The sequence below is a fragment of the Streptomyces sp. NPDC002680 genome, from assembly GCF_042889145.1.
Lineage (GTDB): Bacteria > Actinomycetota > Actinomycetes > Streptomycetales > Streptomycetaceae > Streptomyces > Streptomyces adonidis.
The window spans coordinates 230686-685054 of the sequence record NZ_JBIAQP010000001.1 but is presented as its reverse complement, the minus strand read 5'-3'; the positions used below and the strand labels follow the sequence as shown (position 1 = coordinate 685054).

Genomic DNA, 454369 nt, shown 5'->3' with positions numbered 1-454369 from the left:
GTTCGCGGCGGCGACCGGCGGCAGCGGACCGTCGGCGACCGGTACCCGGCGGGTGGTCAGAGGCTTGCCCTTGGCCGCGGAGACGTCGGCGGATGTGGTTGCGCAGCACGGGTGTGTGCGGATGCATCACCGAGTGGTAGACGAAGCGCGGCACACCGGCGGCCACGGCCGCCAGCGGCGTTCCCGGCCAGCACGTCCTCAAAGGGGTGCAGCGACGGGGGGATCACATGCACGGCCTGCGCGCCGACGAACGGCTCGCGCAGCTGCGCCGGGTCGGCGCGGACCACGGTCGCTCCCGTGGCCCCGCAGCGGTTGCTCACCCGCGTCGCTGTGGCTGAGCGCGAGGACCTCGACGTCGCGCGACTGCAGGGCTGCGATCAGGTTCCGGCCGCCGCTCCGGCGGCCCCTGCGATCACGATGCTCATCGGAAGACCTTTCGCAGGGTGGACTGTTCGACAAGTCGTCAATCTCTGTCCGGCCATGCTGATCGCAGCTCGGCGATCCGGTCCCAGAACGTCGCCACTCCGGTCCGGGGATCGCGGTGCCGGCCCCAGAAGTAGGCGTAGAGGGCGTCGTAGATCTCCATCGAATGCTCCAGCTTCCGCTGGTCGTCGGGGTGCCGCAGCATGATCCCCTCGGCGAGCACGAGCAGGCCGAATCCGAGTGAGACGGACTCCTGCGACAGGTGTCCGAGATCGCCTCCCAGGATCTGGTGGACGCCGGCGCGGACCCCGTCGGCGATGTCGAGCAGTACCGGGTCCGTCAGTTCGTAGCGGGCGAGGAGCTTGTCGAAGGTGGTGCCGTCCTCGTCGTGCATCCCGATCTCCGCGCCCGGCATGGCGAAGGAGACGGCGTCGGTGGGCCAGGGCCCGTCGGGGTCGATGAACACGAACTCGGCCTCGGGATCGATGAAACGGAGGATGAGCCAGGGTGAGGCAACCCGGTCGAGATGGACGTCGGCTCTTGTGACCCAGCGCATGTGTCTCTTCTCAGGTCCGCGGAATTCGGTCAGCCCTTAAGCGCCACGCGGTTGCGCAGCGTCCCGGCACCCTCGATCAGGACCTCGACGAGGTCCCCGTCCTTCAGGTACGGGCCGTCGAGGCCCTGTTCCATCGCGGTGCCGCCCGGGGTTCCGGAGAGGATCATGTCGCCGCCGGCGAGGGGCGCGTACTCCGAGATATGGGCCGCGGTGGTCCCGAAGGAGTACTGCATGCCGGAGGTCGAACCGTCCTGGCGTACCTCGCCGTTGACCTTGCACATGATCCCGAGGCCGTCCTCGGGGATCGGCTCGTCCACCACCATGAACGGACCGCAGCTGTTGCCGGTGCGGAAGTTCTTGGTGAGCGACCACGTCAGCGGGCCGTGGTCGGTCTTCGACAGGCCGAGCGCGGCGTCCCTGATGCTGAAGTCGTTCCAGGCGGTGAAGCCCCAGACGTCGATCCGGTCGCTGCCGGGCTCGTGTTCACCGCCGCCGAGCACGACGCCCACCTCGGCCTCGTAGTCGAGCTTCCGGGTGCCGGGCGGCGGGGTGACCACCGCGTCCTGGCCGACGACGGTGCCGGGGATGACGTAGAACCCCCACGGCGGAACGCCACCCGCGGCCCCCTGCCGCACCGATTCCGGGAGCTCCATGGCTCCGCCGCCGTCCATCCCGGAGACGTGCAGGGGGAAGTTGCCGCCGAGGGCGAAGATACGGACGCCCGGGTCGGGCAGGGGCGGATCCAATCGCACCCCGGTCAACGGCTGGACGGCCGAGGGCGAGTGCTGTCCGCTCCCCACGACATCCACCAGAACACGCAGGTGGTCGCGGACTTCCTGCCACCGCTCGATCAGCGGAAGCCAGCTTCCGCCGCCCTGGGGGAAGTACGGCTCCAGGGTCTCCACCAGTGTTCGCTCGCGGCGGCGGAGCTCATCCAGGCCGCGCGCGATGTCCACGACGACCTCGCCGCCCGCGGGGCCGACCACCAGGCCGGTGCCCGCGCCATGGATGCGCACAAGCTTCATGACGTTCTCTTCCCTGTTGAGGAACAAGCCCGATTTGCCTTACCCGCTGCATCGACGAGTGTGATGGTTATTGGACGTGGATGTCAACGATCGAAGATCGACCACCTTGTCACCCTTGACGAGTGTCGACGCTAACGTAGGATAGTTGACATATGTGATGGTCAAATCTTGCTGTGCTGCCCGCAGCGTGCGCGCCAGGAGTCGCCAAATGATCATTGTTCATGACCGCAAAGCCGTCCGTCATGAGTTCGACGTCCCCGAGGGCAAGGCCCTCATGCTTCAGCTCCGGCCGAAGAAGATCGGGATCATCGGTCTGTGCAACGGCAATGCCGCCTGCGGGACGTGTCACGTCTACGTGGAGAAGGAGTGGCTGGACCGGTTGCCGGACCCGGACGAGTACGAGGCGGAGATGCTCGAAGAGGTCGCGGAGCGCCGGGAGAACTCCCGACTGGCCTGTCAGATCGAGTACCAGGCCGAACTCGACGGTCTCGAAATGACGGTCGCCCACCGCAGCTGATCGTCCGCCGGACACCCGGCGGAGCGTGTGCGGCCGGTCCCTCCTGCGTGTCCCGTGTTCATTGAAAACCGACCGCGGCGCTGTTCACACCTGTCGCCGGGGAGTCAGAGAGGCAAGTCATGGTCGTTGGTGTCGCTTCGGCGGGTCCGGAGATACGGGACGATTCCCGGCGGGAGCTGCTACGGGTTCTCGGCAGCGTCGAGCAGCGTGTGCTGTGGCTCGCCACCGCGATCGTCGATCACGCGAACCGGGTGCGGCCCAACCCCTCCGGGCTGAAGGTCGGCGGTCATCAGGCGTCGAGCGCGTCGATGACCTCCATCATGACGGCCCTGTGGTTCCACGAACTCACCCGGGACGACCGGGTGTCGGTCAAGCCGCACGCCTCTCCCGTGCTGCACGCCATCAACTACCTGCTCGGGGAGCTGGACCCGTCGTACCTCACCGAACTGCGGTCCTTCGGCGGTCTGCAGAGCTACCCCAGCCGCTCCAAGGACCCCGATCCGGTCGACTACTCGACGGGGTCGGTGGGCATCGGGGCGACCGCGCCGGTCTGGGGAGCCCTTGCCCGCCGCTACGTCGAGGGGCGGTTCGGCGGTGCCGGAGCCGGCCGGCAGTACTCGCTGCTGGGTGACGCGGAACTGGACGAGGGCGCGATCTGGGAGGCCGTGCAGGATCCGACCGTGACCGGTCTCGGCGAGATCGTCTGGGTCGTCGACCTCAACCGGCAGTCCCTGGACCGAGTGGTGCCCGGCCCGGCGGCGGAGCGGGTGCGCGGCATGTTCACCGCGGCCGGCTGGCAGGTGCTGACCCTCAAGTACGGCCAGCTCCTGGAGGAACTGTTCGCCCGTCCCGGCGGCGACGAACTGCGGCTGCGCCTGGACGTCATGGAGAACCCCGAGTACCAGCGGCTGCTGCGCTGCACCCCGCAGCAGCTGCGCGACCGGCTGCCCGGTACCGGGTCGGGTTCGGAGCCCATCGCCCGGCTGATCGCGGAGGTCGACGACGACACCCTGCACAGCGCGGTCCGCAACCTCGGCGGCCACGACCTCGGGGCCCTGCTGGACGCGTACGACGAGATCGACGACTCCCGGCCGACAGTGATCTTCGCCTACACCGTCAAGGGGCACGGTCTGCCGACCGAGGGGCATCCGCAGAACCACTCCTCCCTCCTGACGGGGGACCAGATGACGGAGCTGGCGACCCGCCTGGGCGAGGATCTCGACGCCCCCTGGCACGACTTCGCCGACGGTACGGCGGAGGCGGCGCTGTGCGCAGAGGCGGCGGAGCGGCTGCGCAGGCCGCGCCCCGAGGCGCTGGAACCGCCCGCGATCCCCGCCGACCTCGGCCGAGCCGCCCCCGGAGGCGTCGGCAACACCCAACAGGCCCTCGGGCGCGTGCTGTTGGACCTGACCCGCAAGGCCCCGGACGCGGCAGGCCGGATCGTGACGGTCAGCCCGGACGTCAGTTCGTCCACCAACCTGGGCGGCTGGCTCAACAAGGTCGGGGTCTGGTCGCCGGCCGAGCGCACCGACTGGTTCGCCGACGACGCCGAGACCATCCTGCACTGGCGGGAGAAGCCGACCGGCCAGCACGTGGAACTGGGAATCGCGGAGACGAACCTGGTCGGGGTGCTCGGCGAGCTGGGCGCCACCTGGAGCCGCTGGGGACAGCCCCTGCTGCCCATCGGGGTGGTCTACGACCCGTTCGTCAACCGGGCCCTGGAACCCTGGTCGTTCGGCATCTACGCCGGCGGCCAGTCCATCCTGGTCGGTACCCCCTCCGGCGTCACCCTCGCCTCGGAAGGCGGCGCCCACCAGTCGATCACCACTCCGTCGCTGGGCATCGAGCAGCCCGGATGTGTGTCGTACGAGCCCGCGTTCGGCATCGACACGGAGTGGTGTCTGCTGGCGTCGCTGTCCAACCTCGGCAAGCCCGACGGCAGTTCGGCGTATCTACGGCTGTCCACCCGGCCGGTGGACCAGAGTCTGGCCGCCGTGCCGGCCGACCCCGCGGCCAGGGAGCGTCGGCGGCGCCAGACGGTCGCCGGGGCCTATGTGATCCGCCGGGCCGAGACGCCCACCGTCACCATCGCCGTCATGGGCGCCATGGTCCCCGAGGCCCTGGCCGCCGCCGACCGCCTCGCCGGACTCGGCCACGCGGCCGACGTGATCTGCGTGACCAGCCCAGACCTCCTCTTCCGCGCCCTGCAGGCTCGCCGGGGGCAGGGCGACGCCCCCGGCTGGATCCTCGACCAGGTGTTCCCGGCGGAGCGGGCCGCGCCCCTGGTGACGCTGGTCGACGGCCACCCGCACACCCTGGCCTTCCTCGCCACGGTGAACAACGTGGCGTTGGCCACGCTCGGCGTGAGCCGGTTCGGCCAGTCCGGAGCGCTGGACGACGTGTACCGCTATCACGGCATCGACACGGACAGCGTCGTACGGGCCGCCCTCGACCTCGTCGACTGAGGCTGCCCGAGCAGCGCTGCTTTGGAACTACCGCCGGCCGAGCCCTGTCCTGCCCCGACAATCGGCCGGCGGTTTCCTGTCCAAGCGAATTTGACGTTGATGAAAAAAGATTGACTAAGAAGTAGAAGTCGGGGTATTTGTAGAGCATGACAGTTCGACGTGTTCACGTACTCGGGGGCGGACCCGCAGGGCTCTTCGTGGCCCGGCTACTGGCCCTTCGGCGCCCCGACTGGCTCGTGTCACTGCATGAGCGCAACCCTCCCGAGGAGACGTTCGGTTTCGGGGTCGGCCTCACCGGGGGTCTCCTCAAAGCGCTGCGACAGGCCGATCCGGACCTGTACCGGGAGATCACCGAAGCGGCGTACACGTTCTCGTCGAGCGGTTTCCGGCTGCCGCAGGGGGATGCGAGCCTCGGCCGGTTCCACAGCGGTGCGATCAGTCGCGCGCGGTTGCTGCGGATCCTGCTGGAGGGGGCGACCGGCGCGGGTGTACGGGTGGAGAGCCACTCGTGCGACGTCACCGACGTGCTCGACGACGCCGACCTGGTGATCGCAGCCGACGGGGCCGCCAGCGCCACCCGGAACCGCTACCAGGAGGAGTTCGGAGCCGAAGTCGGCCCGGGCCGGGGCCGGTTCATCTGGTGCGGAGCCGAAGCGACGCTCGACGGCGGGGTGTTCATCCCGGTGAAGACCCAGGACGGGCTGTTCGTCGCCCACGCCTACCCGTACGGCGAGAAACGGTCCACGTTCGTGATCGAGGCGTCCGCCGAGACCGTGAGCCGGGCCGGGTTCGGCGACCGGCGGTTCTCCAGCGAGGGCGAGTCGGACGACGCGGCGCTGGAGTACCTGTCCAGGGCGTTCTCCGAACAGCTGGGCGGTGGATCCTTCTCGGGCAACCGGTCGCGATGGGGCTGGTTCAACACCGTACGGTGCACCCGCTGGCGTCATGGCAAGGTCGTGCTGCTCGGTGACGCCGCAGCGACCGCACACCCATCGCTGGGCTCCGGGACGAAGATCGCGATGGAGAGCGCCATAGCGCTGGCCGACGCGTTGACGTCCCTGGAGGACGAACCGGTCGCCGCCGCCCTGGAGCGTTTCGAGCAGGTCCGGCATCCCCAGGTCGAACGGCTGCAGGAACGCGCCACGCGGAGCCAGTTGTGGTGGGAGTCGTTCGAAGCGCGCCAGTACCTCAGCCCCGCCCGGATGGCCATGGCCTACCTCAGCAGGGCGGGAGCCGTGTCGCTGGACGACGTACTGGTCTCCGACCGGGAACTCGCGGCCCAGGCCCTGGCGGAGTTCGCCGGTGTCGGGCCGGACGAGGTGCCCGAATCAGGGCTCACGGACTGGGTGCTGGAGCGGCCCGTCAGTACGCCGCATCACCAGTATCCGCGCCGGCTCCACGACAACCCCGGCCGGACCACCGTGACCGTCCAGGTGGACGGCGGCGACGCCTGGGGGCCTGACGGCACCGAACTGATCGAACAGGCGCAGGAGTTCCTGCGCCAGGGAGCCGCCGTCATCCGGCTGACCGGCGAGGACTCCCAGGGTGCCCTGCTCGACCGCCTGGCCGTCGGGGAACGGATCAGGGCCGAACTCCCCGTCCTCGTCGACGTCGCGGCCGGCCCCCGGTATCTGCGTCACGCCGTCGACGGGGTGGTCGCCGGGCGTACGGACCTCGTCCACGTCACGGAGGGATCATGAGCACGGATCCATGGGAGAGCGGCTCCGGGCCGCTCCTGCGCCGCAGATTCCGGGTCGCGATGGGGGATACGGACGCGGCCCAGGTGATCTACTTCGCCGCGCCCACCAGATGGGCCGAGAGCATGTCGAGCGAGTGGCTGGCGGATGTGGGGTTCGCGACGTCGTGGATGCTGGCCAACGGCTTCGGTCTGCCGGCCGTGCATGCCGAGCTCTCCTATCGCAGCCCTCTCCGGCTGGACGACGAGCTGGACGCCACCCTGTGGCTGGACAAGCTGTCGAAGCGCTCGCTGACGTTCCGAAGCGACTTCGCACTCGTGGGCGCCCCGGAGCCGGCGGTGCAGATGCGTCTCACCCAGGTGTACGCGCGGACCTCGGGGGAGACGCTGGAGTCCATTCCCCTGCCCGACGAACTGGTCGCACATCTGCGGGGGGTCGGCGAGGGGTCGTTGCCCACTCCACCTATTGACACTCGCGTAGAAAAATCGCCATGATGGAAAACATGGAATCGGTGAAGGGAACTGCTGTGCTTCTCCAGAAGGCCTCCACCGGCAAGGGTGAGGCCAACAAGGTCGGAACTCTTGGGGCGAACCACACCGCCTTCCCGTGCTGGGACCCGGTCGAGACGGTCCGGTTCTACGGGGAGCTCCTGGGATTCCCGCTCGTCCACGCCGTTCCGGCCGTCGGCTGGGGCAAGGACGACAACCCCGACATGGTCCACTTCTTCTTCGACATCGGTAACGGGGACACCCTCGCGTTCTTCTACTACTTCGGCTGGCCGCGACCGGAACCCGTCCACCAGGTGCTGCGGCAGTCCAACCACATCGCCGTCGAGGTGCCCGACGAGGCGAGCCTGATGGCGTACCGCGACAAGCTCAAGGCCGCCGGCTACAAGGTCATGACGGTGGAGCACGAGACCATCGAGTCGATCTACGTGGACGACCCGAACGGGATCTTCTTCGAGTTCACCCGGCCGCTCAGGGAACTGACCCGGCTCGACGCCGACGACGCGCGGCGGACGATGGCCGGGCTTGCCACGGCGATCGAGTCGGGCGGCACGTCCGTCCAGGACGTCTGGCGGGCGAAGGCAGAGGCCAACTCCCCGGTCGGCGGCCCCGCGATCCACGTGGTCGACCAGCCGGAGTGGAGCGGCGCGGTGGAGTACGCCCGCCGGTCCGGAATCCCGGTTGTCCAGCGCGACGGCTATGTCGTCATCCACGGCGACAGCCCGTTCGAGATCGACCGCAAGGAGTCCGGGCTGCACCTGGCCGTGTGGTTCACCCTGCCGGCCGGCGGCCTGGAAGGCCGGATCACCAGGTTCGACCGTGACGTACTGAGGGTGGAGGCATGACCGAGGCCACGACGACCGGCACAGCGCCCGCCCGGGTCCCCTCGGGCCGCGGCAGGGCGACCCTGGCGACCGACTGGCATCCGGCGCCCCTGCCCGACAAGACCGCCATCAGCCTGCACACCCTGATCTCGTACGACGGCGAGGTGTCCCGGGGCACCCTGTACGAGCCCGCCGCGGCGAGCCGGACGGTGTTCTGCCTCATGCACCCGCGCCAGGATCTGCAGCGACACCCGCTCATCCCCGGTCTGCTCGCGGCGGGACACTCCGTCTGGGCCCAGGCCGGCCGCGAAGTGGGCAACGACCTGCGGCTGATCCACGAGACCGCGCTGCTGGACGTCGCCGCCGGCATGGAGTTCCTGCGCGAGCGCGGCTTCGAGCACATCGTGCTGATCGGCCACTCCGGGGGCGCCGGCCTCTACTCCTTCTATGCCGAGCAGGCACTGACGGCGCCCTCGGACCGCATCACGAGGACTCCGGGCGGGGCGCCGGTCAAGCTGGGGGAGGCGCCGATGCCGGCGCCGGACGGGCTCGTTCTCGTCGCCCCGCACCCCGGCCAGGGACGGCTGCTCCTCTCCATGATCGACGCCTCGGTCACGCACGAGGACGACCCGTTCTCGGTGGACGCCGACCTCGACCCGTACAACCCGGCGAACGGCTTCGGCGAGGCGCCCGACGGATCGCACTACTCCGCCGAATTCCTCGACCGCTACGGAGCGGCCCAGTGGGCCCGCGTCGCGCGGATCGACGAGCGGGCGCGTGAACTCGTCGCCGACCAGCTCGCGGCCCGCAAGAGGTTCAAGGGCGGCTCGGGCGACGCGGCGGACCGGCGACGCAGTGTCCTCACGCCGATCATCACCACCTACCGGACGGACGCCGACCCCCGCTGCACCGACCTCCGCCTGGACCCGTCCGACCGGCCCTACGGTTCGGTGATCAGCGCACGGCCGTCGGTGTCGAACTACGGCGTCACCGGCTTCGGACGGCTGACCACCCCGGAGGCATGGCTGTCGACCTGGTCCGGCGTCTCGTCGAACGCGTCGCTGGTCAGATCCCTGGGCGGGGTGACGATCCCCACCCTGGTCATCGAGTACACCGGCGACTGCTCGGTGTTCCCCGGCGATGTCCAGGACGCGCTGGCGGCCCTGAAGGCGGACGATGCCACACATCTGCGCATCCGGGCCGACCACTTCGGCAGACCACTCGCCGAGGGCGACGAGTCCGGGACCGCGGCGGCAGTACGCGAGCTGGTTCCCTGGACAGAGGAGCGAATGAGCCGATGAACACCACCTCCGAGTCAGCGTCGACTTCGGAAACGAACAGCCCCGACGTCGTCGTCTTCCCCGAAGAGGCGGTACGCCGCTACCGCGCGGCCGGCGTGTGGTCCGACCGCACGCTGGCGCAGGAGTTCCGCGCGATGGCGGACACGCACCCCGACCGTCTCGCGGTGCTCACGCCCGACGCCCGCCTCACCTATGCCGAACTGGACCGGCGCACCGACCTGATCGCCCTCGGGTTGCGGGACCTCGGACTGCGGCCCGGCGACCGGGTGCTGTTGCAGGTGACCAACCATGTCTGGACCGTGCTGGCGTGGTACGGGCTGCTCAAGGCGGGGCTGGTGCCCATCGCCACCCTGGCCCAGCACCGCCGGCACGAGATCCTCGAGATCGCCCGCCAGTCCGAACCGGCGGCGCACCTCATCGAGCCCGGCTTCCACAGCCACGACCTGGCCGCCCTCGCGGCGGAAGTGGCCAAGGAGCAGCCGACGCTGCGCCGACTGCTCACCGTCGGAACGGCATCGCCGCCCGCGGGCGCCATCGCCCTGGAGACACTGGAGTCGTCGGGTCGCTCCGAGGATCCCGCAGTCGCCCGCGCCGCCGTGGAGGAGATCCAGGAGGCCATCCCCGGCGATTCGCTGGGCGTGCTCCAGCTCTCCGGCGGCACCACGAACATCCCCAAACTGATCCCCCGGCTGCACACCGAGTACTGGTACAACGCGCGCACCTACGCCGAGGCCATCGACCTCGACTCCACCGGCACGGTCGCCCATCTCCTTCCCATGGTGCACAACGCGGGCATCGTCTGCGGACTGCACGCCGCGCACTCCGTGGGCGGCTGCTTCGCACTCGCCGCCCCGGAAGCCACCCAGGTGAAGGCGATCGCCCCGCACCTCACGCACACGATGCTGTCTCCGGCGCTGGCGGCCATGGTGAGGCAGGACCCCGAGCTGTTCGACGCGCTGGACGGACTACGCGTGCTCGTGTGGGTGAACGGCCCCCTGTCGGCCGACATCGTGGCAGCGTTCGAGACACCGTCGCGCACGATCATCCAGATGTTCGGCATGGGCGAGGGACTGTGCATGGTCACGCCCACCGCGGCGCCCGCCGAGATCAGGCACCGCACAGTGGGAACTCCGGTCACCCCGTTCGACGAGGCCCGCGTGTACGCACCGGGGACCGAGGAGCTCGTACCGCTGGGAACCCCGGGCGAGCTGTGCGCCCGTGGCCCGTACACCATCCGGGGCTACTTCCGCGCGCCGGAGCGCAACGCCGAAGCCTTCACCGCCGACGGCTTCTACCGCACCGGCGACATCGTCGTCGAGGTCCCGCACGACGGCCGCAGTTTCTATCGGCTCGAGGACCGCATCAAGGACCTGATCAACCGGGGCGGCGAGAAGGTCAACGCCGCGGAGATCGAGCACCTGCTCGTCCGGCACCCCGCCGTGGAGCGCGCGGCCCTGGTCGCCATGCCCGACGAACGGCTCGGGGAACGCGCCTGTGCCTTCATCGTTCCCAAGCTCGGTGCCCAGGCCCCCGACCTCGGCGAGGTCCAGCAGTACCTCGACGGGATCGGTGTCGCCAAGTTCAAGTGGCCCGAGCGCATCGAACTGGTCGAGGAGTTTCCCTTGACCAACATCTCCAAGGTCGACAAGCGCGTCCTCAGAGGCAGGATCACGGACATCCTCGCTGCCGAACGCCCTCAGTGACTCCTCAACTCCCAGTCGTACTCGATGTCTTGGCCCACCTCGGGAAGGTATCAACATGTCCGAAATCGTGACCTCCGAACAGCTCGGCGAGCGGGGCGCACTGAAGATGCTGAAGTTCGCGGTCGAGAAGGCCCGCGAACTCGGCACCCCGGTCGGCGTCGGCATCGTGGACGCCGGTGGTCATCTGCGGGCCTGGGCCCTGATGGACGGCGCCCCGAAACTGGCGTACGACGTCGTGCTGAAGAAGGCGAGGACGGCGGCGTACATCGGTCGGCCGACCGGTGACGTTCCGCCCGAGCCGGCCGCAGCCCTGAGCCAGGCCGCCGCCGACTTCGTCAACCTGCCCGGCGGGCTGCCGGTGATCAAGGACGGCCAGGTGCTCGGTGCCATAGCCGTCGGCGGCGGTGATCCCAAGACCGAGGTCGTCGTGGCGGAGGCGGGCATCTCCGCGCTCGACCTGACCTGACGGCCCCAAGTCGCCCGCAGGGCAGCGGCCCTGACGACTTCTCAGCTGCCCTGCGGGTCATCTTCCCTCCGCCTCCCATGCCGGGGCGGAACACGATCGAAGGAGCGTCATGCCGGTGCGTGCGGAAGCCGAAGTCGCCGCCGAGGCTTCACAGAGCGAGATGACCGGCGGTGCGCTGACCGGCGTACGGGTGCTGGAGATCGGCTCCATCGTCGCGGGCCCCTTCGCCGGCAGACTGCTCGCGGACCACGGGGCCGACGTCATCAAGATCGAGGCACCCGGCCGTCCGGACCCCCTGCGGGACTGGGGCCAGCACGCCTACCGAGGGCACCGCCTGTGGTGGACGATCCATGCCCGCAACAAGAGGTGCGTCACCCTCGACCTGCGCTCGGAACGCGGACAGGACCTGTTCCTCGACCTCGTACGCCAGGCGGATGTCGTGATCGAGAACTTCCGTCCGGGCACGCTGGAGCGCTGGAACCTCGGGTACGACCGGCTGTGCGCGGCCAACCGCGGCGTCGTGCTTGCCCGGGTGTCGGGTTTCGGACAGACAGGCCCCTACCGCCACCGTCCGGGATACGCCTCGGTGGCGGAGGCCATGGGCGGGTTGCGGGCGATCAACGGGTTCCCCGGCCAGGCCCCGCCCCGGATGGCGGTGTCCCTCGGGGACTCGCTCGCCGGGATGTTCGCCGTGCAGGGCGTGCTCGCCGCCCTGCTCCACCGGCAGCGGACGGGCCAGGGGCAGGTGGTCGACGTGGCCCTGACCGAGTCGTCGCTCGCCCTGCTGGAGTCGGTGATCCCGGAGTACGACCGGCTCGGCAAGATCCGCCGGCCCTCGGGGACCCGGCTCGACGGCATCGCCCCCTCGAACCTCTTCCGTACCAAGGACGAGAAGTGGCTGATCGTGGCGGCCAACCAGGACACGGTCTTCGGGCGGCTGTGCGCGGTGATGGAACGCCCCGAACTGGCCGTCGACCCGCGCTTCGCCACCCATGTGGCCCGCGGGGAGCACCAGGAACTGATCGAGTCGATCGTCGCGGACTGGGTGTCCGAGCGAACGGCCGCCGAGACGCTGTCCCGGCTGGAGGAGGCGGACGTCGTCGCCGGCCCGGTGTACACGGCCGCGGACATCGTCGCCGACCCCCAGTTCCAGGCCCGGGACATGCTCGTACCCCATCACGACGAACGCCTCGGTGAGGACGTCCTCGGCCCCGGCGTCGTACCGCGGCTGTCCGGGACACCCGGCGCGGTGCGCTGGGCGGGCCCGCCGGAACCCGGGTGGCACAACGAAGAGGTCTACGGCCAACTCCTCGCCCTGGGACCGGACGAGATCGCCGAACTGCGGCGCGAGGGTGTCGTATGAACCGCCGGAACGAAGGAACCCCCGTGACGACCACGCTGCCGCTGCCGACCGCCGTCAACCTACGGGAAGTAGGCCCGCGCGACGGTCTGCAGATCGAGCGCCCGATCCCCACCGCCGAGAAACTCCGACTGCTGGAACTGCTCGTACGCAGCGGCCTCAAGCGCATCGAGGCCACCGCCTTCGTCTCCCCGCGTGCCGTTCCCGCGATGGCGGACGCCCGCGAGGTCGCGGCGGCGCTGCACCAGTGGCCGGACGTCCAGTGGTCCGCGCTGGTCGCGAGCGAGGGCGGAGCCCACCGGGCCCTGGAGGCGGGGATCCGCAACATCGAGTACGTCGTGTCCGCCGCGGACGGTCACAGCCACGCCAACGTCAAGCGCCCGACGGCCGAGTCGCTCGCCGGGGTCGGCCGGATCGCCGACCTGGTGCACGACGCGGGCGGCACCTGCGAAGTGATCGTCGCCACCGCCTGGGACTGCCCCTTCGACGGCCCGACAGCGGACGACCGCGTCCTGCACATCGCGCGGGAGGCGGTGTCCCAAGGAGCCGACGTCCTGTGTCTGGGCGACACCATCGGGACCGCCACACCCCTCCGGGTCGTCCAACTGATCGGCGCCGTACGGGAGATCGCCCCGGGTACCCCCGTGGGCCTGCACATGCACAACACGCGCGGCGCCGGACTCGCGTGCGTCCTGGCGGCCCTGCAGATCGGCGTTATCGACATCGACGCGTCCATCGGCGGACTGGGCGGCTGCCCGTTCGCGCCGGGGGCCAGCGGCAACGTGCCCACCGAGGAACTCGTCTATCTCTGCGAGGAGATGGGCGTGGCAACCGGGTGCGACCTGAACGCCCTCGTCAAGGCTGCGGGCTTTGCCCAGCGAGCCGTCGGCCGGGAGCTGCCGAGCGGTGTGCTCAAGGCGGGCGGCAGGCCGACCGGCAGATGAGGAGGGCGGCTCCTCACTCGGGAGCCGCCCTCCTCATCTCGCCGGATCCCCTCCGATCACCCTGAGCCGAGTGGCTCGATGTTCTTGTTGAAGCGCAGCAGGTTCTGCGGATCCCAGTCGGTCTTCGCCCGCACCAGCCGCGCGTACTTCTCGGGGCTGCCCCACACACCGCGGCGCCACTCGGCTCCCATGTCGGTGGAGAGGTTGATGTAGCAGTTGTCCCGGACGTGCGGCTTGAGTTCCGCGTGCACGCCGTCGACCCAGCTCTGGAACGCCTTGTCGTGCTCAGGCAGGTCCCACTGGGTGACGGTCTCCCAGAACCAGCCGGCGCCCTCCCGGGAGAAGGCCATGGCGTCCTCGTCGTGGTCCTCGCTGATGGCGCCGCCCATGGCCCAGATGTTCTGCACGGTGCTCGGCAGCGGAGGGGTGGTCTGCGGCTCGTGGTTCGCGGCGTGGCGCACCATGATGTCGATGACGTCGTCGCCGAGTTCGGACAGGTACACGCCCTTCATGTACATACGGCGGCCGAACGGGGCGATGGCGTCCAGCATCCGGTTCGCCACGGACCAGGGCATCGGCTGGATCACCTTGCCGATGGACGGCCCCAGGGCCGCGAGCGCGTCCGTCACCGCTTCGGCCTTGTCCGGCGGGCCCGTGTAGACCACGACCAGCATCAGCACCTCCGCGCCGTGCTTGTCTGCCGGCACCGGCGGCAGCGGCGGGCACTGGGTCAGTGCGGCGATGACGGAGAGTTCCCGCGGCGCCGTCGGCATGTGCTCGCGCAGCGCGGCAAGCACCTCGGGTGCGTGCTCCAGGTCGAACGGGACGAAGCCGGCGGCCACTTCGCGCTGCATGGAGCGGCCCTGGAACTCGAATCCGGTCACCACGCCGAAGTTGCCGCCACCGCCCCGCAGCGCCCAGAACAGATCCGCGTTCTCCGTCTCGCTCGCCCGGACCAGCCGACCGTCGAGTGTCACCACGTCACAGGCCAGCAGGCTGTCCACGGTGGCCCCGTACCGGCGCATGTTGTATCCCACGCCACCGCCCAGGGTGAGCCCGGCGACGCCGGTCGTGCTCACCGTGCCGGCCGGCACGACCAGCCCGTACTGCTCCAACGCGACGTCCATGTCGCCGAGCAGCACCCCGGCACCCAGCCGCACGACGCCGGTGGCCCTGTCGACGTCGATGGCGTCGAGTGCGGTGACGTCGACGACGAGTGCGCCGTCCGGCATGGCGGTTCCGTCGCTGCCGTGCCCTCCGGCGCGTACGGCCAGCGGAGTGCCTGTCTCCGTGGCGAAGCGTGCGACGGCCAGTACGTCCTGCTCGTCGGCGGCTCGTGCGATCAGGGCCGGCGTCGCCTCGCTGTCGCGCATGTTGTAGATCGCTCGCGCCGCCGTGTAGCCGACGTCCGTGGGGCGGAAGAGTTCGCCCCGGAAATCGGTGGGGAAGTGCTTGAACACGCCCTGCTCGGTCTCGGGCATGACTTTCCTTTCGGGGGAGTGCTACGGCTCAGATGAACGGCACACCGGGTTCCAGCCCGCACAGGACACGGCCGTGCAGTTCCGCGTTGGTGCTGTGCAGGATGAAGGAGTGCACCGACAGGGCCTGTATGTCGCTGACGATGCGGGAGAGCGGATCCTTGCGGTGAATGGCGGAGGCGCCGGACGCCTGCTGGACGATCTCCACGACCTCCCGGCACAGCGAGGTGGTCCACGCGGCGTCGGCGCGGCACCGGACCCGCAGTACGGTGTCCGACGGGTCCTCGGCCACCAACGCGACGGTGGCCGCGGCCCGTTCGGAGTGGAACCGGGCCTGGTCGAGCTTCATGACCGCCGAGTCCATCTGGAAGTGCGTGATGGTGGCGTCCGCCTGGCGCGTGTACTGCGTGTAGGTGATGCCCCGCTTCTGGACACGGTCCTTCATGAGGTCCAGGGCGGCACTGGCCATACCGAGGGGCGTCCCCGTGGCACCCGTCGCGAAGAAGGGGATGAAGGGCATCCTGAAGTAAGGGTCGTCCGCGAGGGCCTTGGAGAGCGACAGCACCGTGGTGGGGTCGGAGAAGGGCAGCACCCGGTGCTCGGGCACGAAGACACCGTCTGCGGACAGGGAGGACGATCCGGTTCCGGAGAGCCCGGAGACGTCCCAGTCGTCGGCGCTTCGGCACTCACTGCGCGGGACGAGGAACTGCGCCGGCATGGGCGGCCGGCCGTCCCTCATGATCAGGGACGAGAGCAACGCCCAGTTGGCGTGGTGCTGCCCCGTACAGAAACGCCAGGTTCCGGTCAGACGGTAGCCACCGCTCACCGGCACCGCTTCACCCGTGGGGTTGAACGCGGCCAGTACCTTCGGAGTGCCTGTGGAATAGACATCGTCCTGGGCCTCGTCGGAGAAGCCGGCGACCATGTACACGGTTCCGATGTAGATGCTGGCGACCCAGGCCGTCGAGGCGCAGCCGCGCGCCAGTTGCTCGCCCACATCGATGAACGTGCTCAGGGAGATCTGCCGGCCGCCCCGGATCCTGGGCGCCATGAGCATCAGGAGCCCGGAGTCCTCCAGCGCTTCGATCGCCTCGTCGGTGGGGCGTCCGAGAGTACGAGCCTCCTCGGCCTTCGAGCCGAGGAGCGGTACGAGACGGGCCGCCGTCTCCACCGCCTGGGCCGCGATCACGTCCTGCTCGTCGTCCACGGCTGACGCTGAGCCCGTCCCACTGGCCACGCGCGTCGATCCAATCGCCATTGATTGCCTCCTCGTGGAATCCACCGGGATCCGCCCGCAGTCGCTCGGCGACGGTGGTGATCTGGAACATAGATTAGTTTGACTCATGCGTCCATAGTTCGTCACTCAAGTCATTTACCGGGCGGGAGTCGTTGTGTGCTCAATTTTTCGCTGCTAGCATCAAATAATCGACGTGAAAGTAGAATTGCGTTGTCCGATCTTGCTGAAGGGTGCCTGACAGTGCCGTCACCATCCCCGCGGGGCCATGATCTGCAAGAGTCCGCTCTGACCGATTTCAGTACCTACGGAACAACGCCGGCCGAGGCCCATGAACGGCTCGCGGCGGCTCGGGGGAAGTGTCCGGTCGCCCACAGCGAGGAGCTCGGCGCTTTCGACGTCCTGCTTCGGCATGCCGACGTCAGGAGCGCCGCCAAGGACTGGAAGACGTTCTCGTCGAGGCCCTCGGCGGTACGTCCGATCGCGGCCAGGGCTCGTCTTGCGATCGACTGGGATCCGCCGGAGCACACCGCGTGGCGCGAGATGGTCGACCTCGGCGTGGACGATTCGACTCCTGAGCGCATCGAGGCCCTGGTGCGCGCCGACACCGTCGACCTGATCGATTCGTTCGCTGCCAAAGGGGAGTGCGACCTGGTCGCGGAGTACTGCGAGCAGGTGCCGCTTCTGGCGATCTGTCACATCCTGGGCTTCGACTCCGAACACAAGGAGGAAATCCGTCGCCTGTCCGGCGACGTGCTCGCGAGCCTGAAGGAGCCGGAGCGGCTCAGGAAGGCACTGGGCGACTTCTCGAAGATCGCTACGGCGCCGGTGCTGGCACGTCGGGGCAAGGCGGGAGACGACTTTCTGACCCTGCTCGCGAACGCCGAGATGAACGGTCGCCCGCTCGAACCGCAGGAGATCACGGACACCATGATCAGCCTGCTCCTCGCAGGGCACGAGACCACCGTCTCCGGCCTGAGCAGCCTCCTCTACGAGGTGCTGCGGAACCCGGAAGTACGCGACAGGCTCGTCGCGGATCCCGACCTCGTCCCGGCCGCGGTGGAGGAGGCGCTGCGTCTGCACCCGCCTGTCTTCGGGTTCTATCGTCGCATCACGTCGGACGTGAACATCCAGGGTGTGGATCTTGCCGAGAACTCGACGGCCTACCTGTGCTGGGCCGCGGCGAACCGCGACCCGGAGAAGTTCACCGACCCCGACGAGTTCCGGCTCGACCGTGGGATGTCACGTCACCTGACGTTCGGATTCGGCATACATGCCTGCCCCGGCCAGGCGGTCGCCCGGATGGAGATGACCATCGCCGCGACCGAACTCCTGAAGCGGCTCCCGGACATCCGGCTGAGCACGGATGACATTCGGCACGAGTTCCGCGGTTCGGAAACCGAGTCCATTTCGGCGCTGCCCGCGGTATTCACGCCGACCTCGTAGACCTCGTAGTCGGTCCGTTCAACAGCCCGTGCAAGAGGGAGATCCATGCAGTACCGCACGCTGGGACGGACCGGTATCAAGGTCAGCCCCTACTGCCTGGGCGCCATGATGTTCGGCGCCATAGGCAACCCCGACCACGACGACTCCGTACGCATCATCCACAAGGCGCTGGACGCGGGCATCAACTTCGTCGACACCGCCGACTTCTACTCGCGCGGCGAGTCGGAGGAGATCGTCGGAAAGGCTCTCAGGGGCCGTCGCGACAACGTCGTCCTGGCCACCAAGGCGCACCTCCCCATGGGGGACGACCCCAACCAGCAGGGCAACTCGCGGCGCTGGCTGGTCCGTGCGCTGGAGGACTCCCTGCGCCGGCTGGGGACCGACCACGTCGACCTGTTCCAGATCCACCGGCCCGCGCCGGACACCGACATCGAGGAGACCCTCTCGGCCCTCACCGACCTCGTCCGCGCCGGCAAGGTCCGTGCCATCGGCTCCTCGACCTTCCCGGCCTCGGACATCGTCGAGGCACTCTGGACCGCCGAACGGCACGGCCTGCAGCGGTTCCGGACCGAGCAGCCGTCGTACTCGATCCTCGACCGCAGCATCGAACGCGAAGTGCTGCCGGTCTGCGAGCGCTACGGGATGGGCACGCTGGTCTGGAGTCCGCTGGCCGGGGGGCTGCTCACCGGCCGCTACCGCAAGGGGCAGCAGGCCACCACCCATCGCGGCGGCTTCGGCTTCAAGCACATGAGCGACGATCGCCGGCTCGACGCCGTCGAGCAGCTCGTCCCCGTCGCCGCCAAGGCCGGGATGTCGCTGACGCACCTGGCCATGGCCTTCACGATCGCCCACCCCGGTGTCACCTCGGCGATCATCGGACCGCGGACCATGGATCACCTCGACGACCTGCTCGCGGGCGCAGAGACCACCCTGACCGACGAGACACTCGACCAGATCGACGCCATCGTGCCTCCCGGCACCGAGATCGGGACGCTCGACCTGGCCTACAACCCACCCGCCATCCAGCAGCCCGCGCTGCGCCGCCGCCGGCCCGACGAGCGCTCCGCCGCCTGACCCGTCCGGCCTTGCTGCCACCGACGTTCGCAAGCCGGGAGTTGATCGACCGCCCCTTTTGTCGCGGAAATCAATCCGGGACGACCGATTCCGTACCGCCCAGGATCAGCAGCGTCGTACGTCCTTCGTCAGGACGCCCTGTTCCGTGGCGAGCGTGTGGTCGTAGCACGCGCCCCTTCCTCGGAGCCGGTACCGCTCGCTCGTTGTCGCCACCGCGTGCCGGTCCTCACGGGCCACGCCCAGCGTGAACGTCGCGTCACCGGCGTACTTGTCGTCGCGCAGGACCCCGTCCGTGCGGGCGTGGTCGTCGATGGACATGATCACGCGGAGCCGGTTGTCCGTGTCGATCGTCGCGCGACCGTCGAGGGTGTACGTGCGGTCGGTACGGGAGGCGTGCCCGTTCACGATGACTTGCTGGGCGTCGGTCCAGCGGCCCGTTTGGTTGTCGGTGTTCTCGTCCGGGGTCCAGTGGTGGGTGATCGCCGTGGTCAGTGACCGGTCGACCGTCGTGGTGACCCTGCCGTGGGAGGTGTCGAGGTAGCCCGAGACCTTCAGGCTGTGCGCGCCCGCCGTCACCAGACTGCGCAGCGAACCGTCCTCGTACGTGTTCGTCACCTTCGGCGCCGACGTCCTGTACGAGGTCATCGCCCCCGTCACCACCGACTTGTGGGCGTCCTGCCAGACCAGGATGTTCGTCGGCGCGCTCCACCCGGTCTGTCCGCTCGGCACCCCGAGCACCGACACGTCGACCGTGTGCGCCTTGCCGTCGTTCAACTCGCCGGCGAAGGGCGTCAGGTCGAACTCCAGCGGCCGTACGTCGAAAGCGGTCGGCGACGGGAGCACCGACCACAGGTACGGGGACCAGCCGCCCGTCCACACGTTCGGGTAGGGCGAGGCGATCCCGGCCACCTTTCCGTCGATGCTGACCTCGACCTCGCGGTACGGGCCGTCGTCCGCACCCTGGCAGGAGTACGACGCCGACGGGGTCACCGCCGAGTACCAGAACTCCTCGCAGCCGCCGCCCGATCCGGTCGCGTACACCTCGGCGAGGATCCGCTCGGAGTTGCGGGGCGTGGTCAGCGAGGCGCCGCTGGTCACACTGTTCGCGTCGCTGAGCGGGATGACCTGGTCGGGGGCCGACACGGTGCCGTCCGGCCCGGGGGCGTAGAAGGTGAGCGTGACCTTGACGTCGAGGACACCGGTGTAGGTGTCGTTGACAACGTTGCCGATGAGCATGTCGACGGACTGCTCGGCGCCGAGCGTCTTCTCGTACCGCGTGACGTCCTTCTCGACGGACCAGTCGATGCCGTCCTGCGACGGTTCCGGCGTCGACGTACGGAAGACCTGGACCCCGCCGATGTCGAGGTACCCGAGTCGGTCGTACTGCCGCCCGGCCACACTGCCGTCCATCCGCAGCACGACCTTCGACCAGCGGCCCGGCGTGCCGCAGCCGGTCGGCGGGGTGTAGGTCCCTGTGTAAGGGGTGAAGTCCTTGAACTTCGCCTCGGCGACCGTGACCGAACAGGACCTGGTGTGCGGAGTGGCGATGGCCGGTGCGGCGGTGAGCGGGTCGTGATAGTCGGTACCGAACTCGGCCGGCACCGTCACGGCCCCGGCGGGCGAGGTGGCGCTCAACGCCAGGCCGAGCGAGGCGACCGCGCAGGCGAGCCCGAGAGCCGTCCGGCGAAGTCGTCCGAGGGTCGTCAGATGTTCCATGCAGCGCAGTGAACCCACCCGTCCGGGGTCGTCACCAGGCATGCCGGGGAGGATTGAAGAGGTCTTGACCAATCGGCGGGTGTGCACAGACCGGGCAGCAACATGCCCGGCTCGTTCATGGGGTTCTCGCCGCCGGTACGGTGCATTACAAGAGGACGTACGACGCGACCGACCGTGGTGCCGCGGTGATGGACATTTACGGTTCGACGTCCGCGAACAGCGACACCATGTTCTGGGCTTGTTGCCCGGTCGACAACGTCGGCATCACGTGATCCTGCTCATCCTGGGGCCCCCTCGGCACCGAGGTGATCACGCAGATGGGCGATGGTCCGGGTCCACGTAGCGCCGGCCGGGTCGGCGGAGTCGCCGAGGGCGGCCGACCCGAGGAAGCCGTGGCCTAGCCCGGGCAGGACCGTGTGCTCGAAGTGCGCGTTGGCGGCCGTGGCCCGCTCGGCGTAGCGTTCGACGCTCGCCAGGCCCACGGTGTCGTCCTGGTCGCCCCAGAACGCGAGCACCGGCCCGCGCAGTGAGTCGACGAGATCGATCGGCCGCGGTGGCGGTGACACCAGCCATGCCGGCGGCTCGGGGAAGCCGTAGTAGGCAACCGTCACGAGATCGTCCTGTGTCGACGCCAGGTCGAGTGCGAACGTGCCGCCCATGCAGAACCCGATCGTGCCCACCGCCGTGCCCGCGCAGCGTGCGCCGAGCCAGCCGACCGCGGCACGCAGGTCCTCGACGCTCTGCCGCTCGTCGAGCTCGGCGCGGCGCGCGATCGCGGCCTCGGTGCCCGCCTCCGGCAGCGGTCCCTGACGAAAGTAGACGTCGGGCAGCAGCGCCTGGAAGCCCGCGGCGGCGACCAGGGCGGCGAGGTGCTCGTAGAACGGACTGCGGCCGAGCATGTCGGCGATGATCAGTACGGCGGGCGCGCCCGGAACCGTGACAACGTGCTGCGCGGGCATCGCCTCGCCGGTGGGCAGACTGATCTCCACCTCGCGGCGTACGGCGTCAGGCGTCGACTCGCCCGGTGGGATGTCGGTGTGGCACATGGCGGTATGTCTCCCGTGGGTCGTGACGATGTGCTCTTGCCCGGCCTCCGGCGGCAGGCAGGAGGCGGTGTTCTCATGCCATCAGTGATGCCATGGTCGTCGTGAGTGTCAGCAGGCCGAGTACTGCCGGGACCGAGGTGTTCTGCGCGGAGTCGTCCGCTCGGACGTGGTAGGCGACCGCGCCCACCATGAGGAGGGTCAGTCCCACGGCCGCGGCGATCTGCAGGGGCCGCCACCACAGGCCGATCACCAGCCCGGCAACCGCGGCGATCTCGAGCAGCGCGACCGTCAGGTGCAGGCGGTGGGAGATGCGCAGCAGTCGCCCGCTCTCTTCGACGGCCGGCACGCCCACCAGCTTTGCCACTCCGCTTCCGAGGAAGGTCAGCGCGAGTATGACCGAGAGCACTCCGGCAAATGTGGACATCGAACTACTTCCTCACGAGTGCGCCACAGGGTGGGCGGGGGAGTCGAGCCACCATGTTACGTCTGTGTTGTAAATTCGACAATAACGTCTACGTCCCCGTCGGACAGTTCAAACCTCGTCGACATCCGATCGCAAGTTGACCAAAGTCGGTCCTACAATTCCCCCTTGCACCTGCACGCTGGAATCGGGGGGTTCGGTGGGGGAACGAGGCGTGCCCGTGGGCGTGTTGCGGTTCATCGCGCTGCGGGCGTGGGTGTACCGCGCGCTTGTCGGTGCCGCCCTGCTGACCGTGCTGCTGACCACGACCGTGCTGGCCGCGCTCACCGCCTACTCGGGCGCGGTAGGCGATGCGGCGCTGCGGCGGTCGCTCGCCGAGCAGCGCACCGCCGCCGAGGCCGCATTGGTGGTCAAGGGCGGCGTGTCGGCGGACGAGCGGCAGGCCGCCGACGACGCCGTGCGGGCGGGGGCCCGCACCACCTTCGCCGGGCTGCCCGTACGGGTGCGTACCCTGCTGCGTTCCGGCCCCTATGCCCTCCCGCCCGCGCTGCGGCCGGCCGACGAGCGCGACGGGAACCCCGACCTCACCCACTTCGCGGCCCTGGACCGCACCCAGGTGCGGACCGTCGCCGGGCGGCTCCCCCGGGAGGCGGTGACCGCCGGCTCCATCGAGGCCGCACTGCCGCAGAGCGCCGCCCAGCGGCTCGGCGTGGCACCCGGCGCCCGGCTGACCGTCACCGACCGGCTGGGCGGCCCGGCGGTGCGCGTCCTGATCACCGGCGTGTACCGGCCGGCGGACGTCCGGGCACCCTACTGGCAGTTGGACGACCTGGACGGCCGCGGAGTCGAGGCGTCGAGCTTCACGACGTACGGTCCCCTGCTCACCGCTGCGGGCGTGCCGACGTCGGGGCGGGTGAGCGTCGGTACGTCGGGCTGGCTGGCGTCGGCCGACTACTCCTCGCTGACGACGGGGCGGATCCACGCGCTGCGCGAGGCTGTCCGCTCGGGGAGCGCGAAGCTGCGCGCCCAGCCCGCGCTCGGCGGTGCGACCGTGGCGGCCACCGCGTTGCCGGAGGTACTGGACCGCATCGAACGCTCCCTGCTCGTGACCCGTACCGGCATGCTGATCGTCGCCGGCCAGCTCGGACTGCTCGCGGCCTGCGCCCTGTTGCTCGTCGCACGGTTGCTCAGCTCCGAGCGCGTGGCCGAGGCCCGGTTGCTCCGGGCGCGCGGTGCGACCCGGGCACGGCTCGCGGGCCTGGCCGCGCTGGAGGCCCTGCTGATCTCCGTGCCGGCGGTGGTGGTGGCGCCGCTGCTGTCGGGGCCGTTGACGCGGCTGCTGGTCGGGCAGGGTGCGCTGGGCCGGACCGGGGTACGCGTCGACGTGCCGTTCGGGGGCCGGCCCGAGGTGTGGTCGGTCGCCGCGGGCGTGGCCGCGCTGTGTGCGCTGGCGGTGGCTGTCCCCGCGTGGCGGGCGTCCTTCACGGGTGCCGTCACGGTGCGTGCCGGGGCGCTGGCCGCACCGCTGCGCGCCGGGGCGGACGTCGGGCTGCTGGCCGTGGCCGGTGTCGCCTTCTGGCTGCTCCGAAGCCAGGGCTCCGGAGCTGTCACCACCGACCGTGAGGGCGTCCTCGGCGTCGACCCGCTGCTGGTGGCGGCACCGGCTGTGGTGCTGCTCGCCGGAACGGTTCTGGTGCTGCGGCTGCTGCCCCTGCTGGCGCGGGTCGGCGAGCGGCTTCTGGCCCGTGGGCACGGGCTGACCGCGGCCATGGTCGGCTGGCAGTTCAGCCGCCGGCCGATGCGGGGGGCGGGTCCGGTGCTGCTCCTGGTCGTCTCCGTGGCGCTGGGCGTGATCGCGATCGGGCAGGGCGCGTCCTGGCACCGTTCCCAGGCAGACCAGGCCGACTTCCGCGCGGGTGCCGAGGTGCGCGTCCTGACCTCCGGGGGCGGCGGTGCGGGCCGAACGGACGTCTACGCGGGCCTTCCGCACGTCGACGCGGTCGCCCCCGCGGTCCGTGGCACCGTGTCGCTCTCCGGCAGCCGCACCGCGACCGTCGTGGCCCTGAACACGGCGGAGGCGGCCGGGGCGGTACTGGCGCGGCGCGACCTGACGGACGGTCCGCTGCTCGCCGGGCTCGCGCCGCGCGGAGCGCCCGCGGGCATCGGGATACCGGAGGGCACGGCCCGGCTCACGCTGACCGCCGCCCTGCACAGCACCACGCCGGGGCCGGGCGCGGACGTCACGCTCACGGTGCGGGACCGCCACGGAACCTCCTACGACATACGGTCCGGCCGCCTCGCCGCCGACGGCCGCCCGCACCCGCTGACCCCGGATCTGAACGGCGCCCAGGGCCCGTTGGCGCTGACCGGGCTCACCCTGAGCATGTCGCAGCCGGCCGGCCGTGCCCATCGGCACCGTCTGGTCCTCGGCACGCTCACGGCGACAGCGGGCGACGGTGACATCCGGCAGTTGACCCTGCCGACGAGGTGGGCGACCGCGGCCGAGTCCGACTCGGCCGCCTTCGCCCCCGACGACGACGCCCGTCCGACCCGCCCCCGGATCACGTCGACGGCACCCGTCACCATGACGTACAGCACCGGCTACCTGCCGCCGGACGTCCCGCCGGCCGCCACGCCGCTGGAGGTCCGGCTGAAGGTCCCCCAGCCCAGGGCGCCCGAGATCGCCGCCATCGCCACCCACCGGTTCCTCACCGCGTCCGGGGCGCGCGAAGGCCAGCGCGTGGACGTGACGTTCGACGGCCGTTCCGTGCCCGTACGCATCGTCCGCACCGCGAGCGCCCTGCCCACGACGGAAACCACCGCGCAGGACGGCGGGGCCCTGCTGGTCGATCTCCGGGCCGTCGACCGGGTGTTGCAGGCCCGCTACGGAACCGGCCTCACGCCCACCGAGTGGTGGTTGCGCACGGCCGCGCCCGGTGCCGCGGCAGCCGCCGTGCGGGCCCTGCCCGACGTGGATCCGGAGCAGGTGGTGGTGCGCGACGAGATAGCGGCCCAGCTGCGCGACGACCCGTTCGGGGCGGCCCCGGAAGCGGCGCTGGTCGCGGCGGCCGGGGTCACGGTGCTCTTCGCGTCGCTCGGCTTCGCGGTGAGCGCGGCGGGGGCGATGCGGGCGCGGGACGCCGAGTTCGCCGTACTGCGTGCCCTGGGCGTATCGCGCCGTCGGCTGGCCCGGCTGGTCGCCGTGGAGCACGGCGTACTGGTGGCCCTGGCGCTGCTGATCGGCACGGCCCTGGGCGCGGTGCTGACGTACGCCCTGGTTCCCCTGGTCGTCCTGACCGGGCAGGCCACCCGGCCGCTCCCACCGGTGCTGGTCGAACTCCCGCTCCCGCGCCTGGCCGCCCTGCTGGCGGCCCTGGCGGCGGGCCCCGCCCTCGTGACCGTGGCCCTGGCACTCCGGCGGGCGAAACCCGTGACGACTCTCAGGGACGAGGTGACGCAGTGACCACGCGGAGCGGCGGGACAAGGGCGGTGCCGCCGCACGTACGGGCCGGGGTGCGGACCCGGCTGAGGGCCTTCGCCGGTACGTCCGTGGCCCTCGCGCTGCTGGTGGCCGTGACCGCCGCGCTGGCTGCCGCGTACCCGCGTGCCGTCGACCGGTACGGGGACGCGGGGCTGCGCCGGGCGGTCGAGCAGGCCATGCCCGACCGGACGACCGTGCAGGTGGACGCCCCGCCACCCTGGACGGACACGGTCGAGGAGGCGGAGGCCGCCCTGCGCACCGGTCCGCTGGCCGCAGCGCGGAAGGAGGTTCTCGCCACCACGAGGGCGCCGCTGGTTCCCGACCCCACGCAGTCGTCGTACGGCGTACGCACGACCGTCGGCCTGGCAGCGTCCGACCCCTGGCTTCCCCAGCCCGCCGGGATACCCGCCCAACTGTTGCTCGCCGCTCAGCAGGACCTGGCCTCCCACGCCCGGCTCAGCGCGGGCCGGCTGCCACGCACCACGGGCGAACCGGTGACCGCGACGACCGAGGAGGTCGAGGCCGCCGTCACCGTGGACACCGCACGCACGCTCCACATCCGGGTGGGCTCGGTGATCCACCTGCCAAGCCCCGTCCGCGCCCCGCTCGCCGTCCGGGTCACCGGGATCGTCGTCCCGCGCGCTCCTGCGGGCGCCTACTGGTCGACGCTGCCGGTGCTGCGCACCCCCGCGCTGAGCCGCCTGCCCGGCAGCGCGCTGACGGAGGTCTACTGGACCGGCGGCCTGCTCCTCGCCCCCGATGCCGGCCCGGTCCTGCTGGGCACCCCCGGCGTCCCACACCGGTACTGGCAGGTGGCCCCGGACGTCGCCGGCCTGCGCGGCCACGATCTCGACCGGCTGGCGTCCGCCGTCGCCGCCTTCGAGTCGGGCCCGGGCGTGCAGCGACTGCGGGCGGTCGTCGACCCGCGCCTGGAGGCACAGACGAATCTCGACGAGGTCCTCACCGACCATGCCGGCCTGCGGTCGGGGATCGACCCGCTGCTTCTCCTCGCCGCCGCCGGGACCGGCAGCCTCGCCGTGATCGTCCTGGCCATGGCCGGCGGTGCGGCAGCCGATCGCCGACGCGCGGAGCTGGCCCTGCTGCGTGCTCGCGGCGCCTCACTGCCCGGCCTCGCCCTTCGGCTGCTGGCGGAGACGGCGGTGGTGGCCGTGCCGGCCGGCGCCCTCGGACTGACCGCCGCCCTGCTCCTCCTGCCCGGTGCCCGCAGCGCGTCCGCCGTCACCGCCGCCCTCGCCGTCACCCTGCTCGCCTCCGTCGCGCTCCCACTGCGCGCAGTGGGAGCGCACCGCACGGTACGGATGCACGACGGTCGGGAGGACCTCGCCTCCGCCCGGCCGTCGCGGCGCCGCACGGTGGCCGAACTGACCGTGCTGGTCATCGCGTCGGGGGCGGTCGCCGCACTGCGCCGACAGGGATCCGGCAGCACCGGTCTGGTGGCAGTCGCCCCGCTGCTGACAGGCGTGGTCGCGGCTCTGCTGCTGGCACGCCTCCACCCCCTGCCTCTGCGTGCGCTGAGCAGGGCGACCACTCGCATGCGCGGCCCGGTGATTCCGCTGTCGCTGGCCCATGTGGCCCGCGCCCCCGGCTTCGCCGTGCTGCCGCTGCTCGCCCTGCTCACCGCCCTGACCACGGCCGCGTTCGGTGGCTCGGTCCTTGCCGGGGTCGCAGCGGCCCGCGACCGGGCCGCACTCCTCGCCGTCGGCGCCGACGGCCGTATCGAGAACCCCACGGGCGAACTCCCTCAAGCCCTGCCGGACCGCGTCCGCCGGCTGCCCGGCGTACGGGAACTGACGGAAACGAGCGTCATCAACGAGGCGAAGCCGCAACAGAGCAGTCAGCCGGTGCCGCTGGCCGGAGTCGATCCCGACGCCTACGCGCGCCTGTCGCACCGCACGGGACTGGGGGCGTTCGACGCGGCGGACCTCCGGCAGAGGGCCGCCGGTACGACGGCCGACGCCGACCGGCCCCTGCCCGCGCTGGCCTCACCGCGCGTGGCCGAGGAGTACGGCACCGGCCCCTACCCCGTCCTGCTCCCGGACGGCACCTCCGTCACCGTCCGGATCGTCCTGGTCCGGGAGCGCACTTCTGCCGTGATCGGTGACGACTTCCTGATCGTGGACCGCGCCGGCCTACCCCGTGACGTGGCGCGTACGACGACCCTGCTGCTGACCGGTGACGCCCTGAACGGCCGGGCCCTGCGCTCGGCGGCGGACGGCACGGCGACATCCGTCCGGCTGCGCAGCGAAGAACGCGCGCGGCACGTCGACTCACCGCTGCAGTCCGGCGCGGAACGCCTCTACGGTGTCGCGGTCGCCGCGGGCGCCGGATACGCGGCCCTCGCCCTCCTGCTGACCGTGCTGCGCACCGCGCCCGAACACAGCGCCCTGCTCGCCCGGTTGCGCACCATGGGCATGAGCCGGTCCCAGGGCCGCCGACTGCTGATCCTCACGGCCCTCCCACAGGCGCTCCTGGCCGCGGCGGGTGGTCTGCTGACCGGCTGGGCCGGCATTCACCTGCTGTCGCCCGGCGTCGATCTGACGACCCTCGCCCTGGCCTCCCCGTCCGCCCTCGAAGGGGCCGCGCTGCGCACCGATCCGCTCTCGCTGGCGGTTCCGGCGCTCACCGTGCTGCTGCTGGCCGTCGGTGTGCCCGCAGGCCAGGCCTGGTGGACCAACCGCCGTGGCTCGGTACGCGAACTGAGGATGGGTGACGACTAGACAGTGAGCAGAACCTCGAGACCGAGCTCCCTCCCGTACCGGCCCGTGTCCCCCTGTCCGTCCAGGAGCAGCCGATGACCAGCAGCCCGACCTTCCACGAACTCACCGACCGCGCCCTCGCCGCGCGCGACGCCGCCGTCTACGGTCACGACGCCCTGATCACCTGCGACCGGCTGGTACGGATCTTCTCCGCCGACGGCGTGGAGGTCCAGGCACTGCAAGGCCTCGATCTCCTCGTGCGCAAGGGGGAACTCATGGCCCTGGTCGGTGCCTCCGGCAGCGGCAAGTCCACCCTCATGAACATCCTGGCCGGACTGGACAGACCCACCGCCGGAGCTGCCCGCGTCGCCGGCCACGACCTGGTCACGATGTCCGCCAAGGAACGCCTCGCCTACCGTCGCAGGACCGTCGGCTTCGTCTGGCAGCAGACCTCCCGCAATCTCCTGCCCTATCTCACCGCCGCGCAGAACGTCGCCCTGCCTCTGCAGTTGGCCCGCGCGCGAGGCCGGCGCCGAACCAGGGCCGATCGCGCCATGGAACTCCTCGGCCTGCTGGACGTCGCCGAATGCCGCGACCGTCGCCCGCACGAGATGTCCGGCGGTCAGCAGCAGCGCGTCGCCCTCGCGGTCGCCCTCGCCAACGATCCCGCGGTCCTGCTCGCCGACGAGCCCACCGGCGAACTCGACTCCCACACCGCCGAACAGGTCTTCGCCGCGTTCCGCACCGCCAACGAGGAGCTGGGGACCACCATCGTGATCGTCACCCACGACCAGTCCGTCGCCGGTGAGGTCCGCCGTACGGTCGCCATCCGGGACGGCCGCACATCGACGGAGGTCCTGCGCCACAGCGAAGTCGACTCCGCCACCGGCCAGGAGAACCTGGTCGCCCGTGAATACGCCATGCTCGACCGGGCCGGCCGCCTTCAGCTCCCCGCCGAGTACACCCGGGCCCTGGGGATGCGCGACCGTGTCGCCCTGGAACTGGAACCCGACCACATCGCCGTCCGCCCGGACGACACGACCGGCCCTAGGACTCGGTGATCTCTCCGTCCTTCAGCTCCAGCACACGATCCGCGAGGTCGAGAAGTGTTCTGTCATGGGTGGCCACGAGAGCCGTGATCTGTTCGCTGCGGACCACCGCGCGCAGCAGTTCCATCACGGAGTGCCCGGTTTCCGCGTCCAACTGGCCGGTCGGCTCGTCGGCGATGAGAATCGAGGGGTTGTTGGCCAGGGCGCGGGCGATGGCGACGCGCTGGCGCTGCCCGCCCGACAACTCGCTCGGGCGCTGCGCGGCATGGTCCGCGAGCCCCACGAGCGACAGCAGCAGTTCGACGCGCTCCCGCCGCTCACGCGGGTCGGCCCTTCGCAACCGCAGCGGCACGCCCACGTTCTCGGCGGCCGTGAGGATGGGAATGAGCCCGAACGACTGGAAGACGAAGCCGATGCGCTCTCGGCGCAGTGCGAGGAGGGCGTCCTCACCCTGGTTCCGCAGCTGCAGCCCGTCGACGGTGACGTGTCCGCTGTCCGGCTCGTCCAGACCGCCGACGATGTTGAGCAGGGTGGTCTTGCCCGAGCCCGAGCGTCCCTTGAGAGCGACGAGTTCTCCCCGGGGGACCTCGAAGGAAACGCCACGCAGAGCATGGACGGCGCCGACGCCTCGACCGTACGACTTGTGCACATCCGCTACCCGCAGCATGGCTGCGGTCACCGCCTGGCCCATCGCGCCCCCGTATGCTCCGCCGATTCCGCGGCGCGCCAGTCTCTCACCCGGCACCACAACCGGCCAAGCCCGCCGAACAGCTCACGGACGCGTTCTCAGGCGCCGCCGATCGTGGTGAGGAAGTCGTGGAAGGCCTGGTGCGTGCGCGGGGCGTCGCCGGTTGCGTCCAGGTCCATGAGGAGGCCACGGATGACGGCGAGCACGACGGTGGCGAGCTCGGGGCGCCCGAGGCTGCGCATGCCGGCCTCGAGGGGCGCGAGCCAGTCGGTGGTCGCGGTCCGCCGGAAGCCGGGCCACAGGGGCTCGCCGGCGGTGTCGTGCAGCCGGTTGAACATTCGGAGGTAGGGCGCGCCCTCCGGCCCGGAGATCGCGGACCAGGCGCGGGCAAGGGTTGTCGGGTAGGGCTCGTCGGGTCGCAGGCGTATCAGGTCGGTGAAGGCCTGGAGCTGGCGCTGCCGGGCCTGTCCGAGGATCTCGCGGAGCAGTCCGTCACGGGTTCCGAAGTGGTAGATCAGCATCCGGCTGGAGGTGCCCGCGGCGGTGGCCAATGGCTCCAGCCGGTCGGGGAGCCCGTGTTCGAGCGAGTAGTCGGTGCACGCGGCGAGCAGCCGCTCCCTGATCTGCGGTTGCCGGTGCCTGCCCATCGAGCCATTTTTTCACGTAATAACCAGTACGTCTAATGTCGATCGAGAGGCAAGTGACAGAAGACGAAACAGAAGACGAAGGGGTCGTGATGAGGGTCGTTTTCGTGCACGGGGCATGCGTCAGGGACGGATCGTGGTGGTGGCATCGAACCGCTGAGCTGCTGGCCGAGCGGGGTGTCCTCAGCGAGGCGCCCGCCCTGCCGAGTTGCGGCGAGACGGGTGAGCCGGCGGGCGCGGGCGGACCCGGGCTGGCCGAGGACGTCGCCGCGGTCCGGGATGTACTGACCGCGAGCCACGAGCCCACCGTCGTGGTCGCCCACAGCTACGGCGGGATCGTCACCGCGGAGGCGGCTGCGGGTGTCGACGCCGTGCACCGCCTGCTGCTCGTGTCGAGCTACCTGCCCGAGGTCGGGCAGAGCCTCTCCTCGTTCGGCGGCGAGGGGCCCGCCCCGTTTCTCGGCATCGATCCCGAGGCCGGCACCTTCACCGTCCGGACCGACGCTCTGGCCGAGACGTTTCTCCAGGACTGTGACCCGCAGATCCAGCGAGAGGCCGCGGACAGGACGGCCCCGCAGAGCCTGGCGGTCCTCGAACAGCCGGTGAAGGCAGCGGCATGGCGACACGTCCCCTCGACGTACCTCGTCTGCGCCCAGGACAGAGGCACCCCCGCCCCACGGCAGCGCGAGTTCGCCGGCCGGGCGGGCAGTGTCGTGGAACTCGACGCGGGCCATCACCCGTTCCTCTCCCAGCCGGCCGCTGTACGCGACGTGATCCTCGGGCTGTGACCGCGAACGGCAGGGTGGTTCGGAGGGGGAACGCCCTGGAACCCTTTGCGACCTGCGCTGTACGGCGATTCTGATTCCCGGAGTTCCCTTGGCTGGCCAATACACTGGCGGGTGACATGACGTCCCCGGCGTGACCGTCGGGGACGTGCCCATCCGTCGGGAGGATCGACAGCCATGCCACGGGAATCGGATGCGGTGCAGCCGGGAGAGGAGAGCGTGGTGCCGACCGTCGCCGACGCCCCGATGAGCGAGGCCATCTTCCGCGCGGCCCGGGTGCACCGGATCATGGCCGGCGCCCTGCTGCGCGACACCGGCCTGTATGCGGGGCAGGAACTGCTGATGATGCAGTTGTGGGAGCGCGGCGAGCAGCGACAGGCGGACCTGATCAAGACGCTCGGCCTGGATCCGTCGACCGTCACCAAGATGCTCCAGCGTCTGGAACAGGCCGGCTTCGTCACCCGTAAACCCTCAGCGAACGACCGCCGGGCCGTCGTCGTGGCCGCGACCCGGGCAGGTCAGGCACTGCGGGACCAGGTCAGGAAGGCGTGGCGCGACCTGGAGCAGGTCACGGCGGCCGGTTTCACCGAGGCGGAGTACGCCCAGGCCATGCGCGTGCTGACCCGGATCGAGGCGAACCTCACGACCCCGACGCCCGCTGCCGACATCGACGGTTCCGCTGACCGCACCCCGACCGTCTGACCTCTGTTCTTCGCCTTCCGGCGCGGTGGCCGAGCATGCCGCGCCTCATTTACTTGGTCGACCAATGTATAGTCGAAGGAGATTGATTGGCCGACCATTTTTTGGAGTTGTCGTGACCACCTCGTTCGAACCGCTCGACCTCGCCGACGTGACTCTGAGCAACCGCATCGTGATGTCGCCGATGACGCGCAGCCGCGCGTACGGCCCCGGTCAGGCGCCGACCGAGGCGACGGCTGTCTACTATGCCCAGCGGGCGTCGGCGGGTCTGATCGTCTCCGAGGGCATCCAGCCCAGCGTGGTCGGGCAGGGCTACCCCGACACCCCCGGCCTGCACAGCTCCGGGCAGGTGGAGGCCTGGCGCCGGGTGACCGACGCCGTGCACGAGCAGGGCGGTGTGATCTTCGCGCAGCTCATGCACACCGGCCGTATCGGACACCCCAGCCTGCTGCCCGACGGACTGCTCCCCGTGGCACCCTCGGCGGTGCCCGCGAAGACCCAGGTCTTCACCCAGGAGGGCCCGCAGGACTGCGTCACCCCGAAGGAACTCACGTCCGCCGAGATCGAGCAGACGATCGCCGACTTCGCCACCGCCGCCCGCAACGCGGTGGCCGCCGGCTTCGACGGGGTGGAGATCCACGGCGCCAACGGCTACCTGATCCAGCAGTTCCTCTCCGACAACGTCAACCTCCGTGACGACGAGTGGGGCGGCACGACCCAGGGCCGTATCCGCTTCGGCGTGGAGGTGGCCAAGGCGGTGGCCGACGCGATCGGGGCCCACCGCGTGGGCTTCCGTGTCTCGCCCGGCAACCCGTACAACGACATCACCGAGAGCGACCTGTCCGGCCGCTACGGCGAACTGCTGACGGCGCTCTCCCCGCTCGGCCTGGCCTACCTCCACCTCCTGGAGGGCCCGGACCGCGAGCTGACCCTCCGGCTGCGCAAGCAGTGGCAGGGCACGTTCATCCTCAACCCGTTCACCCACCCGGACCCCACCGGCCCGGAAGCGCTGAGCCTGGTCGAGGACGGCACCACCGACGCGCTGTCGTACGGCGCCCTCTTCCTCGCCAACCCCGACCTCCCGCGGCGGCTCCGGCAGGGCGGCCCGTTCAACACGCCCGACCCCGCGACGTTCTACGGCGGCGACGAGCGCGGCTACACCGACTACCCCGCCCTCGGCTAGCGGGGCCGGAACGCGGGCCGGCCGGGCGGCCCCTTGATGGCGTGACCCACGCGTGGTCGACTGGCCGTTGTGAACGGTGGTGAGACGGGCGATCCGGGGCTGTTCGGCCCCAGGTCCGTGACATGGCAGGCTCACAGCGACCCCATGATGTGGGTCGCCGGAGTTCGCGCGCTGTACCTCCAGGCGCTGCATCCGCGCGCGGTGCGCGGAGTCATGCAGAACTCCGCCTTCCGGGACGAAGCCTGGGGCCGGCTGCTGAGCATCGCGCACTTCGTCGCCACCACGACCTACGGCACCACGGAGGCGGCGGAGAAGGCGGGCGCCCGGGTGCGGAGGATCCACCGCATGCTGTCCGTCGTCGACCCGGACACGGGGGAGCGGTACGCCGTCGACGAACCCGGACTGCTGCTGTGGGTGCACTGCGCCGAGATCGACTCCTATCTGCACATCCTGCGCCGCTCCGGATACCCGATCACCGACGCCCACGCCGACCGTTACCTCCGCGAACACCTGGTCAGCGCCCGGCTGGTGGGCCTCGACCCCGCCGACGTGCCCGCGGACCGGGCCGGGCTGGCCGCCTACTTCGAGAAGGTCCGGCCCGAGCTGGCCGCCGGAGCCGAGGCACGGGAAGTGGACGACTTCCTGCTCCGTCCACCGACACATCCCCTGCTCGTCCCGGCGCGTGAGGTGCTGTGGCGGCGCGTGGCGCAGTTGGCGTACGCCTCTCTGCCGCCGTACGCCCACGAGTTGTACGGCCGAGCCGCACCCGAACCGCCCACCGTCACCCGGCAGTTGCGTGCCATGGGCACCCTGCTGCGCTGCGTTCCCGCACGTGTGCGCTGGCAACTCCCGCCCAAACACATCCTGCGGGCCGTGTCACGGCTCGGCCCCGGCTCGCGCCCCGCGCCGTACAAACTCGGACGATAGCTCGCCATACTGGACGGGCCAGGGGAGGGCGGACAGAACCGGGGGCGGCAGCAGGACATGGCGGACACCAGACTGATCCAGGGCCGGTACCGGCTGCTCGATCTGATCGGGCGCGGTGGCATGGGGGAAGTGTGGCGTGCTCGCGACGAGTCGCTCGGGCGGCAGGTCGCCGTGAAGTGCCTGAAGCCGCTCGGGCCGCACCACGACCACTCCTTCACCCGTGTCCTGCGGGAACGCTTTCGGCGCGAGGCCCGGGTGGCCGCCGCGCTGCAGCACCGCGGGGTGACCGTCGTGCACGACTTCGGCGAGTCCGACGGCGTGCTCTATCTCGTCATGGAACTGCTGGACGGGCGCAACCTGAGCCAGCTCCTGGAGGACAACAAGCATCATCCGCTGCCCGTCCCGGACGTCGTCGACATCGCCGACCAGGTCGCCGCCGCCCTCGCCTACACCCATCAACAGGGCATCGTCCACCGTGACTTGAAGCCCGCGAACATCATGCGGTTGACCGACGGCACGGTGAAGATCTGTGACTTCGGCATAGCGCGCCTCGGTCACGACATCGGCTTCACCTCCCGGCTCACCGGCACCGGAATCGCGATGGGCACTCCGCACTACATGTCGCCGGAGCAGATCAGCGGCGGCGAGGTCGACCAGCGCAGCGACCTGTACTCCTTCGGGTGTGTGCTCTACGAACTCGCCACCGGGGTACCGCCGTTCGACCTCGACGACGCCTGGGCGGTGCTCGTCGGACACCGCGACACCCCGCCCGAGCCACCGCGCAACCACCGCTCCGAGGTGCCCGAGTTCCTGGAGCGGGTCATCCTCGCCCTCCTCGCCAAGCTCCCGGACGAACGCCCGCGCGACGCACGGGAGTTGGCCCGCCGGATCAGCGCGGGCCGGGCCACCCCGCTGTATGTGCCGACCCTCGTCACCCCGCGGCCCCAGCTCCCGCCCCCCGAGCCCGCCGCCCGCGAAGCCCGGCTGCCGTCCTGGACCCGGGGCATGACCACCGGCCACAAGGCGACCGGCGCCGGGATCAGCACCACACCCCCCGACCCGGCGGCCGGTCTCACCGGCGACTGGATCGCCCGCCCGGCCACCGGCCGCCCCGAGGAACCCGTACCGCAGCTGCCGCCCGCCCCCTCGCCCCGGGCGCTCGACGCGCTGGCCGGACGGCACAACGCGGGCCTGAGTCTCGGTCGCCTCGGACGCTGGGCCGAGGCCGGAGAAGTTCACCGCGCGGTCGCCGCCGAACGCGAGCACGTCCTCGGCCCCGCCCACCCCGAGACCCTCGCCAGCCGCTACGAGGTCGGCTTCACCCTCAGCCGCACCGGCCGCGCCGCCGACGCCCTGCGCGAGTACACCCACGTGGCCCGGGAGCGGGAGCGCGTCCTAGGCGCCGAACACCCGGACACCCTGGCCGCCCGGCAGGAAATGGCGTACGTCCTGGGGCAGTTGGGCCGTCACTTCGAGGCGCACCAGACCTACACGACCGTCCTGGCCGCCCGGGAGCGCACGATGGGCACCGACCATCCGGACACCCTGCGCTGCCGCCACAACCTCGCCTTCAACCTGAGCCGTCTGGGACGCCTGGAGGACTCGTACCGCATGGCCTGCGAGGTGGCGACCGCGCGCGCCCGCGTGCTCGGCGCCGCCCATCCCGACACCCTGGTCACGCAGTACGAAGTCGCCTACGCGCTCGGCCAGTTGGGGCGCTGGCCGGAGGCCCTGGCGACCTACCAGGAGGTCGCCGAGGCACGCGCCCAGGCCCTCGGCCCCGATCACCCCGACACGCTCGCCGCCCGCTACGAGGTCGGCATCAGCCTCGGACGGCTCGGCCGCAGCGCGGAGGCCCTGAGGCTGTACCGCGACCTGATCGACGACCGCACCCGCGTCAACGGCCCCGCCCACCCCGAGACCCTGCGCGCCCGGCACGGCCTCGGCGTCAACCTCGGTCGGCTCGACCGCTGGGAGGAGGCGCTCGCCGAGTCGCGCGATGTGTGCGTGATCCGCGAACGGGTCCTGGGTGCCGATCACCCGGACACGCTGGTCAGCCGACGTGAGGTGGCCGTCGGCCTGGGGTGGCTCGGCCGCTGGGCCGACGCGCTGACCGAGTACCGGCGGGTCGCGACGTCTCGCGAACAGGTGCTGGGTGCTGACCATCCCGACACTCTCGCCAGCCGGAATGACGAGGCGCACTGTCTGGAGCAGCTGGGGCGGGGGGTCGAGGCGGTGGAGCTGTATCGGAGGGTGGCGGTGTTGCGGCAGCAGCGGGCCTCCGGCCACTGAGAAGGGGTGGCTAGGGGTTGTCGGTCGCTGCTGCGGCGTCGTGGCTGGTCGCGCAGTTCCCCGCGCCCCTACAGGGCGCGGCAGAGCCGCACATCGATACAGCCCGCGCCCCTTGGGCCTGCGCCCCTCGGCCGCACTGCTCTGGCCGGGGTGGATCATCACGTGTTAACAAGAACCATGCCCGCATCCGAGCGCCCCGAGCGACATGACGTACGCGACCGATACGACGCGGTGATTGTCGGCGGGGGCCACAACGGTCTTGTCGCCGCCGCCTACCTCGCCCGCGCCGGAAAGTCCGTGCTGGTTCTGGAGCGGCTGGCCGGTACCGGCGGTGCCGCCGTGTCGACGCGGCCGTTCGCCGGGGTCGACGCCCGGCTGTCGCGCTACTCCTACCTGGTCAGCCTGCTGCCGCGGAAGATCGTGCGCGATCTCGACCTGGACTTCCGGGTGCGCGGGCGCACCGTCTCCTCGTACACCCCCGTGGAACGGGACGGCCGGCCCACCGGACTCCTCGTCGGCGGCGGTGAGCGCCGTACCCGCGAGGCCTTCGCCCGCCTCACCGGAGGGGAACGCGAGTACGAGTCCTGGCAGCGCTTCTACGCCATGACCGGCCGCGTCGCCGAAAAGGTGTTCCCCACCCTCACCGAACCCCTGCCCACCCGCGACGAACTCCGCCGCCACGTCGACGACGAGGACGCCTGGCGCACCCTCTTCGAGGAGCCGATCGGCACCGCCGTCGAGGCGAACTTCACCGACGACCTCGTACGCGGTGTCGTCCTCACCGACGCCCTGATCGGCACCTTCGCCGACGCCCACGACCCCTCCCTCCGTCAGAACCGCTGCTTCCTCTACCACGTCATCGGCGGCGGCACCGGCGCCTGGGACGTGCCCGTGGGCGGCATGGGCGCCCTCACCGACGCGCTGGCCGGCGCCGCCCGGAACGCGGGCGCCGTCCTCGCCACCGGCCACGAGGTCGTACGGGTGGACACGGACGGCCGGTCCGCCGAGGTGACCTACCGGACGGCCGACGGGGAGGACACGGTCGGCGCCCGGCACGTCCTGGTGAACGCCTCACCGCAGGAACTCGCCGCGCTCACGGGCGACACGCCGCCGAGCCCCGCCGAGGGCGCCCAGCTCAAGGTGAACATGCTGCTCACCCGGCTCCCGAGGCTCAAGGACACGTCCGTCGACCCGCGCGAGGCCTTCGCCGGGACCTTCCACATCGCCGAGGGGTACGAGCAACTGGCCGCCGCCCACGCCCAGGCGACGGCCGGTGAACTGCCCGCCGCGCCGCCGTCCGAGATCTACTGCCACTCGCTCACCGACCCGACGATCCTCGGCCCGGACCTCGTCGAGCGCGGCTACCAGACACTGACCCTGTTCGGCCTCCACACGCCCGCACGCCTGTTCGCCCCCGACAACGACGCCGTCCGCGACGAGCTGCTGAAGTCGACCCTCGCCCAGCTCGACGCCCACCTCGCCGAACCCCTCGCGGACTGTCTCGCCACCGACGCCGACGGCCGCCCCTGCATCGAGGCGAAGACCCCTCTCGACCTCGAACGTGACCTGCGCCTGCCCGGCGGCAACATCTTCCACCGCGACCTGACCTGGCCGTACGCCCAGGAGGACACCGGGCGCTGGGGCGTGGAGACCCGGCACGCCAACGTCCTGCTGTGCGGGGCGGGCGCGGTGCGCGGTGGCGGGGTGAGCGGGGTGCCGGGGCACAACGCCGCCATGGCCGTGCTGGAGGCCGACGAGGGCTGAACGCCGGGCGGTGCGGGGTCAGTTCGTGCTCGCCGTCCAGCCCACTGCCTCGATGCGTGCCGCGTCCGCCGGGCGCTTCTCGTCGAAGGCCACGCCCTCGTCGCCGCGTACGGTCAGTCCGTCGACGTACGCTCCACGGCCGACGTACAGCCGGTCGGTCGTGTACCGCCAGCGGAGGGTCAGGGTCGGCGCGGTCGGCAGGTTCGCCGACAGGCGGTGCCAGACGCGTCCCGACCAGCCGGTGACCGAACCCGTCGGATGCTCCTGAGGGTCGTTGTCACCCCGCGCTGTCGTCGTGAACGGGACCGGCTGCCAGGTCGTGCCGCCGTCGGCCGAGGACTCCAGGAACAGGACGTCCGACTGCGGCTCGGTGTCCCACCAAAGGGCGCAGCACAGACGGGAGTTGGCTGTGGTGGCGAGGGGCGGGAGCGTGAGCGTCGCCGTCGTCGTGCTCGCCATGCCGGAGAACCAGGCCTTACGTCCGTGACGCGGGCGGACCGGTACCGCGCGGGCCAGGTTGTTCGCGGCGGCGACCCGGGGCGCGGAACCGGAGCGCCAACTGCGCACCGGATGCACGGAGTTGCCGAGCACCACGAGGAAGGAGTCGGTCGACGGGTCGAGGACCAGCGAGGTGCCGGTGAAGCCGGTGTGCCCTGCGGTGCGGGGCGTGGCCATCGCGCCCATGTACCAGTGCTGGTACAGCTCGAAGCCGAGCCCGTGCTCGTCACCGGGGAAGGCGGTGTTGAAGTCGGTGAACATCAGCTCGACCGAGGCCGCCGACAGGATGCGCGCCCTGCCGTACGCACCGCCGTTGAGCAGCGTACGGCCGAGAACCGCCAGGTCCCAGGCCGACGAGAAGACACCGGCATGGCCGGCCACCCCGCCGAGGCTGAACGCGTTCTCGTCGTGCACCTCGCCCCACACCAGACCCCGGTTCAGCCCCGACCAGGGCGCGCGGGCGTCCTCGGTGGCGGCGATCGTCGGTTTCCAGGAGGCGGGCGGGTTGTAGCGCGTGCGGTGCATTCCGAGCGGAGCGGTGATCTCGTCGTGGAGCAGTGTGTCCAGGGGCGTGGAGGTGATCTTCTCCAGGACCAGTTGGAGCGAGATCAGATTCAGGTCCGAGTAGAGGTACTTGGTGCCCGGCGGGTTCAGCGGCGCCTGGTTCCAGATGAGTTCGAGCTTCTGCTCGTACGTCGGCGCGTTGTAGAGCGGGATCCAGGCGCGGAAACCTGAAGTGTGCGTGAGGAGTTGACGGATCGTCATGTCCTGCTTGCCCGCTCGGGCGAACTCCGGCAGATACGCGGCGACCTTCCCCTCCAACTCCAGCGTGCCCCGCTCCAGTTGCTGCACGGCCAGGATCGACGTGAACAGCTTGGAGACCGAGGCGAGGTCGAACACCGTGTCCTCGGCCATCGGGATCTGCTCGGCGGCCGGGAACTCGACCCCGGTGTCCGTCTTCTCGTCGTACGCCGCATAGCGCACCGCCATGCCGATCGGCTGATGCAGCGCCACCGTGCCGCCCCGCCCGGCGAGCAGGACAGCGCCCGCGTACCAGGGATGGTTGGGGGAGGGGCCGAGGAACGCCTCGGCGTCCGTGACCAGTTGGCGCAGCTGCTGGGGGAGGAGGCCCGCTTGTTCGGGTGAGCCGGGGCGCAGGGTCGGGTGCCGGCCCGTTGGTCCGGGGGTGGCCGCGGCCGGGCTCATCGGGAAGGAGGCGAAGGTCAGGGCGCCGCCCAGTGCCAGTGTGCGTCTGGCGAGCTGACGACGCGTCAATCCGTGTCCGTCCGTTGCGTCTTCTGTCATTGGGGGAGCCTCCCACAGTCAAGAATCTGACGGTGTATCAGAAAAGGTCTTCCCTCGTCCGGAGGACTGCGGCATCCTGCGGCCATGCAGACGGAGCTGAGCAGGAAACTGGGAATCGAGCACGCCGTCTTCGGCTTCACGCCGTTCCCCGCCGTCGCCGCGGCCATCAGCCGGGCCGGCGGTTTCGGGGTGCTCGGCGCGGTCCGCTACACGGCGCCGGACGATCTCAAACGCGACCTGGACTGGATCGAGGCGAATGTCGACGGCCGGCCGTACGGGCTGGACGTCGTCATGCCGGCCCGGAAGGTCGAGGGGGTCACCGAGGCCGAGGTCGAGGCGATGATCCCCGAGGGGCACCGCCAGTTCGTCCGGGACACCCTGGCCAAGTACGGCGTGCCCGAGCTGGCCGAGGGCGAGGCGTCCGGGTGGCGGATCACGGGGTGGATGGAGCAGGTCGCGCGCACCCAGCTCGACGTGGCCTTCGACTATCCGATCAAGTTGCTCGCGAATGCCCTGGGGTCGCCGCCCGCGGATGTCGTGGCCCGTGCGCACGACCAGGATGTGCTGGTCGCGGCCCTCGCGGGCAGCGCCCGGCACGCGCGCAAGCACGCCGAGGGCGGTATCGACATCGTCGTCGCGCAGGGGTACGAGGCGGGCGGACACACCGGCGAGATCGCCTCCATGGTGCTGACTCCTGAAGTCGTGGACGCGGTCGATCCGCTGCCTGTGCTTGCCGCCGGCGGTATCGGCAGCGGACGGCAGGTGGCCGCGGCGCTGGCCCTCGGCGCCCAGGGGGTCTGGCTGGGGTCCATGTGGCTGACCGTCACCGAGGCCGACATGCACTCACGCGCGCTCACCGAGAAGCTGCTCGCGGCCGGTTCCGGAGACACCGTCCGCTCCCGCGCCCTGACCGGCAAGCCGGCGCGTCAGCTGCGCACGGACTGGACCGACGCCTGGGACTCCGCCGACGGGCCCGGCACCCTGCCGATGCCGTTGCAGGGTCTGCTCGTGGCCGAGGCTGTGTCCCGCATCCAGAAGTACGAGGTGGCGCCACTGCTCGGCACACCGGTCGGCCAGATCGTCGGCCGGATGAACAGTGAACGGAGCGTTCAGGCGGTCTTCGACGAGCTGACCAGCGGCTTCGAGGAGGCTGTGAACCGAGTCAACAGGATCGCGGGACGGAACGCCGACGGAAGGGGCGACCAGTCGTGAGCGAGGTTCACAACGGTTTCTGGGCGCAGGCCGCCGCCGACCCGGAACGCACGGTCCTCATCGCGCCCGACGGCGAGGAGTGGACCGCCGGACGGCTGCACGCAGCCACCAACCAGCTCGTCCACGGGCTGCGGGCCGCCGGGCTCGAACGCGGTGACGCCTTCGCCGTCGTCCTGCCCAACGGCGTCGAGTTCTTCGTGGCCTATCTGGCAGCCGCCCAGGCCGGGTTCTATCTCGTCCCCGTCAACCACCACCTCGTCGGGCCCGAGATCGCCTGGATCGTCGCCGACTCCGGCGCCAAGGTGCTCATCGCGCACGAGCGCTTCGCGGACGCGGCACGCGCCGCCGCCGACGAGGCCCGACTCCCGGCGGAGGGGCGGTACGCGGTAGGCGAGGTCGACGGTTTCCGGCCGTACGCCGAACTCCTGGACGGACAGCCCGAGTCGGCGCCCGGCGACCGCACCCTCGGCTGGGTCATGAACTACACCTCGGGCACCACCGGCCGCCCGCGCGGGATCAGGCGCCCCCTGCCCGGCAAGCCGCCGGAAGAGGCGTACCTCGGCGGATTCCTCGGCATCTTCGGCGTCAAGCCGTTCGACGGGAACGTCCACCTCGTCTGCTCGCCGCTCTACCACACGGCCGTACTCCAGTTCGCGGGCGCTAGCCTGCACATCGGGCACCGACTCGTCCTGATGGACAAGTGGACGCCGGAGGAGATGCTCCGCGTCATCGACGCCCACGGCTGCACGCACACCCACATGGTCCCCACCCAGTTCCACCGGCTGCTGGCACTGCCGGAGGGCGTGCGGCGGGCGTACGACGTGTCGTCCATGCGGCACGCCATCCATGGCGCCGCGCCCTGCCCCGACCATGTGAAACGGGCCATGATCGACTGGTGGGGCGACTGCGTGGAGGAGTACTACGCGGCCAGCGAGGGCGGTGGGGCGTTCGCGACCGCCGAGGACTGGCTGAAGAAGCCCGGCACGGTCGGCAAGGCCTGGCCGATCAGTGAACTCGCCATCTTCGACGACGACGGCAACCGGCTGCCGCCCGGCGAACTCGGCACCGTCTACATGAAGATGAGCACCGGCGGCTTCGCCTACCACAAGGACGAGAGCAAGACTCAGAAGAACCGCATCGGCGACTTCTTCACCGTCGGCGACCTGGGCCTCCTCGACGAGGACGGCTACCTCTTCCTCCGCGACCGCAAGATCGACATGATCATCTCGGGCGGCGTCAACATCTACCCCGCCGAGATCGAGGCCGCTCTGCTCGCCCACCCCGCCGTCGCCGACGCCGCCGCCTTCGGCATCCCGCACGACGACTGGGGTGAGGAGGTCAAGGCGGTCGTGGAGGCGGCGCCCGGACACCTGCCGGGACCTGATCTCGCCACCGAGATCCTCGCCCACTGCGCCCGCCAACTCGCCGGGTACAAGCGGCCGAAGAGCGTCGACTTCATCGAGCGGATGCCACGCGACCCCAACGGCAAGCTGTACAAGCGGCGGTTGCGCGACCCGTACTGGGAGGGGCGTACCCGGCCCGTGTGAGCGGCCGGGCGGTGTGGTCCCGCCCCGGAAACGGGACGGGACCACACCGGTTTGACCGTACGTGCGTCAGCCGTGCACCCGGATCACCCGCAGCGCGGGCGACGACAGGATGTCCTTCTCGCAGAACCGCGCGTCGACCCACTTCTCGGCCGAGAACAGCCGCGTCTGGTCCGCGAAGTGCGGCGAGTTCGGATTCGACGACTGGGAGTACGTCAGCAGCGTGCGGGCCACCGGGCAGCGGCTGCCGTCCCAGCCCACGGCCTGGATGTGGCTGGAGCCGAACGCGTTGTCCCGGTAACCGCCGTTCGCCGTGTCCCAGATGGGCTCGATCTTGTTCCACACGCCCAGGGGCTCGGCACCGCCGCCGACGGGGAGGCGCTGCCCCTTCCGTACGACGTACTGGTGCTCCCCGAGCCTGGAGTTCAGCGGGATGCCCGCCGCCCGCAGCTCCGTCACCGTGTCGGCGAGGGCCTTGGTGAAGCCCGGCGCTTCGGTGTTGAGCGTGTTCGGGGTGCCGACCGGGTCCGCCGCCGAGAACGGCACCTTCCAGAGCTGCGCGGCCGGCACGGCGCCGAGGAGCTTGCGCCAGAGCCGATCGAAGAGCAGCGCACCCCGGCTGTCGCTGTTCATGGTGCGGTCCCAGGAGGCCAGCACACCGCAGGCCTCGCTGACATCGACCGCCGTTCCGTCAGTGCCCGTCGCCGTACCGCCCGGCAGCGCCGCGCATGCCCGGGCCGCGTCGGGCGCCGCCAGCGCACCCGTCGTCGAGCGGTTCGCGAACTGCAGCCGCTGGAGATCCGCGACCGTGAGTCCACCCTTCGCAGCCAGCGCCGCGACGTCCGCGACGGCACCGCGAGCACGAGGCGAGGCGGCCGTACGGACCGGGCCGAAGATCCGCTCGTAGCCGGTGATCGGCTGGTCCAGGTTGGCCAGCCACGCGCTGTTGTTGGAGTTCTCGACGTACGGCGTGTCCCGCAGTGTGGGCATGCGCGCGGGCCCGAATATCCCGGGCGCCACGGCGTCCGGATCGTCGCCGATCGCGCAGTCGGTGCGTGAGCCGTCGAGGACCGCGACCCCCGCCGCCGGGTAGGTGACCCTGCCGAGCGGGGTCGAGCAGGCTGCCGCCAACTCGTTGGTGACCCGGGGCAGTACCTGCGACTGGGCGAACAGGGAGTGCCCCGAGGAGTCGGCGGCGACGGTGTTCACCCAGGGGATGCCCTGGTGCTCGTCGAGGGACTTGACGACGTCGCCGGTGCTGCGCGCCTTGCTGAAGTCGAGCGAGGTGTCGTAGAAGCGCAGGTTCGCGGCGTTCGGGTCGCTCAGCGCGTACGCCGTTGTCGTGGTCCACGGCAACGGAAGCTGGGTGCTGGGGGACAGGACGACGGGGCCGTAGCGGGTCCACCACTGGGTGCGGGTCACCGGCGCGCCGTCCTTCACCGGGACGGTCACCGACCGGCGTGTCATCCGCTCCGGCCTGCCGTCGACCAGATACGTCGTCGGGTCGGCGGGGTCCAGCTTCAACTGGTGCAGGCTGAACGGCACACCGGTGGACACGGTGTGGCTCCACGCCACGTTCGCGTTGTAGCCGATGGAGATCGTCGGCGAGCCGAGCAACGACCCGCCCGCGACGTTCAGTTCACCCGGGATCGTCAGCTGGGACTGCCAGAACCGGCGCCCGCCCTGCCACGGGTAGTGCGGGTTGCCGAGCAGCAGACCACGCCCGTTGGCCGTCGTACCGCCGTTGAACGCCACGGCGTTGGAACCCATGTCGGAGATGTCGAACAACTCGCGCGCGCCCTTGGCGGCGGCAGCGGAGTCCGGTAGGGAGGAGCCGGTGGTGGCAGCAGTAGTGGCCGCCGACGGCGGCTGCGCCGTGGTGATCTCGTTCACCATGCCGCCCTGGCCACCGAGCACCGCGAGAGCGTACGCACGGGTCGCCACGTCGAGACCGGTCACCGGCCGGACCCAGGCCGCTCCCGCGCACGCCGGGTCCTTGACCCGGTTCTGCTTCAGCCAGGCGTTGTAGCCGGCCGCCCAGCCGTTCATCAGGTCCTTGACGGCCTTGCTCGGTCCCTGCGGCGCGGGCAGGGCGAGCAGCCGCTCGACCGTGCCGCTGTCCCGCACGCCACGGAAGTACAGGTCGCTGGAGAGGTTGTCCGGGGCGTCGGAGAGCGAGAGGTCGGTCGTGGCGTCCGGTCCGAAATAGCGTGAGCGGTCGCCGCGCAGGGTCGTGAAACCGTCGGCGAGCACGCACACCTGGTCGGCGGCCTGCGCCCAGCCGTTGCCGAAGCCGAGGTTCGCGTAGTTCTTCGCGACGATGTGCGGGATGCCGTACTCGGTGTAGCGGATCACGGCCGACAGGCCGCCCTGGGACGGATGGTGCTGTGACGCCTGTGCGGCTTGCGCCGCCTGTTGTTGCCGGCTCTGCGCCGTGGCGGCCGGCAGTGCTGTCGTGGCGGTGAGTAACGCGACTGCCGTGACGACGAGCCGTCTTGTGCGGGTGCGCATCGTGCCTCCCAACGTCATTGGGGGAAAGGGCGGTTGAGCGTACCAACGGGTATGTGCACTATGTGTGCGCTGACCTGCTTCGGTGCTTGACCTCCTTCGGGGCCGGAACCAGGATCACGGGTTATGACGCAGCAATACGGCAGCACGGTTGACGGGGTCCTGCGACGCAGCGCCCAGCGCGTTCCGGCACGGGTCGCGGTCGAGTACCGCGAGCGCGCCTGGACCTACGAGGAACTCGACGAGGCCGTCTCCCGCGCGGCGGGCCTGCTGCGCGGCGAGGGCCTGGCCCCCGGCGACCGGGTCGCCGCCTACGGCCACAACTCGGACGCCTATCTGATCGCCTTCCTCGCCTGCGCCCGCGCCGGACTCGTGCACGTCCCCGTCAACCAGAACCTGACCGGCGACGACCTCGCGTACATCGTCGACCAGTCCGGCAGCACCCTGGTCCTGGCCGACCCGGACCTCGTCGACCGGCTCCCCGACGGCGTACGGACCCTGCCGCTCCGCGACGCCGACGACTCACTCCTCGCCCGCCTGCCCGGCACCGCCCCCTACGACGGTCCCGACTCGCGCACCGAGGACCTGGTGCAGTTGCTCTACACGTCCGGGACCACCGCGCTGCCCAAGGGCGCGATGATGACCCACCGCTCCCTGGTGCACGAGTACCTGAGCGCGATCGCCGCCCTCGACCTGAGCGCCGGTGACCGGCCCGTGCACTCGCTGCCCCTTTACCACTCGGCCCAGATGCATGTGTTCCTGCTGCCGTATCTCGCCGTCGGCGCGACGAACGTCGTCCTCGACGCACCGGACGGCGACACGATCCTCGACCTCGTCGAGGCGGGCCGGGCGGACAGCCTGTTCGCGCCGCCGACCGTGTGGATCGGCCTCGCCAACCGCCCCGACTTCGCGACCCGCGACCTGAGCGGACTGCGCAAGGCCTACTACGGGGCGTCGATCATGCCGGTCCCGGTCCTGGAACGGCTGCGCGAGCGCCTCCCGAAGCTCGCCTTCTACAACTGCTTCGGCCAGAGCGAGATCGGCCCCCTCTCCATGGTTCTCGGGCCCTATGAGCACAAGGGCCGACTGGACTCCTGTGGGCGTCCGGTGCTGTTCGTGGACGCTCGGGTGGTCGACGAGGACGGGGAGGACGTGCCCGACGGCACCCCCGGCGAAGTCGTCTACCGGTCCCCGCAGTTGTGCGAGGGCTACTGGGGCAAGCCCGAGGAGACGAGCGCCGCATTCCGCGACGGCTGGTTCCACTCCGGCGACCTGGTCGTCCGGGACGCCGACGGCTACTACACCGTCGTCGACCGGGTGAAGGACGTCATCAACTCCGGTGGCGTGCTGATCGCCTCACGCCAGGTCGAGGACGCCCTGTACACCCACGAGGCGGTCGCCGAGGCGGCCGTCGTCGGCCTTCCCGACGAGCGCTGGATCGAGGCGGTCACGGCGGTCGTCGTCCCGCGCGGCGAGGTGACGGAGGCCGAACTCATCGCCCACGCCCGCGAGAAGCTCGCCCACTTCAAGGCACCGAAGCGGGTCCTGTTCGTGGACGATCTGCCGCGCAACGCGAGTGGGAAGATCCTCAAGCGGGAACTCAGGGACCGATTCGCGGACTCCTGACCTCAGTCACTCCTTGTCGACGCCCGTGAAGGCCAGTTCCGCCGTACTGACCGTCCCGGCGGTACGCCCCGGCGCGGTCTGGTACTGCCAGTAGAGGTTGGTGTGCGAGATGACCTCGGCCGGGATCGGCGCGCCGTACTCCGTGAGGTCCTCCGTGGTGTGGGCGTCGCCGACCAGGGTCACGTCGTACCCGCGCACGAAGCCGCCGTGCAGGGTCGCGCGGACGCACGCGTCGGACTGGGCGCCCGTGACGACCAGCCGGCCGACGCCGTGCTCGGCGAGGACGGACTCCAGATCGGTGGCCTCGAAGGAGTCCCCGTACCTCTTGTGGACCAGGGGTTCGGCGTCCCGGCGGACCAGTTCCGGCACGATCTCCCAGGGTTCGCTGCCGGCCTTGAACTCGTCACTGGAATGCTGCACCCAGACCACGGTCACGTCCTCCGCGCGGGCCTTGTCGACGAGGGTGCCGATGTTCGCGATCACGGCCTCGCGGTTGTGGCCGCCGGCCACCACGCCGTTCTGGACGTCGATGACGAGCAGCGCGCTGTTCGGCCTGTCGGGCAGGGTCGTCATGGGGAACCTCTTTGTCTCCTCGGCGCGGATCCTCTTCTCGCCACCCACACTAGAGCCGACCACTGACAACGGCACCTGACCTGCGAATTTCTTGGTCAGCCGGGATCTCGGTCCGTCCTCAGATCCACCACCCGCCTGATCTTCCCCACCGACCGCTCCAGTGACTCCGGCGCGACGATCTCCACCGCCGCCGAGATCCCGATGCCCTCCTTCACCGACGCCGCGATGGCGTGGGCCGCCGCGTCCCGGATCTCGGGGGTGGCTCCCGGGCGGGCCTCGGCGCGGACGGTGAGCAGGTCGAGGCGGGACTCGCGGGTCAGGCGGAGCTGGAAGTGGGGGGCGACGCCCGGAGTGCGCAGCACGATCTCCTCGATCTGGGTGGGGAAGAGGTTCACCCCGCGCACGATCAGCATGTCGTCGCTGCGCCCGGTGACCTTCTCCATCCGCCGGAAGACCCGGGCCGTACCGGGCAGCAGACGCGTCAGATCCCGGGTCCGGTAGCGGATCACGGGCATCGCCTCCTTGGTGAGCGAGGTGAACACCAGTTCCCCCTTCGCCCCCTCCGGCAGCACCTCGCCCGTGATCGGGTCGACGACCTCAGGGAAGAAGTGGTCCTCCCAGACATGCAGCCCGTCCTTGGTCTCCACGCACTCTTGGGCGACACCCGGGCCGATCACCTCCGACAGCCCGTATATGTCGACGGCGTCGATCGCGAACCGCTCCTCGATCTCCTCGCGCATCCGCTCGGTCCACGGCTCGGCCCCGAAGATGCCGACCCGTAGGGAAGTACCCCGAGGATCGACGCCCTGCTTCTCGAACTCGTCGAGGATCGTCAGAAGATAGGAGGGCGTCACCATGATGATCCCGGGCTGCAGATCCCGGATCAGCTGGACCTGCCGGGCCGTCATACCGCCGGACGCGGGGATCACCGTACAGCCGAGCCGTTCGGCGCCGTAGTGCGCGCCGAGACCGCCCGTGAACAGGCCGTATCCGTACGCCACATGGACCGTGTCGCCCGGCCTGCCGCCCGCCGCGCGGATCGAACGGGCCACCAGATCGGCCCACAGGGACAGGTCGTTGTCCGTGTAGCCCACCACTGTCGGGCGCCCGGTGGTGCCGCTCGACGCGTGGATCCGGCGGACCCGGTCCCGGGGGACGGCGAACATCCCGTACGGGTAGGTGTCGCGCAGGTCCGCCTTGGTGGTGAAGGGGAACAGGGCCAGATCGGCGAGGGAACGGCAGTCGTCCGGGCGTACGCCCGCCTTGTCGAAGGAGGCGCGGTAGAAGGGCACGTTGTCGTAGGCGTACCGCAGCGAGGTCCGCAGCCGCTCCAGCTGGAGGGCGCGCAGCGCCTCCGCGTCGAGACGCTCGCCCGCGTCCAGCCACTCCGTCGCATCCGCCATCGGGCGTCTCCCTCACATCGCGGCCACCTGGTCCGGCACCGGCGACCGACCATTCGGTCGAGGTGCTCGGGATCAGTAATCCAGGAGGGCTCGGCGCTTGCAAGAGGTCGTACGCCAAGAGACACGGCCGGCGGAGGCACTGGCGCTGGTGATGCCGTTCCTCCGCCCGGACCGCGCTACTTCTTCGCCGGCCCGTACGCCGTCATGAAGCGGTCGCGGAACTGGTCCATGCCCCACTTGGGGGCGTCGGCCGCGGGCTTGAGGCCGTCCGTCCAGCCCCAGTCGGCCACGCGGTCCAGCACCTTCGGGTCGTGGGCGACGATCGTGATCGGCACGTCCTTGTTGGCGCTGCCCCCGGTGACCGTCGGGACGGGCTGGTGGTCGCCGAGGAAGACCAGGACTGTGTTGTCGTCGCCGTAGCGCTGGACCCACTGGGTCAGGCTGTCCAGGGAGTACTGGATGGCCTTGCGGTACTCGGTCCGTACGCGCTTGGCGCTCTTCCAGACCTCCGTGGGGTTCGTGCCCTCCGCCTTGATCTTGTTGAAGACCGTACCGTCCCCGAGGTCGTTCCAGTCGACCATGCGGGCGATGGGGGACCAGGGGTTGTGGCTGGAGGCCAGGATGATCTCCGCCATGATCGGGTCGCGGTCCTTCTTCCCGTGCTCCAGCTTCTGGAAGGCCTCCAGGGTGAACTGGTCCGGCACCGGTGTCCAGCTGAAGTACGGCCCCTGGTAGCCGAGGTGCGTGGAGTCGTAGATGTTGTCGAGGCCGAAGTACGTGCCCTCGGGCCAGGACTTGCGGACGCCGGGGACGATGCCGACCGTGCGCCAGGCGCCGGTCTTCTGGAAGTAGCTGGTGAGGGAGGCGCGGTCACTGGTGGTCACGGTCCGGTACCGCTGCTGGTTCTTGACCCACAGACCGGACAGGAACGTCGTGTGGGCGAGCCAGCTGCCCGCGCCCGTCACGGGTGACGTGAGCCAGCCGCTGCGCGCCGCGAACCCGGCGGACTTGAGCCTGGCGTCGCCCTCCTTGAGTGTCTTGTCGATCTCCGGGGCCATCGTCGGATCGTCGATCGCCACCCTGCCGTAGCTCTCGACGAAGGTGAACAGCACGTCCTTGCCGCGAAGTCCGGTCAGCAACTGGTCGGACGGGGTGCCGGCGAAGGCGTCGACGTCGAGCTGCTTCTGGAAGACCTCGGCGTCCCCGAGGCCTTCGCGGACGTACTGGACCTTGTTGGAGAGGTACTGGGAGTAGCCCTTGGTCGCGATCGTCACACCGCCCGGCTGCACGCCCATGGTGAAACAGACGATCCACGCGGTGCCGAGGACCAGCGTGCCGCGCACGGCCACGGGGCGGTTCCGGGCCATCAGGTCGGCCAGCCGCAGCATCGCGAGCGCGGTCAGCACGAGAACGGCGATCACCAGGACGATCACACCGATCACCGCGAGAACCTCGCCCGAGCGGCCCAGCGAGTCCTTGAGGAAGTCCGCCCCGTTGCTCAGCAGCACCCAGTCGAAGACCAGGTCGAACGGCCGGGCCAGGGTCTGGTAGAAGCCCATGTCGAGACACTTGAGGACGGTGGACAGCCCGAGGAACGCCCCCAGGACGACCGCCGTGATCCGCCGTGCCCGCGACGGCAGGACGAGCAGCACGGCCGCGAGGAAGATCGCCTCGACGGGCATGCGGAGGAACGACTGGGGGGTGATCCGGTCGAGACGGTTGGGTATGAGGAGCACGACGAGCACCAGCACACCGGCCAGGACACTCGTGCCCACCCGTACGCCACGTGCGGCGCGCGGGAAACGGCGGCGCCAGCCGAACCAGCCGGGGCGGGCGGAGGAGGAGGCGGCGCCGCTCGGGTCGGGTTCGTCGGTGGACGCGGAATCGGAGGCCGTCGTGCCGGCGGATTCGTCCGCCTCGCCGGTCGTCGGCGGCTGGGTCGCTTCGGCCGCTTCCTCGTGCGCGGGCTCCACGTCCGCCGGGGCGTCGGGCTCGGTGTCCTTCACCTCGGGAGCGGCCGAGGAATCCTCGGCCGTGGTCCCGTTCGGTGAGTCCGCGTCCGGCTCCGGGAGTTGACGAGGGGGCGTGAGGTGCGACACCGAAGTGTCCTTCCGTGCGATGACCGGTGGTGCGTGACGAAGCGGCCGAAACGGCCGACGCCGACACTACCGGTACGGCTCGCATTCACCTCCGGTTCAGTCCCGCGCGATCATTGACCCGGCGTTGAACAAACCCTTACTGATCTGCGGCTACGGCCACTTCACGCGCCCACCGGTAGTCCGCCTTGCCGCTCGGCGACCGCTGGATCGCCTCCGCGATGACCAGTTGCCGGGGGATCTTGTAGCCCGCCAGCTGGGTACGGCAGTGCAGTTGTACGTCCGTCAGGCTCGGTCGCGTCGCACCCTCGCGCAACTGCACCACCGCCGCCACATGGTTGCCCCACGTCGCGTCCGGGACGCCGGCCACGAGTGCGTCGTACACGTCCGGATGGGACTTGAGCGCCTGCTCGACCTCCTCCGGATACACCTTCTCCCCGCCGGTGTTGATGCACTGCGAGCCCCGGCCCAGGACGGTGACGACACCCTCCTCGTCGACCGTCGCCATGTCGCCGAGCAGCGACCACCGCTCTCCGTCCTTCTCGAAGAAGGTCTCCGCCGTCTTCCGCGGGTCGTTGTAGTAGCCGAGCGGTACGTGGCCGCGCTGGGCGATCCGGCCCACCTCGCCCGGGGGCACCGGTTCGTGGGTGGCCGGATCCACCACCTGGGTACGGGAGTTGACGCGGATACGGAAGCCGCGTCCCGGGCCCGAGTCCTCGGTGGCCGTCCCGTTGAAGCCCGACTCCGACGACCCGAAGTTGTTCAGCAGCATGCAGTTCGGCACCAGGGCCTGGAACTGGGCGCGCACCGTCTCCGACATGATCGCGCCGGACGACGAGACGCTGAACATGGACGAGCAGTCCGTGCCCTTCATGGGCCCGTTGAGCGCGTCGATCAGCGGACGGAGCATCGCGTCGCCCACCAGGGACACGCTCGTGACCTTCTCCCGCTCGATCGTGCGCAGCACCTCCTCCGGCACGAACTTGCGGTGGATCACCACCCGTTGGCCGAAGTTGAAGGCGATGAACGCGGTCAGGGTCGAGGTGCCGTGCATCAGCGGGGGAGTGGGGAAGAAGGTGATCCCGTCACCGCCCGCCGCGACCCGCTCGGCCAGCTCCTGCGGGGACTTGACCGGCTCGCCGGTCGGGGCGCCACCGCCCAACCCCGAGAAGAACAGGTCCTCCTGACGCCACATCACCCCCTTGGGCATGCCGGTGGTGCCGCCGGTGTAGATGATGAACTGGTCGTCGCCGGAACGGTCCGGGAAGCCGCGCTCGGGTGACCCGGCGGCCTCGGCAACGGCGAAGGCCACGGCGTCCAACTCGGGCGCGTCCGCAGCCGGTTCGCCCACGCGGATCAGATGCCGCAGCGCCGTGGCCCGGGGTCGTACCCCCACCACCCGCTCCGTGAACTCCGCGTCGAAGACGAGGGCGACGAGGTCGGCGTCCCGGTAGAGATACGCCAACTCCTCTTCCACGTAGCGGTAGTTGACGTTGACCGGCACGATCCGCGCCTTCAGGCACCCCAGCACGGTCTGGAGGTACTCGATCCCGTTGTAGAGATGCAGCCCCAGATGCTCGCCCGGACGGATCCCGCTGTCGATCAGATGGTGGGCGATCCGGTTGGCGGCGGCGTCCAACTCCGCGTAGGTCAGACGGCGTTCCGCGCCCGTGCCCGGATGGTCGATGTACATCAGTGCCGCACGGTCGGGCACCACGTCGACCACCGACTCGAACAGGTCGGCAAGGTTGTACTCCACCGCTCCTCCTGACCCCGGGCACTGCTTGCGGTTGTCGGCTCGCCGGTCATCAGAGCAAAGGGCGCGGCAACTGTGAAGGGGCCGCGTCGAAGAAATCTGACTACCTGTCAGAAAACCCTTGAAGTGCTTCCTCCGCTCCTGCAACCTGTTCTCGTTCTTTCACCTGTTCTCGTTCTTTCAGAGGGGAGACGGTCGATGGGTGGCACGGAACACCTGACCGTGCGGCGTGAGAACGCCACACTGGTGCTCACGCTCAACAGGCCGGAGGCCAAGAACGCGCTCTCGCTGCCGATGCTCGTCGGGCTGTACGACGGCTGGGTCGAGGCGGACGAGGACGACGCCGTCCGCTCCATCGTGCTCACCGGAGCCGGGGGCGCCTTCTGTGCGGGGATGGACCTGAAGGCCCTCGCCGGGAGCGGTATGGAGGGGGAGCAGTACCGCCACCGGCTCAAGGCGGACCCCGATCTGCACTGGAAGGCGATGCTCCGCCATCACCGCCCCCGCAAACCGGTGATCTCCGCGATCGAGGGGTACTGCGTCGCCGGCGGCACCGAGATCATCCAGGGCACCGACATCCGGGTCGCGGGCGAGTCGGCGACCTTCGGGCTCTTCGAGGTCAAACGCGGCCTCTTCCCGATCGGCGGCTCCACGGTCCGCCTCCAACGCCAGATCCCGCGCACCCACGCCCTGGAAATGCTGCTGACCGGCCGCCCGTACACCGCCCAGGAGGCCGCCGCGATCGGCCTGATCGGACACGTGGTCCCCGACGGAACCGCCCTCGACAAGGCGTTGGAGATCGCCGAGCGGATCAACGCCTGCGGCCCGCTGGCGGTGGAGGCGGTCAAAGCCTCCGTCTACGAGACCGCCGAACTGACCGAGACCGACGGCCTCGCCGCCGAACTCAAGCGCGGCTGGCCCATCTTCGACACCGCCGACGCCAAGGAAGGCACCCGTGCCTTCGCCGAGAAGCGCCCGCCCGTCTACAAGCGGGCCTGACCTGCGAAGGAGCACCCCGGGATGACCACCGAAGTCCTCAAGGCCCCACTGGTCGTCGAATTCCCCTTCACCCGCTCCCTGGGCCCCGTCCAGAGCGCCTTCCTCACCGGCCTGCGCGAACAGGTCGTCCTCGGTGTCCGCACCACCGACGGCCGCACCCTCGTCCCACCCGTCGAGTACGACCCGGTGACCGCCGACGAGATACGCGACCTGGTCGAGGTCGCCCCCACCGGCACGGTCACCACCTGGGCCTGGAACCACGCCCCGCGCCGGGGCCAGCCCCTCGACACGCCCTTCGCCTGGGTCCTGGTCCGCCTCGACGGCGCCGACACGGCCCTGCTGCACGCCCTCGACGCCCCCGGCCCCGACGCCGTCCACACCGGCATGCGCGTCCGCGTCCGCTGGGCGGCGGAACGCTCCGGCGCGATCACGGACATCGCCTGCTTCGAACCGTACGACAGCCCGAGCGCAGGTGAACCGCCCGACCACGACGGGCAGTTCGAGTCGATGGTGACCGGCATCGTCGCCGAGGCCCGCCTCGACTACACCTACTCGCCCGGCCGTGCCCAGACCGCCTACATCACGGCCCTCGCCGACCGGCGGATCGTCGGGGAGCGCTGCCCGTCCTGCCGGAAGGTGTACGTCCCGCCGAGGGGCGCCTGTCCCACCTGCGGTGTCGCCACCTCCGAGCAGGTCGAGGTGGGACCCGGCGGCACGGTCACCACGTTCTGCATCGTCAACATCAAGGCGCGCAACCTCGACATCGAAGTGCCGTACGTCTACGCCCACATCGCCCTCGACGGCGCCGACCTCGCCCTGCACGGCCGGATCGGCGGCATCCCCTACGACCAGGTGCGCATGGGGCTGCGCGTCGAACCGGTGTGGACGGAAGGGGGCCGCTACCCCGACCACTACCGGCCCACCGGCGAACCCGACGCGGACTACGAGACGTACAAGGAGTCGCTGTGACACGCGAGATCGCCGTCGTCGCCTTCGCGCAGACCGAACACCGGCGCACCAGCGACGAGTTGTCCGAAGTCGAGATGCTCATGCCGGTACTGCACGAGGTGCTCGACCAGACCGGCCTGAAGACCAGTGACATCGGCTTCACCTGCTCCGGCTCCTCCGACTACCTCGCCGGCCGTGCCTTCTCCTTCACCCTCGCCCTCGACGGCGTCGGCGCCTGGCCGCCGATCTCCGAGTCGCACGTGGAGATGGACGGGGCGTGGGCGCTGTACGAGGCGTGGACCAAGCTGCTGACGGGTGACGCCGACACCGCGCTGGTCTACTCGTACGGCAAGTCCTCGCCCGGCTCGGTGCGTGACGTCCTGACCCGGCAGCTCGACCCGTACTACGTGGCGCCCCTGTGGCCGGACTCCGTGGCCCTCGCCGCACTCCAGGCGCAGGCGCTGATCGACGAGGGCCACACCGACGAGCCCGCGCTCGCCGCGGTCGCCGCCCGGAGCCGGGCGGATGCGGAGGCCAACTCCCATGCCCAGCTGCGGGGTTCGGTGCCGCAAGGGGACTATGTCGTACGTCCGCTGCGCACCGGGGACTGCCCGCCGATCGGCGACGGAGCCGCCGCCGTGATCCTCGCGGCCGGTGACCGCGCCCGGGAGCTGTGCGAGCGGCCCGCCTGGATCCGGGGCATCGACCATCGCATCGAAGCGCACTCGCTGGGCGTCCGCGAGCTGACCGACTCGCCGTCGACGCGCCTCGCCGCCGAGAAGGCGGGCGCCTTCGAACGGCCCGTGGACACCGCCGAGTTGCACGCGCCGTTCACCTCGCAGGAGGTGGTCCTGAGGAAAGCCCTGCGGTTGGGCGACGAGGTCCGCGTGAACCCGTCCGGGGGCGCCCTCGCCGCCAACCCGATCATGGCCGCCGGGCTCATCCGCATCGGCGAGGCCGCCGCCCGAATCCACCGGGGCGAGTCCGACCGGGCCCTCGCCCACGCCACCTCCGGGCCCTGTCTCCAGCAGAACCTGGTCGCCGTACTCGAAGGGGAGCCCCGTCATGCCCAGTGAACCCGTGGCGGTCGTCGGGATCGGCCAGACCAGGCATGTCGCCGCCCGACGGGACGTGTCCATGGCCGGGTTGGTGCGGGAAGCCGCGCAACGGGCCCTCGCGGACGCCGAGTTGACGTGGGCCGACATCGACGCCGTCGTCATCGGCAAGGCGCCCGACTTCTTCGAGGGCGTCATGATGCCGGAGCTGTATCTCGCCGACGCGCTCGGCGCGGTCGGGAAACCGATGCTGCGCGTGCACACGGCGGGCTCTGTAGGCGGCTCGACCGCCCTCGTCGCCACCAACCTCGTCAGGTCCCGTGTCCACGCCACCGTCCTCACCCTGGCCTACGAGAAGCAGTCCGAGTCGAACGCCATGTGGGGGCTGTCCCTGCCGATCCCCTTCCAGCAGCCCCTGCTGGCCGGGGCCGGCGGCTTCTTCGCCCCGCATGTCCGTGCGTACATGCGGCGCAGCGGTGCGCCTGACACGGTCGGCTCGCTGGTCGCGTACAAGGACCGGCGCAACGCGCTCAAGAACCCGTACGCGCATCTGCACGAGCACGACATCACGCTGGAGAAGGTCCAGGCCTCGCCGATGCTGTGGGACCCGATCCGCTACTCCGAGACCTGCCCGTCCTCGGACGGTGCCGTCGCGATGGTCCTCACCGACCGTGCCGGAGCCGCCCGCTCCCCGCGCCCGCCCGCCTGGCTGCACGGCGGCGCGATGCGCAGCGAACCCACGCTCTTCGCGGGCAAGGACGCCGTGTCGCCGAAGGCGGGCCGGGACTGCGCGGCCGACGTGTACCGGCAGGCCGGGATCGCCGACCCGCGCCGGGACATCGACGCCGTCGAGATGTACGTGCCGTTCTCCTGGTACGAACCCATGTGGCTGGAGAACCTCGGGTTCGCGGCGGAGGGCGAGGGCTGGAAGCTGACGGAGTCCGGGGTCACGGAGCTGGACGGAGACCTCCCGGTCAACATGTCGGGCGGTGTTCTGTCCACCAATCCGATCGGCGCCTCGGGCATGATCCGCTTCGCGGAAGCGGCCCTTCAGGTGCGTGGGATGGCCGGAGAACACCAGGTGGACGGGGCTCGCCGGGTCCTCGGGCACGCCTACGGCGGTGGCTCCCAGTTCTTTTCCATGTGGCTCGTCGGCAGCGAACCGCCCACCTCCTGAAGCATCCCCCTCACGTGGCCTGTCGGCGGCAGGAAGCGATGGCTAGGCTGGCCGCGGACGACGAAACCGGGAGGAGCACGGACGTGGCCGAGAGCACGATCCAGGAGCACCCGCTCGCGGGCTGGGACAAGCCGGAGCTGGACCTCAGCAACGCCGACTGGCAGTCCAGCAGCAGTGGGCGGGGGGATGTCCAGATCGCCTTTGTCGAGGGATTCATCGCGATGCGCAACAGTGGCCGCCCGCACAGCCCTTCCCTGATTTTCACGCCCGCGGAATGGGGCGCGTTCGTGTCGGGGGCACGGGAAGGGGAGTTCGACCTGACCTGATGCTTTGTCGCCCCCGCCGCCCCTACCCGTCCCATCCTCGGGGGCTCCGCCCCCGAACCCCCGCATCGCGCTGAACGCGCTCGTCCTCAAACGCCGGACGGGCTGACTACCCAGCCCGTCCGGCGTTTGAGGACGAGGCCGTTCAGGCCGACAGCGGGGGTCTGGGGGCGGCAGCCCCCAGGGGATGGGAATGGGTAGGGGCGGCGGGGGCGAGGAAAAATCGCGCTAATGGGTGTGGTGGGGCTTAGCATTAGGGGCATGCGGGACCTGATCACCAGCGACGCGCGGCTCGCCCTCGACCTTGCCCTCACCGTCCGCCATGACGGTGAGGGTGGTGTCGCCGACGACCTCACCGACCCCACCGGCCTCACCACCTGGGTGCGCGCCCACCACGACACCCTGCCGGACACCGACCGCTTCGTCGCCGACGAGCCCGCGCTGACCGCCGTAAGAGAACTGCGTGCCGCCGTCCGCACCCTCTTCGCCCGCGCGGTGCGGCCCGGGGAACCGAGCCCGGCCGACGCGGCCCGGCTGCTGCCCCTGCCCGAGGCGCTGCGACGGCTCAACGCGGCCGCCGCCCGAACGCCCACCGTCCCCGTGCTCGACTGGGCCGACGACGCCGAACCCGTCGTTCGCCACCAGGGCGTACGCGGTGAGGAGGAGATCGTGGCCGTGCTCGCGCAGGCCGCTGTCGCCTTTCTCGCCGGCCCGGACCGGGCACGGCTGCGGGCCTGCCACGCACCGCGCTGCGTGCGCTACTTCCTCAAGGAGCACCCGCGCCAGGAGTGGTGCAGGCCGGCCTGTGGAAACCGGGCCCGCGTCGCCCGCCACCACGAGCGGCACAAGCAGGCGAGCTAGCGCGGTGTGCGTCGGCGGTGCCCGAGGGACATGGAGGTCCGGCGGGACACGTACCATTGCCGTATGTCGTTCCTCCGCCGCCGCAGTGCCACTCCCGCCGGCCCCGACTTCGATGTTCTGGCCATGGATCCGGGTGACTGGCCCGGCAATCTGGGTGCGGGCCTGCTGCCCGCCCCGGATGGCAGCTGCCAGGGCGTTTTCCTGCGCTACGACCTGTTCGGCGGCCGTGGTCCCGCGATGGTCATCGGCAATCTGCCGGAGGGCTCCCCGGCCCGTGACGTCGCCGAGGACGAGGTCCCGTTCGAGGTCGCCCAGCTGCTGCTGGCCCTGGAGAACGAGGAGGAGGTCACCGTCGTCGGCACCGAGGACGTCCCGGTGATGCAGGGCGACAACCTCCTGATCGTGCGCCGCCTCAAGCTCTCCGAGAGCCGGATCGCCTGCGTCCAGTTCGACCGCAGTGACAATGTTCTGGTGACCATCGCGGCGTGGGACCGTCCGATCACCGACGACCTGTACGCGCTGCTGAAGCCGCTGCCCGCGGAGCTTTTCCAGACCCAGTGACGTGATCGCGTACAGGGTGAGGGGCGAGCCCCTCACCCTGTTGCGCTTCGCTCAGCGGAGCGTGAGTCGTACGTCCGCCGCCCTCACGAACGCCACCCGGTGGCCGAACTGGATCTCGTAGTACTGGTCCTTGCCGACCACGACCCGGTGCGCGGATGTGTCGAAGGTGACCGCGTAGTAGTACTCACCCGGCACCTTGTCCCCAGCCACGTACTTCTGGCCCGCGGGCAGCTTGTACGGCAGCGGCGAGACCGCCTGGGCCGGGACGCCCGCCGGATAGGCCGAGGCCTCCGGGTACGCCCTTCCGTACACCGGGATCTCCGTCAGACCCTCCCTCGGTGTGACGACCGCCGCGGTCGCGTTCACCGCCGTCGGGTTGGCGGCCGGGTTCTGGAACCAGGCCTTCTGGCCGAGGTACCAGATCGCCGTCCAGTCGCCCCTGCGCTCCGCGACCGCGTACTGCTGGCCGGTGGAGGCCCGCGACCCGACGTCGTTGACGCCGGTCGACGAGGTGCCGTCGCCCGAAGGGTGCGTCCCGATGTCCTTGACGAGCGATGACGTGGTGTCCGGCTGGGAGTACAGGCGTACTTCGCTCGACCCGTGAGCCGCGCACGCCTGGCCCGCCGTGGCGCAGCCCGTGTACACCGGCCGGTTCGACGCGTAGTCCGGGCGGATCGTCACCACACCGCTGTCGGCCCGGCGGGCCGTCGGCTCGAAGGGGCGGCCCAGCAGGGTGAAGTAGTGCTGCCAGTCCCAGTACGGGCCCGGGTCGGTGTGCATCCCGGAGACCGTCGAGGTGGTCGGACCCGGCACGTTGTCATGGCCGAGGATGTGCTGGCGGTCCAGCGGAATGCCGTACTTGGCCGCCAGATACTGCACCAACCGCGCCGACGCCCGGTACATCGCCTCCGTGTACCAGGCGTCCGGGTTCGCGAGGAAGCCCTCGTGCTCAAGGCCGATCGACTTGGCGTTGACGTACCAGTTGCCCGCGTGCCAGGCCACGTCCTTCGCCTTCACATGCTGCGCGATGTGCCCGTCCGTCGAGCGCAGCGTGTAGTTCCAGGACACGTAGGTCGGGTCCTGGACCATCGTCAGTACGCCGTTCCAGGCGCCCTCCGTGTCATGGACGACGATGTACCGGATGCTCTGGCCGGCAGGCCGGTTGCCCAGGTCGTGGTTGCCGTAGTCGCCGTCGCCGAACTCCTCGTAGGGCGCCGGAATCCACTCGCAGGACACCGTCACCGGGCACTCGGTGCCCTCGGCGGACACCGTACGCAGCCCGGTCCGCCTCAACTGGGCGGTGTCGGGGGCCAGTTCGGGGCGCGCGGCGAGGGCGACCCGCTGTCCCTCGTCGGTCGTGCGCCGCTCGCCGGTGCGCAGCACGTCGTACACGTCATCGGCGTACGCCGCCGCCGTCGCGGTGTCGTCGGCGCCGGAGAAGCGGGCCACCGCGCCGTACCAGTCCGCCGGGTCGGCGCTGAGCGGCTCGGCGAGGTCCTGCTGGGCGGCGGCCAGCAGGGCGGCGCCGCCGGCGACGTTGGCCGACGGGTCGGTACGGAGTTGCTCGGGTGCCAGCCCGGTCAGCTCGGCCGCCTTCGTCAACGTGCGCAGGCGGGGCGGGAGTTCGGCCTGTGTCGGCACCTCCGTGGTGGGGTGCAGGGCCGGGCGGGCACTGTCGCCGCGCGCGTCCTCCGTGCCCTCGCTGTGGTGCGGGGCGTCGGCGAGGGCGGTCCGGGCGTCGGTGAGGTGCATCGGGCCGTAGCCGCCGGTGACGCTGGGCGCCCCGGCGTGCGTGTCCCAGCGGGACTGGAGGTAGGAGACGGCGAGCAGGACGCTCTGCGGTACGTGGTATTCGGCTGCCGCCGCGGCGAACGCGCGCTGCAGCCGGTCGGCCGGGGCGGCGCTGTCGGCCGGGGCCGCGCCGAGCAGCGGCAGGAGCAGCGCCGCCGAGGCGAGCGCACCGGCGGTTCTGCGCAGGCGTCTGTGTCCGGGATCGGTGGGGTGACTGGGGTCGGCGGATCCTCGCAAGGCGGCCTCCTGGGACGGGCGGTCGTGGGGGTGCGTACGGGGCCGAAACGTATGTCAGTGCTATCGGCTGCCCGACGATCCGTCAATGATGCCCAGAGGCCGGTGAGTTCCCATGTCAATGAGGGTGCGGGCGGCGTTTCGCGACGTCCCGCGCCCGGACATGACGAAGGCCCGCGCTGCGCCGCTGTCCAGGCGCATCGCGGGCCCACGTCCCCCGTCAGCGAGTGCCGACCGCCGCGCGTACGGCCCGTCGGGCCAGCTGGCAGTCGTCGTGCAGCCGCCTCAGCAGCAGCCGCTGTTCCTCGCCGGACGGCGCAGCACCCGGTTGGGCCGGTCCCGGTGCCGCCGGGGTCGTCTCGTGCATCGAACGCTGCACGGCCAGCTCGTAAGTACGGATCTCGCGCGTCAGTACCAGCATCAGGTTCACCAGGAAGGCGTCCCGTGCCGCCGGTCCCGCCGACTGCGCGAGCTGGCTGATCTGCCGCCTGGCCACCGGCGCGTCACCGAGGACCGCCCACAGCGTCGCCAGGTCGTACCCCGGCAGATACCAGCCCGCATGCTCCCAGTCCACCAGCACTGGACCGGCCGGTGAGAGGAGGATGTTGGACAGGAGTGCGTCGCCGTGGCAGAACTGGCCCATGCCCTGGCGGCCCGCCGAGTGCGCGATGCCGTGCACGAGTTTCTGCAGATCACCCATGTCCCGGTCGGTGAGCAGACCCAGCTCGTGGTACCGGGAGATACGGGCCGCGTAGTCCAGCGGGGCGTCGAACGTGCCCGCCGGGGGGCGCCAGGCGTTGAGCCGGCAGATCGCGCTCAGCGCCGCCCTGATGTCCGCACGTGGCGGTGCCTCGACCGGATGCCGCTGCAGGGCCGCGACCCGGCCCGGCATCCGTTCGATGACCAGCGTGCAGTTGTCCGGGTCCGCCGCGATCAGCCGGGGCACCCGCACCGGCGGGCGGTGCCGGACGAACGAGCGGTAAGCGGCTATTTCGTGCCGGATCCGCTCGGCCCAGGCTGGTGACTGGTCCAGTAAACACTTGGCGACGGCCGTGCTCCGCCCTGTCGTCCCGACCAGGAGCACCGAGCGTCCGCTGCGGCGCAGCACCTGCACCGGAGCGAACTCCGGGCAGATCCGGTGCACCGCCGCGATCGCCGTGCGCAGCTGGGCGCCCTGCGTGCCGGACAGGTCGAGTCTCCCGCTGAGCGGCTGCGTACCGATCCCCGGCAGCCGTCGTGCCCGGCCGGCACCGGCACCCAGTACAGGGGCCGCCGGACGCGCGGGGTCGAGGTAGGGGCCGCTGCCACCCGGGCGGGGGTGCAGCAGCCGGGGAGGGGCGGACACGGAGGACGATGCTGCGTACATGGGCGAAACAGATCCCTTCGTGTGCCTGCGTCGGTCGTGCGCTGCCCGGCCCGGCCGCTCCGGTGCACCCTGGGGAGTGTTCCTCGGCGACCGGGTCGGGGTGGCGCTTTCCTACCTGACACCCGGTGACCAGTGGCACACCATCTGGCGAACCCTGGCGAACCCTGGCGAATAGTCGCTCAGCAACTGACAGACGGTTACTGTCAACTCAGCCGAGAACCTGGGGGCTTGACGTGAGCGGACAACCCAACACTCGTCTGACGGACCTGTTCGGCCTGGCCGGCTGGTCCAAGGGCGAACTCGCGCGACTGGTCAACCGGCAGGCGGCGGCCATGGGCCACCCCCAGCTGGCGACGGACACCTCGCGGGTGCGGCGGTGGATCGACACGGGAGAGATCCCGCGCGATCCGGTGCCGCGTGTACTGGCTGCCCTGTTCACCGAGCGTCTCGGCCGTGTCGTGACCATCGAGGACTTAGGTCTGGTCCGGCACGGGCGTGTGGGGAAACGGCCGGGCGCCGGGAGTGCGGAAGCTCCCGACGGTGTGCCGTGGACGCCCGATCGGACTGCCGCGGTCCTCACCGAATTCACGGGAATGGACCTCATGCTCAACCGACGCGGCTTGGTGGGTGCGGGCGTCGCGCTCACCGCAGGCTCCGCACTCAGCAGTGCCATGCACGACTGGCTGCACACCGACCCGACTCTCTCCGCCGACGCTCCCGACCTCGACAACCCCCTGCACGCCGATCCCGCCGGTTTCGACCGGTACGAGGCCGCCCCCATCGGGTGGCAGGAGATCGAGGAACTGGAACGCGCGGTCGAGGTGTTCCGGGCCTGGGACGCCGCCCGCGGCGGCGGGCTCCAGCGCAAGGCAGTGGTGGGTCAGCTCAACGAGGTGGGCGGCATGCTCGCCTACCGGCACCCCGAACCCCTCCAGCGGCGCCTGTGGGGCGTCGCCGCCAACCTCGCCGTCCTGGCCGGCTGGATGTCGCACGACGTCGGCCTGGAACCCACGGCCCAGAAGTACTTCGTCATCGCCGCCCACGCGGCCCGAGAGGGCGGCGACCGGCCGCGCGCCGGGGAGGCGCTCTCCCGGGCGGCCCGCCAGATGGTGCACCTGGGCCGGCCCGACGACGCGCTCGACCTCATGAAGCTCGCCAACTCCGGTTCGGGCGAGGAGACCCTGCCCCGCACCAAGGCCATGCTGTACACCGTCGAGGCCTGGGCACAGGCGTCGATGGGGCACGGCCAGGCGATGCGCCGCACCCTCGGCCAGGCGGAGGACCTCTTCGTCTCCGACAAGGGTGATGTGCCGCCGCCGAGCTGGATGCAGATGTTCAAGGCGGAGGACCTGTACGGCATGCAGGCCCTGGCCTACCGCACCCTGGCCGAGCACGAGCCGGGCGCGGCCGTGCACGCCCAGTACTACGCGGAGAAGGCCCTGGAGCTGCGGGTCGACAACCGCCAGCGGTCGAAGATCTTCGACTATCTGTCCATGGCCTCCGCCTGCTTCATCGCGGACGACCCCGAACAGGCCGCCGGCTACGCGCGGTTGGCGCTGGTGTCGATGGGCTCGAATTCCTCCCACCGCACCTGGGACCGGCTGCGCGAGATGTACCGGCTCACCGCCGCGTACTCCAGCTACCCGAAGATCAACGAACTCCGCGAGGAGATCAAACTGTCGCTGCCGAAGCAGACGAAGGGGAGGGGCGGCAACAACACCGGGCGGGTCTAGCCCCCGCCCGGCAGTCCTGCCCCGACCGTCCTACGGGGCCACGGCAGTCCTACGGGGCCACCCTGGCGACGAGTACGCAGGCGTCGTCCTCCCGCTCGGCCTCGCCGAACTCCTCCACCACCGCCCGTACGCATTCCTGCGCGGTCCGCGCCTCGCCGAAGCGCGGGGCCAGTTCGAGCAGGCGGTGTGCGACGGCGGTACCTTCCCGGCGCCCGGGCACCAGTCCGTCGGTGTGCAGAAGGAGCACATCGCCCGGTTCCAGGGTCTCCTCGGCCTGTCCGTAGACAGCGCCCGAGGTCGCGCCGAGCAGAACGCCGCTCGGTGGGTTCAGCACGCGCCCCGTCCCGTCGCGGAACAGCAGCGGGGCGGGGTGTCCTGCCTGCGCCCAGGTGAGGGTGCGGGTCTCGGGCCGGTAGCGGCAGCAGATCGCGCTGCCCAGGGCCGGCTGGACGGACGCGTCGAGCAACTGGTTGAGCCAGGACATGAGTTGGCCCGGCTGTGTGCCCGCCACGGCCATCCCGCGCAGCGCGCCCAGCAGCATCGCCATGCCCGAAGTCACGGTCACCCCGTGCCCGGTGAGGTCTCCGACGCTCAACAGGGTGTCGCCGTCGGCCAGTTCGAGCGCGTCGTACCAGTCGCCGCCGATCAGCGCGCTCGTCGAGGAGGGGAGGTAGTGGGCGGCCAGGTCCAGGGCCTGGGGTCCCTGGCGCGGGAGCCGCAGGGAGCCGCGCCACGGCGGCAGCACAGCCTCCTGCAACTCGACCGCGAGCCGGCGCTCGGACTGCGCGTGGTGCCGGTGACGCTGGAGCGAGTCACGGGTCTCGCTCACCGTCCTTTGGCTGCGCCGCAGTTCGCTGACGTCCCGCAGTACGGCCCACATGGAGGCGGTGCTGCCGTCGGCGTCGAGCACGGGCTCGCCCATCATGTGCACGGTCCGCACGCCGCCGTCGGGCCGGACGACGCGGAACTCGCCGTCGATGGGCTTGGCGTCGATGAGACAGTCCGTGACCATCGCGGTGAGCCTTCGCCGGTCCTCGTCGAGGACCAGGGAGGGCAGTTCGTCGAGGGTGAGCGGGTCCGCGGTGGGGTCCCGGCCGAGGATCTGGTACAGCTCACCGGACCAACTGGCCTCGTCCGTAAGGAGGTTCCACTCCGCGCTGCCGACCCGGCTGAGGAGCGAGTCGCGCCGGGGAGCGGTCGGCACGGCTCGCAGTGCGGGCACCGCCTCGGCGGCCACGGGAGCCTCGGGCAGCGGCTGCGGTCCGTCCCGCAGTTGGGCCAAGTGCTCGTCGAGGTCGTTGAGTTGATGCAGTGCCAGATCGTACAGAGCGCGCTGCCAGCGTCCCTCCGGGTCCGAACCGTCGGCAGGAGTGTCCCGTCGTACGGCATCCACGTCGCCCTTGAGTCGGCGGGCCTGTGTGATGAGCGCGTCGACCGAGCCGCGCGCGGGCGGCTGGGCGGCTGGACGGTCCGCGGAGAGATGGGGCGGCATGACGCACTCCGATGAAGGGACGGTACGACCAAGGCTGAAGGAAGGACCGGTTACGACTCTTGCACAGCCTGCGACGCCCTGTAAGGGATTTGGCAACACCCGATACGGTGGTGCTTCTGGCATATGCCACAGTCTTCTCGGGCGGTTTTCCTGGTGTGAAAGCGGTACGCGTCCGGTGTGCCAAGTCGTAGTCGGGGTACGCGACTTGATGGATCGATGGAGATGAGTGGCAACTCATTCACTCGCGTGTTCGACGGCTTTTTGTGCGATGTGCGGCTGCGTGTTGCCGGGGCACAGGGTCAGGTTGCCCCCGAATCGCCCGTCGGTCCGCGATCCCTGCGGAAAACCACGCCAGTTAGTGATGCAGCTCACAATAAAAGCTGCGGATTCCGCGTAATCGGAGAGGCCATTTCGGGGTCGTAACACCACGTCGGCACAACGCGTCGGCATCAGCATCGTCGGCCCGAACCGGAGCGGAGACTGCCATGGACGTCACCCTCGAACAGCCCGCGCGCGCACGCCTGATCACCTCGGAGGAACAGGAGCTTCCCGTCCGTGCCACGCTCCGCTACGCCTCGACCGATCCACTGGCCGTGCACATCGACTTCCCGGCGGAGGCCGCCCTTGACGGCGAGGGGGTGAGCTGGACCTTCGCCCGGAGCCTCCTGGAGGAGGGTGTCCGACGGCCCGCCGGGGGCGGTGACGTGCACATCTGGCCGTGCGGGCCCGCACGGACGGTCCTGGAACTGCACTCGCCGCACGGCCTGGCCCTGCTCCAGTTCGACACCCCGGCCCTGCGCCGCTTCCTGCTCCGTACGTTCGCCGTCGTGGCGGCCGGGAGAGAGGACCTCGGCGACGCCGTCGACCGCGGCCTCTCCGACCTCCTGGGCGCCCCTTCGGCGGGCGGTGAGGGCAGGGAGCAGTGAGGGGGGCCTAGGGGGCCTCAGTCGGCCTCGTCCGCGCCGCAGGAGCTGCCGTCGGCCGGGAGGGAGCCGTACAGCAGGAAGGCGTCGACCTTGCGGTGCACGCACTTCGAGGACGCGTACCCGGTGTGGCCCTCGCCCTTGTTGTCGAGGACGACCGCCGACGAGCCCAGCCGCTCGGCCGTCTCGGTCGTCCAGCGGTACGGCGTGGCCGGGTCGCCGCGTGTGCCCACCAGGAGCATCTTCGGGGTGTCGACGTCCCGGACCTCGGTGCGGATGAAGTTCGTGCCCCTGGGCCGGCCGTAGCACGTCAGAACCTCGGTGAGGCGGTACCGGCCGAACACCGGGGATGCCTTCTCGTACGAGGCGCGCAGAGCGGCGAGATCCTTGGTGATCCGGGCCGCCGTGGGGCGGTCGGGATCGTCCGCGCAGTTGATCGCCATCAGCGCGGCGGGAAGGTTGTCGATGGGCACCTCGACCTCGTCGACGAGATGGCCGCCGGAGTCCGGGGAGGGGCTCTGTCGTACGAGGGGCTGCCGCACGGGGTTCTCGGGCGCGGGGGTCTGTCTCGGGGGGACGGCGACACCTCGGCCGGCGAAGGCCATCACCCCTCTCGCGTCACCGTCCTCGACCAGTCCGGCGAGGGCCCGCTCCAGGGGCGGCCACATCCGCCTGCTGTAGAGCCCCTGGCCGATGGCTCCCACCAGATCCTGACCGGAGAAGCGGTCGCCGTACCCGGTCGGCACCGGGTCCTCGTCGAGGGAGTCCACCAGGTCGACGACCCGCTGGCGGGCGACGCGCACGTCCTGCCCGAACGGACAGGCGATGTCGATCACGCACCAGGTGAGGAAGGCCTCCAGCGCGGTCTGCTGCCCGGCGGCGCCCGCGAGACCCTGCTCGGCGAGCGACTCGGTGAGGGTGTCCACGCCGTCCAGGACGAACCGGCCCACCTTCTTGGGGAACTGGGTCGCGTACACCGCGCCGAGCCGTGTCCCGTACGAGAAACCGAGGTAGTTGAGCTTCTTGTCGCCGAGGGCCTCGCGCATCACGTCAAGGTCGCGGGAGGCGTTCACGGTGCCGATGTGCCGCAGGACGGGCCCCGAGTGCCTGGCGCAGGCCTGGGCCGCCTTGCGCAACTGTTCGAGCACGGCACGCGGATTGTCCCCGGCCTCGCCACCGGTCACCTCGACGTCCGTGGCCGAGTCCGTGCCCTCGCCGCAGCTGACGGGGGAGGACCGGCCGACGCCGCGCGGGTCGAAGGTGACGACGTCGTAGCCGTTCGTCAGGCTCATGAAGTCCTTGCCCTCATAGGCGAGTTGGCTGACGCCCGGGCCGCCGGGACCGCCGAAGTTCAGCAGCACCGAACCCCGCGACTTGCCCGTGGCCCGGTACCGGGCCATCGCCAGTTCGAGGGTGTCGCCGCCGGGCTTCGCGTAGTCGAGCGGCACGGTGACCTTGCCGCACTGGAGGCCGTCCGTCGGCGGCTCGTAGAGGGCCCCGGCGGCGCAGGCCGACCAGTCGATCTCCTGGTCGTAGAAGCGGGACAGGCCGGGCTCGTCGTCCGCCGCGGCCACCGTCGGCGAGCCCGCCCCCAGCAGGGCGAGCGTCGCGGCCGAGGCGAGCGCCCGGCGTCGGTACGCGGACCGCATGAATGCCTCCAGGGGCGGGGTCCCGGCTGTGGGCCGGGACGGCGCCCTCGAACACGATATGCGGGTGACCAGGGGCTCGCCTCCCGGCGGCCGGGCGCGGGCGACGGTTACGCTGGGTGGTCGAGCCCCAGCCAAGAGCCATGACCAAGAGCCATGACCGAAAGCCGTGGCCGGGCGGGGCCGGTATCCCCCCATGGAACGGAACGGAGCACACCCATGACCACCTCCGCCGGCCCGATCTCCCCGGGCCCCGAAGACCTCGTCGTCACCCGGGCCACGCCCGAGGACTGGCCGGTGGTGACCGGATGGGCGGGCGACGAGGGCTGGAATCCGGGGCTGTCGGACACCGCCGGGTTCTTCGCCCAGGACCCCGAGGGCTTCTTCGTCGGCAGGCTCGACGGGGAGCCGGTCTCGGCGATCTCGGTCGTCAACTACGGTGACGCGTACGCCTTTTTGGGTTTTTATCTCGTCCGTCCCGATGTACGCGGCCGGGGCTACGGGATCACCACCTGGAAGACCGCGCTGGCCCACGCGGGCACCCGTACCGTCGGCCTCGACGGCGTGGTCGCCCAGCAGGACAACTACCGCCGCTCCGGCTTCGAACCCGCCCACCGCACCGTCCGGTACACCGGGACCGCCCCCGCCGCCGACACCCCGGCGCGCGTACGTCCCGTACGGCGGGAGGATCTGGCGGCGATCTCGGCGTACGACACCCTGTGCACCCCCGCCGACCGGCCCCGCTTCCTGGAGTACTGGCTGAGCGCCCCGGGGCATCGGGCCTTCGTACGCGTGGCCGACGGCAACCGCGCCGGAAACGGGGCCATCACCGGCTACGGAGTCGTCCGCCCCGGCCGTGACGCGTCCCGGATCGGCCCGCTGTTCGCCGACACCGCCGACGACGCCCGGGCGCTGTTCGCCGCGCTGACCGCCGGCGCGGCCGGGACGGAGGTCGCGATCGACGTCCCCGAGCCGAACACGGCGGCCGTCGCGATGGTGGAGGAGGCGGGCTTCGCGCCGTCCTTCGAGACGGCACGCATGTACACGGGCCCGGTACGGGAGTTCGCGGGGGAGAGGGTCTTCGGGGTGACCACGCTCGAACTCGGGTAGCGGATAACTCCCGTACGGATCAGCCTTGTTGAGGTGCGGCGGTGTGGAACCGGCGGTGCAGCTCGCGAACGTCCTCGGTCAGTTCCGGCACCGGGCCCTCGACCGTCACTCCGGGCGCGATCTCCTTGACCGGCAGGGGCCGAACCGGGGCGGCGGGAACGCCCAACTCACCGAGCCAGGTGGTCAGTTGCTCGGACGAGGCGACGTACACGATCCGTCCGAGGCCCACCCAGGCGTGCGCCGCGGCGCACATCGGGCAGTGCTCGCCGGAGGTGTAGACGGTGGCCGCCGCCCGCTGCTCCGGGGTCAGATGGGCCGCGGACCAGCGGGCCAGCTCGAACTCCGGGTGGCGGGTGCGGTCGCCGGACGCCACCCGGTTGTGGTCCTCCGCCAGGACGGCGCCCTCCTCGCCCACCAGGACGGAGCCGAACGGCTCGTCGCCGGCCGCCAGGGCCTCGGCGGCCAGCTCCACGCAGCGGCGCAGATAGGGCAGTTCGTCGCTCTTCACCATGGCTGACGGGGCCTCCTCGCGGTGCGGTTCCAGGGTGCAGAGTACGTCCGTGCGGCAGGGAAGGTCCGGTGCTTCGCATGTGCGAACTGATCCGGAGGGTGACGTATCCCAGGTGTCAATACCGTTGCGCTTGCCGCATCGGGGTGCTGGAGTTACGGCATGGATCATGTAGGTGTGCTCGCCCTTTACGACCGGGACATGCGCGAAGGGGCACAGCCCGACGGGCCGGGCGCCCGGATCGAACGTGTGGGCGGGGTGGTGCGCCAGGTCGCCGACGCCCAGGGCTGGAACGGGGTGGTCTGGTCCGATCTCGACGCGGACAGCGCTGATGAGGCGATCGCCGAGCAGATCCGCCACTACAGCGGCCTCGGACGCGGGTTCGAGTGGAAGCTTTACGGCCACGACCTCCCCATCGACCTGGGGCAGCGGCTGCGGACGGCGGGGTTCACGCCCGAGCCCGAGGAGACGCTGATGATCGGCGAGGTCTCCGCCCTGACCTTCGACACCGAGCCGCCCGAGGGCATCCGTCTCGTCCCGGTGACCGACCGGGCAGGCGTCGACCTCGTGGCCGACGTGCACGAGAAGGTCTTCGGCACCGACAGCTCCCGGCTGCGGCACCAGCTGCTCGCCCGGCTCACCGACGACCCGGACACGATCACGGCCGTCGTGGCGCTGGCCGGCGAGGAGCCGGTGAGCGCGGCCCGCATGGAACTCGTCCCCGGGACCCGGTTCGCCGGGCTGTGGGGCGGCGGCACCGTCGAGGCCTGGCGCGGCAAGGGCATCTACCGCGCCCTGGTCGCCCACCGTGCCCACGACGCCGTGGAGCGCGGCTACCGCTACCTCCAGGTGGACGCCTCCCACCAGAGCAGACCCATCCTCGAACGCCTCGGCTTCGAACCCCTCACCACGACGACGCCGTACGTGTACGAGCCCTGAGCGCCGCGGGGCCGCACCGCTGCGCGGCAACGCACCGAGCCCGACGACCGAGGGAGCGGGCCCCGTGTCGGCGGCGGACACAGGGTGGGCCGCCGACCGACACCGGGGCGGGATGCCGGGCGCGGCTTCGAGGGCCGAGGGGGGACTTTACGGCCCGGTGCGTGGCTGGGTCTGGGCCTGGGCCCGTGGCGGGGGTGGACATCGGGTGGGCCCTCGGCCGACACAGGGGGCGGGGCGTCGGCTGTGGCTTCGTGGGCCGAGCTGGGACTCCAAGGCCCGGGACGAGCCCTGGCCGGGTCGGACGCCGGGCGGGCCTCGCGCCGGTTCGGGGGCGGACACCGGGCGGGCCCCTGGCCGAGATGGCGCGGGGGCGAGCAGCCGACCGACACCGGGGTGGGCCGCTGGCGAACACCGGAGCAGGCTCCTGATCCAGAACGGGGCCGGGCGGGGGTCGCTGGCCGCAAACGGGGGCGGGTCGCCGGCCGGCACCGGGTCGTGCCCCTGGCCGAGACGCGCCGGGGGCGGGCTGCCGGCCCCGAACGGGGCGAGCAGGTGACCGCCGCCGGGCGGGCCGTCGGTCGCCGGTTCACAGGGCGAGCTGGAACTCCACCGCCCGGTGCGTGGGTACGTACCCCAGTTCATCGTTGATGCCGAGCATCGGTGCGTTGCTGTTCGCGGTGTCGGTGAGCAGGCCCGTGAGGCCGGGGTGGTGGGCGCCGGCCCGGCGGATCGACTCGGCCTTCATCCAGCGGCCCAGGCCGTGGCCGCGGTGCTCGGGGAGCACGGCCGTGCCGTAGTGCTGTCCGTTGCCGCGGCCGTCGCCCGGTACCACCAGTTCGGAGAAGCCGACGACCGAACCGTCAGTCGTGTCCAGCGCGGCCACGGTGTGCAGGAGGTCGCCGCGCTTGGCGATCGCCTCGGCCGCCGCCAGGATGCGGTCGACGTCCCACACGACCGTGCCGTAGTCGGTGTCCTCCATCGGCATGTCGTCCATGGCGCGGCGCGAGTCGGCGTAGCTCCGGGCCAGTTCGGGCGGCACGGTGCCCTCCCAGGACGTCAACCGGTAGCCGGGGTGCGGGAGTTCGACGAGCCGGGTGATCTCCGCGAGGTTCGCGTCCGCGAGGACCAGTCGGGCGTACGTCAGTGTCAGCACCCGGCGGAAGCCCCGGTCCGTCAGGAAACGGTCGCCGGGGGAGTCCTCCTCGGCCTGTGCGACGAGTGATCGTCGTCCGTCGGTTCGGGCTGCGGTGACGGCGGCGTCCAGGAGCGCGGTGCCGGCACCCTGCCGGCGCTCGGCGGGGTGGACGGTTATCTCCAACTCGGCGAGATGCTTCTGGCCCTCCTTGGTGAACAGGCGGAGGAACGCGGAGCCGAGTGGTGTGCCGTCGGAGTCGGCGGCCAGCCAGGCGAGTCGGCGGCTCGATGCGCTGGGGGTGGGATCGGTGAGTGCGGTGATGCGTGGGGGCAAGTCGTCTCCGTGACGGTCAGTGGCGGCAGGCAGTGTGAAACCGCGGGATTGGCGGGGGCTTGTGGCGCAGTTCCCCGCGCCCCTTTGGGGCGCGGGTGAACCGCACATGACTCTGCCGACCCTGTTTAGTCCCCTTGGCTCAGCGCCCGCAACGGAATTCCCTCCTGCTCAACGCCGCCTGCTGCCGTGACTGCGGCGAGGTGCCTTCGCCCGGTCCAGTGCCGCCACGCCGAACGCCGCTAGGCCGATCTGGATGAGCCACTCGACCCAGTCGATACCGTCCGTGTCGGACACGTCGAACCCGGCGGCTATCGCCGAGCCGATGAGCGCGGCCACGATGCCGACCGCGATCGTCCAGAGGATGCCGATGCGCTGGCGCCCCGGGACGACAAGTCGGCCCAGTATGCCGATGACGGTGCCGATGATGATGGCGCCGATGATGCTGGAGATCGTCATTTCCGCCCCTCTATGCCGATATTGCCGATGCATAGCTAGTGCCCGCTGCGGGCCGGGACAGTCTGTTCAGCCTCCTGGGCGTCATGTACATTTCAAAACTGCGTCGCGTAGGGGACGGCCAGTGGTCGTTCTACGCGCGAAGACTCCCCCCTCGTACAACCTCTTCAACCTCTTCCCACCCCAGACGGAGGTTCGCCGGATGCCCTCGTTCAGAAGCTCCCCGCATCGAAGACTCGGTTCCGGAGTCACCACGGCCGTGGCCGTGTTCGGTCTGCTCGCCACCAGCGCCGCCGTTCAGATGTCCACGGCCGCCCCGGCCGAGGCGGCCACCCCGCACCGCATCCTGTTCGACAACTCCAAGGCCGAGACGGCAGGCAACGCCGACTGGATCATCAGCACCAGTCAGCCGGACCCGCTGAGCCAGGACTCCAGCCCGTCCTCCGAGACCGACTGGACCGGGGCGATCTCCGCCTGGGGCGTCGCCCTGCAGCAGACCGGCGACTACTCGCTGAAGACGCTCGCCTCGGGCGGCACCATCACCTACGGCACCTCGGCCGCCACCGACCTGCAGAACTTCGACACCTTCGTGCTGCCCGAGCCGAACGTCCTGCTCTCCACGGCCGAGAAGACCGCCGTGATGACCTTCGTGCAGAACGGCGGCGGACTCTTCCTCGTCTCCGACCACACCGGCGCCGACCGCAACAACGACGGTGAGGACGCCGTCGAGATCATCAACGACCTGATGAGCAACAACAGCGTCGACAGCACGAATCCGTTCGGGTTCACCGTCGACACGCTCAACGTCAGCACCGACGACCCGAGCGCCATCTCCAGCAGCACGGACCCGGTCCTCAACGGGGCCTTCGGCACGGTCACCGGCAGCATCATCCGCAGCGGCACGACGGCCACGCTCAGCCCCTCCGTCAACTCCTCCGTCAAGGGCCTCGTCTACCGCACCGGTTACTCCGGCAACACCGGAGCCTTCTTCGCCACCAGCACCTTCGGCAGCGGCCGGGTCGCCTTCTGGGGCGACAGCTCCCCGATCGACGACGGCACCGGCCAGTCCGGCAACACCCTGTACGACGGCTGGAACGACACCGCCGGCACCAACGCGGAACTCGCCCTCAACGCCACGGCCTGGCTCGCCGGTGCCACCGACGACGACGGCGGTGACGACGGAGGCGGCGGCACCTGCACCGCCGCCCAGCTGCTTGCCAACCCCGGCTTCGAGTCCGGCAGTTCGTCCTGGACCGCGACCAGCGGTGTCATCACCAGCTCCAGCAGCCAGGCCGCCCGTACCGGCTCCTACAAGGCCTGGCTCGACGGCTACGGCTCCGCCCACACCGACACGCTCGCCCAGTCGGTGACGATCCCGTCCGGCTGCTCGGCCACCCTCAGCTTCTATCTCCACATCGACACGGCCGAGACGACCACCTCGACGGCGTACGACACCCTCAAGCCGCAGATCCTCAACAGCAGCGGCACGGTCCTGTCGACCCTGGCCACCTACTCCAACCTCAACGCGGCCAGCGGGTACACGCTGCGCAGCTTCGACCTCAGTGCCTACGCGGGCCAGACGGTCACCGTCAAGTTCACCGGCGTCGAAGGCTCCACCCTCCAGACGTCCTTCGTCATCGACGACACGGCGCTCAACGTGAGCTGAACCGTCAGTCGAACGGCGAGCGGCCCGGTTCCCTCCAAGGACCGGGCCGCTTCCGGGTATGTCCCGCTTCCGGTTATGTCATGCTGGAGCTTCTCGCCGTCGCACCCGCGCTCAGCAGCCCCAGGAACAGGGCCAGGACGCCGATGATGATGTTGTTGAGTACGACACCCGCGTCAGGGCTGTCGCCGACGATCCACGGCGAGACGATCATCCAGACGCCCATCGCGCACAGGGCCCCGCTGAGGCCGTACATGCGTTCGGGGGTGTTGGTGAATCCGAGGGCCAGCAGGCCGATCGCGATGCCCATGATCAGGTTGTGGGTCACGAGCGGGGGCTGGCTCGTCGTGTAGTGGAGGATCCAGGGGGATGCCGCGCAGTACAGACCGACGAGGAACACCGGTCCGTCCACGAGCGCCACATCGCGACCGCCGAGCATACGGGCGTACCGCGCCCGCATTTCGTGTACATCAGGGTGACTGGAGATGTCACCTCTGGTGGGCGAGACGTTGGCCATGACTCGTCTCCTTCGACTGTGCAGGCCTGACCGCGTCTGATGCGGTGTGCGGTAAATGCCGCCTACCTGCATTCTGCTCTTATTTTTCCTTTATGCGTAGTGTGGCGACGCTGGGTTCCCCGTCCGGCACGGTGAGTGTCCCGCCCAGCTCGCGGGCCCGGCGCACGAACACCTCGTGCAGGTCCCGCGCGGCCAGCGGCACGGACTCGGCCCGGCGGCGCTGGAGCGTCAGCAGCACCTCGGTGGTGTCGTCCTCCGCGATCGGCCGGTAGGTGAGGATCCCGGACCGCTCCAGCGGGTCCCCGATCACGCTGAAGTCGGGCAGCACGGTCGCCCCGAGCCCCTCCGCGACCATCAGCTTGCCCATCTCGGCGCCGTCCGTGGAGTACGCGAACGCCGCGCCGTCACCGCCCAGCAGCCGGTGCAGATAGCGGTGCATGACGTACCCGGCGCGCATCGCGATCAGCGGCCCGGCGAGCAGATCGGCCACCGACACCGCCGGCCGGGCCGCGAGGGGACTGTCCGGACGTACGCACACCACGGGCCGTCCGCGCAGCAGTTCGGTGCTCTCGAAGCTGGCGGGCACGTCGTCGCCCTCCAGCTGGTTCACCAGCCCGAGATCGAAGCCGCCCTCCGTGAGCCCCCGGTGGATCTCCGCCTGCTGTACGTCGACCACCTCGACCTGTGTCAGCTCGTGCGCCGCGCGGAACTCCCGGACGGCGGGGATGAGCAGCGGCACGGTCGCCGCGTTCACCGTGCCGACGCGCACCATACGGCTGATGCGGTGCTGCTCGCCCGCCGCCGCTCTGAGCCGGTCCACCGCGTCCAGCACATTGACGATGTGCGGCAGCAGCTCCCGCCCCTCCGTGCTCATCGTCGCCCCGGACCGTTTGCGCTCCAGCAGATCGACCCCGAGTTCCCGCTCCAGATTGCGTACGGTCTCGCTCAACGCGGGCTGGGAGAGGCGCAGTTCCTCAGCCGCCCGGCGCAGCGAACCGAGCCGGGTGACGGCCGCGATGTATTCCAGCTGTTCAATACGCACCGCAGCAGAATGCGGGCGCCGGAACGGCCGGTTCAAGGGTTTCCCTGTCACGCCTTCGTGAAATCAGGTGGTCCGCGATACGAGACCGGTCGGGTTTTCCTTGACTGCCCTCTTCGGCGGCTGTCACGATCGATGGCATGAAGATGCGACTGGACCTCACGCGGCGACGCCACGTCGACCTCGCGCGCGTCTCCAGCGCCTCCTGTTGTTCCGCGGCCTGATCCCCGTCCCGATCCGCCGCGCCCATTCCGCAACCGCCTGAAATCTTGCCGGATTTCGCTCCGGCCGGAATTGGCGTGCCCGGAAACGCATTCCGCAACAGGAGTTCCGCATGCCCGCAGAGGCCGTTCCCGCAGAGCCCGTTCCTGCAGAGCCCGTGAAATTCGCCTACTGGGTCCCCAACGTCAGTGGTGGACTCGTCACCAGCAAGATCGAGCAGCGCACCGACTGGGGTTACGACTACAACCGTGAACTCGCCGTCCTCGCCGAGAACAACGGTTTCGAGTACGCGCTCAGCCAGGTCCGCTACATGGCCAGCTACGGCGCCGAGTTCCAGCACGAGTCGACCAGCTTCAGCCTCGCCCTGCTCCTCGCCACCCAGCGACTGAAGGTCATCGCCGCCGTCCACCCCGGGCTCTGGCACCCGGGTGTCCTCGCCAAACTCGGCGCCACCGCCGACCACTTGTCGAACGGCCGCTTCGCCGTGAACGTCGTCTCCGGCTGGTTCAAGGGCGAGTTCACCGCCCTCGGCGAGCCCTGGCTGGAGCACGACGAGCGCTACCGCCGCTCCGAGGAGTTCATCCAGGCCCTGCGCCAGATCTGGACCGAGGACCACACCGAACTCGCCGGTGACTTCTACCGGTTGCGCGACTTCTCCCTCAAGCCCAAGCCCCTCAACACGCCCGAGCGCCCGCACCCCGAGATCTTCCAGGGCGGCAACTCCACCGCCGCCCGCGCCATGGCCGGCCGGGTCTCCGACTGGTACTTCTCCAACGGCAAGGACTTCGACGGGGTCGTCGAGCAGCTCGCCGACGTACGGGCATCGGCCGCCCAAGTAGGCCGTCGCGCACCGAAGTTCGGCCTCAACGGCTTCCTGATCGCCCGTGACACCGAGGCCGAGGCCCGCGACACGCTCCGCGAGATCGTCGCGGGCGCCGACCGGGAGGCCGTCGAGGGCTTCGGCGCCGCCGTCAAACAGGCCGGACAGTCCGCCGCCGACGGCAAGGGCATGTGGCAGGACTCCACCTTCGAGGACCTCGTCCAGTACAACGACGGCTTCCGTACGGGCCTCATCGGCACGCCCGAGCAGATCGCCGAGCGGATCGTCGCGTACAAGAGGCTCGGCGTCGACCTGCTCCTCCTCGGCTTCCTGCACTACCACGAGGAGGTCGAGTACTTCGGCAAGCGGGTACTGCCGCTCGTGCGCGAGCTGGAGGCCCAACTGCCCGACACAGAGCCCGAGTCCGCGCCCGAGTCCGCCCCCGCCCAGGTCTGAGGAGGTCATCGAGATGAGCATCGCCACGCCCGCCGACTGGCGGACCCGCCCCGCCCCGCACACCGCCCAGGACTGGATCGCCCGCGCCACCGAGGTGGCCGCCGTCCTCGCCACCGACGCCGCCGAACGCGACCGCGCCGGCGCGACCCCGTACGCCGAGGTCCGCCTCCTCAAGGACTCCGGCCTCGTCACCCTGCTCGGCCCCGCGGAACACGGCGGCGGAGGCCAGGACTGGACGACCGCCTACCAGGTCGTCCGCGAGGTCGCCAAAGCCGACGGCTCCATCGGGCAGCTCCTCGGCTACCACTACCTCTGGAACTGGGCCGCCCGGTTGGTCGGCACCCGTGAACAGTGGGAGCACGTGGAGGCCGAGGCCGCCCGCAACCAGTGGTTCTTCGGCGGGGCCGTCAACCCGCGGGACAAGGACGTCGTGGTCACCGAGGACGGCGACGACCTCCTCTTCACCGGCCGCAAGTCCTTCTCCACCGGCAGCAGGGTCTCCGACGTCACCGTCCTCGAAGGCGTCCTGGAAGGCACCGACCAGCATGTCTTCGCGATCGTGCCCTCCGACTCCGAGGGCCTGACCTTCCACGACGACTGGGACAACATCGGCCAGCGCCTCACCGAGAGCGGCGGCGTCACCCTCGACCGGGTCCGTACGCCGTGGTCCTCGGCCGCCGGTTACGTCGACAGGGAGTTCCGGCCGCGCACCTACAACACCCTCAACGTCCCCACCATCCAGCTGGTGTTCGCCAACTTCTACCTCGGGATCGCGGGCGGGGCCCTGGAGACGGCCGCCGGCTACACCCGCACCAAGGCCCGGTCCTGGCTGCACGGCGGACACGAGCGGGCGGTCGACGAGCCGTACGTCATAGACACCTACGGCGATCTGACCGCCAAGCTCTGGGCGGTCGAGGCGCTCGCCGACACCGTCGCCGCCGAAGGGCAGCGGCTGCACGACGACCCCGACGCCGTCACCCCGAAGACGCGCGGCGACTTCGAGGTCAGGGTCGCCGCCGTCAAGGCCCGTGCCACCGATGTCGCCCTGGAGATCGCGGGCCGCATCTTCGAGGTGACCGGCGCCCGCTCCACGGCGAGCACCGAGGGCCTCGACCGGTTCTGGCGCAACGTCCGCACGCACACCCTCCACGACCCCGTCGCCTACAAGCGCCGCGAGGTCGGCCGCTGGGTCCTCGAAGGCGAACTGCCCGAACCCACCTGGTATTCCTGACCACTTCCCCCGGGGTGCCCGCGTCGCCGCGCGGGCACCCCGACCTCCGGAACACCCCCGGAAAGCCTCCAGAAAGAGGACCCATGGCCACCGTCCTGTCCGTCTCCGGCAGCCCCTCCGTCTCCTCCCGCACCGGCAAGCTCCTGCGCCACCTGGACTCGCGGCTGACCGCCCAGGGACACGAGGTCATCCCGCTCGACGTCCGCACCATCCCGGCCGAGGCCCTGCTCGGCGCCGACTTCCGGCATCCGGCGATCGTCGAGGCCACCGAGCTGTTCGCGCGCGCCGACGGTGTCGTCGTGGGCACTCCCGTCTACAAGGCGTCCTACTCCGGTGTCCTCAAGGCGCTCCTCGACCTGCTCCCGCAGTACGCGCTCACCGGCAAGACCGTGCTGCCGCTGGCCACCGGCGGCTCCACCGCGCACGTCCTGGCCATCGACTACGCCCTGCGCCCGGTCCTCAACTCCATGGGCGCCGCCCACATCGTCCAGGGCTGGTTCACCCTCGACAAGGACATCACCGCCCACGAGGACGGCTCCATCTCCGTCGCGCCGGCCACCGCCGAGGCCCTCACCCAGGTCCTCGACCAGTTCTCGACCGCGCTCGGCCGCTACCCGGTCCTCGCCGCGGCGGTCTGATCCCATGACCGCGAAAGTCATCGCCGACGACGTGGAGGCCCTGACCGTGGCGGCGGCCCTGGCGGACGAGTTCCGCACCGGGGCCGCCGGACGGGACGCCGAACGGCGGCTCCCCCGCGCGGAGTTGGACCGCCTCTCCACCTCGGGACTGCTCGCGGTCACGGTGCCCGCCGAGTACGGGGGAGCGGACGTACGCCAGGAGACCCTGGCCGAGATCTTCCGGCTGCTCGCGTCGGCCGACGCGAGCCTCGCCCAGATCCCGCAGAGCCACTTCGCGTACGTCAATGTGATCCGCCGTCAGGGGACCGAAGAACAACGGGAGTTCTTCTTCGGCGAGATCCTCGCGGGGCGGCGGCTCGGCAACGCCCAGTCGGAGGCGGGCACCAAGCACGTCCAGGACATCCGCACCCGCCTGGAGCGCCGCCCCGACGGCTCGTACGTCCTGACCGGCGTCAAGCACTACTCCACGGGCGCCCTGTTCGCCGACTGGATCCCCGTCCTCGCCCGCACCGAGGACGACAACCTCCACGTGGCGTACGTCCCGCGCGACGCGTCCGGGCTCACGGTCCTGGACGACTGGGACGGCATGGGTCAGCGTACGACGGCCAGCGGCACCGTCCGGCTCGACGCGGTCCCCGTCCCGGCCGACCGGGTCCTCCCGCACCACCTCACCTTCCAGGGACCCCAACTCCACGGCGCCGTCGCCCAGTTGCTGCACACGGCGATCGATGTCGGCATCGCCGGGGGAGCGTTCGCCGAGGCCGCCGAGTTCGTGCGGACCAAGAGTCGGCCCTGGTTCGAGAGCGGTGCCGAGACCGCCGCCGAGGACCCGCTGCTGATCCAGCGGTTCGGTGAACTCGCCGTCCAGCTAAGGGCGTCCGAGGCGCTGCTGCGTGAAGCGGCCCGTGCGGTGGACGCGGCCCGCGCCGACCTCACCGACGACTCGGCGGCCGAGGCGTCCATCGCGGTGGCCGTCGCGAAGGCGCACGCGGCGACCACCGCCGTGGAGGTCACCGGTGCCCTCTTCGAGGTCGCCGGGACCCGCTCGGCGCTCAACTCCCTCAACCTGCACCGGCATTGGCGCGACGCCCGCACCCACACCCTGCACGACCCGGCACGCTGGAAGGTCCAGCACATCGGCCGCTACGTACTGAACGGCACGAAACCGCCCCGCCACGGCCTGCTCTAACGCGACGACGTTCCCCGCGACGTTCCCGATCGGAGATCTTCGGTGTCCCTCACCTTTCACTGGTTCCTCCCCACCAACGGCGACAGCCGTCATGTCGTCGGCGGCGGCCACGGCACCCCGGCCACCGCCTTCGGACAGAACCGGCCGCCGACGGTCGCCTATCTGAGCCAGATCGCCCGCGCCGCCGAGGACCTGGGCTTCGTCGGCGCGCTCACCCCCACCGGCGCCTGGTGCGAGGACGCCTGGCTGACCACCGCGATGGTCAGCCAGCACACCGAGCGCCTGAAGTTCCTGGTCGCCTTCCGCCCCGGCTTCGTCTCCCCGACCCTCGCCGCGCAGATGGCGTCCACCTTCCAGCGCCAGTCCGGCGGACGGCTCCTCCTGAACGTCGTCACCGGCGGCGAGAGCCATGAGCAGAAGGCTTACGGCGACTTCCTCGACAAGGACGCCCGGTACCGTCGTACCGGCGAATTCCTCGAAGTCGTACGGGAGTTGTGGGAGGGCAAGACGGTCAACCTGACCGGCGAACACCTCCGGGTCGAGGACGCCAAGCTGGCCCGTGTGCCCGATCCGGTGCCCGAGGTGTACTTCGGGGGTTCCTCGCCCATCGCCGGTGAGGTCGCCGCCCGGAACGTCGACGTCTACCTCACCTGGGGCGAGCCGCCGGCGCAGGTCGCCGAGAAGATCGCCTGGGTCAGGGGGCTGGCCGCCAAGCAGGGGCGCACCCTGCGGTTCGGGATCCGGCTGCATGTCATCACCCGCGACACCGCCGAGGCGGCGTGGGCGGAGGCGGACCGGATCCTCGCCGGGTTCGATCCGGCGACCGTGCGGGACATCCAGGCGGGGCTTGCGCGGAGTGAGTCGGAGGGGCAGCAGCGGATGCTTGCGCTGCACGGGGGTGGGAATCGGGACGGGCTGGAGATTTATCCCAATCTGTGGGCGGGGATCGGGCTGGTTCGGGGTGGGGCGGGTACCGCGCTGGTCGGTAGCCATGAGGAGGTTGCCGATCGGATCGCTGAATACCACGCTCTGGGTATCGACGAGTTCGTGCTTTCCGGGTATCCGCACTTGGAAGAGGCGTACTGGTTCGGGGAAGGGGTTTTGCCTCGGCTGGCTGCGCGTGGGTTGTGGCGGCATCCGGTTGCTGGGGCGGGTGTGGTGCCTGTGGCGCAGGTGCCGTTTGCTGGGTGAGCGGTCTTTGGCTGCGGGGCCGGTGGGGGCTTGTCGCGCAGTTCCCCGCGCCCCTGAAAAGGTGCGCTTCGCGCCCTTTTCAGGGGCGCGACAGCGCACCCAGTGACTAGTCGGCCAGTGACCTGAGGTGTGCGCCGCGCACATCGCTCGTCTGGCCCTGGATCAGGAGGAACATGCCCTCTCGGGCCAGGCGTTGGGCTGGGCTGGTCAGGTCCAGGGAGCGGCCTCCGCCTGCCACGATCGCCGCTGTTGTCGCCGTGCGCATCAGGTCGTAGGCGCTCGTTTTGAGGGCCAGGCGTTGGGCGATGTGTTCCTGGGGGCGGCGGTGGTCCGCGAGGGCGTACGCGTTGCGGCGTACGGCGTCCAGGCGGGTGCGGAGGGAGCGGGCCGTTGCCGTGGCGTCGGGGTGGGCGGCCAGGAGGTCGAGGGCCGCGTATGCCACGCCGAACACGGCCGGGTTCGTGTTGGTGGCCCGGGGGAGGTCGTCGAGGGCGAACTTCTCGCGCGGGGTGCGCAGGACGACCGCCTCGTCCGGGAGCCGGAGGCCCTTCAGCTCCAGGGAGACCGTACGGGCGGCCGTGAGTGCCGCCAGGCGCGTGATCGGCGAGGCGCGCAGCCCCGACTGTTCGCGCGCGTCGGCGAAGGCGAACACCACCTCGTCCGTGTCGGTCAGTCCCGCGAGCAGCATGACGTCGTTCAGGCCCCAGCCCGTGTACCAGGGGACCGTCCCGTCGAAGCGCCAGCCGCCGCGCTCGTACCCGGCCCGCACCGGGACGCGGGGGAAGGAGCGCAGATGGGCGTACGCGATGCCGGAGAGCAGTGCGCCCGTCGACAGCGGGCCCAACATGCGTTCCCGCACCGGGAACTGAGACTCCGTCAGCAGCTTCACCGGGGTGTGGTGCTGGGTCTGCACGAACCAGGTCGAGCAGCACGCCCCGGCCAGGATCTCGGCGACCTCGCGAGCCACCGAGGCGGGCGCGCCCGCGCCCCCGTACTCCTTCGGCGCGCTCACTCCGAGCAGCCCCGACCGCTTGATGGCCTTGATGCTGCTCGCGGGCACGCCCTCCTGGTCGACCCGGCCGGCCTGCGGGGCCAGGACCTCGGCGGCGAGTCGGCGGGCTTCGGTGACGAGCGGGTGCGGAGTGACGGTCATGGACGAGATTCTCCCGGTGTCGGGGTGCGTTGTGTCTCTACAGCGGTGCTCCCTTCGTGTAGGAGAGGGGGCAGAGTCGTGATGCACAGGAGGACGCGATGAAGTACTACCTGCTCAGCGCCATGAAGCCGGTCGGTGAACCGTCCGCTCCCGAGACCATGGTGGAGATCAATCGCAGACTGAACGTCTTCCACGAGGAGTTGCGCGAGGCCGGGGCCTGGGTCTTCGCGGGCGGGCTCCACCGCCCGGACGCCGCGACCGTGATGCGGCCCCTGGGCGACGAGGTCGAGGTGATCGAAGGGCCCTACGCCGAGCACAAGGAGTTCCTCGGCGGGATCTGCCTCGTCATGGCCCCCGACCTCGACGCCGCCCTGGAGTGGGGCCGCAAGGCCGCCCTGGCCACCACCCTGCCGGTCGAGGTCCGTCCCTTCCTCGGCGAGGTCGACGACTGATGGACCGGCACCAGGATTCCGGGGCGGCCCGGCGAACTCCCGTCCGGCTCATACGATTCCGTCTCATACGATGTACACACCCCCGGGACCGAGGAGCAGGATGACCACATCGTCGCAGCGCCGGCCCCAGGACCTTGTGCGGCTCCTGACCCGCGCCGAGCGGCTGGCCGCGCGCCGTCTCCAGCCCGTGCTGGACGAGCACGGCTGCTCACTGGACGCATGGCGCGTGCTCGCCCTGCTCTCCGACGGCGCCGGTCACCACATGGCCGCGATCGCCGAGGCCGCCTTTCTGCCACCGCCCACGCTGACCCGGCTGGTCGACCACCTCGTCGACCAGAACCTCGTCCACCGCCGGGTCGACCCGCACGACCGCCGTCGCATCCTCGTCCACCTCACCCCGCGCGGCACGGAGTACTGGCGCCGCATCGACCGCGAGGTCCGCGCGGACTGGCCGCTCCTCAGTGACGGCGACGACGAGCTGCTGCGCGCCCTCCTGGACCGGCTGGCCGAGACGCTCGACGAGACGACGGCCCAGGTCTGACGTCGACGTCGACACGTGTGGTAGGTATCGGTCACCTTCAGTTACTTTCATGTATAGGGAATATATTTTGCCGGGTGCGGGGTTGGCCTGGTCGTCGAGAACATCGAGAACGTTGAGTACGCGAACGTTGAGTACGCATCGAGCCTGAGCGAGGCACCGTGAACCACCCCCTGTCCACCGAGCGGCCCACCGAGCAGCCCGCCGACATCGTGGCGCGTCTGCGCACCACCTTCCGTACGGGCCGCACCAAGCCCGTCGAGTGGCGCAAGGGGCAGCTCGGCCGCCTGCGCGACCTCCTCACGGAGCACGGTGACGACGTGGCCGCCGCCCTGTACGCGGACCTCGGCAAGAGTTCGGCCGAGGCCTACCGCACGGAGATCGACTTCACGATCCGGGAGATCGACCACACCCTCGACCACCTCGACGGCTGGCTGCGCCCCGAGCCCGCGCCCGTCCCGGAGCGCCTCGGCGCCGACGCCACGGCCTGGACGCAGTACGACCCGCTGGGCGTCGTCCTGGTCATCGCCCCCTGGAACTACCCGGTGCAACTGCTGCTGGCCCCCGTCGTCGGCGCGCTGGCCGCCGGGAACGCCGTGGTGGTCAAGCCGAGCGAACTGGCCCCCGCCACCTCCGAGATCATCGCCCGGCTGCTGCCGCGGTACCTGGACACGGACGCGGTCGCCGTCGTCGAGGGCGGGGTCCCGGAGACCACGGCCCTGTTGGCCGAGCGCTTCGACCACATCTTCTACACCGGCAACGGCACCGTCGGCCGGATCGTGATGCGCGCCGCCGCCGAGCACCTCACCCCGGTCGCCCTCGAACTCGGCGGCAAGTCCCCGGCGTTCGTCGACACCGGCATCGACGTGGACGTCGTCGCCGACCGGCTGGTCCGGGGCAAGTTCCTCAACGCCGGCCAGACCTGCGTCGCCCCCGACTACGTCCTGACCGACCCCGGGACCGCCGCCGCGCTGGAGCCCGCGCTCGCCAAGGCCGTCGAGAAGCTGTTCGGCGCCGACCCGGCCACCTCCACCGAGTACGGCCGCATCGTCAACGAACGGCACTTCGACCGGCTCGACGGCCTGCTCGACTCGGGCCGGGTCGTCGTCGGCGGTGCCAAGGACCGTACGACGAAGTACATCGCGCCGACCGTCCTCGCCGATGTCGACCCCGCCTCGCCCGTGATGCGCGAGGAGATCTTCGGCCCGATCCTGCCCATCGTCACCGTGCCCGGCCTTGACGAGGCGATCGGCTTCATCAACGACCGCGACAAGCCGCTCGCGCTGTACGTCTTCACCGAGTCCGGCGCGACCCGCGAGCGCATCGCCGCCGAGACCTCCTCCGGCGCCGTCGGCTACGGTCTGCCGCTGGCTCATCTCACCGTCTCCGACCTGCCGTTCGGCGGGGTCGGGGAGAGCGGTATGGGCAGTTACCACGGCCGCTACTCGATCGAGACGTTCAGCCACCGCAAGGCGGTGCTGGCGAAGCCGCTGAGCTGACGCGGCCCATTCTTCGCGGAACTCCTGCTGTCCTTTGGTGCGTTGGCTGGTCTATACCCTTGACTGGTCCAGACCAAGGGAGTTGAGTGTGCCTCCACACCCCCCACCACGGCCGCCCCACGCCGTGGCCGGCTGAGGCCGGCACGTGCGCCATGGGTCAGCTCCGCGCTGCCCATGGATGGGAGCGGCCGTGCTCCGCGAAGGAGTTGATCCCGTGTCGAGGCGCCGTATCTCCGCACTCCTGACCGCACTTGTCCTCGGAACGGCCGCGCCGGTGCTCCTGCCGGCACCGAGCGCGTCCGCCGCCGCGTGTTCGAGTTACCCGAGCTGGGTGGCCGGCAAGGCCTACGTCACCGGCAACATCGTCCGCTACACGGACGGCAAGGCGTACATCGCCGAGCACGACAACCCGGGCTACGACCCGACCATCAGCACCTGGTACTGGGAGCCGTACGCGTGCGACGGCTCGACGGTACCCTCCGGATTCGTGGTCTCCGAGGCGCAGTTCAACCAGATGTTCCCGAGCCGGAACTCCTTCTACACGTACAGCGGGCTGACCGCCGCGCTGAGCGCCTATCCGGCGTTCGCGAAGACCGGCAGCGACACCGTGAAGAAGCAGGAGGCGGCGGCGTTCCTCGCCAACGTCAACCACGAGACCGGCGGGCTCGTCCACATCGTGGAGCAGAACACCGCCAACTACCCGCACTACTGCGACTGGAGCCAGCCCTACGGCTGCCCGGCGGGACAGTCGGCCTACTACGGGCGCGGTCCGATCCAGCTCAGCTGGAACTTCAACTACAAGGCCGCCGGTGACGCACTCGGCCTCGACCTGCTGGGCAACCCCTGGCTGGTGCAGAACGACGCGTCCGTCGCCTGGAAGACCGGCCTCTGGTACTGGAACACCCAGTCCGGGCCCGGCACGATGACCCCGCACAACGCCATGGTCAACCAGGCCGGCTTCGGACAGACCATCCGGTCCATCAACGGCTCGCTGGAGTGCGACGGGAAGAACCCCGCCCAGGTCCAGAGCCGCGTCGACGCCTACCAGCGCTTCGCCTCGATCCTCGGCGTCAGCCCCGGCGGCAACCTCTACTGCTGACGGCGGCCGACTCCTTGCTGCGGAGAGCGAGAACGTTGCTCTCCGCAGCGGTGGCGGTTCAGGCGCCCGAGATACCGCCGAGGCAGAACTGCCACACCTCGTCGGCCGTCACCGGGTGGGCGTGGCTGTCCGAGGGGACGCCGTTGGCCTGGGCCGCGAACATCACGGTCTGCATGACGAGCGCCGCCAGCCGACGGGGCTTGTCCGCGTGGATGCTGCCCGCCTCGGCCGCCTGCTCCAGAAGCTCTGTGAACAGGGTCAACAGGGGCAGGTGCGCGGTCCCCACCTGGGCCGGGTGCTTGACCAGCAGTTGGAGTGCGAAGTCGCTGAACAGGGGGCGCTGGACACCGGGGTTGGGCAGCGACTGCTCGAACAGCATCTCCACCGCGATGCGCAGGCGCGGCAGCGGCTCACCGGTGCCGGACGTGGCCTCGCGGATCTCGACCGCCGATGTGGAGAGGGCGTCTTCGAACAGAGCGAGCAGCAGCTCGTGCTTGCCGTCGAAGTGCTGGTAGAAGCTGCGCAGCGACTGCTTCGAGCGGTCGACGACCTCCTGGACGGTGAAGTCGGTCGTCCCCTTCTCCGCGATGAGCTCCTGTGCCGCGTCCAGGAAGCGCTGAACGCGTTGCTCGGCACGCTGTTTGGCGGCGCGGGTGGATCGCTCGACGGCGCGTTGGCGCCACGCTGGCTCTTCGGGGATGGCGGTCACGCGTAGAACGATACTGCACTTCAGCGGTAATCAGTCGAAGCCCCCTACCGAATCACGCACCGCAACTTCCGAGACCCTTACTTGCATGGAATGAGAATGTTATTCTCGCCTGCGTCGAGTCGTCGAGACGAGGGTCGGTTGACATGGCATGGGACTTTTCCACCGAGCCCGAGTTCGAGGAGAAGCTGGAGTGGATCAGGAGGTTCCGCGCCGAGCGCGTGGACCCACTGGACCTCCTCTACCCCGACCGCGCCTACCATCCCCTCGACGACGAGACCGGCCCGGTCGTCCGCGCCCTCAAACAACAGGTCCGCGACCAGGGCCTGTGGGCCCCGCATCTCGGCCCCGAACTGGGCGGACGCGGCTTCGGACAGCTGAAACTGGCCCTGATCAACGAGATCCTCGGTACGTCCAGCTGGGCACCCGTCATCTTCGGCACGGCCGCCCCCGACACCGGCAACGCCGAGATCATCGCCCGCTACGGCACCGAGGAACAGAAGGAGCGCTACCTCCAGCCGCTGCTCGAAGGCGAGTGCTTCTCCTGCTTCTCGATGACCGAGCCGCAGGCCGGCGCCGACCCGACGATGTTCACCACGCGGGCCGAACGCGACGGCGACGACTGGGTCATCACCGGCCGCAAGTACTTCTCCTCCAACGCCCGCACCTCGAAGTTCGTCATCGTGATGGCGGTGACCGACCCGGACGTCAGCCCGTACAAGGGCATGTCGATGTTCCTGGTGCCGAGCGACACCCCGGGTGTCCGCATGGAACGCAACGTCGGGCTGCTCGGCGAGGGCCCCGAGGACGGTATGCACGCGCTGATCGCGTACGACGGCGTCCGCGTCCCCGGCGACGCCCTGCTCGGCGGGGAGGGTCAGGCGTTCGCCATCGCCCAGACCCGGCTCGGCGGCGGACGCGTCCACCACGCGATGCGGGTCGTCGGGCAGTGCCAGCGGGCCCTCGACATGATGGCCGAACGCGCGCTGTCCCGCGAGACACAGGGCAGCCGGCTCGCGGACAAGCAGCTCGTGCAGGCCGATCTCGCCGACTCCTACGCGCAGTTGACGCAGTTCCGGCTGATGGTCCTCTACACGGCCTGGCAGATCGACCAGTACAACGACTACAAACGGGTCCGCAAGGACATCGCCGCGATCAAGTTCCTGACGCCGAAGGTGCTGCACGACGTCGTCTACCGCTCGATGCATCTGCACGGCGCCCTGGGCGTCTCCAACGAGATGCCCTTCGCCGACATGTGGACCGGCGCGGCCGTCATGGCCGTCGTCGACGGACCGACGGAGGTCCACAAGATCACCGTGGCCCGCGACCTGCTGCGCGGCTACGAGGCAACCCCCGGACTCTGGCCCACCCAGCATCTGCCCGCACGCCGGGAGTGGGCCCGCAAGCAGCTGGAGAACCTGTGAACACCGAGTCGCTCGCCCGCTGGCTTGACGGCCAGGACATCGCCCCCGGCGAACCCGTCGAGGTCTCCCTCATCTCAGGGGGCACCTCCAACGACATCTACGAAGTCCGGCGCGGCGACCGCCAGTTGGTGCTGCGCAAGCCGCCCGAGAAGGTCCCACCGGGCCGCAACGAGACCATGCTGCGTGAGTTCCGGGTGCTCAACGCCCTCAACGGGACGGACGTTCCGCATCCGGAGGCCGTCGCGGTCTGCGAGGACACCGACGTCATCGGCTCCTGCTTCTACCTCATGGGCCATGTCGACGGCTGGTCGCCGATGAACGTCGAGGGCGGCTGGCCGGAGCCCTTCAAGAGCGACCTCTCCCTCCGCCCCGGCCTGGCCTACGAGCTGGTGGAGGGCATCGCCCGGCTCGGCAACGTCGACTGGCGGGCGCAGGGACTTGAGGGCTTCGGCCGTCCCGACGGCTTCCACGACCGTCAAGTGGACCGCTGGCAGGCCCACTTGGCGAAGTTCAAGTTCCGCGAGATTCCGGGACTCGACACGGCTGCCGCCTGGCTGCGCGCGCACCGGCCCAGCCACTGGACCCCGGGCATCATCCACGGCGACTACCAGTTCGCCAACGTGATGTTCCAGCACGGCGCCCCCGCCCGCCTCGCCGCCCTCGTCGACTTCGAGATGGCCACCGTCGGCGACCCGCTGCTCGATCTCGCCTGGGTGATCATGGGCTGGCCGAACGCCGACGAGGACCGCACGCAGAAGGGGTACGTCAGCTACGAGGGCATGCCCGACCGCGCCGACCTCCTGGAGCACTACGCCAAGGTCAGCGGCCGGGACGTGAGCGAGATCGACTACTACGTGGTGCTGGCCCGCTTCAAGATGGCCATCGTCCTCGAAGGCGGCTACGCCCGGCACGTCAAGGGCGAGGGCGGCAACCCGAAGATGGCCTTCTACGGCGACACGGTCCTGACGATGGCCGCCCAGGCCGCCGAACTGGCCGCGACGACCCGGCTATGAGAGCCGCCCGCTGCCACACCCTCGGCGGCCCGGTGACCGTCGAGGAGATCCCGGAGCCGGTGGGTGAGGTGCTGGTCGCCGTGGAGTACGCGGCGGTCAACTTCGCCGACGTGCTGGTGATCGAGGGCGCCTACCAGGTGAAGGCCGAGGTGCCCTTCACCCCGGGCAGCGAGTTCGCGGGCGTGGTCGCCAGGGACGGGCACGGCTTCCGCGCCGGCGACCGGGTCTTCGGCTCCGCCTTCATCGGGGCCTTCGCCGAACGTGTCGCCGTTCCCGCCACCAGCCTCCACCGCGTTCCCGACGCCGTGCCCATGGAACGCGCGGCGGCCTTCGGGGTCTCCCACGCCACCGCCTTCAACGCCCTGCGCCTGGTCGCCGACGTACAGGAGGGCGAGCGGGTCGCCGTGCTCGGCGCCGCCGGCGGGGTTGGCCTGGCCGCCGTCGAACTCGCCCTGCTGCTGGGCGCGGAGGTGATCGCCGTGGCGTCGAGCGAGGAGAAGCGTGCAGCCTGCGCCAAGCTCGGCGCTCAGACCGTCCTGCCGTACGAGAACCTGAAGCGGGCTCTGCAGGAGGCGGGCGGCGTCGATGTCGTCGTCGACCCGGTCGGCGGGCCGCACTCCGAGCAGGCGCTGCGCGGGATGCGCTGGGGCGGCCGGTTCGTGAATGTCGGGTTCGCGAGTGGGGAGATCCCGAGCATCCCGCTGAACCTGGCGATGCTCAAGGGCGTCACGATCCACGGCTTCGACTTCGGCGGCTGGGCCCGGCACGACCGGGAGAAGCTGGTCGCCGCCCGCACCGAACTGCACCGACTGTTCGCCGAGGGGGCCATTCACCCCCGTATCCATGCCGTCCACCCGCTCGACGAGGTGGGAGCCGCGCTGCGGCTCGGCCGGGGTGCCATCGGCAAGGTTCTTCTGGAGGTCGCCCGTGGAGTTTGAATTCGACGAGGACCAGCGGATGCTGCAACGCGTGGTCCGCGAGACGGTGGCCAAGTCACGGGCCTTGCCCGAGGACCAACTCTGGTCAATCTACCTGGAGTTGGGCTGGCTGGAGGCCCCTCCGGTGGAACTGGCGATCATCCTGGAGGAGTTGGGGTACGCCGCCGACCCGACGCCCTTCCTGGCCACGGCCACCTGGTTCGCGCCGCTGGCCGGACGGCTGCCGAACGGCTCGGGGACGGCGGTCTTCGACGGCGTCGGGGAGTTCGTCCTCGACGCGGATCGGGCGGACGAGATCGCTCTCCTCACGACGGACGGTGTGGTCGTCCGGAGCGGGCCTGAGGTGCGTGCCGAGCGAGTCGCCGTCTTCGATCCGACCATCCATGTGGCCCGGGTCGAGCAGAGTGAACTCGTCGCCGGTGTGCCCGAGTTGGCCTTGATGGGACTCGCCGTCTCCACCGTCGGCAGCTGTCGGCGCATCCTCGATCTGGTCGTCGCGCATGTGAAGCAGCGGCAGCAGTTCGGGGTGGCCATCGGGTCCTTCCAGGCGGTCAAGCACAAGGCCGCCGACATGTACGTCGCGATCGAACGGGCCCGGGCGCTCGCCCTCTACTCCGCCCTCACCATCGCCGAGGACGACCCGGAACGGGCGCGGGCCGCCGCGATGGCCAAGGCGGCGGCGGGGGAGTGTCAACGACTGTGCTTCCAGAGCGGGTTCCAGCTCTTCGGCGCGATGGGCTACACCTGGGAGAACGAACTGCAGATCCACCTCAAACGGGCCAAGGCCGGTGACCTGCTGCTGGGTACGGCGTCCGTACACAGGAAGGCGCTGCTCGTATGAGACTCGCCGCCGACCCCGAGATCGAGGAGTTCCGGGCCGAGTTCGCCGCCTTCCTCGACGCCAACCTGCCCACCGCCGAGGAAGCCGTCCCTCGTGCCAAGTCGAGCGCGGACGTGCCTCCGTGGGCGCGGGCATGGCAGCGCAAGCTGTTCGACGCGGGCTGGCTGGTGCCCGGCAACCCGCCCGAGTACGGCGGACGCGACGCCACCCTGCCCCAACTGCTCGCCCACGCCGAGGAGATGTCCCGGCGTCGGATCTACCACAGCTTCAATCCGCAGGGCGTCGGCATCATCGCGGCCTCGATCCTGAGCTTCGGCACCGAGGAGCAGAAGCAGCGGTGGGCCGCGCCCATCCTGCGCGCCGAGATGACGGCCGCCCTCGGCATGAGCGAACCGGGCGCCGGCTCCGACCTTGCCGGGCTGCGTACCCGTGCGGCCCTGGAGGGCGACCACTTCGTCGTCAACGGACAGAAGGTGTGGACCTCCGGGGCACATGACGCCGACGTACTGCTGACGTTCGTACGCACCGATCCCGAGGCGCCCAAGCACAAGGGCATCAGTGTGCTGTTGATCCCCACCGACACCGAGGGCGTGGTCCGGCGGCCCTTCGGGTCCATCGCGGACCCCGACGACTTCGACTTCAACGAGGTGTTCTTCACCGACGTCCGGGTGCCCAGGGAGAACCTGATCGGCCCGCTGAACGAAGGCTGGAAGGTGGCCAACGGCTCGCTCGGGCACGAGCGGACCCTGCTGTGGCTGAGCTACGCCGAACGCCTTGAGGATCTGATCCGGGACGCGGCCTGCGACGAGGAGTGGTACGCCACGCTGCTCATGGACTTCCAGGCGCTGAAGCTCCTGGGCTACCGGCAACTTGGCGCCGACCGGAACCCGGCCGAGGTGTCCGTGCTCAAACTGTTCGGCTCGGAGGCCGTGCAGAACGCCACTCTGTGCGCCCTGGAGGCGCACGGCACGGGGGCTCTGCGCCATCCTGCCTCGACGGCCCCGCACTTCCACATGAACATGGAGGTGTTCTCGTCCAGCTGGTTCGAACGGTATGCGCGCAGCTTCGGCGGGACCATCGCCGGCGGTACCTCCGAGATCCAGCGCAACATCATCGCCGAGCGCATCCTCGGCCTGCCCAGATAGCTGTCTGCCCATATTGCCGCCGGGACCGATAGAGGGAGCACGCGGATGGACCAGATTCTGTACGAGGTCAAGGACCGGGTCGCGGTCATCACGCTCAACCGGCCCGAGGTCGCCAACGCCCAGACGATGTCGCTCCTCGACGATCTCGACGACGCGTGGAGCCGGGCGGCGGCCGACGAGGACGTACGCGTGATCGTGCTGCGCGGCAACGGGCGGCACTTCTCCGCCGGGCACGATCTGAAGGACCGCTGGCCGGGTCCGAAGGAGATCACCCTGGAGTGGATCTACAACGCGGAGACCCGCAGGTACCTCGAATACACCCTGCGCTGGCGGAACATACCCAAGCCGTCGATCGCCGCCGTGCAGGGCAAGTGCATCGCGGGCGGGCTCATGCTCTGCTGGCCCTGCGATCTGATCGTGGCCGCAGAGAACGCCGAATTCTCCGATCCCGTCGTGCACATGGGCATCGGGGGCGTCGAATACCACGGCCACACCTGGGAGTTGGGCGCTCGCAAGGCCAAGGAGATCCTCTTCACCGGGCGGGCCGTGACGGCGGCCGAGGCGGAGAAGGTCGGCATGGTCAACCAGGTCGTCCCGCTCGACGAACTCGACGCCGCCACCATGGACCTGGCCGACCGCATTGCCCAGATGCCGCCCTTCGGGCTCCGCCAGGCCAAGCGGGCCGTCAACCAGACCCTGGACGTCCAGGGCTTCTACGCGGCCGTCCAGTCGGTGTTCGACATCCACGAGACGGGGCACGGGAACGCGCTGAGCGTGAGCGGATATCCGGTGCTGACCCGGCTGGAGGGCATGAAGGAGCACATCAAGAGCCAGTGACCGGGCGGGAGTTGCGGCGGCGGACGCGAACGGGCCGCTCGGCGGGGGTGTGCGGTACCCCGCCGAGCGGCCCTGTTCATGCGGCTCGCGTCATGTCCGCTCGTCGCGGAAGACCTTGCCCCCCTTCATCACGAACCGCACGTCGGCCAGTACCGACATGTCCTCAAGTGGGTTGCCCGGTACGGCGATCAGGTCCGCGAGCAGGCCCTCCGCGATGCGCCCCCGGTCGTCCGCGTCGATCAGCTCGGCCGCGTTGACCGTCGCCGCCCGCAGCACCTCCAGCGGCTCCATGCCCCGTTCGACGAGGGCGACCATCTCCTGGGCGCCCTTCCCGTGCGGGATCGCCGGCGCGTCCGTGCCCACCGCCATCCGGACGCCCGCCTTCGCGGCCCGGGCGACGACCGACCGGGCGTGCGGGAAGACCTCGGCGGCCTTGGCGCGCAGTTCGGGCGCCGCCCGGGACACGTCCATGCCGTCGATCAGCGCGGTCGTCGGCACGAGGAAGGTGCCGCGCTCCGCCATCAGCGCGATGGTCTCGTCGTCCAGCAGGAAGCCGTGCTCGATGCAGTCGATGCCCGCCTCCACCGCCGACCGCACCGCGTCGGCCCCGTGCGTGTGCGCGGCCACCTTGAGCCCGCGCCGATGCGCCTCGTCGACGATGGCCCGCAGCTCCGCGTCGGAGTAGTGCTGCGCGCCGGGCGTGCCCGTATGGGACATGACACCCCCGGACGCACAGACCTTGATGAGCCGCGCCCCGTGCTTGATCTGGTACCGCACGGCCTTGCGCACCTCGTCGACCCCGTTGGCGACGCCCTCCTCCAGGGAGAGCGGCATGATGCCGGGGGCCAGCGCGCCGAACACGCTCGGGTCCAGATGACCGCCGGTCGGGGTGATGGCGTGCCCCGCTGGAATGATCCTGGGCCCCTCGATCCAGCCGGCGTCGACGGCCTTGGCGAGGGCGACGTCCAGCAGATAGCCGCCGGTCTTCACGAACAGCCCGAGGTTCCTGACCGTGGTGAAGCCCGACCGGAGTGTGCGCCGGGCGTTGCCCACGGCCCGCAGCATGCGCAGCGGCGGATCGTCCTGGACCATGGACAGCACCGGGGTCTCGCCCCGGCCGCCCATCAGGAGGTTGACCTCCATGTCCATCAGACCGGGCAGCAGGGTGACGTCCCCCAGATCCAGTACGTCACCGTCGACGTCGCCGGTCCGCGAGATGCGGTCCCCGTCGACCTGGACGAGGCCCGGTTCCTCGAACTCCCCGGTCTCGACATGCAGTACACGCGCCGCTTTGAGCGTGACCACGACCGGTCAGACCTTGGGTTCGACGACGAGGTCCATATAGGCGGCCCCGCTGTCCGGCACCCGGGCCTGCTTCCACACCTCGACCGGGAACGACACGTTCACCAGGGAGAACATCAGCAGGAGCAAGTTCCGCTCGGGCTCCGGCAGTTCGTCGAGCGGGAACTTGTCGAGATGGTCTGAGGCCTGCTCCAGGAGCGGGAACGCCACGTCGTAGAAGGCCTGCATCTCCTCCATGGAACTGGCCAGCCGCTTGCTGTAGCGCTCCCGTTCGGTCTCCAGGACCCAGGCACCGAACGGTTCGAGCACCGCGAACTCACTGGGCAGCATCGGTGTGCTCCTTGACGTAGTCGGCGACCGTCTTGTGCAGATGGCGGAGCAGCAACTCCTGGTCGCAGAGCGGGAAGTCGGTCACGACCCGGCTCTTGAGCATGGTCTGCGTGGCCTCCAGGGTGTTGCCGTCCTGGAGGGCGTACTCCTTGAACGTGACCGCCGCGAGCTCCTGCTTCAGCCGCTCGCGTGCCGTCTTGGCGGGCACGAAATACAGGTTCGCCTCGAAGATGTGCTTGTCCACCGCCGTCGGCCAGTAGTGGTACGTCAGATACCAGCCGGGCTTCCAGATCAGCAGCGTCATGTTCGGGAAGAACTCGAAGGAATCGTTCCCCCACGCCCGGTGCCCGCCCGGGTTGAGCCCCGGGGGCAGGGGGTCGAGCCCCTGGATGTCGGGGGCCTCCCAGGGGCCGAACAGGCCGCTGCGCAGGACGCGTTCGATCGGCTTGACGATGGTCAGGTCCTTGGGCGGGGACATGCCTCCCCAGGACGAGATCATCGAGTGCGGGCTGTGGATCTCGTAGTGCAGCGCCTCGTACCCGACGTTGAAGAGCTTGTCGGCCTCGTCCTTGACGGCCTGCTTCATGTGCAGGACGGGAGCGTGGTAGAACTCCGCGAACGCGTCGATGAACAGCTTCCAGTTGCTGCCGACCTCGGCCTTGTAGGTGAAGACCTCGGTCATCTCGTGGAAGGGATAGCCCTCCAGGCCCTTGGCGAACTCGCCGAGGTACTCCTTGAGCGGCTGGGCGTTCGGGTCCAGGTTGACGAAGACGAACCCCTCCCAGACCTCGCAGCGGACCGACTTCAGGCCGTAGTCCGCCTTGTCCAGGTCGAAGAACTCCTGCTCCTGCTGGACGAAGGTCAGATCGCCGTCGAGGCTGTAGCGCCAGGCGTGGTACTTGCAGGTGAACTGACGGCAGGTGCCCTTGACCTCCTCGCCCGGGAAGTCGTTCCACACCAGCTTGTTGCCGCGGTGCCGGCAGAGGTTGTGGAAGGCGCGGATCTCCTTGTCCCTGCCCCGCACGATGATCAGCGAGGTGTCCGCGACCGCCAGCTCCTTCGTGAAGTAACTGCCGGTCTTCGGCACCTGCTCCACGCGCCCGACGTTCAGCCAGGTCCGCTTGAAGACGGCCTCCCGCTCGGCCTCGTAGTACGCGGGGTCGATCGAGTCCTCGTAGTTCACCGGACTCGTGCCCAACTCGGGGTACTGCTCGGTCCAGCTTCCGGCCGCCGGCTTGGCGAAGTGTGGCATGATCACTCCCTTCTCCAAAATGAGAATAGCATTCTCATCCGGGGCTATTGAAGTTCTCGTCAGGGATTCCTGGATCCAGCTCCACCTCGAAGGTGTTGAGGGCCGTGGCCAGCAGGCCGTACGTGCCGACCGTGAACACCAGATCCATGAGCTGCCGGTCGTCCAGGTCCGCGGCGAGCGCCTCGTAGGTCGCGTCGGACAGCCGCGAGTCCGCCTCCAGCTCGTCCACCGCCCGGTTGAGGGGCGTGGGGGCGCCGGTCCGGACGAGGTCGATCTCCTCGTCGGTGACTCCGGCCTTCCGGGCGATCAGGACGTGCTGCGCCCACTCGTACCGGCACCGCCGCCGCCAGGCCACCCGCAAAACGGCCAGCTCCCGGGTGTGCTTCGGCAGCGTCGAGTCGACCAGCAGGTACTTGTTGAACGCGAGGAACGCCTTGGCGAGTTCGGGGTGGCGGGCGAGCAGTCCGAGCGCGTTCGAGGGCGGCTTGCGGGCGTCGGGTGCCGAGGCGCCCAGCGCCTCCATGTACTCGGCGTACGGGAGGGGGGTGACGCGGCGCGTGCGGTTCACGTGTTGCGCCCGCCGTTCACGCCCAGGATCTGCCCGGTGATGTATCCGGCCTCCTCCGAGACCAGGAACGCGCAGGCCGCGGCGATGTCCTCGGGGCGCCCGACCCGTCGTACGGGAGTGCGCTCGATGTGTTCCTCGACCGTCCCGCCGAGCAGCTCGCGCGACTCGGCCCTGCGCAGCATGGGCGTGTCGATGAAGCCGGGCGGTACCGCGTTGACGGTGATGCCGGCCGGGCCCAGTTCGAGCGCGAGTGACTTGGTCAGGCCGTTGACCGCCGACTTGGCCGCGACGTAGTGAGTCATGAACTGCTGCCCGGACTGCGCGCTGGAGGAGGAGATGTTGACGATCCGGCCCCAGCCGGCCTCCAGCATGTCGGGCAGCGCGGCCTGGACGCAGTGGAAGACGCCGTTGAGGTTGACGTCGATGATCCGCTGCCAGGCTTCGAACGTCAGATCCTGGAAGCGCTTGTAGCCGGCCACCCCGGCCGCGTTGACCAGGACGGTGACCGGCCCGAGCCGCTCCCGGACGGCGGCCAGTGCCGCGTCCACCTGGGCCCGGTCGGTGACGTCGGCGGTCTGTGCGAACGCCGGGGCCGAGTCGGAGGGGTTCAGGTCGAGGGTCGCGACCTGGTAGCCGTCGGTCTTCAGTCGCTCGGCGATCGCCAGCCCGATTCCGGAGCCACCTCCGGTGACGACCGCGGTCTTCATCGTGTCGATCATGGAAATCTCCCTTCCGTGATTGAGAAGCCTATTCTCGCTGCTGGTCCGCCGGGTAGTGGCGTGCGGATCTCGGCTCGATGCTGTGGGAGGTCGGGATGTGGGGTGATGTGTCTTGGGAGCCCTCCGCCCACCTCCCACTTCCTGTGACGCCGGACATTCTCGTGTTCGGATGGTTGATTTGCTGAAAGTGAGAATGTAGTTTCCGCCACATTGGAGCAAGCCGCCCATCCCGAGCAAGGAGACAGGATGCGGTTCCAGGACAAGGTGGCGATCGTCACCGGTGCGGGACAGGGAATCGGCGAGGACTACGCCCGGGCGCTGGCCGCCGAGGGGGCCCGCGTCGTCGTGGCCGAGATCAACGAGGAGCAGGGGCAGCGGGTCGCCAAGGACATCGACGGGGCGCTCTTCGTCCGGGTCGACGTGGGGGATCCCGAGTCGGCCGAGGCGATGGCCGCCGCCACGGTCGCCGAGTTCGGCCGGATCGACTACCTGGTCAACAACGCCGCGATCTACCACAGCATGAAGCGCGAGGGCCTCACCACCGTCGACCTGGGCTACCTCAACCACTTCATCCAGGTGAACCTGATGGGCGCGCTGTACTGCACCCGGGCGGTCGTCCCGCACATGACGGAGGGCGGCGCGATCGTCAACCAGTCGTCCACCGCCTCCTACATGGCCTCCGGCTACTACGGGCTCGCCAAGGCCGGCATCAACCACCTCACCGCCTCGCTCGCCGCCGAACTCGGCGGCCGGAGGATCCGCGTCAACGGCATCGCGCCGGGGCCGACGGACACCGAGGCCACCGGCACCGTCGTACCGAAGGAGCACCAGGACGCGATGGCGCAGCGGCTGGCGCTCGGGCGGATGGGGCAGCCGAGCGATCTGACCCCGACCGTGCTGTTCCTGCTCTCCGACGCGGCGGGCTGGCTCACCGGACAGGTCGTGGCCGTCGACGGCGGCCAGGGGGTCCGGCTGTGAGGCGGCAACTCGGCGACGTACGGGGGGTCCTGCGGTGAAGCGGCTGCTCATCGACGGAACGCTCGTCGGGACCGAGAACACCTTCCCCTCGCTCAACCCCGCCACCAGCGAAGTACTCGACCAGGCCCCCGACGCCACGGTCGCCCAGACCGAGGCCGCGGTGGCCGCCGCCCGCCGGGCGTTCGACACCACGAACTGGGCGACCGACGTCCAGTTCCGCATCCGCTGTCTCGACCAGCTCCACCAGGCGCTGACCGACCATCTGGAAGAGCTGCGCGAGCTGACGATCGCCGAGGTCGGCGCACCCCGCATGCTCACCTACGGCCCGCAGCTCGACGACCCGGTCAAGCTGGTCCGCTTCTACGCCGACCTGCTGCGCAAGTACCCCCTGACCGAGGACCTCGGCGAGGTCGAGATCCGGGGCCAGCGCCACCGACGCTGGGTGGAGAAGGAGGCCGTCGGGGTCGTCGCCGCGATCACCGCGTACAACTACCCGAACCAGCTGGCCCTGGCCAAGCTCGCGCCCTCGCTCGCCGCGGGCTGCACGGTCGTCCTCAAGGGCGCCCCGGACACCCCCCTGACCACCCTGTTCCTCGGTGAACTGATCGCCGAGCACACCGACATCCCGCCCGGCGTGGTCAACGTGCTGACCTCCACCTCCATCGAGGCCGCCGAGGTGCTCACCACCCACGCCGACGTCGACATGGTCTCCTTCACCGGGTCCACCGCCACCGGCCGACGGATCATGGAGGTCGCGAGCCGCACCGTGAAGAAGGTGTTCCTGGAACTCGGCGGCAAGTCCGCCATGATCATCCTCGACGACGCCGACTTCACCACCGCCGCCATGTTCGCGGCCGGCACCATCTGTTCCCACTCGGGACAGGGTTGCGCGCTCACCACCCGGCTCCTCGTACCGCGGGCCCACCACGACGAGATCGTCGAGAAGGTTGCCGCCGGACTCGCCCGGATGCGCATGGGCGACCCTGCCGACCCCAAGACCTTCGCCGGGCCGCTCATCAGCGCCAAACAGCGCGACAAGGTCGACGGCATGGTCCAGCGGGCCGTAGCCGCTGGCGCGAAGCTCGTCAGTGGCGGTACGAAGGTCGACCCCGGCTTCTACTTCACGCCCACCCTGCTCACCGACGTCGACCCGGACGGCGAGATCGCCCAGGACGAGGTCTTCGGACCGGTGCTCGTGGTCATCCCGTACGACGACGATGACGACGCCGTCCGTATCGCCAACAACTCGGTGTACGGACTGTCCGGCGGTATCCAGAGCGGCGACGACGAGCGGGCGATCTCCCTCGCGCGCCGCATCCGCACCGGCACCTTCAGCATCAACGGCGGCAACTACTTCGCTGCCGACGTGCCGTTCGGCGGCTACAAGCAGTCCGGCATCGGCCGCGAGAGCGGTGTTCCGGGGCTTGAGGAGTTCCTGGAGTACAAGTCCTTCGCGGCGGTCGTCCGGTGAGGCCCCTGGAGGGGATCCGCGTCCTCGAAGTCGCCATGTACGGCTTCGTCCCCTCGGCGGGCGCCGTGCTCGCCGACTGGGGCGCGGACGTCATCAAGGTCGAGCACGCCGTCAACGGAGATCCGCAGCGCGGCCTCAGGCAGACCGGCACGTTCGTCGTCGAGGGCGATCCGAATCCGAATGTCGAGCATGCCAACCGGGGCAAGCGCAGTCTGGGCCTCGACATCTCCGGGCCCGAGGGCCGCGAGGTGCTGTACGACCTGGTCAGGCGCGCCGACGTGTTCCTCACGAGCTTCCTGCCCGGGCACCGCGAGAGGTTCGGCATCGACGTGGACGACATACGCGCCGTCAACCCGGACATCGTCTACGCCCGGGGGAGTGCCCTGGGGCCGCGCGGCCCCGAGGCGGTCAAGGGCGGCTACGACATGACCGCCTTCTGGTGCCGGGCCGGCACCGCCGCCAGCATCACCCCGGCCGGCACCGAAGGCATGATCAACCCGCCCGCACCCGCCTACGGGGACACCATCTCCGGGACCAACCTCGCCGGCGGGATCGCGGCGGCCCTGCTGCGACGCGAACGCACCGGCGAGGCCTCGGTCGTCGACGTCTCCCTGCTCGGCAGCGGCGTCTGGGCCATGGGACACGCCACCGCGCTCTCCCTCCACCTCGGCCGGCCCTGGATCGCGCCCCCGGCGGGCGCCCACGGCTCACCGGCCAACCCCCTGTCCGGGCTGTACTCCACGTCCGACGGCCGCTATCTGGCCTTCGTGATGATGCAGCCCGGCAAGTTCTGGGCGGACGTGTGCCATCACATCGACCGCCCTGACCTTGCCGACGACCCCCGCTTCGCCACCGCCGAACTCATCGCCGCCAACACCGAGTCGGCCGTCAAGATCCTGCGCGAGGTGCTCGGGAAGCGCACCCTCGCCGACTGGACGAGGCGGTTCGCCACCCTCGCCGGACCCTGGGCCCCCGTCCAGGACACCCTCCAGGTCGGCGAGGACGCACAAGTGCGGGCCAACGAGTACCTCGTGAAGGCGGGCGAACTCCAACTCGCCGCCAGTCCCGTGCAGTTCGACGTCACCGCCCCCGTACCGCTCGGGCCCGCGCCCGAGTTCGCCGCCCAGACCGAGGAGATCCTTCTCGAACTGGGCCTGGACTGGACCCGCATCCTCGAACTGAAAGAGGCGGGCGCGGTCACCTGATCACCGAAGCCTGGTGATCACCGCAGTTCCAGAATCACTTCACCGGGAGGACCGATGAGACGACTGCTCATCGCGACCGCGCTCGTCCTGGCCCTGGCCGGGTGTTCCGATCGCTCCACCACCACCTCCAGTGCCGGCGAGCCGTCCACATCCGCGTCAGGGGCCGCCGACAACGCGGACTTCGGCACACTCAAGAACGTCTGCCACTCCGGCAGCCCCAAGTCCGTGACCGAACAGGGCATCACCGACAGCGAGATCAAGGTCGGTGTGTTCAGCGACATCGGCTTCACCAAGAACCCCGAATTCGTCAACGCGGCCAAGGTGTTCACCTCCTGGTGCAACGCCGCAGGCGGCATCAACGGACGCAAGATCGTCCCCGTCACCCGCGACTCCAAGCTCATGGAGGTCCAGCAGCGGATGATCGAGGCCTGCCGGGACGACTTCGCCCTGGTCGGCGGCGGCGCCGCCTTCGACGGCACCGGCGTCAAGGAACGGCTGAGCTGTCTGCTGCCCGACTTCCCCGCGCAGTCCAGCACCATCAACGCCCTCGGCGCGGACCTCCAGGTGCTCGCCCAGGGCGCCGGAGTCGGCTACGCCCCCTACACCGGCTTCTACACCTGGCTGATCAAGGAGGCCCACCCGGACTCCGCCGACAGCGTCGGCATCATCTCCGGCGACGTGCCGCTCACCAAGGTCCTCGCCGAGCAGGCCAAGGAACTGATTCCGGCCATCGGAGGCAAGGTCGCCTACACCGACGTCTACCCGGCGGCCGGGGTCTCCGACTGGACGCCGTACGCGCAGACCATCAAGAGCAAGAAGATCAAGGGCCTCATCTTCAACGGCCAGTTCAGCCAGCTCGCCAAGCTGGAACAGGCGCTCACCAACACCGGCTACCAGCTCGACTGGATCGACACCAACAACAACGCCTACGGACCCGCCTTCCTCCAGCTGGCCGGCACCTCGCTGGCGAAGCAGAACAACTACGCCGACCTCAGCGGAGTCGCCCCGCTGGAGCAGGCGTCCAGCAACCCGGCGACCAAGCAGGTCGAGGATCTCTTCGCCAAGTACGCGCCCGACGCGGAGGTCACCCTGCCCGCGCTGCGCTCCTTCGACGCCTGGCTGCTGTTCGCCACCGCGGCCGGTCAGTGCGACGAGCTGACCCGCAAGTGCGTGTACGAGAACGCGGTCAAGCAGACGGAGTGGACGGCGGGCGGACTCCAGGCCCCGATGGACCTGACGAAGGTCACCAACCCGCCCAAGTGCTTCAACGTCGTCAAGGCGACCGACAAGGGCTGGACCGTCGCCGACTTCAAGCCGGATCAGGGCTCCTACCGCTGCGACATCCCGGCGTACAAGTACAAGAAGTCCTACGGCAAGCCGATGACGCTCGCCGACGTCGGCAAGTCCATGGCGGACCTCAAGTAGCAGCAGTGAGTACCGAGTTGCGGCAGGAAGGATGCAGGTCGTGAAGGTACGCGTCGACCCGGAGCGCTGCCAGGGCCACACGCTCTGTGCCATGCGGGCGCCGAAGGTGTTCGAGCTGAGCGAGATCGACGGTCACTCGTCGGTGATCCACGAGGAGGTTCCGGACGACCAGCAGGACCAGGTCGTCGAGGCGGTCAGGTCCTGTCCGGAACGCGCGATCTTCGTTTCCTGAGGGGAGAACAACCACACGATGACCACGGACGACGACGCTGACCGAAAGAAGCACACGGTCCACTTCGACCGGCACACCCCCGAGTACCGGCACCGGTTCACCGACACCACCCACGAGTTGCAGTCCAAGTGCCCGATCGCCTGGACCGAGACCCACGGCGGCCACTGGGTCGCCAGCGGCAACCGCGAGGTCTTCGAACTGGCGCGGGCCGCCGAGTTCATCTCCAACGACCACGACGTCAGGGGCGAGCGGCGCGGATACCAGGGCATCACCATCCCGCCGCCGTCCAAGGAACGGGGCCAGGTCCAGGGCGGGTTCCTGGAGATGGACCCGCCGGAACAGCGCCACTACCGTCAGGCCCTCAACCCCTATCTCTCCCCGGCGGCCATCAGCCGCTGGATCCCGGTCGTCGACGAGGTGGTGCGGGCCGCCATCGACGAGAGGATCGAGGAGGGCCGGATCGACTTCGTCGACGACCTCGCCAACGTCGTCCCGGCCGTCCTCACCCTGGCGATGATGGGCATCCCGCTCAAGGACTGGACCGTCTACAACGAGCCGGCCCACGCCTCCGTCTACACCCCGCCCAACTCGCCCGACATGAAACGCGTCGCCGAGATGGCCCGGAACATGGGCATCGGCCTGGCCACGGCCATCGCCGAGATCCGCGCCAACCCCAGGCCGGGACTCGTGGACGCCCTCATCCACGCCGACATCAACGGAAAGACCCCGCCGGACAGCGAACTCCTGGGCGTACTGGCCCTGTTGATCGGCGGCGGCTTCGACACCACGACCGCGCTCACCGCACACGCACTGGAGTGGCTGGGCGAGAATCCCACTGAGCGGGACAGGCTCAGCCGTGAGCGCGACACCCTGCTGGACTCTGCCACGGAGGAGTTCCTGCGCTTCTACGCGCCCGCGCCGGGCGACGGACGCACGTTCTCCGCCGACTGCGAGATCGCCGGAACACGCTTCAAGGAGGGAGAACGGCTCTGGCTGTCCTGGGCGATGGCCAACCGCGACCCCTCCGTCTTCCCCGACCCCGACACCGTCCACCTGGAACGCCCGGCCAACCGCCACAGCAGCTTCGGCCTCGGCATCCACCGCTGTATCGGCTCCAATGTCGCGCGTACGGTCTTCAAGCGCATGGTCACCCAGGTGCTCGACCGGATGCCCGACTACCAGTGCGACCCGGAGGGCACCGTTCACTACGAGACCATCGGCGTCATCCAGGGCATGCGCCACCTCCCGGCGACCTTCACCCCGGGTCCCCGGCTCGGCGCGGGGCTCGACGAGACGCTGGAGAAGCTGCAACAGGTCTGTGACGAGCAGCGGATCGCCGAGCCGGTGACCGTCCGCAAGGCGAAGGCGAAGATCACCCCATGACCGACGAGACACCCGACACGTCGGGCCGCGCCGCGCCGGAGATCACCGAGGAGAACGCCTTCTTCTGGGCCTCCGGCGCGGACGGCCGGCTGCGCCTGACGGAATGCGGGTCCTGCGCGGCCCTCATCCATCCGCCGCAGCCGGTGTGCCGCTACTGCCACGGGCACGAGACCGGCGTGCGGGCCGTCTCCGGCTTCGCGACCCTGATCGGCTTCACCGTCAACCACCGTTTCCCCGCGCCCGGGTTGCCGACCCCGTTCGTCGTCGCCCAGGTCGCCATCGAGGAGGACCCCCGGGTCCGCCTCACCACCAACGTCGTCCAATGCGCCCCGGACGAACTGACGTTGGGCATGCGCATGGAGGTCGTCTTCGAGCGGGCCGGGGAAGCGTGGCTGCCCCTGTTCCGCCCGGCGGCCGACCAGGGAGAGCCGGCGCCCTTCCCCACTGACGCCATCGAACCGGGCCAATTCCGGTCCCACGTACGACCGATGGTGACCTCGGAGAAGTTCGAGGACAAGGTCGCGATCACCGGCGTCGGAGCCTCGGAGATCGGGCGCCGCCAGCTCGTCCCGCCCCTGTCGCTGACGGTGAAGGCCTGCCAACGGGCCATCGCCGACGCCGGGTTGACCATCGCCGACATCGACGGCCTCGCGGCCTATCCGGGCGCCGGGGCCTACGGAGGCTTCGCCGAGGGCGGGGTCACCGCGCTGGAGGCGGCGCTGGGCGTCCAGCCGACCTGGTACAACGGCGGCAGCGAGACGTTCGGCCCCGGCGGCTCCCTGGTCGCGGCGATGCTCGCCGTCGCGGGCGGCCTGGCCCGGCATGTGCTGTGCTTCCGTACGGTCTGGGAGTCGTCGTACGGCGAACTGGTCAAACGCGGCCGGATCGCCGCGCCCGGCGCGGGGGCACCTGCGGCGGGCTGGATGAAGCCCTTCGGGGCGTACTCGGCCGCGCACACCCTCGCCATGAACGCGCAGCGCCACTTCGACCGCTACGGCACCACCCGCGAGACCCTCGGCTGGATCGCCCTCAACCAGCGGGCGAACGCCGCGCTCAACCCCACCGCGATCTACCGCGACCCGATGACCATGGACGACTACCTCCAGGCCAGAATGGTCACCACTCCCTTCGGCCTGTACGACTGTGACGTGCCCTGCGACGGTTCGGTCGCCGTGATCGTGTCCGCCGTGGACGCGGCCCGGGATCTCGCAAAACCGCCCGTCCTCGTCGAGGCGGTCGGCACCCAGATCCTGGAACGCATCGAGTGGGACCAGAGCACCCTCACCCACGAACCCCAGGTCTTCGGCCAGTCCGCCCACCTCTGGACCCGCACCTCACTGCGGCCGGCGGACGTCGACATCGCCCAGCTGTACGACGGCTTCACCTTCAACTGCCTTTCCTGGATAGAGGCGTTGGGCTTCTGCGGGATCGGCGAGGCCAAGGACTTCCTCGATGGCGGCAAGAACATCGCCCGCGACGGGCTGCTGCCCCTGAACACCCACGGCGGACAGCTCTCGCACGGCCGCACCCACGGCCTGGGGCTGATCCACGAGGCGATCACCCAATTGCGCGGCGAGGCCGGACCACGTCAGGTGGCGGATCCCAGGGTCGCCGTGGTCAGCACCGGGGGACTCGCCCCGAGCGGTGCGATCCTCTTCCGGACCGATACATGACCGGTGCCTCACGCGTCGTCGTCGACGTGGACGGCATCGCCGTGTCCGCACTCCTGCGCGAGGCACGGCAGCCGCGCGCCGTCGTCCTCGCCCTGCACGGCGGGGCCGCGTTCTCCGGGTACTTCGACTACCCGGACCGGCCCCGCATGTCACTGCTGCGCACCGGCGAGGCCCTCGGCTTCACCGTCATGGCCATCGACCGTCCCGGATACGGGAGTTCGGCCCCGTACGCCGACGAGTTCACCTCCGCCGAACGGCGCGTCGACGTCGCCTACGGAGCCGTCGAGCGACTCCTCGCCGCCCGCCCGCGCGGAGCCGGTGTCTTCGTGCTGGCCCACTCCATCGGCTGCGAACTCGGAGTGCGGATGGCGGCCGACGAGCGGCGCGGCGGGGAGCTGCTCGGCCTGGAACTCGCGGGTACCGGACGCCGCCACCACGACGACGCGGCCGGCATTCTCGGCGACTGGCGGCACCGGCCGCCCAACGCCGGGGTGCGCGACCTGCTGTGGCAGCCGTCCCGGTTGTACGCGGACGACGTGGTCGGCGGCGCCCGCATCTCGTCGCGCTCACCCGCGTACGAGGGGATGGTGGCCCGCACCTGGATCGACACGTTTCCCCAGCTCGCCCCGCGGATACGGGTCCCCGTCCACTACACCCTCGGCGAACACGAACGGGTGTGGAGTTCCGGACCTTCGGCGCTCGCCGACATCGCCTCCCTGTTCACCACGTCGCCCCGGGTCGCCGTCGACGAACAGACCGGCGGCGGACACAACTTGAGCATTGGGTTGACCTCTATGGCCTATCACCTCAAGGTGCTGTCGTTCGTGGAGGAATGCGTGCTCGCACGCGAGGAACAGACTTCGGCGGCGGAGGTCGCCGAACGGCAGCAGGGGAGAGCAAGTTGACGAACGCGGAAGTGGTCGCGTTGCTGGTCGTACGGGTGGTTCTGGGCGTCATCATGATCGCGCACGGGCTCAACCACTGGCGGGGCGGCGGAAAGATCGAGGGCACGGCCCGCTGGTTCGGCGGACTCGGACTGCGGCAGGGCACGTTGCAGGCATGGATGAGCGTGGTCACCGAGATCGGCGCGGGCGCGCTGCTGGTCCTCGGTCTGTTCACCCCGCTGGCCTGCGCGGCGGTCGTCTCGGTGATGCTGGTCGCGGGGCTCCTCGCCCACCGGACCAACGGGTTCTTCGTGTTCAAGGACGGCTACGAGTACGTCCTGATGCTGGCCGTGATCTCCCTGGCGCTAGGGGTGTTCGGGCCGGGCAAGGTGTCCCTGGACCACGCGGCTGACATCGAGATCACCGGCTGGGCCGGCGGCGGCATCGCGCTCGGCGTGGCCGTCGCGGCTACGGCGGGACTGCTCGCGACGTTCTGGCGTCCCGAACGGCCCGCGAAGGCAGCGGAAACGCCGGCGGCCGAACCGGCCGCACAGGAGGCCGGCTGATGCGCGTCGGATTCATCGGGCTCGGCAACCAGGGCGGGCCCATGGCACGGCGGATCGTCGACGCCGGTTTCACGACGACCCTGTGGGCGAGGAGACCCGCCTCGCTCACCCCGTTCGCCGGTACACCCGCCCAACGTGCCGTCTCCGCCGCCGAGTTGGCCGCCGCCAGCGACCTCGTGTGCGTCTGTGTCGGCGACGACGCGGACGTCGAGGAGGTGATCGCCGGCGACGAGGGCGTCCTCGCCGGGCTCCGGCAGGGCGGGGTGATCGCCGTCCACAGCACCGTCCACCCCGACACCTGCCGGCGGCTCGCCGACCGGGCCCGGCTGCGCGGGGTCGCCCTGGTCGACGCGCCGGTCAGCGGAGGCGGCGGCGCGGCTGCCGAGGGGCGGCTGCTGGTCATGGTCGGGGGCGAGTCCGGGACCGTCGCCTTCTGTCGACGGGTGTTCGAGACGTACGGCGATCCGGTCGTCCACATGGGCCCACTGGGCTCGGGGCAGGTCGCCAAGCTGCTCAACAATGCCCTGTTCACGGCGAATCTGGCGACCTCCGCCGACGTACTCGCCCTCGGGCGCGGCCTCGGCGTGGATCCGTCCGGCCTCGCCGACGTCCTCGCGCACGGCAGCGGGGCGAGCTTCGCGCTCCGCCGGGTCGCCGCGGACGGCGGCACCCTGGAACGGCTCGCCGCGCACGCCGGTCCGCTGCTGCGCAAGGATGCGCGGCTGTTGGCCGACCTTGCCGAGGAGGCGGGCACCCCGGCGGGCACGACCGTGATGCGGACCGCCGACGACGCCCTCGCCCTCATGGCGCAGAGCGCCGTGATCCCGGCGCCGGGGGTTCGCCCGGTCCGGGGAAGGGTGCGTGGGCGCCGGGCCGGCTGAGTCGGTACGAGCCGAGTCGGTACAACACGTCAACTACCGCTCGCCGCAGGCGAATCCCAGCCGATTCCCACAATTGGAAACGCCCTTCTCATTATTGAAGAGCATTGATATCGTCCGGAGTCAGGGTGACGAAGGGAGCCGTACAGGCCGTGAACGACTTCGACGCGATCGACTTCTTCCGGGACGAGGGCCCCGTCGCGGACCCCTACCCCTACTTCGAGGCTCTACGCGGACAGTGCCCCGTACAGCGCGAGAGCCATCACGACGTGATGATGGTGACCGGGTACGACGAGGCGGTGCAGGTCTTCAGCGACTCCGAGACGTTCTCGTCGTGCGTGTCGGTGACCGGGCCCTTCCCGGGGTTCCCGGTCCCGCTGGAGGGCGACGACGTCAGCGAGCTGATCGAGCGCCATCGGGACGAACTCCCGATGAGCGACCAGCTGCCGACGTTCGACCCGCCCATGCACACGGCCCACCGCGGGCTGCTGATGCGGCTCATCACGCCGAGGCGCCTCAAGGAGAACGAGGCGTCCATGTGGCACCTCGCCGACGCCCAGCTGGACGAGTATCTGGCCGCGGGCGGGGGCGACTTCATCGGCGGCTTCGCCGGGCCCTTCACCCTGCGCGTCATCACCGACCTGCTCGGCATCCCCGACGCCGACCGGGACGAGTTCGTCGAGGCGCTCAACCGGCCGCACGGCGACCCGGGTGTCGGCAGCACCAGTGGCGAGATGTCGCACACCCCGCTGGAGTACCTGTACGACCGGTTCGCCGCCTACGTCGAGGACCGCCGCCGCGAGCCTCGCGACGACGTGATCACCGGCCTCGCCATCGCCACCTTCCCGGACGGCTCGACCCCCGAGGTCGCCGACGTCGCCCGTGTCGCGACCAACCTCTTCGCGGCCGGTCAGGAGACCACCGTCCGGCTGCTGAGCAACGCGCTCAAGGTGATCGCCGAACAGCCCGAGATCCAGGCGCTGTTGCGTGCCGAGCGGGACCGCGTCCCGAACTTCATCGAGGAGGCGCTCCGGATGGAGAGCCCCATCAAGGGCGACTTCCGGCTCTCCCGCACCCCGACCACCGTCGGCGGGGTCGACATCCCCGCCGGCACCACGCTCATGGTCCTCAACGGCGCCGCGAACCGCGACCCCCGCCACTTCGAGGACCCGCAGACCTTCGACGCCACCCGTGCCAACGCCCGCCATCACCTCGCGTTCGGCCGTGGCGTCCACACCTGCCCCGGCGCGCCCCTCGCCCGCGCCGAGGCCCGCGTGGCCATCGAACACATCCTCGACCGTACGTCCGACATCAGGATCTCCGAGAGCGTGCACGGCCCGGCCGACGCCCGCCGGTACCGGTACCTGCCGACGTACATCCTGCGCGGACTGACCCGCCTCGGCCTGGAGTTCACCCTCGCAGAGGAGCCCGCCCGATGAAGGCCGCCGTTGACGAGGACCGCTGCCGGGGGCACGGCGTGTGCTGGACGCTGTGCCCGGAGGTCTTCGACCTCACCGACGACGGGTACGCCGAGGTGCTGCTGCCAGAGGTTCCCGCCGAGCACGAGAGCGCGGTGCGCACGGCGGTAAGCAGTTGCCCCGAACGGGCCATCGTGTTGAGCTGAGGCCCAACTGCACAGTGAGCCGAGAGGAATTGGCGATGCCCAAGGGGTATGTGATCGTCACCGAAGCCATCAAGGACCCGGCGGGCATGGAGGCCTACGCCCGCGCCGCCGGGGCGACGCTGGCGGCGCACGGGGCGAAGATCCTGGCCGTCCACGACGGGGCGGAGGCGCTGGAGGGCGAGTGGCACGGTGACCGGACCGTCGTCCTCGAATTCGAGTCGGTGGAAGCGGCCCGTGCCTGGTACGAGTCCGCCGAGTACGCGAAGGCCAAGCCGCTGCGGCAGGCGGCGGCCGACTCCAACGTGGTGATCGTCGCCGGATTCGAGCCGCCTGCCGGGAACGGCTGACACCGGCCAGGAACCGAGCCAGCGCCCGCCTACCGGCGGGCGTTGGCGTTTCCGGCGCACCCTGCCGAAAACCGTCGCCGACCGCCAGTGGCCGAAAGGGCCGAATGTGTGGTGTGGTGACCGTACTGTCACATCGGTGTGCCAGTGGCGGAGAGGGTGACGCGTGGAGACGACGACCCGGCGCGAGGAGATCCTGGGTGCTGCCCTGGAGGTGTTCGCCGAGCGCGGCTACAGAAGGACCTCCATGGACGCGGTCGCCGAACGCGCGGGCCTGACCCGGCAGGGCGTCCTGCACTACTTCCCCAGCAAGAAGCGCCTCCTGCACGCCCTTCTCCAGCGCCGCGAGGACCTCGCCCGCGAACACCTGGCCGGCCACGCGGACCTGGACCTGCCGAACCTGGTCGCCGAGGTCGTCGCGTACGACCACCAGAACGCCGGGCTCGTCCAGATCCACAGCGTGCTGATCGCGGAGGGGATCGTCGGGGACGACCCCGCCCACGCGTTCTGCCACGACCACTACCGATCGATCCAGGACAACACCGTCGCCCATCTGACCAAGCTCTTCGGCGACCGGCTGCCCAGCGGCCTCACCCCGCGCGCCGCGGCGAGCGCCCTGGTCGCGATGCTCGACGGCATGCAGTTGCAGTGGCTGCTGGACGACGAGCAGTCCGACTACCCCGAGATCATGCGGGACGTGATGACCCTTCTGATCGGGTCCACGCCAGAATGAACCCGGCCATGGCCGCCACCGCCTCGGGCCGCAGCCGCTCCGCGTCCTCCCGGACCCGCAGATCCACGGTCACCCCGGAGCGGGCCGCGCGGGCGGCGAACCCGAGCGAGTCGTCCAGCAGCGGATCGGTGCCCGCGACCAGCAGCTGCACCGGCGGCAGCCCGTGCAGATTGGCGTGCAACGGGCTGAGCAGCGGGTTCGTCGGCTCGGTGCCGGCCGCGTAGAGGGCGGCCCGCAGCCGGAGTTCGTCGACGTCGAAGGAGGGCTCGGCCGCCGCGTTGAACAACAGGCTCGGCGCGTCCAGGGTCAGATCCAGCAGCGCCGACCCGAGCACCGCGCACTGCGGCGCCGCCGCCCCCATGTCCCGCAACCGCACCAGCAGCGACGCCGCCAGCCCGCCCCCGAGCCGCTCCCCGGCGAGCGCCACCGGACCCCGGGCCCGGCAGGAGTCGTACACCGCGTGTACGTCGTCCAGGGCGCCCGGGAACGAGCTGCGGTAGCGCGGACAGACGACCACCGCGCCCGTACGCAGCGCGAGCCGCTCGGCGAGGTCGAGCGCCGACTCCGGGGTGCCGGAGAGATGCCGGTCGCCGTGCAGATAGAGGATCACGAGATCGGTGGGGTCCGTAGGGCGCACGATCGGCCCGATCGGGCTCGACTCGACGCGCACGGGGCCGAGTTCGTCCGCCGCGCCACCCGGCTCGGTGCGGACGTCGGTCAAGTCGGGCTGGGCGGGGGCGGGTTGGGACGGGGTGTGCGGGCGGTCGGTGCGGGCTTGCGTCAGGACGGCGGGGTCGCCGGATCGGTGCGCGGTCGCAACCCGGGCCCGTGCCGGGCCGGTTGCCCTCGCATCGGGTTCCACCACTCGTGTATCGGTCGAGTCGGGCTGTGTGGACGCGGGTGGGCGGTCGGTGTCCGCCTCTGTGGCAAACCCGGCGGCGCCGTATCCGCCTGCGGTCTCAACTCGTGTGTCATCCACGGGACATCACCCTTTCCGCTGCCTGCCAGTGCTCGTCGGACACCCACAGCCGGGCGAAGGCGCGGGCCGCCTCGTCCGCAGTCAGGTCTCCCGACACCACCCGCTTGATCTCCTGTGCCGGGCGGGTGGCGAGTGTGCGGGCCAGCGTGCGCCAGCCCTCCTCGAAGGCGGACCGGGGGAGCACCCGGTCCACCAGGCCGAGGCGTTCGGCCTCCGGCGCGTCGAGGATCTGCGCGCTGCCCGCGAGCAGGAGTGCGCGGCCCCTGCCGACCAGCGCGGCGAGCCGTTCGGCGCCGCCCCACGCGGGCATGATCGCCAGGGCCGTCTGGTTGAAGCCGATCCTGATGTCGTCGGCCGCGATCCGGATGTCGGCGGCCACCGCGACCTCGGCGCCGCCGCCGAAGGCGTGCCCGTTGAGGGCGGCGATCACCGGTCCGGGGAAGGCGGCGAGCCGGTCGCAGACGCCGCGCATCCGCAGGGCCATCGCCAGTGCTTCCTCCTCCGTGCGGATCGCGGCGAGTTCCTTGAGGTCGCCGCCGGACACGAAGGCCTTCTCGCCCGCGCCCGTGATGACCAGGGCCCGCGCGCCCGCCGCCGCGTCGAGGGCCTTGTCCAGCTCGTCCATGGTGGCCGGTGCGATGGCGTTGCGGGCGTGCGGGCGGTTGATGGTGATGACCGCCAGACCCTCGTCCAGTTCGAGTTCGAGATCAACCATGTGTGCCTCTTCGGTCGGTGGGGCGCGGGCTTCGGGTCTCGCACTCGGCTCTCGTGTCGCGTACTCAGGACTCGTACTCGACGGTGACGTGCGGGGTCACCGGTTCGCCCTGGCAGGTCAGGACCCAGCCCTCGGCGACCTCGTCGTCGTCCAGGGCGTTGTTGACGCGCATCTTGGCCTCGCCCTCGGTGAGCCGGGCGATGCAGGTGCCGCAGTTGCCCATCTCGCAGGAGAAGGGCGGCATGAGGCCGGCCCGACGGGCGCTCTCCAGCAGTGACTCGCGGGGATGCTGGTCGACCGTGCGCCGCTTCCCGGCGAGGACGACGGTGACCGTGCCGCCGCCGGTCTCCGGTACGGCTTCCGCGGGCTCCTCGGGTACCTCGGGCGCCGGGGTGAAGCGTTCCGCGACGATCTGCCCGGCGTCGGCCCCCTGCGCGAGAAGCGTGCTCTCGGCCAGCTCCATGAACGGCGCGGGACCGCAGAGATAGAAGTCCGCGTCCAGATCGTCCCCGACGAACGCCTGTATCTCGGCGCCGGTGACCAGCCCCTGAGCGTCGTCGAGGTGGTGGCGGATCTCGAACCGGCCCGGATGCCGTCGCGCCAGCTCGGACAGCGTGTCGCCGAAGATGACCGAGCCCGGGTCCCGGTCGGCGGCCAGGACCCGCACCCGCCGCCCGGTCGTGGCCAGCGCGGACTTCACGAGCGAGAGGACTGGTGTGACCCCGCTGCCGCCGCAGAGGGCGACCAGAGGGGCCGTCCCCTCGCGCAGACAGAAGACCCCCGCCGGAGACGTCGTCTCGATGAGATCGCCGGGGACGAGGCGGTCGTGCATCCAGTTCGACACCAGACCGCCCGGCACCCGCTTGACCGTGGTCATCAACTCGCTGTCGGTGTCCGGGGAACTCGACATCGAGTAGCTGCGCAGGGTGCCGCACGCTCGTACCGTCAGGAACTGCCCGGCGCGATAGGGGAAGGGGGCGTCGAGCACGTAGGTGCGCGTGTCGGCTGTCTCCTGGACGATCCGCTTGATCCGGACCGGGTGGAAACCGTGGTCTCGTACCATGTATGGAATTTACCTTCTCCCTCTGCGAGAGTGCAATTCTCGTCACAAGGGAGGAAGTTCCCGCGATGCGAACCATCCCCACACGCACGGTCCCCGCCGAGCTGGCCAAGCGCTATGAGGTGGAGGGCTGGTGGACCCCCGACACGCTCGGCGACCTGCTGACTCGTGGTCTGGCAGCCGCCCCCGACACGGAGTTCCGCGTGCACTCGGCGGTACGGCCCTGGACGGGAACGTTCGCCGACGTCGAGCGTGTCGCGCGCCGCCTGGCGGCCGGGCTCAGGGCGCGCGGGGTGGGTCCCGGTGACGTCGTCGCGTTCCAGCTGCCCAACTGGATGGAGGCGGCGGCGGTCTTCTGGGCGTCGGCCTTCCTCGGCGCGGTCGTCGTACCGGTCGTCCACTTCTACGGGCGCAAGGAGGTCGGCTACATCCTGGACGCCGTCCGGCCCCGCGTCTTCGTCACAGCCGCCCGCTTCGGCCACCTCGAACACCAGCCCGACCTGAGCGCGGGCGTGCCGGTGGTCGGTGTCGTCGGACGGGACTTCGACGACCTGCTCGCCGACGAACCCCTCCCCGGTGTCCTCCCGACGGACCCGGCGAGCCCGGCGCTGGTCGCGTTCACCTCCGGAACGACCCGTGATCCCAAGGGAGTCGTGCACAGCCACCAGACGCTCGGCTTCGAGACCCGCCAACTGGCCGGGCTCTACCCGCCCGACCGGGGCCGCCAGCTCACCTCGGCGCCCGTCGGCCACTTCATCGGCATGATCAACGCCTTCCTCATCCCCGTCCTGGACGGTACCCCGGTGAACCTCGCCGACGCCTGGGACCCCGGCGCGGCCCTCGGCCTGATGAGGAGCGACGGGCTGACGGTCGGTGGTGGCGCCGCGTACTACATGGCGAGCCTCCTCGACCACCCCGACTTCACGCCCGCCCATCTCGCCGGCATGAAGTACGCGGGCCTCGGCGGCTCGGCGGTCCCGGCCGCCGTCACCAACCGGCTGGCGGCGCTCGGCATCACCGTCTTCCGCTCGTACGGCAGCACCGAGCACCCCTCGATCACCGGCTCCCGCCACACCGCGCCCGAGGCCAAGCGGCTCTACACCGACGGCGATTGCCTCCCCGGCGTCGAGATCAGGCTCGCCGAGGACGGCGAGATCCTCAGCCGGGGACCGGATCTCTGCCTCGGCTACACCGACCCCGCGCTGACCGAGCGGGTCTTCGACGCCGACGGCTGGTACCGCACCGGCGACATCGGGGTCATCGACGGCGACGGCTATCTCACGATCACCGACCGCAAGGCCGACATCATCATCCGGGGCGGCGAGAACATCGGCGCGCTGGAGGTCGAGGAGGTGCTGCTCGCCCTGCCGGCCGTCGCCGAGGCCGCGGTGGTGGCCGCCCCCGACGAGCGGCTCGGCGAACACGCGGCGGCCGTCCTGCGCCTGAAACCCGGTCACCCCGCGCCCACGCTCGACGAGATGCGCGCCCACCTCGACCGCGAGGGCCTCGCCCGGCAGAAGTGGCCGGAGGAACTGCACGTCGTCGACGAGTTCCCGCGCACCGCCAGCGGCAAGGTTCAGAAGTTCGTTCTCCGCAAGGACATTGCGGGTCGTAAGAAGTGAGAATAAGATTCTCGCAATCTGCGAAGGAGGATCTCAATGCCGTCGCGCGAGCTGCCGTATCCGCTTTTCGACGCGGACAACCACCTGTACGAGACCGAAGAGGCGCTGACCAGGCACCTCCCCAAGCAATACGAAGGCGCGATCCAGTACGTGCAGGTGAACGGCCGTACGAAGATCGCGATCCGGGGGCAGATCAGCGAGTACATCCCCAACCCCACCTTCGAGGTGGTCGCCCGCCCCGGGGCGATGGAGGACTACTTCAAGTTCGGCAACCCGGACGGGAAGACCCGCCGCGAGATCTTCGGCGAACCGATGCGCTCGATCCCCGCCTTCCGTGAACCGGGGCCCCGGCTGGAGCTGCTGGACGAGCTGGGTGTGCAGCGCACGCTGATGTTCCCGACGCTCGCCAGCCTGATCGAGGAGCGGATGCGGGACGATCCCGAACTGATCCACGCGGTGATCCACTCGCTCAACGAGTGGCTGTACGAGACGTGGGGCTTCAACTACAAGGACCGCATCCTCACCACCCCGGTCATCACCCTGCCCATCGTCGAGAAGGCGATAGCGGAGTTGAACTGGGCGGTCGAGCGCGGCGCCCGCGCGATCCTCGTACGCCCCGCCCCGGTCCCCGGCTACGGCGGCTCGCGCTCCTTCGCGGCCCCCGAGTTCGACCCGTTCTGGAAGCGCGCCGTCGAGACCGGCGTACTGGTCGCGATGCACTCCTCGGACAGCGGCTACGCCCGCTACACCAGCGACTGGGAGGGCGGGACCAACGAGATGCTCCCGTTCAAGCCCAACGCCTTCCGTACGGTGTCCGAGTGGCGGCCGATCCAGGACGCGGTCGCCGCCTGGGTGTGCCACGGCGCCCTGTTCCGGGTCCCGGGATTGAAGATCGCGCTCATCGAGAACGGCTCCTCCTGGGTGGCACCGCTACTCGACCAACTCCGTGACGTCTACAAGAAGATGCCGAACGAGTTCCTCGGCGACCCGGTACAGGCAGTCAAGGACAGCATCCACGTCAGCCCGTTCTACGAGGACGACCTCGGTGACCTCGTCGACCTGATGGGCGTGGACCGGGTGCTGTTCGGCTCGGACTACCCGCACCCCGAGGGCCTGGCCCAGCCGCAGAGCTACGTCGACGCGATCCAGCACCTGAGCGTGACGGACCAGGCCAAGATCATGGGCGGCAACCTCTCCAGGCTGATCCCGGAATGAACTGGGAGACCATCCCGCGGATGGTGCTGAGCGCGGCCGACCGCTTCGGCGACGCCGAAGCGGTCGTCGACGGCGAACTCAGGCTCACGTTCGCCGAGTTGGTCGACCGGGTCCGCACGGCCGCGGGCGCCTTCGCCGCGGCCGGGATCGGGAAGGGCGACCGGGTCGCGATCTGGGCGCCCAACTCCGCCGAGTGGATCGTCGCCGCCTTCGGGCTGCTCACCGCCGGCGGGGTGCTCGTCCCGGTCAACACCCGGTTCAAGGCGGACGAGGCCCACGACATCGTCCGCCGCAGCGGCGCCAAACTCGTCCTGGTGGAGGCGGGTTTCCTCGGGCTCGACTTCGAGGGCCCGCCGGGCGTGCCCGTGATCGACCTCAAGTCCGGCTTCCTGGCGAGCGGTTCGCCGTTCGAGCGGGCGGTGAGCGGTGACGACGTCAGCGACATCACGTTCACCTCCGGGACCACCGGGCGGCCCAAGGGCGTCCTGATGACCCACGCCCAGACGCTCCGCCTGTACGGGGAGTGGTGCGACCTGGCGACCCTGCGGGAGGGCGACCGCTATCTGATCGTCAACCCCTTCTTCCACATCTTCGGCTACAAGGCGGGCTGCATCGCCTCCCTGATCCGGGGCGCGACGATCCTGCCCGTACCCGTCTTCGACGTGGACCGTGTCCTGGACCTGGTGGAGCGCGAGAAGGTGACGGTCCTGCCCGGTCCGCCCACGCTCTATCACTCGCTCCTCGCGGCGGGGGACCGGCACGACCTGTCCTCCCTGCGGGTGGCGGTGACCGGCTCAGCCGACATCCCGGTCGAACTGATCCGCCGGATCGTCAGCGACCTGCCCTTCGAGCACATCATGACGGGGTACGGCCTGACCGAGGCGGGCACGGCCACCGCCTCCCGCCCCGGAGACTCCTTCGAAGACATCGCGACCACCGTCGGCACCCCCTGCGAGGGCGTCGAGGTGAGCGTCGCGACCGACGGCGAGGTCCTGATCCGCGGCTACAGCGTCATGCGCGGCTACCTCGACGATCCCGCCGCCACCGCCGAGACGATCGACGCGGACGGCTGGCTGCACACCGGAGACCTCGGCACCCTCGACGACCGGGGGCACCTGAGGATCGTCGGCCGCAAGAAGGACATGTTCATCGTGGGCGGCTTCAACGCCTACCCGGCCGAGATCGAGGGCTTCCTCCTCGAACACCCGGCCGTCGCCCAGGCTGCCGTGATCGGCGTGCCGGACGAGCGGCTCGGCCAGGTCGGCAAGGCGTACGTCGTCCGCAGCGCACCCGTCTCGGCGGACGAACTGATCGCCTGGAGCCGTAAGCGGATGGCCGGGTTCAAGGCGCCCCGGTCCGTGGAGTTCCTCGAAGAACTGCCGTTGAACGCCACCGGCAAGGTGATGAAGGACCAGCTGCGATGACCCAACCGCACGAAACGGCCTCAGGCATCCCGCTCCAGGCGGTCTACGGACCCGCCGACCTGAGTGGCGAGCCCCCCGAGCCGGGCAACTTCCCCTTCACGCGCGGCAATTACGCGACCGGCTACCGGGGACGGCTGTGGACTCTGCGCCAGTACTCCGGCTTCGGCACTCCCGAGGAGTCCAACCGCCGCTACCGCTACCTCCTCGAACAGGGCGGTACGGGACTGTCGGTGGCGTTGGACCTGCCCACGCAGTGCGGATACGACTCCGACGACCCGGAAGTCACCGAGGAGGTCGGCCGGGTCGGCGTCGCCCTCGACACCCTCGCCGACGCGGAGATCCTCTTCGAGGACATCCCCCTCGACAACATCAGCACCAGCTTCACCATCAACGGCACGGCGGCGATCCTGCTCGCCTTCTATGTCGCCGCCGCCGAACGCAAGGGCGTGCCGCGCGCGAAACTCACCGGCACGATCCAGAACGACATCCTCAAGGAGTACGCGTCCAGGGGGACTTGGATCTGGCCCGCCCAGCCGTCCCTCCGACTGATCGCGGACACCATCGAGTTCTGCGCCGCCGAGGTACCGCGCTTCAACGCGATCTCGGTCGCCGGTTCGCACTTCCGGGACGCGGGCGCCAACGCCGTACAGGAGATGGCGTTCACGCTCGCCGACGGGGTGACGTACGTCGACACGGTGCTGGAGCGCGGCCGGATGACGGTCGATCAGTTCGCCCCGCAGATCTCCTTCTTCTTCTACACGCACGGCGATTTCTTCGAGGAGATCGCCAAGTACCGGGCGGGGCGGCGGCGTTGGGCCACGATCGTCCGGGAGCGGTACGGGGCGACAACCGACAAGGCGTCGATGTTCCGCTTCGGCTGTGTGGCCGGCGGAGCCTCGCTGTACGCGCCCCAGGCCCAGAACAACACCGTCCGGGTGGCGTACGAGGCGCTGGCCTCCGTGCTCGGCGGCGTCCAGTCGATGTTCACGGCAGCCTGGGACGAGCCGTTCGCGCTGCCCAGCGAGGACTCGGCGACGCTCGCCCTGCGCACCCAGCAGATCCTCGCCCACGAGACCGGTGTGACCCGGGTCGCGGACCCGCTCGGCGGCTCGTACTTCGTCGAGGCGCTCACCGACGCGACCGAGGCACGGATCGTCGAGATCATGGACGACCTGGAGCGGTACGGCGGCATGGTCCGCGCCATCGAGGACGGCTACCTCCAGGGACTCATCGCCGACGAGGCCTACCAGCTGCACCTGGACGTCGAGGCGGGCACGCGCCCGGTCGTCGGCGTCAACCGCTTCGTCTCCGACGAGCCGCCGCCGGACCTCGCAACCTACGAGCTGGACGCGGAGGGCCGCGACCGGCAGCTGAAGCGCCTCGCCGATGTGAAGGCCACACGGGACGCCGCCCTGGTACGGGAGCAACTGGCCCGGCTGGCGCGCGCGGCGGACGGGACGGAGAACCTGATGCCCGTACTGATCGACTGCGCCAACGCCTACTGCACGGTGGGGGAGATGGTCGCCGCGCTGAAGGCGGTCTGGGGCGAGTTCCAGCAGCCGGTGGTGTTCTGATGGCCGCGGCGGCTCGGATTCTCGTCGCCAAGCCCGGCCTGGACGGTCACGACCGAGGGGCCAAGATCGTCGCGCGGACGCTGCGCGACGCCGGCTTCGAGGTCGTGTTCACCGGCATCCGCCAGCGCGTCGACACCATCGTGGCGACCGCCGTCCAGGAGGACGTGGCCGTGGTCGGGCTCAGCATCCTCTCCGGGGCGCATCTCGCCCTGACCACCCGGGTGGTCGAGGCGCTGCGGGCGGCCGGGGCCGAGGACATCGCCGTCGTCGTGGGCGGCACCATCCCGCCGGCCGACGTACCCCGGATGCGGGCGGCGGGCGCGGCGGCGGTCTTCCCGACCGGTACGCCGCTCGACGTGCTGGTGGCGGAGATGCGGGCGCTGACGACGGGGGACGCGGTCGCGGGCTCGTAGGAACCGGGCCCACCTGTAGCTGGATACCTGTCGATATCTGTCGTACCTGGAGGCACTGTGCGGGTCGGTGTGATGATCGGGCCGGAGCGTGGGGATTCCGCGCGCAAGGCCGCGCGGATGATCGACGATGTGACGTGGGCCGAACAGGCGGGCCTCGACACCGCGTGGGTGCCTCAAATACCCACGGACTTCGACGCGTTGACGGCCGTGGCGCTGATGGGTGCGCGGACCGGACGGATCGAGATCGGGACGGCGGTCGTACCGCTCCAGGCCCAGCATCCGATCGCCCTCGCCCGCCAGGCGCTGTCCGCGCAGGCGGCGACCGGGGGACGGCTGGCCCTGGGCGTCGGGCCCTCGCACCACTGGATCGTCCGGGACATGCTCGGACTGCCGTACGAGAAGCCGGCCGCGTTCACCCGTGACTACCTGGACGTCCTGGACGCGGCCCTGCACGGCCCCGGCCCGGTCGACGTCGAGAACGCCACCTTCACCGTGCACAACCCGCTCGACCTCGGCCCGGTAGGCCCGCTGCCCGTCCTGATCGCCGCACTCGGCCCGGTCATGCTGGCCCTCGCGGGCGAACGCGCCGACGGCACCGTCCTCTGGATGGCCGACGAACGAGCGGTGTCCGACCACGTCGTCCCGCGCATCACCAAGGCCGCCGAAGGCGCGGGCCGCCCGGCGCCCCGGATCGTCGCGGGCATCCCCGTCTGCCTCTGCCGTCCGACGGAGGTCGACGCGGCCCGCGAGCGCGCCAACCGCATCCTCGGCGAGGCCGAGATCTCGCCCAACTACCAGCGCCTGCTGGACTACGGCGACGCCCAGGACATCGGCGATCTGTGCGCGGCCGGTGACGAGACGGCCATCCTGGCCCGCTTCCGTCGCTTCGCCGACGCCGGAGTCACCGACCTCTCCGTACGGCTGCTGCCGATCGGCGAGGGCAGGGACGAACTGGTCGCCTCCAAGCGCCGTACGCGGGAGATGCTCGCGGCACTGGCGGTGGAAGTCCGATGACCTCCGGGTCGACGGCCGGGCCACTTGAGGGCATCCGTGTCCTGGAGGTCGGCCATATGCTGGCGGGCCCCTACGCCACGATGATGCTCGCCGACCTCGGAGCCGAGGTCACGAAGATCGAGCCGCCCGGCGGGGACATCTCGCGGCAGGTGAGCGACGCCTACTTCGCCAGCCTCAACCGGGGCAAGCGCAGCATCTGCCTGGACCTGACGACCGGGGCCGGACAGGACCGACTCGGTGAACTCGTCACCGACGCCCACGCGTTGCTCGTCAATCTCAAGCCGTCGGCGATCCATCGGCTGGGGCTGACCTACGAGGCGCTGAGGAAGTGGAACGAGCGGATCGTGTGCGTCGCGCTGACCGGCTTCGGGCTGACGACGGGCGACGAACCCGCCTTCGACTACGTCGTCCAGGCGGCCACCGGAGTCGCCGCGCTCACCGGCGATCCCGACGGCCCGCCGACTCTGCCCGGCTACTCCGCCGCCGACAACTCGACAGGCCTCACAGCGGCGTTGGGGCTGCTCGCGCAGATCGTCTCGGGGCGGGGCGGCCAAGTCGACGTCTCCCTGCGGGATGTGATGCTGTCGCAGCTCAACTACCGTGCCTCCGCCTACCTCAACGAGGGCGCCGAGCCACGGCGCCTGCCGCTCGGCGCGCACTCCTACTACGTACCGGCGCAGCTCTTCCCCACCGCCGAGGGCCACTTGGCGCTGTTCGTCACGCACGACGGCTTCTGGAAGTCCTTCGCGGCCGAGGCGGGCGTCGAGGGGTTTCCGACGATGGCCGAGCGGGCGGCGCGGCGGGAAGAAGTACTGGACGCGGTGACACGAGCCCTGGCCGCCGATACCGCCGCCGCCTGGGAGTCCCGGCTGCGGCCCCTGGGCGTACCGGCCGCCGCCGTACGGACGCTGCCGGAGGCGCTGGCCGCCACGCCCGAGGCCGTGGTGACGGCGGGGGACTTCCGCCTGGTCCGCAGCCCCGTACGGATCGCGGGCCACGAGCCCGACTACGGGCCGCCGCCCCGACTGGGCGAGCACGGCGATGCGGTGGGGGAGTCATGAGGGGCGAGGACCAGTTCCATCTCGGCATCGTCGCCGAGGACTTCGAGGGGACGCTGGCCGGCCTGTCGGCGGCGTTCGGATACGAGTGGTGCGCGGAGATCTCCGGACCGCTGAACATGACGCTGCCGACCGGCGAGGCCGTCGTCCGGCTCAGCTGCGTGTACTCGCGGACCGCACCCCGGCTGGAGATCATCCGGAACATCCCCGGCACCCTCTGGGAAGCGGCACCCGGCGGGGGCGTCCACCACGTCGGCTACTGGTCCGACGACGTCACCGCGGACTGCGCCGGACTCGCCGACCTCGGCTACACGATCGAGGCGTCCCGGATCGGCTCCACCGGCTCCGACTTCGCCTTCGTGCGAGGCCCGGACGGCGTACTCGTCGAACTCGTGGACCGGGCGGCCCAGCCGATGCTGGAGAAGTTCTGGGCGGACGGAGGGGGCACGAAGTGACCACGGTGGGTATCGCCACGGGTGCCGGGCGCGGCATGGGACTGGCCTGCGCGCGGCGCATGACCGGCACGGTGGACACGCTGCTCCTCGTCGACCGGGACGAGGAGACGGTGACGGCGGCGGCGAAGGAACTGTCGGCCGATGGGGGTGCGGCCGTCGAGTCGTTCGTCCTGGACGTCACCGACCGCGACGGCATGGCCCGGCTCGCCGCCCGCAACGCCGAACTCGGCACCCTGCGCGCCGTCGCCCACGCCGCCGGCATCTCACCCACGATGGCCGACTGGCGCAGCATCTTCGCCGTCGACCTGGTGGGCACCGCACTGCTCGCCGAAGCACTACGCCCACTGGCCACGCAGGGCACGGCGATGGTGTGCTTCGCCTCGATGGCCCCACTGCTCGGCAACCTCGAAGCGGATCCGGCCGTCGCCGCCGTCCTGGACGATCCGCTCGACGCCGCGTTCCTCGACCGGCTCCACGACGCCCTGGGACCGGCCGTCGAGGACAGTGGCACCGCCTACGCCTGGGCCAAACACGGGGTACACCGTCTCGTACGACGGGAGGCGCTCCGGCTCGGCCCGCTCGGCGCCCGTATCTGCTCCGTCTCGCCCGGCGTCATCGACACCCCGCAGGGCCGCCAGGAGGCCGCCGAGCAGCCGGTCATGGACGCGCTCGTACGAGGGTCGGCGACCGGCCGCCCGGGCCGCGCCGAGGAGGTCGCCGCCGGGGTCGCCTTCCTGCTGTCGACGGAGGCGAGCTTCGTCACCGGCATCGACCTGCTGATCGACGGCGGTGCTTGTGCGGCGGTACGGGGGCGAGCGGGCCGGTAGGCGTTCACCTGATGTACCGGTTGCCAACTGCTGGACCAGGGGCAGCAGTTGGCAACCGGCACGCTCTCCTCAGCCGACCGACTCCGACCGCTGCACGGTCCCCGTGATCCCGCTCGCGTCCTGCCCGGCCAGCAGCACCGCGGCCCGGCCCATCGCCTCCGGGGGCTCCACCATCTCCGGCGGTATCTCGCGGCCACCGCCCGCCGCCTGCCACCCCTCCGTCAGGACGATCCGGGACGGGGCCAGGCAGTTGACGGCGATGTTGTCGGCCCGCAGATCGGTGGCGAGCCCGAGATAGAGCCGTTCGACGGCGGCCTTGGACACCCAGTACGCGTTGGCGCCCCGGTCGGTCATCCCGACCCCGCTCGTCGTCACCGCAATCAGCGAACCGCCGCCGCGCTCCCGGACGTACGGGATCACGGCCTTGGTGACCAGGAAGACACCCGTCAGATTGACGTCCAGGCAGAGCTGCCAGCGTTTGAGGGGCGTGGACTCGACCGGGCCGAGCCACAGCACCCCGGCGTTGGCGATCAGGATGTCGATACCGCCGAACTCGGCGACAGTCGCCGCCACGGCCGCCTCCACCGACTCCTCGCTGCTGACGTCGCAGGGCACCGGGAGGGCCCGGCCGCCCGCCTCCGTGATCCCGTCGGCGACCGAGTGGATCGTCCCCGGCAGCCGACCCGCCTGCTCGGACCGCGCGGCCACCGCCACCGAGGCCCCGGCCTCCGCCAACGCCACGGCGACCGTCCGTCCGATGCCCCGACTGGCCCCGGCGACGAACGCGACCTTCCCCTTCAACGACTTCAACGGCCTCAACGACCCACCGATGTCGCTCACTTCGGCGGGAACCTGAGCGCTCCGTCGAGGCGTATGACCTCGCCGTTGAGATAGTCGTTCTCGCAGATGTGCTCGACCAGCGCCGCGTACTCGGGGGAGCGGCCCATTCGCCGGGGATGCGGAATCTGGGGGCCCCAGTAGGCCTCCAACTGGTCACCGGCCTTGCCGTAGGCGGGAGTCAGGAAGGTGCCGGGGGCGATGGTGACGACCCGGATGCCGAGCGGGGAGAGGTCACGGGCGGCCACCAGCGTCATGCTCACGACCCCGCCCTTGGCGGCAGCGTAAGGGAGTTGGCCGATCTGGCCCTCGTACGCCGCGATCGAAGCGGTGTTGACCACGACCCCCCGACCGCCTTCCTCCGTCGGCTCCTGCTTGGCGATGGCGGCGGCTGCCAGGCGCAGCACGTTGAAGACGCCGGTCAGATAGACCTCGATGGTCGTCCGGAAGCCCTCCAGGCCGATCGGCGTTCCGTCCTTGCCGATCAGCCGGCCGCCGCTCGCCGGGCCGCCGTGGCAGTCCACCGAGATCCGCAGCGGGCCCGCCGACTCCGCCTCGGCCAGCGCCGCCAGGACGTCCTCCTCGGAGGTGGCGTCCGTCCGGACGTAGCGCACGCCGAGCTCCTGCTCCAGCGCCTTGCCCTTCTCGTCGGCGAGGTCGGCGACGACCACCTTCGCTCCCGCCGCGTGCAACCGGCGGACGGTGGCCTCGCCCAGGCCTCCCACCCCACCGACGACGACCGCTGAGCTGCCACTGATCTGCATGAAGGTTTTCCTCTCTTGCAAGCAGTGCTCTAGTCAGATGAGAATAGCGTTCTCATGAATATAACCATGATTCTGGAGATGGCTACCTCGGCCGGAGACCGGGTGGTGGTGACGGCGGACAACCGTTCCCTGACCGCCTCGGAGCTGCTGGACCGCGCCCGGGCCGCCGCGCACCGATTCCGGCGCCGTTCGGCCGTGTTGTACCTGGGCGCCAACCATGTCGCCTACCCCGTCGCCCTGTTCGGCGCGGCTCTGGCGGGAGTCCCCTTCATCCCTCTCAACTACCGCCTCGGCGAACACCAGTTGGCCCGGCTCCTGGACCGCCACCCGGGCGCCCTGGTGCTCCGCCCCGCCGATCTCGACGTACTCGTCGAAGCCGAACAGCCGCAGGACGACGATCCGGCCCCGCAGGACCAGGACGCCGTCGCGGTCGTGCTCTACACCAGCGGTACGACGGCCGAGCCCAAGGCGGCTCTCCTGCGCCACCGCCATCTGCTCGCCTACGTGTTCAACACCCAGGAGTTCGGGTCGGCCGAGCCCGACGCCGCGACGCTCGTGGCGGTGCCCCCGTACCACGTGGCCGGTCTGATGAACCTGCTCACGAACCTCTACTCCGGGCGCCGGATCGTGTACCAGTCCGCCTTCGACGCGCCCGACTGGCTGGCCACCGTCCGACGCGAACGCGTCACCCACGCGCTGGTCGTCCCGACGATGCTGGCCCGGATCGTCGCCGAGGTCCCCGACGGCGCCACCGCCGGGACACCGACGCTTCGCAGCCTCGCGTACGGTGGCGCCCGCACCCCGCGACCCGTCGTCGAACGGGCGCTGCGGGCCTTCCCGGACACCGGGTTCGTGAACGCGTACGGCCTGACCGAGACGGCGTCCTCGATCGCCGTGCTCGGCCCCGACGACCACCGCGAGGCCCTCGTCTGCGACGAACCGGCGGTGCGCGACCGGCTCGGGTCCGTCGGGCGCGCGCTGCCCGGCGTCGAGATCCAGATCCGCGGTGAAGAGTCCGACGAGGTGGTCCAACTCGGGTGTACTGGGCTGGTGTTCGTGCGCGGCGAGCAGATCTCCGGTGAGTACGGCGGACGCGGTCACGCGCTCGATCCCGCCGGCTGGTTCGCCACCCGGGACCGGGGGCGGCTCGACGCCGACGGCTATCTGTTCATCGAGGGGCGTGCCGACGACACCATCATCCGGGGCGGCGAGAACATCGCCCCGGCCGAGATCGAGGACGTACTCCTCGCCCATCCCGGCATCGTCGAGGCTGCCGTGATCGGGCTGCCCGATCCGGAGTGGGGGCAGCGGATCGTCGCCGTGCTCGTCGGGGAGGGCGACCCGGACGAGATCCGCGCCTGGGTCAAGGCCCGTCTGCGCTCCGCCAAGACGCCCGACACCGTCGTCTTCCGCGCCGAACTGCCGAAGACCGACACCGGAAAGCTGCTGCGCCGCACCCTGCTCGCCGACCTGGAGACCACCCATGCCTGAAGCAGTCATCGTGTCCGCCCTGCGCACTCCCGTCGGCACCGCCTTCAAGGGCACCCTGCGCGACACCACGGCCTTCGATCTCGCCCATCACATCGTCGCCGCGGCTGCCGGCACTGAGGGCGTGGACACGGCCCTCATCGACGACATCGTCCTCGGCGAGGGCCTGTACGGCGGTGGTGTCATCGCCCGGCACGCGGCCGTGACCACCGGCCTCACCTGGGTGCCCGGGCTCGCCCACAACCGGCACTGCGCCGCCGGTCAGGCCGCCGTGCAGAGCGCGGCGGCGAGCATCCGTGCCGGCATGGACGAACTCGTCATCGCCGGCGGAGTCAACTCGGCCTCCACATCGCCGCGTTCGGTGGCCAAGGTCGACGGCGAGTGGGAACCCTGGATGTCGCCGACGCACCCTGCCACACCGGACGCCCCCAACACCGACATGTCGATCACCGTCGGCTGGAACACGGCCGTCCGGGCGGGCATCAGCCGCGCCGAGATGGACGAGTGGGCGCTGCGCTCGCACCGCAACGCCGTCCGCGCCATCGACGAGGGCCGCTTCGCCGCCGAACTCCGCCCGATCGACACCCCGCACGGCTTGTTCTCCGTCGACGAGCACCCGCGCCGCAGCACCAGCGCGGAGAAACTGGCCGCGCTCAAGCCGCTCCACCCGGAGATCGAGGGGTTCAGCATCACGGCCGGCAACGCGGGCGGCGCGAACGACGGCGCGGCGGCCCTCGTCATCGCCAGCGACCGACTCGGCCTCCCGGCGCTCGGTACGGTCCGGGCGTGGGCGTCCGTCGGTGTCGACCCGGCCGACATGGGCCTCGCCCCCGTCACCGCGATCCCCAAGGCCCTGAAACGCGCCGGGCTCTCACTCTCCGACGTCGACCTCTACGAGATCAACGAGGCCTTCGCCGTCGTACCCGTGGCCGCGATCAAACAACTCGGCCTCGACCCGGACCACGTCAACGTGAACGGCAGCGGCTGCTCACTCGGCCACCCGGTCGCCGCCACGGGTGCCCGGATGCTGGTCACCCTCGTGCACGAACTGCGCCGGCGCGGCGGCGGGATCGGCGTCGCCGCCATGTGCGCGGGCGGGGGGATGGGCTCGGCGACGGTGATCGAGGTAGCCGCGCCCTGAGCCGGGAGTCGGTCAGTTCTTGAAACGGAGCAGGGCTTCCTGGGCGTACGAGGCGACCAGGGAGCCCTCTTCGGTGAGGACGTCACCGTGGCCGTAGCAACGCCCGTGCGCCACAAGGGGGCTGTGCTGGCGCAGGAGCAGCCAGGAGTCCGTCCGGAAGGGGCGGTGGAAGCGCACGGTGTGTGCCGTCACGGCCGAGGTGAACACCTTGTTCGCGTCCTGCTGACCGACCCCCTCGACCTGGCGCAGCGCGGTGCCGATGAGACTCAGATCGGTGGCGTACGCCGTGAGGGCCGGGGCCAGTTCGGGCGCGACGGCCGGGGTCCGCATCCAGAGTTCGTACTCCGGCGCCTCCGACTTCGGGGTGTCGAGGTCGGTGTCCGCGCGGGTGTCCCAGGGCAGCAGATTCAGGTCCACCGCGTATTCCTCACCGGGTACGGCAGGCACCTGGAACGGCACCTGGTGGTCCTGGCCGTCCTCCAGGACGTGCATCGACACCGACGCGGTGGCCATGACGCCGTGGGACTGACGGGCGACGATCCCCAACGTGGCGAACGTGGAACCCTCGTGATGCCGCGTCACCTCGTAGCGGACGGGTTCGTCGGGTCGCCCCTCGCGCGAGAAGAGGGCGTGTACGGACTTCACCGCCTTGTCCGGGCAGGCCGACGAGGCCGCCCGCACGAACTGGCCCAGCAGCTGCCCGCCGAACAACCGGCGGTAGCCGAGGCGCTGGTTGGCCCCCTCGAACGCCAAGTCCTCTTCAGCGGGGCGGAGTTCGAGGCACGCGAGCAAGTCACTCCAGAGATCCGTCACAGTGGCTCCCAAGGTGAGAAAGAGAGAGTGTCAGAGCTGAACCAGCCGAGGTGCCGACCGCCCCTCCCGTACGAGCGTCCCCGCCTCCCGCGTCAACTCCCGTGCGCTGCCCAGCAGTCCGTCCAGGACGAGCGCCCGGCGGACATGCCGGTGCAGATCGTGCTCGGCGGTGAAGCCGATACCGCCCAGGACCTGCTGACAGTGCCGGGCCGCCGTCAGCGCCGCCCGCCCGGCCGCGGCCTTGGCCAGCAGGGAACCGAGGTCGTCGTCGGCGGCCACGAGGGTCGCCTCGGCGCCGTCGAGCGCGACGAGCGTCTCCGCGAGCCGGTGCCGTACCGCCTGGAAGGAGGCGAGGGGCCGGCCGAACTGGGTCCGGTCCAGCACATGCGTCCGGGCCAGCGCGAGCATCGCCCGCCCGGTACCCAGCAGCCACCAGCCGAGCGCCCGACGACCCGCGCCGAGCGGAATCGGCTCCCCAACTGGCCTTACCTGCAACGGCAGTTCACCGTCGAGGGAGACACCCGGCGTACCACTCCCGCCGCGCTCCCACACCACCCATGAGCCGCCGGTGTACGGCAACGCCGGCGTCCCCCCGAGCGGTCGGTCCGCCGCGTGCAGCACCACGTCGTTGAGGAGCGACGCATGTGCGCCCGTCTCGCCGAGCAGCCGGAACACGAGCGGGAGCGCGACCTCGGGCGCCTCCGCCAACAGGTCGGCCCAACCGAGGTCGGTCAGTGCCGAGTCGAGCGCCGGACCCGTCGCCGTCGCCATCGTCTTGCGGAGCGTCTCGGCCAGCAGGTCCCGTTCGGCGGTGTCCACGGCTACTCCTTCCCCAGGTTCAGCAACCGGCGCGCGATGATGTTCCGCTGGATCTCGGCGGTACCGCCGTAGATGGTCGCGGCGCGCGAGTACAGGTACTCCGACCGCCAGGGGGACTCCGTCAGCTCCAGCACTCCGGGCAGCAAGTCCCGTACGGTGTCGAAGAGTTGTTGCTCCGCCGTGGCCAGCAGGACCTTGTCTACGGAGGTCTCCGGGCCCAGGTGCTCGCCCTCCGCCAGGCGCCGTTGCGTCGTGTGGGAACGGCAGCGGGCGGTGTGCAGGGCGAGGTAGGCGGCGCCGAGGGCGTCGTCGTCCTGGGGGGAGTCCGGTGCGGGCGTCTGCTCCAGCAGGTGGTCAAGCCGTGTGTAGAGATGGGCGATCCGGTGCCAGAAGCACGTCGAGCGCTCGTGCGGGAGCAGGTCCATCGCCAGCTGCCAGCCGTCGCCCGGACTGCCCAGCATCCGGTCGCGGGGGACGACGACATCGTCGAAGAAGACCTCCGCGAACTCGTCCACCCCGTGCATCGTGCGCAGCGGCCGGACGGTGATCCCTGGGGTGTCCATGTCGACGAAGAACGCGGTGATGCCCGCGTGCCCGGGAGCCGTGCGGGTGAGCAGGACGCAGCGGGCGGCGTACTGGGCGAGGCTCGTCCACACCTTCTGGCCGGTCACCACCCAGTCCTCGCCCCGGGGGACGGCCCTGGTGGAGAGCGAGGCGAGATCGCTGCCGGAACCCGGTTCCGAGAAGCCCTGGCACCACTGTTCCCGTCCGCCGAGCAGCCGCGGGACCATTTCGGCGGCCAGCTCCGGACGCGCGTACGAGATCATCGTCGGGGCCAGGACCTCGACCATGGAGTAGATCCCGGGCTCGGCCAGGCCCCGGGTGGCGACCTCCTCGCCGAGTACCGCGCGCAGTACGGCGGGCCCGCCGAGCCCCCTCACCTCGGCGGGCCATCCGTACCGCATCCACCCTGCCTCGTACAGCGCGCGCCGGACCCGGGCGAGCTGTGCGACCTGCGCGTCGAGCGAGTCGTCGGGGCCGGGGGAGAGGTCGTTCGTGTCCAGCCAGCGCCGCAGGTCCGCCCGGAACTCGGGGACGTTCATGTCCCCGGGCGCTGGTAGGCGTGCGGGCGGCCCGAGTCGTGCGCACCGCTGCGGCGGATGAACGTCATGGCGCGCGTGCGCAGCCGCCAGCCGTCGGCGGTGCGCACATAGGTGTCGTTGTAGTAGCCGATGCGCAGGTCGTGGGTGGAGTGGTCGACGAAGCACAGCGGCTGGGTGCCGGACGCGGAGTCCTTGTCCGCGCCCGGCTCGACCACGGCGGTCCCGGTGAGGAAGAGCCCCTTCGGAGCCGCCGCGACCAGCGCCGGGAACTCGTCGAGGCCGTAGGTGTCGCCGAAGGCGCTGTAGGTGCCGTCGGGGGTGAAGACCGCGAGCACTCCGTCCAGGTCGCCCTGGGTGATGTACACCGCGTACCGGGCCAGCAGTTGCTGGATCTCCATCAGGTCGTCAGTGGACATTGAGAATTCCATTCTCTTATGGAGAGCGGAAGGTTCTCACGGCGGGGGTCGGAGCGTCAACGGTCCTTCCGCAGCTTCGAGAAGTCCCAGCTCACCACCTTCTCCGTCGTCACACGCAGCCAGGCGTGCCGCCCGTCGTACGGGAAGTCCTTGCCGCCCGCGTACTTGTCCGCGAACAGCCGTTCAGGCTCGCGGAGTTCATCCACGGGAGCCCCCTTCCGGGGTGTCTCCCCGACCACTTGGACGCTGCCCTTCAGCTCCACGCCCCGCAGCTGCATGAAGTCGGCGCCGCCGTCGTCGACGATCACGCTGAGCCTCGGGTCGCGGTCGAGGTCGGTCCAGCGCTGGCTGCGGACCAGCGAGTTCAGCCACAGGGCCGTCCCGTCCCACACGAACCACAGGGCACTGACATGGGGGTGCCCGCCCGCCCCGACCGTCGCCACCCGGCATACGGGCTGGGCGCGCAGAAACGCGTCCCGTTCCGACTCCGTCATGGCGATCGAGGTTCCCCTGCGCTGTCCGGTCATCGTTTCTCCCAGCATTGTCCGAATGGTTGATTCTCTCTAAGTGAGAAGCTAGTTTCCAGCTTTAGAGAGGGGGACACTCAGTCGGCCTACCCCGGCATCGAGTGGCGGCGCGTCATGGACCAGTTCCTCACCTTCGGGATCGTCGGCCTCAGTACCGCCGCGATCTATGCGGTCATCGGCAGCGGTCTCGTGCTCACCTACACCACCACCGGCGTCTTCAACTTCGCCCATGGCGCCGCGGGCATGCTCTCGGCGTTCACCTACTGGCAGCTCACCGTCGGCTGGGGCTGGCCGGTTCCGGTCGCACTGGTCGTCGTCCTGCTTCTGCTCGCCCCGGCGTTCGGTCTCCTTGTCGAACGCTTCATCCTGCGGCCTGTCCAGGCGCTGGGGGAAGCGGAACGACTGGTGATGACCGTCGCACTATTGAGTGGCCTCATTGGGGTAGCGCGCTGGATCTGGGACCCGAACGTGGCCCGCCCGTTGCCGGCCTTCTTCGACGACCGGGCGCCCTTTCACATCGGCCCGGCCGCCGTCACCTGGCACCAGGCCATCACCATGGGCGTCGCCATCGCGGTCGCGGTAGGCCTGCGGATCCTGCTCTACCGCACCCGCGCCGGCGCCGAGATGCGCGCCACCGTCGACGACCGCGCGCTCGTCGGACTCACGGGCGCCGATCCCGTACGGGCCAACAAGGCCGCCTGGATTCTGGGTACTCAACTCGCCGCGCTCGGCGGCATCCTGATCGCGCCGAGCGTCACGCTCGACGCCGCCCAGCTCTCCCTCCTGATCGTCAGCGCCTACACCGCCGCCGTCTTCGGCCGGCTGCGCAGTGTGCCGCTCACCTTCATCGGCGCCGTCGTCATCGGCTGCACGGAGAGCTATCTCACCGGCTATCTGCCGCAGAACGACTACCTGCCGGGCCTGCGCCTCGCCGCGCCCGCGCTGCTCCTGTTCATCGCCCTGCTGGTGTTCCCGCACCGGCGGCTGCGCGGCCGCGACCGGCGGCTGGCCCCGGTCCCGGTGCCGACGGCACGCGGCACACTGGTGTTCGCCGCCGCCACCATCGCCTTCGGCGTCGTGCTGGCCTCGATGCTCGGCGAGGCCGACCTCATCACATACGGGCCGATCTTCTCGCTCGGCGTGGTGGCACTCTCGTACGTCCCCCTGACCGGTTACGCGGGCCAGATCTCCCTGTGCCAGCTGAGCATGGCCGGGATCGGCGCCGTCGTGTGGGCGCACTTCGGGGCGCACGGGCAGCTGTGGGCGCTGGGCCTCGCGGTGCTGGTAGCGGCGGTGGCCGGGGCGCTGATCGCGCTGCCCGCGCTACGGCTGTCCGGCGTGTATCTGGCGCTGGGTACCGCCGCCTTCGCCGTCGTGCTCGACCGCTGGATCTTCACCCTGCCCGCCTTCCATGTCCTCGGCGTCGAGGTCGTGCTGTTCGACCAGGGCTCGGTGGAAGTGACCGGCCCCTCGCTGTTCGGGCTACGACTGGACAGCGGGGAGGAGCTGATGGTGCTCGCCGCGGTCTGTCTCGCCCTCGCCTCGATCGGTGTGGCGGCGCTGCGGCGGGGCCGGTTCGGGCGTCGGCTGATCGCCCTGCGCGACAGCGAGGCCGCGTACGCCACCCTCGGCGGCAACCTCCTCTTCACCAAGGTGCTGGTGTTCTCGCTGGCCTCGGGCATCGCCGGCCTCGGCGGCGCGCTCTACGGAATGCAGCAACGGGCCATCACCCCCGACCAGTTCAACCTCATCGCCGGGCTGCCGATCTTCCTGGTCGCGGTGATCGGCGGCCTCGGCGCGGTCGGCAACGGCCTGTTCACCGGTACGGCGCTCATCGGCCCGACCAACGCCCTGGTCGCCGTGGCGCCCTCGCTGCAGAACCCGGTCGCCCTGCTGCCGGCCCTCGCGGGCATGGGTCTCGGCAAGAACCCCGACGGCATCGCGCCCCACTTCCGGCGCCAGTGGGAGCCGCTCGGCCGCGACCGTATCGCGCTCACGGCACTCGTCGCCTGGCTGGCAACGGCCTGGCTGCTGCGCCTCGGTGACCTCATCAACGGCTGGACCTTCCTCGGCGGAGCCCTCGTCGTGGCAGTGGCACTACGGACATGGGCGAGCGTCCGGCAGGCCCCGGCGGCCGAGCCGGAGATTCCGGTCGAGTGGTGGGGCGTACGGCGCGACTGGCGCCCGGAGGACGGGGAGGTGCTGGCCCGTGGCGTCGCTGCGAGTTAGTGGAGTGACGGTCGCCTTCGGCGGGAACCGGGCCCTGGACGGGGTCGCCATGACCGCCGAGCCCGGCCGGATCACCGGGCTCATCGGGCCCAACGGGGCAGGGAAAAGTACCCTGTTCGACGTCGCGTCCGGGCTGCGCAGGCCGTCGTCGGGGCGCGTCTTCCTCGACGACCGGGACGTCACCCGGATGCGTCCCTCCGCCCGCGCCAAGTGCGGACTCGCCCGTACCTTCCAGCGGTTGGAGCTGTTCGGCCGGCTCAGCGTGCACGACAACCTGCTCGTCGCCGCCGAACTCGGCCCCGAACGCCCGCGCGCGGCAGGCGTGGTGAAGGAGATCCTCGACCGCCTCGGCCTGACCGGCATCGCCGACACGGCCCCCGACACCCTCCCCACCGGCGTCGGCCGCCTGGTCGAGGTCGGCCGGGCGCTCGCCCTGCGCCCCAAGGTGCTCCTCCTCGACGAACCCGCCGCAGGACAGGACGCCGAGGAGACCGAACGCTTCGCCGCCCTTCTGCGCTCCCTCGCCGACGACGGTACGGCCGTCGTCCTCGTCGAGCACGACATGAGTCTCGTCATGGGCGTGTGCGACGACGTGTACGTCCTCGACCTCGGGAAGGTCATCGCCGTCGGCCCGCCCGAGGTGATCCGCAACGACGAGACGGTCCTTGCCGCCTACCTGGGGGACGCGTGAACGCGCTACTCGAACTGCGCGGCATCCGCGCCGCCCACGAACGGATCACCGTCCTGCACGGGGTCGATCTCGGCGTCGCCGCCGGCGAGGTGGTGGCGCTGCTCGGCCCCAACGGCGCTGGAAAGACCACCACGTTGAGGATCGCGGCAGGCGTCCATCCCGCCGAGTCCGGCCAACTCCTGCTCGGCGGACGGGACATGACGGGCGCAGACCCGCGCGACCTGGCCCGCGCCGGAGTCTGCCTGATCCCCGAGGGGCGCGGGGTGTTCCCCAACCTCTCGGTGCGCGACAACCTCCTGATGATGACCTACACCGGCCGCACCCGCGCCGAGATCGAGGACATCGCGTACACCCGCTTCCCCGCCCTCGCCCGGCGCGCCTCCCAGCCGGCGGGCACCATGTCCGGCGGCGAACAGCAGATGCTCGCCCTCGCCCGGGGCCTCGCCACCGACCCGGCCGTCCTCCTCCTCGACGAACTCTCCATGGGACTCGCCCCGTTGGTGGTCGCCCGCCTCTACGAACAGGTTGCCGAGATCGCCCGGCAGGGCGTGGCCGTCCTGGTCGTCGAGCAGTTCGCCGCCGCCGTACTCGACATCGCCGACCGTGCCGCCGTACTCGTCCGCGGCAAGGTCCAACGGCAGGGCCACCCCGACGACGGGTTGCGCGCCGAACTGTCCGCTCTCTACCTCGGGAGTTCCGCATGACATCCACCGAGCCACGTGCGGACCGTTTCGTCCGCGAACTGACCGAACTGAAGATCCCCGACCCGGCCGCCGCCCGCTCCACCCTCTGGCTGCGTCTGGGCGGAGTCCTGATGGCCCTGGGCGTGATCCTCGGCGCCTCCGGCTACCTGGTCACCCACAACACCCTCGATCCCCTCGTCCAGAACGACGGCCTCGCCCTCGGCATCGCCGGAATCGCCTCCGGCGTGGTCGGCTCGGCGCTCTTCCTGCGCTACTCCCTCACCGGCTTCCTGCGGTTCTGGATGGCCCGCCAGTCGTACGACGTCAGCCTCCTCGCGGAACGACTGCGCGAACCGGACCGGCTGCGGGACCCGGAATGACCCCGAGCCCCCGACCGACAGTCCGAAAGGGAACCCAGCCATGACCACCCCGGCAACGACCCTGCGCCCCGGCGACCAGCTCGCCAGCACCGCCTGCGGCACCCGCGTGGTCGTGATCCGGGCCCCGGCCGACGCACAGCACCGACTCACCTGCGCGGGCGCACCGATGGCGCCGGCCGCCTCCGCACCGCAGGTCAAGGACGCCGGCTCGGGCACGGTCATCGGCAAGCGGTACGTGGACTCCACGGGCACCCTCGAATTGCTGTGCACCGCCTCCGGCGCGGGCGAACTCGCCTGCGACGGCACCCCGATGACCATCAAGGCGGCCAAGCCGCTGCCCGCGTCCGACTGAACCGAACGGGAGTTGTCATGCCGCAGGACGAGCTGGTCCTGACCGAACGGGTGGGCAACGTCCTCGTGGCCACGATGAACCGGCCCGAGGCACGAAACGCCCTGAACCCGGAGCTTCTCCAAGACCTGTCGGCGGTGCTGAAGGAGGCGGACGCCGACCCGGCGGTGAGGGCGATCGTCCTCACGGGCGCGGGCCCGGCCTTCTGTGCCGGCATGGACCTGAAGGCGTTCGCGCGAGGTGCCCGCTTCGACGGCCTGAGCTGGTTCTACCGCGACGGCGTGGCCACCCCGGTGGTCGCGGCCCTCAACGGCTCCGCGGTGGCCGGCGGCTTCGAACTGGCCCTGGCCTGCGACCTGGTGGTCGCCGCCGACAACGCGTCCCTCGGCATCGCCGAGGTCAAACGCGGCCTCTTCGCGGCGGGCGGCGCCACCACCCTCGCCGACCGCATCCCGCTCGCCGTCGCCCTGGAAATGGGCCTCACCGGTGAGCTGATCACGGCGGTCAGGGCACGGGAGATCGGCCTGGTGAACCGCGTCGTCCCCGCCGACGCCGTCCGCGCGGAGGCGCTGTCCCTCGCCGAACGGATCGCGGAGAACGGCCCGTTGGGCGTCACCATGACCAAGAAGCTGATGCGGGAACGCCGTTGGGCTGAACCGGCCGAGATCGAGTCGGTGTTCCGCAGCGCGGACGCGACGGAGGGGGCAAGGGCGTTCGCGGAACGCAGGACGCCGACGTGGACCGGGAGGTGACGGGCGGCGCGGGGCCTTTGCTTGCGCGACCAGCACGGTGAGCACCCGCTCCCGGGTCCCGTCGATGGCCCACATCCGCAACAGGTTGTGGACACCCCCAGTTGTCAGACGCCTCGGGGGTTCAGCCGGGCCCGCCCCCCTGGGACCGGGGTGCTCCTCAGCCGTACGCCGCCGTGTCCCACTCCCGCCCCGGGGTGGTTCCCGACAGCCAGGACAGGTCGGTCAGCCGGATCTCCAGCACTGCGGACGGGACCCGGTCGGGGTCCTGCCACAGTGCGGTCCAGGCGTCCAGGAAGGCGGCCTGCCAGGCGGGGGCGTCGGCCGGGTCGAGGCCGCGGGCGCGCAGTTCGGCCTCGACGACCCGCCGAGCCGCGCCCTCGTCGAAGGGCAGATTGCGCCGGGCGGTCATGGAGACCGCCGCGATCACCCGGTCCGCGTACGCGGCGAGCGCGACCGGGTCCCAGTAGGCTCCCGGCCCGGCCTCGCGGTCCAGCCGTTCGGGGTCGGTGTCGGCCAGCAGCCGCATCGCGAAGGCGGCGGACACGGACGGCTCCCCGGCGTCGGGGTGGACCGCCGACAGGGTCAGCTCGACGGTGTCGCCGCTCACGCGACTGACGCGCACCCGCCACAGACTCGCCAACGAAGGCTCCCTTCCTTGTGACTGCGGCCGCCCATTCCGTGCGGGCGGCCGCCCGTCAGGTGGTGATTCTGCCGGTGCCGATCAGATTGGCCAGGGTGGCCAGCTGCCTGTCGTTGCCGATGCGCTCGGAGAACGTGACGGAACCTCGCGGCCGGGACTTCATCTGCGAGAACGCGTGGATCACGGACTCCGTGGCCCCCAGGTCAGCCGCCGCGTTCACCTCCCGCTGGAACTCCCCGTTGCGGGTGCCGCCCGTGGCGATCGACTGGAGGAAGGCGACGTCGTCCGCGTCCCACTTTCGGTTCGCGGTGATCTGCTTCAGGTCCGGGAGGGTCATGGTGGCGGCGGCCAGCGCCTGGCCGAAGTAGGTCGGCTGAGGGTCCGTGAAGGGGAACGGGAGCGCGGCGGCGAGGACCTGCCAGGTCCCGGCAGTGGGGTCGTACCGCTTGAAGTGAACGGTGAGAGACCGGACGAAGTACGGGGCGAAGGACTGCTGGTACGCCGAGGTCTGGGCGTTGGCCGTCCCGTAGTCCACGTCGACGCCGAAGTAGACGTAGTGCCGCGGAGCGTTCGCCGCCAGGGTGGCGTTCGCGGTCGCCACGCTGTTCAGCTCTTTCTTCAGCGCACTCTCGATGCTGGCCTCGTACTGGCTGTTGTCGCGCTTGGAGGCGGGCACCAGGTTGTTCAGCGTTCCGGGACCGCCCGCCTGCATGTTGATGAGATGGAAGCGGATCCAGAAGTTCGTCAGACCGAGCTGGCGGATGTAGGTGTAGCCGGTGGGGTCGACGGCCGGGGGTGAGCCGATCAGCGAGCCGTCGCTCATCATCTCGATGGACGTCGTCCGGCCCAGGGCGTCCACGACGGGGTAGATGAACCGGTTCTGCGGAACGGCGTTCGTGTTGTAGGCGACGCGCTGGACCTGCCGCCGCCGGCCGGAACCCCCCTGTTCGGAAGCGTGCGCCGCCCCCTCCTCGGAATCGGCGCTCAGCTGCACGGGAACGGGCCCCGACATCACCCGGGCGGCGTTGGCCTCGGCGGCCCGCTCGAAGGCGTCGCCGGGATCGCTGACCCGCAGTCCGTCGCCGGTGTCGCTCCCCGCGACGGGGCCGCTGCGCTGCTGGATCACATGGGTCAGCTCATGGGCCAGGGTGTGCTTGTCGCCGCCGCCCTCGCCGATGACCACATGGCTGCCGGAGGTGTAGGCACGGGCCCCGAGCTGGGTGGCCGACCGGCGGGCGGCGCTGTCGTCGTGCAGACGTACGTCGCCGAAGTCGGCGTCGAGCCGGGCCTCCATCTCCTGCCGCAGCGGCGCGTCCAGGGGCCGGCCCCCGCTGCGCAGCACCGAGTCGACCTCGGGGGCGCGCTGGACGGCCGTGCCGCCCGAGTGCCCGCAGCCCGGACCGTGTTCGTGCCGTTCGTCGGCGACGAGCTGGGCCAGCGCCCGGTTGCCCACCGTGCGCTGGAGGACGGCGAGAGCGGCGGGCGACATCCCGCCGACACGGCCCAAGCCGGCACCGGCATGCACGACGGCCGACCGGACGGCCGCCGGACGCCGACCCCGTTCCTGCCGCGGCCCCTGAGCCTGCGTGTCCTGCTCCCGCGCCCGCATCGCTGCTCTCCCTAGCCCTCGGCCATGCACAGTCCCCACCACGCTTCCGCCCGTGCGGCCAGGACACGAGGGCCGTACGGGCAGACTTGGGAGCAACGTTTCCGTCCGGCAAGGTGGGACCTCGGGAGGGCTTGCGAGGCGGCCCGTGCCATGGGCCGCCCGGCTGCGCCACAGGCCCCAGGCGGTACGACGAAATCCGACACGCGGCAAAGCGCGCCCCTAGGGGCGCGGGGAACTGCGCGACCAGCCACGATGGCGCCGCAGCCTCAACACAACCCTCCCCGCGGAGCGCTACTCACCCTCAACAACCTCATCGACCAACCCCCACCGAAGCGCCTCCCCAACCCCCAACGCCACCCCCGACAACGCCAGATACGCCGTACGCTCCCGCCCCACCCGCAACGGCAGACTCGCCGTACCCCCCGCCCCCGGAATCAGCCCCATCCCCACCTCAGGCAGCCGAATCACCGTGTCCGGCGCAGCCAACACCCGCCCCGCGAACGCGGTCAGCTCGATCCCCGCCCCCACACAGGCACCGTGCAAATGCGCGGTCACGCGCCCACCGCACCGCTGAAGCAGCGCTGCCGGACTGCGCTGCACCCGCACCAGATGCGCCCGCGCGGGATCCCTGGCCGTGCCGAACTCGCTGAGGTCCCCGCCGGCGCAGAAGGCGGGCCCGTTGCCGTACAGGTCGACCCGGGTGATCGACGGGTCGGCGACAGCGACCTCCAGCGCCTCGCACAAGGCGTCCCGCGTACCGGCGTCCATGGCGTTGCGCGCCTGCGGCCGGTCGAGGGTGATGGCGAGCCGGTCACCGTCCCGGCCCAGCAGCACCGGCGCGGGGGAGGGGCGCGGCACACGAGCGGGCGCCGAGTCCAGCCACGCACGGAAGACGGCCGACCCCTGGAGCGTCGAGTAGGCGAGCGACTCGGCCACGAGACGGTCGGGCGGGGCGAGCGCCGGTCCCATCCGCAGCACCTGCATCAGGGCGACGGACGCTGCCGGGCGCTCCGCGACGATCTCCGCGAGCCGGCGGGCCGTGGCGTACGGGTCGGCGCAGCTCACCCAGGGGCGCGGCGGATCAGGGTCGGCGGTGAGGAGGATGTCGAAGTCACCGTCGGCCTCAACAGGCTTCTCCGCGACACCCACGAGCACCCGCCCGGTCGCTCCCGCTGCCCCCGGACCGAGGTCGGGACGCGGTGCACCGTCGAGGTCGACGAGGACGAAGGGGGAGTCCAAGGTCACGGGCGGAGTGTAATTTGGGGCCACCTCGGAAGAGAAGGGCGTTTGACCATTGGAGAATGACGCTCTCGCCGCGCGGGTGAGGCCATGGCTGGAGTCGGTCGAGCCGTATCTGCCTCCCCTGGCCTCGGTCGCGAAGGAGTTCACCGCTCTCACGGGCGTGCCCGTCGACCTGCCCACGGCCCTCTTTCTCCGCGCCCGACTGACCGGTCACACCCTCCCCGCCAGAACCTCGGCCGGTGGCTCGTGCCACCTCCTCGAAGCGGCCGACGGCTGGACCGCCGTGAACCTCGCCCGCCCCGACGACCTGGCATCCGTACCGGCTCTCGTCGCACTGTTGTCCGGTGCGGAGGGCGAACCACTCCCCGAGGTGGTCAGCCGGTCGACGGCGGCCGAAGTGGCAGCGAAAGCACAACTTCTCGGGATCGCGGCCGCGGAACACGCCTCCGCGAGCGGGCCCCCCGTACGGGCAGAGCACCTCGGCGAGCGACACGTACGAGACCCAGCCGCCCTCCGCGTCGTCGACCTGTCGGCCCTCTGGGCGGGCCCCTTGTGCGCCCGCCTCCTCGGCCTGGCGGGCGCACAGGTGGTGAAGGTGGAGAGCGAGACCCGACCGGACGGCGCCCGTGCCGGATCGCCCGCCTTCTACCGCTGGCTGCACGACGGCCACGACAGCTTGGTGCTGGACTTCGCCTCGGGCGCGCTCGCCGAGGCGGTCGCCGGGGCCGACATCGTGATCGAGGCCTCCCGGGCGCGGGCGCTGCGCCGACTCGGGGTCCACGCGGAGGAGTTCCTGGCCGCCCGTCCGGGCCGGGTCTGGGTCAGCATCACCGGGTACGGCAGGGCCGACGACCGCATCGCGTTCGGCGACGACGCCGCCGTCGCGGGCGGCCTGACCGGCCTGGACGCACAGGGCGACCCCGTCTTCCTGGGCGACGCGCTCGCCGACCCGGTCACCGGCGTCTACGCCGCCCACGCCACGGCCCACTCCCTCGCCACCGGAGGCGGCGAGCTGCTGAGCCTCTCCATGTCGGCCTGCGCCGCCTCCCTGGTCCCGTCGCCGTGCTGATCAGAAACGTCGAGGTCACGGGTGCGGGCCGGGTGGACGTACGCATCCGGGACGGGCGCATCACGGAGATCGGGCAGCGGCTGGACGCGAGAGCCGAGCCCGACGTCCTCGACGGACGCGGCGGCGCCCTGCTGCCCGGCCTCCACGACCACCACGTACACCTCGCGGCCCTGGCCGCCGACGCCGCGTCCGTCCGGGTCGGCCCTGCGGACGTCACAGGCCGGGACGGACTCGCCGCCGCACTGCGCGGCGGGGCGCCCAACGGCTGGGTACGGGCCGTCGGCTACCACGAGAGCGTCGCGGGCGAACTCGACCGACGGGTCCTCGACGCCCTCGCACCGGACCGTCCGGTCCGCGTCCAGCACCGGACCGGCGCGCTGTGGGTGTGGAACAGCGCCGCGTTGCGGGCGGCCGGCCTGGACACGGAAGCGGGGTCGGCGTCGGGCGACGGGCGGTTCTGGCGGGAGGACGAACGGCTTCGTGGCTTCGTACCGCCCGTGCGGCTGGACCTGGAGGGCGTGGGGCGCAGGGCGGCGGCGCTCGGCGTCACGGGGTTCACCAACGCCGATCCGCATCCGGCGGACGGCCTCCTCGACCTGCTGTCGGTGCTGCCGCAGCGACTGCTCGTCATGACGGTCGACGCGCCCGTGAAGCTGTTGCTCGACGACGCCACCCTGCCCGCACCGGCCGAACTCGCCGCCAGGATCGCCTCGTTGAGGCCCCGCCCGGTGGCCGTCCACTGTGTGACCCGCGTGCAGCTGCTGGTGACCCTCCTCGCCCTGGACGAGGCCGGCCCGGTCGACGGCGACCGTATCGAGCACGCGTCCGTCGTCCCGGCCGAGACGATCCCCTGGATCCAGCACCTCGGCGTGACGGTCGTGACCCAGCCGCACTTCCCCGCCGAACGCGGCCATGCCTACGCCACCGACGTGGACCCCGACGACCGCCCCCACCTCTACCGCTGCCGTTCCCTCGCCGACGCGGGCATCCCCCTGGCGGCCGGCACCGACGCCCCGTACGGAACCGACGACCCCTGGGCGGTCATGCGGGCCACCGTCGAACGCACCGGGGGCGAGGCCCTGCCCCCGGAATCGGCCCTGAACCTCTTCACCGGCGAGCCCCAACACCCCGCCAGGGCAAGGAGATTGACGGTAGGCGCGACGGCAGACCTGTGCCTGCTCCACGTACCCCTGCGGGAGGCACTGGACGTACTCTCGGCAGACACCGTAAGGGCGGCGTTCGTCGGGGGCCGACGCATCACCGCCCCCGGGTAGGGCGAAGCCCTACAGGGGCGCGGGGAACTGCGCGACCAGCCACGACGGCGCCGCAGAGAACCACTCAGACGCTGTACCCCCCATCCACCCCCAACGCCTGCCCAGTGATGAACCCCGCCCGCTCCGACGCCAGAAACGCCACCGCCTCCGCGATGTCCGTCGCCGCCCCGAAACGCCGCAACGGAATGTTGCGCCGGGTGATAGCAAGAGCCGCCTCGTCCAGTTCCCCAGTGGCGATCAGACGCGCGGCGATCCCGTCATTGAGCATCCCGGGCGCAACGCAGTTGACCCGCACCCCATACCGCCCCTCCTCCGCCGCGAGCGCCCGAGCAACCGCCTCAACCGCCCCCTTCGTGCCCGAGGACAACCCGTCCCGGACCGGGAAGCGACGCGTGGCCACCGTCGTCACGGCCACGATGCTGCCCCGAGTCTCCCGCAGCCTCGGCAGCGCGGGATGGACCAGATTGAAGAACGCCCCGGCGTCCGCGTCGAGTTGGGCACGGTACTCGCCCGGCGTCACCCTGCTCAGATGCCTCATCGGTACGTGCGGACCGGCCGCGTACACGACCGTGTGCAGCCCTCCGAACGCCCCGCAGGCCTCGGCCACCGCCTCCGCAGTCGCCGACTCGTCCCCCAAGTCCAGCCAAAGGGCCAGGACTTGACGACCGTGCGCCTTCACCTCACCGGCGAGCGACTCCGCAGCGGTCTCGTTGGCGCGATAGGTGAACGCCACGTCACTGCCCCGCCGGGCCAGCATCCGGACGATCTCCGCACCGATGGCACCGGTGCCACCGGCGACGAACGCGGCGCCCGCCCGCCCCTCGAAATCCGCCATCCCGAACTCCGCCATCCCGAACTCCGGCATCACAGTCCCAACGACTTGGCGATGATGACCTTCATGACCTCGCTCGTACCGGCGTAGATACGGGTGATGCGCGCATCCGTGTAGAGCCGGGCGATCGGATACTCCTGCATATAGCCGTATCCGCCGAAGAGTTGAAGACAGCGGTCGACGGCTCGCGCCTGCATCTCCGTGCAGAACAGCTTGACCTTGGCCGCGTCCGCGCCGGACAGTTCGTCGTCGACGAGTTCGAGGACCGCACGGTCCAGCATCATCTGTGCCGCCTCCAACTCGGCTGCCACGGCGGCCAGTTCGAACTTGGTGTTCTGGAAGGCGGCGACCGGCTTCCCGAAGACCTCGCGCTCCTTGACGTACTCGACGGTCGTGTCGAGAGCGGCCCGCGCCTGTGCGACCGAGCCGACCGCCACGGTCATCCGCTCCTGCGGCAGGTTGTGGCCGAGGTAGCCGAAGGCCTCGCCCTCCTCGCCGAGCCGGTTGGCGACCGGGACGCGGACGTCGTCAAAGGCCAGCTCGACCGTGTCCTGCACCCTGATGCCCATCTTCTTCAGGACCCGGCCCCGGCTGAACCCCGGCATACCGTCCTCGACGACCAGTAGGGTCAGCCCCGCACGCCGGTCGTCGGGATCGGTGGCCGTCCGTGCCACCACGACCACCAGATCGGCGAGGAGCCCGCCCGTGATGAACGTCTTCGCCCCGTTGAGGACGTACGAGTCGCCGTCCCGCACGGCGGTCGTCCGGATGCCCGCGAGGTCGGAGCCCGTACCGGGTTCCGTCATGGCGACGGCCGTGAGCAACTTGCCCGCGGCGAGACCGGGGAACCAACGGGCGCGCTGCTCCTGGTCGGCGTAGGTGAGGAAGTAGGGGAGCACGACGTCGAGTTGGGTGCGTACCGTGCCCAATGTGACCAGCGCGCGGGCCGCCTCCTCCTGGAGGACCACGTTGTAGCGGTAGTCGTCGAGACCCGCACCGCCGAACTCCTCGGGCACGGACATGCCCAACAGGCCCAGCGAGCCCAGCTGTTCGAAGAGTTCACGGGGCAACCGCCCGGCCTCCTCCCAGTCGGCGTAGTACGGGACGACCTCGTTCGCGACGAAGTCCCTGACCAGCCCGCGGAACGCCTCGTGGTCGGGCGTGAAGATCTCTCGGCGCACAACTGCTCCCGTCAGGAGGCGAGTTCGACGAGGGTGGCGTTGGCCGTGCCGCCGCCCTCGCACATGGTCTGCAGGCCGTAGCGCAGGCCGCGCTCCCGCATGTGGTGGATCATGCGGGTTATCAGCACCGCGCCGGACGCCCCGAGCGGATGCCCGAGCGCGATGGCCCCGCCCAGCGGATTGAGCAGTGCCGGATCGGCGCCCGTCTCGGCGAGCCAGGCCAGCGGTACGGGCGCGAAGGCCTCGTTCACCTCGAACACGCCGACCTCGGACAGACCGACGCCCGCCTTCCGCAGCACCCGTTCGGTCGCGGGGATCGGCCCGGTCAGCATCAGCACCGGGTCGGAACCGACGACCACACCCGCGCGGTACCGCACGAGCGGCGCGAGGCCCAGCTCGCGCGCCTTCTCCGGCGTCGTCACCAGCAGCGCGGCGGCGCCGTCGGAGATCTGGGAGGCATTGCCCGCGTGGATCACACCGTCGTCCTGGAAGGCGGGCTTGAGCTTCGCCAGGCTCTCCACGCTGGTCCCTCGCCGTACGCCCTCGTCGGCACCCACGGTTTCCGCGCCGACGGACACCGGCACGATCTGCTCCTCGAACACCCCGGAGTCCAGGGCAGCCGCGGCCCGCTCGTGCGAGAGCGCGGCGAACTCGTCGACCTGCGTCCGCGTGAACCCCCACTTCTGGGCGATCCTCTCGGCGGACACCCCCTGGTTGAACGAGAAGTCGTCGTACCGCGCGAGGACTTGGGGCCCGTATGGCATCCCGGAGGCCCGCGCCGAGCCCAGCGGAACCCGGCTCATCACCTCGACCCCGCCCGCCACCACGACGTCCTGCTGCCCCGACAGCACGGCCTGCGCGGCGAAGTCCAGCGCCTGCTGACTCGACCCGCAGGCCCGGTTGACCGTCGTACCCGGAATGCTCTCGGGCCAGCCCGCCGCGAGCACCGAGTAGCGGCCGATGTTGCTCGACTGATCACCGACCTGCGACACACACCCCCAGACGACATCGTCGACGACGCCGGGATCGATGCCCGTCCGCTCGACGAGCGCACCCAGCACGACAGCCGACAGGTCGGCCGGGTGGACGCCCGCGAGGCCACCCCCGCGCTTCCCCACAGGAGTGCGTACCGCCGCCACGATCACCGCTTCACGCACTACGGCCTCCTGACCGAAGGGGCGCCGAGCGCCGCCGAGTTGATTGCGTCCGGTCCGCTTCCCGGCACCGCCCATCGCCCGTCGAAGAACGGCTCCCGCTTCTCCGTGAACGCCGAGAACGCCTCCGACACGTCCGCCGTCGCGAAGTTGACCCCCTGGGCGCGCGCCTCGTTCGCGAGCGCGTCCCGCAGCGTCCGGTCGGCACCCTCGTTCAGCAGCGCCTTGGTCTGTGCGAGCGCGACAGGCGCTCCTGCCACCAGCCGCGCCCCGAGACCGTCGACGAAGGCATCCACCTCGTTCCCCGCCACCACCCACGTCACCAGCCCGAGCGCCCGTGCTTCCTCGGCACCGATCGTCTCGGCGAGCAGCGCGAGCCGCTTGGCCTGCTGCAACCCGACCAGCTTGGGCAACAGCCAGGAACCCCCGAGGTCCAGCGAGAGCCCACGTCGAGCGAAGATCTGCGAGAACCGTGCCTCCGGAGTGGCCACGACCAGATCGCACCCGAGCGCGAGGTTCCACCCCGCCCCGACCGCGACCCCCGTCACCTTGGCGATGGTCGGCACCGGCAACTCGTGCAGCAGCAGGGCCACTTCGCTCAACGTCCGCATCCGGTAGAGAGGATGGACGCCGCTGAGCCCGCCCGAGATGTCGGCGCCCGAGCAGAACGCGCCCCCGGCCCCCGTGACCACCAGCGCCCGCACGGCACGATCACGCCCGGCGTCCGCCAACGCGTCCCGCAGCGCGTCCCACAACTCCGCGTCGATGGCGTTCTTCCGGTGCGGCCGATTCAGCGTCAACGTCCGTACGCCGTCCCGGTCGTCGCGCAGCAGCACGGGCTCCCCGCCGCTCACCTCGCCCCGCCCCCACCCACGTCCTCACCCCGGTCGTCGATGCCCAACTCGGCGAGCACGGCGGCCGTGTGCTGCCCCAGCGCCGGAATCGCGCCCATCGGCGGCTCGTACCCCGAGATCACCGGCGGCGGCAGCAGCGCGGAGATCGGCCCGTACGGTGTCTCGACCTCCCGCCAGCGGTCCCGCGCCTTCAGATGCGGATGCGCGACCACCTCGCTCGGCTTGTTGAACCGCGAGTTGCCGATCCCGGCCGCGTCCGCGCTGCTCTGCACATACGCCAGCTCGTGACGGGCGCACCAGGCGCTGATCTCGGCGTCCAGGACGGCACGATGGGCGACCCGACCGGGCGTGGTGGCGAACCGCTCGTCGTCCGCCAGATCGGTCCGCCCCAGCAACTCCCGTGCGAAACGCTGCCATTCACGGTCGTTCGTCGTCCCGAGGACGACCGTGTGACCGTCGGCCGTGGCATACGCCCCGTACGGTGCCACCGCCGGCGACCCCATGCCCATGGGCTGCTGATCGACCCCCGAGTGCTGGGTGTACGTGAGCGGATAGCCCATCAACTCCGTCATGGTGTCGAACAGGGACACCGCGACCGAGGTCGGCCCGCTCCGCCGCCCGCGCCCCCGCTCGTACAGCAACGCCATGATGGACAGCGCCGCGTACAACCCGGCGCCCACGTCGGCCATCGGCGGCCCGGGCTTGGCCGGCGCCCCGGCCAGGCCGGTCACCGCGCACGCGCCCGCTTCGGCCTGGACGAGCAGGTCGTACGCCCGCTTGTGCGAGAGCGGCCCGCCAGGACCGTACCCGTCGATCTCGACCGCGATCAGCTCCGGATGCCGTACGGCCAAGTCGGCGGGGCCGATGCCCAGTTTGGCCGTGGTGCCGGGGGTGAGGTTGGAGACGAGGACGTCGGCGCGGTCGAGCAGACGATGCAACACCGCCATTCCCGCAGGGGACTTGAGATCCAGGGTCACCGACTCCTTGCCCCGGTTGATCCACACGAAGTGCGCCGCGAGGCCGTTGACGACATCGTCGTAGTGCCGGGCGAAGTCGCCGCCCTCCGGGTTCTCCACCTTGATGACCCGGGCGCCGAAGTCGCCGAGCGTACGGGTGCAGATGGGGGCGGAGACGGCCTGCTCCAACGTCACCACCGTGATGCCGGAGAGCGGCCCGACGGTCCCGGTTTCATCAGCCATGTCAGGCCTTCGCTTCGAAGCGGGCGCGCAACTCGTCCTTGAGGATCTTCTGGCTGGCGTTGCGCGGGAGTTGGTCGCTGAAGCGGACATGGCGCGGCACCTTGAAGTTGGCCATGTGCTCGCGCGCCCACTCGACGACGTCCTTCTCGCCGACCTCGTACCCCTGTCTCGGCACGACGAAGGCGCAGCCGACCTCGCCGAGCCGCTCGTCGGGCACCCCGATCACGGCGACCTGCCCGATGGGCTCGTACGCCAGCAACAGTTTCTCGATCTCCGCCGGATAGGCGTTGAATCCGCCGACGATGTACATCTCTTTCTTCCGATCGACGATCGAGAGATTCCCGGATGCGTCGAGCCGCCCTATGTCCCCGGTGTGCAGCCAGCCCTCGCCGTCGATCGTCGCGGCGGTCGCCTCGCGGTCCTCCCAATAGCCTCGGGTGACGTTGTATCCCCGTACGAGGATTTCCCCGTCCTGCTCTGCCGCGAGTTGTCGTCCCTCCTCGTCGACGATCCGCACCTCGACGTCCGGTATGACACGTCCGGTCGTACGGGCCACCGTCTCCTCGGAGTCCCCGATGCGGGTGGTCGTCACCAGTGCGGACGATTCGGTCAGCCCGTACGCGCTCATCACGATGTCGAAGGACAACTCCGACTTCATGGCACGGATCAGCAACTCCGGAATGGTGGTGCCGCCCGTCATGGAAACGCGGAGCGAGGAAAGGTCGTGGTCGGAGCGGTCTGGGTGGTTGATGAGGTCGTGGAAGATCGTGGGCGGGCCGAGGAGAATGCTCACCCTTTCCCTGTCGATGATCTCCAGCGCCTGACCGGGGTTGAACAGGGCCATCGGAATGACCGTCACCCCATGTATCAGAGAGGCCAGCCAGCCAGCTTTGTAGCCGAAGCAGTGGAAGAACGGCGGAATGACGAGAAAGCTGTCGCCGCGCCGGAAGGTGTACTCCTCGGACATCCAGCCGTACGCCCGCAGCGACTGGCCGTGGGTGAGGATGACGCCCTTGGGATGACCTGTCGTGCCGGACGTGAACATCACGTCGGAGATGTCGTCCGGGACGAGCCGCCCGATCGACTCCTCGGCCTCGGACGGGGCGACCCTCTCACCGGCCCGCAGGAATTCCGTCCAGGACAGTTCCGCGGCACCCTGCGGGCCGCGAATCGACACCGTCCTGCGCAGTGCCGGCAGGTCGGGGTCGTGTTTCAGCAGGTCGGCGATGTAGTCGGTGTCGAGGAAGGCGGACGCGAAAACCGCCTTCGCTCCCGACTTGCGCAGAATGTAGGAGATCTCACCAGCCTTGAAGCGAGTGTTGAGCGGCACGACGACACCTCCCGCACCCTGAATACCGAGTGCCGCGAAGATCCATTCCGCTGAATTGGGTGCACACAGCCCGACCCGGTCACCTTTCTCGACCCCCAACCCGATGGCAGCCCGCACCACCTGCGTCATCCGCTCTTCCAGCTGGCGGAAACTCCACCGGCGGTCCCTGTCGATCAGCGCGATGTCGTCCCCGAAGCGCTCGGCGGCCACTCGGATGACGTTGGGAATGGTCAGCAGTTCTTCGTCGTATCGCAATCGCATCGAGAAGGCTCCAGGGGCTCCAGGGCTCAGGACTGGCCGGACTGGCCGGACTGGCCGGACGAAGAAAGACGCAGGACCCGTTTCGCGATGATGTTCCGCTGGATCTGGGAGGTGCCGCCGTACACCGAGGCGGCCCTGGAATAGAGATATTCGCCGAAGATCTCGCCACCGTCCTCGGCCAGCTCCTGCGGAAACACCTTGAGCGCCGTCTCGTACAGACGTTGCTCGGCCCTCGTCATCAGGAGCTTGTCGATGGACGACTCGGGGCCGGCGGCCTGCCCGCTCAGGCGTTCGGCGGTCCGGCGCCGGGCATGCGCCACCAGGACCTCGTAGTCCACGTAGCACTGCCCGATCTCGGAGCGCAGCCCGTCCGGGAGCGTGCCGGCCCGCTCCTGGGCGGTGGACCGCAGACGTTCGACGAGCAGGCCGTACTTCGACAGATGGCCGGTGTCCAGGGCGTTGCGCTCGTACGACACCGTCGTCATCGCCAGCGGCCAGCCGTCGCCCTCGGCGCCGACCCGCTCGGAGTCCTCGATGCGGACGTCGTCGAGGAACAACTCGCAGAACTCGTCGTCCCCGTTGGCGGCCCGCAGCGGCCGTACGGTCACGCCCGCGCGGTCGAGAGGGAGCGCGAACGCCGTGATCGAGCGGTGCGGTGAGCCCGCGCGGTCCGTGCGGGCCAGGAGCAGACACAGGTCGGAGTACTGGGCGTAACTGGTCCAGAGCTTCTGGCCCCGGACGATGTAGTGGTCGCCCCGGCGTTCCGCGAAGGTGCTCATCCCGGCGAGGTCCGAGCCCGCGCCGGGCTCGCTGAACCCCTGGCACCAGACGTCGTCGCCCGCCAGCATCCTCGGCAGCATGCGCAGTTGCTGCTCCTCGGAGGCGAACTCCAGTAGCGCGTGGGCGAGATAGCCGATCCGGGGAACACCGGGTGTCCGGCAGGCCCCCAACTCATCGCTGATCGCAACCTGGTGAAGTGCCGTCAGACCGCGACCGCCGTACCGCTCCGGCACATCGAGACCGACCCAGCCACCGGAGTGCAGGAGCCGGTGCCAGCGCAACAGGAACACGGGGACCGGTTCGTCCAAGTGCTGCTCGGGGAGCGGGTGTTCGGCCAGCCAGGTGCGGAACTCGGTGCGGAGCCGGTTCAGGTCGGCCGGGTCGCCGAAGTCCAGCGGGGTGTCGCTCATCGTGCCGCCCCCGGTTCGGTCGCCGGCTCCGGTTCGGCCAGGATCGTCAGCAGATCCGTCGTCGTGGCCAGCACCGTCGCGCCCACGCGGACCTTGCGCAGATACAGGTGCGCGATGTGCTCCCACGTCTGCGCGATCCCGCCGAACACCTGCATCCCGGCGTACACCGCCTCCAGCGCCGACCTGTTCACCTCGGCCTTCGCGACCCGCGCGGCGGCCAGTGCCCGGTCCGGCGACTCGTGGTCGAGACACCAGGCTGCGTACCGGGTCGCGCTCGCGCAGGCCTCCACGAGCACGGTCGCGTCCGCGAGCAGATGCTGCACGGCCTGGAACGCCCCGATCGGCCGCCCGTACTGGCTGCGCTCCCGCGCGTACTCCACGCTCTGCCCGACGAACGACCGTGCCGCGCCCACGAGTTCGGAGGCCACGACGATCAGCGCGTACGCCTGCCAGTGCCGGTGTCCGGCCGGATCGAGCCGTCCGACCACGCGCTCCCGAGGCCCAGCCGTACGGATCGTGCGCAGCAGGTCCACGCTCGGCGCCGCCCGCCCCAGCCCGGCCGCGGTCACCGTCCCGTCGGGGTACACGCACAGTGCCTCGTCCGCGCCCTCGCTGTCCCACGCGACGAGCGGGGAGGGACTCGCGGCGGGGAAGCGGAGGTCGCGGGCGAGGCCGATCGTCGGGGTCCTGCCCGGCGCCGCGGGTTCCCCCAGCAGGCGGAGCAGCTCCGGGGCGAGCAGGACCGTACCGAGGAGCGATGTGGGCAGCGGCAGGCTGCCGTGCTCCTCGGCGAGCAGCGCGCACTCCTGCACGGTGGCGGCCGGGGGAGTGGACCGGCGGAGTTCGCCGAGGCCCAACTCGGCCAGCGCCTCCTGTGCGGCGGCACCGGCCGAGGGCTTGACGTCGTCGGCGGAACCCACGCGGAACCGGGCGGCGAACGACCGGAACAGGTCGCGGACGAGCATGAACTCCTCGGTCTCCACGGGCTGTCACCCCCCGCCCTTGGACCGGCGTTCCGCCCGCGACGCCAGTTCGTCGATGATGCGGATGTGGTCCGGGCTGGTCATCGTGGCCCGCTCCGCCATCAGCGCCGCCTCCATACCGCCCCGGGTCGCCTGTTCCACCACGGCGGCCAGCGCCGCCTTTGTGGCGCGCAGCGCCTCCGGGGGCTGCGCCGCCAGCCGGTGGGCCAGCGCCAGCGCCTCCTGGTGGAGGTCGGCGGACGCCACGACCCGGTTGGCCAGGCCGAGTTGGACCGCCGTCTCGGCGGGAATCCGGTCCCCGGTGAAGAGGTACTCCTTCACCCGGAGCAGACTCGTGAGCAGCGGCCAGAGGGTCACACCGCCGTCGCCGGCCACCAGGCCCACCGAGATGTGCGGGTCCGCGAGATAGGCGTCGTCGGCCATCAGCACCAGATCGCAGCCCAGCGCCAGGCTGCAACCCAGGCCCACCGCAGGGCCGTTGACCGCCGCGACGACGGGCAGCGGGAAGCGGATCATCTCCGTCTGGATCGTCCGGTCGAGACGGATCGACCGCTCCCGAAGCTCTGCGTCGGTGTGGTGGCGGCGCAGATGGTCGAAGTCACCGCCCGCGCTGAACGCCCGGCCCGCGCCGGTGAGGACCACGGCCCGTGCCTTGGCGTCGTCGGCCAACTCCCGCCAGATCTCGGCGAGTCGGCGGTGCAGCTCCTCCGAGACCCCGTTGAGCCTGTCGGGCCTGTTCAGGGTGACGACCCGGACATCGCCGTCGGCGGTCACGGTCAGGACGGAACCGGCCTCGCCCATGCGCACCCTCTCCCTTGCCACTGGTGCCACTGGTCGGTCGACCTCGGATGCTAGTAAAGGTCAGACCGAAAGTGAAGAGTGTTGTTCACGCTGAATGGAAATCACATTCTCGCATGGGTGGGGGTCGGCTGGGGAGGGGTGAGACCGCTCCCACCTCGTGGACGAACCGATGTCAGTCGCTGTCCGCCTCGGGCAGCTCCACCCGCTGCCGCTGGTCCACCTCGGCCGCCGCCCGGGCGAACCCGCACACATGCCGGGTCATTCGCCGCATCGCAGCGGGCCCGTCCTGCGATCGGATCGCCTCGGTGATCCGGGCGTGGGCGCGGGCGGTTACCTCGCGGATCTCCGCGTCCATGAACTGGTCGATGTCCGTGGCGGCGTAGATCGACTGGGAGAGCGCGGTCATGAAGCCGATCAGCAGCTCGTTGTCGCCGGCCTTCGCCACCGCCGTGTGCCAGCGGACGTTGGCCCGCAGGAAGCGCGGGATGTCGTCGTCGGCCGCCACCAACTCGGCGTGCGCCGCGTCGAGTTCGGCGAGGTCGGCCGACGTACGCCGTTTCGCGGCCAGCGCGGCGCACGTCGGCTCGATCGCCTCGCGCGTCTCGTGCAGCGCCTCAAGCCGGATCTGCTGGCCCCGGATGACCAGCCGTACCGTGTTCGCCACCGACTCATGGCCCGGCCGGTGGACAAAGGCCCCGCCGCCGCGCCCCGGCCTGATCCGTACCAGTCGCTCGACTTCGAGGATGCGCAGCGCCTCGCGCACCGTCGCCCGGCTCAGCCCCGTCTGGTCGACCAGCTGACGCTCCGGCGGCAGCGCCATGCCCTCGATGAACTCGCCGGAGAGGATCCGCTCGCGCACCTCGGCGGCCAGCACGTCCGACGCCTTGGGCACTCTCACCACGTCGAAGCGCGGGTCACTGGCGGAATGTCCGGCGCTCTGCACGGGTTCAGGCCTCTCGTCGGTGGCTCTACTTCGGCCGGACCATTCAATACGGACCCGTGCGGCCTGTCACATGACATCTCGGCCCGCCCGTCACATCACCAGGCCCCCGTCCACCGGCAGCACCTGCCCGGTGATGAAGGAGGCGGCGTCCGAGGCGAGGAAGACGAAGGAACCCGCGATCTCCTCGGGCGCCGCCCAGCGGCCGAGCGGGATGCGCGCGAGCATCGGGGCCGCGAACTTCTCGTTGGTACGGATCGTCTCCGTCATCGGCGTCGCGGCGAGCGGCGCCAGCGCGTTCACCAGGATCTGCCGGCGCGCCAGTTCACGCGCCAGCGACTTCGTGAACCCGATGATGCCCGCCTTCGCGGCGGAGTAGTTCACCTGCCCGAGCGTCCCGACGAGACCGGCCGACGACGTGACGTTGATGATCCGCCCCCTGCCGTCCTCCGGGAGGAAGGGCAGCGCCGCCTGCGAGCAGTGGAAGGTCCCCATCAGATGGATGTCGACGATCCGCCGGAAGGAGTCCTCCTCCAGCTTGTCGAACATGGCGGGCGCGGTGACTCCCGCGTTGTTGACGACGATGTGCAGTGTCCCGCCCGCCAGTTGGGCCGCCTGAGCCGCCGCCGCATCGGCGGCAACCCGGTCCCGTACGTCGAGAGCGGCACTGTCCGCCGTCAGCCCGGCGGCGGAGATCTTGCCGGCGACGGCGGCAGCCGCGTCCCCGTCCACGTCCGTTACCAGCACGGCGGCACCGGCGCGGGCGAGCGCCTGCGCGACGGCCGAACCGATTCCGCCCGCCGCTCCGGTGACCAGCGCGGAGCGGCCGGTGAGATCGAACAACCCGCTGTTGACGCTCATGCCTGACTCCTCGTCATCCGACTAGTAACTCCTTGGCAGGCCCAGCACATGCGAGCCGAGATAGTTGAGGATCATCTCCTGGCTGATCGGCGCGATCCGCATCAGCCGCGCCTCACGGAAGTAGCGGGCCACGTGGTACTCCTCGGAGTAGCCCATCCCGCCGTGCGTCTGCAGCGCCCGGTCCGCCGCTGTGAACCCGGCGTCCGCGCACAGGTACTTGGCGGTGTTGGCCTCGCGCCCGCACGGCCGGCCGTGGTCGTACAGCCAGGTCGCCTTGCGCAGCACCAGCTCGGCCGCGTCCAGCCGGGCCAGCGAGTCCGCGAGCGGGAACTGCACCCCCTGGTTCATGCCGATGGGCCGGTCGAACACGACCCGTTCCTTCCCGTACTGGACGGCCTTGTCGAGCGCGACCCGCCCGATGCCCAGCGCCTCGGCGGCGATCAGCATCCGCTCCGGATTGAGTCCGTCGAGGAGATACCGGAACCCCTGGCCCTCCTCGCCGACCCGGTCCTCGACGGGCACCCGCAGATCGTCGATGAACAACTCGTTCGAGGTGACGGCGTTGCGGCCCATCTTCGGGATCGGGCGGATGTCGACGTGGGCGCGGTCGAGATCGGTGAGGAAGAGGGTCATCCCGTCGGTCTTCTTCGCGACCTCGCCGATCTTCGCCGTGCGCGTCAGCAGCAGGATCTTCTCCGACTCCATCGCCTTGGAGATCCACACCTTGCGGCCGTTCACCACATAGTGGTCGCCGTTCCGGCGCGCGTACGTCGTGATGCTCGTCGTGTCCAGACCGGCCCCCGGCTCGGTCACGCCGAAGCAGACGTGCAGGTCACCGGTGGCGATACGGGGGAGCGTCCGGCGCTTCAGTTCCTCGGAACCGTGCACCACGACGGGATGCATCCCGAAGATCGACAGATGGATGGCGCTGGCCGCGTTCATCCCGCCGCCGGAGCGCGCGACCTCTTCCAGCAGCAGCGTGGCCTCGGTGATCCCGAGGCCATGGCCGCCGTACTCCTCGGGGATCGTCAGCCCCAGCCAGCCGCCGCCCGCGACGGCGTCGTAGAACTCGGCCGGGAACTCGTGGTCCCGGTCCTTCTCCATCCAGTAGTGGTCGTCGAAGTCGCGCAGAAGTCCGGCGACGGCCTTGCGGATCGTTTCCTGGTCCTCGGTCAGCTCGAAATCCACAGTTCGAACGCCTCCCGCAGCCTCGGTGGCGTCGAAACATACCAAAGGTCAGACCGAAGTAATAGACGGCGGCTGAAGGTTGGGTTGCGCGTGTGCCGGGTGTGCTGACTTTGTACGGACCTTCGTGATGTCATGCCCCTGCCGACCGAGTCGTCGAGCCTCCGAGTTCACGAAGGGCCTCGTCAATGCCAACCCCCCGCACCGCACTGCTCACCGCAACTGCCGCCCTGGCAGCGGCAGTTGCCACACCGGCACCGCCCGCCCTGGCCGCCCCCGTACCGGCCGCCGGCGCCTACTACGTCCAGAGCGCCACCACCGGACTCAACGCCGCCGACGACGCCGGAGCCGTCGAGCAGCACCGGCCCAAGGGCAACGAGGACCGCCAGCAGTGGACGCTGCGCGCGAGCGGCACCTCGTACCTCCTGGAGAGCACCGACACCGCGGGCAGCTGCCTCGGCCGCTCCGGCGACCTGGCCAGGACCGTCGCCTGTACGAGTGCGGACGCGCCCTGGGAGATCACTCCGTCCGGTACCGACCAGTACACCCTCAAGGCCCCTGGAACCACCCGCTACTTGACGGTCGCAGCCAAGCCGTCCGGCGTCAACTACCCCGATCAGCTGGCCATCGGCGGCGCGGGAAGCCTCGCGGCCTGGTACCTCACCCCGGTAACCCCCACCGTCTCGCCGATGCCGTCGGCGGACCAACGGACCCTGGACCAGGTCACGTTCCTCACCGCGCACAACGCCTACGCCAACGGCGTCGACGGCGGCTTCGCCCCGCCCTTCGTCAACCTCGTCCCGAACCAGACACGCGGAATCAACCAGCAACTCACCGACGGTGTACGGGGGTTCATGCTGGACATCCACCAGACCTCCGACGGCGCGATCCTCTGCCACAACAGCTGCACCCTCGTCAGTAGCCCGGTCGCGCTCTGGGTGGACCTCCAGCGGATGGTCGACTTCCTCAAGCAGAACCCCACCCAGGTAGTCACCGTCTTCCTGGAGGACTACGTCGACCCGGGCGTCCTGCGCAGCGAACTCGCCCGCGTCAGCGGCCTGTCGGACGTCCTCTACCGCCCAGACCAGACCGGCGTACGCCAGAACGGCTGGCCGAAGGTCGCCGACCTGATCGCCGCCAACGACCGGCTGCTGATCTTCACCGACCACAGCCGCTCCGCCGACCAGACCGCCGGCCTGACCCGGGACACCTTCGGCGTGATGTACCAGCGCGAATGGACCGTGGAGAACTACTGGTCCATGGGCGGCGGCCTCGGCGCCTCCGACTGGTCCTGCTACAGCCGCTGGTACGGCGCCGACTCCAACACCCCGCTCACCCTCACCCAGGGCGCCTTCAAGCCCCTCTTCGTCATGAACCACTTCCGGGATGCGGCGATCACCTCCACGACGACGACCGACAACACCAAACTCGCCGACCGCGCCCAGCGCTTCTGCCAGCCGGCCGCCCGCAAGAAGCCCAACTTCCTTGCCGTGGACCACTACAACCTGGGCAACCCCGCCTCGGCGGTGGCCACGCTGAACACCTACGTGTATCCGTAGTCGTTCGCGGCTGTGGTGGATGCGACCTGTCCGCCTGTGCGAAAGAAGGGAGTTCAGGCGGTCCAGGTCCAGTCCGTGACCTCGGGCAGGTCGGTGCCGTGTACGCGGATCCACGCGTGGTGGCGGGTGCGGGCGTCGGCCATCTGCTGGCGTACGGCGGCGGCGCGGACGCCGAGGCCGGGGACGCGGTCGATGACGTCCATGACCAGGCGGTAGCGGTCCATGTCGTTGCGGACGACCATGTCGAAGGGGGTCGTGGTGGTGCCCATCTCCTTGTAGCCGCGCACGTGGAGGTTGGCGTGGCCGGTGCGGCGGTAGGCGAGACGGTGGATCAGCCAGGGGTAGCCGTGGTAGGCGAAGACGACCGGCTTGTCCGTGGTGAACAGGCCGTCGTACTCGAAGTCGCCCATGCCGTGCGGGTGTTCCTCGCGCGGCAGCAGCCGGGTCATGTCGACGACGTTGACGACTCGCACGGCCAGCTCCGGCAGATGGCTCCTGAGCAGGGCGGAGGCGGCCAGGATCTCCAGTGTCGGTACGTCGCCCGCGCAGGCCAGCACCACATCGGGCTCGCCGCCGTTCTCCGTCCCGGCCCAGTCCCAGATCCCGGCGCCGCGCGCACAGTGGGCACGGGCCTGGTCCATCGACAGCCAGTCGAAGCAGGGCTGCTTGCCCGCCACGATGACGTTCACGTAGTCGCGGCTGCGCAGGGCGTGGTCCGCCACGGAGAGCAGGGTGTTGGCGTCCGGCGGCAGGTAGACGCGTACGACCTCGGGGCTCTTGTTGAGGACATGGTCGACGAAGCCGGGGTCCTGGTGGGAGAAGCCGTTGTGGTCCTGGCGCCACACGTGCGACGTCAGCAGGTAGTTGAGGGAGGCGATGGGGGCCCGCCACGGCAACTCCCTTGATGTCTTCAGCCACTTGATGTGCTGGTTGACCATCGAGTCGACGATGTGGACGAAGGCCTCGTAGCAGGAGAACAACCCGTGCCTGCCGGTGAGGAGGTAGCCCTCCAGCCAGCCCTGGCAGAGGTGTTCGGAGAGGATCTCCATGACCCGGCCGTGCCGGTCCAGGTGCTCGTCCACCTGAAGGGTCTGAGCCTGCCAGGCCTTGCCGCTGGCCTCGAAGACGGCTCCCAGCCGGTTGGAGGCGGTCTCGTCGGGGCCGACGAGCCGGAAGTCGCGGCGGGCCGACGTGTCCTCCATGACCTGTGCGAGGAGGTCACCGAGGACCCGGGTCGGCTCGTGCGAGGTGACGCCCGGTTTGTCGACGGGGACGGCGAAGCGGTCCAGGGACGGGATCGGCAGGTCCCGTACGAGCAGACCGCCGTTGGCGTGCGGGGTGGCGCCGAGACGGCGGGCGCCCTCGGGGACGCAGGCCAGGACGTCGGCTGCAGGCCGCCCCTCGGCGTCGAAGAGTTCCTCGGGACGGTACGAACGCAGCCAGGTCTCCAACTGCCGCAGGTGATCCGGGTTCTCGCGTACGCCGGACAGCGGGACCTGGTGCGCGCGCCACGTGCCCTCGACCGGCTCGCCGTCGACCTCGCCGGGTCCCGTCCAGCCCTTCGGGGTGCGCAGCACGATCATGGGCCAGTGCACCCGTTCGGCCACACCGTCCTCGCGGGCCGTGCTCTGCGGCAGAGCGATGCGGTCCAGGGCCTGGTCGAAGGCCTCGGCCATGGCGCGGTGCACCTGGCGCGGGTCGTCGCTGGTGACGTGGATCGGCTCGTGGCCGTATCCGCGCAGCAGCTCGTCGAGTTCGGCCTCCGGGATGCGGGACAGCACGGTCGGGTTGGCGATCTTGTAGCCGTTGAGGTGCAGGATCGGCAGGACCGCCCCGTCGTGCACCGGGTCGAGGAACTTGTTGGAGTGCCAGGACGCGGCCAGCGGGCCGGTCTCCGCCTCGCCGTCGCCGATGACACAGGCGACGAGCAGGCCCGGGTTGTCAAAGGCGGCGCCGTAGGCGTGCGCGAGCGAGTAGCCGAGTTCCCCGCCCTCGTGGATCGACCCCGGCGTCTCGGGCGCGACATGGCTGGGGACTCCGCCGGGGAAGGAGAACTGCCGGAAGAGCCGGTCCATGCCGGCCGCGTCGCGCGGGACGTCCGGGTAGGTATCGCTGTAGCTGCCCTCCAGCCAGGAGCCCGCGAGCACGGCCGGCCCGCCGTGCCCCGGCCCCCATACACACAGCGCGTCGAGACCACGCGCCTTGATCACGCGGTTGAGGTGTGTGTACACGAGGTTGAGGCCGGGCGAGGTGCCCCAGTGGCCGAGCAGCCGGGGTTTGATGTGCGCGGGCGTCAGGGGCTCGGTGAGCAGCGGGTTGGCCAGCAGGTAGATCTGGCCCACGGCAAGGTAGTTGGCGGCCCGCCAGTGGGCGTCCAGGGTGCGCAGCTCCTTGTCGGTCAGTGCGGTGCTGTCCTGGTGTTCGACCTTGGGCATGGTGCCTCCGTAAGTCATCGAGGTGCGTCGTCGAGAAGCGTCGTCGAGCGGAGGAGTCGGCACGGGCCGGAAAGGAGTCGGCGATGGACAAGCGCCACACCCCCGACCGCGCGGCGAGCCGCTGAGCCGCTCACGCCAGCTGCGGTACGACTGCGACCGGGCAGGCGGAGTGGTGCAGAACCGCGTGCGCGACCCTGCCGAGCTGGAGCCCGAGGTGTCCTTTCCGGCGCCGGGCTCCGACAACGAGCAGGTCGGCGGTGGCCGAGGCGTCCACCAGCACCTTGCGGGCAGGTCCCTCGACTGTTTGCCGAAGTACCTGCACGGAGGGATGGTCCCGCACGGCGTCGCGCAGTGCGACGTCCAGAATCTCCGTGGCCCGCTGCTCGTGGTGACGCGCGGGTTCCCCGGTCATCAGCGGGTAGTCGGTGGTCTCGTGCGCGGGCCACCTCCAGGCTCGTACAGCCTGCAGACCGGCGTACCGGTCCGCCGCCTCCTGGAAGGCGAAGCTCACGGCCGCCGCGCTCTCCGCTTCCTCGCCGACGCCCAGCACGATGCGCTGATCGATCCCGGGCCTGGCACGTTCGTCGTGGCTTCCGCGCAGCACGATCACCGGGCAGTCGGACCGGGCCGCGACCGCGAGGCTCACCGAGCCGAGCAACAGCTCGGCGATGCCGCTGCGGCCGCGTGAGCCCAGGACCAGCGCGGAAGCGTTGCGTCCCTCGCGCAGCAGTGCGCTCACCACATCGTCGGGCAGCACCTCGGCGGAGATCTTGAGATCCGCTTCGCGGCGGTGCGCCCGCTTCGCGCCGGCGTCGACGACCTTGTCGGCCAGCACCTGTTCCGAGGACCTGCCGAGGTCCTGGGCGAGTGCCGCGCCCTCGTAGCGCTCCCAGAGTGAGGCGTACACGAGCCGCAGTGGCACCCCGCGCAGGGCGGCCTCGTCCGCCGCCCAGTCGACGGCGCGCAGGCTGGGCTCGGAACCGTCGACGCCCACCACGACAGGAAGCTCCACCGTCCTCACCGTCCTGCGGCGAGATCGAAGACGATCCGGCCCTTGACCTGGCCGCGCAGCACGTCGTCGATGGACTCGTTGACGCTCGCGAGCGGCCGGGTCTCGTAACTGACCCGGGTGCGGCCGGCCGCGTGCAGCTGGAAGACCTCGGCCAGATCCTGCCTGGTACCGACGATGGAGCCGATGACGGAGGTGCCGTTCAGAACGGTGTCGAAGATCGGGACCTGGATCGTGCCGTGCGCGGGCAGGGCCACCATGACGAGCTTTCCGCCGCGCCGCAGCCCGGAGTTGACGGCGGCGAAGGCCTGCTCGTTCACGGCGAGCGCGATGGCCGCATGGGCGCCGCCGTGCCGCCGGAGCACCTCGCCCGGGTCGTCCTTGCGGGCGTCGATGACTAGGTCGGCGCCGAGTTCCGCGGCGAGTTCGAGCTTCTCGTCGGTGACGTCGATCGCGGCGACGGTCGCCCCGGCGATCTTCGCGTACTGCACGGCCAGATGCCCGAGCCCGCCGATGCCCGAGATGGCCACGAGCTGCGCGGGCCTGACCTCCGCGACCTTGAGCGCCTTGTACGTCGTGACGCCGGCGCAGGTCAGCGGGGCGGCCTCGAAGGCGCTGATCCCGTCGGGCACCGGCTGGGCGAAGTCCGCCCAGGCGAGCATCTTCTCGGCGTATCCGCCGTCGCAGCCGTACCCGGTGTTGATCTGCTGCTCGCACAGCGTCTCCCAGCCGGACAGACAGTGCTCGCACCGCCCGCAGGTCCTCCCCAGCCAGGGCACGGCGACCCGCTGCCCGAGGGCGAGGTGGGTGACGCCGTCGCCGAGTTTCTCGACGAGACCGACGCCCTCGTGGCCGGGGACGAACGGAGGCTTCGGCCTCACCGGCCAGTCTCCGTGGGCGGCGTGGATGTCGGTGTGGCACAGCCCGGAGGCCTCGACACGGACCCGGACCTGACCGGGGCCGGGCTCGGGATCGGGGCGCTCCTCGATGACCAGGGGCTCGCCGAAGGCTCGTACGACTGCTGCCTTCATGGTTTCTGGGCTCCTCGGGGCAGGTCAGCCGTGTGCGACGACGGCGACGGGGGCGGCGGAGTGGTGCAGCACGGCGTGCGTGACGGGGCCGATGTGGGCGCCGAGCGGGCTGCGGCGGATGTGCCGGCCCACGACGACCAGGGAGGCCTCGCGGGAGGCGTCCGCCAGGTGGAGGGCGGCCGTTCCGTACAGGGACTCCTCGGTGACCTCGACGGCGGGGAACTTCTGCCGCCACGGGCGCAGGACGTCGGTGACGGCGGTGGCCTGCTGCGCGGCCAGCGCGTCGTGGAGTTCGAGGTCGGGGGAGAGGCCGTAGGCGTAGTACGGCGGCGGGTTCCAGCCGTGGACGACCCGCAGGGAGGTGGCGCGGTGGCTGGCCGCCTCGAAGGCGAACTCGACGACCGCGGGGTCGGGGTCGTCGGTGGCCAGACCCAGGACCACGGGCCGGAACGGGGCCGCGGCGGACGGGATGCCCGCCGGGTCCATCAGGTGCTCGTCCGCGGCCTGTTCGCCGGCGCGGACCAGGACCACGGGCCGCTCGGCGCGCGCCACGACGGCCTGGCCGACCGAGCCCACCAGGAAACCGCCGAGCCCGCTCAGTCCGCGGGAGCCCAGGACGAGCAGTGCGGCATCCTTCGCCACGCCGGACAGCACGTCGGCGGGCCGCCCGGAGAGGTGCTCGGCGGTGATCTCGACACCGGGGTGCCGCAGCCGGAGGCCCTCGGCGGACTCGCGCGGGACGCGCTCGCTCCAGTGCTGCTGCGTCTCGGCACCGAGAAGCGGTGCCTGCGCCATGGGCACCGGTACGGGCTCCCGGACGTGGACGATCTTCAGCGGCAGGTCGCGCAACTCGGCCTCGCGGGCCGCCCATTCTGCGGCGGCCCGGCTCTCGGGCGAGCCGTCGAGGCCCACGGTGACGGTGCGGGGCATGGTCTCCACCTCCTGAATCGGGGTTCCGATTCCAGCGTTGTGTCGAACGGAGTCGTCGTGCAGGGGCCACAGGTACCCGGCAGGGGGCCGATCGGCCCTATGTACCCGTGGCGCGGCGTCCCCCGCGAAGGAGGCACGCCGCGTCCCCCGCGGTCAGCGCAGCCAGCTGTTGGTGCGCACGAGCGGCAGCCTGGCCCAGAGCTTCCCGATGCCCCAGGTGTCGCCGGCGGAGGCCAGCGCGAGGGCGATCAGGGCGACCGCGTAGATCAGGTGGTAGTCGACGAACGGGTTCGGCGACATGCTCGGCGACCCGTCGGAGAGGTGCTGGGCGGGCGGCCACTCGGCGATCCACATCAGCGTCATCATCGCGGTGCCCGCGACGGCCGCGAGCCGTAGCGCGAAGCCGCCGACCAGAGCCAGCCCGATGCCCAGCAGACCGGCCATGAACAGCCAGTTCGCCCAGGTGGCACCGGCCCAGGAGTGGAAGGTGGACTCCATCGGCCCGGCGGCGACGGAGCCGAGGAAGCCCTCGGTCGGCGAGCCGCCGTCGACCCAGCCCCTGCCGGAGGGCGTGGCGTAGCCGAACCCGAAGGTCTTGTCGAGGAAGGCCCACAGGAAGACGAACCCGGTGAGCAGGCGCAGTGACGCGAAGGCGTGGGCCCGCGCGGTGTGCGTGCCGGTGCGTGCCGACACGGCCGGCTCGGCGGCGACGGTCCCGTTCCCGCGGTACGACGGCAGGTGGAACCCCGGGCTTCGGTGAGAGGGCTGGTGCACGGCCATGGTGGTGATCCCTTCGGGGACTCGGCGCTGGTCCTGTCGTTGTCCGACACGACTCACTCTTCTCGCCCGGGGCGGGCTCCGCCGGATGCCGAAGGTCCGTGACCGTGGGGCTGAACGGCCCCTGTCGCAGGGCCTGTCGGGCCACCGGGAACGATCAGCACCGGGCAGTGCGCCCGGTGCATCAACGTACGGGCCACGAAACCGAGTTGGCGTCCACGGCCACCCAGGTCAGGTCGGCATCCGACCACGACGAGGTCGGCCGTGCGCGTGGCCTCCAGCAGCGTCCGCGTCGAGGAGGGGGCGGCGCCCTCGGTCTCCAGGTCGACGAGGGGATGCCGCTCGCGCGGTTCGACCAGCACGTCGCCGTCCGGGAGGTGCCACGTGATCCCCCCGCTCCGGCGGTGCGCGACCGGTGGTGGGGCCAGGTACCGATGCGCCGAGGACCGGAGGATCCGCAGTCCGGCGTTGCGGAGTTCCGCTTCCTGGATGGCGTACACAGCCGTGTCCGCGTCGTTCTCGGCGTCGAGGACGAGCAGCACCTCGTTGTGCAGGTGGGGCGGAGAGTCGCCCCGTACGACGAGCAGCGGGCCGTGGGCGTGCGCGGCCAGGCGCCGGCTCACCGAGCCGAACAGCGTGCCGGCGAACCCGCCGAGGCTCCGACAGCCGACGACGGTCAGCGCGGCCCCTCGTCCGCGTTCCGCGAGCACGGCCGCCGAGTGTCCCTCGACGGGGACGGTGACGACCGGCAGGCGCGGATGACGGTGGCCGACCCGCGAGGCGGCGGACGCCAGCACCGGGCCGGCCTCGTCGAGGTCGGGCACGGCATACACGATCTCCAGAGCGGTGGCGTGCAGGGCCGCCTCGTCGGCGGCCAGGTCCAGTGCCCGTACGGCGATGACGGAGCCGTCCACCCCGACGATGACGTGACGCGTGGTCATGACTCTTTCCTCCCTGGGCCGTTGACGCTGAAGCACCGTCACGGCGCCGGTTCAGTCGTGCGGGACGACGGCCACGGGGCAGCCGACGTGGTGCAGCACCGCGTGAGTGACGGCGCCGATGTGCGGGCCGGGCCGACGGCCCCGTGTCCGGCGCCCCACGACAACGAGGGAGGCTCCGGCTGCCGCGCCCACCAGTGCGGTGGCGGCCCGTCCTTCGGAGACCGTCTCGACCACGGAGACCCCCGGGAACTTCTCGCACCACGGGAGCAGCGTCGCGACCACGGCGCGTTCCCGCGCCGCGAGCAGCTCCGGCCCGGACACCGGACCTCGTGGGGTACCGAAGGCGTGGACCACGTGCAGGGTGGCGCCGCGGCGCCGAGCGGACTCGAAGGCGAACTCGATCGGTTCGTCGCAGGGGCGCCGGGTGTCCAGGCCGAGGACGACATCGCGATACGGGGTCTCGGGTACCTCCTCGGGCGAGACGCCGTCCAGGGCGGAGAAGTGCTCGGCGGCGGCGCTCCCGCCCGCCCGGACGAGCACCAGGGGGCGGGAGGACCCGGCGACGACCCGCTGGGACACCGAGCCGACCATGAATCCCGCGACGGGGCCGAGACCGCGTGACCCGAGCACCAGCAGCTCCGTGTCCCGGGCCGCCGTGAGAAGGGCGGCTGCCGCGGAGCCGGACACCAGTCGCTCGACGACCCGCAGCCCGGGGTGCGCGGCCCGGATGCTGCCCGCCGCCCGGTCCAGGATCTGTTCGGCCCACTCGTGCCCGGTCCGGTCCGCGGGGACGGAGGGTGCGGGGCGCGGATGCCGCTGCCATGCGTGTACGAGGTACAGCGAGGCGCCGCGGCGCAGCGCTTCCCGGGCCGCCCAGTGCGCGGCGGCGAGGCTCTCGGGGGATCCGTCGACTCCCGTGATGACGTGCCGAACCATGGTGGGCACCTCCTGTGTCCGGGCCTGCCCGGTCTCCCACCGAGCCTCGTCCACGAACACCCCTGCGCCCAGGGGCCGTACAGGGCACATCGTGGGCCCGAGTGGGGCCGGTCGGCCCTGGTGCATCCGGTCCCGGCGCGTGATGATCGTCCTCACGGACAGCCGGCAGTCCGTCAGCCGCCGGGGACCAGGGGGTCGTCATGACCGAGGCACGCACCTTCACGGAGCAGAACCCGATCAGGGTCTTCCTGCTGGACGACCACGAGGTCGTACGACGAGGCCTGTCCGACCTCCTGGACGCGGAACCGGACATCTCCGTGGTCGGCGACGCCGAGAACGTCGAACACGCGCTCGTGCGCGGACCGGCCCTGCGCCCGGACGTCGCCGTCCTGGACGTACGTCTGCCCGACGGCGACGGGATCACCGTCTGCCGTGAACTGCGCAGCCAGATGCCGGAGCTGGCCGTTCTCATGCTGACCTCGTTCGACGACGAGGAGGCCCTGCTCGACGCGATCATGGCCGGTGCCTCGGGCTATGTGCTGAAACAGATCAAGGGGTCCGACCTCGTCTCGGCGGTGCGTACCGTCGCCTCCGGGCAGTCCATGCTCGACGCCGCGACCACCGCCCGCCTGATGGCCTCCCTGCGGGCGGACCCCGCCGACGCACCGGCAGTCGCTCCCGAACTGGCGAGTCTGTCGCCGCGCGAACGCGACATCCTCGCCCTCATCGGGGACGGGCTGACCAACCGTGAGATCGGCAAAAGGCTCTACCTCTCCGAGAAGACCGTCAAGAACCACATCTCCCGTCTGCTGGCCAAGCTGGGCGTCCAGCGCCGTGTGCAGGCCGCGGTTCTCGCCTCCAACCTCGAACAGCCCGAGTCCGGTGAGCGCCCCGCGAGGTGACGCGTATACGGGCCGTCCGGCGCCGCAGAAGGCCGTACGGCCCCTCCTCCCGCCCCTCCCGGCGACCGCACGCTGGGAGCGGTCGCCGAAGAGCCCGGCCGAGTCATCGGCTCAGGGCGGTGAGGAGTTCCCCCATGAGGTCTGCGACTCTCGACGTCCCGACCCTGGAGACGCTCGTCTCCGCGGCCGTGGCCGCCCCCTCGATCCACAACACCCAGCCCTGGCGCTTCCGGCTCGACCCGGCCACCGTCACGCTGGAGATCCGCGCCGCCGCGGACCGCGGGCTGCGCCACACCGACCCGACCGGGCGCGCCCTGCACCTCTCCGTCGGCTGCGCGCTCCTCAACCTGCGGGTGGCGGTGGCGCACTTCGGCTGGGAACCGGTGACCCGCCTCCTGGCCAGGCCCGACCAGCCGGACCTGCTCGCCACCGTACGACTCGGCGGCCCCGTCAGGACCTCCTCGCCCCCGCGCCTGTACGACGCCCTGTGGCGCAGGCACAGCAGCCGCTTCCCCTTCTCGGAGCGGCCGTTGCCCGCTGCCGTGCTCACCGAACTCGCCGAGGCCGCCCACACCGAGGGCGCTCGGCTGGACCGTCCCTCGCCGAGCGAGACCGACCGCCTGCTGCGGATCATCAGGGAGGCGGAGCACCGCAACACCGCCGACCCCGACAGGGCCACGGAAAGCCGCCGCTGGGTGCGCGAGCCGAACCCCGAAGCCCTCGGCATGCCGCCGAAGACGCTGGGACCGCGGGACTTCCGGGAACAGGTACCGATGCGTGACTTCGGCGCCCAACGGCACCCTGCCCTGCCGGCGGCCCGCCCGTTCGAGAAACGGCCGACGATCGCCGTACTCTCCACCGCACACGACCGGCGGACCGACTGGCTGCGCGCAGGCCAGGCACTCGAACGGGTCCTGCTCGAAGCCACCGCCCACGGTGTGCGGGCGTCCCTGCTGCACCAGGCGCTGGAATGGCCGGACCTGCGCGAACAGCTCGTACCGCCGCCGAGCGACCGGCGCGGTCACGCACAGATGGTGGTCCGCCTGGGATACGGCCCGGAGGGACCCTCCTCCCCGCGTCGCCCAGCTCGGCAGACGCTCGGTGACGGTGGCTCCTCAGCCGCCCGCTGAGCCCGTCGGCACGCGCCACACCAGCTGGGTACCGCCGCCGCCCGGTCGTTCACCGAGCGTCAGCGCGCCACCGAGCCCACGGGCTCGTTCCTCGAGGTTCTTCAGTCCGCTGCGCGCGACCCCGTCGGGCACTCCGCAGCCGTCGTCCCGTACCGTCAGCGCCAACTCTCCACCGGCGCATCGCAGATGGACGTCCACCGAACGCGCCCCGGAGTGCCGGGCCGCGTTGCTGAGCGCCTCCCCGAGCACCGCGAGCGCATGGTCCGCGACGTCGCCGGGGACATCGGTGTCGACAAGACCCTCGATCCGCAGTGCGGGAGCGAAGCCGAGCGAGGTGGCGGAGGCCTTCACGGCCTCGGACACCCGAGCACGCAGACCGCTGTCCTCCTTGGCCCCACCGCCCCGTGTACGCAGCCCGAAGATGGTGGACCGAATGATCTTGATGGTGTCGTCCAGGTCGTCGACCGTGCGCGACAGCCGTTCCACGGCCTCGGGGTGGTCCACGAAGCGCTGGGTGCTCTGCAGGGTCATACCGGCCGCGAAGAGCCGCTGGATCGCCAGGTCGTGGAGATCGCGCGCGATCCGGTCACGGTCCTGAAGCAGCGCGATCTGCTCCGCCTCCCGGCGCCGCTCGGCGAGTTCCAGCGCGAGCGCCGCCTGGCCGGCGAAGCCGAGCAACGGCCCGGTGTCGTCGTCGGAGAACGGTGTACGGCCGGCCAGACGCCCCAGCAGCAACACCCCGCGGGCCTTGCCGCCGGCCCCGAGCGGCACCACGACCACGGGGCCGAGCCCGGCCCACTGCGACTCCCGCTCGCCGGTGCGGGCGTCCTGCTGGATATCGGCGCTGACCACCGGCTCCGCCGTGGTGAGGACGGCGGCGACGAACCCCTCCTGGGCCGGGAAGACCAGCCCGCTGCGCCGCTCCGCGTCCGCCCCGACCGCGAGCACCGGCCGCAGCTCCTCCGCCCCGGACACGTACTCCGCGATCATCCCGACGTCGGCCGAGGCGATCTCCCGGGCCTGCTCGACGATCAGCTCCAGCACCTCGGCACTGGGAGCGCCCGACAGCAGCGTGCTCGTGACCTCCGCACTCGCCCGCATCCAGCGTTCACGCAGCCGGGTCTCCTCGTACAGCCGCGCGTTCTCGATCGCCACGCCGGCCGCCACGGCGAGTGTGGACAGCACGGCCTCGTCCTCGGCCTCGAACTCCTCGGCACCGCGCTTCTCGGTGAGGTAGATGTTCCCGAACACCCTGTCGCGCACCCGGATGGGCACCCCCAGGAAGGAGCGCATCGGCGGGTGATGGGCCGGGAAGCCGTACGAGGACGGGTGATCCGACAGTTCCGGCAGCCGCAGCGGTGAGGGATGCCGGATCAGCTCGCCGAGGAGGCCGTGGCCGCTGGGCAGGTCACCGATCTCCGCGCGCCGCTCCTCGCCGATGCCCACGGTCAGGAACTCGGACAGCCGGCTGTCGTCGCCGATCACACCCAGCGCCCCGTACTCGGCGTCCACCAGCACGACGGCGGCCTCGACGATGCGGCGCAGCACCTGCGGCAGATCCAGCTCGCGCCCGATGGACAGCACCGCCTCCAGCAGGCTGTGCACCCGGTCCTGCGTCCCGCGAGCCGCGTCGATCCGTGACTGCAACTCGTCGAGCAGTTCGTCCAGCCGCAGCTTGGGCACATGCTGCCCGGAGCCTCCGGTTCCTTCCCCGCTCATTGCTTCCTCCGGCCGACTCGCGCAGACAGGAGTGCGGCGCAACCGGCAGCCCTCCGCTCCCAACCGTACTGGCTGGGGGCCTGCCGGCGACATCGCCGGCCGCTCCGGCCCTGAGGCCGGACCAGCCCAACATGCCTTGCTCGCCAGCAACTTGGCGGACCCGGTTCCCGCCCCGCACGACCCGAGCCGATCACCAGATCCGGTCACCCCCTACCGACTCCTTACCGTCGACATCGGCCAGGAGCCAGGGGCGCGTGCGAGACTCCGCCGAATGACCTCGCAGACGATCACCGCGGACGCCGCGGGCACCTGGAAACTCGGCGATCTCACCGTCAACCGGCTCGGGTTCGGAGCCATGCGGCTCACCGGCAGCGCGGCCTTCCATCTCGGCACGCCCAGCGATCGCGAACGGTCGCTGGCCGTGCTGCGGAAGGCCGTCGAACTCGGCGTCAACCACATCGACACCGCCGCCTTCTACTTCTCCGCCCTGCGCTCCGCCAACGAACTGATCAACAGCGCGCTGGCGCCGTACCCGGACGATCTCGTCATCGTCACCAAGGTCGGCCCGTACCGCGACTACTCGGGGGAGTGGGGCACCTCCGCCCGCCCCGACCAACTGCGCGGACACGTCGAGGAGAACCTGCGTCAGCTCGGGCGCGACCACCTCGACGTGGTCAACCTGCGGCGGACACGGCAGGACTCCATCGCCGAGCACTTCGGCGCGCTCGCCGAACTGCGCGAGGCCGGCCTGATCCGTCACCTCGGGATCTCCGGGGTCGAGCCCCGACACCTTGCCGAGGCGCGGGCGATCGCCCCGGTGGTGTGCGTGCAGAACCGGTTCGCGCTGGACCTGCCCGACCCCGAGGGCGACGAACTCCTGCGGCTGTGCGGAGAGTTCGGCATCGCCTTCGTGCCCTTCTTCGCCGTCGCGGGCGGTGGGGGACCCCGGGGCGCCACCGACACCCACGACGACGCGGTGCTCGGCGTCGCCCGCGCGCACGGCGTGAGCCCCGCCCAGGTCAGGATCGCGTGGAGCCTGCACCAGGGGGCGCATGTGCTCGCCATCCCGGGCACGGGCGACCCGGAGCACGTCGTGGACAACGTGGCGGCGGGCGGACTGCGGCTGACGGAGGACGAGTTGGCCCGACTCGACGCCTCACATCGCCCGTAATCGCCCCCAAACCCCCCTTCCCGGCCGGTGGTTACTCGTGTGTAAGAGCTTTACGTGAAACCCCGGCCGGGCCTCCCGGCAGCGTGGATCTTGTCGGTACGGTCCTGCCTTGTGTGCACCGGGCGGACTCCAACGCCCGGTCTACGCGCGCAGATTCGGTACCCGCACCGCCTTCCCCCACATCCCCCCACCCATGGAGGAACGCCAGATGTACGCCATCACCGGGACCCGGCACAGACTCGCCTCGGCCCTCGCCGTGCTCGGTCTGATCGCCACCGGCGTCGCTGTCCAGGCCACCGCCACCGCGACCACCGCCCACGCGGCCACCACCCACCGCGTCCTCTTCGACAACGCTCACGCCGAGACGGCAGGCAACGCCGACTGGATCATCTCCACCAGCCAGCCCAACCCGCTCTCCCAGGACTCCGCCCCCTCCGACGAGACCGACTGGACCGGCGCGCTCTCCTCCTGGGGTGTCGCCCTCCAGCAGACCGGCGACTACAGCCTGAAGACGCTGCCCTCGGGCTCCAGCCTCGCCTACGGCGGCTCCACGGCGACCGACCTGTCGAACTTCGACACCCTCGTACTGCCCGAGCCCAACACGCTGTTCACCACCGCCGAGAAGACCGCCATCATGAAGTTCGTCCAGAACGGCGGCGGCCTCTTCATGATCTCCGACCACACCGGGGCCGACCGCAACAACGACGGCGAGGACGCGGTCGAGATCCTCAACGACCTGATGACCAACAACAGCGTCGACTCCGACGACCCGTTCGGCTTCTCCATCGACGCGAAGAGCATCAGCTCCGGCTACCCGGCCGCGATCAGCGACAGCACGAACCCCGTCCTGCACGGCAGCTTCGGCACGGTCACCAAGAGCCTCATCGCCAGCGGTACGACGGCCACCCTCACGCCCTCCGACAACTCCTCCGTCAAGGGCCTGCTCTATCGCTCCGGTTACTCCGGCAACACCGGCGCGTTCTTCCTGACCAGCACCTACGGCAGTGGCCGGATCGCCTTCTGGGGCGACAGCTCCCCGATCGACGACGGCACCGGCCAGTCCGGCAACACGCTGTACGACGGCTGGAACGACACCGGCGCCACCAACGCCCCACTCGCCCTCAACGCCACGGCCTGGCTCGCGGGCGCGAGCGGCTGACCCGACAGACCAGTACACGCGACAGACCAGTAACAGGGGGCGGGTCCGGGAACACCCCGGGCCCGCCCATCGCCGTCCGGGAGCCAGCGCTCAGCGCACCCGCTCCCGCAGGAACGGCACCGTGCTCTCCCACGCCCGCGCCGCCGACTCCGCGTCGTACACCGGGCGGGAGTCGTTGAAGAAGGCGTGGTCCGCCGGGTAGACGCGCAGATCCGCGGTGATACCCGCCTGCTCCTTGATGGCCTCGCGCAGCGGGTCCAGGCTCTCCACCGGGATGCTCGCGTCGAGTTCGCCGTAGTGGCCCAGCACCTCGGCCTTCAGACCGGAGAAGTCGGGCAGCTCGCCCTGGATCACACCGTAGAACGGCACCGCGGCGCTGACGCGCGGGTCGGCCGCTGCCTGGTAGAGCACGAAGCCGCCGCCCATGCAGAAACCGACCGAACCGACCGTTTCCGAGGTGACCTCGGGCCGGGCCAGCAGGTAGTCGACCGCGCCGGTGAGGAGTTCGACGCCCTTCGGCACCGGCAGGGCCCGCAGCATGCGCAGCGCCTCCTCGCTCTCGTGCGCCACATTGCCGCCGTAGAGGTCGGGAGCGAGGGCGACGAAGCCCTCCTGCGCGAGCCGGTCGGTGACGTCCGCTATGTGGTCGTTGAGGCCCCACCACTCCTGGATGACGATGACACCGGGCCCGCTGCCGGACGGCGGCAGCGCCAGATAGCCGTGCGCGGTGGTGTCAGCGCTGGGAAACGTCACGTTCTGGCGGGACGGGTATCCGGTCGGCTTCGGCAGCTCGGACATGGCACTCAACTCCTGGAAGGGCAGCGCTCGGTGGGGGTGCGCCGCAGCCGTCGGACTCCGACGCGATCTCCACCTTGCCACGCGTGGGTTCGGCTCCTGATCCCGGCCCCGGTATCGCGGGCAGCAGCGCCCCGCGCACTCCGGTCCCGTCGTCACGCAGCACCCCGCGCACCCCGGTCCCGTCGCCGCGCAACACCTCCGCGCACGCGTCCGGTGCGAAGCGCGTCACCGCGTACGCCGCCAGACCCAGCCACCACGCGGCGAACAACCAGCCGCCGACGACGTCCGAGAACCAGTGGACGCCCAGATAGACCCGGGTCAGCCCGACCAGCACGCCCCAGCAGCCGACCGCTGCGGCGATCGCGTACCGCCCGCGCGGGGCCCGTATCCACACGGCCAGGACGAGCAGTCCGGCGGTGACGGCCGATGTGGTGGTGTGGCCGGAGGGGAACGACCAGTGGCCGGCGTCCGTCGCCCAGTGCGTCATGGCGGGCCGGGGCCGGGAAAGCAGCGTCATTACCGAGAACCGCACCGCCTGTGCGGCGACCAGACAGACCAGACAGGCGGCGGCCGCCAGGATCCGCTGCCGCGGGCTCCGGCCGAGCAGGTAACCGGCGAGGGCGACCAGGGCGTACGGAACGAAGCCCGACCCGGTGTGGGTCACCATCCGGGCGAGGGTGACGACGGCCTCCGGGCGGTGCGCGAGCGACCACTCCAGCAGATACCGGTCGCCGAACAGCGTGCCGCCGCCCTGGACCATGACCGTGACGGCGAGCAGCGCGAGCAGCACAAACGCGACCAGGCTCCCCAGTGCTGGGGAGCCCGCCCTTGCGACAGCCTGCTCACGGTTCACATCTGCTCGACGATCACGCCCCGGCGATCGTTCCCGGAACGTCACGGACGCGGACGAGATCACTCGTGCGGGTGCGGAGATGACACACCCTGGGTGTTACGTATAACCTCACCCGTCAACCGCACGTGATCCGCAGGTCAGCCGGACAGTCGGGTGCACCCGCGCCTGCCCCCGGACCCGCGCCCGCACCCCGCCCGCCCCGAGAGGCCGAGGAGAGCCGATGAGACGCATCGCACTTGTCACCCTCGTCGTGGACGACTACGACGAGGCGATCCGCTTCTACACCGACGCCCTCGGTTTCCGGGTCGCCGAGGACACCCCGCGCCCCGACGGCTCCCGCTGGGTGGTCGTCGAGCCCGGCAGCGCAGGGTCGGGCACCGGCCTGCTGCTCGCCCGGGCCAAGGACGAGGACCAACGCGCCCGCATCGGCGACCAGACCGGCGGACGCGTGGGCTTCTTCCTGCACACCGACGACTTCACCCGCGACCACGCCCGGATGAGCGCCGCAGGCGTGACCTTCCTGGAGGAGCCGCGCCACGAACCGTACGGCTCGGTCGCCGTCTTCCAGGACCTGTACGGCAACCGCTGGGACCTCCTCCAGCCGGCCCGCGACTGACCCGCAGCGACACCGCCCCACCCCACCGCACCACCACCTGCCGAGGAACACCGCACATGACCGCGTCCCACGTCGACACCGACACCCTCCGCCGCCTCCCCAAGGCCGTGCTGCACGACCACCTCGACGGAGGCCTGCGCCCCGCCACCCTGGTCGAGCTGGCCGCCGAGGTCGGCCACACCCTGCCCACCACCGACCCGGACGAGCTGGCCGCCTGGTACTACGAGGCCGCCAACTCCGGTGACCTGGTGCGCTACATAGCCACCTTCGAGCACACCCTCGCCGTGATGCAGACCCGCGAGGGCCTGCTGCGTACCGCCGAGGAATACGTGCTCGACCTCGCCGAGGACGGCGTCGTCTACGCCGAGGTGCGCTACGCCCCCGAGCTGAACGTGAACGGCGGCCTGACCCTCCCCGAGGTCGTCGAGACCGTCCAGGAGGGCCTGGCGGCCGGTATGGCGAAGGCCGCCGCCGCGGGTACCCCGGTGCGGGTCGGAACGCTGCTGTGCGGGATGCGCATGTTCGACCGTGTGCGGGAGGCCGCCGACCTGGCCGTGGCCTTCCGGGACGCCGGTGTCGTCGGTTTCGACATCGCGGGTGCCGAGGACGGCTTCCCGCCTGCCGACCACCTCGCCGCCTTCGAACACCTGCGCGGCGAGAGCGTGCCGTTCACCATCCACGCCGGTGAGGCCCACGGACTGCCCAGCATCCACCAAGCACTCCAGGTCTGCGGCGCCCAGCGCATCGGCCACGGCGTCCGGATCACCGAGGACATCGTCGACGGCAAGCTCGGCCGCCTCGCGGGCTGGGTGCGCGACCGCCGGATCGCCCTGGAGATGTGCCCGACCTCGAACCTCCAGACCGGCGCGGCCACCTCGATCGCCGAGCACCCCATCACGGCCCTGAAGGACCTGGGCTTCCGCGTCACCCTCAACACCGACAACCGGCTGGTCTCCGGCACGACGATGACCCGCGAGATGTCCCTGCTGGTCGAGGAGGCCGGCTGGACGGTCGAGGATCTGCGCACGGTCACCGTCAACGCGGTCAAGAGCGCGTTCATCCCGTTCGACGAGCGCAACGCCCTCATCGAGGACGTGGTGCTCCCCGGCTACGCGCTCTGAATCAGTCCCCGCAGATAGGCGGCCTGGCCGACGTGCTGAAGATCGTCGGCCAGGACACTGACGAGCCGTACGCCGAGCGTGACCGGCGGGTCCCAGTTCTCGTCGACGATGTGCTCCAGGTCCCCGGAGGTCAGACCGTGCAGGGATGCCAGGGTCTGGGCGTGCACGGCGTCGTAGTAGCCGGTCAGCAGCTCGGGGGAGTCGACCCGCACCTTGGCGACCTGCGCCGAGGTGTGGCCGTACCCGATGTCGCGGGGCTTCAGGCCGAGGTCGAACCGCTTCTCCCAGTCCTGGGTAAGCCACACCTGGTCGAGACCGAAGGCACCGGCCACATGGTCGTCCTGGACCCGGGTGAGGTGCCAGATCAGCCAGGCGATGGAGTTGGCGTCGGGGCCGGGGCGATGGTTGAGGTCGTCGGGGCCCAGGCCCTCGACGGCGGCGTGGACTTCTTCCTGGATGCGGGTGTACGCGTCGATGAGGATGTCCTGTGCATGCATGGGGTCCAGCCTCCCGCATTCCGGTCCGTCATGCCCCCTCGGTTTCCGGCCCGGTCTCCAGAAGGGCCATGAGCGCCCGCGCCGCGGGACTGGTGGCCTCCGAGGCGGGAAGCAGGGCGACCGTCTCGTACACGGTCTCGCCGGTGCCCTTGACCGGGAGCGCGGTCAGCGACTCGCGCTTGTGCCGGAAGTGCCGGGGTACGACGGCCACCCCGAGGTTCTCGTCCACGAGGTCGAGCAGGCTGTGCACGTCGTTGACCTCCAGGGCGACCGTCCGGCGCACGCCCGCCTCGGCGAAGGCGGCGTCGGTGGTGCGGCGCGGTCCCCAGTCCGGGTGGAAGTCGACGAACACCTCGCCGCCCAGGTCCTCCGGGGTCACGGCGGCGCCGATCGCCGCGAGCCGGTGACTCGGATGGCACAGCATGGTCATCGGCTCGCTGCTCAGCGGTACGGCACGCAACTGGTCGGTCCCCTCCCGCGTCCCGCGGACGGCGAAGGCCAGGTCCAGCCGCCCGGCGGCCACCTCCTCCGCCAGCGCGCCTGAGCCCGCCTGCCGCAGAGAGATCTCCACGTCCGGATGCTGCCGCCGGAACGCGGCGAGGAGGCCCGCCACATGCACCCCGGCGATGCACTGCTCGGAGCCCAGCGCGAGCATCCCGCGTAGCACCCCCTGCACCGCGGCCACCGCCTCGTGGGCCGACCGCACCTGGGCGAGGATCCGCTCGGCCTCGCCGAGCAGCGCACGCCCCGCCGGGGTGAGCGTCACCCGGCGGGTGGTACGCACGAACAGCGGGGTCTGCAGCTCCCGCTCCAGCGCGCGGATCGACGCCGAAAGGCCCGACTGCGACACCATCAGGCGCTCGGCGGCCCGGGTGAAGTGCTGGTCCTCGGCTACCGCGACGAAGTGCTGAAGTTGGCGTAGCTCCATGATTGAGAAGCCTATCCGCTGAATTCCATCCGATTCTCCTGTTGGACCACTGCCCGCTCCCGGGGGAAGAGTAGGAACAGCAGAGATCACATCCGCCGTGCCAACCCCTCTGGAGTCGCGTTGTACACCGCACACACCGACCGTTACGCGGACATGCCCTACCGGCGCACCGGACGCAGCGGTCTGAAGCTCCCCGCGCTGTCGCTCGGCCTGTGGCACAACTTCGGACCCGACCGTCCCGTCGACACCCAGCGGGCCATCCTGCGCCGTGCCTTCGACCTCGGCGTCACCCACTTCGACCTGGCCAACAACTACGGCCCGCCGCCCGGCGCCGCCGAGTCCGCCCTGGGTGAGGCGCTCAAGGCCGACTTCGCCCCGTACCGCGACGAACTCGTGATCTCCACCAAGGCCGGCTATCTGATGTGGCCGGGCCCGTACGGCGAATGGGGCTCGCGGAAGTACCTGCTGTCCTCGCTCGACCAGAGCCTGACCCGCATGGGCCTGGACTACGTCGATATCTTCTACTCGCACCGCCCCGACCCGGAGACTCCGCTGGAGGAGACGATGGGCGCCCTGCACACGGCCGTCCAGCAGGGCAAGGCGCTTTACGTCGGCATCTCCAACTACTCCGCCGAGCAGACCCGCGAGGCCGCCCGCATCCTGGGCGAGCTGGGCACCCCGCTCCTCATCCACCAGCCGCGCTACTCGATGCTCGACCGCCGTCCCGAGGACGAGGGCCTGCTGGACGCGCTGGACGAGCTGCAGGTCGGCTCCATCGTCTTCTCCCCGCTGGAGCAGGGCCTGCTCACCGGCCGCTACCTCAACGGCATCCCGGCGGACTCCAGGGCGGCGAGCGACAGCCCCTTCCTGAACTCCGACCGGATCACCGAGGACCTCGTACAGCAGCTGCGCGCCCTCGACGACATCGCCAAGTCCCGTGGCCAGAGCCTCGCCCAGCTGGCCCTGGCCTGGGTGCTGCGCGGCGGTCGGGTCACCTCGGCCCTGGTCGGCGCGAGCAGCCCGCAGCAGCTGGAGGACAGCGTCGCGGCCATCGGCAACCTGGAATTCTCCGACGAGGAGCTGGCGCGAATCGATGCGGTGATCAAGGCCTGATCCTTTGCCTGATCATTTCTCGCTCCGATATGAACGGAACCGCCCGACCGGCCGTACTGTCCCGATGACGCCTCTTCCCGGTCGCCGGGATCAAGGAATCTGACGGATTCCGGCCAGGTCAGGCGGGTGCAGCCCCAGGTGGCGGGCTTTTGCACGGTACGGCTGTGAATTGCCTGTCCGCCTCGGCGGCCTTTTCGCTGGTGGTCATCGCGCCCTCGATTCCCAGTGGTCTTCGCTCCAGAAACCACTGGGAATCCGAGCATCGATCGCGACTCCCGCGCTCCTCCGGAATCCCCGTAGATCCACCGACGGTAAAAGAGACCGTCCCGTCGGATTCTGGTCCATACCTGCCAGGAATATGCCAGACGAATGCCTGGAGACTGGCCGGAAAGGCGTGGTGACAGAGTGTCAATAGTGAAGATACTCAACTGGTAGAACACCGCACGACCGAGTGAGCCGCAGGGAAAGCGAGGCAGGGCCGGCAGTCGATCGGGGGAAAGACCGTGCACGACGAGTTCCTTTGCCATGTCACGGCGTACGGCGTCTGTGCGGGCCGGCGAATAGGCGTACCGCTGGGTACGTATCGCGCGCCCACCCTGGCGCTGGCCCTGTGGTGGTTACGGGACCGGGCGAACTGGATCGCTGAACGGCTCGATCCGCAGCCCGAGGAGCAGTACTTCCCCCCGAACTCGCTCGTCCCGGTCGCCGCCACCGTGCCCGACGTCCCCGGTCTGCTGCGCGCCTGGAGCATGGACCAGTACCAACAGGAACTGGTCGCCGACGAGTTGGCGGCCGGCCGGCTCGTCCGGATCGCCACGTACGACGAGACCACCGAGTACGAACTGCTCGCCGAGTCCGTCGACGCCCTGCGGATGCAGCGGACCACCCCGGCGCTGGTCGTCCCGGTCGCCTAGGTTCCGGGACTTCGGAGCCACTGGAGCTGCCCAGGCGTATATACGGACGAATCGCTAGAATTCTGGGCATGGCAGACCGGTCGATCGCGCCGCCTGCGCCCGAACTCGTCCTGGAGACGGAGGCGGGCTCCACGCTGATGAGCCCGGGCCACGACTACCACGTCGGACGCGACCCGCTCAGCGAGATCGTCATCGACGACGCCCGGGTCTCCTGGCACCACGCGGTGCTGCGACCCGAGGACGGCCACTGGACGGTCGAGGACGAGAACAGCACGAACGGCACGTACGCCGACGGTCTGCGCGTCCATGAACGGGACATCGGCCCCGGCAGCGTCCTGCACTTCGGCAGCCCCGCCGACGGACCGCGCGCCGTCCTCGTCAGCCCGCCCCCGCCGGCCCGTGAACGCCCCTCGGCGGTCTCCATGCCCGGCCTGACCGGCACTTTCCGCCGGCCGACCACCGTCCGGCCGCTGTCCGCCCGTACCGTCCGCATCGGCCGCGCCGCCGACAACGACCTGGTCGTCGACGACCTCCTCGTCTCCCGTCGGCACGCCGAACTGCGCGCCCACCCGGACGGGACGTACGAGATCGTCGACCTGGGCAGCCACAACGGCACCTTTCTCAACGGCGGGCCCGTCGACCGGGGGATCGTCGCGCCCGGTGACATCGTCGGCGTCGGCCACTCCGCGTTCTGCCTCGTCGGCGACCAGCTCCAGGAGTACGTCGACACCGGCGAGGTCTCCCTCGACGTCCAGGATCTGACCGTCGCCGTCGACCACGGCCGCAAGACCCTCCTTGAGGGCGTGTCCTTCCCGGTGGGGGAGAAGTGCCTGCTCGCGGTCGTCGGACCCAGCGGCGCGGGCAAGTCCACCCTCCTCAACGCCCTGACCGGCCAGCGCCCCGCCGACCACGGCACGGTCCTGTACGACGGGCGCGACCTCTACCGCGACTACGCCGAACTGCGCCAGCGCATCGGCCTGGTCCCGCAGGACGACATCCTGCACGCCCAGCTGACCGTGCGCGGAGCCCTCACCTACGCCGCCGAACTGCGCTTCCCGCAGGACACCGCGAAGGCGGAGCGACGTGCCCGCGTCGACGAGGTGGTGCGCGAACTCGGCCTGGAACAGCGGGTCGAGCAGCCCGTGCACAGCCTCTCCGGCGGCCAGCGCAAGCGGGTCAGCGTGGCCCTGGAGCTGCTCACCAAGCCGTCGCTGCTCTTCCTCGACGAACCGACCTCGGGCCTCGACCCCGGGATGGACCGCTCGGTGATGCACATGCTGCGCGGCCTCGCCGACGACGGCCGGACCGTCATCGTCGTCACCCACAGCGTGCTCAGCCTCGACGTCTGCGACCGCCTGCTGGTGATGGCTCCCGGCGGCAAGGTCGCCTACTACGGGCCGCCCGAGGACACCCTCGCCTTCTTCGGGTACGAGCAGTGGCCCGAGGCGTTCGAGGCCTTCGAGCGCGACCGGGAACGGGACTGGGCGGGGGACTACCGCGCCTCGCCGTTCCACCGGCAGTACATCGTCAACTCGACCTCACAGCCCCGGCTGCCGAACCCGGGCCCGGTCGCCGCCACCCCGCACCCGCCCAAACCGCAGAGCTGGGGCGCTCAGTTGGGCACCCTGGTCCGCCGCTACACGGCCGCGCTGAGCGCCGACCGCACCTTCCTCGCCATCATGATCGCGCTGCCGTTCGTGATGGGCGCGATGGCCCGGGCGCTGGCGGGCGGCAAGCTGGACCGGGAGACGGCGATGAACGCGCTGCTCATCCTGTGCGTCGGTGGCGTCCTGACGGGGGCGGCCAACGCCGTGCGTGAACTGGTGAAAGAACGGGTGATCTACCAGCGCGAACGGGCCGTCGGCCTGTCCAGATCGGCGTACCTGATGTCGAAGGTCGTCGTCCTCGGGACGATCACCGTCGCCCAGGCCGTCGTACTGACGCTGGTCGCCCTGCTCGGCGTCGACCTCAACGCACCCGGCGGCGAAGGGGTGTTGATGCCACCCCTGGTGGAGATCACGGTCGCCGTCGCGCTGCTCTCCTTCACGGCGATGATGCTCGGGCTGCTGGTCTCGGCGCTGGTCCGCAAGGAAGAGGTGACGATGCCGCTGCTCGTGCTGCTGGCCATCGTCCAGGTCGTGTTCTGCGGGGCCCTGCTCAAACTCGACGGAGTCCCCGGTATCGAGCAGCTGTCCTGGCTGGTGCCCTCGCGATGGGCGCTCGGCGCGATGGCGGGCACGATCGGGCTGTCCCGGATCATCCCCGGGGAGCTGACCGGCGACCCGCTGTTCGAACACTCGGCCGGGGTCTGGCTGCTCAACACGGGCATGCTGCTCGTGCTCTCGGTGGTCTTCGGGTACCTGGTACTCCGGCTGCTGCGGCGGCACGAACCGGCTGTCATGCGGAAGTAGAAGGGGGTGGGTGAGATGACGTCCCCCGGTTTCCGGATCACCGGGTTCCGGCCCACGCACGTCGTCCCCGGGGACGGCCTGGCCGCCTGGGAGGAGCCGGACCCGTCCCGGCCGACGGTGCCGCTCGACGCGCTGCTGCCGGTCGAGCTGGTCGAGCGGCGCGGCGACTGGGGGCACGTCCGGTGCGCGAACGGCTGGTCCGCCTGGGTCGACGGCCGGCTCCTGGTCGCCGTACCGCAGGACCCGCCCGCCGCGGGCGCCCCGCTGGCCCGCACCGCCGACCCACGGCCCCTGCTGGCCCGCGCGGAACAGGCGCTGGCCCGGTACCGCGGGGCCGTGGAGGAGCTGACCGGGGGCGAGCTCGACCGGGAGGAGTTCCGGGGGCGTACGCACGGACAGCGGATCGGGATCGTCGTCGACGGGGAGTCCGTGTGGCTGTACGACGCCGAGCACGAGCGGTGGGTGTACACCGACGGCACCCGGCTGAGCACCTACGCCGCCGACCGGGAACCCGCCGCCCCCGCGCACGAGCCGACCCAGGTGGTGCCCGACCTGGGCCACGCGCCCACCCAGGTCGTCAGGGACGACGGCGACGGCATCGGCGGCGGCTGATGAATCGAGCCCCGGACCACGACACACGCTCGCACGCGGGACGCCCCTCCGACCTGATCGGGAAGCAGATCGCCGGCTACCGCGTAGAGGAGGAGATCGGCCGGGGCGGCATGGCCGTCGTCTACCGGGCCAGGGACCTGCGGCTCGACCGGACCGTCGCCCTGAAACTCCTCGCCCCGGAACTGGCCCGCAACGACACCTTCCGCAAACGCTTCACCCACGAGTCCCGGGTGGCCGCTGCGATCGACCATCCGCACATCGTCCCGGTCTTCGAGGCCGACGAGAAGGACGGCATCCTCTACATCGCGATGCGGTACGTCGAAGGCAGCGACCTGCGTCATCTCCTGGACCGCAAGGGCCCGTTGCCGCTCGCCACCGCCACCCGGATCGCCGCCCAGGTGGCCTCCGCGCTCGACGCCGCCCACGAACACGGCCTCGTCCACCGGGACGTCAAGCCCGGCAACATCCTGGTCGCCCGGGGCACCGACAGCGACCATCCCGAGCACGTCTACCTCACCGACTTCGGCCTGACGAAGAAGTCGCTGTCCCTGACCGGCTTCACGACGGTCGGCCAGTTCGTCGGCACCCTCGACTACGTGGCCCCCGAGCAGATCTCGGGCCGCCCGGTCGACGGCCGCTGCGACGTCTACGGCTTCGCCTGCGTGGTCTACGAACTCCTGGTGGGCCACCCGCCCTTCCGCCGCGACGACGACATGGCCCTGCTGTGGGCCCACCAGTACGACGAACCACCCCCGCTGACCGAGGAGCACCCCGAACTCCCGGCCGCCGTCGACCCGGTGTTCGCGAAGGCCCTGGCCAAGTCCCCCGACGACCGCTACGACTCCTGCCTCGACTTCATCGCCGCACTCCGCGCGGCCCCGACCTCGCACACGGGGCACTCGACCACGAAGGTGGTCCGCCTGCCCGAGACCACCGAGGAGCACCCACCACAGCCTCCGGACTGGGCCCGCCCGGTGTTCACCCGACAGGGTCTCCGGCGGTCGGGGTAACAGGCCCTGGGGCGCGTGCGGTTGGCGCTAGCTCTGCCCCAGCCCGCCCAACGGCACCCGTCGAGCAGACAACTTCCGGTACGAGATGCGCCAGCCGCCGTCGACCCGCACCACCGTGTCGTCGTACGTCACCGAGCCGCACGAACCGTCCGCCATGACGCCCAACCCCTTGGAACGGGCGTGCACTTGGCCGTCGGACCCCTCGGTGACGACCACGTTCGTGATGTGATGGGCGACGGGATTCGCCGCGCCGCGGGCGAGTGCCGCCTCCGTGAGCGAGGCGAGACCGGTGACCAGGTCCTGGCCGAAGTCGGAGAGGTCGTACACCACGTCCGGGGTGAACACCTCCGCCGTGCGGTCGAGGTCCCCGTCGTCGACGAGGTGACCGTGCAGCGCGATCAACTCCGTCACGGCCAGCCGGTCTTCGGCACTCAACGCCATGGCGCCACGCTCCCACGCCCGCCGGGCACCCGCCTAACGGTTTTCGACTTCTCCCCGCCGACGCACCCCTCGCGCCAGCAGCGCCCCCAGGAACCCCGTCACCAGCCCCCACAGCAGCGCCAGCCCGAGCGCACCCCACAGCTGGGGGCGCAGGAACAGGCTGCCGGAGAGGTTGCCGCCGAAGTCGCCGAGGCCGAGGACGGACAGGCCGTAGTGGGCGTCGATCCGGCCGATCAGGCAGATCATCAGCACCGTGAGGGCGAGCGCCACCGCCATGTGCACGGCGTGCTGCCAGGCCCGCATCCGGGCCGGTGAGCGGGCCGCCATCAGGAACGCGGCGGCCAGCAGCAGCACGGCGTCGACCGCCACCAGCCACCAGACCCTGCCGTCGTAGTCGGCGAGGGTGTTCAGGTTGAGGCTGGCCGTCTCGTCGGTGCGCAGGACCTGGTCGAGGACGTGCGGCATCGGGAGTCCGAAGGGGCCGTCCACGCGGCCCTCCCAGGTGGCGCCCAGGCCGGTGGTGAGGGCCAGCCAGACCAGGTTCGGCATCCCGAGCAGCACCAGCGCGAGCGACTGCGCGGGCTGTCCCCGCGTCACCGCCACGACCAGCGCGATCACGGTCCCGATGGCCACGAAGGCGAGCAGCAGCACGACCATGGCGTACGCGGCCGGACGTACCGACTCCTGGAACCGCAGCAGCCGTGCCGGCAGCGGGGCCCCGCGCGAGACCAGCAGGGCCAGCGCCAGGACGCCCGCCAGCCACAGCACACCGGCGAGAAGCGTCAGCGGTACGTCCGTCTCGAAGCCGATCCGCGGCGAGGCGCCGAAGATGTCGCCGATGTCGCCGAGCGTGCCGTCGCCCAGCGACACCGCGAAGGTCTGGCGGGCCGCGAACGCCAGACCGGTCAGGCCCAGCACCCACAGGACGGCGATCCGCGCGGCCCAGCCCGCCAGCTCACGGGCCCCGGCGACCGCCCGGTGCCGCAGCGGGCGCAGAAAGCCCGCGCCGGTCACGAGTGCCCCGACGAGTGTCACCGAGAGCGGCATCACGGTCAGACCGCCCGCTGTCTCGGCGAGGTCTCCGGCGTCGCCCGTGAGGTCGACGGTCCCACCGACCGCCGTCACGACGGTGGCCGCGACGACCCGGGGGAACGCGCCGTCCGGCAGATCGCCCGCCCCGGCCGCCCACAGCCCCAGCCCGGCGGCCAGCACCATGGCGGCCAGGCCGGTCAGCACCACGGCCAGTGCCTGTACCCAGCCGTGCCGGGAGACGGTCCGCTCCTCGCCCAGGATCGGCACGGGAGCGGGGGTTCGCGTGCTCACCCTGCCACGCTAAGCAGCACTCGGGCGGTGCGCCTGTCGGGGCTCCGGCCGAACGGAACGAAGGCGTCGGCTTGCGGGCGGCCCGGGGGCGGGGCGCACAATGGGCACGTTGTGGAATAAAGCGGCAGAAATCGGGGTGAGTGCCGCAGGAGCCCACGTCGGAAGAAGAGCCCGTGAGCGTCGAACAGCCGTCCTCCGACCGCCCCACCGGACCGCCCTCCGGCCCCTTGTCGGGTCCCTCCCAGCCGCCCGCAGGCCCACCGTCCCAGCCGCCCGCCGACGGCGGAGGAGGCGGAGGAGGCGGGGGAGGCGGGGGAGGCGGTGGCGGCACGGGAGAGGGACCTGGGCGCGACCCGGCCTGGTGGAGGTCTGCGCCCCGCATCGCCGTGCTCGTCACCTCGGTCGTGGCCGCCGTCGCCCTGATCGTCGTGCTCACCCGCTCCGACGGCGGCTCCGGGGGCACCTCCGACCAGGCGGGCGGCGAGGTCTTCCTCCAGGCCGCGGACACGTCGGGCCCCGACCCCTTCACAGAGTCCACGGCCAAGGACAGCTCCGCCCCGCCGGCCACCACCCCCACCGCCACCGTCTCGGAGACGGCCACCGCGAACGTCGTACGGCGCGTGGACGGCGGCGCGGCCGGCCTCTACGGCGGCACCCGCAAGGTCGCCAGCTGCGACGTGGAGAAGCAGATCCGGGTGCTCCGCGAGGCCCCCGCGAAGAACGGCGCGTTCGCCTCGGTCCTCGGCCTCCAGCCCGCCGGGGTCCCCGCGTATCTGCGCTCACTCACCCCCGTACAGCTCCGCATGGACACCCGCGTCACCAACCACGGCTACCGGGATTCCGCCGCCACCACCTACCAGGCCGTCCTCCAGACCGGCACGGCCGTCCTCGTCGACGACCGCGGACGCCCGCGCGTGCGCTGCGCCTGCGGCAACCCGCTCACCGACCCGGTACGGCAGACCACCGCCCGCCCGCGAGGCGACGCGTGGCCGTCGTACCGCACCTCGAACGTCGTCTACGTGGCGCCCTCCGTGACCGTCGTCAACATCTTCGTCGTCTACGACCCCGACCACCGCGACTGGTTCCACCGGCGCCCGGGCGACACGGGCGGCAAGGACCAGAAGACCGACCCGCCGGTCAATGAGCCGACCCCGTCCGTGAGTTCGTCGGAGAGCTCGTCGACGCCGTCGCCGGAGTCCTCGGAGCCCTCGTCGTCCGACTCCTCGGCACCGGAGTCCTCGGAGTCGACGTCCGCGACGCCCGGGCTGCTGCCACCGCGGTCACCGGTGCCGTGCGTGTCCTCGCCCACCGCGTCACCGGCCGCACCGGACACCGCGAGCCCGTCGGCCACACCCTGCCCGCCGGCATCGAGCGCTCCTCCCTCCTCCTCGTCCCCGGCCTCCGGGTCGTCGCAGTCCTCGCCCGACGAGAGCCTCTCCGAGACGGTGCCCCGGTCGGCCTCCACCTCGCCGTCCTACTGAGGTTCCGTCAGGGGCGAACGCAGCCTCCGGGGACAGGGGGACTGCGGCGCCCGGCTCGGGGTACGAGCAGTGATGCGACCGGGTCCGGCTGGACCGGTCATCGAGAGGGAACCGCATGATCGACCACCTGGGCGGAGCAGTGATACCGACTGGTTTCGACGTCCCCGTCGAACCGCTGCGACGGGCGACGCACTTCACCGGCGAGCCGGGCTGCATAGCGGAGGCACGCGCCTTCGCCGAGCACTTCCTGGAGCAGCTGAGGAAGAGGTGGCGCGCCCCGGCCGACGGGCGTGCCGACGGTGAACTGGTGCTGGTGGTGAGCGAGTTGGTCACCAACGCGGACCGGCACAGTCACGGACCGTACGTCCTCGAACTGGAGGGCACGGACACCGCCGTGACGGTGTCCGTGTACGACAGCAGCGCCGCGCTGCCCCTGCGCTACCCCCGGGACCCGGAACGGATCGGGCGGCACGGTCTGGAGATCGTCCACGCGCTCGCCATCGAGGTGACGGCGCGCAGGGTGCCGGTCGGCAAGTACGTCCGGGCCGTGCTGCCGCTCAACCAGGGAGCCGGCCGGTCGTCGGCGCAACCGGCGAGGCAGGCATAGTCCGTACTATGCCTGCCTCCGTGTCTCCGGATCCGGTCGGGTCAGGCGTAGTCCAGCTCCCCGAGCATGCCCTCGCGCAGCTGGGTGATGATGCGCTTGATCAGCCGGGAGACATGCATCTGCGAGCAGCCGAGCAGTTCGCCGATCTCCGCCTGGGTGGCTTCCTCGACGAACCGCAGATGGATGATCTGCCGGTCGCGGTCGCTGAGTTCGGCGAGCAGCGGGGCGAGCGACTGGAAGTCCTCGACCAGCCGCATCCCGTGCTCCTCGACCCCGATGAAGTCGGCCAGCACCGCCTCGCCGCCCTCGGGCCCGTCGCCGGTCAACGCGGCGTCGAGCGACGAGGAGTTGTAGCCGTTGGAGGCGATCTGGCCCTCGACCACCTGCTCCTCGGGCAGGTTCATCAGGGTGGCGAGTTCCGCGACCGTCGGATCGCGGTCCAGCCTGCTCGCCAGTTCCTCACGGGCCTTGGCCAGTTCGACGCGCAGCTCCTGGAGCCGGCGCGGAACGTGCACCGCCCAGGTCGTGTCGCGGAAGAACCGCTTGATCTCACCGATGATGTACGGCAGCGCGAACGACGTGAACTCCACCTCGCGGGACAGCTCGAACCGGTCGATGGCCTTGATCAGGCCGATCATCCCGACCTGGACGATGTCCTCCATGTCGTCGCCGCGGCCCCGGAAACGCCCGGCGGCGAACCGCACGAGCGACATGTTCATCTCGATCAGGGTGTTGCGCGCGTACTGATGGTCGTGCGTGCCCTCTTCGAGTTCGGTCAGGCGCTCGAAGAACTGGCGGGACAACTCCCGTGCGTCACGAGGGGCCACCTTTCGCGGTTCCTGGATTCCGGGCAGTGGGGCGTCACCCGTCCTGGTCCTGGCGGTGTCCTCGACGACCTCTGCCTTCGACCGGATCATGGCGGTGTCCATTACCTGTACCTCTCCCACGAAACATCACGCTACGGATGATGGAACCGTTCCGGAAGGCGGGTACCCGGTGAGGCGCCGAGCATGCCACATGTGATGTTCCCTACCAGGAACGGGTGGACGCAAGGTGTGAAATGCCCACGGAACGACGGGTGTTGACCTGGCGGTAAGGTCCGGGGCGCCGGTCGGGGCGACGGCGTAGACACCGTGGGGCGATTGCTGGCCGCCGGTCGGGGGATCGGCGTAGAGGACCCGGTGGCCCGGCGGTTCAGGAGACCCGGGTCGCCGTGATCAGCTCGTGGAGGTAGCGCTTGGTGATCCGGCCGCCGTACCGCGTCTCGATCAGGTCCCGGACGCAGGCGAGGAGGCCCTGCCGGGAGGGCGCGTCGAGGGCGCGGTGGCCCGAGTAGGTGAGCAGGACGTCGATGTACTCGTCGACGGTGTACGCGATGTCCCGGGCGTGGCGCCGGACGGTGACGTCGGTGAAGTGCTCGGAGCGGTCCCACTCGTCGGTGTCCGTCGCGGTGTCGGCCTCGTCGACCTGTTGGAGGTCGGGTGGTGTGGCCGGGTCCCACTGCTCGTAGCAGCGCTGCACCCGATCGAAGAAGTCGACTGTGCCGCCCTTGACATGGTGGGTGGTGACGACGGCGAGGAGCCCGCCCGGCCGTAGTGCCCGGGCGGCCCTGGGCAGTCGTGTCGCCGGGTCGAGCCAGTGGAACGCGGTCGCGCAGACGACCAGGTCGAACGGTTCGGGCGGCAGCGGCCACTGCTCGAAGTCGGCGACCGTCACCTCCGCGAGCGGGAACGCCCGCAGATTGCGCCGGGCCACCTCCGCGAGGGACGGGCCCAGCTCGACCGCCGTGATCCGGCAGCCCAACTGGGCCAGCGGGACGGTGAGTTGGCCCGTACCGGGGGCGATCTCCAGGACGCGGCTGCCCGGGCCGAGGCCGGCCGCGCGGGCCAGGTCGGCCACGAGGGCCTCCGGGTACCGGGGGCGGGCCCGGTCGTACAGCTCGGCGGCCTCGTCGAATGTGTCCCGCAGCATGCTCGCTCGCCCCTTTTGCCTGTTCGCCCCGCCGTGGTGATTCCACCCAGGGCAGAATGCCGATCCCTTCCCTCAAAGGCGACGGCTTTTAGGCTGAAGGGGTGAGCAATCAAGCGCCGAACCAGGCCCGCGTGATCCCGCTGCGTCCGAAGACCACGCCCGCACCGGCCCCCGCCGCCCCGGTGGCCCCGCCGATGCCCACACCCAAGGAGCCGCTCCTCCGCGATCTGGTCGGCGACGTCCTGCGCCGCGAACGCCTCGCCCAGGAACGCACCCTGAAGGATGTGGCCGACGCGGCCAGGATCTCCATGCCGTACCTGTCCGAGCTGGAACGGGGCCGCAAGGAGGCCTCCTCGGAGGTCCTCGCGGCCGCCGCCCACGCCCTCGGCCTGGGTCTGGGGGACCTGCTGTCCCTGGCCCAGACCGAGCTGACGCGGCACACCCTGCGCCGTACGCGTACGCGGACGACCACCGGGACTCCGTACAACGGGCTCTGCCTGGTCGCCTAGCCGTCCGGCCCGGTCAGGCCCTGACCAGACGTCGGCTCACCACCTCGTCGGCCAGGCCGTACGCCACCGCCTCAGGGGCGGTGAACACCTTGTCGCGGTCCATGTCCGCGCGCAGTGTCGTCACGTCGTGGTGCGTGTGCCGCGAGAGCACCTCCTCGACCTGTGCGCGGATCCGGACCATCTCCTTGGCCTGCACGGCCAGGTCGGAGACCATGCCCCGGTGTCCGTTGCTCGCCGGCTGGCCGAGCAGCACCCGCGCGTGTTCGAGGACGAACCGACGCCCGGGATCGCCCCCGGCCAGCAGCACCGCCGCCGTCGAGGCCGCCTGGCCGACGCAGAACGTCGAGATCGGCGCCTGGACGTACGTCATGGTGTCGTAGATCGCCATCAGCGAAGTGAACGAGCCGCCGGGCGAGTTGATGTAGATCGCGATCTCGTTCTCCGGCGACGACGCCTCCAGATGCAGGAGCTGCGCGATGACGACGTTGGCGACGCCGTCGTCGATCTCGGTGCCGAGGAAGATGATCCGCTCGGAGAGGAGGCGGCTGAACACGTCGTACGAACGCTCGCCCTGCGGGGTCCGCTCGACGACGTTCGGAATCGTGTACGTCCCCATGTCAGAGCCCCATCCGTCGTCGAGAGGCGGCCGGGCGTACGTCGGCCAGCGAGCCGACGACCTGGTCCACCATGCCGTACTCCTGGGCCTGTTCGGCCGTGAACCAGCGGTCACGGTCGCCGTCCCGCGAGACGGTCTCCTCGCTCTGGCCGGTGTGCCGGGCGGTGATCCGCTCGACGGTCCGCTTGGTGAACTCCAGGTTCTCCGCCTGGATCTCGATGTCGGCGGTGGTGCCGCCGATCCCGGCCGACGGCTGGTGCATCATGATCCGCGCGTTGGGCAACGCGTACCGCTTGCCGGGAGCGCCCACGCTGAGCAGGAACTGGCCCATGCTGGCCGCGAATCCCATGGCGAGCGTGGAGACGTCGTTCGGGATGAGCTGCATGGTGTCGTAGATGGCGAGGCCCGCCGTCACCGAGCCGCCGGGGCTGTTGATGTACAGACTGATGTCGGTACGCGGATCTTCCGCCGACAGCACGAGCAGCTGGGCGCAGATCCGGTTCGCGGAGACCTCGTCGACCTGCGTACCGAGGAACACGATGCGCTGGGCGAGCAGTTGGGCGGCGAGATGGTCGTCGAACCGGGAGGGCGGGGTGTCGCCCTCCTCGGCCCGGGGCAGCAGGGCCGGCCAGGGACCGGCGGCGGTGCGTGGGTACATCGGGGCTCCTCGTCGAGGCGTCGAGTTGTCGGTCGTGGGGTCCTTCGCCGCCGTACGGCGGCTGACCCCGCGCTTCCCACTCTCGGCCCGACTCGACGCCGTCGGCCGGTTTCTCGGCCTGTGGCAGATTCGCTGTCGGCAGAGCCGTCGGCGCCCTCTGCTCCCCGTGGGCGCCGGGGAGCAGAGGGCGAGGGCTCAGGACTTGCCCGGCAGCCGCCAGATCTGGTTCTTCTTGGTGGCGAGGGCGCTCGCCGCGTCGCAGGTCCACTGGTGGACGAGGGCCCGTGCCTGGGTGGACACGTTGGACACGTCGACGCACTTTCCGCTGTGGACGGCGACGAGCTGGTAGTCGTGGCTGTTGCCGAGGGCGGTGACGGGGTTGAGGGTGAACATCTGGTTGGTGCCGCCGTTGCAGGTGTACTGACCGACGGCGGTGCCGTCGGCGGTGGCGGCACCCGCGACGTCCAGGCACTTGCCGCTGTGCTCGTTGACGACGGTGTAGGTGTTCGTCCGGCCGGTGACCGGCCTGAGGTCGAGCATCTGCTGGTAGCCGCCCTCGCAGTAGTACTGCTGGTACTGGGTGCCGTTGGCCGTGCTGAGGTCGGTGTCGTCCAGGCACTGGCCGCTGTTCTGGCTGACGGCGACCGTCGAGACGGTGGTCTCGGACGGCGGGAGCAGGGTGACGGTGTAGCCGTCCTTGGCGTTCGACCAGGGGAGCGTCAGCGAGGCTGCGTTGCCGCTGACCGTGAGCGTGGTGTCGGAGATCGTCTCCGGGCCCGTCACCGCGGCCCCGCTGTTGTAGGGGACGCGCTGGACGACCGCTCTGACCCTGCCGCTCTCCACCACCGACGTCGTGTTGAGGCCGGTCAGATTGACGGTGACCGTCCCCGTGTTGCCACTGCTCCCGAGCAGGATCTTCGCGTTCTTCGCGGCGTTGTCCTTGGTGGCCAGACCGTCGGTGCCGGTGCCGGGGATCAGGTTGACGATGTTCCCGGTCTGGGAGCCGTAGTACCGGTACATGAACCACTCGCCGAGCGGTACGTACTGGCCCGCGCTGTTCTTGGTGAGCAGATTGGCCTCGTAGTCGTGCAGGTTGGTGCCCGAGGCCCAGTTGCCGCGCATTCCGTCGGCACCGGCCCGCTCCAGCCGGCCGATGAACCAGGCCCCGCCGCCCGGGGACTGCATGGACAGCGTGGCGTATTCGTTGATCTGGTAGGGGCGGGTGTTCGTCAACCCGGCCGCCGCGAGCGTCGAGTTGGCGCGGCCCACGTCGGTGACCGGGTCGCCGGGTTCGTCGTGCCAGCTGTAGATGTCGGGGGCGACGTTGTTGGCCTTGACGTAGTTCAGGTACGTCGTCCACCAGGTGTTGGCGGAGTTCGGCTGGCCCGCGATGCTGGGCCCGACGATCAACTGGCCCGGGAACGCGGCCCGTACGCGTGCGCAGAAGCGCGACCACATCTGGAGGTACTGGCTCTGCGACGGCTGCCAGAAGCCGCTGCCGTCGGGCTCGTTCCACAGGTCCCACTGGACGGTCATGTTGTTGGCGCGTACGTCACTGATGAGCTGCGTGACGAAGTTGTCGAACTGGGTCCAGTCGCCGTTGTCACCGGGCCAGCCCTGGCTGGTGGTGCCGTCGGCGCCCCACAGGTCGTGCGGGAGCAGGACGAACGTTCCGCCGAGGGCGGCGGTCCGCCTGTACTGGGCGAGCGTCGAGTTCCAGCGGGTCTGGTAGGCGGCGAGGCTTGTGGCGTAGCCGCCGTTGTTGAGCTGGGCACCGCCCGCCCGCATGAAGTGCCACTTCACGTCCTTGAAGAAGTGGTCCTGCGGCAGCGAACCGTCCGGGGTCATTCCGTAGATCGTGCCCGAGGCGTGGTAGGTCGGCGCGCCTCCGGCGGTGGCGAAGTCAACGGTGACGCCGGTGTCGGCGGCGTGCGCGGTGGTCGCGGGCAGCAGACCGGCGGCGAGAGCCGCCAGCAGGACCGCGGTTCGGGCAAGGGGGCGTGATGAACGAGGGCGCATGTCGGTTCTCCTGGGGTGTCAGGACTGCGCCTGAGCGAGGCGGGTGACGGAGATGCGGTCGATGACCGGCGCGTACGGGGAGCGCTGGTCGTACTGGTTGTAGGTGTCGCCGTTGAAGTCGGGCAGCTCCTCCGCCGTGAAGGTGAGCCGGTTGGTGCCCTTCTTCAGCGTCACCGGGACGGTCAGCTCCCGGAAGTCGTTGAAGTGGAAGGTGGTCGGGAACAGCACGCGGTGGATCGGGCCGCCGTTGACCGAGAGGTCGGCGTGGCGGGCGATCGGGTCCGGGTTGTAGTGGGTCGCGGGCGCCTGCTCGGCGTTGGAGTAGCGGATCGTCACCGCGTGCCGCCCGGCCTTCCCGGCGACGACGTCGACGGTGAGGGCGTTGGCCTTGCCGTCGCCGATGTCGGTGACCGCCTTGCCGCCGGTGGCGAAGGTGTAGGCGTCGGTGACCTTGGCGGCGCCCGTCAGGGTGCCCGCCTCCGCCTGGTACATCTTGGTCGTCGGCGTGCCGCTGGAAGGGGCGACCCGCAGCCGGTCCAGCACCAGTTCGCGGGAGGCACCGGTGACGGTGATCTTGTTGATGCCGCCGGACAGGAACACCCGGACGCTGTCGCTGCCCTTCTTCTCGCCCCCGACCTTGGGCACGTCGAGCTTCTCGCCGTTCAGCGACAGGGTCGCCCGGCCGCCGCCCAGGTGGTCGACGGTCACGGTCGATTCACGGTCGGCGGGGGAGTGGACCCAGAAGGTCGCGGAGTCGCCCTTGGCCAGCGGTACCGTGCCGGGGCCCGAGGCGCCGCGGCGGGTGTAGACGGGCCGGGTTCCGGTGAGGGTGGCGTACTCGGCCTCGTAGACGGCCGGCGCGGTCACGCGCGCGTCGCGCAGCGCCAGGTCGATCTTGTCGATGATGGCGTCGCCCTTGGTCACGCCCAGGTCGGCGTCCTTCGCGGCGAGCGTGATGCGGTGCTTGCCCGCGGTGAGGCTCACGGTGGTGTCGGTGTGGCCCCAGACGACCCACTTGTAGCCGAGCGGCAGCCGCAGTTCCTGCGGATCGGCGCCGTCGACGCGCAGGAAGACGTTGGTGGGTCCCTGCTCCTTCACCAGGCCGTACAGGTTGTAGGAGTTGGCGAACACGCTCAGGTCGTACGTCCCGTCCTGCGGCACGTCGACGTCGAAGGCGAGCACGCCGTCCGAACCGGTGCGCAGGCCGCCCACGTTGTAGGTGCCGGAGGTGGCGAACCTGCCCACGTCGGAGGGCGTGCCCTCGGGGCCGTTCTTCGAGTAACCGCCGCCGGTGTAGGTCGCGTTCTCCGCCTCGTACGTCTGGCGCCAGCTCACCGACGGCTCGGCCGGAACGCCGCCGTGGCCGCCGGGGGAGAGGATCACCTGGTACGCCGACATCTCGTTCATGCCCGTCATCGGCAGCTTCACCGAGCCGTCCGCGCCGACCGCGAGTTCCTGGTCCGCCAGCCGCAGCGGCTGCGCCGAGTCACCGACCTGGCCGGTCCACGGGATCTCCTGGACGGTGGCGTGGATCGTCGTCCCGAACAGCTTGCGGTCGATGTTCGCGAAGACGACGTCCGCGTCACCGCTCTTGCCGCCGAACAGCGCACGGGACTGCCTCTTGTCCTCGTCGAGGGTGGCGACGCCCTGGAGGGTGTACTGCTGGTTGGGGTGCGGGGCGGTCACCTCCACCGTGTGGCCGGACATCTGGCCGTAGGCGTTGAACAGCCACCACTGGCCGTTGCCCTTGTTGGCCTCCACGGCCGAGTCGTTGAGGTTGCCGTCGATGTTCCAGTACGCGAGGTCGGCGTCGATCTTGGACTCCTCGATGGCGGAGACCCACTGGACGACCTGGCCGGGCACGGAGAGGTGGTAGTTGTGCCCGTACTCGTTGACGTTGATCGGCAGCGGGCCGACGCCGACGTCGTGCTCCATCTGCCGGTACTTGGCCACGTTGGTGCGGACCGCGGCGGGGCTGGACAGCTCGTGCCAGCTCATCACGTCCGGCACCACGTCGTTGGCCTTCGCGTACTGCAGAAAGCCCTTGACCTGGTTGTACAGGACGCTGGTGTTGGGGCCGGCGATACGTGCGTCGGGGTCGAGGCCCTTGATGAGGTGGTAGACCTCCGTCCAGGCCGCGAAGTAGTACTGCGGATCGTTCAGCCAGGAGACCTTGTTGTAGCTCCACTCCCCGGTCCCGAACATGTTGCCCTCGGGCTCGTTGAAGGGCACGTAGACGACGTGGTCCTGGTACTTGGCGTCCAGGGTCAGGACCTGCTGGACCTGCTTTTTGATCTTCTCCTTGAAGTCGGCTAGCTTCGCCGGACCGTCGGCGCCGGGCCACTGGTAGGGGAAGCCGCGGTAGATGTCGGTCATGTAGATGTAGACGTCCTTGCCGCCGGAGTCCACGAACGGCGGCAGCATCTCCAGGGCGTCCGCGCCCGGATGCTGGGGTCCGTCCTGCGCCTTCGTCGACACCGTGCGCAGACGCATGCCCTCGATGACGTTGCGGCTGGGCGCGCCGTCGCCGTACACGCCGTACAGCGAGCCGGAGGCGCCGCCGTGGAAGGCGCCCGTGTCGGTGGCGAGGTCGATGGTGAGCTGTTCGGGTTCCGCCGCGCGGGCGGTGCCGCCGGCGGCGGGTACGGCGAGCAGGGCGGCGAGGGCGGTGACGGCGGTGGCTCCGGCGCCGGCTCTGGTTCTGCTGCGGGTGCGTCGCACTGAGGTCTCCGTAGGGTGGGGTGGGCGTGACGCGAACCGGTTCGATGACAGCCCGGACTGGTCGGCCCGGTGACTTCCGGGCCCGACGCGGCGGGCGGGGAGGGGGCTCTGCGGCTCTTGTCGAACCGGTTCGGCGGAAGCTAGCAGGGCGGAAAGAGCGCCAGCAATACCCTCGACATGGATTACAGGAGGATTTCCTGGAAGTGCGCACAAGCCATTGACAGCCGCTCGGATGCGCTCCTACCGTCCCATCACGCGAACCGGTTCGACGATCGGGCTCGCGCTCGAACCGGTTCGACGAAGGAGTCCCCGTGAACATCGGTGAGATCGCCCGGCGGGCCGGTGTCTCCCGGAGCACCGTGTCGTACGCGCTCAGCGGCAAACGTCCGGTGTCGGACGACACCCGGCAGAAGATCCAGCGGGTCATCGACGAACTGGGCTACCGCCCGAACGCGAGCGCCCGCGCCCTGGCCAACGGCCGGACCAGCACCCTGGGCCTGGTCTTCCCGCCGGCCGGCAACCACTACACCGGAATGCAGCTGGATTTCATCGGCAGCGTGGTGGAGGCCGCGGCGGCCTTCGACTACGACGTGCTGCTCTCGCCGAGCGGGGTGGACAGCGACCGCTCCTTCCAGCGGCTGCTGGCCGAACGGCGCGTCGACGGGGCGATCCTGATGGAGATCAGGCTCCAGGACGACCGTATCGACCACTTGGTCGCCGAGAACTTCCCCGCCGTCTGCATCGGCCGCACCGCGCGGCCGGACGGCGACTGGTGGGTGGGCCTGGACCACACCGCGCTGGCCGCCGCCTGTGTCCACCACCTCGCCGACCTGGGCCACCGCAGGATCGCCTTCGTGAACCGGCCCGAGCGTCTGCTGCGCGCCGGGTACGAGTCGGCGCACCGGGGGCTGGACGGCTTCACCAAGGCGGCGGCGGAGCGGGGGCTCACCGTACGGACGTACTGCTGTGGCGACGACGCTCCCTCCGGCGAGGCCTGCATGGAGCGGATCCTGCACGACGATCCGGCCACCACGGCGCTGGTCACGCTCAACGAGGCCGCGCTGGGCGGTATTTACCGCGGCCTCGCCGTCGCGGGCCGCCATGTGCCGCGCGACTTCTCCGTCACCGGAGTCGTGGCCGAACGGTGGGCGTCGACGGTGACCCCGCAGCTCACCGCGGCGGACGTACCGGCGGAGCAGATGGGACGCCTCGCCGTCGAACTCCTCGTAGAGCGGCTCGACCACCCCGAAGCGGCACCGCGTCACCATCTGCTCGCCCCGCCCATCTCCCTGCGCGCCAGCACCGGACCCGCCCACCACGTCACCGACCCCGGTTCCGACGCGACCGACTGACCCTGAACGCCCGTAGCTCTGCGGCCCGTTGACCTCGCGGACGAGCCGCTCCCTCACCGACCCCGCGCGGCCGGTCACCCACCGACTGTCACTTCTGTCTTCGGCATGCCCTCGCCGAGATCACAAAGGAACGCCCCATGAACAGATCCACCGGACGGCGGCTCACCGCCGCGGCCCTCACCGTCGTCGCCATGGCCACCGGCACCACCGCCTGTTCGTCCGGCGGCAGTTCGTCCGCCAAGGGGGACGACAGCGGGACGTACACGATCTGGGACCCGTACCCGCAGTTCGCCAAGGGCTCGGCCTGGACGAAGCTGCTGGACGCCTGCGGCGCCAAGGCCGGGGTGAAGATCAAGCGGACCGGCTTCGACACCAGCGACCTCGCCAACAAGACGCTCCTCGCCGCCCAGCAGGGCAACTCCCCGGACGTCCTCGTCGTCGACAACCCCGTGGTGTCGACCCTCGCCGAGGCGGGCGTGCTCACCACGACGGACGAGAACAAGCTGGACACCTCGAAGGTCGACGCCAACCTGCTCGCGGCCGGCCAGTCGCAGGGCAAGACGTACGGCACCCCGATCGGCGCCAACACCCTCGCCCTCTACTACAACAAGAAGGTCCTGACGGAAGCGGGCGTCGACATCGCCTCCGTGAAGGACTGGGCCTCGTTGACGGCGGCCCTGGAGAAGGTCGAGAAGGCCGGCAAGAAGGGCATCACCTTCTCCGCGATCGGCACCGAGGAGGGCAGCTTCCAGTTCCTGCCCTGGTTCTGGGGCGCGGGCGCGCAGCTCACCCAACTCGACTCCACCCAGGGCGAGTCGGCGCTGTCCCTGTGGAACGACTGGCTGAAGAAGGGATACGCCCCCAACTCGGTCCTCAACAACACCCAGACCACCAGCTGGCAGGAGTTCGCCACCGGCGACTACGCCTTCGCCGAGAACGGCACCTGGCAGCTCGCCAACGCCGAGAAGGCCGGCTTCGACTACGGCGTACTCCCGATACCCGCCGCCACGGGAGGCAACGCCGCCGCCCCGACCGGCGGCGAGTTCGTCACCATCCCCGTTCAGGACGACACCGGCCGCTACGCCACCGCCCAGAAGCTGACGACCTGTCTGACCAGCACCCAGAACCTGTACGACACCGACACCACGCTCTCCTACGTGGCCCCCACCGAGGAGGTCCAGGACAAGCAGATCGCCGCCGACGCCAAGTTGAAGCCCTGGGTCGACGCCGTGCGGGCGGCCAAGGGGCGCACCAGTGACGACCTGGGCACCAAGTACCCCAAGATCTCCGAGCAGTTGTGGAAGGCCGTCCAGTCGGCCCTCAGTGGAGCCGAGTCCCCGAAGGACGCTCTCAGCGCGGCCCAGAGCGCCGTCAAGTAACCGGAACCCGAGGGTCGTTGATGAACCGCACGACACAGCTGCCGGACCCCGTGCCGGTGTTCGACCGGATCAGGGCGGCCGGCCCCGCGCCGAGGCGCCGCCGCCCGGCCTCCCCGCAGTGGGCCGCCTGGGCCTTCCTCGCCCCGGTCACCCTCTACCTCGCCCTCTTCTACGCCTATCCGCTCTACCGCAACCTCGACCTGAGCCTGCGCCACTACACCGTCCGCTCCTTCGTCCAGGGCGACGCGCCCTTCACCGGCCTCGCCAACTACCGCACCGTCTTCGCCGATCCGACGTTCGTGCCCGCGCTGCTGCACACCGTGGTGTTCACGGCCGTGTGCCTGGCCTTCCAGTACGGCATCGGGCTCGCCCTGGCGGTCTTCTTCAACCAGCACTTCCGGCTCTCCGCGACCCTGCGCGCCCTGTTCCTCGTACCGTGGCTGCTGCCGCTGATCGTGTCGGCGTCCACCTGGTCGTGGATGCTCAACAGCGACTCGGGGATCGTGAACGCCGCGCTGGGCGTCGTCGGCATCGATCCGGTCAACTGGCTGACGTCACCGTCCTGGTCGCTCACCTCGGTGATCATCGCGAACATCTGGATCGGCGTCCCGTTCAACCTGGTCGTGCTCTACAGCGGGCTGCAGTCCATCCCCGGCAGCCTCTACGAGGCGGCGGCCCTGGACGGCGCGAACGCCTGGCGGCGCTTCCGGCACATCACCTTCCCGCTGCTGCGCCCGGTCTCCGCGATCACCCTGTTGCTGGGCCTCGTCTACACGCTGAAGGTCTTCGACATCATCTGGATCATGACCAAGGGCGGTCCGGCCGACTCGTCCACCACCCTCGCCACATGGTCCTACCAGCTCGGCTTCGGCAACCTCCTGCCCGCCTTCGGCCCCGGAGCGGCCGTCGGCAATCTGCTCGTCGTCGCCGCGCTCGTCTTCGGCCTGGTGTATCTCAGGGTCCAGCGAAAGCAGGCACTGTCATGACGCACAGAACCGCCTGGAAGACGGCTCTGGGTCTCGTCCTCACCGCGATCATGCTGTTCCCGGTCTACTGGATGCTGAACGTGTCCTTCACCCGGGACCAGGACATGCGCAAGAGCCCGCCCGGCCTGTTCCCCACGAACGCGACCCTGGAGGGCTACCGGGCCGTCCTGAACGACCAGTTGCCCTATCTGGGCACCAGCCTCGTCATCGGCCTCGGCACCGTCGCCCTCACCGTGGCGCTCGCCGCTCCCGCCGGCTACGCGCTCGCCAAACTCCGCCCACGCGGTGGAGGCGCACTGAGCTTCCTCTTCCTGGTCGCCCAGATGATCCCCGGCATCATCATGGCGATGGGTTTCTACGCCATCTACCTCAGCCTCGGCCTGCTCCAGTCGGTCCCCGGCCTGATCGTCGCGGACTCGACGCTGGCCGTCCCCTTCGCCGTACTGATCTTCACCGCGTTCATGTCCGGCATCCCAGGTGAACTGCTCCAGGCCGCGCGGACGGACGGTGCCGGACCCCTGCGTACCTTCTGGTCGATCGTGCTGCCGATGAGCCGCAACGCCGTCGTCACGGTGTCCCTGTTCGCGTTCCTGTGGTCCTGGTCCGACTTCGTCTTCGCCAGCACCCTCGCGAACGGCGGCGCCCATGAGCCGATCACCCTCGGCATCTACCACTACATCGGCAACAACAACCAGGAGTGGAACGCCATCATGGCCACCGCTGTCGTGGCCTCGCTGCCCGCCGCGGTCATCCTCGTCCTCGCGCAGCGCTATGTCGCCGCCGGCGTGACCACCGGTGCCGTGAAGGACTGAGCCGCCGTAACGGAACGAGTCGCTCCGCGCCGCGCACACCCCTGCTCCAGAAACGAGTCACGCTTCATGACCGCCGCCCCGACCGGCCCGGCCTTCTCCCTCCACGACATCCCGTTCAGCACCCACGGCTCCTGGTTCGGCATCTCGCCGGTGCTGGGGGAAGGGGAGCGCGCGGACGATCTCCACCTCGTGTCGCACCAGAACGGCATGCACGCCGTCCTGCGCCTCGTCCCCCTCGCTGCCGGGACCCGGATCACTGCGACACCGAGTCTCCTCAGCTGGACGACCCCCGCCGACGGGCGAATCGACCTCGCCTACGAGTCGCCCGGCACCGTACGCCTGCGCGGGACCGGCCCGGCCCTGCGGATCACGGCAGCGGCGCACACCCTCACACCCTTCACCGGCACGTACTTCTTCCACGACCCTGCCGACGGCTCGTATGTCTTTACCTCGTACGAGACCGGCCGCCGCTATCGCGTCACGGTGCTGTCCGGTGTCGTACGGGACGTCTCCGGCAGCCAGGCGCTGGGTGGTGCCGAGCGCGGTCTCGTGGTCGCGGCGGAGGCGGGCGGCACCTGGGAGGCGGCCGTCGAGGAACTCGACACCGCGCGGCGGCCGTACGTCTCGTCGGTGCCGTTCGACGAGGTCGTGGCGGGAGCGGAACAGGCCTTCGCCGCCTTCGCCGACGCGGTCGCCCCCTGGCGTTCGCCCCGCACCCCGGCCGCCGAACTCGCCGCCTACGTCCTGTGGTCGGCGACGGTCGAACCGGCGGGCCTGGTCACCCGGCCCGCCGTCCTCATGTCCAAGCACTGGATGGACAAGGTCTGGAGCTGGGACCACTGCTTCAACGCCCTTGCCCTGGCGCCCGGAGCGCCCGCGCTGGCCTGGGACCAGTTCATGCTGCCGTTCGACCACCAGGACGAGAGCGGCGCCCTGCCCGACTCGGTGACCCACTCGGAGGTCCTGCACAACTTCGTCAAACCCCCCATCCACGGCTGGACCCTGGCCCACCTGCGCCGCAGACGCCCCGAGCCTCTGCCCCGTACGGAACTCACCACCGCCTACGACAGATTGCGGCGCTGGACGGACTTCTGGCTCACGGCACGCCGCGCACCGGACGCCGCGCTGCCCCACTACCAGCACGGCAACGACAGCGGCTGGGACAACGCCACCACCTTCGACCCCGAACGTGTCGTCGTCAGCGCCGACCTGGCCGCGTTCCTCGCCCTGCAACTTCGTGAACTCGCCGCTCTGGCAACGGAGTTGGGCCTTCCGAGTGAGGCCTCTGATTGGACGCGCATCGCGGAGGAGACCCAGGCCGCCATGCTCGACGAGCTGTGGACGGGGGACCGGTTCGTCGCGCGGAGCGCCCACAGCGGCGAGACCTGGACCAGTGCAAGCCTCCTCGACCTGATGCCGATCGCCCTGGGTGAGCATCTGCCCGAGAGCGTCGCCAAAAGCCTGGCCACCCGCATCGAGAGCCATCTGACTCCGTACGGACTGGCGACAGAGCTGCCCACCTCACCCCACTACCGCGCCGACGGCTACTGGCGCGGCCCCATCTGGGCCCCCGCCACCGTCCTAGTCGAGGACGGGCTGCGCCGCAGCGGCCACCACCGCCTCGCCGACGAGATAGGCGCCCGCTTCCGGGCCCTGTGCGAGACCCACGGCTTCGCGGAGAACTTCGACGCCCTGACCGGCACGGGCCTGCGCGACCGCGCCTACACCTGGACCGCCGCCGCCTACCTTCTCCTGGCCGAGGCCCACGAACTGCGCCGCATCGGCTGAGGGGCGCGCCCTGGCAGGACGGCCGGAGTCCAGGGCCCCGGCCGAGGGCGTCCCGGGCCGGCTGTCCTGGACGGCCAGGCAGGACGGCAGGGCGGAGGAGTGGTTGGACGTGCTGCACGCCTGGCTGGTGGAGGACCTGCCCGGCGGCCGGGTGCGCATCCTGACCCAGGAGACCCAGATCGGGCAGCCCGCCGCCGCCCTCGCAACCCCATGCGCAACGGCCACCAGGCCTGGCTCGACGGTCTGGTCGGCGCCGCCGCCGAGTAACGCAATTCCCCGGCCCGTGGCCGCTCGCTCGGCGCACGCCGTCCGACGCTGAGCGACGAGCAGGGCGACCGGCTCCGGCACGGCGGGCGGTGAACGGTGTCGGCGGGCTCAGGCCATTCGGTCCTCGGCCGACAGGTGTTCCACCGTCCTGCCCGTCTCCGTGAAGGTGCGGGTCACATGGCCCGAGGTGTACACCCACAGGATGCGCAGCGGGGTGTCTCCGATGTTGCGGAAGAGGTGGGGGAGAGGGGACGGGACGTACGTGGTGTCGAACTGCTCCAGCTTCGTCACCTCGCCGTCGACCCAGACCTCCGCCTCGCCCTCCAGGATCGTCACGTGCTCGTCGCAGTTGTGCGAGTGCAGCGGCGCCCCGGAGCCGACCGGGTACACGCTCATCCCGCTGGTGATCCTGTTCTCCCCGCCGGCCGACGGCGTGGTGATCAGCGGTGTCGAGACGACCGCACCGCCACGGCTGAGCGGCGGTACCGACGAGACCTTGATGATCGTGGTCATCCGGGAGTTCCTCTCCACTTCACGGTGATGCGTGTCGACCGACGGTAGGTCGCACGTCCGCTCATGGGTGCCCTCCGGCGTGCAGTTTTACCTTGCGTTCCGGGAGGGGTGAGCTTCGTGGACCCGGCTGTACCGTCGGCTCGCATCGCACGGCTCGCGAATGCGTGCCGGACACGCGCCGCACAGAAAAGGCAGGTATCGGCCAGATGAGGCTCCCCGTTCTCAGCGAAGAGGAAATGGACCCGCGGCAGCGGGAGTTGGCCGCCCGTATCGCCGGGCGCCGAGGCGCCGTCCGTGGGCCCTTCCGGGTCTGGCTGCACAGCCCGGAGATGTGCGAGCGGGCGGAGTCACTCGGCGCCTTCGCCCGCTTCGACTGTGATCTCCCCAAGCATCTGCGCGAGCTGAGCCTGCTGATGGCCGCTCGCAACTGGGACGCGCAGTACTCCTGGAACGCGCATGTGCACCAGGCGATCGAGGCGGGCATCCCGGAGGCCGCGGTGAAGGCCGTCGCAGAGAAGCGGGACGCGGTCTTCGACAACGAGGCGGACCAGGCCTTCTACCAGTTCTGCCGGGAGGTGCTGGAGGAGCACTTCGTCACTGACGAGACCTTCGCCCGCGCCCTCGGCCGCTTCGGCTCCAAGGGCCTGGTCGACACCATCGGCGCGCTCGGCAACTTCACCATGCTCGGCATGTGCCTCAACACCTTCCAGGTGGACCTCCAGGCCGACAAGGAACCCCCGTTCCCCGATGTGCGCGGGTACGGGCGCGTGGCCCCCGACGGCGACCGGCCGTGACTCCCCACGCCGGTGCGGCACCCCGCGACGCCATTCTGCGCGTCCGGCGTGTCACCAAGAGCTTCGGCGGGGCGACCGCGCTGAAAGGCGTCGACCTCGATCTGTACCCGGGCGAGATCCACGCGCTGATGGGCATGAACGGCGCCGGCAAGTCGACCCTGGTGCAGATCCTCTCCGGGGTCCACCAGGCCGACGGCGGCACCATCGAGATCGGCGGGCAGGAGCACTCCGGGCTGACCGTGCGCAGGGCCCGCAAGCTCGGCATCGCCTGTGTGCCGCAGCGCCGTGAGCTCGCGATGGGGCTGACCGTCGCCGAGAACGTCCTGCTCGGCGATCTGCCCACCCGGGGCCGTGCCGTGCGCTGGCGGGCGGTCAGTGACGAGGCGCGCAGCGCGCTGTCCGGCCTCGGCATCGACATCGACGTGGAGCGGATCGCCGGCACCCTCACCGTCGCCGAACAGACCATGGTCGAGGTGGCCCGTGAGGTCCGGCGCGGGGGCCGGGTCCTGATCCTCGACGAGCCGACCGCCTGCCTCAGCGCCAAGGACGCCGACCGGATCCGTGGACTGGTGCGCACCCTGCGGGACGACGGGGTCGCCGTCGTCTACATCTCGCACTACATCGACGAGGTCATGGCGGTCGCCGACCGTCTCACCGTCCTGCGCGACGGGGAAGTGGTCACCACCGCCCCGGCCACCGAGATGGACCCCGCCTCGCTGGTCCGCAGCATGGTCGGCCGGGATGTCGTCTCGCAGCGGCCCGAGCGGCCCGCCCCGAAGCACGAGAGCGGTCTGACCGTACGCGGGCTGAGCCATGGCCGGGCTGTCCAGGACTTCACCGTCGACGTGCGCAGGGGCGAGATCGTCGCCGTCCTCGGACCCGCGGGCGACGCCCAGTCGCGGCTGTTCGACCTGCTCTCCGGACGGCGGCGCCCCGACACCGGCGAACTGCACGTCGACGGCCGCGCCGTGCCCTTCGGCCGGGTCGCGGCCTCGCTCGCCAGCGGTCTGCGCTGTGTCACCGGCGACCGCCGGACCCTCGGGCTGGTCCCGGGGATGACCCTGGACGAGAACCTGATGCTGGCCGGCGACCGCTTCGCCCGCCGCAGACTGCACCGCCGAGGTGAACTCGCCCGCCGCGCCGCCCCGTTGCGCAGCAGCTACGGCGTGGTCGCCCTCACCGGCAACCCGCCCGTGAGCGCGCTGTCCGGCGGCAACCAGCAGAAGGTCCTGCTCGGCAAGTGGCTGGAGACCGAGCCGGTCGCCTGCTTCCTGGAGGACCCCACCAACGGTGTCGACGTCGCCGCCATGGCCGACATCCACGCCCTGGTCGACGACCTCGCCTCGCGTGGCGTGGCCGTCCTGCTCGCCTCCTCCTCCGCCGAGGAGGTCATGCGCCTCGCCGACCGGGTCGTCGTCGTCAGCGCCGGGCGCACGGTCGCGGAGCACGACATCACCGCCATCACCCGCGACGAACTCGTCGCCACCGCACTCGGAGGTCAGCCGACGTGAGCCTCAAGACCCCCTCCGCAACTCCGGACATCGCGGCCGGCCCGGCCCGGCGCCCCGCGTCCCGGCTTTCGGCACACACCCTGCTGCGTGTCCCGCACGGCGGTCTGATCGTGGTCCTCGTGCTGGTGGCCGTGTTCACCGCCGTCCAGGCGGACTCCTTCACCAGCTCGCAGAACCTTCTGAACGTGCTGCGGCAGATCAGCGTGACCGCCGTCATCGCGGCCGGGCTGACCCTGCTGATGACCGCGGGCGGCATGGACTTCTCCATGGGCAGCAACGCGGCCGTCACCGTCTCGGTGGGCGCGACCCTGCTGCACGAGGGCAGGCCCACCGCCGTCACCGTGGTGGTCACGCTCCTCCTCGCCACCGTGATCGGCCTGCTCAACGGCCTGGTCGTGACGTTCACCCGGGTCGCCCCGTTCGTCGCCACCCTGGCCTCCGCGATGCTGCTCGACGGCGTCGCCCTGCTCGTCCTCGACGGCCAGTCCATCACCATCGGGCAGCGCATGTGGGCCCTCGGCAACGACAAGGTGCTGGGCATCCCCTACCTGTGCGTCGTCGCGGTCCTCGTACTCGCCGCGATCGGACTGGCGATGCGGTTCACCACCTTCGGCCGCGACGCCTTCGCGATGGGCGGCAACGAGCACGTGGCCCGCCTCAGCGGCATCAACGTCTCCGGCCGCAAACTCGCCCTGTACGCCCTTGCCGGCGGCCTCGCCGGTCTGGCCGGGCTGATGCTGCTGTCCCGGCTCGGTGCGGCGGCCCCCAACACCGGTGGGCTGCAACTCCAGTTGACCGCCGTCGCCGCGGTGGTGATCGGCGGCACCTCGCTCGCGGGCGGCCACGGCACGGTCGTAGGAACCGTCCTCGGTGTGGTCCTGCTCGGGGTCGTCGCCAACGCCCTGAACCTGCTCCAGGTCAACAGCTACTACCAGTTCGTCGTGACCGGCGGGGTACTGCTAGTCGCGGCGATAGTCAACGAGTTCCAGCGCAAGACGACACCGGGCCACTGAGCGGGCCCCAAAGGGGCGCGGGGAACTGCGCGACCAGCCACAACGGCGCCGCACCCGAACTGACACCTACTTAATGCTGCCGCCCTCCCCAACCTTCCCCTCAAAGACGCAGGAAAGGCCAACCCATGAAACCCACGTCCCGCTCCCGCCGCACCACCACCGCGGCCTCGCTCCTCAGCACCGCCGCCCTTGTCCTCGCAGGCTGCGGCACCGCGGACGAAAGCTCGGGCTCCGCCGGAGGCGCCCTCACCCTCGGGTTCGTCAACGGGGCGAACACCCACTTCCACCAGTGTCTGCTCAAGGCCGTCGAGCAGACCGCCAAGGCGGAGAAGGCCACCGTCTTCTCCGCCAACTCCAAGCAGGACGCGGCCACCGAGCTGTCCAACATCGAGGACATGATCGCCCGGAACGTGGACGCCCTGATCGTCCAGACCGTCAACGTCGACGCCCTCGAAGGCGACATAGCCAAGGCCAAGAGCGCGGGAATCCCGATCTTCCTCACCTCCGTCGCCACCTCGGACCTGTCGGACATCCTGGGCGTGGCCAAGGTCGACCTGAAGAAGGTCGGCGCGCTGGACGCCGGATGGATCACGAAGGACGCCGCCGGCAAGGACGTGAAGGTCGGCATCGTCGCGGGTGCCCCGGGTGCCGCCTCCGACCTGCTGGTGGGCGGATTCGAGGCCGCGCTGCCGGCCACCGCCAAGGTGGTGGCGAACCAGCCCGGCATGTTCAACCCGGCCAAGGCACAGGACGTCGCCGAGAACATGATCCAGGCCCAGCCCGACCTGGACTACGCCTTCGTCGCCAACGAGGAGATGGCCTTCGCCGTCCGCAAGGCCTTCGACGCAGCTGGTGCGAAGGACGTCAAGATCGTCACCGCCAACGGCACCGAGGACGGCATCGTCGCCGTCGAGAGCGGGCAACTGTCCGCGACCGTGGCCAACTCGGCCATGGCGATCGGCGAGACCGCGGTGAAGAACACGATCGGTCTTCTCGACAAGGACCAAGGTGTTGACAAAATTGCCAACATTCCTCTTGTCTTGGTCACCAAGGACAACGTGAGCGACGCACCCCAGTACTGCCCGAAATAGAGGCCCACATATGGATCGCCTGCTCCTCATGCACAGCTTTGTCACTGTCGCTCAGGTCGGCAGTTTCAGCGGAGCCGCCAAGAAGCTGGGCTCTTCCGGCTCACTGGTGTCACGGCACGTCGCCGAACTGGAACGGCAGGTGGGTGTCCGGCTGGTCAATCGCACGGCCCGTTCCGTCAGCCTCACCGAACCGGGTCAGCGGTACTCCGAATTCGCCGCGCGCATTCTGGGGGAAATCGAGGCGGAGGACGCCGGAATAGCCCAGCTCCACGACCGGGCCGAAGGGACCCTGAGCATCATCTGCCCCAAGTGGATAGGCAGCCTGGATCTCGGGGACGCCATCGCCGCGTTCTCCGCCGAGCATCCGAAGATCCAGGTCCGTTTCGAACTCGGCGGAATGTCCGACCGGACGTACGACTTCCTGGACAGCGGATTCGACGTCGCCTTCCACACCCGGGACCTCAGGGACTCCAGCGTCCGGCTCAAGAAGATCTCCTCGCTGCCCTTTGTGCTCTGCGCGTCGGAGGCGTACATCAAGCGGCACGGCGCCCTCGCCCACCCCAACGACATCGCCGCGCACGACTGCCTGGTCCACGTCAACGACCCGGTGTGGCGCATCGGCCACGGGCACGCCAGCACCCTGCACAAGATCCGCAACATCGCGTTCTCGTCCAACTCCTACATCGCCCTGCAGAAGGCGGCCGTCCACGGCCGGGGCATCGCCCTGCTCCCGCAGCGTCCGGCGTACGACGATCTGCTCTCCGGCGCCCTCCAGGCGCTGCTGCCCGACCTGGCCGTGCCCGACCGGCCCCTGTACGCGATCTACGGCCCCGGACAGGACACCCCGCGCAAGGTCAGCGTGTTCCTCGACTTCCTCGCCGGGTGGTTCTCGCAGAATCCGATGCCGGAGATCCGGTCGTAATCGCAAGAAACGATTGCACACCTCGTGCGGCTCGGGACATTGAGGCCGTCGTACGTCGAAAACTACGCTCACGAGGCGACCCGGAAACGAGGAATCCATGGGAATCCAGAGAATCGAATCGGTCACCTACAGTGTCGACGGACTCGACGAATGCGCCCGGTTCTTCGACGACTTCGGGCTCTTCCCGCTGGAGCGGACCGACGACCACGCGGTGTTCGAAACCCTGACGGGCCAGACGCTCCACCTCGACGCCTTCCCGAGCCCGCTGCTGCCGCCCCCGGTGGAGTCCGGGCCCACCCTGCGCGAGGTCGTGTGGGGCGTCGACACACGGGAGGAGCTGGAGCGCCTGGTCGCGGCGGTCGGCAAGGACCGAGCGGTGCGTGAGGGCGCCGACGGTGTCCACCACACCGTCGACGAGACGGGCTTCGGCGTTGGACTGACCCTCGCTCGGCCGAAGCCGGTGCCCGTCATTCCGCGGCCCGCCAACGCGCTCGGCAACGTCGGCCGCTGGAACACCGCGCTGGAGCCGATCGAGCGGGTCCGGCCGCTGCGGATGTGCCATGTGGCCCTCAACATCGCCAAGTTCGGCAAGGAGGAGGTGGTCGCCTTCTACACCGAGCGCCTCGGCTTCCGGCCCACCGACGTGGTGGAGCCCATGGGCGTGTTCATGCAGGCCCCGGGCGACGACGACCAGCACACGATGCTGCTGTGCCACCGCCCCGACCGGGCCGGCGTCAACCACATCGCGTACGAGGTCCCCGGCTTCGACGATGTGATCGAGGGCGGCAACTACATGATCGAGCACGGCTGGCGGGAGGCCCGCAGACTCGGCCGCCACACCGTCGGCTCCAACGTCTTCCGCTTCCTGCACGCCCCGTGCGGCGGCCGTGTCGAGTACGCCGCCGACATGGACCGGGTCGACGACAGATACGAGACCCGCGTCCACGAGACCACCCCGCCCCACCACATCTGGGCCCTGCGCACCAACCGCGACCAGGACGCCACCGCTTCCTGAACCGCCCTTGCCGGCCCCCGACTTGCTTCGCCCGCCTGCCTGAGAGGCACCCATTCCATGACCACCACAGACCACGGCTACCCCGCCGTCCGCATGTACATCGCGGGCGAGTGGTGCCAGGGCGGCACCGGCGGTACCGCCCCGATCGTCAACCCGGCCACCGAGGAGGTGATCGGAGAGGTACCGCTGGCCACCACCGCCGACCTCGACCGCGCACTCGTCGCCGCAGACGAGGGCTTCCGTGTCTGGCGCGCGACGCCGATCGCCGAGCGCACCGCGATCCTGCACACCGCCGCCGACCTGATCGGCGCACGCGCCGCCGAGATCGGCCGCGTCATGACCCTGGAGCAGGGCAAGCCCCTGAAGGAGAGCACCGGCGAGGCCCTCCGCACCGCCGACACCCTGCGCTGGCACGCCGACGACGCCCGCCGCGCGTACGGCCGCATCATCCCCTCGGCTCCAGGCACCGTCCTGACGGTCCGGCGCGAGCCCATCGGCCCCGTCGCCGCCTTCGTCCCGTGGAACTTCCCGGTGGGCGGCCCCAACCGGAAGATCTCCTCGGCACTGGCGGCGGGCTGCTCGATCATCATCAAGGGCTCCGAGGAGACACCGGCGACCGCCGCCGCCCTGGTCCGGTGCTACGCCGACGCCGGGCTCCCGGCCGGTGTCCTCAACCTCGTCTTCGGTGAGCCCGCTGAGGTCTCCGCCCACCTCATCGCCTCGCCCATCACCCGCATCGTCGCCTTCACCGGCTCGGTCCCCGTCGGCAAGCTGCTCGCCGCCGAGGCCGGCAAGGTCATGAAGCCCTCCCTGATGGAGCTGGGCGGCCACGCCCCGGTGATCGTGTGCGAGGACGCGGACCCGGTGCAGGCCGCCCGCAAGTCCGCCCAGGCCAAGTTCGCCAACGCAGGACAGGTGTGCACCTCACCGAGCCGCTTCCTCGTCCACGAGAGCCTGGTAGAGGACTTCACCGCCGAGTTCGTGAAGGCCGCCGACGCGGTCGTCGTCGGCGACGGCCTGGCCGAGGGCACCACCATGGGACCGCTCGCCAACGAGCGCCGCCTGAAGGCGACGGAACGCCTGACCGTCGACGCCGTCGCCCGGGGCGCCAAGATCCTCACCGGCGGCGAACGGCCGGACCGCGCCGGGTACTTCTACACACCGACCGTCCTGACCGACGTACCGGCGGACGCGGAACTGCTGCACGAGGAACCCTTCGGACCGCTCGCCCCGATCGTCCACTTCGCCGACCTCGACGAGGCCCTCGCCACCGCGAACTCGCTGCCGTACGGCCTGGCCGCCTACGGCTTCACCCGGTCCGCCGCCACCGCCGAGCGCCTCTCCGCGGGACTGGACGCCGGGATCCTGTCGATCAACCACTGCGGCGGCTCGGTCCACGAGGCACCCTCCGGCGGGGTGAAGGACAGCGGCTACGGCCGGGAGGGCGGGCCCGAAGCCCTGGACGCCTATCTGGTCACCAAGCGCGTCTCCCATCTGCTGGCGCCATGAGGTACACGCGAGTCTCGGTCCAGGGCCGGGCGCTGTGGGGCCGGGTGGGGGAGTCACGGATCGAGCTGCTGTCCGGCTCGCCGATCCTGGACACCCCGGAGACCATCGGCATGATCCCGCGCTCAACCGCCGTATGGCTGCCGCCTGTTGTCCCGCCCGTTTTCTACGCGGTCGGGTTCAACTACCCACGGCACATCGCGCACGCCGGCGCCGCGACCCCGGAGCGGCCCGAGGTCGGCTACCGGGCCAACAACGCGCTCACCGGCCACGGTTCGCCGATCGTGAAGCCGGCCGAGGTCGAGGGCCGCTTCGAGGCCGAGCCCGAACTCGTCGCCGTCATCGGCCGTACGCTCCGCCACGCCACCCAGGAGGAGGCACGCGAGTCGGTCTTCGGCTGGACCATCGGCAACGACGTCAGCGCCCGCACCTGGCAGCACCAGGACCGCAGCTTCTGGCGCAGCAAGAACAGCGACACCTTCAAGCCGATGGGCCCCTGGATCGAGACGGACGTCGACGCGCTCGCACAGACGACCACGCTCAGGGTGAACGGCGAGGAGCGGGCCAAGTTCCCCACCGGCGACATGGTCTTCGACCCCTTCGACCACATCGTCGAGATCACCAGGTACATCACCCTCCACCCCGGCGACGTGCTGTGGATGGGCGCCGAGGCGACCTGCCAGCTGGAACCGGGAGACACCGTCGAGGTCGAGATCAGCGGCATCGGTGTGCTGTCCAACCCCGTAGAACTCGAAGGGAATCGAGCATGAGCAACGCGCCCCGCTACATCCACCACGTCAACTTCCCGACCACCGACCCCGACCGGACCGCCGAGTGGTACACGAAGGTCTTCGGGATGAAGCGGATCATGCCCAAGTCCAACACCCGGGTGGTGCTGATGACCCGGGGCAACTTCGACCTGCACTTCACCCCGGTCGAGGAGATGGAGCGCATGGCGCCCTACCACTTCGCCGTCGAGGTCGACGACTGGGACGACTTCATGGAGCACCTGGGGGAGCTGGGCATCCGGCACACCCGCCCGATCCAACGCCCCGAGAACCAGTCGAAGTTCTGCTACATCCACGACCCCGACCACACCATGATCGAGCTGGTCTGGCACGGCAAGCGCCCCAACTAACCCTGTATATACGGGAGTTGTTCCCATGCCCCTCGCCGACTCCGACGGCACCTCCATCTACTACGAGCGCCACGGCAGCGGCCCGGCGATCCTCTTCGTGCACGGCAGCGGCGGACACCATGCCGCCTGGTGGCAGCAAGTGGCCGCGCTGCGCGAGGAGTTCACGGTCCTCACCGTGGACCTGCGTGGCTTCGGCAAGTCCGACAGCTCCATGCCCGAGTTCGACGGCCAGGATTTTCCCGGTGACGTCGTCGCGGTCTTGGACCAGGAGGACCTGACCGACGCGATGCTCGTCGGCCAGTCCATCGGCTCGGTCGCCGCCCTGCGCGCCGGACTGCTTCGCCCCGAGCGGGTCGGCTCGGTCGTCCTCGGCCACTCCCTCGGCGGCATCAGCCACCCCGAACTGAAGGAGCTGGCCGCCGCCGACCGTGCCGAGGCGGTCAAACTCCCCGTCATCGACCGCCTGTTGACCAAGCCGTTCCAGCGGGAGCGCGCCGACCTGACCTTCCTGTTCCAGCAGATGGGCACCTTCAACGTCGCCAGGATGCAGGACCTGCGCAACCTCGACACCAACGGCCCCTCCCTGGAGGAGATCCAGGCCTCGGGCGTGCGGGTCGCCTTCCTCGCGGGCGAGAAGGACGCGGTCCTCAGCGTGAAGACCGTCACCCGCGCCCACGAACTGCTGCCCGGCTCCCACCTGGAGATCGTCCCGGGCGCCCCGCACTCCATGTACTGGGAGACACCGGGCCCGTACAACGCGGCCGTCGCCCGGCTGCGCCGCACCCTCACCGCCCCCAAGGAAGCCGCATGAGCCCCGTACCCGCACCGAAGGAAGCCGTATGAGCAGCCTCACCCTGGACGCCGCCGAGGAGATCATCGACGCCGCCCACAAGCGCGCCCAGGCGATCGGGAAGGCGGTGAGCGTCGCCGTGGTGGACGCGGGCGGATTCCCCATCGCCATCCGCCGCCCGGACGGGGCCCGCCCGCTCACCCCGGACATCGCCCGCGCCAAGGCCTACACGGCCGCGATCATGCAGCGCCCCGGCAAGATGCTGAAGAAGTGGCAGGAGAGCCAGCCCGTCTTCTTCGCCCAGCTCTCCCAACTGCCCGGCGCCGCCATGCCGATCATGGCCACCGAGGGCAGCGTCACCATCAAGAGGGACGGCGAGATCATCGGCGGCCTCGGCATAGCCGGCGGCACCGCCGACGAGGACCAGCAGATCGCCGAGGAGGTCCTCCAATCCCTCGGTTACGAACTGGAGTTCGCCGCCTGGGGCGTCACCGGCAAGCCCGCTGGAACCTCCGGAGACTCCGGAACCTCCGGAAAGGACGCGTGACGTCATGGCGGACACCTTCAACTACCGCATCGACCACCACGGCAGCCTGGTCCGCCCCACCGACCTCGCCACGACCGGCGTCGAGCAGGCGGTCGAGGACGCGGTGGTCCTCCAGCGCAAACTGCGCTCCACGGTCGTCACCGACGGCGACTATCCCCGTGAGGACTTCCGCAGCACGGTTCTTGACGGGGTGTCAGGGTTTCGCCGTACGGACGAGACGGGCCCCGACGGCCTGGTCCGCTGGGTCGCGGAGTCCCTCCCCAAAGCGGGCGGCCCCCTGGTCGCCGACTGGGCGGAGAAGCTCACCGAGCTGACGCTGATCGCCCCCAAGGTGTCCCTGCCCTCCCCGGCATACCTGGCAGCGACGACGTATCAGCCCGGGCTCGGCCCCTCGTCGCCCCGTGAACTGGGGGAGGCCCTCGCGGAGATCGTCCGAGCGGAGATCGCCCTCCTGGTGTCGAAGGGCGTACGCCTGATCCAGCTGAACAACCCACTGCTCCTGGACGGCGACCCGGGTGCGCTGTCCTTCGAGGAGGCGCTGGCGGTCGATGCCCTGGCGGTACGGCCGGCCGAGCGCCCCGAAGGGGTACGCATCGGCGTCTGCCCCGGCTGGACGGCCCCCGCCGAAGTGGACCGCGCCCGTACCGAGCAGCTGTACGCGGGCATCCCGGCCGACCGCTGGATCCTCCCCTTCGACCAGGGCACCGAGTCCGAACTCGACCTGCTCAGGGCACTGCCGAGCGACCGTGACTTCTGCCTGGGCGTGGTCGACGCGACCGTACCCGGGTTGGAGGACATCGACACGGTGATGGAACGCATCGACGCGGCGGCCGAGTTCAAGGACCTGGAGGACGGCGCGGTCTCACCCTCCCGAGGCTTCGCCGACGTGGCGACCCACCCACTTCTGACCGCAGAAGAACAACGCCGCAAGCTGACCCTGGTGGAGACAATCGCCCGGTACGTATGGGGCAACGAGTTCTAGAACCCACCCCAGGGGCGCGGGGAACTGCGCGACAAGCCACAGACCACCCGCGCCCAAAAAACACACCTAAAGCACCTCGGCAAAAGTAACCACCCGCTCGACAAGCAACGGCCACACCGTCTCCACGATCAACTCCCGAAAGTGATCAGCGACCTTGTGCGCCTCGAACCCACCCTTGTCGACGTAGCTCTCATACAGCAGAAAAGCCCCCGGCTGATCAACCACCGAATGCACCTCGTACACCAGGTTCGCCGGCTCCGCACGCGTACCTTCCCGCGCCTTCAACAACGTGTCCCGCACCACCTCCACGTCAGCGGGCTCGCAGCGGTACTGGGCGACAACGACGAAAGCCATCTCGACTCCTCCGGAGAATGCGCGGACACCGCCGATTCCAGCACGAATCCCCTGATGAGCGGCTCGCGCGGCGCGCAACCTATGTCTGCCGCCCCGGTGCTGGTCCCACCCCCACCCAGTGAGGTGTTGTGAACCGCATGCGTACCCTCGAAACCCTCTCCGGCGGCGAGTGGGTGTCGACCGGCGACTGGATCGACGTCCAAGACCCGGCCGACGTCCGCGCCCCCGTCGCCCGCGTCCCCGCCCTCGCCGCCAAGGACGTCACCCGGGCCTACGACCACGCCGCGCGCGGATTCGTCACCTGGAAGCGCACCAGCCCCTTCGAACGGGCCCGTGTCTTCACCGACGCCGCCCGGCTGATCCGCGAACGGGCCGACGAGATCGCCGCCGACGTCACCGCCGAGAACGGCAAGACCCGAGCCGAGGCCACCGGCGAGACCCTCAAGGCCGCCGACTTCCTGGAGTACTACGCCGGTCTCGCCCGCCAGGGCTACGGCACCCTCCTGCACGACGTGCGCCCCAACCACCGCACCCACACCCAGCGCGAGCCCATCGGTGTGATCCTGGTGATCAGCCCCTGGAACGACCCGCTGATCACTCCCGCCCGCAAGCTCGCCCCGCTGCTCGCGGCAGGCAACGCGGCCGTGTTCAAGCCAGCCACCGAAACCCCGCTGTCGGGCCTGCACTTCGCCCGCGCCCTGCACGACGCGGGTCTGCCGGCCGGTGTCCTGAACGTCGTGACCGGCCGTACGGCGGAGATCGAGGAGGCGCTCCTCGACGACCCGCGGATCGTCGGCATCACCTTCACAGGCTCCAACGCCGTCGGCAACCGTATCCGGCGCCGCCTCGCCGACCGCAACGTCCGCTTCCAGGGCGAACTCGGCGGCAAGAACGCGTCCGTCGTCCTGCGCGACGCCGACCTGCCTGCCGCCGCGAAGGCCGTCGTCGCCGCCTCCTTCGGCCAGGCCGGGCAGCGCTGCACCGCCACCAGCCGGGTGATCGTCGAACAGCCGGTGTACGAGGAGTTCGCGCGGCTGCTGGTCGCCGAGGTCGAGACGCTGAAGGTCGGCCCGGGCAGTGATCCGGCGACGACCCTGTGCCCACTGTCCAGCCCGAGGCAGCGCGACAGCGTCCTCGCGGACCTGGACAAGGCGATCGAACAGGGCGTCACCGTCCTCACCGGTGGCCGGGCCGACACCGAAGGCGAACGTGCCCACGGCTGCTATGTGCAGCCGACCGTCCTCGCCGGGGTCACGCCCGAGACGGCGATCTGGCGCGAGGAGGTCTTCGGCCCGGTCCTCGCCGTCCGCGCGGTCGACGACTTCGCGGCGGCCGTCGAGGCGGTCAACGACTCGGACTTCGGCCTTGCGGCGGCGGTCTTCACCCGCGACCTGGGCAACGCCTACCGCTTCGCCGACGAGGCCGAGTGCGGACAGGTCGCGGTCAACACCACGACCACCGGCTGGGACGTCCACCTGCCCTTCGGCGGCTTCCACGACTCCGGCACGGCGTACAAGGAGCAGGGCGACGAGGTGCTGCGCTTCTCGACCCGGGTCAAGACGGTCGCGATCCATCTCGGGGAGCCGGTTCGTGGCTGACGAGACCGTCGGCATCGTCGGCGCCGGCATCGTGGGCCTGGCCACGGCCCGCGAGATCGCCCTGGGCCGCCCCGGCACCCGGGTCGTCGTCTTCGAGAAGGAGCCGGAGGTCTCCCTCCACCAGACCGGCCACAACTCGGGCGTCGTGCACGCCGGCATCTACTACACGCCCGGCAGCCTGAAGGCCGACCTGTGCGTACGGGGCGTGGCGCTGCTGCGCGAGTACTGCCGGGACCGCGAACTGCCGTACAAGGAGATCGGCAAGCTGGTCGTGGCGGTCCGCGAGGACGAACTCGGCCGGATGAACGACCTCTACGAGCGGGCCAGGAACAACCACGTGCCCGATCTGCGGCGGATCTCCAAGGAGGAGATCCGGGAGTTCGAACCGAACGGCGCCGGTGTCGCCGCGCTGCACTCGCCCCGGACCGCCATCACCGACTACCCGGCGATCGCCCGTTCCTTCGCCAAGGACGTCGTCGACTCCGGCGGCGAGGTCAGGCTCGGCTTCCCGGTCACGGGCATCACCACCGTGCCGGGCGGCATCGCGGTGGCCTCCGGGCAGGAACGCGTCCGCGTGGACCGGCTGATCCTCTGCGCCGGCCTTCAGTCGGACGCGGTGGCGCGACTCGCGCAGGACGAGCGGGAGCCGCGGATCGTCCCGTTCCGGGGCGAGTACATGCTGCTCAAGCCCGAGAGGGCCGACCTGGTGCGCGGCCTGATCTACCCGGTGCCGGACCCGCGCTACCCCTTCCTCGGCGTGCACTTCACACCGCGCGTCGACGGCTCGGTGGAGGTCGGTCCCAACGCGGTCCTGGCACTGGCCAGGGAGGGTTACACGCGGACGAGGATCTCCCCGAAGGACATCCTCGGCCTCGCCGCCTACCCGGGCACCTGGAGGATGGCCGCCCGGCACTGGCGTACCGGCATCCGCGAATACCGCGGCTCCTTCTCCACGGCGGCCTTCATGAAGGACGCCAGGCTGTACGTCCCGGACGTCGGCGTCTCCGACGTCGTGCGCGGCGGAGCAGGTGTCCGCGCCCAGGCCCTGGACCGCGACGGCACGCTCGTGGACGACTTCCGCATCCATCGCGTGGGCCGGGTCACCGCCGTACGCAACGCGCCCTCGCCGGCCGCCACGGCCTCCATGGCGATCGCCGAACACATCGTCGGCGCTGTCTTCGACGACGCCTCCGCAAGCGCCTCCGCAGGCTGAGAATGCCCTGCTCATGGGGCGGTCACGTGCAACAAGTGCTTGCGCTCCCAGGGGCTCCGCAAGGTCTCGCACCACGCCTAGCGTTCGATCCGCACCACCTCACCACCCTCCGCCGAAGAGAGAGAGCCCGCCGATGTTCGTTGTCGACACGCAGATCCACATCTGGCTGGAAGAGTCCGAGGACCGCCCCTGGGTCCCGGGAGCGCGGGAGCGCATCCGCCTCAACGGACACCGCGAGGACCCCTTCTCGTACGAGGAGGCGCTGGAGCTGATGGACGAGGCGGGGGTGAACCGGGCGCTGATCCTTCCCCCCTCCTGGGAGGGCGACCGCATCGACTACGCCCTGGAAGCCTGCGAGGCGCACCCGGACCGGTTCGGCATCATGGCCCGCATCCCGCAGAACAAGCCCGAAGAGGGCAAGGCCATGCTCGCGGACTTCGCGCAGAACCCGCACGTCAAGGGAACCCGGCTCACCTTCCACCGGCCGATCGACCGCAACTGGATGATCGACGGCACCAACGACTGGTACTGGCCCCTCGCCGAGGAACTGCGCATCCCGACGATGGTCCACGCGCCGATCTGGAAGCGCGAACTCGGCGAGATCGCCGCCAAGCACCCCGAGTTGAAGATCATCATCGACCACATGGGCATCATGGCCCGCTGCGTCGACGACTCGATCGGCTACTGGGTCTCGGAGACCGCCGACCTGGCCGCCCACCCCAACATCTACGTCAAGCTTTCCGCGCTGCCGGGCTACTCGACGCAGCCCTTCCCGAACAACAACATCCAGAAGTACGTGCGCGAGATGGTGGACAAGATGGGACCGCAGCGCTGCTTCTACGGCACCGACATCACCCGGCTGCTCGGCCACGGCATCACGTACACCGACACCATCGAGCAGTTCACCAAGCACTGGGACTTCACCCCGGAAGAGCTCGAATGGATCATGGGCCGGGGTATCTCCGAGGTCCTGAACTGGCCGATCGAGGGCTGACATGAGCCAGAGCCACAGCCACCACACGGACGGCGGGGACGCGGCCGTCCGCGCCTTCACCGCCGCCGGCGCCGACTACCTCTTCTGCTCCTCGGGATCCGAATGGGCCCCGGTGTGGGAGTCACTGGCCCGGCACCACCGCGACGGACTGCCCTGCCCGCAGTACCTCGACCTCACCCACGAGACCGTCGCCGTCGGCATGGCCACCGGCTACGGCCTGGTCGAGCGCCGGCCGCAGGGCGTGCTGCTGCACGCGGCCCCCGGCCTGCTCCAGGGCTCGATGGCGGTCCACGGCGCGCTGCTCGCGGGCGTCCCCATGGTCGTCGCCTCCTCGGAGTCGACGACCTACGGCGACGGCCCCGGCCAGGACCCGGGCGGCCAGTGGTACCGCAACCTGTCGATCGTGGGCGGCCCGCACGGCGTGGCCCAGCCGTTCACCAAGTGGTCCACCGAGGCGGCGAGCATCCACACGCTGCCGACGATGATCACCCGTGCCGCCGAACTGTCCTGGCGGGCCCCGGCGGGACCGACGTACCTCAACATCCCGCTGGAGATCCTCCTGGAGGAGTGGGACGGCCGCGAGGCCAAGCCGATCGTCCCGCCCGGCTCCAGGCACAGCTCGCCCGAAGAGGTCGACCCCGTCGCCCGGTTGATCCGCGAGGCGGACAACCCCGTCGTCGTCACCGAGACGGCGGGCCGGGAGGCCGGAGGCTTCCAGGCCCTGGCCGCCTTCGCCGAGGCGTGGAACATCCCGGTCGTCGAGCCGGACTCGGCCGTGTGCGGCAACTTCCCGCGTACGCACCCCCTGCACGCCGGCTCCAACATCGGCCCGTGGCTGGACGAGGCGGACCTGATCCTCCTCGTCAACTGCCGGGCCCCCTTCTACCCGCCCTCCCGCCGCCCGGCCCACGCGAAGGTCGTCGTCATCGACGAGGTACCGCAGCGCCCGCACATCACCTACCAAGTCCTGTTCGCCGACCACTACTTGGAGGGCAATGTCGCCAACACCCTGCGCCAGCTCACCAAGCGCGCCAAGGGGCTCGACACGGCTGCTGTCACCGCACGCCGTACGGCACAGGAGCAGCGGCACTCCGACGAACAGGCGGCCATCGCCGCCGCGGAGGCGAAGGCGGCCGGGGGAGAGGGCATCGACCCGGTGCTCCTCGCCGCGACACTGCGGGGGCTCCTCGACGGACGGGACGCGATCGTCGTCGACGAGACCATCACCCACAGTCGGGTCGTCAAACGCCATCTGCAAGTCTCCGACCCCGACTCGTACTTCTACGTCCAGGGCGGCCTCGGCCAGGGCATGGCGGTCGCCCTCGGCGTCAAACTCGCCGCGCGGGAACGCCCGGTGGTGCTCACGATCGGCGACGGTGCGTTCGCGTACAACCCGGTCCTCCCGTCGTACGACGCCTCGAAAGCGTATGAACTGCCGCTGCTGATCGTGGTGTTCAACAACCGTGTCTACAAGTCGATGAACCTCAACCATCGCCGCTTCTACCCCGAGGGCGCGGCGGCCGAGACCGGTGAGTGGCTCGGCACCGATCTGCACCGGCTGCCCCGACTCGCCGCGTTCGCCGAGCCGTTCGGGATGCACACCGAGACGGTCGACGCGCCCGATGCCCTCGCGCCCGCTCTGGAGCGCGCCCTCAAGGCCGTGGCGGACGGTACGACCGCCGTCGTCGACGTTCTCGTCACCCGCTGAACCAGGAGACCCCCGCCACCATGTCCGACACCCCAACGCCCAAGCCGGGCAAGGTCATTGTCCCCGCCGCCGAACTGCGCACCCTCGCCGCCGCCATCCTGGAGAAGGCCGGTCTCAGCCCCGAACACGCCCGCACCACCGCCGACGTGTTCGTCTGGGCCGCCCAGCGCGGCGTCGACTCCCACGGCATCGCCCGCGTCCCCGCCTACGTCGAACTGCTGGCCAAGGGCGTGGCCAACGCCAAGCCCGACCTCGTCTTCGAGTCGACCACGCCGGCCGCCGCAGTCCTCGACGCCGACCGCGCCCCCGGCCCGGTGGCCCTGACCGCCGCTGCCGAGGAAGCCGTACGACGGGCCAGGACGACCGGCATCGCCTCCGTGGGCGTACGCCGGACCGTCCACACGGGCGCCATCGGCTACTACGTCTCGAAGATCGCCGAGCAGGGCCTGGTCGGCATCGGATTCGTCGCCGGAATGCCGAACATGGGCTACACCGGCGTGAAGGGCGCCGCCGTGGCCACCAGCCCGATAGCCATCGCCGTACCGGCCCGCGACCACGCGCCGCTGCTCCTCGACATGGCCACCGCGACCATCGCCCTGGGCAAGATCCGCCAGGCCAGGGTGAACGGCACCCTGCTGCCCGAGGGCGCCGCCGCGACCGAGGACGGCACCCCCACGACCGACCCCGAGCAGGCGGTCATGCCGTTGCCGCTGGGCGGCGCCAAGGGTTCGGGCATGTCGCTCGCCTTCGAACTGCTGACCAGCGTGCTCGTCGGCGCCCCGATCTTCTCCGCCTTCCACTCGGACGACCCCCAGGGCCGCAAGCACCGCCAGAACGCCCTGCTCATCGCCCTCGACCCGGCGGCCTTCGGCGACCCGGACGCCTTCGCCACAGCCGTCGACACCACCCTGGGCACGCTGAAACAACTCCCGGTGGCGGAGGGCGCCGCAGGCGTCTTCTACCCGGGCGAGCGCAGCGCCGCACTGGCCGAGGGGCGCGCCGACGAGGGGGTGCCCGTGGCGCCGAAGGTGTGGCGCGAACTGAGGGAAGGGGCGGAGAAGTTGGGCGTTGCGCTGCCCGAGATCGCCAGCGCGGAATAGAGGGACCAGACGGTGGCGAGGGAGGTCCTGGTCAGCCCGGTGGCGGAGGAACCGGCGGTCGGGCCTAGGTTGTTGATGCTCCCGGCGGTGAGTTCTCCGCCCTCGACGCCGGCCTTGACGGAGGCCATCGCGGCTCCGGAGGCAATGGAGTTCACCGTGCCGGGCAGGCGGTCGCGGCTGGAGACGCCCGCCACCGGCCCGGCGGCGAGGTCGACCTCCCTGGACTTGACCAAGGCGTGCATCGCGGAGCCCGCGGCTCGCCGGACGTGGGAGCAGCCCTCCCGCGCGGTCTTGCGGCCTGCTCAGACCGGATACGCGTGCGTCTGCGTCGCCTTCACCGTCGCCCAGACCTCGGCACCCGGATGCAGTTCGAGTTCGGCGGCGGCCACCGTGGTCAGATCCGCGGCCAGCGGTAGCTCTCCCGCGAGGTCGGCGCGGATCTGGTCGCCGTGGGTCTCCAGGCCCGCGACCTCGCAGCGCCAGAGGTTGCGGGCGCTGGCGCCGGTCGGGCGGTCGCGGTAGAGGGTGACCGCGCTCGGCGGGAACGCCACGAACACCGGGCCGGACAGGACCTCCGTGGTCGTGATGGCGGGGCCGGTGTCGAGACGGACGGTGTGGCCGTCGGCCTTGCCCCGGTAGAGGTTCAGGCCGACCAACTGGGCGATGTAGTCCGTACGGGGACGACGGGCGATGTCGGACGGGGTGCCTTCCTGGACGACCCGGCCGTCCTCGACCACGACCAGCCGGTCCGCGAGGACCATCGCGTCCAGCGGGTCGTGCGTGACCAGGACGGCGACGGCCTCGAACTCGGCCAGATGGCGCCGGAGTTGGGCCCGGACCTCCAGGCGGGTACGGGCGTCCAGCGCCGCCAGGGGCTCGTCGAGGAGCAGCAGGCGCGGGTGGGTGGCCAGCGCGCGGGCCAGGGCGACGCGCTGGGCCTGGCCGCCGGACAGCTTGCGCGGCTTGGCGCCGGCGTGGTCCGCGAGGCCGAGGCGGTCGAGCCACTCGGCGGCCTGGGCGCGTGCCTCCGCCTTGGTCGCGCCCTGGCAGCGCGGGCCGAACGCCACGTTGTCCAGGGCGGTCAGGTGCGGGAAGAGCAGGTAGTCCTGGAAGACGACGCCGACCGGGCGGGACTCCGGCGGCGTACGCTCCAACGCCGTGCCGTCCAAGCGGAGATGGCCGTCGGTCAGCGGTGCCAGACCGGCGAGGGCGCGCAGGGCGGTGGTCTTCCCGGCGCCGTTCGGGCCGAGCACGGCGACGACCTCACCGGGTGCGACACTCAGCGCCACGTCGAGACGGAAGGCGCCGCGCTCGACGACGAGATGGGCATCGAGCCCGTCCGGGGTGGCATCGTGCATGTCCGTCATCCTGCTGTCATCCAACGGTCGCGCAGGCCCGCCAGCACCGCGACGGACACGGCCAGCAGTACCAGACTGAGGGCGATGGCGGCCTCCGGATCGCTCTGCAGGGCCAGATAGACGGCCAGCGGCATCGTCTGGGTACGGCCCGGGAAATTGCCCGCGAAGGTGATCGTCGCCCCGAACTCGCCCAGCGCCCGCGCCCAGGCCAGTACCGCGCCGGCCGCGATACCCGGCGCGATCAACGGGAGCGTGACCCGACGGAACGCGGTGAACCGGGAGGCGCCGAGCGTCGCCGCCGCCTCCTCGAAGCGCGGGTCGGCGGCACGCAGGGTGCCCTCGACGCTGATGACCAGGAAGGGCATCGCGACGAACGCCTCCGCGACCACGACCCCCGCCGTGGTGAACGGCAGCGTGATCCCGAACCAGGAGTCCAGCGACCTCCCGACGATGCCGTTGCGGCCGAGCGCCATCAGCAGCGCCACACCACCGACCACCGGCGGCAGCACGAGCGGCAGCGTGACCAGGGCCCGGACAAGGCCGCGTCCGGGGAACTCGACGCGGGCCAGCAGCCAGGCCAGCGGCACACCGATGACCAGGCTCACGGCGGTGGCGGCGGTCGCGCAGACCAGGGACAACTGGAGCGCCTGCCACACCTCCGCGCTGGTCAGCAGCTCGGGCAGACTGCGCCACGGGGCCCGTACAAGCAGCGCGATCAGTGGTACGACCAGGAACGCCACGCCGATCAGCGCGGGGACCAGCAGCGGCAGGGGAGCCCCGCGACCGTTGCTGCCGCCTGTCCGGACGCGCCGACGCCGCGGGCCACCCCGGAGGGTGTCGGCCGCGGCGTCGGACTTGTCGGTCGAGAGGGTCACGGCTTGAGGAACCCGGCTTCGGTCAGGACCTGCTGGCCCGCCGCAGACTGGACCAGTGCGATGAACGCCTTGGCGGCCTCGGTGTTCTGGGCGTCCTTGAGCTGGACGATCGGGTATTCGTTGATGGCGTCGGCGGACTCGGGGAACTCCACACCCTCCACCTTGTCACCTGCGGCATGCACATCGGTCTTGTAGACGACGGCCGCGTCGGCCTCCTTCAGCTCGACCTTCGTCAGGGCCGCCTTGACGTCCTGCTCGTAGGAGACGGGGGTGAGCTTCAACTTGCTGGCGTCCAGGGACTTCTGGGCGGCGGCACCACAGGGCACCTCCTTGTCGCACAGCACGACCTTCAGACCGGACTTGGTCAGGTCCTTCAGCGAGGCGATCTTGTCGGGGTTGCCCGGCAGGGTCGCGATCTCCAGCTGGTTGCGGACGAAGGTGGCGGGTGTGCCGGAGGCGTCGCCCGCGTCCGTGACGATCTTCATCGTCTTGGGGCTGGCCGACGCGAACACGTCCGCCGGGGCGCCGCCCGTGATGCTGGCGGCGAGGGAGTCGCTGCCGCCGAAGCTGAACGTCACCTTCGTACCGGGGTGGTCCTTCTCGAACTGCTCGCCCAGCGTCGTGAAGCTCTCCTTCAGCGACGCGGCGGCGAACACGGTCACCGTGCCGGACAGCTTGTCCGACGACGCGGCGGACGCGGAAGAGTCCGACTTCGCCGACGAGGAGTCGTCGGACGACGAGCAGGCGCTCAGGGCCAGCAGCGCGGTGGCCCCCAGGGCGGCCACCTGCATCGGTCGGCGGGTCCGGCGCGCGGTACGGGTCATCACGGGTCCACTCTCTCTGGTCCTGACGGACGCATTCACCTGGGGCTCTGGCACAAGGGTTCAGGCGCTGATGATACTGCCGCAGATGCAAGGCAAATGTCTCCTGTGCCTTCGCATGAGCTGGAACTGTGATCTTCAGGGGTTGCATGTGCGTTTGCACGAGACCCGGGTCCGGGTACGGTCATGCGGGAGGTGGTAGCCCGTGAGTCAGTCCCTCGCAGCCGCCGGTACGGCCGCCGTTCCACTGGCGGAACTCGCCCTCGCCGGTGACCTGGCCCGGCCGACCCGGCTGACGGTGCCCGATCTGCTCGCCTGGCCCCAGCACGAGGCCGACGTCAGCTTCGAGTGCGCCACCAGCGGTGTGCGGCACCACCGTTTCACCGGACCGCTGCTGCACGACGTGCTGTCGGCCGCAGGTCCCGGCTTCGACCCCGCGCGCCGCAAGGACCGTATGCGCTTCCTGATCGCCGTGACCGGCGGGGACGGTCACCACGTCCTGCTGTCCTGGGCCGAGATCGACCCCGACTTCGGCCGCGCTCCCGTACTGCTCGCGGCCACCATCGACGCCACCCCGCTCGACCGGGCCGGACCCCAGCTCGTCCTGCCGCAGGACCGCTGCGGCGCCCGGCACATCAGCGGCATCAACGCGATCCGGGTGGACGGCGGCTACACGTCGTGGACATGAGGGCCCAGGAATTGCGTTGCCGGAAGCGATCTAGGTAACTACGTTCGGCCCATGGCGGATGACGAACCCACGCGTGCGGCACGGCTGCTGGACGCCCAGGCGAAGGCCGAGCGGCTCTTCACGGAGATCGAGAAGCGCGGGCTGATCGCGCCCGGCGAGGGTGAGCGGGCGGTCAGCGACCGGGTCCGGGACCTGGCCAATGAACTGTTCGGCACGACCCGGCACTGGCACAAGCGGATCGTGCGCTCCGGGCCGAACACGCTGAAGCCGTACCGGGAGAATCCGCCGGACCGGGTGATCGACGCGGACGACATCGTGTTCGCCGACTTCGGGCCGATCTTCGAGGAGTACGAGGCCGACTTCGGCCGCACCTTCGTCCTCGGCGACGACCCGGTCAAGCACCGGCTCCGCGACGACCTGCCGCAGCTCTTCGCGGCGGGCCGGCGCTTCTTCGAGGCCGATCCGGAGATCACCGGGGCTCGGTTGTACGCCGGGGTGGAGCGGCTCGCGAAGGAGGCCGGGTGGGAGCTGGGCGGCTGGCACGCCGGGCATCTGGTCGGCGAGTTCCCGCACGAGTGGATCGACGGCGCGGACGTCGAGTCGTACATCACGCCCGCCAACACCACGCCACTGCGGCGCACCGACAAGGCCGGACGCCGCTGCCACTGGATCCTGGAGATCCATCTCGTCGACCAGGAGCGGGAGTTCGGCGGCTTCCACGAGGAGCTGCTCACCCTGTGACCCCGTGGCACCGGCCTCCTCCGGGGGCTCTCAGTCCTCCCGTCGGTCCGGGGCCGTCGACCAGCCGATGAGGGCGCCGCGCAGCGCCGCCACCAGGCGCGAGGCCGCCTCGTCCTCTGTGCGTCCGCTCTTGATCAGGTCGAGGATGTCGCGGGGGTCGAACAGGGCGTTCCACAGATACAGGGCCTCGTCGCCGAGATCGCCCAGGCCGAGATCCTCGGTGGTCTGCCGCAGGGCCTCGGTGAGCGCCTCGGCCTGCGGGACGAGATAGCCGGTGTTCTCGCGAAGCCGCTCCAGATAGCCGCGGTGCGAGCGCATCTGCGCCATCGCACCGCCGTGTTCGAGGACGAGCGACACCCAGTAGCGGGACACCGCCTCCAGCCGCTGCATACCGCGCGTCGTCTGCGCCGCGCTGAAGTCCCGCAGTTCGGAGCCGACTTGGGCCCGGAACGCGTGCAGGATGTCCTCCACGGAGGAGAAGTGGCGGTACGCCGTGGCGGTGGACACCTCGGCGCGCTTGGCGATCTCGGCGAGGCTCACCGGGGTCGGCGAGTTCTCGAACAACTCCGCTGCGGCCTTGATGAGTTGCCTGCGATTGCGCTGGGTGTCACTGCGCATGGGTCGAATCCCCGTCTTCTCCATGGAGACAGCCTTCACCGACGAGTCCGAAGAGTCCTGCTTCACTGGTGCGTCCGATGAGCCCGAAGGGCCGTGAGACCGTCGGCCAGCCGACGGACGCCCTCGACGACGGACTCCGCGCTCGCAGCGTACGACAACCGCAGATGCCCTTCGCCCCGCGCGCCGAACTCGCTCCCCGGGCGCACGGCGACGCCGTATGTCGTGCGCAGCGCCGCCACGACCTCGGCGGACGGCAGATCGAGGTCGTACCGGGGGAACTGGTAGAACGCGCCCTCGGGGGAACTCAGCGTGAGGCCAGGGATCTTGGCGAGTTCCGTCCGCATGATCTCGCGGCGCGTCTCGTACTCCGCCCGCATCCTCGCGATGTCGGGGCCACAGGTCCGTACGGCGACGAGCGCGGCGTCCTGGGCGACCGTGTTGACCGAGCCGTTGAAGGTGTTGTGGATGCGTGCGGCGGCCTGGATCAGCGGTGTGGGGCCCCAGAGGTAGCCCACGCGCCAGCCGGTCATGGCGTAACTCTTGGAGAAGGTCTGGCAGTAGACCGTACGGTCGCGCAGGCCGTCGAGCGAGAGCGCGGAGGTGAAGGGGCGGCCGGTGAAGTCCAGGTCGGCGTACGCCTCGTCGGAGACGACGAGGGTGGATGTGCCGTCGAGCAGGTCGGCGAGCGCCTCCAGCTCGGCGCGGCTGTGCACGATTCCGGTCGGGTTGCCGGGGTTGCAGAACACGAAGAGCCTCGCCCCGTCGAGGGCGTCGGCCAGCCGGTCGAGGTCCCAGTGCAGATCGGGGGCGAGCGGGACGGGGACGACGACTCCGCCGGCCATGCTCACCAGGTCGGCGTAGAGGGAGTACGTGGGGTCGGGGATCACCACCTTGTCGCCCGGGCCGACGATGGCGAGGATCGACGCGGCGAGACCGGCGGTGCCGCCCTGGGTGATCAGGAGGTCGGCGGGGGAGATGGGGGAGGCGGCGATGCCCGTGAGCTTCTCGGCGAGGGCTTCGCGCAGTGCCGGTTCGCCCAGCAGGGGCGAGTAGTGGGTGCGGCCGGCGTGGAGTGCGGCTTCCGCCGCCTCGGTGACCTGCCGCGGTGTGTCGAAGTCGGGTTCGCCCATGGCGAGGGAGACGAGGTCGCCTCCGGACTGCGGCTGCTGCGTCCGGCGGGAGGCGGCGGCGATCCGGGCGACGGCCGCGGCGGGCGCGAAGGAGAGGGGGGTGGTGGTGACGACGGTGGGCGGCATGCGCTCCTCCAAAGAGTGGGGGTGGTCAGTCCTGGGCACCGGCGGGAGCGCCCGCCCAGCGGCTGATCTCCAGGTCGGCCGAGGTGTCGCGCTGCCGGGTCGGGGCGACGACGATCTCCTGGAGGACGACCCGTTGGGGGAGCGTGACCGCGAGGCGGACGGCCTCCGCGACGTCCTCCGGCTGGAGCATGTGGGCGCGTTCCTCCGGGGCCGGGGGCCGGGCCCGGTTGTCCAGGATCGGGGTGTCCGCCTCGCCGGGCAGCACGGTGATGGCCCGCAGGCCCTGGTTGCGGAAGGTGTTGTGCAGGAAGGTCATGAAGTTGCGGACCCCCGCCTTGGCCGCCCCGTACGCGGCCCCGCCGAGCAGATTGGGGTTGACGGCGGCGAGCGAGGAGACCGTGACGATCGTGCCGCCGTCCCGGCCGAGCATGTCGGGCAGCACGGCCTGGGTGAGCCGGAAGACCGCCGTGAGGTTCACGTCGAGGACCTGACGCCACTCCTCGTGCGGCAGCCACTGCGGGTTGAGCACCGACGACGCGCTGCCCGCGTTGTTGACGAGCACGTCGACCGGGCCGATTTCGGCGTGGATCCGGTCGAGGACGCGGGTCACGTCGGCGGCGTCGGTGATGTCCGCCGCGAGCGCGAGGGCGGTCCCGCCCTCGGCGCGGATCTCCGCCTCGGCCTTGTCGAGGGGCTCCTGGCGGCGGCCGACGAGGACGACGGCGATGCCCTCGCGGGCGAGCAGACGGGCGGTCTCCAGGCCCATTCCGCTGCCGGCGCCTGTGATGAGCGCGGTCCTCGTCACCGTTCCTCCTTCATGTGCGATGCCTGTATCAAGTGAGAATAGTTTCTCATATAGTGCCGGATCAAGCACGCAATCCTCACCGGACGCACTGCGCCGTGACGCCGAGCGCCCCGAAGGCCTCGGCCGTCGCCCGCTCCAACGCCCGTACCTCGCCCTCCCGTTCGGCGGACCGGCGTACCGAGGTCTCCCGGTCCACCCACCGGAACCGCAGCTCCCGGCCGGGCCCGGCCTGTCCGAGCAGTGGGAGCGAGGCCCGGGACGCCACGCCGACGATCGGGTAGCCGGCCGTCAGACTCCGGTACCGGCCGAGGACGATCAGCTCGTCCGCGTGCGGGATCTGGAGTGCTCCCACCGGTACCCCGTGCGACACGATCTCGGCGTCCGAGTCCGGGTGCAGCACCGGCCCGTCGAGCCGCAGCCCGACATGGTTCGAGCGCGCGGTGACGACGTACGGCGACTCCGCGATCAGCTCACGGACCCCGGGTATCGACCGGGCGCCGTAGCTCTCGACGACGTCGACGACCCAGGGACCCGGCGTACAGGGCAGAACGGGGACGGGGAGGCGGAAGATCGGGGGAGCGAAGTGGCTGCGCCCGAATCCCCGGAACCCGGACTCCAGCAGGACCCGCGCGCCGAGAGCCTGCGTGAAGCCCATGCGCGCGTCCGGGGCGGCGCTGCCCAGCAGGGTCTCCGCCGCGAGCACCCCGCTCACGGCCAGGTAGTTCCGGGCGCCGAGGCCCAGGTCGCCGCGCACACGGATCTCCTGGCCGGCCGGCACCACCACGGGCGCCCAGGTGCTGACGGGTGCGCCGCCGACGACGACCCGCGCGGGCGCGCCGGTCACGGCGACGAGGACGTCGGCGTCGGGCACGAACGCCAACTCGCCGCCCAGGTGCTCGATCAGCGTGGCGCCCCGCGGATTGCCCACGAGGACGTTCGCCACGGCCGCCGAGTGCTGGTCGGCCGCGCCGCCGGTGGGCACGCCACGGCGTTCGGTGTCGCGGCGACCGAGGTCCTGGAACGTCGTGACCCACCCGGTGCGCGTGATGTCGAGGCCCACGGTCCTCATACGCGCACCTCCTCCACCGGCAGCAGAAAGCCCGCGTCGAGCGCCGCCGCCTCGTCCCGGGTGACCGGTACGAAGCGCACGACGTCACCCGTGCCGAACGACACCGGGTCCGGGCGGGAGATGTCGACGACGGTGTGCGGAGTGCGCCCGACCACCCGCCAGCCCGTCGGCCCCGGGAACGGCTGGATGATCGCGTTGGTGCCCGCGATCATGATCGCTCCGGGCGCCACATCGGTACGCGGCTCGGCGCGCCGGGGAACCGGACGGGGCACCTGGAGACCGTCCATCATCGGCGCCATCGCCGCGCCCAGGAGAGAGATCGTGAAGGTGGACTCCGCGATCGCGTCGACCACCTCGGCGGGTGTCAGACCCACCTCCTCGGCGACGGAGAGCAGATCGGGCCCCGTCTCCGCGTCGAACACGACAGGGACGGCGAACCGGAGAGCCGGACGTGACCGCACGGACGGCTGCCCGGTCGGCATCCGCTCCGCCAGCAGCCGTATCGCGTACTCGATGTGCTGGGGTGCGGTCGCCAGCGGGTCGTACTCGACGAGCAGCGACTCCAGACCGGAGACGACATCGAGCACACCGGGCGGGCGATGCGCGAGGAACCGCTCGCGGAAGGCGACGATCGCGGTCCTGCGGATCACCGGGTCGGGATGGGGGACGGTCACCATCACCGCCGAGTCCCCGAAGGGCTCGACGCTGACGGCGGGGACCTGTGCGGCGGTCATGGATGCCTCAGACCAGCGCTTTCGCCTTCTCGGCCAACACGTCCTTCAGCCCGGTGACGTTGACACCCGCCGCGTCCAACCCGGCCCGCAGCGCGGTGCCGTTGGCGAGCACGGACGGGTGGTCGCCGTGCAGCAGGAGTACGTCGACGTCATGGCCGAGCGGTACGACGTTGCCGTCCACCGAGCGCACGGTGCCCTCCCGGACGACCTGGACGCAGCGCTCGCCGATGACCTCGGGGTCGTGGATCAGGCCCTGTTCGTGCGAGCGTGGGACGGGCATGCCGTCGTCGCCGTAGCCGCGGTCGGCGAGGAAGACGTAGCCGACGTCGAGGCCGCGCTTGTACGACTCCTCGGCGAGCAGGCCGCGTTGACAGATGACGATGTACTCCTTGTTGTACGCGGCGATCGCGTCCGTGATGGCGCGGGCGTGCCTGGCGTCGGTCTGCGCTATCGACCCCATCCGGCCGTGCGGGGCGACATGGCTGATCGTGCCGCCATGCACCCGGGCGAAGGCGTCGAGCGCGCCGAGCTGATAGAGGACGTCGGTACGGATCTCCTCCTCCGACGCCTCGATGAGCCGGCGTCCGAAGCCGACGAGGTCGGGGTAGCCGGGGTGGGCGCCGAGTTCGATGCCGCGCTCGACGCAGTCGCGGACGGTCCGGTCCATGATGCGCGGGTCACCCGCGTGGAAGCCGCAGGCGATGTTCGACGCGGTGACGAGGCCGAGCAGGGCCGCGTCGTCGCCGATCGTGTAGTTGCCGAAGCTCTCGCCGAGGTCGGCGACGACTGCCACCGAGTTGATTCCGGATGCCATGGTGTGTCTCCCGAAGTGCGGTTCGGATCAGTGGGACGCGAGCGGCCGGCCCTTGGTCTCCCGCAGGAACGCGATGGCGACCAGGGTGATCGAGGCCGTGAGGATCGAGGCGAACGCCGGTATCAGGTTGGAGCCCGTCGACTCGATGAGTTCGGTCATCAGGAGCGGGGCGCTGCCGCCGAAGATGATCGTGGAGATGCTGAACCCGATGCTGTACGCGGAGTAGCGCACGCTGGTCGGGAACATCTCGGCGAGCACGGTGTGCACCACCGCGGCGTGGCCGGAGAAGGCGACCGCGAGAACGACCGTGCCGATACAGGCGAGGCCGAACTCGCCCGTGGTGATGAGCAGGAACATCGGGTAGGAGACGACCGCCATCGCGACCGCCGAGATGGTGAGCACGGGCTTGCGGCCGATCCGGTCCGACAGCCGCGCCATCAGCGGGATGCTGATCACGATGGCGACCAGGCTGCACGCGGTGACCATCAGCGCCCGCACCATCGAGAAGTTGTGGTCGCCGAGCGAGGTCTTCAGATACGTCGGCATGTAGACGAACAGCAGGTAGTAGCCGGGGCCGTTGAGCGTCGGCAGGAAGATCGTGAGCGCGATCGCCTTGAGGTGCCGCTTGGAGGTCAGCGCCTCCCGGAGCGGGTTGCGGGCGACGGTGTTCTGCTCACGCAGGGCCGTGAAGTGCGGGGTCTCCTCAAGGCGGCTGCGGATGTAGAAGCCGACATAGCCGAGCGGTACGGCGAGCAGGAACGGCACGCGCCAGGCCCAGGAGGTCATCGCGTCGTCGCCGAGCGTGGTGATGAGGACGGCGGAGAGGGTGCTGCCGAACATCAGCGCCACGAACGAGCCGACGGCGATGAAGCTCATCATGAAGTTGCGGCGCGCGTCCGGCGCGTACTCGCCCACGAACGACATGGCACCCGCCACCTCGCCGCCCGCCGAGAAGCCCTGGAGCACCCGGAGCAGGACCAGGAGGGTGGGCGCGGCGACCCCGATGACGGCGTGGGAGGGGATGAGACCGATCGCGGCCGTCGCCCCGGAGATGAGTACCAGGAGAGTGGCCAGCAGCGTCTTGCGCCCGACCTTGTCCCCGAGATAGCCGCAGATCACGCTGCCGAAGGGGCGCGCGAGGAAGCTGATCAGGAAACCCACGTTGGTGAGGAAGAGCCCGCCGGCCTCCGCCTCGCCCATGATGTTGATCGCGAGATAGGTGACGAGCAGGCCGTAGATGCCGTAGTCGTACCACTCGACGAACGAGCCGACGGCGCCCGCGACGGTGGCCTTGCGGACGACCTTGTCCTGTGCGGTGACGACGTCGACCGCTGTCTCTGAGGGATCTGGATCTGTGGTGATGCCGAGCCGATCTGACGTTGTCATGGGCCCACTTCCGGTCTTGAGCCGAGGTGCGACTTGAATCGCGAATGAGAATAAGTTCGCATTCTCTGAGCGGTCAAGGGGTGAAGTTGCATCCGTGTCAACCTTGCGATTCCGCCATGTTTCCATGGTCGTTGCAGCTGACTGGGCAGCTGTGGCCTCTTGCCCAGTGTGCTGGCGCGATGCAGACTGACACCTCAAAACGCGAATGGTTTCGCACTTCTTGGAAGGGGTCCTCCTGATGACCCAGGACAACGTACGCGTCACCACGGAATGGGACCGTGTCGGCCGTCACGTACTCGACCAGTTCCGTGAGCACTCCGTGGCCAACCTCGGGGACGCCCTCGACCGGCTGAACATCGTCGACGGGGGCATCGCGCCCATCTGGAACGGGGCCAGGGCCGTCGGCGCCGCACTCCCGGTGCTCACCGTCGCGGGCGACAACAAGGCCGTGATCGCCGCGCTCGAACACATCCGCCCCGGCGACATCCTCGTCATCAACGCCTTCGGCTACGAGGGTCGCGCCATCGTCGGGGACAACCTGGCCCAGCGCTTCGACGTGTACGGCGCCGTCGGCGCGGTCATCGACGGCTACGCACGCGACGGCGCGATCATCGAGAAGCTCGGCGTCCCCGTCTTCGCGCGCGGGCTGACACCGGCAGGTCCCTTCAAGAACGGTCCGGGCACGATCGGTGAACCCGTCGCCATCGGCGGGGTCGTGGTGAACCCCGGCGACATCGTCGCCGCCGACGCCGACGGTGTGATCGTCATCCCGCCCCACCGCGCCGAGGAGGCCCTCGCGGCGGTCAAGGAGATCGTCGCCCGCGAGGCCGACCTGGACGCCGAGGTCGAGGCACTGCGCAAGCGGGTCGCCTGATGGCGGCGGCAGGCCGGCTCCGGGTCGCCGTCGCCGCACCGCTGTCCGAGGAGAACTGCGCGCGCGTACGGCAGTTGGAACCCCGGATCGATCTCGTCGTCGACCACGCCCTCCTGCCCCCGATGCGCTGGCCGGCCGACTTCGCCGGCGATCCGGCCTGGCGGCGCACACCGCGACAGCAGCGCGCGTACGAGGCTCTGCTCGACTCCGCCGACGCCCTGTACGGCATCCCCGATGTGGACCCGTCGGCCCTGGCCCGCACCGTCCGTGCCAACCCGGGACTGCGCTGGGCGCACATCATGGCGGCCGGCGGCGGGAGTCAGGTCAAGGCGGCGGAACTCAGCCCCGAAGAACTCGACAGGGTCGCCTTCACCACCTCGGCCGGTGTGCACGGGCAGCCCCTCGCGGAGTTCGCCGTCTTCGGAGTGCTCGCGGGCGCCAAGGGTCTGCCCCGCTTGAACCGTCAGCAGCGGGACCGCGAGTGGAGCGGCCGCTGGACGATGAACCAGGTGAGCGAGCAGACCGTCCTCGTGCTCGGTCTCGGCGGGATCGGCCGGGTCGTCGCCGCGAAACTGTATGCCCTGGGCGCGAGAGTCGTCGGTACGAGCAGACGGGACGTCGATGTCCCCGGCGTCGCCGAGGTCGTGCACCCCGGCCGTCTCGTCGGGGTGGCGCCGACCGTGGACGCCGTCGTCAACACGCTCCCCGGCACCGCGGCGACCGAGCACCTGCTCGGCAAGCGGTTCTTCGACGCCCTCCGGCCCGGCGCGACCCTCGTCAACGTCGGCCGCGGAACCGTCGTGGACGAAGCCGCCCTGATCGACGCCCTCGACTCCGGCCGGGTCGGTTTCGCCGCGCTGGACGTCTTCGGGACGGAACCACTCCCCGCCGACAGCCCGCTCTGGGACCACGACCACGTCCTGGTGAGCCCCCACACCGCCGCTCTCAGCGCCGCGGAGGACCGGCTCATCGCCGAACTGTTCGCAGCCAACGCCACCCGGCTGCTCGACGGAGACAGTCTGCTGAACCGGGTGAACACCGTCGAGTTCTACTGAACCGTGCGGCTGCCGAGTTGCGCTGACCAGCTCGGCAACGGGCGGAACCGTGCCGCGAGCACGGTGACTGCCGAGTCCGTCACGCCGATGCCACGGCTGGAACCGGTGACCAGGGCCGTCCCTCTGGCGGCGTCGAAGAACACGTGGCTCACACGCCTACCCCGGCAGGCGCGCCCGGTTCCGCCGAACTGCCCGGCAGGGGAGTCCGGGCCGGGCGTCCGGCGAGGACGTCGAGGATGTTGTCGACCGCCAGGTCGACCATCGCGGCCCGGGCGGCCTCGGTGGCCGACCCGATGTGGGGGAGCGTGATCACGTGGGGCTCGGCGACCAGCGGTGACAACTGCGGTCCCATCGGCTCGCGTTCGAAGACATCCAGCCCGGCGGAGTGCAGCCGTCCCTCCCGTAGGGCGAGCAGCAGGGCCTCCTCGTCGACGACACCGCCGCGCGAGGTGCTGACCAGCGTGGCCGTCGGCTTCATCGCGGCCAGTTCGCGGGCCGAGATCAGGTGCCGGGTCTCCTCGGTGAGCGGCACATGCAGGGACACGACGTCGGACTCGGCCAGCAGCGTGGGCAGATCCACCGAGGCCGACAGGTCGTCGTCGGGCGCGTACGGGTCGTGGTGGAGCACCCGCATGTCGAAACCGTGGGCCCGGCGGGCCACCGCGCGGCCGATCTGGCCGTAGCCGACCAGCCCGAGGGTCGCTCCATGGACGTCCAGACCGAGGTAGTCGTCCATCCGGAACAGACCCCAGGAGCCCGACGCCAGCGACGCACCGGCGGCGCCGATCCGCCGGCGGGCGGCGAGGATCAGGGCGAAGGTGAGGTCGGCGGTGGTCTCCGCGAGCACCCCGGGGGTGTGCGTGACGACGATGCCGCGCTCGGCGGCGGCTACCCGGTCGACGTTGTCGAAACCCATGCTCGCCAGCGCGATGACGCGTAGCGAGGGGCCGGCGGCGTCCATCAGCGCGGCGTCCGCCGGGTCGTTGCCCAGGGCGAGAACACCGCCCACTCCGGGGGCGAGCCTGGCGAGGTCCGAGGCGTCGGGTTTGCCGGTCCCCGGCCAGGACACGACGTCCGCCGCCTCGGAAAGGCGGTGCGGACCGTGGCCGGGCAGGTTTTCACGGGTGGTGAGCACACGGAATTTCATTTCCCGGACACTAGCGGCGACACTCGCCGGAAACAAAGAGCGGTTATGTGTGACGCTATTGCCGATCCTTATCGAAGGCCGCGATGAGTTCCAGGAAAAGATCGTGCACGGCGAGTGCGGGTTCGGACAGGGGCTGATTGTCGGAGGTCACCAGTGACAATTTGACCTGGATCGTCGGATCCACGATGCGGCGCACCGGCAACGAACGTACGTCGAGAATGGCCTGCGCGGCCGACCAGGGCAGCACGGTGGCGCCCAGGCCCGCGTCCACCGCGTTGACGAGCGTGAGCGCCGACTCGACCTCGCCCACCACCTTCGGCTCCAGCGAAGCCTGCTGGAAGGCGGTCTCCACCACCTGCCGGATCGTGTGGATGCGGCTGGGGAGGAGCAGAGGCACATCCTTGAGCTCCTCCAGGCTCACCTCGCCTTCGTCCGCCGGAGCCGTCCCGCCGGGTGCCCCGATCAGGAACAGGTCCTCCGTGCGCAGCGGTTCGAACTGCACGCCCCTCAACGGACCCGCCCCGTAGATGAACGCCATGTCCATCCGCCCGGTCATGATGGCCTCGCTGATCACCCCGCCGAAGTTCTCGTTGATGTGCAGCAGGATGTCCGGATAGCGCTCGCGCACGCTCTTGAGCAGCGGCAACGCGAGCGCCGCGCCCAGACTGTACGGCGCGAGCCCCACCGACACACTGCCGGCGGGCGCCCGGCCGGACACCCCGACGGCGGCGTGCGCGAGGTCCACCTGCCGCAGGATCAACTGGGCATGCCGGTACAGCGCCCGGCCCGCCTCGGTCGGGGCGACCCCGCGTTTGCTGCGAATCAGCAGCTGCTGCCCGAACTGCGCCTCCAGCGCCGACAGCTGCTGGCTGAGCGCGGGCTGCGCGATGTGCAGGATGTCGGCTGCCCGCGTGATGCTCCCCGCGTCAATGATCTTGATGAACGAGTACAGACGCCTGGTGTCCATGCGGGGCCTTCCACGGGGAACGGAGCCTCATCGTAGGGAGGGGCCATCCCGAAGCACAGCCCCGGTGGGCCCCAGGTGTGCTCTGGGTCATAGCCGTTCGCGATAACGCCAGACCGAACGGATATTGGCGGTCATGTGAGCCGGGGATTAAGTTGAGCGGAACATCCGGCCCTGGATATTTCCCGGAATATCACCGAGGCGTGATCGCATTTCCTTGCTCATATTCTCTCGCGGAGGCCGTCATGACCCCCATGGTTGATCTCGTCGCCGATCTCGGCGAGGGATTCGGCGCCTATTCGATGGGCGACGACGAAGCCCTCCTGGAGATGCTGACCTCCGCCAACGTAGCCTGCGGATTCCACGCCGGGGACCCCCGCATCATGGACGCCACCGTCCGCGGCTGTACGGAGAAACAGGTCGCCGTCGGCGCCCACCCGAGCTTTCCCGACCTGGCCGGCTTCGGCCGCCGCGCGATGGACCTCACGCCCGAGGAGGTCCGTACGGACGTGCTGTACCAGATCGGCGCCCTCCAGGCGTTCGCCGTCGCCCACGGCACCCGCGTACGGCATGTCGCCCCGCACGGACGCCTGGGCAATCTGGTCGCCGTACGCGCCGACTACGCCAACGCCGTCGTGGAGGCCGTCGCCGCCCTGGACGACTCCCTCATCGTCCTCGCGCAGGACGGCGAACTCGCCGACGCCGCCCGCGCCCGAGGCCTGCGTGTGGGCATCGTCGGCATCGCCGACCGCGCGTACCGCGACGACGGGACACTCGTCCCCCGCTCCGAACCCGGCGCGGTGATCCACGACCCCGACGAGGTCGCCCGGCGCACCCTGCGCATGGTCACCGAGGGGGTCGTGCGCAGTGCGGACGGCAAGGACGTCCCGGTCGTCTGCGACACCGTCCTGCTGCACGGAGACAGCCCCGGCGCGATCGCGCTGGCCCGCCGTATCCGCGAACAGCTCCTCGCCGCCGGGGTCGGGATCACCTCCCTCGACAAGGTGCTGAGCGAGAAGGGCGTGTGACATGAACGGCCACGTCACCATCACGGACTGCGGCGACTCCGCCCTGGTCGCCAAGGCCGTGGGCCTCGACGCCGAGGACGCCTGGCGGCTCGTCCACGCCCTCGCCGACGCCCTGGACGCCGTACGGCTCACCGGTGTCCACGACGTGGTGCCCACCTACGACGCCCTGCTCGTGGAGTTCGACTGCACCGCCACCGACCACGACACCGTCCGGCGCGTCCTGTCACGCGAGGCGGCGCGGCTCGGCCCGGACCCCGCGCCGACGACACCTCCGCGCCGCTTCGTCGTCCCCGTCGTCTACGGCGGCGAGCACGGACCCGACCTGCCCGAGGTCGCGCGTCAACTCGACCTGACCGAGAGCGAGGTCGTCGCCCTCCACTCCGGGTCCGACCTGACCGTACGCTGCCTCGGCGCGCCCGCCGGAGCGCCGATGACCGACGGTCCGCCCTTCCCGAGGCCGGTGCCACGACTGGCCTCGCCCCGCACCCGCGTCGACCCCGGCTCGGTCGCCGTCGCCGGCCGGCAGGCCGTCATCTGCCCGATGCCCTCACCCGGCGGCTGGCCCCTCCTCGGCCGCACCCCCGTACGCGTCCTCGACCTGCACAGTGACCCGATCACCGCCTACCGGCCCGGCGACACCTTCCGCTTCGTCCCCATCACGCCCGACGAATGGGACGACCACGCCGATCTGCCCCTGGCAGCCTGCCATGGCTGACACCCTCACGATCCGCACCGCGGGCATCGTCACCGTCCAGGACCTCGGCCGCGTCGGCCGCTCCCGCTACGGACTGCCCGCCAACGGGGCCGCCGACCAGCACTCGGCACGCGTCGCCAACGTCCTGTGCGGCAACGACGACCGCGCCCCGCTGCTGGAGATCACCGCGCTCGACTTCGCCTGCGTGCCCTCCGCCGACACCCTCGTCGCCGTGACCGGCGCCCCCGCCGACGTGACCGTCGGGGGAGTGGCCCGCCCCCAGTGGGAACCTGTCTCCGTACCGGCCGGCGAGACGATCCGCGTCACCGGCATCCGACGCGGACTGCGCGTCTACCTGGCCGTCCTCGGCTCGTTCGACGCGGACTACCTTCAGGGCAGCTGCGCCCCCGACACCATCCTGGGATTCGGCCCCGCCCTGCGCGCCGGCGACGAACTCGCCCTGCGCACCTCCTGTCCACCCATCGACCACCCCTTCTCCCGCATCCCGCTGTTCCGCCTGAACGCCCCCGCCCTCCCGTTCCCCACCACCTGGACCATCGACGTCACCGACGGCCCCGACCGGGCCGAGTTCGGAGACACCGGACGCCGCCTGTACGACGCCCCCTTCAGCGTCGGTCCGCAGAGCAACCACATCGGTCTGCGGCTGCGGGGCGACGTGCCCCGCCGCGTCACCCGGGGCGAGGTCCTCTCCCGTGGCGTCCCCATCGGCGCCGTCGAAGTGCCCGCCGGGGACGAACTCCTCGTACTGCACCGCGGCCGCGGTGTCACGGCCGGCTACCCCGTCCTCGCCGTCGTCACCGCCACCGGACTGTCCGCCCTGGGGCAGGTACGCCCCGGACAGACCGTCCGCTTCCGCCACCGCACCCTCGACCAGGCGGTCACCGCCCACCGCACCCAACGCCACGCCGTCGACGCCCTGAGAACCCGCGTCCGCACGGCCTTCGACGCCCTGCGCATCCGCGCGCCCGCGGGGGCCTGATGACCGGCACGGGTTCCCGCCGGGGCCTGACGCCCCGCGCCTCTTCACACAGGCCCGCTTACGAAGGGGCGCGGGGAACTGCGCGACCAGCCCCCACCGGCCCGCACGAAATCCACTCACCCCCGCCCACCCGCACATAGCTCACCCGCACACAAACCCACCCGCACCCGCTCACCCGCTCCCCGCCAACCCGCTGGAAGCACCCGCACGGAGCCGCACGTCCCCCGTCCCCAGCCTGCTCCCAGACAGAGGAGAGCCATGACCGCCGTGGCCGCCCAGCCAGTCCCCAACACCGTCGACCCCAGAACAGCCCGCAAGGTCACCCTCGCGGGATGCGTCGGCATCTTCGCCGAGCTGTACGACAACGGCATCTTCGGCTTCATGGCCGGAACGCTCGCCGCCGTCTTCTTCCCCGGTTCCGACAACGCCATCCAGCTCGTCTTCCTCGGCTACGCAGTCTCCTTCTTCTTCCGCCCCCTCGGCGGCGTCATCTGCGGCCACCTCGGCGACCGCATCGGACGCCAGCGGATGCTGGTCTTCGTCATCCTGCTCATCAGCGTCGCCACCGCCGCCATCGGCGTCCTGCCCACCTACGCCAGCATCGGCATCGCGGCACCCGCCCTGCTGATCCTGCTCCGCGTCGCCCAGGGCTTCTCCGTCGGCGGCGAGGCGTCCGGCGCGATGAGCTTCCTCGCCGAGCACGCCCCGGAAGGCAAGCGCGGCCTCTACACCAGCTACGCCCAGATCGCCTCGTTCCTCTCCCTGCTCACCGGCACCCTGATCGCCGCCGCCCTGACCAGCGGACTCGGCACCGAACGCATGGAGTCCTGGGGCTGGCGCATACCGTTCCTGCTCGCCGTCCCGCTCGGCATCACCGGTATCTACATCCGCAAGCGCATCAGCGACACGCCCAACTTCACCCGCCTCAAGGAAGAGGGCGGTCTATCGAAGAACCCCCTCAAGGAGGCCTTCGCCTCCGCCGAGCACCGCCGCGCCATGCTGCTCGCCCTGTTCATCCCCCTGATGAACGGCTCCGGGTACTACGTCCTGTTCGGCTACATGCCCACCTTCATGAGCAGCGAGCTGGAGTTCACCAAGGTCCAGGGACTCCTCGTCACCGCCTCCAGCCTGGTCGCGATCTGTATCGCCATCCCCTACATGGGGCGCCTCTCCGACCGGGTCGGACGCAAGAAGGTCATCGCCGGAGCAGCGATCGCCATGGCCGCCATCGGCGTCCCCTGTTACCTCCTGATCGGCACCGGCAACGTCGCCCTCGCCGTCCTCGGCGCCTGCGTCATGGCCGTCGTGTTCGCCGGGCACACCGGCGTCATCCACATCCTGCTCGTCGAGCTGTTCCCCACCCGGGTGCGCTACTCCGCCTACGGCCTGGGCTACAACGTCTCCGCCGCGCTCTTCGGCGGCACGGCACCCCTGCTGATGACCTACCTCATCGACCGCACGGGCAACATCAACATGCCGGCCTTCTACGCCGTCCTCACCGCCCTCGGCACCCTCGTCGCCGTCTCACGGGTGAAGGACCGGGCCCACCTGCCCCTGCGCGACGCCTGACCGACTTCCAGGCACCCGCACACCCCCCCACCCCGCACCCGTACACCAAGGAGCACATCAGCATGCCCATCTCCGACTACAGGACGGCCCTCGTCACCGGAGCGTCGACCGGCATCGGAGCCGTGGTCGTCGAGCGACTCGCCAAGCGCGGCCTCGAAGTCCACGCCGTGGCCCGCAACGCCGAACGCCTCGACGCCCTCGCCGACGCCACCGGGTGCGTCCCGCACGCCGTCGACATCACCGACACCGATGCGCTCACCGCCGCCCTGGCCGGCCTGGAGATCGACGTCCTCGTCAACAACGCGGGCGTCTCCCGCACCGGCAACATCCTCACCGCCGACGCGTTCGCCGTCGACGAGCAGGTCGCCGTCAACATCCAGGCCGTCCTGCACCTCGTACGGCTGCTCATGCCCGGCATGGTCGAACGGGACCTCGGCCACATCGTCAACATCAGCTCCATCGCCGGCGTCTACAACTTCGGCGGCAACACGATCTACCACGCCACCAAGGCAGCCGTGCACACCCTCTCCCGCCAGCTCCGCGTCGACGGCTACGGCCGCCGGATCCGCGTCACCGAGATCTGCCCCGGCCGGGTGGAGACGGAGATCTTCGGCCGGCTCCTCGGAGACATGGAGGAGGCCCAACGGCAGTACTACGACGGCTACGAGTCCCTCAAGCCCGAGGACATCGCCGACTCCATCGAGTTCGCCGTCGACTCACCGCGCCACGTCAACCTCGGCCACATCGAGATCCTGCCCACCTTCCAGGTCCCCGGCGGCCTCAACTTCGAGCGCCGCGAGGGCTGAGGCCATGCCCGCGAACATCGCCGAGCGCGTACGCCGTATCAAGCCCTCGCCCAGCACGGCGGCGGCGCAGCGCGTACGCGAACTCAAGAGCCAGGGCCTCACCATCCTCGACCTGACCGTCGGCGAGCCCGACTTCGACACCCCCGACCACGTCAAGGCCGCCGCGATCGCGGCCATCGAGGCGGGCGAGACCAAGTACACCCCCGTGAACGGCACCCCCCGGCTGCGTGCCGCCATCACCGGCAAACTCCGCGCCCGCCACGGAATCGACTGCGCCGACGCGCAGATCACGGTCGGCGGGGGAGCCAAGCAGGTCATCTTCCTCGCCCTGATGGCCACCCTGGACGAAGTGGACGAGGTCATCGTCCCCGCCCCCTACTGGGTGTCCTATCCGGACATGGTCCGCGCGAACGACGGCGTACCGATCATCGTCGACTGCCCCGAGACCGACGGCTTCAAGCTGACGCCGGAGCGGCTCGCGGCGGCGATCACCGCACGCACCCGCTGGGTCGTCCTCAACACCCCGGGAAATCCCACCGGATCGGCCTACTCCACCGCCGAACTGCACGCCCTCGCCCAGGTGTTGCTGGCGCACCCGCACGTACGCGTCCTCACCGACGAGATCTACGACGAGATCTGGTACCGCGAGGAGTCCGCCCCGTCCCTGGCCGCCGTCGAACCCCGCCTGGCGGAGCGGGTGTTCCTCACCAACGGCGTCTCCAAGACGTACGCGATGACGGGTTGGCGCCTCGGATACGGGGTCGGTCCGGTGGACCTGGTCACCGCGATCAACACCCTCCAGTCCCAGACCTCTTCCTGCCCCTCCTCCGTGAGCCAGGCCGCCGCCGCTGCCGCGCTCACCGGACCGCAGGACTTCGTCCAGGACACCGTGCGCGTCTACCGGGCCCGCCGCGACGAGACCGTGAAGCTCATCAACGACGTTCCGCAGCTCGGCTGCGCCGTCCCGGACGGAGGCTTCTACCTCCTAGTCAACTGCCGGGCAGCCATAGGCCAGTTGACACCGGACGGAACCCGGATCGAGAACGACGAGGACTTCGCCCGTCACCTCCTCGACGACCAGCAGGTCGCGGTGATCCACGGAGCCGCGTACGGCGCCCCCGGCTACTTCCGTATCTCGTTCGCCACGTCGACGGACGTCCTCACCGAGGCCTGCGAACGCATCGCGACGGCCTGCGCCGCACTGTCCTGAAAGGACATCATGATCCGCGTCAGCACGAAGTTCGAACGGCCCGACGCCACTCTCGTCAAGCAGCTGAGCGCCTTCTCCTCGGCCACCGTCCACGAGGCACAGGGCCGCCTCGGGGCACTGGACTCGGCCATCAAGCCGGTCGACCGCACCATGTCCCTGTGCGGCCCCGCCTTCACCGTCCAGTGCGCCCCGCGCGACAACCTCATGCTCCAGACCGCCATCGCCTACGCCCGCCCCGGCGACGTCGTCGTCGTGTCCGCCGGCAACTACGAGGAGGCGGGCTCCTTCGGGGACGTCCTCGCCAACGCCTGCCAGGCCAAGGGGCTCGGCGGTCTGATCACCGACACGGGCGTCCGGGACACCGAGGACCTGCGCGCCCTCGGTTTCCCCGTCTTCTCCCGCAGTGTGTCCATCAAGGGCACGGTCAAGGAGACCGTCGGACCGATGTGCGAGCCCGTCACCGTCGGCGGCGTACTCGTCCGCCCCGGCGACGTGATGCGGGCCGACGCCGACGGAGTGGTCGTCGTCCGCCGCGAGGACGCCGCGCGGGCGGTCACCGCGTCCCAGGAGCGGGTCGACGCCGAGGCCGGATACATCGCCGCGTACCGGGCGGGCAGGACGGTCGTCGAGATGTGCGGTCTCGCGCCGCTTCTCGCCGCGAAGGGGCTCGTGATCGAGGAGTAGCCGAACGCACCCGGCCCCCGCCGCTCCTCTCGTGGGCGGCGGGGGCCGGGTCTGCGGAGTGGGTCAGTGCAGTGCGCCGACCTCGGTCGAGGACAGCGTCCGCGGGTAGACATGGACGTCGGCGACGGAGCCGGGGAACGCCAGGTACGGTGTCGTGGCCGCCGCGCTGTTGACGCAGCCCCCGATGGTCAGGGGGAGCGAGGAGTCGTACTGGGGGCTGAGGTTGGTGGCCGTCCCCATCAGGGTGCCGTTCTGGTAGAGGGCCATGCCGCCGGTGCTCGTGTCACCGGCGACCGGTGCCTTGTAGGTGGCGACGAGATGGGTCCAGGTGCCGATCGGACCGGTGTTGCTGTCTCCTTCGGCGGTGGGGAAGTCTGAGTTCTCGTCGTTGGTGGTCGTGGTCTGGAACATCCACGCGCCGCTGGGTCTGTCGTAGGAGAGATAGAAGGCCTGATGCTGGGTGGTGCCCTGGCACACGGCCGTCGTCCCGAGGGCGGAGTTGATCTTCACCCAGGCGGAGACGGTGTAGTCGCCGAGGGTGTTCACCGCGCTCTGCCTGCTCTTCAGGAAGCCGGTGCTCCCGTCGAAGGCGACGCTGCCGGACAGCCCGCTCGGCGCAGCGGTACCGAAGGTGGCGCTGCCGGTGGCGGTGACCGGGTTGAGGGCGGCGGTGTCCGTGCCGTCAGAGGCGAGCTTCCACTCGTCCTCGGGCATGCCGTTGTCCCAGCCGGTCGGCACGATCACGCTGTTCGAGTCCGCCTGGCTCGCCGTCATCGCGTACGGGTAGACGTGGACGCCCGCCACGGAGCCGGGGAACGCGTTGTACGGGTCGGTCGTGTCGGGGCTGTTGACGCAGCCGCCGATGGTCAGGGGCAGCGAGGAGTCGTACTGCGGGGTGAGGTTGGTGGCCGTCCCCATCAGGGTGCCGTTCTGGTAGATCGACATCAGGCCGGTGCCCGAGTCGCCGTCCACGGGAGCGGTGTAGGTGACCAGGAGGTGGGTCCAGGTGCCCAGGGCCCCGGTCCCGCTGTCCCCTTCGGCGGTGGGGAAGTCCGAGTCGTCGTCGTTGGTGGTCGTGGTCTGGAACATCCAGCCCTGGTTGCCCCGGTCGTAGCCGAGATAGAACGCCTGGTGCTGGCTGGTCCCCTCGCAGATTGCGGTGGCGGGGTTGTCCGCCGAGTCGAGCTTCACCCACGCGGAGACGGTGTAGTCGGCGAGGGTGTTGACGGCGGTGTGGTCGCTCTCCAGGAATCCGGTGCTGCCGTCGAAGGAGGTGGCATCGGCCGGGGCGTTGACCGCGTCGGGTCCGGCCGAGCCGAAGGTCGCGCCGCCGACCGCGGTGAACGGGTTGTCCCCGCCGCTGTCGCTGCCGTCGGCGTCCAGCTGCCACTCGTCCTCGGGCGTGTCACCGCCCGTGGCGAGCGGGACGACCAGGTTCGGCGCGATGTTGACGAGGCTGTTGTCGGTGTCGCTGACGTACCGGCCGGCGAGGTCGGCGTAGTACGCGTCGGCCGGGTTGCCGTTGTACAGGTCGGCCGCCTTCACCGTCGACGAGGTGGCGGTGCCGTCGGTCGAGACCGCCGCCGCGAAGTCGATGACCTGGCCCGGGTAGTTGGCGAGGAGATCGCTGTTCACCTGCTCACGCGCGGCCTCCTGGGTCGCCGTGCCCGGGTGCACGGCGGTGAACGGCGGGATGGTGGTGAGGTAGACGGTGATGGTGGAGTTCTGGGTGACGGGCCGGCCGTAGACGTCGTACGCCTGGCTGTCGTCGGTGTAGTACGAGGACAGCTGGCTGTTGAGCGAGGCCAGCCCGTTCTCCACGGAGGTGGCACAAGTGCTGGCGTCGCCGGTGCAGTTGAGCAGGTCGGTGGCGCCGGTGGAGACGAGGACGGTACGTACGTTGCCCTGGGCCAGCACATTGCGGTCCAGCGGGTTGAGCGCGTTGGTCGGGGTGGAGCTGCCGGTGATCTGCGGCAGCAGGTTGTTACCCAGGCCGTAGCTGTTGGTGCCCGCGTTGAGCACTCCGTAGTCCACGGAGTTGTCCCCCACGGGGTCGTTGACCAGGGCGTCGGTGAAGGCGTCGCTGAGATGGTGCTTGCCGTCGCCGCTCGCGCTGTCCCCGTTGACGCTCTGGTCGCCGTACAGGACGAGTGAGCCGGTGGGGATGTCGGTGGGGGTCGTGACGTCGATGCCGGCGACGTACGGCAGCCCGGAGTAGGCGGCCTGCGTGTAGTTGCCGGCGGCGGTGTCGCCGGTGCGGTTGGCGGCGTCGCTGACCCAGAGCGGAGACTGGGCCGAGGCATGGCCGGGCATCGCGGCCACGGAGCCGTGCACCTGCAGGCTGACCAGCAGGGTCGTCCGCTGTACGACGGCCAGGGTCACCGGGTCGCTGGTGGCGTCGCCGCCCGCGGGGATCGTGACGGAGGCGGAGCCGCCGAAGGTCAGTGCCGTCGGGGCGGCGGCCGCGGTGGCGCCGCCGGCGGTGGTGTCCTGCGCCGCGACGGAGGCCGCGTCGAAGGTCACCGGCGCGGTGCCCATGGCGTTGGACAGATGGACGCGGACCCCGTTGCCGTCGTCCGTACCGACGCTGACATGCGCCGGGATGCGCAGGGTCTGCCCGTTGACGGTCGCCGTGCCGCCCGCGGACAGCTGCACCTTGGCGGCGTCCTGGACCGAGGACCAGGTGCCGACCCAGTGCCTGGCGCCCGATCCGGAGCCCGTGACGGCCAACGGCCGCACCCCGAGCCCGAGGACGTGCAGGGTGGGCTGGCCGGCCTGGACGCCGTTGGTGAACAGTGGCAGGGAGACACTGCTGACGACCGAGCCGGGGCAGGCCAGCGGGACGCTCACGGCGTACACCTTCGGGCCGGAACTCGGGCTGGTCTGGGTGTTGTTGCTGTGGTTCTCGTGGACCAGGGTGACCGAGGCCGCGGAGGCGGGCCCGGAGAGCCAGTCCGGCACGGTGTCCAGCCGGTAGTCCTGGTCGGCGGGGGCACCGTTCGGATCCAGGCAGTTGTTCTTGGCGTACGTGATGGTGCCGGTGGCCCCCTTGGCGGCGCCCCCGGTGGCGAACGCGAGGAAGACCACGGCGCCACCGGTGTTCACCACCCCGCTCGCCGGCAGGGTGACGGTTTGGCCGGAGGCCAGCATGTTGTCGTACGTGCCGGTGCCGAACTTCGGCAGGGTCACCGTGGCCCCGTCGACGGTCACCGTCTTGCCGCTCTGCCAGCCCGCCGTGCTCGTGAGATCGGCGGAGTTGATGCTGTCCCCGGAACCGTCGGCGTCCGCGGTGCTGGTCGTGGTGGTGAAGGTGCTGGTGGCGGTGTTGTTGAGGCAGCTGCCCGGGGTGTTGATCGCGCAGGTCAGCGCGGGCGCGAGACGCAGCACGTCGATGCCCGCCTGGTAGCCGGTGGAGGAGGGGTTCTTGCCGGTGAGCGTGAGGGTCAGGGTGTGCGCCCCCTGCTTGAGGGTGAGCAGCTGACCGCTCGCGTCCTTGGGGATGCCGAGGTTGAGGAACTGGGTGGTGTTGTAGGAGCTGTAGGCGTCGAAGCCGCTGATCAGCGTGGCCTGGGTGCTCTTGCCCGCGTCCAGGACCAGGCGGTAGATGCCGTAGTCCTTGGCCTTGGTGAGATTGACCCCGAAGCTCCAAGGACCGTCCTTGGGGATGTCGAAGCCGAAGGTCGCGCTGTCCCCGCTGACGACCTTCGAGGTCGTGCTCTTGTTGCCGAGCATGGCCTGGTAGCCGTCGGCGAACTCATAGCCGCTGTAGGCGGGCTGGCTGACGAGCTGGCCGCCGGTGCTGGTGGTCGTCGCCTTCGGGACGACGGTGGTGGTGCCGTCGGTGTTGGTCGCGGTCCAGCCGCTGATCATCTTGTCGCCGTAGGCGTACGTCGGGCTGCTGGTCCCGGCGTAGAAGGCGTAGGACGTCTGGGAGACGGACGTCGAGCCGGCCTGGTCCACCGCCTTCGCGTACAGGGTGTGGGGCCCGGCCGTACCCGGGGCGAACGCGGGGGAGGCACTGCCGTTGACCGCCGCGGTGCCCGTGCCCGGGCCGTTGTCGGACGTGGCGTAGTACACCTTGCCCGAGGTGATCTTCGTACCCACCGCCCATTTGGCGATGCTGGTGCTGTACACCGTGCTGCCGAGCGTGGCGTCCAGGGCGAACAGATAACCGGTGATGTTGTTGGTGCGGTTGTTGCTGAGCGTGAAGGTGCCCTGGTCGCCGAAGGCGGCGCCGATCTGCTTGGCGGGGAACTGACTCGAGGTCACCGTGGGTGCGGGCGGCGCGCTGGTGTCGACGGTGAAGGTCTGGGTCTTGGTCCAGACGCCCGAGCCGGTGCCGGCCCAGTAGCCGGCCGCGTTCTGCGCCGTGGCCTTCCAGGTGTAGGTGCCGTCCGGGAGGCTGGGCGTCGTCCAGTCACCGCCGTTGGTGCTGTATCTCGCGTGCTTCTTGGAGTCCAGGTTGGGGCCGAAGCCCTGGTGCACCAGGGTGCCCGAGGAGTTGTAGACGTTGTACTCGATCCGCACCAGTTCGCTGCCGCCGGCCAGGTCCGGGTTGACCGCGCGCGCCGACAGCGTCGGGGTGGGGGTGGTGGTCATCGTCTTGCCCGAACTCACGATGGACGGCTTGATGGCGGGGGTGCCGGTGCCGTTCTTGAGCTTGGGACGGTAGCTGTAGGTGACCGACAGCGTGGCGCCGCCGCCGTAGGCGAGCTGCTTCCACTGGGTGGCGTCGTTCATGTTGGGCGACTGGACCATCAGCGTCATGCTGCTCCAGCCGCCGGCCGCCGCGCTCACCGCACGGGAGGTCACGTCGAACTCCAGGGACGGCGGACTGACCCAGGAGTTGGAGCCCGACGTCACCGGGCAGGTGCCGGCCTCGTGGCTCACCGGGTTGGTGCCGAGCGCACCGGTGCGCCCGCCGGGCTCGTGGCCCCAGTACAGCGAGGAGGAGCTCCAGCCGGCCGGACGGTCGGTGCCGTAGACGGCGGCCGGGGTGTCGGAGCAGGAGGCGGCGGAGAGCTGCTTCACATAGAGCGAGGCGTGGCTGACCACGGCGCCTTTGATGCCGCTGGTGTTGATCTGGTAATAGGTGCGCGCTCGTTCGCCGTTGCCGGGGGAGTTGTTGTCCCAGCCCTCCCGGGCGTTGGTGGCGCCGGAGGTGGAGGTGGAGTTGTAGACGTCCCAGCCGTTGTCGGAGATCCGGGCCCAGTCCAGCTGGGAGGGTCTGCCGCTCCACTCGGGGTCGACGTACACCGGGTACTTGGTGGTCCTGGCGGTCAGCAGGGACCTGTCCAGACCGAGCAGCTGTCTGCCGGGCCGGAGGGTGACACGGACCTGGGCGCGGTGTGTGCCGACCCTGGCGGACGCCGTGTGTTCGGCCCGGGCGGCGGGGACGGTCGCGGTGCGGGCGGTGGCAGCGGTGCCGGTCTGCTGCCCGGCGCTGTCCCACATCAGCGCGGTGTCGCTGTGGAACACGGTGCTGCCGGTCCGCCTGTCGATGGCCCGGGTACCGCCGTTCGGGGTGGCGGCCAGCGCGACATTGGTCGGGGCCGTGCCCAGCGCGAGATTCCGCAGTCGGGGATCGGCCGCGGCCTTCGGGGTCTTGAGCACCAGGATCGAGGAGTAGCCGGAGGCGTCCGCCGTCAGCTGGAGATCGACCCCGGGCAACACCTCCGGATACGTGGCGGTGTCACCGGAGACCACCGGCTCGGGCAGGGCGCCCGGCCAGGAGAAGCCCAGCTTGTCCCGGCCGCTGCTCAGCGTCGCCAGTGCGCCGGAGCCGCCGCCTGAGAAGGCCACGTCGGTGACGGCAGCCCTGGGTGCCCAGGTCCCGTCCGTACGCCGGACCAGGGTCGTGTCGATCGGCACCCACTTCCCCCGCTGCCTCACCCGCTGCGGCATCGAGGAGTCGGTCCGGGTGAGGGTGCCGTCCGGGTTGGCCACCACCTGCGTCCCGGTGTCGGTGAGCTGGTCGATGACCACCGGCTTGCCGGTCGCCTTCGCCCGCGCGGATGCCGACTCGGTGGGGTTGAGACGCCTGGAGTGCGCTGGGGAGTCGGCACTCCGTGACGTGGCCGGCGACTGTGCCCGAGGCGCGGACGCCGCCTGGGCTGTTGCCGTGGCCGTCAGCGATCCGGCGGCCACAACAGCGGCCACGGCGACGGCGATCGGTCTGGACACGGGACTTCTGGACGTGCGTATGGGCATGCGAAAGGAGGACATCGAGGTTGGGATCCTTCGAGTCAGTGGCGGCCCCCCGTGGGTCCGCGCCGCTGTGCATTCTGGGGTCCGGTGCGGGCCCGGTCCATCAGTGAATGATCGTCAACTGCCCTTTTGGGGACCGTTTTTGGCGTATGTGCGGCAACTTGTGCGCTGTCTTGGGTGATTCTTTTGTTCCTCCTGTGGAGTTGCTTTGCAATTTGTGTCGGCTTCGGGGCCTAGCGTGATGCCCCGCGGGGGGCTTGATCGACGTGTGCCTCCGCTTTGACGTGCGCTCAACTCCCTTGATTTCAGCGGGAGTTGAGCGTTCTTGAACCGGGGGAGGGGATCGCACGACATGGTGCGGACAACGGGGTGGAGACGTGGCGGCCGGACTGTCCGGGGTGTCGCGGGTGTTCGACGTACGGCGGTCCTGGCGGCCGGTGCCCTGGTGGTGTCGGGCCTGCTGCCCGTCACCGCCGCCGCGGCAGCCGCCGTATCGAGCCGACACGTGACGGCTCCGGCCGCGCCGCACGACAAGCGGATCCCCTTCAGCCGCGCCACACCCGAACAGGCCCCCGCCCACAAGGGGTTCAAGCACTTCGATCCCGCCGGACGCACCAAGCTCCCCGCTCCGGGAAGCGCCGTGGTGACCCTGCCCGCAGCCGTCACTTCCAAGAGCCGGAGCGTCAAGGAGCCCCAGGTGCGGGCCGGAAGGACACCTGTCCTGCTCGGTCCCGCCGGTGGTGCACAGCCCCGGTCGCAGCGGGTGCGGGTGACGGTGCTGAGCCAGCAGGCAGCGCGTGCGGCCGGCGTACACGGTGTGCTGTTCACCCTCCGGCGCACCGGCCCTGGCAGCGGGAAGGTCGCGCTGCGGGTGGACGACTCGACGTTCCGCTACGCCTTCGGCGGCGACTTCGCCTCCCGGCTCCACCTGGTCCGGCTGCCCGCCTGTCTGCTGACCACCCCGAAACTGGCGAGGTGCCAGACGCAGACCGGGGTGCACACGACCCCGGGCGCACCCCTGACCACCCAGGTCTCGGTACCGGGCACGATGGTGGTGATGGCCGCGACCGCCGGCACCTCAGGCTCGGCCGGTGACTACTCGGCGACCAGCCTGTCACCGGGCGGCTCCTGGTCGACCTCGGGGAACACGGGCGCGTTCACCTACGACTACCCGATCAGCGTGCCCGCGCCGCTCGGCGGGGCGGCACCCCAGGTGGACCTCTCGTACAACTCCGCCAGCCAGGACGCGCGAACCGAGGGGACGAACAACCAGTCCTCGTGGCTCGGCGACGGCTGGACGTCGACCGAGAACTACGTCGAGCGCACCTACAAGCCGTGCGACGACGACTCCTCGTCCGGCGCGCCGAAGAACGACGGCGACCAGTGCTGGGCGGGACAGATCCTGACCCTGTCGCTGAACGGCCGATCCACCCAGCTCGTCTACGACGACGCGACCAGGACCTTCCACCCGGCCCAGGACGACGCCACCACCAAGGTGGAGGACCTGACGGGCACGACCAACGGCACCGACAACGGCGAGTACTTCAAGGTCACCGAAGGGGGCGTGCAGTACTTCTTCGGCTACAACCGGCTGCCCGGCTGGTCGTCGGGCAAGACGGAGACGAAGTCGGCGTGGACGGTGCCGGTGTACAAAGCCCACAGCGGGGTGTCCGCATGCCCGGACAGCACCGACTTCGCCGCCACCTCGTGCACCCTGGGCTACCGGTTCAACCTCGACTACGCGGTGGACCTGCACAGCAACGCCACGGCCTGGTACTACGCGCCGGAAACCGGCTACTACGGCGCGGACATGAAGAACACCACGGTGGCCTACACCCGCGGCGGCACCCTCTCGCGCATCGACTACGGCATGACGGCCTCGACCGTCTACTCGGCCACCGCGCCGGAACAGATCCTCTTCGACACCACTCAGGAGCGCTGCATCCCCGGCACACCGTCGGGCAACACCTGCGCGGACAGCCAGTTCACCGCCGCCAACGCGGCCTACTGGCCGGACGTGCCGATCGACCTCAACTGCACCTCGGGATCCAGCTGCACCAACCACGGACCGAGCTTCTGGTCGCGCAAGCGCCTGACGGCGATCACCACCCAGATCCAGGTGGGCGGCTCGACCCAGCAGATCGACAAGTACACCTTCACCCAGTCCTTCCCCGACGGCGGCGACCACGCCCCCACCCTCTGGCTGGACTCCATCCAGCGCACCGGCCTGGACACGCTGGGCGGCGCGTCGGGCAGCGCCTCGACACCGGCGGTGAGCTTCGACCCGCCGCTGCAACTGCCCAACCGGGTCGGCACCATCCCGCAGATGCCGCTGATGTACCACGACCGCATCCAGACGGTCACCAGCGAGACCGGCGCCGAGACCACCGTCACCTATGACCGCCCCGACTGCTCCAGCGCGCCGGCGAGCGACCCCGACGACCCGACGGACACGGCCGCCAAGGCGTTCGCCGCCACCAACACGCTGTCCTGCTTCCCGGTGTACTGGACCCCGACGGGACAGCCGGCACCCTGGATGGACTGGTTCTACAAGTACAAGGTCGGCTCGGTCGTCACCGTCGACCCGCACAACTCCTACCAGGACGGCACCCAGCCGGAACTGGAGACCGACTACACCTACAAGGGCAACCCCGGCTGGCACTACGACGACAACGAGGTCGTCAAGGCGAAGAACCGCACCTGGGGCCAGTTCCGCGGCTACCCGGAGGTGGACGTCACCACCGGTGACCCGAACGTCTTCCACTACACCGACGGCGCCAAGGTCCACGACCAGCGGACGCTGACGAAGACGTACTACTTCCTCGGCATGGACGGGGACACCCTGCCCGGCGGCAAGACCCGCTCGGCGCCGGCGCTGACCAGCCAGGACGGCGCCACCTCGGTCGCCGACGACAACGCCCTGGCGGGCCAGGTCTTCGAGACCGACACCTTCACCGCCTCCGGTGGCAGCCTCGCCAAGGCCGCCGTCACTGTCCCCACGATCATCGGCCCCACAGCCACCCGCGACCGCAGTGGCCTGCCGGACCTCACCGCGCAGATGGTCCGCACCGCCAAGTCACTGACCCGCGAGGCGGTTTCCTACGGCTGGCGCAGGACCGAGTCCGACACCTTCTACACCACGGCCCTCGGCAAACCCACCACAGGCATGCCGGTCCAGGCCGACGACCGGGGCGAGACCGGCGCCACCGACAACGTCGCCAAGTGCACCTACACCCGCTACCTGACCAACACCAGCCCGTTGCTGGCCCTTCCCGCCGAGACCGTCACCACCGCCCAGGACTGCTCCGGGGTGGGCGCCACCCCCAGCGGGACCCTGATCTCCGACACCCGCACCTCCTACGACGGACACGCCTTCGCCTACGACGGCGACGGACAGCAGAACCCGGCCCTGCCCGACCACGGCAACGCCACCCTGACGCAGAAGGCGTCGACCGCCAGTGGCGCAACGGCCTCCGCCTTCGTCGACGAGAACACCACCGCCTACGACTCCTACGGCCGCACCACGAAGGTCACCCGCACCCCCGACTCCACCTCGCCCGACGGCAAGAGCCTCGCCCAGACCGTGTCCACCGCCTACAGCCCGAGCAGCGGCGCGGTGCCCACCAGCACGGTCACGGCGACCCAGGTCACCCCGGGCACGGCCTGCACCACGAGCAGCACCAGCTCCAAGGACTGCCAGGTCGCCACCACGACCCTGGACCCCGGCCGGAATCTCCCGGTCGCCAAGACCGACGAGGCGAACCTGCTCACCTCCCTCACCTACGACGCGCTCGGCCGCCTCACCTCCGTGTGGCTGCCCAACGAGTCCAAGTCCGGCGGCGCGCCCGCGAACATGACGTACAGCTACGACCTGTCCCCGACCGCGCCCTCCGTCGTCAGCGAGAACTACCTGCTGGACAACGGGAGTTACCGGACCAGCGAGACGCTGTACGACGCCCTGCTGCGCTCACTGCAGACGCAGGACACCGCCGAGAACGGCACGACGACGGTCTCCGACACGCAGTACGACTCGCACGGCTGGAAGGTCGTCACCAACAACGCCTACAACGTCTCAGGCAACCCCGGCAGCAAGCTGGTCTCGGTCTCCCAGGTGACCATCCCCGACACCACCGTCACCGACTACGACGGGCAGGGCCGCGCCGGTCTGGTCACCGAGGAGCACGACGGCGCCAGGACCTGGACCACGACCACCGCCTACACCGGCGACCGCACCACGGTCCTGCCCCCCAAGGGTGGCGTGGCCACCACCACGGTGGTCAACGCCCGCGGCCAGTCCACCGAACTCGACCAGTACACCGCTGCCCCGACCCTGTCCGGCTCCGCCGCCGCCGGCTTCACCGCGAGCGGGGGCACACCCTCGCCCACCACCTACACCTACTTCCCCGCCGGACAGCAGCGCCAGGTCACCGGCCCGGACAACGCGGTGTGGAAGTTCGGCTACGACCTGCTGGGCCGCAAGACCTCGCAGACCGACCCCGACACGGGCGAGACCGACTACGGCTTCGACGACGCCGGCAACCTCACGTCCACCAAGGACGCCCGCAAGATCGAACTCGACTACACCTACGACCTGCTGGGCCGCAAGCTCACCGGCACCGACAAGGCCAAGGCCGGCTTCCAGTTCGCCTCCTGGACGTACGACACCCTGCGGATCGGCATGCCCACCTCCTCGACCCGCTACGTCGAGGGAGTGACCGGCGGGTACACGGTGGCCACCACCGGCTACACCAGCCTCGGCAAACCCACGGGCACCAAGACGACCCTCCCCGCGTCCGAGGCGCCGCTGCCGTCGACGTACACCACGACCTATACGTACACCGCCCGCGACCAGCTGCTGAGCACCCAGACCGATCCGCGCACCCAGGGCCTGGTCGGCGAGACCATCACCTACGGCCGTGACGCGCTGGGCAACCCGACCACCACGGGCAGCAGCGTCAACACCTACGTGGGCGCGACCACGTACACCGACTACGCCGAGCCGTCCCGGGTCACCCTGGGCGCCTCGACCAACCCGGCGTGGGTCACCTACGACTACGACGACCAGACCGGCCGGGTGACCGATCGTGTCGTCTCGCGGACCCAGGCCCCCGGCCCCACCGTCGACGACACCGCCTACACCTACAACCAGGCCGGAGCTCCGACCTCCATCACGGACCGCCAGTCGGAGACCGGCAACACCGTCACCGACCAGCAGTGCTTCTCCTACGACACCCTGAACCGGCTCTCCTCGGCCTGGACGGCGACCGACAACTGCGCGGCCGATCCGCCCACCAGCTCCACCCTGGCCACCACCGCGGGCGCGTACTGGCAGTCCTTCGGCTACGACGCGGTGGGCGACCGCCTCCACAGCGTCGACCACGCGATCGGCTCCGGCGGCACGACCACCACGACCGACTACGCCAACGGCTGCACCGCCGACTGCAACACCACCGGCGCCCAGCCCCACACCCTCACCGCCACCACCGGCGGCACCGACCCCAGCCACTTCGTCTACGACACGGCGGGCAACCTGCTCACCCGCACCTCGACCAGCGGACCCGGCCAGAGCCTGACCTGGGACGACGAGGGCCACCTGGCCGAAGTCGACACCACCGGCACCAGCCCGTCCGCCACCAAGTACCTCTACGACGCCGACGGCAACCAGCTCATCCGCCGCGACCCGGCGCAGACCACCCTGTTCGCGGGCGACACCGAGATCCTCGTCAACACCGCCGTCTCCCCGAACGTCCTGCTCGGCGCGGTCCGCACCTACACCCACGGCGGCGGCAGCGCACAGCCCGTCGCGGTCCGCTCCAGCCTCTCCGGCGGCGGTCTGAAGTACCTGTTCACCGACGCGCACGGCACGGCGACCCTGGCCATGGACGCCACCACGCAGGCGGTCGCCCGCCAGCAGTACACCCCGTACGGCCAGACACGCGCCGGCGCCAACAGCGCGACCTGGCCCGATCCCACCCGCTCCTATCTGGGCAAACCCCAGGACACCAGCACCGGCTACACCGATGTCGGCGCCCGCAAGTACGACCCCTCCCTGGGCCGCTTCATCAGCGCCGACCCGGTCTTCGAGGCCAACAGCCCTCAGGAACTCGGCGGTTACGCCTACGCGGGCAGCAACCCGGTGGCCGCGAGCGACCCGTCGGGTCTCCGGCTGGCCTGCGGTCCCGCGTACGGCGAGGCCGCCTGCCCGAAGAACTGCCCCAACGGCCACTGCACCCCCGTCACACCGGCGAAGAGCAGCTCGGGAGGCTCCGGTGACTCCGGTGACTCCGGCAGTTCGGGCGGCTCGGGCGGGACCGTGACCTCGGTGGTCGTCAACGGCACCGTCAGCGGGGTCGCCGCCGGGACCAACCTGGTCAAGATGCTCACCAACTCGGAGCGCAACGCCGCCTGGCTGCGCAACTGGGCCAAGTCCCATGGCTGGTCCAAGAATCCGGGCAGCTCCGTCGAGAGCTGGGGTTACACCAATGCGGACGGCAACTTCGTCTGGATGCTCAAGGTGAAGTTCCAGGCGAGCACCACCCCTGGCTTGCAGGCAGGCAGCGGCCAGGCGCGTGTCACGGCCCGGCTCGATCTCAACGGCACGTACACCAACCCGTTCACGGCCCAGACCGGAGGCAAGAACTCCCCGCTCCTGGGATCGGCCGACCCCAACGCCAACCTTTCGCACATCCCACTGGAGGAGCCATGGGTGAAGCCCGGCAGTATCGACCTGCTGAAGAGCGGGGTCCGGGTGGGCGGCAAGCTGTTGCTCGGGGCGGCGGTGGCCTACGACGTCTATGACGTCGCCTCGGCCCCGAGCGACCAGAAGGTCAGCACGGCGACCCGCGACGCGGCGGGCCTCGCCGGCGGTCTGGTGGGCGCGGCCTACGGAGCCGAGGTCGGAGCGGCCATCGGCAGCGCGGTCCCGCTGGCGGGGACCGCGGTCGGCGGAGTCGTCGGGGGAGTCGTGGGTGGGATCATCGGCAGTGGCGTCGGTGAGAGCATCGCCGAGGGAATCAAGGATCTCTTCTGAGAGGAACGGCCACGGCCATGTCGATCACCCCACCACCCGAGGACCCTGTGGCGGTCCAGCTGATCGCCATCCTCAACGACCCCGAAGCACCCGAGGCGGACCAGTACGACGCGGCCATGGACCTGGAGTTCCACGGCGGCGCCTGGTTCGAGCAGGCCATCTTCGAGATCATCCGGCGCGAGGACTTCCGAAGTGTCACCGCCCAGTTGTGCGCGGAATCGCTCGCCGGGATCTGGGCCCGCGAGGGCCGGATCGACGAGGCGTTCTTCCGCGAACTCCGCAACGCGGCCCGAAACGAAGTGCTCGGCATCCTCGGTGCCCGCGCACCGCACCTGATCCCCGAGGGGGCGCAGGGAGGCTGACACCGCCGCCGGCGCCTCGTGGACACGAGGCGCCGGACGGCCGGGCGTTCGGCGGGGGTCACGGCTTGCGGGCGAGCCCGCCGTGTTCGCCGATGACCTGCGGTTCGGGCGCGGTGGTGTCCGGCCGCCAGAGCGGGACGGAGACGACACCGGGATCGAGCAGCTCCAGACCGTCGAAGTAGGACGTGATCTCCTCGACGGTACGCAGGTTGTAGGGGACGGCCCCGCTCTCGTTGTACGCGTTCTGCGCCTGCTCGAAGACGGGATCGATGCCCGCCGAACCGTCGTTGACGGAGAGATAACTGCCGGACGGCAGCGCGGCCATCAGCTCGGTGACGATCGACCGGGCCTGCTCGTAGGTGGCCACATGCCCGAGGATGTTGCTGAGGACCAGCGCGGTCGGCCGGGACAGGTCGAGCGTCTGCGCGGCGGCCTTCAGGATGCGGTCGGTGTCCACGACGTCGGCCTCGATGTACGCGGCCGCCCCCTCCGGCGTGGAGTGGAGCAGGGTACGGGCATGCGCGAGGACCATGGGGTCGTTGTCGACATGGACGATCCGGGTCTCGGGGGCGATGCGCTGGGCGACCTGGTGGGTGTTGTCGGCGCTGGGCAGCCCGGTCCCGACGTCCAGGAACTGCCGTATGCCCGCCTCGGCGACCAGGTAGGTGATGTTGCGGGCCAGAAAGGCACGGCTGCCGCGGGCGATGGTGACGATGCCGGGGAAGACGTCCGTGTAGGCGTCACCGGCCGCCCTGTCGACGGGGTAGTTGTCGTTCCCTCCCAGCCAGTAGTTCCAGATCCGTGCCGAGTGCGGCACCGATGTGTCGATCGTCGGGTGTTCCGCCGGTGGGGGCGTGGCGTCCTTCTCGTCCATGGGCAGCGTTCCGTCCTTCGCCGGGGCAGGGGGCATGGGGCATGGCAGGGGTGGTTCGACGCACAACCTATGCCCCAACGCCCTCTGTGTGTACGGCAGTTCATGCTCGGGCTCGCCGGCAACCCGCTGTCGAGGTCAGTTGTGGCCGGGTGCCGTGTACGTCCCGAAGAACCGCAGCTCGGCGACGTTGATGATGTTCGTGTTGGAGAGGCGGATGTACCGGTAGGCCACCGGGGCGTCGGTGGTGTCGGTGCGGGCGAGGTTCTGCCACTGGAGGGTCGCCTGGGCCTTGGTGGTGATGGCCGTCCAGGTCACGAGGTCGTGGGAGCCGAGGAGTTGGAGGCCGGCGGACCGGGTGGTGCCGTACGAGTCCTGGCGCACGATCAGGTCGGCACGGTCGAGGGCGAGTGAGCCGCCCTCGCGGAAGTCCCAGACGATGTAGTACTGGCCGTTCACCGCGCGGGTGTCGGTGTACGTGGTGAGTTTCGCGTCGAAGAGCAGCGCGGTGGCGGCGGCCTTGGACGACTCGGACGTCCCGGTGAGGCCGACCAGGTCCGCCTTGGTCATGACGCCGTTCACGATGTTCTGTTCGTTGGAGAGGTAGAGGTACGAGTCGTCCGTGGTCGCGTAGAGGGTCGAGCCCTTGACGCCGGTCGCGGTGGTGTAGTCGGCACTGAAGCGGAGAGGACGGCCCGAGGCGATGCCGTCGGGCAGGACGGCCCGCGCGCGGAACGTGGTGTCTCCGTCCCGTGTGACCTCGGCCGGCTGCCCCTCGATGGTCACCGCGACATCGGTGACGGCCTCCTTCGCGGTGAGCGCGAGGGTGACGGTGTCGCCGCCCACGGCACGGCCCGGGAGGGCGTTGTCCGACGAGAGGACCGCCGAGGAGATCCTGTTGACGGCCTCATGGCGGTCGCCGTGGATACGGAGTTCGCTGAAGGAGGAGATGCCCGGATAGGCGGGATCGGTGGGGATGCCGGGGGAGTCGACCTGGACCTTGAGGAACCGGTACTGCTCGCCCCGCAGTTGGTCGAAGACGCCGATGGTCTCCAGGGCGAAGTCGTCGTCCGTGGTGTCGGTCGTCTCGCTGACCGTCAGCTTCGTCCAGGTCGCCTTGTCGTTGGAGCCGTAGACATTGGCGCCCTGCGAGCGGTTGGCGAAGTTGTAGCGCGCCTGGAGGCCGAACGCGGTCGCCGAGAAGCGGTGGTCGACGCCGAAGTCGAGGACGAACGGGGCGCGCAGGTCGCCGCTGGTGGTGTTGAAGTCGCCGTCGGTCATGTTGGCGATGGCGGCGGCGGTCAGGGTGGGGGAGGAGACGAGGGCGGGATAGGCCAGGCTGCCGTCGTCGGCCAGCCGAGGGGTGAGCAGTTGGAGTTTCGTCACCGCGGCCTGGAGGGTGGCCAGGTTCGCGAGGAACGTCTCGTCGTCCGCCGTGTCGATCGACGCCCGGACGGAGTCGGCGACGGGTTGGAAGAGGGCGAGGGAGGCGGTCGTGTAGGTGGCGGCGGTGTCGTAGGCGGCGAGGGCGAGTTGGTACGCGGACGCCCGGTCGGCGGCCACCGGGAGACTCACGTCGAGGACGATGTCGACCGTGCCGTCCGAGGCGACGACGTGGAAGGTGTGCGGCCCGGTCTGCGAGGAGCCAGGGGTCCAGGTGAGGGTTCCGGTGACGGTGTCCAACAGTGCGCCCGCCGGAAGCCCCTCTGCCTCGTACGTGACCGTGTCCGAGGCGTTCGCGTCGGTGGCCGCGAGGGAGCGGGACAGCGGCGCGCCCTTCAGCCCGATGATCGTCGTGGCGAGGCCCTGCGGGAACAGGGGCGGCGAAAGCTGGCTGACCGCCAGGAGGTTGACGTGGTCGAGGTCGACGGTCCCGTGCGGCCGGCCCTTGATCCGGTAGTAGGCGATGTAGTTGCCGACGACGGTGGTCGGGACGACGGATGCCTGAAGGTTGTAGGTGAGGTAGCGCCACTGGCCGTGAGTGTTCGGCACGGTGAGCGTGTAGTAGGGCGCGCCGGCGCGGTCGCGGCTGATCTCCAGGGTCGCGGAGGCGGTGGTGCGGACGCGCACGCCGACCGGGTAGTACTTCGAGGTGTCGCCGTACATCAACTGCCGGATCGCGACGACGCTGCCCTTCCTGGACGGGCGGATCCGGACGAACTCGTGCCCGTCCTCGGCCCGCACCTTCGAACGGCCGTCCAGCAGGATGCTCTTGGTCGCGAACGGCACGTTCGGGCCGCTGGGCTCGGGCGGGGACTGACCGGCGACTGCCCTGGGCAGGGAGAGCCAGTACTCGGGATTGGGCTGGATGCCGCCCCAGAAGTTCGCGAGCGAGCCGCCGTAGTAGTAGGTCGGGCCCTCGGCGTGGCGGTGGGTCTCCAGGAGGCCCGGCGCCTCCTTCCGCAGGTCGGTCGGCTGCTCGTACGTGTAGACGTAGTACAGCTCGTCGAGCGGGTTGAACAGTCGTCCGCGATACGCCTCCGAGACCTTGCCGGGGCCGCCGGTGGTGTCGATCCAGGGGATCGCGTGGCCCAGCATGTAGCGGTAGAACGGGTCGTTGCCGGTCAGCAGACGGTTGTCGAGGAAGCGGTAGGGACTGACGGCGTCACGGGCCGTGGAGACGGTTCCCTTGACCGGGTCCACCCGGGTGCCCTGGACGGTGAGGATGCGGGCGAGACCGGTGGCGGCGTAGAGGTCGTCCTCCGCGTGCGCCTGGTCGCGACCCATCTCCTGGAGCTGGACGAAGGAGTGGCCGTATGTGTTGAGCGGGTCCTTGCGGTCGATCCTCGGGTAGAGCGAGGCGATCGCGCCGTTCTGCTCGGGCCGCGTGGTCGTGGAGTTGACGGTGTACCACTCGACGCCCTCGCGATAGCGGTCGAGGTTGTCGGTGAAGATGTAGCCGGCCAGGGCGCCGACCAGCGGGTACAGATGCTGGTTGTAGTAGTAGGTGTTCTTGTGCAGGAACGTCTCCGTCATCGGGACGACGAGATTGGCTGTCAGATTCGCGGTGTCGGAGTCGTGCCAGGCGATGTCGTAATCGGTGTACGCGGTGTCGTGGTCGGTCGCGCGGAAGATCTCGGCCCCGGCCAGCAGCCGGTAGAGCGGGACCCCGGAATGGATCTGGGCGTCGGCGTAGTAGGCGTACTTGTCCGGGGCCATGTGGCTCCAGATCCGGATGATCCGCATGCCGTTGGCGCGGTACACCGGGTCGCCGGTGATGAAGTACAGGATCGCCTGGGTGAGCACGCCCCAGGAGTCCTCGATGAGCTTCGACTCCGTCCCCTGGGAGGCGAAGGTGTCGGTGCCCGGCCGGTCCAGGACGCTGCCCAGGTTCTTGGACGTCAGCGTCGTGGCGGCGTACGACGTCTGCCGCATCGCCGCGTAGTAGCTCGCCCAGGGCTCGCGGCCGGCGAGCACCTGGGCGCGGGCGAGACGGAGACTGCCGGCCGAGACACCGATGCCGGGGTGGACGAAGCCGTTGGGGCTGCGCCAGGTGCGGAGAACGGGCAGACCGTCGTCGGCCGGCGCCTCGTCGGCGATGGCGCGTCCCGGCGCCATGACGGGCAGGCCGAGCGCGGCGGCGCCGACGGTCATGGCGCCGAGGACGGTACGGCGGGAGGGGGGTTGGGCGTACGACGGCTGGTGACGTCTGTCGGACATTCTGCGGCTCCGAGTGCGGGCGTAGTAATCGTTTGCTGTCAAGCTAGGTGAGACCAGCGAAGACCATCAAGAGGAGTGCGACTGCTTATGCCGTAAACGATTACCGTCGTGGCGATCGGGCACCCGACGCACCACCTCTAGTCAGCTCGTAAATGGGCTATGTAGAGTACGGGTATGGGTGCGCCGCGTATGACCCTGCAGACCCAACTGGTCCTGCGGGCTTTGCTGGAGGACCCCGCCAAGCAGCGGTACGGCCTGGAGCTGTGCGAGGTGGCGGGACTGCCGTCGGGCACGATCTATCCCATCCTTGCCCGGCTGGAACAGGTCGGCTGGGTCGACAGCGTCTGGGAGGACCCGGCCGTTCACGAGACGGCCGGCCGGCCGCGTCGCCGTTTCTACCGGATCACCCAGGACGGGGCTGTGCAGGCCCGCGACGCCCTGGCCCGCGTGTACCGGTCCCGGAAGCAACCCCTGCCCGGCTGGGCCGCCGTCAGCCCGGCGACCGAGGGAGGCCCGTCATGAAGGCCCGCCGACGGTCAGGGCCGCGCCCCTTCGTGCGTGCGGACAAGGTGCCGTCCGTCGACGGCCTGGTCGCCGCTGTCCGCGCACACCACCCCGAGTCCGACACCGCCCCGGTGGAGCGCGCCTGTGCCGAGGCCGCCTTCTGGCACGAAGGCCAGCGGCGCCGCAGTGGGGACGCCTACGTCACCCACTGTCTCGCGGTCGCCGCCATCGTCGCCGATCTCCGGCTGCCCCCGCATGTGGTGTGCGCGGCGCTGCTTCACGATGTGCTGGAGGACACGGCCTGTCCTCCGCAGCGGATCGCCGATCGATTCGGCCCAGAGGTCGCCGAGTTGGTCGCGGCGGTCCGCACCGCCGACGTGTCCGCGTACGCGCGGGCGAGCAAGGGGGCGACACCCGCCCACGATGCCGCCGGTCCGTCACGGGAGACGGCCGTGCTGGCCATCCGACTCGCCGACCGGCTCCACAACATGCGCACCATCACGTTCCTGGCCAGGGCCAGGCAGCTTCTCAAGGCCCGTGAAACCCTCGATGTCTTCGTGCCCGTGGCCTCCGCGGCAGGCATGGACACCGTCGGCCGTGAACTGCGGGACCTCGCTTCGGCGGTCCTGCGACCGGCACCGTCGTCCTACGCCGTCACGGGACGGCTCCTGACGGCCCTCGCGCTCCTGCTGCCCGCCGGGCAACGGGCGCGCTGGCTGGAGGAATGGGGCGCCGACCTGGCCACCCACACCACCCGCCGCGCCCGCACCCGCTTCACGCTCCGCGTCCTGCTCGGCGCGCCCCGGCTGTCGATGACGCTGCGCCGCCCTTCACGTGAGGAAAGGCGATGACGAACGGAGAACGTCGGGACGCAGGACGGGGAGTTCCGCGCGCAAGGCTTCGCTGATCTTCTGTTCGTCCGCCTGGTCGTAGCTGTCGAGCAGTTCAGGCAGCACTATGTCGTGCAGTTCATCGGTGGTGAAGTCGACCCGGCAAGTGGTCCGGTACGGGTCGCCGACGACCAGGGCCTCCGGCTGCCGGGCGAAGTCCAGGCAGAAGTACAGGGTGCTGATCACGGTCCGCGCACGGACCAGGCCCTTGACCGTCAGACACCCGCCGTCGTCGCCGTGGTGCCCCTGCACGCCTCCGGTGGCGGTGAGATCGCCGCGGACCACCACGTCGGGGCAGCCCGACAGCAGCACGTTGCGGACCCGTACGTGCCCCGTGACCAGCAGGAAGTTGCCACCGGCGGAGTCCCACCACTCGATGTCTCCCTCGACGGTCAGGTCGCCGTCCACGATCACGTTGCACGGCGACCAGTCGCCGTCGCCGTCGCGCTCCAGGTTCCCCACGACGTGCAGACCGCCCTCGTACAGGCGGATCTCCTGCTCGTCGGCGAACTCCCGGTACGGATACTGAAGGTCGGAGGCGGCGTCGAAGCGAGCCTCGGCCTCGTCGACGCCGATGAGTCGGTAACCCGCGGGTGAGGTTGCGCTGTTCATGGCACGGACGCTACAACCGCCCACTGACACCCACGCGGTCGGAAGCGGATCACGCCAGGTGGCATCGGGTATTGGCCATGAACGCGACAGGAGGTACCGTCGGTCCGATATCGACGACGGCGAGACGGAAGCCGGTGGGAAACCGGCACGGTCGCGCCACTGTGTACGGGACGCCCCGCAGGGGTGCTCCGTGAGTCAGACCCGTGGCCGTCGTCCTGTGCACCACCGAGATGGGACGCGAACTCCCAGAGGAGGCCCTGCCATGGCGCAGCATGTCGCACCGCCGACAGCCACCACCCCCGTCATCCCGGCCAGACTGCCGCTCAGGGACATCGCCCCCTGGGCGGTCTTCTTCGGCATCCTGATGCTGGTCCTGCTGTACTTCGTCGGCGCGGAGCAGGGTGCCACCTCCGTCGTCTCCGGCGAGGAAGTCCACGAGTGGGTGCACGACGCCCGCCACCTCCTCGGCTTCCCCTGCCACTGACGAAGGACGCCGCACACCCCATGAACTCCGCAACCGTGAGAAACCTGCTCGTGCGGGGCATGCTCGCCGGCCTCGGCGCCGGCGTGCTCGCCCTGATCGTCGCCTACTTCCTCGGTGAACCGAGCGTCGACAAGGCGATCGGCTTCGAGGCGGCCCACGCCCCCGCCCACGAGCACGAGGTCGAACTCGTCTCCCGCAGCCTGCAGTCCACCGCCGGCCTCGCCACCGGTGTCCTGATCTACGGGGTCGCCTTCGGCGGAATCGCCGCCCTCGCCTACTGCTTCGCGCTGGGCAGGGTGGGTCGCTTCACGCCCCGCGCGACCGCGCTGCTGCTGTCCGGCAGCGCCCTGCTCGTCGTGTATGTCGTGCCGTTCCTCAAGTACCCGGCCAACCCGCCCGCGGTCGGCAACGGCGACACCATCGGCAAGCGCACCACCCTGTACGTGCTGATGATGGTGCTCAGCATCCTCCTCGCGGTCGCCGCCACCATCCTGGGCAGGCGGCTCGCCCCGAAGCTGGGCACCTGGTACGCCACCGTCACCGCGGTGGCCGCCTTCGCCCTCGTGATCGGACTGGCGTACGCCTTCCTGCCCGTCGTCAACGAGGTACCGAGCGACTTCCCGGCCACCGTGCTGTGGCGCTTCCGCGTCTCCGCACTCACCATCCAGCTCACCCTCTGGGGCGCGTTCGGCCTGGTGTTCGGCGAACTGGCCGAGCGGCTGCTCCATCCCAGGCCCGCGACAGCCACCGCACCCCGACCGGTCGCCGCACCCAACTGACCTGACCCGTCAGCCGAGCCAGGGCCCACGGAACCGTCCGAGGGCCCTCTCGCGTTTCGGGTGCGAGGCGCGGAGGAACCGCGTGACCGGGGCAGGGCTGCGGGGGAGGAACTCGGGTGTTCCCCCCTCCGTAGACCTGCTACCCCCGGCCGATGGGGCGAGCCGTCAGGACGCGGAGAGTTCCCCGCGGACCGTGCGGGCTGCCGCGGCCAGGTGTTCCAGGGAGGCTCGGGTCTCGGGCCAGCCGCGGGTCTTCAGGCCGCAGTCGGGGTTCACCCAGAGGCGCTCGGCGGGAATCGCCTTGAGGCCCGTACGGAGCAGTTCGGCGGCCTCCTCGGTGCTCGGGACGCGCGGGGAGTGGATGTCGTAGACGCCGGGACCGGCCTCGCGCGGATAACCGTGGGCGGCGAGTTCGCGGGCGACCTGCATGTGGGAGCGGGCGGCCTCCAGGCTGATGACGTCGGCGTCCAGGTCGTCGATCGCCTGGACGATGTCGCCGAACTCGGCGTAGCACATGTGCGTGTGGATCTGGGTGTCAGGACGGACCCCGCCGGTGCTCAGCCGGAACGCCTCGGTGGCCCAGGCCAGGTAGGTGGGATGGTCGGCGGCCCGCAGCGGGAGCGTCTCGCGCAGCGCGGGCTCGTCCACCTGGATGACCGAAGTCCCCGCCGCCTCAAGGTCGTCGACCTCGTCGCGCAGGGCGAGGGCGACCTGGCGGGCCGTGTCGCCCAGCGGCTGGTCGTCGCGGACGAAGGACCAGGCCAGCATGGTGACCGGCCCGGTCAGCATGCCCTTGACCGGGCGGGACGTGAGGGACTGGGCGTACGTCGTCCAGCGCACCGTCATCGGATCGGGGCGGGAGATGTCGCCGGCCAGGATCGGCGGGCGGACGTAACGGGTGCCGTAGGACTGCACCCAGCCGTGCCGCGTGGCGAGGTACCCCGTCAGCTGCTCGGCGAAGTACTGGACCATGTCGTTGCGTTCGGGCTCGCCGTGGACGAGGACGTCGATGCCGGTCTTCTCCTGGAAGGCGATCACCTCGCCGATCTCCGTCCTGATGCGATCCTCGTACGCCGCCTCGTCGATCCGGCCCGTCCTCAGGTCGGCGCGGGCGGTGCGCAGTTCGACGGTCTGCGGGAAGGAGCCGATGGTGGTGGTCGGCAGCAACGGCAGGCGCAGGTGCGCGCGTTGGGCGCCGGCGCGCTCGCCGTAGGGCTGGGAGCGGCGGGCGTCGGCGTCCGTGACGGCGGCCGTGCGGGCCCGTACAGCGGGGTCGTGGGTGATGGGCGACGCGGCTCGGGCGGCCAGGTCGGCGCGGTTGGCGGCCAGTTGGGCGGTGATGGCGCCGGTGCCCTGGGCGAGCCCCTTGGCGAGGGTGACGATCTCGGTCGTCTTCTGGCGGGCGAAGGCGAGCCAGCGCAGGATCTGCGGCTCGATGTCGCGTTCGGCGGCGGTGTCGAGGGGGACGTGGAGCAGGGAGCAGGAGGCCGACACGTCGACCCGGTCGGCCAGGCCGAGGAGGGTACCGAGCGTGGAGAGGGACTTCTCCAGGTCGTTGACCCAGATGTTGCGGCCGTTGACGACGCCCGCGACCAGGCGCTTGCCCGGCAGGCCGCCCACCGCCGCGAGCGCGTCCAGGTTGGCGGCGGCCGACTCGGTGAAGTCCAGCGCCAGCCCCTCGACCGGCGCCTTCGCCAGCACCGGCAGCGCGTCGCCGAGGCGGTCGAAGTACGAGGCGACCAGCAGTTTCGGCCGGTCGGTGAGGGCGCCGAGACCGCGGTAGGCGCGGGCGGCGGCGTTCAGCTCGGCCGGGGTGCGGTCCTGGACGAGGGCGGGCTCGTCGAGCTGCGCCCACTCGGCGCCCGCCGCGCGCAGGTCGGCGAGGACCTCGGCGTACACGGGCAGCAGCCGGTCCAGGAGCGTCAGCGGGTCGAAGTCGGCGGCGACGCCGGGCGCGGGCTTCGCCAGCAGCAGATAGGTGACGGGACCCACGAGGACGGGGCGGGCGGTGAGGCCCAGCGCCAGGGCCTCGCCCAGCTCGGCGACCTGCTTGGCCGAGTCGGCGGTGAAGACCGTGTCCGGGCCCAACTCCGGGACCAGATAGTGGTAGTTGGTGTCGAACCACTTGGTCATCTCCAGCGGCGCCACGTCCTGCGTACCCCGCGCCATCGCGAAGTAGCCGTCCAGTGCGTCCGCGTCGACGGCCGCTCGGTGGCGTTCCGGGATCGCCCCGACCATGACGGTCGTGTCCAGGACGTGGTCGTAGTACGAGAAGTCGCCGGTCGGGACCTCGTCGATGCCGACGTCGGCGAGCCGGCGCCAGTTGGCGGCACGCAGATCGGCCGCGGTGGCGCGGAGGGCGTCGGCGCCGGAACGGCCCTTCCAGTAGCCCTCGATGGCCTTCTTCAGTTCCCGGTTCGGGCCCTGACGGGGGTAGCCGTACACGGTGGACCGTGCTGCCGCGGCTGCGGACTTCGCTGTCACGGAAATCTCCTTCGCGAGATATCTCCCTGGGATCCCGGGACGGGACGAGGAGCGCGAAGGGAACGACACACCGGGCGGACGCACGACAGCCGTCCCACCGGATATGTACGCCGACCCGCCCACGAGGTCACCGGGATGTCCGCGCACGAGTGCTTCGTACGCGGGCAACGGGCAGGTCTTCGGACTCGCGAGCACGTCCTCCGTACGGAGGACACCTACTGGCCGTCGCTTCCCAGACCCTGTTCACCGGATCCAGTGCGTATGACGGCGGTCGTTCTCGCTCACCGCTGCGGGGCAGTCCCGGATTCCCACCGGGTTCCCTCTTACGACGCATCCCGCCTGGCGGACGGGGCGAACCAGCTGCACGGGCCAGCCTAAGGGGCAGCGCCCGAGCGCGGTGGATCACGTCCGGCATATGTGACGTGCGCCATACGGCTGCCCCGGAACCCGGCCACCGTCCGGTCCGACTACTCAACCGGTACGACGCGATCCGAGCGACGTCGTACGACGTGACTTGGAGACGCGGTTGATGGACGAGTCCCGGCAATCCTCCTTACCCGGTGCGGGTGCGGTCCTGCGGAGAGCGACGCCCCCGCCCGCACTCTGCGGCTTCCTCCTGCTGCTGGCCCTGATCTTCACGGTGTCCCACGCCGCCGGGACCGCCTCCGGACCCGTCGCGCCCGGTATGCACGACACCGGCACAGGCGCGGGCGGCGGCGGTACCGGCGAGATCGACGACATGGACGACATGGACGAGATGGACATGAGCGGCGGAGGCAACTGATGGGCGCCGAACCCGTGACCGTCCTGATGACCACCGATCTGACCATCGGCGGCATGACCTGTGCGGCCTGTGTCACCCGCGTCGAGAAGAAGCTCGGCAGGCTGGACGGCGTCACGGCCACCGTCAATCTCGCCACCGGGCGGGCCCGGGTGAGCCATCCGGCGGACGTCGGCCCCGACGAACTCGTCGCGACCGTGGAGAAGGCCGGCTACACGGCCGCCCTCCCCGAACCGCCCAGGAAACGGGCGGCCACGGACGACGGCGAGCCCGAGGAGACGACGCGCGAACGGGACCGGCTGGTCGTGACGGCCGTGCTCGCGGTGCCCGTGCTGGTCCTGTCGATGGTGCCCGCGCTCCAGTTCGGCAACTGGCAGTGGCTGTGCTTCGTACTGGCCGCGCCCGTCGCCGTGTGGGGCGCCTGGCCCTTCCACGAGCGGGCGGTACGGGGGCTGCGGCACTCCGCCGCGACCATGGACACCCTGGTCTCGCTGGGCGTCGTGGCGTCCTTCGCCTGGTCGGCGTACGCACTCTTCCTCGGCGGCGCCGGCGACCCCGGCATGCGGATGCCGTTCACACTCGTGCCGTCCGCCTCCGACGGCGTCGCCCACATCTATCTCGAAGCGGCTGTCGGCGTGCCGCTGTTCGTGCTCGCGGGCCGCTTCCTGGAGGCGCGGGCCCGGCACGGCACCGGGGCGGCCCTGCGGTCACTGGCCAGGCTCGCCGCCAAGGAGGTCTCCGTCCGGGAGGGCGACAGCTCCGAACGGCTCCTCCCCATCGAGGAGTTGATGGTCGGTCAGGTCTTCGTCGTGCGGCCGGGAGAGCGGGTCGCCACCGACGGCGAGGTGGCCGAGGGCAGTTCGGCCGTGGACCTGTCCCTGGTCACGGGGGAGAGCGAACCGGTCGAGGTCGGGCCCGGCTCGCCGGTGGTCGGCGGCGCCGTCAACGAGGGCGGGCTGCTGCTCGTACGGGCCACGGCCGTCGGCGCGGACACCCAACTCGCCCGTATCTCCCGGCTGGTGACGGAGGCTCAGGCCGGAAAGGCGCGTGCCCAGCGGCTGGCCGACACGGTGGCCGGTGTCTTCGTGCCCGTCGTGCTGGCGCTGGCCGTGACCGTGCTCGGGTTCTGGCTGGGCGCCGGGGCCGATCCACAGGCGGCGATCACCGCGTGCGTGGCCGTCCTGGTCGTGGCCTGCCCGTGCGCGCTGGGCCTCGCGACCCCGACCGCGCTGATGGCCGCGACCGGCCGGGGCGCCCAGTTGGGTGTCCTCGTCACCGGTCCGCAGGCGCTGGAGGGGCTTCAGCACATCGACGCCGTCGTCCTCGACAAGACCGGCACGCTGACCTCGGGGCACATGACCGTCGCCCGGGTCACGGCCGTACCTGACGGGCTCGGACGCGACGCGGTGCTGCGGCTCGCGGGGGCCGTCGAGCTGGGTTCGGAACACCCGCTCGGCCGGGCCGTCGCCGCGTACGCCCGGCGGGAGTCGGACGGGCAACGGCTGCCGGAGGTGAGTGACTTCAGCGCTCTGCCGGGGCGCGGTGTCCGCGGCCTGGTCGAGGAGCGGCTGGTCGAAGTCCTCGCGCCGGACGACGAGTTGCCCGCCGCGCTCGCCGAAGCGCTGACGGTGGCCGAGGCCGCCGCCCACACACCCGTACTGGTGCGGGTGGACGGTACGGCCGAGGCACTGATCGAGATCGGTGACGTCGTACGGCCCGGCAGCTACCGTGCCGTCGAGCGGTTGCGGCGGCTCGGTGTGCGCCCTGTGCTGGCCACCGGCGACCGCGAGGCGCCCGCCCGTGCCGTCGCCTCCGCCCTGGGCATCGACGAGGTGCATCCCCGCCTCACACCCGAGGAAAAGGCCGAACTCGTCCTGGACCTCCAGGAGCAGGGGTATCGGGTCGCGGTCGTCGGGGACGGTGTGAACGACGCCGCCGCACTGGCCGGCGCCGACCTCGGGATCGCCATGGGGAGCGGTACGGACGTGGCCATCGGAGCCGCCGACGTGACCCTCGTTCGCGGAGACATCGAGGCCCTCGCGGACGCGGTCCGCCTCGCCCGGCGCACGCTGGGCACGATCCGGGTCAACCTCGTGTGGGCCTTCGGCTACAACGTCGTCACCGTGCCGCTCGCCATGGTCGGTCTGCTCAACCCGATGTTCGCCGCGGCGGCCATGTCCGCCAGCTCGGTGCTCGTCGTCGCCAACAGCCTGCGGCTGCGCGCCTGGCAGCCCTCGCCCGCCTCCCGGAGACACACCCCATGAGCGACCGAGCCCCCTGGCGGCCGACGCGCCGCCGACTCACCGACGCCCTGCTCGCCGCGCTCGCGCCCGTCGGCGTGTGCGGTCTCGCCCTCGGCGGTCTGAGCACCTGGACCGCCTACGGCAACGCGGGCACCCCGCCGCGCGTCGCGGTCACCGAGGGCCGGATGTACCTGCCCACCGGTGACACCCCGGAGACGGCGGCCTTCTTCCGGATCGTCAACAGCGGGGGATCGGCCGACCGGCTGCTGAAGGTGACGTCCGCAGGGGTCGGCAAGGGGGCCCTCACCCTCAGCCGCCACCTGATGACCGGCGCGAGCACCGCCTCCGCGGAGACGGTGACCTCGGCCGAGATCCCCGCCGGAGACCGCCTCACCATGTCACCGGACGGCCTCGACGTGATCGTGCCGGTCAAGGCCGGCTGGCAACCCGGTGACCTCGTCTCGTTCACCCTGCACTTCGAGCACAGCCGAGCCGTGAGGGCGCTCGCGGTGGTGGTCCGGCCGGGCGAGGACGGGGCGTAAGCCCGCTCGCCGACCGGTTCCTGTCAAGTGCCGTCGCAGCAAAGGAAATTGGCCCTCGGGGGCGGGAACTCGAACCCACTCGCGTCCGACTACTGCTTCGACAGCGCGTCCCGTCACCGGTCGGCCATTGTGGAAGAGGAAGGTTCTGGACAATGCCCCGAAAATAGCCTCGCCATTGTCGACCTGCGGAATTCCGATACTGGAATTCCGAATTATGTGATCCCGAGGAGGTGATCGATGATGTCCGCGACAGATCCGACAAGGGCCCAGCTCCGAAAGCCGCTCGGTCTTCCGCTGCTCGTTCTGGCGTCGGCGCAGCTGGTCGTCTCGCTCGACTACAACATCGTGTATGTCGCCCTGCCCGACATCGGCGCCGGACTGGGGTTCTCCGACCACGACCTGCAGTGGGTGGTGAGCGCCTATGTCGTCGCCACCGGAGGTTTCCTGCTGCTGGGCGGCCGGGCCGCGGACCTGCTCGGCCGACGCCGGATGTTCGTCCTGGCGGCGCTGCTGTACGCGGGGTCGTCCCTGGTCGGCGGGGTGTCCGAGACGCCCGGAGTCCTGGTCGCCGTCCGGGCGGTGCAGGGCATCGGCGGTTCGCTGCTGTTCCCGGCGACGCTGTCCCTGATCACCACCCTGTACGACGAAGGGCCCGACCGGAACCGGGCGTTGGCGGTGTGGGGCGCTGCCGGAGCCGGTGGGCTCTGCTTCGGGTCCCTGCTCGGCGGGGTCCTGGTGGAGGCGTTCGGCTGGCCGTCCGTGTTCTTCGTCAACGTGCCGATCGCCGGAGTGCTCGCGGTGGCCGGGTGGTTGCTCTTCCCGGCGGACGGACCGTGGGACCGTACGCGGCACTTCGACGTGGCGGGCGCGCTGACCGCGACCGGCGGGCTCACGCTCCTGGTGTTCCTGCTGGTCCAGGCTCCCGCCGAGGGCTGGGGCACACCGGTGGCCCTCACCAGCGCGGGACTGTCCGCCTGCCTGCTGACGCTCTTCGCCGTCGTGGAGCGCCGGTCGCGTGAACCACTCGTACCGGCACGGCTGTTCGCCCACCGGGGCCTGCTGGTGGCGATGGGTGTGACCGCGCTGTTCAGTGCCACGTTCAGCTCGGTGCCGTACTTCCTGACGCTGTACTTCCAGACCGTCCACGGCTACAGCGCGGTCGCGACCGGGCTCGCGTTCCTCGTGCCCGCCGTGGTGGTGGCCGTCGGTACACAGGCCGGCGAACGGGCCGTGTCCGCCTTCGGAGTGCGCCGCATGCTGGTCGGCGGCATGGCGCTGGGCGCCGCCGGCGCCGGAGCGCTGGGGCTGGCGCTCACCTCGGACGGCTCGTATCCCGTACTGCTGCCGGGGATCGTGCTCCTGAGTCTCGGCCAGGGCGCCGTGTGGACGGGGATGTGGATCGCCGCGTCCACCGGGGTGGCGGCCGGTGACCAGGGCATCGCCTCGGGGTTGGCGTCGACGACCCTGCAGGTGGGCGGCGCGGTGGGCCTCGCGCTGCTCGTCGCGGTCGCCGGGGGAGTGGGGCAGAGCGCCTCGGGTCCCGGGCTGCTCGACGGGATCCGTACCGCCGTGTTCGCGACGGCGGCTGGCATCGGTTGCGGGGCGCTCGCGCTGGGCGTCTTCGGGGGTACGACGTGGAGTGCCCCGGGTGGCCGGGGTGGCCGGGGTGGCCGGGGTGGCCGGGGCGGCCGGGGCGGCGGGGGTGCCCGGGGTGGGCGGGGTGGCCGGGCCGCCAAGACCTCCCGGACCAGCGAGCCTTAGGCCCTGCCTTCGCGACCGCCCTGCCCGCCTGCCCGCCTACTTCGTCCGCGCTGTTTTGCTTCGCCCGCTTACCGCTCGCCCTGCTTGCCTAGCTCGCTCGCCCGCCTGTCTATCTCACCCGCCCGCCCTGCTTGCTTCGCCCGCTTACCGCTCGCCCTGCTTGCCTAGCTCGCTCGCCCGCTTGCCTATCTCACCTGCCCGCCCTGCTCGCTTGCCCGCCTGCTTCGCCCCCGCTCCGCTGACCCGCTCTCCTGCCTCGCCTGCTGGCCCGCCCCGCTCAAATTCCCTCCCGACTGTCCCTGCTCGCCTGCCTTGCCCGCTCGATGACTTCGCCGGCCTGCCCTGCTCGATTGCCTCGCCTGCCCCGCCACACTTGCCCGCTCGCCTACCCAAGCTCGCCTGCCTCGCCCGCTCGTCCGCCCGCCCGGCCGTCCAGCTCGCCCTTCCTCCCTTTCCGACCGCCCCCTGCTCACCCGCTTCCCGTCCCGACCCACCTCCCTCCCCGACCTCCGTTCCTGTGTCCGGGCCCCCGGTCCGTCCTCCGTCATGCCAGGAGAACCCCATGTCCACTACCGCCGTCGGTCTCCACGCCCCTCCTGCCGCTGTCCTGTGCGGGGTGGCCGGATGGGTGCCGTCCCGGGTGGTGACCAATGAGCAGCTCGCGCGTCGGCTCGACACCGACGACGCGTGGATCCGTACCCGGACCGGCATCCGCCGACGGCACGTCGTCGACCCCGGCCAGGCCACCTCGGACCTCGCTGTCGAAGCCGGTCGCCGCGCTCTCGTCGCCGCCGCGACGGAGCGGGTGGACGCCGTCGTCGTCGCCACGACGACCCCCGACCGCCCGTGTCCGGCCACCGCGCCCGTGGTTGCCGCACGGCTCGGGCTCACGGGGGCGGCGGCCTTCGACATCGGCGCCGTGTGCACCGGGTTCGTGTACGGGCTCGCCTCGGCCGCCGGACTGATCGCGGCCGGGGTGGCGCGACAGGTCCTGCTCATCGGTGCGGACACCTACTCCACGATCGTGGACCCCCTGGACCGGGCCAACGCGATCATCTTCGGCGACGGGGCCGGAGCCGTAGTCCTGCGTGCCGGACACCCTGACGAGCCCGGCGCGGTCGGCCACTTCGACCTCGGCAGCGACGGAGCCCAGGAGGACCTGATCACGGTTGCCGCCGGTGGCTCCCGGCAGCGCTCCACGCCGGGCGAACCCAGCCGCGCGGACCGGCACTTCGCCATGCGCGGCAATGAGGTCTACCGACACGCGGTGACCCGTATGGCCGAGTCCGCGCGGGCCACGCTGTCCCGGGCCGGCTGGAAGATCGACGACGTCGACCACTTCGTACCGCACCAGGCAAATCTGCGGATCCTGTACTCGGTCGCCGACGACCTCGGTCTCCCGCGGGAGCGATGCGTGACCCATGTCGAGTCCGTCGGCAACACGGGCGCCGCGTCCATCCCGCTCGCCCTCGCCGACGTCGCCGCCCGGCGGACGGTCCGCCCCGGCGACCGGCTGCTGCTCACCGCTTTCGGAGGGGGCCTCACCTGGGGCTCCTGCCTCCTCACCTGGCCTTCACTCCCTCAACCACTCCCTCAACCACTTCCTCAACCACTTCCTCAACAGGAACGGACGACGACGCCATGACCACCACGTACGGCCAACTGGTCGAGATCCTCGTGAGACTCCACGACGCCCCCGCCGACCGGCTCCGCCCCGAGGCGACCCTCGGCGAGCTGGACGTCGACTCGCTGACCACGGTCGAGATCAGCATCCGTATCGAGCGCGACCTCGGAGTGCGCGTCGGCGACGACGAACTCCAGCCCGATCTCACTCTCGGCGACCTCGCCGGACTCGTGGACACCCGCCGAATCACCGTCTGACCCATGCCGTCCGACCCACGGAAGGAAACAACACCCATGCAGATGCAGATCAAGGAACAGCCCGGCAGCGCGATCGGCGCGACGGTCGAGGGCTTCGACCACACCACCGCCACGGAGGCCGACGTAGCGGCCCTCAAGAACACCGTCTACACGAAGAAGATCGCCGTCCTGAAGGGCCAGCACCTCTCTCCTCAGGAGTTCCTCGAACTCGGCAAACTGCTGGGCCGCCCGGAGACGTACTACGAGCCGATGTACAAGCACCCGGAGGTCCCGGAGGTGTTCGTCTCCTCCAACGTGCCGGAGAACGGCAAGCAGATAGGCGTCCCCAAGACGGGCAAGTTCTGGCACGCCGACTACCAGTTCATGCCGGACCCCTTCGGGATCACCCTCATCCACCCCCAGGTCGTTCCCGAGAAGAACCGCGGCACGTACTTCATCGACATGGGCCGGGCCTACGAGAAGCTGCCCGAGGAGCTGAAGAAGGAGATCGGCGGAACGTACTGCCGGCACTCCGTGCGCAAGTACTTCAAGATCCGGCCCCACGACGTCTACCGCCCCCTCTCCGAGATCATCGACGAGGTCGAGCGGAAGACTCCCGCCGTCGTCCAGCCGACCACCTTCACCCACCCCATGACCGGCGAGACGGTCCTCTACATCAGCGAGGGCTTCACGGTCGGCATCGAGGACCAGGACGGCCGGCCGCTCGACGAGGAACTGCTCAAGCGGCTGTTCGACGCCACCGGCCAGCTCGACGAGAGCTTCGAGCACGAGAACATCCATCTGCAGAGCTTCGAGAAGGGCGACCTGCTGGTCTGGGACAACCGCAGCCTCGTCCACCGCGCCCGCCACACGACCACGCCCGAGCCGACCGTCTCCTACCGCGTCACCGTCCACGACGAACGCAAACTCCACGACGGGATCCGGGCGGCATGACGGGCGGCATTACGGACCAAGCCCTGCTGGCGCGGGTGCTCACGCCCTACAAGGAGCACTGCAAATACCTGCGTTCGGCCGTCGTCACGGAAACGGGCGGTCGTGTTTCCGTCCGCTGTGAATTCGAAATTTCCGAGTCGTGCTACATCGACGACACCGGCCACCTCAATTCCGTCGAGGTCAACATCTGCTACAACCAGATGATGTATTTCCTGGTCGCCAAGACCGTACAGGAAGGTCTTGGTGCGGAATTCACCGACTGGACGCTGGACGACTTCTTCAAGCACCAGCTCCCGGACATTCTCATCGCCCGGTTCTCCTCCAGCTTCCGGCGACCGGTCGACCCCCGCACGTTCTCCGGGGAGATGGAGTTCCGGTCCGTCAGCCGCCGCACCCGGCCCGACGGCAGTCCGTTCCTGTACGCCGACACCGCCTTCCGCTACTGGGACGCCGCCTCCGGCCGCTGCGACGGCGAGGCGACCCTCGCGTTCGTCAACGTCCCCTGATCATCGAAGGGTTCGCCCATGAAGACCCTCGCCCAGACCACCCGTCACCACGCCGAGCGCCAGCCGGACCTCCCCGCCGTCCTCTGCGAGGGCCGCACCCTGACGTACGGGCAACTGCACCGCGAGAGCAACCGCGTCGCCCACGCCCTCAAGGCCGCCGGACTCGCACCCGGCGACCGCGTCGCCTACCTCGGCAAGGAGTCCGAGCACTACTACGAGATCCTCTTCGGCTGCGCCAAGAGCGGCACTGTGCTCGTCCCCGTCAACTGGCGGCTCACCGCGCCCGAGGTCGGCCACATCCTCCAGGACTCCGGCACCCGACTCCTGTTCCTGGAGGACGAGTTCGGGCCGATCGTCGACAAGATGCCAACCGCGCCCCCGGAGACAGTCGTGCCTCTCGGGTCGATACGGGAGTGGCGTGCCGAACATGCCGACGGGGAAACGGAGTTCGACCCGACCCCGGACACCCCCGTCGCCCAGCTCTACACCAGCGGCACCACCGGACTGCCCAAGGGCGTCGTCCTCGCCCACCGCAGCTTCTTCGCGATCCGGGACGCGCTGGCGAGCGAGGGGCTCGACTGGATCGACTGGCGGGACGGCGACATCGCGCTGATCGGCATCCCCGGATTCCACATCGGCGGCCTGTGGTGGGCCACCCAGAACCTCAACGCCGGAACGACCGTCGTCGCGATGCGTGCCTTCGCCGCCCGGCAGGCCGTCGACCTCATCCGCGACCTCGGCATCACCACCGCCTGTGTGGTTCCCGCGATGCTCCGCATGATGCTGACCGAACCGGGCGTCAGCGCCAAGGACTTCACCACGCTCCGCAAGACTGTCTACGGCGGCTCCCCGATCTCCGAGGCACTGCTGGAGGAGAGCCTGGCCGTCCTCGACTGTGAGTTCGCCCAGATCTACGGCCTCACCGAGACCGGCAACACGGCCGTCTGTCTGCCGCCCGCCGCCCATGTCCCCGGCGGCCCCCTCATACAGGCGGCCGGTCACCCCTATCCGGGCGTACGCAGCAAGGTGATCGACGCCGAGGGCCGCGAACTCCCGCCGGGCGCCGTCGGCGAGGTCTGCCTGGCCACGCCCGCCCGCATGGTCGAGTACTGGGGACTGCCCGACAAGACCGCCGAGACCCTAGTCGACGGCTGGATCCACACCGGGGACGCCGGCTATGTCGACGAGGACGGGTACGTCTTCATCCGCGACCGCATCAAGGACGCCGTCCTCGTCGCCGGTGAGAACGTCTACCCGGCCGAGATCGAGAACGTCCTGGAAGGCCACCCCGGCGTCGCCGAGGCCGTCGTCGTCGGCGCTCCCGACGAACGCTGGGGCGAGTACGTGCACGCCTTCGTCGTCCCCGCCCCCGGGCAGCGGCCCAGCCCTCGGGACCTGCACACCTTCCTCGTCCCGCAGCTCGCGAGCTTCAAGCTGCCCGCCCGCTACGAGTTCATCGACAGTGTCCCGCGCAACCCCAGCGGCAAGATCCTCCGCCGTGAACTGCGCGACCGCTTCTGGGGCGACTCCGCCCGCAAGGTCAACTGACCCTCGAACTGCCCCTCAAACAGGCCCGATTGAGAGAACCGCATGTCTGCTCCCCTCACGCTGGACGGCTTCCGCGCGGACCTGGCGGAGTTCCTGTACCAGTTGCCCGACGAGGTCGACCTCGACGAGAACCCCCTCTACGCGGGCGTCGACTCCCTGCGCATCGTCACCCTCATCGAACGCTGGCGGGAGACCGGCGTGGAGGTGACCTTCGTCGAACTCGCCGAGTGCACGTCGTTCGCCCAGTGGTGGCAACTGCTCGACGCACGCCAAGGGGGAAACACGTGACGGCGCGTCACCCGCTACTCGCCGCTCAGGAGGGCATCTGGGCCGGCCAGCAGTTCGACGTGGACAGTCCCGCGTACAACACGGCCGAGTACGCGCACATCCACGGCCCGGTGGACAGGGCCGTCTTCGACACCGCCCTGCATCACGTGGTCGCGGAGACGGAGGCCGTGAACGTCGCGTACGTCGTCGACGAGACGGGCCGGCCGTGGGAGACGGCCGCCCCGGCGGACGACTGGACGCTGCACACGGCCGACCTCACCGCCGAGCCCGACCCGCACGCGGCGGCCCTGGCCTGGATGGACCGGGACATGGCCCGTCCCGTCGACCTCGCGCACGACCCCGTCTTCGGCCACGCCCTGCTGCGGATCGCACCGGAGGAATACCTCTGGTACCACCGCGTGCACCACATCGCCCTTGACGGCTACGGCCTGTCGCTGGTCGCCCGCCGCGTCGCCGAGGTCTACACGGCGCTGGCGGCGGGCGAGCCGGTGGGCGACAGCGGCTTCGGCACCCTGGCGTCGGTACGGGACGAGGAGCGCGCCTACCGGGAGTCGCCCCGCTTCGCCAAGGACCGCGCCCACTGGACGGCCCGGTTCGCGGACCGGCCAGTCGTGGCAACACCCGCCAGACGTACGGCGCTGCCCGGACGCACGTTCCACCGGCGGGTGGCCGACCTCGCCCCGGCACGGACGCAGACCCTGCGCGCTGTCGCCCGCGACCTCGGGGTCACGTGGTCGGAGGTGCTGCTGGCGGTGACCGTGGCCCAGTTGCACCACGCGACCGGCGCACCGGAGATCGTCCTCGGCCTGCCGACGATGGGGCGCCTGGGCTCGGTGTCGCTGCGCGTCCCGTGCACGGTCCGCAACATCGTGCCGCTGCGCGTCCCGGTCAGCGGCGAGGACACCCTCCGCGGCCTCGCGGCCCGGATCTCCCGCGAACTGCGCGCCGGCCTGCCGCACCAGCGCTACCGCTACGAGCAACTCCGGCGCGACCTCCGACTCGTCGGCGGACAGCGCCGGTTGTCGGGTCCCGGCGTCAACATCATGCCCTTCGCGTACGACCTGCGCTTCGCCGGACACCGCAGCACCGTCCACAACGTCTCGGCGGGCCCCGTCGACGACATCTCCGTCAACGTGTACGACCGCTCCGAGGGCGCGGGCCTGCGCATCGCCGTGGACGCCAACCCCGACCTCTACGAGGAGCCGGACGTCACCGCACTGCGGGACGACCTGCTCACCCTCCTCGGCCAGGCCCTCGCCGAGCCGGACAGACCTCTCGGCGACTTGCGCTCCCGCAGGCCCGTGGCGTCGTCCGTTCCCGTCCTGGACGGAGGGCCGTTGCCAGGCCCGGCACGCCCGGTGCTCGACCTGATCGCCGACCACGCCGCCAGGCGCGGCGGTTCCGTCGCCGTCGAGTACGACGGACACGCCATCACGTACGCCCAACTCTTCGGCTCGGCACGCGAACTGGCCCGACGGCTGACCGCCCGCCGGATCGGCCCCGGCGACCTGGTGGCCATCGCCCTGCCCCGGGGCATCGACGCGATCACCGCCGTACTGGGCGTCCTCCTCTCCGGTGCTGCCTACTGCCCACTCGACCCGAAGGCACCCCTGGCACGAAGGGCGGAGCTGCTGGCGGACGCCGGGCCCGTCCTTGTCCTGACGACCGACGCGCACGCCGGCGGTTTCGGGGACCTTCCGGTGCTGACCGTTGGCCAGTCAGCGCCCCCGGCCCGCAGGGCGGTGCCGCCGAGCGACGACGGTGCCGCACTCGTCCAGACGACCAACTCCCATGCCGGCGGCACAGGGGACCTGGCGGTGTCAGCACTTGACCAGCCCGCACTCCCGGCCCGCAGGGCGGAGCCGCCGACCGACGCCAGTCCCGCACTCGTCCTGACGACCGATGCCCACACCGCCGGCTTCGGGGACCTGCCGCTCCCGACGCCCGATCAACCGCACACCACACCGACCCCGGACGACCTCGCCTATGTCATCCACACCTCGGGCTCCACCGGCCGCCCCAAGGGCGTAGAGATCGGTCACCGTGCCCTCGCGCACTTCGTCGCCGGTGCCACGCACCGATACGGCCCCCAACGCGAGGACCGCGTCCTGCAGTTCGCCGCCCCGCACTTCGACACCAGCGTCGAGGAGATCTTCCTCACCCTCTGCGCGGGGGCCACCCTCGTCGTCCGCGCCGACGACATGACCGACTCGGTCCCCGGGTTCCTGGACGCCTGCGCACGCCTCAGGATCAGCTACCTCGACCTGCCCACCGCCTACTGGCACGAACTGGCGTACGCCGTCTCGACCGGCGCCGCCACCCTGCCCGCCGAGGTGCGTACGGTCGTCATCGGCGGCGAGGCGGCTCTCCCCGAACGGGTGGACCGCTGGCGGGAGTCCGTCGGCACGTCGGTGCGGTTGCTGAACACGTACGGCCCGACCGAGGCCACCGTGGTCGCCACCGTCGCCGACCTCCACGATCCGGCCCTCGCCCCGGGAGACGTCCCCGTCGGACTCCCGCTCCCCGGCACCCGCGCCGCCGTCGTCGACGGCGAACTCCACCTCCTGGGTGACAATTTGGCCCTCGGCTACCGCGGCGTACTCCCACCGGACGCCGCCCGCTTCGCCCCCCTCGACGCGCTGCCCGGAGCGCCCCGCGCCTACCGCACCGGCGACCTGGTCCGGATCGGCGACGACGGGCAACTGCGCCATCTGGGCCGCTCCGACACCGAGTTCAAGATCAGCGGACACCGCGTCCACCCCGCCGAGATCGAGAGCGCCCTCCTGGCCCACCCCGGAATACGCGATGCCGCTGTCGTCGGACAGGTACTGGACGACGGGACGCGCCGCCTGGTCGCCCACGTCGTGCCGGACGGGCCCGCCCCGGAAGTCGCCCTGCTCCGGGACCACTTGAGGGCGACCCTGCCCCCGGCGATGATCCCGTCGGCCGTCGAGTTCCTGGACCGCCTGCCCTTGACCGGCTCAGGAAAGATCGACAGGAACGCGCTCGCCAGGACGGCCCCTGAACTCCGTACACAGAAGGCCCCGAACGACAGCTCGCTGGAGCGCGTCATCGCCGCCGCATGGCAGCGGGTTCTGGGCGTGGCCGCTGTCTCCGCAGGCGACGACGTGTTCGACCTGGGCGCCCAGTCGCTCCAGGTCATCCAGGTCGCCAACCGACTCGGCGTCGAACTCCGCCGCGAAGTGAAGGTCGCCTGGCTCTTCCAGCACCCGACCCCCGCCGAACTGGCCGCCTTCCTCCAACTGCGGGCCCCCGCACGGCCGCAGGCCCCAGCCCTCCCGGCGACCCTGCTCACCGACACCGTCCTCGACCCGGACATCCGCCCCGGCGCCGACCCCCGAGCGGACAGAGAACCGGACGGCGCACCGCACAGAATCCTGCTGACCGGCGCCACCGGCTTCGTCGGCGTACACCTCTTGGCCGAACTCCTCACGAGCACCGAGGCGGAGATCATCTGCCTCGTCCGCGCCCCGAGCCCCGCCGAGGCCACCGCACGCCTCCAACAGGCCCTGAAAACCCACCGATTCGACCTACCGGACACGGCACAGGCCCGCATCACCACCGTCCCCGCCGACCTCGCTCGCCCCCAACTGGGCCTGGCCGACGGTACGTTCGCCGACCTCTCCCGCACCTGCACGGCGATCCTGCACAACGCGGCGACCGTCAGCATCATGCGCGGGTACGCCACCCTCCGCGCCGTCAACACCGGGTCCACCCGGGAACTGCTGCGCCTGGCGGCCGTACGCTCCACGCCCCTGCACTTCGTGTCGACCCTCTCCGTCGCCCCGCCCCTCGGCCTCGCCCCCGAGGTCCCGGAGGACTTCCTCCCGCCCCACCCCGGACTGCGGTACGGCTACCAGCAGTCGAAGTGGGCCGCCGAGTGCCTGCTCGAACAGGCCGCCGAGCGGGGCCTGCCCGTCACCGTGCACCGGCTCGGGCGGATCGTCGGCCCGCACACCACCGGATACGTCAACGAGCGGGACTTCCTGTGGAGCGTGCTGCGCGCCGGAGTCCCCGCAGGAGTCGTCCCCGAACTGTTCGAGGAGGAGACCTGGACGCCGGTCGATCACGTCGCCCGGGCTGTCGTACATGTCTGCCTCGGAAAGCGCCCACCGGCCGCGAGAGTCTTCAATCACGCCACCACCACCCCGGTCCGGCTGGCGGACGTCTACAACTGGCTGGAGGACTACGGCTACCGGCTGCGCCGCCTGCCCCTGGCCCAGTGGCGAGCCGAGCTGCCACGGGCGGCCTCCGGCGTCGCGGCGACCACGCTCGCCTTCCTCGACTCCTGGGACACGGCCACCGACGACACCACCGGACCCGATCTGCGCCTGGGACACGTCCGCACCGACAACGTCGTGAACGGCCTGCGCGGCAGCGGCATCACGTCTCCGCCCGTCGACCGGGACCTCGTCTTCCGCTACCTCGACCACTGCGTCGCCGCCGGAACGCTCCCCGCACCGGTCGGACAACAGGCTCATCTCCCCGTCCCCGCAAAGTAGTTGGGCACCTCCGGGAACTCACGGACACCACCCCCCGACTACTGCAGCAGAACCCGTCGCGTCACGAACACCCCGCAACAAGGAGCCCGCAATGCCGAAGAAACGGCCGGTCGCCATCGCCCTGGCCGGCGCCCTCTGTCTGGTCACCACGGCATGCGCCGACTCGACGGAGAAGACCGCCGCGACGAGCGGCAAGGCGTCCGCGCAGGCGGGCACTTCCGGCTACCCGGTGACCCTGGACAACTGCGGAACGTCCGAGAAGTTCACCGAGGCGCCCAGCCGGGTCGTCGTCATGAACGGTGCCTCGGTCGCCGAGGTCTCCACCCTGCTCGCCCTCGGAGTCGACGACAAGATCGTCGCCAATCAGCAGACCTACGGAATGTCCGAGGTCGAAGGCCGGGCCGCAGCCATCAAGGCCCTGCCCACCGGTGACGTCAAACTCAACGACGCCTACGACATCCCGCGCGAGGCGATGATCGGACTGCGCCCCGACCTGGTGCTGTCCACGACGGCGTACGGCTTCGACGAGAAGAACGGCTTCGCCACCCGGGAGCAGCTCAAGGAGGTGGGCGCCAACTCCTATGTCTCTCCGCAGGGTTGCGACCAGGACACCTCCAAGATGACCATCGCCGACAGCTACACGCTGCTGCGGGACATGGGGAAGATCTTCGGCAAGAGCGCCGAGGCCGAGAAGCTCATCGCCGAGTCGGAGAAGAGCGTCGCCGCCGTCGCCGCCAAGGTGAAGGGCGAGAAGGCGCCGAAGGTCATGGTCCTGTTCTCCAACATGGCCATGGGCGGCAACGACTTCAGCTCGGTCGTCGCCAAGGGCATCTACAACGACATCCTCGCCAAGGCCGGTGGCAGCAACGCCTTCGAGAACGCCTCGAAGACCTCCTTCGCCGACCTGAGCAAGGAGAAGGTGGCAGCCACCGACGTCGACGCGCTCGTCGTCATCGGCTACAACGACCCCGACCCGGCGGCCTACGCCAAGAAACTGCTGAAGGAGTTCCCCCAGTGGCCGGCCGCGAAGAACAACACGTACGTGGCGCTGTCGGACTCGATGTACCTCGGCCCGAGCAACGACCTGGCCGTGGAGAAGATCGCCAAGGCGCTGCACCCCGACAAGTTCTGAGCGGTTCGCGACTGCCGCTCGCGGTCACCGGCCTGCTCTTGGTTCTCGTCGCCGTCATGGTGGTGGCGGTGAGCATCGGCGCGGTGAACATCCCGGTGGGGGACGTGTGGGGAATCCTGCTCCACCACATCACCGGCCGGGGAACCACCGGCGACCCGGCGCTCGACCAGATCGTGTGGACCTTCCGCACACCCCGTGTCCTGCTCGCCGCCCTGGTCGGCGCGGGTCTCGCGGTGGTCGGCGCGGTGCTCCAGACCCTGGTCTCCAACCCGCTCGCCGACCCGGTCGTCCTGGGCTTCTCGTACGGCGCCTCCCTGGGCGCCGTGCTGGTCATCACCCTCGGCGGTGCGGCGCTCGGCGGACTCGGCGGGCTCGGAGTGTCGGGCGCGGCCTTCGTCGGCGCGCTGGCGGCCGGAGTCCTGGTCTTCGCCCTGGGACAACGGCGGGGCCGGCTGGCCCCCACCCGGCTGGTCCTGGCCGGAGTCGCCGTCGGATACGTCCTCCTCTCGCTGACCAGCTTCGTCCAGCTGCTGGCGACGCCCACCGAACTGCGGACCGTGATGTTCTGGATGCTCGGCAGCGTCGCCGGCGCCCAGTGGGACCAACTGCCCACCGTCGCCGTGGTGGTCCTGACGGGCACCGTCGTCCTGACCCTGTTCGGACGGCGGCTCAACGCCCTGCTGGCCGGCGACGAGTCGGCGACCGCGCTCGGTGTGGACGTCGACCGACTGCGCGCGATCCTGCTGGTCGTCAGCGCGCTGCTCACCGGAACCGTCATCGCCGTCGCGGGCGGTGTCGGCTTCGTCGGCCTGATGATCCCGCACCTGGTCCGCCTCACCACCGGCGCCGACCACCGCAGACTGCTGCCCCTGACCGCACTCCTGGGCGCGGTCTACCTGGTCCTCGTCGACCTGCTCTCCCGCACCCTCACCCGCCCCAACGAACTGCCGCTGGGCATCCTCACCGCCCTCCTCGGCGCCCCCTTCTTCCTGTGGCTGCTGCGCCGCGACAAGGGTCTGGACTCCGTATGAAAAAGACACCTGTATGAAACTGACCGTCGACCAGCTCCACATCACCCTGGACCGCCGGCCGATCCTCCGTGAGGTGAACCTGGTGGCCGCCAAGGGCGACATCGTCGGGCTCGTGGGCCCCAACGGCAGCGGCAAGTCCACCCTGCTCCGCACGGTCTACCGCTCGCTGCGCCCGGCCGACGGCGTGGTCAGGGTGGGCGGCGACGACGTGTGGGAGCTGTCCGCCCGCACCGCCGCCCGCCGTACGGCCGCGGTCCTCCAGGACTCCGGCACCACCGCCGGTCTGACGGTCACCGAGATCGTCGCTCTTGGCCGTACGCCCCACCACGGCCTGATGGGCCGGGACGGCGCCGAGGACCGGGAGGCCGTGGCCGACGCCGTCGCCCGCTGCGGCGTCACCCCGTTCGCGCGCCGCGACTACACGACCCTCTCCGGCGGCGAACGCCAACGCGTTCTGCTGGCCCGCGCCCTCGCCCAACGCCCTCAACTGCTGGTCCTGGACGAACTCACCAACCACCTCGACATCCGCGCCCGCTTCGAACTCCTCGACCTGATCCGCTCCACCGGGATCACCACCCTGGCCGTCCTGCACGACCTCGACCTCGCCGCCCGGCTCTGCGACCACCTCGTCGTCCTGCACGAAGGCGCGGTGGTCGCGGCGGGACCCGTACTGGAGGTTCTGACACCGGATCTCCTCCGGGACGTGTTCGGCGTACGGGGTGACACGGAGCGGCATGCCGACGGCGTCGTCCGCATCACCTACGCGGCCCAGCCGCTCGCCCTGGAGCGGGAGGCGGAACCGGCCGACCGGTGAGACCGGCCTCAGCCGGTGTGCACGCGAGGCCTACGCGCCCGGTCCGGTTCCGCCTCGCGCAGGACTTCCCGGGTGACGGGGGCGACCTCGCCCTGGCCGAAGAGGAAGAAGCGGAGGAAGTTGGCGAAGGGCGTGCCCTCGGTCCACTCGAAGTAGATGTGCGGGATGCAGCCGGTGGAGTCGCGGACGTACAGGAGGAGGGCTGCCAGGGCGTTGGGGATGGAGGAGGACTCCAGGGTCAGGACGCGGTAGCGGTTGTGGAGCACCTCGCCGCGGACCGTGAGGCCCGCCTCGAACTCGGAGGGGTCGGTGACCGTGACCTCGACGAAGACGAAGTCCTCCTGCTCCGGCATGTCGTTGTCCTGCCGGATCTGCTCGATCTTGTCGCGGTACTCGGCCTTGTCGCGCTGGTCGGGCTCGTTCGCGATGAAGCGGATCTTCCGGCTGGCCATGTCCCGGATGAATCGTTCCGCCATGTCGTCCAGCGACACGCTGGTCACGCGCAGCTCGAAGGCGCGGGCCAGCCGGGAGAGGAGGGAGACCAGGATGATGCCCGCGATGAAGCAGGCGCCGATCTTCACACCGTCGGGGCGCTCGATGACGTTCACGACGGTGACGTACAGGAAGACGGCCGAGATGACGGCGAAGCCGACGGTCCAGTTGCGCTGGCCGGCCTTGCGGGCGGCGATGGTCACGGCGATCGCCGCCGAGCTGATGAGTACCAGCACGCCGGTGGCGTACGCGCCGCCCTGGGCGTCGACGTCCGCGTCGAAGATCCAGGTGACGAGGAAGCCGATGAGCGTGAAGACGATGACCATCGGGCGCACGGCGCGGGCCCAGTGCGGGGCCATGCCGTAGCGGGGGAGGTAGCGCGGCATCAGGTTCAGCAGGCCGGCCATCGCGGAGGCCCCGGCGAACCACAGGATCGCGATCGTCGACACGTCGTACACCGTGCCGAAGGCCCCGCCCAGGTACTGGTGCGCGAGGAAGGCGAGCGCACGGCCGTTGGCCTGGCCGCCCGACTCGAACTCCTTCTCCGGGATCAGCAGGGTGGTGATGAAGCTGGTGGCGATCAGGAAGACGCTCATGATGACCGCGGCGGCGGTCAGCAGCTTCTTGGTGTCCCGGATGCGGCCCTTGGGGCTCTCCTCGGTGTCGCTGTCGTCGCCCCTGACGTGCGGCATCACCGCGACACCGGTCTCGAAGCCGGACAGACCGAGCGCGAGCTTCGGGAAGACGATCAGCGCCACGCCGACCATCACGAAGACGTTGCCGTGCTCGGCGGTCAGGGCGGTGGACCAGTCGGTGATCACATGGCCCTCGGTGACGACGTGCCACAGGCCGACGGCGATCACCACGACGTTCAGCCCGAGGTAGACGGCGACCAGGGCCACCGCGACGCCGATGGCCTCCAGAAAGCCCTTGAGGAAGACCGCGCCGAGCAGCGCGACCAGGATCATGGTGATCAGCACCTGTTTGTCGTGCAGCGCACTGGTCAGATGCGGGTTCTCGACCAGATGGGTCGAGGCGTCGGCGGCCGACAGCGTGATGGTGATCAGGAAGTCCGTGGCGGCGAAGCCCAGCAGCGTCAGCACGAACAGCTTGCCCTGCCAGAAGGAGAGCAGCCGTTCCAGCATCGCGATCGAGCCCTCGCCGTGCGGACTCTCCTCGGCCACCCGCCGGTAGACCGGCAGAGCGCCGGCCAGGGTGACGATCACCAGCACGATGGTCGCGATGGGGGAGAGCAGTCCGGCCGCGAGGGCCGCGATGCCCGGCTGGTAGCCGAGAGTGGAGAAGTAGTCGACACCGGTGAGACACATGACCCGGTACCAGGGCTGGCCCTTGTGGGCCGGGGCCGGCTGGGCGTGCGGTCCGGTGAGGCCGGCCGGCTTGCCCATGTCGGACAGGCCCTCCAGCATCCACGCACGTAGACGCCGCTCCGGTCGTTCGGTGATGGCCATCGACGTGCTCCTGGTGCGTGGTTCGGCGCGGGGTTCGGGCCATCACGCGGACGGCCGCACCAGCGTAAGCAGAGAGTGACGCCTGGGCCCACGCCAGAGGGCTCCGAGCGCGTCAAGACTCCGTTAAGAGTGTCCGGGTATGTACGTCCGTCCCGTGCTGACGGCCGCGATCACGTCGTCCTCCCGGTCGGCGACAGCCGTGCCTCTATCCGCTAACATAGAATAATTAGATAGATGAATGGGCTGATGCTGGCGAGGAGTGGCCGTGGACTTCGGGCTGACCGACGAGCAGGACCTGTTGCGCGCGACGGCACGGCAGTTCGTCGCCGACGTGTGTCCGGCCGAGAAGGCCAAGCAGTGGGACGAGGAGAGCGCCGTGCCGCCCGAGCTGTTCCGCGGGATGGCCGAACTCGGGTGGTTCTCGCTGCCGTTCAGCGAGGAGGAGGGCGGCGACGGTGGCGGGCCGCTCGAACTCGTCCTCATCGCCGAGGAGCTGGGACGGGCCAGTTTCGATGTCGCCATGTGCTACATCGGCGTGCTCATCCCCGGGCTCACGGTGTTCCGCTGGGGCAACGAGGCACAGCGCGACTTCATCCGGGCCGAAGTGATGACGGGGCGCCATCGGCTCGCCGTCGGCCTCAGCGAGCCGGACAGCGGGTCCGACGCCGCCGCGCTGCGGACCACCGCCGAGGACCACGGGGACCACTTCCTCGTCCGGGGGCAGAAGGCGTGGTGCACGGGCGGCGGACTGCCCGACACCACCATCGCCACCTATGTGCGCACGGGGCCGCGCGAGCCCAAGCACGGCGGGATCAGCCTGCTGCTCGTCGATCCGTCGACGGAGGGCGTGGAAGTGCGCCGGACGCCGACGCTCGCCCGGCACATCCTGGGCACCAACGAGGTGTTCTTCAACGACGCCCTGGTGGCCAAGGAGAACCTCGTGGGCCCGCGCGACGAGGGCTGGAAGGTGATGCTCACCAACATCGAACTGGAGAAGGTGATCATCAGCGGCGGCTATCTGGGTGCCGCCCAGGCCACCCTCGACGAGATGCTCGAATACTCCCGCACCCGGCACGCCTTCGGCCGTCCGATCGGCAACTTCCAGGCACTCGCCCACGCCATGGCCGACCTCCAGACGGAGATCGACTCCGCCCGGCTCCTCGCCTACCGCGCCGCCTGGCTGCTCGCCCAGGGCAAGCCCTGCACACGCGAAGGGTCGATGGCGAAGCTCAAGGGGTCGGAGACCTACGTGGCCGCCGCCCGGCTCGGGATGCAGGTCTGCGCGGGGCACGGCTTCTCGACGGAGAGCGTGATGAGCTTCCGCTACCGGGAGTCGATCGTCGCCACCATCTCCGGGGGAACCAGCCAGATCCAGCGCAACGGGATCGCCCGGAGCATGGGGCTGCGCTCCTACTGACCTTTGCGGTCCTACTGACCTTCGGTGCCCTCGCCCTGTCCGGCCAGCCACTTCGCGTGCCGCGCGTAGTGGCTCTGGTCGCGGGTCACCCAGATCCCGGAGGCCCGGGCCAGGACGGCCCCGCCTGCCGCGAGTGTCAGCTCGCCCGCGATGTACCAGCGCGACCCTTCACGCCGGTCGGCCCACACCCGCAGCTCCAGCGGCCGTTCCACCGGCACCGGCTTCTTGAAGCTCACCGTCAGCTCGGCCGTCACGCTCATCACGCCGTGCAGCAGTGGGAGATGGCCGAGACAGTCGTCCAGAACGGCCGCCGTCCAGCCGCCGTGCGCGACATCGGGCCCGCCCTCGTGGGAGCGCGGGCAGCTCAGCTCGAACCACGCCACTCCGCTCTCGTCGAGCCGCTCCCGTTCCACCCCGAGTCGGCAGGCCCCGAGGGCACGGCACCCACCGCAGAGGGTCACGCCCCCGGCGGTCCGGGGCGGTTCGGGCATGCCCTTCCCCGCCCAGTGTCCGTTCGGCGCCGTCACTCCGGTCCCGCCGGATCCCGTCGTCGACATGATGTGCTCCTCGGTTTCTGTCTGTGCGTCCGTCACGCGTCGGCGAGCAGTGGGCGCAACTTCCCGGCGATCAGCTGCACTTGGCGGGCGACCATCTCCTCCGGCATCCCGGCCAGGGACGCCCACAGGAACACTCCCTCGACGGGCAGCCCTGCCACGTACTCCTTGATGGCGTCCGCGACGGTCTGCGGGGTGCCGTACAGGAACTGGCCGACGCCGGTCGCGCTCAGCCCCGTCTCTCGCCATCGCTCGGGGTCGATCGGCCGGGGCGCGGGCTGGTCGGTGCCCTCGACCATGTACCGGCGGTAGGTGTCCCACTGGTACGAGAGGTGCTTGCGGACCACGGGCCAGTCGCCGTCCGGGTCCTCGGTGACGAACGTCGTGAACGAGCCCTGCATCCGGCCCGCCGACACGTCGTACCCGCTCTCGGCGAGCCCTTCCCGGTACGGCGTCAGCAGCGCGGGGTTGAGCGAGAGCAGCCCCGTGCCGAGCCGGCCCGCCCGGCGGGCGCCCTGCGGGCCCTGGTAGCCGAGCCAGATCGGCAGCGGGTCCTGGACCGGGCCGGGGGTGACCAGCGACTCGGCCCACAGGCCGCGGATCTCCCGTACCCGCTGGTCGGTCGTCGTGTAGCGCTTGGTGAGGTCGCCGCCGTACAGCCGGTACTCGGGCACCCGGTAGCCGGTGCCGAGGCCGAGGTCCAGACGGCCGTCGCTGATGATGTCCACGATCGCGGCCTGTTCGGCGATCTCGGGAGCCGCGTGCAGCGGTGCGGGGATGACGGCGGTGCCCAGCCGCACCCGGTGGGTGCGGGCCGCTGCCGCTGCCGCCATGGTGAGCGGCTGGGGGAGATAGCCGTCCTCGAAGCCATGGTGTTCGGAGAACCAGACCGAGTCGAGGCCGAGGCGGTCCGCCTCCTCGCACATCTCCAGGGCGAACCCGTACACCCGGGACCAACTCTGTTTCCAGGGCGGGGGGTTGCGCAGGTCGAAGTAGATGCCGACTCTCATGAGCGGCCACCTCCCTTGGTGTTGTCGTCGGCCAGGCGGACCGTCGCGCGGGCGACGCTCACGCCGTCCCCGGGCGGCAGCAGCCGTACCGGGCGCAGTTCCAGTGCCTCGATCTCGGGGAGGTCCTCGACCATCGCCGAGATCCGCAGGACGGTCTCTTCGAGCGCTGCCAGATCCACCCCCGGACCGCCTGCCCGGCCGTCCAGCAGTGGCGCCGCCCGCAGCGAGCGGACCATCTCCCGCGCGTCGCGGTCGCTGAGCGGGGTGACGCGATGCGCGACGTCCGCCATCAGGTCGGCGTAGTCCCCGGTGAGCCCGAAGGCCACCACCGGACCGAAGACCGGGTCGGCGCGAACGGAGAGGAACGCGTCCGGGCCGGGGCGTGGGTCGGGGTGCCGTTCGGTCTCGTGCACGGCGATTCCGTACGCGTCCAGCAGTTCGGCGGCGACCACCGACGGCAGCGGACCGGGAGCGCAGGCGGCGATCAGTGACCGGGCGCGCTCCACGTCGACGCCCGCGAGGTCCGGTATGACGCCCGCAGGGGTGCTGCGCCAGGCCTGGTACGCCGCCGCGTGTCCGAGGGAGACGGCCGCCGCCTCGGGGAACGTGTACGTCGGCACGACGAGGTCGCCCCGGTGCAGGAGGTCGGCGACGCCCGCGCCGCCCAGGAAGCTGGCCACCACCGGTTTGTCGGGGCGGGCCGAGGCCGCGTCGAGGATCGCCGACGCCACCTCGTCGGGCTTGTCGGCCAGTGGCGGCATGAACAGGACGACGGCCGCGTCGATGCCGTCGTCGGCCAGGACCGCGTCCAGGGCCTGCCGGTAGTGCGCGGCGGTGGCCGTCGGGGTCAGGTCGACCGGGTTGACGACGTCCGCGCCCGGCGCCAGGGCCGAGCGGAGCGCCGCCCGCGTGCGATCGGCGAGCGCGGGTACGCGCAGACCGCTCGCCGCGCACGCCCCTACCGTCAGCGCCGCCGGGCCGCCCGCGTTGGTGACGACGGCGACCCGGTCGCCGGGCGGAGGCGGCTGATGGGCGAGCAGCAGGGCGACGTCGAACAGCTCCTGTAGCCCCCGGGTACGGATCACCCCGGACTGGGCGAACAGCGAACTCACCGCCGAGTCCGCGTGGCCCGGATGCACCGCGACGATCGGTTTGCGCGGGGCGATCCGGCGGGCGACACGGGCGAACCGGCGCGGATTGCCGAAGGTCTCGACGTGCAGCAGGATCACCGAGGTCCCCGGGTCCTCCTCCCACCACTGGAGCAGGTCGTTGGTGGACACGTCCACGGCGTGCCCCACCGACACGAACCCGGAGAAACCGAGCCGCAGCCGCTTGGCGAAGTCGAGCACCGCGAGCCCCAGCGGCCCTGACTGACTGGACATCGCCACCCGGCCGGCCATCGGCAGCGCGGGCGAGAAGGTCGCGGCCAGCCGCGCGGCGGGCGTCGTGTTGACCACGCCCATGCAGTTCGGGCCCACCAGCCGCATACCGGAGGCCCGGGCGAACCGGGCCAGTTCCAGCTCGGTCGCCCGCCCCTCGACCCCGGTCTCCCCGAAGCCCGTCGAGACGACGACCACCGCCTTGACACCGGCGTCCGCGCACTCCCGTACGACATCGGGGACCGCGCCCGCCCGTACGGCCACCAGCGCCAGGTCCGGCGGCTCGGGCAGGTCCCGGACGCTCGCGTACGCCCGTACCCCGGCGATCCGTTCCGCCCGCGGGTTGACCGGGAACACACTGCCGCCGAAGCCGCCGCGCAGCAGATTGGCCACGATCTCGTGGCCGATGGTCAGCGGGTCGCGGTTGGCGCCGATCACGGCGACCGACCCCGGCTCCAGCAAGGGCCTGAGCGACCGTCGTACGGCCGTGTGCTCGCGGCGCTCGGCGCGGGCCACCGCCTGGGCCTGCGGGTCGATGGCGATCTCGAAGTGGATGATCTGACCGGGCGGCCCGGCCTCGATCCGGTAGCCGGAACCGAGGAACACGTTGATCATCCGGGTGTTGTCGGCGAGTACGTCGGCCTCCAGCACCCGGATGCCCCGGGCGCGGGAGGCAGCGGCGATGTGCTCCAGGAGCAGCCGGCCGAACCCCTCGCTCTGGTGGTCGTCCCGGATGGTGAACGTGACCTCGGCGTGCTCCGGTTCCTCGGGGTCGCGGACGTAGCGCACCAGACCGGCGATCTCGTCACCGGCCAGAGCGACGAGGGCCAGCTCGTTGAGATAGTCCACGTGCGCGCCGCGCCGGATGACATCGTCGCGGGCGCGGACCACGGGCCCGAGCGAGCGGTAGGCCAGGGTGGCCCGGGACAGCCCGCCGACGAACGCGACCAGCCGGTCGGCGTCCTCCGGCCGGATCGGGCGGACGAAGGTCGACCGCCCGGTCCTGACGAGCCCGGGCCGTTCCAGGTCCTCGGGGTACGAGTCCTCCGGGGACGGGTCCTGGGAGGACGGGGGAGTGGTCATCGGAGGGCCGCCGTCGGCGCCGTTCAGACGGCCGCCTCCTGGGGAGTCTGCTCCGGCAGCTTGAAGAGTTCGTTGAAGGTGCCGCGCGTGACACGGTCGCGGGTCTCGTCGGACACACCGTCGAACAGCTCGCGGAGCGTGGACTGGGTGTGGCCGTAGGTGCCCTCCAGGTGGGGGTAGTCGTCGCCCCACATCACATTGCGGTAGCCGGTCGCCTCGACGATCTCCACCGAACTGCGGTCGTGCTGGAAGGACGCGTACACCTGCTGGCGGACGATCTCGCTGGGCAGTCGGCTCAGTTTCGGCCGGACGAACATGCCGTGCTGGCGGTACGCCTCGTCCATCCGGTCGCCGATGACCGGCACCCAGCCGGCGCCGCCCTCGGCGATGAGGATCTTGAGGTCGGGATGGCGGTCCAGGGCGCCTCCCGCGACCATGTGGGACACCACGCGCATCCCCGGGTAGGTCGTCTCCATGTAGTTGACGACCGCGCCGCCGGGCCCCCGGAAGACGACGTTCTGGGCGCCGGTGCCGATGTGGAAGCCGAGCACCATCCCGGCCCGCTCGGCCGCCGTCCACAGCGGCTCCCAGCGGTCGAGCGCGTACTCCTCGCCCTCCCGTGTCGAGCACGGCAGGAAGATCGCCTTGAAGCCCAGCTCCGCCGCCCGTTCCAGCTCGGCGACCGCGTCGCCGACGTCGGCCGTCGAGACACAGGCGGTGGTGATGACCCGCTTGTTCTTGCTGAGGATCTCCTCGTGGGCCCAGTCGTTCCAGGCGCGGACGGTCTCCCGGGCGAGTTCGCGGTCGGTGATCGAGACGAGCCAGAACCCCATGGAGGGGAAGGCCAGTTGGGACCAGACGCCCTCCTGGTCGAGGTCCTTGAGGCGGACCTTCAGGTCCCAGGCGCCCGGCGGACGCATGGCGTCCATGAAGTCGCCGAGCTGGCGGTCGATGCGCTCGCCGTCGATGTAGAGCATCTCGTACTTCTCGCCGCGTTCACTGCGGGGGGCGCGGGCGCCGAGCCGTGCGGGCAGCCGCTCGGTCCACACGTCGGCGGGCTCCATCACATGGGAGTCCCCGGAGTTGACCCAGATCTTCGACATGACGCTCCTTCGGGCCAATAGATGTAATCAGTTAGCGACTTTAGTTGTATGGCGCGCTGAAAGGAAGGCCGGATAGGTGGGAGATCAGCTTCGGCGCCGCTCGATCTCGTCCACCAGCGCGGGCAGGACCTCGAAGAGGTCCCCGACGACGCCGTGGTCGGCCAGCTCGAAGATGGGGGCGTCGGGGTCCTTGTTGACGGCGACGATGGTCCTGGACGTCTGCATGCCCGCCCGGTGCTGGATCGCGCCGGAGATACCGGCGGCGAGATAGAGCTGCGGCGAGACCTGGGTGCCCGTCTGGCCGACCTGGTGGCTGTGCGGGTACCAGCCCGCGTCCACGGCGGCACGCGACGCCCCGACCGCCCCGCCCAGGGCGTCGGCGACCCGCTCGACGAGGGCGAAGTTCTCGGCCCCGTTCACGCCCCGGCCACCGGAGACCACGATGTCCGCCTCGGTCAGCTCCGGACGGTCGCCGCGCTCCCGCCGGGTGCGGGACAGGACCCGGACACCGGCGGAGGCCGGACCGAAGACGATGTCCTGCTTCTCGACGACGGGGTCCGTGGGGGCGGGTTCGGGTGCGGTGGCGTTCGGCTTGACGGTGATCACCGGCACGCCTCGCGTGACGTGCGCGGTGACCTGGTGCGTCGCCGCGAACGCCGACTGCTCGGTCACCGGTCCTTCCGGCCCCGCGGTGACGTCGACGGCGTCGGTGATCAGGCCCGAGTCGAGCCTCAGCGCGATCCGGGCGGCGGCCTCCTTGCCGTCCGGCCCGGAAGACAGCAGGATCGCCGCCGGGTCGGTGCGTTCGGCGATCTGGGTGAGGGCGTCGACGACGGGGGTCACGAGGTACTCGTCGACCTCGGGGGCGTCCACCACGTAGATCTTCCGCGCGCCGAACCGGCCCAGGGCCTCGGTCGCGGTGTCCACGCCCGGCCCCAGGAGGACGGCCGAGGGTTCGCCCAACCGGCGGGCCAGGGTGAGCAGTTCGAGGGTCGGTTTCCGGACCACGCCGTCGGCGTGGTCGACGAGGACGAGGACTTCGGCCACGGTGGAGCACTCCTTTCAGATGAACTTCTGGTTCAGATGAACTTCTGAGCGGTGAGGAACACGGCCAGTCCGGCGGCGCCCGCGCCCTCGTCGACGACGATCTCGCCCTTGGTGCGCGGCGGGCGCCGGGTCGCGGTGTCCACGGCCGAGCGTGCGCCCGCGCGTCCCACCTGCGCGGCCTCGATCCCGAGGTCGGCCAGGTCGAGGGTCTCCAGCGGCTTCTTCTTCGCGGCCATGATCCCTTTGAAGGACGGGTAACGTGCCTCCCCGGAGCGGTCGGTCACCGACACCACGGCAGGCAGGGCGCCCTGGATCCGTACGGTCGCGCCGTCGCCCTCGCGCCGACCCGTCACCGTTCCGTCCTCGACCGCGACCTCTTCGAGATGGGTCACGGCCCGGACGCCGAGCCGCTCGGCCAGCAGCGCCGGTACGACGCCCATCGTGCCGTCCGTCGAGGCCATCCCGCACAGCACCAGGTCGAAGCCGTGCCGCTCGATCGCCCTGGCCAGGACGAGTGACGTACCGAACGCGTCGCTGCCCTCGATGTCCTCGTCGTTGACATGGATCGCCGAGTCACCGCCCATGGCCAGCGCCTTGCGCAGCGCGTCCCTGGCGTCGTCGGGGCCGACGGTGAGGTAGCTGATCTCGGTGTCGGCGTCCGACTCGGCGATCCGCAGGGCCTGTTCGACCGCGTACTCGTCGAGTTCGGACAGCAGCGAGTCGACCGACGCGCGGTCGGTGGTGCCGCCCTGGGTGAAGGTGCGGTCCGCCGTCGCGTCGGGCACGTGCTTCACACAGACAACGATCTTCACGGCGCCCTCCTGTTGGCTTAATGAGTTCTAATAGTTAACTATATGGAGCGGCGGAGTGCGAGGTCTGGCCTTGAATCCGTCGAATTGGTTGACTGATTGCGCTGATAGCTGGAAGATCTGGGCACTGAGCCGCGAGGAGGCGCCATGGTCGGTGACAGGGACACCGGGGACAGGTACTTCGAGCCCCAGGTGGAGACCATGCCCCGCGAAGAACTGCGGGCGCGGCAGGAGGAACGGGTCCTGGAACTCGTCGAGTACGCCTACGGCAACTCGGCCTTCTACCGCGAACTCTGGGACGCCCACGGGGCCCACCCGCGCGACATCCGGACCCTGGACGACTTCCGGGAACGGGTGCCGTTCATCACCAAGGACATGGTGCGCGCCTACCGGGCCCGCACCGGCGACCCCTTCGGCGGTCTGCTCTGTGTCCCGGTCGAGGAGCTGACCTCGGTCTCCTCCAGCTCGGGCACCACCGGCGACCCGGAGTTCTTCGCCGAGATATGGCAGGACGCCCCGCCCCTGGTGACCGCGCAGGTGCGTGACCTGTGGGAACTCGGTCTGCGGCCGGGGGACCGGGTGCTGAGCCCGCCGGGCACCTTCCGCAACCTCATGGACCCCGGATATCAGGCGCTGGGCGCCGTGGTCATCGAGGTCGACACCTGGATCGGGCGGATGCACGAGGTCGTCGAGGCCCTGCGCACCTACCGGCCCGCCTATCTCCAGATGATGTATCCGCAGATGGTGGAGCTGGAGCACCTGGCCGAGAAGACGGACCTGAGGGAGGCGTTCTCCTCCCTCAAGGGTGCCTCCTGCGCCGGGCAGCCGCTCAGCCGGAAGATGCGCGAGCGGATCCGCGACGACTGGGGCATCGACGTCTACGAGTACACCAGCGCCGCCGACACCGGCACCGCCTGGGAGTGCCGTGAGCACGACGGCTTCCACCTCTGGGAGGACACCGTCTTCGCCGAGTGCGTCGAGGTCGACGAACACGGCGGCTGGTACGACGCCCCCGAGGGCGACCTCGGTGAGCTGGTCGCCACCGACCTGGACAACAGGGCGGCGCCCCTGATCCGTTACCGCAGCGAGGACCTCGTCCGCCTCTCCCGGGACACCTGCGGCTGCGGACGTACGCACGCCCGGATGTGGGTGGCCGGGCGGCGCGGCGACGAGACGCTGGTCCACGGGCGTTCCGTCGTCCTGCGGGACGTCTGGCAGGCCGTGGAGGACCAGCCCGAGACGGTCGCCGGAGTCTTCCAGATCGTCCGGGACCGCCGCGAGGTCGACGAACTGCGGCTGCGCGTCGGCTACGACCCCGCACTCACAGGCGACGTCGACGCCCTGGCCGGACGGCTCGGCGAGGCCGTGCGCGAGCGGACCGGTGTCAAACCGGTCCTGGACATGCGCACCGAGGAGGACCTCTTGAAGACCATGACCAGCGTCGCCAAGTTCCCCCGGGTGGTGAAGAGCTGATGGCCCGCGCCGACACCCTGGCCCGCGCCAGGGAACTCGACCGCCCCGAACTCGCCTACCTCGTACGCTTCCCCGCCGCCGACGGCATGACCGACATGGAGCTGACCTGGGCCGAACTCGCCCGGGACACCGAGTGGGTCACCGAACGGCTCCGGGAGCACGGACTCGCCGCGGGACAGCGGGCGCTGCTGACCACCTCCGGCTTCGAGGGCTTCTGGGGCCACGCGGTGATCGGCGCCCTGCGCACGCTCAAGGTGACGTACGGCATCGCCGAGGCGATGGGCTGGGACCACCGTCGTACCTCCGTCTTCCACCGTGAACTCGCCCCGCACGCGGTCATCGGGCTGTCCGCCGAGACCCTGGAGGGGCTGGCCGGCGGCGCCGACATCGGCGAACTGTTCGGGTCGACGTCCGTCGTCCTGGCGCGACCCGCCGCCGTACCGCTCCTGCGCGCAGCAGGAGTGCCCGCCGCCCTGATCTCCGCCGTCGGACCCGCCCTCGCGCTGGAGTGCCCCGAGCGGGCCGGCGCGCATGTCAACGCCGCCGAATGGCGGGTCGGCGAGCGGGACGGGCAACTGTCCGTGGCGGCGGGGGAGGGGCGTGTCTCGCCGCTGCCCGAGACCCCGCTCGGCATCGCGGGCCGTGTCGTCACCGGCCGGTGCGCCTGCGGCAGCGAGAACCCTCGGGTTCTGCTCGCCGAGGCCAACTGGCCGCATTCATCGAGGAGTTGAGGATGTCAGAAGGAGTGGTCGACGGCCGGGTCGTGGTCGTCACGGGCGCCGGCAACGGGATCGGCCGGGCGCACGCCCTGGCGTTCGCCGCGCACGGGGCGAAGGTCGTGGTCAACGACCTGGGCGGCTCGCGCGACGGGGCGGGCGCCTCGGCCGGGCCCGCCCAGACCGTGGTGGACGAGATCGTCGCGGCCGGCGGCGAGGCCGTGGCCAACACGGACGACATCTCCACCTGGGAGGGCGCGGCCAGCCTTGTCCAGCAAGCAGTGGACACCTACGGCGGCCTGGACGTGCTGGTCAACAACGCGGGCATCCTGCGCGACCGGATGATCGTGTCGATGACCGAGCGGGACTGGGACAGCGTGCTCGCCGTCCATCTCAAGGGCGGTTTCGCCACCCTGCACCACGCGGCCGCGTACTGGAGGGAACGCGCCAAGTCCGGTCACGACAACGACGCCCGGGTCATCAACACGACCTCCCCGTCCGGCATCTTCGGCAACCCCGGACAGTCCAACTACGGCTCCGCGAAGGCCGGCATCGCCAGCCTCACCCTCATCGCCGCCGCCGAACTCGCCCGCTACGGCGTGACGGTGAACGCCATCGCGCCGACCGCGCTCACCCGGCTGACCGAGGACATCGAGATGATGAAACGGGCCGCCGAGGCGGAGGACCTCACCCCCGAGGCCATCTCACCGCTCGTGGTGTGGCTGGGTTCGGCCGCCTCGCGCGAGGTCACCGGCCGGGTGTTCGGCGTCGTCGGCAACCGGATCACCGTACTGGAGGGCTGGGTCAACGGCCCCGCCGCGAGCGCCGAGTCACGGTGGACACCGGAGGAACTGTCCTCCGTCGTCCCGAACCTGGTGGCCAAGGCGGCTCCGAACGCCGACGCCCTGGGCAACCGGAACGGGGCGTGAGATGACATCGACGACTCAACTGCCTGTCGCCGAGGGCCTGTTCACCGCGCCGCCCGCCCCGCTGAGGCTCATCGGCTCCGAGTGCGCGGACTGCGGGCTGGTGAGCTTCCCGGCCGCCCCACACTGTGTGCGATGTTCGAGCACCGAGGGCAAGGAGCGGCTGCTCGCCGACCGCGGCACGCTGTGGACGTACACCACCCAGGACTTTCGCCCGCCCTCCCCGCCGTACGACGGTCCCGAGACCTTCGAACCGTACGCGGTCGGCTACATCGAACTCCCCGGTGAACTGCTGGTCGAGGCCCGCCTCACCGAACCTGACCCGCTCAAGCTGCGCATCGGGCAGGCCATGCGGCTGGTCCTCGTGCCGTACACCGTGCGCGAGGACGGCACGGAAGTCATGACGTTCGCGTTCGCGCCGGTGGACCAGGAGGAGGGACAGTGACCGAGGCCGTCATCATCGGCGTGGGGCTCCACCCCTTCGGCCGGTTCGCCGGGAAGCCCGCGCTGGACATGGGCGCGGACGCGGTACGGCTCGCGCTCGCCGACGCGGGCGTCAACTGGCCGCAGATCCAGGGCGGTTACATCGGCAGCTACGAGGTCGCCAACCCGGATGCCATCGTCGGGCGGCTCGGTCTGACCGGCGTCCCGCTGCGCGGCGTGTTCAACGGCTGCGCGACGGCCGGTACGGCGGTGGCGCTGGCCGCCCGTGCCATCGAGACCGGCGAGCACGACCTGACGATCGCGATCGGCCTCGACAAGCACCCGCGCGGCGCGTTCGCCGCCGATCCGTCCGTGGCGGGCATCCCCTCCTGGTACGGACAGACCGGGCTCTTCCTCACCACGCACTTCTTCGGTATGAAGATCAACCGCTATATGCACGACCACGGGATCTCCCACGAGACGCTCGCCCGCGTGGCCTCGAAGAACTTCCGCAACGCGGCCGGGAACGAGAAGGCCTGGCGCCGTACGCCCCTCACCCCCGAGGAGATCCTGGCCTCCCCTGTCCTCAACTACCCCCTCCGCCAGTTCATGTACTGCGGCCCGAACGAGGGCGCCGCGGCCCTGGTGCTGTGCCGGGCCGACCAGGCACACAAGTACACGGGGAAGCCCGTACGCGTCCGCTCCACCGCTCTGCGCAGCCGCAGGCTCGGCGCCTTCGAGGTGCAGAGCCCGTCGTTCCCGGTCGGGGAGGCCGTGGAGAGCCCGACCGTGGACGCGTCCCGGGCGGCGTACGAACTCGCGGGCATCGGTCCCGAGGACGTGGACGTCGCCCAGCTCCAGGACACCGACGCCGGGTCGGAGATCATCCACATGGCCGAGAACGGCCTCTGCAAGGACGGCGAGCAGGAGCGGCTCGTCGCCGAGGGCGCCACCGAGATCGGCGGCCGGCTCCCGGTCAACACCGACGGCGGCCTGCTCGGCAACGGCGAACCGATCGGCGCGTCCGGGCTGCGGCAGATCCACGAGATCGTGCTCCAGCTGCGAGGCGCGGCGGGCGCGCGCCAGATCCCCGGCACGCCCCGCGTCGGCTACACCCATCTGTACGGCGCGCCCGGCGCGTCGGCGGTGACGATCCTCTCGACCTGAGGGAACAGACCCATGGACCAGGACATGCAGGACTTCGCCGCCGAGGTGCGCCGCTTCCTCGACGCCCACGCGGCGAAGGCCCCCGACCGCACCGCCCTCACCTGGGGCGAGGGCGACGACTCGATGGCGTACTTCAGCAGCCTTCCGCCGGACGAGGAACGGGAGTCCGTGCGGCGGGCACGGGAGTGGCAGCGCATCCGGCACGAGAACGGCTTCGGCTGGATCACGGGACCCGTGGAGTACGGCGGCCGGGGCCTGACCCCCGTCCACGACCTGCTCTACGACGCCGTCGAGTCGGAGTACGACGTCGCAGACACCGGCGTACTGAGTGTGATCGGCCTCGGCATGATCGGGCCGACGATCCTGGCCCACGCCCAACCCCACATCAGGGAGCGCTGGTTGCCCGCGATGTACCGCGGGGACGCCATCGCCTGCCAGCTGTTCAGCGAGCCCGGCGCGGGCTCCGACCTGGCGAGCGTGGCGACCAGGGCAGTCCGGGAGGGCGACGACTGGGTGCTGAACGGGCAGAAGGTGTGGACCTCGGTCGCCCAGCACAGCGAGATCGGCCTAGCGCTGACCCGCACGAACCCGGACGCGCCCAAGCACCGTGGCATCACGGCCTTCTTGGTCCCGATGGACGCCCCCGGCGTCGAGGTCCGGCCCCTGCGGCAGATGACCGGCGGCGCCGACTTCAACGAGGTCTTCCTCACCGACGTACGCATCCCCGACGACCACCGCCTCGGCGAGGTCGACGGCGGCTGGACCGTCGCCCTGACCACCCTGATGAACGAGCGCGACACGGTCGGCAGCGAGGGCGCGGGCCCGGTCGCCGCCGCCCTCTCCCCGGACCACCTGTCGGCACTCATGCGCGCCACCTGGACCTGGGACGACCGCGCCCTGCGCGCCCGTCTCGCCGACCTCCTCGTCGACGCGCTGGCCACCGGTTACCTCAACGCCCGCGCCCAGCGCACCCTGCGGGCGGGCATCGCGCCCGGCCCCGAGAGGTCCGTCGCCAAGCTGATGTACGGTCAGAACCTCACCAGGGCCGCCCACTTCGTCGCGGACTGCCTCGGCCCCCGCATCGTCGCCGACACCGGCAGATGGGGGACGTACGCCTGGTCCGAACTCCTCCTCGCCACCCCGGCGTTGCGCATCCTCGGCGGTACCGAGGAGATCATGAAGAACATCCTCGCGGAACGGGTCCTCGGTCTGCCGAAGGAGGCACGCGCGTGAGCGCCGACGAGCGGGAACTGAAGGAACTCCGGTCCTCTGTACGGGAGTTCCTGGCGGCCAAGTCTCCCGAGGAGGCCGTGCGCAAGTTCATGGAGAGCGACCCGCGCTTCGACCTCGACGTGTGGGCGCAGGCGGCCGACCAACTGCGGCTGCCCGGCCTGGTGATCCCGGAGGAGTACGGCGGCGACGGCTTCGGCCCGGTCGAACTCGGCGTCGTCCTGGAGGAGATGGGCCGCGCCCTGTTCTGCTCGCCCTTCTTCGCGACGGTCGTCCTCGCGGCCCAGGCCCTGCTGGCCTCCGGCGACAAGGAGGCCTGCGCACGCCATCTCCCCGGCATCGCGGCGGGGCGGACCACCGCGACCCTCGCGGTCGCCGAGGACGACGGCTCCTGGGACCCGGCCCTGATCGCCGCCCGCGCGGTACCGGACGGGGACGGCGGCTGGCGGCTGAGCGGCCGCAAGTCCTTCGTCATCGACGGGACGACGGCCGACCTGGTCGTCGTGGTCGCCCGTACCGTCGCCGGTCCGTCCTTCTTCACGGTGGAGCGGGCCTCCGCCGGCGTGACCGCCGAGGCGATGGAGACCCTGGACGCCACCCGGGCCATGGCCCGGCTGACCTTCGACGCCGTCCCGGCGACGCTCGTCGGCCCGGACGGGGCGGGCGGACGGATCATGGCCAAGGTCCTCGACATCGCCACGGTCGGGCTCGCCGCCGAACAGGCGGGCGGGGCACGCCGGTGCCTGGAGACGAGCGCCGAACACGCCCGTACCCGGCACCAGTTCGGCCGGCCGATCGGCTCATTCCAGGCCGTCAAGCACAAGTGCGCCGACATGCTCGTCCAGGTGGAACTGGCGGAGGCGGCGTCCAGGGAAGCGGCGCGGCTGGCGGCCGAGGGCGCCGACGATTTCCCGGTCGCCGCGGCGGTGGCACACGCGTGCTGCTCACGGGCGTACATGTTCGCCGCGATGGAGAACATCCAGGTCCACGGCGGCATCGGCTTCACCTGGGAGCACCCGGCCCATCTGTACTTCCGCCGGGCCAAGTCCTCCCAGCTGCTGTTCGGGGGCCCGGCCCTCTATCACGAGCGGCTGCTGGACCGGCTCGGCATCTGACGGCCGCAGACAGGTGAGGGCCCCGGAGAATCTCCGGGGCCCTGGTCGTCGTACGGCTCAGCCGCGCGCGGCCTCGCCCAGCAGTGCCTTCGCGATGATCACCTGCTGGATCTGGCTGGTGCCCTCGTAGATCCGGAACAGCCGGGCGTCGCGGTAGAAGCGCTCGACGGCGACCCCGCGCATATAGCCCGCGCCGCCGTGGACCTGGACCGCGCGGTCCGCGACCCGCCACACCATCTCGCTGGCGAAGTACTTCGTGCAGGACGGGCCGATCTTGGTGTCCGTTCCGGCGTCGAAGGCGCGGGCGGCCTCCAGGACCGTGGCGCGGCCGGCGTAGTAGTCGGTCTGCGCGTCCGCGATCAGACCCTGGACGAGCTGGAAGGAGCCGATGAGCTGCCCGGACTGCCTGCGGGTGCTCGCGTACGCCACCGACTCGTCGACCAGGCGCTCGGCCATGCCGACCATCAGCGCGGAGATGTGCACCCTGCCGTGCGCGATGCAGCCCATCGCGGTGCCGAAGCCCCGGTTGAGGCCCTTCTCCTCGCCACCGACGAGGGCGGAGGCCGGGACGCGTACGTCGTCGAAGAAGACGTCCGCCGTCCAGGCACCGAACTGGCCCATCTTGTGGTCCTTGGGAGCCACGGTGAGGCCCGGAGTACCCGCCGGGACCAGGAAGGTGGAGATGCCGCGAGTGCGCGGGGCGTCCGGGTCGGTGCGGGCGAAGACCATGAAGACGTCGGCGAGGGGAGCGTTGGTGATGTACCGCTTGGCCCCGTTGATCACCCAGTCGTCGCCGTCCCGACGGGCCCGGGTCGTCAGCGTCGACGGGTCGGATCCCGCCTCGGGCTCGGTGAGCGCGAACGACGCCAGGACCTCGCCCGAGGCGATCCTCGGCAGCCAGTCGGCCTTCTGTTCCTCGGTGCCGCCGACCATCAGGACATGGCCCGCGATGCCGTTGTTGGTGCCGAACATCGAGCGCAGCGACGGGGTCGTGTAGCCCAGCTCGAACATCAACTGGGCCTCCTCGTACATCGACAGACCCAACCCGCCGTACTCCTCGGGCAGCGCGAAGCCGAACAGGCCCATCTTCTTCGCCGCCTCGCGGATGTCCGCGGGCATCTCGTCCTTCTCGTCGATCTCCTCCTCCAGAGGCACGACGCGGTCCCGGACGAAGCGCCGGACCTCCGACAGCACCGCGGTGAAGTCATCCGCGTCCATGTGGTCTCCCTTGCCCATCAGTCGTCTGACTCGTTCGGCTTCTCGTCGGGCCGATAGCACAGCGCCAGCAGTGCCGCCGCGCTCGCCGTGCCGATTCCGGCGGCCAGCAAAGCGGGCCCCACGCCGGTGCGTTGGCGTCGCAGCAGCCCGTCGAGCGAGTACCGGCCGTTGCCCAGCGCCGCCAGTGCGACGGCCGCGCCGCCCACCACACCGACGTACTCCCAGCCGCCCTTGAAGACGAAGAAGCCCTTGCCGCGGTGGTCGGTCCGTGCGGCCACGGTCATGAGGCCGACGGCCGCCGCGGCGGGCAGGGGACCCGCCGCGCCCAGGGTGATGCCCACTCCGGCCGCGAGTTCCGTCCCGGCGGCCATCCGGGCGTGCACCTCGGCCGGTCGCAGGCCGAGCGCCTCGAACCAGCCCGTGGTGCCCTTGAGGCCGCCCGGCCCGGCGACCTTGTTCCAGCCGTGCGCGAAGAGCATCGGGCCCAGCGTCGCCCGCAGTACGAGAGCGGCGGCGTCGTGGCCCCTCACTGGCCGACCCCCGTGGCCCGTCCGGCGGGCCCGACGCCGTACAACTGCGGTACGGCGTCGACCAGTTCGTCGTACGTGAGAGCCTTGCCGGACTCGCTGGGGTGGACCCCCGCGACCGTCCAGCCCTGGAGCCGGTTGAGCCGGTTGCCCTCGATGCGCAGGACCTGGCCGGTCAGCCAGGCCGAGCTGTCGGAGGCCAGATAGACGACGACCCCGGAGGCGTTGGCGGGGTCGCGCGGGTCGAAGTCGGCGGACGCCTGGAGGGATTCGCCGACGGCCAGTCCGTCCGTCATCCGGGTCGCCGCGATAGGCGAGATGGCGTTCGCGGTGACGCCGTACCGGCGCATCTCCAGGGCCGTGAGGACGGTGAGCCCGGCCGTACCGGCTTTCGCGGCACCGTAGTTGGACTGTCCCTGGTTGCCGAACAGCCCGGTCCCGGACGTCGTGTTGATCACGCGTCCGGCGACCCGCTCACCCCGTTTCGACGCCTCCCGCCAGTACGCGCACGCGTGCCGGGTGAGCGCGAACGTGCCCTTCAGATGCACCGCGATGACGGCGTCGAACTCGGCCTCGCTCATCGAGAAGAGCATCCGGTCGCGCACGATCCCCGCGTTGTTCACGACGATGTCGAGGCGGCCGAACTCCGCGACGGTGTCCGCCACCATCGCCTCGGTGGCCGCCCAGTCCGTCACCGAGGCATGGTTGGCGACCGCCTGCCCGCCGAGCTTGGTGATCTCGGCGACCACCTCGTCGGCGGGGGAGTCACCGGTCCGCTCGCCGTGTACGCCGGAGCCGAGGTCGTTCACGACCACGGTCGCGCCGGCTTCGGCGAGCGCCAGACAGTGCGCCCGGCCCAGGCCTCTGCCACCGCCGGTGACGATGGCGACCTTGTCGTCGAGGATGCCCACGTCCTGCCTCCTGCTGTAAGGGGATGTCAGTGAAGTTCGCGGAGTACGTCGTCGGTGTGCTCACCGAGGGTCGGCGCACCCGCGCGGGGTTTGTCGTCGACTCCCCAGAAACTGACGGGAGTCGCGACCGTCCGCAGTGGTGGTGCGTCACCCATGCCGGGCTGCTCCACGAACGCCCCGACGGCCTCCGCCTGCGGATCGGCCGCCACCTCCGCCAGCGTCTGTACGGGCGCCCACCACACGCCCTCGGCGTCGAACCGCTCCGCCCACTCGGCCAGCGTCCGCCGCGCGAACTCCGCGTCGAACTCGGCGATCAGCTCGCGCACATGGCCACGCCGGGCCTTGCCGGTCACGAACCGCTCGTCCGTCTCCAGGTCGGCGCGGCCGAGTGCCTTGACGACTCCGGGCCAGTGCCGGTTGCCCTCCAGACCGACGAGCCAGAACCAGCGGTCGTCGGCGGTCCGGTAGCTGTTGTAGAGCGGGGACTCGTGCTCGGTGCGGGGACGGGTCCGGCCGCGCTTGCCGAAGAAGTTCTGCAGGGCGAGGTCGTTGCCGTTGGCGTACGTCCCGGAACGCAGCAGGGACACGTCGACCACACCGCCCTCGCCGGTGCGTTCCCGGCGCAGCAGCGCGGCCAGCACCCCCGCGACCAGGTTGGACGCGGCCGTACGGTCGCCGAGGCCGGGCCGGATTCCGGGCGGTGGCTCACCGGCCGGGTTGAGCATCGCGGCGATGCCGGGGCGGGCCCAGAAGGCGGAGACGTCGTACCCGGCCCGGTCGCGCTCGGCGCCCGTCCAGCCGTACCCGGTCAACGTGCCGACGACCAGCCGGGGATGGCGGGCACGCAGTTCGTCCGGCCCGAGACCCAGTCGCTCCAGGGCACCGGGGCGCAGATTGGTGACGAACACGTCGGCGCGCTCCAGCAGCCGCTCCAGCGCGTCCTTGCCGTCCTCGGAGCGCAGGTCGAGGACGATCCCGCGCTTGCCCCGGTTGTCGGTCTCGAATGGGGGCGCGCTGTCGATGTCCTGACCGACATGCCGGAGCGTGTATCGGTTGGGATCCCCGGTCGGCGCCTCGACCTTCACCACGTCAGCGCCCCAGTCCGCGAGCATGGTGGCCGCGGCCGGAGCCGCCACCCACATGCCCAGCTCGACGACGGCAATGCCCTCCAGTGGCCGCACGACCCACCTCCTGTCTCTCCGGTACGCCTGCTACACACCGCGGAAGTCGCCGGGTCGGCGCTCCCGGAAGGCCTTCAGCCCCTCGGCTCGGTCCTCGGTGGAGAACAGCACCGAGACGGTCTCGCGCTCGTACGCGATCGCCGCCTCCAGATCCATGCCGAGCCCATGTCCGATCAGCCGCTTACCAGCCGCTAGCGCCAGCGGAGCACCGGCGGCCAGCGCGCCTGCCAGCTTCTCGGCGACGCTCAACACCTCACCGGGCTCGGCCAGTTCGTTGACCAGTCCGAGCGCGTGGGCCCGCTCCGCGTCGATCGGCTCGCCGGTGAGGATCATCTGCCTGGCGATCGTCGGCGGCAGGAGCCGTGGCAGCCGCTGGGTTCCGCCCGCGCCCGGCAGGACGCCGAGCTTCATCTCCGGCAGCCCGAGCCGGGCACCCCGCTCCACCACCCGCAGGTCACAGGCGAGCGCCAGCTCCAGACCACCGCCGAACGCGAACCCGTGCACGGCGGCGACCGAGGGCTTGGGGAACTCGTCGAGCAGCGCGAACGCCTCCGTCAGACGGCCCACGAAGGCACGGAACTGCCCGGGCGAGGTGAACGACTCGATCTCCCCGAGGTCGGCACCGGCCGAGAAGGCCCGGCCCGCGCCGGTCACCACGAGTGCGCGTACGTCGTCGTTGTCGCGTACGGCGTCGAGGGCTTGCTCCAGCCGCTCCACGGTCTCCGAGCCGATGGCGTTGAGCTGCCGGGGCCGGTCGAGGGTCAACACGGCGATTCCGTCACGGAGTTCGACACGCAGCACGGTGCTCACCTCAGACCATCGTCAGGCCGCCGCTGACCGAGAGCGTCTGCCCGGTCATATAGGCGGCGTCGTCGGACGCGAGGAAGGCCACCACACCGGCGATCTCGCCCGGCTGGGCGACGCGGCGCAGCGGGATGGCCCGCACGGTCGCCTCGTACATCTTCTGGCTGTACTCGGCGACCTGCCCGAGCAGCGCGGTCTCGGTCGGCCCCGGGCAGACACTGTTCACGGTGATGCCGTGCCGGGCGACCTCACGGGCGAGCGCCTTGCCGAAGGCGATCACGCCGCCCTTGGTCGCGGAGTACACGGCCTCGCCGGAGGAGCCGACCCGGCCGGCGTCCGAGGCGATGTGGACGATCCGCCCGCCGCCGCGCTCGATCATCGGGTCGAGCACGGCCCGGGTCACGGTGATCGTGCCGCGCAGATTGACGGCGATGATCCGGTCCCAGGTGTCCTCGGCGCTGTCGACGAACCGCCCGATGACGTCGATGGCCGCGTTGTTGACCAGGACGTCCACGGGACCCAGCTCGACGGTCACCCGCTCGACGGCGGCCCGTACGGCCGCGCTGTCGGAGATGTCCGCGCCGACTCCGGTGGCCCGCACTCCGTACCGCTCGGTGAGCCGGGCCGCGACCTTCCCCGCTGCCTCGGCGTCCAGGTCGCAGACCGCGACCGAGGCTCCGGCGGCGGCCAGCGCGTCGGCGATCGCCTCGCCGATACCGCGTCCCGCTCCGGTGACGAGTGCCACCTTGTCCCGTACGCTCACGCGCCCTCCCTCGCCCAGACCCCGATACAGCGCTATCGTATAACTACTTCAGCTAAATAAGCGAGATGCCTGAGTGGAGTCGAGTATGCGCCGGACGATCTTCACCGCGGAACACGAGCAGTTCCGGGACACCGCCCGCACCTTCTACCTGCGGGAATGCGCCCCGCACACCGAACAGTGGGAGCGGGACGGGCAGGTGAGCCGTGCCGCCTGGGCGGCGGCGGGCAAGGCCGGGCTCATCGGCTGGCAGTTCCCGGAGGAGTACGGCGGGCAGGGGATCTGGGACTTCCGCTACAACGCGATCATGGCGGAGGAGATGGCGGCCACCAGCTCGGTCGGCATCGGGCTCGGCCTGCAGAACGACGTCCTCCCGCCCTACCTCATGCACCTCACCAGCCCGGAGCAGAAGGCCCGTTGGCTGCCCGGGGTGATCAGCGGCGAGACGATCTGCGCGCTCGCGCTGTCGGAACCGTCCGCAGGATCCGACCTCAAGGGGATCCGCACCACCGCCCGCCGGGACGGCGACGAGTGGGTGATCGACGGCTCCAAGACCTTCATCACCAACGGCATCCTCGCCGACCTGGTCATCGTCGCCTGCAAGACCGACCCGGACGCCGGCCACAAGGGCATCAGTCTGGTCGTCGTCGAGCGCGGCGCCGAGGGCTTCGAGCGCGGACGCAAGCTCGACAAGGTCGGGATGAAGGCCCAGGACACCGCCGAACTCTTCTTCCACGAGGTCCGCGTCCCCGCCGAGAACCTCATCGGACAGGAGGGTCGCGGTTTCTACCACATGATGGGCAACCTCCCCACCGAACGCCTCGCCATCGCCGTCTCCTCCCTGGCGGCGGCCGAACGGGCCTACGAACTGGCCCTTGAGTACGCCAGGACCCGTACGGCCTTTGGGCAGCCGATCGGACAGTTCCAGGCCAACAGGTTCGCCCTCGCCGACATCAGGGCGAAGCTGAGCGTCGCCCGCGTCTACGTCGACGGCTGCATCATGGCCCTGTTCCAGGGCGAGTTGACGCCCGAGGAGGCCGCCGCGGCCAAGTACTGGACCTCGGAGACCGGCTGGGAGGTCATCGACCGCTGTATGCAGCTCTTCGGCGGCTACGGCTACGTCAACGAGTACGAGATCGCCCGCATCTGGCGCGACAGTCGCGTGCAGCGGGTCTTCGGCGGGACCTCGGAGATCATGCAGGAGATCATCGGGCGGTCGCTGGGGCTGTGACAGGGGGACTGTGCGAGGGGGGCCGTGCGGGGCATTGATTGGTTCGGCTAAATAGGTTATCTATTTAAGCTGTACGGATGTGAGGGCAGCGGGCTCCAGGAGGCACCGTGGTCACGGTCGATGTGAAGCTGCACCAGGAGAGAGCCGAGCGAGACCTGCCGCAGCCCCGGCTCGTCATCGGCGGCAAGGACGTCACCGACACGAGCGGCGGACTCTACGAACACCGCAACCCGGCGACCGGCCTGATCCAGGCGCACATCCCGCTCGCGGGGCCCACCGAGGTGGACCAGGCGGTCGCCGCCGCACGCCAGGCCTTCGAGGTGTGGGGCACCATGCGCCCCGCCGAGCGGCGCCGGCTCCTCACCCGCTTCGCCCAGCTCCTCCGCGACCACATCCCCGACTTCGCGGCGATCTGCCCGCTGGAGAACGGCGTGTGCATCGGCGGCTGGGCGGACAACGTCGGGCCGTACGTCGCCGAGTGGACCGAGTACTACGCGGGCTGGGCCGACAAGATCGAGGGCATGGTCGGCGCCGCCTACAGCCCGCACGAGAACGTCGAGTACACGATTGCCGAGCCGTACGGCGTGATCGGCCACATCATCACCTGGAACTCGCCCGCCCTGTCACTGGCGATGAAGGTCCCGCCGTCACTCGCCGCCGGGAACACCGTCGTCATCAAACCGGCCGAGTCCACGCCGTTCTCCGCGCTGCTCTTCGCCGACCTCGCCCGTGAGGCCGGCCTCCCCGAGGGCGTCGTCAACGTCGTCACCGGACTCGGAGACGCCGGATCGGCCCTGGTCAGACACCCCGGCGTCGACAAGATCTCCTTCACCGGCGGTCCCGCCACCGCGCGCCGCATCATGGCCGACGCGGCACAGACCCTCAAGCCCGTCGTGTTCGAACTCGGCGGCAAGTCCGCCAACCTGCTCTTCGCCGACACCGACCTGGACACCGTCGTCCCGTACTGCGCGGCCTTCGCCATGAGCAACACCGGGCAGGGCTGCGCACTGCCCACCCGGCTGCTGGTCGAGCGCCCGGTCTACGACGAGGTCGTCGCGCGCGTCACCGGTGTCGTGGCCCATCTGCCTGTCGGCGACCCGCTCGACCCGACGACGTACATCGGACCCCTCATCAACGAGGCCGCCCGCGACCGCGTCCAGGGAATGATCGACAAGGCGGTCGCAGGCGGCGCGGGCCGGCTCGTCTTCGGCGGTGAACGCATCGATTCCGACGGCTACTTCGTCTCCCCGACCGTCTTCGCGGACGTCGACAACCGCAGCGACCTCGCCCAGCAGGAGGTCTTCGGTCCCGTCCTTGCCATCACCCCGTTCGACACGGAGGACGAGGCGGTCGCCCTCGCCAACGACACCGAGTACGGCCTGTCCGCGTACATCCAGTCCCGTGACATCGCGCGCGTCAACCGCCTGGTGCCGCGTCTGAAGGCCGGGACGGTCTACGCCAACCCGGGCCCGAACCCGATCACTTCGCCCGCGACCCCCTTCGGCGGCGTGGGCCTCAGCGGGTTCGGCAGGGAGGGCGGCAAGGCCGGTCTGGACGAGTTCATCAACGTCAAGGGCGTCGGCATCGGCCGTGCCTGACGAACCCTCACTTTCTGGAGCCAAGAGCATGCACCCAGCCCGCCGCCTGACGTTCGGCGACCTCATCCGCGAACACCGAAGGTCCTTCCCCGACGGCACCGCCCTCGTCGACGGCGAAGTCCGGCTCACCTGGCCGCAGTTGGACGAGCGCACCAACCGCCTCGCGAACGCCCTCGCCCAGGCGGGCGTCGGCCCCGGTGACCGCGTCCTGTGGCTCGGCCAGAACTCCTTCCGCATCTGGGAGCTGCTCGGCGCCGCCGCGAAGATCGGCGCCATGGTCTGCCCCGGCTACTGGCGCTGGGCCGCGCCCGAGATGGCCTTCGCGGTCGAGGACTTCGACCCGAAGGTCGTCGTCTGGCAGGACGAGGAGATCGGCGAGACGGTCGGCAAGGCGCGGGCCGAACTGGGCAGCGACCACCGGGCGTTGTGGCTCCGGCACGACACCGAGGGACCGGACTCGTACGAAGCCTTCCTGGCCGCCGGATCGCCCGAGGACCCGTCGGCCGACGTCGACCCGGACTCCGCGCTCCTCATCATCTACACCGCCGCGATCACCGGACGGCAGTCCGGCTCGATGCTCTCCCACCGGAACCTCCTCGCGATGGGCGCGAGCGCCGCCTGGATGGGCGACATCGGCACGGAGACCGCCTTCCTCGGCGCCGGACCCATGTTCCACATCGGCAACTACCAGTTCTGGGGCGTCCCCGCCTTCGTCCACGGCGGCAAGAACGTGATCGTCCGCCGCGTGGTCGCCGAGGAACTGCTCCCGCTGCTGGCGTCGGAGCAGTGCACCCACGCCTATCTGATGCCGCCGACCATCGCCCAACTCGTCGCCCTCAACAGGGAAGCGGGCCACGACCTCTCCCATCTGCGCGCCAGCGTCGCCGCCCCCCTGTGGCAGGGCACGGTCCCCACCGACACCAGTCGCTTCACCCGAAACGGCGGCGGCGAGGGCCGAGGCTACGGGCAGACCGAGGTGACCGGCTTCGCCGTGACCGGCGCCTACGGCGGCACGGGCACCGGCAACGCGGGACGCCCCGGCCCCTTCACCGCCGTACGCGTCCTGAACGGCACCGGCGAGGAGTGCGCGGTCGGCGAGGCGGGCGAGATCTGCGTCCGTGGCGACCTCGTGCACCTCGGCTACTGGAACCGGCCGGAGATCAACGAGGAGCGCTTCCGGCACGGTTGGTGGCACACCACCGACCTGGGGCGGCGGGAGCCCGACGGCACGATCAGCTTCCTCGGGACGACGACCCGCATGCTCAAGTCGGCGGCCGAGAACATCTTCCCCGCCGAGGTCGAGAACTGCATCGAGTCGCACCCCGGGGTGAAGGAGGCCGCCGTGATCGGCGTGCCCAACGAGCGCTGGGCCCAGGACGTCAAGGCCGTCGTGGTGCTCCACCCGGACACCGGCGGCGGGGTCACGGCGGCGGACGTCATCGAGCACTGCCGGGCGCGGATCGCCTCGTACAAGAAGCCGAAGACGGTCGAGTTCGTCGACGCGCTGCCGCGCACCAAGGACTTCGCCAAGGACTACGAGACGCTCGACGAGCGCTTCGGCGGTGGCGGCTATCCCGGCGGCGACACGCTGGGCGCGGGACGGTGACGCGGTGAACGGCCGCCAACCCGTCGTCGTCGGCGTCCACGCCACCGAACAGGCGCTGACGCTCCCCGACCGCGACGCCATGGACCTCGCCCTCGAAGCGGTGAGCGGCGCGATCGCCGACGCCGGACTCACCCCGGCGGACGTCGACGGCGCCCAGGTCGACTGGCCCGGCCCCGGAGGCGTGCCCGGCGAGGGCAGCTCCTGGGCGCGGATGCTCGGCCGGGACCTGCGCTGGACCAGCGACTCGATGCTCGACAACGCGGGCTCCCGGGGCCTGTTGAAGGCAGCGGCAGCTGTCCAGGCCGGCTTTGCGGACACCGTCGTCGTCGGCGGCTGCAAGCTGGTCTCGCGCGGCGCCGGTCCTGTCGGGGCGGGGGTGCCGCTGGAGTTCGCCGATGTGTGGGGCAGCTATGTCGTCGCCCAGTTCGCACTGGTGGCGGCCCGGCACATGCACGAGTACGGGACGACCTCCCGCCAACTCGCGGAGGTCGCCGCCACGATCCGCAACAACGGCACCACCAACCCGGAGGCGATGATGTACGGCCGCGGCCCGTACACCGCCGACGACGTGCTCGCTTCCCGCATGGTGGCCACACCGTTCCATCTGCTGGACTGCTGCATCGTCGGCGAGGGCGGCGCCGCCCTCGTGGTCACGACCGCCGAACGCGCCCGCGACCTCCCGCACCCGCCCGTCGCCGTACTCGGCGGCGGCATGGAGTACCACCAGGCCGCGTACGCCAACCCGGCCCTGCACCGGGAAGTCGGACAGCTCGGCCGGGACGCGGCGACCCGCGCCTACACCATGGCCGGCATCGGCGCCCACGACGTGGACGTCTTCTCCCTCTACGACCCCAACTCCTTCGAGGTCATACGCCAGTTGGAGGCCCTCGGGCTGTGCGGGGAGGGCGAGGGAGGGCCGTTGGCCGCCTCCGGTGCCATCGCCGTCGGCGGCAAGCATCCCGTCAATCCCGACGGCGGCTGTCTGGCGTACGCCTGGAACGGCACCCAGCAGATGACGCTCAAAGTCGTCGAAGCCGTACGGCAGTTGCGCGGCACCGCCGTGCACCAGGTCGAGGGCGCGGAGCTGGCCGTTGTCGGCAACGCCGGATCAGGGGCGCAGCACTACGAGATGAGCGTCCTCGGGAGGATGCGATGAGCCGGCCCGTACCCGTCCCCACCGAGCTGTCCCGGCCCTTCTGGGATGCGGCCCGGCGCGGTGAACTGGTCGTCCCGCACTGCCCTGGCTGCGGACTGCGATTCTTCGTGCCCGAGCCCGCCTGTCCCGGGTGCATGGCGCGGGACTGGCGGTACATGCCGAGTGCCGGCCGGGGAACCGTCTACTCGGTGACCGTCGTCCACCGGGCGCCGGGGCCCGGGTTCGACACGCCCTTCGCGCTGGCCGTCGTCGACCTGGACGAGGGCGGCGCGCTGCTGACCCACGTCGACGCGGGTGAGCCGGACAACGTGGTCATCGGCATGCGGGTCCGCGTGGACTTCCGGACGCTCACCGACGAGATCGCACTGCCGTACTTCGTACCGGACACGGGTGACTGAAGGAGATGGACGCAGTGGCGAACACGCCGGTACGGGTCCCCAAGATGGCCGAACTGGTCGCGGCACAGCTGCGCCGCAAGATCGTGCGCGGCGAACTGGCCGAGGGGGAGGCGCTGCCTGCCGAGACCGCGCTGATGGCGGAGTTCGCCGTGTCCCGGCCCACGCTGCGCGAGGCGTTCCGGGTGCTGGAGTCGGAGTCGCTGATCAGCGTGCGCAGGGGCGCCCGGGGCGGGGCGAGGGTGCAGACCCCGGAGGGCACGGTCGCCGCCCGCTACGCCGGGGTCGTCCTCGAATACCGGGGCACGACCCTCAAGGACGTGTACGACGCCCGTACGGTGATCGAGGCCCCGTGCGCCGGGCTGCTGGCCGAGCGGCGCACGGACGAGGACCTGGAGCGGCTGCGGGCCGCCGTCGCCGAGGCCGAGACCCTCATGGACGACCCGTCGGCGTTCATCCGCGCCCACATGGAGTTCCACGCCCTGGTCGTCGAACTGGCCGGCAACGAGACCCTCAGCGTCCTCAACGGCATGGTCCGCCACATCATCGACCAGGCGAACTGGTCCCACGTGGACCTCGACGCCGGCAGCCCCGAAAACATCCGCGCCAACCGCCGGGGCTTCCGAGCCCACGGCGCTCTCGTAGACCTGGTGGCAGCCCGCCGCACGGAGGCCGCCGAGGAACTGTGGCGCGTACACCTCCAGGAGGCCGAGGACTACCTGCTGCAGAACAGGTCCATGACCACCGTCCTGGACCTGCTCGGCTGACCCGGCCTCGGTCCGCGGCTCCCGGTCAGGAGCTCCGGGTGCGGGCGCGGAGCATACGGCTGACCGCGTCCGAGCGCTCCAGCAGCGTGGTGCGGACCACCGGGGCCGCCTCCTGGGACGCCTTCTGGGCTGTCTCGATGTACGCGGGGTCGATGGCGTGCAGTGGGAAGAGTTGCCTGGTGAAGGTCATCGCGGGGATCATTCCGCCCCGGTGGAGTTCGGTGATCAACCCCAGGTATTCGTGTGCGTAGGGTGCCAGCAGGGTCTCCTGGGCGGGGCGCCAGAAGGCCGCGGCCACATGGTGGACCGAGCTGACGGGCACGGTGCGGTCCACGGCCAGTTGCTGCCAGACCTCCGCCTTCGCCGAGGGGTCGGGCAGGGCGGCTCGTACCATGAGGACGCGGACCCAGGCGTCCGGGTCCGGGTCACGTTCGAGCAGGCGGGCGGTCTCGGACGAGACGTCCCCGCCCAGTTCCGCCTCACGGACCAGCGCACGCCAGCGCAAGTCCACGTCGTTGCCCGCCTGTTCACGGAGCCAGGCCAGGTCGTCGGCGTCCGTCGCGGTACGGGCCAGACCGCGCAGCGCGACCTGACGACGGCCGGGATTCGCGGCGAGACGCCGACAGACCGTCGCCAACTCCGCCGTCAGACCGGCGCGTTCGGCGGGCGGCGCCCACAGTTCGGCGATGTTCCCGGCGAGGTTCAGATACGGCTCGATGACGGCGTCGGAGGTTTCGGTCGCCAGCACCGCGGTCATGCAGCGCCCGGCTTCCGCCGCCGTGGCCTCGCCGGTCGTCAGCATGTCCCACACGGTGGCCCCGGCCGCGCCCCGGGAGATGGCCGTGGGCAGCTCCGCGGCAGCACGCAGCAGCGCGTCCCTGGTCGTGGGATCCGGCCGGGTCGTGGCGAAGGTCAGGTCGTCGTCGTTGACCAGCAGGAGGTCCGCCGTCGGCGGGAGGCCGACGACCGGGGTGCGGGCCTGTGTCACCTCGACCCGCACCAGGGCGCTGCGTTCCAGCGCCCCGCCGTTCCTGTCGTACGCCCCCACCGCCAGCACCTGCGGACGCGGCGTGCCGACCGCCACCAGGGTGACCGACTCGCCGTCACGCTCCAGCAGGAAGCGGTCGGTGCCCGCCGTCTCCAGCCAGGCCGTCCGCCAGGCGTCGAGGTCGCGCCCACTGGCCTCGGAGAGGGCGACGATCAGGTCCTGGAGCGTGGTGTTGCCCCATGCGTGGCGGGCGAAGTAGGCGGCCATGCCGGCCCTGAATCTCTCTTCGCCGACGTACGTCATGAGCTGCTGGAGAACGGAGGCGCCCTTGGGGTAGGTGATGTTGTCGAAGATCGACGCGGCCTGGGCGACATCGTGAATCGGCTGGTGGATCGGGTGGGAGACGGGTCCCTGGTCGGACAGGTACGCAATGAGCTTGCCGCCCACCAGATGGCCCGCCCAGGCGTCGGTGTACCGCGTGGCGCGCTCGGCCGCCCAGTGGCAGGCGAACTCCGCGAACGCCTCGTTCAGCCAGAGGTCGTCCCACCAACGCATCGTGACGATGTTGCCGAACCACATGTGCGCCATCTCGTGCAGCAGCACCTTGGCGAACAGCTCGCGCTCGGCGGGCGTCGGTACGGCCCGCCGCAGGTAGGCGTCCGACCAGGTCACGCAGCCGTAGTTCTCCATCGCCCCGCCGAACTCGGGCATGAACACCTGGTCGTACCGGCGCTGCGGGAACGGCATCGCGAAGACCTCGCCGTAGAAGGCGAGGCCCTGGCGGGTGAGGGTGAGGATCTCGTCGGCGTCGCGGTCGAGGACCTCGGCCAGCGAACGGCGGGCGTACAGGCCGAGGTCGTGCCCGTCGGCCTCGCGGCGGATCTCGTGGAAGGGGCCCGCGTTGACGACGGTGTTGTACACCGACAGGGGCGGGGTGTCCGGGAAGGTCCAGCGGCGGGCCGAGTCCAGCTCCTCGATGTGCGCGTCGCCCGAGTTGCTGGTGACGGTCCACGCGGTCGGGGCCGTGACCGTGAAGGCGTGCGGGGCCTTCAGATCGGGCTGGTCGAAGCACGCCCACACGAACCGGGCCTCGTCCGGCTCGAAGCTCATCCAGACGTAGACCTCGCCGTCCGCGGGGTCGATCGCCTTGTGCACACCCTCGCCCGTGGCCGTGTCGGCCTGGACACTCTCCACGCGCAGCACGTTGTGCGCGGCCAGGCCGGGGAGGGGGATACGGCCGCCGTCACCGGTGGCGGCGAGGGAGACGCTGTTCAGCGTGGCGCTGCGGATCTGTGCCGCGCAGTCCACGAAGGTCTCCGCACCCGGCTCGCCGCACGTGAACGTCACCGTCGAGACGCACCGGATCTCCGGCCCTTCCGCCAGGCCGGTGAGGTCGATGTCCACGTCGTACCGTTCGACCGCCAACAGCCCGGCCCGGCGTTCGGCTTCGGTACGGGTCAGGCTTCGGATCCCCATGCGTCGTCCTTCGTCAGCAGACATCGGACGTCAGCGTACGACGGAGATCGCCGATGAACGCAGGCAATTCACAAGGCTGCTTGATGCCCCATGCGGCTGTACGAGGATTCAGTTGTCGCGCAGCTCCCGCACGATCGGCTCCCACACCCCGGCGTCGATCTCGTACGCCGTGTAGAAGGACACCCGGTCGACCAGTGCCCCGTACCGGCGCCGTATCTCGCCCGCGACCCGGTCCGGCTCCGCCACCACCGCGAAGGTGTGCAGCACCTCGTCGTCGACGAGTCCGGTCATCACCTCCCACTTGTCCTCGCGCCGGGACGTGGACAACGCGTGCAGTTCATCGCCCAGTTCACCCCACCCGTGCAGCTCCAGCACCCCGCGATAGGCGGGAGTGCTGCCGTAGAAGGCGATCTGCGCCCGGGTGCCGTCGATCGCGCGGGCCATCTCCTCCTCCGTACGGCCGGTCGCGGTCAGCAGCAGATGGGAGACGGAGAAGTCGTCCCGCGTACGGCCGGAGGTGGCCAGCCCCGCCCCGACGGTCGGCAGGGTCACCTCCCGCAGATACCGCTCGGTGGTGAAGCCGTGGGCGAGGAGCCCGTCGGCGACCTCGCCCGCCACCCGGGTCATCGCCTCGCCGACCGCCGCCACGAACACCTTGGGCGGACCGCCGGGCGCGGGCGGGGGAGAGAAGAACGGGGACATCAGGGTGTGCGAGTAGAAGTCGCCGCGGAAGTCGAGCTTCTCGCCCTCGTTCCAGGCGGCCCAGATGGCGTGCAGCGCGCTCACGTACTCCCGCATCCGGGCCGCGGGCCGGCTCCACGGCATGTCGAAGCGCCGCTCGATGTGCGGCTTGATCTGGCTGCCGAGGCCGAGCGAGAACCGTCCGCCCGCGTAGGTCTGCAAGTCGTGGGCGGTGTAGGCGAGTTGCATGGGGGAGCGGGCGAAGGCCACCGCGATGGCGGTGCCGACCTCCAACCGGTCGGTGTGCTCGGCCGCCAGCACCAGCGGCAGGAACGGGTCGTGCTTGGACTCGGACGCCCAGAGACCGTCGTAGCCGGCCTTCTCGTGGTGCCGGGCCTCCTCGACCACCTCGGCGGTGCCCCAGACATTGAGCTTGCCGTCGACCTTCATGCCGCTCCTTCTCCTGTTCCTGTGCTCATGCGCTCATGCCGATGCGTCGCGCCAGCAGCTCCCGATGGAATGCCGGATCGCCGAACAGCAGCTGCGAAGTCTTCGCCCGCTTCAGATACAGATGGGCCGGGTGCTCCCAGGTGAAGCCGATACCGCCGTGGACCTGGATGTTCTCCGCTGCCGCCTGGAGACAGGCGTCGGAGCAGAACGCCTTGGCCAGACTCGCCACGGCGGGCAGTTCCGGGTCCTCGTTCTGGGCGGCGAGCAGCGCGTAGTGCGCGGCGGCGCGCGCCGACTCGACCTCCAGGAGGACATCGGCGAGCAGATGCTTCACGGCCTGGAAGGAGCCGATGGGCCGCCCGAACTGGTGGCGCACCTTGGCGTACTCGACCGCCATGTCGAGCGCCCGGGAGGCTACCCCGACCTGCTCGGCGGCCAGCGCCACCGCGGCCCGGTCGAGCACTTCTGCCACCAGGTCCCAGCCGTCGCCGTGCGTACGCAGCCGGGTCGCCGGTACGTCGTGATAGTCGAGGCGCGCCTGTCTGCGGGTCGGGTCCAGCGTGGGCAGCGGCTCCCGGGTCAGGCCGGCCGCGTCGCCGTCCACGACGAAGACGCCGATGCCGTCGTCGGTACGGGCGACGGTGAGGACGACATCGGCGGTGGCGCCGTCGAGGACGAATGTCTTGTGCCCCGTCAGCAGCCAACTCCCGTTGCTCTCCCGGGCGGTGAGGTCGACCCCCGCCGCGTCCCAGCGGGCGGAGTCCTCGGTCAGTGCCAGCGTCCCGATGAGTTCACCGGACGCCAGGCCGGGCAGCAGGCTCTTGCGGGCGTCCTCGTCGGCGGAGCGCAGCAGCGTGGTCGTCGCGAGCACCGCCGAGGACAGGAACGGCGCGCACAGCAGCGCACGGCCCATCTCCTCCATGACCACGCCCACTTCGACCGGCCCGCACCCGGCACCGCCGTACTCCTCCGGCACCGCCAGCCCCTGAAGCCCCAGCTCGGACCCCATCCGGCGCCACAGCGCCGGGTCGAAGCCCTCCGGGGTCTCCATCAGCCGCCGTACCTCGGTCTCCGGCGAGGTGTCCGCGAGGAACGCCCTTACCGTGCGCCCCAGTTCGGCCTGCTCCTCACTGAACGCGAAGTCCATGCCTCAGCCCTCCCCGCCGGCTCGGCGACCGGCACGGGACGCGATGATCTTCTCGACGACGGCGATGTGGTCCGGTGAGTGCATGCTGTCCCGCTCGGCGAGCAGCGCCGGTTCCAGTACGGTCGCGAGCGCCTGCTCCAGATGCAGGTTCACCGCGCGCTTGGTCTCGCGCAGTGCCTGCGCGGGCAGGGCGGCCAGCCGTCCGGCGAGGTCCATGGCCTCGTCCAGGAGCTTGTCCTTCGGTACGGCACGGTTGGCGATGCCCAGCCGGACCGCGTCCTCGGCGCTCACCCGGTCGCCGAGGAACAGCAGCTCCTTCGCCCGGGTCAGCCCGACCAGGAGGGGCAGTACGAGCGCCCCGCCGTCGCCCGCGACGAGCCCGACCTGGACGTGCGGATCGGCGATGTAGGCGTCGTCGGCGATCAGTACGAGGTCGCTGAGGAGGGCCAGGCTGCATCCGAGACCGACGGCGGGCCCGTTGACCGCAGAGATCACCGGCAGCGGGCAGCGGACCATGCCCGTGATGATCCGCCGGGCCTCTTCGACGTTCCGCTCCCGGAAGTCCCGATCGCGCTGGACTCGGGTCATGATGTCGAAGTTGCCGCCCGCGCTGAACGCCCGCCCGCGCCCGGTGAGCACGACCACCCGTGCCTCGGGATCGTCGGCGACCGTCTCCCAGACCGACGCGAGTCCGGAGTGCAACTCCTCGCTCATCGAGTTGAGTTGGTCCGGCCGGTTCAGCTCGATCAGCCGGACCGGTCCATGGGACGTCACCACCAGATCCGCCATGTCCACACCCACCGCCGCAATCCCAGAATGAGTCAGTAGAGTTGAATGGTATAACTAATTAAGCTCGCAGGGAACCGGTCGTGGAAGTGACGAGGCTGACGGAGGGCACGTATGCCGGAGCAGAAGTACGAGACCGTGCGGGCCGAGGTGGCGGACCGGATCCTCACCGTCACACTGAACCGCCCCGAGAAGCTGAACGCCTTCAACCCCCGGATGATGGCCGACCTCCTCGACGTCCTGGACGCGGCCGACGCCGACGACGACGTACGGGTGATCGTGGTGACCGGCGCCGGGCGCGGGTTCTGTGCGGGCGCCGATGTCAGCTCCGGGGGCACGTCCTTCGACCACCGCAAGGCCGGTGCCTGGCACCGGGACACCGGCGGCCGGGTCGCGCTGCGGATCTTCTCCAGTACGAAGCCGGTCATCGCGGCCGTCAACGGCCCGGCGGCGGGCGTCGGGGCCAGCATGACCCTGCCCATGGACATCCGGCTGGCGTCGACCTCGGCGAAGTTCGGGTTCGTCTTCGCGCGCCGTGGCATCGTGCCGGAGTCGGCGGCGAGCTGGTTCCTGCCCAGGGCCGTGGGGATGCAGCGGGCCATGGAATGGGTGGCGACCGGCCGGGTCTTCGGCCCCGACGAGGCCCTCGCGGCCGGTCTGGTCCGCTCCGTGCACGCACCCGAGGACCTGCTGCCGGCGGCGTACGAACTGGCCCGCGAGATCGCCGAGAACACCTCCGCGATCTCGGTCGCCCTCTCGCGCCAGATGATGTGGCGGATGCTCGGTGAACCCCACCCGATGGCCGCGCACCGGCTCGACTCGCGGATCATGAGCCAGATCGGCGGCGGCCCCGACCCCGTGGAGGGCGTCGAGTCGTTCCTCGCCAAGCGGCCGCCCGTCTTCCCGGGCCGGATCAGCGAGGACATGCCGCCCGTCTACCCCTGGTGGCAGGAGGAAGAGTTCCGGCCACTGGGGCCCTAGGTTCACGAGATCTGGCCGAAACATTGTCGTAGTGTGCGTGAAGTGTTAGCGTCCGCCCGGCGGGCATTCAGTTGAATGCGCTGAACCATTCACCGCTGGACGGTAACCATGAGCGATGGTTTCCTGCACGAATCCCTCCGCGGTGTCGACTGGGGGGTCGCCACCGCTGACACCCTCGCGGCCCCACCGCCGCACCCCGCCGAGCAGGCCGGTCACTTCCGGCAGTGGACCGACGACATCAGGCATCTGACCGGTGTCGCGGCCGACACGCACCGCATGGCCGCGGGCTGGCCGCAGCTCCAGCCCGACGGCCCCGGCGGCTGGGACCGGGCCGCCCTGGACCGCTGCGACCGCGCGCTCGACTCCCTCCTCGCACAGGGCACGCGGCCGAGCCTCACCCTGTTCGACCGCACACTGCCGCCCTGGCTGGACGCGGCGGGCGGCTGGCTCGCCCGCGACACCGCCGAGCACTTCGCCACGTACGCCGCCGAACTGGGCCGGCGCTTCGGCGACCGGGTGGAACGCTGGATCACCTCGACCGACCTGGCCGGGCCCACCCTCGCCGACCATGTGGCCGGAATGTACACACCGGGCCGGGGAGTCGGCCGCGCGGGCCTGGCCGCCGTCCATCACATCCTGCTCGCCAACGCCCTCGCCACCCAGGCACTCAGGGCCACCGGCGCCAGCGGCCGGATCGGCACCACGGTCACCCTCGTCGGCGGCTACGCGGCCACCGACGACCCCTACGACCGGCTCGCGCTGGAACGCCTGGAGAGCTGGACCAACCGCCTCTTCCTCGACCCACTGCTGCTCGGCGAGCACATGGTGACCGAGGACGACATCTCACCGGTGACGGCCACCGGCTGCGTACGCCCCGGCGACCTGGAGACCATCGCCACCGCACAGGACCTGCTGTCCCTGTCCTGGCACACCCCGTTCCGTGTCACCGCACCCGAGAACCTGCCGCGCGTGCTGCCGACCGCGCACTGCCGCAGCGCCCTCAACGAGGTGAACCGCCTGCTCATGGGCCTCGGCTTCGCGATCGTCCCCTTCGAGGACGTGGAGACCACCGCCTACGGCTGGCCGATCATCCCCGAAGGACTCGCCGACGCCGTCGCGGGCCTCTACGACCTCTACGGCGACCTGCTGCCACCGCTGTCCGTCGTGGACAACGGCATGGGCGACCTCGACCTGGTCGACGGCACCGGACACAGCGACGACACCCGCCGCCGGACCCTGCTGCGCGCCCGGCTCTCCTGGCTCGCGGGACTCGTCGCGGCCGGGGTCGACGTGTGCGGCTACGAGTACTGGTCGGTCCTCGACAATCTGGAGGCCAAGTTCCGCTACACCCGCCTCTACGCGATGGCCGTCCCGGACCACGAGCCCGGTCCGCGCCCCCCGATGCCCGCCGACTGGCTGCACGACGGCGCCTTCGCCGACGCGGCCACCGCACCCGAAGAGAGCCGCGCGGGCGGGCTGCGTCTGGTGCCGGCCGAGCCCCGGGTTCAGGGCGCCGGGGCCTCGTAGTCCCTGCCACGGATCAACCGGACCGGTGTGTAGACGAGCACTTCCTCGTCCCGCTGGTTGCGCACACTGATCCGGCTGGTGACCACACCCCGCCCGGGCCTGCTGGAGGCCCGGGAGCCCGTGGTCTCGACGACGGCGTACAGGGTGTCACCGACGTACACCGGCCCCTGGACCGTGAGTTCCATGTGCAGGAAGGCAAGCCCCGTGCCGTGCAGCACGTTCGTCTGGAGGACGAGGCCTTCGGCCATGGCGTACGTGAGCGCCCCCGGGACGAGCCGCCCGGTGTAGCCGCCGTCCGCCGCGTGCGAGGCGTCCCAGAAGAGGGGCTCGTTGAAGCCGCCCCAGGTGACGAAGTTGACGAGATCCGTCTCCGTGACGGTACGGCGGGCGGTCCGGAAGACCTGGCCCACCGGCATCTCCTCGTAGGTCAACCCCCGTACCAGCGGGGGGACTTCGGTGACGGTCTGCTCCAGTGACATGAACGGTTCCTCTCGTACGGGTGGTCGCGGGTGGTGGTCACAGGTCGAGCGGGTGCTTGCCGGCCACGCCCTCGAAGTCCGGGGCGCGCTTGTCGCGGTGGGCGGCGAGTCCCTCGACGACCTCGTGGCCCCCGAAGCCGAAGAACTCCAGCCCGAGCGAGGCCTCGAAGATCGGCTGCGCGGTGCGGTACCAGTGGTTGAGGGACCGCTTGGTCCAGCTGATGGCGCTGGCGGGCCCGGCGGCCAGGGCGGTCGCCACCCGCAGACCCTCGGCGTGCACGTCCGCGTCGTCCACGCACTTCGACACCAGCCCGATCCGCTCGGCCTCCTCGCCGGTGAGTGTCTCGCAGGTCAGCAGGTAGTACTTGGCCTTGGCCATACCGCACAGCAGCGGCCAGCAGATGGCGGCATGGTCACCGGCGGCGACCCCGAGCCGCGTGTGCCCGTCGACGATCTTCGCCGTACGGGCGGCGATGGAGATGTCCGCCAGCATGCCGATGACCAGTCCCGCACCGACCGCCGGGCCATGGATCGCGGAGACCACCGGCTTCGAGCAGTTGATCACGCCGTAGACCATGTCCCGGGCCTCGCGCATCACCCGGGCACGCACCGCGTACTCCTCGGTCATGGCGTCGATGGAGTCGAAGGTGCCGCCCGCCGAGAACGCCCTGCCCGCCCCCTGGACCAGCACCGCACGGGTCTGTTCGTCCCGGTCGACGACCGGCCAGATCTCGGCCAGCTCGCCGTGCATGCGCGGATCGACGGCGTTGAGGTTCGGGGCGTCGAGCACGATCCGGAGCACGCCGGGCGCGGGCCGCTCGAAGGTCAGGCTCGTGAACGGGGCGTAGAGATCGGTCACGTCGCGCTCCTGGTGTATTCAGTGCGGATACTATAATTATCTAACTGTATCGAGGGGTGGGCGGCAAGCAGCCCGCATGTGACATCGCACCGGGAAGCACTGCACCGGGGAACACCGCACCGAGGACGGGAAGCTCGGCATGGATCTCACCTTCAGCGAGGAACAGGGCGAACTCCGCAAGGTCGTACGCTCGTTCCTCGCCAAGCACTCCGACGAGACGGAGGTACGCCGCCTGGCCGCCGACCCGACGGGCCACGACCCCGTCGTCTGGCGGCGGATGGCGGGCGAACTCGGGCTCCAGGGTCTCGCCGTACCGGAGGAGTACGGCGGTTCGGGCTTCGGTTACGTCGACCTCGGCATCGTCTTCGAGGAGGCGGGCCGTGCCCTGCTGTGCGGCCCGTACTTCGCCACCGTGGCCCTGGCCGCCGAGGCACTGCTGCGCTGCGCCGACGAGCCCGCCCGTACCGATCTGCTCCCGGGCATCGCCTCGGGCGAGACGGTGGCCACGCTCGTGCTCACGGAGGACGGTGGCGGTTGGGACGAACAAGGCATCCGGCTCACCGCACAGGAGACGACGGACGGCTGGCGGCTGACGGGCACGAAGACATACGTCCCAGACGGACACCTCGCAGACCTGCTCCTGGTCGCCGCCCGCACCGAGTCGCCCGGCATCAGCCTCTTCGCGGTGGAGGTTGCGGACGCGCAAGGCCTCACCCGCACCCCCCTCCCCACCCTCGACCAGACCCGCAAACAGGCCAGGCTGGAGTTCACGGACACCCCGGCCCGGCTGCTCGGCACCGAGGGCGAGGCATGGCCGGGCCTCGAACGCACCCTCGCCACGGCTTCCGTCCTGCTGGCCGCCGAACAGGTCGGGGGAGCGGCGGCAGCCCTGGACGCGGCCGTGGAGTACGCGAAGATCCGCGAGCAGTACGGCAGGCCCATCGGCTCGTTCCAGGGGATCAAGCACAAGTGCGCCGACATGCTCCTGGAGATCGAGTGCGCCCGCTCGGCCGCGTACGGCGGACTGTGGGCGCTGGACTCGGGCGACGAGACGGAGATCGCGGTCGCGGCGGCCCTCGCGCAGGCCTTCTGCTCGGAGGCCTTCACCAAGGTGGCGGGCGACAACATCCAGGTCCACGGCGGAATCGGCTTCACCTGGGAACACCCCGCCCACCTGTACTTCAAACGGGCCAAGAGCAGCGAGACGCTCCTCGGCACACCGTCGTACCACCGCGAACTGCTGGCCGCCCGGCTCGGCATCTGATCGTCGGCAGAGGAGCAGAGGAGAGGTCATGGAACTGGACTTCGGGCCCGCCGTACGCGACTTCCGCGACGAGGTGCGGGACTGGCTGGCCGACCATCTCGTGGGGGAGTTCGCGGAACACCGGGGCGTGGGCGGACCCACCGACGGTGAGGCCTGGGAGGTCCGCCTCGCCTGGGACCGCGAACTGTCGGCCGGCCGGTGGCTGGGCGTCGGCTGGCCGCAGGAGTACGGGGGCAGAGGGCTGGGCCTCCTGGAGGAGATCGTCTTCGAGTACGAGTACGCCCGCGCGAACGCCCCCTACCGGGCCACCGTCAACGCCCTCGACCTGCTCGGCCCGATGCTGCTCCAGGTGGGCAGCGAGGCGCAACGGAAACGCTTCCTGCCACCGATCCTCGCCGTCGAGGAACTGTGGGGCCAGGGCTTCAGCGAACCCGGCGCCGGCTCCGACCTCGCCTCGGTCCGCACCCGGGCGGAACGCGACGGCGACGAGTGGGTGGTCAGCGGACAGAAGGTGTGGACGTCCTTCGGTATCCACGCGGACTGGCTGTACGCCCTGACCCGCACCGACCCGGACTCCGTACGCCACAAGGGCCTGACCTTGCTGCTCCTGCCCACCGGCCAGCCGGGCGTGGAGATCCGCCCGATCCGGAACCTCGCCGGCCAGGACGAGTTCGCCGAGGTGTTCCTCTCCGACGCACGCACCGGCGCGGACATGGTCGTGGGTGAGGTCGGCCAGGGCTGGCGCACGGCGATGGCCACCCTCGGCATCGAACGAGGCACCACGCTCCTGCCCCAGCAGCTCACCTTCGAACGGGAGGCGGAGGCGCTGATCGACCTCGCCCGGGCCCGGGGCGCGCTCGACGATCCGATGCTGCGCCGCCGGATCGTGGACGCCTGGATCTCCGTACGCATCATGCGCACCACCAACCTGCGGACCCTCGCCGAACTGACGGCGGGCCGCACTCCGGGCGCGCAGTCCGTCACGGCGAAGCTGTACGCGTCGACGCGGCACCAGCAACTGGGCGATCTGGCCATGGAGTTGGCGGGCCCGGCCGCACAGATCGTAGGCGAGGACTACGGCTTGAACACCCGGCAACGCTCGTTCCTGCTCTCCCTCGCGGAGACGATCTACGGCGGATCGAGCGAGATCCAGCGCAACATCATCGGCGAGCAGCTGCTCGGCCTCCCGAAGGAGCCCCGCCCATGAGCACCGTCGAGGAGCGGCTGGACCGCGTCGAGTCGCACCTGGCGATCCAGCAACTGCCCATCCGCTACGCGCTCGCCGTCGACGCCCGGGACCTCGACGCCTGGGTCGGCTGCTTCCGTCCCGACGTGGACATGGGGCGTCATGGCCGCGGGAGGCAGGTGCTGCGCCGGCAGATCGAACCCCTGGTGCGTGGCTTCCGGCGGTCCGTCCATCAGATCTGCGGTCACCGGGTCGAGTTCACCGGCCGGGACACGGCGACCGGTGCGGTCTACTGCCGGGCCGAGCACGAGGTGGGGGACCGGTGGATCGTCATGGCGATCTGCTACCGGGACGACTACGCGCGCGTGGACGGAGAGTGGTACTTCTCCCGGCGCCGCGAACAGCACTGGTACGCGGCGGATGTGACGGAGCGCCCGCAGTCGGTGGGCTTCCGTGGCTGGGAGGGGTCCGGGGAACCGGCGTTGCCCGAGGCGTTCCCTTCGTGGGCGCCTTTCTGGAAGGAGACGTGATGACACGGTTGTCCGGGAAGACGGCGCTGATTACCGGCGGAGGGCAGGGCGTGGGGCGCGGTATCGCGCTGGCGCTGGCCGCCGAGGGGGCGTGTGTGGTGATCACCGGTCGCACGGAGAACAAGCTGAAGGACGCGGCCGACGAGATCCTGGGGCGCGGTGGACGGGTGCACACGGTCGTCGGGGATGTGGGGGAGCGGGCGGATGTCGACCGCATGGTGGCGGAGACGGTGGAGGAGTTCGGCGGGCTGGACGTACTGGTCAACAATGCCCAGTCCTCGGTCCAGCGCCGGCTGGAGCACACCTCCTACGACGATGTCGAACTCACCTACCGCAGCGGCCCGTTGGCCACGTTCCACGCGATGCAGGCGGCTCTGCCGTATCTCCGGGAGAGCCGGGGCAGTGTCGTGAACCTCGGGTCGTCGGCGGCGGTGCAGGGGGAGGTGAGTTTCGCGGCGTACGCCATGGCCAAGGAGGCGGTCCGGGGGCTGACGCGGGTGGCCGCGCGGGAGTGGGGGGTGTACGGGATCCGCGTGAACGTCGTGTGCCCGGCGGCGCTGAGTCCGGCGGCGGAGGCGTATTTCGCGGAGCATCCGGAGAAGGCGGCGAGTGTGGTCGCGGGGATTCCGCTGGGGCGGATGGGGGATCCGGAGAGGGATATCGGGCGGGCGGTGGTGGCGTTGGTGAGTGATGACATGGGGTATCTGACGGGGGCGACGCTGATGCTGGAGGGCGGGCGGACGTTGATCGGCTGAGGCGGGGTTTGTTTCGCCCCCGCCGCCCCTACCCGTCCCATCCTTCTGGGGGCTGCGCCCCCAGACCCCCCTTTGTCGCGCTGAACGCGCTCGTCCTCAAACGCCGGACGGGCTGAGTGGGTGGTGCGGGCCGGCGTTGAAGAGGCACCGCCTGTACTTCGGAAGCGGCGGGGGTGGGCTGGGCGTGGTTGTCCTCGGACGCCGGCCGGGGTTTGATCTTTTAGCCCGTCCGGCGTTTGAGGACAAGGCCCGTTCAGGGCCGTAGCGGGGGTCTGGGGGCGCAGCCCCCAGAAGGATGGGACGGGTAGGGGCGGCGGGGGCGAGGAAACCGCCTCACACGACCCCCCGCCCCCGCAGCTCCACCAGCTGACCCTCCGTCACCCCAACCAACTCGCCCAGCACTTCCGCCGTATGCTCCCCCAGCGCAGGCGGTGCCACGTGCCCCTCCACGGGAGTCCCCGTCAACCGGATCGGATTCGCGAGCATCGGCAGGCGGCGCCCCGACACCGGATCCTCCACCTCGACCAGCATTCCCCGATGCCGTATCTGCGGATCCGCGAAGACATCCGGCAACTCGTTGAACGGCCCCGCAGGGACGTCGTGTTCGTCCAGTACCGCCAGCCACTCGTCCCGCGTCCGAGTCCGCAGGACCCCCGCCAGCACCGGCAGAATCTCCACGCGATGAGCAATCCGCGCGGACGTCGTCGCGAACCGCGGATCCTGGAGCAGATCTGTCCGCCCGGCCGCCGCGCAGAACCCGGCGAACTGCTTGTCGTTGCCCGCGACGAGGAAGATCGGCTTGTCCGCGCACTGGAACGCCTGGGAGGGAATCCCCCCGTACCCACCGTTCCCGCGCCGCTCCGGAACCTCCCCGGAGACCAGGTAGTTCATCGCGAAGTGCGACAACGAGGCCAGACCGCAGTCCAGCAGGGACAGGTCGATGAACTGGCCCTCACCGGTGACGTCCCGGTGCCGCAGGGCGGCGAGCACGGCCGTGGCGGCGTACAGCCCGGTGAGGATGTCGACCATGCTGACGCCGACCTTCATCGGCTCCTCCGGATGCCCGGACACGCTCATCATCCCGGACATGGCCTGGAAGATGCCGTCGTAGCCCGGACGCCCGGCATACGGTCCCGTCTGGCCGAAGCCCGTCACCGACAGGTACACCAGTCGTGGGTTCAGCTCCCGCAGACTCTCCTGGTCCAGCCCGTACTTCGCCAGCGTCCCCGCCCGGAAGTTCTCGACCAGCACGTCCGACCGCGCGGCGAGCGCACGGATCAGCTCCTGCCCCTCGGCGGTGGCGTGGTTGACGGTGACCGACCGCTTGTTGCGGTTGCAGGCGAGGTAGAAGGCGGCGGTGTCCGTCCGGTCGCCCTCGCCCTCGGGCCCGGGCGCGAAGGGCGGGCCGTAGGTCCGTGAGTCGTCCCCCGTTCCGGGCCGCTCGACCTTGATGACGTCGGCGCCCAGGTCGGCCAGCATCTGGGTGGCCAGCGGCGCGGCGAGGATGCGGGACAGATCGAGGACACGGATCCCGGCCAGTGCGGTCGACGGCATCGAGACTCCTCCCTGTGGAACTAACAGTAGAATGAGTTAGATAAATAATACATCCATGTCGACCACCCCACCCGTACGATTGCCTCAACTAGCTGATTCATGTAACTATCTCGATCGGCCGCCAGGCCGAGACCGGAGGGCGTGCTGATGACCGTCGCGGCGAGAACCCTCACCGACCAGGAGCAGCGCGAACGCCGGACCTGGTTCAGGGCCCGCTGGGAGCGCGGGGTCGCCTTCAACCGCCTCTGCCGCATCCGCGTGACACGCTGGGACCCGGACGCCGTCGAGGTCCTGCTTCCCTACGCCGAGTCCCTCTCCGCCCATGAGGGCGTCTTCCACGGCGGAGTCATCTCCGCACTCATCGACACCGCGGGCGCCGGAGCCGTCATCGCCGGACACGACTTCACCAAGGGGAGTCTGCTGAGCACCGTGTCGATGTCGGTGCAGTACCTCGCACCCGCCCGGGGCCGGGAGGCCGTCGCCTACGCGCGCTGTGTGCGACGCGGAGGCAGGCTGCACTTCGCCGATGTCGACGTGATGACCGACGGCCGCATCTGTGCGCGGGGCCAGGTGGTGGTGACCATCTCCGGGGAGCGACCGGGTGTCGGCGACCCCATCCAACCACTGGACGAGGAGTGACGTGATGCCTGAGGAGCCCGTGGTTCCGCCACAGGGTCTGGACCTGGACCTGGTGCTGTACGAGGTCGACGAGGACGGCGTCGCCACCGTCACCCTCAACCGGCCCGAACGCAAGAACGCCTGGAGCCTCCCCATGGAGCGCCGCTTCTTCGCGCTCCTCGACGAGGCCGCGCACGACCCGGCCGTCCGTGCCGTGATCGTCACGGGCGCGGGCAGGGCCTTCTGCCCCGGCATGGACGTCCAGCGCCTGGAACAGAACGCCCAACCCGGTCAGTCGCTCAACCTCCACGCCCGCGTCCCCATGTACAGCAGGCGCGACATGCCGAAGCCGCTCATCGCCGCCGTCAACGGCGCCTGCGCGGGCATCGGCCTGGTCCAGGCGCTGATCTGCGACATCCGCTTCGCCGCCCGAGGGGCCCGCTTCACCACCGCGTTCACCCGGCGCGGCCTGGCCGGCGAGTACAACCTGCCGTACGTCCTGCCACGCGTCGTCGGCCTGGAGAATGCCCTCGACCTGCTGCTGTCGGGCCGGGTCTTCGACGCCGACGAGGCCAAGGAGCTCGGCCTGGTCAGCCGCGTCGTGGAACCCGAGGACCTGCTCGACTCCGCCCGCGCGTACGCCCGGGACATCGCCCGCAACTGCTCCCCGCGCGCCATGGCCGTCGTACGCCACCAGGTCTACGGCGATCTCGACCGCACCTTCACCGACGCCCTCGCCCGTTCCTACTCCGCGATGGAGTTCTTCGCGGGCTCGCCGGACTTCCGCGAGGGCGTGGCGAGCTTCGTGGAGAAACGGGAGCCGAAGTTCGAGGGTCTCCCGCCGGACTTCGACCCGGACGAGGCCACCCGCGACGCGTTCCTGCCGTACTGACCGACCGAGGAGCACACGAACATGACAGGGCAGCCGTTCCCGGTCGAGGCCGGGCACATCATGATGTTCGCCCGCGCCATCGGCGATGAGAACCCGGCGTACGAGGGCGAGTCCGCGCTCGCGCCGCCCACCTTCACCATGGCGAGCGCTCACCACGACCCCGACTACCACCTGCGGCCCAAGCCCGGTGAGGAGTGGTTCGGGTCCGGTGCGGGGCCCGGGGTGATGGCCGAGGGCGGCGGCGGGCTGCACGCCGAGCAGCACTTCGAGTACCACCGCCCGGTGCGCGCCGGCGAGACCCTGTACGCCCACTTCACCCTCGGACGCAGCTGGGAGAAGCAGGGGCGCAGCGGCCGGTTGCTCTTCAGTGAGCGCATCACCGAGTACCGGGACGCGGACGGCGAGCCGGTCGTCAGCGCCAAGACCGTCGCCGTCGTACCCGAGGGCCCCGCCACCCGTAAGGAGGACGCCCGATGAGCCTGAGCCCGGACGACATCAAGGTCGGCGAGACCCGCACGAGCGTCCTCGTCGACGACCTCAAGCGCACCCGGATCGTGCAGTACGCGGGCGCGTCCGGAGACTTCAACCCGCTGCACACCGACGAGAGGTTCGCCGTCGACGCCGCCGGATACCCCGGGGTCTTCGCCCACGGCATGCTGACGATGGGCATGACCGGCCGGGTCCTGACCGACTGGGTCGGCGCGGAGTCGCTGCTTCGCTTCGGCGTGCGGTTCAAGGCCCAGGTCTGGCCCGGCGACACCCTCACGGCCACGGCCACCGTCGAGTCGATCGAGGAGACGGTGTCCGGCCCGGTCGCGCACTTCTCCCTGCGCACCCTCAACCAGGATGGCGCCGAGGTGGTCACCGGTACCGCGGCGGCCCGCCTGGAGCAGTGAAGCCGATGGGCGGCGCGCCGGAGACCGGGCGAGCGGCCACCTGGACCGCCATGGTGAACCGCGCCTACGACCATGCCCGCCCCGCCGTCCGCTTCGGCGACCTGACCTGGACCGGACGCGAACTCCTCGACCGGGCCGCCGGCGCGGCCGACTGGCTGGACACCCTCGGCCTCGAACCGGGCGCACCCGTACCGGCGTTGGCCGCCACCTCCGCCGACGCGCTCGCCCTGGTGATCGGCGGCGCCGGTTCCGGGCATCCGCTCGCACCGCTCGGCGTCCGCATGACCCCGTACGAACTCGCGGCGGTCGTCAAGGGCACCGACTCCCAAGTCCTCCTGGCGCAGCCCGAGTTCGCCACCCTCGGCGGACAGGTAGCCGAGCTGTCCGGCCGACGGGTCGCCGTCGTCCCCGAACTGCGCACCAGCACACGGGAGTTGACGGCCACCCCCGACGAACTCGCAGCCGTCCTGCACACCTCCGGAACCACCGGCCTGCCCAAACCGGTCCCCATGACCCAACGACGCCTGGCGGCCCGCGCCCGCGTCAACGGACAGCTCTGCGGACTCGACCCCGACAGCTTCTACGGCGGCAGCGCGCCCTTCCACCACATCGCCGGTCTCGGCAACATCGCCGTCGCCCTCGCCGCCGGAGCCCTGATCACCGGCCTGCCCCGGTTCACCGTCGAGGGCTGGACCCTGCTGCGGGACCTCGGCACCACCCACACCAGCATGGTCCCGGCGATGCTGGAGACCCTGCTGGCGGCGGGCGAGGCACGGCACGGGACGCTGCGGACGCTCCAGTACGGCGGCGCACCCGTCCGCCCCGGCACCCTGCGCCGGACGTACGAGGCGATGCCCGGCGTCCGCATGCTCAACATGTTCGGGCAGACCGAGGGCTCGCCGATCAGCGTGCTGACACCCGAGGACCACCGAGAGGCGGTCGCCGGACGCGCTGAGCTGCTGCGGTCGGTGGGGCGGCCTGCTCCAGGCGTCGAGGTCAGAGTCCACGAGGCCGGTCCGGACGGCATCGGCGAGATCCACGGCCGCGCCGACCATTTCTTCCGGATCGACGCCGAAGGCTGGCTGCACAGCGGCGACCTGGGGCGTGTGGCCGAGGACGGCTACCTCTATCTCTACGGCCGGGGCACGGACATGATCATCCGGGGCGGTGAGAACGTCCACCCCCTGGAGGTCGAGACACTCCTCACGGCCCACCCGGGCGTGGCGGACGTGGCGGTCACCGGTGTGCCCGACGATCGGCTCGGCCAGACCGTCGTCGCCTTCGTCGTGCCGGCCGACCCCGGCGACCCGCCCCGGCCGGAGGCGCTCCGGCACTACACCCGCGCCCGGCTGTCCGGGTTCAAGGTCCCCGTCCGCTGGTGGTTCGTGGACGACCTGCCGCGCAACGCAAACGGCAAGGTCGTACGCCGTCGGCTGCGCGAGCCGCACGAAGGAGGAACAAGTGCCTGACCACGTCGACGAGTTGGACCCACGGCGACTCGACACGCTCCTGCGCCGGATCCGCCGGGAGGTCGAACACGGCCCCCTGCCGTCCGCGCAGATCGCCGTCGCCCGGGGCGGCAGGCTGCTGGCCTTCGAGACCTACGGTGACGCGGGACCCGACACCCGGTACGTGCTGCAGTCCGTCGGACGGTCGATCGTCGCGGGTGTGGTGTGGAAGCTGATCGGCGAGGGACTCCTGGCCGTGGGCGAGCAAGTCGCCGCGATCATCCCGGAGTTCGCGCCGAACGGAAAGGAGACGGTGACCGTCGAGCAGGTGCTCACCCACACCGCGGGCTTCCCCTTCGCGCCCCTGGGCCTCCCCAAGATGCTGGACCGCGAACAGCGCCTGGCCGCCTTCGGCCGCTGGCGGCTGGACTACCCGCCGGGCACCCGCTTCCAGTACCACCTCACCTCGGCCGCCTGGTTGATCGCCGAGATCGTCGAGCGGCGCACGGGGCTGACCTTCGCCGACTATCTGCACGAGAAGGTCGCCGGGCCGCTCGGCCTGTCGTCGATCGAACTCGGAGTGCCGGTCGACCGTCAGCCCGGCACAGTCGCCCCGATGCTCGCCACCGACCGCACGAGCGACGACCAGGAGGCCGACCCATGGGGCCCCTGGTACCTGTCCGACCCGCGCGTGCTCGCGGCCGGCGAGCCCAGCCACGCCTTGGTCGCCACGGCCGCCGACGTCGCCCTCTACTTCCAGGCACTGGAGCACTCGGGCCTGTGGAAGCCGGGCGCGGTCGCGGAGGGCACCCGGATCCGATTCACGGAGCACCCGTACGGCGAGCAGATCTACGGCGGTGGCGGCAACCGCCGTACCAGCATGGGCCTGTTCGTCACCGTGGCCGGCCCCGACGCGGGCAGCGACCTGCCGTCCACCGGATCACCCGCGCTCTTCGGCAGCGCCGGGGCCGCCTACCAACTCGGCTTCATGGACCCGGAGTCGGGCCTGTCCTTCGCCTGTCTCAGCAACGGCTACCCGCTGGCCGGCTACGACCACTCCCCGCACGGAACCGCCTTGCTGGCCGACATCGCGAACCTGGCGGCGGGCCTGGTCGGCTGACCGGGCCCGCCGCCAGGCGGGAGCAGAGGGACGACGCTCAGCGGCTGATCAGCTGCTGGGCGTTGTTGTACATGATGTCGTCCTGGACCGACTCGTCCAGCTCCGAGATCAGCTTGCGGAAGTCGGCCGGGTTGGCCAGGCCCTCCGCGTGCGGGAAGTCGGAGCCCATCACGATGGACTCGTGGTAGCCGAGGCGCTTGACCAGGGCCACGGTGTCGTCCTCGGGGTAGGGCACCACGCGGATGTGCTTGCGGAAGACCTGGCTGGGCCGCTCGTCCAACTGCCCGCCGATCCAGGGTCCGTTGCGGCCCATGCCCCGGCTCTTGTCCATGTGGCGTACGAAGTGCGGCACCCACTCGGCGCCGAACTCGGACACCAGGACGTTGATGTCGGGGAAGCGGCCGAAGAGGTTGTCGAAGATCAGCGCGGACAGCGTCTCCTCGATGGGACGCTGGCCGTAGGTGTTCTGCCACTGCCAGGCCGACATCCGGAAGTGGATCGGGTGGGGGTCGAAGCCCCAGGAGGGTGCCACCTGCGAGTTGTAGTAGAACTCGCTGATGTGGTAGCAGACGCTCGCCTTGGCCTCGTTGACCAGTTTCCAGAACGGGTCGAAGTACGGGTCGCCCGGCGAACGGCCGTACACCGGCCCCGTGGGCAGCAGGATGAAGCGGGCGCCCTGCTCCAGGACGTACTCCAACTCCTTGACGGCGCTGGGCAGATCGCGGAGCGAGAGCAGCGCGGGGGCGTAGATGCGGTCTTGGTGGTTGAAGCCCCATACCTCGTTCATGTAGCGGTTGAACGAGTGGTAGTTGGCGTAGAGCGGCTCGACGCCCTTCACATACTCCTCGGCGACCAGTGCCCAGCCGCCGGGGTACATGATCGTCTGGTCCAGGCCCTGCTCGTCCATGACCCGCAGCCGGGCCTCGCGGTTCTGGTACGACTCGTGCATCGGCTCGAACTGGTAGGTCTCCTCCGGGTTGCCCGAGGCCATCGCCTTGAGCATCTCCTTCAGCGAGCCGGGACGGTAGACCTGCCCGAACTCCGGCTCCAGGCATACGACGATCCGGTCACCGGCGAGGATCACCTCCCGCCCGTCCGGCAGCGTCACCGGTGCGACCGCCGCACCGAGGAACTCCTTCGGAAGGTAGCGGGTGAAGGAGTCCCGCTCCTCGTACATGTGCTGGTCGCAGTCGAAGATGCGCTTGCGCTGTTCGGCCATGGCCGTCGCCTCCGGACCCCAGGATCTATTCAGTACGCCTCCTATAATTATCTAACTGTTTCCAGGAGGCAAGGGGGGAGTCCGGAATGATGCCGGGGACGTGTTCCGGGGCCGGGTCAGTCGATGAGTTCGAGGACCGTCTTGGGCCCGGCGGCGTTGACGACGTCGTCCGCGCTGGAGATGTGCCGCTGCCAGAGCTTCTCGGCCTCGTCCGCCTTGCCGGACTCGATCAGACCGACCAGCCGCACATGCGCCCGGTGCCCCTTGAGGGCCTGGGTCTTCTGGGCCTCGGCGTCGGTGGCGGCGGCCGTGTACGAGGCGTTCGCCCGGTCGATGATGTTGCGGAGCATGCCGCACAGCAGGATCAGGGTCTGGTTGCCGGTGAGTTCGACCAGCAGGGCGTGGAAGGCGTCCTGCGCCTCGACCAGGGACAGCGGGTCGTCGAGAGCGGCCTTCTCGTTCGCCACCGCGTCACGCAGCCGCTTGATGTCCTCCGGCGTGTGCTTGACGGCCAGCTGGCGGGCGCAGGGCGGCTCGATGAGGGCCGCCGCGCGGTAGATGTCGCCCAGGGTGGCGCCGCGGTACTCGAGGATCAGACCGGCGTAACGGGCGGCGACGTCCGAGTCCGGCGCGCTCACCCGGGCGCCGCCGTGGGCGCCGCGCCGCACCGTGATCAGGGACTCCGACTCCAGCACGCGGAACGCCTCGCGCAGGGTCGGCCGCGAGATGCCGAACTGCTCCATCAGGCCCGACTCCGGCGGCAGCGCGTCACCGGGGTTCAGCTCGCCCCGGACGATCTGGCGGCGCAGATGCGCGGCGACCAGCTCGGCGGTCTTCGGGACCCGCACCTGACGTCCGACGCGGGTGCGGGCCGGGGCGGGCACGGCCGCCGTTTCTGCTGCGCGGGCTGCCTCGGCCACGATGGGCACTCCTTGTTCGCGATACGGCGTTCGGGATATAGCAAAATGAATCGTCTTAGTGCATCGAGGGTACCAGGTCAAGGGTCGGGTGGATCTTCCCGTGACCGGACTCGGTGAGACTTCTGGTATACAGGTGATTCATCTACCTATTAAGCTGGTTGGAGAGACCTCGATGACCGAGAATCCGACCCCGGTGATCCTCACCGAACTCACCGCCGACGGGGTCATGCTCCTCACCCTGAACCGGCCCGAGCGGCACAACGCCTGGACGCTGGAGATGGAGCTGCTCTACAACGAGCTGTTCGACCGGGCGGAGCGGGATCCAGCGGTACGGGCCGTCGTGCTCACCGGCGCCGGGCGCGGTTTCTGTCCGGGGATGGACATGAGCGTGCTGGACGGGGCGTCGTCCGGCACCCGCCCGTGGCCGACGGACCAGCTGCCGCCGCGTACCCGCCCGATGTCCTTCCCCAAGCCCGTCGTCGCGGCGGTCAACGGCGCCTGCGCGGGCATCGGGTTCAACCAGGCACTGATGTGCGACGTCCGCTTCGCCGTGCCCCAGGCCAAGTTCGCCGCCGCCTTCAGCGCGCGCGGCCTGGTGGCCGAGGACGGCGTGTCCTGGATCCTGCCCCGGCTGGTCGGTTACGGCAACGCCGCCGATCTCCTGCTCTCCTCGCGCCGGATCACCGGCACGGAAGCTCTGGCGATGGGCCTGGTCAACTACCTGGCCGAGCCGGACGACCTGCTCCCGGCGGCACTCGCGTACGCGACCGAACTGGCCCGCTCGGCCAGCCCGTACGCCATGTCCCTCATCAAGCGGCAGCTCGCCGACGACCAGGCCAGGACCTTCACCGAGAGCCGCGACCGGGCGGCCGCCCTCCTGGCCACGGCGAAGCGCGCCCCGGACTATCGCGAGGGCGTACGCAGCTTCATCGAGCGCCGGCAGCCGGAGTTCGCGGGGCTGGGGGACGCCGTTCCGGAGCCGGGCGAGGCCGTTTCCGAGCCGGCGGAGACCTCGTCATGACCCGCGCCGAACTCCCGCTGCACCGCCGTACCGTCGCCGTCACCGCCTACGCGGAGGAGGGCGGCGACGAGATCTCGGTCGAGGCGGAGCTGCGCGACGAGCGGCCGTGGGCCGAGCCGTCGGCCGCTGTCGTGCACCGGATGGTGCTGGCCGTGCGTGTCCGCCTCGCGGACATGGTGATCGTGGCCGCCGAAGCCGACATGCGGAGCTTTCCGCACGCCGAGTGCCCGCGCATCACGCCGGTCTTCGACGGTCTTGTCGGGCTCGGCGTCACCGCCGGGTACAACCGGGCGATCCAGGAGCGGTTCCGGGGTGTCTCCGGGTGCACCCACCTGTACGAACTGGCCCGCGTGCTCGGCCCCGCGGTCGTGCAGGCGTCCCTGTCCGCCTACGTACGGCGCCGTGACGGCGGTGACCCCTCCGTCGGTCCGAGCCCCACCGCCGGTGTGCTCGACAGCTGCCACATCTGGGCGCCCGACGGGGTGGGTCTGCGCAAGCTCGACGCGGGCTGGCGCCCGGGGAGCGGGCCGCGTCCGGTCCCGCCGGTCGAGACCTTCGAGCGTCAGCGGCCCAGGTAGGCCAGCTCGGGGAAGTGCCCCTGGTACGCGTCCAGCAGGCGTTTGGCGACGGCGTACGAGTCGATCAGGGGATGGATCGTCAGGGCCTTGACGGCGTGTGCGCGATCGCTGGTGGTGGCCGCCCGGATCACCGCGCGCTCGACGGCCTTGACCGAGCACACCAGACCCGTGCCGTGCTCGGGCAGCGTGGCTCCGGCGACGGGGCGGGCGCCGTTGCCGTCGACGTGGCAGGGGACCTCGATGACGGCGTCGTCGTCGAGGACGGGGATCCGGCCGCGGTTGCGGACGTTGAGGATGAGCGACGCCCGCTCGTCCCGGGCGATGGCCCGCATGAGGGCGAGGGCCACCTGCTCGTAGCCGCCGGACTCCAGGTCGCAGGAGTCGCGGTCGCCCATGCCGACGGCGTCGCGGTTCTCCGCCATGTAGGTGACCTCGCGCTCCAGCCGGGTGGCGTCCCAGGCGTTCCAGGCCGTGCGGGGCACCGGCGGGGAGCTGTCGGCGGCTTCCAGGGAGTCGTAGAAGCGCTGCTGCTGCGAGTGGAGGAAGGCGCCCCGGGTCTGCTCGGCGGCCCCCGCCGAGCGCACCGACTCGCGGCTGAAGTAGTAGTAGTGCAGGTACTCGTTGGGCAGCGCGCCGAGCGTGCGCAGCAGGTCGGCGCCGAAGAGTTTGCCCTCCTCGAAGGAGGTCAGCGCGGCCTCGTCCTCGAACAGGGACGGCAGCAGGTCCCGGCCGTCGGCGTACAGGCCGCGCAGCCAGCCCAGGTGGTTCAGGCCCACGTAGTCCAGGCTGACGCGCGCCGGATCGACGCCGAGCGCCCCGGCCACGCGGCGGCCCAGGCCCACCGGGGAGTCGCAGATCCCGATCACCCGGTCACCCAGGTGGGCGGTCATCGCCTCGGTGACCAGCCCCGCGGGATTGGTGAAGTTGATGACCCAGGCGTCGGGCGCCAGGGCGGCGATACGGTGGGCGATCGCGACCGCCACCGGGACCGTGCGCAGCCCGAAGGAGATACCGCCCGCGCCGACGGTCTCCTGGCCCAGGACGCCCTCGGCCAGCGCGATGCGCTCGTCCGCCGCCCGGCCCGCGAGCCCGCCGACGCGGATCGCGGAGAACACGAAGTCCGCCCCGGTGATCGCCTCGTCGAGGTCGGTGGTGGCGGTGACCGTCGGCGGGTCGGGGTGTCCGGCCGCCTGGTCGGCGAGGACCCTGCGGATCGTCGAGAGCCGGGAGGCGTCCAGGTCGTACAGGGTCACGTCGGTGACGCGCCCCTCGCCGCGGTCGCCGAGCAGTGCCCGGTAGACCAGCGGGACGCGGAAGCCCCCGCCGCCCAGGATCGTGAGTCTCATACTTCGACCACCTCAACTCCCGCCTCTCGCAGCCGATTACAGGTTTTCTCGTCGCCCGGCGCGTTGGTCACCACGACGTCGAGTTCCTCCGGACCGCACACCCGGGCCATCCCGGTGCCGGGGAACTTTCCGGCGTCCGCGACCAGGACGACCTGGGCGCTGGCGGCGATCATCGCCCGTTTGACGGGCACTTCGACGGCGGTGGTGTCCAGCACCTGTCCGTCGGGGCGGACTCCGCTGGTGCCGAGGAACAGCCGGTCGGCGTGCACCTGGCGCAGGTTGTCCTCGGTGAGGAAGCCGACCAGTGAGCGGTAGTCGCGCCGCACCACACCGCCCAGCAGGATCAGCTGGACGTCCTTGTCGTCCTGGAGTTCCTCGTAGACGGCCAGGTTGCTGGTGATCACGGTCAGGGACCGGCCGTGCAGCTGGCGGGCCACCCGGTGAGCGGTGGTGCCAATGTCGAGCAGCACGGTCTCGCCGTCCCTGACGAGGTTTGCGCACCAGGCCGCCAGGGCGTCCTTCGCCTCGACCCGGATGCCGGCCACGTCGGCGAACGGGTCGTCCTCGCCCACGACGGGGGCGGCACCGCCGTAGACCCTCTTGAGGAGGCCCTCGTCCTCCAGTTGTGCGAGGTCGCGTCGGATCGTGGCCTCACTCGCCCCGACCTTCTCGGCCAGGGCGACCACCGACGTGGGCCCGTCCGTGCGCAGCGCGCGCAGGATCAGCTGATGTCTTCGGTCAGGGAGCATGCCGCAGACCATACTCGCGAACGCTCCAAACTCAAGCAAAGTCGCGCATGAATGTCTCGATATCTGCTTGACCCTTGTCAAACTCGCGCACCGGGTGCACTCTCTTGCGTAATTCGGAGCCAGGTCCGGACCCCACTCCGGTCGGCCGAAGCGGATGAACGGCATATTCCGCCGTCACGGACGCGTCGGCACCGTCTGAGAGGACCAGGACACACACCCCGGGTGGCTGAAGGGTTGCCCACCCACGCCGATGCTCTTCAGCCACCCGGCCCTCCCGCCGCGTCCCCACGCCACGGCACCCGACCCACACGTCCTGTCGGACATGCCGGACATCCGAACCCGCCGAAATCTAGGAGAAGACCGTGGACCTTTCCCGCAGACGATTCCTCCAAGCCGCCGTCCTGACGGCCGCCGCGGCCGGCGCCACCGCCGCGTGCGGCGGCGGCTCAGGGTCGAGCGGCAGCAAGGACAGCAAGAACCTGGCCCTCTGGTACTGGGCGGGCGGCCTCAGCGACAAGGTCGTCGCCGACGCCAAGACGCACTTCTCCGACATCAGCCTGAAGACCTCCGTGGTCGGCGGCGACTTCAAGACCAAGCTGCTCACCGGTCTGCGCTCGGCGCAGGCCGCCCCGGACATCACCGGCATCAAGGGCGAGGACATCGCCTCCTTCCTGCCGAACGCCGACCGGTTCGTCGACCTGAAGACCGTCGGCGCGGACAAGCTGGTCCCGGACTACCTGGCGTGGAAGCTCAAGCAGGCCACCACACAGGACGGCAAGCTCATCGGCTTCCCGATCGACATCGGCCCCTGCGCCACCTTCTACCGCGAGGACCTCTTCGCCCAGGCCGGACTGCCCACCGACCCCGCCAAGGTCTCCGCCCAACTGGCCACCTGGGACGACTACTTCGCGGCCGGCGTCGAGCTGCACAAGGCCATCCCCAAGACCTTCCTGATCAACAACATCGGCTCGGTCTTCTCGATGATGGTCGGCCAGGGCACCCAGCGGTTCATCGACGAGGACAACAAGTTCATCGGCGACCAGGACCACATCCGCACCGCCTGGACCACCGCCGTGAAGCCCTACACGCTCGGCATCGACGCCAAGATCAACGACAACACCTGGAACGCCGCGATCAGCAACGGCGCCCTGGGCACCGAGATCGGCGCCGCCTGGCACGCGCTGGACATCAGCAACGCGGCCCCGGGCACCAAGGGCAAGTGGCGGGTGGCGAGCCTGCCCGGCGGGCCGTCCAACCTCGGCGGGTCCTTCCTGGCGATCCCCGCGACCAGCGGCAACCCCGAGGAAGCCTTCAAGATCATCAGCTGGATCCTCAGCCCGGAGAACCAGGCCCGCGGCTTCACCGACGCGGCCCTGTTCCCGACCGCCCCGGCCGCGTACAAGCTGCCTGCCCTGACCGGCGGGGACACCTTCTTCGGCGGCCAGAAGACCATCGAGATCTTCGGCCCGGCGGCCGAGAAGATCCCGTCCGCCTACGAGGCACCCGCCGACGCCGCGGTCTCCGCGCCCTTCTACAGCGAGCTGACCAGCATCGAGGCCAAGGGCAAGGACCCCGACGAGGCCTGGAAGGACGCGGTCAGCCAGGCCAAGCAGATCGCCGAGCGTCAGGGAGTGAAGTGACATGTCGTCATCCCCGGTAGCCGGCCCGGCACCCACCGGACCGACCTCCGGATCCGACAGCGGCCCCACCGGGCAGCCGTCCCCGGACCGTTCACGCGGTCCGGGGCGGCGCGCCCCACGGATCCGTCCGGTGTCGGCCGGGGCCCCGCGCGGGCCCCGTCGGCGGGTCGCCAGGCACTGGCCGCAGTACGTGGCCATCTCGCCGTACTACCTGATCTTCTCCGTCTTCATGCTCTTCCCGGTGCTCTACACCGTGTATCTGGCGTTCCAGAAGTGGGACGGCATCGGGGACATGCAGTTCGTCGGATTCCAGCAGTTCCGCTTCCTGTGGGACGACCCGGTCTTCTGGCTGTCCGTCCGCAACACCCTGGTCATCTGGGTGCTGTCGACCGTCCCGATGCTCTTCCTGGCGCTGGTGCTCGCGGTGCTGGTGAACTCCACCAAGCGCTTCACTGCCTTCTACCGGGTCGCCCTGTTCATCCCCAGCATCACCTCGCTGGTGGCCATCGCGATCTTCTTCGGCGCGGTCTTCAGCAACAACTTCGGCCTGATCAACGCCATCCTCAAGTCGCTGCACGTCTCGGCAGTGCCATGGATGAGCAACGAGTGGACGATCAAGCTGGTGATCGCGGCGCTGATGACCTGGCAGTGGACCGGCTACAACGCGATCATCTATCTGGCCGGCCTCCAGGCGATCCCCTCGGAGGTCTACGAGGCCGCCCGGATGGACGGGGCAGGCCCGGCGCGGATCTTCTTCTCCATCACGATCCCGCTGCTGCGGCCCATCATCCTGTTCACCGTGGTGGTCTCCACCGTCACCGGTCTGCAGAGCTTCACCGAACCACAGGTGCTCTTCGGCAGCGAGGCGGCCACCAACCCCAACTCCGGCGGACCGGGCCAGGCCGGTCTGACCACGCTGCTGTACTTCTACCACCAGGCCTTCGACAACAACGACTTCGGCTACGCCGCCGCCATCGTCTGGGCCTTCTTCCTGCTGATCCTGCTCATCGTCCTCGTCAACTGGCGTCTGGTGCAGCGAAAGGAGCGACGGCCGTGAACGGCATGAACCGCAAGCGCGTCCGGGGCCTGAGCGTCCATGTGATCCTGATGCTCGGCGTGGTCATCTCGGTGTTCCCGTTCTACTGGATCGTCGTCATGGCGACGAACACCTCGCAGGACATCTACAGCTACCCGCCGAAGCTGTGGTTCGGCGGCAACCTGCTGACCAACATCCAGCACCTGTTCGACCGGATGGACTTCTTCGGGTCGCTGTCCAACACGATGATCGTCGCGGTCTGTACGACGGTCCTGGTGCTGTTCTTCGACTCGCTGGCCGCGTTCGCCTTCGCCAAGTACGACTTCCCCGGCAAGAAGTTCTTCTTCGGCCTCCTGCTGTCGATGTACCTCCTGCCGACCCAGCTGGCGATCATCCCGCAGTACGAGATCATGGTGCAGCTGGGCTGGCTGGGCACCCTCAAGGCGCTGATCGTGCCGGCCGCCGCCAACGCGTTCGGCATCTTCTGGATGCGCCAGTACACGACCACCAGCGTCCCCGACGAACTGCTGGACGCGGCCCGGATGGAGGGCGCCGGGTTCTTCCGGCTGTACTGGCACGTGGTGCTGCCGTGCGTCCGCCCGGCCCTGGCGTTCCTCGGCATCTACACCTTCATCGCCGCCTGGAACGACTACATCCTGCCGTTGGTGATGCTGGTCAACCCGGACCGGCTGACCCTCCAGGTGGCGCTGGCCCAGCTGTACGCCGGCCACTCCACCGACTACAGCATGGTGATGGCCGGGGTGCTGCTGTCGGTCATCCCGCTGGTGCTGGTGTTCACCTTCTTCGCCCGCGGGTTCATCGCCGACGCCACCAAGGGGGCCCTGCGCTGACACGGCCGGCGTGTTCTACAGCAGCTGATCAGGCTCTCGGCTCGCGCGGCAGCCCCAGCACCTTCTCCGCGAGGATGTTCCGCTGCACCTGGGAGGTCCCCGCGTAGATCGTGCCCGAGCGGGCGATGAGGTACGTCGTCGACCAGGACGCCGAGGAGTTCGCGGCGCCCGGGTCGTCGGCGCGGTAGGTGCGCAGGGGCTGACGGCCGACCGGAACCTGGCCGTGCAGGCCCATGATGTCCATCGCCAGGTCGGTGACCTCGGTGTGGTACTCGCTCCAGTACAGCTTGGCGATCGACGACTCGGGGCCGGGCTCGGCGCCCTTGAGCCAGCCGGTGAGGATCCGGTAGCCGAGGTAGCGCATGATCTCGACCTTGGACCAGCACCAGGCGATGCGCTGCCGGACGACCGGGTCCTGGTCCTTCCCGTACAGCCGGGCCAGCTCGACGAGCCGTTCGACCTCCGCCTTGAAGAGGAGGGGATTCGTCGCCGCCTCCTCGCCGCGCTCCACGCCCAGCAGGCTCTGCGCGACGGTCCAGCCGTTGTCGACGCCGCCGACGACGAGATCGGCGCGGGTGCGGGCGCCGTTGAAGAACACCTCGTTGAAGTGCAGCTGCCCGCTCATCATGCGGAACGGGCGCACCTCCACGCCGGGCTGGTCCAGCGGGACGAGGAGGAAGGAGATCCCGCGATGCCGGGACGCGTCCTGGTCGGTGCGGGCCAGGACGAAGATCCAGTCGCTGTGGTGGGCGCCGGACGTCCACACCTTCTGACCGTCGATCACCCACTCCTCGCCGTCCCGCACGGCACGTGTCCTGAGCGAGGCCAGGTCCGAACCCGCGTCCGGCTCCGAGTAGCCCTGGCACCAGGTGTCCTCGCCGCTCAGGATGCGGGGGAGGAAGTGCGCCTTCTGCTCGTCCGTGCCCCACCGAAGCAGGGTGTTCGCCAGCATCTTCACGCCGAAGGTGTCCTGCGGCAGCCCGAACGGCACCCCGGCCAGGGCCAGCTCCTCCATCAGGACGACCTGGTGGAGCTTGGACAGCCCGCGTCCACCGTACTCCTCGGGCCAGGTGAGGGAGAGGTAGCGGCGCTCGGCGAGCAGCCGGCGCCAGTCCCGGGCGAAGGCCCAGGCCTCCTCCTCGTCCAGGGCGCCGATGCCCTTCCAGCCCGGCGGCAGTGTCTCGGCGAGGAACGTCCTGACCTCGGTGCGGAACGCCTCGGTCTCCGGGGGATAGCTGATGTCCACCTGGCTTCTCTCCTCGTCCGGCCCCGCTCGCACAGCTCATCGCTGTATTGATTGTTTCAGCATAATAGGTTATCTATTTGAGAGGAATAGCGTCGAGCCAGGGCGGGCTGACATGGGACTGCTGGACGGGCGGCACGCGGTGATCACCGGTGGCGCGCAGGGCATCGGCTTCACGATCGCCGAAGTCCTCGGCGGCGAGGGCGCGTCGGTCGTCCTCGGCGACATCAACGCGGACGCCGCCGCGGAGGCCGCCGAACGCCTCGCCAAGAACGGCATCGCCGCCGCCTCGCTGCGCTGCGACGTCACCGACGAGGACGAGGTCGCCGCCCTGGTCGCCCACTGCGCCGACACCTTCGGACCCGTCGGCGTCATGGTCAACAACGCCGGGATCACCCGGGACGCGACCTTGCGCAAGATGGCCGTCACCGACTTCCGTGCCGTCGTCGACGTCCACCTCACCGGCGCCTGGAACGGCACCCGCTTCGCCGCCGAGGCGATGCGCGCGCACGGGCAGGGCGGCAGCATCGTCAACATCTCCTCCATCGCCGGCAAGGTCGGCAACTTCGGCCAGACGAACTACAGCGCCGCCAAGGCCGGCCTCGTCGGCCTCACCAAGGCCTCCGCCAAGGAACTCGCGAAGGCGGGCATCCGCGTCAACGCCGTACAGCCCGGCCTGATCCGCACCGCCATGACCGAGGCGATGCCCAAGGCCGCCTGGGACGCCAAGCTCGCGGAGATCCCCCTGGGCCGCGCGGGCGAACCCGCCGAGGTCGCCCAGGTCGTCCTCTTCCTCGCCTCCGACCTGGCCGGTTATGTCACCGGAGCCGTGGTCGAGGTCACCGGCGGCCGGTACATGTGACCACTCACGAAAGGCATGCCTGATGCCCGCCCTTCTGCGTGACGCGGTGATCTGCGAACCCGTGCGTACCCCTGTCGGCGGCTACGGCGGCGTCTTCCGCGACGTTCCGGCGACCGAGCTGGCCGCCACGGTCGTCCGCGCCGTCCTGGACCGCACCGGCATACCGCCCGGCGTCATCGACGACATCCTCCTGGGCCAGTGCTACCCGAACGGGGAGGCCCCCGCGATCGGCCGCGTGGCCGCCCTGGACGCGGGCCTTCCGGTGGAGGTGCCCGGACTCCAGATCGACCGCCGCTGCGGCTCCGGACTCCAGGCGGTCATCACCGCGGCGATGCAGGTGCAGACCGGCGCGAGCGACCTCGTCCTGGCCGGGGGAGTGGAGTCCATGAGCCAGGCCGAGTTCTACACGACCGACGTCCGCTGGGGCGTGCGCGGCGCCGGCACCACGCTCCACGACCGGCTTGCGCGCGGTCGGGTCACGTCCGGGGGCGTCAACCACCCGGTCCCCGGAGGCATGTTGGAGACCGCCGAGAACCTGCGCCGCGAGTACGCCATCCCCCGTGAGGAGCAGGACCGACTCGCCCTGCGTTCGCACGAGAAGGCCCTCGCGGCCCAGCGGGAGGGCCGGTTCGCCGACGAGATCGTGCCGGTCACGGTACGGACCCGGAAGGGCGAGACGGTCGTCGACACCGACGAACACCCGCGCCCCGACTCCTCGTTGGAGAAGCTGGCCAAGCTACGGCCCGTCCTCGGCCGCCAGGACCCCGACGCCACCGTCACCGCAGGCAACGCCAGCGGACAGAACGACGGCGCCGCCCTGTGCATCGTCACCCACCCCGAGCGCGCCGCCGAACTCGGGCTGCGCCCCCTGGGCCGCCTGGTCTCCTGGGCCGTCGTCGGCGTACCGCCCGAGACGATGGGCATCGGCCCCGTGCCCGCCACCGCCCGCGCCCTGGAACGGGCTGGGCTGAAGCTCGCCGACATCGACCTGATCGAACTCAACGAGGCCTTCGCCGCCCAGGTCCTGGCCTGCACCCGCGAATGGGGCCTGACCGGGACCGACTTCGAGCGGTTCAACGTGAACGGCTCCGGCATCTCGCTGGGCCACCCGGTCGGCGCCACAGGCGGTCGCATCCTCGCCACCCTGCTGCGCGAACTCGACCGCCGCCAGGCCCGCTACGGCCTGGAGACCATGTGCCTCGGCGGCGGCCAGGGCCTCGCCGCAGTCTTCGAACGGCCCCGCAACGACGCTCCTGGAGGACGCTGACATGGCCGGACTGATCGCCTACGGCGCCTATGTGCCGTACCACCGCCTCGCCCGCGCGGACGTGGCCGCCGTACTCGGCACCGGAGGGGGCAAGGGCACCCGCGCGGTCGCGGGCTACGACGAGGACACCACCTCCCTCGCCGTCGAGGCGTCCCGGGTCGCCCTGGCCCGCGACGGGCTGCGCGCCCGTATCGGCCAGCTCTTCCTCGCCACCGCCGCGCCCGCCTACCTCGACAAGACGAACGCGACCGCCGTCCACGCGGCGCTCGGCCTCGACGAGCACGTCCTCGCCGCCGACATGGCCGGCTCGGTCCGCTCCGGCCTCGGCGCGCTGGTCACCGCCGCCCGTTCCCCGGTCCCCACCCTGGCGGTGCTGTCCGACCTGCGTACGGGACTGCCCGGCGGCGCGGACGAGGCAGCGGGCGGCGACGGCGCGGCGGCGTTCATGTTCGGCGGGCACCGCAACGGCGCTCCCGTCATCGCGGAACTGCTCGCCCACGACACGGTCAGCGACGAGATCCTCGACCGCTGGCGCCTGCCCGGCGCACCCACCTCCCGTGTCTGGGAGGAGCGCTTCGCCGAGGAGATCTACACCTCTCTGGCCGACAAGGCGCTCACCGCCGCCCTCGACCACGCGGCCCTCGACATCGGAGCGATCGACCACTTCGTCGTCGGGGGTCTGCACGCGCGCGCGTGCGCGGCGGTACGACGGACAGCGGGCGTACGGCCCGAGGCGGCGACCCCGGACCTGAGCGCGGCGATCGGCAACGCCGGTACCGCCCAGCCCGGTCTGCTCCTCGCCGACGTCCTCGACCGCGCCCGCCCCGGCGAGGTCATCGCGCTCGTCGTCCTCGGCGACGGTGCCGGAGTCCTCCTCCTGCGCACCACCGACGCGCTCCCTGCCCACCGCAGCCCCCGCCCGGTCGCCGCCCAGGTCGCGGCGGGCAGCGCCCCGATCCCGTACGCCACCTATCTCACCTGGCGCGGCCTCCTCGACCGCGAACCACCCCGCCGCCCGGACCCCGAGCCGCCCTACGCCCCGCCCGCCCACCGCCGTACCGCCTGGAAGTACGGCTTCGTCGCCTCCCGGTGCGAGAAGTGCGGTACCCGGCATCTGCCACCGGACCGGGTGTGTGTCTCCTGCCGGAGCGTCGACGCCATGACCGACGAGCCGATGGAACACGTACGCGGCACGGTCGCCACGTTCACCGTGGACCGGCTGGCCGCCACCCCGAGCCCGCCGATGCTCGTCGTGGTCGTCGACTACGACGGCGGCGGCCGGTTCCGCTGCCAGCTCACCGACGCCACCGAGGCCGACGCCGTCATCGGCGCCCGGGTGGAGATGACGTTCCGGCGCACGGTCACGGCGTCCGGTGTTCACAACTACTTCTGGAAGGCCCGGCCGGTGCGGATCGACGACATCCACGACGAGGAGACAGGCCGATGAGCTCGCACGGAATCCGGGACCGCGTCGCGATCGTCGGCATGGGCTGCACGCCCTTCGGCGAGCACTGGACCCGCTCGGCGGACGACCTCTTGATCGACGCCGTCGGTGACGCGGTTACCTCGGCCGGCGTCACCCTCGACGACATCGACGCGTTCTGGTTCGGCACCCAGGCCTCCGGAGTGTCCGGACTGACCCTGAGCCGGGCCCTCCGTCTGCCCAACAAGCCGGTCACGCGTGTCGAGAACATGTGCGCGACCGGCTCCGAGGCCCTGCGCAACGCCTGTTACGCCGTCGCCTCCGGCGCGTACGACATGGCCATGGCGGTCGGCGTGGAGAAACTCAAGGACTCCGGCATGTCCGGGCTCTCCGGCACCGCAATCCCCGGTGCGGGCGACGACAGCCGGGGCGAGATCACCGCCCCCGCCAACTTCTCCCTCCTCGCCCCCGCCTACGCCGCCAAGTACGGCCTCGCGGACGAGGAGATGAAGGACGTCATCACTCGCATCGCCTGGAAGAACCACGTCAACGGCGCCCGCAACCCCCGCGCCCAGTTCCGCAAGGAGGTCTCGCCGGAGCGCATCCGGTCGGCCCCGATTGTCGCGGGCATGCTCGGCGTGTTCGACTGCTCCGGCGTCTCGGACGGGTCGGCGGCGGCGATCGTCGTACGCGCCGAGGACGCCTACAAGTACACCGACAAACCGATCTTCGTGAAGGCGCTGTCCTTCGTCGCGGGCCCGGCGGACGGCCTCCTCGACCCGTCCTACGACTTCACCACCTTCCCCGAGGTCGTCGCCTCCGCCCAGGAGGCCTACCGCCAGGCCGGCATCACCGACCCGCGCGCCGAACTCGCCCTCGCCGAGGTCCACGACTGCTTCACGCCCACGGAGCTGGTGCTGATGGAGGACCTGGGCTTCTCCGAGCGTGGCCAGGCGTGGAAGGACGTGACCAGCGGGGCGTTCGACCTGGACGGCTCGCTGCCGGTCAATCCGGACGGCGGCCTGAAGGCCTTCGGCCACCCCATCGGCGCCTCCGGCCTCCGCATGATGTTCGAGGCCTGGCTCCAACTGCGCGGCGAGGCCCCGCCCGAGCGGACGGTCACGTCCGTGGCGGAGGGACGCTCGCTCGCCCTGACCCACAACCTCGGCGGCGGACCCGGCGAATGCGTCTCGTTCGTGTCTGTCGTCGGCAGCCAACTCACCGACTAGGAAAGGCGGTTCGGGACATGGGGCGACTCGAAGAGAAGATCGCCGTCGTCACGGGAGCCGCGTCCGGCATCGGCGCCGCCACCGCACGACGCCTGGCCGCCGAGGGCGCACACACGGTCGTCGCCGACCTGAACCTCGACGGCGCCAAGACGGTGACGGAGGAGATCCGCGCCGCCGGGGGCTCCGCGACGGCGGTCCCGGTCGACCTGGGTGACGTGGAGAGCGTACGGGCCATGGTGGCCACGGCCGTCGACACGTACGGCGGCCTCGACGTCCTGCACAACAACGCGGCGGCGACCCATCTGGCCGCCCGCCTGGACCTCGCCGTCGTCGACGCCGACCCCACCGTCTGGGACGACACGATGCGCATCAACCTGCGCGGGACGATGGTCGCCGTCCAGGCCGCCGTCCCGCACATGATCGCGCGGGGCGGCGGCTCGATCATCAACACCTCGTCCGGGTCCGGCCTCGCGGGCGACCTGCGGAACCCGGCGTACGGCGCCTCCAAGGCCGCCCTCATCAACCTCACGCAGTACGTCGCCACCCAGTACGGCAAACAGGGCGTGCGCTGCAACGCCATCGCGCCGGGGTTCATCGTCACGCCGGCCAGCTCCGGCTCGGCGCACGGGGCGATCAGGGAGGCGATGCTGCGCCATCACCTCACCCCGCGCCTGGGGCTCCCGGAGGACGTCGCCTCGGCGGTCGTCTTCCTCGCCTCCGACGAGTCCGCCTTCATCACCGGGCACACGCTGCGCGTGGACGGCGGGCTGCTGTCTCATCAGCCGTACGTCGCGGACCTGCGCGACGCCTGACGCTCTTGTCATCGACGGTCGGAGGCGCTCCCCGTACGTGGGGAGCGCCTCCGATCCGTTTCAGGCCAGGGTCTCCGGCTCGAGGTCGCCCAGGTAGGCCGCCCGCACCGCCGGATCGCGGCGCACCTCCTCCGGCGTACCGGCGCAGATCCGGCGGCCGAAGTCCAGGACGACGACCTGGTCGCAGACGCTCATCACCATGTCGACGTCGTGCTCGACGAGGAGCACCCCCATGCCCCAGTCCTCGGCGAGCCGCCGCACCAGCTGGGCCAGCTCCCGTGTCTCGTCGTCCGACAGTCCCGCCGCCGGTTCGTCGAGGAGCAGCACGGACGGCGAGGCGGCCACCGAACGGGCGATGGCCAGCAGCCGCCGCTCCCCGTACGACAGATCGCCCACCGGCCGGTCCAGACTGTCCTGGAGTCCGAACTCCCGTACGGCGACCAGCACATGGGCGGGCAGCGGGCGGCTACCGGGGCGGATCAGGTCCGTGAGGAACGTCCAGCGGCCGGGCCGGTCGCAGGCCGCGTACAGGTTGTCCAGGACGGTCATGTCCTCGAACAGCTCCAGCGACTGGAAGGACCGGCTGAGCCCGGCGGCGGCCCGCCGGTGCACCGGCAGCCGGGTCGCGTCCCGGTCGCCGAGGCGCACACTGCCGGACGCGGCCCGGGTGAACCCGGTGACGGCGTCGATCGCGGAGGTCTTGCCGGCGCCGTTGGGCCCGATGAGACCGACGACCCGGCCCGGCTCCACGTCCAGCGAGAGTCCGTCGACGGCCACGACACCGCCGTACCGCACGGTCAGGTCCCGTACGTGGAGGGGGAGTGGTGTGGCGCGGGGGACCGCTTCCGCCGCCGTCTCCTCCTCGTGCACGGTCTCCGGCACGAGCGTGGCGCGCTTGGCGGACAGTCTGCGCTGTACGCCCGCCGCCTGTTTGCCGATGTCCTTGCCGATGCCGTCCTGGTTGCCCACCAGCGTCAGCACCAGGATGATCCCGCCGATCAGCGGCATCCACTCGCTCAGCCCGGGCAGTACCAGATCCCCGAACCGGGCACCCACCGTGCCCGCCGCGAAGGTCGCGCCGAACAACGGGCCCACGAGGAAGCCGACTCCGCCGATGACCGCGAGCCCGAGCGCGGTGATGGACTCGAAGCTGGCGAAGTCCGAGAAGACGACGGACGTCGAGCGGAAGCCGGTGAGGACTCCGGCGAGCGCGGCGATGGCGGCGGAGAGGCCGAAGGCGTAGAGCTTGGCGGCGCGGACGTCGATGCCGAGGGCGGCCGCGGCCCGCTCGTTCGCCCGTACGGCGATCAGCCGGCGGCCGGTTCGGCTGCGCCGCACGTTGGCGACCACGAGGGTCGCGGCGACGAACATCACGAGTACGACACCGGCGTACCGCTGCGGATGGTCGACGCCGGAGATGCTGATGCCGAAGAGGGTCTGCTTGCCCACGGCGATGCCGTCGCTGCCGGGTGTCGTCGAGAGGTCGGTGTTCTGGAAGACCATCGCCTCCAGCGTGGTGCCGAGCCCGAGGGTGATGATCGCGAGGTTGACGCCACGGGTGCGGACCGCCGGGAGCGCGAAGAGGAGGCCGATCGGTACCGTGCCCAACACGCCTGCCAGCAGGGCGAGTTCGAACGGCCAGCCCCAGTCGGCCGCCGCGTGCCCGGCGATGAAGGCGCCGGTCCCGGCGAGCGCGTAGGCCGCCAGGGAGACCTGCCCCGCGTAACCGGTGACCACGACGATCGACAGGATGATCAGCGACATCACCAGGGTGGTGGTGATCGCGTCGGCCCAGAGCGGAGGCGCCAGGCTCACCAGCAGCAGTCCCACTGCGACGGCTACAGCCAGCGGCACGGGCCGTACCCTGCCGGAGCCCAGAGCGGGCAGCCGGTCCAGGAACGTGCCGCGCAGCGGCAGCGCCCGGCCGCGTGCCACCAGGACCAGCGCGATGACGAGGAACGGCACCGACGAGGCGAGCCCGGTGACGTCGGAGCCGAAGCGGGTCAGCTCCGACTGGACGACGCCGATGACCAGACCGCCCGCCAGGGTGACGGGGAACGACGAGAACCTGCCGACCAGGGCGGCGGCCAGCGCGCTCAGCAGCAGGGTGGTCAGCCCGGTCACCGACAGACCGATGACCGGCACGATCAGGATGCCCGTCAGGCCCGCGAGCGCCGAGCCCAGCGCCCAGTTGCCGGTGGCGATGAGGTCGGGGGACCAGCCGAGCGAGGCGGCGGCGCCCTCGTTCTCCGCGACCGCGGTGGTGCCCAGGCCGAACAGGGTGTGCTTGTAGAGGAGATGGAGGAGCGCGGTCACGACGACGGCGATGGCGAGCAGCCACACGCGGTCCTCGGTCACGGTCGCCCCGGCGATCGTCAGCAGCCGGGTGGGCAGCTTGCCCGGCACCAGTTGGAGGCTGTCGCCGTAGCGTTTCACGGCGATCGCGGTGAGCACGATGAACACCGCCAGAGTGCCGACCAGCCGGGCCAGCGAGGACGCCCGGCGCAGCGGGCGCAGCACCAGCAGATGCGTGAGCACACCCAGCAGCGCGGAGGCGAGCACCCCGCACGCGACGGCCGGCCAGTACGGCACACCGTGCTGTGCGGACAGCTCCCACTGGACGTAGGCGCCGGCCATCCCGATCGCGCCGTGCGCGAAGTTCAGGACGCCGGAGCCCCGGTAGACCAGCACGATGCCGTGCGCGGTGAGCGTGTAGAGCGCGCCCAGACCCAGGCCGAGCAGCGCGAACCTGAGGATGTCGTCCATCGGGGAACCTCCCAGGGACAGGACGAGAGCGGAACGAGACAGCACATTCAGTTAAATAATTGTGCCGAGAGTACTTCACTAACTCGAAAACTCACCCCATGCTGTTCGCATCTCGACGACGAGCACCGCGGAGGAACCATGAACGACTCACGCCGACGCAGAACAGCCGCAGCGAGCTGTCTCGCGGTGACCGGAGCCCTGCTCGCCGCGGGCTGCGGGGGAGAGGCCGCCAGTAGCTCGACGGAGACGACCTCCCTGAAGGGCACCCCGGTCAAGGTGATGGTCTGGACGCCGGAGGACACCCAGGGCAGCGCCCAGCCCGGGGTCCGGCTCACCGCCCAGGCCTACGAGAAGTGGATCAACGCCAACGGCGGGATCAAGGGCGGCCCGCTCAAGGTGCTGACCTGCAACGAGAAGAACGACCCCGACGAGGCCGAGAAGTGCGCCCAGCAGGCGGTCGCCGAGAAGGTGGTCGCGGTGGTCGGTTCGTACAGCCTCGCGGGCGACCGCTACATGCCCATCCTGGAGAAGGCCGGCATCCCCTACCTCGGCGGGACCGGCGTCTCGGCCGCCGAGTTCTCCAACCCGCTGTCCTTCCCGGTCAACGGCGGCACACCCGTGGTGTTCGCGGCACACGGCGAGCAGCTCGTGGAGCAGGGCTGCAAGAAGATCTCCGGCGTACGGTACGACGTTGCCGCCGCCGAGACCGTCGCGAAGTTCCTCGCCCTCGGCGTGACCGCCGCCGGCGGGACGGCCCCGAAGGACCTCAAGGTGCCGGTCACCGCCACCGACCTCGCCCCGCAGGTCGCCGCCGCGACCCAGGGCAGCGACTGCGTGGACGTCATCCTCGGCACCCACTCCGACCTGTTCGTGACGTCGTACGTGCAGTCCGGTGCGAAGACGAAGCTCGGCAGCGTCGTCGGCAACCTCACCCCGCAGCTGGCCGAGAGCACCGGCGGTGCGAGCAGTCCCCTGGAGGGCTCCGCGATCACCGGCTACTACCCGCCGACCTCCGACCCCGCCTGGAAGGACTTCCTCGAAGCCACCAAGGGCGAGAAGGAGATCGACCCCACCAACGGCGCCAACGGGACGACCTGGGTGGCGTTCAAGGTCTTCACCGAGGCGGTCAAGAAGCTGCCGACGATCTCCTCCAAGGCCCTGGTGCAGGAGCTGAACACCACCTCCGGCATCGACACCGGCGGTCTGACCCCGCCGCTGACCTGGAGCGAGTCGACCGCTCTGCCGATCAAGGGCCTCAACCGCATCCACAACACGACGGCCACCGAACTGACCATCCGCGACGGGAAGATCGAGTGGGCCAAGGCCGGATCGACCTTCGTCGACGTCCGCAAGGTGCTGACGGCCATGGCGTCCGGCTGACCTGGCTGATCCGGCGGATCTGATTGATCTGGCGGACCTGGTTGATCCGGCTGATCCGGCTGAGGAGCAAGCACGTGCACGACATCGACACGCCCCTGATCGAGACCCGCGCCCTATCCGCCGGATACGGCACCCGACCCGTCGTACGGGACCTCGACATCCAGGTCCGCCCCGGTGAGGTCGTCGCCCTGCTCGGCCCCAACGGCGCGGGCAAGACCACGACACTCAGGGCGCTCTCCGGCGACCTGGCCCCGATGAGCGGGGAGGTCAGCTGGCTGGGCATCACCGGCCACGCACCCCTGCACCGGCGCGCCCGCGAGGGCCTCGCCTACGTCGGTGAACGGGCGGTCTTCACCCGGCTCGACACCACCGACAACCTGCGGGTCGGCCGGGTGACACCGGCCCGGGCCGTCGAACTCTTCCCCGAACTCGACAAACGCCTCAAGGTCGGCGCGGGCATGCTCTCCGGCGGCGAGCAGCAGATGCTGTCGCTGGCCCGCGCCCTGTGCCGCACCCCCAAGCTGCTCCTCGCGGACGAACTGTCCCTCGGCCTCGCCCCGCTCGTCGTCGACCGCCTGCTGCGCGCCGTGCGCGAGGCGGCCGACGACGGCCTAGGGGCGCTGCTGGTCGAACAGCACGTACGCAAGGTGCTGGACATCGCGGACCGCGTGTACGTCCTGCACCGAGGCCGCGTCACCATGACCGGCACTCCGAAGGAACTGCGCGGAAACCTCGACGCGATCGAGTCCTCGTACCTCGCGAAGAACGCGACTCCCTGACGCGATTCCCCAACCGATGGAGGTGACTGCCGTGTGCGGCGCACGCGAGCAGATCCGATCACTGGTCCTGTCCGGCGAAACCTTCGACCAACCTGCCCAAGAACTGCGGGAGTTGCAGCTCGAAGCCGCACGGGAGGCCTTCACCGCCCAGCGCGAGCGGATCCCGCTGCTGCGCACCCGGGCGGAGGAGACCGGCGTACACGAGATCACGAGCCCCGACGACCTCGTCCCGCTGCTGTTCTCGCACACCAGCTACAAGTCGTATCCCCTCTCCCTCCTCACCGCCGGCCGCTGGGACCGGCTGCTGCACTGGTACACGACCGTGTCGGTGGTCGAGCGCGGCGACGTCGACATGGACGGCGTACGCGACATCGACGAGTGGACCGACCGCATCACCGCCGCCGGGCACCGCCCGTACATCACCAGCGGCACCTCCGGGAAGGTCTCCTTCCTCAACTGCGACGCGAGCGACCTGGACTTCCTGCACGACATCCTCGAACACCTCACCTGCTGGCCCGACCCGCTCCCGCCGAAGCCCACCCGCCGCGGCTACCTCCTCGCACCCGCGAGCGGCCCGATGCGCTCCATCGACGGCTACCGATGGCACGCGGAGGTCTTCGCCCGGCCGGGCGAGACCCGGCTGCTGACCGAGGACCCGATGCGGGTCTCCGAACTGATGAGCAGCGCCCTGCTGCGCCGCCGAATCGCGGAGGGCGCCGCGACCCCGCAGGAGATCAGCTCCTTCGAGACCGTGTCGGAGTCCCGCGAGCAGGAACTGGGCGCGGCCATGGACCGGATCGTCGACGACATCGCCGCCCACCGCGACGAGCCGCTGCTGATCGCCGGGATGAACAACCAGCAGTTCACCCTGATCGAGGCACTGCGCGCCCGAGGCGTGGCCGACGGCAGCCTCCACCCGGACACGCTGGTGCTCAGCGGCGGCGGCAACAAGGGCCGCGCGCTACCCGACGACTACCAGGAGCGGTTCGCCGCCTTCTACGCCGGCGTACGACGGGTCCGCAGCTACGGCATGACGGAACTCCAGGGCTCCTGCCTCGCCTGTGAGAAGGGCGACTACCACGTGCCGCCGTGGGTGATCCCGCTGGTGCTGGACGAGGCGGGCGAGAAGCTCCTGAACACCGAACAGGGCGTGGTGGAGGGCCGGTTCGCGTTCCTGGACGTCTCCCTCCAGGGCCGCTGGGGCGGACTGATCAGCGGCGACCGGGTCTTCGTGAACTTCTCGCCCTGCGCCTGCGGCCGACCGGGACCGACCGTTCTGCCGGACATCCAGCGCTACGGCGACCTCGGCGGCGACGACAAGATCACCTGCGCGGCGACACTCGACTCCTACGTCCGGGGGATGATCCACGGATGAGCGCCACGACGCTCGACGGCACCGCGGCGGAGTCCGTGTCCGTCGTCCACCTGATCCGCGGCGAGGTCGAGGAGGGACCACGCCGCGACCTCGGCCGCTTCACCGCACCCGCACTCGACCTCGACCGCCTCGTGTGGCCCCGCACCGAACTGGGGCCCGCCTTCCACGTGCCCGTCGCGGAGATCGTCGACCTGCTGGTGGAGACCGGCGAGGCCCTCAAGGCGGACCGCGAGGGGCTGCTGGCCGAGGCCCTGGACCGCATGGTCCGCGTCAGCCCGCTTCCCGCCGAGGTCCTCGAACGCGCCTACGCCGCACTGTGGCGCAGCTTCCAACAACCCAGTCTGTACGCCCAGATCGACCACGAACTCGGCGGAGCGGACGTCCTCGACGGCTGGCGCGAGGTACGGCTGCCCGGGAACCGGATCGCGGCCACGCGTGCCTTCCCACCGCGCCTGGTGCACATCATCGCCGGGAACGCACCCGGCGTCGCGGCCATGTCCGTCGTACGCGGAGCCCTCACCAAGGGCGTCAACCTCCTCAAGCTGCCCTCGAACGACCTGTTCACCGCGACCGCGATCCTGCGCACGATGGCCGCGGTGGCACCCGGCCACCCCGTCGTGCGCTCGTTCTCGGCGGTGTACTGGCGCGGCGGCGACGAGACGGTCGAGAGCGTGCTCTTCCGCCCGCAGTTCTTCGACAAACTGGTCGCCTGGGGCGGCGAGTCCACGATCCGAGGCGCACTGCGGTACGTCGGCCCGGGCCTCGAACTCGTCTCCTTCGACCCCAAGACCTCCATCTCCCTGATCGGCCGCGAGGCCTTCGAGTCCCCCGAGTCCCTTGCCCGGGCCGCCGACGCGGGCGCTGCCGACGCCACGTTCTTCAACCAGCAGGCGTGTGTGGCCAGCCGCTTCCAGTTCGTCGAGGGCTCCTGGGACGACGCCGACCGTTACGCCGCCCTCCTCTGCGAACGCCTGGGCGTGGCAAGGGAGTTCAGCTCCGCCGACGGCCCGCGCGTCGCCGCGGAACTCCGTGAGGAGATCGACGTACTGCGTTCGCTGGCCCCCGAGTACCGGGTGTGGGGCGGCTACGACGGCCGGGGCCTGGTCATCCGCTCGCCCGAGCCGGTGGATTTCCACCCCGACGGAAAGATCGTCAACGTCGTCCCGGTGACCGGGCTGACCGACGCGGTGACGCACGCCGGGGTCGCCACCCAGACGGTCGGCGTGTATCCCGACACCCGAAAGTCGGAACTGCGCGATGCCCTCGCCTGCGCCGGAGTCCAGCGCGTGGTCTCCCTCGGCGGCGCGGGCGGTATGCCACCGGGCCTGTCCCACGACGGTTTCTACCCGCTCCAACGGCTCATGCGCTGGGTCAACGACGAGTGACCGTCCGCCGCCCGGGCGGGCCATGAACCGCCTTGACCTGAAGCGCTATTGAGCTTCTAGCGTGTCCCCAAGTCGATCAACTGACTGGACGGGAGACGCTGATGATCCTCGTGACCGGGGCCACCGGAAACATCGGAAGGGCCCTGCTGGGGGAGTTGCACGCCCGAGGTGCGGGCCCGCTGAGGGGGCTGACCCGTGACGCCGCCCGGGCCGCGTTCCCCGACACGGTCGAGGCGGTCGAGGGCGACTTGGCGAAGCCGGAGTCATGGAAGTCCGGTCTGGAAGGGGTGCGCTCGCTGTTCCTCCCGTCCCGGCTGGGCCCGGACGCCGACATCATCGGGGCCGCCCGGGCGGCGGGAGTGCAGCACGTAGTGCTCGTGTCGTCGATCACCGTCCAGACGCATCCGCATCTGGGCCCCGCCGACGAGAACTTGGCGGTCGAGCGGCTCCTCAAGGACAGCGGGCTGGCCTGGACGATCCTGCGCCCGACCCAGTTCGCCTCGAACGCCCTGATGTGGGCGGCGTCGATCCGCGACCGTGAGCCCGTCCGGGCGCCGTACGCGGACACCGGGCTGCCCACGATCCACCCCGCGGACATCGCGTCGGTGGCACGGATGGCGCTGACCGAACCCGGCCACCGGGGACGGACGTACGCACTGACCGGCCCCGAACCGGTGACGGCCCGGCAGCAGGTCGCGGCCATCGCGGCGACACTCGGGCGGGAGGTGCCCTTCACCGAGATCAGCCGCGGGGAGGCGCACGCCAGGATGGCCGAGGTCTTCGGCGCGGAGGCGGCGGACGCGGTGCTCGATGTCACGGGCGGAGACGTCAACGCCGAACTGCTGGCGGTGCGTGACACCGTCGAGCGAATCACCGGCTGCCCGGCCAGACCGTTCCGCCAGTGGGCAGCCGAGAACGTCGACCGCTTCCGCTGACGGAACGAGACCGACGTGCTCCGACGCCCGCTCTAGGGTGGAGCCCATGCCATCGTTACCCCCTGCTCAGCCGCCCCTCGCCGACCCCGCAGAGCTGATCGCCCACCCCTACGAGGTGTACGCACGGCTTCGCGAGGCAGGGCCCGTCCACCGCGTCACCGGAACGGACGGCCTTCCGGCCTGGCTGGTCACCCGCTACGACGACGTACGCCAGGCCATCGCCGACCCCCGGCTCAGCCTCGACAAACGCAACGCGAAACCCGGCGGCTACCACGGGCTCGCGCTGCCGCCGGCGCTGGACGCGAACCTGCTGAACATGGACCCGCCGGACCACACCCGCATCCGGCGCCTGGTGTCCCAGGCGTTCACCCCGCGCCGTATCGCGCTCCTGCGGGAACCCGTCAGGAGGACCGCCGACCAACTGCTCGACACGGTCGAACCGCACGGCCGCGCCGACCTGATCGCCTCCTACGCCGCGCCGCTGCCGATCACCGTGATCTGCGAACTGCTGGGCGTGCCCCCGCACGACCGGCGGGACTTCCGTACCTGGACCGACGCCTTGGTGGCCCCGGACCCCGCACAGCCCGACAAAGCGAAGCAGGGCGTCCGGTCCATCCTGGCCTTCTTCACCCAGCTCATCTCCGACAAGCGGGCCGCACCGACCGACGACCTGCTCTCCGCGATGATCGCCGTACGCGACGACCAGGACCGGCTGACCGAGGACGAGTTGATGTCCCTGGCCTTCCTGATCCTGTTCGCCGGGTACGAGAACACCGTCCACCTCATCGGCAACGCCACCGTGGCCCTGCTCAGCAACCCCGGCCAACTGGCCGCACTCCGCGCCGATCCAAGCAGACTCCCCGGCGCGGTCGAGGAACTGGCCCGCTACGACGGCCCCGTACCCCTGGCCATCCGCCGGTTCCCCACCGAGGACGTCACCATCGGCGGGGTCACCATCCCGGCCGGCGAGACCGTCCTGCTCTCCCTGGCCGCCGCCCACCGAGACCCACGCCGCTTCCCCGACCCCGACCGCCTCGACCTCACCCGAGACGCGACCGCCCACCTGGCCCTCGGCCACGGCATCCATTACTGCCTGGGCGCACCCCTGGCCCGCATGGAGACAGAGATCGCCCTGGCGGCACTACTCGACCGCTTCCCCCAACTAGCCCTGGACGTAGAACCGCAGGAGCTGCGCTGGAGACCATCGATGCGCTCACGAGGCCTGCTGAGTCTCCCCGTGCACTTCTGAACACGGGTGGCGCACCCGCGCCCCAAAGGGGCGCGGGGAACTGCGCGACAAGCCCCCACCGGCCCGCAGCGAAGAAACCGCCCACCCTGCGGAGCGACTAGCCGACAACCCGCCCCAACTCGATCCGGTCAATGTGAGGAGCCCACGCCCCCACATTCCCGAACATCACCTGGTTCGCACCCGCCCGCAGATCGACAGGCACACCCACCGTCCAGTAATCGTCCCAACTCCACGTGTTCTTGAAGGTGACCCTCCGAGCCACCCCACCCCCCACCGTGACATCCGCCGTACGAGACATGATGTCCGTGTTGTAGGCGTGACCGTTGTCCCGCCGATCGTTGTGCGCGTAGTGAACGACCAGCAGATAGCGGCCCGCCCTGGGCGCGTCCACCGTGAACTCGGCAGTACTGGACGGGCTGTTGCCGAGCCACCCGATGTAGGAACCGCCGGAGGCATACGCGGAGGCGACAAGCCTGGCACCGCCCGCGAGCGCTGCCGAGGCGCCGTCGTACGAGAGCGTGCCGGACGTCGAGCCGGCACCCGTGACATCGAGGGAGCGGACGGAGGCCCCCTTGGCCGTCACCGCGACGCGGTTGTTGCCCGCCACCAGATACAGCCGCAGCCCCTTGCCGGGTGCCGCCGTCACCTTCTGGCCGTGCAACTCCAGGTTCACCGCCGCCGAGGCTCGCGCCGCCACCATGTAGTACCCGTCGCGCGGTGCGTAGACGTCGAACACCGCCTTGTCACCGGAGCGCAGAACGAGCGCGCCCGTGCCGACCCCGGCGGACGAGGAGTAGTCGTACGACGGCCGGCCGCTGATGTCCGCGAGCGTGGCCTCGTACGACGCCGAGGGCGCGGCTCCGATGCGGGCGGTCAGGTCGATCCGGTCGAGCGTGACCTCGGCGTCGCCCTTGGCCAGCGTCAGCACATGCCGGCCGACCGGAAGATCGACGGTGACGTCCTTCTTGGCGCGGTAGGTCCAGTTCTCGGTGGAGGGACAGGTGACCGTGACCGGGGCCCGGCCGTCGACCGAGAGTTTCTGTGTCGCGGGCGTCCCGGACTGGTTGCCGTACAGAATCGCCAGGTCATAGGTACCCGCGACAGGCACGTCCACCGTGAAGTCGACCTTGCTGGTGGCCGTGTTGAGCGAACCGACGTCCTTCGTCCCGGAGGCCGCGTAGCCGTTGGCGTTGCTGACCGTGCCCTGGGTGTAGACCTTGCCGTCGGTGATGGCCGCGTCCTCGGCCTCGTACGACGCCGACCAGGGGACCGATGCGGCGGTCGGGGTGCCGGTGCCACCTGGGGTGAGGACGATCCGGTACGCGGACATCTTGTGCAGCCCGCGCAGCGGAACGCTCACCGTGCCGTCGGCCGCGACCTTCACCTTCGTCCGGGCGAGGACGGGGGGCGCCGCGTGCTGCCCCTCGTAGCCCGACCAGGCGGCCTCGGCGACGGTCGCGGTGACCGTACGCCCGAAGACGGACCGGGAGACGTTCTGGACGACGACGTCGGCGTCACCGGCCGAGCCACCGAGCAGGACTTGCGCCTGGCGGCGATTGATGTCGTAGGAGGCCAGTCCCTGGAGGGTGTCGACGGTGTTGGCCTGGGGCGGGGTCACCTTGACCGTGTCGCCGGTCAGTCCCGCGTACCAACGGAAGTACCACCAGCCCCCGTTGGGGATGTTGGAGCGTACGACATTGCCGTCGAGGTTGCCGGCCGCGTCCCAGTAGGCCTGGTTGGCGTACACCTTGTTCCGCTCGAACATCGCGACCCACTGGGCGAGTTGGCCCGGAACGGACAGGTCGCGGCGGTTGGCGTACTCATCGATATTGATCTTCAGGTGCTCGATGCCGAGTTCACGCTCGATGGCACGGTAACTGTCGTAATTTCCCTGGAAGTTGCTCAGTGAGCTGGAGTCCAACTCGTGCCAGGTCATGATCTGGGGCAGGACGTTCTCGCGCTTGGCGAAGGCGAGGAAGTCCCTCAACAGGCGTGTGTGGTACCCGGATTCGTTCGGGCCGGCGATCCTCGCGTCCGGGTCGATCGCGCGGATGCGCTCGTACACCGTCTTCCAGTCCTTGAGGAACCGGTCCCGATTGACCTCGTACTGCGCCTGGTCGGAGATGCCGAGGTTGTACCAGATCTGGTCGGGCTCGTTGAAGGGGATGTAGACGAAGCGCTCGCTGTTCGGGTCGGCCGCCACCTCGCTGACGATCCTGTCGACCTTGGGGAGGTAGTCCTCGATACCGAGATCCTCGTACGGCCACTTGGCGTAGACGTCCTGCATCATCACCAGGATCTCGCCGCCGCCGTTGCGGAAGTACGACTTGGACACGGTGAGCGCGTCCCCGTTGGGATGCTGGGCGCCGCCCTCCGGTTTCTGCGAGACGCTGGTGATCTTCAGGGGTGCCAGTATCGCGTCACTGGGCACACCGTCGTCGCTGAGCCCGTACAGGGTGCCGTTGGCGCCGCGCATCACCGGGCCTTCGGACGAGGCAAGGTCGACGGTGACGCGCTGCGGGGCGTCGGCTGCGGTCGCGGGCTGGGCCGCGGGAAGGGTGCCTGCCATGGCGGTGACTCCAAGTACGGCTGTGACAAGGGCGGTTCCGGTACGGGACAGGGCACGCGATGAGGGGGTTCATCCGCCCCCGGGAGGCGGCCCCGAGCTTTCCCGCACCAGCAGTTCCGGTACGGAGACGGGATGCGGGGCGATCTGCGCGGACTCCTCCAGTACGCCGTGCAGCAGGGCGAACGCGGACCGCCCGAGGCCGGTGAAGTCCAGGCGTACGGTCGTCAGCGACGGGGTGAGATAGGCGGAGTGCGGGGCATCGTCGAACCCGGCGACGCTCACCTCACCGGGGACCGCGCGGCCCGTCTCGTGCAGGGCGCGGATCACCCCGAGCGCGAGGTCGTCGTTGCCGCACAGGATTGCGGTGACACCGGCGTCCCTCGCGAGCTTCAGCCCTGCCGCGTGACCGCCCGCCGGATCCCAACTCCCTGGTACAGGACGGGGTTCCGGCGCTCCCGCCTCCCTGAGTGCCTGCCGCCAGCCGGTCGTACGGGCGCTGGTGCGCCGGGTGCTGGACGGGATGGCGACGTAGTGCACGGTCTCGTGGCCGAGGGAAAGCAGATGGCGGGTCGCCTCGTACGCGGCCTCGCGGTCGTCGGTCCACACCCACGGGCGGTCGCCGCCGGGCGGGCTCGCGGGGGTCTCCACCACGCCGACGACGGGCAGTTCGGCGGGCACGGCACCCAGGGCCCGTACACCGGCCGGATCGTATGCGATCACGATCAGCCCGCCGCCCGCGTCCGCCGCCCGTCGCACCTGGGCGGCGACAGCGGCCTCGTCGGACTCGTCGGCCGATTCGAGTACGCCGACCCCGACGGCGTACGAGGCGGCACGGGCGGCCTCCTCGATGCCCTGGAGGATCGAGGCGTAGCCGTAGTGCGTGGTGTTCGAGGTGAGCACGGTCACCGCACGACTGCGTCCGCTGGCGAGGGCGAGCGCGGCGGAGCTGCGCCGGAACCCCAGCTCGTCGATGACGGCGAGCACCCGGTCACGCGTGGACGGCTTGACGCTGGGGCTGTCGTTGATCACCCGGGAGACGGTCTGGTACGACACTCCGGCCGCGCTCGCGACATCCCGGATGCTCACTGAGCGTCTTGTGTGACCGGTCACATTCATGCCAGGATTGTGACCGGTCACATGAGGGTCGTCAAGAGACCGCAACCTTTGATTCATGCGGCGGAAGCGGACGCGGAAGCAGAAGCGGACCGTCGGCCCAGGCCGCATCGGGAGGGGAAGACGTTGACCGGTACGTCGGATTCGGCGGGCACAGCTTCAGGTACCGCTCGGCGGACGTTCGTCTGGGGGCACCGCGCTCTGGAGGCCGAGTTCGAGTTCGCCCCCGGCGGCGACGGGGCTCTGCGGCTGGCCCGTCTGGACTCGGGCGGGGGCGCGGCCGACGACGACCAGGCGTTGGCCCCAGGCCCGGACGCCCCCCTCCACCTCGTCGAGGTGACCGCCCTCGGTCACGGCAGCGGCTGGTCGGGCCCCCGCTTCACCGGTACGGCCCTCGGCGCCCGATTCCGCCACCGGGCGCACACCACCCACGAACACGACGGCTGGACGCACCTGACCGTCGAACTCCACGACCCCGGCACCGGGTTGACCGCCTTCGTCGAGCTGTCCTCACCCGTCGGACTGCCCGTGCTGCGCTCCCGCGTCCGCCTCCGCAACGACGGAGGGGAGCCCCTCGTCGTCCAGTCCGTCAGCAGTCTGCTGCTCGGCGCCCTCCCTTCCCCGGACGCCCTCGACGTCCATCGCGCCCGCAACGACTGGCTGGCGGAGTGCCGTTGGTACACCGAGCCGCTGCGCAACACCGTCGCCGACATCCATGTCGACGTCCACCAGCACGACAGCCGGGCGGCACTGACCCTGACAGGGCGCGGCAGTTGGCCCACCGACGGGCACCTGGCGATGGGCGCCCTGACCGAACGCGGCGGCGGCCGGGCCTGGTTGTGGCAGATCGAGTCCCCGGCGGGCTGGCGCTGGGACCTGGGTGAACGCGACCACGGCACGTGTCTGGCACTGAACGGCCCCACGGACGCGGAACACCAGTGGCGGGTCCGGCTGACCCCCGGCGCCGAACTCACCACCGTGTCCGGCGTCCTGGCCCTCGGCTCCGGGCTGGACGACGCCTTCGCCGCCCTGACCTCGTACCGTCGTGCCGTACGCCGCCCGCACCCGGACCACACCACCCTGCCGGTCGTCTTCAACGACTACATGAACACCCTGATGGGCGACCCGACGACGGAGAAACTGCTGCCGCTGATCGACGCCGCCGCCCGGGCCGGGGCGGAGTACTTCTGCGTCGACTCCGGCTGGTACGACGACAGCACCGAGGGCTGGTGGGACAGCGTCGGCGAGTGGCTGCCCGCACCGCGCCGCTTCCCCGACGGCGGAATCCGGGCGGTCCTGGACCGGATCAGGGAGCGCGGCATGGTGCCAGGCCTGTGGTTGGAGCCGGAGGTCGTGGGCGTCCGTAGTCCGGTCGCGGCCGAACTCCCGCCGGAGGCCTTCTTCCAGCGGGACGGCGTACGCATCACCGAACAGGGCCGCCACCAGCTCGACCTCCGCCACCCCGCCGCCCGGGCACACCTCGACAAGACCGTCGACCGCATCGTCGGCGACTGGGGCGTCGGCTATCTCAAGCTGGACTACAACATCGTGGTCGACCCGGGAACCTGCGCCCCCGGAGACATCGCCCCCGGAGCAGGCCTGCTCGGCCACGCCCTCGCATACCTGGACTGGCTCTCCGAGGTGCTGGACCGCCATCCCGGCCTGGTGATCGAGAACTGCGCCTCGGGCGGAATGAGGATGGACGGCGCCACCCTCGCCGTCACCCAACTCCAGTCCACCAGCGACCAGCAGGACCCGTTGCTGTTCCCACCGATCGCCGCCGCCGCACCGACAGCGGTCCCGCCCGAACAGGGCGCCGTCTGGGCCTACCCGCAACCCGATTACGACGACGACCTGATCACCTTCACCCTGGGCGGCGCGCTGCTCGGCCGCATCCATCTGTCGGGCCATCTGGACCGGATGTCGGAACACCAACTGGCCCTCGTACGGGACGCGGTGGCCGTCTACAAGACACTCCGCGCCGACCTCGCGGAGGCCGTACCGTTCTGGCCGCTCGGTCTGCCGGGCTGGACGGACGAGTGGCTGGCCCTGGGCATGCGGGTGCCTGGTGGCCGTACGACCTACGTCTCGGTCTGGCGTCGCGGCGGAGAGGGCGAACTCCGGCTGCCGGTGGGGCACTTGGCGGGCCGGGAGGTCCGTACGGAGATCCTGCACCCGTCCGCTCCGGGCGGCGGCTCGGCGGTCTGGGACGGGGACGGGGTGAGGGTGTCGCTGCCGCGCACACCGGCTGTCGTGCTGATCCGGCTGACTTCCTGACTTCGGACGCACAGGCAAGGGGGAGGGGCGTCGCTTCGAAGAGTCAGGCGTGCTGGGGTATTTATGGGGACATGAACTACCCGGAGCACGCGTCATGAACGTCTCGGTCGTCCTGTTCACCTCCGACCTCCGCCTGCACGACCATCCGCCACTGCGGGCTGCCCTGGACGCCGGACGCAGCGTCGTCCCGCTGTTCGTGCGGGACCGGGCCGTGGACGCCGCCGGGTTCGCCGTACCCAACCGGCTGGCCTTCCTCGCCGACTGTCTGCGCGACCTCGACACCGGTCTGCGCGAGCGGGGCGGACGGCTGGTCGTGCGCAGCGGCGATCTCGTCGATGAGGTGTGTCGGGTCGCCGCCGAGGCGGGCGCCGACCAGGTGCACTTGGCGGCCGACGTCAGTGGCCACGCGCGCCGCCGGGAGGACCGGCTGCGCCGCGCCCTGGAGGCGGACGGCGTACGGCTGCACGTGCACGACACCGTGACCGCGGCCGTTGCCCCGGGCGCCGTGGTCCCGGCCGCCTCGGACCACTTCGCCGTCTTCACGCCGTACTTCCGGCACTGGTCGAGACAGCAGCTGCGGGACCCACTCCGGGCGCCCCGGACGGTCCGCGTGCCGGACGGCATCGGCTCCGAGCCCCTGCCCGCCCGGAGCGACCTGCGCGGACTGTCGGAGGGGCTCGCCTCCGGTGGCGAGACCGAGGGCCGCGCGCGGCTCACCGCGTGGCTGCGTGGCGGGGTGACGTCGTACGAGGACGGTCATGACGACCTGGCCGGCGACGCCACCTCCCGGCTCTCGCCGCATCTGCACTTCGGCACGCTCTCCGCCGTCGAACTCGTCCACCGGGCCCGCCGGGCGGGCGGTCCGGGCGCCGATGCCTTCGTACGGCAGCTCGCCTGGCGCGACTTCCACCGCCAGGTGCTCGCCGCCCGCCCGGACGCCGCCTCCTCCGACTACCGCACCCGGCACGACAGTTGGCGGTCCGGGCCGCAGGCGCGCGAGGACGTCGAGGCGTGGAAGGAGGGCCGCACCGGCTATCCGATCGTCGACGCGGCGATGCGCCAACTGCGGCACGAGGGCTGGATGCACAACCGGGGACGCCTGCTGACCGCGAGCTTCCTCACGAAGACTCTGTACGTCGACTGGCGGGTCGGTGCCCGGCACTTCCTGGACCTGCTGGTGGACGGCGACATCGCCAACAACCAGCTCAACTGGCAGTGGACGGCCGGTACCGGAACCGACTCACGGCCCAACCGGGTCCTCAACCCCGTCACCCAGGCCAAGAGATACGACGCCGACGGCGCGTACGTACGCCGCTGGGTACCCGAACTGCGGGCGCTGGCCGGGCCGGTGGTGCACGAGCCGTGGAAACTGCGCGGCCTGGACCGTGCCGCGCTCGACTATCCGGACCCGATCGTCGATCTGTCCGACGGGCTCGACCGCTTCAAACGGGCTCGCGGTCTCGACCGAGCCGCTGTGACTGTCCCCTGAGCGAATCAGGACCGGACAGTGTCCTGGGCCGGGTGTCACGCTGGTGTCCGCGGGGAGCCTAGTTCCAACCAGGTGTGTTTGTGGGGGAGTTGCGGATCGAGGGCGTGCTGCTGCCTGCTCGGATCCGTGGTGACGTCGCGAAGCTCATGAGGTTCGGTCGGGTCAGCGGGGGCGCTGACCTGCTCAGGAGGCGGACATGCGGCGTTCTGTTGTGTTTGTTCACGGCACGGGTGTGCGGACCGCGGCCCATCTCGCGACTCTGGACCGGATCGCGGCGCGGGTCGGCGCCGAGCGCCCCGAGATCGAGGTGAGGGGCTGTCTGTGGGGCCCGACCGAAGGCGCCAGTGCTCGTCTGGGTGGAGTCTCGGTGCCGGACCACGGGAGAACAGAGGACGGCGGCGGTGATGCGACGGCCGAGGAGGAGGATCTCGCCGCCTGGTCCGTCCTCTACCTGGATCCGTGGTACGAACTGCGCCTGCTCGGCCTCCAGTTGCCCCTCGCCACCGGCCTGTCCGCTCCGCACACGGGCCCCCCTTGGCAGCGTTTCCTCACGGCCGTCAACCAGTACGTTCCCACGCCACGCGTCGTCGCGGCCCTTGAGGAGTACCGGGCCGTCGAGACCTTCGAGCGTGCCCTCGCCCAACTGCGGCGCTCCGACGAACTCGGCCACGCGGCCCGCACGATCGACGGCGAGGGCTACCAGCACCGGCACGCCGTGGCCCGCGCACTGGTCGCCTGCACCCTGGCCCTCGCCGCCCAGGACGGCGCGGACTTCCCCGACGGCAACGGCCGCGAGACGCTGGTCGCCCTGCTCAGCAGCGATCTCCAGGCTCAAGGACGCTCCTTGCCGGGCCGATTGCGACGCGTGGCCGCCGCCCCCGCCCTACGGGTCGCGGAGCGGCGAGCCCTGCGCCGCCAAGGCGCACCGAGCGGCGACATCCTGCGCTACCAGGCACGCGGCGAGGGCATCCGGCAGCTGGTGCGGCGCACCATCGAGGACACCCCCGGCGACGCGATCACGCTCATGGCCCACAGCCTCGGCGGAGTCGCCTGCGTCGACCTTCTCGTCCAGGAGGCGGTCCCGCGAGTCGATCAGCTCATCACCGTCGGCTCGCAGGTCGGCCACCTGTACGAGATCGGCGCGCTCGTCTCCCTCGAACCGCCCCAGCCGCTCCCCGCGCACTTCACCGCCCGCTGGCTCAACATCTACGACCGGCGCGACATGCTGGCCTACTGCGCGGAGTCGGTGTTCCCCGGCCGGGCCCACGACAAGCTCGTCGACAACCGGCAGCCCTTCCCGCAGGCACACAGCGCTTACTGGACGAACAACGACGTATGGAAGGCCGCGCTGAGATGGATGGGCTGACATGGATGGGCTGACTGTTATGCGCCTGTCGCCGAGCCGGGGCGGACGATCATCAGGACCACCACGACGTCATCGGCCGGACTTGTCGGTGTCCTGTACGGCAGCGAGACTCGTCCCTGCCGCCATAAAGGCAGACTGCACCCATGACCCTCCACTGCGTTGTGCTGGACGACTACCAGGGCGCCGCCCCGACCATGGCGGACTGGAGCCCCCTCGCCGGCCAGGTCCGGATGCGCACCCTCCGCGAACACCTCACCGACCGGGACAAGCTCGTGGCCGAACTCGCCGACTGCGAGATCGTCGTGGTCATGAGGGAGCGCACCCCCTTCGACGCCGACCTCCTGCGCCGACTGCCCCGGCTGCGCCTGCTGGTGACCACCGGTATGCGCAACGCCTCGATCGACCTCGCCGCGGCCCAGGCGCAGGGCGTCACCGTGTGCGGTACGGCGAGCAGTTCCACCCCGCCCGTCGAACTGACCTGGGCGCTCCTCCTCGGCCTCGCCCGGCACCTCACCGTCGAGAACCGGGCCCTGCGCGAGGGCGGCCCCTGGCAGTCCACCGTCGGGCAGGATCTGCACGGCCGGACCCTGGGCGTGCTCGGACTCGGCAAGACCGGCACTCGGGTGGCGCGCGTCGCCACCGCCTTCGGTATGGAGGTCCTCGCCTGGAGCGAGAACCTCACCGCCCAGCGGGCGGCCGACGCGGGAGTCCAACTGGCGGACAGCAAGGAGGACTTGCTGGGGCGCAGCGACTTCGTGTCCGTCCATCTCGTCCTGTCCGACCGAACCCGCGGCCTGCTCGGCGAGCCGGAACTGCGTGCCATGCGCCCGCACGCCCACCTCGTCAACACCTCCCGCGCCGCCATCGTCGACCGAACGGCACTCGTGCGCGCCCTGCGGGAGGGCTGGATCGCCGGCGCCGGTCTCGACGTCTTCGAGACCGAGCCCCTCCCCGCCGACGACCCCCTGCGCTCCCTGCCGAACGTGCTCGCCACCCCGCACCTCGGCTATGTCACCGAGCGCAACTACCGCACCTTCTACACCGAGGCGGTGGAGGACATCGCCGCGTTCCTGGCCGGTGCCCCGGTCCGCCGGCTGGCCGGCGCCTGACGGGGGTACTCACACGCTCATGCCCCGCCCCGCTCGCGGGGGATCTTCTCCCCGGCCTCGATCGCCACCGGCAGCCGGTTCTCGGCCGGGGGCAGCGGGCAGGTGGCGAGGTCGGTGTAGGCGCACGGCAGGTTCGTCGACCGGTTGAAGTCCAGGACGACCGTGCCGTCGGCGGCGGGCGGTGCGATGGCCAGGGCACGGTTCGCCGCGTAGGTGGTGACCCCGGAGGTCGCGTCGGTGAACAGCACCATCAGGCTGCCCGGTGCGCGTCCGGCGAACGCGGTGAGTGCCAGCGGGCGTCCGTCCAGCTCGAACTCGACCCGGCCCGGCGCGTCGTACACGTGCTCAAGGCCCTCGACCGCCGCGCCCACGGTCGTCGGCCGGGGTTCGTCGAAGGGCGTGTAGCGGCCGGTCACCGCCCAGCGGGGTTGCGGGGCGTAGGCGGGTGTACCGGTGAACTCGGTGCGCAGCGGGGTGTCCGGGTGCCGGGGGCGGACGATGTCCTGTCCGCCGCGCTTGGCGACCTCGATCACGGCGTCGCCCCAGACCGCGTCGACTCCGCCGCGCTCGGGGAGCACCCCGAAGCGGTGCTCGCCGTGGACGGGGGTTCCGTCCACGACCAGTTCCTCACCCTCGTCGAGGACCACGACGACCCCGTCGGCGCCGGTCGACCAGGCGCCCGGAGCGTCGGGGAAGCGCTGCGGCTCGGTGCTGAGCCAGTTCAGGCTGGTGATGGCGAGGAACCCGTGCGGGCCGGCGAGCCGTGCCTCCTGCCCGGTGTGCCACTCCTGCCAGTTGTGGGTGAAGGCGGCCAGGTCCGTGGTGATGTCCTGAACGGTCATGCGTGTTCCTTAGCTGTGAGTGGGGGCTCGGGCGTGGCCGGGAGTGGATCACGGCGGCCTGGTCCGCGAGCACATGTGGCACATATGGGTCGCCGCAGCCGGGCGCGGAGACGCGGGCCGAGAGAGGGAACCGGCAGGGAAGCCGACGGCGCTTCAGCGGCGCGGCAGTGACCGGACGGCACAGATCGCGCTGGCCTGTCGACAGAGGTCGACGTGCCGGCGGGACACGAGGCGCAGGTCCGGGTTCACACCGAGGAGAATGACAGTGGTTGTCCGGGATGGTCAACAGTCGCTCAGCCAGGCCGGGTCGCTGCCCTCAGCCGCGTTCGAGGTGGCCGAGCAGCGCGGTGAGCGACTCCTCCGGTTCCTGCCCGGCGGTGTCGACGACGATGTGCGGGCGGTCCCATGGCTCGTAGGAACGGTCCAGCACCTGTTGCCAGTCGGGCAGCGGCAGGTCGGGAATGTCGACCGACCGGGAGGTCACCCGGCGTCGGTGCTCCACGGGGTCCGAGCAGACCACCTCCACCTCGGCGACGGCAACGCCTGCCCGGACGCCCGCGTCCCGCCAGCTGCCACGGGTGACGGCCAGAGGGTTCACCGACTCCGCGACCACGGTCAGTCCCTGCCCGAGGTGCTCCTCGGCCAGGGCGTATCCGACGACGTACCCGGCGGGCCCGACGGGGTGCCGCGCCAGCCCGGAACGGACGATCGCCTGCTCGATGGTGTCGACCCGAAGATGAACCCCGCCGATCCGTGCGGCCAGGAGCCGCGCGAGGGTCGTCTTGCCGGTGCCGGGCAGTCCGCCGATGACGATGAGCATCCCGTTCATCCTGCTCATTCTGCCGGTACCGCGACAGAGGTACGGCGGCGCAGCCGGTCCAGGAGACGCAGGCCGGCCTCGCCGGCGAACCATTCGGCATGGCCGACCAGATACGCGTACGCCAGCCGGGCGTTCTCCGCGGAACCCGTGATGCCGTGGAAGTAGGCCAGCTCGGACAGCGCGAACTCCGCGTGCACCAAGGGGAGCAGCTCGGGCAGGGCCGCCGACTCGGACGCGCTGAGTGGCCGTACGGACTCGTAGCCGTCCAGGAGAGCGTCGACATCCTGCTCGTGCACCGGGAAGCCGGGTTCCAGCCACTGGACGGCGTTGCGTTCGATTGCGGTGGCCAGGTCGTGCACCGCGGTCGTGCGGTCGCTCATCCCGAAGTCGAGCACGGTCGCGACCTCACCGGTGCTGTCCCAGAGGAGATTCGACGCGTGCCAGTCGTTGTGCGTCCACAGGGGTTCGAGCAGGGGGAGGTGCGGGGCCAGCCGCCCGTGCAGGGGCAGGAGGACGCGCTGGGTGTCCGCGCGCCAGGGGAGGTCCGTGAGTGCCTCGGCCAGGGCGGGGCGCTCGTCCACGTACCGCTCCAGGGCGGTGAACGGATCCTCGGCGGCGAAGACCGTGAACGAGGCGACGAGGGGTTGGGGGCTCCGGCGGGGGGCGTCGAACCCCTCGGCAGCCAGATGGAGCCGGGCGAGCGCCGCGCCCGACGCCCGCGCGTGGGTACGCGACCGGAACGGCGACCAGGACAGCGCGTCCCGGTACAGATCGGTGCCGACACCGGCCGAGTGGACCTCGTACACCCACTCCTGCCGTGTCACCACGTCCAGGACCTCCACCACCGGTGCCCCGCGCTCGCGCAGATGCCGCAGGAAGGCGTGCTCCTCGGCGAGCCCCTCGGGGGTGCGTACGGAGAGATGGTGGCGCTTGACGAACAGTCGGCGCCCCGCACGCTCGACGACGGCCGCCGCCGAGAGCGGACGCGGGCTGCGCCACACCACCTCTGCTGAGCCGACGACAGCCACCACCTCGGCCTCGGTCAGCGGCGGCCAGTCGGGCTCGACCGGTTCGGTGCCCAAGCCATGGGCGAGATGTGAACTCATCGCGCACGCACCGGAGTTGTGCCGCGCAACGCGTCGAGGACCCGGCGTTCGGTGGCCGCGAACTCCGGGTCGGCGAGGGCGTCCAGGCCGCGTGGTCCGGAGCGCGGCACCTCGACGCGTTCGACCACCGTGGCCGGACGGGGCGACAGTACGTGCACGGTGTCGGCCAGCAGCACGGCCTCGCGGATGTCGTGCGTGACCAGGACGACGGTCCAGCGGTAGCGCTGCCACATGTCGGCCAGCCACAGCTGCATCTCGGTCCGCGTGAGCGAGTCGAGCGCGCCGAACGGCTCGTCGAGCAGCAGCACCGGCCGCTCCAGGACGACCGTGCGCAGCAGCGCGGCGCGCTGCCGCATACCGCCACTGAGCTGGAAGGGGTACGAGGACTGGAAGCCGTCGAGCCCGAAGGCGCCGAAGAGTTCGCCCGCCCTCCGCCGTGCTTCCCGCTTCCGTACGCCCTGGGCCTCAAGTCCCAGCGCGGTGTTGTCCAGCACGGTCCGCCACGGGAACAGCAGATCCTTCTGGGGCATGTACGCGACCTTGCCCGAGGCGACCGACGCGGGGGCGCCCTCGACGAGCACCTCGCCCGAAGTGGGCGTGTCCAGACCGGAGACGAGGTTGAACAGGGTGCTCTTGCCGCTGCCGCTCGGGCCGATGACGGCCGCGAACTCGCCCGGCTCCACGGTAAGTTCGACATCGCGCAGGACGTCGAGCGACCCGAACGCCTTTCCCGCGCCGCGTACTTCGAGGCTCACGACCGGTCCTCCTTCGCCAGCGCCCGTTCCCAGGGCAGGACGAGCCGTTGGAGCAGATACGTCGCCCCGAACAGGGCCACGCTCAGCAGTGCCGTCACCGCGACCGCCGCGAAGACGAGGTCCGTGCGGAACGCGCTCTTCTGCGCCTGCATATAGATCCCGAGGCCCTTCTCCGCTCCCGCGTACTCGGCGAAGACGGCGCCCACGACGGCGTACGTGATGCTCACCCGCAGTCCGGTGAAGAAGTGGGGCAGCGCGGTCGGTACCCGTACCAGACGGAAGGTGCGCCACCGTCCGGTGCCCAGTGAGCGCAGCAGCCGCATCGCGTCGCGGTCGGTGGCGGCGAAACCCGCCGCCAGGTTCGCCGCGAGCGGGAAGAAGGTCGTCAGGGTCACGACCAGCATCTTCGGCAGCAGTCCGAAGCCGAACCAGATGATCAGCAGCGGCGCCACGGCCACGATCGGGATCGTCTGCGAGGCCACCAGGAGCGGGTACAGACCCCGGCGGGCGACGGCCGAGAAGTCCAGGACCACCGCCACGAGCCAGGCGGCGGTGAAGGAGAGCGCGAAGCCGAGCACGGTCTCCTGGAGGGTGGGCAGCGTCTGGTCCCACAGGTCGGTACGGTTCGCCCACCCCTCGGACAGGACACGGCCGGGACCGGGCAGCACCGTCGGGTCGACGCCGGCGGCACTCACGTACAACTGCCAGCCCGCGACGAGCACGGTGAGGACCACGAGAGGCGGCCACACGGCACGCAGCGCCGCCCTCACTTGGCGGACTCGGCATCAGGGAGATAGGCGTCGGTGAAGAACGTCGAGGCATCCGGGGCCTCCGTGAGCTTCTTGCCGTTCCTGTCCACCAGCAGCCCGGCCTTGAACTCGAAGTCGGCGAAGGCCTGCCAGCGGGCGGCACTCTGCGTGCCGATCGAGCCGTCGGCCGCGCGGTAGTACTCCTTGGCGAGCAACTCCTCGCTCTCCTTGACCAGTTCGGTGTTGGTGAGCGTGCTCTTGTTGGCGGCGATCAGCAGATCGGCGCCCTGGTCGGGATGGTCGGCGGCGAACTCGTACCCCTTGTTCACCGCCGCGAGGAACTTCTTCGCGATGCCGGGGTTCTTCTTGAGGTACTGCCCGGAGGACGCGACGACGGTCGAGTAGATGGCCGGGAAGCCGTAGTCGGCGAGCTGGAAGTCCTTGAGCGGCTTGCCCGTCAGCTTCGCCTCCAGGCCCTCCCAGGTCGGCATCGGCATCGCGAAGTCCGCCTTGCCCGCGTAAAGAGCCGCGTACGCCGAGGTGTTGAGCGTCACCTGCTTGAAGTCGCCCTTGCCGCCGTCCTGTTGGATGACCTTCTGGAGCAGCGCCTTCTCGTAGGGGGCGCCGAAACCCGCGTACGTCTTGCCGTCCAGGTCCTTGGGAGAGGTGATGTCGTCGCGGTCGGCGCGCACGGAGACCGTGACGTTCGTCTTCTGCGTGACCGCGTAGACGGAGGTGATGTCCTGGCCGGCGGCGCGCGCGGTGGTGATGCCCTCCTGGTACGAGATGCCGAAGTCCGCCTTGTGGGCGGCGATCAGCGTCTCGGGCGCGGTCGAGCCGTACGGCACGATCTTCAGATCGATCCCGGCAGCCTTGAACCAGCCCTTCTGCTGGGCGACGTAGATGCCGGTGTGGTTGGTGTTGGGCGTCCAGTCCAGGGCGAGGGTGACCTGGGTGGTGCCGTTCGCGGCAGTGGCGGCGGACGTGGAGTCCTCGGTGGCGCAGCCGGTCGCCGTCGCGGTGAGAGCGGCGGCGGTGGCCAGGGAGAGCAGGACGGTCGTGCGGGATCTCATGGGTTCCTCGGAGGGGATGCGCGAGCGCGGACAGCGGGCGTGGGTGTGCTCCTCACGCCCGACACAGCGCGCTGCTGATCCGCATCAGGTCCACGGCCATACGCCTCGTCAGTTCCCTTGCCTGGCAGGTCACTTGGCACCCACCGAAGCGGTGCGGGCCGAGGTCGCGGTGAGGAAGTCGTTCGTGTACGAGGCCTGCCAGTCGCGGGTGTGCGCTATCGCGCCGTGCCGGGCGAGCCAGTCGGCGTACGGGCCCATCCGGGTCTCGTCGATCACGCCCCAGCGTCCGTCCGGGCCGGTCCAGGTCGGGGCGACCAGAGCGAGGGAACGGGCGATCAGGGGGCGGGAGAAGTACGGGATCACGCGCTCCAACAGGGCGCGTGTGTCGGCCTGTTCGGCAGCGGCGGCGGCGTAGCCCCGGGCCGTGGCGGCGAGGAAGGCGCGCACCACATCGGGGCGCGCGGCGACATGGGCCTCGCTCGTGCCGAGGAGGTAGCTGTGGTAGCGGGGGGCGCCGATCTCGTCGACCGGCCAGGTCAGCCGCTGCTCCTCGGGCAGGTCGCCGCGGAGTGCGTCCCAGGACCAGTAGGTGCCGAAGGCGGCGTCGGCCTCGCCGGCCGCGATGTCGTCGACGGTGAGTTCGCGGTAGCCCGCGTCGACGGTGATCACCGCGTCCGGGTCGCCGCCGTCGGCCGCGACGAGATGCCGGACCATGGCACGGCCGCGCGGGGTGGGGTTGTAGGCGAGACGGCGGCCCGCCAGGTCACGGGGGCGGGTGATGCCGGTCGAACGGGCGGTCTGGATCGCCTCCAGCGCGCGATGGTTGACGGCGGCCACGGCGATCAGCGGCTGGGCGTCGGCGGCACGGCGGGCGAGCAGCCGGTTGGGCGGGAAGAGACCGAAGTCCACCTCGCCCCGGATCAGATACTCGAGGGTGTCGCCGCGTCCCGGATCCTGGACGGCGAGTTCCACGTCCAGACCCGCCTCGCGGTACCAGCCGCGCTCGCGGGCAACGTACAGACCGGCCGAATTCGGCCAGGGGTGGAAGTAGTCGAGCATGACTCGGACGTGCGACATGGAGGTACTCCGCAGGACGGCACGCAGGCGCGCGGGCCTGGTGCGGAGAAGCGAGGGGAAGGGGAAACGAGGAGAGGGGGACCGTTCAGGTCAACAACAGGAGCGGGCCGCCACGGCGGGTGCCGGGGGACACTGCTGCTCGACTGCTGAAGACATGCGGTACTCCTACGCGGGCACAGAGGCTCAAGTGTTGCGGTCGGCGTCCCCGTGGGGACCCGGCCGGCCGATGCCGACACGGATCCCAGACGCCCTCTCAGCCCAACCGGGTAGGGGCTCCCGCGTAGATGGCCGAAACCATAACCCCGGGCAACCGATGCTGTGCAAACGGATTCCAAAATATGGGACGTCCGCGTTCATGGGTCGAGAAGCCGCAGCTCAGGCGTATCGGCTCCGGTCGGTCCCGGTCGGCTCCGGGTTAGCATCCCCGCCATGACCGACGCCCTGCTTCCCGGACCGCTGGTGGACGACACCTGGCTCGCGGCCCGTCTCGACGACCCCCGGCTGGTCGTCCTCGACGCCACCACCCTCCTGCCCTCGCCCCGCCACGACGGCGACCACCGCTCCGGCAGCGGCCGGACCGGCTGGGCCGAGCGGCACATCCCCGGCTCCCGGCACGCGGACCTCACGGGCGAACTGTCGGACCCCGAAGCGCCCTACCACTTCGCGGTTCCGGCACCGGAGGCACTGGCCGCCGCCCTCCAGCGGCTCGGCGTTCGGGACGGCTCCGAGGTCGTCGCCTACGACAGCGGCGGCGGCATCTGGGCGGCCCGGCTGTGGTGGATGCTGCGGTCGATCTCCGTGCCGGCGGCGGTCCTGGACGGCGGATGGCAGGCGTGGGAGGCGGGCGGGCACGCGGTCGCCCACGGTGACGACGACACCGTCGCCGTCTCCGGTGAGGAGCAGCTCACACCCGTACCCCGTCCCGAAATGTGGACAGGTCTCCGTGAGGTGGAGGCGGTGAACCGTGGCGAGCGTCCCGGCACGCTGGTGTGCGCGCTGCCGCCCGGCGGCTTCGACGGGTCCGCCGTCACCCGCTACAGCCGACGTGGTCACATCCCCGGCAGCCTCAGTCTGCCCGGGCGCGGCCTCCTCGACAGCGAGGGCCGGTTCCTGCCCGCTGCCGAACTCGCTGCCCAGGTAGAAGCGGTTCTCAAGGGCGCTGGGTCGCCCGTGATCCTCTACTGCGGCGGTGGTATCTCGGCAGCGGGCACCGCCCTCGCCCTCACACTTCTGGGCCGTCAGGACATCGCTCTGTACGACGGTTCGCTGGAGGAGTGGTCCCAGGATCCGTCCCGCCCGCTCATGACGGACGTCTGACGCCGTCAAGCAGGAAGGGCGAGTTGACCGTCTCACCTGATGGTCACTTGCATTGACAACCTTTATCGCGACATGCCTAACTTGCGGCGCAGATCGAGAAGCCCCAGGGGATGTCCCGGGGCCGGAGAAGTGATGGTGACAGCGATGAACGCAGCTGACGGGACGGCCGCACCGCGGCGCCTCAGCCGTGTCCTGCTGTGCACGGACCGCTCCGTCGACCTGCTGCGCGTCAACAGTGCGCTCTGTACGGCGACTTGCCGCACTCTCTGTCGAGGCTGACGGCTTTCCGAGTCCCTGACGACCACCGCTTTCGCGGTGTGCCCTCTCCCCGCCCAGCCTCTGTTCCGCGTGCAACCCCGTGTGTCGTCTCGTACCGAGCCGCTCCCGGGTGGCGCGGTGCATGCCGCCGCCCCGCGGCCCTGGGTGTCCGAAACTGCTGGAGCCCTCCATGAGCGAATCTCCCGGCGTCGCCGTGTCCTCCGGACCGGAGTCGTCCGCCGAGGCGATACCCCGCCCCGACGAACCCGATGAACCCGGCGCACACAGGCCCCTGGCCGCGCAGCGGGTTCTGCCGATCCGCCGGCCCGGCCGCTGGATCGCCACGGCCGTCGTACTCGTCCTCGTCGCCCAGATCATCCACGGGCTGGCGACCAACCCCTTCTACCAGTGGGACCGGTTCCAGTACTGGTTCCTGCGCCCGACGATCCTCGACGGTCTGCTCATCACCCTCGAAGTGACGGTCTACAGCGCGGTGTTGGGCCTGCTCGGCGGCATCCTCCTCGCTCTGGCCCGACTCTCCAGGAGCCCGGTGCTGCGCGCGGTGAGCTGGGTCTACATCTGGCTGTTCCGCTCGGTTCCGCTCATCGTCGTCCTGCTCTTCCTCTACAACTTCAGCGCGCTGTACCAGACGCTGAGCCTGGGCGTCCCCTTCGGCCCGGCGTTCTTCACCTTCGACGAGTCACGGCTCGCCACGGACATGGTCGTCGCCGTCGTCGGCCTCAGCCTCAACGAGGCGGCCTATGCGGCGGAAGTCGTCCGCGGCGGCATCCTCTCCGTCGACCAGGGCCAGCACGAGGCGGCCTCCGCACTCGGTCTGCCGAAGCGGTACCAGTTCGCGAAGATCGTCTTCCCGCAGGCGCTGCGCTCCATCACCCCGAACTACGTCAACCAGCTGATCGGCCTGATCAAGGCCACCTCGCTGGTCTTCTACGTGTCCCTGCTCGACCTCTTCGGCAGCGTGCAGAGCATGGGCAGCACCTACCCCGGCGACATCGTGCCGCTGCTGCTCGTCGCCACCGTCTGGTACCTGATCCTCACCAGCGTCGTGTCCGTCGTCCAGTTCTACGTCGAGCGGTACTACGCCCGGGGCGCCACCCGCACCCTGCCGCCGACACCGCTGCAGAAACTGCGGGCCGGGGTCACCGACCTCCGCACCCGCATCCGCAAGGAGGCCGCCGTATGACCGCCGGAACGCTCGACGACACGGCCGCCACCGTGGAGGTGCACGACGTGCACAAGTGGTACGGCACCCACCGGGTGCTGAACGGCGTGGACCTGACCGTGCGGCCCGGCGAGGTCACCGTGATCCTCGGCCCGTCCGGTTCGGGCAAGTCCACCCTGCTCAGGGTGATCAACCACCTGGAGAAGCCCGAGATCGGCCACGTCAGCGTCAACGGCGAGCTGATCGGCGTACGCCGGCACGGGGACCGGCTGAAGGAGCTGAGCGAGCGGGTGATCCTCACCCAGCGCAGCCGGATCGGCTTCGTCTTCCAGAACTTCAACCTCTTCCCGCATCTGACCGTGCTGGACAACGTGGCCGCCGCCCCCGTGGCGACCGGAAAGCTCGGCAAGGCGCAGGCCCTCGAACTCGCCCGTGATCTCCTCGGCCGCGTCGGCCTGGCCGACAAGGTGGCCGCCTACCCACGGCAGTTGTCGGGCGGTCAACAGCAGCGCGTGGCGATCGCCCGCGCCCTCGCCCTGCGCCCCGGCGTCATCCTCTTCGACGAGCCGACCTCCGCCCTCGACCCCGAACTGGTCGGCGAGGTGCTCGCCGTCATCAAGGACCTGGCCGGCAGCGGCACCACCCTCGTCATCGTCACCCACGAGATCGGCTTCGCCCGCGAGATCGCCGACCGGGTGGTCTTCATGGACGACGGCCGGATCGTCGAAGAGGGCCCGCCCGCCGAGGTGTTGGACCACCCCAAGCAGGAGCGGACCAAGGACTTCCTGAGCAAGGTCCTCTGAGCCACCAGAGCTGTCCGAGCTCCCCGAACTCGCGGTCCGGCCCCGGACCGCCCCCCCCACACCCTCACCGCACAACCGACACAAGGACACAAGGACACCCCATGCGCACCCTCAGCCTCCGCAGCAGAATCCTCCGCGGTGTGACCGCGTCCGCGGCCGTCGCCTCCCTCGCGGGCGGGCTCGCCGCGTGCGGCGGTGACAGCGACGCCGCGACCAGGACCGACAGCGCGTCGGCCGGGACGGTCACCGTCGGCACGCTCTCCAACGGTGCTGCCAAGGAGACCCAGTTGAAGGTCTCCGAGGTGAAGTCGATCAGCGCCGAGCTGCCCAAGACGGTCGCCGACAGCGGCAAGCTGGTCATCGGGGTCGGCGCGCTCCCCGCCGGGTTCCCGCCGCTGGCGTACGTGGGCGACGACCAGAAGACTCTCACCGGGGCCGAGCCCGACCTCGGCCGGCTGGTCGCCGCGGTCCTCGGGCTGAAGCCGGAGGTGAAGAACTCGACCTGGGAGAACCTCTTCGTCGGGATCGACAGCGGCAAGGTCGACGTGGCGTTCTCCAACGTCACCGACACCGAGGAGCGCAAGAAGAAGTACGAGTTCGCCTCCTACCGTGAGGACAACCTCGCCTTCGAGGTGCTGAACAAGAGCACCTGGAACTTCGACGGCAACTACGAGAACCTCGCCGGCAAGACCGTCTCGGTGGGCGCCGGCACCAACCAGGAGAAGATCCTGCTGGAGTGGAAGGCGAAGCTGGAGAAGGAGGGCAAGAAGCTCGACGTCAAGTACTTCCAGGACAGCAACAGCGTCTACCTGGCCCTGTCCAGCGGGAAGATCGACGCCTACTTCGGCCCGAACCCCGGCATCGCGTACCACATCACCCAGGTCGCCAAGACGCCCAACCCGACGCGTAACGCGGGCAAGTTCTCCGGTGCGGGAGCGACGCTCCAGGGCCTCATCGCGGCCACCGCGAAGAAGGACAGCGGCCTGGCCAAGCCGGTCGCGGACGCGATCAACCACCTGATCGAGAACGGCCAGTACGCCAAGTGGCTCGCCGCCTGGAACCTCTCCAACGAGGCCGTGAGCACCTCCCAGGTCAACCCGCCCGGGCTGCCGCTCGACAACTCCTGACCCGTCACCCGTCCCGGGGGGCCGCCATGGAACGGCGGCCCCTTGGGACGGGTCCGACCGCGTTCCAGATACGGAGAGTCCGCACCGACATGTCCACCAGCGTCCACCACGCCACGTCCCCGAGCCCGACGGAACCGCACATCCTGGACAACGCCGCCTGGGCCGCGCTGACGGGCCCGCACGCCCATCTCGCCGAGCGCACCGGCCGGGCCGCCCGCTACCCGACGGACGTCTCCCCGTTCGCCGCACTCGAGGACCCCGCCGACCCCCGTGCCTGGGACGACCTGGCCGCGCTGGTGGGACCAGGCACCGTCACCCCGGTCACCGCATTCCAGGCCGTACCCGAGGGCTGGGAGGTCGAACAGGCCGGTGAGGGCGTCCAGTTGGTCGACACCGCGCTGTACGCCGAGCCCGCGCCCGAAGCCGTACGGCTCGGCCCCGCCGACGTACCCGAGATCCTTGACCTGATCGCCCTCACCCAGCCGGGCCCTTTCCTGCCCCGGACCATCGCACTCGGCACCTACCTCGGAATCCGGGACCACGGGCAGCTGATCGCCCTTGCCGGCGAACGCCTCCGCCCACCCGGCTGGACCGAGATCAGCGCCGTCTGCACCCACCCGGACCATCGCGGCCGGGGCCTGGCCACCCGGCTGGTCCGCGCGGTCGCGGCGGGCATCAGGGAACGCGGCGACATCCCCTTCCTCCACGCGGCGGCGAGCAACACCGACGCGATCCGGCTCTACGAGTCGATCGGCTTCACCCTGCGCCGCCGTACCCGGTTCGCGCTGGTGCGTGCGCCGGGCAGACGGCCGGAAGAAAAGGCATAGCCGTGCTGTTGTGCCAGGACCCAGGGTTCGCCGGGCCGGAAGGGCGGAGGAGGCACGTGCGCCACCGCGCCGTAGAACCTGCCTCGCCTCGCCGTCCGAGGCTGTACTCGCGGCGGCACATCGACCTGTTGCGTGTCGCCGGCGCGCTCTGTTGTTCCTGACCTGCTGTCTCGTTCCTTCGTACGGTCGATCAGGAAGGCGCTGTTTCGTGTCCTCGTCTTTTTCTCCTTTGCATCTTGCCGTCGCTCTGGACGGTGCCGGTTGGCATCCGGCTGCCTGGCGTGAGCCTGTTGCGCGGCCCCGGGAGTTGTTCACCGCCCGTTACTGGGCCGATCTGGTCGCCGAGGCCGAGCGCGGGCTGCTCGACTTCGTGACCATCGAGGACGGTCTCGGTCTCCAGTCCTCGTCCTTGACCGAACCCGACGATCGCACCGATCAGGTTCGGGGTCGTCTGGACGCGGTCCTGATCGCGGCGCGTATCGCGCCGCTGACCCGGCACATCGGGATCGTTCCGACGGCTGTCACCACGCATACGGAGCCGTTCCATCTCTCCAAGGCGATCGCCACGCTCGACTATGTGAGCACCGGGCGCGCGGGCTTGCGCGTCCAGATCACCGCCCGGCAGAACGAGGCCGCCCACTTCGGCCGCCGTACGTTCCCGCCGTTCCGCATAGAGGACTACGGCACGCCCGCCGTTCAGGAAGCGGTCGCCGATCTCTTTGACGAGGCCGCCGATTACGTGGAGGTGGTGCGTCGGTTGTGGGACAGCTGGGAGGACGACGCGGAGATCCGCGACGCCGTCACTGGCCGTTTTATCGACCGGGAGAAGCTGCACTACATCGACTTCGAGGGGCCGCACTTCAGTGTCAAGGGGCCGTCGATCACGCCTCGGCCGCCGCAGGGGCAGCCGGTCGTCACCGCGCTGGCCCACGCGACCGTTCCGTACCGGCTGGTGGGCCGCGCGGCCGATGTCGGGTACGTGACCCCGCACGATGCCGGTCAGGCGCGTGCCATTGTCGAGGAGATCCGCACCGAGCAGTCGGCGGCCGGGCGTGCCGGTGAACTCCTGCACGTCTTCGGCGACTTGGTCGTCTTCCTTGACGACACGACGTCCGCCGCCACGGCCCGCCGGGAGCGGCTCGACACCCTCGCCGGGGCCGAATACACCAGCGACGCCCGGATCTTCGCCGGTACGGCTTCCCAACTGGCCGATCTGCTTCAGGAGTTGGCGTCGGCCGGGCTGTCCGGTTTCCGGCTGCGGCCCGCTGTCGCCGGGCATGACCTGCCGGCGATCACCCGGAAGCTGGTTCCCGAGCTTCAGCGTCGGGGTGTCTTCCGCCGTGAGTACGAGGCCGACACCCTGCGCGGGCTCCTCGGGCTCTCCCGTCCCGCCAACCGCTACGCCAGCACTGCCGCCGTCTGAGCGGGAAGGATCCCCGAAATCATGAGCAAGCCGTTGAAGCAGGTCCATCTGGCCGCGCACTTCCCCGGTGTCAACAACACCACCGTGTGGAGTGACCCGAAGGCCGGCAGCCATATCGAGTTCAGCTCCTTCGTCCACTTCGCGCAGACCGCCGAACGCGCCAAGTTCGACTTCCTGTTCCTCGCCGAGGGCCTGCGACTGCGCGAACAGGGCGGGAAGATATACGACCTGGACGTCGTCGGCCGCCCCGACACCTTCACCGTCCTGACCGCGCTCGCCGCCGTCACCGAGCACCTCGGCCTGACCGGCACGATCAACTCCACCTTCAACGAGCCGTATGAGGTGGCCCGCCAGTTCGCCAGTCTCGACCACCTCTCCGACGGCCGTGCCGCCTGGAACGTGGTGACCTCCTGGGATGCCTTCACCGGCGAGAACTTCCGGCGCGGCGGCTTCCTCCCGCAGAACGAGCGCTACTCACGGGCCAAGGAGTTCCTCCAGACAGCGGGTGAGCTGTTCGACTCCTGGCGGGGCGACGAGATCCTCGCCGACCAGGAGACCGGCACCTTCCTGCGGGACGCCAAGGCCGGCGCGTTCCTGCACTCGGGGCAGCACTTCGACATCGAGGGCCGGTTCAATGTGCCCCGCTCCCCGCAGGGCCGCCCGGTCATCTTCCAGGCCGGCGACTCCGACGAGGGCCGCGAGTTCGCCGCCTCCACCGCGGACGCCATCTTCAGCCGGTACGCCACCCTCAAGGAGGGCCAGGAGTTCTACACGGACGTCAAGGGGCGCCTGGCCAAGTACGGCCGCCGTGCCGAGGAACTGCTGATCCTGCCCGCCGCGAGCTTCGTCCTCGGGGAGACGGATGCGGAGGCGGAGGAACTCGCCCACGAGGTGCGCCGCCAGCAGGTCAGCGGCGCCACCGCGATCAAGCACCTGGAGTTCGTCTGGAACCGTGACCTCTCCGGCTATGACCCGGACGGCCCGCTGCCGGACATCGACCCCGACCTCGGTGAACACACCGTCGCCCGGGGCCGGGCCCAGGTGCGGATGTACCGCGACCCGCTGGCCACCGCCCGCGAGTGGCGCGAGCGCGCGCAGGCCAACAACTGGTCCATCCGCGACCTCGTCATCGAGACCGGCAACCGGCAGAACTTCGTCGGCTCCCCGGCCACCGTCGCCGCCACCATCAACGACTTCGTCCAGGCCGACGCCAGCGACGGCTTCATCCTGACCCCCCACATCACCCCCGGCGGCCTCGACACCTTCGCCGACACCGTCGTGCCCCTCCTCCAGGAGCGAGGCGTCTTCCGCACCGAATACGAGGGCACGACCCTCCGCGACCACCTCGGCCTCGCCCACCCCGACGCCGAGCCGGCGGGAGAGCGGGCCGTGTCATGAAGTTCCTCGCCATCACACTGATCGTGCACGCCCCGCATCCGGTGACGGGCGTGCAGAAGCCCACTCAGGACCGCTTCCGTGAGGTGCTCGACAACGCGCTCCTCGCCGAGGAACTGGGCTTCGACGGCTTCGGCGTGGGGGAGCGGCACGAGCGGCCCTTCATCTCCTCCTCGCCACCCGTCGTCCTCAGCCACATCGCCGCCCTCACCTCCCGGATCCGGCTGTTCACGGCGGTCACCACGCTCAGCCTCCTCGACCCGGTGCGGGCGTACGAGGACTACGCGACCCTCGACCATCTCTCCGGTGGACGCCTTGAGTTGATCATCGGGAAGGGCAACGGCAGCGCCCAGCGCGAGCTGTTCCAGGTCACGCCCGAGGACCAGTGGGAGCGCAACGCCGAGAGCTACGAGGTGTTCCGGCAGATCTGGCGGCAGGACAAGGTGGCCGCCCGTACCCGGTTCCGCCCGGAGCTGACGGACGCCGAGGTGTGGCCCCGGCCCCTCCAGCAGCCGATCCGGGTCTGGCACGGCAGTGCGACCAGCAAGGAGTCGGTCGACCTCGCCGCCCGCTACGGAGACCCGCTCTTCTCCGCCAACGTCACCAACCCCATTGAGCCCTATGCCGAGTTGATCCGGTACTACCGCGAGCGCTGGGAGCATTACGGCCACGATCCGGCCGCCATCGCGGTCGGTGCGGGCACGGCGGGTCTCTACGCGGCCCGTACCTCCCAGGAGGCGATCACCGCCTATCGGCCCGTGTTCGAGGGCAATCTGGCGTTCCAGAAGCGGCTTGGCCTGGAGCCGGTGTTCTCGACCCTGGAGGACTTCGTGGAGCGCAGCTCGGCGCTGATCGGCAGCCCCCAGCAGATCATCGAGAAGGTGCACCGCTACCACGAACAGTTCGGGCACACCGTGCTGCATCTGCAGGCGGACGCGGGAGGGTTGACGGACCGTCAGCACCGGGACTCCCTCGAACTCTTCCACTCGGACGTCGCGCCGATGCTGCGCCGAGAGATCCCCGACCCGCCGTTTCCCTGGGCCCCGGTCCTCGCCGGGTCCGAGCCCGTCTCCGAGTCCGCGCCCGAGTCCGTGCCCGCCGATCGCTGAGGAGTCCTCCGTACATGTCCGCCATCCCGCTCGGCGTCCTCGACCTGGTGCCGATCTCGTCCGGTTCCACGGCCACCGAGGCGCTGCGCAACTCCATCGACCTGGCCCGGCAGGCCGAGAGCTTCGGGTACGCCCGCTACTGGTACGCCGAGCACCACCTCAATCCGGGTGTCGCCGGTACCTCACCCGCGGTCGTCCTCGCTCTGACCGCCTCCGCGACCTCGACCATCCGGCTCGGCTCCGGTGCCGTACAACTGGGTCACCGCACCGCCCTGTCCACGGTCGAGGAGTTCGGCCTGATCGACGCGCTGCACCCCGGGCGCTTCGACCTGGGCCTCGGCCGTTCGGGCGGGCGCCCGCCCGGTGGGCCCGCCACCCCGGTGCCGGGCGCGACTCCGGTGGTCGACGGCCGCGCCCCCAACGGCCTGCGCATCCCGCCCCGGTTCTCCTTCGCGCACCTGCTCGGCTCGCCGCGCGTCGCCCTCCAGCGCAAGCTGCTCCTGCTGCCGAACGCCGAGTCGCAGGACTACGGCGAGCAGATCGACGACATCCTGGCGTTGCTGGCGGGCACATACCGCTCCGCGGACGGCGTCGAGGCCCATGTCGTGCCGGGCGAGGGCGCCGACGTCGAGATCTGGATCCTCGGCAGCAGCGGCGGCGAGAGCGCCGAGGTCGCGGGCCGCAACGGCCTGCGGTTCGCGGCGAACTACCACGTCAGCCCGGCGACGGTGCTGGAGGCGGCGGAGGGCTACCGTGCCGCGTTCCGGCCTTCCGACGTCCTGGACAAGCCGTACGTCAGCGTGTCCGCGGACGTCGTGGTCGCCGAGGACGACGAGACCGCCCGGGAACTCGCCACCGGCTACGGTCCCTGGGTCCGCAGCATCCGTAACGCCGAGGGCGCGATCCCGTTCCCGACGCCCGACGAGGCGCGCGCCCACGTGTGGTCCGACGCGGACCGGGCCCTCGTCCAGGACCGTCTCGACACCCAGTTCGTCGGTTCCCCGGCCAGGGTCGCCGACCAGCTGGAACAGCTCCAGGAGGCCACCGGCGCCGACGAACTGCTGATCACCACGATCACCCACGGCCACGCGGACCGGGTCCGGTCCTACGAGTTGCTGGCCGAGGAGTGGCGCAAGCGGTGAGGCGCCGGCCGATCGGCGGGCGGGCAGGCAGGTGTGAGGGGGAGGCGGGTGCCGTCTCCCCCTTGACGTTCTCGGTGGGGCCTTGACGTTCTCGGTGGGGCCGGTCCCGCCCGGCGGTCACCACCACCGGCTTCCCGGCGGCCCGCTGACCAGAACGCTCCGTTGACACCTTCCACCCCACGTGTTTGCATCCCGCCATGCCGTTGTCGCAGCCTCTGACCCGCCGCCGTGCCGTGGACCTCGTCCGCGTCGCCGCCGCGCTGTGTCGGACGACCGGCTGATCGCGCACTTTCCGACGGTCCGTCAACCACTCCGCCGCGTAAGCCAGTTGCGCACGAGGTGACGTATCGACGGATGCCCCCCCGCTGCTGTGCATCAACCCCCGCCGTGCTGTTCCGCCCCCCCCATGACGAGGAACCGCCATGTCTTCCAGCATTCCCACCGGCCGCCACCACGAGACCGACTACGACCGCCGCAGACTGCGCCAGTGGCTCGCCGGCGAGGCCAGGGCCGACGGAGTCACCCGCCGACGGCTCCTCACCCTGCTCGCCGCCACCGCCGCCGGAACCGCGCTCGGCACCACCCGGCCCGCCCACGCCGCCGACACGCCGATCGTCAAGCCCCTGCCGCCCGAGTGGTTCATCCCCCGCGGCACCAACGCCGAGACCCGTTGGGAGGCCCTGCGCGGCACGGGCCACCACACCCCCAACGAACTGTTCTTCGTACGCAACCACACCGCCACCCCCGTCCTGGACGCCGCCGACTGGCGGCTGCGGCTGTGGGGGAGCGGGCTGCGCGGATCGCCCGGCGAGGACCGGCCGGTGGAGTTCGGGTACGACGATCTGCGCGCCCTGCCCGCCGTCACCCGGACCGCCTTCGTCGAGTGCGCCGGCAACGGCCGCTCCTTCTACACGACCCAGCAGGGCGAGACGGTCACCGGCACCGCGTGGACCCTGGGCGCGATCGGTGTCGCACGCTGGCGCGGGGTCCGCCTGGCCGACGTACTGCGCAGGGCCGGACTGTCCCCGTACGCCGTGGACGTGCAGCCGCGCGGCCTGGACGCCGAGTACGTCAGCGGCGGCGAGAGCCTGGGCCGGGTGCGCCGCCCGCTGCCGCTGGCCAAGGCGCTGGACGACGTACTGCTCGCGTACGAGATGAACGGTCAGCCGCTGCCGTACGACCACGGGTACCCGGTGCGGGTGCTGGTGCCGTCCTGGATCGGGATCGCGTCGATCAAGTGGGTCGGCGACATCGAGGTGTCCGCGCAGCCGCTGTTCTCGCCCTGGAACACCACCTTCTACCGCCTGTTCGGCTCCGCCTATCCGGAGGGCGGCAGCGCGCCGCTCACCCGGCAGACCACGAAGAGTGCGTTTGAGCTGGCGCGTGGGGCCACGTTCACGGCGGGGGAGAAGCATGTGCTGCACGGGCGGTCGTGGTCGGGGGCGGGTGCGGTCGCCCGGGTCGACGTCAGCACCGACGGTGGGAGCAGCTGGCGATCCGCCCGGCTGCACGACCGGCCCCGGGCGGCCACCTGGACCCGGTGGTCCCTGGGCTGGCGGCCCGAAGCGCCCGGCGCCACGCACCTGCTGGCCCGGGCCACGGACACGGCGGGCCGTACCCAGCCGGACGTGGCCGTGCCCAACACGCAGGGCTACCTGTTCGACGCGGTTGTCCGGCATCCGGTGAGCGTGGTGTAGGGGTTGTCGGGTGGCCGCTGCGCCGTCGTGGCTGGTCGCGCAGTTCCCCGCGCCCCTTTGGGGGCGCGTTGGTGAGCCGCTAGTCGATGAGTTCCCGTACCAGTGCCGCCACCTGCTCCACCTCGATCAGGAAGCCGTCGTGGCCGTAAGGGGACTCGACCACCCGGAGGCCGTCCGCCGAGCCGATCCCGGCGGCTAGTTCGGCTTGCTGGGCGAGGGGATACAGGCGGTCCGAACTCACCCCGGCGACCAGGGTCTTGGCGGTCACGCGGCGTAGGGCGGCTCGCGTGCCGCCGCGGCCTCGGCCGATGTCGTGTGTGTTCATGGCGTCTGCCAGCGCCACATAGCTGCCCGCGTCGAAGCGGTGGACCAACTTGGCGGCGTGGTGGTCGAGATAGGACTCGACCTGGTACCGGCCGCCGTTCCAGGGGTCCTCGGTGCCCTGGGGTGTGCGTCCGAAGCGGACCTGCAACTCCTGCTCGCTGCGGTAGGTGACATGGGCGATGCGGCGGGCCAGGCCCAGTCCGGCGTGCGGGCCCCGGCCCGTGTCGTGGTAGTCGCCGCCGTGCCAGTGCGGGTCGCTGCGGATGGCGTGGAGCTGGAGGCCCGCCCAGGCGATCTGCTCCGCGCTCGCCGCCGCCGTGGTGGCCAGCAGGAGCAGGGCGTTCGTGCGTTCCGGACAGGAGACCGCCCATTCCACGGCGCGCATCCCGCCCATCGAACCGCCGACGACCAGCGCCCAGCTGTCGATGCCGAGCGCGTCGGCCAGGTCCGCCTCCGCGGCGACCTGGTCGCGCTGGGTGAGGGAGGGGAACGCGCTGCCCCAGGGGCGTCCGTCGGGGCGGGGCGAGGACGGTCCGGTGCTGCCCTGGCAGCCGCCCAGCGCGTTGGGGGCGACGACGAACCAGCGGTCCGTGTCCAGTGCCAGACCGGGCCCGATGAGCCCGTCCCACCAGCCGGAGGTGGGGTGACCTGGTTCGGCCGGCCCGGCGACATGGCTGTCGCCGGTGAGCGCGTGGAGCACCAGCACGGCGTTGGAGCGGTCCGGTGCGAGCCGCCCCCAGGTCTCGAACGCCAGCCGTACGGCGGGCAGTTCGCCGCCTGCCTCCAACGGCAGAGGCTTCTCCCGTACGTACCACTGGCGGCGACCCGGAGGGTCCCCCTCCCGCCAGGCCCCGGAGGCCGGCGGCGGGAGGGGGATCTCGGAGGTCGTCAGTACGGTGTTCAGGACGCGGCCTTCGCGGCGCGGAAGCCTGCCTCCAGGTCCGCCTTCAGATCGGCGAGGTTCTCGATGCCGACCGACAGCCGAACCAGACCGGGCGAGGTACCGGTCGCCGCCAACTGCCCCTCGTCCAGCTGACTGTGGGTGGTGGAGGCCGGGTGGATGATCAGGCTGCGTACGTCACCGATGTTGGCGAGGTGGCTGAACAGCTCGACGGCGTCGACGAACCGCTTGCCGGCCTCGACCCCGTCCCGCAGTTCGAAGGCCAGGATCGCGCCCGCCCCGCGCGGCAGATAGCGCTGCCCCGCCTCGTACCACCGGTTGGACTCCAGACCCGGATAGTGGACGGCGGCGACCTCGTCCCGTCCTTCCAGCCATTCGGCCAGGGCCTGGGCGTTGGCGGAGTGCCGCTCGATGCGCAGGCTGAGCGTCTCCACGCCCTGGAGGAGAAGGAATGCCGAGTGCGGGGAGAGCGCGGGACCGATGTCGCGGAGCAGCTGGACGCGCAGCTTGGTGGCGAAGGCGCCCGGGCCAAGAGCCGGCCAGTACTGGAGACCGTGGTAGCTGGGGTCCGGCTCGGTGAAGTCGGGGAAGCGCTCGGCGTGGGCGCCGAAGTCGAAGGTGCCGCCGTCGACGACGACACCGGCGATGGTGGTGCCGTGGCCGCCGAGGAACTTGGTCGCGGAGTGCACGACGATGTCGGCGCCGTGCTCAAGGGGCCGCAGAAGGTAGGGAGTTGGGACCGTGTTGTCCACGATCAGTGGGACCCCCGCCTCGTGCGCGACGTCGGCCACCGCCCGGACGTCGAGCACGTTGCCGCGCGGGTTGCCGAGCGTCTCGGCGAACAGGGCCTTCGTGTTGGGCCGGACCGCCGCCCGCCAGGCCTCGAAGTCGTCCGGGTCGTCGACGAAGGACACCTCGATGCCGAACTTGGGCAGGGTGTGGCGGAACAGGTTGTACGTGCCGCCGTACAGGGACGTGCTGGAGACGATGTGGTCGCCCGCGCTCGCCAGCGTCAGGATCGCCAGGGTCTCCGCAGCCTGCCCGGACGCCAGGGCCACGGCGGCGACTCCGCCTTCCAGCGCGGCGATCCGCTGCTCGAAGACGTCCTGGGTCGGGTTGTGGATCCGGGTGTAGATGTTGCCCGGCTCGGCGAGCGAGAACAGGTCGGCGGCGTGCTGGGTGTCGCGGAAGACGAACGACGTGGTCTGGTAGATCGGCGTCGCCCGCGCCCCGGTCGTCGGGTCCGGTGCGGCGCCGGCGTGGATCTGCTTGGTCTCGAAGGACCAGGCCGAGGTGTCGGGGCCGGCCGGCTCGTCCTCGGGGGTGTGGCCTGCGGTGACGGAGTCGATGGGCTGGCTCATGGTTCTCCCTTGTGCGGGGCGTGCGGGGTGGGCCGCAGGGTGGGGGCGCGCCCGGAGAACAGGGCAGCGCTCAGTACCGTGCGGTGAAGAAGATGCAGGTCAGAAGCCGGAGCGAGAAGTCAGCGCTCGACGGAACAGCCCGTGGTGGTGACACGCACGTAGTCGACGTGGCGGCGGGTCACGAGCACGGTCATGGGGTCAGATAACCACAGCGGGGCCGCGAAGCACCAGCACACTCGGGCTGTCTCACGAGGCAAGACGCATGGTGGACGCACCTTCTTCCGTGTGCTTTGATCCGGGCCATGGAGACCACTGGCACGGCACACACGGTGCTGCTCGACCCGTTCTGGGTGAGCCGCCGCGCCGACCAGTTCGACGAGGTCTGTTGCTGATCGCCGGTCCTCGGCTCGCGACGCCCGCATCTCTCTCCGAACCTCCCTTCACCGGCAACTCCGCCTCTTCCTAGGCCGGTTCGCTGCTGCCGCTAAGGAACACCCATGGCTCAGCCCACAGCTCTGCCCGTAATCGACCTCTCCCGCTTCCGCGCCCCGGACACCGACCGCGACGCGTTCCTCGCCGAACTCCGTTCCGCCGCCCACGAGGTGGGCTTCTTCTACGTCACCGGACATGGCGTTCCCGCGTCCGTACGGGACGAGGCACTCGACGCGGCCCGCGCCTTCTTCGCGCTTCCGGAGGAACAGCGGCTGGAGATCGAGAACCTCAACTCGCCCCAGTTCCGCGGCTATACGCGCACCGGAACCGAGTACACGGCCGGCAGCGCCGACTGGCGCGAGCAGATCGACATCGGCCCGGAACGCGCGGCCGTGGACGTCGGACCGGACGATCCCGACTACCTTCGCCTCGTCGGCCCGAACCAATGGCCCACCGCGCTACCGGAGTTGCGGGACATCGTGCTGCGCTGGCAGGCCGAGGCGCTGCGGGTGAGCAGGGAGGTGCTGCGGGCGCTGGCGGCGGCGCTCGGGCAGGACGAGGGCTACTTCGACCAGTGGTTCGACGACGAGGCGGCCGTGCACGTGAAGATCGTGCACTATCCGCCGCGCCCCGCCGCCGACGCCGACCAGGGAGTGGGCGCCCACAAGGACTACGGCTATCTCGCCCTGTTGCAGCAGGACGAGGTCGGCGGGCTCCAGGTCCAGGGCGCGGACGGCGGCTGGATCGACGCCGTACCCGTGCCGGACGCCTTCGTGTTCAACATCGGCGAGATGCTGGAGATCGCCACCCAGGGCTATCTGAAGGCCACGCAACACCGTGTTGTCAGCCCGCAGTCGGGCGTCGACCGCTACTCCATCCCCTTCTTCCTCGGCCCGCGCCTCGACGCGGTCGTCAAGCCCCTCCAACTGCCCCCGGAACTGGCGGCACGCAGCCGCGGGGTCACCGACGACCCGGACAACCCGCTCCTCGCGGCCTTCGGGGAGAACGCCGTCGTCGGCTGGCTCCGCTCCCATCCACGGGTCGCCGAACGCTGGTGGTCCGACGTCCTGGCGAGGCCGGAGGAGGGCCGATGAGCAACTGGGCCTTCGAGACACGTCAGGTCCACGCGGGCGCCGTACCGGACCCCACGACCGGCGCACGCGCCGTGCCGATCCACCAGACCACCAGCTACGTCTACCGCGACACCGCGCACGCCGCCGCGGCCTTCGAACTCGCCGACCTCACCACCCACGCCTACACCCGGCTGTCCAACCCGACCACCGCTGTCGCCGAGGAACGCATCGCGGCCCTGGAAGGCGGTTCGGCCGCAGTGGCGGTGGCCAGCGGCCAGGCCGCGACAGCCCTCGCCCTGCTGAACCTGGCCCGCACCGGCGACCACATCGTCGCCTCCTCCTCCCTCTACGGCGGCACCCGCACCCTTCTTGAGCACACGTTCGCCGACTTCGACATCGAGGTCACCTTCGTCGACGACCCGGACGACCTCGGCGCCTGGGCCGCCGCCGTACGACCCGCCACCAAGGCATTCTTCGGCGAGAGCATCGGCAACCCGCGCGGCAACGTCCTCGACCTCGAAGCCGTCGCCCGCATCGCCCACGACAACGGTGTCCCGCTCGTCATCGACAACACCGTGCTCACGCCCTACCTGCTGCGCCCCTTCGAACACGGCGCCGACATCGTCGTGCACTCCACCACCAAGTTCCTGTCCGGACACGGCACCGGCATCGGCGGGGTCGTCGTCGACAGCGGGCGCTTCGACTTCGGCGCGGACCCCGACCGGTGGCCGGGCATCACCCGCCCGGACCCGACGTACAACGGACTGTCCTTCTGGGACTCCTTCTCCGACCTCGGTCTCGCCTACGCGCTGCGGCTGCGCACCCGGCTGGTCCGGGATCTGGGACCGGCGGTCTCGCCCTTCAACAGCTTTCTGCTCCTCCAGGGGCTGGAGACGCTCAGCCTGCGCATCGAGCGGCACGTCGCGAACACCCAGAAGCTCGCCGAGTGGCTGGAGGCACAGCCCCAGGTCGGCCGAGTCCACTACGCGGGCCTGCCGTCCAGCCCCTGGGCGACCCAGGCCAAGAGATATCTGCCGCGCGGCGCCGGAGCCGTCCTCGCCTTCGAACTCGCGGACGGGCTCGAAGCCGGGCGCCGCTTCGTCGAGGGCGTACGGCTGTTCAGCCATCTCGCGAACATCGGCGACGTACGCAGCCTCGTCATCCACCCCGCCTCCACCACCCACGCCCAACTCGACGCCGGTCAGCAGATCGCGGCCGGGGTGACCCCGGGCCTGGTGCGGCTCTCCGTGGGCCTCGAAGGCGTCGACGATCTCATCGCCGACCTTGAGACCGGCCTTGCGGCAGCCGCCGTATGAGCATCGAGAGCTTTCGCCGTTCACGCACCACCCACAGTCAGCAAGGAGCACGATCCGCCATGCGCCGCAGCACCGCCGTCCGGCTCGTCGCCACCGCAGCACTCGTCGGCCTGGCCGCGACCGCCTGCGGCACCGGCTCGGCCGACGATCCCGTGAACGCCGGACAGACCAGCCAGGCCGCCGAGCCCACCGAGATCGACACCGGCGCCACCGTCGACGTACGCCTCGTGCTGGAGCCGACGAGCCTCGACATCGCCACCACGGCGGGCGCCGCGCTCGACCAGATCCTCCTCGACAACGTCTACCAGGGCCTGTTGACCCGCGACGAGGACAACACCGTCAAGCCGAGCCTGGCCACGTCGTTCGACGCGTCGTCCGACGGGCTCACCTACACGTTCCAGCTCGCGAAGGACGCCACCTTCCACGACGGCAGCAAGGTCACCGCGGCCGACGCCGTCTGGTCGTTGCAGCAGGTGACCAAGGCCGGTTCGAAGAACCCCGACGCCGCCGCACTCGCCTCGGTGAAGAGCGTGTCCGCCTCCGACGACCACACCGTCGTCGTCAAGCTCAAGCACCGTGACACCGGCTTCACTTGGGGCCTGACCGGGCGCGCGGGCATCGTCTTCAAGAAGGGCACCGACTTCTCCACGCTCGCCGCCACGGAGAACGGCACCGGGCCCTTCAAGCTCGGCGGCTGGAAGCGCGGTTCCTCCATCACCTTCGTGCGGAACGACGCCTACCGGGGGACGAAGGCCAAGGTCGCCAAGGTCGTCTTCCACTACATCAAGGACGACAACGCCGCGAACAACGCACAGCAGACCGGCCAGACCGACATCGAGACGGCGGCGCAGGCGGACCTGCTCCAGCCGTTCTCCGACAAGAGCAAGTACACGGTGCTGCGCGGCGACACCACCGACAAGTTCACCCTCGCGCTGAACAACACCTCGGGCCCCACGAAGGACGACCGCGTGCGGCGCGCCATCCGCCAGGCCATCGACAACGAGGGCCTCATCAAGACCCTCGGCGGCGCCGCCGAACCGGTCGGCGGCCCCATCCCGCCGTCCGACCCCGGCTACGAGGATCTCACCTCGGTCGACGCGTACGACCCGGCGAGCGCCAAGAAGCTGCTGAAGCAGGCCGGTTACGGCAGTGGTCTGAAGCTCACCGTGCAGATCCCCAACATCTACCCGACCGAGATCGGCGACTACCTCGCCTCCCAGTTGAAGCAGGTCGGCATCCAACTCACCGTCCGTCAGGTGGAGTTCCAGACCTGGCTCGACGCCGTCTTCACCAAGCACGCCTACCAGCTCAGCCTCGTCGACCACGCCGAGGCCCGCGACCTGTACAACTTCGCCAACCCCGACTACTACTTCGGTTACGACAACGCGAACGTTCAGAAGTGGTACGCCGCCGCGCAGACCGCCGCCAGTGACGCCGAGCGCGACGCGCTCCTGAAGAAGGCGGCGAAGCAGGTCGCCCAAGACGCCGCCGCGGACTGGCTGTTCGTCAACCAGACCCTCACCGTCGTCCGCAGCGGAGTCACCGGCGTCCCGGTCGGCTTCACCAGCAACCGCTACAACCTCGCGAACCTCGCCGTGGCGAAGAAGTGACCCCGGAATGACGCTCTATCTGCTGCGCCGGGCAGGGCTCCTGGTGCTCTCCCTGCTCGCCGCCAGCGTGCTGATCTTCCTGGTGTTGCGGCTCCTGCCCGGCGACATCGCCCAGACCATCGGCGGTATCAAGGCCACCCCGGCCCAGGTCGCGGCCGTACGCCACGACCTGGGGCTGGACCGGCCGCTCGTCGCGCAGTACGGCAGCTGGATCGGGGGAGTGGTGACCGGTGACTTCGGGCGGTCGGTCCTCGACGGTACGTCGGTGTCCGGGCAGCTCGCCGAGAAGCTCGCGGTGACCGGTCCGCTGGCCGTGGGCGCGATCGTGCTGGCCCTCGCCTTCGCGGTGCCCCTGGGCATCCTCGCCGCCGTACGCCGCGATTCGCGGCTCGGCAGCGCGGTCAACGCCCTCGGGCAGCTCGGCATCGCGCTGCCCACCCTGTGGGTCGGGCTGCTGCTCGTCGTGGTGTTCGCCGTCCAGGTGCGGTGGCTGCCCGCGCAGGGGTTCCCTGTCGACGGCTGGGCCGAGCCGGGGCAGGCGCTGCGCAGCCTCGTCCTGCCCTGGCTGACCCTGGCCCTCGCCGAGGGCGCCGTACTGCTGCGGTTCGTGCGGTCCGCCGTACTGGACGTCCTGCACCAGGACTGGCTGCGCACCGCTCGCGCCAAGGGGCACACCCGCACCGGCGCCCTGCTGCGGCACGGGCTGCGCAACGCGGCAGTACCGGTGGTGTCGGTGCTGGGGCTTCAGATCGCCGCGCTGATCGCCGGCGCGGTCGTGGTCGAGCAGGTGTTCGTGCTGCCCGGGGTCGGTCAGATGCTGATCACGGACGTCGGCAACCGGGACCTGGACAAGGTGCAGGGCGAGATCCTGCTGCTCACCGGCGCGGTGCTGGTCATCGGGTTCCTCGTGGATCTCGCCCACCGGCTGATCGATCCTCGGCTCCGGAGCGCCGTATGAAGGGCCCCGTGCAGGTCCCCCTCGTCGTCCGGGCGCTGCTCGGCAACCGCAGCGGTCTCGTCGGCGCCGTCCTCGTCGGTCTGCTGGTGCTGTCCGCGTTGGTCTCCCTCGTCTGGACGCCGTACGACCCCACACTCGTCCGGCCGCAGGACGGCTGGCTCCTGCCGTTCTCCGGCGGGCACGTCCTCGGCACCGACAAGCTGGGCCGTGACGAACTCAGCCAACTGCTCACCGGCGCCCGCAGCACCCTGCGAACCGCCTTGCTCGCGGCGGCCGTTGCGGCTTTCGTCGGGCTCGGGCTGGCCTTCGCGGCGGTGCTCGTGCCGCGCTGGATCGGCGCCGTCGTCGTCCAGCTCACGGACGTACTGATCGCGTTCCCCGTCCTGCTGATCGCGATGATCCTCACCGCGGTGTACGGCGGTTCCACCTGGACGGTGGTCGTCGCGATCGGTGTCGGAGCGGGCGTCAACCTGGCGCGGGTCGCCCGTGCCGAGGCGGGGCGGGTGCTGGGCACCGACTACGTGCTGGCCGCCCACGCCGCCGGGTCCGGCACCTGGCGTACCGTCCGCAAACACCTGCTGCCGAACATCGCGCCCACGCTCATCGTGCAGCTCTCGCTCGTCCTGTCCGTGGCGGTGCTCGCCGAGGCCGCACTGTCGTTCCTCGGGTTCGGGGCTCCGGCGCCCGCGGTCTCCTGGGGGCGCATGCTGCACGAGCAGCAGTCCTACATCGCCGCGCGCCCGCTCCTCGTCATCTGGCCGGGGCTCGCCGTCGCCGCCTCCGTGCTCGGCTTCAACCTGCTCGGGGACGGACTGCGCGAGGCGACCGACGCCCGTCTTCGGGTTCGGGAGGCGGCGTGAGTCTGTTGACGGTCACTGACTTGAGCGTACGGATCGGTGGTACGACCGTCGTCGACGAGGTGAGTCTGTCGGTGGCCCCCGGCGAACGGCTCGCGCTGATCGGCGAGTCGGGCTCCGGGAAGTCGCTCACCGCCCTCGCCGTCATGGGCCTGCTCCCCGACGGCGCCGAGGCCTCCGGCAGCATCCGCCTCGACGGACAGGAACTGCTCGGCCTCGGCGACCGGGAGCTGTCCCGGCTGCGCGGCGAGCGCATGGCCATGGTCTTCCAGGAACCGATGAGCGTGCTCAACCCGCTGATGCGCATCGGGAAGCAACTCGCCGAGCCCCTGCGGCTGCACCGGGGCCTGAACCGGCGCCGGGCGGCTGTCGCGGCCGTCGAACTCGCCGAACAGGTCGGCCTGCCCGACCCCGAACTCGTCGCCCGTGCCTGGCCCCACCAGCTCTCCGGCGGTCAACGCCAGCGCGTCGGCCTGGCCATGGCCCTCGCGACCCGCCCGGCGCTCCTCATCGCCGACGAGCCCACCACCGCGCTCGACGTCACCGTCCAGGCCGACATGCTGAAACTGCTGGACGACCTCGTCCAACAGCACGGCACAGCACTGCTGTTCATCAGTCACGACCTAGCCGTGGTCGCCCAGCTGTGCCCACGAGCCGCCGTACTCAAGGACGGGCGGCTTGTCGAGGAGGGCCCCACCGACACCCTCGTACGCACACCCCGACACCCGTACACGCAGCGGCTCGTGGAGGCCGCGCGGGCGACGGGCTGGGACACCCCGGAGGTCGCCCGATGACGACATCGCTGCTCAAGGCGACCGGCCTGACCCGCACTTACCGCCTTCCGCGCACCTCGCTGTTCGCGCCGACCGTCCGTCGACGCGCCGTCCAGGACGTGTCGCTGGAACTGACGGAAGGCAGGAGTCTTGGCATCGTGGGGGAGTCCGGTTCCGGCAAGTCGACGCTTGCCCGGCTTCTCCTCGCGCTGGACCGGCCCGACTCCGGCACCGTGCACTACCGGGACCGGGAGGTACGGCAAGGGGCGCCGCGCCGGCTGGCCTGGTTTCGCCGAGAGGTGCAGATCGTCCTCCAGGACCCGATGGGCTCCCTCGATCCGCGCGCCACGGTGCGCGACATCGTCGCCGAACCGCTGGAGTGCCTGCGGCTGCCCGGCGACCACGACGACCGGGTGGACGAACTCCTGCGTGCCGTGGGCCTGAACCCGTCCGTGCGGCGCCGTTATCCGCACGAGTTCTCCGGCGGACAGCGGCAGCGCATCGCCATCGCGCGGGCGCTCGCCCCCGGCCCGAAGGTCCTCGTCGGCGACGAACCGCTCAGCGCCCTCGATGTCTCCGTACGCGCCCAGATCCTCGCCCTCCTCGACGAACTCGCCGACGCGTACGGGCTGACGTTGCTGCTCGTCTCGCACGACATCGGCGTCGTACGGCATCTGTGTACCGACGTGCTCGTGATGAAGGACGGCCGAGCCGTCGAACAGGGGCCGGCCGCATCAGTGCTGGCCGACCCCCAACACCCTTACACACGCCGCCTGTTGGCCGCCGTACCCCGGCTGCCCGCCTGACCGGGAGACCCCGATGACCACAGAAACTCCACGCCGGCTCACCCTCGGTGCCCTCGTCCAGGGCTCCGGCGGCCACATCGCCGGATGGCGCCACCCGGACGCCCGCCCCGACGGACAACTCGACTTCGCCTTCCACGCCGACCTCGCCCGCACCCTCGAACGCGGCCGTTTCGACGCGCTGTTCGTCGCCGATGTCGTCGCCGTCTGGGGACACCAGCTCGACTCCCTCTCCCGCACGGGACGCGCCGAACACTTCGAGCCGCTGACGCTGCTGGCCGCGCTCGCCCTGGTCACCGACCACATCGGGCTCGCGGCGACGGCGACCACCACCTACAACCACCCGTTCCACATCGCCCGCAAGTTCGCCTCCCTGGACCACATTTCGCAGGGCCGCGCGGGCTGGAACGTCGTCACCTCCGTCGTACCGCTGGAAGCGGCCAACTTCGGCCACGACAGCCACCTCGAACACGAGCTGCGCTATCGCCGCGCCGACGAGTTCGTCCAGGTGGTGAAGGCGCTCTGGGACAGCTTCGACGACGACGCGGTGCTCCGGGACAAGGCGACCGGGCGCTATTACGACCCCACGGGACTGCGGCCCCCGCACCACGAGGGCGAGCACTTCACCGTACGGGGGCCGCTGAACATCTCACGGCCTCCGCAGGGTCACCCGGTCGTCTTCCAGGCCGGATCCTCGGAAACGGGGCGGGAGTTCGCCGCCCGGCATGGGGAGGTGCTGTTCACCACGCAGCACGAGTTGGGCCCCGCCCAGGAGTTCTACGCGGACGTCAAGGCACGCGCCGCCGGGTACGGCCGTAACCCTGACCACGTCCTGGTCTGGCCGGGCCTGACCCCGATCGTCGCGGCGACCGAAGCGGACGCGCGGCACCGGCTCGCCGAACTCCAGGACCTCATCCACGACGACGTCGCCCGCCGGCTCGTCCAGGACAACATCGGCGATCTCGACCTGAGCGACTACCCGTTGGACGGCCCGCTGCCGGACATCCCCGACAGCAACCGCAGCAAGTCACGGCGCGACCTGCTCGTAAAGCTGGCCCACGACGAGAAGTTGACGATACGTCAGCTGGCTGGGCGCTACGCCGCCGGAACCTCCGTCGCCGGGACGCCCGAGCAGATCGCCGACCGCATCGAGACCTGGTTCCACGAGCGCGCCGCCGACGGCTTCAACATCTCCTTCCCCTATCTGCCAGGCCCCGCCGAGGACTTCGTGGACCACGTCGTGCCGCTGCTCCAGCGGCGCGGGCTGCTGCGCACCGAGTACGAGGGCACCACCCTGCGCGAGAACCTCGGCCTGCCGCGTCCCGCAGTCGCCGAGCGACACCTCCAGGAGACCGCACGATGAGCGCCCGCCGCACGGACCAGCTCCACCTCAACGCCTTCCTCAAGCCGCCGGGGGAGTACCTCGCCGCCTGGCGGCACCCGGACACCGCCGCCGACGCGGGAGTGAACATCAGGGAGGTGCTCTCCTTCGCCCGGATCGCCGAACAGGCCACGTTCGACGCGGTGTTCCTCGCCGACCTGGTCGGCGTGCCGTTCGCGAGCGAGGACGTGCTGAGCAGGGTCAGCGTCGTCAACGACTCGTTCGAACCGACCACGTTGCTGGCGGCGCTGGCCGCCGGTACCTCCCGGATCGGCCTGATCGCCACCGCCTCGACCAGCTACAACGAGCCCTACCACGTGGCCCGTTCGTTCGCCTCGATCGACCACATCTCCGGCGGGCGGGCCGGATGGAACGTCGTCACCTCCCTCAACGACGGCGAGGCGCGGAACTTCGGTCTGGACGCCCACCTCGACCACGCCACCCGCTACGACAGGGCCGAGGAGTTCCACGACGTCGTCGTCGGCCTGTGGGACTCCTTCGAGGACGACGCGTTCCGTCACGACAAGGCGAGCGGCGTCTACTTCGACCCGGCGAAGCTGCACACGCTCCACCACGAGGGCAAGCACCTGAAGGTCGCCGGCCCCCTGAACATCGCCCGCCCTCCCCAGGGCCGCCCGGTCATCGTGCAGGCGGGCGCCTCGGAGGCGGGCAAGAACCTCGCCTCCCGGATCGCCGAGGTGATCTTCTCCGGCATCAGGGACCTGGCCAAGGCACAGGAGTTCTACGCGGAGATCAAGGAACGGGCCGCAACCCACGGCCGCGACCCGGACCACCTGAAGGTGTTGCCGGCCCTGTCCGTCATCACCGCCCCGACCGAATCGGAGGCCCGCGACAAACTCGCCCGACTCACCGAACTCCTGCCCCCGCAGGTCGCCCTGGCGGACCTCTCGTACTGGCTCGGCGGCTTCGACCTCAGCGAACACCCCCTGGACGGCCCGCTGCCCGAACTCCCGGTCTCCAACCAGTCGCAGACCGCGCAACAGCAGATCTACGAGGACGCGCGGCGCGACAACCTCACCATCCGCGACCTCGTCCAGCGCTTCGCCAACGACGACCGCACCGTTGTGGGAACTCCGGAGCAGATCGCCGACCACATCGAGGAGTGGTTCCACGGCCGCGCCGCCGACGGCTTCAATGTCGTCTTCCCTTATCTGCCGGGCACGCTGTCCGACTTCGCCGAGTTGGTCGTACCCGAGCTGCGCCGCCGGGGCCTGTTCCGCACCCACTACACGGGCACGACTCTGCGGGACCATCTCGGCCTGCCGCGACCGGCACGGCTCGGGTGACGGCCGGAACGGGTCCTGTGACCCGTACACATGCCCAGCGTGCCGCCGCCTCCGCCCCACCGCTCGTCGCGCCCTCCCAGGAGTCCCCGTGAAGTTCCTGCTGAACGACATCGTCGCCAACACCCCCGACGCCGCCACCGGCCACCGGCCCACGCAGCGCGACCGCCTTCGCTCCGTCGTCGAACGAGCCGTGCACGCCGAGGAGTTGGGCATCGACGCCGTGTCGGTGGGGGAACGGCACGGCGGCTACTTCCTGTCCTCCTCGCCGGCCGTCCTCCTCTCCGCCATCGGCGAGCGCACCAGCAGGGTGCGGCTGCTCACCGGCGTCACCGTGCTCAGCATCCTCGACCCGGTACGGGTGGCCGAGGAGTTCGCGACCCTCGACAACCTCTCCGACGGCCGGGTCGAACTGATCGTCTCCAAGGGCAACCACCCCGACCAGTACAGCCTCTTCGGCCTCGACGAGTCCCTCCAGTGGGACTACCTCGCCGAGAAGTACGAGCTGCTGCGCCGCCTCTGGGAGCCGGAGCCCGTCACCTGGTCGGGCCGGTTCCGTACGCCGCTGACCGGCGTCACCACCCAGCCCCGCCCCCTCCAACGGCGCATCACCGTCTGGCACGGCAGCGCCACCAGCGAACGCTCCACCGACCTCGCCGCCCGCCACGGCGACCCCCTGTTCACCGCCAACGGCTTCCACCGCAGGGCGCGTTACGCCCGTCTCGTCGACCACTACCGCGAACGCTGGGCCCACTACGGGCGGGCCCCGGAGGACGCCGTGGTCGCCGCCAGCTTCCCGAGTCTGCTGGTCGCCGACACCTCGCAGAAGGCGCTGGAACTCTTCCGCCCGGTGTGGGAGGCGTTCGCCGCGAGTCCCACGTTCAAGCACAACAAGTCCGAGATCACCACGGTGGAGGAGTTCGTCGGGGAGGGCTCGGCGCTCGTCGGCAGCCCGGCCCAGATCATCGACAAACTCGGCGAGTACCACGAGCTGTTCGGCCATGAACTGACCGGCATCTCCGTCGAGCACACACCGGCAGGCCTCAAGGAGGAGACCCTGGAACGATTCGCCGCCGAGGTCGCCCCGGCGATACGCGCGGGCCAGTCCAGCCGGGTTTGGGCCGACTGACCACCGGGGCCCCGACCCTGCGACCCCGCACCGCCCCCACCACATCCGCCCGATCCACAGGAGTCACCCACATGGCCGCCACCACGAACGAGAAGGAAACCGAGCCCCTCCTCGAGACCGCCCCCGACCCCCGCCCCGGGCTGCGCGAGTACCTGGAGGTCAAGCGGGCCGCCCTGCTCGCCAAGCGGGAGGCCCAGCAGACCGACCCCCTCACCGAACCGCACAAGCTGCGAGCCCGGACGACGGCCGAGGAACGCAGCGGCGTACGGCGCATCCGTATCCGCCACCACCAGATCCTCAGCGACTCCCCGCCCGACTTCGCCGGCTACGACCTCGGGCCCGCCTCGCCGGAGATCCAGCTGGGCGTGCTCTCCAGCTGCCTCACCCACATCTTCCTCATCCAGGCCGCCGACCTGCGGATCCCGCTGGACTCCCTGGAGGTCGAGGTCCAGGCCGACCAGGACCCGCGCGCCGGACAGCCCGGCTTCGAGCAGGTGCCGATCTACCCGCACAACATCTCCTACACCGTGCACATCACCTCGCCCGTCGGCAAGGAACGCATCCGCGAGCTGCACGAGACGGTCGAGCGCAAGTGCCCGATCTACAACCTCCTGATCACCCCGCAGTCCGTCACCGGCCGGGTCGTTCTGACCGGCAGTCCGGAGGAGATCTGACGGCGTCGGGTCCGTCGAGCGGTTTCCGGGCCAGGTGCGCGGCAACCGCCATGACGACGACCGACGCCAGGACGATGCCCGAGCCGACGTAGAGCGGTGCGGTGTAGCCGAGGCCCGCGGTGATGGCCAGGCCCCCGAGCCACGCGCCGAGCGCGTTGCCGAGGTTGGACGCGGACACGTTCGCGCTGGCGGCCAGGGCCGCGCCGTGGGCGTAGTCGGTGACGCGGGTGATCATGCCGGGCACGCCCGCGAACCCGAACACGCCCATCAGGAAGGTCAGTACGACCGAAGCGGTGGCGTTGGTGGCAAGCAGCCCGAACACCGTCAGGGTGACGGTGAGTCCCAGCAGGGCCAGGATCAGGGCGCGGTCACGGTCGTGGTCGGCCGCACGCCCGCCGAGCAGGTTCCCGACGACCAGACCGACGCCGTACACCATCAGCAGCCAGGCGACCTGCGCCGACGAGAAGCCGCCGACCTCGGTGTACGTGTAGGCGATATAGCTGAACGCGCCGAACATCCCGCCGTACCCGAGCGCGGTGGCCGTCAGCGTCAGCCAGACCTGCCAGGACCGGAACTCCCGCAACTGGGCCCGCAGACCGGCGGGTGACTCAGGTGCCGTCTTCAGCGACCGGGGCTCTCCCTCCCGGCCGGGGACGAGGGCGACGATCCCCGCCAGCGCGAGGACGCCGATGCCGGTGACCGCCCAGAAGGCCGCCCGCCAGCCCCAGCGTTCACCGACCAGAGCGCCGAACGGCACGCCCAGCACGTTCGCCAGCGTCAGCCCGGCGAACATCACCGCCACCGCGCGGGACTTCCGCTCCGGCGCGACCAGACCGCGCGCGACCAGCGAGCCGATACCGAAGAACGAGCCGTGGCAGAGCGCCGCGACGATCCGCCCGAGCAGCATCACGCGGTAGTCCGGCGCGACGGCGGACAGCAGGTTGCCGACGACGAACAACGCCACCAGACCGACCAGAACCTGTTTGCGGGGCAGCCGTGCCGTCGCCGCCGTCAGGACGATCGCACCGACGGCGACACTCAACGCGTACCCGGAGATCAGCCGGCCCGCCGCCGCCTCGGACACCGCGAAACTCGACGCAACCTGCGGCAGCAGCCCCGCGATCAGGAACTCGGTCAGACCGATGCCGAAACCGCCCAGCGCCAGCGCGACGAGCCCGCCCGGCATCCGCTGCCCGCCACCCACGGAGTCCGCTTCCCCGCGCCCGAATTCGCTCATGGCCCGACCCTCACCCCTGACTGTGGACCCGTCCATGGACAAAGATCGACCACGCTTGGACGAACGCGAGGAAACGCGCTCCCCGAGCACCGCCGGAGCCCCTCACGCCTCCGTCAGGAACATCTCGACCACCGGTACGAGCACGTCCGGCCGGGTGACCGGAAGCGTCAGCGTCAGGGTGCCCTCGGGCTGGGGCAGGGGGGAGAGATGGGCGTGCGGTTGGGGCGTGCTGTCGAGGACGTCGAGTCCGACCTCGCTGCCGTCGCCCAGCAGTTGGGCGTACTTCACCCGGCCCGCCAGCCCGGGCAGGTGCACATGTCTGAACGGCCAGGAGAACAGGTGGAGGTAGAGACGGTCGCCTCGCAGGGTGTACACGCCGTGGGCGGGCGGGGTGAACGGAGCCGGGCCGGCGCCGTGGATCGCGCGGGAGTGCAGCCGCATCCAGTCCGCGAGGGAGTTCAGGACGGCACGGGCGCGCGGCTCGATGTTGCCGCGGCCGTCGGGGCCCACGTTGAGGATCATGTTGCCGTTGTTCGACACGGACTGGACGAGCATGCGCGCCAGGTCGCCGGGGTCCTTGAACTCCAGGTTGTCCCGGTGGTAGCCCCACGAGCCGTTGAGCGTCTGGCACGCCTCCCACATGATCTCGACGCCGTCCTCGACGAGCGGACGGTCCGGCTGGTACTGCTCGGGCGTCACGTAGTCGCCCGGAATGCCGAGGCGGTTGTTGACCACGATGCCCGGCTGGAGGGCGCGGGTCGTCGCGAGGAGCTCCGCCGAGTCCCAGTCCTCCGGTCCTTTGCCGGGCATCCCGCCACGGTCCCAGGGAAACGTGAAGTCGTAGAACATCAGGTCGACCTGGCCGTACGAGGTGAGCAGCTCTTTGACCTGGGCGTGCAGGTAGGCGCGGTATCTGCCCATGTCACGGCCGGAGTTGAGGGCGGCCACGTCCGGCGCGTTGCGCAGCGGATGCACGCCGTCGATCACGTAGTCGGGGTGATGCCAGTCGAGGAGCGAGTGGTAGAGGCCGACCTTCAGTCCTTCGGTGCGTACGGCGTCCACGAACTCGGCGACCAGGTCCCGGCCGCAGACGCGGGCCGAGGTGTAGTCGGAGACCGCCGAGTCCCAGAGGCAGAAGCCGTCGTGGTGCTTGGTGGTCAGTACGGCGTACCGCATGCCGGCCGCACGCGCCGTGCGGGCGATGTCGGCGGCGTCGAACAGATCGGGGTCGAAGTGGTCGACGTATCGCTGGTACGTGGCATCGTCGATCTCCTCGTAACTGCGTACCCATTCGTGCCGTGCGGCCATGCTGTAGACGCCGAAGTGGACGAAGAGGCCGAACCTCGCCTCCCGCATCCAACCGGTCGCCGCGGGTGTGTCACGCGTCTGGGGCAATTCGTTTCCTCTCGATTCCGCCGGATCGACTGAGGGGCAATCCTGCCCTTCCACGGCCTCCCGTCAAACACGCCGTCGATATACGAACCTGGTTCCTTTCTATTTGGGACCAGGTTCGTTTGTAGGGGATTCCCATTGCCTGCTTGACACCCGGTGATTTCCGTCCGCAGAATTCGGCAACCGAGATGGGAGGTCAGCCGTGCGGCTCAGGCGTTCCTTGAGAACCGGTCCTGCAGTGGTCGCCGTGGTGATGAGTCTGGCGCTCACCGCCTGCCAGGACAGCGGTTCGGCGAATTCGAGCAGTGGCTCGATGATGATCAATTATGCTTCCGGGAAAACCGTGCTCCAGCGGAACTTCAATCCGCTGACCAGCACCGGTGACGCCTCACCGGGAACCCGAATCTATATGTATCAGTCGCTCATGGGGGTGAATGTCCTCAAGGGCGGCGAATTCGAACCCTGGCTCGCCTCCGCGCAGAAACTGTCGGCGGACGGCCGTACGCTGACCGTGGACATCGAGAAGAAAGCCACCTGGAGCGACGGGAAACCGGTCACCGCCGCCGACGTGGTGTTCACCTTCGAGCTGGTGAAGAAGACACCCGCGCTCAACTCGTCCGGTGTCTCGTTCTCCTCGGTGACCGCGCAGGGGCAGAAGACGGTCGTCTTCCGATTCGACAAGCCCGCATTCACCCAGATCGCCTCGATTCTCCAGCAGTACATCGTCCCGGAGAAATACTGGGCGAACCAGAAGAACCCGGTCACCTTCACCAACCCCGACCCCGTCGGCAGCGGCCCCTACACCCTGAAGCGGTTCGACCCGCAGCAGATCAGCCTCACCCTCCGGGACGACTACTGGCGCAGCGAGATCCAGGTCAAGCAGATCCGGCTGCCCGTGGTGAACTCCGCCACCGAGATCTCCCAGCTGACCAGCGGTCAGGAGGACCTGAGCGGCGGTGCGATACCCAACCTGGAGAAGCAGTACGTCGACAAGGACCCGGCGAAGAACGGCTACTTCTACCCGACGTACGGGTCGCTGATCCTGGTCTTCAACCATGACCGGGGTGCCCTGAAGGACGTCCATCTGCGCAAGGCGGTCGAGCTGGCGATCGACCGGCAGCAGCTCATCCAGCTCGTCACCCAGCTCGGCGCCACCCCCATCAGCCAGACCGGCCTGGACGCCGCGACCCAGGGCAAGTGGCTCGACCCCGCCTACAAGGACGCCGTCAAGACCGACCTCGCGGCCGCCAAAGCCCAGCTCCAGCAGGCCGGTTACACCTTCAACGGCGGCAAGGCCGTGAAGGACGGCAAGCAGCTCACGCTCGACTACATCGAGGTCGCCGAGTTCGCGGACTCCGTGCAGCGGGCCCGGATCATCGCCGACCAGCTCGGCAAGATCGGCATCAAGGTGAATGTGCAGCCGCTGGCCAGCGGCACCTACACCGACACCCGGGCCAAGGGCGACTTCGACCTCGCCTCGTACGGACTGGCGTACGGCGCCGTGCCCTGGCAGGTCTACAACCCCCTACTGAGCAGCCAGTTCGCCGGCACCGCGAAGGGCGGCGTGGCGCAGACCAACAACTACCTGCGCTGGCGCGACCCGAGCACCGACGACCTGCTGACGCAGCTCGCGAACTCCGGCGACGAACAGACACAGATCCAGCTCACCCGGAAGCTGGAGAAGATCATCGTCGACCAGGTGCCGTTCGTGACGCTGTCGAACATCACCGCAGGCTGCGCGTGGAGCGCCCGCAACTGGACCGGATTCCCCGACAAGAGCAATCCGTACGCCATCTGCGCCCCCTGGAACGGCGGCCCGGCATTCGAGAACGTCCTCGCCCAGCTGAAGCCGGTCAAGTGATGGCCGCGCCCAGGGAGTTCGCCCGATGACGGCGACGACACTTCCGGCGCCGCACACCGAGCCCCCGTCGGCGGACGGCCCCGCACGCCGTCGCCGGCGCGGCGGCCGGGCCCGGGTCCTGCTGCGCCGCCTCGGCTTCTATCTCGCGACCGCCGCCGTCGCCGTCACCCTGAACTTCGTCATCCCCCGCCTCATGCCGGGCGACCCGGCCGCCGTCATCCTCAACAAGCTGGCCCAGAGGACACAGGTCAACGCGGCCACCGAGAAGTCCATCCAGGCGTTGTTCGGCGTCCCCGACCAGAACCTGTGGGAGCAGTACCTGCACTACCTCTCCCAGCTCGCCCACCTCGACTTCGGGATCTCCACCGCCTACTTCCCGCAGCCCGTGGGCGAGATGATCTCCCAGGGTCTGCCCTGGACGCTGGGCCTGGTCAGCCTGACCACCGTCCTGGCATTCCTCCTCGGCACCGCACTCGGCATCATCTCGGGCGCCAGGCCCGGCAGTCGCCTCGACAGTGTGCTGGCACCGCTCGCGACCTTTCTCGGCTCGATGCCGTACTTCTGGGTCGCCACCATGCTGCTTCTGCTGCTGTCGGTGAGCCTGCCGGTCTTCCCCTCCCAGAACGGCTACGACCTCAACCTCGAACCGGGCCTCGACTTCGCCTTCGTCAGCAGCGTGATCGCGCACGGTTTCCTGCCCGCGCTGACGATCGTCGTCTCCTCCGTCGGCGGCTGGCTGCTCGGCATGCGCAACATGATGATCACCACCGTGGCCGAGGACTACGTCAGCCTCGCCGAGGCCAAGGGGCTCAGCCGCTGGCGGATCCTGCTGGCGTACGCCGCCCGCAACGCGATGCTGCCGCAGGTGGCGGGCCTGGCCATCTCCATCGGCACCGTGGTCGGCGGCTCGCTGCTCGCCGAGGCGGTCTTCGCCTATCCCGGCATCGGCTACCTCTTCTACCAGGCCGTGGTGAACCTCGACTATCCGCTGATGCAGGCCCTGTTCCTGATCATCTCGCTGTCCGTCCTTGTGGCCAACTTCATCGCCGACTCCGTCTACGTCCTGCTCGACCCGCGCACCCGGGAGGACGCATGACGACCGCCGCGCCGCTCACCTGGCGCACCGCGTGGCACAAGCTGGTCCCCGCCAACCGCAAGGCCCGCGTCGGACTCGCGATCATCGCCATGTACGTCCTCGTGGCCGCCGCGGGCCCGTGGATCGTGCAGTCGCTGATGGGGCTGTCGCCCACGGAGCTCACCGGGGCCGTCCTCCAACCCCCGTCCATGGACCACCCGTTGGGCACCACCCAGGACGGCACCGACGTCCTCGCCCAACTCGTCGTCGGCACCCGGACCTCGCTGCTCGTCGGCGCCGTCGCGGCCGTCGTCTCCACCACACTGTCCGTGGCCGTCGGACTGATCGGCGGCTACTACGGCGGCACGGTCGACTCGGTGCTCGGCGCCCTCACCAACGTCTTCCTCGTCCTGCCAGGGCTGCCGCTGGTCATCATCCTCGCTGGGTATCTGCGGGGGAGGGGCGGCCCGTTCGCGGTCGCGCTGGTCATCGGCCTGACCGGCTGGGCCTGGGGCGCCCGTTCCAAGCGCGTGCAGACACTGTCCCTGCGCAACAGGGACTTCGTCCTGGGCGCCCGGCTGCTGGGGGAGAGCAATCCACGGATCATGCTCGTCGAGGTGCTGCCCAACCTGCTGCCCGTGATCTCGGCGACGCTGATGCTCTCCCTCGTGACCTCCATCCTCGCCGTCTCCGGCCTGGACTTCCTCGGCATCGGCGACATCAACACCGTCAGCTGGGGCACGATGCTCTACTTCGCCCAGCAGCGGCAGGCGATGGTCTCCGGCGCGTGGTGGTGGTTCGTACCGCCCGGAGTCGCCATCACGGTCCTCGGTGCCGCCGCCGGGCTCGTCAACTTCGGCATCGACGAACTGACCAACCCGCGACTGCGCGGCGCCCGCCGCAGGAAAGGGGCACAGTGAGCCTGCTGCTGGACGTCAGGAACCTCAGCGTCGACTACGGCACGGCCGCCGAACCCCTGCCCGCGGTGTCCCAAGTCTCCCTGGAACTGCGCCGCGGCGAGATCCTCGGCATCGCCGGCGAGAGCGGCAGCGGCAAGACCACCCTGGTCAACGCCCTCCTACGGCTGCTGCGCCCACCCGCAGTCGTTCGCACGGGCAGCGCCACGCTCCACCCGCGCTCGGGCGACCCCGTCGACCTGCTCCACGCCGACGCACGCGAACTGCGCAGAACCCGCTGGGAACACACGGCCGTGGTCTTCCAGAGCGCCATGAACGCCCTCAACCCCGTCGCCAGACTCGGCGCCCAGTTCACCGACACCCTGCACGCCCACCGCCGTATGACCAGATCGGAGGCGCGCGAACGCGCCGCGCACATGCTCGGCCTCGTCGGCATCCCCGCCACCCGCCTGGACAGCTTTCCGCACGAACTCTCCGGCGGAATGCGCCAGCGGGCCACCATCGCGCTCGCCCTGGTCTGCGACCCCGACCTGCTGGTGATGGACGAACCGACGACGGCTGTGGACGTGGTGATGCAACGCCAGATCCTGCGCCAAGTCATCAGACTCCAACGGGAGTTGGGCTTCTCCGTCGTCTTCATCACGCACGACCTGTCACTGCTCCTGGAGATCGCCGACCGCATCGCCGTCATGTACGGCGGACGGATCGTGGAGAGCGGCCCGGCCGGCGATCTGTACCGGGACCCGAAACACCCGTACACGCGCGGCCTGCGTGACTCCTTCCCGCCGTTGCGCGGACCGATGCGCCGTCTGAACGGCATCCCCGGCAACCCGCCCGACCTGCGCGGCCTCCCACCGGGCTGCCCCTTCCAACCGCGCTGCCCGCACGCGACGCCCGAGTGCGAGGCGGCGCCTCCCGCGCTGACCACGTACGGCACTGAGCGAGCCGTGGCCTGCATCCACGCCGACAACCTGCCCGCGCTGACCACCGGAGGCCGAGCATGACCGACGAGCAGGCCCGAACGCCCCAGCCGGCCCCCGTACTCGAAGCGGTTGACGTCACCGTCCGCTACCCGGTGCACCGCTCCCGCGGCGAGAACGTGCACGCCCTGGAGAACGCCTCCCTGCGCCTGATCCCGGGCCGCACCGTGGCCCTCGTCGGGGAGAGCGGCAGCGGCAAGTCCACCTTCGCCCGGACCCTCGCCCTCGCCCAGACCCCCACCAGCGGCAACGTCCTGCTGTACGGGAAACTCGCCTCGGCACGCGGTCGCCGGGCCCGTCGCGCCTACGCCCGCCGGGTCCAGATGGTGCTCCAGGACCCCTTCGCCTCCCTCAACCCCCTGCACCGCGTGCGCTATCTGCTCGAACGGCCGCTGCGGCTGCACGGCTCCGTCACCGGCGGCGAGGACATGGAGCGGCGGCTGCGGGCCCTGCTGGAACGCGTACGACTGACCCCGCCCGAGCGCTTCCTGAATGCCTTCCCGCACGAGCTGTCCGGCGGCCAGCGCCAGCGCGTCGCGATCGCCCGAGCCCTCGCCGTCGAACCCGAAGTCCTGCTCGGCGACGAACTGGTGAGCATGCTGGACGTCTCCATCCGCCTGGAGATCCTCAACCTCCTCGCCGCCCTGCGCGACGAGGAACACCTGGCCATGCTCTACATCACCCACGACATCGCCGGCGCCCGCTACTTCGCCGACGAGATCGCGGTGATGTACGCGGGGGAGATCGTCGAGTACGGCACGGCGGAGGACGTCACCCAGACCCCGGCCCACCCGTACACCCGGCTGCTCCTGGACTCGACCCCGGACCCGGACCGGATGGAGTTCCTGGCGGGCCGCACGAACCGCGAGGACGGCGAACGGGATGTCACCGGGGACGACTACGGCGAACCCCCGGACCTCGTTCACCCCCCGTCCGGCTGCCGCTTCCACCCCCGCTGCCCCCTGGCCCGCGCCGCCTGCCGCACCGAGCGGCCCCCGCACGTCGAGCTGACCGACCGTCACTGGGCCCGCTGCGTCCTGCTGGCGGAGCCGGCCGCCACCCGTGACACGACCACCGCGGAGCTGACCCCGTGACCCCCCTCCCGGACGACCTGATCGAGGCCGCCCACCGCTGTCTCGTCCTCGGCTTCGACGGTACGAAGGTCCCCGACGACCTGAGACGGCTGGCGGACACCGGACTGGGCGGCGTCATCCTGCATACCCGGAATGTCGCCGGACGAGCCCAACTCCGCGCCCTCACCGACGAGTTGCGCTCCCTGCGCCCCGGACTGCTGGTCACCGTCGACCAGGAGGGCGGAAGCATCAGCCATCTCGCCAGAGCCGGGGCGCCCGAGACCCCGGGCGCCTGGGCGTTGGGCGTAGCCGACGACACCCAGCTGACCGCCGCCGTCGCGGACGGGCTCGCCCGGCACCTGGCCGACTGCGGAGTGGCCGTCAGCTACGCCCCCGTGGCCGACGTCCACCGGGACGCCGCCAACCCCATCGTGCGCACCCGCTCCTTCGGCGCCGACCCCGTCCAGGCCGCCCGCCACGTCACGGCCTGGACGAAGGCCACGCTGGCCGCCGGCATCGCCCCGTGCGCGAAGCACTTCCCGGGCCACGGCTCGACCACCGTCGACAGCCACCTGGGCACCGCCGTCGACCCCAGGGACGAACGAACCCTCCGCGAGAACGACCTGCCGCCCTTCCGGGCCGCCATCGCCGCGGGCGTCCCGCTCGTCATGACGGCCCACGTCGTCTACCCGGCCCTCGACACCACCGCCCCCGCCACCCTCAGCCGCCGCATCCTCACCGACCTCCTGCGCACCGAACTGGGCTTCGAGGGCGTCGTCGTGACCGACGCCCTGGAGATGAAGGCGATCGCCGACACGGTCGGCGAACCGGCCGCTGCCGTCGCCGCGATCGCAGCGGGAGCCGACCAGCTGATCATCGCCCGCCCCGACCCGAAGCTGTGGCGGCGCTGCCGGGACGCCCTGCTCGACGCCCTGGCGAGCGGCACGCTCGACCCCGCCCGGGTCGTCGACGCCGCCCGCCGCGTCGACGCCCTGGCCGACCGCTTCGCCCAGCCACCAAACACGACCGGCGGCGCCGTCCCGGAGGACGTGGGGCTGTTGGCCGCCCGCCGAGCCATCCGCTGGAAGCCCTTGCCCGGCCCCGTCGTCGATCCGTACGTCGTCGACCTGCACCGCCGCCCCAACCCCGCGCTGGAATGGGACCGGACGGACCTCCTCACCCTTCTGCGCGAGGTCATGCCCGCCACCGACGGCGTCGTGACGAGCGAAGGCCCCGTCGACGTGCCCGGCATCCTGCGGCACGCCCAGGGGCGCCCCCTGCTGATCGCCACCGAGGACGCGGACCTGCACCCCTGGCAGGCGGCGGCCCGCACCGCCCTGCTCACCGCCCGCCCCGACGCCCTCCTCGTCGCCACCGGCATGCCGGACGCGGAGACGGAGGCGGCCGACGGGCTGTGCGCTTACGGGCGGGGCCGGGCGAACCTGCGGGCGGTGGCCGAGGCGCTGCTTTAGGCGTGATGTCCTATGACGCTCGCGAGTGAGCGACCACCGTGCCTGGTGTCAACGTGCGAACTTCTCGATGGCCGCCGGGGTGACGGGGGTGAAGAAGTTGACGAGGTTGCCGTCCGGGTCGCGGAACAGCAGCGACCGGTTGCCCCAGGGCATCGTGGTGGGCTCGGTGACGAAGTCCGTGACGAAACCGGTCAGGTTCTGGTGAACACGGTCAACGTCGTCGACGAGGAACTCGGTGATCACGCTGTGGTTGTCCGCCGGACGGGCGGAACCCGGGGCGAACAGCGGGACGGTGCGGGTGCCGGCGATCGCGAGCGTGGCGCCCGGGGTCCTGAGTTCGGCGAAGTCCTCAGTGGCCCACATCGCCCGCACCCCCGTGGCTCGCTCATAGAACTCGACGAGGCGTGCCACGTCGCCGGTGATGATGCGGATCGAGACGAAGTCCATGGTGATCTCCTTGGCCGATGGGGTCGGTGCACGTCGCAGGCTAGGAGGAATAGGGGACAGAATCCGTCCTGTATTCGGCTTAGGCTTGTGCACATGCCTCGCCCCACCGGCCGCGTGCTGACACTCCTGGAACTACTGCAGTCGGGCGGCACCCGGACGGTCGCCGAACTCGCGGAACGGCTCGGTGTCGACGGGCGCACCGTTCGGCGGTACGTGGATCATCTGATCGACCTGGACGTGCCCGTGGAGTCGGTACGCGGTCGCTACGGCGGGTATCGGCTCGCCCCCGGGTACCGTCTGCCTCCGCTCATGCTCAGCGACGACGAGGCGCTGGCCGTGCTGCTCGGCCTGGTCGCCGGCCGCCGGGCAGGGTTGACGACGGCGGAGCGCACAGCGAGCGAGACCGTATCCGCCAAGATCCGGCGCGTGCTGCCCAAACACGTCGCCCGCCGGCTCGACACACTCCTGGAATCCCTCGCCTTCACGGATCAGCCCGGTGAGTTCGCCGCCCCGGACGCCGGGGTCCTGCTCACCGTCGCCGATGCGGTACGCCACCGCCGACCGGTCTCGATCAGATACACCGACCGCGACGGCCGACGCAGCCACCGCACGCTGCACGCGTACGGGATCGTCGCCCATTCGGGCCGGTGGTACGTCACGGGCACGGACCCCGAGATCGACGAGGCCCGAACCTTCCGGCTCGACCGCATCGCGGACGCGAGGACCCTGCCCGGCTCGTTCGACGAGCCCGTGGGTCCCGATCCGGCACAGCGCGTGTTGTCGGGGTTCGCCACGGCCGAGTACCGGCACGAGGTGACCTTGCGGATCCACGGCACCGTCGAGCAGATCCGCGCCCGCCTTCCCGCCGGTGTCGCGACTGTGGAGGAGTACGCGCCCACGGCAGGCGAGGACCCGGCGACCGAGCGCTGGCTGCGCGTCGAACTACGGGCGGAGCGGCTCGACTGGTTGCCTCCGGTACTCGCCGCACTCGACCGGCCGTTCGTCATCGAGCGCCCCGACGAACTGCGCGACCTCGTCCTCGCGCTCGCCGATCGCCTCGCGTCCCAGGCCCGCCAAATCTGACAGTGCGGAACCGATGCCATGTGATGGCACCTCTAGATCGTGGCCGGGACGGTGGAGAGGGGGCGGGCGTCGGTGGGGAGTGGGTGGGTCTCGGCGGAGCGGCCGGTCAGGGCCGCGGCTATCGCCAGCCGGTACAGCCCGGTCGGCCGGCCCTTGCGGTGGGTCTGGGTCAGCCCCTCGGCGGTCACCAGGCCGTGCGCGTGGAGTTTGCGGACCAGGCGTCGGCCGCTGGGGTCGGTGACGGCCATGGCGTCGGCCAACTCGCTCGGTGTGACGGTACGTCCGGCCAGGTCGCGTTCGATCGCGGCGAGCCGTGACAACGTTGCCGGACTGAGCCCGACGGTCCGCGCGAGGGAGCGCATCCGGTCGCCCTGCTCCTGGGCGGACCGGGGCTGCGGCGGCCCGCCCGGACCCAACGGCCCGATCACCAGCCCGCTGTCCTCCATCAGATAGCCGCACGGCCGGTTCTCCGACTCCGCGCGGGCGGCGGCCCGTTCGGCGAGCATCACCGAGGAACGTGCCGAAGGGCCCACGCCGAACCCGGCGGCCACCCCCACCCCGAGTGACTCCTGGGCCTGCTCCAGCACCGGAACGATGAGCCAGTTGCGGCTGAGCCGCTCGAACACCGTCCGGCGCCCGAGGACCACCACACCGCGCCGGCCACGGTTCTCGATCCAGGCGTCGCTGAGTTCGGGCGTGGCCCGCAGCAGCGCCAGCAGCCCCATGCGGACGCGCTCCAGGTCGCCCGGACCACCAGGCCTGTTGACGCAGAACACGCCGGCGGCGAACCCGGCGGCGCCCGCCTGCTCGGACCGGATGCGCAGCACCAGCTCGTGCAGCTCCGCGCGGATGCTGGACGGCACGGGCGAGCCGTTCAGCACGCGCAGGCTGCCGCGCAACTGCCGCAGGACAGCGGTCCGCGCGGTGATGACGTACCCACCGCCCTCCCGGAGGGACCTCTGGTGGAACGCGCAGATCTCCTCGACGCTCTGGTCGTCGGCGTACGGGAGGCACGCGACCCGGGTGCGGTCGATGTGCAGCGCCTCCGCGACCTCGGAGACCACCTCCTGATCGAAGGTGTCGATGCTGACCGGCACCGGCTGCCAGCCACGGGCCTGCGCCTGGGACAACGCCAGCGCCAGGTCGAGGGCCGAACTGCGGGTGACGGCGACAGGCAGGCCGGGAGAGAGGACGTCACGACACGCGCGATACGGAACGGCACCCACCAGCAGTCCGTCCAGGGCGTGTCCATCGGCGAGGCTCTGCACACGGGGCCGGATCTCGTGCTCGTGCCCGTACGTCACCCACTTCAACGAGATTCCGGACAACGGCTCGACGGCTTCTTCGAAGACTCCACGGCGGCTTGCGTGAACGACAAGTCCGATCGACAAACTCACGATGTACCACCCATCAGGAACGTGGTCCTGGGCTGCTCTTGGCGGAAGACGGTACACGGACGCACCGCGCGCTTCCATGGCGCGTCCGGGCAATACATCCGATGTATCGGTGATCTGTCAGGGCTGGAGGACGCGACTCCGATGTGTGCGGCCGGACCGACGGCACGGCCGCGTCACCCTCACCGCATCCACGCCCGCGTGCCGAACGAGGCGCACGCCCGGGAGGCGACCGTGGCGGCATTCCGCAGCGCCTCGGCGAAGTCCCGTGGAGTCAGACGGTCGTAAAGGGTGAGGTCGTGGGTGAGGGCTCCGTGCAGGACGTCGCCCGCGCCCAGGGTGTCCGCGACCGGGACGGCGGGCACGTCCACCGTGCCGCCGCCGTCGGGGCCTGCCCACACGATGGGCCGTCCTCCCCGGCTGACCGCCGCCCAACGGACCCCGTGCTCCCGCAGGAACCGCAGGGTGTCCTCCGGTGTGTGCGTGCCGGGCGGATGGAAGTCGTCCGAGCAGACGGCCACGTCGATCAACGGCAGCAGGTCCTGTGTCCCGGCCTTCCAACTGCCCCCGTCGAGCACGGTCCGGCGCTCGGCGGCACGAGCGGCGTGGGCGGCGGCCCGGGCCAGTTCCGCGTGGTGGCCGTCGAACTCGACGATGTCGCAGGCGGCCACCAACGCGTCAAGGTCGTCGGGTGGGGTGAGCCGATGGCCCGTCGCGTTGGTCGAGACGACGGCACGGTCTCCGCTGGACTCGGTCACGAGGACCGAGGACACGGCGGGCGGCTCGACCGAACCGGCCGCGAGGTCCGACACGGTCACGCCCAGACGGCGCAGGTCCGCCGCGACCGCGAGCCCCAGCGGATGGGAGCCGATCGCGGTGAGCAGCCTGGCCGCACCACCCAGGTGGGCGAAGGTCACGGCCGCGTTCGCCGCCGGACCACCTGCGGCCACTGTCTGCTGACGTGCGGTGAGTTTCTGGTTCGAGGAGGGCGTCTGCTCCACGAGCTGGATGACATCGAGCGTGCACAGCCCGACAAACAGCCCTTCAGGACGCCTCCTGGCTGCCGACTCCAACCACCAGCACCTCCTCCTGCCGTGTGTTCATGCCCGCCCCAGCCTCCCCATACCCACGGGCAAGGTGGCTGGAGCGTGCATGATCACCGCCGGTTCCAGTCCGGCTCCCTCATCGCCGTCAGGTCGGGGTTGAGGGTCGCCCCGCGAGTTCACCGGCGAAGTGACAGGCGGCACGCTGACCACTGGGGGTGAGGGTGAGTTGCGGATCGGCCTCCGCGCAGATCGTCCGCTCCGGATGCGCGAGGGGACCGATCGGGCACCGGGTGCGGAACCGGCAGCCGGAGGGCGGGTTCGACGGGCTCGGCAGCTCGCCCCGCAGGACGATGCCCTCCCGTGCGCGCTCCGCGACGCTCGCCGCCGGTGAGGACGACAACAGGGCTGTGGTGTAAGGGTGTTGGGGGCTGCCGTAGACATCGGCGACATCGCCGTACTCCACGATCCTGCCGAGGTACATGACGGCCACCGTGTCGCTGAGGTGGCGTACGACCGACAGGTCGTGGGCGATGAACAGGTAACCCAGGCCCAGTTCGTTCTGCAGTTTCTCCAGCAGGTTGATGATCTGTGCCTGGACCGACATGTCCAGTGCGGACACCGGCTCGTCGAGGACCAGGGTGCGCGGTTCACGGGCCAACGCCCGCGCGATGCCGATCCGTTGGCGCTGCCCGCCGGAGAAGGCGTGCGGATAGCGGTCGAGGTGCTCCGGGCGCAGGCCCACCTGCTCCACCAACGAGCGTGCCGCCGCTTCGAGTTCGGGTCCTCCGATGCCCCGGAACGCGAGCGCCTCGGTGAGGGACTGCCGGATCGTGCGCCGGGGGTTCAGTGACGCGTACGGGTCCTGGAACACGTACTGCACCGAGGCCCGGACCCGTTTGAGGTCCTCCTCGCGCATCGCGCTCACGTCGGTTCCCTCGACGAGGATCGAGCCGCCGGCGATCGGGTTGATGCCGACGACACCGCGGGACAGCGTCGACTTGCCGCAGCCGCTCTCGCCCACCAGCCCGAGCGTGCGGCCCGCCTCCACCGTCAGGCTCACCGAGTCGACGGCGTACACCGGGGGCTCACGACGGAACAGCCCCCGCCGCCGCGAACCCACGTCGACCGTGACGTCCCGGATCTCCAGTACGGGTTCGGCCGTAGGGGGAGCGGTCCGCGGCACGGGTTCGGCGGGGTGCGCTGCCTCACGTACGCCGGTCGGGGAGACGTCCACGCCGGCCTGGGCGGCGAAACAGGCCACGGTCTGTCCCGCCTCGCCGATCTGCAGCAGCCCCGGCGTCTCCTGCACGCAGGCGTCCTCGGCGAACGCGCAGCGCGGATGGAACGCGCAGCCCGTCGGAAGCGCGGCCGGGTCGGGAGGTGTGCCGGGAATCGCCGGGAGAGGCTTGCCCTTGCGCTCGTCGTCGAGACGGGGCATGGCCGCGAGCAGTGCCGCCGTGTAGGGGTGGCGCGGGTGCTCGAAGACCTGCTCGACGGTTCCCTTCTCGACCGTACGGCCGCTGTACATCACCACCACGTCCGTACACAGCTCGGCGACCACCCCCATGTCGTGCGTGATGATCGCGACGGCGATGCCGAGTTCGGTGCGCAGCCTGGACAGCAGCCGCAGGATCTGGGCTTGGACCGTGACGTCGAGCGCGGTCGTCGGCTCGTCGGCGATGAGCAGTGCGGGATCGTTCGCCAGGGCGATCGCGATCACCACACGCTGGCGCATTCCGCCGGAGAACTGGTGCGGATACTGGTCGATCTTCGTCCGTACGTCGGGAATGCCGACCTGTTCGAGGAGTTCGACCGCGCGTGAGCGTGCCGTCTTCCGGTCCACGCCGTGCACCGTCATGGCCTCGACGATCTGGTCGCCGACCTTCATGACGGGGTTGAGCGCGGACTGCGGGTCCTGGAAGACCATCGCCACCTCGCTGCCGCGCCTGCGCCGCATCTCGCTCTCGGGCAGCGCGAGCAGGTCCTCGCCGGCGAACCGCACGGAACCGCTGACGATCTCGCCGGGCGGGCGGACCATCCGCATGATCGAGCGCGCGGTGATCGACTTGCCCGAGCCGGACTCGCCGACGATGCCGAGGACGTCACCCGCGTGGATGTCGAAGCTGACGTCGTTGACGGCCTTGACGACACCGTTCCTGAGCTTGAACTCCGTACGCAGTCCTTCGACGCGCAGCAGGGGCACGCCTTTGCTCGTGACCGGCGCCGGTGGGTCGGTCGTGGTGGGGTCGGTCGTCGGGTTCATCGGCGATTCACCGCCTCGTTGAGCGCGTCCGACATCAGGCCGACGCCCACCGCGAGGAGCAGTAGCAGCGAGGCGGGCCCGATGATGTAGGTGGGGGACTGGGTTACGAACCGCAGGCCGTTGTTGAGCAGTACGCCGAGTGACGGTGTCGGCGGCTGCACTCCGAGGCCGACGATGGACAGGCCGGCCTCGATGTAGACGCCGATGACCATCCAGACGGCGCCGTTCACGACGATCGCGTCCATCGCGTTGGGCAGCACGTGCCGCACGAGCAGTCGGCGGCGCGAGACACCGAGCACCTGGGCGGCAAGGACGTACTCCCTGCCCTGCTGGGTGAGCCAGGCGCTACGGGCCAGGCGCCCGGTGCTGGGCAGACCGCCGATCAGGATGGTGAGGAAGAGCGCGAACCAGCCGGGGCCGAGGATCGCCACCAGGCACACCCCGAGGATCAGCCCCGGGAAGCCGATGACGACGTCGAGCAGGCGTTGCACCCCCGCGCCGAGCCATTCGGAGAGCGCGCCGCACAGGCCGAGCAGGGTGCCGATCGCCATGCTGAGCGGCACCGCGGTGAGGATGAGGCTCAGGTCGACGCGCAGCCCGTAGACGCTGCGGACGAAGATGTCACGGCCGAACTCGTCCGTGCCGAAGAGATGCGCGCCCGACGGCCCGGCGAAGCTGTCCGGCCCCTGTTGGTCGTAGCCGGACGGGAAGAGGAGGGGAGCGAGCAGGGCGGCGAGCAGCATGATCGCGAGGATCGACACCCCGATGATGCCCTTGGGGGTGCGGAAGGCCGACAGATAGCGGGCCAGCGTCGGATTGAGTCGTCTGCGCGCCGCCGTCGGGGCGGATGCGGACAGGGGGATGTCTGTCATGTCCGGTCTCCCAACCTGATCTTCGGGTCGAGTGCCGCGAGGACCATCTCGGTGACGATCTGGCAGATCACCGCCACGCAGACCACGCCGAGGATCAGCACCTGGAGGACGGTGAAGTCGCGGGTCTGCACGCTGGACACGGCGAGCTGGCCGAGCCCGTTGCGGTTGAAGACCGCCTCGATGACCACGGCACCGGCGAGCAGGGTGCCGATCTCCAGACCGATGGCGACGGCCGCGGTGCCGAAGCTGTTGCGCAGCACGTGCCGCAGGGTGATCCGCCGGGGCGAGACCCCCTTGGCCAGCGCCAGATCGACGTAGTCCTCGTTACGGACCCGGGCCATCTCCGTCTGGAGCAGCCGGGCCAGGCCCCCGGCAGGCGACAGCGCCAGCGCGACCGCGGGAAGGACCAGATACTGAATCCCGATCGCGGGGTCGTGCAGCACGCTCACCTCGCCGCTGACGGGGAGCCAGCGGTGGTACACGCCGAAGACGAGGATCAGCGCCAGCGCTGTGAGGAACGACGGCACGGCGACCAGGACGCTGGTGCCCAGATCGAGGGTCGCCCGCGTCCACCAGCGCTTCGTCGAGCCGGCGAGCACCCCCAGCGTGGTCCCGATCAGGACGACGAGCAGCGTCGCGAACACGGCCAGCTCGACGGTGCTCCCCAGCCGGTCGCCGATGAGGCTCGTGACGCTGCGGTGGAGGAGGTACGACTGCCCGAGGTCACCGTGGAACAGACCGGAGATCCAGTCCCAGTACTGCACGGCGAGCGACCGGTCCAGCCCCAACTCGCTCCGGATGGCGGCGATGTTGGCCGCCGTCGGGTCCGCACCGGCGAGGGTGACGGCGACGTCTCCGGGCGCGAGCCGGGGCAGGGCGAACGCGACGATCGAGCTGGCGAAGAGCACGAACCCCACCGACGGCACCTTGCGGATCAGGAACCGGATCATTTCGACAGCCAGGCCGTGCCGAGGTCCAGGAAGCCCGTCCGGGTCGCCTTGATACCGCCGACGGCCGTCGACCGGACCGTCATCGTCGGGCGCGTGATCAGGGGAACCGCGAACGCCTGGTCCAGGACGTAGTCGTTGTAGGCGAGCACCGCGGCCTTCTGGTCCTCGGTCGAGGTCGCGCCGACGACCCGCTCGACGAGCTTCGTGTACTGCGGGTCCTTGAGCTTCAGGAGGTTGTCGTCCGCGACGAACTCCGGCCGGCTGACGACCTGGGTGGCCGGCGACAGGGCGTTGCTGTTCATCATCAGGACCGCGGGCGTGCCCATGTTCCGTTTGGCGATCCGCTCGTCGTACTCGGTCGCGGTGAGCAGTACGGGCTTGGCGTTCAGGCCGACGGCGGCGAGGTTGTTCTTGACGATCTGGAAGATGCCGGTGGCCTCGGGGGTGTTCAGCGTGACGACGTCGAACGAGGCGCCGCTCACGCCCGCTTGGGCGAGCAGTTGCTTGGCCTTGGCCGGCTGATACGTGTAGTGCTTCGCCTGGGTGGCGTCGTAGCCGACGGTGGACGTCCGCCACGGCAGGTCCGTCGCGTCCGCCTGACCGCCCTCGACCTGGGAGACGATCCGGTCGCGGTCGATGGCGTACTGCACCGCCTGCCGCACGGTCTTGTCGTCGAACGGCGCCTTCGTCACGTCGAGGGCGAGCGGGATCGCCGACCCGCCCGACGTCACGAGGGCGTAGCCCTGCTGCTTGCTCAGGCTGCGCGCGTCGAGGGCGGGCATGCCGACGCCGTACTGGACACGGCCGCTGCGGATCGCCGACACGATGGCGGTCGGGTCGTTGATGACGTTGATCTGGATCTTGTCGAGATGGGTGTTCTTGGCGTCGCGGTACTTGGCGTACTTGGCGAGTTCGACCTTGCCGCCGGGCGTCCAGGACTTCCAGACGAACCGGCCGGTGCCGTCGACGACCTTGCCCGCCGCGTAGTCGCCGTAGGTCGCGGGGTTGAGGATCGGCATCGTCTCGAACAGGTCGAAGATGTTCGGCGTCGGCTTCGAGAAGGTGAGGGCCAGCTCGTGGTCGCCCTCGGTCCGTATGGACTTGACCTGGCTCGCGATCGGCTGGTTCGCCGCGCCCGTCGCCGGGTCCTGCACCTTCTTCAGGGTAAACTCGACGTCGCTCGCCGTCAGTTCGCGGCCGCTGTGGAACGTCACGTCGTCGCGGAGCGTGATGTCGATGCTTCTGGCGTCGGGTGCGAGCTTCCATGACTTCGCCAGGACACCGCTCGGTTGGCCGGTCTTGGTGCTGATGGCGGTCAGGGTCTCCAGGACCTGGTACTCGGACAGCAGGTTGCCGAACGAGGTCTTGAGGAACGAGCCGGGATCGACGTCGCTGGTCTGTGCGACGACGAGGGTGCCTCCGTCGCGTACCGGGCCGGTGGTCTCGGAGTCCGTGCCGACCGGCTGGGTGGCGGCACTGCACGCGGCGGAGGTGAGCAGTGCCGCGCCTGCGGCGGCGCCTGCCAACAGCCGGCGCGGCCGGACTGGCTTGGTGAGGGACATCGATGCTCCTTGAAGTGCTCGGGGGAACCCTGCGTGAACAGCCCCGTCAGATGTGGTTCTTCGGGCATGAACGCGGCGTGTGTGCGGGCCGGTTGGTGCCGCCCGGGGGGCGGAGGCGGCTGAAGCCGCGGCAGTTCTGTCGCCCTGGAGGGGGACGAGGCGGTTCGGCCGTGTGGATACGGGAACGTCAGGCTTCGCGCATGTCGAGCACCACCTTGCCCCACGGGTGGCCGGACTCGACTTCGCGCAGGGCGGCTTCGGCCTCCTCGAAGCGGAAGACACCGCGGACCTGGGGATCGAGCCGGCCGTCCGCCACGAGCCGGGCCAACTCGGTGAGTGTGGTGGTCGAACTGTCGCGGGACAGGGGCCCGGCGCCGAACCGGGCAGCTGTCCCGGAGGCGGCGACCGAGAGGATCCGGCAGTTGGCGGAGAGCACCGCCGAGACGCTGTCCAGCGCCTCCCCACCCACGAGGTCGAGGATCGCGTCGACTCCGTTCGGCAGGTCCGCCTTGAGCTGTTTGCCGAGGTCGTCGGAGTCGTAGTCGACGGCCACGGCACCCAGCGATTCGACGAACTCCCTTTTGGCCGCGGAAGCGGTGCCGACGACCCGGGCTCCGGCGGCGCGTGCGAGCTGCGCCGCCACGACGCCCACGCCGCCGCCGATCCCCAGGATCAGCAGGGTTTCGCCGGCCGTCGGAGCGAGCCGGTTCACTCCGTCGTACGCGGTCACGGCCGCCACCGGCAGGACGGCGGCGTCGGTGAACGAGACCGCGGCGGGCTTCAGTGCCGTCTGGCTCGCGGTCAGCAGTGCGAACCGCGCATAGCCGCCGCAGCCCCGAGCGCTGGTGCCGAACACGGGGTCGCCCACCGCGAACCCCTCGACCCCCGCGCCGAGTCGCTCGACCACGCCCGAGACCTCACGCCCGAGCACGGCCGGCAGGTCGAGGTGGAGGAAAGCGCGGTGCAGACCGGCCCTGACACCCCAGTCCACCGGATTGACGCCCGCCGCACACACCTCGACGAGCAGCTCACCCCGCTCGGGCACGGGCTTGGGCAGATCGAGGAACCGCTGCATCTCGGGACCGCCGTAACCGGTGAATCCGTACGCCTCGGGCATGGCGAGCCTCCCTGACTCAGTGCGACTGCCGGGCCCACTGCCCGCAGAGCCGAATACTTTCCTCGGGGGTCGCCTGGGCGCCCCGGTCGACCTCGATGACCAGCCAGCCGCTGAAACTGTCGGGCAGCGCCGCCAGGGTCGCGGGGATGTCCACCGACGCGTGGCCGGGCTCGGCCCACAGACCGGCGAGGACCGTCTTCTGGTAGCTCCAGCCCTCGGCCCTTCCCCGCGCGGCCACTTCGGTGTGGAAGTCCTTGACGTGCATGCTCGCGACCCGGTCGCCGTAGTCGCGGATCAGACCGATGACATCGGCTCCGGCCCAGCCGAGATGGCCGATGTCCGGTCCGAAGGAGAGGACGTCCGCCGGGACGGTGTCGAGGATGAAACGGGTCTCCTCCTCGGTCTCCGCCCAGGTCCCGATGTGCGGGTGGAAGGCCGCGGTGACCCCGTTGGCCCTGGTGGTCTCGCCCATCCGCGCGAACACGTCACGCACCCGCTCCAGCCGTTCGGGGGTGGCCTCCGCACCCACCGCCGGGCGGTGCACCCTGGGTGCCTCCTTGGACATGCCCGTGGCCACGAAGACCGTGGGCAGGCCCAGTTCGGCCATCTGCGCGCTCATCCGCGCCGTCTTGTCGAGGTGCGCCCGCAGGCTCTCCTCGTCCTCGGGCAGCGGGCCCGAGATATAGCCCGGAGCGGGGGACAGACCGTGGTCCGCGAGCAGTTGTCCGTACTCGGGGGCCGTCATGTCCGCGGGCACCTCGGCGTGCACCGAGCGGATGCCCGCCTCCTGGATGACCTTGAGCCGCTGGGTGAGGGAGGGGGCCAGCGCGGGGTCGATCCAGCCGTCCTCGGTTGCTATCCACTGCAGGGGGTTGATGGCGATCTTCTCGGGGCTGATGGTCATGGGCGTCCTTCCCTTGGGGTTCGGAAGCGTCGAGCGGGTCTTGGACGAGTGGGTCTCGGAGGGGGCGGGCGTCAGCCGGAGAAGCGGGGTTGCGGGCGCTCGCAGGTGCTGTCGAGTACCACCGCACGGCCCTGCTCGGAGGACTTGTCGACCGCGCACAGTGCTTCGAGCACGTGGAAGGCGAACGGGGCGTTCGCGCGGTGCGGGCCACCCTCGACCGCGTCCGCGAGGTCCCGTACGCCGAGGCCGCGCCGGGCCTGCTCGCGGGTGCCGACGGCGCCGAACAGGCCGACGGCCGGTTCCAGCACCGTCCACTCGGTCTCGCCGTGCCGCCGGATGCGTACGTCGCCGTCGAAGTGGTTCGGGTTCGCCAGGGACAGCGTGCCCTCGGTGCCGTAGACCTCCATGAAGGGCAGGTCCGTGTCCCACACGTCGAAGCTCATCTGCGTCGTGCCGATGACCCCCGAGTCGAAGGTCAGTACCGCGCCGGCATGGGTGGGGACCGTGACCTCGATCGAGTCGACGGCACGCTCCGGCGCGGTCACCGTCCTGGTCGGCGCGCCGATCCGGCTCGCCGCGGCGACGGACCGGACCGGGCCCAGCAGGTTCACGAGGATCGCGAAGTAGTACGGCCCCATGTCCATGACCGGACCGCCGCCCGGCTGGAACAGGAAGCGCGGATCAGGGTGCCAGGTCTCGGCCTTGCTGTGGCCGATGAACGCCGAGGCACCGACCGGCACGCCGATCCGGCCCGCGTCGAGCGCCTTCCGGGCCGTCTGACTCGCGCTGCCGAGGAAGGTGTCCGGCGCCGAACCGAGCACCCGCCCGCTCCTGGCGGCCGCCGCGAGGACGGACCGGCCCTCCTCGACCGTTGTGGCCAGGGGCTTCTCGACGTAGACGTGCTTGCCGGCCTCCAGGGCGCTGATGACGGTACGGGCGTGGTGCACCGGCGGGGTGAGGTTCACGACGATGTCCACCGACTCGTCGGCGTACAGCTCCGTGGCGTCGCCCCAGGCCGGGATGGCGTGATCGTCGGCGGCTTGCTTGGCCCGGGCCGTGTCGATGTCGCCGACACGGACGATCTCCAACTCCGGGAAATGGGCGGCCAGACCGGTGACGTACCGGCCGAAGATGTTGCCGCTGCCGAGAATGCCGATCCGATGCGTCTGTTCGGCCATGGTGATGGACCCTCTCCAACCTGATGACAGGGGGGTGACGCCGCTGTGGGCGATGTGCGGTGCCGCGTATTCAAGGGCGGCGCGGAGGTCCCGGACGAGGCGCTCGGTCCGCTGAGCAGAACATTCGCAGCCTGGTTATCGAATCGTGATGAACGGGTGCGGTGGGGCGTCGGGTCGGCTGCCCGTTGCCCGGTCGGCCGACTGTGCGGGCGCTGGGCCACGTGTGCGGTTCTCGGAGTAAGGGTGAAAAAAGTGCACGTCAAAAGCCCATTCGAGACTTCTCTTGGGGCTGGTCGTCGGCCTTGAAGTCCTGGGTGTGGGCGACCTGACGGCGTGTGGGAGTCTCCGTGTGGAGGGGGTCTCGGGCGCACTGAAGTGGCCTGTGTGGCGCGGACCTGCCTCAGGAGAAGATCACAAGTCATTGACTCAGTGCTACGTCATTGAGATAATCCCGCGCTTTTTGAAGGGCGGTCGGCTGTCGCAGTGTGCGATGTCCACCTGAGCGTCATGTGTCGCATCACCTTCGTTTAGTTCGCGTGGTCGGAGCAAGACGCCGTTTTTAATTTTTTGCTCGGACTAAATTCGGCGGAAAGTGACCGACTGTCGTGGGGATGGGGTCCGTTGACGGTCGTGTCGTGACGAAAATAGGGTCCTGGATGTGCGTAAACCCGATGGATACCTGGCCGACACGGCGCTGCTCCCCGCAGTGCCCGTAGGACTGCCCAAAGTGCTGGGCCTCGTGGTGTCAGGCGAGGCGACCAGCCGTGCCGAGATCGCGCGGCGCAGCGGTCTGGCCCGGTCGACGGTCGGTCAGCAGATCGACCACCTCGTAGGACACGGCATCCTCCAGGAGAACGAGGCCGGCGAGTCGGTACGCGGCCGGCCGCCGCGCGTACTGACGCTCAGCCCGCGGGCGGGAACCGTCGTCGTCGCGGACGTCGACACCCTCGCGACGCAGGTCGCGGTCGCCGACCTCGGCGGACGGGTGCTCGCGCAGGAGACCGTGGGCGTCCCGGTCGGCGCGGGGCCGGAAGTCGTACTGAAGGCGGTGACCGAGCGGCTGCTGAATCTGCTGGAGCGGTGCGGGCGCGAGCCGGACCGGGTCCGCAAGGTGGTGATGGGCCTGCCAGGACCGGTCGACTCCCGACGAGGCTGGGCCGTACGGCCGACAGGGATGCCCGGCTGGGACGGCTATCCGGTGGCCGAGCGGCTGAGCACCGCGTTCCGTGCCCCCGCCCTGGTGGACAACGACGCCAACCTCATGGCACTCGGTGAGGCCGCCCGGGACGAGGTCGACACCCCGCTGCTCTGCATCAAGGTCGCCACCGGCATCGGGGCCGGAATCGTCACCGCCGACGGTGAGGTGTACCGGGGAGCGGACGGAGCCGAGGGCGACGTCGGCCACATCCGGGCTGTCGGCGGCGGGGACGTCCTGTGTGCCTGCGGCAACGTCGGCTGTGTGGGGGCGCTCGCCTCCCACCGGGCCGTCCTGCGGAGCCTGGGCATCCCCGAGTCGACCGAGGACGATCCGCTGTACGGCACCCACACACTGGCGGAGCGCGTCGCGAACAACGACCCGGCCGCCGTGCGTGCCCTGCGCCAGGCGGCCACCGGGATCGGCGAGTTGGCGGCGATGCTGGTCTACATGTTCAACCCGCGCACGCTGGTCCTCGGCGGCCCGTTGAGCGAACTGCGCGACGACATGCTCTCCGGGGTCCGTGCCGTGGTCTACCAACGCGCCCTGCCCCTGGCCACCCGCAAGTTGACCATCACCACGACTCAGCCCGGCGAGAACTCCGCGATCCACGGCGGCGTCGCCCTCGCCCTGCGGGACGTCTTCAGCGAGCGGGGAATCGCCCGGATGCTGGTCGACGACGCGGGAGTTGCCTGACAGCGGGGTGGGCGGCGTCGCTCAGGTTCAGCCCAGTCCGCAGCGATCGAGTGCGGCACGAACCCGGTTCAGTCCCGCCGCCCTCCAGTGTTCCCGGTCGGGCATCTGGTCGGCCCGGCGCCAGCGCCAGGCCGAGAACATCGCCCAGTTCAGGGCACGGCACCGGTGAATCAGGGCGTGGTCGGCCCCTGGACAGTGCTCTCCGACTTCTTCGGGCGCATGGGCGAGGTCGAACTCGATCGGCCCACGGCAACACGTGGCGAGGTCCACGAAAAGCGGTCCTCTCCTCGTGTTGAGGAGGTTGCCCGGATGAGGTTCGCCGTGCAGGAGCTGTTCGCCGGTCTTCGCGAAGGTGCTCAGTCCACTCAGGGTGTCGCTGAGAAGGGCCCGGTCGGAATCGGCCAACTCGGGGGACCGCTCCCGGTCGTTCACCTCTCTGAGCGCCGCGGCGACTCGGTCGGTGAAATGCGGTGCGTCCAGATCGATCCGGCGCAGGGCGGCATGGTGCCGCAGGAACGCATCCGCGTAGTCGGCGGGCGCGATCTCTGATCCCACCGGTTCGTAGTACGTCCAGAGCGAGACGGCGAAGGCATCACGCACATGGACCCGTGGTTCGACCCGGGGGTCGAGCCCGGCCACCGGAGCGTCGACCTCGGCGAGACGGCGGGCGACCTCCACCTCGAACTCGGAATCGGCCAGCTGCCCCGGAGGCGCGACCCGGGCCAGCACATCGCAGGGGAGCAGACGCAGCGCGACCCGGTCCGAGTTGTGGACGACGACCACCTCGTCGACCTGAAGGCCCAGCTCCGAAGCGGTGGCCCGTCCCGCCTCGACCGCGCGGCGAGGTTCCGACGGCTCCACAGCGTCCTCCCTCCTTCCTCAGTGCCGAGTCGGCGAAACATACCCGTCCGGCGACGACCGGAGACACCGCTTTTGCCCCGGGGTCAGGACGAGGGGGCCATGGATCCCCCGGGGGTACACCCGGGTTTCCACGGGCGCGCCCGGTACCCGCTTCGGACGAGGGTGGCTGGGTCACTGAGCCGGGGCCTGGCGCACGACGAGCCGGTCCCGGCGGAACAGAGCACCGGGATCGGGGAAGACCGTCATGCGCATGTCCAGCATCGATGTCGTGGCGGAGCCAGGCTCGTCGAGGGTGGGTGGGCCCGGGAACACCATGACGACCTCCGTTCGCTCCGGACCCGAGACGGCGGCGGACTTCGAACGGGTCCGCTCCCTGCTGTTCGGGATCGCCTACCAGACGCTGGGTCGTGCCGCCGATGCCGAGGACGTCGTCCAGGACGTGTGGGTCCGCTGGCAGGGCACGGACCGGGCACAGGTGCGGGACAGGGTCGCGTTCCTCGCGGCCGTCACGACACGCGTCGCGCTCAACGCGGCGACCTCGGCCCGCGCCCGTCGCGAGATCAGCGTTGGCGAATGGATTCCGGAACGCGAAGTGGCATCCCTCGATCCGGCGGGGGAGGCCGAACGAGGTGAGGCGCTCGCATGCGCGGTCCGGCTCCTCATGGAACGGCTGTTGCCCGTCGAACGCGCCGTGTACGTGCTTCGCGAGGCGTTCGAGTACCCGTTCCGCGAAATCGCCGAGATGCTGGGGATCAGCGAGGCCAACGCGCGGCAACTGGCGCTCCGGGCGCGCAGGCACCTCGCCGAACAACGGCACAAACCGGTGGACACGGCGGAGCGCGACGGACTGTTCGAAGCCTTCCGCGACGCGGCGCGAGCCGGCGACATGGCGCGCCTCATCGACCTGTTCCAGGGGCTTCGCACCACCTCGCCACCCCGATGATCCCTCTCGGTGACCGTGCCGCTACCGGCGGTCGAGGAGGCCTGGGTCACGCTCCGCGGGTGGCCGTCCGGCTGACGGCCCGGGCCGTGCGCCCGTGGTGCATGATGGGGACGACCCGAGTTGAAGATCAGGGTCTTGCTCCCTTGACCTGCACGGTGGTGGTGGATGTCGAGCAGCGCTCCTCGGCGCGGGCTGCGTGGCCGGCGTGGCGAGTGCGGGGTGCTGGATCAGCTGGTGACCGACGCCAGGGCGGGACAGAGCCAGGTGCTGGTGCTGCGCGGCGAGCCCGGGGTCGGCAAGTCCGCGTTGGTGGAGTACCTGGTCGGCGGCGCCACCGGGTGTCAGATCCTGCGGGCGACCGGCGTCGAGTCCGAGATGGAGCTGGCGTTCGCCGGTCTGCACCAGCTGTGCATGCCGATGATGGCGCGGCTCGATCGTCTCCCCGGACCGCAACGGGACGCCCTGGCCATCGCGTTCGGTCTGCGCGCGGGCAGCGCGCCGGACCGGTTCATGGTCGGTCTCGCGGTACTCAGCCTGCTGGCCGAGGAGGCCGACGAGCAGCCGCTCGTCTGCGTCGTGGACGACGCCCAGTGGCTCGACCGGGTCTCCGCGCAGACACTGGCCTTCGTCGCGCGCCGACTCCTCGCGGAACGGGTCGCACTGGTCTTCGCGGTGCGTACGTCGGCGATCGCCTCGGGCGACGACCCCTTGCTGGCGCTCCGGGAACTCACCGTCCGGGGTCTGCGCGACGACGACGCCCGTGCGCTGCTGGACTCGGTCGTCCCCGGCCGCCTGGACGAGCGCGTCCGGGACCGGATCGTCGCCGAGACCCGCGGCAACCCGCTCGCTCTGCTGGAACTGACCCGCGGATTGACGGCGGCAGAGCTGGCCGGCGGCTTCGGGCGCCCGGACGCGCGACCGCTGGCGAGCCAGATCGAGCAGAGTTTCCTGCGGCGCATCGGATCGCTTCCGGACGCGGCGCAACGACTGCTGCTGGCCGCGGCCGCCGAACCGGTGGGCGACGTACCGCTGTTGAGGCGGGTGGCCGAGCGCCTCGACCTCGGGGCGGACGCCGCGGGTGCGGCCGAGGCGGCGGGACTGATCGAGATCGGCGCACGGGTACGGTTCCGTCATCCGCTGGTGCGTTCGGCGGCCTATCGCGCGGCCGACCCCGGGGACCGCCGGGACGTGCACCGGGCGCTGGCCGAGGCGACCGATCCCGAGTTCGACTCGGATCGCCGGGCCTGGCACCGCGCCCACGCGGCGGTCGAACCCGACGAGGCCCTGGCTGGCGAACTGGAGCGATCGGCCGGCCGGGCCCAGGCCCGCGGCGGTATCGCTGCGGCGGCCGCGTTCCTGAGACGCGCGACCGAACTGACGCCGGACCCGGTCAGACGCGGAACGAGGGCGGTGGCGGCGGCACGGGCCGCCTTCGAGTCCGGAGCCCCCGACGCGGCGCTCGAACTTGTCGCCGCCGCGGAGATGGGCCCGTTGGACGAGGTCCAGCACGCCCGGCTCGCCCGGCTGCGCGGCCAGATCGTCTTCGCGCGCAGGCGCGGCGGCGAGGCTCTGCCGCTCCTGCTCGACGCGGCCGGCCGGCTGGAGGGGATCGACGACGGACAGGCGCGTGAGGCGTACCTCGAGGCACTCGGCGCAGCGGTCGTCGCGGGCCGCCTCTGTGGAAGTGGCGGCGTGCGCGAGGTGGCCGAGGCATCCCGCGCCGCACCGCGCGGACCGAGGCCTCCCCGGCTGGCGGACGCTCTGCTCGACGGCCTGGCGACGCGGTTCGTGGACGGCTACGTCGAAGGCGCGTCGCTGTTGAAGCCCTCGCTGCGGGCGATCCGGCGAACCGCCGGACGCGATGAGGACGACATCATGCGCTGGCTCTGGCTGACGTGGCTGGTCGCCGGCGACCTGTGGGACGACGAGACCTGGCACGAACTGACCACGCACGCGGTCAGGGTGGCTCGCGCGACCGGTGCGCTCAACTTCCTTCCGCTGGCCCTCTCCTACCGCGCCGCCGTGCATGTGCACGCCGGGGAGTTCGACCTCGCCTCGGCCCTGATCGACGAGTCCGACACCATCACGGAGGTGACCGGCAACTCGCCTCTCGGGTTCGCCTCGGTTCTGCTCATGGTCTGGCGTGGCGATCCTCGGGCGCCGGAGGTGATCCGGGCCGGCTCCCGCGATGCGACCGCCTGGGGCGAGGGACGGGCGATCGGTCTGGCCCCGTACCTGCTCTCGGTGCTGTACAACGGCCTCGGCCGGTACCAGGACGCCCTGGCCAACGCCCAACTGGCAGGGGAGTACGAGGATCTCGCGTGCACCGGGTTCTCCCTCGTCGAACTCGTCGAGGCGGGCGCTCGCAGTGACGCCCCCGAGGTGGCCGCGGCAGCCCTGCGCCGACTGGAGGAACAGGCCGTCGCCGCCGGCACCGACTGGGCCCTCGGCGTGCTGGCCCGGTCGAGAGCACTGCTCTGCGACGGCCCCGCCGCCGATCCGCTGTACCGCGAGGCCATCGCACGCCTCCGGCGCAGCCGGATCACCGTCCACCTCGCGCGCACCCATCTGGTGTACGGAGAGTGGCTGCGCCGCGAGAACCGGCGCGTCGACGCGCGCGAGCACCTGCGCACCGCCTACGAGATGCTGCACGGTTTCGGAGCGGGCGCCTTCGCCGAGCGCGCCCGCCGCGAACTCCTGGCAACCGGCGAATCGATACGGCAGCAGACGGTCGACATCCGTGAGTCCCTCACCGCACAGGAGGCTCAGATAGCCTGGCTGGCGGCTGACGGGAAGACGAATTCGGAGATCGGCGCCGAGTTGTTCATCAGCCCTCGCACCGTCGAATGGCATCTGCACAAGGTGTTCACGAAGCTCGATGTGAAGTCACGCAACAAGCTCCGCGGGGCGCTGGCGGCCCGCGTTTGACGGCGGGGGACTCCGACTGGTGCAGCGGCACCGGTCAGTCGCGGAGCAGCGCGCACACGAAGTTCTCCTCGACCTCGCGCAGCTTCTTCAGCAGCTGCGGCTTCGTCGCCTCGTTCACCTGGGTGGTGAGCGAGAACGTCAGCGACCGCTCGCCGTCCGGGGTCGCGGCGATCAGCTGGGTGTATCCGGGCGTGTTCCCGGTGTGGCCGAGGACGACCCCGCACCTGGTGGTGTAGCGGAAGATCGCCGCTCCGGCCTTGTTCGCGCCCGGGCCGGCCGGTTCCGAGGCGCCGTCGACCCAGCGGCGCTGCTCGCGCAGGGTCGCCCGGGAGATCAGCGCGCCGCCCGCGTAACCACGGATGAACCTGGTCATGTCCCGCGGAGTGGAGATGATCCCGCCCGACGCCCACACCCCCGAGGCCCCGATCAGCTCACTGATGTCCTCCGGTACGGCCGGCGGCTCGACCGGGACGTCGTAGCCGCGCATGTACGGCTCCGGCATCTCGAAGCCCTGCGGCAGGCTCGTGTCGCGCAGGCCGAGCGGACGGTAGACCAGCCGCCGCAGCAGCTCCTCGTAGCGCACCCCGGTCACCGCCTCGGCCATCAGGGCCACGGCGATGTTGTCCGAGTTGGAGTACTGGTACCGCGAGCCCGGGCGGAACAGCAGCCGCTGGCCGGCCACGAAGTCGAGCAGCCGCCGGGAGTCGAACCGATGATGCGGATCGGCCTGGAGGATCGCGAGGAACTCCGGACTCCGGCTGTAGTCCGGCAGGCCGCTGGTGTGGGTCAGGAGCTGGCGCAGGGTCACAGCGCGCCAGGCCCGGGGGAGCGCGGGCAGTCGTCGGCCGATGGTGTCGTCGAGCCCTAGTGCGCCCCGGTCCACGAGCCGCAGTGCCACGGCGCCGCTGAACGCCTTCGCCGTACTGGCGATCCGCATGTGGTCGGTCGGTTCGATCGGCCTGCCGGTGTCGAGGTCGGCGGTTCCGGCCCGCAGGATCCGGCGGGACTCGCCTCGCTGGAGCACGGCGATGACACCGGGCGGGCCACCCGGGGCGCGGACCAGCTGTTCGAGCTGGCTCCGCAGGGCGCGGTCCGTGGTGGAGCCGGGCGGGTCGGCTTCGGCCGGTGCGGACACCAGGGCCGCCAGACAGGCGCCGGCCAGCACGGCACCGACCGGTAGACGCAGACGGCGGGAGAGACGGGGCAGCGGCATGGGATCTCCTTGGACGGGCTGGGAGGCCGGGGCACGCCCAGCATCGGCCGCACGACGCGCGGCTGCCTGTGCCGCTGCTGCATACGGCGGAGCCGGCCGTCCGGACGGGTCGTTCGCCGTGGGCGACGGTTTCCGCCGCGGAAGCGATGAGTTTCGGGTGCGTTCCCGGTCCACCCAGGTGTGAGTTTCCGAGCAGCTGAGGAGAAGCCGATGCCTGAGACGACTCTCGACCTCGGGCCGCAGGCCCTGATCGTGGCCCGCCTCGCGGCCGGAGTGAAGGACGAGCAGCTCGACGGCGCGACCCCTTGTCCGGAGTACGCGGTGCACCACATGCTCGGACATCTGCTCGGGCTGGCCACCGCCTTCCGCGACGCGGGACGCAAGGATCTCGGCGCCACCACCGACACGGCTCCGGACACCTCGGTGCCCGACATCGGGCCCGGCTGGCGCGAGACCCTGCCGAAGGTGCTCGACGAACTCTCCGAGGCCTGGCGCGACCCGGCGGCCTGGACCGGCGAGACCCGGGCGGGCGGCATCACACTGCCGGGTGCGATCGCCGGGTTGGTGGCGGCGGACGAACTGGTCATCCACGCCTGGGACCTGGCGCGGGCCACCGGCCAACGGTACGAACCGGACCGGGCCGCGCTGCGAGCGTCGTACGACTTCCTCGAAGCCTCGGCCGAGGATCCGTCCCGCGGTGAGATCTTCGGCCCCGTGGTTCCGCTGCCCGGCGATGCGCCCCTGCTCGACCGCGCGGTCGGCCTGAGCGGCCGCGATCCGGGCTGGAAGCCATGCGCTCCGCCGGATGTGCCGTGATGGGTTGTGTTTCGGCTGCGGCGCCGTCGTGGCTGGTCGCGCAGTTCCCCGCGCCCCTTGGCGGCGTCGCCGAACTCTCGCTATCCGGTGCGCGGGCCGAGGAACAGTCCGCCGCTCGCGTCGATGACCTGTCCGGTGATCCAGCGTGCCGCGTCGGAGGAGAGGAAGGCGACCACGTCGGCGACGTCGTCGGGGCCGCCCAGCCGATCGAGCGCCGTCGTTGCGGCGATGAGTTCGACGAGGCCCGGCGCTTCGAAGGACGATCCGTTGGTCGCCGTCCGAGTGGCGCCGGGAGCAACCGCGTTCACCGTGATCCCCCGGACCCCGAGCTGGTTGGCCAAGGTCATGCTCATCGTCTCGACCGCGCCCTTCGTCATGGCGAAGGACGTCTGGGCGGGGTTGGCCATCCGGGTCGCCACGGACGAGATCGTGACGATGCGGCCACCGTCACGGAGCAACGGCAGCGCTCGCTGGATGATGAAGTACGGCGCTCGCACGTTCACCGCGAAAAGGTGGTCGAACTGCTTCCTCGTCGTGGCTCCGAGCGGGCCCGCGGGCGCGGCCGCCGCGTTGTTGACCAGGATGTCGAGCGGCCGCCCGGCCAGACCGGCCTCGACTCCGGCGAAGAGCGTCTCGACGTCGTCGTCCACGCCCAGCTCCGCCCCGACCGCGAACGCGGTCCCACCGGTACGTTCGATCTCCTCGACCGTCGCCGCCGCACCGGCCTCGTCCGTACCGAAATGCACGATGACCACGGCCCCCTTGGCCGCCAGCCGGGCCGCGATCGCCTGCCCGATGCCGCGCGACGCTCCCGTCACGAGAGCCGTCCTGCCGGTCAGATCACTCATGTCCACCACCCCGTGATGTGAGTGACTATCAATCTGGTAGTCACTACCACTCCGGTAGGGTCTACCACATGCCCGACCAGCACTCAACACTGCGAGAACAACGTCGAGCCGAGACACAGCGTGTGATTCAGGCGCACGCGGTACGGCTGTTCACCGAGCGCGGATACGACGCCACGACCGTGACCGACGTCGCCAAGGCCGCGGGCGTGTCTCCCATGACCGTGTACCGGCACTTCCCCACCAAGGAAGACCTCGTGCTCGTCGACCAGAACGGTCGGCTCGTCGCCGAGCGGATCGTCGCGTCGTCCGCCGCGCAGCCCCTGGCCCGCCGCATCGGCGGCGCGCTCATCGAGTCGGCCACGACGTTGACCAGTGGCGGCCACGGAGACGACCCGGCGGCGAACGAGCGGTTCCTGCTCGCCCGCCTCCGGCTCATGATCTCGACGCCGGCCCTGCGGGCCAGGCACCTGGACAACCAGTACGCCCTTCAGCAGGCGATCGTCGACGCCCTCGGGGGCGATGCCGCCGACCCCGACACGACGTTCCGCGTACACGCGGCGGCCAGTGCCTGCCTGGCCGCCATGCACACGGCACTGGTGCGCTGGGCCGAGGGCGACGGGCGGCCCGAGCTGCCGGAACTGATCGCGAAGGCGCTCGCCGCGGCCTTCGGCGACGACATCGTCGACACCTCCCCGGACGCGTGAAACGGCACCAGGATCACCCCCCGCTCGCGCGAGGGTGACCCTGGTGCCGTAGGGCCCACCGGGCCCCTGCCGGGACTGCGGCCCCCCAAGGCCGAGGCCCGGCCGTCTGGAGGGTTACGAGCGGGGGAGCGAGGTGTTGGTGATCGGGAGCGTCACGTGCGTGCCCGCCACGTACAGGTCCGTCGGAGCCGTGCGCAGCGCGAACGTGTCGTCGTAGCCCGAGACGCGCACGGACATCACGAAGAAGCCGTCCTCCTCGGCCCTCGTCTTCACGTCGTACTCGCTCTCCCAGTAGGTCTGCAGGAAGACCTCGGTGCCCGTTTCCTCGACGCCCTTGGGGAGGGTGACCTTGCCCTGGACGGTGAGGATGTCGCCCGCCTTCACCCTCTTCTTGTTGACCTTGTAACTGATGGAACTGGACTTGGCCTTGGTGGCCACGGTCGTGTCCGTGAAGTAGCCGTCCTGCGGGGTGTTGAGGTCGCCGTCCACGTCGTAGGAGGCCGTGATCTGCACATCGCGCTGGACGTTGAGCAGGCTGTTGCCGGACATGTGGTCGATGTTGACGTCCGGGATGGTGAACTTCCCGGCGGCATCGGTGACCGGGGTGCCCAGGTCGCGCGGGTCGTAGTACGTGGGGTCGATCGGGTCGCCCCACGGGTTCCAGGTGGTGAAGAGGACGACCTCCTGGACGGTGACGGGGATGTTCGCCGCCGGGGTCCCGTCGGCCTTGGTGACGGTGCCGGTGACGTCGACACGGCGGTTGTCGTAGTCGGTGCTGGTCGGGTTGGTGCTCACGGTCAGCACGTAGTCGCGGACGGGTTCGTCGTCCAAGGGCTTCGCCGAAGCGGTGGGCACGGACAGGGCACCCGCGGCGAGCAGGAACGCGACGGTGGCGGCAAGCCGCGTCGGCAGGGACTTACTGGGCACGGTCAACTCCAAGTTTGGTCGGGACTGGAGGAGTTGCGCCGGGCGGCACCGGTTCCGCCGCGGCGCAGATGTGCGACACAGCAGGTTCGACCTGCGAGGTGGGACGGGAGTTGTACCTGTGTGGTCTCTGTTACACGGCTGTGGCAGAAGAGGTTCCGCAAGGAGCGCCGACCGAGCGGCGCCTAGGATCGCCCGCATGGCGCTGCGACCTGTTCAGGTGAACATCAAGGCTGTTGACCACGCGGCGGTCGGCCGGTTCTGGGCGGAGGCACTCGGCTGGAGCGCCTACAGCCCCGGCGTGACCACCTACGTCGGGCCCGCGGGCGGCCCTGTCTGGCCGGACCCGGTCGCCGTCGGCATCGACGTCGTTCCCGTCCCGGAACCCAAGACAGCGACGAAGAACCGTCTGCACCTCGATCTCGCCACCAACTCCCCGGCCCACCAGGCGGAGTTGGTCGCCCGCCTCCGGTCCCTCGGCGCGACGCCCGCCGATGTGGGCCAGGGCGACGACGTGCCGTGGACGGTCCTCGCCGACCCGGAGGGCAACGAGTTCTGTGTGCTGGAGCCCCGGGACGTCTACCGGGACACCGGGCCGATCGCGGCGGTGGTGGTCGACTGCGAGGATCCGCGGGCCATGGCCCGGTTCTGGGGTGGGGCGACGGACTGGACCGTGCGTGAGGTGACCGACGATCAGGCGGTGCTGCGCTCCGCCAAGGGCGGTGGCCCGTATCTGGAGTTCCTCCGCAAGCCCGGTGGGAAGACCGTGCCGGACCGCGTCCATCTCGACCTGCTGCCGTACCCCGGTGACGACAAGGCGGCGGAGGTGGCCCGGCTGCGGTCCCTCGGCGCCACCGACCTCGACATCGGCCAGGGCGATGTCCCGTGGACGTGCCTGGCCGACCCGGAGGGCCACGAGTTCTGCGTCCTCGCCCTGTCCTGACGCGAAGCGCAACATCGCCCGGTGTGCGTCCTGGTGGGCCTGGCAGGGAAGAATGGGGGCCGTACTCAACGGTCGACCCTCGGAGGAGCCGGAAATGCAGGACGCGCGAGCAGGGCAGGTCGCCGGGCCCGAGGACCTCATCGATGTGGCACGCCTGGTCACGGCGTACTACGCGCTCCACCCCGACCCGGCCGATCCCGGGCAGCGGGTGGCGTTCGGCACTTCGGGACACCGCGGCTCGTCCCTGGCGACGGCGTTCAACGAGGACCACATCGCGGCCACCAGCCAGGCCATCTGCGAGTACCGCGCCGCCCAGGGCACCGACGGACCCCTCTTCCTCGGCGCCGACACCCATGCCCTGTCCGAGCCCGCCCGGATCACGGCCCTTGAGGTGTTCGCCGCCAACGACGTCACCGTCCTCATCGACCAGGCCGACGGCTACACGCCCACCCCGGCGGTCTCGCACGCCATCCTCGCCCACAACCGGAACCGCACCTCGGGCCTCGCCGACGGCGTGGTGGTCACCCCCTCGCACAACCCGCCCGCCGACGGCGGCTTCAAGTACAACCCGCCGAGCGGCGGCCCCGCCGGTTCCGAGGCGACCTCCTGGATCCAGGACCGCGCCAACGAGATCATCACCGGCGGCCTGAAGGACGTACGGCGCATCCCCTACACCCGCGCCCTGGCCGCACCCGGCACCGGCCGTCACGACTTCCTCGGCGCCTATGTGGCCGATCTGCCGAACGTGCTGGACCTGGACGCGATCCGGTCCGCAGGCGTGCGCATCGGCGCCGATCCGCTCGGCGGTGCCTCGGTCGCCTACTGGGGCCGGATCGCCGAAGAGCACCGGCTCGACCTGACCGTGGTCAACCCGCTCACCGACCCCACCTGGCGCTTCATGACGCTGGACTGGGACGGCAAGATCCGTATGGACTGCTCCTCGCCGTACGCCATGGCCTCGCTCATCGAGCAGCGGGACCGCTTCGACATCTCGACCGGCAACGACGCCGACGCCGACCGGCACGGCATCGTCACGCCGGACGGGGGCCTGATGAACCCCAACCACTATCTGGCCGTGGCGATCTCGTACCTGTTCTCCCACCGGGAGCAGTGGCCCGCGGGCGCCGGGATCGGCAAGACCCTGGTGTCGTCCAGCATGATCGACCGGGTCGCTGCCGACGTCGGCCGACAGCTGGTCGAAGTCCCGGTCGGCTTCAAGTGGTTCGTGGACGGACTGTCCGACGGCACGCTCGGCTTCGGCGGCGAGGAGTCGGCCGGTGCGTCGTTCCTGCGTCGTGACGGCTCGGTGTGGACCACCGACAAGGACGGCATCATCCTGGCCCTGCTCGCCTCCGAGATCACGGCGGTCACCGGCAAGACCCCGTCGCAGCACTACACGCAGCTCACCGACCGCTTCGGCGCCCCCGCCTACGCGCGCGTCGACGCCCCGGCCTCCCGCGAGGAGAAGGCCCTGCTCGCCAAGTTGTCCCCGCGCCAGGTCACCGCCGACACCCTCGCGGGCGAGCCGGTCACCACGGTCCTCACCGAGGCCCCCGGCAACGGCGCCGCCCTCGGCGGCATCAAGGTCGCCACCGCGAACGCCTGGTTCGCGGCCCGCCCCTCGGGCACCGAGGACGTCTACAAGATCTACGGGGAGTCGTTCCTCGGCCCGGACCATCTGAGCCAGGTCCAGGAGGAAGCCCGGTCCGTGGTGCTCGCGGCGCTGGGTGCCTGACGCCCGCCGACCGACCGAGCAGCCGGTCGTACGTCAGGCACCGGAGCGCCCGTCCGCCGCCGGCTGCCGCAGCCGGTGAGTGCACGGGCAGCGGCCAGCCGGCCGGGGCCGCCGAGCGGGCAGGGAACGGCGTGGCCGCTCCCTGCCCCGACGGGAAGTGTTGCCACGCCCCGGCCGGTCGGCGCAGCGATCAGTACTGCTCGGTCTCCACGAAACTCCCGTCCGCGTCGTTGTCCGCGCCGAAGGTGTCCGCGGCGGCGGTCGGGTTGAATCCGGGCGGGCTGTCCTTCAGGGCCAGGCCCATGTCGGCCAGCTTCGCCTTGACCTCGTCGATCGACTTCGCACCGAAGTTGCGGATGTCGAGCAGGTCGGCCTCGGAGCGGGCGACGAGTTCGCCCACGGAGTGGACGCCCTCACGCTTCAGGCAGTTGTACGACCGGACGGTGAGGTCGAGGTCCTCGATCGGCAGCACCAGATCGGCGGCGAGGGCGGCGTCCGTCGGGGACGGACCCATGTCGATGCCCTCGGCGTCGATGTTCAGCTCGCGGGCGAGGCCGAACAGCTCGACGAGCGTCTTGCCGGCCGACGCCATGGCGTCACGCGGACGCATGGCCTGCTTGGTCTCGATGTCGACGATCAGCTTGTCGAAGTCGGTGCGCTGCTCGACACGCGTCGCCTCGACCTTGTAGGTGACCTTGAGAACCGGCGAGTAGATGGAGTCGACCGGGATACGGCCGATCTCCTGGCCCACCTGCTTGTTCTGCACGGCGGAGACATAGCCGCGACCGCGCTCGACGGTCAGCTCCATCTCCAGCTTGCCCTTGCCGTTGAGCGTGGCGAGGAGGAGGTCGGGGTTGTGCACCTCGACACCGGCCGGGGGCGCGATGTCGGCGGCGGTGACGAGACCCGGCCCCTGCTTGCGCAGGTACATCACGACGGGCTCGTCCTGCTCGCTGCTGACGACGAGCTGCTTGATGTTGAGGATGAGATCGGTGACGTCCTCCTTGACACCCGGCACGGTGGTGAACTCGTGCAGGACACCGTCGACACGGATGGACGTGACCGCCGCACCCGGGATCGAGGAGAGGAGCGTACGGCGCAGAGAGTTGCCGAGGGTGTAGCCGAAGCCCGGCTCCAGCGGCTCGATGACGAACCGGGAGCGGAACTCGTCGACAACTTCTTCGGTAAGGGACGGACGCTGAGCAATCAGCACGGGGTGTTGCCTCCAGTGGTTTGGCGCCCTCTATCTGACGCCGTAGACACCACGAAGGGTACGGGCGATACGGGCAGTGCGTTCTCCGCAGCGGACGAATCGCCGGTCTTCCCACTCCGGAGAGGAGGCTTTTCTACCGTTCGATGGCTGTGCGGCCCAGTGAGACCAAGGTGGTGTCGTCCACGAGTGAGCCGTCCCACAGTGCGGTGAAGCGGGTGATCCTGCCCCAGCGGTCCACCTCAAGGCCGACGATGCCACGGGTAACCGCGCTGTCGGACGCCGTCCACTCGTACCCCCCGCCCACCGCGCTGCCGACGACGTGGCGAACCGCCGTACCACCACCGGCGTAGGGCAGCGGGGAGACGGCGTCGGTCAGATAGGTGCCAATGCTCCGGGGGCCCACAATGTGCAGGTGGGCCGTCATGTCCTCGAAGACGGCGGCGGGCGCGAAGAGTTCAGCGGCGGCGGCGCCGTCGCCATCGCGCAGGGCCCGAGTGAGCTTGCTCACGACGTGCTTCATGGCGGGCGCCGCGGTCTCTCCGACGGTGGATTCCCCGAAGTCCGGCAGGGACCCGGACCCGTATGCCGCGAGGGCCGCCGTATTGGCTGTGCCGAAGTGCCGGCCGTCCCAGTAGTCGATCTGCCGGGTGATTTTATGACGGTGGAAGTTGACGACGCCGGCCGCGCGGATTTCGGAGGGCCCGAACAGCCCCGCGGTGTCGGTGAAGAACACGAGGGCGCTGGTCGCGTCGCCCAGAATCCGCGTGGGGTACGACTTGCCGTCGCTTGGCCAGGTCGGAACGAATTGGGACAGCCCTTCGCGCAGCGCGTCCCAGGTGAAGTAGCCCGCGCTCACGACCGCGTCGATGTAGGTGAGGGGATCACGCGAGAAGAAGGACATCCACCCGTCGAGATCGTGCGCGCTCTTGCGGGCGAAATAGCGCTGGAGCAGCACGGCCACCTCTCTGGTGGCGTGCGAGGAGTCGATGACGACATCGACTCCGGGAAACGTGAGCCCGTAGCCGGAGTCGGCGGCCGCCGCACTTCCGGGGGACAGCAGGGAGGCCGCGGCAATGCCGGTCCCGCCGAGCACGGCACCACGCAGCAGCGCACGTCGTGACTTCTGGTTCGGCGTCTGCACGTTGCGTTCCATCACATACCTTTCGAAAATGCGGATCGTTCGGTCAGGGGAGGAGGTCAGAGGATGAGGGTGGACTGCCAGCTGACGACCCTCCAGACGTCGCCGTCCGGCGCCCACACGACCGTGTAGCGGCTCCGGGTCGCGAGGATGTGCCCGCCGATATCGGCCTTGACGGCCGTGATTCCGCCGAGGAAGGCGAGGCCGCCGTGGAGGCGGACGGTCTCGTCGGCGCAGTCGATGGCGAGGTATTTGGTCCGTCCCGAGCTGATGCTGCCCAACAGGCCCTGCTTGCTGTCCACTCCGCCGTTTCCGTGGATCCACACCATGTCGTCGGCCAACATGCGGGTGAGAGCGGGAATGTCGGCGCGGATCATGGCTTCGCGGCGGGCTCGGTCGAGTTCGGGGACGGTGCCGGGGTCAAGGTCGAGGTCGGTCATGGTGTCGCTCCTGGCTGCTTGCCGGTGATGGCCGGTCGGGGTTCAGTGGTCATTGACGATCTCGCCGGCGGTGCGTATGCCGCTCCAGCGGCCGACCTCGGCTGCCAGGTCCAGGCGTTCGACGGGCACGGTGGTCGCGTACGCGCTCCACTGGTCGCGGGGGAGCATCCACATGACCTCGAACTCGTTGCCGTCGGGGTCGGAGCCGTAGACGCTCTTGGTCGTGCCGCTGTGGCTGGACTCCCCGGTGTACGCGCCGGCCTTCGCCAATACCTTGCGGAGGTGCTGGAGTTCGTCGATGGTGTCGACCTGCCAGGCCAGGTGATAGAGCCCGATCCCGCCGTGGCGCCTGGGCGGTGCGGACCGGCCGACGCCCAGGAGGCCGAGATCGTGATCGTGGACGGAACGCGGCAACCGCAGAAACACCGCGTCGGCCCGGGGTTCGCGCAGGACGACGTCCATGCTGAAGACCTCGGTGTAGAACCGCTCGGAGCGTGCCAGGTCGGCGACGAACAGGACGGCGTGGTTGAGCCGCATCGGGCCGATTCCCATCGGGGGTCCCCTCTTGGTTCGGAAACGGTGGTGTCAGTCGGCGAGGGCGAATCCGCCGGTCCAGGAGGTCTTCTCGCCGACGGCGAGGGTGAGCTGCAGGAAGCCGACGGCCTCCAGCTCCCGGGCCCGCTCGAGACCGCCCGCGTCCACGGCGCGCAGCCCGGCGGCGCTGATCACGAGGGCGAGCGCCGTCTTGGCGTCCCCGTCGTCACCGGCGAGCAGCACGGTGGCCGGCCGCCCGTTCAGCGTGCCGGTGGCCAGCGTGGCGGCGAAGTTGGTGTTGAACGCCTTGACGACACGTGACTCGGGCAGTGCGGCGGCGATCTCGGCGGTGGCGGAGCTGTCGGCCGGGACGACCAGCGAGTCGAAGGTCTCGAAGTTCAGCGGGTTCGTGATGTCGACGACGACCTTGCCGGCCAGCTGCGCGCCACGCTGGGCGATGACCTGCCCGACGGCCGGGTACGGCACGGCGAGCACCACGATGGCGCCCGTGATCGCCCGCTCCGCGTCGGAGCTGCCGAGGACTTCCACGGTCTCGCCGCTCTTGCCGACGAGGCCGGCGATGGCCTGTCCCATGTTCCCGCTGCCGATGATGCTGATGTGCGCCATGACGACCTCCATTGGTTGTAGCTACAACCATGGCACGTCGAGCAAGGTTGTAGCAACAACTATTTCGGTGCTGACATAATGCGGACGTGGAAACGCGATGGCTCACCCGGGAGCAACTGTCGGCATGGGTGCGGATGGCCGCCGTACTGGAACTGCTGCCGACGGCCCTGGACAGTCAGCTGCGACGCGACGCCCAGCTGACCCACTTCGACTACCAGGTGCTCGCCATGCTCTCCGAGGCGCCCGACCGCACCATGCGGATGACGAGGCTTGCCGCAGGAACCATCGCCACCCTCGCCCGGCTCTCCCATGTGGTGCAGCGACTGGAGGCCCGCGGTCTGTTGGAGCGCTTCCCCTGCCCGACGGACCGGCGTGCCACCAATGCCCGCCTCACGGAGGCCGGCTGGCAGAAGGTGCGGGAGGCCGCTCCGGGCCATGTGTCCTTCGTCCGGGACAACGTCATCGACGCGCTCACACCCGAGCAGCTCACCCAGCTCACCGAGATCAGCCAGGCCATCCTGGACAGGCTCGACCCCGACGCCGGCCGGGCCGGAATGTACCGGTGGTACGACCCGGTCGACTAGAACTCCGGGAGTGGCTCGTCTCGTCCGGCCTGATCAGCCGTTGAGGTGCAGGGCTGTGAGCAGTTCGATCGCCGCCGGGGACCTCGCCGTCCGGGCGAGGCGTGCGGCGATCGGTTCGGTGTTGGGGACCGGGTCGGTGGCCGATGCCGGGCAGGGGGGCTGGCGGGTGGCGGATTCCGTCGGCCTGCCGATGTGGCGGCTGGTGGAGGTCGCGGTGAGCCGGTAGGCGGCTCAGGATCAGCGTTTCTTCGGTGAGGCAGGCGACGGGTTTCCACTACGTCTGCGACCCGAACCTGAGGGTCAGGTCTCCGTTGCCGGGGGTGTGGCGCGGTTCTGTGGTCGGGTCCTGGCCAGTCCGGCCTCCACGGCGCCGAGCAGGGCGAGAGCCGCGTCGAGGTGTTCGGAGTCGTGGCCCGCGGCCTCGGAGACGGTCGTGGCCCATTCCTGGCGGACGAGGACGGTGTTGCTGCGTCCGCGCTCGGTGGAGTGGACCGTCACCCCGCGGCCGTCGTCCGAGTGGGCGCGCCGCTCGATGAAGCCCTTCTCCTCCAGTCCGCGCAGGACGGTCGAGAGGTTGGTGCGCTGGAGCCCGGTCGCGGCGGCGATGCGGCTGGGTGTGGCGGCGGGGTCGCTCTTCAGGTAGCGCATCACCATGCCCTCGGACTGCGACAGGTGGACAGCCCGCTCGTCCGTGTAGCGACGGAACTGGATCTCCCGGCTGATGATCAGTACGAGGTCGGCAAGTTCCGCCCACCGCTGCTCGTGGTCCGGCCCTGCTGTCGGGCCCGTCTGCTGCGCTTGGTCCTCCATCACGGCTCCAGGGTACGGGGTTGCCGCCATGTAGTTATGGGGGCATACTCATTATGTACTCATAGTTATGAGTACATAACTTCCCTGCGCGACTTCCTCTCCCTGGGGGCTGTCATGACGACAACCACTTCCTCCTCCCGGCATGGCGGAGCAGCGACACTCTCGCCCCATGCCACGGCCCGCGCCGGCGGCCTGCACCCGGTCGGGGTGTTCATCCTGCTGGCCGGCGCGTTCCTCCCGATCATGGACTTCTTCATCACCAACGTGGCCCTGCCCAGCATCGATGCCTCACTGCGTGCCTCCGCGTCCTCGCTGGAGCTGGTGATCGCCGGGTACGGCGTCGCGTACGCGACCCTGCTGGTCCTCGGGGGGCGCCTCGGCGACCGCTACGGCCGCCGCCGTATCTTCCTCGGGGCGCTCGTGGGCTTCGTACTGGCCTCGCTGGCCTGCGGCGTCGCCCCGAGCGTGGGGGCGCTGATCGCGGCCCGCATCGTCCAGGGCGCCACCGCCGCCCTGCTCATCCCGCAGGTGCTGGCGACCTTCCACCATGTCCTCGAAGGAGAGCGCAAGTCCCGAGCCGTGGCCCTGTACGGGGCCACCTCCGGGATCGCCGCCGTGGTCGGACAGCTGGTCGGCGGCCTGCTGGTCAGTGCCGACATCGCCGGTGCCTCCTGGCGGCCGATCTTCCTGGTCAACGTGCCCATCGGCGTGGTCGTGCTGTTCGTGGCGGCCCGGATCGTGCCCGACACCCGCTCGCACCACCCGGTCGGCATCGACCTGCCCGGCACCGTTCTCTTCGCCGCCACCCTGACCGCCCTGCTGGTGCCGTTGACCGAAGGGCACTCCCTGGGCTGGCCGTGGTGGACCTGGGTGATGCTCGCCGCCGCGGTCGTCCTGGGCGCCGCCACCTACGTCGTGGAGAAGCGCACCGAGCGGCGAGGCGAGGTCCCGCTGCTGCCGCCGTCCCTGCTGCGCCTGCCTTCGATGTCCCGCGGACTGACCATGGTGTTCGCCTTCAGCATCGGCTTCGGCGCCTTCATGTTCGTCTTCGCCCTCACCGTCCAGAACGGCCTGCACGCCGACGCCCTGCACAGCGGGCTGGCGATCCTGCCGATGGCCCTGCTCTTCTTCGCCGGTTCACTGGTCGCACCCCGCCTGATCACACGCTTCGGCCGGGCGGCACTGTCCGTCGGCGCCGTCGTACAACTCGCCGGACTGGTCTCCCTGGTGACGATCCTGCTGGAGAACTGGCCGCACGTCAGCCTGTGGTCCACGGCCGTACCGCTCGCTCTGGTCGGTGCCGGCCAGTCGATGCTGTTCGCAGGCCTCTTCCGCAGCGTCCTCGCCGACGTCCCCACCCACCTGGCCGGCATCGGCAGCGGCGTGCTCATCACCCTGCAGCAGAGCGGACTCGCCCTCGGCGTGGCCACCCTCGGCACCCTCTATCTGGTCCTGGCCCCGCACAACGTCGCCCATGCCTTCGCCGGAGTCGAGTACGTGCAGATGGGCATCGTCGCCCTCCTCGCGGTCGGCGCCGCCGCCCTGCCGCGTTTCAACAAGTCCACGTCGGCCGCCACTCCCGTCGTCGACGCCTGAACCCGCCCCTCTCGAATCTCTCGTAAGGGAGCAGTGATGAGTCTTCTCGACTTGTCGCGATGGCAGTTCGCCATCACCGTCATGTTCCACATGACCTTCCCGGCGATCACCGTCGGACTCTCGATCTTCCTGGCAGTCGTCTACGGCCTGTACTGGCGTACCGGCAGGGCGGTCTACCTGCAGATGTTCCGGTTCTGGCGGCGCATCTTCGCCGTGGGCTTCGCGATCGGTGTGGTCGCCGGCGCCGTCATCACCTTCCAGATGGGTCTCAACTGGGGTGTGTACGGCGCGAAGACGGGCCCGATCATCGGGCCGATCATCGGCATGGAGGTCGTGACGGCCTTCTTCGTCGAGGCCGGCTTCATCGGCGTCCTGCTCTACGGCGACGGCCGCGTCCGCAAGGGCACGATGTTCCTGTCCACCGTGATGGTGTCGGTCGGCACCGTCCTGTCGTCCACGTGGATCATCGCGGCGAACTCGTGGATGCAGACACCCGCCGGATTCAAGGTCGTCCACGGCCGGTTCGAGCCCACGGACTGGATGCGCGTCATCTTCAATCCGTCGTTCATCTGGCGCTGGCCGCACATGCTGGCCGCCGTGCTGATCTCGGCGAGTTTCTTCGTCGCCGGGATCTCGGCCTGGTACCTGGTCAAGGGGCGCGCGAAGGGCTTCGCCCGCCGCTCGATGTCGATCGCGCTCGGGATCGCCGCGCTGCTGATGCCCGTACAGCTCTACCTCGGTGACAATGTGGCCGGGCACGAACTGCCGTATCAACTTTCGAAGTTGGAGGCGATCGAGGGCAACTGGGACAATGGGAACACCGGCTTCGTCCTGTTCTCCGTCCCGGACCAGCAGGCCGCGCGGAACATCGCCGAGCTCGACATACCCTGCCTCGGCAGCTACATCGCCAAGGATCTCAGCTGCAAGACGGCCATGCCCGGCCTGAAGCTCACCCCGGCCGTCGACCGCCCCGACATGGCCGCGACCTTCTGGGGCTTCCGCGTCATGTTCCTGGCGGCCGTGCTGATGTTCGGCACGGCGTTCGCAGCCACGGTCCTGCGTATGCGCGACCGCCTGTGGACCGCACGTCGCTTCCACCGGTTCGTCCTCTGGACGACTCCGGTGGGGATCCTCGCCATCCTCGGCGGCTGGGTCACCGCCGAAGCGGGACGGCAGCCGTGGATCGTGTTCGGGCAGCTGCGCACCTCGGCCGCGGTGTCCCGATTGGCGCCCGGCGAAGTCCTGTTCTCGGTGATCGGCTTCTCCGTGCTCTACCTGATCATGCTGGTGGCCTACGTCGTCTACATCGTCCGCACCATGCGCATGGGCCCGGAACGCGACGACCCCGGGCGGGAACCTCCACCACAGGCCGGTCCCATTCCACTGGCGGGGCTGTCCGCATCGCTCGCCCCGAGGGAGGTGGCGGCACGATGACCACCACCCTCTGGTCGGCGACCGTACTCGTCTGTCTCCTGATGTACGTCGTGCTGGACGGCTACGACCTCGGAGTCGGCGTCGCCACCCTCTTCGAACGCGACCCCGCGCACCGGCGGCACATGCTGGAGTCCGTCGCGCTGGGCTGGGACGGCAACGAGACCTGGCTCATCCTGCTCGGCGTCGCGCTCTGGGCGGGCTTCCCCCCGGCCTTCGGCACGATCCTGCCGCACGCCTACCTGCCGATGACGGTCGTGCTGTTCTCCCTGATCGTGCGCGGCGTGAGTGTCGAGATGGCGTCCCAGGCGCCGCCCGCTCCCCGCTGGACCACCGCCTTCGGTGTGGCGTCGCTGCTGGCCTCGTTCGCACAGGGCTTCGCCCTGGGAACGCTGACCTCGGCGGTACATCTGCGGGGAGACGTGTACACCGGGTCGGCCTTCGGGGCCTTCAGCTGGTTCTGCGTGCTGTCGGGGCTCGCGGTCACGGCCGCGTACACCGCTCTCGGCTACGCCTACACCAAGCACAAGTCGTCCGGGGCGCTGCGGGAGTCGGCGGGACGACGGGGTGCGGTCGCCACGGTGGCCGGGGGAGTGCTGCTGGTTCTCGTCCTCTTCACTGTCGACACCACCGCGGCACCGCTGAACCTCGACAGTCCGGGGCGCGCCTTCGCGTTCGCCGTCCTGTTGTTGTTCGCCGCCGGGGGAGCGGCCGCCTCACTCGTCGCGTTCCCGTGGAAGCGGCAGTCCGGGGCGGCGGACACCCTGCCGTTCGGTGGGCTCGTGATCGCGACGGTGTCCGTGTTCCTCGCCCTGGGCGTGGCGCGCTACCCGGTGCTCCTGCCGCCGGGCCTCACTGTCGACAGCGCGGCCGGCCCGCACTCCACGATGGTCTTCGTCCTCGTGGGCATCGGCCTGAACATGCCGCTGGTGCTGGCCTACAACGTGTTCGCCCATCGGGCCTTCGCAGGAAAGCTCGACACCGCAGGAGCGCACTCATGACCACCCGAAGCTCGCTTCCCATGCCGGTCCGTGTCGTGCTGCGTCTGCTCGCCGCGGTCGTATGGACGGTACTGGGTCTGTTCGCCTACTTCGTCTGCCAGGGGATGTTCGGTGGCTACGCGCAGGTCCACTCGCAGCTGCTGACCACCCTGGGCATGATCGCCATCGCTCTTACCGGTGGCATCGCGTGGATCGTCGACGAGCGGCGCCCTCATGACGACGCATGAGATGTACGAGATGACCGGGCCGAGTGAGCCGGGTGCCGCCGGAAAGCCGCAGGACGACGCGTGGCTCACCGCATGCGCCGCGCCGGGACGGCAATGGTTCCGTCTGTCGGGCACCCTCCGGACGCTGGAGACGTTGTTCACCGTCGCCCGCTGGGGCGCCCTGGCATGGACGGCCCAGGCGGTGATGGACCGGGCCGCGGCGCACGAGACGTGGGGCCTCGTTGCCTTCGCCGTCACGAGCGTGCTGGCGGTGGCCGCGGGCTGGACGGCCGGCACGCTCGCCGAGCGGGGCGCACGTGCTGTCGCGGCCGGTCTGCGGCGGCAGTTGACGGGCGCTCTGCTGCCGACCGCCGGGCGGATCAGCGAAACCGGCCCGGCCGAGGCCGTGTGGGCGATGGTCGATCTCGCCGACGACGTCGCCGACTTCCACGCGGGGGCCGCACCCCTGCGCCGGTCGGCACCCCTGTCGATGCTCGCCGTACTGGTGGTCACGGCCGCGGTGCACTGGCCGGCAGCGATCGTGCTCGTCCTGACCACAGCGCTGCTGCCCCTCAACATGCGCCTGGCGGGCCTGTTCGCGCAGCACGGTGCCGGCCGGCAGGCGGCCGCGGCCCGGCACCTGAACGCCGTCGTCCTCGACAGCTTCCGCGGCATGCGGACCCTGCGCGAGCTGGGCGCGGTCGGCCGACGCGGCCGAACTCTGAACACGGCCGCCGAGCAGCTGAACAAGGCGACGATGAGCGTGCTGCGCCGCGCCTTCCTGTCCGGGATGATCATGGACATCGTCATCACGTTCTCCATCGCGGTGAACGCCACCTACATCGGCCTGTCGCTGCTCGGCTATGTGCGGGTGCCGCACGCACCACGTCTCGACCTGTTCACCGGTCTGCTGGTGCTGCTGGTGTGTCCGATGTACTTCGCCCCGATGCGCGCCAGGGCCTCCACCTTCCACCAGAGGGAACGCGCGACGGTCGCGGCCGGCGCCATTCGCGGGATTGTCGAGGACACCCCCGCCGAGGTGATCCCGGCGGTCCGTCCGCCACTGACCGAGCCGGTCGGCGTGTCGCTGACAGACGTCCGGTTCCGCTACGGCGGCGCCGACCACGACACTGTCATTGCCGACGCCGAGTTCGCACCGGGCACCTGGACCGCGATCACCGGTGCCTCCGGCTCCGGAAAGAGCACACTGCTGTCCTTGATGGCCGGCCTGCGCCGGCCGTCCGCCGGCTCGGTCCGGTGGCAGACCCCGTCCGTACGGCAGGCGCCGGCGCTCGGAGGATGCGCCTGGGTCGGACAGAAGACCGTGCTGCTCGACGCGACCGTCCGCGACAACATCCGCCTCGGCTGCCCGGAAGCCACCGAACAGCATCTCCGCCGGGCTGTCGACGCCGCCGGGCTGACCGCCGTGATCGAGGGCCTCCCCGAGGGACTCAACACCCGTCTCGGTGAGGGTGGTTGGGGCGTGTCGACCGGTGAGGCCCGCCGGATCGCCATCGCCCGCGCCTTTCTGCGCGGAGCGCGGCTCTGGCTGCTCGACGAACCGACCGCCCACCTCGACGCGGACAGCGAACGCGAGGTCGTCGAGGCTCTGCGACGGGCCACCGACGGCTGCACCGTCGTCATCGCCACCCACTCCTTCCCGCTGGCCGCGGCGGCCGACACCGTGCTCGCGATCGACGACGGCCTCCTGCACGACGCGAGGCCGGTGAACGCGCGATGAGCAGCGGCAGCCGTAGCCCGAACGGCCGTGATCGGCGGGCGCGATCCCTTGCTGCGGGAGGGCTGGCGCTCGCGGTCGTCGCCGAACTGTCCTCCGTAGGACTGCTCGGGCTGTCGGGCTGGTTCATCAGCGCCTGCGCCGTCGCCGGGGCGGCCACCGTCAGCTCCTTCTCCTACATCGCCCCCAGCGGTGGAGTGCGTGCCTTCGCCCTGGCCCGGGTCGCCGGCAACTACAGCAAGCGTCTGGTCCTGCACTCCGCCGCTCTGCGCCGGATCGCCGCAGCTCGGGCCGACCTCTTCGACCGTGCCGCAGGCGCCGACCGGGCGGAGACGGACGGCCTGTGGTCGGGAGAACTTCTCGACCGCAGCATGGCCGACGCCGACAGCGCCGGGATGGCACTGATCGAGTCCACGACCCACGTCGCCGTCACCGCCGCGCTGACCACCGGTGCCGTTCTCGCCGTAGCGGTGTCCACGTCCCTCGTACCGGCCGCCGTACTCGCGGCCGGTGTCGTCGTCATGGCGGTGATCGCCCACCGTACGCCCGGCACCGCCCGCGAAGCCGAGCAGCACACCCGCAAGGCGCTGCGCGCCGAGTTCGTCACCGCAGTCGACGCCTGGACAGAGCTGGCATCGCTCGGCGCCGCCGAGCAGTTGGCGGCCCGTACGACGGCGAGGTTCACCCGACTCGACATCGAGAGGGAAGCCTCCGCCCGGCGCAGACACCGGACCACGCTCGCCACCGGCCTGATCGGCACGGCCACGCTGACCGCCACGGCCGCCGCCGGCAGCGCACCGGACGCCCCCACGTTCGTGTTCGTCGCCCTGCTGGCTCTCGGTGTGCTGGCCCAGGCCGAGCAACTGGCGCCCGCCGCCGAAGCCCGAGCCACCGCGAAGGCCGCACACCACAGGCTCACGGCAAGCGCGCCGCACACCGCGAGCGACACCGCTGTTCCGGAGATACGGTCATGGTCCACCGAGCACGGGATCGGCTTCGCCGACTACCCCCTTCCGCCGATGGCCCTCCGGCCCGGGAGTGTCCTCGGTGCGAGCGTCGCCCGAGGCGCGACGCTCGTCGTCACCGGCCGCTCCGGCAGCGGCAAGAGCACTCTGCTCCGCGCCCTCGCCTCGTCGCTGCGGCAGTCGACCGACGCCCGCGACGGCAGGCCCGCCGTCGTGGCCGTCTCCGCCGACGACCACCTCTTCACCGGCACCCTCGGATCCAACTGGCGCCTCGCCGACGCCGCCCCGACCGACGACGAGATCGACGAACACCTCGCCCAACTGCGCCTGAACGACAGCGGACTGACCGCCACCACCCCCGTCGGACCTGGTGGGAGACAGCTCTCGGGCGGGGAGCTGCGCCGGGTCTGCCTGGGCCGGGCCCTGGCCCGCCACCCGCACGTACTGATCGTCGACGAACCCACCACGGGCCTGGACGACCGGACCGCCCGCCATGTACTCGGCATCCTCACGAACCTGCCCGACACCACCGTCGTCCTCGCCCTGCACGACCTACCGGCCTGCCTCGAATCGGCCGGACACATGACCAGGCTGCCGCTCGACCACACCTCGCAGGATGCGTCATGACCACCACACGATCCCTCTCCGGAGCCGCTCAGGACGCGACGCAGGCCAGGGCGGAGTTCCACGCCCGCTTCGAACCGGCCCTCGCCTTCCTCGACGGGCTCTACTCGGCCGCCCTGCGCATGACCGGCCATCCGGCCGACGCCGAGGACCTCGTCCAGGAGACGTACGCCAAGGCCTACACCTCGTTCCACCAGTTCCGCGAGGGCACGAATCCCAAGGCATGGCTGTACCGCATCCTCACGACCACCTTCCTCAACTCCCGCCGCAGCCAACGGCGTCGACCGCAGTACGGCGACACGGTACGCCGCCTCCTCGGACATCAGGCCCGCCGAGACCATGAGGGTGGCCCATGAGTCGTCCTCGCTGAGGCAGGCGGCGGGGGGCGGCGCGGTCGTCCGGGATCCAGTACGCGCGGCTGTCGCCGATCCAGCCGACGGTGAGGACCTTCCCGGAGGCGATGACGCTCACACAGGTGCAGGCCGGAGCGGCTGTGGCAGCGGCTGCTGCAGAACCAGCGGGGCGCGGTCGTCGCGCACGCCGTGCGCCGGGACACCGACGCGGACATCTGCCGGCTGCGCCTGCGTATGGGTTCCGTCAAGAGCAGGTGAGCGGCCGTATGAGGGGCGTCAACGGCGGCCGAATCCGGCCACGGAGGCGCTTTGCTCCAACTGTCCGAACCGAACCACACACCCCGTCTCTCTTCTCTCCCTAGGAGTTCGCGATGGCCGACCTGGCCTTCGTCGTCACCACGATCGCGGTGTTCGCGCTGGTGGCTCTCGCCGCCAAGGGGGTGACGAAGCTGTGACCGCCGAGAACATCGTCGGCCTCGTCGTGGCCGTCGCCCTGCTGGGCTATCTCGTCCTCGCCCTGATCTTCCCGGAGAGGTTCTGAGACACAGATGGGTCCCGTACCTGCCGGCGTCCTCCAGCTGCTCGCTCTGATCGTGGCGCTGGGGCTCGCCTACGTCCCGCTCGGCGACTACATGGCCAAGGTCTACTCCTCCGACAAGCACTGGCGTGTGGAGAAGTGGATCTACAAGGGCATCGGCGCCAACCCGAACACGGAGATGCGCTGGTCCGCGTACCTGCGCGGCGTCCTCGCCTTCTCCGCGGTCGGTGTGCTGTTCCTGTACCTGCTGCAGCGGCTCCAGGGCGTGCTGCCCGGCTCGCTCGGCTTCAGCTCCATCGACCCGGACCAGGCGTTCAACACCGCCGCGTCGTTCGTCTCGAACACCAACTGGCAGTCGTACTACGGCGAGCAGGCCATGGGCCACGTCGTACAGACCGGCGGCCTCGCCGTGCAGAACTTCGTCTCGGCCGCCGTGGGTATCGCCGTCGCCGTGGCCCTCGTACGCGGGTTCGCACGCTCGCGCACCGGTGAACTCGGCAACTTCTGGGCCGACATGGTGCGCGGTGTCGTACGCATCCTGCTGCCGATGTCCGTCGTCGCGGCGATCGTGCTGGTGGCGTGCGGCGCGATCCAGAACTTCGCCGGGATTCATGAGGTCGGGCAGTTCATGGGTGGGTCGCAGCAGTGGAACGGGGGTGCGGTCGCCTCGCAGGAGGCCATCAAGGAGATCGGCACCAACGGCGGCGGGTACTTCAACGCCAACTCCGCCCACCCGTTCGAGAACCCGACGCCCTTCACCAACCTCTTCGAGATCTTCCTGCTGCTGGTCATCCCGTTCGCGCTGACCCGCACCTTCGGCCGCATGGTCGGCAGTCTCAAGCAGGGGTACGCGATTCTCGCCACCATGGCGACCATCTGGGTCGGTTTCATCGCCCTGATGATGTGGACCGAGTTCGCCCACCACGGCCCGGCGTTCCAGATCGCGGGCGGTGCCCTGGAGGGCAAGGAGCAGCGCTTCGGCGTGGGCGCCTCGTCGATCTTCGCGGTGTCGACCACGCTGACCTCGACGGGTGCGGTGGACTCCTTCCACTCCTCGTTCACCGGGCTCGGCGGCGGCATCACGATCCTGGGCATGCAGCTCGGCGAGATCGCGCCCGGCGGTACCGGCTCCGGCCTCTACGGCATGCTGATCATGGCGATCATTGCGGTGTTCATCGCGGGGCTCATGGTCGGCCGTACGCCCGAGTACCTCGGCAAGAAGATCGGCACGCGCGAGATCAAGTTCGCGGCCTGCTACATCCTCATCACCCCGGCGCTGGTGCTGGTCTTCACCGCCGCGGCGATGGCCCTGCCGACCCCGGGCAACTCGATGACCAACAGCGGGGCGCACGGCTTCTCCGAGATCCTGTACGCCTACACGTCCGCGTCGAACAACAACGGCTCGGCCTTCGCCGGGCTGAACGCCGACACCCAGTGGTTCAACACCACCCTGGGCATCGCCATGCTGCTCGGCCGCTTCCTGCCCATGGTGTTCGTGCTGGCCCTCGCCGGTTCGCTCGCCGAGCAGAAGCCGGTCCCGGAGACCGCGGGCACCCTGCGTACCGAGAAGCCGCTGTTCACGGGGCTTCTGGTGGGCGCGATTCTGATCATCACCGGTCTGACCTACTTCCCGGCGCTCGCCCTGGGACCGCTGGCCGAGGGGCTGGCGTCATGACCACCCGTACAGAGAAGCAAGAGGACTCGATGTCCACTGTCACCCCGACCCGGGCACCTCACAGTGATGTGCCGACCGGGCACAAGCCCGCCGAAGGACGTGTCGGCGCAGGCCTGTTCGATCCCAAGCAACTGCTCAAGTCGCTGCCGGACGCCTGCCGCAAGCTCGACCCGCGGGTGATGGTCAAGTCGCCCGTGATGTTCGTCGTGTGGATCGGTTCGCTGCTGACCACGGTGTTCTCGTTCAAGGACCCGGGGGACTGGTTCGGCTGGGCGATCAGCGCCTGGCTCTGGCTGACCGTGATCTTCGCCAACCTGGCGGAGGCGGTCGCCGAGGGCCGGGGCAAGGCGCAGGCCGACACCTTGCGCAAGGCCAAGACCGACACCGTGGCCCGACGGCTCGTGGACGACCGCGAGGAGCAGGTGCCCGGCACCGACCTGCGGATCGGCGACC

At 70.5% G+C, this 454369-nt stretch carries 403 protein-coding genes, 3 pseudogenes and 2 riboswitches (1 of these 408 cut by a window edge); of the genes and pseudogenes, 248 read left to right on the top strand and 158 right to left on the bottom strand.

Features of this window, described 5'->3' with window-relative positions; genetic code table 11:
• Window positions 1-463: 463 nt before the first annotated feature.
• Complete coding sequence (locus tag ACFYXF_RS02985; RefSeq protein WP_389347500.1) at window positions 464-979, bottom strand: chromate resistance protein ChrB domain-containing protein; 516 nt, start codon at window positions 977-979, stop codon at window positions 464-466.
• 29 nt (window positions 980-1008) lie between these two features.
• Entirely contained in the window at window positions 1009-2004 is a 996-nt protein-coding gene (locus ACFYXF_RS02980; protein WP_389347498.1) for a fumarylacetoacetate hydrolase family protein, read from the bottom strand.
• Window positions 2005-2212: 208 nt separating this feature from the next.
• Here ACFYXF_RS02980 and ACFYXF_RS02975 point away from each other — a divergent pair, with 208 nt between their 5' ends.
• The 10 genes from ACFYXF_RS02975 to ACFYXF_RS02930 all read left to right on the top strand — a co-directional run bounded on the left by ACFYXF_RS02975 (window position 2213) and on the right by ACFYXF_RS02930 (window position 13787).
• A complete protein-coding gene (locus tag ACFYXF_RS02975; protein WP_389347496.1) occupies window positions 2213-2521 on the top strand; it encodes a 2Fe-2S iron-sulfur cluster-binding protein in 309 nt (102 codons plus the stop codon).
• A 119-nt stretch (window positions 2522-2640) separates the two neighbouring features.
• Window positions 2641-4986: a pyruvate dehydrogenase gene (locus ACFYXF_RS02970; RefSeq protein WP_389347494.1), complete on the top strand. Its 2346-nt coding sequence runs from the start codon at window positions 2641-2643 to the stop codon at window positions 4984-4986.
• 146 nt (window positions 4987-5132) lie between these two features.
• A complete protein-coding gene (locus tag ACFYXF_RS02965; protein WP_389347492.1) occupies window positions 5133-6686 on the top strand; it encodes an FAD-dependent monooxygenase in 1554 nt (517 codons plus the stop codon).
• A complete protein-coding gene (locus ACFYXF_RS02960) occupies window positions 6683-7177 on the top strand; it encodes an acyl-CoA thioesterase (RefSeq protein ID WP_389347490.1) in 495 nt (164 codons plus the stop codon). Before ACFYXF_RS02965 ends, ACFYXF_RS02960 begins: the two co-directional genes overlap by 4 nt.
• 8 nt (window positions 7178-7185) lie before the next feature.
• A complete protein-coding gene (locus tag ACFYXF_RS02955) occupies window positions 7186-8034 on the top strand; it encodes a VOC family protein (RefSeq protein WP_389347488.1) in 849 nt (282 codons plus the stop codon).
• Window positions 8031-9314, top strand: a complete 1284-nt coding sequence (locus ACFYXF_RS02950; protein WP_389347486.1) for a hypothetical protein — start codon at window positions 8031-8033, stop codon at window positions 9312-9314. Before ACFYXF_RS02955 ends, ACFYXF_RS02950 begins: the two co-directional genes overlap by 4 nt.
• Window positions 9311-11017, top strand: coding sequence for an AMP-binding protein (locus ACFYXF_RS02945; protein WP_389347484.1), 1707 nt, complete (start codon window positions 9311-9313; stop codon window positions 11015-11017). Before ACFYXF_RS02950 ends, ACFYXF_RS02945 begins: the two co-directional genes overlap by 4 nt.
• Before the next feature lie 55 nt (window positions 11018-11072).
• Entirely contained in the window at window positions 11073-11483 is a 411-nt protein-coding gene (locus tag ACFYXF_RS02940; RefSeq protein ID WP_389347482.1) for a heme-binding protein, read from the top strand.
• A gap of 109 nt (window positions 11484-11592) precedes the next feature.
• Window positions 11593-12846: a CaiB/BaiF CoA transferase family protein gene (locus ACFYXF_RS02935; RefSeq protein WP_389347480.1), complete on the top strand. Its 1254-nt coding sequence runs from the start codon at window positions 11593-11595 to the stop codon at window positions 12844-12846.
• A gap of 23 nt (window positions 12847-12869) precedes the next feature.
• Entirely contained in the window at window positions 12870-13787 is a 918-nt protein-coding gene (locus ACFYXF_RS02930) for a hydroxymethylglutaryl-CoA lyase (protein WP_389347478.1), read from the top strand.
• A 56-nt stretch (window positions 13788-13843) separates the two neighbouring features.
• On the opposite strand, the gene ACFYXF_RS02925 is transcribed toward ACFYXF_RS02930, so the two are convergent.
• Both ACFYXF_RS02925 and ACFYXF_RS02920 read right to left on the bottom strand, forming a co-directional pair.
• Complete coding sequence (locus ACFYXF_RS02925) at window positions 13844-15268, bottom strand: FAD-binding oxidoreductase (protein ID WP_389347476.1); 1425 nt, start codon at window positions 15266-15268, stop codon at window positions 13844-13846.
• A 28-nt stretch (window positions 15269-15296) separates the two neighbouring features.
• Window positions 15297-16523, bottom strand: coding sequence for an acyl-CoA dehydrogenase family protein (locus tag ACFYXF_RS02920; RefSeq protein WP_389347474.1), 1227 nt, complete (start codon window positions 16521-16523; stop codon window positions 15297-15299).
• 135 nt (window positions 16524-16658) lie between these two features.
• Between ACFYXF_RS02920 and ACFYXF_RS02915 the strand changes: the two genes are divergently transcribed.
• Complete coding sequence (locus tag ACFYXF_RS02915; RefSeq protein ID WP_389347472.1) at window positions 16659-17945, top strand: cytochrome P450; 1287 nt, start codon at window positions 16659-16661, stop codon at window positions 17943-17945.
• 45 nt (window positions 17946-17990) lie between these two features.
• On the top strand, window positions 17991-19019 hold the full coding sequence (locus ACFYXF_RS02910) for an aldo/keto reductase (protein ID WP_389347470.1): 1029 nt from the start codon (window positions 17991-17993) through the stop codon (window positions 19017-19019).
• Window positions 19020-19124: 105 nt separating this feature from the next.
• On the opposite strand, the gene ACFYXF_RS02905 is transcribed toward ACFYXF_RS02910, so the two are convergent.
• From ACFYXF_RS02905 to ACFYXF_RS02895, 3 genes are all read right to left on the bottom strand, one after another.
• Window positions 19125-20735 carry a peptide-N4-asparagine amidase gene (locus ACFYXF_RS02905; protein WP_389347468.1) on the bottom strand — a complete coding sequence of 537 codons (1611 nt, stop codon included), beginning with the start codon at window positions 20733-20735 and terminating at the stop codon, window positions 19125-19127.
• A gap of 278 nt (window positions 20736-21013) precedes the next feature.
• On the bottom strand, window positions 21014-21781 hold the full coding sequence (locus ACFYXF_RS02900; protein ID WP_389347466.1) for a dienelactone hydrolase family protein: 768 nt from the start codon (window positions 21779-21781) through the stop codon (window positions 21014-21016).
• 73 nt (window positions 21782-21854) lie between these two features.
• Complete coding sequence (locus ACFYXF_RS02895) at window positions 21855-22205, bottom strand: DoxX family protein (protein WP_389347464.1); 351 nt, start codon at window positions 22203-22205, stop codon at window positions 21855-21857.
• 211 nt (window positions 22206-22416) lie between these two features.
• On the opposite strand from ACFYXF_RS02895, the gene ACFYXF_RS02890 reads away from it, so the two are divergent.
• The 3 genes from ACFYXF_RS02890 to ACFYXF_RS02880 all read left to right on the top strand — a co-directional run bounded on the left by ACFYXF_RS02890 (window position 22417) and on the right by ACFYXF_RS02880 (window position 29461).
• Complete coding sequence (locus ACFYXF_RS02890) at window positions 22417-25665, top strand: FtsX-like permease family protein (protein WP_389347462.1); 3249 nt, start codon at window positions 22417-22419, stop codon at window positions 25663-25665.
• Window positions 25662-28421: an ABC transporter permease gene (locus ACFYXF_RS02885; RefSeq protein WP_389347460.1), complete on the top strand. Its 2760-nt coding sequence runs from the start codon at window positions 25662-25664 to the stop codon at window positions 28419-28421. The genes ACFYXF_RS02890 and ACFYXF_RS02885 overlap by 4 nt, the downstream gene beginning before the upstream one ends.
• Window positions 28422-28495: 74 nt before the next feature.
• A complete protein-coding gene (locus ACFYXF_RS02880; protein WP_389347458.1) occupies window positions 28496-29461 on the top strand; it encodes an ABC transporter ATP-binding protein in 966 nt (321 codons plus the stop codon).
• On the opposite strand, the gene ACFYXF_RS02875 is transcribed toward ACFYXF_RS02880, so the two are convergent.
• Window positions 29448-30140: an ABC transporter ATP-binding protein gene (locus ACFYXF_RS02875; RefSeq protein ID WP_389347456.1), complete on the bottom strand. Its 693-nt coding sequence runs from the start codon at window positions 30138-30140 to the stop codon at window positions 29448-29450. The two genes, ACFYXF_RS02880 and ACFYXF_RS02875, sit on opposite strands and share 14 nt — an antisense overlap.
• 95 nt (window positions 30141-30235) lie before the next feature.
• Window positions 30236-30784: a TetR/AcrR family transcriptional regulator gene (locus ACFYXF_RS02870; RefSeq protein ID WP_389347454.1), complete on the bottom strand. Its 549-nt coding sequence runs from the start codon at window positions 30782-30784 to the stop codon at window positions 30236-30238.
• 89 nt (window positions 30785-30873) lie between these two features.
• On the opposite strand from ACFYXF_RS02870, the gene ACFYXF_RS02865 reads away from it, so the two are divergent.
• The 6 genes from ACFYXF_RS02865 to ACFYXF_RS02840 all read left to right on the top strand — a co-directional run bounded on the left by ACFYXF_RS02865 (window position 30874) and on the right by ACFYXF_RS02840 (window position 38431).
• Window positions 30874-31569 (top strand): alpha/beta fold hydrolase, encoded by a 696-nt coding sequence (locus ACFYXF_RS02865; RefSeq protein ID WP_389347452.1) that lies wholly within the window; start codon window positions 30874-30876, stop codon window positions 31567-31569.
• Window positions 31570-31743: 174 nt separating this feature from the next.
• The gene (locus ACFYXF_RS02860) at window positions 31744-32268 is read left to right on the top strand and encodes a MarR family winged helix-turn-helix transcriptional regulator (protein ID WP_389347450.1); all 525 of its coding nucleotides are present in this window, start codon (window positions 31744-31746) and stop codon (window positions 32266-32268) included.
• 112 nt (window positions 32269-32380) lie between these two features.
• Complete coding sequence (locus ACFYXF_RS02855; RefSeq protein WP_389347448.1) at window positions 32381-33448, top strand: alkene reductase; 1068 nt, start codon at window positions 32381-32383, stop codon at window positions 33446-33448.
• A gap of 69 nt (window positions 33449-33517) precedes the next feature.
• Window positions 33518-34375: an oxygenase MpaB family protein gene (locus tag ACFYXF_RS02850; protein ID WP_389347446.1), complete on the top strand. Its 858-nt coding sequence runs from the start codon at window positions 33518-33520 to the stop codon at window positions 34373-34375.
• A 57-nt stretch (window positions 34376-34432) separates the two neighbouring features.
• Window positions 34433-36667 carry a tetratricopeptide repeat protein gene (locus ACFYXF_RS02845; protein WP_389347443.1) on the top strand — a complete coding sequence of 745 codons (2235 nt, stop codon included), beginning with the start codon at window positions 34433-34435 and terminating at the stop codon, window positions 36665-36667.
• Between the two features lie 177 nt (window positions 36668-36844).
• Complete coding sequence (locus ACFYXF_RS02840) at window positions 36845-38431, top strand: phytoene desaturase family protein (RefSeq protein WP_389347441.1); 1587 nt, start codon at window positions 36845-36847, stop codon at window positions 38429-38431.
• A gap of 18 nt (window positions 38432-38449) precedes the next feature.
• Here the strand turns inward: ACFYXF_RS02840 and ACFYXF_RS02835 are convergent, their stop codons facing one another.
• Complete coding sequence (locus ACFYXF_RS02835; protein ID WP_389347439.1) at window positions 38450-40234, bottom strand: serine hydrolase; 1785 nt, start codon at window positions 40232-40234, stop codon at window positions 38450-38452.
• 84 nt (window positions 40235-40318) lie between these two features.
• On the opposite strand from ACFYXF_RS02835, the gene ACFYXF_RS02830 reads away from it, so the two are divergent.
• Window positions 40319-41446, top strand: coding sequence for an NAD(P)H-dependent flavin oxidoreductase (locus ACFYXF_RS02830; RefSeq protein ID WP_389347437.1), 1128 nt, complete (start codon window positions 40319-40321; stop codon window positions 41444-41446).
• Complete coding sequence (locus ACFYXF_RS02825; RefSeq protein WP_389347435.1) at window positions 41443-42993, top strand: acyl-CoA synthetase; 1551 nt, start codon at window positions 41443-41445, stop codon at window positions 42991-42993. Before ACFYXF_RS02830 ends, ACFYXF_RS02825 begins: the two co-directional genes overlap by 4 nt.
• Before the next feature lie 66 nt (window positions 42994-43059).
• Here ACFYXF_RS02825 and ACFYXF_RS02820 read toward each other — a convergent pair whose 3' ends face one another.
• Complete coding sequence (locus ACFYXF_RS02820) at window positions 43060-45501, bottom strand: penicillin acylase family protein (RefSeq protein WP_389347433.1); 2442 nt, start codon at window positions 45499-45501, stop codon at window positions 43060-43062.
• A gap of 123 nt (window positions 45502-45624) precedes the next feature.
• On the opposite strand from ACFYXF_RS02820, the gene ACFYXF_RS02815 reads away from it, so the two are divergent.
• Complete coding sequence (locus tag ACFYXF_RS02815; RefSeq protein WP_389347430.1) at window positions 45625-47124, top strand: acyl-CoA synthetase; 1500 nt, start codon at window positions 45625-45627, stop codon at window positions 47122-47124.
• 6 nt (window positions 47125-47130) lie between these two features.
• Here ACFYXF_RS02815 and ACFYXF_RS02810 read toward each other — a convergent pair whose 3' ends face one another.
• The 4 genes from ACFYXF_RS02810 to ACFYXF_RS02795 form a co-directional block, all read right to left on the bottom strand.
• Entirely contained in the window at window positions 47131-47697 is a 567-nt protein-coding gene (locus ACFYXF_RS02810) for a cysteine hydrolase family protein (RefSeq protein ID WP_389347428.1), read from the bottom strand.
• A gap of 95 nt (window positions 47698-47792) precedes the next feature.
• Window positions 47793-49100: a phenylacetate--CoA ligase PaaK gene (paaK, locus tag ACFYXF_RS02805; protein WP_389347426.1), complete on the bottom strand. Its 1308-nt coding sequence runs from the start codon at window positions 49098-49100 to the stop codon at window positions 47793-47795.
• A gap of 176 nt (window positions 49101-49276) precedes the next feature.
• Window positions 49277-51199, bottom strand: a complete 1923-nt coding sequence (locus tag ACFYXF_RS02800; RefSeq protein ID WP_389347424.1) for a sulfatase — start codon at window positions 51197-51199, stop codon at window positions 49277-49279.
• A 136-nt stretch (window positions 51200-51335) separates the two neighbouring features.
• Window positions 51336-52955 carry an acyl-CoA synthetase gene (locus ACFYXF_RS02795; protein ID WP_389347422.1) on the bottom strand — a complete coding sequence of 540 codons (1620 nt, stop codon included), beginning with the start codon at window positions 52953-52955 and terminating at the stop codon, window positions 51336-51338.
• Between the two features lie 195 nt (window positions 52956-53150).
• Between ACFYXF_RS02795 and ACFYXF_RS02790 the strand changes: the two genes are divergently transcribed.
• From ACFYXF_RS02790 to ACFYXF_RS02760, 7 genes are all read left to right on the top strand, one after another.
• A complete protein-coding gene (locus ACFYXF_RS02790) occupies window positions 53151-53951 on the top strand; it encodes a crotonase/enoyl-CoA hydratase family protein (protein ID WP_389347420.1) in 801 nt (266 codons plus the stop codon).
• Between the two features lie 21 nt (window positions 53952-53972).
• Window positions 53973-54920, top strand: a complete 948-nt coding sequence (locus tag ACFYXF_RS02785) for a Zn-ribbon domain-containing OB-fold protein (protein WP_389347418.1) — start codon at window positions 53973-53975, stop codon at window positions 54918-54920.
• A complete protein-coding gene (locus ACFYXF_RS02780) occupies window positions 54917-55975 on the top strand; it encodes a thiolase domain-containing protein (protein ID WP_389347416.1) in 1059 nt (352 codons plus the stop codon). The genes ACFYXF_RS02785 and ACFYXF_RS02780 overlap by 4 nt, the downstream gene beginning before the upstream one ends.
• Window positions 55965-57131, top strand: coding sequence for a thiolase domain-containing protein (locus ACFYXF_RS02775; protein ID WP_389347414.1), 1167 nt, complete (start codon window positions 55965-55967; stop codon window positions 57129-57131). Before ACFYXF_RS02780 ends, ACFYXF_RS02775 begins: the two co-directional genes overlap by 11 nt.
• Window positions 57132-57214: 83 nt before the next feature.
• Window positions 57215-57457 carry a DUF397 domain-containing protein gene (locus tag ACFYXF_RS02770; protein ID WP_055523791.1) on the top strand — a complete coding sequence of 81 codons (243 nt, stop codon included), beginning with the start codon at window positions 57215-57217 and terminating at the stop codon, window positions 57455-57457.
• Window positions 57458-57715: 258 nt separating this feature from the next.
• Complete coding sequence (locus ACFYXF_RS02765) at window positions 57716-58315, top strand: CGNR zinc finger domain-containing protein (RefSeq protein ID WP_389347411.1); 600 nt, start codon at window positions 57716-57718, stop codon at window positions 58313-58315.
• A gap of 63 nt (window positions 58316-58378) precedes the next feature.
• On the top strand, window positions 58379-58876 hold the full coding sequence (locus tag ACFYXF_RS02760) for a hypothetical protein (protein ID WP_105968051.1): 498 nt from the start codon (window positions 58379-58381) through the stop codon (window positions 58874-58876).
• A gap of 51 nt (window positions 58877-58927) precedes the next feature.
• Here ACFYXF_RS02760 and ACFYXF_RS02755 read toward each other — a convergent pair whose 3' ends face one another.
• On the bottom strand, window positions 58928-60904 hold the full coding sequence (locus ACFYXF_RS02755; protein WP_389347409.1) for an N-acetylmuramoyl-L-alanine amidase: 1977 nt from the start codon (window positions 60902-60904) through the stop codon (window positions 58928-58930).
• A 217-nt stretch (window positions 60905-61121) separates the two neighbouring features.
• Entirely contained in the window at window positions 61122-62267 is a 1146-nt protein-coding gene (locus ACFYXF_RS02750) for an aminoglycoside phosphotransferase family protein (RefSeq protein ID WP_389347407.1), read from the bottom strand.
• Between the two features lie 233 nt (window positions 62268-62500).
• Between ACFYXF_RS02750 and ACFYXF_RS02745 the strand changes: the two genes are divergently transcribed.
• Window positions 62501-64000, top strand: a complete 1500-nt coding sequence (locus tag ACFYXF_RS02745) for a hypothetical protein (RefSeq protein WP_389347405.1) — start codon at window positions 62501-62503, stop codon at window positions 63998-64000.
• 49 nt (window positions 64001-64049) lie between these two features.
• On the opposite strand, the gene ACFYXF_RS02740 is transcribed toward ACFYXF_RS02745, so the two are convergent.
• Window positions 64050-65492, bottom strand: a complete 1443-nt coding sequence (locus ACFYXF_RS02740; RefSeq protein ID WP_389347403.1) for a PP2C family protein-serine/threonine phosphatase — start codon at window positions 65490-65492, stop codon at window positions 64050-64052.
• A 485-nt stretch (window positions 65493-65977) separates the two neighbouring features.
• Between ACFYXF_RS02740 and ACFYXF_RS02735 the strand changes: the two genes are divergently transcribed.
• Complete coding sequence (locus ACFYXF_RS02735) at window positions 65978-66418, top strand: SsgA family sporulation/cell division regulator (protein ID WP_369031721.1); 441 nt, start codon at window positions 65978-65980, stop codon at window positions 66416-66418.
• 17 nt (window positions 66419-66435) lie between these two features.
• On the opposite strand, the gene ACFYXF_RS02730 is transcribed toward ACFYXF_RS02735, so the two are convergent.
• Window positions 66436-68064 carry an alpha/beta hydrolase gene (locus ACFYXF_RS02730; protein ID WP_389347401.1) on the bottom strand — a complete coding sequence of 543 codons (1629 nt, stop codon included), beginning with the start codon at window positions 68062-68064 and terminating at the stop codon, window positions 66436-66438.
• A gap of 216 nt (window positions 68065-68280) precedes the next feature.
• On the opposite strand from ACFYXF_RS02730, the gene ACFYXF_RS02725 reads away from it, so the two are divergent.
• Entirely contained in the window at window positions 68281-69171 is an 891-nt protein-coding gene (locus ACFYXF_RS02725; RefSeq protein WP_389347399.1) for a GNAT family N-acetyltransferase, read from the top strand.
• Window positions 69172-69190: 19 nt separating this feature from the next.
• Here ACFYXF_RS02725 and ACFYXF_RS02720 read toward each other — a convergent pair whose 3' ends face one another.
• On the bottom strand, window positions 69191-69682 hold the full coding sequence (locus tag ACFYXF_RS02720) for a nucleoside deaminase (protein ID WP_389347397.1): 492 nt from the start codon (window positions 69680-69682) through the stop codon (window positions 69191-69193).
• 159 nt (window positions 69683-69841) lie between these two features.
• Here ACFYXF_RS02720 and ACFYXF_RS02715 point away from each other — a divergent pair, with 159 nt between their 5' ends.
• Window positions 69842-70618 (top strand): GNAT family N-acetyltransferase, encoded by a 777-nt coding sequence (locus ACFYXF_RS02715; protein ID WP_389347395.1) that lies wholly within the window; start codon window positions 69842-69844, stop codon window positions 70616-70618.
• A gap of 586 nt (window positions 70619-71204) precedes the next feature.
• Here the strand turns inward: ACFYXF_RS02715 and ACFYXF_RS02710 are convergent.
• Both ACFYXF_RS02710 and ACFYXF_RS02705 read right to left on the bottom strand, forming a co-directional pair.
• A complete protein-coding gene (locus ACFYXF_RS02710) occupies window positions 71205-72086 on the bottom strand; it encodes a GNAT family N-acetyltransferase (protein WP_389347393.1) in 882 nt (293 codons plus the stop codon).
• 168 nt (window positions 72087-72254) lie between these two features.
• Window positions 72255-72542 carry a GlsB/YeaQ/YmgE family stress response membrane protein gene (locus ACFYXF_RS02705; RefSeq protein ID WP_389347391.1) on the bottom strand — a complete coding sequence of 96 codons (288 nt, stop codon included), beginning with the start codon at window positions 72540-72542 and terminating at the stop codon, window positions 72255-72257.
• Window positions 72543-72741: 199 nt separating this feature from the next.
• Between ACFYXF_RS02705 and ACFYXF_RS02700 the strand changes: the two genes are divergently transcribed.
• Window positions 72742-74205 carry a hydrolase gene (locus ACFYXF_RS02700; RefSeq protein WP_389347389.1) on the top strand — a complete coding sequence of 488 codons (1464 nt, stop codon included), beginning with the start codon at window positions 72742-72744 and terminating at the stop codon, window positions 74203-74205.
• A 73-nt stretch (window positions 74206-74278) separates the two neighbouring features.
• Here the strand turns inward: ACFYXF_RS02700 and ACFYXF_RS02695 are convergent, their stop codons facing one another.
• Together ACFYXF_RS02695 and ACFYXF_RS02690 are read right to left on the bottom strand one after the other, a co-directional pair.
• Window positions 74279-74719, bottom strand: coding sequence for an SPW repeat protein (locus tag ACFYXF_RS02695; protein WP_389347387.1), 441 nt, complete (start codon window positions 74717-74719; stop codon window positions 74279-74281).
• A 79-nt stretch (window positions 74720-74798) separates the two neighbouring features.
• On the bottom strand, window positions 74799-75761 hold the full coding sequence (locus ACFYXF_RS02690; RefSeq protein ID WP_389347385.1) for a LysR family transcriptional regulator: 963 nt from the start codon (window positions 75759-75761) through the stop codon (window positions 74799-74801).
• 137 nt (window positions 75762-75898) lie between these two features.
• Here ACFYXF_RS02690 and ACFYXF_RS02685 point away from each other — a divergent pair, with 137 nt between their 5' ends.
• From ACFYXF_RS02685 to ACFYXF_RS02660, 6 genes are all read left to right on the top strand, one after another.
• Entirely contained in the window at window positions 75899-75982 is an 84-nt protein-coding gene (locus ACFYXF_RS02685; protein ID WP_351532065.1) for a putative leader peptide, read from the top strand.
• A 110-nt stretch (window positions 75983-76092) separates the two neighbouring features.
• A complete protein-coding gene (gene sfnG, locus ACFYXF_RS02680; RefSeq protein ID WP_389347383.1) occupies window positions 76093-77256 on the top strand; it encodes a dimethylsulfone monooxygenase SfnG in 1164 nt (387 codons plus the stop codon).
• 13 nt (window positions 77257-77269) lie between these two features.
• The gene (locus tag ACFYXF_RS02675) at window positions 77270-78487 is read left to right on the top strand and encodes an acyl-CoA dehydrogenase family protein (protein WP_389347381.1); all 1218 of its coding nucleotides are present in this window, start codon (window positions 77270-77272) and stop codon (window positions 78485-78487) included.
• A gap of 83 nt (window positions 78488-78570) precedes the next feature.
• Entirely contained in the window at window positions 78571-79125 is a 555-nt protein-coding gene (gene ssuE, locus ACFYXF_RS02670) for an NADPH-dependent FMN reductase (protein WP_389347379.1), read from the top strand.
• A 4-nt stretch (window positions 79126-79129) separates the two neighbouring features.
• Window positions 79130-80314, top strand: coding sequence for an SfnB family sulfur acquisition oxidoreductase (locus ACFYXF_RS02665; RefSeq protein WP_389347377.1), 1185 nt, complete (start codon window positions 79130-79132; stop codon window positions 80312-80314).
• A 42-nt stretch (window positions 80315-80356) separates the two neighbouring features.
• Window positions 80357-81505: an LLM class flavin-dependent oxidoreductase gene (locus tag ACFYXF_RS02660; RefSeq protein ID WP_389347375.1), complete on the top strand. Its 1149-nt coding sequence runs from the start codon at window positions 80357-80359 to the stop codon at window positions 81503-81505.
• Between the two features lie 106 nt (window positions 81506-81611).
• Here ACFYXF_RS02660 and ACFYXF_RS02655 read toward each other — a convergent pair whose 3' ends face one another.
• The gene (locus ACFYXF_RS02655; protein WP_389347373.1) at window positions 81612-82658 is read right to left on the bottom strand and encodes an acyl-CoA dehydrogenase family protein; all 1047 of its coding nucleotides are present in this window, start codon (window positions 82656-82658) and stop codon (window positions 81612-81614) included.
• 98 nt (window positions 82659-82756) lie between these two features.
• Here ACFYXF_RS02655 and ACFYXF_RS02650 point away from each other — a divergent pair, with 98 nt between their 5' ends.
• From ACFYXF_RS02650 to ACFYXF_RS02635, 4 genes are all read left to right on the top strand, one after another.
• The gene (locus tag ACFYXF_RS02650; RefSeq protein ID WP_389347370.1) at window positions 82757-83110 is read left to right on the top strand and encodes a YciI family protein; all 354 of its coding nucleotides are present in this window, start codon (window positions 82757-82759) and stop codon (window positions 83108-83110) included.
• 100 nt (window positions 83111-83210) lie between these two features.
• Window positions 83211-83651, top strand: a complete 441-nt coding sequence (locus tag ACFYXF_RS02645; RefSeq protein WP_389347368.1) for a MarR family winged helix-turn-helix transcriptional regulator — start codon at window positions 83211-83213, stop codon at window positions 83649-83651.
• Between the two features lie 158 nt (window positions 83652-83809).
• Window positions 83810-85147 (top strand): aldehyde dehydrogenase family protein, encoded by a 1338-nt coding sequence (locus tag ACFYXF_RS02640; protein WP_389347366.1) that lies wholly within the window; start codon window positions 83810-83812, stop codon window positions 85145-85147.
• Between the two features lie 214 nt (window positions 85148-85361).
• Window positions 85362-86246 carry a glycoside hydrolase family 19 protein gene (locus tag ACFYXF_RS02635; RefSeq protein WP_389347363.1) on the top strand — a complete coding sequence of 295 codons (885 nt, stop codon included), beginning with the start codon at window positions 85362-85364 and terminating at the stop codon, window positions 86244-86246.
• Between the two features lie 58 nt (window positions 86247-86304).
• Here ACFYXF_RS02635 and ACFYXF_RS02630 read toward each other — a convergent pair whose 3' ends face one another.
• The gene (locus ACFYXF_RS02630) at window positions 86305-86955 is read right to left on the bottom strand and encodes a TetR/AcrR family transcriptional regulator (protein ID WP_389347361.1); all 651 of its coding nucleotides are present in this window, start codon (window positions 86953-86955) and stop codon (window positions 86305-86307) included.
• Window positions 86956-87098: 143 nt separating this feature from the next.
• Between ACFYXF_RS02630 and ACFYXF_RS02625 the strand changes: the two genes are divergently transcribed.
• Genes ACFYXF_RS02625 through ACFYXF_RS02600 form a run of 6 tightly spaced genes read left to right on the top strand, consistent with a single transcriptional unit; the run spans window position 87099 to window position 93150 of the window.
• Window positions 87099-88376, top strand: a complete 1278-nt coding sequence (locus ACFYXF_RS02625) for an acyl-CoA dehydrogenase family protein (RefSeq protein ID WP_389347359.1) — start codon at window positions 87099-87101, stop codon at window positions 88374-88376.
• Window positions 88373-89389 (top strand): phosphotransferase family protein, encoded by a 1017-nt coding sequence (locus ACFYXF_RS02620; RefSeq protein WP_389347357.1) that lies wholly within the window; start codon window positions 88373-88375, stop codon window positions 89387-89389. Before ACFYXF_RS02625 ends, ACFYXF_RS02620 begins: the two co-directional genes overlap by 4 nt.
• On the top strand, window positions 89386-90327 hold the full coding sequence (locus tag ACFYXF_RS02615; RefSeq protein ID WP_389347355.1) for an NADPH:quinone oxidoreductase family protein: 942 nt from the start codon (window positions 89386-89388) through the stop codon (window positions 90325-90327). The genes ACFYXF_RS02620 and ACFYXF_RS02615 overlap by 4 nt, the downstream gene beginning before the upstream one ends.
• Window positions 90317-91168 (top strand): acyl-CoA dehydrogenase family protein, encoded by an 852-nt coding sequence (locus ACFYXF_RS02610; protein WP_389347353.1) that lies wholly within the window; start codon window positions 90317-90319, stop codon window positions 91166-91168. The genes ACFYXF_RS02615 and ACFYXF_RS02610 overlap by 11 nt, the downstream gene beginning before the upstream one ends.
• The gene (locus ACFYXF_RS02605) at window positions 91165-92313 is read left to right on the top strand and encodes an acyl-CoA dehydrogenase family protein (RefSeq protein ID WP_389347351.1); all 1149 of its coding nucleotides are present in this window, start codon (window positions 91165-91167) and stop codon (window positions 92311-92313) included. The genes ACFYXF_RS02610 and ACFYXF_RS02605 overlap by 4 nt, the downstream gene beginning before the upstream one ends.
• Before the next feature lie 45 nt (window positions 92314-92358).
• Window positions 92359-93150 (top strand): enoyl-CoA hydratase, encoded by a 792-nt coding sequence (locus ACFYXF_RS02600; protein WP_389347349.1) that lies wholly within the window; start codon window positions 92359-92361, stop codon window positions 93148-93150.
• 90 nt (window positions 93151-93240) lie between these two features.
• Here ACFYXF_RS02600 and ACFYXF_RS02595 read toward each other — a convergent pair whose 3' ends face one another.
• From ACFYXF_RS02595 to ACFYXF_RS02575, 5 genes are read right to left on the bottom strand one after another with little or no spacing between them, the layout of a single operon-like run.
• Window positions 93241-94455, bottom strand: a complete 1215-nt coding sequence (locus tag ACFYXF_RS02595; RefSeq protein ID WP_389347346.1) for an amidohydrolase family protein — start codon at window positions 94453-94455, stop codon at window positions 93241-93243.
• Window positions 94456-94461: 6 nt separating this feature from the next.
• Entirely contained in the window at window positions 94462-94782 is a 321-nt protein-coding gene (locus tag ACFYXF_RS02590; RefSeq protein ID WP_369031691.1) for a hypothetical protein, read from the bottom strand.
• Complete coding sequence (locus ACFYXF_RS02585) at window positions 94769-96034, bottom strand: aromatic ring-hydroxylating dioxygenase subunit alpha (protein ID WP_389347344.1); 1266 nt, start codon at window positions 96032-96034, stop codon at window positions 94769-94771. The genes ACFYXF_RS02590 and ACFYXF_RS02585 overlap by 14 nt, the downstream gene beginning before the upstream one ends.
• 34 nt (window positions 96035-96068) lie before the next feature.
• Complete coding sequence (locus tag ACFYXF_RS02580; protein ID WP_389347342.1) at window positions 96069-96602, bottom strand: carboxymuconolactone decarboxylase family protein; 534 nt, start codon at window positions 96600-96602, stop codon at window positions 96069-96071.
• Window positions 96599-97321, bottom strand: a complete 723-nt coding sequence (locus ACFYXF_RS02575) for an SDR family NAD(P)-dependent oxidoreductase (RefSeq protein ID WP_389347339.1) — start codon at window positions 97319-97321, stop codon at window positions 96599-96601. The genes ACFYXF_RS02580 and ACFYXF_RS02575 overlap by 4 nt, the downstream gene beginning before the upstream one ends.
• Before the next feature lie 246 nt (window positions 97322-97567).
• On the opposite strand from ACFYXF_RS02575, the gene ACFYXF_RS02570 reads away from it, so the two are divergent.
• From ACFYXF_RS02570 to ACFYXF_RS02505, 14 genes are all read left to right on the top strand, one after another.
• A complete protein-coding gene (locus ACFYXF_RS02570; protein WP_389347336.1) occupies window positions 97568-98299 on the top strand; it encodes an SDR family oxidoreductase in 732 nt (243 codons plus the stop codon).
• 34 nt (window positions 98300-98333) lie between these two features.
• Entirely contained in the window at window positions 98334-99770 is a 1437-nt protein-coding gene (locus tag ACFYXF_RS02565) for an aldehyde dehydrogenase family protein (protein WP_389347334.1), read from the top strand.
• Window positions 99767-100975, top strand: coding sequence for a CaiB/BaiF CoA transferase family protein (locus tag ACFYXF_RS02560; RefSeq protein WP_389347331.1), 1209 nt, complete (start codon window positions 99767-99769; stop codon window positions 100973-100975). Before ACFYXF_RS02565 ends, ACFYXF_RS02560 begins: the two co-directional genes overlap by 4 nt.
• A 54-nt stretch (window positions 100976-101029) precedes the next feature.
• Window positions 101030-102400 (top strand): ABC transporter substrate-binding protein, encoded by a 1371-nt coding sequence (locus ACFYXF_RS02555; protein WP_389347328.1) that lies wholly within the window; start codon window positions 101030-101032, stop codon window positions 102398-102400.
• Between the two features lie 40 nt (window positions 102401-102440).
• Window positions 102441-102632: a ferredoxin gene (locus ACFYXF_RS02550; protein WP_389347325.1), complete on the top strand. Its 192-nt coding sequence runs from the start codon at window positions 102441-102443 to the stop codon at window positions 102630-102632.
• Between the two features lie 18 nt (window positions 102633-102650).
• Window positions 102651-104015, top strand: a complete 1365-nt coding sequence (locus ACFYXF_RS02545) for a cytochrome P450 (RefSeq protein WP_389347323.1) — start codon at window positions 102651-102653, stop codon at window positions 104013-104015.
• Window positions 104012-105688, top strand: coding sequence for an OB-fold domain-containing protein (locus ACFYXF_RS02540; protein WP_389347320.1), 1677 nt, complete (start codon window positions 104012-104014; stop codon window positions 105686-105688). Before ACFYXF_RS02545 ends, ACFYXF_RS02540 begins: the two co-directional genes overlap by 4 nt.
• Window positions 105685-106593, top strand: a complete 909-nt coding sequence (locus tag ACFYXF_RS02535) for an alpha/beta hydrolase (RefSeq protein WP_389347317.1) — start codon at window positions 105685-105687, stop codon at window positions 106591-106593. The genes ACFYXF_RS02540 and ACFYXF_RS02535 overlap by 4 nt, the downstream gene beginning before the upstream one ends.
• Window positions 106590-107138: a DoxX family protein gene (locus ACFYXF_RS02530; protein ID WP_389347314.1), complete on the top strand. Its 549-nt coding sequence runs from the start codon at window positions 106590-106592 to the stop codon at window positions 107136-107138. Before ACFYXF_RS02535 ends, ACFYXF_RS02530 begins: the two co-directional genes overlap by 4 nt.
• A complete protein-coding gene (locus ACFYXF_RS02525) occupies window positions 107138-108019 on the top strand; it encodes an NAD(P)-dependent oxidoreductase (RefSeq protein ID WP_389347312.1) in 882 nt (293 codons plus the stop codon). The genes ACFYXF_RS02530 and ACFYXF_RS02525 overlap by 1 nt, the downstream gene beginning before the upstream one ends.
• A 125-nt stretch (window positions 108020-108144) precedes the next feature.
• The gene (locus ACFYXF_RS02520) at window positions 108145-109455 is read left to right on the top strand and encodes a cytochrome P450 (RefSeq protein WP_389347309.1); all 1311 of its coding nucleotides are present in this window, start codon (window positions 108145-108147) and stop codon (window positions 109453-109455) included.
• Window positions 109452-109640: a ferredoxin gene (locus tag ACFYXF_RS02515; protein ID WP_369031676.1), complete on the top strand. Its 189-nt coding sequence runs from the start codon at window positions 109452-109454 to the stop codon at window positions 109638-109640. Before ACFYXF_RS02520 ends, ACFYXF_RS02515 begins: the two co-directional genes overlap by 4 nt.
• 35 nt (window positions 109641-109675) lie before the next feature.
• Window positions 109676-109987: a DUF1330 domain-containing protein gene (locus ACFYXF_RS02510; protein ID WP_389347306.1), complete on the top strand. Its 312-nt coding sequence runs from the start codon at window positions 109676-109678 to the stop codon at window positions 109985-109987.
• A gap of 163 nt (window positions 109988-110150) precedes the next feature.
• Entirely contained in the window at window positions 110151-110717 is a 567-nt protein-coding gene (locus ACFYXF_RS02505; protein ID WP_389347304.1) for a TetR/AcrR family transcriptional regulator, read from the top strand.
• Here the strand turns inward: ACFYXF_RS02505 and ACFYXF_RS02500 are convergent.
• The 3 genes from ACFYXF_RS02500 to ACFYXF_RS02490 form a co-directional block, all read right to left on the bottom strand.
• Window positions 110671-111579, bottom strand: coding sequence for an alpha/beta hydrolase fold domain-containing protein (locus ACFYXF_RS02500; RefSeq protein WP_389347301.1), 909 nt, complete (start codon window positions 111577-111579; stop codon window positions 110671-110673). The genes ACFYXF_RS02505 and ACFYXF_RS02500 overlap by 47 nt on opposite strands.
• 109 nt (window positions 111580-111688) lie before the next feature.
• Entirely contained in the window at window positions 111689-112411 is a 723-nt protein-coding gene (locus tag ACFYXF_RS02495) for an enoyl-CoA hydratase/isomerase family protein (RefSeq protein ID WP_389347299.1), read from the bottom strand.
• Between the two features lie 64 nt (window positions 112412-112475).
• Window positions 112476-113474 carry a 2Fe-2S iron-sulfur cluster-binding protein gene (locus ACFYXF_RS02490; RefSeq protein ID WP_389347296.1) on the bottom strand — a complete coding sequence of 333 codons (999 nt, stop codon included), beginning with the start codon at window positions 113472-113474 and terminating at the stop codon, window positions 112476-112478.
• Window positions 113475-113539: 65 nt separating this feature from the next.
• Between ACFYXF_RS02490 and ACFYXF_RS02485 the strand changes: the two genes are divergently transcribed.
• From ACFYXF_RS02485 to ACFYXF_RS02445, 9 genes are read left to right on the top strand one after another with little or no spacing between them, the layout of a single operon-like run.
• Window positions 113540-115093: an AMP-binding protein gene (locus tag ACFYXF_RS02485; protein ID WP_389347294.1), complete on the top strand. Its 1554-nt coding sequence runs from the start codon at window positions 113540-113542 to the stop codon at window positions 115091-115093.
• A 36-nt stretch (window positions 115094-115129) separates the two neighbouring features.
• Window positions 115130-116308 (top strand): amidohydrolase family protein, encoded by a 1179-nt coding sequence (locus ACFYXF_RS02480; RefSeq protein ID WP_389347291.1) that lies wholly within the window; start codon window positions 115130-115132, stop codon window positions 116306-116308.
• Window positions 116305-117732 carry a FadD3 family acyl-CoA ligase gene (locus tag ACFYXF_RS02475; protein ID WP_389347289.1) on the top strand — a complete coding sequence of 476 codons (1428 nt, stop codon included), beginning with the start codon at window positions 116305-116307 and terminating at the stop codon, window positions 117730-117732. Before ACFYXF_RS02480 ends, ACFYXF_RS02475 begins: the two co-directional genes overlap by 4 nt.
• Window positions 117729-119306, top strand: coding sequence for a methylmalonyl-CoA mutase family protein (locus tag ACFYXF_RS02470; protein WP_389347286.1), 1578 nt, complete (start codon window positions 117729-117731; stop codon window positions 119304-119306). Before ACFYXF_RS02475 ends, ACFYXF_RS02470 begins: the two co-directional genes overlap by 4 nt.
• Window positions 119306-119719, top strand: a complete 414-nt coding sequence (locus ACFYXF_RS02465) for a cobalamin B12-binding domain-containing protein (protein WP_389347284.1) — start codon at window positions 119306-119308, stop codon at window positions 119717-119719. Before ACFYXF_RS02470 ends, ACFYXF_RS02465 begins: the two co-directional genes overlap by 1 nt.
• 57 nt (window positions 119720-119776) lie before the next feature.
• Entirely contained in the window at window positions 119777-120733 is a 957-nt protein-coding gene (locus ACFYXF_RS02460) for an LLM class F420-dependent oxidoreductase (RefSeq protein ID WP_389347283.1), read from the top strand.
• Window positions 120730-121794: a CaiB/BaiF CoA transferase family protein gene (locus tag ACFYXF_RS02455; protein WP_389347281.1), complete on the top strand. Its 1065-nt coding sequence runs from the start codon at window positions 120730-120732 to the stop codon at window positions 121792-121794. Before ACFYXF_RS02460 ends, ACFYXF_RS02455 begins: the two co-directional genes overlap by 4 nt.
• Window positions 121791-122246 carry a VOC family protein gene (locus tag ACFYXF_RS02450; RefSeq protein ID WP_389347279.1) on the top strand — a complete coding sequence of 152 codons (456 nt, stop codon included), beginning with the start codon at window positions 121791-121793 and terminating at the stop codon, window positions 122244-122246. Before ACFYXF_RS02455 ends, ACFYXF_RS02450 begins: the two co-directional genes overlap by 4 nt.
• The gene (locus tag ACFYXF_RS02445; protein WP_389347277.1) at window positions 122243-123073 is read left to right on the top strand and encodes an SDR family oxidoreductase; all 831 of its coding nucleotides are present in this window, start codon (window positions 122243-122245) and stop codon (window positions 123071-123073) included. The genes ACFYXF_RS02450 and ACFYXF_RS02445 overlap by 4 nt, the downstream gene beginning before the upstream one ends.
• A 69-nt stretch (window positions 123074-123142) precedes the next feature.
• Here the strand turns inward: ACFYXF_RS02445 and ACFYXF_RS02440 are convergent, their stop codons facing one another.
• The gene (locus tag ACFYXF_RS02440; protein ID WP_389347275.1) at window positions 123143-123913 is read right to left on the bottom strand and encodes an SDR family NAD(P)-dependent oxidoreductase; all 771 of its coding nucleotides are present in this window, start codon (window positions 123911-123913) and stop codon (window positions 123143-123145) included.
• Complete coding sequence (locus ACFYXF_RS02435) at window positions 123910-124674, bottom strand: SDR family oxidoreductase (protein WP_389347273.1); 765 nt, start codon at window positions 124672-124674, stop codon at window positions 123910-123912. The genes ACFYXF_RS02440 and ACFYXF_RS02435 overlap by 4 nt, the downstream gene beginning before the upstream one ends.
• A gap of 66 nt (window positions 124675-124740) precedes the next feature.
• Here ACFYXF_RS02435 and ACFYXF_RS02430 point away from each other — a divergent pair, with 66 nt between their 5' ends.
• Window positions 124741-126165, top strand: coding sequence for a class I adenylate-forming enzyme family protein (locus ACFYXF_RS02430; RefSeq protein WP_389348450.1), 1425 nt, complete (start codon window positions 124741-124743; stop codon window positions 126163-126165).
• Window positions 126158-127303 (top strand): thiolase family protein, encoded by a 1146-nt coding sequence (locus tag ACFYXF_RS02425; RefSeq protein ID WP_389347271.1) that lies wholly within the window; start codon window positions 126158-126160, stop codon window positions 127301-127303. Before ACFYXF_RS02430 ends, ACFYXF_RS02425 begins: the two co-directional genes overlap by 8 nt.
• Before the next feature lie 12 nt (window positions 127304-127315).
• On the opposite strand, the gene ACFYXF_RS02420 is transcribed toward ACFYXF_RS02425, so the two are convergent.
• The 5 genes from ACFYXF_RS02420 to ACFYXF_RS02400 are packed head-to-tail and all read right to left on the bottom strand — an operon-like array spanning window position 127316 to window position 130981.
• A complete protein-coding gene (locus ACFYXF_RS02420; protein ID WP_389347269.1) occupies window positions 127316-128116 on the bottom strand; it encodes an acyl-CoA thioesterase in 801 nt (266 codons plus the stop codon).
• A 30-nt stretch (window positions 128117-128146) separates the two neighbouring features.
• Entirely contained in the window at window positions 128147-128935 is a 789-nt protein-coding gene (locus ACFYXF_RS02415; RefSeq protein ID WP_389347267.1) for an acyl-CoA dehydrogenase family protein, read from the bottom strand.
• A gap of 2 nt (window positions 128936-128937) precedes the next feature.
• Window positions 128938-130038 (bottom strand): acyl-CoA dehydrogenase family protein, encoded by a 1101-nt coding sequence (locus ACFYXF_RS02410; RefSeq protein WP_389347265.1) that lies wholly within the window; start codon window positions 130036-130038, stop codon window positions 128938-128940.
• On the bottom strand, window positions 130035-130454 hold the full coding sequence (locus ACFYXF_RS02405) for a nuclear transport factor 2 family protein (protein ID WP_389347262.1): 420 nt from the start codon (window positions 130452-130454) through the stop codon (window positions 130035-130037). The genes ACFYXF_RS02410 and ACFYXF_RS02405 overlap by 4 nt, the downstream gene beginning before the upstream one ends.
• A gap of 56 nt (window positions 130455-130510) precedes the next feature.
• Window positions 130511-130981 (bottom strand): pyridoxamine 5'-phosphate oxidase family protein, encoded by a 471-nt coding sequence (locus ACFYXF_RS02400; RefSeq protein ID WP_369031654.1) that lies wholly within the window; start codon window positions 130979-130981, stop codon window positions 130511-130513.
• A gap of 114 nt (window positions 130982-131095) precedes the next feature.
• On the opposite strand from ACFYXF_RS02400, the gene ACFYXF_RS02395 reads away from it, so the two are divergent.
• From ACFYXF_RS02395 to ACFYXF_RS02370, 6 genes are read left to right on the top strand one after another with little or no spacing between them, the layout of a single operon-like run.
• Entirely contained in the window at window positions 131096-133210 is a 2115-nt protein-coding gene (locus ACFYXF_RS02395; RefSeq protein ID WP_389347259.1) for an ABC transporter permease, read from the top strand.
• Window positions 133191-133901, top strand: a complete 711-nt coding sequence (locus ACFYXF_RS02390) for an ABC transporter ATP-binding protein (protein ID WP_389347256.1) — start codon at window positions 133191-133193, stop codon at window positions 133899-133901. The genes ACFYXF_RS02395 and ACFYXF_RS02390 overlap by 20 nt, the downstream gene beginning before the upstream one ends.
• Window positions 133898-134605: an ABC transporter ATP-binding protein gene (locus ACFYXF_RS02385; RefSeq protein WP_389347254.1), complete on the top strand. Its 708-nt coding sequence runs from the start codon at window positions 133898-133900 to the stop codon at window positions 134603-134605. Before ACFYXF_RS02390 ends, ACFYXF_RS02385 begins: the two co-directional genes overlap by 4 nt.
• Window positions 134602-134964, top strand: coding sequence for a hypothetical protein (locus ACFYXF_RS02380; protein WP_389347252.1), 363 nt, complete (start codon window positions 134602-134604; stop codon window positions 134962-134964). Before ACFYXF_RS02385 ends, ACFYXF_RS02380 begins: the two co-directional genes overlap by 4 nt.
• 40 nt (window positions 134965-135004) lie before the next feature.
• Complete coding sequence (locus ACFYXF_RS02375) at window positions 135005-135316, top strand: hypothetical protein (protein WP_389347250.1); 312 nt, start codon at window positions 135005-135007, stop codon at window positions 135314-135316.
• Between the two features lie 17 nt (window positions 135317-135333).
• Window positions 135334-136065 carry an enoyl-CoA hydratase-related protein gene (locus tag ACFYXF_RS02370; protein ID WP_389347248.1) on the top strand — a complete coding sequence of 244 codons (732 nt, stop codon included), beginning with the start codon at window positions 135334-135336 and terminating at the stop codon, window positions 136063-136065.
• Window positions 136066-136222: 157 nt separating this feature from the next.
• On the opposite strand, the gene ACFYXF_RS02365 is transcribed toward ACFYXF_RS02370, so the two are convergent.
• The 3 genes from ACFYXF_RS02365 to ACFYXF_RS02355 form a co-directional block, all read right to left on the bottom strand.
• Entirely contained in the window at window positions 136223-136687 is a 465-nt protein-coding gene (locus ACFYXF_RS02365; RefSeq protein WP_389347247.1) for a hypothetical protein, read from the bottom strand.
• A gap of 73 nt (window positions 136688-136760) precedes the next feature.
• Window positions 136761-138314: a DUF4157 domain-containing protein gene (locus ACFYXF_RS02360; protein WP_389347245.1), complete on the bottom strand. Its 1554-nt coding sequence runs from the start codon at window positions 138312-138314 to the stop codon at window positions 136761-136763.
• Between the two features lie 291 nt (window positions 138315-138605).
• The gene (locus tag ACFYXF_RS02355; RefSeq protein WP_389347244.1) at window positions 138606-139559 is read right to left on the bottom strand and encodes an enoyl-CoA hydratase/isomerase family protein; all 954 of its coding nucleotides are present in this window, start codon (window positions 139557-139559) and stop codon (window positions 138606-138608) included.
• Between the two features lie 49 nt (window positions 139560-139608).
• Here ACFYXF_RS02355 and ACFYXF_RS02350 point away from each other — a divergent pair, with 49 nt between their 5' ends.
• Together ACFYXF_RS02350 and ACFYXF_RS02345 are read left to right on the top strand one after the other, a co-directional pair.
• Window positions 139609-140625, top strand: coding sequence for a CoA transferase (locus ACFYXF_RS02350; protein ID WP_389347242.1), 1017 nt, complete (start codon window positions 139609-139611; stop codon window positions 140623-140625).
• Window positions 140619-141899, top strand: a complete 1281-nt coding sequence (locus ACFYXF_RS02345; protein ID WP_389347240.1) for an amidohydrolase family protein — start codon at window positions 140619-140621, stop codon at window positions 141897-141899. The genes ACFYXF_RS02350 and ACFYXF_RS02345 overlap by 7 nt, the downstream gene beginning before the upstream one ends.
• A gap of 64 nt (window positions 141900-141963) precedes the next feature.
• On the opposite strand, the gene ACFYXF_RS02340 is transcribed toward ACFYXF_RS02345, so the two are convergent.
• From ACFYXF_RS02340 to ACFYXF_RS02285, 12 genes are all read right to left on the bottom strand, one after another.
• Entirely contained in the window at window positions 141964-142734 is a 771-nt protein-coding gene (locus ACFYXF_RS02340; RefSeq protein ID WP_389347238.1) for an SDR family NAD(P)-dependent oxidoreductase, read from the bottom strand.
• Window positions 142735-142763: 29 nt separating this feature from the next.
• Complete coding sequence (locus ACFYXF_RS02335; protein WP_389347236.1) at window positions 142764-143912, bottom strand: acyl-CoA dehydrogenase family protein; 1149 nt, start codon at window positions 143910-143912, stop codon at window positions 142764-142766.
• An 11-nt stretch (window positions 143913-143923) separates the two neighbouring features.
• Window positions 143924-145069 (bottom strand): thiolase family protein, encoded by a 1146-nt coding sequence (locus ACFYXF_RS02330; RefSeq protein WP_389347234.1) that lies wholly within the window; start codon window positions 145067-145069, stop codon window positions 143924-143926.
• The gene (locus ACFYXF_RS02325; RefSeq protein ID WP_389347232.1) at window positions 145069-145920 is read right to left on the bottom strand and encodes an enoyl-CoA hydratase/isomerase family protein; all 852 of its coding nucleotides are present in this window, start codon (window positions 145918-145920) and stop codon (window positions 145069-145071) included. The genes ACFYXF_RS02330 and ACFYXF_RS02325 overlap by 1 nt, the downstream gene beginning before the upstream one ends.
• Window positions 145917-147119, bottom strand: a complete 1203-nt coding sequence (locus tag ACFYXF_RS02320; RefSeq protein WP_389347230.1) for a CaiB/BaiF CoA transferase family protein — start codon at window positions 147117-147119, stop codon at window positions 145917-145919. The genes ACFYXF_RS02325 and ACFYXF_RS02320 overlap by 4 nt, the downstream gene beginning before the upstream one ends.
• Before the next feature lies 1 nt (window position 147120).
• Window positions 147121-148710 carry a FadD3 family acyl-CoA ligase gene (locus tag ACFYXF_RS02315; RefSeq protein WP_389347228.1) on the bottom strand — a complete coding sequence of 530 codons (1590 nt, stop codon included), beginning with the start codon at window positions 148708-148710 and terminating at the stop codon, window positions 147121-147123.
• Between the two features lie 26 nt (window positions 148711-148736).
• A complete protein-coding gene (locus ACFYXF_RS02310; RefSeq protein ID WP_389347226.1) occupies window positions 148737-149900 on the bottom strand; it encodes an acyl-CoA dehydrogenase family protein in 1164 nt (387 codons plus the stop codon).
• Window positions 149897-150883, bottom strand: a complete 987-nt coding sequence (locus ACFYXF_RS02305) for an acyl-CoA dehydrogenase family protein (RefSeq protein WP_389347224.1) — start codon at window positions 150881-150883, stop codon at window positions 149897-149899. The genes ACFYXF_RS02310 and ACFYXF_RS02305 overlap by 4 nt, the downstream gene beginning before the upstream one ends.
• A 6-nt stretch (window positions 150884-150889) precedes the next feature.
• Entirely contained in the window at window positions 150890-151684 is a 795-nt protein-coding gene (locus tag ACFYXF_RS02300; RefSeq protein WP_389347222.1) for an enoyl-CoA hydratase/isomerase family protein, read from the bottom strand.
• Between the two features lie 172 nt (window positions 151685-151856).
• A complete protein-coding gene (locus tag ACFYXF_RS02295) occupies window positions 151857-152627 on the bottom strand; it encodes a FadR/GntR family transcriptional regulator (protein WP_389347220.1) in 771 nt (256 codons plus the stop codon).
• Window positions 152628-152717: 90 nt separating this feature from the next.
• Window positions 152718-153485, bottom strand: coding sequence for an SDR family oxidoreductase (locus ACFYXF_RS02290; protein WP_389347218.1), 768 nt, complete (start codon window positions 153483-153485; stop codon window positions 152718-152720).
• A 21-nt stretch (window positions 153486-153506) separates the two neighbouring features.
• Window positions 153507-154673 carry an acyl-CoA dehydrogenase family protein gene (locus ACFYXF_RS02285; RefSeq protein ID WP_389347216.1) on the bottom strand — a complete coding sequence of 389 codons (1167 nt, stop codon included), beginning with the start codon at window positions 154671-154673 and terminating at the stop codon, window positions 153507-153509.
• 185 nt (window positions 154674-154858) lie between these two features.
• Here ACFYXF_RS02285 and ACFYXF_RS02280 point away from each other — a divergent pair, with 185 nt between their 5' ends.
• Window positions 154859-156229 (top strand): phospholipase, encoded by a 1371-nt coding sequence (locus ACFYXF_RS02280; protein ID WP_389347214.1) that lies wholly within the window; start codon window positions 154859-154861, stop codon window positions 156227-156229.
• 53 nt (window positions 156230-156282) lie between these two features.
• Here the strand turns inward: ACFYXF_RS02280 and ACFYXF_RS02275 are convergent, their stop codons facing one another.
• The 7 genes from ACFYXF_RS02275 to ACFYXF_RS02245 all read right to left on the bottom strand — a co-directional run bounded on the left by ACFYXF_RS02275 (window position 156283) and on the right by ACFYXF_RS02245 (window position 164288).
• Entirely contained in the window at window positions 156283-158664 is a 2382-nt protein-coding gene (locus ACFYXF_RS02275; protein ID WP_389347212.1) for a phosphoketolase, read from the bottom strand.
• Between the two features lie 130 nt (window positions 158665-158794).
• The gene (locus ACFYXF_RS02270) at window positions 158795-159676 is read right to left on the bottom strand and encodes a universal stress protein (protein ID WP_389347210.1); all 882 of its coding nucleotides are present in this window, start codon (window positions 159674-159676) and stop codon (window positions 158795-158797) included.
• Window positions 159677-159681: 5 nt separating this feature from the next.
• Window positions 159682-160704 carry a zinc-dependent alcohol dehydrogenase gene (locus tag ACFYXF_RS02265; RefSeq protein ID WP_389347208.1) on the bottom strand — a complete coding sequence of 341 codons (1023 nt, stop codon included), beginning with the start codon at window positions 160702-160704 and terminating at the stop codon, window positions 159682-159684.
• Window positions 160705-160728: 24 nt separating this feature from the next.
• Window positions 160729-161634 carry a universal stress protein gene (locus ACFYXF_RS02260; RefSeq protein ID WP_389347206.1) on the bottom strand — a complete coding sequence of 302 codons (906 nt, stop codon included), beginning with the start codon at window positions 161632-161634 and terminating at the stop codon, window positions 160729-160731.
• 153 nt (window positions 161635-161787) lie between these two features.
• Window positions 161788-162414, bottom strand: a complete 627-nt coding sequence (locus ACFYXF_RS02255) for a hypothetical protein (protein ID WP_389347204.1) — start codon at window positions 162412-162414, stop codon at window positions 161788-161790.
• 53 nt (window positions 162415-162467) lie between these two features.
• A complete protein-coding gene (locus tag ACFYXF_RS02250; protein ID WP_389347202.1) occupies window positions 162468-163352 on the bottom strand; it encodes a universal stress protein in 885 nt (294 codons plus the stop codon).
• A gap of 51 nt (window positions 163353-163403) precedes the next feature.
• Complete coding sequence (locus ACFYXF_RS02245) at window positions 163404-164288, bottom strand: universal stress protein (protein ID WP_389348449.1); 885 nt, start codon at window positions 164286-164288, stop codon at window positions 163404-163406.
• A gap of 200 nt (window positions 164289-164488) precedes the next feature.
• On the opposite strand from ACFYXF_RS02245, the gene ACFYXF_RS02240 reads away from it, so the two are divergent.
• A complete protein-coding gene (locus ACFYXF_RS02240; RefSeq protein ID WP_389347200.1) occupies window positions 164489-165190 on the top strand; it encodes a response regulator in 702 nt (233 codons plus the stop codon).
• 134 nt (window positions 165191-165324) lie between these two features.
• Complete coding sequence (locus ACFYXF_RS02235; protein ID WP_389347198.1) at window positions 165325-166320, top strand: Acg family FMN-binding oxidoreductase; 996 nt, start codon at window positions 165325-165327, stop codon at window positions 166318-166320.
• Here the strand turns inward: ACFYXF_RS02235 and ACFYXF_RS02230 are convergent.
• Complete coding sequence (locus tag ACFYXF_RS02230; protein ID WP_389347196.1) at window positions 166306-168039, bottom strand: GAF domain-containing protein; 1734 nt, start codon at window positions 168037-168039, stop codon at window positions 166306-166308. The two genes, ACFYXF_RS02235 and ACFYXF_RS02230, sit on opposite strands and share 15 nt — an antisense overlap.
• 271 nt (window positions 168040-168310) lie before the next feature.
• Between ACFYXF_RS02230 and ACFYXF_RS02225 the strand changes: the two genes are divergently transcribed.
• Window positions 168311-169210 carry an aldo/keto reductase gene (locus ACFYXF_RS02225; protein WP_389347193.1) on the top strand — a complete coding sequence of 300 codons (900 nt, stop codon included), beginning with the start codon at window positions 168311-168313 and terminating at the stop codon, window positions 169208-169210.
• Window positions 169211-169418: 208 nt separating this feature from the next.
• Window positions 169419-170366 (top strand): annotated as a pseudogene (locus tag ACFYXF_RS02220) (hydrolase); the annotation flags it as partial.
• Window positions 170367-170459: 93 nt separating this feature from the next.
• On the opposite strand, the gene ACFYXF_RS02215 reads toward ACFYXF_RS02220, so the two are convergent.
• A complete protein-coding gene (locus tag ACFYXF_RS02215; protein ID WP_389347191.1) occupies window positions 170460-171167 on the bottom strand; it encodes a dienelactone hydrolase family protein in 708 nt (235 codons plus the stop codon).
• Entirely contained in the window at window positions 171103-172020 is a 918-nt protein-coding gene (locus ACFYXF_RS02210; RefSeq protein ID WP_389347188.1) for a phosphatase PAP2 family protein, read from the bottom strand. Before ACFYXF_RS02210 ends, ACFYXF_RS02215 begins: the two co-directional genes overlap by 65 nt.
• 220 nt (window positions 172021-172240) lie before the next feature.
• Between ACFYXF_RS02210 and ACFYXF_RS02205 the strand changes: the two genes are divergently transcribed.
• Window positions 172241-172636: a VOC family protein gene (locus tag ACFYXF_RS02205; RefSeq protein ID WP_389347186.1), complete on the top strand. Its 396-nt coding sequence runs from the start codon at window positions 172241-172243 to the stop codon at window positions 172634-172636.
• 56 nt (window positions 172637-172692) lie between these two features.
• Window positions 172693-173757, top strand: coding sequence for an adenosine deaminase (locus ACFYXF_RS02200; protein ID WP_389347184.1), 1065 nt, complete (start codon window positions 172693-172695; stop codon window positions 173755-173757).
• Here the strand turns inward: ACFYXF_RS02200 and ACFYXF_RS02195 are convergent.
• Window positions 173745-174254, bottom strand: coding sequence for a DinB family protein (locus ACFYXF_RS02195; protein ID WP_389347182.1), 510 nt, complete (start codon window positions 174252-174254; stop codon window positions 173745-173747). The genes ACFYXF_RS02200 and ACFYXF_RS02195 overlap by 13 nt on opposite strands.
• Window positions 174255-174282: 28 nt before the next feature.
• Window positions 174283-175182, bottom strand: coding sequence for a LysR substrate-binding domain-containing protein (locus tag ACFYXF_RS02190; protein ID WP_389347180.1), 900 nt, complete (start codon window positions 175180-175182; stop codon window positions 174283-174285).
• Between the two features lie 120 nt (window positions 175183-175302).
• On the opposite strand from ACFYXF_RS02190, the gene mgrA reads away from it, so the two are divergent.
• The 5 genes from mgrA (at window position 175303) to ACFYXF_RS02165 (ending at window position 181242) form a co-directional block, all read left to right on the top strand.
• A complete protein-coding gene (mgrA, locus tag ACFYXF_RS02185; RefSeq protein ID WP_369031623.1) occupies window positions 175303-176295 on the top strand; it encodes an L-glyceraldehyde 3-phosphate reductase in 993 nt (330 codons plus the stop codon).
• A 503-nt stretch (window positions 176296-176798) separates the two neighbouring features.
• Window positions 176799-177209 carry a hypothetical protein gene (locus ACFYXF_RS02180; RefSeq protein ID WP_389347177.1) on the top strand — a complete coding sequence of 137 codons (411 nt, stop codon included), beginning with the start codon at window positions 176799-176801 and terminating at the stop codon, window positions 177207-177209.
• Between the two features lie 68 nt (window positions 177210-177277).
• Window positions 177278-179620: an FHA domain-containing protein gene (locus tag ACFYXF_RS02175; protein ID WP_389347175.1), complete on the top strand. Its 2343-nt coding sequence runs from the start codon at window positions 177278-177280 to the stop codon at window positions 179618-179620.
• 15 nt (window positions 179621-179635) lie between these two features.
• Entirely contained in the window at window positions 179636-180232 is a 597-nt protein-coding gene (locus tag ACFYXF_RS02170) for a hypothetical protein (protein WP_389347172.1), read from the top strand.
• Entirely contained in the window at window positions 180232-181242 is a 1011-nt protein-coding gene (locus tag ACFYXF_RS02165; protein ID WP_389347170.1) for a serine/threonine-protein kinase, read from the top strand. The genes ACFYXF_RS02170 and ACFYXF_RS02165 overlap by 1 nt, the downstream gene beginning before the upstream one ends.
• Before the next feature lie 27 nt (window positions 181243-181269).
• Here the strand turns inward: ACFYXF_RS02165 and ACFYXF_RS02160 are convergent, their stop codons facing one another.
• On the bottom strand, window positions 181270-181683 hold the full coding sequence (locus ACFYXF_RS02160; RefSeq protein ID WP_389347167.1) for a nuclear transport factor 2 family protein: 414 nt from the start codon (window positions 181681-181683) through the stop codon (window positions 181270-181272).
• A 33-nt stretch (window positions 181684-181716) separates the two neighbouring features.
• Window positions 181717-183006: a streptophobe family protein gene (locus ACFYXF_RS02155; RefSeq protein ID WP_389347164.1), complete on the bottom strand. Its 1290-nt coding sequence runs from the start codon at window positions 183004-183006 to the stop codon at window positions 181717-181719.
• Between the two features lie 173 nt (window positions 183007-183179).
• On the opposite strand from ACFYXF_RS02155, the gene ACFYXF_RS02150 reads away from it, so the two are divergent.
• Together ACFYXF_RS02150 and ACFYXF_RS02145 are read left to right on the top strand one after the other, a co-directional pair.
• On the top strand, window positions 183180-184487 hold the full coding sequence (locus tag ACFYXF_RS02150) for a DUF6777 domain-containing protein (RefSeq protein ID WP_389347162.1): 1308 nt from the start codon (window positions 183180-183182) through the stop codon (window positions 184485-184487).
• Between the two features lie 115 nt (window positions 184488-184602).
• Complete coding sequence (locus ACFYXF_RS02145) at window positions 184603-185094, top strand: ATP-binding protein (protein WP_389347160.1); 492 nt, start codon at window positions 184603-184605, stop codon at window positions 185092-185094.
• Window positions 185095-185135: 41 nt separating this feature from the next.
• On the opposite strand, the gene ACFYXF_RS02140 is transcribed toward ACFYXF_RS02145, so the two are convergent.
• Both ACFYXF_RS02140 and ACFYXF_RS02135 read right to left on the bottom strand, forming a co-directional pair.
• Window positions 185136-186023 carry an RNA polymerase sigma factor SigF gene (locus ACFYXF_RS02140; RefSeq protein ID WP_389347158.1) on the bottom strand — a complete coding sequence of 296 codons (888 nt, stop codon included), beginning with the start codon at window positions 186021-186023 and terminating at the stop codon, window positions 185136-185138.
• 265 nt (window positions 186024-186288) lie between these two features.
• Window positions 186289-187065 carry a class I SAM-dependent methyltransferase gene (locus ACFYXF_RS02135; protein ID WP_389347156.1) on the bottom strand — a complete coding sequence of 259 codons (777 nt, stop codon included), beginning with the start codon at window positions 187063-187065 and terminating at the stop codon, window positions 186289-186291.
• Window positions 187066-187166: 101 nt separating this feature from the next.
• Between ACFYXF_RS02135 and ACFYXF_RS02130 the strand changes: the two genes are divergently transcribed.
• Entirely contained in the window at window positions 187167-187574 is a 408-nt protein-coding gene (locus tag ACFYXF_RS02130) for a helix-turn-helix domain-containing protein (RefSeq protein ID WP_389347153.1), read from the top strand.
• Between the two features lie 13 nt (window positions 187575-187587).
• Here ACFYXF_RS02130 and ACFYXF_RS02125 read toward each other — a convergent pair whose 3' ends face one another.
• The 4 genes from ACFYXF_RS02125 to ACFYXF_RS02110 all read right to left on the bottom strand — a co-directional run bounded on the left by ACFYXF_RS02125 (window position 187588) and on the right by ACFYXF_RS02110 (window position 193588).
• The gene (locus tag ACFYXF_RS02125; protein ID WP_389347151.1) at window positions 187588-188190 is read right to left on the bottom strand and encodes a ClpP family protease; all 603 of its coding nucleotides are present in this window, start codon (window positions 188188-188190) and stop codon (window positions 187588-187590) included.
• Window position 188191: 1 nt separating this feature from the next.
• Window positions 188192-188848, bottom strand: coding sequence for an ATP-dependent Clp protease proteolytic subunit (locus ACFYXF_RS02120; protein WP_389347148.1), 657 nt, complete (start codon window positions 188846-188848; stop codon window positions 188192-188194).
• Window positions 188849-189043: 195 nt separating this feature from the next.
• Window positions 189044-190867, bottom strand: a complete 1824-nt coding sequence (locus tag ACFYXF_RS02115; RefSeq protein WP_389347146.1) for an RICIN domain-containing protein — start codon at window positions 190865-190867, stop codon at window positions 189044-189046.
• Window positions 190868-190885: 18 nt separating this feature from the next.
• Entirely contained in the window at window positions 190886-193588 is a 2703-nt protein-coding gene (locus ACFYXF_RS02110) for a cellulosome protein (RefSeq protein ID WP_389347144.1), read from the bottom strand.
• A gap of 311 nt (window positions 193589-193899) precedes the next feature.
• Between ACFYXF_RS02110 and ACFYXF_RS02105 the strand changes: the two genes are divergently transcribed.
• The 5 genes from ACFYXF_RS02105 (at window position 193900) to ACFYXF_RS02085 (ending at window position 199905) form a co-directional block, all read left to right on the top strand.
• Entirely contained in the window at window positions 193900-194940 is a 1041-nt protein-coding gene (locus tag ACFYXF_RS02105; RefSeq protein ID WP_389347141.1) for a LacI family DNA-binding transcriptional regulator, read from the top strand.
• 137 nt (window positions 194941-195077) lie between these two features.
• Window positions 195078-196319 carry an extracellular solute-binding protein gene (locus tag ACFYXF_RS02100; protein WP_389347139.1) on the top strand — a complete coding sequence of 414 codons (1242 nt, stop codon included), beginning with the start codon at window positions 195078-195080 and terminating at the stop codon, window positions 196317-196319.
• Between the two features lie 20 nt (window positions 196320-196339).
• Entirely contained in the window at window positions 196340-197305 is a 966-nt protein-coding gene (locus tag ACFYXF_RS02095; protein ID WP_389347137.1) for a carbohydrate ABC transporter permease, read from the top strand.
• On the top strand, window positions 197302-198117 hold the full coding sequence (locus tag ACFYXF_RS02090) for a carbohydrate ABC transporter permease (protein WP_389347134.1): 816 nt from the start codon (window positions 197302-197304) through the stop codon (window positions 198115-198117). Before ACFYXF_RS02095 ends, ACFYXF_RS02090 begins: the two co-directional genes overlap by 4 nt.
• A gap of 66 nt (window positions 198118-198183) precedes the next feature.
• A complete protein-coding gene (locus tag ACFYXF_RS02085; protein WP_389347131.1) occupies window positions 198184-199905 on the top strand; it encodes an amylo-alpha-1,6-glucosidase in 1722 nt (573 codons plus the stop codon).
• Window positions 199906-200280: 375 nt separating this feature from the next.
• Here ACFYXF_RS02085 and ACFYXF_RS02080 read toward each other — a convergent pair whose 3' ends face one another.
• A complete protein-coding gene (locus tag ACFYXF_RS02080; protein ID WP_389347129.1) occupies window positions 200281-200685 on the bottom strand; it encodes a cupin domain-containing protein in 405 nt (134 codons plus the stop codon).
• 236 nt (window positions 200686-200921) lie between these two features.
• Here ACFYXF_RS02080 and ACFYXF_RS02075 point away from each other — a divergent pair, with 236 nt between their 5' ends.
• From ACFYXF_RS02075 to ACFYXF_RS02020, 12 genes are all read left to right on the top strand, one after another.
• Window positions 200922-201479, top strand: a complete 558-nt coding sequence (locus ACFYXF_RS02075; RefSeq protein ID WP_389348448.1) for a carboxymuconolactone decarboxylase family protein — start codon at window positions 200922-200924, stop codon at window positions 201477-201479.
• Window positions 201476-202990, top strand: coding sequence for a sugar ABC transporter ATP-binding protein (locus tag ACFYXF_RS02070; protein ID WP_389347127.1), 1515 nt, complete (start codon window positions 201476-201478; stop codon window positions 202988-202990). The genes ACFYXF_RS02075 and ACFYXF_RS02070 overlap by 4 nt, the downstream gene beginning before the upstream one ends.
• On the top strand, window positions 202987-204003 hold the full coding sequence (locus ACFYXF_RS02065; protein WP_389347125.1) for an ABC transporter permease: 1017 nt from the start codon (window positions 202987-202989) through the stop codon (window positions 204001-204003). The genes ACFYXF_RS02070 and ACFYXF_RS02065 overlap by 4 nt, the downstream gene beginning before the upstream one ends.
• A gap of 125 nt (window positions 204004-204128) precedes the next feature.
• A complete protein-coding gene (locus ACFYXF_RS02060; RefSeq protein ID WP_389347123.1) occupies window positions 204129-205094 on the top strand; it encodes a sugar ABC transporter substrate-binding protein in 966 nt (321 codons plus the stop codon).
• A gap of 10 nt (window positions 205095-205104) precedes the next feature.
• Entirely contained in the window at window positions 205105-206016 is a 912-nt protein-coding gene (locus ACFYXF_RS02055) for a LysR family transcriptional regulator (protein ID WP_389347121.1), read from the top strand.
• A 97-nt stretch (window positions 206017-206113) separates the two neighbouring features.
• Complete coding sequence (locus ACFYXF_RS02050) at window positions 206114-207031, top strand: VOC family protein (RefSeq protein ID WP_389347118.1); 918 nt, start codon at window positions 206114-206116, stop codon at window positions 207029-207031.
• 57 nt (window positions 207032-207088) lie between these two features.
• Window positions 207089-208540 (top strand): NAD-dependent succinate-semialdehyde dehydrogenase, encoded by a 1452-nt coding sequence (locus ACFYXF_RS02045; protein WP_389347115.1) that lies wholly within the window; start codon window positions 207089-207091, stop codon window positions 208538-208540.
• Window positions 208537-209307, top strand: a complete 771-nt coding sequence (locus ACFYXF_RS02040) for a fumarylacetoacetate hydrolase family protein (RefSeq protein ID WP_389347113.1) — start codon at window positions 208537-208539, stop codon at window positions 209305-209307. The genes ACFYXF_RS02045 and ACFYXF_RS02040 overlap by 4 nt, the downstream gene beginning before the upstream one ends.
• Window positions 209304-209675: a VOC family protein gene (locus ACFYXF_RS02035; RefSeq protein WP_389347111.1), complete on the top strand. Its 372-nt coding sequence runs from the start codon at window positions 209304-209306 to the stop codon at window positions 209673-209675. The genes ACFYXF_RS02040 and ACFYXF_RS02035 overlap by 4 nt, the downstream gene beginning before the upstream one ends.
• Window positions 209676-209700: 25 nt before the next feature.
• Entirely contained in the window at window positions 209701-210486 is a 786-nt protein-coding gene (locus ACFYXF_RS02030; protein ID WP_389347109.1) for an alpha/beta fold hydrolase, read from the top strand.
• A gap of 28 nt (window positions 210487-210514) precedes the next feature.
• Entirely contained in the window at window positions 210515-211012 is a 498-nt protein-coding gene (locus tag ACFYXF_RS02025) for a heme-binding protein (RefSeq protein ID WP_389347107.1), read from the top strand.
• A gap of 4 nt (window positions 211013-211016) precedes the next feature.
• The gene (locus tag ACFYXF_RS02020) at window positions 211017-211994 is read left to right on the top strand and encodes a methionine synthase II (cobalamin-independent)-like protein (RefSeq protein ID WP_389347105.1); all 978 of its coding nucleotides are present in this window, start codon (window positions 211017-211019) and stop codon (window positions 211992-211994) included.
• A 66-nt stretch (window positions 211995-212060) separates the two neighbouring features.
• Here ACFYXF_RS02020 and ACFYXF_RS02015 read toward each other — a convergent pair whose 3' ends face one another.
• Window positions 212061-212348: a putative quinol monooxygenase gene (locus tag ACFYXF_RS02015; RefSeq protein WP_389347103.1), complete on the bottom strand. Its 288-nt coding sequence runs from the start codon at window positions 212346-212348 to the stop codon at window positions 212061-212063.
• Window positions 212349-212485: 137 nt separating this feature from the next.
• Between ACFYXF_RS02015 and ACFYXF_RS02010 the strand changes: the two genes are divergently transcribed.
• From ACFYXF_RS02010 to ACFYXF_RS01990, 5 genes are all read left to right on the top strand, one after another.
• Complete coding sequence (locus ACFYXF_RS02010; protein ID WP_389347101.1) at window positions 212486-213946, top strand: aldehyde dehydrogenase family protein; 1461 nt, start codon at window positions 212486-212488, stop codon at window positions 213944-213946.
• Window positions 213939-215159: an L-2-hydroxyglutarate oxidase gene (gene lhgO / locus ACFYXF_RS02005; RefSeq protein ID WP_389347099.1), complete on the top strand. Its 1221-nt coding sequence runs from the start codon at window positions 213939-213941 to the stop codon at window positions 215157-215159. Before ACFYXF_RS02010 ends, lhgO begins: the two co-directional genes overlap by 8 nt.
• 133 nt (window positions 215160-215292) lie before the next feature.
• The gene (locus ACFYXF_RS02000) at window positions 215293-216153 is read left to right on the top strand and encodes an amidohydrolase family protein (protein WP_389347097.1); all 861 of its coding nucleotides are present in this window, start codon (window positions 215293-215295) and stop codon (window positions 216151-216153) included.
• A gap of 1 nt (window position 216154) precedes the next feature.
• Window positions 216155-217861, top strand: a complete 1707-nt coding sequence (locus tag ACFYXF_RS01995; RefSeq protein ID WP_389347095.1) for a thiamine pyrophosphate-dependent enzyme — start codon at window positions 216155-216157, stop codon at window positions 217859-217861.
• Window positions 217862-217881: 20 nt separating this feature from the next.
• Window positions 217882-218961, top strand: coding sequence for an Ldh family oxidoreductase (locus tag ACFYXF_RS01990; RefSeq protein WP_389347093.1), 1080 nt, complete (start codon window positions 217882-217884; stop codon window positions 218959-218961).
• A 302-nt stretch (window positions 218962-219263) separates the two neighbouring features.
• Here the strand turns inward: ACFYXF_RS01990 and ACFYXF_RS01985 are convergent, their stop codons facing one another.
• Genes ACFYXF_RS01985 through modA form a run of 3 tightly spaced genes read right to left on the bottom strand, consistent with a single transcriptional unit; the run spans window position 219264 to window position 222018 of the window.
• The gene (locus tag ACFYXF_RS01985; RefSeq protein WP_389347091.1) at window positions 219264-220328 is read right to left on the bottom strand and encodes an ABC transporter ATP-binding protein; all 1065 of its coding nucleotides are present in this window, start codon (window positions 220326-220328) and stop codon (window positions 219264-219266) included.
• The gene (modB, locus tag ACFYXF_RS01980) at window positions 220325-221194 is read right to left on the bottom strand and encodes a molybdate ABC transporter permease subunit (RefSeq protein ID WP_389347087.1); all 870 of its coding nucleotides are present in this window, start codon (window positions 221192-221194) and stop codon (window positions 220325-220327) included. Before modB ends, ACFYXF_RS01985 begins: the two co-directional genes overlap by 4 nt.
• Complete coding sequence (modA, locus tag ACFYXF_RS01975) at window positions 221191-222018, bottom strand: molybdate ABC transporter substrate-binding protein (RefSeq protein ID WP_389348447.1); 828 nt, start codon at window positions 222016-222018, stop codon at window positions 221191-221193. The genes modB and modA overlap by 4 nt, the downstream gene beginning before the upstream one ends.
• Before the next feature lie 202 nt (window positions 222019-222220).
• On the opposite strand from modA, the gene ACFYXF_RS01970 reads away from it, so the two are divergent.
• Window positions 222221-222703, top strand: a complete 483-nt coding sequence (locus ACFYXF_RS01970; protein ID WP_389347085.1) for a molybdopterin-dependent oxidoreductase — start codon at window positions 222221-222223, stop codon at window positions 222701-222703.
• Between the two features lie 51 nt (window positions 222704-222754).
• On the top strand, window positions 222755-223444 hold the full coding sequence (locus ACFYXF_RS01965; RefSeq protein WP_389347083.1) for a M24 family metallopeptidase: 690 nt from the start codon (window positions 222755-222757) through the stop codon (window positions 223442-223444).
• 30 nt (window positions 223445-223474) lie between these two features.
• On the opposite strand, the gene ACFYXF_RS01960 is transcribed toward ACFYXF_RS01965, so the two are convergent.
• The 7 genes from ACFYXF_RS01960 to ACFYXF_RS01930 all read right to left on the bottom strand — a co-directional run bounded on the left by ACFYXF_RS01960 (window position 223475) and on the right by ACFYXF_RS01930 (window position 230126).
• A complete protein-coding gene (locus tag ACFYXF_RS01960; protein WP_389347081.1) occupies window positions 223475-224062 on the bottom strand; it encodes a TetR/AcrR family transcriptional regulator in 588 nt (195 codons plus the stop codon).
• Between the two features lie 62 nt (window positions 224063-224124).
• On the bottom strand, window positions 224125-225318 hold the full coding sequence (locus ACFYXF_RS01955; RefSeq protein WP_389347080.1) for a pyridoxal phosphate-dependent aminotransferase: 1194 nt from the start codon (window positions 225316-225318) through the stop codon (window positions 224125-224127).
• Window positions 225319-225343: 25 nt separating this feature from the next.
• Window positions 225344-226123: an SDR family oxidoreductase gene (locus ACFYXF_RS01950; protein WP_389347078.1), complete on the bottom strand. Its 780-nt coding sequence runs from the start codon at window positions 226121-226123 to the stop codon at window positions 225344-225346.
• 76 nt (window positions 226124-226199) lie between these two features.
• Window positions 226200-227192 (bottom strand): biotin-dependent carboxyltransferase family protein, encoded by a 993-nt coding sequence (locus tag ACFYXF_RS01945; RefSeq protein ID WP_389347076.1) that lies wholly within the window; start codon window positions 227190-227192, stop codon window positions 226200-226202.
• On the bottom strand, window positions 227189-227926 hold the full coding sequence (locus ACFYXF_RS01940; protein WP_389347073.1) for an allophanate hydrolase subunit 1: 738 nt from the start codon (window positions 227924-227926) through the stop codon (window positions 227189-227191). Before ACFYXF_RS01940 ends, ACFYXF_RS01945 begins: the two co-directional genes overlap by 4 nt.
• Before the next feature lie 7 nt (window positions 227927-227933).
• Window positions 227934-228740 (bottom strand): LamB/YcsF family protein, encoded by an 807-nt coding sequence (locus ACFYXF_RS01935; protein WP_389347071.1) that lies wholly within the window; start codon window positions 228738-228740, stop codon window positions 227934-227936.
• A 27-nt stretch (window positions 228741-228767) separates the two neighbouring features.
• Window positions 228768-230126, bottom strand: coding sequence for an MFS transporter (locus ACFYXF_RS01930; RefSeq protein WP_389347069.1), 1359 nt, complete (start codon window positions 230124-230126; stop codon window positions 228768-228770).
• A 238-nt stretch (window positions 230127-230364) separates the two neighbouring features.
• On the opposite strand from ACFYXF_RS01930, the gene ACFYXF_RS01925 reads away from it, so the two are divergent.
• Both ACFYXF_RS01925 and ACFYXF_RS01920 read left to right on the top strand, forming a co-directional pair.
• A complete protein-coding gene (locus ACFYXF_RS01925) occupies window positions 230365-231000 on the top strand; it encodes an RraA family protein (protein ID WP_389347067.1) in 636 nt (211 codons plus the stop codon).
• The gene (locus tag ACFYXF_RS01920) at window positions 231000-232055 is read left to right on the top strand and encodes a D-2-hydroxyacid dehydrogenase (protein ID WP_389347065.1); all 1056 of its coding nucleotides are present in this window, start codon (window positions 231000-231002) and stop codon (window positions 232053-232055) included. The genes ACFYXF_RS01925 and ACFYXF_RS01920 overlap by 1 nt, the downstream gene beginning before the upstream one ends.
• Here the strand turns inward: ACFYXF_RS01920 and ACFYXF_RS01915 are convergent.
• The 3 genes from ACFYXF_RS01915 to nac are packed head-to-tail and all read right to left on the bottom strand — an operon-like array spanning window position 232049 to window position 234169.
• On the bottom strand, window positions 232049-232207 hold the full coding sequence (locus tag ACFYXF_RS01915) for a hypothetical protein (RefSeq protein ID WP_389347063.1): 159 nt from the start codon (window positions 232205-232207) through the stop codon (window positions 232049-232051). The genes ACFYXF_RS01920 and ACFYXF_RS01915 overlap by 7 nt on opposite strands.
• Window positions 232204-233202: a 2-hydroxyacid dehydrogenase gene (locus ACFYXF_RS01910; protein WP_389347061.1), complete on the bottom strand. Its 999-nt coding sequence runs from the start codon at window positions 233200-233202 to the stop codon at window positions 232204-232206. Before ACFYXF_RS01910 ends, ACFYXF_RS01915 begins: the two co-directional genes overlap by 4 nt.
• Before the next feature lie 55 nt (window positions 233203-233257).
• Window positions 233258-234169: a nitrogen assimilation transcriptional regulator NAC gene (gene nac, locus ACFYXF_RS01905; RefSeq protein WP_389347059.1), complete on the bottom strand. Its 912-nt coding sequence runs from the start codon at window positions 234167-234169 to the stop codon at window positions 233258-233260.
• A 242-nt stretch (window positions 234170-234411) separates the two neighbouring features.
• Between nac and ACFYXF_RS01900 the strand changes: the two genes are divergently transcribed.
• The 7 genes from ACFYXF_RS01900 (at window position 234412) to ACFYXF_RS01870 (ending at window position 241157) form a co-directional block, all read left to right on the top strand.
• Entirely contained in the window at window positions 234412-235194 is a 783-nt protein-coding gene (locus tag ACFYXF_RS01900) for a LamB/YcsF family protein (RefSeq protein WP_389347057.1), read from the top strand.
• A 1-nt stretch (window position 235195) separates the two neighbouring features.
• Window positions 235196-235909, top strand: a complete 714-nt coding sequence (locus ACFYXF_RS01895) for an allophanate hydrolase subunit 1 (RefSeq protein ID WP_389347055.1) — start codon at window positions 235196-235198, stop codon at window positions 235907-235909.
• Entirely contained in the window at window positions 235902-236888 is a 987-nt protein-coding gene (locus tag ACFYXF_RS01890) for a biotin-dependent carboxyltransferase family protein (protein ID WP_389347053.1), read from the top strand. Before ACFYXF_RS01895 ends, ACFYXF_RS01890 begins: the two co-directional genes overlap by 8 nt.
• Before the next feature lie 258 nt (window positions 236889-237146).
• Entirely contained in the window at window positions 237147-238457 is a 1311-nt protein-coding gene (locus tag ACFYXF_RS01885; RefSeq protein ID WP_389347051.1) for an MFS transporter, read from the top strand.
• 62 nt (window positions 238458-238519) lie between these two features.
• On the top strand, window positions 238520-239263 hold the full coding sequence (locus ACFYXF_RS01880; RefSeq protein WP_389347049.1) for an SDR family oxidoreductase: 744 nt from the start codon (window positions 238520-238522) through the stop codon (window positions 239261-239263).
• Window positions 239264-239267: 4 nt separating this feature from the next.
• The gene (locus ACFYXF_RS01875) at window positions 239268-240473 is read left to right on the top strand and encodes an aspartate transaminase (RefSeq protein WP_389347047.1); all 1206 of its coding nucleotides are present in this window, start codon (window positions 239268-239270) and stop codon (window positions 240471-240473) included.
• 9 nt (window positions 240474-240482) lie between these two features.
• Entirely contained in the window at window positions 240483-241157 is a 675-nt protein-coding gene (locus ACFYXF_RS01870) for a 4-carboxy-4-hydroxy-2-oxoadipate aldolase/oxaloacetate decarboxylase (RefSeq protein ID WP_389347045.1), read from the top strand.
• Between the two features lie 63 nt (window positions 241158-241220).
• Here ACFYXF_RS01870 and ACFYXF_RS01865 read toward each other — a convergent pair whose 3' ends face one another.
• On the bottom strand, window positions 241221-247340 hold the full coding sequence (locus tag ACFYXF_RS01865) for a LamG-like jellyroll fold domain-containing protein (protein ID WP_389347042.1): 6120 nt from the start codon (window positions 247338-247340) through the stop codon (window positions 241221-241223).
• Window positions 247341-247716: 376 nt separating this feature from the next.
• Here ACFYXF_RS01865 and ACFYXF_RS01860 point away from each other — a divergent pair, with 376 nt between their 5' ends.
• Both ACFYXF_RS01860 and ACFYXF_RS01855 read left to right on the top strand, forming a co-directional pair.
• Entirely contained in the window at window positions 247717-254394 is a 6678-nt protein-coding gene (locus ACFYXF_RS01860; RefSeq protein ID WP_389347040.1) for an RHS repeat-associated core domain-containing protein, read from the top strand.
• 17 nt (window positions 254395-254411) lie between these two features.
• Window positions 254412-254756 (top strand): hypothetical protein, encoded by a 345-nt coding sequence (locus tag ACFYXF_RS01855; protein WP_389347038.1) that lies wholly within the window; start codon window positions 254412-254414, stop codon window positions 254754-254756.
• Window positions 254757-254814: 58 nt separating this feature from the next.
• On the opposite strand, the gene ACFYXF_RS01850 is transcribed toward ACFYXF_RS01855, so the two are convergent.
• Both ACFYXF_RS01850 and ACFYXF_RS01845 read right to left on the bottom strand, forming a co-directional pair.
• Window positions 254815-255630, bottom strand: coding sequence for an SAM-dependent methyltransferase (locus ACFYXF_RS01850; protein WP_389347035.1), 816 nt, complete (start codon window positions 255628-255630; stop codon window positions 254815-254817).
• A 135-nt stretch (window positions 255631-255765) separates the two neighbouring features.
• Window positions 255766-259287, bottom strand: a complete 3522-nt coding sequence (locus tag ACFYXF_RS01845) for an Ig domain-containing protein (RefSeq protein ID WP_389347033.1) — start codon at window positions 259285-259287, stop codon at window positions 255766-255768.
• A 174-nt stretch (window positions 259288-259461) separates the two neighbouring features.
• Between ACFYXF_RS01845 and ACFYXF_RS01840 the strand changes: the two genes are divergently transcribed.
• Both ACFYXF_RS01840 and ACFYXF_RS01835 read left to right on the top strand, forming a co-directional pair.
• Window positions 259462-259809 carry a PadR family transcriptional regulator gene (locus tag ACFYXF_RS01840; protein ID WP_389347031.1) on the top strand — a complete coding sequence of 116 codons (348 nt, stop codon included), beginning with the start codon at window positions 259462-259464 and terminating at the stop codon, window positions 259807-259809.
• A complete protein-coding gene (locus ACFYXF_RS01835) occupies window positions 259806-260642 on the top strand; it encodes an HD domain-containing protein (RefSeq protein ID WP_389347029.1) in 837 nt (278 codons plus the stop codon). The genes ACFYXF_RS01840 and ACFYXF_RS01835 overlap by 4 nt, the downstream gene beginning before the upstream one ends.
• Here the strand turns inward: ACFYXF_RS01835 and ACFYXF_RS01830 are convergent.
• The gene (locus ACFYXF_RS01830) at window positions 260622-261293 is read right to left on the bottom strand and encodes a hypothetical protein (protein ID WP_389347027.1); all 672 of its coding nucleotides are present in this window, start codon (window positions 261291-261293) and stop codon (window positions 260622-260624) included. The genes ACFYXF_RS01835 and ACFYXF_RS01830 overlap by 21 nt on opposite strands.
• Before the next feature lie 83 nt (window positions 261294-261376).
• Window positions 261377-261520, top strand: a riboswitch (cobalamin riboswitch).
• Window positions 261521-261555: 35 nt separating this feature from the next.
• Between ACFYXF_RS01830 and ACFYXF_RS01825 the strand changes: the two genes are divergently transcribed.
• The gene (locus ACFYXF_RS01825) at window positions 261556-261777 is read left to right on the top strand and encodes a CbtB-domain containing protein (protein ID WP_389347025.1); all 222 of its coding nucleotides are present in this window, start codon (window positions 261556-261558) and stop codon (window positions 261775-261777) included.
• Window positions 261778-261797: 20 nt separating this feature from the next.
• On the top strand, window positions 261798-262556 hold the full coding sequence (locus tag ACFYXF_RS01820; protein ID WP_389347023.1) for a CbtA family protein: 759 nt from the start codon (window positions 261798-261800) through the stop codon (window positions 262554-262556).
• Window positions 262557-262721: 165 nt separating this feature from the next.
• Here ACFYXF_RS01820 and metE read toward each other — a convergent pair whose 3' ends face one another.
• The gene (gene metE / locus ACFYXF_RS01815) at window positions 262722-265040 is read right to left on the bottom strand and encodes a 5-methyltetrahydropteroyltriglutamate--homocysteine S-methyltransferase (protein WP_389347020.1); all 2319 of its coding nucleotides are present in this window, start codon (window positions 265038-265040) and stop codon (window positions 262722-262724) included.
• Window positions 265041-265192: 152 nt separating this feature from the next.
• Window positions 265193-265416: riboswitch (cobalamin riboswitch) on the bottom strand.
• Between the two features lie 153 nt (window positions 265417-265569).
• Here metE and ACFYXF_RS01810 point away from each other — a divergent pair.
• From ACFYXF_RS01810 to ACFYXF_RS01745, 14 genes are all read left to right on the top strand, one after another.
• The gene (locus ACFYXF_RS01810) at window positions 265570-265824 is read left to right on the top strand and encodes a hypothetical protein (protein ID WP_389347018.1); all 255 of its coding nucleotides are present in this window, start codon (window positions 265570-265572) and stop codon (window positions 265822-265824) included.
• Window positions 265824-268085 carry a heavy metal translocating P-type ATPase gene (locus ACFYXF_RS01805; protein ID WP_389347015.1) on the top strand — a complete coding sequence of 754 codons (2262 nt, stop codon included), beginning with the start codon at window positions 265824-265826 and terminating at the stop codon, window positions 268083-268085. The genes ACFYXF_RS01810 and ACFYXF_RS01805 overlap by 1 nt, the downstream gene beginning before the upstream one ends.
• Window positions 268082-268606, top strand: a complete 525-nt coding sequence (locus ACFYXF_RS01800) for a copper chaperone PCu(A)C (protein ID WP_389347013.1) — start codon at window positions 268082-268084, stop codon at window positions 268604-268606. Before ACFYXF_RS01805 ends, ACFYXF_RS01800 begins: the two co-directional genes overlap by 4 nt.
• A gap of 240 nt (window positions 268607-268846) precedes the next feature.
• Entirely contained in the window at window positions 268847-270367 is a 1521-nt protein-coding gene (locus ACFYXF_RS01795) for an MFS transporter (protein WP_389348446.1), read from the top strand.
• 562 nt (window positions 270368-270929) lie between these two features.
• Window positions 270930-272012 (top strand): beta-ketoacyl-ACP synthase III, encoded by a 1083-nt coding sequence (locus ACFYXF_RS01790; protein ID WP_389347011.1) that lies wholly within the window; start codon window positions 270930-270932, stop codon window positions 272010-272012.
• The gene (locus ACFYXF_RS01785) at window positions 272009-272248 is read left to right on the top strand and encodes an acyl carrier protein (protein ID WP_389347009.1); all 240 of its coding nucleotides are present in this window, start codon (window positions 272009-272011) and stop codon (window positions 272246-272248) included. The genes ACFYXF_RS01790 and ACFYXF_RS01785 overlap by 4 nt, the downstream gene beginning before the upstream one ends.
• A 42-nt stretch (window positions 272249-272290) precedes the next feature.
• Complete coding sequence (locus ACFYXF_RS01780) at window positions 272291-273181, top strand: TauD/TfdA dioxygenase family protein (RefSeq protein WP_389348445.1); 891 nt, start codon at window positions 272291-272293, stop codon at window positions 273179-273181.
• Complete coding sequence (locus ACFYXF_RS01775) at window positions 273178-273687, top strand: FcoT family thioesterase (RefSeq protein WP_389347007.1); 510 nt, start codon at window positions 273178-273180, stop codon at window positions 273685-273687. The genes ACFYXF_RS01780 and ACFYXF_RS01775 overlap by 4 nt, the downstream gene beginning before the upstream one ends.
• A gap of 18 nt (window positions 273688-273705) precedes the next feature.
• On the top strand, window positions 273706-275235 hold the full coding sequence (locus ACFYXF_RS01770; protein ID WP_389347005.1) for a long-chain-fatty-acid--CoA ligase: 1530 nt from the start codon (window positions 273706-273708) through the stop codon (window positions 275233-275235).
• 42 nt (window positions 275236-275277) lie between these two features.
• Window positions 275278-275523, top strand: a complete 246-nt coding sequence (locus ACFYXF_RS01765) for a phosphopantetheine-binding protein (protein WP_389347003.1) — start codon at window positions 275278-275280, stop codon at window positions 275521-275523.
• Window positions 275520-280046: a thioester reductase domain-containing protein gene (locus ACFYXF_RS01760; protein ID WP_389347001.1), complete on the top strand. Its 4527-nt coding sequence runs from the start codon at window positions 275520-275522 to the stop codon at window positions 280044-280046. Before ACFYXF_RS01765 ends, ACFYXF_RS01760 begins: the two co-directional genes overlap by 4 nt.
• A 91-nt stretch (window positions 280047-280137) precedes the next feature.
• The gene (locus ACFYXF_RS01755; RefSeq protein ID WP_389346999.1) at window positions 280138-281178 is read left to right on the top strand and encodes an ABC transporter substrate-binding protein; all 1041 of its coding nucleotides are present in this window, start codon (window positions 280138-280140) and stop codon (window positions 281176-281178) included.
• A gap of 56 nt (window positions 281179-281234) precedes the next feature.
• On the top strand, window positions 281235-282209 hold the full coding sequence (locus tag ACFYXF_RS01750; protein WP_389348444.1) for a FecCD family ABC transporter permease: 975 nt from the start codon (window positions 281235-281237) through the stop codon (window positions 282207-282209).
• A 13-nt stretch (window positions 282210-282222) separates the two neighbouring features.
• A complete protein-coding gene (locus tag ACFYXF_RS01745) occupies window positions 282223-283023 on the top strand; it encodes an ABC transporter ATP-binding protein (protein WP_389346997.1) in 801 nt (266 codons plus the stop codon).
• 8 nt (window positions 283024-283031) lie between these two features.
• Here ACFYXF_RS01745 and ACFYXF_RS01740 read toward each other — a convergent pair whose 3' ends face one another.
• A complete protein-coding gene (locus ACFYXF_RS01740) occupies window positions 283032-284984 on the bottom strand; it encodes an amino acid transporter (protein WP_389346995.1) in 1953 nt (650 codons plus the stop codon).
• A 265-nt stretch (window positions 284985-285249) separates the two neighbouring features.
• Here ACFYXF_RS01740 and ACFYXF_RS01735 point away from each other — a divergent pair, with 265 nt between their 5' ends.
• Window positions 285250-286401, top strand: coding sequence for an acyl-CoA dehydrogenase family protein (locus tag ACFYXF_RS01735; protein WP_389346993.1), 1152 nt, complete (start codon window positions 285250-285252; stop codon window positions 286399-286401).
• An 11-nt stretch (window positions 286402-286412) separates the two neighbouring features.
• Here ACFYXF_RS01735 and ACFYXF_RS01730 read toward each other — a convergent pair whose 3' ends face one another.
• The 6 genes from ACFYXF_RS01730 to ACFYXF_RS01705 all read right to left on the bottom strand — a co-directional run bounded on the left by ACFYXF_RS01730 (window position 286413) and on the right by ACFYXF_RS01705 (window position 293371).
• A complete protein-coding gene (locus ACFYXF_RS01730) occupies window positions 286413-286958 on the bottom strand; it encodes a PaaI family thioesterase (RefSeq protein ID WP_389346991.1) in 546 nt (181 codons plus the stop codon).
• Between the two features lie 32 nt (window positions 286959-286990).
• Window positions 286991-287965, bottom strand: coding sequence for an LLM class flavin-dependent oxidoreductase (locus ACFYXF_RS01725; RefSeq protein ID WP_389346989.1), 975 nt, complete (start codon window positions 287963-287965; stop codon window positions 286991-286993).
• Window positions 287962-290427: a GNAT family N-acetyltransferase gene (locus ACFYXF_RS01720; protein WP_389346987.1), complete on the bottom strand. Its 2466-nt coding sequence runs from the start codon at window positions 290425-290427 to the stop codon at window positions 287962-287964. Before ACFYXF_RS01720 ends, ACFYXF_RS01725 begins: the two co-directional genes overlap by 4 nt.
• Before the next feature lie 23 nt (window positions 290428-290450).
• Entirely contained in the window at window positions 290451-291530 is a 1080-nt protein-coding gene (locus ACFYXF_RS01715) for an amidohydrolase family protein (RefSeq protein WP_369031403.1), read from the bottom strand.
• Between the two features lie 84 nt (window positions 291531-291614).
• Window positions 291615-292577, bottom strand: coding sequence for an electron transfer flavoprotein subunit alpha/FixB family protein (locus ACFYXF_RS01710; RefSeq protein ID WP_389346983.1), 963 nt, complete (start codon window positions 292575-292577; stop codon window positions 291615-291617).
• 32 nt (window positions 292578-292609) lie between these two features.
• Window positions 292610-293371 carry an electron transfer flavoprotein subunit beta/FixA family protein gene (locus ACFYXF_RS01705; protein ID WP_389348443.1) on the bottom strand — a complete coding sequence of 254 codons (762 nt, stop codon included), beginning with the start codon at window positions 293369-293371 and terminating at the stop codon, window positions 292610-292612.
• 162 nt (window positions 293372-293533) lie between these two features.
• Here ACFYXF_RS01705 and ACFYXF_RS01700 point away from each other — a divergent pair, with 162 nt between their 5' ends.
• Genes ACFYXF_RS01700 through ACFYXF_RS01670 form a run of 7 tightly spaced genes read left to right on the top strand, consistent with a single transcriptional unit; the run spans window position 293534 to window position 300436 of the window.
• Window positions 293534-294859, top strand: a complete 1326-nt coding sequence (locus ACFYXF_RS01700) for a phenylacetate--CoA ligase family protein (RefSeq protein WP_389346980.1) — start codon at window positions 293534-293536, stop codon at window positions 294857-294859.
• The gene (locus ACFYXF_RS01695) at window positions 294859-295590 is read left to right on the top strand and encodes a hypothetical protein (protein WP_389346978.1); all 732 of its coding nucleotides are present in this window, start codon (window positions 294859-294861) and stop codon (window positions 295588-295590) included. Before ACFYXF_RS01700 ends, ACFYXF_RS01695 begins: the two co-directional genes overlap by 1 nt.
• Before the next feature lie 2 nt (window positions 295591-295592).
• The gene (locus tag ACFYXF_RS01690; RefSeq protein ID WP_389346976.1) at window positions 295593-296504 is read left to right on the top strand and encodes an SDR family oxidoreductase; all 912 of its coding nucleotides are present in this window, start codon (window positions 295593-295595) and stop codon (window positions 296502-296504) included.
• 1 nt (window position 296505) lies between these two features.
• Entirely contained in the window at window positions 296506-296946 is a 441-nt protein-coding gene (locus tag ACFYXF_RS01685) for a Zn-ribbon domain-containing OB-fold protein (RefSeq protein WP_389346974.1), read from the top strand.
• A complete protein-coding gene (locus tag ACFYXF_RS01680; RefSeq protein WP_389346972.1) occupies window positions 296943-298091 on the top strand; it encodes a thiolase family protein in 1149 nt (382 codons plus the stop codon). Before ACFYXF_RS01685 ends, ACFYXF_RS01680 begins: the two co-directional genes overlap by 4 nt.
• Before the next feature lie 12 nt (window positions 298092-298103).
• Window positions 298104-299324, top strand: coding sequence for an acyl-CoA dehydrogenase family protein (locus ACFYXF_RS01675; protein WP_389346970.1), 1221 nt, complete (start codon window positions 298104-298106; stop codon window positions 299322-299324).
• Window positions 299321-300436, top strand: a complete 1116-nt coding sequence (locus ACFYXF_RS01670) for an acyl-CoA dehydrogenase family protein (protein WP_389346968.1) — start codon at window positions 299321-299323, stop codon at window positions 300434-300436. Before ACFYXF_RS01675 ends, ACFYXF_RS01670 begins: the two co-directional genes overlap by 4 nt.
• A 57-nt stretch (window positions 300437-300493) precedes the next feature.
• Here the strand turns inward: ACFYXF_RS01670 and ACFYXF_RS01665 are convergent, their stop codons facing one another.
• From ACFYXF_RS01665 to ACFYXF_RS01640, 6 genes are read right to left on the bottom strand one after another with little or no spacing between them, the layout of a single operon-like run.
• A complete protein-coding gene (locus ACFYXF_RS01665; RefSeq protein WP_389346966.1) occupies window positions 300494-301654 on the bottom strand; it encodes an acyl-CoA dehydrogenase family protein in 1161 nt (386 codons plus the stop codon).
• Window positions 301655-301671: 17 nt separating this feature from the next.
• Window positions 301672-302184: a DoxX family protein gene (locus ACFYXF_RS01660; RefSeq protein WP_389346964.1), complete on the bottom strand. Its 513-nt coding sequence runs from the start codon at window positions 302182-302184 to the stop codon at window positions 301672-301674.
• On the bottom strand, window positions 302181-303092 hold the full coding sequence (locus tag ACFYXF_RS01655) for an SDR family NAD(P)-dependent oxidoreductase (RefSeq protein WP_389346962.1): 912 nt from the start codon (window positions 303090-303092) through the stop codon (window positions 302181-302183). Before ACFYXF_RS01655 ends, ACFYXF_RS01660 begins: the two co-directional genes overlap by 4 nt.
• Window positions 303093-303118: 26 nt before the next feature.
• On the bottom strand, window positions 303119-304273 hold the full coding sequence (locus ACFYXF_RS01650) for a CaiB/BaiF CoA transferase family protein (RefSeq protein WP_389346959.1): 1155 nt from the start codon (window positions 304271-304273) through the stop codon (window positions 303119-303121).
• A 30-nt stretch (window positions 304274-304303) separates the two neighbouring features.
• Window positions 304304-305083 (bottom strand): enoyl-CoA hydratase/isomerase family protein, encoded by a 780-nt coding sequence (locus ACFYXF_RS01645; protein ID WP_389346957.1) that lies wholly within the window; start codon window positions 305081-305083, stop codon window positions 304304-304306.
• A gap of 1 nt (window position 305084) precedes the next feature.
• On the bottom strand, window positions 305085-305840 hold the full coding sequence (locus tag ACFYXF_RS01640) for an SDR family NAD(P)-dependent oxidoreductase (protein WP_389346955.1): 756 nt from the start codon (window positions 305838-305840) through the stop codon (window positions 305085-305087).
• 85 nt (window positions 305841-305925) lie between these two features.
• On the opposite strand from ACFYXF_RS01640, the gene ACFYXF_RS01635 reads away from it, so the two are divergent.
• The 6 genes from ACFYXF_RS01635 to ACFYXF_RS01610 all read left to right on the top strand — a co-directional run bounded on the left by ACFYXF_RS01635 (window position 305926) and on the right by ACFYXF_RS01610 (window position 312590).
• Complete coding sequence (locus ACFYXF_RS01635) at window positions 305926-307068, top strand: acyl-CoA dehydrogenase family protein (protein WP_389346953.1); 1143 nt, start codon at window positions 305926-305928, stop codon at window positions 307066-307068.
• Window positions 307069-307175: 107 nt separating this feature from the next.
• Window positions 307176-308666: an aldehyde dehydrogenase family protein gene (locus ACFYXF_RS01630; protein WP_389346951.1), complete on the top strand. Its 1491-nt coding sequence runs from the start codon at window positions 307176-307178 to the stop codon at window positions 308664-308666.
• Between the two features lie 28 nt (window positions 308667-308694).
• On the top strand, window positions 308695-310272 hold the full coding sequence (locus ACFYXF_RS01625) for an AMP-binding protein (protein ID WP_389346949.1): 1578 nt from the start codon (window positions 308695-308697) through the stop codon (window positions 310270-310272).
• Entirely contained in the window at window positions 310229-311428 is a 1200-nt protein-coding gene (locus tag ACFYXF_RS01620) for a thiolase family protein (protein ID WP_389346947.1), read from the top strand. The genes ACFYXF_RS01625 and ACFYXF_RS01620 overlap by 44 nt, the downstream gene beginning before the upstream one ends.
• Window positions 311425-311826, top strand: a complete 402-nt coding sequence (locus ACFYXF_RS01615) for a Zn-ribbon domain-containing OB-fold protein (RefSeq protein WP_389346945.1) — start codon at window positions 311425-311427, stop codon at window positions 311824-311826. Before ACFYXF_RS01620 ends, ACFYXF_RS01615 begins: the two co-directional genes overlap by 4 nt.
• Before the next feature lie 5 nt (window positions 311827-311831).
• A complete protein-coding gene (locus tag ACFYXF_RS01610; RefSeq protein ID WP_369031423.1) occupies window positions 311832-312590 on the top strand; it encodes a FadR/GntR family transcriptional regulator in 759 nt (252 codons plus the stop codon).
• 25 nt (window positions 312591-312615) lie between these two features.
• On the opposite strand, the gene pepN is transcribed toward ACFYXF_RS01610, so the two are convergent.
• From pepN to ACFYXF_RS01590, 4 genes are all read right to left on the bottom strand, one after another.
• Window positions 312616-315054, bottom strand: a complete 2439-nt coding sequence (pepN, locus tag ACFYXF_RS01605; RefSeq protein WP_389346942.1) for an aminopeptidase N — start codon at window positions 315052-315054, stop codon at window positions 312616-312618.
• Between the two features lie 108 nt (window positions 315055-315162).
• Window positions 315163-316185 (bottom strand): TIGR03617 family F420-dependent LLM class oxidoreductase, encoded by a 1023-nt coding sequence (locus tag ACFYXF_RS01600; RefSeq protein ID WP_389346940.1) that lies wholly within the window; start codon window positions 316183-316185, stop codon window positions 315163-315165.
• Window positions 316186-316210: 25 nt separating this feature from the next.
• A complete protein-coding gene (locus ACFYXF_RS01595; protein WP_389346938.1) occupies window positions 316211-317332 on the bottom strand; it encodes an acyl-CoA dehydrogenase family protein in 1122 nt (373 codons plus the stop codon).
• Between the two features lie 3 nt (window positions 317333-317335).
• On the bottom strand, window positions 317336-318121 hold the full coding sequence (locus tag ACFYXF_RS01590; protein WP_389346936.1) for an enoyl-CoA hydratase/isomerase family protein: 786 nt from the start codon (window positions 318119-318121) through the stop codon (window positions 317336-317338).
• Between the two features lie 111 nt (window positions 318122-318232).
• Here ACFYXF_RS01590 and ACFYXF_RS01585 point away from each other — a divergent pair, with 111 nt between their 5' ends.
• Window positions 318233-319099: a crotonase/enoyl-CoA hydratase family protein gene (locus ACFYXF_RS01585; protein WP_389346934.1), complete on the top strand. Its 867-nt coding sequence runs from the start codon at window positions 318233-318235 to the stop codon at window positions 319097-319099.
• A gap of 108 nt (window positions 319100-319207) precedes the next feature.
• A complete protein-coding gene (locus ACFYXF_RS01580) occupies window positions 319208-320626 on the top strand; it encodes a family 1 glycosylhydrolase (RefSeq protein ID WP_389346932.1) in 1419 nt (472 codons plus the stop codon).
• Here ACFYXF_RS01580 and ACFYXF_RS01575 read toward each other — a convergent pair.
• Together ACFYXF_RS01575 and ACFYXF_RS01570 are read right to left on the bottom strand one after the other, a co-directional pair.
• Window positions 320605-321105 carry a MaoC/PaaZ C-terminal domain-containing protein gene (locus ACFYXF_RS01575; RefSeq protein ID WP_389346930.1) on the bottom strand — a complete coding sequence of 167 codons (501 nt, stop codon included), beginning with the start codon at window positions 321103-321105 and terminating at the stop codon, window positions 320605-320607. The genes ACFYXF_RS01580 and ACFYXF_RS01575 overlap by 22 nt on opposite strands.
• A gap of 37 nt (window positions 321106-321142) precedes the next feature.
• Window positions 321143-321964, bottom strand: a complete 822-nt coding sequence (locus tag ACFYXF_RS01570) for an enoyl-CoA hydratase/isomerase family protein (protein ID WP_389346928.1) — start codon at window positions 321962-321964, stop codon at window positions 321143-321145.
• 139 nt (window positions 321965-322103) lie between these two features.
• Between ACFYXF_RS01570 and ACFYXF_RS01565 the strand changes: the two genes are divergently transcribed.
• The 4 genes from ACFYXF_RS01565 to ACFYXF_RS01550 are packed head-to-tail and all read left to right on the top strand — an operon-like array spanning window position 322104 to window position 325699.
• Window positions 322104-323228: an acyl-CoA dehydrogenase family protein gene (locus ACFYXF_RS01565; protein WP_389346926.1), complete on the top strand. Its 1125-nt coding sequence runs from the start codon at window positions 322104-322106 to the stop codon at window positions 323226-323228.
• 28 nt (window positions 323229-323256) lie between these two features.
• Window positions 323257-324435, top strand: coding sequence for an acyl-CoA dehydrogenase family protein (locus tag ACFYXF_RS01560; protein ID WP_389346924.1), 1179 nt, complete (start codon window positions 323257-323259; stop codon window positions 324433-324435).
• Complete coding sequence (locus tag ACFYXF_RS01555) at window positions 324432-324944, top strand: nuclear transport factor 2 family protein (protein ID WP_389346921.1); 513 nt, start codon at window positions 324432-324434, stop codon at window positions 324942-324944. The genes ACFYXF_RS01560 and ACFYXF_RS01555 overlap by 4 nt, the downstream gene beginning before the upstream one ends.
• The gene (locus tag ACFYXF_RS01550; protein ID WP_389346919.1) at window positions 324944-325699 is read left to right on the top strand and encodes an SDR family NAD(P)-dependent oxidoreductase; all 756 of its coding nucleotides are present in this window, start codon (window positions 324944-324946) and stop codon (window positions 325697-325699) included. Before ACFYXF_RS01555 ends, ACFYXF_RS01550 begins: the two co-directional genes overlap by 1 nt.
• Before the next feature lie 333 nt (window positions 325700-326032).
• Here ACFYXF_RS01550 and ACFYXF_RS01545 read toward each other — a convergent pair whose 3' ends face one another.
• Complete coding sequence (locus ACFYXF_RS01545; RefSeq protein WP_389346917.1) at window positions 326033-327253, bottom strand: CaiB/BaiF CoA transferase family protein; 1221 nt, start codon at window positions 327251-327253, stop codon at window positions 326033-326035.
• A 147-nt stretch (window positions 327254-327400) separates the two neighbouring features.
• Here ACFYXF_RS01545 and ACFYXF_RS01540 point away from each other — a divergent pair, with 147 nt between their 5' ends.
• Genes ACFYXF_RS01540 through ACFYXF_RS01515 form a run of 6 tightly spaced genes read left to right on the top strand, consistent with a single transcriptional unit; the run spans window position 327401 to window position 332227 of the window.
• Window positions 327401-327892 carry a PaaI family thioesterase gene (locus tag ACFYXF_RS01540; RefSeq protein WP_389346915.1) on the top strand — a complete coding sequence of 164 codons (492 nt, stop codon included), beginning with the start codon at window positions 327401-327403 and terminating at the stop codon, window positions 327890-327892.
• Window positions 327893-327896: 4 nt separating this feature from the next.
• Entirely contained in the window at window positions 327897-328763 is an 867-nt protein-coding gene (locus tag ACFYXF_RS01535; protein ID WP_389346913.1) for an enoyl-CoA hydratase-related protein, read from the top strand.
• 21 nt (window positions 328764-328784) lie between these two features.
• Window positions 328785-329240, top strand: a complete 456-nt coding sequence (locus ACFYXF_RS01530) for a MaoC family dehydratase N-terminal domain-containing protein (RefSeq protein ID WP_389346910.1) — start codon at window positions 328785-328787, stop codon at window positions 329238-329240.
• Window positions 329237-329659 carry a MaoC family dehydratase gene (locus ACFYXF_RS01525; RefSeq protein WP_389346908.1) on the top strand — a complete coding sequence of 141 codons (423 nt, stop codon included), beginning with the start codon at window positions 329237-329239 and terminating at the stop codon, window positions 329657-329659. The genes ACFYXF_RS01530 and ACFYXF_RS01525 overlap by 4 nt, the downstream gene beginning before the upstream one ends.
• Before the next feature lie 5 nt (window positions 329660-329664).
• The gene (locus ACFYXF_RS01520) at window positions 329665-331128 is read left to right on the top strand and encodes a class I adenylate-forming enzyme family protein (RefSeq protein ID WP_389346906.1); all 1464 of its coding nucleotides are present in this window, start codon (window positions 329665-329667) and stop codon (window positions 331126-331128) included.
• Window positions 331121-332227, top strand: a complete 1107-nt coding sequence (locus ACFYXF_RS01515) for a serine hydrolase domain-containing protein (protein ID WP_389346904.1) — start codon at window positions 331121-331123, stop codon at window positions 332225-332227. The genes ACFYXF_RS01520 and ACFYXF_RS01515 overlap by 8 nt, the downstream gene beginning before the upstream one ends.
• 37 nt (window positions 332228-332264) lie before the next feature.
• Here the strand turns inward: ACFYXF_RS01515 and ACFYXF_RS01510 are convergent, their stop codons facing one another.
• Entirely contained in the window at window positions 332265-333446 is a 1182-nt protein-coding gene (locus ACFYXF_RS01510; protein WP_369031445.1) for an amidohydrolase family protein, read from the bottom strand.
• Window positions 333447-333562: 116 nt separating this feature from the next.
• Window positions 333563-334366 (bottom strand): FadR/GntR family transcriptional regulator, encoded by an 804-nt coding sequence (locus ACFYXF_RS01505; RefSeq protein ID WP_369031446.1) that lies wholly within the window; start codon window positions 334364-334366, stop codon window positions 333563-333565.
• Between the two features lie 172 nt (window positions 334367-334538).
• On the opposite strand from ACFYXF_RS01505, the gene ACFYXF_RS01500 reads away from it, so the two are divergent.
• Together ACFYXF_RS01500 and ACFYXF_RS01495 are read left to right on the top strand one after the other, a co-directional pair.
• On the top strand, window positions 334539-335387 hold the full coding sequence (locus ACFYXF_RS01500) for an enoyl-CoA hydratase-related protein (protein WP_389346900.1): 849 nt from the start codon (window positions 334539-334541) through the stop codon (window positions 335385-335387).
• Window positions 335384-335965, top strand: coding sequence for a DUF2889 domain-containing protein (locus tag ACFYXF_RS01495; protein WP_389346897.1), 582 nt, complete (start codon window positions 335384-335386; stop codon window positions 335963-335965). The genes ACFYXF_RS01500 and ACFYXF_RS01495 overlap by 4 nt, the downstream gene beginning before the upstream one ends.
• Here the strand turns inward: ACFYXF_RS01495 and ACFYXF_RS01490 are convergent.
• Together ACFYXF_RS01490 and ACFYXF_RS01485 are read right to left on the bottom strand one after the other, a co-directional pair.
• Window positions 335950-337311 (bottom strand): 6-phospho-beta-glucosidase, encoded by a 1362-nt coding sequence (locus tag ACFYXF_RS01490; protein ID WP_389346895.1) that lies wholly within the window; start codon window positions 337309-337311, stop codon window positions 335950-335952. The genes ACFYXF_RS01495 and ACFYXF_RS01490 overlap by 16 nt on opposite strands.
• Entirely contained in the window at window positions 337308-338060 is a 753-nt protein-coding gene (locus ACFYXF_RS01485; protein WP_389346893.1) for a DeoR/GlpR family DNA-binding transcription regulator, read from the bottom strand. The genes ACFYXF_RS01490 and ACFYXF_RS01485 overlap by 4 nt, the downstream gene beginning before the upstream one ends.
• Before the next feature lie 362 nt (window positions 338061-338422).
• On the opposite strand from ACFYXF_RS01485, the gene ACFYXF_RS01480 reads away from it, so the two are divergent.
• Genes ACFYXF_RS01480 through ACFYXF_RS01470 form a run of 3 tightly spaced genes read left to right on the top strand, consistent with a single transcriptional unit; the run spans window position 338423 to window position 341587 of the window.
• Window positions 338423-339700 (top strand): extracellular solute-binding protein, encoded by a 1278-nt coding sequence (locus tag ACFYXF_RS01480; protein WP_389346891.1) that lies wholly within the window; start codon window positions 338423-338425, stop codon window positions 339698-339700.
• A 1-nt stretch (window position 339701) separates the two neighbouring features.
• Window positions 339702-340757, top strand: coding sequence for an ABC transporter permease subunit (locus ACFYXF_RS01475; RefSeq protein ID WP_389346888.1), 1056 nt, complete (start codon window positions 339702-339704; stop codon window positions 340755-340757).
• Between the two features lie 5 nt (window positions 340758-340762).
• Window positions 340763-341587 carry a carbohydrate ABC transporter permease gene (locus ACFYXF_RS01470; RefSeq protein WP_389348442.1) on the top strand — a complete coding sequence of 275 codons (825 nt, stop codon included), beginning with the start codon at window positions 340763-340765 and terminating at the stop codon, window positions 341585-341587.
• Window positions 341588-341615: 28 nt separating this feature from the next.
• Here ACFYXF_RS01470 and ACFYXF_RS01465 read toward each other — a convergent pair whose 3' ends face one another.
• On the bottom strand, window positions 341616-342833 hold the full coding sequence (locus ACFYXF_RS01465) for an acyl-CoA dehydrogenase family protein (protein ID WP_389346886.1): 1218 nt from the start codon (window positions 342831-342833) through the stop codon (window positions 341616-341618).
• A 112-nt stretch (window positions 342834-342945) separates the two neighbouring features.
• On the opposite strand from ACFYXF_RS01465, the gene fabG reads away from it, so the two are divergent.
• From fabG to ACFYXF_RS01440, 5 genes are read left to right on the top strand one after another with little or no spacing between them, the layout of a single operon-like run.
• Entirely contained in the window at window positions 342946-343692 is a 747-nt protein-coding gene (gene fabG, locus ACFYXF_RS01460; RefSeq protein ID WP_389346884.1) for a 3-oxoacyl-ACP reductase FabG, read from the top strand.
• 22 nt (window positions 343693-343714) lie between these two features.
• The gene (locus ACFYXF_RS01455) at window positions 343715-344959 is read left to right on the top strand and encodes an acetyl-CoA C-acetyltransferase (RefSeq protein ID WP_389346882.1); all 1245 of its coding nucleotides are present in this window, start codon (window positions 343715-343717) and stop codon (window positions 344957-344959) included.
• A gap of 1 nt (window position 344960) precedes the next feature.
• On the top strand, window positions 344961-346406 hold the full coding sequence (locus ACFYXF_RS01450; RefSeq protein ID WP_389346880.1) for an OB-fold domain-containing protein: 1446 nt from the start codon (window positions 344961-344963) through the stop codon (window positions 346404-346406).
• The gene (locus ACFYXF_RS01445) at window positions 346403-347611 is read left to right on the top strand and encodes an acetyl-CoA acetyltransferase (RefSeq protein ID WP_389346879.1); all 1209 of its coding nucleotides are present in this window, start codon (window positions 346403-346405) and stop codon (window positions 347609-347611) included. The genes ACFYXF_RS01450 and ACFYXF_RS01445 overlap by 4 nt, the downstream gene beginning before the upstream one ends.
• Before the next feature lie 17 nt (window positions 347612-347628).
• Complete coding sequence (locus tag ACFYXF_RS01440; RefSeq protein ID WP_389346878.1) at window positions 347629-348423, top strand: SDR family NAD(P)-dependent oxidoreductase; 795 nt, start codon at window positions 347629-347631, stop codon at window positions 348421-348423.
• A gap of 60 nt (window positions 348424-348483) precedes the next feature.
• Here ACFYXF_RS01440 and ACFYXF_RS01435 read toward each other — a convergent pair whose 3' ends face one another.
• Window positions 348484-351189, bottom strand: a complete 2706-nt coding sequence (locus tag ACFYXF_RS01435) for an ATP-binding cassette domain-containing protein (protein ID WP_389346876.1) — start codon at window positions 351187-351189, stop codon at window positions 348484-348486.
• Between the two features lie 138 nt (window positions 351190-351327).
• On the opposite strand from ACFYXF_RS01435, the gene ACFYXF_RS01430 reads away from it, so the two are divergent.
• The 6 genes from ACFYXF_RS01430 (at window position 351328) to ACFYXF_RS01405 (ending at window position 358292) form a co-directional block, all read left to right on the top strand.
• Window positions 351328-352569 carry an ABC transporter substrate-binding protein gene (locus ACFYXF_RS01430; protein ID WP_389346873.1) on the top strand — a complete coding sequence of 414 codons (1242 nt, stop codon included), beginning with the start codon at window positions 351328-351330 and terminating at the stop codon, window positions 352567-352569.
• Between the two features lie 74 nt (window positions 352570-352643).
• On the top strand, window positions 352644-353348 hold the full coding sequence (locus ACFYXF_RS01425; protein ID WP_389346871.1) for an ABC transporter ATP-binding protein: 705 nt from the start codon (window positions 352644-352646) through the stop codon (window positions 353346-353348).
• A 31-nt stretch (window positions 353349-353379) separates the two neighbouring features.
• Entirely contained in the window at window positions 353380-354723 is a 1344-nt protein-coding gene (locus tag ACFYXF_RS01420) for a hypothetical protein (protein WP_389346868.1), read from the top strand.
• Window positions 354720-356108, top strand: coding sequence for an acyl-CoA reductase (locus ACFYXF_RS01415; protein ID WP_389346866.1), 1389 nt, complete (start codon window positions 354720-354722; stop codon window positions 356106-356108). Before ACFYXF_RS01420 ends, ACFYXF_RS01415 begins: the two co-directional genes overlap by 4 nt.
• A gap of 101 nt (window positions 356109-356209) precedes the next feature.
• Window positions 356210-357043 (top strand): SDR family oxidoreductase, encoded by an 834-nt coding sequence (locus ACFYXF_RS01410; protein ID WP_389346864.1) that lies wholly within the window; start codon window positions 356210-356212, stop codon window positions 357041-357043.
• A gap of 46 nt (window positions 357044-357089) precedes the next feature.
• Window positions 357090-358292, top strand: a complete 1203-nt coding sequence (locus ACFYXF_RS01405; protein ID WP_389346862.1) for a cytochrome P450 — start codon at window positions 357090-357092, stop codon at window positions 358290-358292.
• A gap of 97 nt (window positions 358293-358389) precedes the next feature.
• Here the strand turns inward: ACFYXF_RS01405 and ACFYXF_RS01400 are convergent, their stop codons facing one another.
• Together ACFYXF_RS01400 and ACFYXF_RS01395 are read right to left on the bottom strand one after the other, a co-directional pair.
• Window positions 358390-360861: a CBM35 domain-containing protein gene (locus tag ACFYXF_RS01400; RefSeq protein ID WP_389346860.1), complete on the bottom strand. Its 2472-nt coding sequence runs from the start codon at window positions 360859-360861 to the stop codon at window positions 358390-358392.
• Between the two features lie 69 nt (window positions 360862-360930).
• Entirely contained in the window at window positions 360931-361977 is a 1047-nt protein-coding gene (locus ACFYXF_RS01395) for a LacI family DNA-binding transcriptional regulator (RefSeq protein WP_389346858.1), read from the bottom strand.
• Window positions 361978-362100: 123 nt separating this feature from the next.
• Between ACFYXF_RS01395 and ACFYXF_RS01390 the strand changes: the two genes are divergently transcribed.
• The 4 genes from ACFYXF_RS01390 (at window position 362101) to ACFYXF_RS01375 (ending at window position 368215) form a co-directional block, all read left to right on the top strand.
• On the top strand, window positions 362101-364251 hold the full coding sequence (locus ACFYXF_RS01390) for a glycoside hydrolase family 36 protein (RefSeq protein ID WP_389346856.1): 2151 nt from the start codon (window positions 362101-362103) through the stop codon (window positions 364249-364251).
• Between the two features lie 94 nt (window positions 364252-364345).
• Window positions 364346-365740: a cryptochrome/photolyase family protein gene (locus ACFYXF_RS01385; protein ID WP_389346854.1), complete on the top strand. Its 1395-nt coding sequence runs from the start codon at window positions 364346-364348 to the stop codon at window positions 365738-365740.
• Window positions 365741-365936: 196 nt separating this feature from the next.
• Entirely contained in the window at window positions 365937-367106 is a 1170-nt protein-coding gene (locus ACFYXF_RS01380; RefSeq protein ID WP_389346852.1) for a hypothetical protein, read from the top strand.
• A 143-nt stretch (window positions 367107-367249) separates the two neighbouring features.
• Window positions 367250-368215, top strand: a complete 966-nt coding sequence (locus ACFYXF_RS01375) for a D-2-hydroxyacid dehydrogenase family protein (RefSeq protein WP_389346850.1) — start codon at window positions 367250-367252, stop codon at window positions 368213-368215.
• 17 nt (window positions 368216-368232) lie between these two features.
• On the opposite strand, the gene ACFYXF_RS01370 is transcribed toward ACFYXF_RS01375, so the two are convergent.
• The 8 genes from ACFYXF_RS01370 to ACFYXF_RS01335 all read right to left on the bottom strand — a co-directional run bounded on the left by ACFYXF_RS01370 (window position 368233) and on the right by ACFYXF_RS01335 (window position 374637).
• Window positions 368233-369057 carry a DUF1684 domain-containing protein gene (locus ACFYXF_RS01370; RefSeq protein ID WP_389346848.1) on the bottom strand — a complete coding sequence of 275 codons (825 nt, stop codon included), beginning with the start codon at window positions 369055-369057 and terminating at the stop codon, window positions 368233-368235.
• A gap of 153 nt (window positions 369058-369210) precedes the next feature.
• Window positions 369211-369306 carry a putative leader peptide gene (locus ACFYXF_RS01365; protein ID WP_389346845.1) on the bottom strand — a complete coding sequence of 32 codons (96 nt, stop codon included), beginning with the start codon at window positions 369304-369306 and terminating at the stop codon, window positions 369211-369213.
• Between the two features lie 67 nt (window positions 369307-369373).
• Entirely contained in the window at window positions 369374-369877 is a 504-nt protein-coding gene (locus ACFYXF_RS01360; protein ID WP_389348441.1) for an AAA family ATPase, read from the bottom strand.
• Between the two features lie 14 nt (window positions 369878-369891).
• Complete coding sequence (locus ACFYXF_RS01355) at window positions 369892-370983, bottom strand: phosphotransferase enzyme family protein (RefSeq protein WP_389346843.1); 1092 nt, start codon at window positions 370981-370983, stop codon at window positions 369892-369894.
• A complete protein-coding gene (locus ACFYXF_RS01350; protein WP_389346841.1) occupies window positions 370980-371738 on the bottom strand; it encodes an ABC transporter ATP-binding protein in 759 nt (252 codons plus the stop codon). The genes ACFYXF_RS01355 and ACFYXF_RS01350 overlap by 4 nt, the downstream gene beginning before the upstream one ends.
• On the bottom strand, window positions 371735-372508 hold the full coding sequence (locus ACFYXF_RS01345) for an ABC transporter permease (protein WP_389346839.1): 774 nt from the start codon (window positions 372506-372508) through the stop codon (window positions 371735-371737). The genes ACFYXF_RS01350 and ACFYXF_RS01345 overlap by 4 nt, the downstream gene beginning before the upstream one ends.
• Complete coding sequence (locus ACFYXF_RS01340) at window positions 372505-373560, bottom strand: ABC transporter substrate-binding protein (RefSeq protein ID WP_389346837.1); 1056 nt, start codon at window positions 373558-373560, stop codon at window positions 372505-372507. The genes ACFYXF_RS01345 and ACFYXF_RS01340 overlap by 4 nt, the downstream gene beginning before the upstream one ends.
• 129 nt (window positions 373561-373689) lie before the next feature.
• On the bottom strand, window positions 373690-374637 hold the full coding sequence (locus tag ACFYXF_RS01335; protein ID WP_389346834.1) for an ABC transporter substrate-binding protein: 948 nt from the start codon (window positions 374635-374637) through the stop codon (window positions 373690-373692).
• 429 nt (window positions 374638-375066) lie between these two features.
• Here ACFYXF_RS01335 and ACFYXF_RS01330 point away from each other — a divergent pair, with 429 nt between their 5' ends.
• The 12 genes from ACFYXF_RS01330 (at window position 375067) to ACFYXF_RS01275 (ending at window position 386918) form a co-directional block, all read left to right on the top strand.
• Window positions 375067-375954, top strand: coding sequence for a sulfurtransferase (locus ACFYXF_RS01330; RefSeq protein ID WP_389346832.1), 888 nt, complete (start codon window positions 375067-375069; stop codon window positions 375952-375954).
• Between the two features lie 448 nt (window positions 375955-376402).
• Window positions 376403-377416, top strand: coding sequence for an amino acid ABC transporter permease (locus ACFYXF_RS01325; RefSeq protein WP_389346830.1), 1014 nt, complete (start codon window positions 376403-376405; stop codon window positions 377414-377416).
• A complete protein-coding gene (locus ACFYXF_RS01320; protein WP_389346828.1) occupies window positions 377413-378198 on the top strand; it encodes an amino acid ABC transporter ATP-binding protein in 786 nt (261 codons plus the stop codon). Before ACFYXF_RS01325 ends, ACFYXF_RS01320 begins: the two co-directional genes overlap by 4 nt.
• Window positions 378199-378299: 101 nt before the next feature.
• The gene (locus tag ACFYXF_RS01315) at window positions 378300-379325 is read left to right on the top strand and encodes an ABC transporter substrate-binding protein (protein ID WP_389346826.1); all 1026 of its coding nucleotides are present in this window, start codon (window positions 378300-378302) and stop codon (window positions 379323-379325) included.
• Window positions 379326-379414: 89 nt separating this feature from the next.
• Window positions 379415-380152 (top strand): GNAT family N-acetyltransferase, encoded by a 738-nt coding sequence (locus ACFYXF_RS01310; RefSeq protein WP_389346824.1) that lies wholly within the window; start codon window positions 379415-379417, stop codon window positions 380150-380152.
• A 2-nt stretch (window positions 380153-380154) separates the two neighbouring features.
• Window positions 380155-380313, top strand: a complete 159-nt coding sequence (locus tag ACFYXF_RS01305; RefSeq protein WP_389346822.1) for a putative leader peptide — start codon at window positions 380155-380157, stop codon at window positions 380311-380313.
• Window positions 380314-380360: 47 nt separating this feature from the next.
• Complete coding sequence (locus ACFYXF_RS01300; protein WP_389346820.1) at window positions 380361-381575, top strand: LLM class flavin-dependent oxidoreductase; 1215 nt, start codon at window positions 380361-380363, stop codon at window positions 381573-381575.
• A 21-nt stretch (window positions 381576-381596) separates the two neighbouring features.
• Window positions 381597-382973, top strand: coding sequence for an NtaA/DmoA family FMN-dependent monooxygenase (locus tag ACFYXF_RS01295; RefSeq protein WP_389346818.1), 1377 nt, complete (start codon window positions 381597-381599; stop codon window positions 382971-382973).
• Window positions 382970-384079, top strand: coding sequence for an LLM class flavin-dependent oxidoreductase (locus ACFYXF_RS01290; protein WP_389346816.1), 1110 nt, complete (start codon window positions 382970-382972; stop codon window positions 384077-384079). Before ACFYXF_RS01295 ends, ACFYXF_RS01290 begins: the two co-directional genes overlap by 4 nt.
• Before the next feature lie 14 nt (window positions 384080-384093).
• Entirely contained in the window at window positions 384094-385221 is a 1128-nt protein-coding gene (locus ACFYXF_RS01285; protein ID WP_389346814.1) for an LLM class flavin-dependent oxidoreductase, read from the top strand.
• 197 nt (window positions 385222-385418) lie between these two features.
• Window positions 385419-385502, top strand: coding sequence for a putative leader peptide (locus tag ACFYXF_RS01280; RefSeq protein WP_389348440.1), 84 nt, complete (start codon window positions 385419-385421; stop codon window positions 385500-385502).
• Between the two features lie 141 nt (window positions 385503-385643).
• The gene (locus tag ACFYXF_RS01275) at window positions 385644-386918 is read left to right on the top strand and encodes a sulfite oxidase (RefSeq protein ID WP_389346812.1); all 1275 of its coding nucleotides are present in this window, start codon (window positions 385644-385646) and stop codon (window positions 386916-386918) included.
• Between the two features lie 79 nt (window positions 386919-386997).
• On the opposite strand, the gene ACFYXF_RS01270 is transcribed toward ACFYXF_RS01275, so the two are convergent.
• Window positions 386998-388146, bottom strand: coding sequence for a homoserine O-acetyltransferase (locus ACFYXF_RS01270; protein WP_389348439.1), 1149 nt, complete (start codon window positions 388144-388146; stop codon window positions 386998-387000).
• Window positions 388143-389504, bottom strand: a complete 1362-nt coding sequence (locus ACFYXF_RS01265; RefSeq protein WP_389346811.1) for a bifunctional o-acetylhomoserine/o-acetylserine sulfhydrylase — start codon at window positions 389502-389504, stop codon at window positions 388143-388145. The genes ACFYXF_RS01270 and ACFYXF_RS01265 overlap by 4 nt, the downstream gene beginning before the upstream one ends.
• Before the next feature lie 497 nt (window positions 389505-390001).
• Here ACFYXF_RS01265 and ACFYXF_RS01260 point away from each other — a divergent pair, with 497 nt between their 5' ends.
• The 11 genes from ACFYXF_RS01260 (at window position 390002) to ACFYXF_RS01210 (ending at window position 401814) form a co-directional block, all read left to right on the top strand.
• Entirely contained in the window at window positions 390002-391030 is a 1029-nt protein-coding gene (locus ACFYXF_RS01260; RefSeq protein ID WP_389346810.1) for an isopenicillin N synthase family dioxygenase, read from the top strand.
• Complete coding sequence (locus ACFYXF_RS01255; RefSeq protein ID WP_389346808.1) at window positions 391027-392325, top strand: O-acetylhomoserine aminocarboxypropyltransferase/cysteine synthase family protein; 1299 nt, start codon at window positions 391027-391029, stop codon at window positions 392323-392325. The genes ACFYXF_RS01260 and ACFYXF_RS01255 overlap by 4 nt, the downstream gene beginning before the upstream one ends.
• A gap of 59 nt (window positions 392326-392384) precedes the next feature.
• Window positions 392385-393935, top strand: coding sequence for an ABC transporter substrate-binding protein (locus ACFYXF_RS01250; RefSeq protein WP_389346806.1), 1551 nt, complete (start codon window positions 392385-392387; stop codon window positions 393933-393935).
• Between the two features lie 7 nt (window positions 393936-393942).
• Window positions 393943-394893, top strand: a complete 951-nt coding sequence (locus ACFYXF_RS01245) for an ABC transporter permease (RefSeq protein ID WP_389346804.1) — start codon at window positions 393943-393945, stop codon at window positions 394891-394893.
• The gene (locus tag ACFYXF_RS01240) at window positions 394890-395753 is read left to right on the top strand and encodes an ABC transporter permease (RefSeq protein WP_389346802.1); all 864 of its coding nucleotides are present in this window, start codon (window positions 394890-394892) and stop codon (window positions 395751-395753) included. The genes ACFYXF_RS01245 and ACFYXF_RS01240 overlap by 4 nt, the downstream gene beginning before the upstream one ends.
• Window positions 395750-396544, top strand: coding sequence for an ATP-binding cassette domain-containing protein (locus ACFYXF_RS01235; protein WP_389346800.1), 795 nt, complete (start codon window positions 395750-395752; stop codon window positions 396542-396544). The genes ACFYXF_RS01240 and ACFYXF_RS01235 overlap by 4 nt, the downstream gene beginning before the upstream one ends.
• Window positions 396541-397329, top strand: coding sequence for an ABC transporter ATP-binding protein (locus tag ACFYXF_RS01230; RefSeq protein WP_389346798.1), 789 nt, complete (start codon window positions 396541-396543; stop codon window positions 397327-397329). Before ACFYXF_RS01235 ends, ACFYXF_RS01230 begins: the two co-directional genes overlap by 4 nt.
• Window positions 397330-397342: 13 nt before the next feature.
• Window positions 397343-398689: an LLM class flavin-dependent oxidoreductase gene (locus ACFYXF_RS01225; protein WP_389346796.1), complete on the top strand. Its 1347-nt coding sequence runs from the start codon at window positions 397343-397345 to the stop codon at window positions 398687-398689.
• Window positions 398686-400014 carry an LLM class flavin-dependent oxidoreductase gene (locus ACFYXF_RS01220; RefSeq protein WP_389346794.1) on the top strand — a complete coding sequence of 443 codons (1329 nt, stop codon included), beginning with the start codon at window positions 398686-398688 and terminating at the stop codon, window positions 400012-400014. Before ACFYXF_RS01225 ends, ACFYXF_RS01220 begins: the two co-directional genes overlap by 4 nt.
• 88 nt (window positions 400015-400102) lie before the next feature.
• Window positions 400103-401140, top strand: a complete 1038-nt coding sequence (locus ACFYXF_RS01215) for an LLM class flavin-dependent oxidoreductase (protein WP_389346791.1) — start codon at window positions 400103-400105, stop codon at window positions 401138-401140.
• Window positions 401141-401211: 71 nt separating this feature from the next.
• Window positions 401212-401814 carry an OsmC family protein gene (locus ACFYXF_RS01210; RefSeq protein ID WP_389346788.1) on the top strand — a complete coding sequence of 201 codons (603 nt, stop codon included), beginning with the start codon at window positions 401212-401214 and terminating at the stop codon, window positions 401812-401814.
• Here ACFYXF_RS01210 and ACFYXF_RS01205 read toward each other — a convergent pair.
• Both ACFYXF_RS01205 and ACFYXF_RS01200 read right to left on the bottom strand, forming a co-directional pair.
• Entirely contained in the window at window positions 401771-403000 is a 1230-nt protein-coding gene (locus ACFYXF_RS01205) for an MFS transporter (RefSeq protein WP_389348438.1), read from the bottom strand. The genes ACFYXF_RS01210 and ACFYXF_RS01205 overlap by 44 nt on opposite strands.
• A gap of 153 nt (window positions 403001-403153) precedes the next feature.
• Window positions 403154-404446, bottom strand: coding sequence for an alpha-L-fucosidase (locus tag ACFYXF_RS01200; protein WP_389346786.1), 1293 nt, complete (start codon window positions 404444-404446; stop codon window positions 403154-403156).
• Between the two features lie 421 nt (window positions 404447-404867).
• Between ACFYXF_RS01200 and ACFYXF_RS01195 the strand changes: the two genes are divergently transcribed.
• The 6 genes from ACFYXF_RS01195 to nagZ are packed head-to-tail and all read left to right on the top strand — an operon-like array spanning window position 404868 to window position 411821.
• On the top strand, window positions 404868-406304 hold the full coding sequence (locus ACFYXF_RS01195; RefSeq protein ID WP_389346784.1) for an ABC transporter substrate-binding protein: 1437 nt from the start codon (window positions 404868-404870) through the stop codon (window positions 406302-406304).
• 25 nt (window positions 406305-406329) lie between these two features.
• Complete coding sequence (locus ACFYXF_RS01190; protein ID WP_389346783.1) at window positions 406330-407400, top strand: ABC transporter permease; 1071 nt, start codon at window positions 406330-406332, stop codon at window positions 407398-407400.
• Window positions 407397-408299 (top strand): ABC transporter permease, encoded by a 903-nt coding sequence (locus tag ACFYXF_RS01185; RefSeq protein WP_389346781.1) that lies wholly within the window; start codon window positions 407397-407399, stop codon window positions 408297-408299. The genes ACFYXF_RS01190 and ACFYXF_RS01185 overlap by 4 nt, the downstream gene beginning before the upstream one ends.
• Window positions 408296-409300: an ABC transporter ATP-binding protein gene (locus tag ACFYXF_RS01180; protein ID WP_389346779.1), complete on the top strand. Its 1005-nt coding sequence runs from the start codon at window positions 408296-408298 to the stop codon at window positions 409298-409300. The genes ACFYXF_RS01185 and ACFYXF_RS01180 overlap by 4 nt, the downstream gene beginning before the upstream one ends.
• Complete coding sequence (locus ACFYXF_RS01175) at window positions 409297-410370, top strand: ABC transporter ATP-binding protein (protein ID WP_389346777.1); 1074 nt, start codon at window positions 409297-409299, stop codon at window positions 410368-410370. The genes ACFYXF_RS01180 and ACFYXF_RS01175 overlap by 4 nt, the downstream gene beginning before the upstream one ends.
• Complete coding sequence (gene nagZ, locus ACFYXF_RS01170) at window positions 410367-411821, top strand: beta-N-acetylhexosaminidase (RefSeq protein WP_389346775.1); 1455 nt, start codon at window positions 410367-410369, stop codon at window positions 411819-411821. The genes ACFYXF_RS01175 and nagZ overlap by 4 nt, the downstream gene beginning before the upstream one ends.
• Window positions 411822-411869: 48 nt before the next feature.
• Here nagZ and ACFYXF_RS01165 read toward each other — a convergent pair whose 3' ends face one another.
• Entirely contained in the window at window positions 411870-412268 is a 399-nt protein-coding gene (locus tag ACFYXF_RS01165) for a VOC family protein (RefSeq protein WP_389346773.1), read from the bottom strand.
• A gap of 93 nt (window positions 412269-412361) precedes the next feature.
• Here ACFYXF_RS01165 and ACFYXF_RS01160 point away from each other — a divergent pair, with 93 nt between their 5' ends.
• On the top strand, window positions 412362-413351 hold the full coding sequence (locus ACFYXF_RS01160; protein WP_389346770.1) for a helix-turn-helix transcriptional regulator: 990 nt from the start codon (window positions 412362-412364) through the stop codon (window positions 413349-413351).
• 32 nt (window positions 413352-413383) lie between these two features.
• On the opposite strand, the gene ACFYXF_RS01155 is transcribed toward ACFYXF_RS01160, so the two are convergent.
• From ACFYXF_RS01155 to ACFYXF_RS01115, 9 genes are all read right to left on the bottom strand, one after another.
• Window positions 413384-414679: a MarR family transcriptional regulator gene (locus ACFYXF_RS01155; RefSeq protein ID WP_389346768.1), complete on the bottom strand. Its 1296-nt coding sequence runs from the start codon at window positions 414677-414679 to the stop codon at window positions 413384-413386.
• A 248-nt stretch (window positions 414680-414927) separates the two neighbouring features.
• The gene (locus ACFYXF_RS01150) at window positions 414928-415755 is read right to left on the bottom strand and encodes a PfkB family carbohydrate kinase (protein ID WP_389348437.1); all 828 of its coding nucleotides are present in this window, start codon (window positions 415753-415755) and stop codon (window positions 414928-414930) included.
• Window positions 415756-415936: 181 nt separating this feature from the next.
• Complete coding sequence (locus tag ACFYXF_RS01145) at window positions 415937-418054, bottom strand: dipeptide ABC transporter ATP-binding protein (protein WP_389346766.1); 2118 nt, start codon at window positions 418052-418054, stop codon at window positions 415937-415939.
• A complete protein-coding gene (locus ACFYXF_RS01140) occupies window positions 418051-418926 on the bottom strand; it encodes an ABC transporter permease (protein ID WP_389346764.1) in 876 nt (291 codons plus the stop codon). Before ACFYXF_RS01140 ends, ACFYXF_RS01145 begins: the two co-directional genes overlap by 4 nt.
• Window positions 418923-419876, bottom strand: a complete 954-nt coding sequence (locus ACFYXF_RS01135) for an ABC transporter permease (RefSeq protein ID WP_389346762.1) — start codon at window positions 419874-419876, stop codon at window positions 418923-418925. Before ACFYXF_RS01135 ends, ACFYXF_RS01140 begins: the two co-directional genes overlap by 4 nt.
• On the bottom strand, window positions 419873-421438 hold the full coding sequence (locus ACFYXF_RS01130; RefSeq protein WP_389346760.1) for an ABC transporter substrate-binding protein: 1566 nt from the start codon (window positions 421436-421438) through the stop codon (window positions 419873-419875). Before ACFYXF_RS01130 ends, ACFYXF_RS01135 begins: the two co-directional genes overlap by 4 nt.
• A gap of 187 nt (window positions 421439-421625) precedes the next feature.
• Window positions 421626-422555, bottom strand: coding sequence for an NADP-dependent oxidoreductase (locus ACFYXF_RS01125; RefSeq protein WP_389346758.1), 930 nt, complete (start codon window positions 422553-422555; stop codon window positions 421626-421628).
• Between the two features lie 16 nt (window positions 422556-422571).
• A complete protein-coding gene (locus ACFYXF_RS01120; protein WP_389346756.1) occupies window positions 422572-423459 on the bottom strand; it encodes a sugar phosphate isomerase/epimerase family protein in 888 nt (295 codons plus the stop codon).
• A 71-nt stretch (window positions 423460-423530) separates the two neighbouring features.
• Window positions 423531-424637: a Gfo/Idh/MocA family protein gene (locus ACFYXF_RS01115; protein WP_389346754.1), complete on the bottom strand. Its 1107-nt coding sequence runs from the start codon at window positions 424635-424637 to the stop codon at window positions 423531-423533.
• Between the two features lie 658 nt (window positions 424638-425295).
• Here ACFYXF_RS01115 and ACFYXF_RS01110 point away from each other — a divergent pair.
• Window positions 425296-426528, top strand: coding sequence for an ROK family protein (locus ACFYXF_RS01110; RefSeq protein WP_389346752.1), 1233 nt, complete (start codon window positions 425296-425298; stop codon window positions 426526-426528).
• A 27-nt stretch (window positions 426529-426555) separates the two neighbouring features.
• Here ACFYXF_RS01110 and ACFYXF_RS01105 read toward each other — a convergent pair whose 3' ends face one another.
• Both ACFYXF_RS01105 and ACFYXF_RS01100 read right to left on the bottom strand, forming a co-directional pair.
• Window positions 426556-427389 (bottom strand): phosphotransferase, encoded by an 834-nt coding sequence (locus tag ACFYXF_RS01105; protein ID WP_389346750.1) that lies wholly within the window; start codon window positions 427387-427389, stop codon window positions 426556-426558.
• A 171-nt stretch (window positions 427390-427560) separates the two neighbouring features.
• On the bottom strand, window positions 427561-427704 hold the full coding sequence (locus ACFYXF_RS01100; RefSeq protein WP_389346748.1) for a hypothetical protein: 144 nt from the start codon (window positions 427702-427704) through the stop codon (window positions 427561-427563).
• Between ACFYXF_RS01100 and ACFYXF_RS01095 the strand changes: the two genes are divergently transcribed.
• Together ACFYXF_RS01095 and ACFYXF_RS01090 are read left to right on the top strand one after the other, a co-directional pair.
• Complete coding sequence (locus ACFYXF_RS01095; protein WP_389346746.1) at window positions 427703-428332, top strand: sigma-70 family RNA polymerase sigma factor; 630 nt, start codon at window positions 427703-427705, stop codon at window positions 428330-428332. The genes ACFYXF_RS01100 and ACFYXF_RS01095 overlap by 2 nt on opposite strands.
• Before the next feature lie 165 nt (window positions 428333-428497).
• On the top strand, window positions 428498-431260 hold the full coding sequence (locus ACFYXF_RS01090; RefSeq protein WP_389346744.1) for a LuxR C-terminal-related transcriptional regulator: 2763 nt from the start codon (window positions 428498-428500) through the stop codon (window positions 431258-431260).
• A gap of 34 nt (window positions 431261-431294) precedes the next feature.
• Here ACFYXF_RS01090 and ACFYXF_RS01085 read toward each other — a convergent pair whose 3' ends face one another.
• The gene (locus ACFYXF_RS01085; protein ID WP_389346742.1) at window positions 431295-432473 is read right to left on the bottom strand and encodes a serine hydrolase domain-containing protein; all 1179 of its coding nucleotides are present in this window, start codon (window positions 432471-432473) and stop codon (window positions 431295-431297) included.
• A gap of 210 nt (window positions 432474-432683) precedes the next feature.
• Between ACFYXF_RS01085 and ACFYXF_RS01080 the strand changes: the two genes are divergently transcribed.
• Window positions 432684-433289 (top strand): TIGR03086 family metal-binding protein, encoded by a 606-nt coding sequence (locus tag ACFYXF_RS01080; RefSeq protein ID WP_389346740.1) that lies wholly within the window; start codon window positions 432684-432686, stop codon window positions 433287-433289.
• A gap of 80 nt (window positions 433290-433369) precedes the next feature.
• On the opposite strand, the gene ACFYXF_RS01075 is transcribed toward ACFYXF_RS01080, so the two are convergent.
• Window positions 433370-434137 carry an SDR family oxidoreductase gene (locus tag ACFYXF_RS01075; RefSeq protein ID WP_389346738.1) on the bottom strand — a complete coding sequence of 256 codons (768 nt, stop codon included), beginning with the start codon at window positions 434135-434137 and terminating at the stop codon, window positions 433370-433372.
• Between the two features lie 122 nt (window positions 434138-434259).
• Between ACFYXF_RS01075 and ACFYXF_RS01070 the strand changes: the two genes are divergently transcribed.
• Window positions 434260-434841: a TetR/AcrR family transcriptional regulator gene (locus tag ACFYXF_RS01070; protein WP_389346736.1), complete on the top strand. Its 582-nt coding sequence runs from the start codon at window positions 434260-434262 to the stop codon at window positions 434839-434841.
• A gap of 114 nt (window positions 434842-434955) precedes the next feature.
• On the opposite strand, the gene ACFYXF_RS01065 is transcribed toward ACFYXF_RS01070, so the two are convergent.
• Window positions 434956-435768: an acyl carrier protein gene (locus ACFYXF_RS01065; protein ID WP_389346734.1), complete on the bottom strand. Its 813-nt coding sequence runs from the start codon at window positions 435766-435768 to the stop codon at window positions 434956-434958.
• Between the two features lie 196 nt (window positions 435769-435964).
• On the opposite strand from ACFYXF_RS01065, the gene ACFYXF_RS01060 reads away from it, so the two are divergent.
• Both ACFYXF_RS01060 and pgm read left to right on the top strand, forming a co-directional pair.
• On the top strand, window positions 435965-436708 hold the full coding sequence (locus ACFYXF_RS01060) for a VOC family protein (protein ID WP_389346732.1): 744 nt from the start codon (window positions 435965-435967) through the stop codon (window positions 436706-436708).
• A gap of 94 nt (window positions 436709-436802) precedes the next feature.
• Complete coding sequence (pgm, locus tag ACFYXF_RS01055; protein ID WP_389346730.1) at window positions 436803-438443, top strand: phosphoglucomutase (alpha-D-glucose-1,6-bisphosphate-dependent); 1641 nt, start codon at window positions 436803-436805, stop codon at window positions 438441-438443.
• Between the two features lie 190 nt (window positions 438444-438633).
• On the opposite strand, the gene ACFYXF_RS01050 is transcribed toward pgm, so the two are convergent.
• From ACFYXF_RS01050 to ACFYXF_RS01030, 5 genes are all read right to left on the bottom strand, one after another.
• Window positions 438634-439656: a DNA-directed RNA polymerase subunit alpha gene (locus ACFYXF_RS01050; RefSeq protein WP_369031533.1), complete on the bottom strand. Its 1023-nt coding sequence runs from the start codon at window positions 439654-439656 to the stop codon at window positions 438634-438636.
• Between the two features lie 133 nt (window positions 439657-439789).
• Complete coding sequence (locus tag ACFYXF_RS01045) at window positions 439790-440809, bottom strand: hypothetical protein (protein WP_389346728.1); 1020 nt, start codon at window positions 440807-440809, stop codon at window positions 439790-439792.
• 44 nt (window positions 440810-440853) lie between these two features.
• Window positions 440854-441234, bottom strand: coding sequence for a nuclear transport factor 2 family protein (locus tag ACFYXF_RS01040; RefSeq protein ID WP_389346726.1), 381 nt, complete (start codon window positions 441232-441234; stop codon window positions 440854-440856).
• Between the two features lie 42 nt (window positions 441235-441276).
• Entirely contained in the window at window positions 441277-441786 is a 510-nt protein-coding gene (locus ACFYXF_RS01035; protein ID WP_389346724.1) for a VOC family protein, read from the bottom strand.
• Window positions 441787-441819: 33 nt separating this feature from the next.
• Complete coding sequence (locus tag ACFYXF_RS01030) at window positions 441820-442395, bottom strand: NADPH-dependent F420 reductase (RefSeq protein ID WP_389346722.1); 576 nt, start codon at window positions 442393-442395, stop codon at window positions 441820-441822.
• Window positions 442396-442481: 86 nt separating this feature from the next.
• Here ACFYXF_RS01030 and ACFYXF_RS01025 point away from each other — a divergent pair, with 86 nt between their 5' ends.
• Both ACFYXF_RS01025 and ACFYXF_RS01020 read left to right on the top strand, forming a co-directional pair.
• Window positions 442482-442979 (top strand): MarR family winged helix-turn-helix transcriptional regulator, encoded by a 498-nt coding sequence (locus ACFYXF_RS01025; protein WP_389346720.1) that lies wholly within the window; start codon window positions 442482-442484, stop codon window positions 442977-442979.
• A 55-nt stretch (window positions 442980-443034) separates the two neighbouring features.
• Window positions 443035-443205 (top strand): hypothetical protein, encoded by a 171-nt coding sequence (locus ACFYXF_RS01020; protein ID WP_389346718.1) that lies wholly within the window; start codon window positions 443035-443037, stop codon window positions 443203-443205.
• Window positions 443206-443279: 74 nt separating this feature from the next.
• Here the strand turns inward: ACFYXF_RS01020 and ACFYXF_RS01015 are convergent, their stop codons facing one another.
• Window positions 443280-443789, bottom strand: a complete 510-nt coding sequence (locus ACFYXF_RS01015) for a MarR family winged helix-turn-helix transcriptional regulator (RefSeq protein ID WP_389348436.1) — start codon at window positions 443787-443789, stop codon at window positions 443280-443282.
• Window positions 443790-443903: 114 nt separating this feature from the next.
• On the opposite strand from ACFYXF_RS01015, the gene ACFYXF_RS01010 reads away from it, so the two are divergent.
• The 7 genes and pseudogenes from ACFYXF_RS01010 to ACFYXF_RS00980 form a co-directional block, all read left to right on the top strand.
• Window positions 443904-445385 carry an MFS transporter gene (locus tag ACFYXF_RS01010; protein WP_389346716.1) on the top strand — a complete coding sequence of 494 codons (1482 nt, stop codon included), beginning with the start codon at window positions 443904-443906 and terminating at the stop codon, window positions 445383-445385.
• Window positions 445386-445421: 36 nt separating this feature from the next.
• Window positions 445422-446819, top strand: a complete 1398-nt coding sequence (locus tag ACFYXF_RS01005; protein ID WP_389346714.1) for a cytochrome ubiquinol oxidase subunit I — start codon at window positions 445422-445424, stop codon at window positions 446817-446819.
• Window positions 446816-447817: a cytochrome d ubiquinol oxidase subunit II gene (locus ACFYXF_RS01000; RefSeq protein WP_389346712.1), complete on the top strand. Its 1002-nt coding sequence runs from the start codon at window positions 446816-446818 to the stop codon at window positions 447815-447817. Before ACFYXF_RS01005 ends, ACFYXF_RS01000 begins: the two co-directional genes overlap by 4 nt.
• Window positions 447814-448044 (top strand): hypothetical protein, encoded by a 231-nt coding sequence (locus tag ACFYXF_RS00995; RefSeq protein WP_389346710.1) that lies wholly within the window; start codon window positions 447814-447816, stop codon window positions 448042-448044. Before ACFYXF_RS01000 ends, ACFYXF_RS00995 begins: the two co-directional genes overlap by 4 nt.
• Window positions 448031-449764, top strand: coding sequence for an ABC transporter ATP-binding protein/permease (locus tag ACFYXF_RS00990; protein WP_389346708.1), 1734 nt, complete (start codon window positions 448031-448033; stop codon window positions 449762-449764). Before ACFYXF_RS00995 ends, ACFYXF_RS00990 begins: the two co-directional genes overlap by 14 nt.
• Window positions 449761-451353, top strand: coding sequence for an ATP-binding cassette domain-containing protein (locus tag ACFYXF_RS00985; protein ID WP_389346706.1), 1593 nt, complete (start codon window positions 449761-449763; stop codon window positions 451351-451353). The genes ACFYXF_RS00990 and ACFYXF_RS00985 overlap by 4 nt, the downstream gene beginning before the upstream one ends.
• Window positions 451350-451640, top strand: a pseudogene (locus ACFYXF_RS00980) (sigma factor); the annotation flags it as partial. The gene ACFYXF_RS00985 and the pseudogene ACFYXF_RS00980, both read left to right, overlap by 4 nt.
• A 12-nt stretch (window positions 451641-451652) precedes the next feature.
• Here ACFYXF_RS00980 and ACFYXF_RS00975 read toward each other — a convergent pair.
• A pseudogene (locus tag ACFYXF_RS00975) lies at window positions 451653-451839 on the bottom strand (protein phosphatase); the annotation flags it as partial.
• Window positions 451840-452154: 315 nt separating this feature from the next.
• Here ACFYXF_RS00975 and kdpF point away from each other — a divergent pair.
• The 3 genes in view from kdpF to kdpB are tightly spaced (at most 7 nt apart) and all read left to right on the top strand, a layout consistent with a single transcriptional unit that may run on beyond the window.
• Window positions 452155-452244, top strand: a complete 90-nt coding sequence (gene kdpF / locus ACFYXF_RS00970) for a K(+)-transporting ATPase subunit F (RefSeq protein WP_016434100.1) — start codon at window positions 452155-452157, stop codon at window positions 452242-452244.
• Between the two features lie 7 nt (window positions 452245-452251).
• Complete coding sequence (kdpA, locus tag ACFYXF_RS00965) at window positions 452252-453916, top strand: potassium-transporting ATPase subunit KdpA (protein ID WP_389346704.1); 1665 nt, start codon at window positions 452252-452254, stop codon at window positions 453914-453916.
• On the top strand, window positions 453913-454369 hold the start of the coding sequence (kdpB, locus tag ACFYXF_RS00960) for a potassium-transporting ATPase subunit KdpB (protein WP_389346701.1). The gene runs 1676 nt beyond the window's last position; only the first 457 of its 2133 coding nucleotides appear in the window; it begins with the start codon at window positions 453913-453915; its stop codon lies beyond the right edge, outside the window. Before kdpA ends, kdpB begins: the two co-directional genes overlap by 4 nt.

What these genes read in the sequence shown, in the direction of transcription:
- ACFYXF_RS01175 (WP_389346777.1), top strand. Translation starts at nt 409,297, where the DNA reads ATGACCGACGAGCAGGCCCGAACGCCCCAGCCGGCCCCCGTACTCGAA.
- ACFYXF_RS01870 (WP_389347045.1), top strand. Translation starts at nt 240,483, where the DNA reads ATGATCCGCGTCAGCACGAAGTTCGAACGGCCCGACGCCACTCTCGTC.
- ACFYXF_RS02575 (WP_389347339.1), bottom strand. Translation starts at nt 97,321, where the DNA reads ATGATCGACACGATGAAGACCGCGGTCGTCACCGGAGGTGGCTCCGGA.
- ACFYXF_RS02605 (WP_389347351.1), top strand. Translation starts at nt 91,165, where the DNA reads ATGAGACTCGCCGCCGACCCCGAGATCGAGGAGTTCCGGGCCGAGTTC.
- ACFYXF_RS01840 (WP_389347031.1), top strand. Translation starts at nt 259,462, where the DNA reads ATGGGTGCGCCGCGTATGACCCTGCAGACCCAACTGGTCCTGCGGGCT.
- ACFYXF_RS02215 (WP_389347191.1), bottom strand. Translation starts at nt 171,167, where the DNA reads ATGTCCGAGCTGCCGAAGCCGACCGGATACCCGTCCCGCCAGAACGTG.
- ACFYXF_RS02535 (WP_389347317.1), top strand. Translation starts at nt 105,685, where the DNA reads ATGACCGGTGCCTCACGCGTCGTCGTCGACGTGGACGGCATCGCCGTG.
- ACFYXF_RS02600 (WP_389347349.1), top strand. Translation starts at nt 92,359, where the DNA reads ATGGACCAGATTCTGTACGAGGTCAAGGACCGGGTCGCGGTCATCACG.
- ACFYXF_RS01715 (WP_369031403.1), bottom strand. Translation starts at nt 291,530, where the DNA reads ATGTCGAAGATCTGGGTCAACTCCGGGGACTCCCATGTGATGGAGCCC.
- ACFYXF_RS02430 (WP_389348450.1), top strand. Translation starts at nt 124,741, where the DNA reads ATGATTCTGGAGATGGCTACCTCGGCCGGAGACCGGGTGGTGGTGACG.
- ACFYXF_RS02970 (WP_389347494.1), top strand. Translation starts at nt 2,641, where the DNA reads ATGGTCGTTGGTGTCGCTTCGGCGGGTCCGGAGATACGGGACGATTCC.
- ACFYXF_RS02235 (WP_389347198.1), top strand. Translation starts at nt 165,325, where the DNA reads ATGAGGTCTGCGACTCTCGACGTCCCGACCCTGGAGACGCTCGTCTCC.
- ACFYXF_RS01920 (WP_389347065.1), top strand. Translation starts at nt 231,000, where the DNA reads ATGGCGGCGGCAGGCCGGCTCCGGGTCGCCGTCGCCGCACCGCTGTCC.
- ACFYXF_RS00995 (WP_389346710.1), top strand. Translation starts at nt 447,814, where the DNA reads ATGACCACCCGAAGCTCGCTTCCCATGCCGGTCCGTGTCGTGCTGCGT.
- ACFYXF_RS02025 (WP_389347107.1), top strand. Translation starts at nt 210,515, where the DNA reads ATGAGCAGCCTCACCCTGGACGCCGCCGAGGAGATCATCGACGCCGCC.
- ACFYXF_RS02960 (WP_389347490.1), top strand. Translation starts at nt 6,683, where the DNA reads ATGAGCACGGATCCATGGGAGAGCGGCTCCGGGCCGCTCCTGCGCCGC.
- ACFYXF_RS02980 (WP_389347498.1), bottom strand. Translation starts at nt 2,004, where the DNA reads ATGAAGCTTGTGCGCATCCATGGCGCGGGCACCGGCCTGGTGGTCGGC.
- ACFYXF_RS02645 (WP_389347368.1), top strand. Translation starts at nt 83,211, where the DNA reads ATGACCACATCGTCGCAGCGCCGGCCCCAGGACCTTGTGCGGCTCCTG.
- ACFYXF_RS01880 (WP_389347049.1), top strand. Translation starts at nt 238,520, where the DNA reads ATGCCCATCTCCGACTACAGGACGGCCCTCGTCACCGGAGCGTCGACC.
- ACFYXF_RS01385 (WP_389346854.1), top strand. Translation starts at nt 364,346, where the DNA reads ATGAACGTCTCGGTCGTCCTGTTCACCTCCGACCTCCGCCTGCACGAC.
- ACFYXF_RS02085 (WP_389347131.1), top strand. Translation starts at nt 198,184, where the DNA reads ATGACCGCCGCCCCGACCGGCCCGGCCTTCTCCCTCCACGACATCCCG.
- ACFYXF_RS01925 (WP_389347067.1), top strand. Translation starts at nt 230,365, where the DNA reads ATGACCCAGGACAACGTACGCGTCACCACGGAATGGGACCGTGTCGGC.
- ACFYXF_RS02095 (WP_389347137.1), top strand. Translation starts at nt 196,340, where the DNA reads ATGAACCGCACGACACAGCTGCCGGACCCCGTGCCGGTGTTCGACCGG.
- ACFYXF_RS02515 (WP_369031676.1), top strand. Translation starts at nt 109,452, where the DNA reads ATGAAGGCCGCCGTTGACGAGGACCGCTGCCGGGGGCACGGCGTGTGC.
- ACFYXF_RS01415 (WP_389346866.1), top strand. Translation starts at nt 354,720, where the DNA reads ATGAGCGCCACGACGCTCGACGGCACCGCGGCGGAGTCCGTGTCCGTC.
- ACFYXF_RS01555 (WP_389346921.1), top strand. Translation starts at nt 324,432, where the DNA reads ATGAGCACCGTCGAGGAGCGGCTGGACCGCGTCGAGTCGCACCTGGCG.
- ACFYXF_RS01575 (WP_389346930.1), bottom strand. Translation starts at nt 321,105, where the DNA reads ATGTCACTGGAGCAGACCGTCACCGAAGTCCCCCCGCTGGTACGGGGG.
- ACFYXF_RS01850 (WP_389347035.1), bottom strand. Translation starts at nt 255,630, where the DNA reads ATGGACGAGAAGGACGCCACGCCCCCACCGGCGGAACACCCGACGATC.
- ACFYXF_RS01790 (WP_389347011.1), top strand. Translation starts at nt 270,930, where the DNA reads ATGTCCACTACCGCCGTCGGTCTCCACGCCCCTCCTGCCGCTGTCCTG.
- ACFYXF_RS01960 (WP_389347081.1), bottom strand. Translation starts at nt 224,062, where the DNA reads ATGCGCAGTGACACCCAGCGCAATCGCAGGCAACTCATCAAGGCCGCA.
- ACFYXF_RS00990 (WP_389346708.1), top strand. Translation starts at nt 448,031, where the DNA reads ATGACGACGCATGAGATGTACGAGATGACCGGGCCGAGTGAGCCGGGT.
- ACFYXF_RS02950 (WP_389347486.1), top strand. Translation starts at nt 8,031, where the DNA reads ATGACCGAGGCCACGACGACCGGCACAGCGCCCGCCCGGGTCCCCTCG.
- ACFYXF_RS01855 (WP_389347038.1), top strand. Translation starts at nt 254,412, where the DNA reads ATGTCGATCACCCCACCACCCGAGGACCCTGTGGCGGTCCAGCTGATC.
- ACFYXF_RS02815 (WP_389347430.1), top strand. Translation starts at nt 45,625, where the DNA reads ATGACGCAGCAATACGGCAGCACGGTTGACGGGGTCCTGCGACGCAGC.
- ACFYXF_RS02790 (WP_389347420.1), top strand. Translation starts at nt 53,151, where the DNA reads ATGGGTGGCACGGAACACCTGACCGTGCGGCGTGAGAACGCCACACTG.
- ACFYXF_RS02935 (WP_389347480.1), top strand. Translation starts at nt 11,593, where the DNA reads ATGCCGGTGCGTGCGGAAGCCGAAGTCGCCGCCGAGGCTTCACAGAGC.
- ACFYXF_RS02060 (WP_389347123.1), top strand. Translation starts at nt 204,129, where the DNA reads ATGAAACCCACGTCCCGCTCCCGCCGCACCACCACCGCGGCCTCGCTC.
- ACFYXF_RS02090 (WP_389347134.1), top strand. Translation starts at nt 197,302, where the DNA reads ATGACGCACAGAACCGCCTGGAAGACGGCTCTGGGTCTCGTCCTCACC.
- ACFYXF_RS01260 (WP_389346810.1), top strand. Translation starts at nt 390,002, where the DNA reads ATGGCTCAGCCCACAGCTCTGCCCGTAATCGACCTCTCCCGCTTCCGC.
- ACFYXF_RS02475 (WP_389347289.1), top strand. Translation starts at nt 116,305, where the DNA reads ATGAACTGGGAGACCATCCCGCGGATGGTGCTGAGCGCGGCCGACCGC.
- ACFYXF_RS02255 (WP_389347204.1), bottom strand. Translation starts at nt 162,414, where the DNA reads ATGGCCGTGCACCAGCCCTCTCACCGAAGCCCGGGGTTCCACCTGCCG.
- ACFYXF_RS01860 (WP_389347040.1), top strand. Translation starts at nt 247,717, where the DNA reads ATGGTGCGGACAACGGGGTGGAGACGTGGCGGCCGGACTGTCCGGGGT.
- nac (WP_389347059.1), bottom strand. Translation starts at nt 234,169, where the DNA reads ATGGACACCAGGCGTCTGTACTCGTTCATCAAGATCATTGACGCGGGG.
- ACFYXF_RS01940 (WP_389347073.1), bottom strand. Translation starts at nt 227,926, where the DNA reads ATGACCGCCGCACAGGTCCCCGCCGTCAGCGTCGAGCCCTTCGGGGAC.
- ACFYXF_RS01095 (WP_389346746.1), top strand. Translation starts at nt 427,703, where the DNA reads ATGACGACCTCCGTTCGCTCCGGACCCGAGACGGCGGCGGACTTCGAA.
- ACFYXF_RS02925 (WP_389347476.1), bottom strand. Translation starts at nt 15,268, where the DNA reads ATGCCCGAGACCGAGCAGGGCGTGTTCAAGCACTTCCCCACCGATTTC.
- ACFYXF_RS02050 (WP_389347118.1), top strand. Translation starts at nt 206,114, where the DNA reads ATGGGAATCCAGAGAATCGAATCGGTCACCTACAGTGTCGACGGACTC.
- ACFYXF_RS02965 (WP_389347492.1), top strand. Translation starts at nt 5,133, where the DNA reads ATGACAGTTCGACGTGTTCACGTACTCGGGGGCGGACCCGCAGGGCTC.
- ACFYXF_RS02190 (WP_389347180.1), bottom strand. Translation starts at nt 175,182, where the DNA reads ATGGAGCTACGCCAACTTCAGCACTTCGTCGCGGTAGCCGAGGACCAG.
- ACFYXF_RS01220 (WP_389346794.1), top strand. Translation starts at nt 398,686, where the DNA reads ATGAGCGCCCGCCGCACGGACCAGCTCCACCTCAACGCCTTCCTCAAG.
- ACFYXF_RS01955 (WP_389347080.1), bottom strand. Translation starts at nt 225,318, where the DNA reads ATGCCGCCCACCGTCGTCACCACCACCCCCCTCTCCTTCGCGCCCGCC.
- ACFYXF_RS01550 (WP_389346919.1), top strand. Translation starts at nt 324,944, where the DNA reads ATGACACGGTTGTCCGGGAAGACGGCGCTGATTACCGGCGGAGGGCAG.
- ACFYXF_RS01800 (WP_389347013.1), top strand. Translation starts at nt 268,082, where the DNA reads ATGAGCGACCGAGCCCCCTGGCGGCCGACGCGCCGCCGACTCACCGAC.
- ACFYXF_RS02480 (WP_389347291.1), top strand. Translation starts at nt 115,130, where the DNA reads ATGCCGTCGCGCGAGCTGCCGTATCCGCTTTTCGACGCGGACAACCAC.
- ACFYXF_RS02920 (WP_389347474.1), bottom strand. Translation starts at nt 16,523, where the DNA reads ATGGCGATTGGATCGACGCGCGTGGCCAGTGGGACGGGCTCAGCGTCA.
- ACFYXF_RS01985 (WP_389347091.1), bottom strand. Translation starts at nt 220,328, where the DNA reads ATGACGGACATGCACGATGCCACCCCGGACGGGCTCGATGCCCATCTC.
- ACFYXF_RS01315 (WP_389346826.1), top strand. Translation starts at nt 378,300, where the DNA reads ATGCGCACCCTCAGCCTCCGCAGCAGAATCCTCCGCGGTGTGACCGCG.
- ACFYXF_RS02230 (WP_389347196.1), bottom strand. Translation starts at nt 168,039, where the DNA reads ATGAGCGGGGAAGGAACCGGAGGCTCCGGGCAGCATGTGCCCAAGCTG.
- ACFYXF_RS02455 (WP_389347281.1), top strand. Translation starts at nt 120,730, where the DNA reads ATGACCTCCGGGTCGACGGCCGGGCCACTTGAGGGCATCCGTGTCCTG.
- ACFYXF_RS02675 (WP_389347381.1), top strand. Translation starts at nt 77,270, where the DNA reads ATGAGCATCGCCACGCCCGCCGACTGGCGGACCCGCCCCGCCCCGCAC.
- ACFYXF_RS01700 (WP_389346980.1), top strand. Translation starts at nt 293,534, where the DNA reads ATGGTCGGTGACAGGGACACCGGGGACAGGTACTTCGAGCCCCAGGTG.
- ACFYXF_RS02725 (WP_389347399.1), top strand. Translation starts at nt 68,281, where the DNA reads ATGACCACCTCCGCCGGCCCGATCTCCCCGGGCCCCGAAGACCTCGTC.
- ACFYXF_RS01720 (WP_389346987.1), bottom strand. Translation starts at nt 290,427, where the DNA reads ATGACCACTCCCCCGTCCTCCCAGGACCCGTCCCCGGAGGACTCGTAC.
- ACFYXF_RS01340 (WP_389346837.1), bottom strand. Translation starts at nt 373,560, where the DNA reads ATGAGATCCCGCACGACCGTCCTGCTCTCCCTGGCCACCGCCGCCGCT.
- ACFYXF_RS01780 (WP_389348445.1), top strand. Translation starts at nt 272,291, where the DNA reads ATGCAGATCAAGGAACAGCCCGGCAGCGCGATCGGCGCGACGGTCGAG.
- ACFYXF_RS01510 (WP_369031445.1), bottom strand. Translation starts at nt 333,446, where the DNA reads ATGGCCGAACAGCGCAAGCGCATCTTCGACTGCGACCAGCACATGTAC.
- ACFYXF_RS02100 (WP_389347139.1), top strand. Translation starts at nt 195,078, where the DNA reads ATGAACAGATCCACCGGACGGCGGCTCACCGCCGCGGCCCTCACCGTC.
- ACFYXF_RS01165 (WP_389346773.1), bottom strand. Translation starts at nt 412,268, where the DNA reads ATGGACTTCGTCTCGATCCGCATCATCACCGGCGACGTGGCACGCCTC.
- ACFYXF_RS01745 (WP_389346997.1), top strand. Translation starts at nt 282,223, where the DNA reads ATGAAACTGACCGTCGACCAGCTCCACATCACCCTGGACCGCCGGCCG.
- ACFYXF_RS01580 (WP_389346932.1), top strand. Translation starts at nt 319,208, where the DNA reads ATGAGCGATGGTTTCCTGCACGAATCCCTCCGCGGTGTCGACTGGGGG.
- ACFYXF_RS02000 (WP_389347097.1), top strand. Translation starts at nt 215,293, where the DNA reads ATGTTCGTTGTCGACACGCAGATCCACATCTGGCTGGAAGAGTCCGAG.
- ACFYXF_RS02665 (WP_389347377.1), top strand. Translation starts at nt 79,130, where the DNA reads ATGACCGCGAAAGTCATCGCCGACGACGTGGAGGCCCTGACCGTGGCG.
- ACFYXF_RS02705 (WP_389347391.1), bottom strand. Translation starts at nt 72,542, where the DNA reads ATGACGATCTCCAGCATCATCGGCGCCATCATCATCGGCACCGTCATC.
- ACFYXF_RS02120 (WP_389347148.1), bottom strand. Translation starts at nt 188,848, where the DNA reads ATGTACCCACGCACCGCCGCCGGTCCCTGGCCGGCCCTGCTGCCCCGG.
- ACFYXF_RS01475 (WP_389346888.1), top strand. Translation starts at nt 339,702, where the DNA reads ATGTCGTCATCCCCGGTAGCCGGCCCGGCACCCACCGGACCGACCTCC.
- ACFYXF_RS02465 (WP_389347284.1), top strand. Translation starts at nt 119,306, where the DNA reads ATGGCCGCGGCGGCTCGGATTCTCGTCGCCAAGCCCGGCCTGGACGGT.
- ACFYXF_RS01935 (WP_389347071.1), bottom strand. Translation starts at nt 228,740, where the DNA reads ATGGCATCCGGAATCAACTCGGTGGCAGTCGTCGCCGACCTCGGCGAG.
- ACFYXF_RS02490 (WP_389347296.1), bottom strand. Translation starts at nt 113,474, where the DNA reads ATGGTACGAGACCACGGTTTCCACCCGGTCCGGATCAAGCGGATCGTC.
- ACFYXF_RS01560 (WP_389346924.1), top strand. Translation starts at nt 323,257, where the DNA reads ATGGAACTGGACTTCGGGCCCGCCGTACGCGACTTCCGCGACGAGGTG.
- ACFYXF_RS01135 (WP_389346762.1), bottom strand. Translation starts at nt 419,876, where the DNA reads ATGATCCGGTTCCTGATCCGCAAGGTGCCGTCGGTGGGGTTCGTGCTC.
- ACFYXF_RS01290 (WP_389346816.1), top strand. Translation starts at nt 382,970, where the DNA reads ATGAAGTTCCTCGCCATCACACTGATCGTGCACGCCCCGCATCCGGTG.
- ACFYXF_RS01755 (WP_389346999.1), top strand. Translation starts at nt 280,138, where the DNA reads ATGCCGAAGAAACGGCCGGTCGCCATCGCCCTGGCCGGCGCCCTCTGT.
- ACFYXF_RS02380 (WP_389347252.1), top strand. Translation starts at nt 134,602, where the DNA reads ATGACATCCACCGAGCCACGTGCGGACCGTTTCGTCCGCGAACTGACC.
- ACFYXF_RS01205 (WP_389348438.1), bottom strand. Translation starts at nt 403,000, where the DNA reads ATGCCGGGCGGGCTCGTCGCGCTGGCGCTGGGCGGTTTCGGCATCGGT.
- ACFYXF_RS01060 (WP_389346732.1), top strand. Translation starts at nt 435,965, where the DNA reads ATGGCGCTGCGACCTGTTCAGGTGAACATCAAGGCTGTTGACCACGCG.
- ACFYXF_RS02405 (WP_389347262.1), bottom strand. Translation starts at nt 130,454, where the DNA reads ATGTCCACTGACGACCTGATGGAGATCCAGCAACTGCTGGCCCGGTAC.
- ACFYXF_RS02055 (WP_389347121.1), top strand. Translation starts at nt 205,105, where the DNA reads ATGGATCGCCTGCTCCTCATGCACAGCTTTGTCACTGTCGCTCAGGTC.
- ACFYXF_RS01405 (WP_389346862.1), top strand. Translation starts at nt 357,090, where the DNA reads ATGCCATCGTTACCCCCTGCTCAGCCGCCCCTCGCCGACCCCGCAGAG.
- ACFYXF_RS01240 (WP_389346802.1), top strand. Translation starts at nt 394,890, where the DNA reads ATGAAGGGCCCCGTGCAGGTCCCCCTCGTCGTCCGGGCGCTGCTCGGC.
- ACFYXF_RS01320 (WP_389346828.1), top strand. Translation starts at nt 377,413, where the DNA reads ATGACCGCCGGAACGCTCGACGACACGGCCGCCACCGTGGAGGTGCAC.
- ACFYXF_RS02030 (WP_389347109.1), top strand. Translation starts at nt 209,701, where the DNA reads ATGCCCCTCGCCGACTCCGACGGCACCTCCATCTACTACGAGCGCCAC.
- ACFYXF_RS02765 (WP_389347411.1), top strand. Translation starts at nt 57,716, where the DNA reads ATGCGGGACCTGATCACCAGCGACGCGCGGCTCGCCCTCGACCTTGCC.
- ACFYXF_RS01125 (WP_389346758.1), bottom strand. Translation starts at nt 422,555, where the DNA reads ATGCCCGAGGCGTACGGATTCACCGGTTACGGCGGTCCCGAGATGCAG.
- ACFYXF_RS01895 (WP_389347055.1), top strand. Translation starts at nt 235,196, where the DNA reads ATGAACGGCCACGTCACCATCACGGACTGCGGCGACTCCGCCCTGGTC.
- pgm (WP_389346730.1), top strand. Translation starts at nt 436,803, where the DNA reads ATGCAGGACGCGCGAGCAGGGCAGGTCGCCGGGCCCGAGGACCTCATC.
- ACFYXF_RS01875 (WP_389347047.1), top strand. Translation starts at nt 239,268, where the DNA reads ATGCCCGCGAACATCGCCGAGCGCGTACGCCGTATCAAGCCCTCGCCC.
- ACFYXF_RS02435 (WP_389347273.1), bottom strand. Translation starts at nt 124,674, where the DNA reads ATGCAGATCAGTGGCAGCTCAGCGGTCGTCGTCGGTGGGGTGGGAGGC.
- ACFYXF_RS01035 (WP_389346724.1), bottom strand. Translation starts at nt 441,786, where the DNA reads ATGGGAATCGGCCCGATGCGGCTCAACCACGCCGTCCTGTTCGTCGCC.
- ACFYXF_RS02165 (WP_389347170.1), top strand. Translation starts at nt 180,232, where the DNA reads ATGAATCGAGCCCCGGACCACGACACACGCTCGCACGCGGGACGCCCC.
- ACFYXF_RS01005 (WP_389346714.1), top strand. Translation starts at nt 445,422, where the DNA reads ATGAGTCTTCTCGACTTGTCGCGATGGCAGTTCGCCATCACCGTCATG.
- ACFYXF_RS02975 (WP_389347496.1), top strand. Translation starts at nt 2,213, where the DNA reads ATGATCATTGTTCATGACCGCAAAGCCGTCCGTCATGAGTTCGACGTC.
- ACFYXF_RS02360 (WP_389347245.1), bottom strand. Translation starts at nt 138,314, where the DNA reads ATGCGGGCGCGGGAGCAGGACACGCAGGCTCAGGGGCCGCGGCAGGAA.
- ACFYXF_RS01545 (WP_389346917.1), bottom strand. Translation starts at nt 327,253, where the DNA reads ATGCCGTCGACCGCACTGGCCGGGATCCGTGTCCTCGATCTGTCCCGC.
- ACFYXF_RS01820 (WP_389347023.1), top strand. Translation starts at nt 261,798, where the DNA reads ATGAACTCCGCAACCGTGAGAAACCTGCTCGTGCGGGGCATGCTCGCC.
- ACFYXF_RS02840 (WP_389347441.1), top strand. Translation starts at nt 36,845, where the DNA reads ATGCCCGCATCCGAGCGCCCCGAGCGACATGACGTACGCGACCGATAC.
- ACFYXF_RS02280 (WP_389347214.1), top strand. Translation starts at nt 154,859, where the DNA reads ATGCCAACCCCCCGCACCGCACTGCTCACCGCAACTGCCGCCCTGGCA.
- ACFYXF_RS01845 (WP_389347033.1), bottom strand. Translation starts at nt 259,287, where the DNA reads ATGTCCGACAGACGTCACCAGCCGTCGTACGCCCAACCCCCCTCCCGC.
- ACFYXF_RS01520 (WP_389346906.1), top strand. Translation starts at nt 329,665, where the DNA reads ATGGGCGGCGCGCCGGAGACCGGGCGAGCGGCCACCTGGACCGCCATG.
- ACFYXF_RS02195 (WP_389347182.1), bottom strand. Translation starts at nt 174,254, where the DNA reads ATGCATGCACAGGACATCCTCATCGACGCGTACACCCGCATCCAGGAA.
- ACFYXF_RS01335 (WP_389346834.1), bottom strand. Translation starts at nt 374,637, where the DNA reads ATGTCGCACGTCCGAGTCATGCTCGACTACTTCCACCCCTGGCCGAAT.
- ACFYXF_RS01995 (WP_389347095.1), top strand. Translation starts at nt 216,155, where the DNA reads ATGAGCCAGAGCCACAGCCACCACACGGACGGCGGGGACGCGGCCGTC.
- kdpA (WP_389346704.1), top strand. Translation starts at nt 452,252, where the DNA reads ATGGGTCCCGTACCTGCCGGCGTCCTCCAGCTGCTCGCTCTGATCGTG.
- ACFYXF_RS02315 (WP_389347228.1), bottom strand. Translation starts at nt 148,710, where the DNA reads ATGCGATTGCGATACGACGAAGAACTGCTGACCATTCCCAACGTCATC.
- ACFYXF_RS02895 (WP_389347464.1), bottom strand. Translation starts at nt 22,205, where the DNA reads ATGTCCACATTTGCCGGAGTGCTCTCGGTCATACTCGCGCTGACCTTC.
- ACFYXF_RS02655 (WP_389347373.1), bottom strand. Translation starts at nt 82,658, where the DNA reads ATGACCGTCACTCCGCACCCGCTCGTCACCGAAGCCCGCCGACTCGCC.
- ACFYXF_RS01325 (WP_389346830.1), top strand. Translation starts at nt 376,403, where the DNA reads ATGAGCGAATCTCCCGGCGTCGCCGTGTCCTCCGGACCGGAGTCGTCC.
- ACFYXF_RS01355 (WP_389346843.1), bottom strand. Translation starts at nt 370,983, where the DNA reads ATGAGTTCACATCTCGCCCATGGCTTGGGCACCGAACCGGTCGAGCCC.
- ACFYXF_RS01930 (WP_389347069.1), bottom strand. Translation starts at nt 230,126, where the DNA reads ATGACAACGTCAGATCGGCTCGGCATCACCACAGATCCAGATCCCTCA.
- ACFYXF_RS02035 (WP_389347111.1), top strand. Translation starts at nt 209,304, where the DNA reads ATGAGCAACGCGCCCCGCTACATCCACCACGTCAACTTCCCGACCACC.
- ACFYXF_RS01830 (WP_389347027.1), bottom strand. Translation starts at nt 261,293, where the DNA reads ATGAACAGCGCAACCTCACCCGCGGGTTACCGACTCATCGGCGTCGAC.
- ACFYXF_RS02820 (WP_389347433.1), bottom strand. Translation starts at nt 45,501, where the DNA reads ATGCGCACCCGCACAAGACGGCTCGTCGTCACGGCAGTCGCGTTACTC.
- ACFYXF_RS02260 (WP_389347206.1), bottom strand. Translation starts at nt 161,634, where the DNA reads ATGCCCCGCACCGTCACCGTGGGCCTCGACGGCTCGCCCGAGAGCCGG.
- ACFYXF_RS02175 (WP_389347175.1), top strand. Translation starts at nt 177,278, where the DNA reads ATGGCAGACCGGTCGATCGCGCCGCCTGCGCCCGAACTCGTCCTGGAG.
- ACFYXF_RS02160 (WP_389347167.1), bottom strand. Translation starts at nt 181,683, where the DNA reads ATGGCGTTGAGTGCCGAAGACCGGCTGGCCGTGACGGAGTTGATCGCG.
- ACFYXF_RS02865 (WP_389347452.1), top strand. Translation starts at nt 30,874, where the DNA reads ATGAGGGTCGTTTTCGTGCACGGGGCATGCGTCAGGGACGGATCGTGG.
- ACFYXF_RS01490 (WP_389346895.1), bottom strand. Translation starts at nt 337,311, where the DNA reads ATGAGACTCACGATCCTGGGCGGCGGGGGCTTCCGCGTCCCGCTGGTC.
- ACFYXF_RS02045 (WP_389347115.1), top strand. Translation starts at nt 207,089, where the DNA reads ATGACCACCACAGACCACGGCTACCCCGCCGTCCGCATGTACATCGCG.
- ACFYXF_RS01275 (WP_389346812.1), top strand. Translation starts at nt 385,644, where the DNA reads ATGTCTTCCAGCATTCCCACCGGCCGCCACCACGAGACCGACTACGAC.
- ACFYXF_RS01090 (WP_389346744.1), top strand. Translation starts at nt 428,498, where the DNA reads ATGTCGAGCAGCGCTCCTCGGCGCGGGCTGCGTGGCCGGCGTGGCGAG.
- ACFYXF_RS02470 (WP_389347286.1), top strand. Translation starts at nt 117,729, where the DNA reads ATGACCCAACCGCACGAAACGGCCTCAGGCATCCCGCTCCAGGCGGTC.
- ACFYXF_RS01785 (WP_389347009.1), top strand. Translation starts at nt 272,009, where the DNA reads ATGACCACCACGTACGGCCAACTGGTCGAGATCCTCGTGAGACTCCAC.
- ACFYXF_RS02590 (WP_369031691.1), bottom strand. Translation starts at nt 94,782, where the DNA reads ATGCTGCCCAGTGAGTTCGCGGTGCTCGAACCGTTCGGTGCCTGGGTC.
- ACFYXF_RS02830 (WP_389347437.1), top strand. Translation starts at nt 40,319, where the DNA reads ATGCAGACGGAGCTGAGCAGGAAACTGGGAATCGAGCACGCCGTCTTC.
- ACFYXF_RS02615 (WP_389347355.1), top strand. Translation starts at nt 89,386, where the DNA reads ATGAGAGCCGCCCGCTGCCACACCCTCGGCGGCCCGGTGACCGTCGAG.
- ACFYXF_RS02225 (WP_389347193.1), top strand. Translation starts at nt 168,311, where the DNA reads ATGACCTCGCAGACGATCACCGCGGACGCCGCGGGCACCTGGAAACTC.
- ACFYXF_RS01130 (WP_389346760.1), bottom strand. Translation starts at nt 421,438, where the DNA reads ATGTCCCTCACCAAGCCAGTCCGGCCGCGCCGGCTGTTGGCAGGCGCC.
- ACFYXF_RS01625 (WP_389346949.1), top strand. Translation starts at nt 308,695, where the DNA reads ATGCACCCAGCCCGCCGCCTGACGTTCGGCGACCTCATCCGCGAACAC.
- ACFYXF_RS02450 (WP_389347279.1), top strand. Translation starts at nt 121,791, where the DNA reads ATGAGGGGCGAGGACCAGTTCCATCTCGGCATCGTCGCCGAGGACTTC.
- ACFYXF_RS02625 (WP_389347359.1), top strand. Translation starts at nt 87,099, where the DNA reads ATGGCATGGGACTTTTCCACCGAGCCCGAGTTCGAGGAGAAGCTGGAG.
- ACFYXF_RS01535 (WP_389346913.1), top strand. Translation starts at nt 327,897, where the DNA reads ATGCCTGAGGAGCCCGTGGTTCCGCCACAGGGTCTGGACCTGGACCTG.
- ACFYXF_RS01075 (WP_389346738.1), bottom strand. Translation starts at nt 434,137, where the DNA reads ATGAGTGATCTGACCGGCAGGACGGCTCTCGTGACGGGAGCGTCGCGC.
- ACFYXF_RS02370 (WP_389347248.1), top strand. Translation starts at nt 135,334, where the DNA reads ATGCCGCAGGACGAGCTGGTCCTGACCGAACGGGTGGGCAACGTCCTC.
- ACFYXF_RS01540 (WP_389346915.1), top strand. Translation starts at nt 327,401, where the DNA reads ATGACCGTCGCGGCGAGAACCCTCACCGACCAGGAGCAGCGCGAACGC.
- ACFYXF_RS01115 (WP_389346754.1), bottom strand. Translation starts at nt 424,637, where the DNA reads ATGGCCGAACAGACGCATCGGATCGGCATTCTCGGCAGCGGCAACATC.
- ACFYXF_RS01810 (WP_389347018.1), top strand. Translation starts at nt 265,570, where the DNA reads ATGGACGAGTCCCGGCAATCCTCCTTACCCGGTGCGGGTGCGGTCCTG.
- ACFYXF_RS01330 (WP_389346832.1), top strand. Translation starts at nt 375,067, where the DNA reads ATGACCGACGCCCTGCTTCCCGGACCGCTGGTGGACGACACCTGGCTC.
- ACFYXF_RS01395 (WP_389346858.1), bottom strand. Translation starts at nt 361,977, where the DNA reads ATGAATGTGACCGGTCACACAAGACGCTCAGTGAGCATCCGGGATGTC.
- ACFYXF_RS02250 (WP_389347202.1), bottom strand. Translation starts at nt 163,352, where the DNA reads ATGACCACGCGTCACGTCATCGTCGGGGTGGACGGCTCCGTCATCGCC.
- ACFYXF_RS01120 (WP_389346756.1), bottom strand. Translation starts at nt 423,459, where the DNA reads ATGACCATCAGCCCCGAGAAGATCGCCATCAACCCCCTGCAGTGGATA.
- ACFYXF_RS02200 (WP_389347184.1), top strand. Translation starts at nt 172,693, where the DNA reads ATGACCGCGTCCCACGTCGACACCGACACCCTCCGCCGCCTCCCCAAG.
- ACFYXF_RS02400 (WP_369031654.1), bottom strand. Translation starts at nt 130,981, where the DNA reads ATGACCGGACAGCGCAGGGGAACCTCGATCGCCATGACGGAGTCGGAA.
- ACFYXF_RS01245 (WP_389346804.1), top strand. Translation starts at nt 393,943, where the DNA reads ATGACGCTCTATCTGCTGCGCCGGGCAGGGCTCCTGGTGCTCTCCCTG.
- ACFYXF_RS01885 (WP_389347051.1), top strand. Translation starts at nt 237,147, where the DNA reads ATGACCGCCGTGGCCGCCCAGCCAGTCCCCAACACCGTCGACCCCAGA.
- ACFYXF_RS01430 (WP_389346873.1), top strand. Translation starts at nt 351,328, where the DNA reads ATGAACGACTCACGCCGACGCAGAACAGCCGCAGCGAGCTGTCTCGCG.
- ACFYXF_RS01530 (WP_389346910.1), top strand. Translation starts at nt 328,785, where the DNA reads ATGACAGGGCAGCCGTTCCCGGTCGAGGCCGGGCACATCATGATGTTC.
- ACFYXF_RS02735 (WP_369031721.1), top strand. Translation starts at nt 65,978, where the DNA reads ATGGACGTCACCCTCGAACAGCCCGCGCGCGCACGCCTGATCACCTCG.
- ACFYXF_RS01250 (WP_389346806.1), top strand. Translation starts at nt 392,385, where the DNA reads ATGCGCCGCAGCACCGCCGTCCGGCTCGTCGCCACCGCAGCACTCGTC.
- ACFYXF_RS01730 (WP_389346991.1), bottom strand. Translation starts at nt 286,958, where the DNA reads ATGTCGACGACGGGATCCGGCGGGACCGGAGTGACGGCGCCGAACGGA.
- pepN (WP_389346942.1), bottom strand. Translation starts at nt 315,054, where the DNA reads ATGGGGATCCGAAGCCTGACCCGTACCGAAGCCGAACGCCGGGCCGGG.
- ACFYXF_RS01945 (WP_389347076.1), bottom strand. Translation starts at nt 227,192, where the DNA reads ATGAGGACCGTGGGCCTCGACATCACGCGCACCGGGTGGGTCACGACG.
- ACFYXF_RS01775 (WP_389347007.1), top strand. Translation starts at nt 273,178, where the DNA reads ATGACGGGCGGCATTACGGACCAAGCCCTGCTGGCGCGGGTGCTCACG.
- ACFYXF_RS01015 (WP_389348436.1), bottom strand. Translation starts at nt 443,789, where the DNA reads ATGGAGGACCAAGCGCAGCAGACGGGCCCGACAGCAGGGCCGGACCAC.
- ACFYXF_RS01010 (WP_389346716.1), top strand. Translation starts at nt 443,904, where the DNA reads ATGACGACAACCACTTCCTCCTCCCGGCATGGCGGAGCAGCGACACTC.
- ACFYXF_RS02020 (WP_389347105.1), top strand. Translation starts at nt 211,017, where the DNA reads ATGGCGGACACCTTCAACTACCGCATCGACCACCACGGCAGCCTGGTC.
- ACFYXF_RS02910 (WP_389347470.1), top strand. Translation starts at nt 17,991, where the DNA reads ATGCAGTACCGCACGCTGGGACGGACCGGTATCAAGGTCAGCCCCTAC.
- ACFYXF_RS02145 (WP_389347160.1), top strand. Translation starts at nt 184,603, where the DNA reads ATGATCGACCACCTGGGCGGAGCAGTGATACCGACTGGTTTCGACGTC.
- ACFYXF_RS01565 (WP_389346926.1), top strand. Translation starts at nt 322,104, where the DNA reads ATGGATCTCACCTTCAGCGAGGAACAGGGCGAACTCCGCAAGGTCGTA.
- ACFYXF_RS02985 (WP_389347500.1), bottom strand. Translation starts at nt 979, where the DNA reads ATGCGCTGGGTCACAAGAGCCGACGTCCATCTCGACCGGGTTGCCTCA.
- ACFYXF_RS01765 (WP_389347003.1), top strand. Translation starts at nt 275,278, where the DNA reads ATGTCTGCTCCCCTCACGCTGGACGGCTTCCGCGCGGACCTGGCGGAG.
- ACFYXF_RS02275 (WP_389347212.1), bottom strand. Translation starts at nt 158,664, where the DNA reads ATGCCCAAGGTCGAACACCAGGACAGCACCGCACTGACCGACAAGGAG.
- ACFYXF_RS02080 (WP_389347129.1), bottom strand. Translation starts at nt 200,685, where the DNA reads ATGACCACGATCATCAAGGTCTCGTCGGTACCGCCGCTCAGCCGTGGC.
- paaK (WP_389347426.1), bottom strand. Translation starts at nt 49,100, where the DNA reads ATGGCGGATGCGACGGAGTGGCTGGACGCGGGCGAGCGTCTCGACGCG.
- ACFYXF_RS02845 (WP_389347443.1), top strand. Translation starts at nt 34,433, where the DNA reads ATGGCGGACACCAGACTGATCCAGGGCCGGTACCGGCTGCTCGATCTG.
- ACFYXF_RS01265 (WP_389346811.1), bottom strand. Translation starts at nt 389,504, where the DNA reads ATGAGCCAGCCCATCGACTCCGTCACCGCAGGCCACACCCCCGAGGAC.
- ACFYXF_RS01190 (WP_389346783.1), top strand. Translation starts at nt 406,330, where the DNA reads ATGACGGCGACGACACTTCCGGCGCCGCACACCGAGCCCCCGTCGGCG.
- ACFYXF_RS02585 (WP_389347344.1), bottom strand. Translation starts at nt 96,034, where the DNA reads ATGCCACACTTCGCCAAGCCGGCGGCCGGAAGCTGGACCGAGCAGTAC.
- ACFYXF_RS02485 (WP_389347294.1), top strand. Translation starts at nt 113,540, where the DNA reads ATGCGAACCATCCCCACACGCACGGTCCCCGCCGAGCTGGCCAAGCGC.
- ACFYXF_RS02650 (WP_389347370.1), top strand. Translation starts at nt 82,757, where the DNA reads ATGAAGTACTACCTGCTCAGCGCCATGAAGCCGGTCGGTGAACCGTCC.
- ACFYXF_RS02835 (WP_389347439.1), bottom strand. Translation starts at nt 40,234, where the DNA reads ATGACAGAAGACGCAACGGACGGACACGGATTGACGCGTCGTCAGCTC.
- ACFYXF_RS01500 (WP_389346900.1), top strand. Translation starts at nt 334,539, where the DNA reads ATGACCGAGAATCCGACCCCGGTGATCCTCACCGAACTCACCGCCGAC.
- ACFYXF_RS02775 (WP_389347414.1), top strand. Translation starts at nt 55,965, where the DNA reads ATGCCCAGTGAACCCGTGGCGGTCGTCGGGATCGGCCAGACCAGGCAT.
- ACFYXF_RS01045 (WP_389346728.1), bottom strand. Translation starts at nt 440,809, where the DNA reads ATGGAACGCAACGTGCAGACGCCGAACCAGAAGTCACGACGTGCGCTG.
- ACFYXF_RS01440 (WP_389346878.1), top strand. Translation starts at nt 347,629, where the DNA reads ATGGGGCGACTCGAAGAGAAGATCGCCGTCGTCACGGGAGCCGCGTCC.
- ACFYXF_RS02570 (WP_389347336.1), top strand. Translation starts at nt 97,568, where the DNA reads ATGCGGTTCCAGGACAAGGTGGCGATCGTCACCGGTGCGGGACAGGGA.
- ACFYXF_RS02880 (WP_389347458.1), top strand. Translation starts at nt 28,496, where the DNA reads ATGACCAGCAGCCCGACCTTCCACGAACTCACCGACCGCGCCCTCGCC.
- ACFYXF_RS02555 (WP_389347328.1), top strand. Translation starts at nt 101,030, where the DNA reads ATGAGACGACTGCTCATCGCGACCGCGCTCGTCCTGGCCCTGGCCGGG.
- ACFYXF_RS01910 (WP_389347061.1), bottom strand. Translation starts at nt 233,202, where the DNA reads ATGAAATTCCGTGTGCTCACCACCCGTGAAAACCTGCCCGGCCACGGT.
- ACFYXF_RS01665 (WP_389346966.1), bottom strand. Translation starts at nt 301,654, where the DNA reads ATGGACGCGGATGACTTCACCGCGGTGCTGTCGGAGGTCCGGCGCTTC.
- ACFYXF_RS01600 (WP_389346940.1), bottom strand. Translation starts at nt 316,185, where the DNA reads ATGAAGGTCGACGGCAAGCTCAATGTCTGGGGCACCGCCGAGGTGGTC.
- ACFYXF_RS02870 (WP_389347454.1), bottom strand. Translation starts at nt 30,784, where the DNA reads ATGGGCAGGCACCGGCAACCGCAGATCAGGGAGCGGCTGCTCGCCGCG.
- ACFYXF_RS01495 (WP_389346897.1), top strand. Translation starts at nt 335,384, where the DNA reads ATGACCCGCGCCGAACTCCCGCTGCACCGCCGTACCGTCGCCGTCACC.
- ACFYXF_RS02340 (WP_389347238.1), bottom strand. Translation starts at nt 142,734, where the DNA reads ATGGCGGATTTCGAGGGGCGGGCGGGCGCCGCGTTCGTCGCCGGTGGC.
- ACFYXF_RS01295 (WP_389346818.1), top strand. Translation starts at nt 381,597, where the DNA reads ATGAGCAAGCCGTTGAAGCAGGTCCATCTGGCCGCGCACTTCCCCGGT.
- ACFYXF_RS02395 (WP_389347259.1), top strand. Translation starts at nt 131,096, where the DNA reads ATGGACCAGTTCCTCACCTTCGGGATCGTCGGCCTCAGTACCGCCGCG.
- ACFYXF_RS02945 (WP_389347484.1), top strand. Translation starts at nt 9,311, where the DNA reads ATGAACACCACCTCCGAGTCAGCGTCGACTTCGGAAACGAACAGCCCC.
- ACFYXF_RS01370 (WP_389346848.1), bottom strand. Translation starts at nt 369,057, where the DNA reads ATGACCGTTCAGGACATCACCACGGACCTGGCCGCCTTCACCCACAAC.
- ACFYXF_RS02425 (WP_389347271.1), top strand. Translation starts at nt 126,158, where the DNA reads ATGCCTGAAGCAGTCATCGTGTCCGCCCTGCGCACTCCCGTCGGCACC.
- modA (WP_389348447.1), bottom strand. Translation starts at nt 222,018, where the DNA reads ATGACCCGTACCGCGCGCCGGACCCGCCGACCGATGCAGGTGGCCGCC.
- ACFYXF_RS02730 (WP_389347401.1), bottom strand. Translation starts at nt 68,064, where the DNA reads ATGCGGTCCGCGTACCGACGCCGGGCGCTCGCCTCGGCCGCGACGCTC.
- ACFYXF_RS02860 (WP_389347450.1), top strand. Translation starts at nt 31,744, where the DNA reads ATGCCACGGGAATCGGATGCGGTGCAGCCGGGAGAGGAGAGCGTGGTG.
- ACFYXF_RS01360 (WP_389348441.1), bottom strand. Translation starts at nt 369,877, where the DNA reads ATGCTCATCGTCATCGGCGGACTGCCCGGCACCGGCAAGACGACCCTC.
- ACFYXF_RS01585 (WP_389346934.1), top strand. Translation starts at nt 318,233, where the DNA reads ATGCCGGAGCAGAAGTACGAGACCGTGCGGGCCGAGGTGGCGGACCGG.
- ACFYXF_RS01145 (WP_389346766.1), bottom strand. Translation starts at nt 418,054, where the DNA reads ATGAACCCGACGACCGACCCCACCACGACCGACCCACCGGCGCCGGTC.
- ACFYXF_RS02170 (WP_389347172.1), top strand. Translation starts at nt 179,636, where the DNA reads ATGACGTCCCCCGGTTTCCGGATCACCGGGTTCCGGCCCACGCACGTC.
- ACFYXF_RS01255 (WP_389346808.1), top strand. Translation starts at nt 391,027, where the DNA reads ATGAGCAACTGGGCCTTCGAGACACGTCAGGTCCACGCGGGCGCCGTA.
- ACFYXF_RS01100 (WP_389346748.1), bottom strand. Translation starts at nt 427,704, where the DNA reads ATGGTGTTCCCGGGCCCACCCACCCTCGACGAGCCTGGCTCCGCCACG.
- ACFYXF_RS01770 (WP_389347005.1), top strand. Translation starts at nt 273,706, where the DNA reads ATGAAGACCCTCGCCCAGACCACCCGTCACCACGCCGAGCGCCAGCCG.
- ACFYXF_RS01140 (WP_389346764.1), bottom strand. Translation starts at nt 418,926, where the DNA reads ATGACAGACATCCCCCTGTCCGCATCCGCCCCGACGGCGGCGCGCAGA.
- ACFYXF_RS02525 (WP_389347312.1), top strand. Translation starts at nt 107,138, where the DNA reads ATGCGCGTCGGATTCATCGGGCTCGGCAACCAGGGCGGGCCCATGGCA.
- ACFYXF_RS02720 (WP_389347397.1), bottom strand. Translation starts at nt 69,682, where the DNA reads ATGGTGAAGAGCGACGAACTGCCCTATCTGCGCCGCTGCGTGGAGCTG.
- ACFYXF_RS01635 (WP_389346953.1), top strand. Translation starts at nt 305,926, where the DNA reads ATGCGCCGGACGATCTTCACCGCGGAACACGAGCAGTTCCGGGACACC.
- ACFYXF_RS02290 (WP_389347218.1), bottom strand. Translation starts at nt 153,485, where the DNA reads ATGAGCGTCAACAGCGGGTTGTTCGATCTCACCGGCCGCTCCGCGCTG.
- ssuE (WP_389347379.1), top strand. Translation starts at nt 78,571, where the DNA reads ATGGCCACCGTCCTGTCCGTCTCCGGCAGCCCCTCCGTCTCCTCCCGC.
- ACFYXF_RS02115 (WP_389347146.1), bottom strand. Translation starts at nt 190,867, where the DNA reads ATGCGCCCTCGTTCATCACGCCCCCTTGCCCGAACCGCGGTCCTGCTG.
- ACFYXF_RS01040 (WP_389346726.1), bottom strand. Translation starts at nt 441,234, where the DNA reads ATGACCGACCTCGACCTTGACCCCGGCACCGTCCCCGAACTCGACCGA.
- ACFYXF_RS01610 (WP_369031423.1), top strand. Translation starts at nt 311,832, where the DNA reads ATGGACGCAGTGGCGAACACGCCGGTACGGGTCCCCAAGATGGCCGAA.
- ACFYXF_RS01485 (WP_389346893.1), bottom strand. Translation starts at nt 338,060, where the DNA reads ATGCTCCCTGACCGAAGACATCAGCTGATCCTGCGCGCGCTGCGCACG.
- ACFYXF_RS01825 (WP_389347025.1), top strand. Translation starts at nt 261,556, where the DNA reads ATGGCGCAGCATGTCGCACCGCCGACAGCCACCACCCCCGTCATCCCG.
- ACFYXF_RS01835 (WP_389347029.1), top strand. Translation starts at nt 259,806, where the DNA reads ATGAAGGCCCGCCGACGGTCAGGGCCGCGCCCCTTCGTGCGTGCGGAC.
- ACFYXF_RS01160 (WP_389346770.1), top strand. Translation starts at nt 412,362, where the DNA reads ATGCCTCGCCCCACCGGCCGCGTGCTGACACTCCTGGAACTACTGCAG.
- ACFYXF_RS02310 (WP_389347226.1), bottom strand. Translation starts at nt 149,900, where the DNA reads ATGAGCGACACCCCGCTGGACTTCGGCGACCCGGCCGACCTGAACCGG.
- ACFYXF_RS02135 (WP_389347156.1), bottom strand. Translation starts at nt 187,065, where the DNA reads ATGCTGCGGGACACATTCGACGAGGCCGCCGAGCTGTACGACCGGGCC.
- ACFYXF_RS01310 (WP_389346824.1), top strand. Translation starts at nt 379,415, where the DNA reads ATGTCCACCAGCGTCCACCACGCCACGTCCCCGAGCCCGACGGAACCG.
- ACFYXF_RS02700 (WP_389347389.1), top strand. Translation starts at nt 72,742, where the DNA reads ATGCCCTCGTTCAGAAGCTCCCCGCATCGAAGACTCGGTTCCGGAGTC.
- ACFYXF_RS02015 (WP_389347103.1), bottom strand. Translation starts at nt 212,348, where the DNA reads ATGGCTTTCGTCGTTGTCGCCCAGTACCGCTGCGAGCCCGCTGACGTG.
- ACFYXF_RS00985 (WP_389346706.1), top strand. Translation starts at nt 449,761, where the DNA reads ATGAGCAGCGGCAGCCGTAGCCCGAACGGCCGTGATCGGCGGGCGCGA.
- ACFYXF_RS02265 (WP_389347208.1), bottom strand. Translation starts at nt 160,704, where the DNA reads ATGAAGGCAGCAGTCGTACGAGCCTTCGGCGAGCCCCTGGTCATCGAG.
- ACFYXF_RS02075 (WP_389348448.1), top strand. Translation starts at nt 200,922, where the DNA reads ATGGACCCGCGGCAGCGGGAGTTGGCCGCCCGTATCGCCGGGCGCCGA.
- ACFYXF_RS01595 (WP_389346938.1), bottom strand. Translation starts at nt 317,332, where the DNA reads ATGGACTTCGCGTTCAGTGAGGAGCAGGCCGAACTGGGGCGCACGGTA.
- ACFYXF_RS01195 (WP_389346784.1), top strand. Translation starts at nt 404,868, where the DNA reads ATGGGGGTGAATGTCCTCAAGGGCGGCGAATTCGAACCCTGGCTCGCC.
- ACFYXF_RS02205 (WP_389347186.1), top strand. Translation starts at nt 172,241, where the DNA reads ATGAGACGCATCGCACTTGTCACCCTCGTCGTGGACGACTACGACGAG.
- ACFYXF_RS01615 (WP_389346945.1), top strand. Translation starts at nt 311,425, where the DNA reads ATGAGCCGGCCCGTACCCGTCCCCACCGAGCTGTCCCGGCCCTTCTGG.
- ACFYXF_RS01750 (WP_389348444.1), top strand. Translation starts at nt 281,235, where the DNA reads ATGGTGGTGGCGGTGAGCATCGGCGCGGTGAACATCCCGGTGGGGGAC.
- ACFYXF_RS02750 (WP_389347407.1), bottom strand. Translation starts at nt 62,267, where the DNA reads ATGTACGCAGCATCGTCCTCCGTGTCCGCCCCTCCCCGGCTGCTGCAC.
- ACFYXF_RS01965 (WP_389347083.1), top strand. Translation starts at nt 222,755, where the DNA reads ATGGCGGATGACGAACCCACGCGTGCGGCACGGCTGCTGGACGCCCAG.
- ACFYXF_RS01795 (WP_389348446.1), top strand. Translation starts at nt 268,847, where the DNA reads ATGTCCGCGACAGATCCGACAAGGGCCCAGCTCCGAAAGCCGCTCGGT.
- ACFYXF_RS02540 (WP_389347320.1), top strand. Translation starts at nt 104,012, where the DNA reads ATGACCGACGAGACACCCGACACGTCGGGCCGCGCCGCGCCGGAGATC.
- ACFYXF_RS01685 (WP_389346974.1), top strand. Translation starts at nt 296,506, where the DNA reads ATGACATCGACGACTCAACTGCCTGTCGCCGAGGGCCTGTTCACCGCG.
- ACFYXF_RS01410 (WP_389346864.1), top strand. Translation starts at nt 356,210, where the DNA reads ATGATCCTCGTGACCGGGGCCACCGGAAACATCGGAAGGGCCCTGCTG.
- ACFYXF_RS02510 (WP_389347306.1), top strand. Translation starts at nt 109,676, where the DNA reads ATGCCCAAGGGGTATGTGATCGTCACCGAAGCCATCAAGGACCCGGCG.
- ACFYXF_RS02900 (WP_389347466.1), bottom strand. Translation starts at nt 21,781, where the DNA reads ATGTGCCACACCGACATCCCACCGGGCGAGTCGACGCCTGACGCCGTA.
- ACFYXF_RS01380 (WP_389346852.1), top strand. Translation starts at nt 365,937, where the DNA reads ATGCGGCGTTCTGTTGTGTTTGTTCACGGCACGGGTGTGCGGACCGCG.
- ACFYXF_RS02955 (WP_389347488.1), top strand. Translation starts at nt 7,186, where the DNA reads ATGGAATCGGTGAAGGGAACTGCTGTGCTTCTCCAGAAGGCCTCCACC.
- ACFYXF_RS01445 (WP_389346879.1), top strand. Translation starts at nt 346,403, where the DNA reads ATGAGCTCGCACGGAATCCGGGACCGCGTCGCGATCGTCGGCATGGGC.
- ACFYXF_RS02875 (WP_389347456.1), bottom strand. Translation starts at nt 30,140, where the DNA reads ATGGGCCAGGCGGTGACCGCAGCCATGCTGCGGGTAGCGGATGTGCAC.
- ACFYXF_RS02905 (WP_389347468.1), bottom strand. Translation starts at nt 20,735, where the DNA reads ATGGAACATCTGACGACCCTCGGACGACTTCGCCGGACGGCTCTCGGG.
- ACFYXF_RS01085 (WP_389346742.1), bottom strand. Translation starts at nt 432,473, where the DNA reads ATGCCGCTGCCCCGTCTCTCCCGCCGTCTGCGTCTACCGGTCGGTGCC.
- ACFYXF_RS01990 (WP_389347093.1), top strand. Translation starts at nt 217,882, where the DNA reads ATGTCCGACACCCCAACGCCCAAGCCGGGCAAGGTCATTGTCCCCGCC.
- ACFYXF_RS01000 (WP_389346712.1), top strand. Translation starts at nt 446,816, where the DNA reads ATGACCACCACCCTCTGGTCGGCGACCGTACTCGTCTGTCTCCTGATG.
- ACFYXF_RS01470 (WP_389348442.1), top strand. Translation starts at nt 340,763, where the DNA reads ATGAACCGCAAGCGCGTCCGGGGCCTGAGCGTCCATGTGATCCTGATG.
- ACFYXF_RS02410 (WP_389347265.1), bottom strand. Translation starts at nt 130,038, where the DNA reads ATGAACGTCCCCGAGTTCCGGGCGGACCTGCGGCGCTGGCTGGACACG.
- ACFYXF_RS01690 (WP_389346976.1), top strand. Translation starts at nt 295,593, where the DNA reads ATGTCAGAAGGAGTGGTCGACGGCCGGGTCGTGGTCGTCACGGGCGCC.
- ACFYXF_RS02695 (WP_389347387.1), bottom strand. Translation starts at nt 74,719, where the DNA reads ATGGCCAACGTCTCGCCCACCAGAGGTGACATCTCCAGTCACCCTGAT.
- ACFYXF_RS01230 (WP_389346798.1), top strand. Translation starts at nt 396,541, where the DNA reads ATGACGACATCGCTGCTCAAGGCGACCGGCCTGACCCGCACTTACCGC.
- ACFYXF_RS01805 (WP_389347015.1), top strand. Translation starts at nt 265,824, where the DNA reads ATGGGCGCCGAACCCGTGACCGTCCTGATGACCACCGATCTGACCATC.
- ACFYXF_RS01695 (WP_389346978.1), top strand. Translation starts at nt 294,859, where the DNA reads ATGGCCCGCGCCGACACCCTGGCCCGCGCCAGGGAACTCGACCGCCCC.
- ACFYXF_RS01890 (WP_389347053.1), top strand. Translation starts at nt 235,902, where the DNA reads ATGGCTGACACCCTCACGATCCGCACCGCGGGCATCGTCACCGTCCAG.
- ACFYXF_RS01080 (WP_389346740.1), top strand. Translation starts at nt 432,684, where the DNA reads ATGCCTGAGACGACTCTCGACCTCGGGCCGCAGGCCCTGATCGTGGCC.
- ACFYXF_RS02300 (WP_389347222.1), bottom strand. Translation starts at nt 151,684, where the DNA reads ATGGGCGAGGCCGGTTCCGTCCTGACCGTGACCGCCGACGGCGATGTC.
- ACFYXF_RS02140 (WP_389347158.1), bottom strand. Translation starts at nt 186,023, where the DNA reads ATGGACACCGCCATGATCCGGTCGAAGGCAGAGGTCGTCGAGGACACC.
- ACFYXF_RS02760 (WP_105968051.1), top strand. Translation starts at nt 58,379, where the DNA reads ATGTCGTTCCTCCGCCGCCGCAGTGCCACTCCCGCCGGCCCCGACTTC.
- ACFYXF_RS01285 (WP_389346814.1), top strand. Translation starts at nt 384,094, where the DNA reads ATGTCCGCCATCCCGCTCGGCGTCCTCGACCTGGTGCCGATCTCGTCC.
- ACFYXF_RS01525 (WP_389346908.1), top strand. Translation starts at nt 329,237, where the DNA reads ATGAGCCTGAGCCCGGACGACATCAAGGTCGGCGAGACCCGCACGAGC.
- ACFYXF_RS01590 (WP_389346936.1), bottom strand. Translation starts at nt 318,121, where the DNA reads ATGGCGGATCTGGTGGTGACGTCCCATGGACCGGTCCGGCTGATCGAG.
- ACFYXF_RS01450 (WP_389346880.1), top strand. Translation starts at nt 344,961, where the DNA reads ATGGCCGGACTGATCGCCTACGGCGCCTATGTGCCGTACCACCGCCTC.
- ACFYXF_RS02545 (WP_389347323.1), top strand. Translation starts at nt 102,651, where the DNA reads ATGACCACGGACGACGACGCTGACCGAAAGAAGCACACGGTCCACTTC.
- fabG (WP_389346884.1), top strand. Translation starts at nt 342,946, where the DNA reads ATGGGACTGCTGGACGGGCGGCACGCGGTGATCACCGGTGGCGCGCAG.
- ACFYXF_RS01225 (WP_389346796.1), top strand. Translation starts at nt 397,343, where the DNA reads ATGACCACAGAAACTCCACGCCGGCTCACCCTCGGTGCCCTCGTCCAG.
- ACFYXF_RS02375 (WP_389347250.1), top strand. Translation starts at nt 135,005, where the DNA reads ATGACCACCCCGGCAACGACCCTGCGCCCCGGCGACCAGCTCGCCAGC.
- ACFYXF_RS02125 (WP_389347151.1), bottom strand. Translation starts at nt 188,190, where the DNA reads ATGGGGACGTACACGATTCCGAACGTCGTCGAGCGGACCCCGCAGGGC.
- ACFYXF_RS02810 (WP_389347428.1), bottom strand. Translation starts at nt 47,697, where the DNA reads ATGACGACCCTGCCCGACAGGCCGAACAGCGCGCTGCTCGTCATCGAC.
- ACFYXF_RS01400 (WP_389346860.1), bottom strand. Translation starts at nt 360,861, where the DNA reads ATGGCAGGCACCCTTCCCGCGGCCCAGCCCGCGACCGCAGCCGACGCC.
- ACFYXF_RS02320 (WP_389347230.1), bottom strand. Translation starts at nt 147,119, where the DNA reads ATGGCTGATGAAACCGGGACCGTCGGGCCGCTCTCCGGCATCACGGTG.
- ACFYXF_RS01435 (WP_389346876.1), bottom strand. Translation starts at nt 351,189, where the DNA reads ATGGACGACATCCTCAGGTTCGCGCTGCTCGGCCTGGGTCTGGGCGCG.
- ACFYXF_RS02240 (WP_389347200.1), top strand. Translation starts at nt 164,489, where the DNA reads ATGACCGAGGCACGCACCTTCACGGAGCAGAACCCGATCAGGGTCTTC.
- ACFYXF_RS01375 (WP_389346850.1), top strand. Translation starts at nt 367,250, where the DNA reads ATGACCCTCCACTGCGTTGTGCTGGACGACTACCAGGGCGCCGCCCCG.
- ACFYXF_RS02245 (WP_389348449.1), bottom strand. Translation starts at nt 164,288, where the DNA reads ATGGTTCGGCACGTCATCACGGGAGTCGACGGATCCCCCGAGAGCCTC.
- ACFYXF_RS02010 (WP_389347101.1), top strand. Translation starts at nt 212,486, where the DNA reads ATGCGTACCCTCGAAACCCTCTCCGGCGGCGAGTGGGTGTCGACCGGC.
- ACFYXF_RS02740 (WP_389347403.1), bottom strand. Translation starts at nt 65,492, where the DNA reads ATGCCGCCCCATCTCTCCGCGGACCGTCCAGCCGCCCAGCCGCCCGCG.
- ACFYXF_RS02040 (WP_389347113.1), top strand. Translation starts at nt 208,537, where the DNA reads ATGAGGTACACGCGAGTCTCGGTCCAGGGCCGGGCGCTGTGGGGCCGG.
- ACFYXF_RS01740 (WP_389346995.1), bottom strand. Translation starts at nt 284,984, where the DNA reads ATGGCCATCACCGAACGACCGGAGCGGCGTCTACGTGCGTGGATGCTG.
- ACFYXF_RS01675 (WP_389346970.1), top strand. Translation starts at nt 298,104, where the DNA reads ATGGACCAGGACATGCAGGACTTCGCCGCCGAGGTGCGCCGCTTCCTC.
- sfnG (WP_389347383.1), top strand. Translation starts at nt 76,093, where the DNA reads ATGCCCGCAGAGGCCGTTCCCGCAGAGCCCGTTCCTGCAGAGCCCGTG.
- ACFYXF_RS01900 (WP_389347057.1), top strand. Translation starts at nt 234,412, where the DNA reads ATGACCCCCATGGTTGATCTCGTCGCCGATCTCGGCGAGGGATTCGGC.
- ACFYXF_RS01455 (WP_389346882.1), top strand. Translation starts at nt 343,715, where the DNA reads ATGCCCGCCCTTCTGCGTGACGCGGTGATCTGCGAACCCGTGCGTACC.
- ACFYXF_RS02940 (WP_389347482.1), top strand. Translation starts at nt 11,073, where the DNA reads ATGTCCGAAATCGTGACCTCCGAACAGCTCGGCGAGCGGGGCGCACTG.
- ACFYXF_RS02685 (WP_351532065.1), top strand. Translation starts at nt 75,899, where the DNA reads ATGAAGATGCGACTGGACCTCACGCGGCGACGCCACGTCGACCTCGCG.
- ACFYXF_RS02785 (WP_389347418.1), top strand. Translation starts at nt 53,973, where the DNA reads ATGACCACCGAAGTCCTCAAGGCCCCACTGGTCGTCGAATTCCCCTTC.
- ACFYXF_RS01280 (WP_389348440.1), top strand. Translation starts at nt 385,419, where the DNA reads ATGCCGTTGTCGCAGCCTCTGACCCGCCGCCGTGCCGTGGACCTCGTC.
- ACFYXF_RS01185 (WP_389346781.1), top strand. Translation starts at nt 407,397, where the DNA reads ATGACGACCGCCGCGCCGCTCACCTGGCGCACCGCGTGGCACAAGCTG.
- ACFYXF_RS01725 (WP_389346989.1), bottom strand. Translation starts at nt 287,965, where the DNA reads ATGAGAGTCGGCATCTACTTCGACCTGCGCAACCCCCCGCCCTGGAAA.
- ACFYXF_RS01210 (WP_389346788.1), top strand. Translation starts at nt 401,212, where the DNA reads ATGGCCGCCACCACGAACGAGAAGGAAACCGAGCCCCTCCTCGAGACC.
- ACFYXF_RS02715 (WP_389347395.1), top strand. Translation starts at nt 69,842, where the DNA reads ATGGATCATGTAGGTGTGCTCGCCCTTTACGACCGGGACATGCGCGAA.
- ACFYXF_RS01030 (WP_389346722.1), bottom strand. Translation starts at nt 442,395, where the DNA reads ATGGCGCACATCAGCATCATCGGCAGCGGGAACATGGGACAGGCCATC.
- ACFYXF_RS02495 (WP_389347299.1), bottom strand. Translation starts at nt 112,411, where the DNA reads ATGGTTGATCTCGAACTCGAACTGGACGAGGGTCTGGCGGTCATCACC.